The 451,658-nt window shown below is 71.6% G+C and carries 409 protein-coding genes, 8 tRNA genes, 3 rRNA genes and 3 pseudogenes (2 of these 423 only partly in view); 280 read left to right on the forward strand and 143 right to left on the reverse strand.

The features are described from left to right. On the forward strand, nt 1–178 hold the final stretch of the coding sequence (locus ACE1OC_RS31030; protein ID WP_407841729.1) for an amidohydrolase family protein. Its footprint begins 1,046 nt before the window's first position; only the last 178 of its 1,224 coding nucleotides appear in the window; its start codon lies beyond the left edge, outside the window; its stop codon occupies nt 176–178. 87 nt (nt 179–265) lie between these two features. Here ACE1OC_RS31030 and ACE1OC_RS31035 read toward each other — a convergent pair whose 3' ends face one another. Further along, nucleotides 266–3,271: an NACHT domain-containing protein gene (locus ACE1OC_RS31035; protein ID WP_407839784.1), complete on the reverse strand. Its 3,006-nt coding sequence runs from the start codon at nt 3,269–3,271 to the stop codon at nt 266–268. Nucleotides 3,272–3,399: 128 nt separating this feature from the next. On the opposite strand from ACE1OC_RS31035, the gene ACE1OC_RS31040 reads away from it, so the two are divergent. From ACE1OC_RS31040 to ACE1OC_RS31050, 3 genes are read left to right on the forward strand one after another with little or no spacing between them, the layout of a single operon-like run. Further along, on the forward strand, nt 3,400–4,314 hold the full coding sequence (locus tag ACE1OC_RS31040) for a sterol desaturase family protein (RefSeq protein ID WP_407839785.1): 915 nt from the start codon (nt 3,400–3,402) through the stop codon (nt 4,312–4,314). After that, nucleotides 4,311–5,036 (forward strand): lysoplasmalogenase, encoded by a 726-nt coding sequence (locus ACE1OC_RS31045; protein WP_407839786.1) that lies wholly within the window; start codon nt 4,311–4,313, stop codon nt 5,034–5,036. Before ACE1OC_RS31040 ends, ACE1OC_RS31045 begins: the two co-directional genes overlap by 4 nt. Nucleotides 5,037–5,054: 18 nt before the next feature. Continuing rightward, complete coding sequence (locus ACE1OC_RS31050; protein WP_407839787.1) at nt 5,055–6,098, forward strand: zinc-dependent alcohol dehydrogenase family protein; 1,044 nt, start codon at nt 5,055–5,057, stop codon at nt 6,096–6,098. A gap of 112 nt (nt 6,099–6,210) precedes the next feature. Here the strand turns inward: ACE1OC_RS31050 and ACE1OC_RS31055 are convergent, their stop codons facing one another. Continuing rightward, nucleotides 6,211–7,755, reverse strand: coding sequence for a S8 family serine peptidase (locus ACE1OC_RS31055; protein ID WP_407839788.1), 1,545 nt, complete (start codon nt 7,753–7,755; stop codon nt 6,211–6,213). A 255-nt stretch (nt 7,756–8,010) separates the two neighbouring features. On the opposite strand from ACE1OC_RS31055, the gene ACE1OC_RS31060 reads away from it, so the two are divergent. The 3 genes from ACE1OC_RS31060 to moaA all read left to right on the forward strand — a co-directional run bounded on the left by ACE1OC_RS31060 (nt 8,011) and on the right by moaA (nt 11,214). Then, a complete protein-coding gene (locus ACE1OC_RS31060) occupies nt 8,011–8,376 on the forward strand; it encodes a DUF485 domain-containing protein (protein ID WP_250742238.1) in 366 nt (121 codons plus the stop codon). After that, the gene (locus ACE1OC_RS31065) at nt 8,373–10,028 is read left to right on the forward strand and encodes a cation acetate symporter (RefSeq protein ID WP_407839789.1); all 1,656 of its coding nucleotides are present in this window, start codon (nt 8,373–8,375) and stop codon (nt 10,026–10,028) included. The genes ACE1OC_RS31060 and ACE1OC_RS31065 overlap by 4 nt, the downstream gene beginning before the upstream one ends. 196 nt (nt 10,029–10,224) lie before the next feature. Next, nucleotides 10,225–11,214: a GTP 3',8-cyclase MoaA gene (moaA, locus tag ACE1OC_RS31070; protein ID WP_407839790.1), complete on the forward strand. Its 990-nt coding sequence runs from the start codon at nt 10,225–10,227 to the stop codon at nt 11,212–11,214. A 48-nt stretch (nt 11,215–11,262) separates the two neighbouring features. Here the strand turns inward: moaA and ACE1OC_RS31075 are convergent, their stop codons facing one another. Further along, nucleotides 11,263–11,523: a hypothetical protein gene (locus ACE1OC_RS31075; RefSeq protein WP_407839791.1), complete on the reverse strand. Its 261-nt coding sequence runs from the start codon at nt 11,521–11,523 to the stop codon at nt 11,263–11,265. A 136-nt stretch (nt 11,524–11,659) separates the two neighbouring features. After that, a complete protein-coding gene (locus tag ACE1OC_RS31080; RefSeq protein ID WP_407839792.1) occupies nt 11,660–11,938 on the reverse strand; it encodes a DUF3099 domain-containing protein in 279 nt (92 codons plus the stop codon). A 232-nt stretch (nt 11,939–12,170) separates the two neighbouring features. Here ACE1OC_RS31080 and ACE1OC_RS31085 point away from each other — a divergent pair, with 232 nt between their 5' ends. Further along, nucleotides 12,171–12,449: a GlsB/YeaQ/YmgE family stress response membrane protein gene (locus tag ACE1OC_RS31085; RefSeq protein WP_250742233.1), complete on the forward strand. Its 279-nt coding sequence runs from the start codon at nt 12,171–12,173 to the stop codon at nt 12,447–12,449. Between the two features lie 104 nt (nt 12,450–12,553). Here the strand turns inward: ACE1OC_RS31085 and tyrS are convergent, their stop codons facing one another. From tyrS to ACE1OC_RS31100, 3 genes are all read right to left on the reverse strand, one after another. Continuing rightward, nucleotides 12,554–13,819 (reverse strand): tyrosine--tRNA ligase, encoded by a 1,266-nt coding sequence (gene tyrS, locus ACE1OC_RS31090; RefSeq protein ID WP_250742232.1) that lies wholly within the window; start codon nt 13,817–13,819, stop codon nt 12,554–12,556. Between the two features lie 104 nt (nt 13,820–13,923). Next, the gene (locus ACE1OC_RS31095) at nt 13,924–15,324 is read right to left on the reverse strand and encodes a metallopeptidase TldD-related protein (RefSeq protein ID WP_407839793.1); all 1,401 of its coding nucleotides are present in this window, start codon (nt 15,322–15,324) and stop codon (nt 13,924–13,926) included. Then, on the reverse strand, nt 15,321–16,844 hold the full coding sequence (locus ACE1OC_RS31100) for a TldD/PmbA family protein (RefSeq protein ID WP_250742230.1): 1,524 nt from the start codon (nt 16,842–16,844) through the stop codon (nt 15,321–15,323). The genes ACE1OC_RS31095 and ACE1OC_RS31100 overlap by 4 nt, the downstream gene beginning before the upstream one ends. Before the next feature lie 186 nt (nt 16,845–17,030). On the opposite strand from ACE1OC_RS31100, the gene fabG reads away from it, so the two are divergent. From fabG to ACE1OC_RS31115, 3 genes are all read left to right on the forward strand, one after another. Then, nucleotides 17,031–17,750, forward strand: coding sequence for a 3-oxoacyl-[acyl-carrier-protein] reductase (gene fabG / locus ACE1OC_RS31105; protein WP_407839794.1), 720 nt, complete (start codon nt 17,031–17,033; stop codon nt 17,748–17,750). 5 nt (nt 17,751–17,755) lie between these two features. Further along, nucleotides 17,756–18,529: an enoyl-ACP reductase FabI gene (gene fabI, locus ACE1OC_RS31110; RefSeq protein ID WP_407839795.1), complete on the forward strand. Its 774-nt coding sequence runs from the start codon at nt 17,756–17,758 to the stop codon at nt 18,527–18,529. A 236-nt stretch (nt 18,530–18,765) separates the two neighbouring features. Beyond that, entirely contained in the window at nt 18,766–19,197 is a 432-nt protein-coding gene (locus tag ACE1OC_RS31115; RefSeq protein ID WP_407839796.1) for a hypothetical protein, read from the forward strand. Here ACE1OC_RS31115 and ACE1OC_RS31120 read toward each other — a convergent pair. Beyond that, complete coding sequence (locus ACE1OC_RS31120) at nt 19,178–19,885, reverse strand: FadR/GntR family transcriptional regulator (protein WP_407839797.1); 708 nt, start codon at nt 19,883–19,885, stop codon at nt 19,178–19,180. The genes ACE1OC_RS31115 and ACE1OC_RS31120 overlap by 20 nt on opposite strands. Nucleotides 19,886–19,984: 99 nt before the next feature. Between ACE1OC_RS31120 and ACE1OC_RS31125 the strand changes: the two genes are divergently transcribed. The 4 genes from ACE1OC_RS31125 (at nt 19,985) to ACE1OC_RS31140 (ending at nt 22,410) form a co-directional block, all read left to right on the forward strand. Next, entirely contained in the window at nt 19,985–21,280 is a 1,296-nt protein-coding gene (locus tag ACE1OC_RS31125) for a CynX/NimT family MFS transporter (protein WP_407839798.1), read from the forward strand. Nucleotides 21,281–21,285: 5 nt separating this feature from the next. Then, on the forward strand, nt 21,286–21,405 hold the full coding sequence (locus tag ACE1OC_RS31130) for an SGM_5486 family transporter-associated protein (RefSeq protein ID WP_266958903.1): 120 nt from the start codon (nt 21,286–21,288) through the stop codon (nt 21,403–21,405). A gap of 140 nt (nt 21,406–21,545) precedes the next feature. Next, entirely contained in the window at nt 21,546–21,761 is a 216-nt protein-coding gene (locus ACE1OC_RS31135) for a hypothetical protein (RefSeq protein WP_407839799.1), read from the forward strand. 130 nt (nt 21,762–21,891) lie between these two features. Beyond that, nucleotides 21,892–22,410: a SixA phosphatase family protein gene (locus ACE1OC_RS31140; protein WP_266958907.1), complete on the forward strand. Its 519-nt coding sequence runs from the start codon at nt 21,892–21,894 to the stop codon at nt 22,408–22,410. A 92-nt stretch (nt 22,411–22,502) separates the two neighbouring features. Here the strand turns inward: ACE1OC_RS31140 and serB are convergent, their stop codons facing one another. After that, nucleotides 22,503–23,702: a phosphoserine phosphatase SerB gene (serB, locus tag ACE1OC_RS31145; RefSeq protein WP_250742222.1), complete on the reverse strand. Its 1,200-nt coding sequence runs from the start codon at nt 23,700–23,702 to the stop codon at nt 22,503–22,505. A 383-nt stretch (nt 23,703–24,085) separates the two neighbouring features. On the opposite strand from serB, the gene ACE1OC_RS31150 reads away from it, so the two are divergent. Beyond that, nucleotides 24,086–26,641, forward strand: coding sequence for an FHA domain-containing protein (locus ACE1OC_RS31150; protein ID WP_420497896.1), 2,556 nt, complete (start codon nt 24,086–24,088; stop codon nt 26,639–26,641). Nucleotides 26,642–26,761: 120 nt separating this feature from the next. Here ACE1OC_RS31150 and ACE1OC_RS31155 read toward each other — a convergent pair whose 3' ends face one another. From ACE1OC_RS31155 to ACE1OC_RS31165, 3 genes are all read right to left on the reverse strand, one after another. After that, nucleotides 26,762–27,451 (reverse strand): transglycosylase SLT domain-containing protein, encoded by a 690-nt coding sequence (locus ACE1OC_RS31155; RefSeq protein ID WP_407839800.1) that lies wholly within the window; start codon nt 27,449–27,451, stop codon nt 26,762–26,764. Nucleotides 27,452–27,757: 306 nt separating this feature from the next. Further along, nucleotides 27,758–28,870, reverse strand: a complete 1,113-nt coding sequence (locus ACE1OC_RS31160) for an S-adenosylmethionine:tRNA ribosyltransferase-isomerase (RefSeq protein WP_407839801.1) — start codon at nt 28,868–28,870, stop codon at nt 27,758–27,760. Then, nucleotides 28,867–29,631 carry an SDR family NAD(P)-dependent oxidoreductase gene (locus ACE1OC_RS31165; protein WP_407839802.1) on the reverse strand — a complete coding sequence of 255 codons (765 nt, stop codon included), beginning with the start codon at nt 29,629–29,631 and terminating at the stop codon, nt 28,867–28,869. The genes ACE1OC_RS31160 and ACE1OC_RS31165 overlap by 4 nt, the downstream gene beginning before the upstream one ends. Before the next feature lie 193 nt (nt 29,632–29,824). Here ACE1OC_RS31165 and ACE1OC_RS31170 point away from each other — a divergent pair, with 193 nt between their 5' ends. From ACE1OC_RS31170 to ACE1OC_RS31180, 3 genes are all read left to right on the forward strand, one after another. Further along, complete coding sequence (locus ACE1OC_RS31170) at nt 29,825–30,982, forward strand: GAF domain-containing sensor histidine kinase (RefSeq protein WP_407839803.1); 1,158 nt, start codon at nt 29,825–29,827, stop codon at nt 30,980–30,982. Next, nucleotides 30,975–31,652: a response regulator gene (locus ACE1OC_RS31175; protein WP_407839804.1), complete on the forward strand. Its 678-nt coding sequence runs from the start codon at nt 30,975–30,977 to the stop codon at nt 31,650–31,652. The genes ACE1OC_RS31170 and ACE1OC_RS31175 overlap by 8 nt, the downstream gene beginning before the upstream one ends. Nucleotides 31,653–31,780: 128 nt before the next feature. After that, complete coding sequence (locus tag ACE1OC_RS31180) at nt 31,781–32,026, forward strand: chaplin (RefSeq protein ID WP_250742336.1); 246 nt, start codon at nt 31,781–31,783, stop codon at nt 32,024–32,026. Between the two features lie 408 nt (nt 32,027–32,434). Here ACE1OC_RS31180 and ACE1OC_RS31185 read toward each other — a convergent pair whose 3' ends face one another. Then, the gene (locus ACE1OC_RS31185; protein ID WP_407839805.1) at nt 32,435–33,214 is read right to left on the reverse strand and encodes a hypothetical protein; all 780 of its coding nucleotides are present in this window, start codon (nt 33,212–33,214) and stop codon (nt 32,435–32,437) included. A gap of 144 nt (nt 33,215–33,358) precedes the next feature. On the opposite strand from ACE1OC_RS31185, the gene ACE1OC_RS31190 reads away from it, so the two are divergent. From ACE1OC_RS31190 to ACE1OC_RS31205, 4 genes are all read left to right on the forward strand, one after another. Next, complete coding sequence (locus tag ACE1OC_RS31190) at nt 33,359–34,153, forward strand: ABC transporter ATP-binding protein (RefSeq protein ID WP_327252042.1); 795 nt, start codon at nt 33,359–33,361, stop codon at nt 34,151–34,153. 66 nt (nt 34,154–34,219) lie between these two features. Beyond that, nucleotides 34,220–34,651, forward strand: a complete 432-nt coding sequence (locus ACE1OC_RS31195) for an NfeD family protein (RefSeq protein WP_266958917.1) — start codon at nt 34,220–34,222, stop codon at nt 34,649–34,651. Between the two features lie 129 nt (nt 34,652–34,780). Further along, a complete protein-coding gene (locus ACE1OC_RS31200) occupies nt 34,781–35,776 on the forward strand; it encodes an SPFH domain-containing protein (protein WP_274552570.1) in 996 nt (331 codons plus the stop codon). Nucleotides 35,777–35,875: 99 nt separating this feature from the next. After that, complete coding sequence (locus ACE1OC_RS31205; RefSeq protein WP_407839806.1) at nt 35,876–36,646, forward strand: sulfite exporter TauE/SafE family protein; 771 nt, start codon at nt 35,876–35,878, stop codon at nt 36,644–36,646. Nucleotides 36,647–36,725: 79 nt separating this feature from the next. On the opposite strand, the gene ACE1OC_RS31210 is transcribed toward ACE1OC_RS31205, so the two are convergent. The 3 genes from ACE1OC_RS31210 to ACE1OC_RS31220 all read right to left on the reverse strand — a co-directional run bounded on the left by ACE1OC_RS31210 (nt 36,726) and on the right by ACE1OC_RS31220 (nt 38,787). After that, a complete protein-coding gene (locus ACE1OC_RS31210; RefSeq protein WP_254387938.1) occupies nt 36,726–37,229 on the reverse strand; it encodes an HNH endonuclease in 504 nt (167 codons plus the stop codon). Nucleotides 37,230–37,391: 162 nt separating this feature from the next. After that, nucleotides 37,392–37,925 carry a YbhB/YbcL family Raf kinase inhibitor-like protein gene (locus tag ACE1OC_RS31215; RefSeq protein ID WP_407839807.1) on the reverse strand — a complete coding sequence of 178 codons (534 nt, stop codon included), beginning with the start codon at nt 37,923–37,925 and terminating at the stop codon, nt 37,392–37,394. A 79-nt stretch (nt 37,926–38,004) separates the two neighbouring features. Next, on the reverse strand, nt 38,005–38,787 hold the full coding sequence (locus ACE1OC_RS31220; RefSeq protein ID WP_250742210.1) for a sporulation protein: 783 nt from the start codon (nt 38,785–38,787) through the stop codon (nt 38,005–38,007). A 143-nt stretch (nt 38,788–38,930) separates the two neighbouring features. Here ACE1OC_RS31220 and ACE1OC_RS31225 point away from each other — a divergent pair, with 143 nt between their 5' ends. The 6 genes and pseudogenes from ACE1OC_RS31225 (at nt 38,931) to ACE1OC_RS31250 (ending at nt 47,963) form a co-directional block, all read left to right on the forward strand. Then, complete coding sequence (locus ACE1OC_RS31225) at nt 38,931–39,572, forward strand: DNA-3-methyladenine glycosylase (RefSeq protein WP_407839808.1); 642 nt, start codon at nt 38,931–38,933, stop codon at nt 39,570–39,572. A gap of 538 nt (nt 39,573–40,110) precedes the next feature. Further along, a 16S ribosomal RNA gene (locus ACE1OC_RS31230) occupies nt 40,111–41,635 on the forward strand. A gap of 286 nt (nt 41,636–41,921) precedes the next feature. Continuing rightward, a 23S ribosomal RNA gene (locus ACE1OC_RS31235) occupies nt 41,922–45,045 on the forward strand. 107 nt (nt 45,046–45,152) lie between these two features. After that, nucleotides 45,153–45,269 (forward strand): 5S ribosomal RNA (gene rrf / locus ACE1OC_RS31240). Together the 16S, 23S and 5S rRNA genes form the textbook arrangement of a ribosomal RNA operon. 306 nt (nt 45,270–45,575) lie before the next feature. After that, nucleotides 45,576–46,292, forward strand: a pseudogene (locus ACE1OC_RS31245) (hypothetical protein); the annotation flags it as partial. Between the two features lie 774 nt (nt 46,293–47,066). Then, nucleotides 47,067–47,963, forward strand: a complete 897-nt coding sequence (locus ACE1OC_RS31250) for a hypothetical protein (protein ID WP_407841731.1) — start codon at nt 47,067–47,069, stop codon at nt 47,961–47,963. Between the two features lie 63 nt (nt 47,964–48,026). Here ACE1OC_RS31250 and ACE1OC_RS31255 read toward each other — a convergent pair whose 3' ends face one another. After that, complete coding sequence (locus ACE1OC_RS31255) at nt 48,027–49,298, reverse strand: DUF1015 family protein (RefSeq protein ID WP_407839809.1); 1,272 nt, start codon at nt 49,296–49,298, stop codon at nt 48,027–48,029. 88 nt (nt 49,299–49,386) lie between these two features. Here ACE1OC_RS31255 and ACE1OC_RS31260 point away from each other — a divergent pair, with 88 nt between their 5' ends. The 4 genes from ACE1OC_RS31260 to ACE1OC_RS31275 all read left to right on the forward strand — a co-directional run bounded on the left by ACE1OC_RS31260 (nt 49,387) and on the right by ACE1OC_RS31275 (nt 53,587). Next, complete coding sequence (locus ACE1OC_RS31260; protein WP_407839810.1) at nt 49,387–50,451, forward strand: HAD-IIA family hydrolase; 1,065 nt, start codon at nt 49,387–49,389, stop codon at nt 50,449–50,451. A 147-nt stretch (nt 50,452–50,598) separates the two neighbouring features. Continuing rightward, on the forward strand, nt 50,599–51,642 hold the full coding sequence (locus ACE1OC_RS31265) for a FecCD family ABC transporter permease (protein WP_407841732.1): 1,044 nt from the start codon (nt 50,599–50,601) through the stop codon (nt 51,640–51,642). After that, nucleotides 51,639–52,715, forward strand: coding sequence for a FecCD family ABC transporter permease (locus ACE1OC_RS31270; RefSeq protein WP_407839811.1), 1,077 nt, complete (start codon nt 51,639–51,641; stop codon nt 52,713–52,715). The genes ACE1OC_RS31265 and ACE1OC_RS31270 overlap by 4 nt, the downstream gene beginning before the upstream one ends. Before the next feature lie 41 nt (nt 52,716–52,756). Then, nucleotides 52,757–53,587 (forward strand): ABC transporter ATP-binding protein, encoded by an 831-nt coding sequence (locus tag ACE1OC_RS31275; RefSeq protein WP_407839812.1) that lies wholly within the window; start codon nt 52,757–52,759, stop codon nt 53,585–53,587. Between the two features lie 67 nt (nt 53,588–53,654). Here the strand turns inward: ACE1OC_RS31275 and ACE1OC_RS31280 are convergent, their stop codons facing one another. Continuing rightward, nucleotides 53,655–54,002, reverse strand: coding sequence for an SCP2 sterol-binding domain-containing protein (locus ACE1OC_RS31280; protein WP_274552579.1), 348 nt, complete (start codon nt 54,000–54,002; stop codon nt 53,655–53,657). A 66-nt stretch (nt 54,003–54,068) separates the two neighbouring features. On the opposite strand from ACE1OC_RS31280, the gene ACE1OC_RS31285 reads away from it, so the two are divergent. From ACE1OC_RS31285 to ACE1OC_RS31305, 5 genes are all read left to right on the forward strand, one after another. Continuing rightward, entirely contained in the window at nt 54,069–54,329 is a 261-nt protein-coding gene (locus ACE1OC_RS31285) for a hypothetical protein (RefSeq protein ID WP_274552580.1), read from the forward strand. A 7-nt stretch (nt 54,330–54,336) separates the two neighbouring features. Then, entirely contained in the window at nt 54,337–55,152 is an 816-nt protein-coding gene (locus tag ACE1OC_RS31290) for a TlyA family RNA methyltransferase (protein WP_250753412.1), read from the forward strand. After that, complete coding sequence (locus tag ACE1OC_RS31295; RefSeq protein WP_407839813.1) at nt 55,149–56,108, forward strand: NAD kinase; 960 nt, start codon at nt 55,149–55,151, stop codon at nt 56,106–56,108. Before ACE1OC_RS31290 ends, ACE1OC_RS31295 begins: the two co-directional genes overlap by 4 nt. 121 nt (nt 56,109–56,229) lie before the next feature. After that, nucleotides 56,230–57,966: a DNA repair protein RecN gene (gene recN, locus ACE1OC_RS31300; RefSeq protein ID WP_407841733.1), complete on the forward strand. Its 1,737-nt coding sequence runs from the start codon at nt 56,230–56,232 to the stop codon at nt 57,964–57,966. Between the two features lie 148 nt (nt 57,967–58,114). After that, a complete protein-coding gene (locus tag ACE1OC_RS31305) occupies nt 58,115–59,248 on the forward strand; it encodes a glycosyltransferase family 4 protein (RefSeq protein ID WP_407839814.1) in 1,134 nt (377 codons plus the stop codon). Nucleotides 59,249–59,760: 512 nt separating this feature from the next. Here the strand turns inward: ACE1OC_RS31305 and ACE1OC_RS31310 are convergent. Then, entirely contained in the window at nt 59,761–61,383 is a 1,623-nt protein-coding gene (locus tag ACE1OC_RS31310) for a PucR family transcriptional regulator (RefSeq protein ID WP_407839815.1), read from the reverse strand. Between the two features lie 181 nt (nt 61,384–61,564). On the opposite strand from ACE1OC_RS31310, the gene ACE1OC_RS31315 reads away from it, so the two are divergent. Next, complete coding sequence (locus ACE1OC_RS31315) at nt 61,565–63,109, forward strand: APC family permease (protein ID WP_407839816.1); 1,545 nt, start codon at nt 61,565–61,567, stop codon at nt 63,107–63,109. A 15-nt stretch (nt 63,110–63,124) separates the two neighbouring features. After that, nucleotides 63,125–64,762, forward strand: coding sequence for a flavin monoamine oxidase family protein (locus ACE1OC_RS31320; protein ID WP_407839817.1), 1,638 nt, complete (start codon nt 63,125–63,127; stop codon nt 64,760–64,762). 6 nt (nt 64,763–64,768) lie between these two features. Here the strand turns inward: ACE1OC_RS31320 and ACE1OC_RS31325 are convergent, their stop codons facing one another. Together ACE1OC_RS31325 and ACE1OC_RS31330 are read right to left on the reverse strand one after the other, a co-directional pair. Then, a complete protein-coding gene (locus ACE1OC_RS31325; protein ID WP_407839818.1) occupies nt 64,769–66,151 on the reverse strand; it encodes an FAD-binding protein in 1,383 nt (460 codons plus the stop codon). Nucleotides 66,152–66,211: 60 nt separating this feature from the next. Further along, nucleotides 66,212–68,017 (reverse strand): glycoside hydrolase family 15 protein, encoded by a 1,806-nt coding sequence (locus tag ACE1OC_RS31330; RefSeq protein WP_407839819.1) that lies wholly within the window; start codon nt 68,015–68,017, stop codon nt 66,212–66,214. Between the two features lie 471 nt (nt 68,018–68,488). On the opposite strand from ACE1OC_RS31330, the gene ACE1OC_RS31335 reads away from it, so the two are divergent. From ACE1OC_RS31335 to ACE1OC_RS31395, 13 genes are all read left to right on the forward strand, one after another. Beyond that, entirely contained in the window at nt 68,489–70,141 is a 1,653-nt protein-coding gene (locus ACE1OC_RS31335; RefSeq protein ID WP_274552589.1) for a CTP synthase, read from the forward strand. Between the two features lie 79 nt (nt 70,142–70,220). Beyond that, nucleotides 70,221–70,853, forward strand: coding sequence for an NUDIX domain-containing protein (locus ACE1OC_RS31340; protein ID WP_407839820.1), 633 nt, complete (start codon nt 70,221–70,223; stop codon nt 70,851–70,853). Between the two features lie 156 nt (nt 70,854–71,009). Next, nucleotides 71,010–73,001, forward strand: coding sequence for an AAA family ATPase (locus ACE1OC_RS31345; protein ID WP_407839821.1), 1,992 nt, complete (start codon nt 71,010–71,012; stop codon nt 72,999–73,001). A 152-nt stretch (nt 73,002–73,153) separates the two neighbouring features. Continuing rightward, complete coding sequence (gene ald, locus ACE1OC_RS31350; RefSeq protein ID WP_266876781.1) at nt 73,154–74,269, forward strand: alanine dehydrogenase; 1,116 nt, start codon at nt 73,154–73,156, stop codon at nt 74,267–74,269. Nucleotides 74,270–74,718: 449 nt separating this feature from the next. After that, nucleotides 74,719–75,756 carry a ParA family protein gene (locus ACE1OC_RS31355; RefSeq protein ID WP_266958946.1) on the forward strand — a complete coding sequence of 346 codons (1,038 nt, stop codon included), beginning with the start codon at nt 74,719–74,721 and terminating at the stop codon, nt 75,754–75,756. Beyond that, nucleotides 75,741–76,232 (forward strand): hypothetical protein, encoded by a 492-nt coding sequence (locus ACE1OC_RS31360; RefSeq protein WP_250740241.1) that lies wholly within the window; start codon nt 75,741–75,743, stop codon nt 76,230–76,232. The genes ACE1OC_RS31355 and ACE1OC_RS31360 overlap by 16 nt, the downstream gene beginning before the upstream one ends. Before the next feature lie 251 nt (nt 76,233–76,483). Beyond that, nucleotides 76,484–77,521 carry a segregation and condensation protein A gene (locus ACE1OC_RS31365; protein ID WP_407839822.1) on the forward strand — a complete coding sequence of 346 codons (1,038 nt, stop codon included), beginning with the start codon at nt 76,484–76,486 and terminating at the stop codon, nt 77,519–77,521. Beyond that, nucleotides 77,518–78,150, forward strand: coding sequence for an SMC-Scp complex subunit ScpB (gene scpB, locus ACE1OC_RS31370; RefSeq protein WP_407839823.1), 633 nt, complete (start codon nt 77,518–77,520; stop codon nt 78,148–78,150). The genes ACE1OC_RS31365 and scpB overlap by 4 nt, the downstream gene beginning before the upstream one ends. Continuing rightward, entirely contained in the window at nt 78,150–79,703 is a 1,554-nt protein-coding gene (locus tag ACE1OC_RS31375; protein ID WP_407839824.1) for a pseudouridine synthase, read from the forward strand. The genes scpB and ACE1OC_RS31375 overlap by 1 nt, the downstream gene beginning before the upstream one ends. A gap of 122 nt (nt 79,704–79,825) precedes the next feature. Beyond that, nucleotides 79,826–80,434 carry a nicotinamide riboside transporter PnuC gene (gene pnuC, locus ACE1OC_RS31380; protein ID WP_407839825.1) on the forward strand — a complete coding sequence of 203 codons (609 nt, stop codon included), beginning with the start codon at nt 79,826–79,828 and terminating at the stop codon, nt 80,432–80,434. Beyond that, nucleotides 80,431–81,561, forward strand: a complete 1,131-nt coding sequence (locus ACE1OC_RS31385; protein ID WP_407839826.1) for an AAA family ATPase — start codon at nt 80,431–80,433, stop codon at nt 81,559–81,561. The genes pnuC and ACE1OC_RS31385 overlap by 4 nt, the downstream gene beginning before the upstream one ends. Beyond that, nucleotides 81,558–82,370, forward strand: a complete 813-nt coding sequence (locus tag ACE1OC_RS31390; RefSeq protein ID WP_407839827.1) for an NUDIX hydrolase — start codon at nt 81,558–81,560, stop codon at nt 82,368–82,370. The genes ACE1OC_RS31385 and ACE1OC_RS31390 overlap by 4 nt, the downstream gene beginning before the upstream one ends. Before the next feature lie 5 nt (nt 82,371–82,375). After that, on the forward strand, nt 82,376–83,404 hold the full coding sequence (locus ACE1OC_RS31395; protein ID WP_407841734.1) for an ADP-ribosylglycohydrolase family protein: 1,029 nt from the start codon (nt 82,376–82,378) through the stop codon (nt 83,402–83,404). 182 nt (nt 83,405–83,586) lie between these two features. Here the strand turns inward: ACE1OC_RS31395 and ACE1OC_RS31400 are convergent, their stop codons facing one another. The 3 genes from ACE1OC_RS31400 to ACE1OC_RS31410 all read right to left on the reverse strand — a co-directional run bounded on the left by ACE1OC_RS31400 (nt 83,587) and on the right by ACE1OC_RS31410 (nt 85,227). Beyond that, nucleotides 83,587–84,306 (reverse strand): DNA polymerase beta superfamily protein, encoded by a 720-nt coding sequence (locus tag ACE1OC_RS31400; protein WP_407839828.1) that lies wholly within the window; start codon nt 84,304–84,306, stop codon nt 83,587–83,589. 28 nt (nt 84,307–84,334) lie between these two features. Beyond that, nucleotides 84,335–84,802, reverse strand: coding sequence for a Rieske (2Fe-2S) protein (locus ACE1OC_RS31405; RefSeq protein WP_407839829.1), 468 nt, complete (start codon nt 84,800–84,802; stop codon nt 84,335–84,337). Between the two features lie 83 nt (nt 84,803–84,885). Continuing rightward, nucleotides 84,886–85,227 carry a DUF952 domain-containing protein gene (locus ACE1OC_RS31410; protein WP_407839830.1) on the reverse strand — a complete coding sequence of 114 codons (342 nt, stop codon included), beginning with the start codon at nt 85,225–85,227 and terminating at the stop codon, nt 84,886–84,888. 136 nt (nt 85,228–85,363) lie between these two features. Between ACE1OC_RS31410 and ACE1OC_RS31415 the strand changes: the two genes are divergently transcribed. The 5 genes from ACE1OC_RS31415 (at nt 85,364) to der (ending at nt 90,161) form a co-directional block, all read left to right on the forward strand. Next, a complete protein-coding gene (locus ACE1OC_RS31415; protein WP_407839831.1) occupies nt 85,364–85,807 on the forward strand; it encodes a YidB family protein in 444 nt (147 codons plus the stop codon). Between the two features lie 184 nt (nt 85,808–85,991). Next, nucleotides 85,992–87,080, forward strand: a complete 1,089-nt coding sequence (locus ACE1OC_RS31420) for a prephenate dehydrogenase (protein ID WP_407839832.1) — start codon at nt 85,992–85,994, stop codon at nt 87,078–87,080. Nucleotides 87,081–87,273: 193 nt separating this feature from the next. Then, the gene (gene cmk / locus ACE1OC_RS31425) at nt 87,274–87,981 is read left to right on the forward strand and encodes a (d)CMP kinase (RefSeq protein WP_407839833.1); all 708 of its coding nucleotides are present in this window, start codon (nt 87,274–87,276) and stop codon (nt 87,979–87,981) included. Further along, nucleotides 87,978–88,625 (forward strand): lysophospholipid acyltransferase family protein, encoded by a 648-nt coding sequence (locus ACE1OC_RS31430; protein WP_383956768.1) that lies wholly within the window; start codon nt 87,978–87,980, stop codon nt 88,623–88,625. The genes cmk and ACE1OC_RS31430 overlap by 4 nt, the downstream gene beginning before the upstream one ends. A 75-nt stretch (nt 88,626–88,700) precedes the next feature. Continuing rightward, nucleotides 88,701–90,161 (forward strand): ribosome biogenesis GTPase Der, encoded by a 1,461-nt coding sequence (gene der / locus ACE1OC_RS31435; RefSeq protein WP_407839834.1) that lies wholly within the window; start codon nt 88,701–88,703, stop codon nt 90,159–90,161. Between the two features lie 25 nt (nt 90,162–90,186). Here the strand turns inward: der and ACE1OC_RS31440 are convergent, their stop codons facing one another. Continuing rightward, a complete protein-coding gene (locus tag ACE1OC_RS31440; RefSeq protein WP_407839835.1) occupies nt 90,187–90,669 on the reverse strand; it encodes a hypothetical protein in 483 nt (160 codons plus the stop codon). 197 nt (nt 90,670–90,866) lie between these two features. Further along, nucleotides 90,867–91,664, reverse strand: a complete 798-nt coding sequence (locus ACE1OC_RS31445) for a hypothetical protein (RefSeq protein ID WP_407839836.1) — start codon at nt 91,662–91,664, stop codon at nt 90,867–90,869. Nucleotides 91,665–91,950: 286 nt separating this feature from the next. On the opposite strand from ACE1OC_RS31445, the gene ACE1OC_RS31450 reads away from it, so the two are divergent. After that, entirely contained in the window at nt 91,951–92,649 is a 699-nt protein-coding gene (locus tag ACE1OC_RS31450; protein ID WP_407839837.1) for a transglycosylase family protein, read from the forward strand. A 158-nt stretch (nt 92,650–92,807) separates the two neighbouring features. Here ACE1OC_RS31450 and ACE1OC_RS31455 read toward each other — a convergent pair whose 3' ends face one another. After that, entirely contained in the window at nt 92,808–94,508 is a 1,701-nt protein-coding gene (locus ACE1OC_RS31455) for an MFS transporter (protein ID WP_407839838.1), read from the reverse strand. Between the two features lie 244 nt (nt 94,509–94,752). On the opposite strand from ACE1OC_RS31455, the gene ACE1OC_RS31460 reads away from it, so the two are divergent. Together ACE1OC_RS31460 and ACE1OC_RS31465 are read left to right on the forward strand one after the other, a co-directional pair. After that, a complete protein-coding gene (locus ACE1OC_RS31460) occupies nt 94,753–95,868 on the forward strand; it encodes a hypothetical protein (RefSeq protein WP_407839839.1) in 1,116 nt (371 codons plus the stop codon). 259 nt (nt 95,869–96,127) lie between these two features. Continuing rightward, nucleotides 96,128–97,309, forward strand: a complete 1,182-nt coding sequence (locus tag ACE1OC_RS31465; protein WP_407839840.1) for a phosphatase PAP2 family protein — start codon at nt 96,128–96,130, stop codon at nt 97,307–97,309. A 327-nt stretch (nt 97,310–97,636) separates the two neighbouring features. Here the strand turns inward: ACE1OC_RS31465 and ACE1OC_RS31470 are convergent, their stop codons facing one another. Continuing rightward, nucleotides 97,637–98,629: a helix-turn-helix transcriptional regulator gene (locus ACE1OC_RS31470; RefSeq protein ID WP_407839841.1), complete on the reverse strand. Its 993-nt coding sequence runs from the start codon at nt 98,627–98,629 to the stop codon at nt 97,637–97,639. 120 nt (nt 98,630–98,749) lie between these two features. Here ACE1OC_RS31470 and ACE1OC_RS31475 point away from each other — a divergent pair, with 120 nt between their 5' ends. Then, nucleotides 98,750–99,919 (forward strand): acyl-CoA dehydrogenase family protein, encoded by a 1,170-nt coding sequence (locus ACE1OC_RS31475; protein WP_250740262.1) that lies wholly within the window; start codon nt 98,750–98,752, stop codon nt 99,917–99,919. A gap of 67 nt (nt 99,920–99,986) precedes the next feature. Here ACE1OC_RS31475 and ACE1OC_RS31480 read toward each other — a convergent pair whose 3' ends face one another. Then, nucleotides 99,987–100,439 (reverse strand): cell division protein SepF, encoded by a 453-nt coding sequence (locus ACE1OC_RS31480; protein WP_214947996.1) that lies wholly within the window; start codon nt 100,437–100,439, stop codon nt 99,987–99,989. A 283-nt stretch (nt 100,440–100,722) separates the two neighbouring features. Here ACE1OC_RS31480 and ACE1OC_RS31485 point away from each other — a divergent pair, with 283 nt between their 5' ends. The 5 genes from ACE1OC_RS31485 (at nt 100,723) to ACE1OC_RS31505 (ending at nt 105,749) form a co-directional block, all read left to right on the forward strand. After that, nucleotides 100,723–101,874 carry a DUF5685 family protein gene (locus tag ACE1OC_RS31485; protein ID WP_407839842.1) on the forward strand — a complete coding sequence of 384 codons (1,152 nt, stop codon included), beginning with the start codon at nt 100,723–100,725 and terminating at the stop codon, nt 101,872–101,874. Between the two features lie 385 nt (nt 101,875–102,259). Continuing rightward, entirely contained in the window at nt 102,260–103,141 is an 882-nt protein-coding gene (locus tag ACE1OC_RS31490; protein ID WP_407839843.1) for a S1 family peptidase, read from the forward strand. 147 nt (nt 103,142–103,288) lie between these two features. Next, nucleotides 103,289–104,131, forward strand: a complete 843-nt coding sequence (locus ACE1OC_RS31495; protein ID WP_407839844.1) for a DUF1684 domain-containing protein — start codon at nt 103,289–103,291, stop codon at nt 104,129–104,131. A 198-nt stretch (nt 104,132–104,329) separates the two neighbouring features. Then, nucleotides 104,330–105,154 (forward strand): S1 family peptidase, encoded by an 825-nt coding sequence (locus ACE1OC_RS31500; RefSeq protein ID WP_407841735.1) that lies wholly within the window; start codon nt 104,330–104,332, stop codon nt 105,152–105,154. A 115-nt stretch (nt 105,155–105,269) separates the two neighbouring features. Further along, complete coding sequence (locus tag ACE1OC_RS31505) at nt 105,270–105,749, forward strand: hypothetical protein (RefSeq protein ID WP_407839845.1); 480 nt, start codon at nt 105,270–105,272, stop codon at nt 105,747–105,749. Between the two features lie 20 nt (nt 105,750–105,769). Here the strand turns inward: ACE1OC_RS31505 and ACE1OC_RS31510 are convergent, their stop codons facing one another. From ACE1OC_RS31510 to ACE1OC_RS31540, 7 genes are all read right to left on the reverse strand, one after another. Next, entirely contained in the window at nt 105,770–106,666 is an 897-nt protein-coding gene (locus ACE1OC_RS31510; protein WP_407839846.1) for a DUF4231 domain-containing protein, read from the reverse strand. Nucleotides 106,667–106,759: 93 nt separating this feature from the next. Further along, complete coding sequence (gene fxsT / locus ACE1OC_RS31515; RefSeq protein WP_407839847.1) at nt 106,760–110,776, reverse strand: FxSxx-COOH system tetratricopeptide repeat protein; 4,017 nt, start codon at nt 110,774–110,776, stop codon at nt 106,760–106,762. Next, on the reverse strand, nt 110,760–112,190 hold the full coding sequence (locus tag ACE1OC_RS31520) for a TIR-like protein FxsC (protein WP_407841736.1): 1,431 nt from the start codon (nt 112,188–112,190) through the stop codon (nt 110,760–110,762). Before ACE1OC_RS31520 ends, fxsT begins: the two co-directional genes overlap by 17 nt. A 43-nt stretch (nt 112,191–112,233) precedes the next feature. Then, nucleotides 112,234–112,971, reverse strand: a complete 738-nt coding sequence (locus ACE1OC_RS31525) for an aminoglycoside N(3)-acetyltransferase (protein ID WP_407841737.1) — start codon at nt 112,969–112,971, stop codon at nt 112,234–112,236. A gap of 113 nt (nt 112,972–113,084) precedes the next feature. Beyond that, a complete protein-coding gene (fxsBH, locus tag ACE1OC_RS31530) occupies nt 113,085–115,367 on the reverse strand; it encodes a radical SAM/SPASM protein FxsBH, inactivated beta-hydroxylase extension form (RefSeq protein ID WP_407839848.1) in 2,283 nt (760 codons plus the stop codon). A gap of 29 nt (nt 115,368–115,396) precedes the next feature. After that, complete coding sequence (fxsA, locus tag ACE1OC_RS31535; protein ID WP_382974126.1) at nt 115,397–115,561, reverse strand: FxSxx-COOH cyclophane-containing RiPP peptide; 165 nt, start codon at nt 115,559–115,561, stop codon at nt 115,397–115,399. Between the two features lie 252 nt (nt 115,562–115,813). Next, the gene (locus ACE1OC_RS31540) at nt 115,814–116,716 is read right to left on the reverse strand and encodes an alpha/beta fold hydrolase (protein WP_274552621.1); all 903 of its coding nucleotides are present in this window, start codon (nt 116,714–116,716) and stop codon (nt 115,814–115,816) included. A 300-nt stretch (nt 116,717–117,016) separates the two neighbouring features. Between ACE1OC_RS31540 and adhE the strand changes: the two genes are divergently transcribed. After that, the gene (gene adhE / locus ACE1OC_RS31545) at nt 117,017–119,653 is read left to right on the forward strand and encodes a bifunctional acetaldehyde-CoA/alcohol dehydrogenase (protein ID WP_407839849.1); all 2,637 of its coding nucleotides are present in this window, start codon (nt 117,017–117,019) and stop codon (nt 119,651–119,653) included. Between the two features lie 95 nt (nt 119,654–119,748). Here adhE and ACE1OC_RS31550 read toward each other — a convergent pair whose 3' ends face one another. Next, nucleotides 119,749–120,495, reverse strand: coding sequence for a VOC family protein (locus tag ACE1OC_RS31550; protein WP_407839850.1), 747 nt, complete (start codon nt 120,493–120,495; stop codon nt 119,749–119,751). Between the two features lie 101 nt (nt 120,496–120,596). Continuing rightward, nucleotides 120,597–121,154, reverse strand: a complete 558-nt coding sequence (locus ACE1OC_RS31555; protein WP_407841738.1) for a TetR/AcrR family transcriptional regulator — start codon at nt 121,152–121,154, stop codon at nt 120,597–120,599. Between the two features lie 234 nt (nt 121,155–121,388). Here ACE1OC_RS31555 and ACE1OC_RS31560 point away from each other — a divergent pair, with 234 nt between their 5' ends. From ACE1OC_RS31560 to ACE1OC_RS31590, 7 genes are all read left to right on the forward strand, one after another. Beyond that, a complete protein-coding gene (locus ACE1OC_RS31560) occupies nt 121,389–122,786 on the forward strand; it encodes a purine-cytosine permease family protein (protein ID WP_407839851.1) in 1,398 nt (465 codons plus the stop codon). 143 nt (nt 122,787–122,929) lie between these two features. Further along, entirely contained in the window at nt 122,930–124,582 is a 1,653-nt protein-coding gene (locus ACE1OC_RS31565; RefSeq protein WP_407839852.1) for an amidohydrolase, read from the forward strand. Nucleotides 124,583–124,733: 151 nt separating this feature from the next. Next, nucleotides 124,734–124,811: a putative leader peptide gene (locus ACE1OC_RS31570; RefSeq protein WP_407841739.1), complete on the forward strand. Its 78-nt coding sequence runs from the start codon at nt 124,734–124,736 to the stop codon at nt 124,809–124,811. Between the two features lie 61 nt (nt 124,812–124,872). Then, on the forward strand, nt 124,873–126,132 hold the full coding sequence (locus tag ACE1OC_RS31575) for a vanadium-dependent haloperoxidase (protein WP_407839853.1): 1,260 nt from the start codon (nt 124,873–124,875) through the stop codon (nt 126,130–126,132). A gap of 113 nt (nt 126,133–126,245) precedes the next feature. Further along, on the forward strand, nt 126,246–127,697 hold the full coding sequence (locus ACE1OC_RS31580) for a hypothetical protein (RefSeq protein ID WP_407839854.1): 1,452 nt from the start codon (nt 126,246–126,248) through the stop codon (nt 127,695–127,697). 53 nt (nt 127,698–127,750) lie between these two features. After that, nucleotides 127,751–129,019 carry an AAA family ATPase gene (locus ACE1OC_RS31585; RefSeq protein ID WP_407839855.1) on the forward strand — a complete coding sequence of 423 codons (1,269 nt, stop codon included), beginning with the start codon at nt 127,751–127,753 and terminating at the stop codon, nt 129,017–129,019. Then, nucleotides 129,016–130,266 (forward strand): DUF2201 family putative metallopeptidase, encoded by a 1,251-nt coding sequence (locus tag ACE1OC_RS31590; RefSeq protein WP_407839856.1) that lies wholly within the window; start codon nt 129,016–129,018, stop codon nt 130,264–130,266. Before ACE1OC_RS31585 ends, ACE1OC_RS31590 begins: the two co-directional genes overlap by 4 nt. A 30-nt stretch (nt 130,267–130,296) precedes the next feature. Here ACE1OC_RS31590 and ACE1OC_RS31595 read toward each other — a convergent pair whose 3' ends face one another. Genes ACE1OC_RS31595 through ACE1OC_RS31605 form a run of 3 tightly spaced genes read right to left on the reverse strand, consistent with a single transcriptional unit; the run spans nt 130,297 to nt 133,248 of the window. Beyond that, on the reverse strand, nt 130,297–131,463 hold the full coding sequence (locus tag ACE1OC_RS31595) for an AAA family ATPase (RefSeq protein ID WP_407839857.1): 1,167 nt from the start codon (nt 131,461–131,463) through the stop codon (nt 130,297–130,299). A gap of 19 nt (nt 131,464–131,482) precedes the next feature. Then, nucleotides 131,483–132,148, reverse strand: a complete 666-nt coding sequence (locus ACE1OC_RS31600) for an acetate uptake transporter (protein ID WP_250740280.1) — start codon at nt 132,146–132,148, stop codon at nt 131,483–131,485. After that, complete coding sequence (locus ACE1OC_RS31605) at nt 132,145–133,248, reverse strand: DUF3533 domain-containing protein (RefSeq protein WP_407839858.1); 1,104 nt, start codon at nt 133,246–133,248, stop codon at nt 132,145–132,147. The genes ACE1OC_RS31600 and ACE1OC_RS31605 overlap by 4 nt, the downstream gene beginning before the upstream one ends. Nucleotides 133,249–133,496: 248 nt before the next feature. Between ACE1OC_RS31605 and ACE1OC_RS31610 the strand changes: the two genes are divergently transcribed. Next, the gene (locus ACE1OC_RS31610; protein WP_375952405.1) at nt 133,497–134,357 is read left to right on the forward strand and encodes an esterase/lipase family protein; all 861 of its coding nucleotides are present in this window, start codon (nt 133,497–133,499) and stop codon (nt 134,355–134,357) included. 52 nt (nt 134,358–134,409) lie between these two features. On the opposite strand, the gene ACE1OC_RS31615 is transcribed toward ACE1OC_RS31610, so the two are convergent. The 3 genes from ACE1OC_RS31615 to ACE1OC_RS31625 all read right to left on the reverse strand — a co-directional run bounded on the left by ACE1OC_RS31615 (nt 134,410) and on the right by ACE1OC_RS31625 (nt 137,099). Beyond that, nucleotides 134,410–135,417: a lytic polysaccharide monooxygenase gene (locus ACE1OC_RS31615; RefSeq protein ID WP_407839859.1), complete on the reverse strand. Its 1,008-nt coding sequence runs from the start codon at nt 135,415–135,417 to the stop codon at nt 134,410–134,412. Nucleotides 135,418–135,657: 240 nt separating this feature from the next. After that, nucleotides 135,658–136,140, reverse strand: coding sequence for a DUF402 domain-containing protein (locus tag ACE1OC_RS31620; protein ID WP_407839860.1), 483 nt, complete (start codon nt 136,138–136,140; stop codon nt 135,658–135,660). A gap of 17 nt (nt 136,141–136,157) precedes the next feature. Beyond that, a complete protein-coding gene (locus ACE1OC_RS31625) occupies nt 136,158–137,099 on the reverse strand; it encodes a GNAT family N-acetyltransferase (RefSeq protein ID WP_407839861.1) in 942 nt (313 codons plus the stop codon). Nucleotides 137,100–137,170: 71 nt separating this feature from the next. On the opposite strand from ACE1OC_RS31625, the gene ACE1OC_RS31630 reads away from it, so the two are divergent. Further along, nucleotides 137,171–137,563, forward strand: a complete 393-nt coding sequence (locus ACE1OC_RS31630) for a GntR family transcriptional regulator (RefSeq protein ID WP_407839862.1) — start codon at nt 137,171–137,173, stop codon at nt 137,561–137,563. 163 nt (nt 137,564–137,726) lie between these two features. Here ACE1OC_RS31630 and ACE1OC_RS31635 read toward each other — a convergent pair whose 3' ends face one another. Both ACE1OC_RS31635 and ACE1OC_RS31640 read right to left on the reverse strand, forming a co-directional pair. Continuing rightward, on the reverse strand, nt 137,727–138,269 hold the full coding sequence (locus ACE1OC_RS31635; RefSeq protein ID WP_407839863.1) for an FABP family protein: 543 nt from the start codon (nt 138,267–138,269) through the stop codon (nt 137,727–137,729). 185 nt (nt 138,270–138,454) lie between these two features. Continuing rightward, complete coding sequence (locus ACE1OC_RS31640) at nt 138,455–139,555, reverse strand: DUF5925 domain-containing protein (RefSeq protein ID WP_407839864.1); 1,101 nt, start codon at nt 139,553–139,555, stop codon at nt 138,455–138,457. Between the two features lie 218 nt (nt 139,556–139,773). Between ACE1OC_RS31640 and ACE1OC_RS31645 the strand changes: the two genes are divergently transcribed. Beyond that, nucleotides 139,774–140,574, forward strand: a complete 801-nt coding sequence (locus tag ACE1OC_RS31645; protein ID WP_407841740.1) for an SGNH/GDSL hydrolase family protein — start codon at nt 139,774–139,776, stop codon at nt 140,572–140,574. A gap of 4 nt (nt 140,575–140,578) precedes the next feature. On the opposite strand, the gene ACE1OC_RS31650 is transcribed toward ACE1OC_RS31645, so the two are convergent. Continuing rightward, on the reverse strand, nt 140,579–142,279 hold the full coding sequence (locus ACE1OC_RS31650; RefSeq protein ID WP_407839865.1) for a serine/threonine-protein kinase: 1,701 nt from the start codon (nt 142,277–142,279) through the stop codon (nt 140,579–140,581). A gap of 287 nt (nt 142,280–142,566) precedes the next feature. On the opposite strand from ACE1OC_RS31650, the gene ACE1OC_RS31655 reads away from it, so the two are divergent. Further along, nucleotides 142,567–142,836, forward strand: a complete 270-nt coding sequence (locus ACE1OC_RS31655) for a hypothetical protein (protein WP_030720225.1) — start codon at nt 142,567–142,569, stop codon at nt 142,834–142,836. A 72-nt stretch (nt 142,837–142,908) separates the two neighbouring features. On the opposite strand, the gene ACE1OC_RS31660 is transcribed toward ACE1OC_RS31655, so the two are convergent. Continuing rightward, complete coding sequence (locus tag ACE1OC_RS31660; protein WP_407839866.1) at nt 142,909–144,132, reverse strand: CaiB/BaiF CoA transferase family protein; 1,224 nt, start codon at nt 144,130–144,132, stop codon at nt 142,909–142,911. A gap of 126 nt (nt 144,133–144,258) precedes the next feature. Here ACE1OC_RS31660 and ACE1OC_RS31665 point away from each other — a divergent pair, with 126 nt between their 5' ends. Beyond that, entirely contained in the window at nt 144,259–145,212 is a 954-nt protein-coding gene (locus ACE1OC_RS31665) for a hypothetical protein (RefSeq protein ID WP_407839867.1), read from the forward strand. Nucleotides 145,213–145,226: 14 nt separating this feature from the next. Here the strand turns inward: ACE1OC_RS31665 and ACE1OC_RS31670 are convergent, their stop codons facing one another. Together ACE1OC_RS31670 and ACE1OC_RS31675 are read right to left on the reverse strand one after the other, a co-directional pair. Further along, on the reverse strand, nt 145,227–146,015 hold the full coding sequence (locus ACE1OC_RS31670; protein ID WP_407839868.1) for an ABC transporter permease: 789 nt from the start codon (nt 146,013–146,015) through the stop codon (nt 145,227–145,229). Then, nucleotides 146,012–146,980: an ATP-binding cassette domain-containing protein gene (locus tag ACE1OC_RS31675; RefSeq protein WP_407839869.1), complete on the reverse strand. Its 969-nt coding sequence runs from the start codon at nt 146,978–146,980 to the stop codon at nt 146,012–146,014. The genes ACE1OC_RS31670 and ACE1OC_RS31675 overlap by 4 nt, the downstream gene beginning before the upstream one ends. A 70-nt stretch (nt 146,981–147,050) precedes the next feature. Between ACE1OC_RS31675 and ACE1OC_RS31680 the strand changes: the two genes are divergently transcribed. Continuing rightward, nucleotides 147,051–147,776 carry a TetR/AcrR family transcriptional regulator gene (locus tag ACE1OC_RS31680; RefSeq protein WP_407839870.1) on the forward strand — a complete coding sequence of 242 codons (726 nt, stop codon included), beginning with the start codon at nt 147,051–147,053 and terminating at the stop codon, nt 147,774–147,776. Between the two features lie 114 nt (nt 147,777–147,890). Here the strand turns inward: ACE1OC_RS31680 and ACE1OC_RS31685 are convergent, their stop codons facing one another. Next, entirely contained in the window at nt 147,891–149,036 is a 1,146-nt protein-coding gene (locus ACE1OC_RS31685; protein WP_407841741.1) for a type ISP restriction/modification enzyme, read from the reverse strand. A 167-nt stretch (nt 149,037–149,203) separates the two neighbouring features. Between ACE1OC_RS31685 and ACE1OC_RS31690 the strand changes: the two genes are divergently transcribed. Further along, nucleotides 149,204–149,365, forward strand: coding sequence for a hypothetical protein (locus ACE1OC_RS31690; RefSeq protein WP_250740294.1), 162 nt, complete (start codon nt 149,204–149,206; stop codon nt 149,363–149,365). Between the two features lie 31 nt (nt 149,366–149,396). On the opposite strand, the gene ACE1OC_RS31695 is transcribed toward ACE1OC_RS31690, so the two are convergent. Then, on the reverse strand, nt 149,397–150,146 hold the full coding sequence (locus tag ACE1OC_RS31695) for a GntR family transcriptional regulator (protein ID WP_407841742.1): 750 nt from the start codon (nt 150,144–150,146) through the stop codon (nt 149,397–149,399). Between the two features lie 64 nt (nt 150,147–150,210). Next, nucleotides 150,211–151,536 carry a homogentisate 1,2-dioxygenase gene (gene hmgA, locus ACE1OC_RS31700; protein WP_407839871.1) on the reverse strand — a complete coding sequence of 442 codons (1,326 nt, stop codon included), beginning with the start codon at nt 151,534–151,536 and terminating at the stop codon, nt 150,211–150,213. Nucleotides 151,537–151,820: 284 nt separating this feature from the next. Between hmgA and ACE1OC_RS31705 the strand changes: the two genes are divergently transcribed. The 4 genes from ACE1OC_RS31705 to ACE1OC_RS31720 all read left to right on the forward strand — a co-directional run bounded on the left by ACE1OC_RS31705 (nt 151,821) and on the right by ACE1OC_RS31720 (nt 157,021). Beyond that, a complete protein-coding gene (locus ACE1OC_RS31705; RefSeq protein WP_407839872.1) occupies nt 151,821–153,992 on the forward strand; it encodes a right-handed parallel beta-helix repeat-containing protein in 2,172 nt (723 codons plus the stop codon). 131 nt (nt 153,993–154,123) lie between these two features. Beyond that, complete coding sequence (locus ACE1OC_RS31710; protein WP_407841743.1) at nt 154,124–154,939, forward strand: hypothetical protein; 816 nt, start codon at nt 154,124–154,126, stop codon at nt 154,937–154,939. Beyond that, the gene (locus tag ACE1OC_RS31715; RefSeq protein WP_407839873.1) at nt 154,936–156,351 is read left to right on the forward strand and encodes a hypothetical protein; all 1,416 of its coding nucleotides are present in this window, start codon (nt 154,936–154,938) and stop codon (nt 156,349–156,351) included. Before ACE1OC_RS31710 ends, ACE1OC_RS31715 begins: the two co-directional genes overlap by 4 nt. A gap of 49 nt (nt 156,352–156,400) precedes the next feature. Continuing rightward, nucleotides 156,401–157,021: a TetR family transcriptional regulator gene (locus tag ACE1OC_RS31720; RefSeq protein WP_407841744.1), complete on the forward strand. Its 621-nt coding sequence runs from the start codon at nt 156,401–156,403 to the stop codon at nt 157,019–157,021. Nucleotides 157,022–157,105: 84 nt separating this feature from the next. On the opposite strand, the gene ACE1OC_RS31725 is transcribed toward ACE1OC_RS31720, so the two are convergent. Next, nucleotides 157,106–157,462 carry an AMP-binding protein gene (locus ACE1OC_RS31725; RefSeq protein WP_407841745.1) on the reverse strand — a complete coding sequence of 119 codons (357 nt, stop codon included), beginning with the start codon at nt 157,460–157,462 and terminating at the stop codon, nt 157,106–157,108. After that, nucleotides 157,462–158,535: pseudogene (locus ACE1OC_RS31730) on the reverse strand (AMP-binding protein); the annotation flags it as partial. The gene ACE1OC_RS31725 and the pseudogene ACE1OC_RS31730, both read right to left, overlap by 1 nt. A 411-nt stretch (nt 158,536–158,946) precedes the next feature. Between ACE1OC_RS31730 and ACE1OC_RS31735 the strand changes: the two are divergent. From ACE1OC_RS31735 to ACE1OC_RS31750, 4 genes are all read left to right on the forward strand, one after another. Further along, on the forward strand, nt 158,947–161,178 hold the full coding sequence (locus ACE1OC_RS31735; RefSeq protein WP_407839874.1) for a molybdopterin oxidoreductase family protein: 2,232 nt from the start codon (nt 158,947–158,949) through the stop codon (nt 161,176–161,178). A 73-nt stretch (nt 161,179–161,251) separates the two neighbouring features. After that, nucleotides 161,252–162,739, forward strand: a complete 1,488-nt coding sequence (locus tag ACE1OC_RS31740; protein WP_407839875.1) for a CitMHS family transporter — start codon at nt 161,252–161,254, stop codon at nt 162,737–162,739. A gap of 90 nt (nt 162,740–162,829) precedes the next feature. Continuing rightward, nucleotides 162,830–164,242 (forward strand): aldehyde dehydrogenase family protein, encoded by a 1,413-nt coding sequence (locus ACE1OC_RS31745; RefSeq protein ID WP_407839876.1) that lies wholly within the window; start codon nt 162,830–162,832, stop codon nt 164,240–164,242. 64 nt (nt 164,243–164,306) lie between these two features. Beyond that, entirely contained in the window at nt 164,307–165,386 is a 1,080-nt protein-coding gene (locus tag ACE1OC_RS31750; RefSeq protein WP_407839877.1) for an alcohol dehydrogenase catalytic domain-containing protein, read from the forward strand. A gap of 453 nt (nt 165,387–165,839) precedes the next feature. Here ACE1OC_RS31750 and ACE1OC_RS31755 read toward each other — a convergent pair whose 3' ends face one another. Further along, nucleotides 165,840–166,487, reverse strand: coding sequence for a TetR/AcrR family transcriptional regulator (locus ACE1OC_RS31755; RefSeq protein ID WP_407839878.1), 648 nt, complete (start codon nt 166,485–166,487; stop codon nt 165,840–165,842). Between the two features lie 71 nt (nt 166,488–166,558). Between ACE1OC_RS31755 and ACE1OC_RS31760 the strand changes: the two genes are divergently transcribed. The 3 genes from ACE1OC_RS31760 (at nt 166,559) to ACE1OC_RS31770 (ending at nt 168,827) form a co-directional block, all read left to right on the forward strand. After that, nucleotides 166,559–167,710, forward strand: coding sequence for an acyl-CoA dehydrogenase family protein (locus tag ACE1OC_RS31760; RefSeq protein WP_407839879.1), 1,152 nt, complete (start codon nt 166,559–166,561; stop codon nt 167,708–167,710). 94 nt (nt 167,711–167,804) lie between these two features. Then, nucleotides 167,805–168,116: a YiaA/YiaB family inner membrane protein gene (locus ACE1OC_RS31765; RefSeq protein WP_250740306.1), complete on the forward strand. Its 312-nt coding sequence runs from the start codon at nt 167,805–167,807 to the stop codon at nt 168,114–168,116. Nucleotides 168,117–168,179: 63 nt separating this feature from the next. Next, the gene (locus ACE1OC_RS31770; protein ID WP_407839880.1) at nt 168,180–168,827 is read left to right on the forward strand and encodes a TetR/AcrR family transcriptional regulator; all 648 of its coding nucleotides are present in this window, start codon (nt 168,180–168,182) and stop codon (nt 168,825–168,827) included. A gap of 23 nt (nt 168,828–168,850) precedes the next feature. Here ACE1OC_RS31770 and ACE1OC_RS31775 read toward each other — a convergent pair whose 3' ends face one another. Further along, nucleotides 168,851–169,312 (reverse strand): MaoC family dehydratase, encoded by a 462-nt coding sequence (locus tag ACE1OC_RS31775; RefSeq protein ID WP_407839881.1) that lies wholly within the window; start codon nt 169,310–169,312, stop codon nt 168,851–168,853. 113 nt (nt 169,313–169,425) lie between these two features. On the opposite strand from ACE1OC_RS31775, the gene soxR reads away from it, so the two are divergent. Further along, a complete protein-coding gene (soxR, locus tag ACE1OC_RS31780; protein ID WP_407839882.1) occupies nt 169,426–169,872 on the forward strand; it encodes a redox-sensitive transcriptional activator SoxR in 447 nt (148 codons plus the stop codon). Here the strand turns inward: soxR and ACE1OC_RS31785 are convergent. From ACE1OC_RS31785 to ACE1OC_RS31800, 4 genes are all read right to left on the reverse strand, one after another. Continuing rightward, entirely contained in the window at nt 169,850–170,605 is a 756-nt protein-coding gene (locus ACE1OC_RS31785; RefSeq protein WP_407839883.1) for a 3-keto-5-aminohexanoate cleavage protein, read from the reverse strand. The two genes, soxR and ACE1OC_RS31785, sit on opposite strands and share 23 nt — an antisense overlap. A 215-nt stretch (nt 170,606–170,820) precedes the next feature. Beyond that, nucleotides 170,821–171,489, reverse strand: coding sequence for a hypothetical protein (locus ACE1OC_RS31790; protein ID WP_407839884.1), 669 nt, complete (start codon nt 171,487–171,489; stop codon nt 170,821–170,823). Nucleotides 171,490–171,640: 151 nt separating this feature from the next. After that, a complete protein-coding gene (locus ACE1OC_RS31795; RefSeq protein ID WP_407839885.1) occupies nt 171,641–173,029 on the reverse strand; it encodes a serine-threonine protein kinase in 1,389 nt (462 codons plus the stop codon). An 81-nt stretch (nt 173,030–173,110) separates the two neighbouring features. Next, nucleotides 173,111–174,409 carry an exo-beta-N-acetylmuramidase NamZ domain-containing protein gene (locus ACE1OC_RS31800; protein ID WP_407839886.1) on the reverse strand — a complete coding sequence of 433 codons (1,299 nt, stop codon included), beginning with the start codon at nt 174,407–174,409 and terminating at the stop codon, nt 173,111–173,113. A 123-nt stretch (nt 174,410–174,532) separates the two neighbouring features. On the opposite strand from ACE1OC_RS31800, the gene ACE1OC_RS31805 reads away from it, so the two are divergent. The 3 genes from ACE1OC_RS31805 (at nt 174,533) to ACE1OC_RS31815 (ending at nt 177,790) form a co-directional block, all read left to right on the forward strand. Then, a complete protein-coding gene (locus ACE1OC_RS31805; RefSeq protein ID WP_407839887.1) occupies nt 174,533–175,297 on the forward strand; it encodes an SDR family oxidoreductase in 765 nt (254 codons plus the stop codon). Then, nucleotides 175,294–177,117, forward strand: a complete 1,824-nt coding sequence (locus ACE1OC_RS31810) for a class I adenylate-forming enzyme family protein (protein WP_407839888.1) — start codon at nt 175,294–175,296, stop codon at nt 177,115–177,117. The genes ACE1OC_RS31805 and ACE1OC_RS31810 overlap by 4 nt, the downstream gene beginning before the upstream one ends. Nucleotides 177,118–177,181: 64 nt before the next feature. Beyond that, complete coding sequence (locus ACE1OC_RS31815) at nt 177,182–177,790, forward strand: TetR/AcrR family transcriptional regulator (protein WP_250740316.1); 609 nt, start codon at nt 177,182–177,184, stop codon at nt 177,788–177,790. On the opposite strand, the gene ACE1OC_RS31820 is transcribed toward ACE1OC_RS31815, so the two are convergent. Beyond that, nucleotides 177,729–178,889 carry an alkene reductase gene (locus ACE1OC_RS31820; protein WP_407839889.1) on the reverse strand — a complete coding sequence of 387 codons (1,161 nt, stop codon included), beginning with the start codon at nt 178,887–178,889 and terminating at the stop codon, nt 177,729–177,731. The genes ACE1OC_RS31815 and ACE1OC_RS31820 overlap by 62 nt on opposite strands. Before the next feature lie 62 nt (nt 178,890–178,951). On the opposite strand from ACE1OC_RS31820, the gene ACE1OC_RS31825 reads away from it, so the two are divergent. Next, nucleotides 178,952–179,350, forward strand: a complete 399-nt coding sequence (locus tag ACE1OC_RS31825; protein WP_407839890.1) for a MerR family transcriptional regulator — start codon at nt 178,952–178,954, stop codon at nt 179,348–179,350. Here the strand turns inward: ACE1OC_RS31825 and ACE1OC_RS31830 are convergent. From ACE1OC_RS31830 to ACE1OC_RS31865, 8 genes are all read right to left on the reverse strand, one after another. Beyond that, a complete protein-coding gene (locus ACE1OC_RS31830) occupies nt 179,347–179,976 on the reverse strand; it encodes an acetate uptake transporter (RefSeq protein WP_407839891.1) in 630 nt (209 codons plus the stop codon). The two genes, ACE1OC_RS31825 and ACE1OC_RS31830, sit on opposite strands and share 4 nt — an antisense overlap. A gap of 275 nt (nt 179,977–180,251) precedes the next feature. Beyond that, nucleotides 180,252–181,490 (reverse strand): acyl-CoA dehydrogenase family protein, encoded by a 1,239-nt coding sequence (locus tag ACE1OC_RS31835; protein ID WP_407839892.1) that lies wholly within the window; start codon nt 181,488–181,490, stop codon nt 180,252–180,254. Nucleotides 181,491–181,500: 10 nt separating this feature from the next. Beyond that, nucleotides 181,501–182,589, reverse strand: a complete 1,089-nt coding sequence (locus tag ACE1OC_RS31840) for a phosphotransferase family protein (RefSeq protein ID WP_407839893.1) — start codon at nt 182,587–182,589, stop codon at nt 181,501–181,503. Between the two features lie 147 nt (nt 182,590–182,736). Further along, entirely contained in the window at nt 182,737–183,648 is a 912-nt protein-coding gene (locus ACE1OC_RS31845; protein WP_407839894.1) for an MBL fold metallo-hydrolase, read from the reverse strand. A 123-nt stretch (nt 183,649–183,771) separates the two neighbouring features. Continuing rightward, entirely contained in the window at nt 183,772–184,074 is a 303-nt protein-coding gene (locus ACE1OC_RS31850; RefSeq protein ID WP_250740323.1) for a hypothetical protein, read from the reverse strand. A 92-nt stretch (nt 184,075–184,166) separates the two neighbouring features. Next, entirely contained in the window at nt 184,167–184,508 is a 342-nt protein-coding gene (locus ACE1OC_RS31855) for a DUF202 domain-containing protein (RefSeq protein WP_407839895.1), read from the reverse strand. Next, nucleotides 184,505–184,903, reverse strand: coding sequence for a YidH family protein (locus ACE1OC_RS31860; RefSeq protein ID WP_266959025.1), 399 nt, complete (start codon nt 184,901–184,903; stop codon nt 184,505–184,507). The genes ACE1OC_RS31855 and ACE1OC_RS31860 overlap by 4 nt, the downstream gene beginning before the upstream one ends. 144 nt (nt 184,904–185,047) lie before the next feature. After that, nucleotides 185,048–185,569: an NUDIX hydrolase gene (locus ACE1OC_RS31865; RefSeq protein ID WP_407839896.1), complete on the reverse strand. Its 522-nt coding sequence runs from the start codon at nt 185,567–185,569 to the stop codon at nt 185,048–185,050. Nucleotides 185,570–185,651: 82 nt separating this feature from the next. Between ACE1OC_RS31865 and ACE1OC_RS31870 the strand changes: the two genes are divergently transcribed. Further along, the gene (locus ACE1OC_RS31870) at nt 185,652–187,307 is read left to right on the forward strand and encodes an FAD-binding dehydrogenase (protein ID WP_407839897.1); all 1,656 of its coding nucleotides are present in this window, start codon (nt 185,652–185,654) and stop codon (nt 187,305–187,307) included. Nucleotides 187,308–187,360: 53 nt separating this feature from the next. After that, the gene (locus ACE1OC_RS31875) at nt 187,361–187,501 is read left to right on the forward strand and encodes a hypothetical protein (RefSeq protein ID WP_407839898.1); all 141 of its coding nucleotides are present in this window, start codon (nt 187,361–187,363) and stop codon (nt 187,499–187,501) included. 23 nt (nt 187,502–187,524) lie between these two features. On the opposite strand, the gene ACE1OC_RS31880 is transcribed toward ACE1OC_RS31875, so the two are convergent. Further along, the gene (locus ACE1OC_RS31880) at nt 187,525–187,956 is read right to left on the reverse strand and encodes an ASCH domain-containing protein (protein ID WP_407839899.1); all 432 of its coding nucleotides are present in this window, start codon (nt 187,954–187,956) and stop codon (nt 187,525–187,527) included. Between the two features lie 228 nt (nt 187,957–188,184). Between ACE1OC_RS31880 and ACE1OC_RS31885 the strand changes: the two genes are divergently transcribed. Together ACE1OC_RS31885 and ACE1OC_RS31890 are read left to right on the forward strand one after the other, a co-directional pair. Continuing rightward, on the forward strand, nt 188,185–189,132 hold the full coding sequence (locus tag ACE1OC_RS31885; RefSeq protein WP_375953552.1) for a hypothetical protein: 948 nt from the start codon (nt 188,185–188,187) through the stop codon (nt 189,130–189,132). 150 nt (nt 189,133–189,282) lie between these two features. Next, nucleotides 189,283–190,854, forward strand: a complete 1,572-nt coding sequence (locus ACE1OC_RS31890; protein ID WP_407839900.1) for an APC family permease — start codon at nt 189,283–189,285, stop codon at nt 190,852–190,854. Between the two features lie 75 nt (nt 190,855–190,929). Here ACE1OC_RS31890 and ACE1OC_RS31895 read toward each other — a convergent pair whose 3' ends face one another. Continuing rightward, a complete protein-coding gene (locus tag ACE1OC_RS31895; RefSeq protein WP_250740331.1) occupies nt 190,930–191,289 on the reverse strand; it encodes a zinc ribbon domain-containing protein YjdM in 360 nt (119 codons plus the stop codon). 131 nt (nt 191,290–191,420) lie between these two features. Beyond that, complete coding sequence (locus ACE1OC_RS31900) at nt 191,421–192,647, reverse strand: DNA sulfur modification protein DndB (protein ID WP_407839901.1); 1,227 nt, start codon at nt 192,645–192,647, stop codon at nt 191,421–191,423. 152 nt (nt 192,648–192,799) lie between these two features. Here ACE1OC_RS31900 and ACE1OC_RS31905 point away from each other — a divergent pair, with 152 nt between their 5' ends. The 5 genes from ACE1OC_RS31905 (at nt 192,800) to ACE1OC_RS31925 (ending at nt 202,772) form a co-directional block, all read left to right on the forward strand. Beyond that, nucleotides 192,800–194,497 (forward strand): N-6 DNA methylase, encoded by a 1,698-nt coding sequence (locus ACE1OC_RS31905; protein WP_407839902.1) that lies wholly within the window; start codon nt 192,800–192,802, stop codon nt 194,495–194,497. After that, nucleotides 194,494–196,560 carry a type I restriction-modification system subunit M gene (locus tag ACE1OC_RS31910; RefSeq protein WP_407839903.1) on the forward strand — a complete coding sequence of 689 codons (2,067 nt, stop codon included), beginning with the start codon at nt 194,494–194,496 and terminating at the stop codon, nt 196,558–196,560. The genes ACE1OC_RS31905 and ACE1OC_RS31910 overlap by 4 nt, the downstream gene beginning before the upstream one ends. Next, on the forward strand, nt 196,557–197,801 hold the full coding sequence (locus ACE1OC_RS31915) for a restriction endonuclease subunit S (protein WP_407839904.1): 1,245 nt from the start codon (nt 196,557–196,559) through the stop codon (nt 197,799–197,801). Before ACE1OC_RS31910 ends, ACE1OC_RS31915 begins: the two co-directional genes overlap by 4 nt. A gap of 79 nt (nt 197,802–197,880) precedes the next feature. Then, complete coding sequence (locus ACE1OC_RS31920) at nt 197,881–201,093, forward strand: type I restriction endonuclease subunit R (RefSeq protein ID WP_407841746.1); 3,213 nt, start codon at nt 197,881–197,883, stop codon at nt 201,091–201,093. A gap of 38 nt (nt 201,094–201,131) precedes the next feature. Then, a complete protein-coding gene (locus ACE1OC_RS31925; protein ID WP_407839905.1) occupies nt 201,132–202,772 on the forward strand; it encodes a protein kinase domain-containing protein in 1,641 nt (546 codons plus the stop codon). Between the two features lie 167 nt (nt 202,773–202,939). Here ACE1OC_RS31925 and ACE1OC_RS31930 read toward each other — a convergent pair whose 3' ends face one another. Together ACE1OC_RS31930 and ACE1OC_RS31935 are read right to left on the reverse strand one after the other, a co-directional pair. After that, the gene (locus ACE1OC_RS31930) at nt 202,940–205,075 is read right to left on the reverse strand and encodes an AIPR family protein (RefSeq protein WP_407839906.1); all 2,136 of its coding nucleotides are present in this window, start codon (nt 205,073–205,075) and stop codon (nt 202,940–202,942) included. A 617-nt stretch (nt 205,076–205,692) separates the two neighbouring features. Next, a tRNA-Leu gene (locus ACE1OC_RS31935) sits at nt 205,693–205,780 on the reverse strand. Nucleotides 205,781–205,948: 168 nt separating this feature from the next. On the opposite strand from ACE1OC_RS31935, the gene ACE1OC_RS31940 reads away from it, so the two are divergent. From ACE1OC_RS31940 to ACE1OC_RS31950, 3 genes are all read left to right on the forward strand, one after another. Further along, nucleotides 205,949–207,274, forward strand: a complete 1,326-nt coding sequence (locus tag ACE1OC_RS31940) for a M20/M25/M40 family metallo-hydrolase (RefSeq protein ID WP_407839907.1) — start codon at nt 205,949–205,951, stop codon at nt 207,272–207,274. A gap of 169 nt (nt 207,275–207,443) precedes the next feature. Beyond that, a complete protein-coding gene (gene chpH / locus ACE1OC_RS31945; protein ID WP_250740333.1) occupies nt 207,444–207,677 on the forward strand; it encodes a chaplin ChpH in 234 nt (77 codons plus the stop codon). 176 nt (nt 207,678–207,853) lie between these two features. After that, nucleotides 207,854–208,681 (forward strand): chaplin, encoded by an 828-nt coding sequence (locus ACE1OC_RS31950; protein WP_407839908.1) that lies wholly within the window; start codon nt 207,854–207,856, stop codon nt 208,679–208,681. Between the two features lie 38 nt (nt 208,682–208,719). Here ACE1OC_RS31950 and ACE1OC_RS31955 read toward each other — a convergent pair whose 3' ends face one another. Together ACE1OC_RS31955 and ACE1OC_RS31960 are read right to left on the reverse strand one after the other, a co-directional pair. Next, nucleotides 208,720–208,908, reverse strand: a complete 189-nt coding sequence (locus tag ACE1OC_RS31955) for a DUF5703 family protein (protein ID WP_250740335.1) — start codon at nt 208,906–208,908, stop codon at nt 208,720–208,722. A gap of 68 nt (nt 208,909–208,976) precedes the next feature. Continuing rightward, nucleotides 208,977–209,123: a hypothetical protein gene (locus tag ACE1OC_RS31960; RefSeq protein ID WP_407839909.1), complete on the reverse strand. Its 147-nt coding sequence runs from the start codon at nt 209,121–209,123 to the stop codon at nt 208,977–208,979. 25 nt (nt 209,124–209,148) lie between these two features. On the opposite strand from ACE1OC_RS31960, the gene ACE1OC_RS31965 reads away from it, so the two are divergent. Together ACE1OC_RS31965 and ACE1OC_RS31970 are read left to right on the forward strand one after the other, a co-directional pair. After that, nucleotides 209,149–209,385, forward strand: a complete 237-nt coding sequence (locus ACE1OC_RS31965) for a hypothetical protein (protein WP_407839910.1) — start codon at nt 209,149–209,151, stop codon at nt 209,383–209,385. Nucleotides 209,386–209,445: 60 nt separating this feature from the next. Then, nucleotides 209,446–210,114: a hypothetical protein gene (locus ACE1OC_RS31970; RefSeq protein WP_407839911.1), complete on the forward strand. Its 669-nt coding sequence runs from the start codon at nt 209,446–209,448 to the stop codon at nt 210,112–210,114. A 77-nt stretch (nt 210,115–210,191) separates the two neighbouring features. Here ACE1OC_RS31970 and ACE1OC_RS31975 read toward each other — a convergent pair whose 3' ends face one another. Further along, complete coding sequence (locus tag ACE1OC_RS31975; RefSeq protein ID WP_407839912.1) at nt 210,192–212,525, reverse strand: helix-hairpin-helix domain-containing protein; 2,334 nt, start codon at nt 212,523–212,525, stop codon at nt 210,192–210,194. Further along, the gene (locus tag ACE1OC_RS31980) at nt 212,522–213,514 is read right to left on the reverse strand and encodes an aldo/keto reductase (RefSeq protein ID WP_407839913.1); all 993 of its coding nucleotides are present in this window, start codon (nt 213,512–213,514) and stop codon (nt 212,522–212,524) included. The genes ACE1OC_RS31975 and ACE1OC_RS31980 overlap by 4 nt, the downstream gene beginning before the upstream one ends. Before the next feature lie 100 nt (nt 213,515–213,614). Between ACE1OC_RS31980 and ACE1OC_RS31985 the strand changes: the two genes are divergently transcribed. Then, nucleotides 213,615–214,664 (forward strand): LLM class F420-dependent oxidoreductase, encoded by a 1,050-nt coding sequence (locus tag ACE1OC_RS31985; RefSeq protein WP_407839914.1) that lies wholly within the window; start codon nt 213,615–213,617, stop codon nt 214,662–214,664. A gap of 230 nt (nt 214,665–214,894) precedes the next feature. Continuing rightward, a complete protein-coding gene (locus ACE1OC_RS31990) occupies nt 214,895–215,683 on the forward strand; it encodes a ferritin-like domain-containing protein (RefSeq protein WP_407839915.1) in 789 nt (262 codons plus the stop codon). 33 nt (nt 215,684–215,716) lie between these two features. Here the strand turns inward: ACE1OC_RS31990 and corA are convergent, their stop codons facing one another. After that, the gene (gene corA / locus ACE1OC_RS31995; protein WP_407839916.1) at nt 215,717–216,700 is read right to left on the reverse strand and encodes a magnesium/cobalt transporter CorA; all 984 of its coding nucleotides are present in this window, start codon (nt 216,698–216,700) and stop codon (nt 215,717–215,719) included. Between the two features lie 62 nt (nt 216,701–216,762). Between corA and ACE1OC_RS32000 the strand changes: the two genes are divergently transcribed. The 4 genes from ACE1OC_RS32000 (at nt 216,763) to mshC (ending at nt 220,312) form a co-directional block, all read left to right on the forward strand. Further along, a complete protein-coding gene (locus tag ACE1OC_RS32000) occupies nt 216,763–217,485 on the forward strand; it encodes a histidine phosphatase family protein (RefSeq protein ID WP_407839917.1) in 723 nt (240 codons plus the stop codon). Between the two features lie 77 nt (nt 217,486–217,562). Next, on the forward strand, nt 217,563–218,153 hold the full coding sequence (locus ACE1OC_RS32005) for a DUF3090 domain-containing protein (protein ID WP_243333987.1): 591 nt from the start codon (nt 217,563–217,565) through the stop codon (nt 218,151–218,153). After that, nucleotides 218,117–218,962, forward strand: coding sequence for an SCO1664 family protein (locus ACE1OC_RS32010; RefSeq protein WP_407841747.1), 846 nt, complete (start codon nt 218,117–218,119; stop codon nt 218,960–218,962). The genes ACE1OC_RS32005 and ACE1OC_RS32010 overlap by 37 nt, the downstream gene beginning before the upstream one ends. 120 nt (nt 218,963–219,082) lie before the next feature. Then, nucleotides 219,083–220,312: a cysteine--1-D-myo-inosityl 2-amino-2-deoxy-alpha-D-glucopyranoside ligase gene (gene mshC / locus ACE1OC_RS32015; protein WP_250740343.1), complete on the forward strand. Its 1,230-nt coding sequence runs from the start codon at nt 219,083–219,085 to the stop codon at nt 220,310–220,312. Nucleotides 220,313–220,432: 120 nt separating this feature from the next. Here the strand turns inward: mshC and ACE1OC_RS32020 are convergent, their stop codons facing one another. The 5 genes from ACE1OC_RS32020 to ACE1OC_RS32040 form a co-directional block, all read right to left on the reverse strand. Next, a complete protein-coding gene (locus ACE1OC_RS32020) occupies nt 220,433–221,422 on the reverse strand; it encodes a PAC2 family protein (protein WP_407839918.1) in 990 nt (329 codons plus the stop codon). Nucleotides 221,423–221,549: 127 nt separating this feature from the next. Further along, nucleotides 221,550–223,157, reverse strand: coding sequence for a glycerol-3-phosphate dehydrogenase/oxidase (locus ACE1OC_RS32025; RefSeq protein ID WP_407839919.1), 1,608 nt, complete (start codon nt 223,155–223,157; stop codon nt 221,550–221,552). A 45-nt stretch (nt 223,158–223,202) separates the two neighbouring features. Beyond that, the gene (gene glpK / locus ACE1OC_RS32030) at nt 223,203–224,729 is read right to left on the reverse strand and encodes a glycerol kinase GlpK (RefSeq protein WP_250740346.1); all 1,527 of its coding nucleotides are present in this window, start codon (nt 224,727–224,729) and stop codon (nt 223,203–223,205) included. Nucleotides 224,730–224,807: 78 nt separating this feature from the next. After that, the gene (locus tag ACE1OC_RS32035; protein ID WP_407839920.1) at nt 224,808–225,590 is read right to left on the reverse strand and encodes an MIP/aquaporin family protein; all 783 of its coding nucleotides are present in this window, start codon (nt 225,588–225,590) and stop codon (nt 224,808–224,810) included. A 329-nt stretch (nt 225,591–225,919) separates the two neighbouring features. Beyond that, the gene (locus tag ACE1OC_RS32040; protein WP_407839921.1) at nt 225,920–226,687 is read right to left on the reverse strand and encodes an IclR family transcriptional regulator; all 768 of its coding nucleotides are present in this window, start codon (nt 226,685–226,687) and stop codon (nt 225,920–225,922) included. A 263-nt stretch (nt 226,688–226,950) separates the two neighbouring features. On the opposite strand from ACE1OC_RS32040, the gene metH reads away from it, so the two are divergent. The 4 genes from metH to ACE1OC_RS32060 all read left to right on the forward strand — a co-directional run bounded on the left by metH (nt 226,951) and on the right by ACE1OC_RS32060 (nt 235,072). Continuing rightward, nucleotides 226,951–230,460, forward strand: coding sequence for a methionine synthase (metH, locus tag ACE1OC_RS32045; protein WP_407839922.1), 3,510 nt, complete (start codon nt 226,951–226,953; stop codon nt 230,458–230,460). 162 nt (nt 230,461–230,622) lie between these two features. After that, nucleotides 230,623–231,324 carry an HAD family hydrolase gene (locus ACE1OC_RS32050; RefSeq protein WP_250740350.1) on the forward strand — a complete coding sequence of 234 codons (702 nt, stop codon included), beginning with the start codon at nt 230,623–230,625 and terminating at the stop codon, nt 231,322–231,324. Nucleotides 231,325–231,806: 482 nt separating this feature from the next. Next, the gene (locus tag ACE1OC_RS32055; protein WP_407839923.1) at nt 231,807–233,411 is read left to right on the forward strand and encodes an ABC transporter substrate-binding protein; all 1,605 of its coding nucleotides are present in this window, start codon (nt 231,807–231,809) and stop codon (nt 233,409–233,411) included. Between the two features lie 80 nt (nt 233,412–233,491). Next, nucleotides 233,492–235,072, forward strand: a complete 1,581-nt coding sequence (locus ACE1OC_RS32060; protein WP_407839924.1) for an ABC transporter substrate-binding protein — start codon at nt 233,492–233,494, stop codon at nt 235,070–235,072. Between the two features lie 83 nt (nt 235,073–235,155). On the opposite strand, the gene ACE1OC_RS32065 is transcribed toward ACE1OC_RS32060, so the two are convergent. Next, nucleotides 235,156–235,830 carry a response regulator gene (locus ACE1OC_RS32065; RefSeq protein ID WP_250740353.1) on the reverse strand — a complete coding sequence of 225 codons (675 nt, stop codon included), beginning with the start codon at nt 235,828–235,830 and terminating at the stop codon, nt 235,156–235,158. Nucleotides 235,831–235,905: 75 nt separating this feature from the next. After that, nucleotides 235,906–236,847 (reverse strand): RecB family exonuclease, encoded by a 942-nt coding sequence (locus ACE1OC_RS32070; RefSeq protein WP_407839925.1) that lies wholly within the window; start codon nt 236,845–236,847, stop codon nt 235,906–235,908. A 176-nt stretch (nt 236,848–237,023) separates the two neighbouring features. Between ACE1OC_RS32070 and ACE1OC_RS32075 the strand changes: the two genes are divergently transcribed. The 3 genes from ACE1OC_RS32075 to ACE1OC_RS32085 all read left to right on the forward strand — a co-directional run bounded on the left by ACE1OC_RS32075 (nt 237,024) and on the right by ACE1OC_RS32085 (nt 240,091). Further along, on the forward strand, nt 237,024–238,223 hold the full coding sequence (locus ACE1OC_RS32075; RefSeq protein WP_407839926.1) for a site-2 protease family protein: 1,200 nt from the start codon (nt 237,024–237,026) through the stop codon (nt 238,221–238,223). An 18-nt stretch (nt 238,224–238,241) separates the two neighbouring features. Continuing rightward, nucleotides 238,242–239,201, forward strand: a complete 960-nt coding sequence (locus ACE1OC_RS32080; RefSeq protein ID WP_407839927.1) for a tRNA (adenine-N1)-methyltransferase — start codon at nt 238,242–238,244, stop codon at nt 239,199–239,201. Nucleotides 239,202–239,464: 263 nt separating this feature from the next. Continuing rightward, a complete protein-coding gene (locus ACE1OC_RS32085) occupies nt 239,465–240,091 on the forward strand; it encodes a hypothetical protein (protein ID WP_407839928.1) in 627 nt (208 codons plus the stop codon). A gap of 4 nt (nt 240,092–240,095) precedes the next feature. Here ACE1OC_RS32085 and ACE1OC_RS32090 read toward each other — a convergent pair whose 3' ends face one another. After that, nucleotides 240,096–240,428: a ferredoxin gene (locus tag ACE1OC_RS32090; protein WP_351382354.1), complete on the reverse strand. Its 333-nt coding sequence runs from the start codon at nt 240,426–240,428 to the stop codon at nt 240,096–240,098. A 264-nt stretch (nt 240,429–240,692) separates the two neighbouring features. Here ACE1OC_RS32090 and arc point away from each other — a divergent pair, with 264 nt between their 5' ends. The 6 genes from arc to prcA all read left to right on the forward strand — a co-directional run bounded on the left by arc (nt 240,693) and on the right by prcA (nt 246,865). Then, complete coding sequence (arc, locus tag ACE1OC_RS32095; RefSeq protein ID WP_250740357.1) at nt 240,693–242,459, forward strand: proteasome ATPase; 1,767 nt, start codon at nt 240,693–240,695, stop codon at nt 242,457–242,459. Nucleotides 242,460–242,710: 251 nt separating this feature from the next. After that, nucleotides 242,711–244,222 carry a depupylase/deamidase Dop gene (dop, locus tag ACE1OC_RS32100; protein ID WP_250740358.1) on the forward strand — a complete coding sequence of 504 codons (1,512 nt, stop codon included), beginning with the start codon at nt 242,711–242,713 and terminating at the stop codon, nt 244,220–244,222. 194 nt (nt 244,223–244,416) lie between these two features. After that, a complete protein-coding gene (locus ACE1OC_RS32105) occupies nt 244,417–244,629 on the forward strand; it encodes a ubiquitin-like protein Pup (protein ID WP_030294332.1) in 213 nt (70 codons plus the stop codon). A 396-nt stretch (nt 244,630–245,025) separates the two neighbouring features. Continuing rightward, nucleotides 245,026–245,259: an endonuclease VII domain-containing protein gene (locus tag ACE1OC_RS32110; protein ID WP_407841748.1), complete on the forward strand. Its 234-nt coding sequence runs from the start codon at nt 245,026–245,028 to the stop codon at nt 245,257–245,259. After that, a complete protein-coding gene (gene prcB / locus ACE1OC_RS32115) occupies nt 245,211–246,050 on the forward strand; it encodes a proteasome subunit beta (protein ID WP_274552698.1) in 840 nt (279 codons plus the stop codon). The genes ACE1OC_RS32110 and prcB overlap by 49 nt, the downstream gene beginning before the upstream one ends. Nucleotides 246,051–246,100: 50 nt before the next feature. Next, entirely contained in the window at nt 246,101–246,865 is a 765-nt protein-coding gene (gene prcA / locus ACE1OC_RS32120) for a proteasome subunit alpha (RefSeq protein ID WP_407839929.1), read from the forward strand. 66 nt (nt 246,866–246,931) lie between these two features. Here the strand turns inward: prcA and ACE1OC_RS32125 are convergent, their stop codons facing one another. After that, nucleotides 246,932–247,942, reverse strand: a complete 1,011-nt coding sequence (locus ACE1OC_RS32125) for a LacI family DNA-binding transcriptional regulator (RefSeq protein ID WP_407839930.1) — start codon at nt 247,940–247,942, stop codon at nt 246,932–246,934. A gap of 143 nt (nt 247,943–248,085) precedes the next feature. On the opposite strand from ACE1OC_RS32125, the gene ACE1OC_RS32130 reads away from it, so the two are divergent. From ACE1OC_RS32130 to ACE1OC_RS32190, 13 genes are all read left to right on the forward strand, one after another. Beyond that, nucleotides 248,086–249,372: an MFS transporter gene (locus ACE1OC_RS32130; protein ID WP_407839931.1), complete on the forward strand. Its 1,287-nt coding sequence runs from the start codon at nt 248,086–248,088 to the stop codon at nt 249,370–249,372. A gap of 136 nt (nt 249,373–249,508) precedes the next feature. Beyond that, nucleotides 249,509–250,870 (forward strand): Pup--protein ligase, encoded by a 1,362-nt coding sequence (gene pafA / locus ACE1OC_RS32135; RefSeq protein ID WP_250740364.1) that lies wholly within the window; start codon nt 249,509–249,511, stop codon nt 250,868–250,870. A gap of 126 nt (nt 250,871–250,996) precedes the next feature. Beyond that, nucleotides 250,997–251,935 (forward strand): FKBP-type peptidyl-prolyl cis-trans isomerase, encoded by a 939-nt coding sequence (locus ACE1OC_RS32140; RefSeq protein ID WP_407839932.1) that lies wholly within the window; start codon nt 250,997–250,999, stop codon nt 251,933–251,935. A 49-nt stretch (nt 251,936–251,984) separates the two neighbouring features. Continuing rightward, complete coding sequence (locus ACE1OC_RS32145; protein ID WP_407839933.1) at nt 251,985–252,362, forward strand: FKBP-type peptidyl-prolyl cis-trans isomerase; 378 nt, start codon at nt 251,985–251,987, stop codon at nt 252,360–252,362. Between the two features lie 158 nt (nt 252,363–252,520). Further along, on the forward strand, nt 252,521–253,483 hold the full coding sequence (locus tag ACE1OC_RS32150; protein ID WP_407839934.1) for a helix-turn-helix transcriptional regulator: 963 nt from the start codon (nt 252,521–252,523) through the stop codon (nt 253,481–253,483). A gap of 92 nt (nt 253,484–253,575) precedes the next feature. Continuing rightward, nucleotides 253,576–254,595, forward strand: coding sequence for a helix-turn-helix transcriptional regulator (locus ACE1OC_RS32155; protein WP_407839935.1), 1,020 nt, complete (start codon nt 253,576–253,578; stop codon nt 254,593–254,595). A 23-nt stretch (nt 254,596–254,618) separates the two neighbouring features. After that, entirely contained in the window at nt 254,619–254,831 is a 213-nt protein-coding gene (locus tag ACE1OC_RS32160) for a hypothetical protein (protein WP_407839936.1), read from the forward strand. A gap of 26 nt (nt 254,832–254,857) precedes the next feature. Next, nucleotides 254,858–255,058, forward strand: a complete 201-nt coding sequence (locus tag ACE1OC_RS32165) for a hypothetical protein (RefSeq protein WP_250740369.1) — start codon at nt 254,858–254,860, stop codon at nt 255,056–255,058. Nucleotides 255,059–255,227: 169 nt separating this feature from the next. After that, complete coding sequence (gene tatA, locus ACE1OC_RS32170; RefSeq protein ID WP_243334040.1) at nt 255,228–255,527, forward strand: Sec-independent protein translocase subunit TatA; 300 nt, start codon at nt 255,228–255,230, stop codon at nt 255,525–255,527. A 61-nt stretch (nt 255,528–255,588) separates the two neighbouring features. Further along, nucleotides 255,589–256,554, forward strand: coding sequence for a twin-arginine translocase subunit TatC (tatC, locus tag ACE1OC_RS32175; RefSeq protein ID WP_407839937.1), 966 nt, complete (start codon nt 255,589–255,591; stop codon nt 256,552–256,554). 37 nt (nt 256,555–256,591) lie between these two features. After that, nucleotides 256,592–257,536, forward strand: coding sequence for a diacylglycerol kinase (locus ACE1OC_RS32180; protein WP_407839938.1), 945 nt, complete (start codon nt 256,592–256,594; stop codon nt 257,534–257,536). Between the two features lie 65 nt (nt 257,537–257,601). Further along, entirely contained in the window at nt 257,602–260,451 is a 2,850-nt protein-coding gene (locus ACE1OC_RS32185; protein ID WP_407839939.1) for a DEAD/DEAH box helicase, read from the forward strand. Between the two features lie 90 nt (nt 260,452–260,541). After that, entirely contained in the window at nt 260,542–261,192 is a 651-nt protein-coding gene (locus ACE1OC_RS32190) for a TetR/AcrR family transcriptional regulator (protein ID WP_407839940.1), read from the forward strand. A gap of 36 nt (nt 261,193–261,228) precedes the next feature. On the opposite strand, the gene ACE1OC_RS32195 is transcribed toward ACE1OC_RS32190, so the two are convergent. The 4 genes from ACE1OC_RS32195 to ACE1OC_RS32210 form a co-directional block, all read right to left on the reverse strand. Then, nucleotides 261,229–262,200: an RluA family pseudouridine synthase gene (locus ACE1OC_RS32195; RefSeq protein ID WP_407839941.1), complete on the reverse strand. Its 972-nt coding sequence runs from the start codon at nt 262,198–262,200 to the stop codon at nt 261,229–261,231. 18 nt (nt 262,201–262,218) lie between these two features. Beyond that, complete coding sequence (locus ACE1OC_RS32200) at nt 262,219–263,784, reverse strand: serine hydrolase (RefSeq protein WP_407839942.1); 1,566 nt, start codon at nt 263,782–263,784, stop codon at nt 262,219–262,221. A 200-nt stretch (nt 263,785–263,984) separates the two neighbouring features. Then, entirely contained in the window at nt 263,985–264,833 is an 849-nt protein-coding gene (locus ACE1OC_RS32205) for a siderophore-interacting protein (protein ID WP_407839943.1), read from the reverse strand. A gap of 61 nt (nt 264,834–264,894) precedes the next feature. Continuing rightward, entirely contained in the window at nt 264,895–265,800 is a 906-nt protein-coding gene (locus ACE1OC_RS32210; protein WP_407841749.1) for a 5'-3' exonuclease, read from the reverse strand. Nucleotides 265,801–266,006: 206 nt separating this feature from the next. On the opposite strand from ACE1OC_RS32210, the gene ACE1OC_RS32215 reads away from it, so the two are divergent. Then, complete coding sequence (locus ACE1OC_RS32215; protein ID WP_407839944.1) at nt 266,007–266,660, forward strand: helix-turn-helix domain-containing protein; 654 nt, start codon at nt 266,007–266,009, stop codon at nt 266,658–266,660. A 4-nt stretch (nt 266,661–266,664) separates the two neighbouring features. After that, nucleotides 266,665–267,384 (forward strand): helical backbone metal receptor, encoded by a 720-nt coding sequence (locus ACE1OC_RS32220; RefSeq protein WP_407839945.1) that lies wholly within the window; start codon nt 266,665–266,667, stop codon nt 267,382–267,384. Between the two features lie 10 nt (nt 267,385–267,394). On the opposite strand, the gene ACE1OC_RS32225 is transcribed toward ACE1OC_RS32220, so the two are convergent. After that, nucleotides 267,395–268,543 carry a TDT family transporter gene (locus ACE1OC_RS32225; RefSeq protein WP_407839946.1) on the reverse strand — a complete coding sequence of 383 codons (1,149 nt, stop codon included), beginning with the start codon at nt 268,541–268,543 and terminating at the stop codon, nt 267,395–267,397. A 70-nt stretch (nt 268,544–268,613) separates the two neighbouring features. On the opposite strand from ACE1OC_RS32225, the gene ACE1OC_RS32230 reads away from it, so the two are divergent. Beyond that, nucleotides 268,614–269,555: a LysR family transcriptional regulator gene (locus ACE1OC_RS32230; RefSeq protein WP_407839947.1), complete on the forward strand. Its 942-nt coding sequence runs from the start codon at nt 268,614–268,616 to the stop codon at nt 269,553–269,555. Between the two features lie 675 nt (nt 269,556–270,230). On the opposite strand, the gene ACE1OC_RS32235 is transcribed toward ACE1OC_RS32230, so the two are convergent. From ACE1OC_RS32235 to ACE1OC_RS32245, 3 genes are all read right to left on the reverse strand, one after another. Beyond that, complete coding sequence (locus ACE1OC_RS32235; protein ID WP_407839948.1) at nt 270,231–270,926, reverse strand: gamma-glutamyl-gamma-aminobutyrate hydrolase family protein; 696 nt, start codon at nt 270,924–270,926, stop codon at nt 270,231–270,233. A gap of 38 nt (nt 270,927–270,964) precedes the next feature. Beyond that, on the reverse strand, nt 270,965–272,452 hold the full coding sequence (eat, locus tag ACE1OC_RS32240) for an ethanolamine permease (RefSeq protein ID WP_407839949.1): 1,488 nt from the start codon (nt 272,450–272,452) through the stop codon (nt 270,965–270,967). Nucleotides 272,453–272,571: 119 nt separating this feature from the next. Next, nucleotides 272,572–273,318: a FadR/GntR family transcriptional regulator gene (locus tag ACE1OC_RS32245; RefSeq protein ID WP_274552721.1), complete on the reverse strand. Its 747-nt coding sequence runs from the start codon at nt 273,316–273,318 to the stop codon at nt 272,572–272,574. Nucleotides 273,319–273,395: 77 nt separating this feature from the next. Between ACE1OC_RS32245 and ACE1OC_RS32250 the strand changes: the two genes are divergently transcribed. The 4 genes from ACE1OC_RS32250 to ACE1OC_RS32265 all read left to right on the forward strand — a co-directional run bounded on the left by ACE1OC_RS32250 (nt 273,396) and on the right by ACE1OC_RS32265 (nt 278,475). Next, nucleotides 273,396–274,775: a glutamine synthetase family protein gene (locus ACE1OC_RS32250; RefSeq protein WP_407839950.1), complete on the forward strand. Its 1,380-nt coding sequence runs from the start codon at nt 273,396–273,398 to the stop codon at nt 274,773–274,775. An 89-nt stretch (nt 274,776–274,864) separates the two neighbouring features. After that, nucleotides 274,865–276,229 carry an aldehyde dehydrogenase family protein gene (locus ACE1OC_RS32255; RefSeq protein ID WP_250740384.1) on the forward strand — a complete coding sequence of 455 codons (1,365 nt, stop codon included), beginning with the start codon at nt 274,865–274,867 and terminating at the stop codon, nt 276,227–276,229. Nucleotides 276,230–276,234: 5 nt separating this feature from the next. Next, nucleotides 276,235–277,056 carry a 3-oxoacyl-ACP reductase gene (locus ACE1OC_RS32260; RefSeq protein ID WP_407839951.1) on the forward strand — a complete coding sequence of 274 codons (822 nt, stop codon included), beginning with the start codon at nt 276,235–276,237 and terminating at the stop codon, nt 277,054–277,056. A gap of 123 nt (nt 277,057–277,179) precedes the next feature. Further along, nucleotides 277,180–278,475, forward strand: coding sequence for a haloacid dehalogenase-like hydrolase (locus ACE1OC_RS32265; protein ID WP_407839952.1), 1,296 nt, complete (start codon nt 277,180–277,182; stop codon nt 278,473–278,475). A gap of 6 nt (nt 278,476–278,481) precedes the next feature. Here ACE1OC_RS32265 and ACE1OC_RS32270 read toward each other — a convergent pair whose 3' ends face one another. After that, nucleotides 278,482–279,684, reverse strand: a complete 1,203-nt coding sequence (locus ACE1OC_RS32270) for an amino acid deaminase/aldolase (protein ID WP_407839953.1) — start codon at nt 279,682–279,684, stop codon at nt 278,482–278,484. Between the two features lie 252 nt (nt 279,685–279,936). Here ACE1OC_RS32270 and ACE1OC_RS32275 point away from each other — a divergent pair, with 252 nt between their 5' ends. From ACE1OC_RS32275 to ACE1OC_RS32285, 3 genes are read left to right on the forward strand one after another with little or no spacing between them, the layout of a single operon-like run. Then, on the forward strand, nt 279,937–280,845 hold the full coding sequence (locus ACE1OC_RS32275) for a hypothetical protein (protein WP_407839954.1): 909 nt from the start codon (nt 279,937–279,939) through the stop codon (nt 280,843–280,845). Next, entirely contained in the window at nt 280,842–282,026 is a 1,185-nt protein-coding gene (mycP, locus tag ACE1OC_RS32280) for a type VII secretion-associated serine protease mycosin (RefSeq protein ID WP_407839955.1), read from the forward strand. The genes ACE1OC_RS32275 and mycP overlap by 4 nt, the downstream gene beginning before the upstream one ends. A gap of 12 nt (nt 282,027–282,038) precedes the next feature. Then, nucleotides 282,039–282,779 carry an SseB family protein gene (locus tag ACE1OC_RS32285; RefSeq protein WP_407839956.1) on the forward strand — a complete coding sequence of 247 codons (741 nt, stop codon included), beginning with the start codon at nt 282,039–282,041 and terminating at the stop codon, nt 282,777–282,779. 61 nt (nt 282,780–282,840) lie between these two features. Here the strand turns inward: ACE1OC_RS32285 and ACE1OC_RS32290 are convergent, their stop codons facing one another. Beyond that, the gene (locus ACE1OC_RS32290; RefSeq protein ID WP_407839957.1) at nt 282,841–283,230 is read right to left on the reverse strand and encodes a DUF1844 domain-containing protein; all 390 of its coding nucleotides are present in this window, start codon (nt 283,228–283,230) and stop codon (nt 282,841–282,843) included. Between the two features lie 324 nt (nt 283,231–283,554). On the opposite strand from ACE1OC_RS32290, the gene infC reads away from it, so the two are divergent. The 9 genes from infC to ACE1OC_RS32335 all read left to right on the forward strand — a co-directional run bounded on the left by infC (nt 283,555) and on the right by ACE1OC_RS32335 (nt 293,807). Then, on the forward strand, nt 283,555–284,328 hold the full coding sequence (gene infC / locus ACE1OC_RS32295) for a translation initiation factor IF-3 (protein WP_382974362.1): 774 nt from the start codon (nt 283,555–283,557) through the stop codon (nt 284,326–284,328). A 104-nt stretch (nt 284,329–284,432) separates the two neighbouring features. Further along, nucleotides 284,433–284,627, forward strand: a complete 195-nt coding sequence (rpmI, locus tag ACE1OC_RS32300) for a 50S ribosomal protein L35 (RefSeq protein ID WP_030157249.1) — start codon at nt 284,433–284,435, stop codon at nt 284,625–284,627. 103 nt (nt 284,628–284,730) lie between these two features. Then, entirely contained in the window at nt 284,731–285,117 is a 387-nt protein-coding gene (gene rplT, locus ACE1OC_RS32305) for a 50S ribosomal protein L20 (RefSeq protein WP_214948116.1), read from the forward strand. A 137-nt stretch (nt 285,118–285,254) separates the two neighbouring features. Further along, nucleotides 285,255–286,115 (forward strand): TrmH family RNA methyltransferase, encoded by an 861-nt coding sequence (locus ACE1OC_RS32310; RefSeq protein WP_250740392.1) that lies wholly within the window; start codon nt 285,255–285,257, stop codon nt 286,113–286,115. Nucleotides 286,116–286,171: 56 nt separating this feature from the next. Then, complete coding sequence (locus ACE1OC_RS32315; RefSeq protein ID WP_407839958.1) at nt 286,172–287,491, forward strand: sensor histidine kinase; 1,320 nt, start codon at nt 286,172–286,174, stop codon at nt 287,489–287,491. Between the two features lie 151 nt (nt 287,492–287,642). Then, nucleotides 287,643–288,770 carry a phenylalanine--tRNA ligase subunit alpha gene (gene pheS, locus ACE1OC_RS32320; RefSeq protein ID WP_407839959.1) on the forward strand — a complete coding sequence of 376 codons (1,128 nt, stop codon included), beginning with the start codon at nt 287,643–287,645 and terminating at the stop codon, nt 288,768–288,770. After that, entirely contained in the window at nt 288,770–291,298 is a 2,529-nt protein-coding gene (gene pheT / locus ACE1OC_RS32325; protein ID WP_407839960.1) for a phenylalanine--tRNA ligase subunit beta, read from the forward strand. Before pheS ends, pheT begins: the two co-directional genes overlap by 1 nt. A 539-nt stretch (nt 291,299–291,837) precedes the next feature. Then, a complete protein-coding gene (locus ACE1OC_RS32330; RefSeq protein WP_407839961.1) occupies nt 291,838–293,175 on the forward strand; it encodes a transcriptional regulator in 1,338 nt (445 codons plus the stop codon). Between the two features lie 110 nt (nt 293,176–293,285). Then, a complete protein-coding gene (locus tag ACE1OC_RS32335) occupies nt 293,286–293,807 on the forward strand; it encodes an NUDIX hydrolase (RefSeq protein ID WP_407839962.1) in 522 nt (173 codons plus the stop codon). Between the two features lie 37 nt (nt 293,808–293,844). Here the strand turns inward: ACE1OC_RS32335 and ACE1OC_RS32340 are convergent, their stop codons facing one another. After that, the gene (locus ACE1OC_RS32340; protein WP_327251867.1) at nt 293,845–294,741 is read right to left on the reverse strand and encodes a 3-hydroxybutyryl-CoA dehydrogenase; all 897 of its coding nucleotides are present in this window, start codon (nt 294,739–294,741) and stop codon (nt 293,845–293,847) included. A 151-nt stretch (nt 294,742–294,892) separates the two neighbouring features. On the opposite strand from ACE1OC_RS32340, the gene ACE1OC_RS32345 reads away from it, so the two are divergent. Beyond that, nucleotides 294,893–296,215 (forward strand): glycoside hydrolase family 10 protein, encoded by a 1,323-nt coding sequence (locus ACE1OC_RS32345; RefSeq protein WP_407839963.1) that lies wholly within the window; start codon nt 294,893–294,895, stop codon nt 296,213–296,215. 26 nt (nt 296,216–296,241) lie between these two features. On the opposite strand, the gene ACE1OC_RS32350 is transcribed toward ACE1OC_RS32345, so the two are convergent. After that, entirely contained in the window at nt 296,242–296,439 is a 198-nt protein-coding gene (locus ACE1OC_RS32350; protein WP_250744647.1) for a DUF1918 domain-containing protein, read from the reverse strand. Between the two features lie 40 nt (nt 296,440–296,479). After that, nucleotides 296,480–297,424, reverse strand: coding sequence for a DMT family transporter (locus ACE1OC_RS32355; protein WP_407839964.1), 945 nt, complete (start codon nt 297,422–297,424; stop codon nt 296,480–296,482). Here ACE1OC_RS32355 and ACE1OC_RS32360 point away from each other — a divergent pair. From ACE1OC_RS32360 to ACE1OC_RS32370, 3 genes are read left to right on the forward strand one after another with little or no spacing between them, the layout of a single operon-like run. Further along, on the forward strand, nt 297,423–298,856 hold the full coding sequence (locus ACE1OC_RS32360; RefSeq protein ID WP_407839965.1) for a PLP-dependent aminotransferase family protein: 1,434 nt from the start codon (nt 297,423–297,425) through the stop codon (nt 298,854–298,856). The two genes, ACE1OC_RS32355 and ACE1OC_RS32360, sit on opposite strands and share 2 nt — an antisense overlap. Before the next feature lie 31 nt (nt 298,857–298,887). Further along, entirely contained in the window at nt 298,888–299,463 is a 576-nt protein-coding gene (locus ACE1OC_RS32365; RefSeq protein ID WP_382974388.1) for a histidine phosphatase family protein, read from the forward strand. 49 nt (nt 299,464–299,512) lie between these two features. Further along, complete coding sequence (locus tag ACE1OC_RS32370; protein ID WP_407839966.1) at nt 299,513–300,286, forward strand: N-acetyltransferase; 774 nt, start codon at nt 299,513–299,515, stop codon at nt 300,284–300,286. Here the strand turns inward: ACE1OC_RS32370 and ACE1OC_RS32375 are convergent. Beyond that, on the reverse strand, nt 300,283–300,876 hold the full coding sequence (locus ACE1OC_RS32375) for a carbohydrate-binding module family 14 protein (RefSeq protein ID WP_351439961.1): 594 nt from the start codon (nt 300,874–300,876) through the stop codon (nt 300,283–300,285). The two genes, ACE1OC_RS32370 and ACE1OC_RS32375, sit on opposite strands and share 4 nt — an antisense overlap. Nucleotides 300,877–301,035: 159 nt before the next feature. Here ACE1OC_RS32375 and ACE1OC_RS32380 point away from each other — a divergent pair, with 159 nt between their 5' ends. Then, on the forward strand, nt 301,036–301,494 hold the full coding sequence (locus ACE1OC_RS32380; RefSeq protein ID WP_407839967.1) for a hypothetical protein: 459 nt from the start codon (nt 301,036–301,038) through the stop codon (nt 301,492–301,494). Nucleotides 301,495–301,542: 48 nt separating this feature from the next. Here the strand turns inward: ACE1OC_RS32380 and ACE1OC_RS32385 are convergent, their stop codons facing one another. Beyond that, a complete protein-coding gene (locus ACE1OC_RS32385) occupies nt 301,543–302,322 on the reverse strand; it encodes a LysR family substrate-binding domain-containing protein (protein ID WP_407839968.1) in 780 nt (259 codons plus the stop codon). Between the two features lie 37 nt (nt 302,323–302,359). Between ACE1OC_RS32385 and ACE1OC_RS32390 the strand changes: the two genes are divergently transcribed. The 3 genes from ACE1OC_RS32390 to ACE1OC_RS32400 all read left to right on the forward strand — a co-directional run bounded on the left by ACE1OC_RS32390 (nt 302,360) and on the right by ACE1OC_RS32400 (nt 303,722). Continuing rightward, nucleotides 302,360–302,788 carry a DUF5997 family protein gene (locus ACE1OC_RS32390; RefSeq protein WP_407839969.1) on the forward strand — a complete coding sequence of 143 codons (429 nt, stop codon included), beginning with the start codon at nt 302,360–302,362 and terminating at the stop codon, nt 302,786–302,788. 76 nt (nt 302,789–302,864) lie between these two features. Continuing rightward, nucleotides 302,865–303,296 carry a helix-turn-helix domain-containing protein gene (locus tag ACE1OC_RS32395; RefSeq protein WP_250744656.1) on the forward strand — a complete coding sequence of 144 codons (432 nt, stop codon included), beginning with the start codon at nt 302,865–302,867 and terminating at the stop codon, nt 303,294–303,296. A gap of 9 nt (nt 303,297–303,305) precedes the next feature. Further along, nucleotides 303,306–303,722 (forward strand): VOC family protein, encoded by a 417-nt coding sequence (locus tag ACE1OC_RS32400; RefSeq protein WP_407839970.1) that lies wholly within the window; start codon nt 303,306–303,308, stop codon nt 303,720–303,722. Nucleotides 303,723–303,741: 19 nt separating this feature from the next. Here the strand turns inward: ACE1OC_RS32400 and ACE1OC_RS32405 are convergent, their stop codons facing one another. Continuing rightward, on the reverse strand, nt 303,742–304,452 hold the full coding sequence (locus ACE1OC_RS32405) for a DUF6215 domain-containing protein (RefSeq protein WP_407839971.1): 711 nt from the start codon (nt 304,450–304,452) through the stop codon (nt 303,742–303,744). 158 nt (nt 304,453–304,610) lie between these two features. Here ACE1OC_RS32405 and argC point away from each other — a divergent pair, with 158 nt between their 5' ends. The 6 genes from argC to ACE1OC_RS32435 all read left to right on the forward strand — a co-directional run bounded on the left by argC (nt 304,611) and on the right by ACE1OC_RS32435 (nt 310,559). Beyond that, nucleotides 304,611–305,639 carry an N-acetyl-gamma-glutamyl-phosphate reductase gene (gene argC, locus ACE1OC_RS32410; protein WP_407839972.1) on the forward strand — a complete coding sequence of 343 codons (1,029 nt, stop codon included), beginning with the start codon at nt 304,611–304,613 and terminating at the stop codon, nt 305,637–305,639. Beyond that, nucleotides 305,636–306,808 carry a bifunctional glutamate N-acetyltransferase/amino-acid acetyltransferase ArgJ gene (gene argJ / locus ACE1OC_RS32415; RefSeq protein WP_407839973.1) on the forward strand — a complete coding sequence of 391 codons (1,173 nt, stop codon included), beginning with the start codon at nt 305,636–305,638 and terminating at the stop codon, nt 306,806–306,808. The genes argC and argJ overlap by 4 nt, the downstream gene beginning before the upstream one ends. Next, the gene (gene argB / locus ACE1OC_RS32420; protein ID WP_407839974.1) at nt 306,805–307,773 is read left to right on the forward strand and encodes an acetylglutamate kinase; all 969 of its coding nucleotides are present in this window, start codon (nt 306,805–306,807) and stop codon (nt 307,771–307,773) included. Before argJ ends, argB begins: the two co-directional genes overlap by 4 nt. Then, nucleotides 307,770–308,969, forward strand: a complete 1,200-nt coding sequence (locus ACE1OC_RS32425; protein WP_407839975.1) for an acetylornithine transaminase — start codon at nt 307,770–307,772, stop codon at nt 308,967–308,969. Before argB ends, ACE1OC_RS32425 begins: the two co-directional genes overlap by 4 nt. A gap of 22 nt (nt 308,970–308,991) precedes the next feature. Next, on the forward strand, nt 308,992–309,531 hold the full coding sequence (locus tag ACE1OC_RS32430; protein ID WP_407839976.1) for an arginine repressor: 540 nt from the start codon (nt 308,992–308,994) through the stop codon (nt 309,529–309,531). A gap of 77 nt (nt 309,532–309,608) precedes the next feature. After that, nucleotides 309,609–310,559, forward strand: a complete 951-nt coding sequence (locus ACE1OC_RS32435) for a hypothetical protein (protein ID WP_407839977.1) — start codon at nt 309,609–309,611, stop codon at nt 310,557–310,559. On the opposite strand, the gene ACE1OC_RS32440 is transcribed toward ACE1OC_RS32435, so the two are convergent. From ACE1OC_RS32440 to ACE1OC_RS32450, 3 genes are read right to left on the reverse strand one after another with little or no spacing between them, the layout of a single operon-like run. After that, nucleotides 310,546–311,247 (reverse strand): L,D-transpeptidase family protein, encoded by a 702-nt coding sequence (locus ACE1OC_RS32440; protein ID WP_407841750.1) that lies wholly within the window; start codon nt 311,245–311,247, stop codon nt 310,546–310,548. The two genes, ACE1OC_RS32435 and ACE1OC_RS32440, sit on opposite strands and share 14 nt — an antisense overlap. Before the next feature lie 6 nt (nt 311,248–311,253). After that, the gene (locus tag ACE1OC_RS32445) at nt 311,254–311,835 is read right to left on the reverse strand and encodes a pyridoxamine 5'-phosphate oxidase family protein (protein ID WP_250744665.1); all 582 of its coding nucleotides are present in this window, start codon (nt 311,833–311,835) and stop codon (nt 311,254–311,256) included. A gap of 43 nt (nt 311,836–311,878) precedes the next feature. Then, a complete protein-coding gene (locus ACE1OC_RS32450) occupies nt 311,879–314,821 on the reverse strand; it encodes a hypothetical protein (RefSeq protein WP_407839978.1) in 2,943 nt (980 codons plus the stop codon). A gap of 134 nt (nt 314,822–314,955) precedes the next feature. Here ACE1OC_RS32450 and ACE1OC_RS32455 point away from each other — a divergent pair, with 134 nt between their 5' ends. Further along, on the forward strand, nt 314,956–316,149 hold the full coding sequence (locus tag ACE1OC_RS32455) for an argininosuccinate synthase (RefSeq protein WP_407839979.1): 1,194 nt from the start codon (nt 314,956–314,958) through the stop codon (nt 316,147–316,149). A 97-nt stretch (nt 316,150–316,246) separates the two neighbouring features. Next, the gene (argH, locus tag ACE1OC_RS32460) at nt 316,247–317,677 is read left to right on the forward strand and encodes an argininosuccinate lyase (protein ID WP_407839980.1); all 1,431 of its coding nucleotides are present in this window, start codon (nt 316,247–316,249) and stop codon (nt 317,675–317,677) included. Between the two features lie 166 nt (nt 317,678–317,843). Here argH and ACE1OC_RS32465 read toward each other — a convergent pair whose 3' ends face one another. Then, entirely contained in the window at nt 317,844–318,359 is a 516-nt protein-coding gene (locus ACE1OC_RS32465) for an HAD domain-containing protein (RefSeq protein ID WP_407839981.1), read from the reverse strand. 85 nt (nt 318,360–318,444) lie between these two features. Here ACE1OC_RS32465 and ACE1OC_RS32470 point away from each other — a divergent pair, with 85 nt between their 5' ends. The 3 genes from ACE1OC_RS32470 (at nt 318,445) to ACE1OC_RS32480 (ending at nt 322,096) form a co-directional block, all read left to right on the forward strand. Next, complete coding sequence (locus tag ACE1OC_RS32470; RefSeq protein ID WP_351377871.1) at nt 318,445–318,996, forward strand: TetR/AcrR family transcriptional regulator; 552 nt, start codon at nt 318,445–318,447, stop codon at nt 318,994–318,996. Beyond that, nucleotides 318,993–320,537, forward strand: a complete 1,545-nt coding sequence (locus ACE1OC_RS32475; protein WP_407839982.1) for an MFS transporter — start codon at nt 318,993–318,995, stop codon at nt 320,535–320,537. Before ACE1OC_RS32470 ends, ACE1OC_RS32475 begins: the two co-directional genes overlap by 4 nt. An 80-nt stretch (nt 320,538–320,617) precedes the next feature. Further along, entirely contained in the window at nt 320,618–322,096 is a 1,479-nt protein-coding gene (locus ACE1OC_RS32480) for a membrane-associated oxidoreductase (RefSeq protein WP_407839983.1), read from the forward strand. 13 nt (nt 322,097–322,109) lie between these two features. Here ACE1OC_RS32480 and ACE1OC_RS32485 read toward each other — a convergent pair whose 3' ends face one another. After that, a complete protein-coding gene (locus tag ACE1OC_RS32485; RefSeq protein ID WP_250744673.1) occupies nt 322,110–322,739 on the reverse strand; it encodes a lysophospholipid acyltransferase family protein in 630 nt (209 codons plus the stop codon). A gap of 306 nt (nt 322,740–323,045) precedes the next feature. Between ACE1OC_RS32485 and ACE1OC_RS32490 the strand changes: the two genes are divergently transcribed. The 3 genes from ACE1OC_RS32490 (at nt 323,046) to ACE1OC_RS32500 (ending at nt 325,423) form a co-directional block, all read left to right on the forward strand. Further along, nucleotides 323,046–324,233: a glycerophosphodiester phosphodiesterase gene (locus tag ACE1OC_RS32490; protein WP_407839984.1), complete on the forward strand. Its 1,188-nt coding sequence runs from the start codon at nt 323,046–323,048 to the stop codon at nt 324,231–324,233. 121 nt (nt 324,234–324,354) lie between these two features. After that, nucleotides 324,355–324,879 carry an RNA polymerase sigma factor gene (locus ACE1OC_RS32495; RefSeq protein ID WP_407839985.1) on the forward strand — a complete coding sequence of 175 codons (525 nt, stop codon included), beginning with the start codon at nt 324,355–324,357 and terminating at the stop codon, nt 324,877–324,879. Nucleotides 324,880–324,916: 37 nt separating this feature from the next. Then, the gene (locus tag ACE1OC_RS32500; protein WP_407839986.1) at nt 324,917–325,423 is read left to right on the forward strand and encodes a GNAT family N-acetyltransferase; all 507 of its coding nucleotides are present in this window, start codon (nt 324,917–324,919) and stop codon (nt 325,421–325,423) included. Here the strand turns inward: ACE1OC_RS32500 and ACE1OC_RS32505 are convergent. Beyond that, entirely contained in the window at nt 325,420–325,854 is a 435-nt protein-coding gene (locus tag ACE1OC_RS32505) for a hypothetical protein (RefSeq protein ID WP_407839987.1), read from the reverse strand. The two genes, ACE1OC_RS32500 and ACE1OC_RS32505, sit on opposite strands and share 4 nt — an antisense overlap. Further along, nucleotides 325,847–326,215 (reverse strand): hypothetical protein, encoded by a 369-nt coding sequence (locus ACE1OC_RS32510; protein WP_407839988.1) that lies wholly within the window; start codon nt 326,213–326,215, stop codon nt 325,847–325,849. Before ACE1OC_RS32510 ends, ACE1OC_RS32505 begins: the two co-directional genes overlap by 8 nt. A gap of 68 nt (nt 326,216–326,283) precedes the next feature. On the opposite strand from ACE1OC_RS32510, the gene ACE1OC_RS32515 reads away from it, so the two are divergent. From ACE1OC_RS32515 to ACE1OC_RS32555, 9 genes are all read left to right on the forward strand, one after another. Beyond that, nucleotides 326,284–326,967 carry an HAD-IA family hydrolase gene (locus tag ACE1OC_RS32515; RefSeq protein ID WP_407839989.1) on the forward strand — a complete coding sequence of 228 codons (684 nt, stop codon included), beginning with the start codon at nt 326,284–326,286 and terminating at the stop codon, nt 326,965–326,967. A 374-nt stretch (nt 326,968–327,341) separates the two neighbouring features. Beyond that, on the forward strand, nt 327,342–328,427 hold the full coding sequence (locus ACE1OC_RS32520) for a methionine ABC transporter ATP-binding protein (RefSeq protein WP_407839990.1): 1,086 nt from the start codon (nt 327,342–327,344) through the stop codon (nt 328,425–328,427). Then, nucleotides 328,424–329,092, forward strand: coding sequence for a methionine ABC transporter permease (locus ACE1OC_RS32525; RefSeq protein WP_382974455.1), 669 nt, complete (start codon nt 328,424–328,426; stop codon nt 329,090–329,092). Before ACE1OC_RS32520 ends, ACE1OC_RS32525 begins: the two co-directional genes overlap by 4 nt. 100 nt (nt 329,093–329,192) lie before the next feature. After that, nucleotides 329,193–330,056, forward strand: coding sequence for a MetQ/NlpA family ABC transporter substrate-binding protein (locus ACE1OC_RS32530; protein ID WP_407839991.1), 864 nt, complete (start codon nt 329,193–329,195; stop codon nt 330,054–330,056). Nucleotides 330,057–330,229: 173 nt separating this feature from the next. Then, entirely contained in the window at nt 330,230–330,991 is a 762-nt protein-coding gene (locus ACE1OC_RS32535; RefSeq protein WP_407839992.1) for a GNAT family N-acetyltransferase, read from the forward strand. 106 nt (nt 330,992–331,097) lie between these two features. After that, nucleotides 331,098–332,315, forward strand: a complete 1,218-nt coding sequence (gene cbiE / locus ACE1OC_RS32540; RefSeq protein ID WP_407839993.1) for a precorrin-6y C5,15-methyltransferase (decarboxylating) subunit CbiE — start codon at nt 331,098–331,100, stop codon at nt 332,313–332,315. A gap of 228 nt (nt 332,316–332,543) precedes the next feature. Further along, nucleotides 332,544–335,825 carry a nicotinate-nucleotide--dimethylbenzimidazole phosphoribosyltransferase gene (gene cobT, locus ACE1OC_RS32545; RefSeq protein WP_407839994.1) on the forward strand — a complete coding sequence of 1,094 codons (3,282 nt, stop codon included), beginning with the start codon at nt 332,544–332,546 and terminating at the stop codon, nt 335,823–335,825. 502 nt (nt 335,826–336,327) lie between these two features. Further along, complete coding sequence (cobA, locus tag ACE1OC_RS32550) at nt 336,328–337,539, forward strand: uroporphyrinogen-III C-methyltransferase (protein ID WP_407839995.1); 1,212 nt, start codon at nt 336,328–336,330, stop codon at nt 337,537–337,539. Between the two features lie 67 nt (nt 337,540–337,606). Beyond that, entirely contained in the window at nt 337,607–338,419 is an 813-nt protein-coding gene (locus ACE1OC_RS32555) for a TrmH family RNA methyltransferase (RefSeq protein ID WP_250744686.1), read from the forward strand. A gap of 27 nt (nt 338,420–338,446) precedes the next feature. Here ACE1OC_RS32555 and ACE1OC_RS32560 read toward each other — a convergent pair whose 3' ends face one another. Continuing rightward, nucleotides 338,447–339,700 carry a serine/threonine-protein kinase gene (locus ACE1OC_RS32560; RefSeq protein ID WP_407839996.1) on the reverse strand — a complete coding sequence of 418 codons (1,254 nt, stop codon included), beginning with the start codon at nt 339,698–339,700 and terminating at the stop codon, nt 338,447–338,449. A gap of 560 nt (nt 339,701–340,260) precedes the next feature. On the opposite strand from ACE1OC_RS32560, the gene ACE1OC_RS32565 reads away from it, so the two are divergent. The 3 genes from ACE1OC_RS32565 (at nt 340,261) to ACE1OC_RS32575 (ending at nt 342,847) form a co-directional block, all read left to right on the forward strand. Beyond that, the gene (locus tag ACE1OC_RS32565; protein ID WP_250744688.1) at nt 340,261–340,446 is read left to right on the forward strand and encodes a hypothetical protein; all 186 of its coding nucleotides are present in this window, start codon (nt 340,261–340,263) and stop codon (nt 340,444–340,446) included. A 491-nt stretch (nt 340,447–340,937) separates the two neighbouring features. Next, the gene (locus tag ACE1OC_RS32570) at nt 340,938–342,467 is read left to right on the forward strand and encodes a phosphotransferase family protein (protein ID WP_407839997.1); all 1,530 of its coding nucleotides are present in this window, start codon (nt 340,938–340,940) and stop codon (nt 342,465–342,467) included. A gap of 65 nt (nt 342,468–342,532) precedes the next feature. Continuing rightward, nucleotides 342,533–342,847, forward strand: coding sequence for a zf-TFIIB domain-containing protein (locus tag ACE1OC_RS32575; protein WP_407839998.1), 315 nt, complete (start codon nt 342,533–342,535; stop codon nt 342,845–342,847). A 140-nt stretch (nt 342,848–342,987) separates the two neighbouring features. Here the strand turns inward: ACE1OC_RS32575 and ACE1OC_RS32580 are convergent. The 5 genes from ACE1OC_RS32580 to ACE1OC_RS32600 form a co-directional block, all read right to left on the reverse strand. Beyond that, a tRNA-Val gene (locus ACE1OC_RS32580) sits at nt 342,988–343,062 on the reverse strand. A 54-nt stretch (nt 343,063–343,116) separates the two neighbouring features. Then, nucleotides 343,117–343,188: transfer RNA gene (locus ACE1OC_RS32585), tRNA-Val, on the reverse strand. Between the two features lie 19 nt (nt 343,189–343,207). Then, nucleotides 343,208–343,279: transfer RNA gene (locus tag ACE1OC_RS32590), tRNA-Val, on the reverse strand. 1 nt (nt 343,280) lies between these two features. Continuing rightward, a tRNA-Cys gene (locus ACE1OC_RS32595) sits at nt 343,281–343,354 on the reverse strand. Between the two features lie 45 nt (nt 343,355–343,399). After that, nucleotides 343,400–343,472: transfer RNA gene (locus tag ACE1OC_RS32600), tRNA-Gly, on the reverse strand. A gap of 180 nt (nt 343,473–343,652) precedes the next feature. Here ACE1OC_RS32600 and ACE1OC_RS32605 point away from each other — a divergent pair. Genes ACE1OC_RS32605 through ACE1OC_RS32615 form a run of 3 tightly spaced genes read left to right on the forward strand, consistent with a single transcriptional unit; the run spans nt 343,653 to nt 346,480 of the window. Continuing rightward, entirely contained in the window at nt 343,653–344,774 is a 1,122-nt protein-coding gene (locus ACE1OC_RS32605; RefSeq protein WP_407839999.1) for a chorismate-binding protein, read from the forward strand. After that, entirely contained in the window at nt 344,771–345,598 is an 828-nt protein-coding gene (locus tag ACE1OC_RS32610; RefSeq protein WP_407840000.1) for an aminotransferase class IV, read from the forward strand. Before ACE1OC_RS32605 ends, ACE1OC_RS32610 begins: the two co-directional genes overlap by 4 nt. A gap of 57 nt (nt 345,599–345,655) precedes the next feature. Next, the gene (locus tag ACE1OC_RS32615) at nt 345,656–346,480 is read left to right on the forward strand and encodes a GNAT family N-acetyltransferase (RefSeq protein WP_407840001.1); all 825 of its coding nucleotides are present in this window, start codon (nt 345,656–345,658) and stop codon (nt 346,478–346,480) included. 20 nt (nt 346,481–346,500) lie between these two features. Here the strand turns inward: ACE1OC_RS32615 and ACE1OC_RS32620 are convergent, their stop codons facing one another. Then, a complete protein-coding gene (locus ACE1OC_RS32620) occupies nt 346,501–346,998 on the reverse strand; it encodes a DsbA family protein (protein ID WP_407840002.1) in 498 nt (165 codons plus the stop codon). 210 nt (nt 346,999–347,208) lie between these two features. Between ACE1OC_RS32620 and ACE1OC_RS32625 the strand changes: the two genes are divergently transcribed. Both ACE1OC_RS32625 and ACE1OC_RS32630 read left to right on the forward strand, forming a co-directional pair. Beyond that, on the forward strand, nt 347,209–347,652 hold the full coding sequence (locus ACE1OC_RS32625; RefSeq protein ID WP_407840003.1) for a hypothetical protein: 444 nt from the start codon (nt 347,209–347,211) through the stop codon (nt 347,650–347,652). A gap of 170 nt (nt 347,653–347,822) precedes the next feature. After that, a complete protein-coding gene (locus tag ACE1OC_RS32630; protein ID WP_407840004.1) occupies nt 347,823–347,996 on the forward strand; it encodes a hypothetical protein in 174 nt (57 codons plus the stop codon). Here ACE1OC_RS32630 and ACE1OC_RS32635 read toward each other — a convergent pair. Then, entirely contained in the window at nt 347,937–348,563 is a 627-nt protein-coding gene (locus ACE1OC_RS32635; protein ID WP_407840005.1) for a CGNR zinc finger domain-containing protein, read from the reverse strand. The genes ACE1OC_RS32630 and ACE1OC_RS32635 overlap by 60 nt on opposite strands. A 230-nt stretch (nt 348,564–348,793) precedes the next feature. After that, nucleotides 348,794–349,207: an SsgA family sporulation/cell division regulator gene (locus ACE1OC_RS32640; RefSeq protein WP_030011909.1), complete on the reverse strand. Its 414-nt coding sequence runs from the start codon at nt 349,205–349,207 to the stop codon at nt 348,794–348,796. Nucleotides 349,208–349,384: 177 nt separating this feature from the next. On the opposite strand from ACE1OC_RS32640, the gene ACE1OC_RS32645 reads away from it, so the two are divergent. Together ACE1OC_RS32645 and ACE1OC_RS32650 are read left to right on the forward strand one after the other, a co-directional pair. Continuing rightward, nucleotides 349,385–349,831 (forward strand): TIGR02611 family protein, encoded by a 447-nt coding sequence (locus ACE1OC_RS32645; protein WP_407840006.1) that lies wholly within the window; start codon nt 349,385–349,387, stop codon nt 349,829–349,831. A gap of 58 nt (nt 349,832–349,889) precedes the next feature. After that, nucleotides 349,890–349,961, forward strand: a tRNA-Val gene (locus ACE1OC_RS32650). A gap of 84 nt (nt 349,962–350,045) precedes the next feature. Here the strand turns inward: ACE1OC_RS32650 and ACE1OC_RS32655 are convergent. Beyond that, nucleotides 350,046–352,556 carry an SCO7613 C-terminal domain-containing membrane protein gene (locus ACE1OC_RS32655; RefSeq protein WP_407840007.1) on the reverse strand — a complete coding sequence of 837 codons (2,511 nt, stop codon included), beginning with the start codon at nt 352,554–352,556 and terminating at the stop codon, nt 350,046–350,048. 114 nt (nt 352,557–352,670) lie between these two features. Here ACE1OC_RS32655 and ACE1OC_RS32660 point away from each other — a divergent pair, with 114 nt between their 5' ends. Together ACE1OC_RS32660 and ACE1OC_RS32665 are read left to right on the forward strand one after the other, a co-directional pair. After that, on the forward strand, nt 352,671–353,192 hold the full coding sequence (locus tag ACE1OC_RS32660; RefSeq protein ID WP_407840008.1) for an SRPBCC family protein: 522 nt from the start codon (nt 352,671–352,673) through the stop codon (nt 353,190–353,192). A 38-nt stretch (nt 353,193–353,230) separates the two neighbouring features. Then, nucleotides 353,231–353,302: transfer RNA gene (locus tag ACE1OC_RS32665), tRNA-Val, on the forward strand. Between the two features lie 99 nt (nt 353,303–353,401). Here ACE1OC_RS32665 and ACE1OC_RS32670 read toward each other — a convergent pair. After that, on the reverse strand, nt 353,402–354,127 hold the full coding sequence (locus tag ACE1OC_RS32670; RefSeq protein ID WP_407840009.1) for a 3'-5' exonuclease: 726 nt from the start codon (nt 354,125–354,127) through the stop codon (nt 353,402–353,404). Between the two features lie 258 nt (nt 354,128–354,385). On the opposite strand from ACE1OC_RS32670, the gene ACE1OC_RS32675 reads away from it, so the two are divergent. Both ACE1OC_RS32675 and ACE1OC_RS32680 read left to right on the forward strand, forming a co-directional pair. Further along, nucleotides 354,386–354,976, forward strand: coding sequence for a DUF4365 domain-containing protein (locus ACE1OC_RS32675; RefSeq protein WP_407840010.1), 591 nt, complete (start codon nt 354,386–354,388; stop codon nt 354,974–354,976). Beyond that, nucleotides 354,976–356,196 (forward strand): hypothetical protein, encoded by a 1,221-nt coding sequence (locus tag ACE1OC_RS32680; RefSeq protein WP_407840011.1) that lies wholly within the window; start codon nt 354,976–354,978, stop codon nt 356,194–356,196. The genes ACE1OC_RS32675 and ACE1OC_RS32680 overlap by 1 nt, the downstream gene beginning before the upstream one ends. Before the next feature lie 44 nt (nt 356,197–356,240). Here the strand turns inward: ACE1OC_RS32680 and ACE1OC_RS32685 are convergent, their stop codons facing one another. After that, complete coding sequence (locus tag ACE1OC_RS32685) at nt 356,241–356,864, reverse strand: histidine phosphatase family protein (protein ID WP_407840012.1); 624 nt, start codon at nt 356,862–356,864, stop codon at nt 356,241–356,243. A gap of 284 nt (nt 356,865–357,148) precedes the next feature. Between ACE1OC_RS32685 and thrS the strand changes: the two genes are divergently transcribed. Continuing rightward, nucleotides 357,149–359,125 carry a threonine--tRNA ligase gene (gene thrS / locus ACE1OC_RS32690; RefSeq protein WP_250744703.1) on the forward strand — a complete coding sequence of 659 codons (1,977 nt, stop codon included), beginning with the start codon at nt 357,149–357,151 and terminating at the stop codon, nt 359,123–359,125. A 50-nt stretch (nt 359,126–359,175) separates the two neighbouring features. Here the strand turns inward: thrS and ACE1OC_RS32695 are convergent, their stop codons facing one another. Then, a complete protein-coding gene (locus ACE1OC_RS32695) occupies nt 359,176–359,838 on the reverse strand; it encodes a potassium channel family protein (RefSeq protein WP_407840013.1) in 663 nt (220 codons plus the stop codon). A gap of 67 nt (nt 359,839–359,905) precedes the next feature. On the opposite strand from ACE1OC_RS32695, the gene ACE1OC_RS32700 reads away from it, so the two are divergent. Further along, nucleotides 359,906–360,466: an HIT family protein gene (locus tag ACE1OC_RS32700; RefSeq protein ID WP_274547960.1), complete on the forward strand. Its 561-nt coding sequence runs from the start codon at nt 359,906–359,908 to the stop codon at nt 360,464–360,466. Nucleotides 360,467–360,517: 51 nt separating this feature from the next. Here ACE1OC_RS32700 and ACE1OC_RS32705 read toward each other — a convergent pair whose 3' ends face one another. Together ACE1OC_RS32705 and ACE1OC_RS32710 are read right to left on the reverse strand one after the other, a co-directional pair. Then, on the reverse strand, nt 360,518–362,188 hold the full coding sequence (locus ACE1OC_RS32705) for a hypothetical protein (RefSeq protein ID WP_407840014.1): 1,671 nt from the start codon (nt 362,186–362,188) through the stop codon (nt 360,518–360,520). A 303-nt stretch (nt 362,189–362,491) separates the two neighbouring features. After that, the gene (locus tag ACE1OC_RS32710; RefSeq protein ID WP_407840015.1) at nt 362,492–364,705 is read right to left on the reverse strand and encodes an elongation factor G-like protein EF-G2; all 2,214 of its coding nucleotides are present in this window, start codon (nt 364,703–364,705) and stop codon (nt 362,492–362,494) included. Between the two features lie 403 nt (nt 364,706–365,108). Here ACE1OC_RS32710 and pgsA point away from each other — a divergent pair, with 403 nt between their 5' ends. From pgsA to ACE1OC_RS32790, 16 genes and pseudogenes are all read left to right on the forward strand, one after another. After that, nucleotides 365,109–365,789 carry a phosphatidylinositol phosphate synthase gene (gene pgsA, locus ACE1OC_RS32715; protein ID WP_407840016.1) on the forward strand — a complete coding sequence of 227 codons (681 nt, stop codon included), beginning with the start codon at nt 365,109–365,111 and terminating at the stop codon, nt 365,787–365,789. Further along, nucleotides 365,789–366,724, forward strand: coding sequence for a phosphatidylinositol mannoside acyltransferase (locus ACE1OC_RS32720; protein ID WP_407840017.1), 936 nt, complete (start codon nt 365,789–365,791; stop codon nt 366,722–366,724). The genes pgsA and ACE1OC_RS32720 overlap by 1 nt, the downstream gene beginning before the upstream one ends. Beyond that, nucleotides 366,640–366,849, forward strand: a pseudogene (locus ACE1OC_RS32725) (hypothetical protein); the annotation flags it as partial. The gene ACE1OC_RS32720 and the pseudogene ACE1OC_RS32725, both read left to right, overlap by 85 nt. Further along, nucleotides 366,750–367,883 carry a glycosyltransferase family 4 protein gene (locus ACE1OC_RS32730; protein WP_407841751.1) on the forward strand — a complete coding sequence of 378 codons (1,134 nt, stop codon included), beginning with the start codon at nt 366,750–366,752 and terminating at the stop codon, nt 367,881–367,883. The pseudogene ACE1OC_RS32725 and the gene ACE1OC_RS32730, both read left to right, overlap by 100 nt. Before the next feature lie 452 nt (nt 367,884–368,335). Then, nucleotides 368,336–368,875, forward strand: coding sequence for a hypothetical protein (locus tag ACE1OC_RS32735; protein ID WP_407840018.1), 540 nt, complete (start codon nt 368,336–368,338; stop codon nt 368,873–368,875). 153 nt (nt 368,876–369,028) lie between these two features. Further along, a complete protein-coding gene (gene pdxS, locus ACE1OC_RS32740) occupies nt 369,029–369,946 on the forward strand; it encodes a pyridoxal 5'-phosphate synthase lyase subunit PdxS (protein WP_030294529.1) in 918 nt (305 codons plus the stop codon). Between the two features lie 8 nt (nt 369,947–369,954). Further along, nucleotides 369,955–370,545 (forward strand): pyridoxal 5'-phosphate synthase glutaminase subunit PdxT, encoded by a 591-nt coding sequence (gene pdxT / locus ACE1OC_RS32745; RefSeq protein WP_250744713.1) that lies wholly within the window; start codon nt 369,955–369,957, stop codon nt 370,543–370,545. 57 nt (nt 370,546–370,602) lie between these two features. After that, nucleotides 370,603–371,355, forward strand: a complete 753-nt coding sequence (locus ACE1OC_RS32750) for a YebC/PmpR family DNA-binding transcriptional regulator (protein WP_243334244.1) — start codon at nt 370,603–370,605, stop codon at nt 371,353–371,355. Between the two features lie 130 nt (nt 371,356–371,485). After that, entirely contained in the window at nt 371,486–372,022 is a 537-nt protein-coding gene (ruvC, locus tag ACE1OC_RS32755; RefSeq protein ID WP_407840019.1) for a crossover junction endodeoxyribonuclease RuvC, read from the forward strand. Further along, on the forward strand, nt 372,019–372,651 hold the full coding sequence (ruvA, locus tag ACE1OC_RS32760; RefSeq protein ID WP_407840020.1) for a Holliday junction branch migration protein RuvA: 633 nt from the start codon (nt 372,019–372,021) through the stop codon (nt 372,649–372,651). The genes ruvC and ruvA overlap by 4 nt, the downstream gene beginning before the upstream one ends. A gap of 216 nt (nt 372,652–372,867) precedes the next feature. Further along, nucleotides 372,868–373,929, forward strand: a complete 1,062-nt coding sequence (gene ruvB, locus ACE1OC_RS32765) for a Holliday junction branch migration DNA helicase RuvB (protein ID WP_274547951.1) — start codon at nt 372,868–372,870, stop codon at nt 373,927–373,929. A gap of 165 nt (nt 373,930–374,094) precedes the next feature. Further along, nucleotides 374,095–374,562 (forward strand): preprotein translocase subunit YajC, encoded by a 468-nt coding sequence (gene yajC / locus ACE1OC_RS32770; RefSeq protein WP_407840021.1) that lies wholly within the window; start codon nt 374,095–374,097, stop codon nt 374,560–374,562. Between the two features lie 153 nt (nt 374,563–374,715). After that, nucleotides 374,716–376,503: a protein translocase subunit SecD gene (gene secD, locus ACE1OC_RS32775; protein ID WP_407840022.1), complete on the forward strand. Its 1,788-nt coding sequence runs from the start codon at nt 374,716–374,718 to the stop codon at nt 376,501–376,503. A 3-nt stretch (nt 376,504–376,506) separates the two neighbouring features. Beyond that, nucleotides 376,507–377,559 carry a protein translocase subunit SecF gene (secF, locus tag ACE1OC_RS32780; RefSeq protein ID WP_407840023.1) on the forward strand — a complete coding sequence of 351 codons (1,053 nt, stop codon included), beginning with the start codon at nt 376,507–376,509 and terminating at the stop codon, nt 377,557–377,559. Continuing rightward, a complete protein-coding gene (locus ACE1OC_RS32785; RefSeq protein WP_243334256.1) occupies nt 377,556–378,110 on the forward strand; it encodes an adenine phosphoribosyltransferase in 555 nt (184 codons plus the stop codon). Before secF ends, ACE1OC_RS32785 begins: the two co-directional genes overlap by 4 nt. Nucleotides 378,111–378,437: 327 nt before the next feature. Continuing rightward, complete coding sequence (locus tag ACE1OC_RS32790) at nt 378,438–380,873, forward strand: RelA/SpoT family protein (RefSeq protein ID WP_407840024.1); 2,436 nt, start codon at nt 378,438–378,440, stop codon at nt 380,871–380,873. 102 nt (nt 380,874–380,975) lie between these two features. Here ACE1OC_RS32790 and ACE1OC_RS32795 read toward each other — a convergent pair whose 3' ends face one another. Together ACE1OC_RS32795 and ACE1OC_RS32800 are read right to left on the reverse strand one after the other, a co-directional pair. Continuing rightward, nucleotides 380,976–382,205 (reverse strand): DUF349 domain-containing protein, encoded by a 1,230-nt coding sequence (locus ACE1OC_RS32795; protein WP_407840025.1) that lies wholly within the window; start codon nt 382,203–382,205, stop codon nt 380,976–380,978. Nucleotides 382,206–382,414: 209 nt separating this feature from the next. Continuing rightward, nucleotides 382,415–383,197: a peptidylprolyl isomerase gene (locus tag ACE1OC_RS32800; protein WP_407840026.1), complete on the reverse strand. Its 783-nt coding sequence runs from the start codon at nt 383,195–383,197 to the stop codon at nt 382,415–382,417. A 153-nt stretch (nt 383,198–383,350) separates the two neighbouring features. Here ACE1OC_RS32800 and ACE1OC_RS32805 point away from each other — a divergent pair, with 153 nt between their 5' ends. After that, nucleotides 383,351–384,061 (forward strand): MBL fold metallo-hydrolase, encoded by a 711-nt coding sequence (locus ACE1OC_RS32805; RefSeq protein WP_250744724.1) that lies wholly within the window; start codon nt 383,351–383,353, stop codon nt 384,059–384,061. 10 nt (nt 384,062–384,071) lie between these two features. After that, the gene (hisS, locus tag ACE1OC_RS32810; RefSeq protein WP_351377980.1) at nt 384,072–385,331 is read left to right on the forward strand and encodes a histidine--tRNA ligase; all 1,260 of its coding nucleotides are present in this window, start codon (nt 384,072–384,074) and stop codon (nt 385,329–385,331) included. Nucleotides 385,332–385,494: 163 nt separating this feature from the next. On the opposite strand, the gene ACE1OC_RS32815 is transcribed toward hisS, so the two are convergent. The 4 genes from ACE1OC_RS32815 to ACE1OC_RS32830 are packed head-to-tail and all read right to left on the reverse strand — an operon-like array spanning nt 385,495 to nt 389,093. After that, complete coding sequence (locus ACE1OC_RS32815; protein WP_266959181.1) at nt 385,495–386,127, reverse strand: response regulator; 633 nt, start codon at nt 386,125–386,127, stop codon at nt 385,495–385,497. A 13-nt stretch (nt 386,128–386,140) separates the two neighbouring features. Further along, nucleotides 386,141–387,361 carry a sensor histidine kinase gene (locus ACE1OC_RS32820; protein ID WP_407840027.1) on the reverse strand — a complete coding sequence of 407 codons (1,221 nt, stop codon included), beginning with the start codon at nt 387,359–387,361 and terminating at the stop codon, nt 386,141–386,143. Further along, nucleotides 387,337–388,218: an ABC transporter permease gene (locus tag ACE1OC_RS32825; protein WP_407840028.1), complete on the reverse strand. Its 882-nt coding sequence runs from the start codon at nt 388,216–388,218 to the stop codon at nt 387,337–387,339. Before ACE1OC_RS32825 ends, ACE1OC_RS32820 begins: the two co-directional genes overlap by 25 nt. After that, nucleotides 388,215–389,093 (reverse strand): ABC transporter ATP-binding protein, encoded by an 879-nt coding sequence (locus ACE1OC_RS32830; protein WP_407840029.1) that lies wholly within the window; start codon nt 389,091–389,093, stop codon nt 388,215–388,217. Before ACE1OC_RS32830 ends, ACE1OC_RS32825 begins: the two co-directional genes overlap by 4 nt. Nucleotides 389,094–389,229: 136 nt before the next feature. Between ACE1OC_RS32830 and ACE1OC_RS32835 the strand changes: the two genes are divergently transcribed. The 3 genes from ACE1OC_RS32835 to ACE1OC_RS32845 all read left to right on the forward strand — a co-directional run bounded on the left by ACE1OC_RS32835 (nt 389,230) and on the right by ACE1OC_RS32845 (nt 392,124). Beyond that, entirely contained in the window at nt 389,230–389,850 is a 621-nt protein-coding gene (locus tag ACE1OC_RS32835) for a vitamin K epoxide reductase family protein (protein ID WP_407840030.1), read from the forward strand. Nucleotides 389,851–389,903: 53 nt separating this feature from the next. After that, a complete protein-coding gene (locus tag ACE1OC_RS32840) occupies nt 389,904–391,259 on the forward strand; it encodes a replication-associated recombination protein A (protein WP_407840031.1) in 1,356 nt (451 codons plus the stop codon). Nucleotides 391,260–391,416: 157 nt separating this feature from the next. Next, nucleotides 391,417–392,124, forward strand: a complete 708-nt coding sequence (locus ACE1OC_RS32845) for an HNH endonuclease family protein (protein WP_407840032.1) — start codon at nt 391,417–391,419, stop codon at nt 392,122–392,124. Between the two features lie 12 nt (nt 392,125–392,136). Here the strand turns inward: ACE1OC_RS32845 and ACE1OC_RS32850 are convergent, their stop codons facing one another. After that, nucleotides 392,137–393,027, reverse strand: coding sequence for a DUF2470 domain-containing protein (locus tag ACE1OC_RS32850; RefSeq protein WP_407840033.1), 891 nt, complete (start codon nt 393,025–393,027; stop codon nt 392,137–392,139). A gap of 55 nt (nt 393,028–393,082) precedes the next feature. Here ACE1OC_RS32850 and rpsD point away from each other — a divergent pair, with 55 nt between their 5' ends. Next, entirely contained in the window at nt 393,083–393,694 is a 612-nt protein-coding gene (gene rpsD, locus ACE1OC_RS32855) for a 30S ribosomal protein S4 (RefSeq protein ID WP_008740451.1), read from the forward strand. 38 nt (nt 393,695–393,732) lie between these two features. Here rpsD and ACE1OC_RS32860 read toward each other — a convergent pair whose 3' ends face one another. Next, entirely contained in the window at nt 393,733–396,000 is a 2,268-nt protein-coding gene (locus ACE1OC_RS32860; RefSeq protein WP_407840034.1) for an ATP-binding protein, read from the reverse strand. 169 nt (nt 396,001–396,169) lie between these two features. On the opposite strand from ACE1OC_RS32860, the gene ACE1OC_RS32865 reads away from it, so the two are divergent. From ACE1OC_RS32865 to nusB, 13 genes are all read left to right on the forward strand, one after another. Beyond that, the gene (locus ACE1OC_RS32865) at nt 396,170–396,610 is read left to right on the forward strand and encodes a DUF948 domain-containing protein (RefSeq protein WP_407840035.1); all 441 of its coding nucleotides are present in this window, start codon (nt 396,170–396,172) and stop codon (nt 396,608–396,610) included. 8 nt (nt 396,611–396,618) lie between these two features. Further along, a complete protein-coding gene (locus tag ACE1OC_RS32870) occupies nt 396,619–396,963 on the forward strand; it encodes a DUF6167 family protein (protein ID WP_266959190.1) in 345 nt (114 codons plus the stop codon). After that, complete coding sequence (gene alaS, locus ACE1OC_RS32875) at nt 396,963–399,632, forward strand: alanine--tRNA ligase (RefSeq protein WP_407840036.1); 2,670 nt, start codon at nt 396,963–396,965, stop codon at nt 399,630–399,632. Before ACE1OC_RS32870 ends, alaS begins: the two co-directional genes overlap by 1 nt. A gap of 2 nt (nt 399,633–399,634) precedes the next feature. After that, nucleotides 399,635–400,105: a Holliday junction resolvase RuvX gene (ruvX, locus tag ACE1OC_RS32880; protein WP_243334308.1), complete on the forward strand. Its 471-nt coding sequence runs from the start codon at nt 399,635–399,637 to the stop codon at nt 400,103–400,105. Between the two features lie 127 nt (nt 400,106–400,232). Then, nucleotides 400,233–401,948, forward strand: a complete 1,716-nt coding sequence (mltG, locus tag ACE1OC_RS32885; RefSeq protein ID WP_407840037.1) for an endolytic transglycosylase MltG — start codon at nt 400,233–400,235, stop codon at nt 401,946–401,948. 6 nt (nt 401,949–401,954) lie between these two features. Further along, the gene (locus ACE1OC_RS32890) at nt 401,955–402,782 is read left to right on the forward strand and encodes a shikimate dehydrogenase (RefSeq protein WP_407840038.1); all 828 of its coding nucleotides are present in this window, start codon (nt 401,955–401,957) and stop codon (nt 402,780–402,782) included. Between the two features lie 180 nt (nt 402,783–402,962). Next, complete coding sequence (aroC, locus tag ACE1OC_RS32895; protein ID WP_407840039.1) at nt 402,963–404,147, forward strand: chorismate synthase; 1,185 nt, start codon at nt 402,963–402,965, stop codon at nt 404,145–404,147. A 44-nt stretch (nt 404,148–404,191) separates the two neighbouring features. Then, nucleotides 404,192–404,674: a shikimate kinase gene (locus ACE1OC_RS32900; RefSeq protein WP_407841752.1), complete on the forward strand. Its 483-nt coding sequence runs from the start codon at nt 404,192–404,194 to the stop codon at nt 404,672–404,674. Beyond that, nucleotides 404,671–405,762: a 3-dehydroquinate synthase gene (gene aroB, locus ACE1OC_RS32905; RefSeq protein WP_274547928.1), complete on the forward strand. Its 1,092-nt coding sequence runs from the start codon at nt 404,671–404,673 to the stop codon at nt 405,760–405,762. The genes ACE1OC_RS32900 and aroB overlap by 4 nt, the downstream gene beginning before the upstream one ends. A gap of 135 nt (nt 405,763–405,897) precedes the next feature. Beyond that, nucleotides 405,898–406,656 (forward strand): AAA family ATPase, encoded by a 759-nt coding sequence (locus ACE1OC_RS32910; protein WP_407840040.1) that lies wholly within the window; start codon nt 405,898–405,900, stop codon nt 406,654–406,656. 94 nt (nt 406,657–406,750) lie between these two features. After that, a complete protein-coding gene (locus tag ACE1OC_RS32915; protein ID WP_407840041.1) occupies nt 406,751–407,860 on the forward strand; it encodes a M24 family metallopeptidase in 1,110 nt (369 codons plus the stop codon). 59 nt (nt 407,861–407,919) lie between these two features. Further along, on the forward strand, nt 407,920–408,486 hold the full coding sequence (efp, locus tag ACE1OC_RS32920; RefSeq protein WP_266876513.1) for an elongation factor P: 567 nt from the start codon (nt 407,920–407,922) through the stop codon (nt 408,484–408,486). Between the two features lie 2 nt (nt 408,487–408,488). After that, nucleotides 408,489–408,926 carry a transcription antitermination factor NusB gene (gene nusB / locus ACE1OC_RS32925; RefSeq protein ID WP_214948214.1) on the forward strand — a complete coding sequence of 146 codons (438 nt, stop codon included), beginning with the start codon at nt 408,489–408,491 and terminating at the stop codon, nt 408,924–408,926. A gap of 176 nt (nt 408,927–409,102) precedes the next feature. Here the strand turns inward: nusB and bldD are convergent, their stop codons facing one another. Next, complete coding sequence (gene bldD, locus ACE1OC_RS32930; RefSeq protein WP_069929708.1) at nt 409,103–409,603, reverse strand: transcriptional regulator BldD; 501 nt, start codon at nt 409,601–409,603, stop codon at nt 409,103–409,105. A 240-nt stretch (nt 409,604–409,843) separates the two neighbouring features. On the opposite strand from bldD, the gene pyrR reads away from it, so the two are divergent. The 16 genes from pyrR to ACE1OC_RS33010 all read left to right on the forward strand — a co-directional run bounded on the left by pyrR (nt 409,844) and on the right by ACE1OC_RS33010 (nt 428,559). Continuing rightward, nucleotides 409,844–410,446, forward strand: coding sequence for a bifunctional pyr operon transcriptional regulator/uracil phosphoribosyltransferase PyrR (pyrR, locus tag ACE1OC_RS32935; RefSeq protein WP_407840042.1), 603 nt, complete (start codon nt 409,844–409,846; stop codon nt 410,444–410,446). Between the two features lie 118 nt (nt 410,447–410,564). Continuing rightward, entirely contained in the window at nt 410,565–411,554 is a 990-nt protein-coding gene (locus tag ACE1OC_RS32940) for an aspartate carbamoyltransferase catalytic subunit (protein ID WP_266959199.1), read from the forward strand. 2 nt (nt 411,555–411,556) lie between these two features. Further along, nucleotides 411,557–412,843 (forward strand): dihydroorotase, encoded by a 1,287-nt coding sequence (locus tag ACE1OC_RS32945; protein WP_266959200.1) that lies wholly within the window; start codon nt 411,557–411,559, stop codon nt 412,841–412,843. Further along, nucleotides 412,840–413,421 (forward strand): hypothetical protein, encoded by a 582-nt coding sequence (locus tag ACE1OC_RS32950; protein WP_407840043.1) that lies wholly within the window; start codon nt 412,840–412,842, stop codon nt 413,419–413,421. Before ACE1OC_RS32945 ends, ACE1OC_RS32950 begins: the two co-directional genes overlap by 4 nt. Next, nucleotides 413,418–414,566 (forward strand): glutamine-hydrolyzing carbamoyl-phosphate synthase small subunit, encoded by a 1,149-nt coding sequence (gene carA, locus ACE1OC_RS32955; protein ID WP_407840044.1) that lies wholly within the window; start codon nt 413,418–413,420, stop codon nt 414,564–414,566. The genes ACE1OC_RS32950 and carA overlap by 4 nt, the downstream gene beginning before the upstream one ends. Continuing rightward, entirely contained in the window at nt 414,559–417,867 is a 3,309-nt protein-coding gene (gene carB, locus ACE1OC_RS32960) for a carbamoyl-phosphate synthase large subunit (protein WP_407840045.1), read from the forward strand. Before carA ends, carB begins: the two co-directional genes overlap by 8 nt. Before the next feature lie 125 nt (nt 417,868–417,992). Next, entirely contained in the window at nt 417,993–419,102 is a 1,110-nt protein-coding gene (locus ACE1OC_RS32965; RefSeq protein WP_407841753.1) for a quinone-dependent dihydroorotate dehydrogenase, read from the forward strand. A 5-nt stretch (nt 419,103–419,107) separates the two neighbouring features. Continuing rightward, nucleotides 419,108–419,944: an orotidine-5'-phosphate decarboxylase gene (gene pyrF / locus ACE1OC_RS32970; RefSeq protein WP_407841754.1), complete on the forward strand. Its 837-nt coding sequence runs from the start codon at nt 419,108–419,110 to the stop codon at nt 419,942–419,944. A gap of 238 nt (nt 419,945–420,182) precedes the next feature. Next, nucleotides 420,183–421,040, forward strand: a complete 858-nt coding sequence (locus ACE1OC_RS32975) for a dihydroorotate dehydrogenase electron transfer subunit (RefSeq protein WP_407840046.1) — start codon at nt 420,183–420,185, stop codon at nt 421,038–421,040. Between the two features lie 14 nt (nt 421,041–421,054). Beyond that, nucleotides 421,055–422,020 (forward strand): dihydroorotate dehydrogenase, encoded by a 966-nt coding sequence (locus ACE1OC_RS32980; RefSeq protein ID WP_407840047.1) that lies wholly within the window; start codon nt 421,055–421,057, stop codon nt 422,018–422,020. Nucleotides 422,021–422,265: 245 nt separating this feature from the next. Next, entirely contained in the window at nt 422,266–422,589 is a 324-nt protein-coding gene (gene mihF / locus ACE1OC_RS32985; RefSeq protein WP_243334344.1) for an integration host factor, actinobacterial type, read from the forward strand. A gap of 61 nt (nt 422,590–422,650) precedes the next feature. After that, entirely contained in the window at nt 422,651–423,214 is a 564-nt protein-coding gene (gene gmk / locus ACE1OC_RS32990) for a guanylate kinase (RefSeq protein WP_243334346.1), read from the forward strand. 79 nt (nt 423,215–423,293) lie between these two features. Next, nucleotides 423,294–423,566, forward strand: coding sequence for a DNA-directed RNA polymerase subunit omega (gene rpoZ / locus ACE1OC_RS32995; RefSeq protein WP_004948662.1), 273 nt, complete (start codon nt 423,294–423,296; stop codon nt 423,564–423,566). Between the two features lie 111 nt (nt 423,567–423,677). After that, nucleotides 423,678–424,907, forward strand: coding sequence for a bifunctional phosphopantothenoylcysteine decarboxylase/phosphopantothenate--cysteine ligase CoaBC (gene coaBC / locus ACE1OC_RS33000; protein WP_407840048.1), 1,230 nt, complete (start codon nt 423,678–423,680; stop codon nt 424,905–424,907). A 195-nt stretch (nt 424,908–425,102) separates the two neighbouring features. Further along, nucleotides 425,103–426,311, forward strand: a complete 1,209-nt coding sequence (gene metK / locus ACE1OC_RS33005) for a methionine adenosyltransferase (RefSeq protein WP_405494978.1) — start codon at nt 425,103–425,105, stop codon at nt 426,309–426,311. 121 nt (nt 426,312–426,432) lie between these two features. After that, entirely contained in the window at nt 426,433–428,559 is a 2,127-nt protein-coding gene (locus ACE1OC_RS33010; RefSeq protein ID WP_407840049.1) for a primosomal protein N', read from the forward strand. Between the two features lie 369 nt (nt 428,560–428,928). Here the strand turns inward: ACE1OC_RS33010 and ACE1OC_RS33015 are convergent, their stop codons facing one another. After that, complete coding sequence (locus ACE1OC_RS33015; RefSeq protein ID WP_382969944.1) at nt 428,929–429,444, reverse strand: hypothetical protein; 516 nt, start codon at nt 429,442–429,444, stop codon at nt 428,929–428,931. 261 nt (nt 429,445–429,705) lie between these two features. Here ACE1OC_RS33015 and fmt point away from each other — a divergent pair, with 261 nt between their 5' ends. From fmt to ACE1OC_RS33030, 3 genes are all read left to right on the forward strand, one after another. Then, nucleotides 429,706–430,653, forward strand: a complete 948-nt coding sequence (fmt, locus tag ACE1OC_RS33020; RefSeq protein ID WP_407840050.1) for a methionyl-tRNA formyltransferase — start codon at nt 429,706–429,708, stop codon at nt 430,651–430,653. An 80-nt stretch (nt 430,654–430,733) separates the two neighbouring features. Beyond that, nucleotides 430,734–432,182, forward strand: a complete 1,449-nt coding sequence (locus tag ACE1OC_RS33025) for an RsmB/NOP family class I SAM-dependent RNA methyltransferase (protein ID WP_407840051.1) — start codon at nt 430,734–430,736, stop codon at nt 432,180–432,182. Nucleotides 432,183–432,253: 71 nt separating this feature from the next. Beyond that, nucleotides 432,254–433,228 carry a helix-turn-helix transcriptional regulator gene (locus ACE1OC_RS33030; RefSeq protein WP_407840052.1) on the forward strand — a complete coding sequence of 325 codons (975 nt, stop codon included), beginning with the start codon at nt 432,254–432,256 and terminating at the stop codon, nt 433,226–433,228. A 22-nt stretch (nt 433,229–433,250) separates the two neighbouring features. Here the strand turns inward: ACE1OC_RS33030 and ACE1OC_RS33035 are convergent, their stop codons facing one another. Then, nucleotides 433,251–433,970 (reverse strand): bleomycin resistance protein, encoded by a 720-nt coding sequence (locus ACE1OC_RS33035; RefSeq protein ID WP_407840053.1) that lies wholly within the window; start codon nt 433,968–433,970, stop codon nt 433,251–433,253. A gap of 145 nt (nt 433,971–434,115) precedes the next feature. Here ACE1OC_RS33035 and rpe point away from each other — a divergent pair, with 145 nt between their 5' ends. The 5 genes from rpe to ACE1OC_RS33060 all read left to right on the forward strand — a co-directional run bounded on the left by rpe (nt 434,116) and on the right by ACE1OC_RS33060 (nt 437,290). Next, nucleotides 434,116–434,802, forward strand: a complete 687-nt coding sequence (gene rpe / locus ACE1OC_RS33040) for a ribulose-phosphate 3-epimerase (RefSeq protein ID WP_407840054.1) — start codon at nt 434,116–434,118, stop codon at nt 434,800–434,802. Between the two features lie 138 nt (nt 434,803–434,940). Next, nucleotides 434,941–435,954, forward strand: coding sequence for a sugar-binding transcriptional regulator (locus ACE1OC_RS33045; RefSeq protein ID WP_250741550.1), 1,014 nt, complete (start codon nt 434,941–434,943; stop codon nt 435,952–435,954). 136 nt (nt 435,955–436,090) lie between these two features. Next, the gene (locus ACE1OC_RS33050; RefSeq protein WP_382969930.1) at nt 436,091–436,315 is read left to right on the forward strand and encodes a hypothetical protein; all 225 of its coding nucleotides are present in this window, start codon (nt 436,091–436,093) and stop codon (nt 436,313–436,315) included. A gap of 259 nt (nt 436,316–436,574) precedes the next feature. Further along, nucleotides 436,575–436,850 carry a ribonuclease domain-containing protein gene (locus ACE1OC_RS33055; protein ID WP_407841755.1) on the forward strand — a complete coding sequence of 92 codons (276 nt, stop codon included), beginning with the start codon at nt 436,575–436,577 and terminating at the stop codon, nt 436,848–436,850. Continuing rightward, entirely contained in the window at nt 436,847–437,290 is a 444-nt protein-coding gene (locus ACE1OC_RS33060; RefSeq protein WP_407840055.1) for a barstar family protein, read from the forward strand. The genes ACE1OC_RS33055 and ACE1OC_RS33060 overlap by 4 nt, the downstream gene beginning before the upstream one ends. Nucleotides 437,291–437,420: 130 nt before the next feature. Here the strand turns inward: ACE1OC_RS33060 and ACE1OC_RS33065 are convergent, their stop codons facing one another. From ACE1OC_RS33065 to ACE1OC_RS33085, 5 genes are all read right to left on the reverse strand, one after another. Then, nucleotides 437,421–437,912: a group II truncated hemoglobin gene (locus ACE1OC_RS33065; protein WP_407840056.1), complete on the reverse strand. Its 492-nt coding sequence runs from the start codon at nt 437,910–437,912 to the stop codon at nt 437,421–437,423. Next, on the reverse strand, nt 437,909–438,238 hold the full coding sequence (locus ACE1OC_RS33070; RefSeq protein WP_407840057.1) for a putative quinol monooxygenase: 330 nt from the start codon (nt 438,236–438,238) through the stop codon (nt 437,909–437,911). Before ACE1OC_RS33070 ends, ACE1OC_RS33065 begins: the two co-directional genes overlap by 4 nt. Nucleotides 438,239–438,329: 91 nt before the next feature. After that, a complete protein-coding gene (locus tag ACE1OC_RS33075; protein ID WP_250741350.1) occupies nt 438,330–438,827 on the reverse strand; it encodes a hypothetical protein in 498 nt (165 codons plus the stop codon). 60 nt (nt 438,828–438,887) lie between these two features. After that, nucleotides 438,888–440,534, reverse strand: coding sequence for an FAD-dependent oxidoreductase (locus tag ACE1OC_RS33080; RefSeq protein ID WP_407841756.1), 1,647 nt, complete (start codon nt 440,532–440,534; stop codon nt 438,888–438,890). 128 nt (nt 440,535–440,662) lie between these two features. After that, the gene (locus tag ACE1OC_RS33085; RefSeq protein ID WP_250741351.1) at nt 440,663–440,935 is read right to left on the reverse strand and encodes a UBP-type zinc finger domain-containing protein; all 273 of its coding nucleotides are present in this window, start codon (nt 440,933–440,935) and stop codon (nt 440,663–440,665) included. A gap of 288 nt (nt 440,936–441,223) precedes the next feature. On the opposite strand from ACE1OC_RS33085, the gene ACE1OC_RS33090 reads away from it, so the two are divergent. The 11 genes in view from ACE1OC_RS33090 to glgX are tightly spaced (at most 58 nt apart) and all read left to right on the forward strand, a layout consistent with a single transcriptional unit that may run on beyond the window. Beyond that, complete coding sequence (locus ACE1OC_RS33090; RefSeq protein WP_274547903.1) at nt 441,224–442,048, forward strand: type 1 glutamine amidotransferase domain-containing protein; 825 nt, start codon at nt 441,224–441,226, stop codon at nt 442,046–442,048. Between the two features lie 34 nt (nt 442,049–442,082). Continuing rightward, nucleotides 442,083–443,738 carry a thiamine pyrophosphate-binding protein gene (locus tag ACE1OC_RS33095; protein WP_407840058.1) on the forward strand — a complete coding sequence of 552 codons (1,656 nt, stop codon included), beginning with the start codon at nt 442,083–442,085 and terminating at the stop codon, nt 443,736–443,738. A 58-nt stretch (nt 443,739–443,796) separates the two neighbouring features. After that, on the forward strand, nt 443,797–444,228 hold the full coding sequence (locus ACE1OC_RS33100) for a nuclear transport factor 2 family protein (protein ID WP_407840059.1): 432 nt from the start codon (nt 443,797–443,799) through the stop codon (nt 444,226–444,228). 20 nt (nt 444,229–444,248) lie between these two features. After that, a complete protein-coding gene (locus tag ACE1OC_RS33105; RefSeq protein WP_274547901.1) occupies nt 444,249–444,704 on the forward strand; it encodes a nuclear transport factor 2 family protein in 456 nt (151 codons plus the stop codon). Between the two features lie 13 nt (nt 444,705–444,717). After that, the gene (locus ACE1OC_RS33110) at nt 444,718–445,089 is read left to right on the forward strand and encodes a nuclear transport factor 2 family protein (RefSeq protein ID WP_250741552.1); all 372 of its coding nucleotides are present in this window, start codon (nt 444,718–444,720) and stop codon (nt 445,087–445,089) included. 11 nt (nt 445,090–445,100) lie between these two features. Then, nucleotides 445,101–446,705, forward strand: a complete 1,605-nt coding sequence (locus ACE1OC_RS33115; protein ID WP_407840060.1) for a GMC family oxidoreductase — start codon at nt 445,101–445,103, stop codon at nt 446,703–446,705. Next, entirely contained in the window at nt 446,698–447,357 is a 660-nt protein-coding gene (locus ACE1OC_RS33120) for a DJ-1/PfpI family protein (protein ID WP_407840061.1), read from the forward strand. The genes ACE1OC_RS33115 and ACE1OC_RS33120 overlap by 8 nt, the downstream gene beginning before the upstream one ends. Next, nucleotides 447,357–447,791, forward strand: a complete 435-nt coding sequence (locus ACE1OC_RS33125; RefSeq protein WP_407840062.1) for a VOC family protein — start codon at nt 447,357–447,359, stop codon at nt 447,789–447,791. The genes ACE1OC_RS33120 and ACE1OC_RS33125 overlap by 1 nt, the downstream gene beginning before the upstream one ends. A gap of 1 nt (nt 447,792) precedes the next feature. Then, nucleotides 447,793–449,613 (forward strand): AGE family epimerase/isomerase, encoded by a 1,821-nt coding sequence (locus tag ACE1OC_RS33130; protein ID WP_407840063.1) that lies wholly within the window; start codon nt 447,793–447,795, stop codon nt 449,611–449,613. Nucleotides 449,614–449,649: 36 nt separating this feature from the next. Beyond that, nucleotides 449,650–450,024 (forward strand): STAS domain-containing protein, encoded by a 375-nt coding sequence (locus ACE1OC_RS33135; RefSeq protein ID WP_407840064.1) that lies wholly within the window; start codon nt 449,650–449,652, stop codon nt 450,022–450,024. Continuing rightward, nucleotides 450,021–451,658 carry the 5' portion of a glycogen debranching protein GlgX gene (glgX, locus tag ACE1OC_RS33140; protein WP_407840065.1) on the forward strand. Its footprint extends 498 nt past the window's final position, so only the first 1,638 of its 2,136 coding nucleotides appear in the window; it begins with the start codon at nt 450,021–450,023; its stop codon lies off the right edge, out of view. The genes ACE1OC_RS33135 and glgX overlap by 4 nt, the downstream gene beginning before the upstream one ends.

Below are 451,658 nucleotides of genomic sequence, written 5' to 3' on the forward strand. Positions count from 1 at the left end.
CGCCGCCATGGTCGGCGGCAACGCCGCCCGGGTGTACGGCTTCGACCTCGCCCTCCTGGACGCGGTCGCCGCCAAGCACGGCCCCCTCGTCTCGGAGGTCGCGCAGCCCCTGACGGAGGTACCGGCGGGAGCCACCAGCCCGGCCTTCGCCCGCGGGGGCTCGGTCCGGGTCTGGTGACCGGGAGCGCGCGAACGCCCCGTAGCGCCGGGGCCGCCTGACCCGGCGGTCCCGGCGCTCCGGGGAGGGGGCTCCCGGTGGAGCGGCTCAGTCCCTGCGGACGAGCCGCTCCGGCGGGATCAGCTCCGTACCCCGCACGTGGGTGCCCCGGCGCAGTTCGATCACCAGCTGCTCCACGGGCGCGAGCGGCGACAGGTCCACGGTGCCGAGGCATTCGCTCAGCACGAGCCGGCGCAGCGCGGGGAACTCGCGCAGCGCCTCCAGCGACCCCTCCAGCGCGCACCGGATCAGCACGAGCCGGCCGAGGCGTTCGTACGGCAGCAGGGCCCCGGCCGATACCGGCGCGGCGTGCCGGATCTGCAGCGCGGTCAGTCCCCTGAGCGGCAGCGAGCGCACCAGCTGCCGGTACTGCCCGCTCCCGGCGACGGTCAGCTTCTCCACCCGCGGCCAGCGCTCGATCCCGTCGAGCGTCATCCGGCGGGCGCCCTGCCACAGGTGCAGCGCGGTCAGCGAGTCCGCGGCGGGGACGTCCCCGATCCGGCGCTGCTCGGGCTCGAAGCCGATGACCAGCGAGCGCAGGCCGGCCGCGCCCGCCAGCGGGGCGAGCGAGAGGTCGTCCCGGAGGTAGCCGAAGGCGAGGCTGTCCGCCCGGAGCTCGCCCACCACCTCGATCCCGGTGACCTGCGGGCAGTCCAGGACGCCCAGGTGCCGCAGCGCGGACTGCCCGGCCAGCGGGGACAGGTCGGCCAGCCGCGGATTGCGGTGCAGGGTCAGCGATTCCAGGTCCCGCCGCCGCACGATCTCCGGCGGGATCGGGCCGTCCCAGGTGACGTGCAGCCGGCGGACGTGCCGGAGCCGGTCCAGGGCCCGTAACTGTCCGGGTGTCCGCACGTGCAGGTGGGCCGTGTTCATGGGGGCGTCCGCGAGGACCGTGTCCGCGTACACGTCCACGGGGAACCGCCCCCAGGCGTCGGACAGTTCGCGGGCGGCCTCGTAGCGGTCGTCCGTCCGGAAGCCCGCGATCACCTGGAGCGCCCGGTCGCCGCCGACGAGCGCCGCCGTACGGATCGTCGCGGCCGCCTCGGCCTCGACGAGCCCGGCCGGCTCCGGCAGCAGCTCCAGCACCAGTTCCCCGGCCTTGGCCAGCTCCTCGGCCTGGCCCGGGGTGCGCGGGGGCAGCAGGAGCGCCGTCCGGGCCGTCACCTCGCGCCGGACCTCCGGATCCAGCTCCGGCGCGTGTTCCAGGCAGGCGGCCGCGAGCAGCACGAGCCGGCTGCGGTCGGGCTCCGACTGATCGGCCCGTGCGATCAACTCGCGCAGCAGATAGGCGCGTTCATCGGGCCGGGCGTGCCCCACGGCCATCCGGACCACGTTGTCCCAGGTGTACTCGTGCGCATTGCGCACCAGGACGCCGAAGTCCCGTGCCTCCACCGCCGCCTTGGCGCCGAGGTAGTCCTGGAAGGTCTGGTGGACGAACAGGACCGAGCCCGGTACCGGCTCGCGGAGCAGCCCGCTGCGGATCAGCAGGTGGCGGAACACCGTCTGCGCGCTGCCCTGCGCCTTGACCTGGGGCATGGAGTCGAGGGATGCGGCGATCATCCCGATCGCCTCCTCGGCGGAGGCCTCCACCTGTCCGTTGCGGATCAGCCAGTACGCCAGCCGCTGGAGCAGCAGGGTCTGCTCGTCCCGGCTGAGGTAGACGCCCTCGACCCCGGAGATGTCCCGTTCGCTGTCGCGGCGGATCAGCAGCATGTCCAGAGCCGTGTCGTAGAGCTCCTTGCGGGCCCGGGGCAGGTGCATCCGGCGGTCCCGGTTCAGTGCGCACAGCAGGGCGCACATGAGCGGGTTCGTCGCCAGCCTGCCCAGGTCCCGGCGCGATCCCACGGCCTCCAGGAGCGCCTTCTCGTACCGGTCGAGCAGGTCGCGCTCCGGCCCCTCGCCCTCGCCGCCCGCCTCCGCCCGGGCGGAGGCGTGCCAGTGCGTGATGAAGGCGCCGACGTCGTCCCGGTCCATCGGCAGCAGGGCGAGGGAGGTGAAACCGTGGGCGGCCAGCCAGTCCTCGGGTACGGCCGAGTGGCGGGTGGTGACCACGAAGCGGGCCGCCGGGTACTCGGTGAGCAGCGCCCGCAGCCAGGACTCGGTCCTGTCGCGCAGCCGCGGAGGAACCTCGTCCACTCCGTCGATCAGTACCAGCGCCCGCCCGGAGGCGAGGAGCCCGGCGATCCAGCCCTCCGGGGGCGGCAGCGGGACCCCGGTCGCACCGAGCCAGTCCTGCGGCCGGGGCAGTCCGGCGGGGGAGTTGAACGAGCGCAGCGGCAGGACGAAGGGGACCAGGCCGTTCCAGTCCGGCAGCTGGGGTCCGAAGCTGTTCCGGGCGGCATTGAGGGCCAGCCATTTCACCAGCGTGCTCTTGCCCGAGCCGGCCGGGCCGCGCAGCAGCACCCGCTCCGTCGCGTTCAGCGCCACCTCGGCCTTCACCGAGCCCTGCAGGCCCGGCTCTTCCAGGAACTCCCCGCCGCTGACCGCGAGGCTGATGTAGGCCAGGTCCAGCGACCAGTCCTGGCGGTCCTGGCTGAGCGTCAGACCGTACAGCTGGACCCGCCCCTGGGCCCCGGCGACGTACCGGGCGTACTGCTCCTCGAAGGCCGCGGCGGCCTCCGCGTCCGCTGCGGCCCGCGGGTCGTCGCCCCGGGCGGAGTTCCCGTCCGGCGCCGTCCGGCCGCCGAGGCACCGTACGAACAGGTCCCGGTAGGCGGCCTCCGCCGCGGGGGTCAGTTCCGCGGGCGGCGGGGGCACGGGGACGGCCGAGGGGCCGTCGGCGGCGGTGACGAGGGCCCCGGCCTGCCTCGGGCCGAGCGCGGCGAACGCCCGGCCGACGGCGGCCACCGCCGCGGAGCGGTCGGGCTCGTCCAGCCCGGCGCTCGCCTCCGTCAGCAGGGCGATCAGCCTGTTGGCGCGGCGCAGCAGGTCGGGGCCGTTCTCCCGCACCGGCCTGATCCGGATTCCCCCCGGCGGCCGGGCCCTGACCAGCGCCCGCGCCACGGCGTCCGCCGCCTCTAAGGCGATCCCCTCGAAACCCGGTTCGTACCCCATCCCCATGCCCTCCCCTTGGCCCGGACACCCTCACCGGGAAGCATCTCGTGAACCGTCGGTAACACCGATGGATACCGATCGGTAACAACCCCTAGCCGAGCCCCCGAACCCGCCTCTATGGTGCGGACATGCCGAACCTGCCCGATGTCGTGCTGTGGTCCATACCCGCCTTTGTCCTGCTCACCGTCATAGAGCTGGTGAGCTACCGCATCCATCCCGACGAGGACGCCGCCGGGTACGAGACCAAGGACGCCGTCACCAGCCTCGGCATGGGGATCGGCAGCCTCGGCTTCGACTTCCTCTGGAAGATCCCGATCGTCGCGATCTACACCGCGGTCTACGAGCTCACCCCGCTGCGCGTCCCCGTCCTGTGGTGGACCGTTCCGCTGATGCTGCTCGCCCAGGACTTCCTCTACTACTGGCAGCACCGCGGCCACCACGTCATCCGGATCCTGTGGGCCTGCCACGTCGTCCACCACAGCAGCCGCAAGTTCAACCTCACCACCGCCCTGCGCCAGCCCTGGACCAGCGCCACCTCCTGGCCGTTCTACCTCCCGATGATCGCGCTCGGCGTGCACCCGGCCGCCATCGCGTTCTGCTACTCGGTCAACCTCGTCTACCAGTTCTGGATCCACACCGAGCGCATCGACAAACTGCCCCGGCCCATCGAGTTCGTCTTCAACTCGCCCTCCCACCACCGCGTCCACCACGCCTCCCAAGGCGGCTACCTGGACCGGAACTTCGGCGGCATCCTGATCGTCTGGGACCGGATGTTCGGCTCCTGGGTGGGGGAGACCGACAAGCCCGTCTTCGGCCTCACCAAGAACATCGAGACCTACAACCCGCTGCGCGTCGCGACCCACGAGTACGCCTCCATCGCCCGGGACGTACGCGGGGCCACCACCTGGCGCGAGCGCGCCGGACGCGTCTTCCGCGGCCCCGGCTGGCAGCCCGCACAGCCCGCACAGCCCGCACAGCCCGCCCCCGCCGAGGCGTCCGCCCGGGCCGATGCGTCCGCACCCGCCCCGGAGCACGCCGCGTGAGCGCCGCCGGATCCACCGATCGCGCGCAGTCCCGTACGCCCTCCTGGGCGCGCCCCGCCGTCCCCCCGGGCTCCGGCCCCGCCACCAGGGCGCTGCTCGTCGCCTTCGCGGCCGCCACCGCCGTGGACCTCGGATCCCTGCTGGCGGGCTGGCACACCGGGCACCTCATCGCCAAGCCGCTGCTGATGCCGCTGCTCGTCGCCTACGTGATCACCCGCCGCGCCCCCCGCCTGCTGATCGCGGCCCTGCTGTTCGGCTGGGGCGGGGACCTGGCCCTGCTCTTCGACGCCGATCCCGCCTTCCTGATCGGCATGGGCTCCTTCGCCGCCGGGCACGTCTGCTACCTCGTGCTGTTCGGTCGCCGCCGGACGGGCCCCCTGCTCGGGGCCGCGTACGCCGCCGCGCTCCTGTCCACCGTCACGCTGCTCTGGGGCGACCTCCCCGCGGAGCTGCGGATCCCGGTCGCCGGGTACAGCCTCCTGCTCACCGCCATGGCCTACCGGTCCAGCGCCCTGGGGCGGCGGGCCGGGCTCGGCGGGGCGCTGTTCCTGCTCTCCGACACGCTCATCGCCACCGGGGTCGCCGAGTGGCCCCAGCTGCCGCGCCCCGACTTCTGGGTCATGGCGACGTACGTGGCGGCCCAGTACCTGCTGGCCACGGGAGCACTCGCTCCGGAGCGGGCGTACGGTAGGGAGGCCCTACAGGGCTCAACCATTTCCTAGCCGGAGGACTGCACCACCATGCGCGCCACCGTCATCCACGCCCCGCACGACATCCGCGTGGAGGAGGTGCCCGACGCTGCGATCCAGCGCCCCGAGGACGCCGTCGTCCGCGTCCTGCGTGCCTGCATCTGCGGCAGCGACCTCTGGGCCTACCAGGGCGTGGCCAAGCGCCAGCCGGGCCAGAGGATCGGCCACGAGTTCCTCGGCGTCGTCGAGGAGACCGGCTCCGCCGTCTCCGGCCTGCGCGCCGGCGATCTCGTCGTGGCCCCCTTCATGTGGTCGGACGGCACCTGCGACTACTGCACCGAGGGCCTGTACACCTCCTGCGAGCACGGCGGCTTCTGGGGCTCGGTCGGCCACGACGGCGGCCAGGGCGAGGCCGTCCGCGTCCCGCACGCCGACGGCACCCTCGTGAAGCTGCCCGCCGACGCCGTCTCAGACGACCACCTGCTGACCGCGCTCCTCGCACTGTCCGACGTCATGGGCACCGGCCACCACGCCGCGCTCGGCGCGGGGGTCCGCAAGGGCTCCACGGTCGCCGTCGTCGGCGACGGCGCGGTCGGCCTGTGCGGAGTCCTCGCCGCCAAGCGCCTGGGCGCCGACCGGATCATCGCACTGGGCCGCCACACCGTCCGTACGGACATCGCGAAGCTCTTCGGGGCCACCGACGTGGTCGCCGAGCGCGGAGAGGCCGCCGAGGCTGCCGTGCGCGAACTCACCGGCGGCCAGGGCGCCCACTCGGTCATCGAGGCGGTCGGCACCGAGATGTCCATGCGCACCGCCGTGAACATCGCCCGCGACGGCGGGGCCATCGGCTACGTCGGCGTCCCGCACGGCAGCGGCACCGGCCTCGACCTCGGTGTCATGTTCGACCGCAACCTCACCCTGCGCGGCGGTGTCGCGCCGGTCCGCGCGTACATCCCCGAGCTGCTCGCGGACGTGCTCAGCGGTGCGATCGACCCGTCGCCCGTCTTCGACCGGGCCGTCACCCTGGACGAGGTCCCGGACGGCTACCGGGCGATGGACGACCGCAGCGCGCTGAAGGTCATGATCAAGCCCTGACGACAGGGCCCGAACGAAAGGAGGGGCCGGGCGGGATGTTCCCCGCCCGGCCCCTCCGTGTTTTCGGCGTTTCAGCGTGTCAGCGTTTCAGCGTGTCAGCGGATTCAGCCGGTTACTTGACGGCCTTCAGCGCGTCGACCACGCCGTAGCCGTAGTAGCCGGTCCGGCCCCAGCTGCTCTCGCAGGTGGTGGCGTCGATCAGGGTGCCCGCGGCGTTGTAGATCTGCGACGGGCAGTCGGCCTTGGTGGCCTGGACCTTGAGCATCGCCTGGATCATCGCGGGCGTGGCGTACGGGTGGGCGCTCTTGAGGAGCGCCGCGACACCGGCGACGTGCGGGGCGGCCATCGAGGTGCCCTGCTTGTAGCCGTAGCCGCCGCCCAGGACCGTCGACAGCACGCGGCCGTTGGCGTCCGGGGTGGCCGGGACCTGCCACTTGTCACCGCCGGGGGCGGCGACGTCGACGACTCCGAGGCCGTAGCTGGAGTAGTACGAGCGCAGGCCCTTGTCACCGGTCGCCGACACCGTGACCACGCCCGGGAGCTGGGTGGGCAGGTCGAAGCAGACGCTCGGGTCGATGGTGCGCGGCACCGGGGTGGTGTCGTTCGGGCTGGTGTCGTCGAGGATCGAGTCGCCGGCCAGGTCGTGGTTGGAGTTGCCCGCCGAGGCCACGTGCAGCGTGCCCTTGCGCTCCGAGTACTTGGTGGCCCGGCCGATGGCCTCCACCAGCGCCTTCTGGTCCTCGTCCGCCTTGCAGTTGTAGAGCCAGGGGTCGACGTAGTAGCTGTTGTTGGTCACCTCGATCCCCTTCTCGGCGGCGAACATGAAGCCGCAGACGACCGCCTCGGTGTAGAAGAGGCTGGTGCCGGGCTCGCTCACCTTGATGCCGGCGATCTTGACGCCCGGTGCGACACCGCTGATGCCGATGCCGTTGCGCGGGGCCCCGATGGTGCCGGCCACGTGCGTACCGTGGTCGCTGCCGTCCGCGTACGGACGCCAGGCGCCCTCGGTGGTGTCCGCGACACCGCCGACGCAGTTGGCCGACTGCTCCTTGGAGAAGTTCCCGGCCAGATCCGGGTGAGTGTCGTCGACACCCGTGTCGATGATGCCCACCGTGACGTCGGGGCTGCCATCGTTGATCTTGTGAGCCTGATCGGCCTTGATCGTCCGCAGGTCCCACTGGTTGGACTCCAGCGGCTCCTGACCCTCCTGGGCGGCCGCGGCGGCCTTGGCGGCGTCGGCCGCGCTCAGGTGCTGGGTCGCGCCCTCGTCGGTGGTCTGCACCGTCTGGAGGGGGGCGGTGCGGGTGGCTCCGACCGAGTCGAACAGGCCGCGGTTGGCGCGCAGCTGCTTGGCGAAGTCGGGGTTCTGAGAGTGCGCGACGACGACGCCTATCTGCTCATAGGCCGTCACCACCGTTCCACCGGCCCGCTCGATGGCCTTCTTCGCCGCCGTCACCGTGGCATAGGTCTTCAGGTTCGCCACGTACGACAGCTTCGGGCCGGTCGTCTCGGCCGTAGAGGTCGCAGCCGCGTCCGCCGTCGTGCTCAGCGGTGCGGCTGAAGCCGCGACCGAGGGCAGGAAGGCGAGCGAGGCGGTGAGCGCCAGGCCGACCGGTACGGCGAGAGCACGCCGGCGGCCGGATCCCAGATGAGCCATGGGTTCTCCAGATCATCTTTGAAAAAGCCGTCCGGGCGCGGTCGCGACGGACGGGTTCATGACAGGCGAACTTAGCGTTTCTGTTCCCCTCTGCGCCATTAGTTCGAGGAATCAGTTCCCAAAGAAACAAACAGGTGTTGAACCACCCCGACGCGCCGGACGTGCCGTTGACAGGGGGATCGGCACCACCGTCCCCCCACGGAGGTTGTTTTGTCCGTCATCCCCACCGCCCCCGCGTCACAAGGAGAGTCCCCCGTGACCACCGAAGCAGCGCCGCCTCCGGGCAGTCCGGGAGCGCCGCCGGCGACCCCCGCGGCCGAGGAGTTCGTACGCGTCCAGCAGAGCGCGGAGTTCGCCGAACTGCGCCGCGCCCACCGCTCCTTCGCCTTCCCGCTCACCGTGGCGTTCATCGCCTGGTACCTGCTCTACGTGCTGCTCTCCAACTACGCGGGCGGCTTCATGGGGACGAAGCTCTTCGGCAACATCAACGTCGCGCTCGTCCTGGGCCTCGGCCAGTTCGCGACGACCTTCCTCATCGCCTGGCTGTACTCGCGCCACGCGGCGGCCCAGCTCGACCCCAAGGCCTCGGCCATCAAGGCAAGGATGGAGGCGGGCGAATGAGCGCCCCGCTGTACGTGGCGGTGGCCGGGGCGGCCACGGCGGGCACGACCACCGCCGCCGGCGCCTCCGAGCACCGCCCGCTGATCATCACCCTGTTCGGGCTGTTCGTCGTCGCCACCCTGGCCATCACGGTCTGGGCCGGACGCCAGACCAAGGACGCCGCCGACTTCTACGCGGGCGGCCGCCAGTTCACCGGATTCCAGAACGGCCTGGCCATCTCCGGCGACTACATGTCCGCCGCGTCCTTCCTCGGCATCGCCGGAGCCATCGCGCTCTTCGGCTACGACGGCTTCCTCTACTCGATCGGCTTCCTCGTCGCCTGGCTGGTGGCCCTGCTCCTGGTCGCCGAGCCGCTGCGCAACTCCGGCCGCTACACGATGGGCGACGTGCTCGCGTACCGGATGCGCCAGCGCCCCGTACGCACCGCCGCCGGCACCTCCACCATCGTGGTCTCGATCTTCTACCTGCTCGCCCAGATGGCCGGCGCCGGCGTGCTCGTCTCGCTGCTCCTCGGCATCACCAGCGACTTCGGCAAGGTCGTGATCGTCTCGCTGGTCGGCGTCCTGATGATCCTCTACGTCACCATCGGCGGGATGAAGGGCACCACCTGGGTCCAGATGATCAAGGCCGTGCTGCTGATCGCGGGCACGCTGCTGATCACCTTCCTGGTGCTGCTCAAGTTCAACTTCAACATCTCGGACCTGCTGGGCCAGGCCGCCGACAACAGCGGCCAGGGGGTCAAGTTCCTGGAGCCGGGCCTGAAGTACGGCAAGGACTCGCTCTCGAAGCTGGACTTCCTCTCGCTGGGCCTCGCCCTGGTCCTGGGCACCGCCGGCCTGCCGCACATCCTGATCCGCTTCTACACGGTCCCCACGGCCAAGGCCGCCCGCAAGTCCGTGAACTGGGCCATCGGCATCATCGGCGCCTTCTACCTGATGACGATCGTCCTCGGCTTCGGCGCCGCGGCCCTGCTCAAGCGGGCCGACATCATCGCCTCCAACAAGGCCGGCACCACCGCGGCCCCGCTGCTCGCCCAGGAGATCGGCGGCGGCTCGGGCTCCACCGGCGGAGCGGTGCTGCTCGCCGTGATCTCGGCGGTGGCCTTCGCCACGATCCTCGCGGTCGTCGCGGGCCTGACGCTGGCCTCCTCCTCGTCCTTCGCGCACGACATCTACGTCAACGTGATCCGCAAGGGCAAGGCCACCGAGAAGGAAGAGGTACGGGCTGCCCGCTGGTCGACCGTGGTCATCGGAGCCGTGGCCATCGGACTCGGCGCCCTGGCCCGCGACCTCAACGTGGCCGGCCTCGTCGCCCTGGCCTTCGCGGTCGCCGCGTCCGCCAACCTGCCGACGATCCTCTACAGCCTCTTCTGGAAGCGCTTCACCACCCAGGGCGCCCTGTGGTCCATCTACGGAGGCCTGATCTCCTCGGTCGTCCTGGTGCTCTTCTCGCCGGTGGTCTCCGGCAAGCCCACCTCGATGTTCAAGGGCGCCGACTTCTACTGGTTCCCCCTGGAGAACCCCGGCATCATCTCCATCCCGCTCGGCTTCCTGCTGGGATGGCTGGGAACCGTCCTCTCCAAGGAGAAGGCCGACCCGCAGAAGTTCGCCGAGCTCGAGGTCCGCTCGCTCACCGGAACCGGCGCACACTGACACCCTGCGCCTGAGCGAGATGCTCCGAACACCGAGCGTGGCCGTGTCGTATTTCCCTACGACACGGCCACGCCTCGTCTCGTTCATTCGGGCACCCCTACATGTCACGGCCTTCGCGTAGGCTCGTGAGTAGCGCTCGTAATCTCATCAGCTATGGCGCAGACCTCTACAAACCGGACAGGGGAGGGGGCTCACAGTGCTTCTCGACACTTACGGCCGCGTGGCCACTGACCTGCGTGTCTCACTCACCGACCGGTGCAATCTGCGCTGTACGTACTGCATGCCCGAGGAGGGTCTGCAGTGGCTCGGCAAGTCGGATCTGCTCAGTGACGACGAGATCGTCCGCCTGATCCGCATCGCGGTCACCCAGCTCGGGATCGAAGAGGTCCGCTTCACCGGCGGCGAGCCGCTGCTGCGCCCCGGCCTCGTCGGGATCGTCGAGCAGTGCGCGGCCCTGGAGCCCCGCCCCAAGATGTCGCTGACCACCAACGGCATCGGCCTCAAGCGCACCGCGCAGGCCCTCAAGGCCGCCGGCCTGGACCGGGTGAACGTTTCCCTGGACACCCTGCGGCCCGAGGTCTTCAAGACCCTGACCCGGCGCGACCGCCACAAGGACGTCATCGAGGGCATGGCCGCCGCCCGCGACGCCGGCCTCACCCCCGTCAAGGTCAACGCGGTCCTGATGCCCGGACTCAACGACGACGAGGCCCCCGACCTGCTGGCCTGGGCCGTCGAGAACGAGTACGAGCTCCGCTTCATCGAGCAGATGCCCCTCGACGCCCAGCACGGCTGGAAGCGCGACGGCATGATCACCGCCGGTGACATCCTGGAATCCCTGCGCACCCGCTTCACGCTCACCGAAGAAGGGTCCGAGGAGCGCGGCTCCGCCCCGGCCGAGCGCTGGGTCGTCGACGGCGGCCCGGCCACCGTCGGCGTCATCGCCTCGGTCACCCGCCCCTTCTGCGGAGCCTGCGACCGTACGCGCCTCACGGCCGACGGCCAGATCCGTACCTGCCTCTTCGCCACCGAGGAGTCCGACCTGCGCGCCGCCCTGCGCTCGGGCGCCCCGGACGAGGAGATCGCCCGCCTGTGGAAGGTGGCGATGTGGGGCAAGAAGGCCGGGTCCGGCCTCGACGACCCGACCTTCCTGCAGCCCGACCGCCCGATGTCGGCGATCGGCGGCTGACCTCCGCCGTCGGCGACGGCTCAGAGCGACCCCGAGGGCTCGCAGTGGCTACGGCCGCTGCGAGCCCTCGGGCGCTTCCCACTCGTCGAGCTTCACCACGTCCTTGAGGAAACCGCGGACCCCCAGGAACTGGGACAGGTGCTCGCGGTGCTCCTCGCACGCCAGCCAGGTCTTGCGGCGCTCGGGGGTGTGCAGCTTCGGGTTGTTCCACGCCAGGACCCAGACGGCCGCCTCGCGGCAGGCCTTGGCGGAACAGGTGGGCGCGCCGGCGGCGGAAGCGTCGTTCAGGAGTGCGTCAAGGGGAGTCACGGCTCAACCCTAAGACGGAATGGCGACGCCGAGCAGCCACGGGGGGAGCTGCCCGGCGTCGGTCCGTCGCTCCGACGGGGGATGCGGAGCGCGTAGGCAGTATGTCACGCAGGACCCGGTGCGGTGCACTGGAACTTCATGATTGATCTGAGCTTTTCTTGAGGTTTCCGTCAGCCAGCGCGGGGCGCACGGGCGCCGGAACGAAGTGGGACGGCAGGGAGGGCGTCGATTCGCGCCCCGCGTTGGCGATGACCACCGCGATGTAAGGCAGCAGCGCCCCCGCGACGAGCGTCACGATGGCCACGGGCCGCTGCACGTTCCACAGGACGATCGTCGCGACGACCGACAGGGTCCTGATCAGCATCGAGATCACGTACCGGCGCTGGCGTCCGCGCACGTCCTCGGCGAGGCTCATCCGCGCCCCCGTGATCCGGAAGACCTCGGACCCGTTCCGCTTCGTCCGCTCCACAACCCACCACCCGATCGATCGCCGGACACTCCCCGGCCCGGACGCCTCCACGGTACGCCGCGTGCCCGCGGCCGGGCAGAGGGGGTGTCCCTCGAATGGCCCTGTCCGAAATGCGCAGTAGGCCGGACGGGTCGAGACTGGGCCCACATGCGCACAACGCGCCAGGAGGAGGCTCGACATGGGTTGGTTGTGGGCGATCATCGTCGGCTTTGTACTGGGACTGATTGCCCGGGCGATCCTGCCGGGCAAGCAGCACCAGCCCCTTTGGCTGACCACGATCTTCGGTATCGTCGGTGCGGTCCTCGGCAACGCCGTGGCCACGTGGATCGGCGTCAACGAGACCAGGGGCATCGACTGGATCCGGCACCTGCTGCAGCTTGCCGGAGCCGTCGTGGTGGTCGGCCTCGGAGACCTGATCTACAGCTCGCTGCGCGGCGGCAAGAAGCAGATGACCTGAGGTGACCCGAGGGCTCCCGCCCGCTCCGCGGCGGAGCACGACGGAGGGGCCGGCCCGGACAGTGCGTCCGGACCGGCCCCTCCGTCGTGCTTCCGAGCCGGCGCCTAGCCGGTGACCTCGACCGCCGCCAGGTTCTTCTTGCCGCGGCGCAGCACCAGCCAGCGCCCGTGCAGCAGGTCCTCCTTGGCGGGGACCGCGTCCTCGGAGGCGACCTTCACGTTGTTCACGTAGGCGCCGCCCTCCTTGACGGTCCGGCGGGCGGCCGACTTGCTCGCGACCAGCCCGGTCTCCGCCAGCAGGTCGACGACCAGGCCCGGCTCCGCCACCTTCGCCTGCGGCAGCTCGGACAGGGCCGCGGCCAAGGTGGCCTCGTCCAGGTCCGCCAGCTCGCCCTGGCCGAACAGCGCCTTGGACGCCGCGATCACGGCGGCGCACTGGTCCGCGCCGTGCACCAGCGTCGTCAGCTCCTCCGCCAGCGCCCGCTGGGCGGCGCGCGCCTGCGGCCGCTCGGCGGTCTGCGCCTCCAGCGCCTCCAGCTCCTCACGGGTCTGGAAGGACAGGATGCGCATGTAGGTGGAGACGTCCCGGTCGTCCACGTTCAGCCAGAACTGGTAGAACGCGTACGGGGTGGTCATCTCCGGGTCGAGCCAGACGGCGCCGCTCTCGGACTTGCCGAACTTGGTGCCGTCCGCCTTGACCATCAGCGGGGTCGCGATGGCGTGGACGTGCGCGTCCGGCTCCACCCGGTGGATCAGGTCGAGACCGGCCGTCAGGTTGCCCCACTGGTCGGACCCGCCCTGCTGGAGCACGCAGCCGTGCCGGCGGTACAGCTCCAGGAAGTCCATGCCCTGGAGCAGCTGGTAGCTGAACTCGGTGTAGCTGATGCCCTGGTCGGACTCCAGCCGCTTGGCGACCGAGTCCTTCGTCAGCATCTTGTTCACGCGGAAGTGCTTGCCGATGTCCCGGAGGAACTCGATGGCGGACAGTCCCGCCGTCCAGTCCAGGTTGTTCACCATGAGCGCCGCGTTCTCGCCCTCGAAGGACAGGAACGGCTCGATCTGGGTGCGCAGGCGCGTCACCCAGTTCGCGACGGTCTCCGGGTCGTTCAGGGTGCGCTCGGCGGTCGGCCGCGGGTCACCGATCTGACCCGTGGCCCCGCCGACCAGCGCCAGCGGGCGGTGGCCCGCCTGCTGGAGCCGGCGCACGGTGAGGACCTGCACCAGGTGACCCACGTGCAGCGAGGCCGCCGTCGGGTCGAAGCCGCAATAGAACGTGACGGGACCGTCCGCGAACGCCTTGCGCAGCGCTTCTTCGTCGGTGGACTGGGCGAAGAGCCCGCGCCACTTCAGTTCGTCGACGATGTCCGTCACGGTTCTGGGTCTCCTTGAACGAGATGAAACGAGGTGAAACAGAAAGCTGAGGGTTTCCCCGCCAGTCTAGGCGGGGAAGGCCCGCACCTCTCACGCTTTGTTGATCAGACTCCCTTGCTGACCGAGCTCATGTTGAAGTCAGGGATGCGCAGCGCCGGCATCGAGGTCCTGGTGAACCAGTCGTTCCATTCGCGCGGCAGGGTCTTCTCGGTCCGGCCGGCCTCCGAGGCCCGCGACAGCAGGTCCACGGGGGACTCGTTGAACCGGAAGTTGTTGACCTCGCCGACGACCTGGCCGCCCTCCACCAGGTAGACGCCGTCCCGGGTCAGCCCGGTGAGCAGCAGCGTCGCCGGGTCCACCTCGCGGATGTACCAGAGGCAGGTCAGCAGCAGCCCGCGCTCGGTGGCCGCCACCATCTCCTCCAGCGACTTCTCCCCGCCGGCGTCCAGGATCAGGTTTCCGAAGGACGGGGTGACCGGCAGCCCGGTCAGTTCCGCGGTGTGCCGGGTCGTGGTCAGCCGGGCCAGCTCGCCGTCCTTGATCCAGTCGGTCGCCGGGACCGGCAGGCCGTTGTCGAAGACGGACGCGTCGTCGCCGGAGCTGTGCGCGATCACGAACGGCGCGGACTCCAGGCCCGGCGCGTTCGGATCGCTGCGCAGGTTCAGCGGCAGCGGGGAGAGCCGCTCGCCGAGCCGGGTGCCGCCGCCGGGCTTGGAGAAGACGGTCCGGCCCTCCGTCGCGTCCCGGGCCGACGCCGACCACATCTGGTAGATCAGCAGGTCCGCCACCGCCGTGGGAGGCAGCAGCGTCTCGTACCTCCCGGCCGGCAGGTCGATCTTCCGCTCCGCCCAGCCGAGCCGTACGGCCAGCTCCGCGTCCAGCGCGGTCGGGTCCACGTCCTTGAAGTCCCGCGTCGCACGCCCCGCCCAGGCCGAGCGCTGCCGGTCCGGGGACTTCGCGTTGACCTCCAGGGTGCCGTTGGGCTGGTCGTGGCGCAGGCGCAGCCCCGTAGAGGTGCCGACGTACGTGGAGACCAGCTCGTGGTTGGCGAATCCGTACAGCTCGCGGCCGCCCGCGCGGGCCCGGGCGAAGGCCTCGCCGAGGGCCGGGGCGAAGTCCGCGAACACCGCCGAGGAGGTCTCCACCGGGGCGTCGGTGAAGTCCGGCGAGGACGGGGTGCCGGTGACCAGCGGCCGGGCGTCCTCCGCCGGTCCCGCGCCGCGGGCGGCCGCCTCGGCGGCCCGGACCAGCGGCTCCAGCTCGGCGGCCGTGACGGCGGAGCGCGAGACGACCCCCGAGGCCGTGCCCTCCTTGCCGTCGACGGTGGCGATGACCGTGAGGGTCCGGCCGCGGGTGACCCCGTTGGTGGTCAGGGCGTTGCCCGCCCAGCGCAGGTTGGCGCTGGACTGCTCGTCGGCGATGACGACGCAGCCGTCCGCGGTGGACAGCTCCAGCGCCCGCTCGACGATCTCGTGGGGCTTGGTGGTACGACTCGACGAGGTCATCGTCCGGCCTCCTGCGTGGTGTTCAAGATGTTCACGTCGCGGAACAGCGCGGACGGGCAGCCGTGCGAGACCGCCGCGACCTGGCCCGGCTGGGCCTTGCCGCAGTTGAAGGCGCCGCCCAGTACGTAGGTCTGCGGACCGCCGACCTTCTCCATCGAGCCCCAGAACTCCGTGGTCGTGGCCTGGTAGGCGACGTCGCGGAGCTGACCGGCGAGCTTGCCGTTCTCGATGCGGAAGAAGCGCTGCCCGGTGAACTGGAAGTTGTAGCGCTGCATGTCGATGGACCAGGAGCGGTCGCCGACCACGTAGATCCCGCGCTCCACCCCGCCGATCAGGTCCTCGGTGGAGAGACCGCCCGGATCCGGCTGGAGCGAGACGTTCGCCATGCGCTGGACGGGCACGTGCCCGGGGGAGTCGGCGTAGGCGCAGCCGTTGGAGCGGCCCAGGCCCGTCAGCTTCGCGATCCGCCGGTCGGTCTGGTAGCCGGCCAGGGTGCCGTCCTTGACCAGGTCCCAGCTCTGCGCCTCGACGCCCTCGTCGTCGTACCCGATGGTGGCCAGCCCGTGCTCGGCCGTCCGGTCGCCCGTGACGTTCATGATCGGGGAGCCGTAGGCGAGCTTGCCCAGCTGGTCGAAGGTGGCGAAGGAGGTACCGGCGTACGCGGCCTCGTAGCCCAGCGCCCGGTCCAGCTCGGTGGCGTGGCCGATGGACTCGTGGATGGTGAGCCACAGGTTCGAGGGGTCCACGACCAGGTCGTAGCGCCCGGCCTCGACGCTCGGCGCCCGCATCTTCTCGGCGAGCAGCCCGGGGATCCGCTCCAGCTCGGCGTTCCAGTCCCAGCCGGTGCCGGTCAGGTACTCCCAGCCGCGCCCGGCCGGCGGGGCGATGGTGCGCATCGAGTCGAACTCGCCGGTGGTGGCGTTCACCGCGACGGCGGTGATCTCCGGATGGATGCGGACCCGCTGCTGCGTGGTGGAGGTGCCCGCGGTGTCGGCGTAGAACTTGTTCTCGTGGACGGCGAGCAGCGAGGCGTCCACGTGGGCCACCCCGTCGGCCGCCAGGAGGCGCGCGCTGAAGTCGGCGAGCAGCGCGGCCTTCTCCGCGTCCGGGACCTCGAAGGGGTTCACGTCGTAGGCGGAGATCCAGGTCTTGTCGGCGTGCACGGGCTCGTCGGCGAGCTCGACCCACTCGTCCGAACCCGCCGCCTTGATCACCTGGGCGGAGAGCTTCGCCATGGCCACGGCCTGCGAGGCCACCTTGGCGGCACCGTCCATGGTCAGGTCCACACCGGAGGCGAACCCCCAGCTGCCCCCGTGCACCACGCGGACCGCGTAGCCGAGGTCGGTGGTGTCCGACCCGCCCGAGGGCTTGGCGTCACGCAGCCGCCAGGAGGCGCTGCGGATGCGTTCCAGGCGGAAATCTGCATGATCGGAGCCCAGCGCGCGGGCCCGCGCGAGCGCCGCGTCGGCGAGCGCCCGCAAGGGCAGCGCGGTGAAGGCCGCGTCGATGGAATGGGGCACGGAGGTCCTCCCGGGGGGTTGGGGCAGCTGGCACGATCATGTCGCGCCGGGGCTCGCGGTGCCTACATCTTTCTGTAGGGACTCGACAGAGCGCGTACCTAGGCCCTGTCGGAGCCGGATTCTCCGTAAGGGGTACTTGACCTATAGGTTTTTGGTATTCAGACCGCTAGTCGAAAGGGTGATCCGTTGAGCCGCTCGGTTCTCGTCACCGGAGGTAACCGGGGCATCGGCCTCGCCATCGCCCGAGCTTTCGCGGAGGCGGGGGACAAGGTCGCGATCACGTACCGGTCGGGCGAGCCCCCGGCGGAGCTCACGGCTCTGGGCGTGCTGGCGGTCCGCTGCGACATCACCGACTCGGACCAGGTCGACCAGGCGTACAAGCAGGTCGAGGACGCGCACGGTGCGGTCGAGGTCCTCGTGGCCAATGCCGGCATCACCAAGGACACGCTGCTGATGCGCATGTCCGAGGACGATTTCGCCTCGGTCGTCGACACCAACCTCACCGGCACCTTCCGCGTGGTCAAGCGCGCGAACCGCGGCATGCTCCGCGCCAAGAAGGGCCGTGTCGTCCTGATCTCCTCGGTCGTCGGCCTCCTCGGCTCGGCCGGCCAGGCCAACTACGCCGCCTCCAAGGCGGCGCTGGTCGGCTTCGCCCGCTCCCTCGCCCGTGAGCTGGGCTCCCGCAACATCACCTTCAACGTCGTTGCTCCCGGCTTCGTGGACACCGACATGACGAAGGTGCTTAACGACGAGCAGCGGGCCGGCATCGTCGGCCAGGTGCCCCTGGGCCGCTACGCGCAGCCCGAGGAGATCGCGGCCGCGGTCAGCTTCCTGGCGTCCGACAACGCCGCGTACATCACTGGTGCCGTCATTCCCGTTGACGGCGGATTGGGCATGGGTCACTGATCACCATGAGCGGAATTCTCGACGGCAAGCGCATCCTCGTCTCCGGGGTGCTGATGGAGTCCTCCATCGCCTTCCACGTCGCCAAGCTGGCCCAGGAGCAGGGCGCCGAGGTCATCCTCACCGCGTTCCCGCGTCCGACGCTGACCGAGCGCATCGCCAAGAAGCTGCCCAAGCCGGTCAAGGTGATCGAGCTCGACGTCACCAACGACGAGCACCTGGCCCGCCTGGAGGGCCTCGTCCGCGCGGAGCTCGGCGGCCTCGACGGCGTCGTCCACTCCATCGGCTTCGCGCCGCAGGACGCGCTGGGCGGCAACTTCCTGAACACCCCGTTCGAGTCGGTCGCCACCGCCATGCACGTCTCGGCGTTCTCGCTGAAGTCGCTGACCATGGCCTGCAAGCCGCTCTTCCCGGAGAACGAGGGCGGCTCGGTCGTCGGCCTGACCTTCGACGCGCAGTTCGCCTGGCCGCAGTACGACTGGATGGGCCCGGCCAAGGCCGCTCTGGAGGCCACCAGCCGCTACCTCGCCCGCGACCTGGGCAAGGAGAAGGTCCGCTGCAACCTGATCTCGGCCGGTCCGCTCGGGTCGATGGCCGCGAAGTCCATCCCCGGCTTCTCCGAGCTGGCGGACGTCTGGAACCACCGCTCCCCGATGGAGTGGGACATGGCGGACCCGGAGCCGGCGGGCAAGGGCGTCGTCGCCCTGCTGTCGGACTGGTTCCCCAAGACCACCGGCGAGATCATCCACGTCGACGGCGGTCTGCACGCGATGGGTGCCTGACCTTCCCGGTCCGCCCGGTTCGGGACGACCTGTTCCATCCGTACGGCGGCGGCCGCGCCCTCCCTTCCGGGAGGCGCGGCCGTCGCCGTTTTGGCGCGCGGGGCGGGGACCGTACGGGGCGACTCGATCAGATGTCCGCCCCCGGACCGGATCTTCTCGAGTCGAAAATCAGGACATTTGCCTGCAAACTGGGCCCGTCGGGATCTTCCCGGTTCCTGCGGGGAGGAGGTACGGGAGTGCGCGCGAGGCGGAGCCGAGCGGTATCCCTGCTGGTCACCTCGGTGGTCCTGACCGGATTCCTGCTCCCGGGAGCCGTCGCGCAGGACGAGGGGCCCGCCCCGGCGCCCGGTACGGACGTCCAGGCCCCGGCCGTGGTCGACCTGGCCCAGATCCCCGCCGAACCGCCCGTACAGCCCGCGAAGCCCGCCGCCCGGGAGCTCTTCGGGGCCGACTGCGACACCGAGATCAACGGTTCGCAGGTGGTCGCGTTCTGCCACAACGCCTATCCCCAGACCGACCTGGTCCGCCTGCACGTGGAGTGCGACCGCTGGTGGGACGTGGACGGGGACGGCGCCGCCGTGGCCGTCGGCCCGGCGGGCCGGGTGGAGCTCTCCGGCCGCTGCTGGAAGGAAGTACGCTCCGCCTGGGTCAGCCACCAGCGGCAGTGACCCCCATGGGCCGCCGCCCCTCCTTGGCCAGGCAGACGAACGGATAGCCGGCCGCCTCCGAGGCCGCCGCGTCCCCGTCCCCGCGCCGGATCGCCTCGATCAGCCGGGCGTGGTCCAGGTGCGAGGCGGGATCGAGCTCCGTACCCACGTCGGTGCGCAGCCAGTCGGCCACCAGATCGCCGAGGTCCGCGTACAGCTCGATGAGCACGTCGTTGTGCGAGGCCGCCACCACCGCCATGTGCAGGGCCACGTCCGCCGCGATGAACGGCTCCGCGTCCCCGCCCGACCACGCCTCCTCGCGCCGCGCCAGCAGCGCGTCCAGCTGTACGAGATCCCGCGCCGTCCGCCGCTCCGCCGCGAGACGGGCCGCCGAGGCCTCCAGCGTCGAGCGCAGCTCCGCGATGTGCCGGGGATCGGCGCCGGCGAAGCGGCGGTGCATGACGCCGGCCAGCTCGCTGGTGGCGATGACGTACGTCCCCGAGCCCTGGCGGATGTCGAGGAGGCCGTTGTGTGCGAGGGCCCGGACGGCCTCCCGCACGGTGTTGCGGGCGACGCCCATCAGTTCCACGAGCTCCGGCTCGGTGGGGATGCGGGAGCCCACGGGCCATTCGCCGGTGGTGATCTGGTTCCTGAGCTGGGTGATCACCTGGTCGACGAGCGCGGATCGCCGGGGCGAGGTCAGCGGCATGCGGTCGGGGTTCCTCTCGGGACGGGAGCGGTGCGCGTGACGGGAACGATACGGCCGCGGGGTGGACAGCCAATCATCCCATGATTCTATGATGGTCGAATGTCCGACGAAGAAGTCCAGATCCTGAACCGGCCCCAGGCCGCGCGCACGGCATCCCAGCAGCCCCTTCCCGCCCCCGCCACCACCCCGCAGCCGGCGTGGCTCGGACCCGTGCTCCTCGTCGGCATCGTGCTGGCCGCCCTCAACCTGCGGCCCGCCATCACCAGCCTCGGCGCCCTGTTCGAGGAGACCCGCGAGGGCCTCGGCATGAGCGGGACCGTCGCCGGACTCATCACCTCCGTACCCGCCCTCTGCTTCGCCGTCTTCGGCGTCACCGCGCCCCGGCTCTCCCGCCGCTTCGGCCCGGCCGCCGTCGTCTGCGCCGGCATGGCCGCCGTCGCCGCGGGCCTGCTGATCCGGCCCTTCGCGACCAACGCCGCCGGATTCCTCGCGGCCAGCGCCCTGACCCTGGCGGGCATAGCCCTGACCAACGTGCTCCTGCCGGTGATCGTCAAGCGCTGGTTCCCCGACCGGGTCGGCACCATGACGGGGCTCTACTCCATGGCCCTGGCCGCCGGCACCTCGCTCGCCGCTGCGGCGACGGTCCCGATGACCCAGGCCCTCGGCGGCAGCTGGCGCACCGGCCTGCTGGTGTGGGGCTTCCTCGCCCTGGCGGCCGTCCTGCCCTGGCTGGCCATCGGCGCGGCGGCCCGCAAGGAGAAGGCCGCGGCCTCCGGCGTACCGGCCGCTCGTCCCGACGCCGGGCCCGGCGTGATGCGCAGCCGCACCGCGTGGGCCCTCGCCTGCTACTTCGGACTCCAGGCCACGGGCGCGTACATCACCATGGGCTGGCTCCCGCAGATCTTCCGCGACGCAGGGGTCTCCGCCTCCACGGCGGGCGTCCTGCTCGCCGTCACCATGGTCATGGGCGTCCCGCTCGCCTTCGTCATCCCGGGCCTCGCCGGCCGGATGAAGAACCAGGGCCCCATCGCCGTCGGCCTCGGCCTCTTCGGCCTCGTCGGCTACCTGGGGCTCTACTTCGCCCCCGCCGGCGGCGCGTGGGCCTGGGCCCTCCTGCTCGGCGTCTCCAACTGCGCCTTCCCGCTCGTCATCACCATGATCGGACTGCGGGCCAAGTCCCCGGCCGGTGTCGTCAAGCTGTCCGCCTTCGCCCAGAGCACCGGCTACCTCATCTCCATCCCCGGGCCGCTCCTCATCGGCACCCTCTACCAGCACACCGGCGGCTGGGACCTGCCCCTCGCCCTGATGGCCGGTCTGCTCGTCCCGCAGATCGCGCTCGGCGTGCTGGCGGGCCGGGACCGCACGATCGAGGACGAATGCGGCATGCGAGACTGATCGGCATGTCGCCCGTACTCGAACCGAACCCCCAGAACGGCCACCGGAAGCTCGGCCTCGTGCTGGGCGCGATGCTGCTCGTGACCGTGATCATCGCCGTCCTCGCCACCCTCGCCTCTCCCTAGGGGGTGGGGTTAACCCCCCAACCCCTAGGGGGTCAGGCTCAGGGACATCTGGGGTGCGTCCCGGATGGGAACCGCCTGCTCGAATCCTTAGATTCGAAGAGCAAGAGCGAGCCCGCCCGACGCACCCCACGGAGGCGGCCATGTCGGCCCCCACACACCTGGCCCCCGGCCACCCGTCCGCACCCCGCGCCGCCGGGGCCGACGTACGGCTGCCCTGGTGGGCGCTCGCCCTACCCGCCCTCGCCTTCGGCTTCCTGCTCATACTCCTCGCCGGATCCGGTCAGGCCCACGCCGCCTCCGGCGAAGGCTCCGCGCTCGTCCAGGTCACCGAACGGCTGCTGAGCGCCGTCGGCTGACGGGCCGCCAGCAACCCGGAACCCACCCGCGCGGCCGTGAGCCGGGGGACACCCCCTGCCTGCCACACCTGCGGGGGGACCCCCTCAACACCCTGCGCCCCGTGGCTCGATTCATGCGAAGCTGGGAGCCATGAGCGCCGACACACCCCGCAGGATCGTCCTCCTCCGGCACGCCAAGGCCGAATGGTCGGACGGCACGGACCACGACCGCCCCCTGGCAGAACGCGGCCGTCACGACGCCCCGGCCGCGGGCCAGAAACTGGCTCAGACCGGCATCACCTTCGACCTGGCCCTCTGCTCCAGCGCGGCCCGGACCAGGGAGACCTGGAAGCTGGCCGTCCAGGAGCTGCCGCACCGGCCGAAGACCACGTACGAGGAACGGCTCTACGAGGCCTCGCTGGGCGAGCTCATCGCCCTGGTCAACGAGACCTCCGACGAGGTCAAGAACCTTCTGGTCATCGGCCACAACCCCGGCATGCACGCCCTGGCCGACGCCCTCGCGGGCAGCGCGCAGGGCGACGTGCTCGCCCGGATGAACCGCAGCGGCTTCCCGACCTCCGGGATCGCCGTCGTCTCCTTCACCGGCTCGTGGAAGTCCGTGGAACACGGCGTGGGCACCCTGCTGGACTTCTGGACCCCGCACAGCTGACGCGCACGCCCCGACGACTCCGCCGACGCAGCGGGCCCCGGCACTTCGACAGTGCCGGGGCCCGCTCCGTCGTAGGGGGACGGACGTCTTCGTCACGCCAGGTCGGCGGCCTCGACCTCTTCGCGGGTGATCCCGAGCAGGTAGAGCACGGCGTCCAGGAAGGGCACGTTCACCGCGGTGTGCGCGGCCTGGCGGACCACCGGCTTGGCACAGAAGGCCACGCCCAGCCCGGCCGCGTTCAGCATGTCCAGATCGTTGGCACCGTCACCGATGGCCACCGTCTGGGCCAGCGGTACGCCGGCCTCCGCGGCGAAGCGGCGCAGCAGCCGGGCCTTGCCGGCCCGGTCCACGATCTCGCCGGTGACCTTGCCCGTCAGCTTTCCGTCGACGATCTCCAGGGTGTTGGCCGAGGCGAAGTCCAGCCCGAGCTTCTCCCGCAGATCGTCCGTCACCTGCGTGAACCCGCCGGAGACCACGCCCACCTGATACCCGAGGCGCTTGAGGGTGCGGATCAGCGTCCGGGCGCCCGGGGTGAGGCGCACCTCGGAGCGGACCTTGTCCACCACGGAGGCGTCCAGCCCGGCCAGCAGCGCGACCCGGGCGTGCAGCGACTGCTCGAAGTCCAGCTCCCCGCGCATGGCCCGCTCGGTCACCTCGGCGACCTCGGCCTCGCAGCCGGCGTGGGCGGCGAAGAGCTCGATGACCTCGTCCTGGATCAGGGTCGAGTCCACGTCCATGACGACGAGGCGCTGGGCCCGCCGGTGCAGCCCGGCCGAGACCACGGCCACGTCGACGCCGATCTGCGCGGCGGCGGTGGCCAGCGCGGTGCGCAGCGGCTCGGTCGCGGTGCCGGAGACGGCGAACTCCACGGCCGTCACCGGATACTTCGCGAGCCGGAAGATGCGGTCGATGTTGCCGCCGGTCGCGGTGATCCGCGCGGCGATGGCGGCCGTGGACTCGGCGGTGAGCGGATGCCCGAGCACGGTGACGTGCGAACGGCCACTGCCGCGCGGCCGGTTGTCACCGGTGCCGGAGAGGATCTCGGCCTGCAGTTTGAGGGACTCGGCCCAGCTGTGGACGGTGGCCCGCAGCTCGCCCTCGGTGCCGGCGGTCGGATGGGTGACGAGGGCGCACAGGACGATGCGGCCTCGGGTGACGACCTGCTCGATGTCGACGACGTCGACGGAGTAGGCGGCGAGGGTGTCGAACAGCCCGGCGGTGATCCCGGGACGGTCCTTGCCGAAGATCTTGACGAGGAGGGTGGGGACGTCGGAGGTCTGCGAAGCGCTCATGGTGCCTTCACCGTATCTCCCCGGCCTGTGCGCACGGAGCCCCGTCCCACCTGGCGGAACCGTTTCGCTCCGTACGGACGTGCGGACGCCACACGGTGGACGTGTGGAGGTCGTGCGGTGGCCATGGGCGGGCCCTGGAGCGGGTGCGTGGAGATCCCGCGACGGGACGAAGCGATGCCCCGGCCCGCCCGGAGGCATGCCGGAGCGTCCCGAAACACACCATCCGGGGGGCTTTCGACCCCCTCGGCAGGGCCTTCCGGGCGCCGCCGAGTGGCCCGGATTCCCCTTGTGGCCGTGCGCCTGAAATAGTTCCCCCGGATGTTCGCCATCCCTAGACTCCCAGACGTCATGGGGGATTCTCGGGGGACTTAAGTGGGGCTGGAGTGCCGGAACTCGTACTGGAATTGAATGGAAGGACCTGGACGCTCGATCCGTCCAGGTCGTACTCGCTGGGGCGCGATCCCCAGGGAGACGTGGTGATCGATGACGCCAGGGTGTCGTGGCGGCACGCCACCATCGCCTGGAACGGGCGAGGTTGGGGAATCGAGGACCACGGAAGCACCAACGGCACGTACGTGCGCGGGGCGAGGGTCCAGCAGGCCGAGCTGGTGCCCGGCACGCCGGTGCACCTCGGCAACGCCACCGACGGGCCGAGGCTGAATCCCGTCGCGGGCGCGGGCGCCGCCGCGCCGCAGCCGGCCGTGGCGCAGCAGTCGCCCGCCCAGGCGTACGCGCAGCAGCCGCAGGCCCAGCAGCAGGCACCGCAGCAGCAGGCCCAGCAGCCCTGGGAGCAGCAGGTCCAGCAGGCCCCGCCGTTCCCGCAGCAGCAGGCCCAGCAGCCGCACCAGGCGCAGCCCTTCCCGCAGCAGCAGCACCAGCCGCACCAGCAGCAGCCGGGCGGCGGCGGTACCCCGGGCTACGGAGACCACCGCAGCCCGACGACGTTCCACCAGCTCGCGCTGGGCCACGTCATGCGCATCGGCCGTGCGCTGGAGAACGAGCTGGTGGTCTCCGACCTCCAGGTCTCCCGCCACCACGCGGAATTCCGCTCGATGCCGGGCGGCCGCTTCGAGATCCGCGACCTCGGCAGCCACAACGGCACCTACGTCAACGGCCAGCCGCTGGCGAAGTCCGGCACCGCGCTGCTCGGCCCGAACGACATCGTCGGCGTCGGCCACTCGACCTTCCGGATCGTCGGCGACCGCCTCGAGGAGTTCGTCGACACCGGTGACGTCTCCTTCTCGGCCCGCCACCTCACGGTCACGGTCGACGGCGGCAAGCAGATCCTCAAGGACGTCACCTTCGGCGTCCCCGAGAAGTCGCTGATCGGCGTCATCGGCCCCTCCGGCTCCGGCAAGTCGACGCTCCTCAAGGCGCTGACCGGCTACCGCCCGGCCAACGAGGGCGACGTCCTCTACGACAACCGCAACCTGTACAAGCAGTTCGCGGAGCTCCGCCAGCGCATCGGCCTGGTCCCGCAGGACGACATCCTGCACAAGGAGCTGAAGGTCAGCACCGCCCTCAAGTACGCGGCCAAGCTCCGCTTCCCGGGCGACACCGCCGAGTCCGAGCGCGCCGCCCGCATCAACGAGGTGCTGCGCGAGCTCAAGCTCGACATCCACAAGGACAAGAAGATCACCGCCCTCTCGGGCGGCCAGCGCAAGCGCGTGTCCGTGGCCCTGGAGCTGCTGACCAAGCCCTCGCTGATCTTCCTGGACGAACCCACCTCCGGCCTCGACCCGGGCATGGACCGCGACGTCATGCAGCTGCTGCGCGGCCTCGCCGACGACGGCCGCACGGTCCTCGTCGTCACGCACTCGGTCGCCGAGCTGTCCATCTGCGACAAGCTGCTGGTCATGGCCCCGGGCGGCTCGGTCGCGTACTTCGGCCCGCCGGACGAGGCGCTGAACTTCTTCGGCTACTCCACCTGGGCCGACGTGTTCTCCGCCTTCGAGAGCTACCGCGACTACGACTGGGCCGGCCGCTGGAAGGGCTCGCAGCACTACCAGCTCTACGCCGCCGACATCGACGCGGTCGCCCCGCAGTCGGTGCAGCCCGCCGTGCAGCAGACCAGGCCGCCGAAGCCGCAGGGCTGGGGCTCCCAGCTCTGGACGCTGATGCGCCGCTACATGTCGGTGATCGCGTCCGACAAGGGCTTCATCGGCCTGATGCTGATCCTCCCGGCGGTCCTCGGCGTGGTCTCCGTCGTCATCCCGGCGAAGTTCGGACTCGCGCCGCCCGTGGCGCCGTCCCGCTTCAACGGCGACGCCGGCACGATCATGCTGATCCTCGCGGTCGGCATGTGCTTCTCCGGCGCAGCGAACTCGGTCCGCGAGCTGATCAAGGAACGCGTGATCTACGAGCGCGAGCGCGCGACCGGCCTGTCCCGGTCGGCGTATCTCGCGTCGAAGGTGATCGTCCTCGGGGTCATCACGGCCATCCAGGGCGTGATCATCTGCGCGATCGGCTTCTACCCGCGCGACCTGCCCGCCGAGGGTCTGCTGATGCCGCCGGCCGTGGAGATCTGCCTGTCGGTCATCGCGCTCGGCTTCACCTCCATGATGTTCGGCCTGGTGATCTCCTCGCTGGTGAAGACCGCCGAGAAGACCATGCCGCTGCTCGTCATGTTCGCGATCGTCCAGGTCGTCTTCACCGGCATCCTCTTCCAGGTCTACGACTCTCCGGGCCTGGAGCAGTTCGCCTGGCTGATGCCGTCCCGCTGGGCGATCGCCGCCGCCGGCACCACGCTGAACCTCGGCGTGCTCATGCCGCCGTGGGACCAGGACAACCCGACCAACACGGACCCGCTCTGGGACGCCACGGTCGGCCAGTGGAGCCTGAACATCACGGTCCTGCTGCTCCTCGGCGTCGCGTGCGGCTTCGCCGTGCAGCGCCTGCTCCGCCGCCACGAGCCCGAGGTCATGCGCGCCGGCAAGTAACCCGGCGGGCAGGCACCAGGGCCGCGTAGGCACGCGGGCACGCACGAAACGCCTCAGGGCGGCTCCGGAACACCGGGGCCGCCCTGAGGCGCATGGGGGGCTGGGGAGGACGCCAGAGGCCTAGTAGGCGCTGTTGACGTTGTCCATGGAGCCGTAACGGTCGGCCGCGTAGTTGCAGGCGGCGACGATGTTGGCGACCGGGTCGTACTGGTCGAACTTGGTGCCCTTGACGTGGTACGCCTTGAAGGTCGGGGCGATGACCTGGAGCAGACCCTTGCTGGGGATGCCGTTCTGGGCGTTGATGTCCCAGTTGTTGATCGCCATCGGGTTACCGCTGGACTCGCGCATGATGTTCTTGTGGATCCCGGCGTAGGTGCCCGGAATGCCCTCCCTCTTCATGATGAAGAGGGCTTCCTTGATCCAGCCGTCCAGGTTGTTCGCGAAGACCGGCACGCGGTTCGCGGAACGGCTGGCGGCAGCCTTCTGCTCGCGGTCCTTCTTCGCGTCCGCCTCGGCCTTGGCCTTGGCAGCGGCGTCCTTCGCGTCCTTGGCGACCTTGGCCTGCTGCTTCGCGATGACCTGCTGAACGGTGAGGTGCTGCTGCACGGCCTGCGCCTGCGCACCGTCGACGACCTTGGACCAGGCGACGGGGGCCGTGGCGACGGTCGTCTGCGTCTCGGCGGCGTTGGCCGGGACGAGGGAGAAGGCGAGGGCGGCGGCGCCCAGGGTGGCTACACCGGCGATGGAAAGCTTGTGCGCCTTCGTCATCGTCAGACGACGACTGTGGCCGGGAGTGCTGGTCTCGGTCATGCGTAGCAACCTCTTCGAATAGCGGGGGCCGCAGGAAAGCGCCTGCCGGATCCGAGATCCGCGGCGCTGTGCGGCGAGAGCAATTCTTAGCGGTGGCAAAAACTTGTGGCAAAGGTGTGACGTACGATCCCGCTTAGTGGATCAGGGGCCGGAGCCGGGCCCTGAATTCAGGGCCCGGACCACGCGAGCCAGCGCTAACAGCGCCCTTATTCGTCCACTAGGGAGCTTCGTAAGTGATGTGCGTCCTATGCCCGGGCTCACATCGGTCGCGTATCAGTCTCACCAACCGTTGCGGCAGCAATCCACTCAGTGACCGTTCTCATCCTTGAGTAGCAGATGAACGTCCCCGAACTCGTGCCAAAGGCACAGGTTCGCCACGGCCGAGGCATACCCGCGCCGTACGGCCTCCCGTCCGGCCACCGCCTCCAGCATCAGCAGGTGCGAGGCCCCGGGCTCGTGCAGCCCGGTCAACAGCCCGTCCACCGCCCGCACCCCGCGCTCCGGCGTCACGACCAGCCCGGTCCAGCCCCCGGCGGCCCGCACCATCCCGTCCCCGTCGGCGGCCGACTCCAGCGCCCGCACCGCCGTGGTCCCCACCCCGATCACCCGCCCGCCCGCCGCCCTCGCCGCGTTCACCAGCCGGGCCGTGGTCGCGGGCACCTCGTACCGCTCCGGGTACGGCGGCTCGTGCGCCTCCTGCGAAGCCACCCCCGTGTGCAGGGTCAGCGGGGCGAAGTGCACCCCCCGGCGCACCAGCTCCGCCACCAGCTCCGCCGTGAAGGGCCGGCCCGCGCTCGGCATCTCCGCCGAACCCGCCCCGTCGGCCCGGGGCACCGCGAAGACCGTCTGGTACGCCGAGAGCGGCTGGTCCCGCTCCGTATAGGCGTACCGGATCGGCCGCCCGTACGAGCGCAGCAGCGCCGGCACCTCCTCCGGACGCCCCGGCGGCGGCGCGGGCCGCGCCCACCACAGCCGGTCCGCCCCCGGCGCCACCGGCTCCTCCAGTACGAGGCGCCACCCGCCCGGCAGCTCCACGACGGCCCCGGCGGGCCCCCCGGCCCGGGGCCGGGTCGACCCCCGTACGACCCGGTCCGGCTCCCGGAGCTCCACGGTCCAGCGGCCGTCCTCGCCGCGCGTGGAGAAGTGCACGACGAGCTCCTCGCCGCCGAGCCGCCCGTCCACGGCGGCCGGCAACGTCGCCGAGGTGTTCACCACCAGCACGTCCCCGGCGTGCAGCAGCACCGGCAGCTCCCGGAAGGCGTGCAGCGACACCTCCGAGGCGCCCCGCGAGACCAGCAGCCGCACCGAGTCCCGCCCCCGCCCCGGCCCCCGCTGCTCGGCGGGAACCCGGGCCGCAAGACCCGGCGGAATGTCCCTTATATACAGTCCCTTCTCCCGTACCCCCCGCTCCCCGCTCACCGCACCGCCCCGTCCGCCCCGAGGACCGCCTCCACACCGTCGCGCCCCTCCACACCGTCGCGCCCCCGGGCCCCGGCGAGCTCCTGGGCCGTGTACCGCCCGCTGGGCGCGGGTCCCGTCAGCAGGGTCAGCAGCACCGGAGCCACCTCCTGCGGCGTCGGCAGCGCCGCCAGGTCCTCCGCGGGATCGGCCGCCGCCATCATCCGCGTCCGCATCGAGCCCGGATCCGCCCACCACACGCGCAGCCCCGGCTCCTCCCCGGCCAGGACCGCCGACATCAGGTCACCCGCCGCCTTGGTCGCTCCGTAGCCACCCCAGGTCCCGTAGGGCACCACCGCCGCGTCCGAGCTGATGTTCAGCACCGCCCCGGCAGCGGCCGCCCGCAGCAGCGGCAGCGTCTCCTGGACCAGCCCCAGCGGCGCCACCACGTTCACCTCGAACGCCTCGCGCAGCCCCTCCAGCGGGTGCACCGCGAGCGGCACCAGCGGCTCCGCGCCCAGCACGCCCGCGTTGTTCACCAGCAGGTCCAGCCCGCCCAGCTCCCGCGCCGCCGCCACCAGCTCCGCCCGGTGCGCCGCCGAGGACACGTCCCCGGCCACCGCCGTCACCCGCGCCCCCGCTGCCCGCAGGGCCTCCCCGGCCTCCGCCAGCGGGCCCGCGCTCCGTGCGCTCAGCACCAGGTCCCAGCCCCGGGCCGCCAGCTCCCCGGCCAGCGCCCGCCCCAGCCCCCTCGACGCCCCCGTCACCATCGCCACCGACATGACCGCACCCTCGCTTTCCGAACCGCCCGGCAGATGCCCCCAACGTAGGAACCCGACCACCCCCGCCGCCTCGGCCGCCGGCCGCACCCGCCAGGTCCCTTCGACCTAGGGCGAAGACCTACGCCGCGACCCGACCGCGGCCTACGCCCCCCGCCCGATCCGCCGGCCCCGGCGCCGCGAGTACCGTGAGGCCATGGACTCCGGACCCCGAGCCCCCCGCGGCGGCGGCCTGGCCGCCGTGAGCACCGCGCTCCTCGCCATGAGCCGCCGGCTGGAGGTCCGCGACGTGCTCCGCACGATCGTCGCCTCGGCCCGCGAGCTGCTCGACGCCGAGTACGCGGCCCTGGGCGTCCCGGACGACCACGGCGGCTTCGCCCAGTTCGTCGTGGACGGCATCAGCGAGGAACAGTGGCGGGCGATCGGCCCGCTGCCCCGGCAGCACGGCATCCTCGCCGCGATGCTCCATCAGGACGGCCCCGAGCGGCTGGCCGACGTGCGCAAGGACCCCCGCTTCGAGGGCTGGCCCGCCGCCCACCCCGACATGTCCGACTTCCTCGGGCTGCCCATCCGGGACGGCGAGGAGACCCTCGGCGCCCTCTTCCTCGCGAACAAGCGGAGCGTCCCGGGAAGCGGGCACGGCTTCACCGACGAGGACGAGGAACTCCTCTCCCTCCTCGCCCAGCACGCGGCGATCGCCCTCACCAACGCCCGCCTCTACGAGCGCAGCCGCGAGCTGACCATCGCCGAGGAGCGCTCCCGCCTGGCCCACGAGCTGCACGACGCGGTCAGCCAGAAGCTCTTCTCGCTCCGCCTGACCGCGCAGGCCGCCGCCGCCCTGGTGGACCGCGACCCGGCCCGCGCCAAGGACGAGCTCCAGCAGGTCGCCCTCCTCGCGGCCGAGGCCGCCGACGAACTGCGCGCGGCCGTCACCGAGCTCCGCCCCGCCGCCCTCGACGAGGACGGCCTGGTCGCCACGCTGCGCAACCAGGTCCGCGTCCTGGACCGGGCCCACACCGCGCACGTCACCTTCGCCTGCGACGGCGTACGGGCCCTGCCCGCGGCCCAGGAGGAGGCGGTCCTGCGCGTGGCCCAAGAGGCCCTGCACAACGCCCTGCGCCACTCCGCCGGCGACCGGATCGACGTCACCCTGACCCGCCGGGAGACCGGGGAAGCCCTGCTCAGGGTGACCGACGACGGAGCCGGCTTCTCCCCTCCCACCGTCCGCCGGGCGGGCCGGCACCTCGGCCTGGTCTCCATGCGGGACCGGGCCGCCGGTGTCGGAGGGAGACTCACCGTACGGTCCGAGCCCGGCACCGGCACCACGATCGAACTGGAGGTACCCGGTGGCTGACACGCCGGGCCGTAGCGGCGGCGGCACCCGCAGCCGCAGCATCAACGTATTGCTCGTGGACGACCACCAGGTGGTCCGGCGGGGCCTGCGCACCTTCCTCGAGGTCCAGGACGACATCGAGGTGGTCGGCGAGGCGGCCGACGGCGAGGAAGGCATCGACCGCGCCGAGGAACTGCGCCCCGACGTCATCCTGATGGACATCAAGATGCCGGGCACCGACGGCATCGAGGCGCTGCGCCGGCTGCGCACGCTGGCGAATCCGGCGCGCGTGCTGATCGTCACCAGCTTCACCGAGCAGCGCACGGTGGTCCCCGCCCTGCGCGCGGGCGCGGCCGGCTACGTGTACAAGGACATAGACCCCGACGCCCTCGCGGCCGCCATCCGCTCGGTGCACGCGGGCCACGTCCTCCTCCAGCCGGAGGTCGCGGGGGCTCTGCTCGCCGAGGAAGGCCCCGGCCCGTCGTCCGGCCGCGGCGGCAACCTGACGGACCGCGAGCGCGAGGTACTGCACCACATAGCGGACGGGCGCTCGAACAGGGAGATCGCTCGCGCCCTCGTCCTGTCGGAGAAGACGGTGAAGACACACGTCTCGAACATCCTGATGAAGCTGGACCTCGCCGACCGTACGCAGGCGGCGCTGTGGGCGGTCAGACACGGCATCGCGCAGTGACTCATACGGGCGGCGATTCATTCGGTCGGGTGTATGTAGCCCACATGGCGCATCCCGTTCGTCGGATGAGCGTTCTTCATGACGTGCCGCGGCGGCTGGTCGCGGCAGACGTACTGGAGGACGAGAACGTGAAGAACTTCAAGAAGGCCACTGCCGTCACCATGATCGCGGGCGGCCTCCTCGCCGCCGGCGCGGGTGTCTCGTCGGCGCACGGCGGTGCGTCGGCGGAGGGTGAGGCCCTGAACTCGCCCGGCGTGGCCGCGGGGAACCAGCTCCAGCTCCCCGTCCACGTCCCCGCGAACGTGGTGGGCAACTCGGTCAACGTGATCGGCCTGCTCAACGGCGCCTGGGGCAACACGGGCGTCAACAACTGACCCCACCGCACCCCTTCTTGACGCAGCGCTCGCACTGCTGCGCAGGCTTCGCCCTGCTGCGCCGGCCTCCGACCGGCGGTGCAGGCGGGCCCGCGCAGCCGCGGCCTACGCAGTGGCCGTGAACTTCGGCCCCGCTTCCCCCCTCTCCCTGGGAAGCGGGGCCGATCCCTTTTCCGGCGTGGCGCTAGCCCAGCTCCGCGGCCCGCCCATCCCGGCGCTCGCGCTGCTCCGCAGGCTTCGCCCCGCTTCGCAGGCCTCCGGCCGGCGGCGCGGCCGGGCAAATCCAGCCTCGCCGGCGTTTGAGGCGCGGGGTCCGGGGCGGCGCCCCGGAAAGCCCGGCGCAGCCGGGGACGCTCGCGCAACGGCGCCGCACCCGATCCCCGCATACCGCGGCCAGCGCCACCGCGGCTAGCGCATCCGCTCCTCGACGGCCGAGTTGTACGCCGCGACCAGCGCCCGCCGGGCGACCCGCTCCACGGGCCGCAGCGCCTCCGCCCGGGCCGCCATCTCCGAGGCGGCCACCGCCGCCCCGTGCCCCCGCTCGGTCGCCAGCGACACCATCAGGTCCACCCGCTGCGCCAGGGAGAGGACCCGTACCGCCCGCGCCGGATACCCCGGCGCCAGCGCGTCCCGCCCGGCTTCCGTCCGCGCCCGGTACGCGGACAGCGCCGCCTCCGCGACCGGCCCGGATCCCGCCACGTCCAGCCGGGTCAGCACCACCGTGGCCTCGCGCAGCGCCTCCGCGAGTTCCCGCTCCGCCTCGCCGAGCGACGGCACGTCCGCCGGCGGGGCCTCCCGTACCGGCAGGCAGTGCCAGGTCACCGACACGTGCACATCACCCGCGGGCCCGGCCTCGTGCACCTCCGGGACCAGCCCGAGCGCCGCACCCACCGCGACGACCGCCTCCTCCGCGTCCAGCGCCCTCGCGTTGAACTCCGGCGGCCCGCTCAGCCCCAGCGGATGCCCCGGCGCGGGCAGCGCGATCCGCAGCCCGGTCACGCCCAGTACCCGCAGCCGGCCCAGCGCCAGCGTGAGACCCACCGGGGCGGATTCCCCGGGCAGCCCCTCCACCCGGTGCACGGCGTCCTCGCCCACGATCGACAACACGGCCTCGTCGGGCGAGACGAGACCGGCCAGCAGAGCGTTCCCCCAGGCGGCCAGCCGCCCTGAACGCGGTTCGAAAAGCATCCCCCTACTTTACGGACGGCCCCCGGGACCCGGGCCCGGGCCCGGACCCCTCCCCGAGTGGCGTAGGTTTTCCCCTGGGGCTGCGCCCACCGACACGGGGCGGCGCACAGACGAACCGAGACTGCAAGGGGAGACAACACGCTCATGAGCGATGTTCTGGAGCTGGTGGACGTATCCGTGGTCCGCGAGGGCCGGGCTCTGGTGGACCAGGTCTCCTGGTCGGTCAAGGAGGGGGAGCGCTGGGTGATCCTCGGCCCCAACGGCGCCGGCAAGACCACGCTGCTGAACCTCGCCTCCAGCTACCTCTTCCCCACCAAGGGTTCCGCCACCATCCTCGGCAGCACCCTCGGCAAGGTGGACGTCTTCGAGCTGCGCCCCCGCATCGGCATGGCCGGCATCGCGATGGCCGACAAGCTGCCCAGGCGCCAGACCGTCCTGGAGACCGTCCTCACCGCCGCGTACGGGATGACGGCCACCTGGCAGGAGGAGTACGAGGAGATCGACGAGCAGCGCGCCCGCGCCTTCCTCGACCGCCTCGGCATGACGCCCTACCTCGACCGGAAGTTCGGCACCCTCTCCGAGGGCGAGCGCAAGCGCACCCTGATCGCCCGTGCGCTGATGACCGACCCCGAGCTGCTGCTGCTCGACGAGCCCGCCGCCGGCCTCGACCTCGGCGGCCGCGAGGACCTCGTACGACGCCTCGGCCGGCTCGCCCGCGATCCGCTCGCCCCGTCGATGATCATGGTCACGCACCACGTCGAGGAGATCGCCCCCGGCTTCACGCACGTCCTGATGATCCGTCAGGGCAAGGTGGTCGCGGCCGGACCCATCGACCTCGAACTGACCTCCCGCAACCTCTCCCTCTGCTTCGGCCTGCCGCTCGTCGTCGAGCGCAACGACAGCGACCGCTGGACCGCCCAGGGCCTGCCCCTGCGGTAGGTCGTCGCACCGGCCGGGCCTCCCGCACCCTGTCCGGACCGCGCCCACCCGACCTACCATGACCATGTGGACATCGACGCGTGGGTGTGGTGGCTCATAGGCGCGGTCGGACTGGGCATTCCCCTGGTCCTCACCGCGATGCCCGAGTTCGGCATGTTCGCCGCCGGAGCGGTGGCGGCCGCCGTCACGGCGGCCCTCGGCGGGGGAGTGGTCGCCCAAGTCCTGGTCTTCGTGGTCGTGTCGGTCGCGCTCCTCGCGGTCGTCCGCCCGATCGCCAACCGGCACCGCAACCAGAAACCCCAACACCGCAGCGGAATCGACGCGTTGAGGGGCCGGAGCGCCGTCGTCCTCGAACGCGTGGACGCGAGCGGCGGCGGCCGGATCAAGCTCGCCGGCGAGATCTGGTCGGCGCGCTCCCTGGACGCGGACATCACCTTCGAACCGGGTCAGTCCGTCGACGTCGTGGAGATCGACGGGGCGACCGCCGTCGTCATGTGACGGACCAGCACGTGAGCAACCCACCGTGTGCACGCCGCATGTGGGCAAGCAGCCGACCCGCGGCCCCGGGGTCTGCGAGACTCCGCTGAACGGGGCAGCACAGACAGCCGGAAGGGCACGGGGAACCGCATGCAACCGATCATCATCGTTCTGATCATTCTGGTGGTTCTGGTCTTCATCGCACTGGTCAAGACGATCCAGGTGATCCCGCAGGCCAGCGCCGCCATCGTCGAGCGATTCGGCCGCTACACCCGCACCCTCAACGCGGGCCTCAACATCGTCGTCCCGTTCATCGACTCGATCCGCAACCGGATCGACCTCCGCGAGCAGGTCGTCCCCTTCCCACCGCAGCCCGTCATCACCCAGGACAACCTGGTCGTCAACATCGACACGGTCATCTACTACCAGGTGACCGACGCCCGCGCCGCGACGTACGAGGTGGCCAGCTACATCCAGGCCATCGAGCAGCTCACCGTCACCACGCTCCGCAACATCATCGGCGGCATGGACCTGGAGCGGACCCTGACCTCCCGCGAGGAGATCAACGCGGCCCTGCGCGGAGTCCTCGACGAGGCCACCGGCAAGTGGGGCATCCGCGTCAACCGCGTCGAGCTCAAGGCCATCGAGCCGCCGACCTCCATCCAGGACTCGATGGAGAAGCAGATGCGCGCCGACCGCGACAAGCGCGCCGCGATCCTCCAGGCCGAAGGTGTCCGGCAGTCCGAGATCCTGCGCGCCGAGGGCGAGAAGCAGTCCTCCATCCTGCGCGCGGAAGGTGACGCCAAGGCAGCGGCCCTGCGCGCCGAGGGCGAGGCCCAGGCCATCCGTACGGTCTTCGAGTCCATCCACGCCGGCGACGCCGACCAGAAACTGCTCGCCTACCAGTACCTCCAGATGCTCCCGAAGCTCGCCGAGGGCGATGCAAACAAGCTCTGGATCGTCCCGAGCGAGATCGGAGACGCCCTCAAGGGCCTCTCCGGAGCGATGGGCAACTTCGGCCCGATGGGCGCCGCCTCCGGCTTCAACCCGCAGAACGCCGGCAAGGACGGCGGCGCCGGCGGCGGGATCCCGGCCGCTCGCGACAAGGACGCCGCGGAGCGCCGCGAACAGCCGACCATCGACTAGGCGGCCTGAACGGGGCGTCCCCTCCGGCATGATCAGTGAGGCCCCCCGACCTTCACGGCGGGGAGGCGACTCACTCATGCAAAGGGGACGACCCCGCCCATGTCCATCTGGGAATCACTCGCGGTCTTCGCGGCCGGCATCGGCGCCGGCACCATCAACACCATCGTCGGTTCCGGCACCCTGATCACCTTCCCGGTGCTGCTGGCCACCGGCCTGCCGCCGGTCACGGCCAACGTCTCCAACACCCTGGGCCTCGTGCCGGGTTCGATCAGCGGAGCCATCGGCTACCGCAAGGAGCTCCAGGGCCAGCGCGCCCGCATCATGCGCCTCGGCGCCGTCTCCCTCGTAGGCGGACTGGCCGGCGCGATCCTGCTCCTCACCCTGCCGTCGGACTCCTTCGACACGATCGTGCCCGTCCTGATCGGCCTGGCCCTCGTGCTCGTCGTCTTCCAGCCCCGGCTCGCAGCCGCCCTGCGCAGGCGCCAGGAGGCCGCGGGCGGCGACACCGGCCACCCCGACGGCGGCCCGCTGCTGCTGTCGGGCATGCTGCTCTCCAGCGCGTACGGGGGCTACTTCGGAGCCGCCCAGGGCGTGCTCTACCTCGGCCTGATGGGCCTGCTGCTCCGCGAGGACCTCCAGCGGATCAACGCGGTGAAGAACGTCGTCGCGGCGATGGTGAACGGCATCGCGGCCGTCTTCTTCCTCTTCGTCGCGGAGTTCGACTGGACGGCCGTCCTGCTCATCGCCGTCGGCTCCACCATCGGCGGCCAGCTCGGCGCCAAAGTCGGCCGCCGACTGCCGCCCACCGCCCTGCGCGCCGTCATCGTGACCGTCGGGATCATCGCGATCGGCCAGCTGCTGCTCCGCTGAGCGACGTAGAAAACGTACGTCGCCCAGCGCAGCCGTCTACTCGACGGGACGATCCCGCCCTACGCGATCACGGGCAGCCCTACGCGGAACGCTCCAGCCACTCCGGCAGCGCCTCCCGCCCGCCCACCCCCAGCGCGAGCAGCATGGCGTCGGCCGGCGAGGGAACGAAGGGCTTCCGGAGGAGCGGCATCCCCGCCTCCTCCGGAGTCCGGGCCGCCTTGCGGTGGTTGTCCTCGGAGCAGGAGGCCACCGTGTTCAGCCAGGTGTCCCCACCACCCTGAGCCCGCGGAAGTACGTGGTCCACGGTCGTCGCGCGCTTCCCGCAGTAGGCGCACCGGTGTTGGTCCCGGATCAACACCCCCCTCCGTGACCAGGGAGCATGTCTCCGGAAGGGCACCCGGACGTACCTGCAGAGTCTGATCACCCGCGGCAACGGAAGCTCCATCGTGGCCGCGCGCACACGGAACTCGGGATGCGCCTGTTCGACCACGGCCTTGTCCTGGAGCACCAGGACCACGGCCCGGTTCATCGTCACCGTCGACAGCGGCTCGAAGCTCGCGTTCAGCACCAGCGTGTCCCGCATCTCGCCCACCTCCCGTGTGCAGGCCCGCGACCACCCTGGCGGCAAGGCCCGCAACCACTCTGGTCGCGCGCGCCACGCGGGACAACGCAATAAAAATGCCCGGTCCTGGCCGTCTTTAGACCAGGACCGGGCAAACGCTCGGCGAACGAAGGGCGGAAACGCTCAGCCCGCGGGAGCCTCGTACTCACCGACGAGCTGCGCACGCCCCAGCGCGTGGAACCGCAGATTGAAGCCGACGACGGCCGGCGACACGTCCGCACCGGGACCGAGCTTCTCCTGGTCCACCGCGTACACGGTGAACACGTAACGGTGCCGCTCCCCGGCCGGGGGAGCCGCACCGCCGAAGTCCCGGGTGCCGTAGTCGTTGCGCACGTGCACGGCCCCGGCGGGCAGCCCCGCGAAATTCCCGCTGCCCGCCCCGGCCGGCAGCTCGGTGACCGAGACCGGCAGATCGAACAGCACCCAGTGCCAGAACCCGCTGCCCGTCGGGGCATCCGGGTCGAAGCAGGTCACGGCGAAGCTCTTCGTCTCCTCCGGGAACCCCTCCCACCGCAAGTGCGGCGATACGTTCCCACCGGACAGCACCTGGGCGGACCCCAGATCGGCCCCGGGCTCCAGGTCCGCACTGCTCACGGTGAACGCGTGCACCGCCGGATGGAAATCGTGGGGGAGCGGCGCCCTGCTCTGCTCGGCCACTGCGGAACCTCCTGCTGGATCGAGTCGACGCTGACCGGTGCCGGCACCTGGACGGCACCGGCACCGAGCCTAGATCGGCTCAGAACCAGTTGCGCTGCGAACCCACCGACGAGATCCACTGGTTCAGGTAGGCCGCCCAGTCGGTGCCCTGGTAGGACTGCAGCCCCACCTGGAAGCAGCGGAAGGTATCGCTGCCCTCGCTGAACAGGCCCGGCTTCTTGTCCATCTCCAGGACGACGTCCATCTCGCGCCCGTCGGAGACGAAGGTCAGCTCGACCTGGTTCAGCCCCCGGTACTGCGACGGCGGCAGGAACTCGATCTCCTGGTAGAAGGGCAGCGTCTGCCGCGTCCCCCGGATGTGCCCGCGCTCCATGTCCGCGCTGCGGAAGGTGAAGCCCAGCTGGGCGAAGGCGTCGAGGATCGCCTGCTGCGCCGGCACCGGGTGCACGTTGATCGCGTCGAGGTCGCCGGCGTCCACCGCGCGCGCGATCTCCAGCTCCGTGCTGACCCCGATGTTCATCCCGTGCAGCTGACGCCCGCCGAAGTGGGTGATCGGCGTCTCCCAGGGGATCTCCAGCCCGAACGGCACCACGTGCAGGGCGCCCGCCTGCACCTGGAAGGCACCACCGAGACGCTGCTTGGTGAAGACCACGTCCTGCTTGTACTCCTGGTCGTTGCCCTCCACCTCCACCCGCGCCTGGAGCCCGACGGACAGCCCCTCGATCTGCTGCTCCACGGATCCGCCCTGGATCCGGACCTCGCCCTGGACGATCCCGCCCGGCACGACGTTCGGCTCGGTGATGACGGTGTCGACCGAAGCACCACCGGCACCCAGGCTCGCGAACAGCTTCCTGAACCCCATGCTCTGACTCCCCTATACGACTACGACGTGCTCGAAAAAGTCCTGCTCGGCAAGACGCGCGCGACTCCGCGCGGTACTACCCCTACAAACGCGGAACCTTAGGCCCCGGTTGCAGGAGTACCCAGTCCACTACGCTCGACCGGATGAGCGCGCGCCCCGACCGTACGCCCCTGCCCCGGTCCTTCTTCGACCGCCCGGTCCTCACCGTGGCCCCGGACCTGCTCGGCCGCACCCTGGTCCGCCGCACCCCGGACGGCCCCATGGAACTGCGCATCACGGAGGTCGAGGCGTACGAGGGAGAAGCCGATCCGGGCTCCCACGCCTACCGCGGCCGCACGGCGCGCAACGCGTCGATGTTCGGTCCACCCGGACACGCGTACGTCTACTTCATCTACGGCATGTGGTTCAGCCTCAACCTGGTCTGCGGCCCGCCGGGCCACGCGAGCGGTGTCCTGCTCCGGGCGGGGGAGGTCACCGTGGGCGCGGAGCTGGCCCGCAAACGCCGGGTTTCAGCCAGAAACGACCGGGAACTGGCCAAGGGTCCGGCCCGCCTGGCCACCGCCCTGGCCGTGGACCGCTCCCTGGACGGTGCGGACCTCTGCAGCGGTACGGATTCCCCCTTGTCCCTGCTGACCGGCACCCCCGTGGCGCCGGACCTGCGAAGCCACGGACCCCGCACCGGAGTGGGCGGCGCCGGCGCGGCCCACCCGTACCGCTACTGGATCACCCACGACCTGACGGTGAGCCCGTACCGAGCCCACGCGCCACGCCGCCGCTCAACTTGACTCGGCACCGGCGGACGCCTAACGTAGCCCGAGCCGCTTGAACGGGGCACTGCTATCAGCAGACCCCCAGAGCGGCCAACCCACTACCCACGACTTACCCCTGGCGGGGTCTTATTCGGCATGTCCGAATTCGATTCCGAACGGCCGATTATGAGCCGCACGGGATAAGCGCTAATGTGGTGGAGCGCCGAAAGGCAAAGACCCCCAACGGTCACCAAATTCAAATCCAGAGTCGGAAACGACAACGGAAATGATCTGGTAGAGTTGGAAACGAAGGAAGCGCCCGGAGGGCCTGGAAACAGGAACAAAAGAAGCGTCCGTTCCTTGAGAACTCAACAGCGTGCCAAAAATCAACGCCAAAAAGTTGATACCCCGTCCATTTCGGTGGATGAGGTTCCTTTGAAAAAGACCTGTGAGGTCGCAGCTTCGGCTGTGGTGCTTGCAGGCAATTACACAGCGAGGACGCAGTGGACGGTCGGTCTTATTCCGACATGACTGTCCCGCTCTAAGTGCGTGTGCACCCGATTACGGGTAAACATTCATGGAGAGTTTGATCCTGGCTCAGGACGAACGCTGGCGGCGTGCTTAACACATGCAAGTCGAACGATGAAGCCCTTCGGGGTGGATTAGTGGCGAACGGGTGAGTAACACGTGGGCAATCTGCCCTTCACTCTGGGACAAGCCCTGGAAACGGGGTCTAATACCGGATAACACTCCTGCCTGCATGGGCGGGGGTTAAAAGCTCCGGCGGTGAAGGATGAGCCCGCGGCCTATCAGCTTGTTGGTGGGGTAATGGCCCACCAAGGCGACGACGGGTAGCCGGCCTGAGAGGGCGACCGGCCACACTGGGACTGAGACACGGCCCAGACTCCTACGGGAGGCAGCAGTGGGGAATATTGCACAATGGGCGAAAGCCTGATGCAGCGACGCCGCGTGAGGGATGACGGCCTTCGGGTTGTAAACCTCTTTCAGCAGGGAAGAAGCGAAAGTGACGGTACCTGCAGAAGAAGCGCCGGCTAACTACGTGCCAGCAGCCGCGGTAATACGTAGGGCGCAAGCGTTGTCCGGAATTATTGGGCGTAAAGAGCTCGTAGGCGGCTTGTCACGTCGGATGTGAAAGCCCGAGGCTTAACCTCGGGTCTGCATTCGATACGGGCTAGCTAGAGTGTGGTAGGGGAGATCGGAATTCCTGGTGTAGCGGTGAAATGCGCAGATATCAGGAGGAACACCGGTGGCGAAGGCGGATCTCTGGGCCATTACTGACGCTGAGGAGCGAAAGCGTGGGGAGCGAACAGGATTAGATACCCTGGTAGTCCACGCCGTAAACGTTGGGAACTAGGTGTTGGCGACATTCCACGTCGTCGGTGCCGCAGCTAACGCATTAAGTTCCCCGCCTGGGGAGTACGGCCGCAAGGCTAAAACTCAAAGGAATTGACGGGGGCCCGCACAAGCAGCGGAGCATGTGGCTTAATTCGACGCAACGCGAAGAACCTTACCAAGGCTTGACATATACCGGAAAGCATTAGAGATAGTGCCCCCCTTGTGGTCGGTATACAGGTGGTGCATGGCTGTCGTCAGCTCGTGTCGTGAGATGTTGGGTTAAGTCCCGCAACGAGCGCAACCCTTGTCCTGTGTTGCCAGCATGCCCTTCGGGGTGATGGGGACTCACAGGAGACCGCCGGGGTCAACTCGGAGGAAGGTGGGGACGACGTCAAGTCATCATGCCCCTTATGTCTTGGGCTGCACACGTGCTACAATGGCCGGTACAATGAGCTGCGATACCGTGAGGTGGAGCGAATCTCAAAAAGCCGGTCTCAGTTCGGATTGGGGTCTGCAACTCGACCCCATGAAGTCGGAGTTGCTAGTAATCGCAGATCAGCATTGCTGCGGTGAATACGTTCCCGGGCCTTGTACACACCGCCCGTCACGTCACGAAAGTCGGTAACACCCGAAGCCGGTGGCCCAACCCGTAAGGGAGGGAGCTGTCGAAGGTGGGACTGGCGATTGGGACGAAGTCGTAACAAGGTAGCCGTACCGGAAGGTGCGGCTGGATCACCTCCTTTCTAAGGAGCACAGTACCGATTGCAGACAAACGTTCTGCACGGTCAGCTCAGGGTGGAACGTTGATTAGTTGGCACGGTTTCCAAAACCTTCTGTGAGTACTGCTTCGGCGTGGAAAACGGTTTGAGTGGCGGGGATCGTGCTTGGCACGTTGTTGGGTATCTGAGGGTACGGCCGTAAGGCTTTATCTTCGCGATGCCGGCCCCAGTGAACTCGCCAGCTTGTCTGGTGGGGTGATGGGTGGCTGGTCGTTGCTTGAGAACTACACAGTGGACGCGAGCATCTGTAGGCCAAGTTTTTAAGGGCGCACGGTGGATGCCTTGGCACCAGGAACCGATGAAGGACGTGAGAGGCCGCGATAGGCCCCGGGGAGCTGCCAACTGAGCTTTGATCCGGGGGTGTCCGAATGGGGAAACCCGGCAGTCGTCATGGGCTGTCACCCACTGCTGAACACATAGGCAGTGTGGAGGGAACGCGGGGAAGTGAAACATCTCAGTACCCGCAGGAAGAGAAAACAACCGTGATTCCGGGAGTAGTGGCGAGCGAAACCGGATGAGGCCAAACCGTATGCGTGTGATACCCGGCAGGGGTTGCGCATGCGGGGTTGTGGGAATTCTTTTGATCGGTCTGCCGGCCGGTCGGCGAGTCAGAAACCGTTGATGTAGTCGAAGGACATGCGAAAGGTCCGGCGTAGAGGGTAAGACCCCCGTAGACGAAACATCAGCGGCTTGCTTAAGAATCTCCCAAGTAGCACGGGGCCCGAGAAATCCCGTGTGAATCTGGCGGGACCACCCGCTAAGCCTAAATATTCCCTGGTGACCGATAGCGGATAGTACCGTGAGGGAATGGTGAAAAGTACCGCGGGAGCGGAGTGAAATAGTACCTGAAACCGTGTGCCTACAAGCCGTGGGAGCGTCGCTGTATGTGCTTGCACATACAGTCGTGACTGCGTGCCTTTTGAAGAATGAGCCTGCGAGTTAGCGGTGTGTAGCGAGGTTAACCCGTGTGGGGAAGCCGTAGCGAAAGCGAGTCCGAATAGGGCGATTGAGTTGCACGCTCTAGACCCGAAGCGGAGTGATCTAGCCATGGGCAGGTTGAAGCGGAGGTAAGACTTCGTGGAGGACCGAACCCACCAGGGTTGAAAACCTGGGGGATGACCTGTGGTTAGGGGTGAAAGGCCAATCAAACTCCGTGATAGCTGGTTCTCCCCGAAATGCATTTAGGTGCAGCGTCACGTGTTTCTTGCCGGAGGTAGAGCACTGGATAGGCGATGGGCCCTACCGGGTTACTGACCTTAGCCAAACTCCGAATGCCGGTAAGTGAGAGCGTGGCAGTGAGACTGTGGGGGATAAGCTCCATGGTCGAGAGGGAAACAGCCCAGAGCATCGACTAAGGCCCCTAAGCGTACGCTAAGTGGGAAAGGATGTGGAGTCGCAGAGACAACCAGGAGGTTGGCTTAGAAGCAGCCACCCTTGAAAGAGTGCGTAATAGCTCACTGGTCAAGTGATTCCGCGCCGACAATGTAGCGGGGCTCAAGCGTACCGCCGAAGTCGTGTCATTGCAGCAATAGGGCCAACGCCTGCTGTGATGGGTAGGGGAGCGTCGTGTGCCGGGTGAAGCAGCAGCGGAAGCTAGTTGTGGACGGTTCACGAGTGAGAATGCAGGCATGAGTAGCGATACACACGTGAGAAACGTGTGCGCCGATTGACTAAGGGTTCCTGGGTCAAGCTGATCTGCCCAGGGTAAGTCGGGACCTAAGGCGAGGCCGACAGGCGTAGTCGATGGACAACCGGTTGATATTCCGGTACCCGCTTTGAAACGCCCAATATCGAATCAGGCGATGCTAAGCCCGTGAAGCCGTTCCGGACCCTTCGGGGAAAGGAAAGTGGTGGAGCCGGCGAACCAGACTTGTAGTAGGTAAGCGATGGGGTGACGCAGGAAGGTAGTCCAGCCCGGGCGGTGGTAGTCCCGGGGTAAGGGTGTAGGCCGAGGGGTAGGCAAATCCGTCCCTCATATAAGGCTGAGACCTGATGCCGAGCCGATTGTGGTGAAGTGGATGATCCTATGCTGTCGAGAAAAGCCTCTAGCGAGTTTCATGGCGGCCCGTACCCTAAACCGACTCAGGTGGTCAGGTAGAGAATACCGAGGCGTTCGGGTGAACTATGGTTAAGGAACTCGGCAAAATGCCCCCGTAACTTCGGGAGAAGGGGGGCCAGTCCTGGTGATCGGATTTACTCCGTGAGCTGGGGGTGGCCGCAGAGACCAGCGAGAAGCGACTGTTTACTAAAAACACAGGTCCGTGCGAAGCCGTAAGGCGATGTATACGGACTGACGCCTGCCCGGTGCTGGAACGTTAAGGGGACCGGTTAGTCACATTTCGGTGTGGCGAAGCTGAGAACTTAAGCGCCAGTAAACGGCGGTGGTAACTATAACCATCCTAAGGTAGCGAAATTCCTTGTCGGGTAAGTTCCGACCTGCACGAATGGCGTAACGACTTCTCGACTGTCTCAACCATAGGCCCGGTGAAATTGCACTACGAGTAAAGATGCTCGTTTCGCGCAGCAGGACGGAAAGACCCCGGGACCTTTACTATAGTTTGATATTGGTGTTCGGTTCGGCTTGTGTAGGATAGGTGGGAGACTTTGAAGCGGCCACGCCAGTGGTTGTGGAGTCGTCGTTGAAATACCACTCTGGTCGTGCTGGATGTCTAACCTCGGTCCGTGATCCGGATCAGGGACAGTGTCTGATGGGTAGTTTAACTGGGGCGGTTGCCTCCCAAAAAGTAACGGAGGCGCCCAAAGGTTCCCTCAGCCTGGTTGGCAATCAGGTGTTGAGTGTAAGTGCACAAGGGAGCTTGACTGTGAGACCGACGGGTCGAGCAGGGACGAAAGTCGGGACTAGTGATCCGGCGGTGGCTTGTGGAAGCGCCGTCGCTCAACGGATAAAAGGTACCCCGGGGATAACAGGCTGATCTTCCCCAAGAGTCCATATCGACGGGATGGTTTGGCACCTCGATGTCGGCTCGTCGCATCCTGGGGCTGGAGTCGGTCCCAAGGGTTGGGCTGTTCGCCCATTAAAGCGGTACGCGAGCTGGGTTTAGAACGTCGTGAGACAGTTCGGTCCCTATCCGCTGTGCGCGTAGGAATATTGAGAAGGGCTGTCCCTAGTACGAGAGGACCGGGACGGACGAACCTCTGGTGTGCCAGTTGTCCTGCCAAGGGCATGGCTGGTTGGCTACGTTCGGGAGGGATAACCGCTGAAAGCATCTAAGCGGGAAGCCTGCTTCAAGATGAGTATTCCCACCTCCTTGAGAGGGTAAGGCTCCCAGTAGACGACTGGGTTGATAGGCCAGATGTGGAAGCCCGGTAACGGGTGGAGCTGACTGGTACTAATAGGCCGAGGGCTTGTCCTCAGTTGCTCGCGTCCACTGTGTTAGTTCTGAAGCAACGAACGGTTGCTGGTTTCTAGAGCTAGAACATAACTACAAAGTGTGCTTGTTCGCTCGAAACCGATTAGGGTTTCGGTGGTCATAGCGTTAGGGAAACGCCCGGTTACATTCCGAACCCGGAAGCTAAGCCTTTCAGCGCCGATGGTACTGCAGGGGGGACCCTGTGGGAGAGTAGGACACCGCCGAACAATTTTTCAAAGGACCCCTGGTCCAGCGTTCAACGCTGGAGCAGGGGTCTTTTTTGTTTTCCAGAGCTTTTCGCCGAAGCGCGGCCATGGGTTGGTTGCGCGAGAATGACTAGCGGTACCCCGAAGACAGGAGTCACACCCATGTCCAACTCTCCCGACGATCGTCCGGAGCGCGAGCCTCGGCGCAACGACGGCGGTGACAGGGGCGGCTACCGCGGGGGCCGTGACGACCGTGGCGGCGACCGTCCGCCGTTCCGTCGCGATGACCGTCCCACCGGTGGTGGCGACCGTCCCTCCGGCGGCGGCTTCCGCCGAGACGACCGTGGCGGCCGTCCGGCCGGCGGTGGCGACCGTCCGTCGTACCCGCGCCGCGATGACCGTGGTGGTGACCGTCCCTCCGGTGGTGGCTTCCGCCGTGACGACCGTGGCGGCCGTCCCACCGGTGGTGGCGACCGTCCGTCGTACCCGCGCCGCGATGACCGTGGTGGTGACCGTCCCTCCGGTGGTGGCTTCCGCCGCGACGACCGTGGTGACCGTCCCACTGGTGGTGGCTTCCGTGGGAACGACCGCGGTGACCGTCCCTCGTACCCGCGTCGTGACGACCGCCCCTCCGGCGGCGACCGTCCCTCCTTCCCCCGTCGCGACGACCGTGGCGGCGACCGTCCGTCGTACCCCCGTCGCGATGACCGTCCCTCCGGTGGCGACCGTCCCTCGGGTGGTGGCTTCCGCCGCGACGACCGTGGTGACCGTCCCACTGGTGGTGGCTTCCGTGGGAACGACCGCGGTGACCGTCCCTCGTACCCGCGTCGTGACGACCGCCCCTCCGGCGGCGACCGTCCCTCCTTCCCCCGTCGTGATGACGACCGCGGTGGGTTCCGCGGCGGCCGTGACGACCGCGGCGGCGACCGTCCCTCCTACCCGCGTCGCGATGACCGTGGTGGCGACCGTCCCTCGGGTGGTGGCTTCCGCCGCGACGACCGTGGTGACCGTCCCTCCGGTGGTGGCTTCCGTGGGAACGACCGCGGTGACCGTCCCTCGTACCCGCGTCGTGACGACCGCCCCTCCGGCGGCGACCGCCCGTCCTACCCGCGTCGTGATGACGACCGCGGTGGGTTCCGTGGCGGCCGTGACGACCGTGGCGGCGACCGTCCCTCCTACCCCCGTCGCGACGACCGTCCCTCTGGTGGCGACCGTCCGTCGTACCCCCGTCGTGACGACCGTCCCTCCGGCGGTGGCTTCCGCGGCAACGACCGTGGTGGTGACCGTCCCAGCGGTGGTGGCTTCCGTGGCAACGACCGGGGCGACCGTCCCTCGTACCCGCGTCGTGACGACGACCGCGGTGGGTTCCGTGGCGGCCGTGACGACCGTGGCGGCGACCGTCCGTCGTACCCCCGTCGCGATGACCGTCCCTCCGGTGGCGACCGTCCCTCGGGTGGTGGCTTCCGCCGCGACGACCGTGGTGACCGTCCCACCGGTGGTGGCTTCCGTGGGAACGACCGCGGTGACCGTCCCTCGTACCCCCGTCGTGACGACCGCCCCTCCGGCGGCGACCGCCCGTCCTACCCGCGTCGCGATGACGACCGCGGTGGGTTCCGCGGCGGCCGTGACGACCGCGGTGGCGACCGTCCCTCCTACCCGCGTCGCGACGACCGTGGTGGCGACCGCGGTGGGTTCCGCGGTCGTGACGACCGGGGTGGCGACCGTGACTTCCGTGCGGACCGGGACCCGGTCAAGCGGCTTCCGATCGACGACGACGTCACCGGTTTCGAGATCGACTCCGACGTTCGCCAGGAGCTGCTGAGCCTGCCCAAGGGGCTGGCCGAGGAAGTCTCCAAGAACCTGGTCATGGTGGCCCGGCTGATCGACGAGGACCCGGAGCAGGCGTACGCGTACTCGCGCATCGCCCTGCGTCTGGCCTCGCGTGTCGCCGCCGTGCGCGAGGCCGCCGGCTTCGCCGCGTACGCCAACCAGAAGTACGCCGAGGCGATCGCGGAGTTCCGCGCCGCCAAGCGGATGACCGGTTCGGTCGAGCTGTGGCCCGTCATCGCCGACTGCGAGCGCGGCCTCGGCCGTCCGGAGCGGGCGCTGGCCATGGCCGGTGAGCCCGAGGTGCAGAAGCTGGACAAGGCCGGACAGGTCGAGATGCGACTGGTCGCGGCCGGCGCCCGCCGGGACATGGACCAGCTCGACGCGGCCATCGTCACCCTGCAGAGCCCGGAGCTGGCCTCCAACTCCGTGCAGCCGTGGACCGCGCGTCTGCGGTACGCCTACGCCGACGCCCTGCTGGCGGCCGGTCGTGAGGACGAGGCGCGCGAGTGGTTCGCCAAGACCCTCGAGGCCGACAAGGACGGGGCCACGGACGCCTCCGACCGTCTCGCCGAGCTGGACGGTGTCGAGTTCGTCGACGCCTCCGCCGTCGACGTCGACGACGACTCGGACCTGGATGCCGAGGAGGCGTTCGACGACGAGGTCGAGGAAGAGGACGAGGACGAGGACGACGACGACCCCGAGGTCGCGGCGGCCGAGCGTGCCTCCGACCAGGCCGAGTACTACGACGAGGACGACGACGAGTACGAAGGCGACCTCGATGAGGATGTCGACGTCACCGACGAGATCGTCGTTGTCGACGAGGACGAGGACGACGACCGTCAGGACGACGGGCGTCGTGACGCCGGAGTCCGCGACGACGGCTGAGTGAACTGAGAAGGGCGGTACCCCCGATGGGGGTACCGCCCTTTTTTCGTTCTGCGGGGTCCGTCAGTCCACGCTGCGCAGGACCAGGCCGGTGGCCGGCTTGGGGCCGAAAGAGGTGGACTTGCGGGGCATCGTCACGCCCTGGCGGGCCAGTTCCCGTACGACCGACTCGCGCACGGGGTGCAGCAGGACGGCCGTGCCCCCGAGGCGCTCCGCCATCTCGACGGTGGCCTCGGTGTCGTGGATGTACGAGATCTGGTCGGGGGCGTCGGGGACGGCCCACAGCGTGTCCAGCAGGGTCGCGTGGAGCACCGTGGCGTCGAGCCGGCGCCAGGCCTCGGGGCGGTCGCCGCGAACCGTGCGCTCGATCAGGGCCGGCTCGGGGTCGGTGACCAGGTGGAAGCTGCCGTCGCCGGTGAGCAGGAAGGCGTTGCCGAGCTCCGCGGCCTCGGCCAGGGCCGCCATGGCCGTCGGCAGCGGGCCGTCGACGGTGCGGACCCGGAAGCGGCCGTCGAGGGCGGCCAGGGCGTCGGCGGGGGCCAGTTGCCGGAGCAGCCGGTGGATCGCGCGGACCTGGAGCGGGTAGCGGGCGGTGTCGACGAGGAGGACCAGGCCGAAGTCCCAGGGGGTGGGGGAGCCGTGCTCCTCCTGGAGGCGCAGGTACGTCGCCCAGCGGTGGTGGCCGTCGGCGATGAGGGCCTGGCGGTCGCCCAGGTCGGTGGTGATCTCCGCCAGGTCGGCGGGGTCCGTGACGGCCCACAGCCGGTGCTGGAAACCGTCCTCGGTGGTGGTGGAGAACAGCGGCGTGGAACGGGCGGTGCGCTCGACGACCGCGGCCGCGCCCACCGCCGGATCCTCGCCGAGGTAGGTCAGGAGGAGGGGCTCGAGATTGGCCGATGTGGCGCGCATCAGGCCGGCGCGGTCGGTGACCACGTGCGGCATGACGTCCTCGTGGGGGAGGACGATCCCGGCTTCGGCGGCGGAGAGCGCCAGGGCCCCGATGACCCCGCGCTGGAGGAGCTCGCCCCGGCGCTGCTCGTAGACGTAGAGCGCGGGCACCGGATCGGCGCTGAGGATGCCCTCCGCGAGCCAGTCGCGCAGCGTGTGCGCCGCCTGCTCGTTGCGGGCGGCGGGGGTGTCGGCCTGCGGGAGGATCAGGCGGACGATGTTGTGGGGGTCGGCGGACTCCAGGTGGTTGAGTCCGTCGGGGCGCACGACCACGTCGTACGGCGGCGAGGTCACGGCGGCCAAGCTGCCGACGCGCTCGGGGACATAGCGCAGGCCATGGAACGGGATCAGGCGCAGTCCGTGGTCCGCGGTGCCAGATGTGGTCATTGGTGAATCGTAAGACGCGTCTCGCCATGCGGGATGATCGGGGGAGTACGGAAACCGGACAAGATCGATCGCATGAGGAGCCGACACCATGACGCGGCAGAGCAGGACCCTTCCCGCGGGCAGTGAGCGGAGTCTGCACCAGGCGTACGACACGGCCCTGCTGGACCTCGACGGGGTGGTGTACGCGGGCGGCGAGGCCATCGCGCACGCCGTGGACTCGCTCGCCGCGGCTCGGGCCGACGGGATGCACCTGGCGTACGTGACGAACAATGCGCTGCGCACCCCGGACGCGGTTGCCGAGCACCTGAGCGAGCTGGGGATCCCGACGGAGGCCGGCGAGGTGATCACCTCCGCGCAGGCGGTGGCCCGTCTCATCGCCGAGCAGGTGGAGCCCGGGTCGAAGGTGCTGGTGATCGGCGGTGAGGGGCTGCGGGTCGCGCTGCGCGAACGCGGGCTGGTGCCGGTGGACTCCGCCGAGGAGGCGGGGCTCGCCGCGGTGGTCCAGGGGTACGGAGGGCCCGACCTGCAGTGGTCGCGGTTCGCGGAGGCCTCGTACGCGATCAACCGCGGGGTGCCGTGGTACGCCTCGAACACCGATCTGACGATTCCCGGGGCGCGGGGGATCGCTCCGGGCAACGGGGCCGCCGTGGAGGTCGTACGGATCGCCACGGGCGCGGAGCCGCAGGTGGCCGGCAAGCCGCTGCCCCCCATGCACCGCGAGACCGTGCTGCGGACCGGGGCGAAGCGGCCGCTGGTGGTCGGCGACCGGCTGGACACCGACATCGAGGGCGCCTTCAACGGGGACGTGGACTCGCTGCTGGTGCTGACCGGGGTGACGGACGGGGCGCAGCTGCTGCGGGCCGAGCCGAAGTACCGGCCGACGTACGTGGACCGGGACCTGCGCGGGCTGCTGACCGGGCAGCCGGAGGTGGTTGCGGCGGCCGGGGGCGGGTTCCGCTGCGGGAGTTGGACCGCGGTGGCGCTGGACGGGGTGCTGGAGCTGCGCGGGGAGGAAGCCGGACCGGAGGGTGCGGAGGGCGCCGACGGTGCGATGGACGGGCTGCGGGCGCTGTGTGCGGCGGCCTGGACGCAGGCGGGGGACGGCTCGTGCGGGCTGGACGCGGGGAAGGCGCTGGCGCGGCTGGGGCTGTAAGGCGCGGAGTCCTGGCAGGTCAGGGCCGGCTGCGGGCCGGTGGGTCGGGCGGGCTGGTTCCTGGGCCCCGTAGGGACTTAAGGCCTGGCCGGAGGGCTGTTCGGGGGAGCCGAGCAAGGTGGAGGGTAGGCTAACCTAACTTTCGTGTTGGTCGAGAGTCCCCCCGAACCGAGCGCGGCGCCGGCCGCCGCCACCCGCTCGCGCCACGGTGCGCGAGCCGCCGGTCTGCTCGCCGCCTTCGGCGTGCTCGCGCTGGTCGTGGTGGCGAGCGTCGCCGTCGGCGCCAAGCAGATGCCCCTCCACGAGGTCTGGCACGGCCTGTTCCACTACTCCGGGACGGCCTCCGACGTCGTCGTACGGGACCTGCGGGTCCCGCGGACCCTCCTCGGCGTGCTGGTCGGCCTCGGCCTCGGACTGTCCGGCGCCGTGATGCAGGCCCTGACCCGCAACCCGCTGGCGGAGCCGGGCATCCTCGGCGTCAACGCGGGGGCCGCGGCAGCCGTCGTATCGGCCATCAGCTTCTTCGGGGCGTCCTCGCTCAGCGAGTTCGTGTGGTGGGCCTTCCTCGGCGCCGCCGTCGTCTCCGTGGTCGTGTACGTGCTCGGCGGCAGCCGCAGCGCCACGCCCGTGCGCCTGGCGCTCGCCGGTACGGCGGCCACCGCGGCCCTCGTCGGATACATCAACGCCGTGCAGCTGATGGACAGCAAGGCGCTGGACAAGCTCCGTTTCTGGACCGTGGGCTCGCTGGCCTCCGCGAACATGGACACCGTCCGGCAAGTGGCGCCCTTCCTGGTGGTCGGCGCCGTCCTCGCGCTCTGCCTGGGCCGGCCGCTCAACGCCATGGCCATGGGCGACGACACCGCGCGGGCGCTCGGCGCGCACCTGACGCGGACCCGGGTCGGCGCGATGATCGCCATCACCCTGCTGTGCGGGGCCGCGACCGCGGCCTGCGGGCCGATCGTGTTCGTCGGCCTGATGATCCCGCACCTCGTACGGTTCTTCACCGGCCCGGACATGCGCTGGGTGCTCGGGTACTCGGCGGTGCTCTCGCCCGTCCTGCTGCTCGGCGCCGACGTCATCGGCCGGGTCGTCACCCGGCCCGCCGAACTCCAGGTCGGCATCGTCACCGCGCTGATCGGCGGACCCGTCTTCATCTACCTCGTCCGGCGCAAGAGGATGGCCCAGCTGTGACAGTGACCGACGCACCCCGCCCGGCGCGCGGGGGCCGGACCGGGCCCCGGCCGGTGCGCCTGCCCGGCGGGATATCGCTGCGCCTGGAGCGGCGCGCGCTGGGCGTCGGGGCGCTGCTCCTGGTGCTCGTACTGGCGGCGGCCGTCCTGCTCATCGGCACCGGCGACTTCGACATCGCCCCCTGGGACGTCGTACAGACCCTGCTGGGCAACGGCACGCCCGCGCACGAGTTCATCGTCAACGACCTGCGGCTTCCGCGGGTCCTGGTCGGCATCCTGGTGGGCGCGGCCCTCGGCATGGCCGGCGCCGTCTTCCAGTCCGTCTCGCGCAACCCGCTCGGCTCCCCGGACGTGCTGGGCTTCGGCTACGGCTCGGCCGTCGGCGCGCTGCTGGTCATCGTGCTGTTCCACGGCGGCGCCGGCGAGGTGGCCGTCGGGGCCCTGGTGGGCGGGGTGGTGGCAGGCCTGGCCGTGTACCTGCTCGCGTACAAGCAGGGCATCCACGGCTACCGGTTGGTCCTCGTCGGCATCGGCGCCTCCGCGATGCTGGTCGCCGTCATCCAGTACCTGCTGACGAAGGCGCAGCTCGTCGAGGCCACCCGCGCGATGGTGTGGCTGACCGGCTCGCTCGCCGGCCGGGACTGGGCGCAGGTCTGGCCGCTGCTCGCGACGTGCGCGGTGCTGTTCCCGCTGGTCCTCGGCCAGAGCCGGGCCCTGCGGATGATCGAGATGGGCGACGACGCGGCGTACGCGGTCGGGGTGCGGGTGGAGCGGACCCGGCTGCTGCTGATGGTGGCGGCGATCCTGCTCACCACCGCGGCCAGCGCCGCGGCCGGGCCGATCAGTTTCGTCGCGCTGGCCGCGCCGCAGCTCGCCCGCCGGCTGACCCGCTCGCCCGGGGCGAGCCTGCTGACCGGCGCGCTGATGGGCGCGCTCCTGCTGCTGGTGTCCGACTGGGCCTCACAGCGGGCCTTCGGCGCCGACCAGTTGCCGGTGGGGGTGGTGACGGGGCTGGTCGGCGGCTGCTACCTGCTCTGGCTGCTCGTCACCGAGCGCAGGGCGGGCCGCATATGAGGGAGCAGGGGGATCAGAGGGACCAGAGGGACCAGAAGGGCATGAGCAACCAGAGGAGCAGGCAAGTGCAGCGGCTGACCGCGGAGAACGTGACCCTCGGCTACGACCAGCGGGTCATCGCCGAGAACCTGTCGGTGGAGATCCCCGACCACTCCTTCACGGTGATCGTCGGCCCCAACGCCTGCGGCAAGTCCACCCTGCTGCGCGCCCTGTCGCGGATGCTGAAGCCGACGGTGGGGCGGGTGCTGCTGGACGGTCAGGCCATCGGGTCGATGCCGGCGAAGAAGGTGGCCAAGACGCTGGGTCTGCTGCCGCAGTCCTCGATCGCCCCGGACGGGATCACCGTGTCGGACCTGGTCTCGCGCGGCCGCTATCCGCACCAGGGGCTGCTGCGGCAGTGGTCGGCGGACGACGAGCGCATCGTGAACGAGTCGATGGCCTCCACGGGGGTCGCCGAGCTCGCGGACCGGGCGGTGGACGAGCTGTCGGGCGGGCAGCGCCAGCGGGTGTGGATCGCGATGGCACTGGCGCAGCAGACGCCCCTGCTGCTGCTGGACGAGCCGACGACCTACCTGGACATCCAGCACCAGATCGAGGTGCTGAACCTCTGCGCGGAGCTCCACGAGGAGCGGGGGCGGACGCTGGTCGCCGTGCTGCACGATCTGAACCATGCGGCCCGCTACGCGACCCACCTGATCGCGATGCGGGACGGGAAGGTCGTGGCGGAGGGGCCGCCGGCCGAGGTGGTCACGGCGGAGCTGGTGGAGCGGGTGTTCGGGCTGCGGTGCCAAGTCATTGCGGACCCGGAGACGGGGACGCCGCTGGTGATTCCCGCGGCGCGGATCGCTCGGGCGGTGGCACGCGCCGAGTAGCGGGTGCGGCGCCGCTTCCTGGGGCTCCGCCCCGGACCCCGCGCCTCAAACGCCGGCGAGGCTGGATTTAGAGCAGGCTCTTGAGTCTCAGCAGGTCGCGGAAGCCTGCTTCCAGGCGGATGCGGCCCGAGGCCCAGGCCTTGGGGAACTTCAGGTCGCCGGCGACCAGGGCGACCAGGTCGTCACCGGTCATCGCGAGCCGGATCTCGGCCTTGGCGGACGGCGGGCCGGGGGCGACCGCGTCCACGCGGATCCGGCCTCCGTCGAGGCGGCCCGTGAAGGTCCGGTCCAGGTCGGTGATGTGGCAGCTCAGCGAGCGGTCGAGCGCGGTCGCACCGCGCACGTCGCCTTCGGCCCGCGCCAGGTTGTCGGAGAGTTGGTCGAGTGCCGCACGGCACTCCTCGATCGTAGCCATCGTGATCCCGACCGTACCGCAGAGCCGCGCGCCGTCGTGGGCGCCCTACGCGGTAGCGTCGGGGGCATGAACGAAGAAGTGCCCGCCGGGGCCCAGGAACCGGACGAAGCCCCGGCCGCGCCCGCCGGGCCGGTCGCGCTGGGCCTCGTACGCACCCCCACCGGGCACGCCGGGGCGGACGCCGCGCTGGAGCGGCTGGCGGACGTGGACCACCTCCCGGCGGACGGACACGTCGAGGTGTACGAGGATGTGCACAGGGGGCTGCGCTCCGCGCTGACCGCGCTGGACGCGACCGAAGGCCCCCGTCCGCACGAAAACAGGAGCTGAACCGATCGTGGCAGGAGTGGCACGCCGCCGCCTGGACGCCGAACTGGTACGCCGCAGCATGGCCCGCTCGCGCGAGCACGCCGCGCAGCTGATCGCCGCCGGCCGGGTGACCGTGGGCGGCAATACGGCGACGAAGCCGGCCACCCAGGTCGAGACCAGCGCGGCCCTCGTGGTCCTCAAGGACGACAGCGACCCCGACTACGTCTCCCGGGGCGGCCACAAGCTGGCGGGGGCGCTCGCGGCCTTCCAGCCCCAGGGGCTGCGCGTGGAGGGCCGCCGGGCGCTGGACGCGGGTGCCTCGACCGGCGGGTTCACCGACGTGCTGCTGCGCGCCGGAGTGGAGCACGTGATGGCCGTCGACGTCGGGTACGGGCAGCTCGCCTGGTCCCTGCAGAGCGACGACCGGGTCACCGTCAAGGACCGCACGAACGTGCGCGAGCTGACGGTGGAGCTGATCGACGGGGTGCCCGTGGACCTGGTCGTCGGCGACCTGTCCTTCATCTCGATCGGGCTGGTGCTGCCCGCGCTCGTACGCTGCTGCGCGCCCGACGCGGATCTGGTGCTGATGGTCAAACCGCAGTTCGAGGTCGGCAAGGACCGGCTCGGCAGCGGTGGCGTGGTGCGCAGTACGGAATTGCGCGCCGAGGCCGTGCGGGACGTCGCGGCGCAGGCGTGGAAGTTGGGCCTGGGCGTGCTCGGGGTGACCGCGAGCCCGCTTCCGGGCCCGTCGGGCAACGTCGAGTATTTTCTGTGGCTGCGGGCGGGGGCACCGGCACTCGACCCGGCGGATGTTGACCGTGCAGTGGCGGAGGGGCCGCAGTGAGTGATCTTTCGGGGGACCCGGCACAGTCGGGGGAGTCAGGGAAGTCGGGGGAGTCGGGGAAGCGGACCGTCTTCCTGCTCGCCCACACCGGGCGGCCCGCGGCCATCCGCAGTGCCGAGCTGGTGGTGCAGGGTCTGCTGCGCAGCGGGCTGGGCGTACGGGTGCTGCGGCACGAGGCGGTGGACCTGCCGCTGCCGCCCGAGGTGGAGCTGGTGGCCGAGTCCGAGTGCACCCCGGAGGTGCTCGACGGGTGCGAGCTGCTCATCGTGCTCGGCGGCGACGGGACGCTGCTGCGCGGCGCGGAGTTCGCGCGCGGCTCCGGGGTGCCGATGCTCGGCGTCAACCTGGGCCGGGTGGGCTTCCTCGCGGAGGCGGAGCGGGACGACCTGGACAAGGTCGTGGCCCGGGTCGTGACGCGCGACTACGAGGTCGAGGAGCGGATGACCCTCGATGTGGTCGTGCGGACCAACGGGGACGTGGTGCACCGGGACTGGGCGCTGAACGAGGCGGCCGTCCAGAAGGTGTCCCCGGAGCGGATGCTGGAGGTGGTCCTGGAGATCGACGGGCGCCCGGTGTCCGGCTTCGGCTGCGACGGGATCGTCTGCGCGACGCCGACGGGCTCGACGGCGTACGCCTTCTCGGCCGGCGGGCCGGTGGTCTGGCCGGAGGTGGAGGCGCTGCTGATGGTGCCGATCAGCGCGCACGCGCTGTTCGCGAAGCCGCTGGTGACCTCGCCGGACTCGGTGCTGGCCGTGGAGGTGCAGACCGGGACCCCGCACGGGGTGCTGTGGTGCGACGGGCGGCGGACGGTGGAGCTGCCGTCCGGTGCCCGCGTGGAGGTCCGGCGGGGGACGGTGCCGGTGCGGCTCGCCCGGCTGCACCACGCGTCGTTCACGGACCGGCTCGTCGCGAAGTTCGCGCTGCCGGTGTCGGGATGGCGCGGAGCCCCGCACTAGGGCTGTAGGGGGCCTCGTGCACCACGCGTACGTAAATAGCATGATTGTTCGAGTCGGTTCGGGCGGGTGACGTCACATGGCACCCATGAAACCTCGGTATCGTCGTCCCGTGCTTGAGGAGATGCGGATACGGTCGCTCGGAGTCATCGACGACGCTGTGGTCGAGCTGTCACCCGGTTTCACCGCGGTGACCGGCGAGACCGGCGCGGGCAAGACCATGGTCGTCACCAGCCTCGGGCTGCTGCTCGGCGGGCGCGCCGACCCCGCCCTGGTGCGGATCGGGGCCAAGGCGGCGGTCGTCGAAGGGCGCATCGTCATGCGCCCGGACGCCCCCGCGGCGCTGCGCGCCGAGGAGGCCGGCGCCGAGCTCGACGACGGCGCCCTGCTGATCAGCCGGACCGTTTCCGCCGAGGGCCGCTCGCGCGCCCACGTCGGCGGCCGCTCCGTGCCCGTCGGGCTGCTCGCCGAACTCGCCGACGACCTCGTCGCCGTCCACGGCCAGACCGACCAGCAGGGCCTGCTCCGGCCCGCCCGGCAGCGCCAAGCCCTCGACCGGTACGCGGGCGACGCCGTCGCCGTCCCGCTGGAGAAGTACGCCGCCGCCCACCGCAGGCTGCGCGCCGTCGCCGGAGAGCTGGAGGAGATCACCACCCGGGCCCGGGAACGCGCCCAGGAGGCCGATCTGCTCCGCTTCGGGCTCGACGAGATCGCCGCCGTGGAACCGCTCTCGGGCGAGGACACCGAGCTGGCCGCGGAGGCCGAGCGCCTCGGGCACGCCGAGTCCCTGTCCTCGGCCGCCCAGGTCGCGCACGCCGCCCTGGCCGGCAACGTCGAGGACCCCGAGGGCGTCGACGCGGGCGCGCTCGTCGCCGGGGCGCACCGCGCACTGGAATCCGTACGCTCCCACGACCCGGCGCTCGGCGCGCTCGCCGAGCGGATCGGGGAACTGGGCATCCTGCTCGGGGACGTGGCCGGGGAACTCGCCGGGTACGCGGACGACCTGGACGCCGATCCGCTGCGGCTGGCGGCCGTGGAGGAGCGGAGGGCGGCGCTGACCCAGCTGATCCGCAAGTACGGATCCGCCGAGAACGGCCTGGACTCCGTCCTGGAGTGGGCCGAACGCGGTTCCGTACGGCTGCTGGAGCTGGACGGCGACGACGAGCGGATCGACGAGCTGACAGCGGAGCGCGACGGGCTGCGGCTGGAACTCTCCGTACTGGCTCAGACGTTGACCGACGCGCGGAACGAGGCGGCGACCCGCTTCGCGTCGGCGGTCACCGAGGAGCTGGCCTCCCTGGCGATGCCGCACGCGCGGGTCACCATCGACGTCCGGCAGACCGAGGACCCCGAGGGGGTCGAGGTCGGCGGCCGGCTCGTCGCGTACGGGCCCTCCGGCGTCGACGAGGTCGAACTGCTGCTGGCCCCGCACCCCGGAGCCCAGCCGCGGCCGATCGCCAAGGGTGCCTCGGGCGGTGAGCTGTCCCGGGTGATGCTCGCCGTCGAGGTCGTCTTCGCGGGCTCCGACCCGGTGCCCACGTACCTCTTCGACGAGGTCGACGCGGGCGTCGGCGGCAAGGCCGCGGTGGAGGTCGGACGGCGGCTCGCGAAGCTGGCCAAGTCGGCCCAGGTCGTCGTCGTCACGCACCTGCCGCAGGTGGCGGCCTTCGCGGACCGGCAGCTGCTGGTCGAGAAGACCAACGACGGGTCCGTGACCCGCAGCGGCGTCACCGTCCTGGAGGGTGAGGCCCGGATCCGCGAGCTGTCGCGGATGCTGGCCGGCCACGAGGACTCGGCGTCGGCGCGGGCGCACGCGGAGGAACTGCTCGCGGCGGCCCGGAGTTCGCAGTCATCACGCTGACGCCCGGCTAGCCCGTGTGGGTGAGGATCGGGGGCTCGGGGCGGTATCTCACACGGGATCCGCACCCGTATGGTCCCGGAACGCGCGTGCGGACTGGCATTCTGAGCGACGTCCCTGCCTTTCCTCCCTCACCCTGGAGCTTCGGCCCGTGAGCAGCTCCCCGGTCCCGGTCCCCGTCCTTCGCACCGTTCAAGTGCTCGGCGGCGCGAGCGGTGGTGCGCACGTGCGGTCGCTGGCCACCGGGCTCGCCGCGCGCGGCGTACGGGTCACCGTGTGCGGACCCGTCGAGACCGAGGGGGAGTACGACTTCACCGGCGCCGGGGCGCGGTTCACCCCGGACGCGGTCAGCGCGCTGCGGGCCGCGTGCTTCGAGGCCGACGTGGTGCACGCGCACGGCGTACGGGCGGGCATGCGCGCGGCGCTGGCCCTGCGCGGGCGCCGGGTCCCCCTGGTCGTGAGCTGGCACGGCGGCGGCCCCGGCAGCGGCCGCCTGAGCCTGCTCCTGGAACGGCACGTCGCGCGGGCCGCGGCGATCGTCCTCGGCGCCTCCTCGGCGCAGGTGGACCTGGCCCGGCTGCGGGGGGCGCGGGACGCGCGGCTGGCGGCGGTGGCGGTGCCGGCCGCGGCGGGGCCTTCGGGATCTTCGGGGTCTGCCGGATCCTTCGGGTCCGCCGGGTCCTCCGGGTCCGCCGGGTCTTCGGACGCTGCGGACCACGGGAAGGTGCGGGCGGAACTCGGCGCGGTGGAGCGGCCGTTGCTGATCGCGGTCGGGAGCCTGGTGCCGCGGCGGGGGTACTCCGTACTGCTGGACGCGGCGCGGGAGTGGCGGAACCTGGACCCGATGCCGCTGCTGGTCATCGCGGGAGAGGGCCCGATGCGGGCGGAGCTCGCGCGGCGCATCCAGGCGGAGCGCCTGCCGGTGCGGCTGCTCGGGCAGCGGCGGGATGCCGCGCGGCTGCTGGCGGCGGCCGATGTCGCGGTGCTGCCGAGCCGGTGGGAGGCGCGGTCGCCGCTCGCGCAGGAGGCTCTGCGGATGGGCGTGCCGTTGGTGGCGACGGCGGTGGGCGGTGTGCCGGAGCTGGTGGGGGCGGCGGGTGTGCTGGTGCCCTACGGGGACGCGGGGGTGCTGGCCGCTGCGGTCGCCGGGCTGCTGGCGGATCCCGCGCTGCGGGGGGAGCTGGCGATGGCCGGGCGGGCCCAGGCCTTGACGTGGCCGTCGGAGGACGACACCGTCGCGCAAGTCCTGTCGGTGTACGACGAACTGACCTCGCGTCGACGCTAGCCCCTGGCCGGGCGCGGAGCTCGTGCCCGCTGCCGCTGCGCGGCGTCGAGTCCCCTCCCCGCCCTTCGCCCGTTCCCCGGAGCTCCGCCCCGGACCCGATGCCGCGCGCGCCGCCGCTGCCGGGGACCAGTCCCCGGACCCCAGCGCCTCAAACGCCGGCGGGGCTGGATGCGGCTGGGGTGGGCTTGCCCGTGCGGCGCCGTTCCCGGGGACCAGTCCCCGGACCCCGCGCCTCAAACGCCGGCGGGGCTGGATAGACCAGCCTCGCCGGCGTTTGAGGCGCGGGGTCTGGGGCGGAGCCCCAGGAGGGGTCCGGGCGCAGCCCGGGGAACGGGCGAAGGGCGGGTAGGGGACCCAGCCCCGCAGGGCCCAGCCAGCCGCACTCGCCCACCGGACCCCAAGCCGGGACGGCAGGGGCGGCAGCCCCGACGGGCCACCGCCGGACGGAGTCCGGCGCAGCGACGCGAAGCCCGCGCAGCGGTGCGAGCGGCGCGTCGAACAGGTGCCGCGCGTTAGGAGGACGTGGTGTGGCGGCGGGCTCGGAGGGCCAGGCTCAGGGAGAGGACGGTTTCCGGGTCGTCCAGGTCCGCGCCCAGGAGCTCCGAGATGCGGGCCAGCCGGTTATACAGGGTCTGGCGGTTCAGGTGGAGCTCGCGCGCGGTCTCCGCCTTGCGGCCCGCGTGGGCCAGGTACGTCTCCAGGGTGGGGAGGAGCGGCGGGCGGGAGACCGTGTCGTGCACGCGCAGGGCGCCGATCGCGCGGTCCACGAAGGCCGCCAGGTCGGGGTGTTCGCGCAGGCGCCACAGGAGCAGGTCGATGTCCAGGCGGCGGGCGTCGTACCAGGGGCGTTCGGGGAGTCCGTGCGCGGCCGTGGCCGTCTCGGCGGCGTGGCGCAGGCCCGCCGAGACCGTCGCCCAGCCGCCGCAGACGCCGACGACCACCGCGGGCGCGCCCCCCGCACGGTCCAGGCCGGCCCGCTCCACGCCGGTCCGCAGCGCCACCGCGACCCGGTCGGACACCGTCGTGCGCTCGGCGTCGGAGCGCAGGGAGACCAGGAGGGGGACGCGGCCCTCCACCGGCCGGACCCCGAGGAGCACCGGGACGCCGACGGAGGCGAGTTCCTCCAGGACGGCCCGGGCCAGGACGGCCCAGTTCCCCGACGGGGCCAGGTCCGAGGACAGCCGCATGACGATGGGCAGGAGCGGGCCGGGGCCCGGTTTGAAGCCCAGGACGCGGGCCTGGGCGGGGGCGTCCTCGGCCGAGATGCGTCCCTCCGCGAGGTCGGTGAGGAAGTCGCCGCGGCCGCGCGCCGCGAGCTCGTCCTCCTGCCGGGCCTGCATCAGGACGACGGCCAGGACGCCGGCCGTCCGCTCGGCCGCCATCCGGTGCACGGGCAGCAGCGGCGCGGACACGCCCAGCAGGACCAGCCGGGCCCGCACCGAGCCGGTGCCGCGGCCGCCCCCCGGGACGTCGACCACCACGGCGTTGCCGGACGGCTCCGCCGGGCGCTGGCCGCGTAGGCCCTCCCACACCTGGAGCGGGTCCGCCACGGCCTCGCCGGCGACCGGGCCCGCCGCGTACAGCAACTGGCCGTCGGGGGTTTCCAGGAAGACCGGGTTGGCCGTGAAGTCCGCCAGGATGTGCAGCACTTGGGGGATCCCGCCGCCGTCGAGCAGGGCTTCCGTACAGCGCCGGTGGACTTCCTCGGCCCGCTGGAGCAGCGCGTAGTGCCCGTTGACGATCTCGGTGTGCACCTCCTCCGTGACGGTCACGAAGGGGACCTCCCGGTGCAGCTGGACGAGGGGGAGGCCGACCGCCCGCGCCGTCTCCACCAAGGTCGCCGGAAGGCGGGTGAAGCGGGGTCCCAGTTCGACGACCAGGGCGGCGATGCCCCGGTCCGCGAGGCGGCGTACGAAGGCGCGTTGCTCGGCGGGGCGGGTGCCGAGGCCGAGGCCGGTGGTCAGCAGCAGCTCGCCGCCCTTGAGCAGGGAGGCGATGTTGGGGACCTCTCCGGCGTGCACCCAGCGCACGGTCCGGCCGAGCCGGTCGGCGCAGGCCACCACCTCCGGGAGCCCGCTGCGCAGCCCCGGCAGCTCAAGTGCCCGCTGAACCGTGATCCCGCCCTGATTGTCCATATGGCGGACGCTACCGGGGCTCTTGTTCCGTGCACATCACCGAGCGGTTACGGGGTTCCATCTACCCCCGTCCGGCCCGACAACTCGTCGCCCCGACAAGGAGATTATCGGACTGCATGCCGATTGTGGCGTACGTCACCCGGGGCGAGAGTGAGCGCCCTCACGACAGGAACGAGGAGCCATGAGCACGGATAGCAGCACCGGCGTCGGCGCACCCCAGGTCCAGCGGCTGAAAGCCAATTCGGTGGGCCTGGTCGGTGTCGTCTTCATGGCCGTCGCCACCGCCGCTCCCATCACCGCGATGACCGGCAACCTGCCCATCGCCGTCGGCTTCGGCAACGGCATCGGCGCGCCCGCCGGCTACCTCTTCGCGACCGCCGTCCTGACCGTCTTCGCCGTGGGCTACGTCGCCATGGCCAAGCGGATCACCGCCGCCGGCGCCTTCTACGGGTACATCTCGCACGGCCTCGGCCGGATCGCCGGCATGGCCTCCGGCATGCTCGCGGTCCTTGCCTACATCGTCTTCGAGGCATCGATCGTCGGCGTCTTCTCCTACTTCACCAAGACCACCGTCCACGACCAGCTCGGCATCGACCTGCCCTGGATCGTCTACGCGGTGGGCATGCTCGCGATCACGGCCGCCCTGGCGCACTTCGACATCAACCTCACGGCCAAGGCGCTGGGCGTGATGCTCGTCGCCGAGATCGCCGTCCTCTTCGCCGTCGCCACCGCCGTCCTGATCGCCGGCGGCGGACCGGACGGGATCCCGCTGGAGCCCGTCAACCCGAAGAACGCCTTCACCGGAACCTCCGCCGGACTCGGCCTCTTCTTCGCCTTCTGGTCCTGGGTCGGTTTCGAGTCCACCGCCATGTACGGCGAGGAGTCCAAGAACCCGAAGAAGGTCATCCCCAAGGCCACCCTGATCTCCGTCGTCGGCGTCGGCCTCTTCTACATCTACGTCTCCTGGATGACCATCGCCGGCAACGGCCTCGCCAAGTCCGTGGAGCTCTCCGCCTCCGCGAGCCCGCTCGACCTGTTCTTCGCCCCCACCCAGTCCTTCATCGGCGCCTGGGCCGTCGACGCCTTCCAGTGGCTGCTGCTCACCGGCTCCTTCGCCTGCGGCATGGCCTTCCACCAGTGCGCCGCCCGCTACCTGTACGCCATCGGCCGCGAGGGCTTCCTGCACCCGGGCCTGGGCCGTACGCACGCCAAGCACGGCTCCCCGTACGTCTCCTCCCTGGTGCAGACGGCCATCGCCACCGGCCTGGTCGCGCTGTTCTGGCTGACCGGGCAGGACCCGTACATCCACCTGTACACGCTGCTCGCGATCCTCGGCACCATGGCGATCCTCATCGTCCAGACCCTGTGCTCCTTCGCGGTGATCGGCTACTTCCGCAAGAACCACCCCGAGGACCGGCACTGGTTCCGCACCTTCACGGCCCCGCTGGTCGGCGGCATCGCCATGGCCGCCGTGGTCGTCCTGCTGCTGGTCAACATGAAGACGGCGGCCGGGCTGGCCGCCGACTCGTTCTTCTTCACGCTCATCCCGTGGATCGTCGGGCTCGTCTTCTTCGGCGGGCTGGGCCTCGGCCTGTGGCTGAAGTTCAAGGCCCCGGACCGCTACGAGATCATCGGCCGCGTCGTCCTGGAGGACGCCGCCGAGCGCACCGACGAGAGCACCGACGGCCCCACCGGTGCCTCCGCCCCCTCCGCCGCGAACGTCTGAGAAGGAGCCACCGCCATGGCCCGTACGCCACTGATGCACGCGCTCCGTCGGCTCGCCGCCGAGCACGCGGCCGCCCGACGGCTCGGCCTGCCCGTCGCCGAGCTGCGCGGCTCCACCCGCCGCCAGCTCCTCGGCCGCGCCGCCGCCCTCGGCCTCGGCACCGCCCTGGCCTCCGCCGCGGTCGCCCCGGCGGGCGCCCACGCGGTGGAGACCGTCACCGACAAGAAGCCCGTCGCCCCCGCCCGCGTCGCCATCGTGGGCGCCGGCATCTCGGGGCTGACCGCCGCCCTCACCCTCCAGGACGCGGGCGTTCCCTTCACCCTCTACGAGGCCAACCCCAGCCGCGTCGGCGGCCGGATGTGGACGCAGCGCTCCCTGTGGGCCTACGGACAGACCTCCGAGATCGGCGGCGAGCTGATCGACACCAGCCACAAGAAGATCCTCGAGCTGTGCCGCCGCTTCAACCTCCCCACCGAGGACTTCCTCGGCGGCGGCCCCAACGGGGCGGAGGAGGTCCTCTGGTTCAACGGGACCTACTACCCGCGCGAGCAGGCCGACGAGGACTTCAACGCCGTCTACCAGGCCCTGCGCCGCGACCTCCAGGAGGCCGGCGAGGTCTCCTGGAACTCCTCGACCCCCGCGGGCACCGCCCTCGACAACATGACCCTGTACCAGTGGATCGAGACCCGGATCCCCGGCGGACACGGCTCGCAGCTCGGCCGCTTCATCGACGTGGCGTACAACGTCGAGTACGGGGCCGACACCCAGCAGCAGTCCGCCCTCGCGCTGGTCCTGCTGATGGGCTACCAGCCCAACCCGGGCAACTTCAACGTCTGGGGCCTGTCCAACGAGCGCTACCACATCACCGGCGGCAACGACCAGCTGCCGAACGCCATCGCCCAGGCCCTGCCCGCCGGTTCGACCGTCATGGGACGCGAGCTGGTCGCCGTGCGCGTCTCCGCCGACGGCACCCAGACCCTGACCTTCAACGACGCGGGCGCCACCCGGACGGTGGTCGCCGACCACACCATCCTGTGCCTGCCGCTGCCGATCCTCCAGCGGATCGACATCACCGGCGCCGGCTTCGACCCGCGGATGACGAACCTCCTGCGCGACGCCCGCATGGGCTACTGCACCAAGCTCAACATGCAGTTCACCAGCCGCCCCTGGCGCGGCACCGGCCCCTGGCCGGGGGTCTCCGCCGGCGACTGCTTCACCGACAGCGAGGTCCAGCAGACCTGGGACACCACCAAGGTCCAGCCGGGCAACGGAGGCATCCTGCTCCAGTACGGCGGCGGCACCCTGGCCGGGTCGCTCACCCCGGCGACCCCCTTCGCCACCGAGTCCGACCCCTACGTACGCGCCCTCGCGGGCCGGATGCTCACCGGGATCGACGCCTTCTTCCCCGGCACCAAGGCGGCCTGGACCGGCAAGGCGCAGCTGTCGGCCTGGCACCGCAATCCGTACGCGCTCGGCGCGTACTCGTACTGGCCGACCGGCTACCTGCACCAGTACGCCAAGTACGAGGGGACCGCGCAGGGCCGGATCCACATCGGCGGAGAGCACTGCAGCTACGACTTCCAGGGGTTCATGGAAGGCGGGGCGACCGAGGGGGAGCGGGCGGCGAAGGAGGTGATCACCGCCCTCACGTAACCGGTCCTAGGACGGCGCGATGTTGTGGTTGAAGCGGAAGACGTTGTCCGGGTCGTACTCCCGCTTCAGCCGCCCCAGCCGCCGCATGTTCTCGGGTCCGAGGCCGGCGACCACCCGGTCCCCGCCCTCGTCCCCGGTGAAGTTGAGGTAGACCGCGCCGGTGCTCCACGGCCGGACGTCGGCGCGGACGTCCTTGACCCACTGGCGGACCCGGTCGTCGTCGGCCGGGTCCTCCCAGGCACCGAACGGGTGCACCGCCCAGGGCGCGTCGCGGAACGGCACCGGATAGTCGGCCGGGCCCTCGGCGATCGCGCCGCCCTGGGGCCACACCACGTGCTGGGTGCCGCTCGGTACCGGCATGGAGTCCGCGCGGGCGCAGAACACGTCCACGAACGCGTCGGGCACACCGGTCAGGTACTCCGCCGACCAGTAGTTCCGCAGGCCCGGCGGATCGTCGAGCATGCACTGGAGGTCCGCGTAGGGGATGTCCATCACCATCTCCGCCTCGTGCGGAACGGCCAGCAGCGGCGCGATGAGGCGGCGCAGCTCCTCCACGGGCCCCGCGTACGTGACCAGCGCGCCCGCCAGCAGCAGGCCGACCAGGTGCGGCGGGACGAACTCCTCGGGCGGTCCGGTCATGTAGATGGCGCCGCCGCCGGCCTCGCGCGGCCCGTCCTCCATGACGTCCCGGTACGTACGGACCACCTCGGGCCCGTGCTCGGGCAGGTACAGCAGGAACGCGACGGACATGGCGGGCAGCTCGTGCAGCCGCAGGGTCAGCGAGGTGGCGACGCCGAAGTTCCCGCCGCCGCCGTGCAGCCCCCAGAACAGCTCGGGGTGGTCCTCCTCGGTCGCCGTCAGCATCTCCCCGTCGGCCGTGACCAGGTCCACGGCGAGCAGGTTGTCCACCGCCAGGCCGAACTTGCGGTCCAGCCACCCGGTGCCGCCGCCCAGCACGAAACCGCCGACCCCGGTGGTGGAGACGCGGCCGCCGGTGGTCGCCAGCCCGTACCGCTCGCAGGCCCGGTCCAGATGGCTCATCGTGGCCCCGCCCTCGACGCGGACGGCCGAGGCCCCGGGGTGGACCGTCACCCCCTGCATCCGGCGCAGGTCCACGACCAGGCCGCCGTCGTTGAGGGACATCCCGGCCACGCTGTGGCCGCCGCCGCGCACGGCGATCGGCAGGTCGAGCCGCCGTGCGAAGCGCACGGCGGTCACCACGTCCACCGGACTCTCGCACTGCGCGATGACGGCCGGGCGGCGGTCGATCATCCCGTTGTAGAGGGCGCGGGCCTCGTCGTACCCCGGATCCTCCGGAACCAGGACGGCGCCGGACAGGTCTTCGCGGAGCTCGGCAAGTGCCGTGCCCGCCTTCGAGAGGGGAGCCATGGCTACCCCCTTCCGGGAGATGCGGAAGGTGCGGAAAGGCCTACGACCCCTCCAGGTTAATCAGCCCCCGTACGCCCCGCTCGCCGTCAGCCGCAGGGCCGTGTCGATCAGGGGGACGTGGCTGAAGGCCTGCGGGAAGTTGCCCACCTGGCGCTGGAGCTTCGGATCCCACTCCTCCGCCAGCAGGCCCAGGTCGTTGCGGAGCGCGAGCAGCTTCTCGAAGAGGCGCCGCGCCTCGTCGACCCGGCCGATCATCGCCAGGTCGTCCGCCATCCAGAACGAGCACGCCAGGAAGGCCCCCTCGTCGCCCTGCAGACCGTCCACGCCCGCCTCCTCGCCCGACGTCGGGTAGCGCAGGATGAAGCCGTCGGGGGTCGACAGCTCGCGCTGGATCGCCTCGATCGTGCCGATCACCCGCTTGTCGTCCGGCGGCAGGAAGCCCATCTGCGGGATCAGCAGGAGGGAAGCGTCCAGCTCCTTGGAGCCGTAGGACTGCGTGAAGGTGTTGCGTTCCTTGTCGTAGCCCTTCTCGCAGACGTCCTGGTGGATCTCGTCGCGCAACTCGCGCCACCGATCCAGCGGCCCGTCCGCGTCCCCGCTCTCGATCAGCTTGATCGTGCGGTCCACGGCCACCCACGCCATCACCTTCGAGTGCACGAAGTGCCGGCGCGGGCCGCGCACCTCCCAGATGCCCTCGTCGGGCTGGTCCCAGTGGGTCTCCAGGTAGCGGATCAGCTTCAGCTGGAGCAGCGAGGCGTAGTCGTTGCGCGCCAGGCCGGTCATGTGGCCCAGGTGCAGGGCCTCGGTGACCTCGCCGTACACGTCGAGCTGGAGCTGGCCCGCGGCGCCGTTGCCGACCCGGACCGGCCGGGAGTTCTCGTACCCGGGCAGCCAGTCGAGCTCGGTCTCGCCGAGCTCACGCTCGCCCGCGATCCCGTACATGATCTGCAGGTTCTCCGGGTCGCCGGCCACCGCCCGCAGCAGCCACTCGCGCCAGGCACGGGCCTCCTCGCGGTAGCCGGTGCGCAGCAGCGAGGACAGGGTGATGGCGGCGTCGCGCAGCCAGGTGTAGCGGTAGTCCCAATTGCGGACCCCGCCGATCTCCTCCGGGAGGGAGGTGGTCGGCGCGGCGACGATCCCGCCCGTGGGGGCGTACGTGAGCGCCTTGAGGGTGATCAGCGAGCGGATCACCGCCTCCCGGTAGGGGCCGTGGTACGTGCACTGCTCGACCCAGTCCCGCCAGAACTCGGTGGTGGCCTCCAGGGCCTCCTCGGCCTCCGGCGGCTGCGGCGGCTCCTTGTGGGAGGGCTGCCAGCTGATGCAGAAGGCCTTGCGGTCGCCCGGCCCGACGGTGAAGTCGGAGTACGTGGTCAGGTCCTTGCCGTACGTCTGCGCCTCGGTGTCCAGCCAGACCGAGTCGGGGCCCGCCACGGCCACGGTGCGGTCGTCGACCCGGTGCACCCAGGGCACCACCCGGCCGTAGCTGAAGCGCATGCGCAGGGCCGAGCGCATGGGAACGCGCCCGCTGATGCCCTCCACGATGCGGATGATCTGCGGTGCGTGGGCCTCGCGGGGCGGCATGAAGTCGATCACGCGGACCGTGCCGCGCGGAGTGTCCCACTCGGACTCCAGGACCAGCGAATCACCGCGGTAGCGGCGCCGGGTGGCACGCGGGGCCTCGGCGCCGGCCGGGAACGCCGGTCCGATCCGCCAGAACCCGTGTTCCTCGGTGCCGAGAATGCTCGCGAAGACGGCATGGGAATCGAAACGTGGCAGGCACAGCCAGTCCACCGCCCCGTCCCGGCAGACCAATGCCGCGGTCTGCATGTCGCCGATCAGTGCGTAATCCTCGATGCGCCCGGACACGTTGCATCTCCAGTCGAACAGCCACGTCCGCCCCGAAGGGCGCTTGCATTGCGCGATGCCGCGGATTCTCCGGTGATGTGGATGGCCGCGTCCAGCCCATGATTCCGGAACCGGACGGGTTACGCCGTTCGCGGGGCCGCTCGGCAGGGATGTGATCGAGATCCGAGCAGCACAGGACGGCACCCTAGTGATCCTCGTCAGCTTGGGGACAATGAGGTTCGGCCGAACGGGTGAGCGGCGGCGATACCGCCGTGACGGACCGCGCGCAGGCCCCCGAGAACGCCCCCGCCGCGTGGCCGGAGGCGGACCGGCCCGGGCGCTGATAGGCTGGTATCCCGTGGACCGGTGGTCTGCCTGTGCGAATCAGGAGCCCCGAAACCGCAGCTTCGGCGCCCCCTGAGACCTTCCGGTTCGACGGTGGCCGGCGCCGGACGCACCTCACCTCGCGACCACGGGAGCCCCCTCTTGGCGATGCCGCCCAAATCCATGACGACCAAGCACATCTTCGTCACCGGGGGTGTCGCTTCCTCCCTCGGCAAGGGCCTGACGGCCTCCAGCCTGGGTGCGCTGCTGAAGGCGCGCGGTCTTCGGGTCACGATGCAGAAGCTCGACCCGTACCTCAACGTCGACCCCGGCACGATGAACCCGTTCCAGCACGGCGAGGTGTTCGTCACCAACGACGGCGCCGAGACCGACCTGGACATCGGTCACTACGAGCGCTTCCTCGACGTCGACCTCGACGGCTCGGCCAACGTCACCACCGGCCAGGTCTACTCGCAGGTCATCGCCAAGGAGCGGCGCGGCGAGTACCTCGGTGACACCGTGCAGGTCATCCCGCACATCACCAACGAGATCAAGCACCGCATCCGGCGCATGGCGACCGACGACGTCGACGTCGTCATCACCGAGGTCGGCGGCACCGTCGGCGACATCGAGTCGCTGCCGTTCCTGGAGACCGTCCGCCAGGTCCGCCACGAGGTCGGCCGCGACAACGTCTTCGTCGTGCACATCTCGCTGCTGCCCTACATCGGCCCCTCCGGCGAGCTGAAGACCAAGCCGACCCAGCACTCCGTCGCGGCGCTGCGCAACATCGGCATCCAGCCCGACGCGATCGTGCTGCGCGCCGACCGCGAGGTCCCGACCTCGATCAAGCGCAAGATCTCGCTGATGTGCGACGTCGACGAGGAGGCCGTGGTCGCCGCGATCGACGCCAAGTCGATCTACGACATCCCCAAGGTGCTGCACACCGAGGGCCTGGACGCGTACGTCGTGCGCAAGCTCGACCTGCCCTTCCGCGATGTCAACTGGACCGTCTGGGAGGACCTGCTCGACCGGGTCCACAACCCCGACCACGAGGTCAAGATCGCGCTCGTCGGCAAGTACATCGACCTGCCCGACGCCTACCTGTCGGTGACCGAGGCGCTGCGCGCCGGCGGCTTCGCCAACAAGGCCCGCGTGCAGATCAAGTGGGTCACCTCCGACGACTGCAAGACCCAGGCGGGCGCCGCGGCGCAGCTGTCCGACGTGGACGCGATCTGCGTGCCCGGCGGCTTCGGAGACCGTGGTGTCAACGGCAAGGTCGGTGCGATCACCTACGCCCGCGAGAACAAGATCCCGCTGCTCGGCCTGTGCCTGGGCCTGCAGTGCGTGGTCATCGAGGCCGCGCGCAACCTGGCGGGCATCGAGGACGCGAACTCCACCGAGTTCGACGCCTCCACCCCGAACCCGGTGATCTCCACGATGGAGGAGCAGCTGGCCTTCGTCGAGGGCGCGGGCGACCTGGGCGGCACCATGCGCCTGGGCATGTACCCGGCGAAGCTCGCCGAGGGCTCCATCGTGCGCGAGGTCTACGGAGACCAGGCGTACGTGGACGAGCGCCACCGCCACCGCTACGAGGTCAACAACGCCTACCGCGGCGAGCTGGAGAAGAAGGCCGGTCTGGTCTTCTCCGGCACCTCCCCGGACAACAAGCTCGTCGAGTACGTCGAGTACCCGCGCGAGGTCCACCCCTACCTGGTGGCCACCCAGGCCCACCCGGAGCTGCGCTCGCGCCCGACCCGCCCGCACCCGCTGTTCGCGGGTCTGGTCAAGGCGGCCGTGGAGCGGCAGCAGGCCGCGAAGTAGTCGTACGGCACATACCGTAGACAGCCGGGGTACGGAGATCCGTACCCCGGCTGTCGCGCGTTGTGGAGGGCTTCGGGGCATGGAGATCAAGGACACGTCGGAATCCTGGGAGACGGTGTCGACCCAGCGGCCGTTCCAGGGCGCGAAGACGGCGGTGGCTTCCGACGAGGTGCGGATGCCGGACGGGTCTGTGGCCCGCCGCGACTACCAGGTGCACCCCGGGTCGGTGTGCGTGCTCGCCCTGGACGACGCGGGACGGGTGCTGGTGCTGAGCCAGTACCGCCACCCGGTGCGGCGGCGGCTGTGGGAGCTCCCGGCGGGGCTCCTGGACGTGGTGGGGGAGAACCCGCTGCACGGGGCACAGCGCGAGCTGTACGAGGAGGCGCACGTCAAGGCCGAGGACTGGCGGGTGCTGGCGGACTTCTACGCGTCCCCCGGCGGCTCGGACGAGGCCACCCGGATCTTCCTCGCGCGCGGCGTCTCGGAGGCGGACGGCGAACGCTACGCGGAGTCCGGCTCGGAGGAGGCGGACATGGAGGTGGCGTGGGTGCCGCTGCCCGAGGTGGTACGGGGCGTCCTGGCGGGCGAGCTGGGCAACCCCGGGCTCGTCACGGGAGCCCTGGCCCTCTCGGCGGCCCTTGCCGCCGACCCGCCCCTGACCTCCCTCCGGCCGGCGGACGCCCCGTGGCAGGCCCGCCCGTACGAGGCGTAGCCGCAGTGTGACTTTCCGACGTGCTGTGTGAGCGGCACGTCGGAAAAACTGCCCATCCGCTGATCCGATCGGGCGATTTGTCCGCCGCGCTCCACCCTGTTCGTCGCTCTGCGTGAACTACGCTCGCAATCCGAAGGCAGCGAGAGGAGCGGATCCGTGACGGATTTCGTCGGGCGGCGGCGTGAGCTCAAGGAGCTCCGCGAGGACATCGCGCGAACCGGGCTCGACACCCTCTCCGGCCGCAAGGCCAAGGCCCCGCGCGCAAGGGTGCTCCTGGTCGCGGGGCGCCCCGGCTCCGGCCGGACCGCACTCGCCGAAGCGCTGGTGCGCGAGATCGCCGACGACTATCCCGACGGGGTGCTGAAGGTCCGGCTCACCGCCCCCACGGGCGAGGGCATCGCCACCGAGCGTGCCGTCCGCACCCTCCTGGAGGGACTCGGGCAGCCCACCCCGCCCGGCGCCGACGAGGACGATCTCAGCTCCGCCCTGCGCACGGCCCTGGCCGGTCGCCGCATGGTCCTGCTCGTCGACGACGCCTCCGATCCGCACCAGGTCGACGCCCTGCTGCCGGACACCCCCGAGTGCCTGGTCGTCGTCACCTCGGAGGGCCCCCTGACCGGGATTCCGGATGTCCGCCCCTGCACCCTCGGCGGCCTCGACACCCCCTCGGCCGTCCGCATGCTGGTCCAGCGCATCGGTGACGTCCGCGCAGCCAACGACCCGCGCGCGGCCGAAGCCCTCGCCGAGGAGTGCGGCGGCCAGCCCGCCGCGCTCGCCCTCGCGGGCGGCTGGCTCGCAGCCCGCCCCAAGGCCTCCGTGGCGGACGTGGGCAAGCAGCTGCACGACATGCCCGCCGGGGTCGGCGGCCCGCTCGCCAAGACCTTCAGGCTCGTCTACGAATCCCTCCCGCAGCCCGCCCAGCGGACCCTGCGGCTGCTTCCGCTTGCCCCCGCCGGCCTCGTCGACTCCCACGTCGCCTCCGCACTGGCCGGCTGCTCCGTGGCCGCCGCGCAGTCGACCCTGGAGGACTTCGCCGCGCTGGGACTGCTCAGGCCCGCGCACGACGGGCTGTACCTGCTGCCCGGCTGCCTCGCGCCGCTGCTCCAGGCCCTGCTGGAGGCCAAGGAGCGGCCCGCCGAGGTCCAGCTCGCGCGGGCCCGGATGCTGGAGCGCACCGTACGGCTGCTGCTCTCCTGCCGGGCCATGGCCGAGCCGGACGAAGACGGCCTGGACGGACCCGGCGGGGCGGTCGGGGTGCCGGAGAAGCTCGACGGGGTGCCGCGCGCGCTGCGCTTCGCCGACCGGCGGGCGGCCGAGACCTGGCTGGACACCCGGCTGCCCGCACTGCTGGCCGCCGCCTCACTGGCCGTGGCCGACGGGGAGCTGGACACCCTGGCGCGCAGGTTCGTGGCGGCCCTCGCGCGGGCCCTGTCCGAGCACCGAGGCACCGCCGGGGCCGCGCCCGAGCTGTACGGGCTGCACCAGCTCGTGCTGGACGTGGCCGAGCGGCGCGATCTGCACCGGGAGCAGGCCGCCGCGCTGCTGAACCTGGCCGATCTGGACGCCGAGACCGGCCGGACCCGGGAGGCGCTGGACCGGTACCGGGCCGCGCTGGACGCGGGAAAGGCGGCGAACGACCCGTACGCGTCGGGCCGCGCGATGGAATCCGTAGGCGGCGCGCACCAGGAGCTGGGCGACTGGCACCGGGCCTCCGACTGGTTCGGCCGGGCCCTGTCCCACGCCCTCGCGCGGGGGGAGCGCGCGGACGAGGCGCGGCTGTACGGGCGGCTGGGGAACGTGCACACGTACGCGGGCCGGTACGGGGAGGCGCTGCGGAGCTGGCGGGCGGCCTCGGCCGGCTACCGGAAACTGGCCGATGTCCCGGGCCAGGCAAAGGCGTTGAGCGAGATGGCGCGGATCCAGGAGTACGCGGGGCGGCCCGAGGAATCGCTGCACACCTGCCGGGAGGCGGTGGAGCTCGCGCGGAAGGCCGGGGACCTGCGGCTTCAGGCCGCGCTCCAGGTGCGGCTGGCGGACACGCTGGACCGGCTCGGCGATCCCGCGGCTGCCAGGCTGCACAGGTCCGCGGCCGACAGATTGCTGGGAGACGACCCCGCAGCCTGCGAAATCCGCAGCGTTTCCGACTGAGATTATTGGTTTGCAAGGCTAGACAGCCGCTCATCCTTCATTAGACTGGCTTCACCAGGTCATCCTCTGGTGCATCCCGTTGCGCGTTCTTGTGGACGGGTTTGTATTGAAGTAGCCCGAAACATCCCCTGAGCCAAGGACCGTGAGCCACGATGAAGGTCGGCATCCCCCGCGAGGTCAAGAACAACGAGTTCCGGGTCGCCATCACGCCCGCCGGCGTGCATGAGCTGGTCCGCAACGGCCACCAGGTCTTCGTCGAGCAGAACGCCGGTGTGGGTTCCTCGATCACGGACGCGGAGTACGTCTCCGCCGGCGCCGAGATCCTCGGCACCGCCGACGAGGTCTGGGCGACCGCCGACCTGCTGCTGAAGGTCAAGGAGCCCATCGCCGAGGAGTACCACCGCCTCCGCAAGGACCAGACCCTCTTCACCTACCTGCACCTCGCGGCCTCCCGCGAGTGCACGGACGCCCTGCTCGAGTCCGGCACCACCGCCATCGCGTACGAGACGGTCGAGACGGCGAACCGCGCCCTCCCGCTGCTCGCCCCGATGTCCGAGGTCGCGGGCCGCCTGGCCCCGCAGGTCGGCGCCTACCACCTGATGCGCTCGGTCGGCGGCCGCGGCGTGCTCCCCGGCGGCGTCCCCGGCACCCACGCCGGCGAGTGCGTGGTCATCGGCGGCGGCGTCTCCGGCTGGAACGCCGTGCAGATCGCCGTCGGCATGGGCTTCCACGTGACCCTGCTCGACCGCGACATCAACAAGCTCCGCGAGGCCGACAAGATCTTCGGCACGAAGATCAAGACGATCGTCTCCAACGCCTTCGAGCTGGAGAAGGCCGTCATCGAGGCCGACCTCGTCATCGGCGCGGTGCTGATCCCGGGTGCGAAGGCCCCGAAGCTGGTCACCAACGAGCTCGTCGCCAAGATGAAGCCCGGAAGTGTCCTTGTCGACATTGCGATCGACCAGGGCGGCTGCTTCGAGGACTCCCGCGCGACCACCCACGCCGAGCCGACCTTCCAGGTCCACAACTCGGTCTTCTACTGCGTCGCCAACATGCCGGGCGCGGTGCCGAACACCTCCACCTACGCCCTCACCAACGCCACGCTGCCCTACATCGTGCAGCTCGCGAACCTCGGCTGGGTCGAGGCGCTGCGTCGCGACCCGGCGCTCGCGCTGGGCCTCAACACCCATGACGGCCAGGTCGTTTACCGCGAGGTCGCCGAGGCCCACGGTCTCGAGACCCTCGAGCTGAGCACGCTGCTCGGCTGAGTCGTCAACGACTGACGTCAATCTCACGTATCCGGCCGGACCTTGCTCGCGAGGTCCGGCCGGAGGCGTACCCGGGGTCGTCCGCAAGGCCGCTCAACTCGCCTCGAACGTAACCCTTTAACCCTTTCGCGCACCCGCGAAACTTCCCGGCGACAGCTCGTACGCCCTTGACAGAGTGGTGTTCGGTTGCCGACACATCGCGGCGGGTCCGGCGGATTGTGTTGCCGCTGAGTGGTGACACGCCATAGAGTCGCCAACCGTCGGCATGGTGCCACGCTGACCTATCGATAAGTGTCCTGGTCACGTCCGAGGAGGTAAGACGACTTGTGAATGAGTCGACATTTGCTCCTGGAGGTGGTCGAGCAGGAGGGCCTGCGCGGGGCCAGGGTCCTGCCGGAATCGAAGCCGTGGGATCCGTAGCGGTCCGCACCTTCGCAAACCACCAGCACATGACGACGCCCCAAAAGAGCATGGACGGCCTAGACGTGAACTCCAGGGCCGGCGACCTGAGCGGCGACAAGCCCGTGGGTTTCGCCGACTACGAACAGGTGCCCGAGGGGCATTTCTACGACCCCGACGCGGAGTACGAGCCCGACCCCGAGTACGCGGCCACTCTCGCCCCCGACGCTGCCCGCCAGCGCCGTGAGCGGATCGGCCCGACCGGACGGCCGCTGCCGTACTTCCCGATCCCGGGTCCGCTGACCGACCACGGTCCGGCGACGATCATCGCGATGTGCAACCAGAAGGGCGGCGTGGGCAAGACCACGTCGACCATCAACCTGGGTGCGGCGCTCGCGGAGTACGGGCGACGGGTGCTGCTCGTCGACTTCGACCCGCAGGGCGCGCTGTCGGTCGGCCTCGGGGTCAACCCGATGGAGCTCGACCTGACGGTCTACAACCTGCTCATGGAGCGGGGCATGTCGGCCGACGAGGTGCTGCTGAAGACGGCGGTCCCCAACATGGACCTGCTGCCGAGCAACATCGACCTGTCCGCCGCCGAAGTGCAGTTGGTCAGCGAGGTCGCCCGCGAGTCGACGCTGCAGCGGGCCCTGAAGCCCCTGCTGCCCGACTACGACTACATCGTGATCGACTGTCAGCCCTCGCTCGGTCTGCTGACCGTGAACGCCCTGACGGCGGCTCACAAGGTCATCGTGCCGCTGGAGTGCGAGTTCTTCGCGCTGCGCGGTGTGGCGCTGCTGACCGAGACCATCGAGAAGGTGCAGGAGCGGCTCAACCCGGAGCTGGAGCTCGACGGCATCCTCGCCACGATGTACGACTCCCGTACGGTGCACAGCCGTGAGGTGCTGGCGCGCGTCGTCGAGGCCTTCGACGACCACGTCTACCACACGGTCATCGGCCGCACGGTGCGGTTCCCGGAGACCACGGTCGCCGGCGAGCCGATCACCACGTACGCCTCCAACTCCGTCGGCGCCGCCGCCTACCGCCAGCTGGCCAGGGAGGTGCTCGCCCGGTGTCCCGCCGAGTGAGTCTGCCCGGAGCCGACGAACTGTTCCGTACGACCGGGGGGATGGCACTGACCTCCTCCTCGCCGAACTCGGCGCGGGGCGTGGAGCACGCGGCGGCGGCCGCGGAGGGCACGGCGGGAGAGGGCCGCAGCCGGGAGGCTGAGGCCGGCACGGAGCCGGGCGTCGGTCCGCAGCGGCGTTCGCAGGAAGGTTCCGGTAACGCCGTCCCCGCCCCCACCCCCGGTCGGGGCAAGGGGCCGGGACGCGGTGCGAACCGGCGGCCCAGCGGGCGCGAGCGGCACGACGAGAAGATCACGGTCTACGTCTCCGCGGAGGAGCTCATGGACCTGGAACACGCGCGGCTGGTGCTGCGCGGGGAGCACGGCCTGGCGGTCGACCGGGGCCGGATCGTGCGGGAGGCCGTCGCGGTGGTGCTGGCGGACCTGGAGTCCCGCGGTGACGCGAGCATCCTGGTTCGCCGGCTGCGGGGGCGCTGAGCCCCTGCGGGGGCTGGGCGGGCCCTGCGGGGCGGAGTCCCCTACCCGCCCTTCCACCGTTCCCCGGGCGCTGCCCGGACCCCTTCTGGGGCTCCGCCCCAGACCCCGGTCCTCAAACGCCGGACGGCTGAAAAGACTCGAGCGCCGCTCGGAGTCCCCGGTGCTTCGGTGCGGATGTGCGTGGGAGTCTTAGGGGCTCGGGCTCCGGCCCCTGTACGTCAGCCGTTCGTTCCGCACCACCCTGGACCGCGATGCCCCCTCCCGCCGAATCCGGCCCGCCGCCCCGCCGCTCGCTGGGCCGCGGCCCGGGTGCTCCCGTAGCGGCCCCAGGGGCTCCGGCCGGGGCCGGGGCGGCCTCGGAGGCCCCCGGCCTCCCCGAGGGGCCCGGGGAGGTCGAGGAGCCCGTAGTGGCTCCCGTCGCGGCCCCTGCGGCAGCGTCCGAGCCCGCGGCCGGGTCGGCCGTCGAGGCCGAAGCCGTGCCGGATCCCGTCGGGGACGGCCGGTTCACGGTGCGGCTCGTGAACTTCGAGGGGCCCTTCGACCTGCTGCTGCAGTTGATCTCCCGGCACAAGCTCGACGTCACCGAGGTCGCGCTGTCGGAGGTCACCAACGAGTTCATGGCGCACATCCGTGCCATGGGGCCCGACTGGGACCTCGACCAGACGACCGAGTTCCTCGTCGTCGCCGCCACCCTGCTCGACCTGAAGGCGGCCCGGCTGCTCCCCGTCGCCGAGGTCGAGGACGAGGCGGACCTCGCGCTGCTGGAGGCCCGGGACCTGCTGTTCGCGCGGCTGCTGCAGTACCGGGCGTACAAGCGGATCGCCGAGATCTTCCAGGACCGGGCCGAGACCGAGGGCAAGCGCTACCCGCGCACCGTCGGGCTGGAGCCCCACCTCGCCGAGCTGCTCCCCGAGGTGGTCATCAGCATCGGCGGCGACGGGCTGGCGAGGCTCGCGGTCAAGGCCATGCAGCCCCGGGCGAAGCCACAGGTGTACGTGGACCACATCCACGCGCCCCTCGTGAGCGTCCGGGAGCAGGCCGGGCTGGTCGTGGCGCTGCTCAAGGCCAGGGGCGAGGCCACCTTCCAAGAGCTCACCGAGGACGCCGCGGACACCCTGACCGTCGTGGCGCGCTTCCTGGCCCTCCTGGAGCTCTACCGGGAGAAGGCGGTGGTCCTGGACCAGGAGGAGGCCCTGAAGACGCTCACGGTGCGCTGGAGCGGCGGGGACGGGGACGGCATGCCGACGGTGACGGACGAGTTCGATCGGATCGTGGAGGTCAAGGAATGAACGAGGTGACGACCCCCGTGGCCGGGCTGGCACTGAAGCCGGCCCTGGAGGCCGTCCTCATGGTCGTGGACGAGCCGGCGACCGAGGCGCACCTGGCCAAGGTGCTCGAGCGGACCCCCCGCGAGGTCGCGGTGGCGCTGCGCGAGCTGGCGGACGAGTACGAGGTCCAGGGCCGCGGATTCGAATTGCGGCTCGTCGCCGGGGGCTGGCGGTTCTACAGCCGGGCGGACTGCGCGCCGGCGGTGGAGGCCTTCGTCCTGGACGGCCAGCAGGCCCGTCTCACCCAGGCGGCGCTGGAGACCATGGCCGTCGTCGCGTACCGCCAGCCGGTCAGCCGGTCGAGGGTCTCGGCGGTCCGCGGAGTCAACTGCGACGGGGTCATGCGCACCCTCCTCCAGCGGGGTCTGGTGGAGGAGGCGGGGACGGAACCCGAAACAGGTGCGATCCTGTACAGGACGACGAACTACTTTCTGGAGCGGATGGGCCTGCGCGGCCTGGACGAGCTCCCGGAGCTCGCGCCCTTCCTCCCCGAGGCGGACGCGATCGAAGCCGAGACGCAAGAGGGTGTTCCGTCGTTCGATCCGGACTCTCCGGATACCGATGAAGACGACAAGACGACGGAACTTTGATGCGAAGCAGCGGCAACGGCAACGGTGGCGGCAACAGGAACAGCGGCGGCGGTGGTGGCGGGCGCGGTAGCTCCCCCCGCGGCGGCTCCTCCAGCGGCGGCGGCGGTGGCTACCGCGGTGGCGGCGCCGGCGGCGGCAGCGGCTCGGGCGGTGGCTCCCGCGGCGGCAGCTCGGGCGGTGGCTACCAGGGCGGTGGCTCCCGCGGAGGCTCCTCCGGTGGTGGCTACCAGGGCGGCGGCTCCCGCGGAGGCTCCTCCGGTGGTGGCTACCAGGGCGGCGGCAGCTCCGGCGGCTCCCGCGGAGGCTCCTCCGGTGGTGGCTACCAGGGCGGCGGCAGCTCCGGCGGCTCCCGCGGAGGCTCCTCCGGTGGTGGCTACCAGGGCGGCGGCCCCCGCGGCGGCAGCTCGGGCGGTGGCTACCAGGGTGGCGGCTCCTCCGGTGGCTACCAGGGCGGCGGCTCCGACCGCGACCGCGAGCAGGCCCCCCGCATCCGCAACCCCCGCCCCGAGGAGCGTCGCTACGACGTGGGCCCCGAGGGCGAGCGCAACGGCCGTGGCGGTGCCAAGGCGGGCGGCGGCGGTGCCCGTGGCGCGGCCGACGGCAACCGTGGTGGCGGCGCCCGCGGCGCTGCGGCCCGCGGTGGCGCCAAGGGCGGCCCGAAGGTCTCCCGTACCCCGGGCATCGGCGGCGCCGGCGGCCCGCGCATCGGCCCCGGCTCCCGCAGCGGCCGCGCCAAGCCGCGCGAGCTGGAGGCGCGGATCGAGGAGCGCGTGCGCGACCGGTACGCCGACAAGCCCGTGATCAAGACCCCGAAGACCTTCCCGGGTGCCGAGGAGGAGGGTGAGCGTCTGCAGAAGGTGCTCGCCCGGGCCGGCATGGGTTCGCGCCGTGCGTGCGAGGAGCTCATCGAGCAGGCGCGCGTCGAGGTCAACGGCGAGATCGTCCTGGAGCAGGGCAAGCGCGTGAAGCCCACGGACGAGATCAAGGTGGACGGCCTGACCGTCGCCACCCAGTCGTACCTGTTCTTCGCGCTGAACAAGCCGGCCGGCGTCGTCTCCACCATGGAGGACCCGGACGGCCGCCAGTGCCTCGGCGACTACGTCACCAACCGCGAGACGCGTCTCTTCCACGTCGGCCGGCTCGACACCGAGACCGAGGGCATCATCCTGCTCACCAACCACGGTGAGCTGGCCCACCGCCTCACGCACCCGAAGTACGGCGTGAAGAAGACCTACGTCGCCGCCATCACCGGCCCGCTGCCGCGCGACATCGGCAAGCGCCTCAAGGACGGCATCGAGCTGGAGGACGGCTACGCCCGCGCCGACCACTTCCGCGTCGTCGACCAGCTCGGCAAGAACTACCTGGTCGAGGTGACCCTCCACGAGGGCCGCAAGCACATCGTCCGCCGCATGCTGGCCGAGGCCGGCTTCCCGGTCGAGAAGCTCGTGCGGACCTCCTTCGGCCCGATCGAGCTCGGCGACCAGAAGTCCGGCTGGCTGCGCCGCCTGACCAACACCGAGGTCGGCATGCTCATGCGCGAGGTCGGTCTGTAGTACCCCCGGCCCACACGGGCCTCCAGAACCCGCGGTGCCCTTGGGCGCCGCGGGTTTTTTGGTTGTGCCGGGCCCCGGACCCTGTTTATAGTCAACCTGACTATAAAGAGATGGGGGGCGTCATGGGATGGCAGACGAGCTGGACCGAGATCCTCGGGTTCGTCACGGGGGCCGTGTGCGTCTGGCTGGTCGCCCGGCAGCACATCGCCAACTGGCCGATCGGCATCGCCAACAACGTCTTCTTCATCGTGCTCTTCGCCCAGGCGGGCCTCTACGCCGACGCCGGGCTGCAGATCGTCTTCATCGCCCTGGCCGCGTACGGCTGGTGGTCCTGGACCCACGGGGGTGGACCAGGAACCGCCGGGGCACTGCGGGTGCGCCGCACCAAGGCCGCTGAATGGGCCGCGCTCGCCGTGGCGGGGGCGGTGGGGGTGCTCGCCCTCACCCTCCTGCTCGACCGGGCCACCGACTCCACCGTCCCGTTCCTGGACGCGCTGACCACCGGGCTCTCGCTGCTGGCCACCTACGGGCAGTGCCGCAAGCTCGTGGAGTCCTGGTGGCTGTGGATCGCCGCCGACCTCGTGTACATCCCGCTCTACGTCTACAAGGGGCTCTACCTCACCTCCCTGCTCTACATGGTCTTCCTCGGCCTGTGCGTGGTCGGACTGCTCGGCTGGCACCGGGCGCTCCCGGTCCGCGGGGCCCACGAGGCGCGGCAGGTGACGGCATGAGGCGCCACGGCCACGGCCTGGTCCTCGGGAAGTTCTATCCGCCGCACGCCGGCCACCACCACCTGGTGCGCACCGCGCAGGACCAGTGCGAGCGGCTGACCGTACTGGTCTGCGCGGCCTCGGTGGAGTCCGTACCGCTCGCCGACCGCGTCGCCTGGATGCGCGAGGCGCACCCGGGGGCCGAGGTGGTCGGCGCGGTCGACGACATCCCGGTCGACCTGCACGACCCGGCCGTCTGGGAGGCGCACATGGCGATCTTCCGGCGCGCGGTGCGCCGCCCGGTCGACGCCGTCTTCACCTCCGAGGCCTACGGGACCGAGCTCGCGCGGCGGTTCGGCGCCGAGGAGATCTGCGTGGACGTGGACCGCACCCTCTTCCCGGTGTCCGGCACGGCCGTACGGGCCGACCCCGTCGGGAACTGGGAGTTCCTGGGACCCGCCGTACGGGCGGCGCTGACCCGGCGGATCGTCGTGCTCGGCGCCGAATCCACCGGCACGACCACGCTGTCGCGGGCCCTGGCCGAGCACTGGCGCGGGCGCGGCGGGGTGTGGGCGAAGACGGGCTGGGTGGCGGAGTACGGCCGGCAGTACAGCGAGGAGCGGCTCGCGGCGGCGCGCGCCGAGGACCCGGCGGCGACCTGGGCGGAGGTGAGCTTCGCCTCGGCGGAGTTCCCGGTGATCGCGCGGCGGCAGGACGCGGAGGAGGAGCGGGCGGCCCGGCTGGGAGCGCCGGTGCTCTTCTGCGACACCGACTCCTTCGCCACCGGCATCTGGCACGAGCGGTACACGGGCGCGCGCAGCGCGGAGGTCGAGCGGATCGCCGCCGCGACGCGGCGGGACCTGTACCTGCTCACCGACCACGCGGACGTGCCCTTCGAGGACGACGGGCTGCGCGACGGAGAGGAGGTGAGGCCGTGGATGACCGGGCGGTTCCTGGAGGAACTGGAACGGACCGGCAAGCGCTTCCTGGTGCTCCGAGGGGACCACGGGACGCGGCTGGCGGCGGCGGTGGCCGCGGTCGACGGACTCCTGGCGGAGGGCTGGCAGTTCGCGGATCCGCTGCCGGAGCGGGTGGCCGGGCAGGCGGCCGGGGGGACCGGGCAGCGGGCGGGGGAGCGGAGCCGATGAGTGACACCGGACCCGGCAGCGCCAGCGGCGCCGTACCCGTACCCGTACCCGTACCCGTACCCGGGCACGGGCACGGGTACGACCCGCAGGCCTTCCCGCCCTTCGCGGTGACCGTCGACCTCGCCGTCTTCACCGTGCGCGGCGCAACCCTGCACGTCCTGCTGATCCGGCGCGCGCAGGAACCGTACGCGGGCGCCTGGGCGCTCCCCGGCGGCTTCCTGCTGCCGCGGGAGTCCGCGGAGACGGCGGCCCGGCGCGAACTGGCCGAGGAGACCGGCCTGTCGATGGAGGTGGTCGACGCCCTGCACCTGGACCAGCTGCGCACCTACAGCGAACCGGACCGGGACCCCCGCATGCGGGTGGTCTCCGTGGCCTTCACCGCGCTCGTCCCCGATCTGCCGGAACCGGTGGCCGGGGGCGGCGGGGACGCGGACCGCGCCCGCTGGGTGCCGGTGGGCGAGGCCTGCGCGCCGGCCTTCGGGCTCGCCTTCGACCACGGGGAGATCCTCGCGGACGCCCGTTCCCGCGTGGGCTCGAAGCTGGAGTACAGCTGCCTCGCCACCGCCTTCTGCCCGCCCGAGTTCACCCTCGGCGAGCTCCAGGCCGTCTACGAGACCGTCTGGGACACCGCCCTGGACCGCCCCAACTTCCGCCGCAAGGTCCTGGCCACGCCCGGCTTCGTCGAGGCCGTGCCCGGAGCCGCCCGGCTCACCGGCGGCCGTGGCAAACCGGCCGCGCTCTACCGGCCCGGACCCGCGACCACCCTGCACCCGCCCCTGCTGCGCCCTACGGAAGGACACACGCGATGACGACGATGACGACCAAGCCGACGAACACGAAGCGGGCCGCCACGGGCTCCCTGATCGGACTGGCCCTGGGAGACGCCCTCGGCTTCCCGACGGAGTTCAACGACGTGCCCCGGATCCTGGCGAAGACCGGCCCCTGGCGGCAGATGGACCTGCCCCGGCCGGCGATCGTCACGGACGACACCCAGATGACGCTGGCCCTCGCCCGGGGCATACGGACCGCCGCGGAGCGGGGCCGGGTGGGCCCGCTGCGCCTCGCCCGCCCGGTCCGGGAGGAGTTCGTGGACTGGTACCACTCCCCGGAGAACAACCGGGCCCCGGGCCGCACCTGCCTGAAGGCCTGCAGCCTCCTCAACCACCCCGAGCGGGACTGGCGCGACGCCAGCCAGCTCGGCTCCAAGGGCTGCGGAGCGAACATGCGGGTGGCGCCGGTCGGGCTGGTGCCCGGCTGGACGGAGGAGGAGCGGGCCGGCGCGGCCCAGCTCCAGTCGGCCCTGACCCACGGCCACCCGACCGCCCTGGCCGCCTCCGACCTCACGGCCCGGGCGGTGTTCCTGCTGGCGCAGGGCACCGAGGTGACCGGGCTGGTCGGGCAACTGCGCTCGTACGCCCTGGAGAACCGCACCCGCTACCACGAGCGCTGGCTCGGCGACCTCTGGACGCGGACGGCCTCCGACGCCTCGGCCGAGTCCTTCATGGCGCGCGGCTGGGACGAGTGCCTGGAGGTCCTGGACCGCCTCGCGGCGGCCCTGCGCACCCCGTCCCCGGAAACCGACCCCTGCCTCACGACCGGCGACGGCTGGATCGCCGAGGAGGCCCTGGCCACCGCCCTCCAGTGCTTCCTGCTCTTCCCGGAGGAACCGCTCCTGGCCCTGCGCCGCGCGGCCTGCACGGCGGGCGACTCCGACTCCATCGCCTGCCTGGCCGGCGCCTTCGCCGGCGCCCACCTCGGCGCGGACGCCTGGCCCCGCGACTGGGAGGGCCGCATCGAGTACCGCGCCGAACTCCTGTCCTTCGGCACCCTCTGGGACGCGTGAGCCGGCCGTGAGGGTCGGTCTCCGGAGGCCGCGAGCCCGGCCTGACCGGCAGGACGCCCCTAGTAGGTGATCTCCTCGCCCGCGGAGTTCCAGACCCTGGCCCAACTCCGCTCCCGGCCGGGCAGGAAGTGGGCCGCGGGCGCCCGGCATCCGCTGCCCGGCCGCGGGCGCGCCGGACCGGGTCAGGCCAGCGCCGACGCCCGGCGGGTGCGGAGGAGGAAGTCCTCCACCCGGGGGAGGTCCGGGGACTCGGGGAGGGGGGTCGTCGTGAGGGCGGCTTCGGTCTCCTCGGTCAGGAGGGTCATCCAGGCGTCGACCTCCTCCCAGGTGAGCTCGCCGCGGCGGACCGCGAGGAGGCGGTCGCGGTAGGGGGTCGCGTCGATCACCAGGCGGCCCGTGCGCAGCAGGTCGCGGCAGGACAGGAGCAGGCGCAGCAGGTGCATGGCGTGCTTCCAGCGCGGGGCGCCGTGGTTGCGGAGGTCGCCGAGGAGCTTGCCGCGCTGGGAGACGGCGTACCGGCTGAAGGAGGTGTGGGCCCGGCGGGAGAGGAACGCGCCGCGGAGCGAGAGGAGTTCTTCGCCGACCGGGGTGAGGTCCTCCACGAGAGGGGAGTGGAGGACCTCCAGGACGTTCGGGTTGGCGCGCAGCGCGAGTTCGCAGAAGCGCTCCAGTTCCCACGAGAACTCCTCGTCCCGGGGCCCGTCCACGTGCGTCGGCGGCTTCTCGAAGCGCCAGAACAGCGGCGTCGGGGCGAGGTAGACACCGCGCCGGTCGGTGTCGCTCGCCTCCGTCGCCAGACCGAACGCCCTCGAACCGATCACGCACGAGTAGACCGTGTGGTCCCTGACCAGGGTGAGTTCGAGCGGTTCGGGGGTCGGTTCGTTCGCGTGGGCCTCGTTCATCCGGCGAGGCTAGTGCCGGGGCCCGCGGCTAGGCGAGCGAGATTTCGCCCGCCGGGGAGACGGTGATCTTCTTCTCCTCCAGCGGCTTGGTGGCCGGGCCCTTGGCCACCGTGCCGTCCGTGTCCTTGAACTTGCTGCCGTGGCAGGGGCAGTCGATGGTGCCGGCCTCGACCTTGTTCACGAGGCAGCCCTGGTGGGTGCAGACCGCCGTGAAGCAGCGGAAGGAGCCCGCGGTCGGCTGGGTGACGACAAGCTTCTGGTCCTTGAGGACCGTGCCGCCGCCGACCGGCACCTCCGAGGACTTGATCAGGGCCTTGGCGTCCGCGGCCGGAGCCGAGGACGAGGCGGACGTGGAGTTCTGCGCCGTGGGCGCGCTGCCGCCCTCGGACGACGGCTTCGTCTCGTCGGCTCCGCACGCGGTCAGCGCGCCGCCTGCCAGGACGCTCGCGCCGGCCGCCAGTACCGTGCGCCGCGCGGCGCGGGTGGGGTCGCTCATGACTTCTCCTCGGGTGATCGCCGGGATGGCGAGGGGCATCCTGGCGCGTGACGGGCTCGAACAACACCCCGCCACGCCTCGACTCAGCCCTCCGGGGGCCGGGGAACGAGTTCCGCCGGCCCGCCGGGGGCACGTACCACCTCCCACACGCGCACCACGGCCTCCCGGTTCAGCGGTCCGTGGACGTGCGGGTAGAGCAGGCCCGATTCACCCTCCCGGCGGACCTCGGACGTGAGGGCGCGCTCGTCGAGCTCCACGGCGAGCAGGGTCCCCGGTACGTCCGCGTAGTGCGTGGTGGCGATCGCGAGCACCGTCTCCGGATCCGCCGAACAGTGCACGAAACCCTCGGAGTCGAGGGAGGGCGGGGCGTACGGGCGCGCGGGATCGGCGGTCCAGTCGGAGAGGGCTACGAGGTGGAAGATCATGCCGATCGTTCTACCGCAGTCGGTGCACGGCTCTGCGCCAAGTGGCAGACGTGCCCGAGTTGGGTGACATTGTCCGTATCTCGAAGCCGGGTACGCCGATTTCCGCGCGCCCGGTCCCTCTTCGAAAGGCATCACCATGGCGGGCAACGACCTCGGCTCCCTTCTCGGCGGCCTCCTCGGCGGCGGCAGCGGTGGACAGGGCGGCAGTGGCGGCGGCAACATCCTCGGCTCCCTCCTCGGCGCCCTCATGGGCGGCGGTGCCGGCGGCGCCCAGGCGGCCGGTGGCGCGGGGAACAACCCGCTCGGCGGGCTGCTGGACATGCTGACCAAGTCGGGTCTGACCGACCAGGCCCAGTCCTGGGTCGGCACCGGCGAGAACCAGCCCGTCAGCGGCGCGGAGATCGCCAAGGCCCTGCCGGACGACACCCTGGCCAAGGTCGCCGAGCAGGCGGGCGTCACCCCCGAGGCCGCCGCCGACCAGATCGCGCAGGCGCTCCCGCAGGCCGTGGACAAGCTGACCCCCGCGGGCTCGGTCCCGAGCGGCTCGCTGGAGGACATCATCAAGCAGCAGGGCCTCTGACCGACCCCGAGCGACCCCGCGCGACCCCGAGCAACGCCGCGCGACCCCGGTCCTTCCCGGGCGGTTCCCGAGGGCCCGGCGGCCCGTCCCAGCGGACGGGCCGCCGGGCCCTCGCGCCGTACCCGCTGGTTACCCTGTGGCAGGTACCGCCGTCCCGCACCCCTGTACACCTGGAGAGCACCCCGTGAGAACCGCCGTCGTCATCGGAACCGGGCTGATCGGCACCTCCGCGGCGCTCGCCCTGGCCGCCCGCGGCATCGCCGTCCACCTCTACGACCGCGACCAGGGGCAGGCCCGTACGGCCGCCGCGCTGGGCGCCGGCACGGAGGAGCCCTACCAGGGCAAGGCCGACCTCGCGGTCATCGCCGTACCGCCCGCGCACGTGGCCGCCGCCCTCGCCGATGCCATAGGACGGGACCTGGCCCGCGCCTACGTGGACGTGGCCAGCGTCAAGGGCGGACCGCGCCGGGAGCTGGAAGCGCTGGGCGTGGACGCGAAGGCGTACATCGGCACCCACCCCATGGCGGGCAAGGAGCAGTCCGGACCGCTCGCGGCCTCCGCCGACCTCTTCGAGGGCCGGCCCTGGGTGCTCACGCCGACCCGGGAGACCGACCACGAGGTGCTGAACCTGGCACTGGAGCTGGTGGCGCTGTGCCGGGCCGTCCCGGTCGTCATGGACGCGGACGCGCACGACCGGGCCGTCGCGCTGGTCTCCCACACCCCGCAGCTCGTCTCCAGCATGGTCGCGGCCCGGCTGGAGGAGGCCGACGAGACCGCGGTGCGGCTGTGCGGGCAGGGCATCCGCGACGTGACCCGGATCGCCGCCTCCGACCCGCGGATGTGGGTGGAGATCCTCTCGGCCAACCCGGGACCGGTGGCGGACGTGCTGTCCGGGATCGCAGCCGACCTGGAGGAGACCGTGGAAGCCCTGCGGGGCCTGCAGTCGGCCGACGAGGACAAGCGCCGGGACGGGGCGGCGGGCATCGAGGACGTACTGCGCCGCGGCAACGCGGGGCGGGTCCGGGTCCCGGGCAAGCACGGTGCCGCGCCCGCGGTCTACGAGACGGTGGCCGTCCTCATCTCCGACCAGCCGGGCGAGCTCGCGCGGATCTTCGCCGACGCCGGCCGGGCCGGGGTCAACATCGAGGACGTGCGGATCGAGCACGCGACGGGCCAGCAGGCGGGCCTGGTCCAGCTGATGGTCGAACCCCGGGCCGTGGCCGGCCTCCAGGCCGAGCTGCGCGAACGCGGCTGGGCGCTGCGCCAGCCGTAGGGCCGCAGGGCCTCCGGAGCGGGCCCGCGCCCGCCCGGGGCCCGCTCCGGTCCCCTCCCGCGGCCGTCCCGGGCCCGTCCCGGGCCCGCCCGCCGACGCCCCGGCGGGCGGCGGCGAAAAGCCCGGTAACCTGGAGGAGGGGCGCTATTGGCGCGCCCGGACACGTACGCGCAACCAGGAAGGTGCCCGCACCGTGGAAACCGCAGCTCCGACCGCCGTGATCGTCGCCATCGACGGTCCCTCCGGCACGGGCAAGTCCAGCACTTCCAAGGCCGTGGCCGCCAAGCTCGGGCTGCGCTACCTGGACACCGGTGCCCAGTACCGGGCCATCACCTGGTGGATGATCACCAACGGCATCGACATCGAGGACCCGCAGGCGATCGCCCTCGCGGCGGGCAAGCCCGTCATCGTGTCCGGCACCGATCCCGCCGCCCCCACCATCACCGTCGACGGCCAGGACGCCTCCGGCCCGATCCGGACCCAGGAGGTCACCTCCAAGGTCAGCGCCGTGAGCGCCGTCCCCGAGGTGCGCACCCTGATCACCGAGCTCCAGCGCTCCATCGCCGCCGAGGCGGCCGACGAGGCCGACGGCATCGTCGTCGAGGGCCGGGACATCGGCACCACCGTGCTGCCCGACGCCGACCTGAAGATCTTCCTCACCGCTTCCGCCGAGGCCCGCGCGGCCCGCCGCAGCGGCGAGCTGCGGGGCAAGGAGGCCGCGGACCTCGCGGCCACCAAGGAGGCGCTGATCAAGCGCGACGCCGCCGACTCCGGCCGCAAGACCTCCCCGCTGGCCAAGGCCGGCGACGCGGTCGAGGTGGACACCACCGAGCTCACGCTCGACCGGGTCATCGAGTGCGTGGTCACGCTCGTGGAAGAGAAGCGGGCGGGCCGCCCGTGAGTGATACGCCCTCCCTCAAGGGTGCGGCGGTCGGCCGGAGGATCGGCATCGGGCTCATGTACGGCCTCTGGAAGCCGCGCGTGCTGGGGGCCTGGAAGGTCCCCGCCACCGGCCCCGTCATCCTGGCCGTGAACCACTCGCACAACATAGACGGCCCCATGGTCATGGGCACCGCACCGCGACCGCTGCACTTCCTGATCAAGAAGGAGGCGTACGTCGGTCCGCTCGGCCCCTTCCTCGACCGGATCGGGCAGGTGAAGGTGGACCGCTCCGGCGCCGACCGGGGAGCCATCAGCCGTGCGCTGGGCGTCCTGGAGAACGGCGGAGCCCTGGGGATCTTCCCCGAGGGCACCCGGGGCGAGGGCGACTTCGCCTCGCTGCGCGCGGGGCTCGCGTACTTCGCGGTCCGCTCCGGCGCCCCCATCGTGCCGGTCGCCGTACTGGGCAGCACCGAGCGCTCCGGCCGCGTCGTCAAGGCGCTGCCGCGACTGAAGAGCAGGGTCGACATCGTCTTCGGCGATGCCTTCGACGCCGGGGACGGCAGTGGCCGCCGTACCCGTACCGCGCTGGACCAGGCCACCGTACGCATCCAGGACCGGCTGACCGCCCACCTGGCCGACGCCAAGCGCCTGACCGGGCGCTGAGCGAGACTTGACCTAGTAGTGGAACCGCGCTGCGCGGGCCCCACCGATCACCACGAACGACGAGGAACGGACTTCATGAACGACCAGCAAGACCACGGAGCACTTGGCGATGCCGAGTACGCGGAGTTCATGGAGCTCGCCGCGGAAGAGGGCTTCGACATCGAGGACGTCGAAGGCGCTCTGCAGGAGGCCGGTCACGGCCCGCTGCCCGTCCTCGCCGTCGTCGGCCGCCCGAACGTCGGCAAGTCGACCCTGGTGAACCGCATCATCGGCCGCCGCGAGGCGGTCGTCGAGGACAAGCCCGGCGTCACCCGCGACCGCGTCACCTACGAGGCGGAGTGGGCCGGCCGCCGGTTCAAGGTCGTCGACACCGGCGGCTGGGAGCAGGACGTCCTCGGCATCGACGCCTCCGTCGCCGCCCAGGCCGAGTACGCCATCGAGGCCTGCGACGCGGTCGTCTTCGTCGTGGACGCCAAGGTCGGCGCCACCGACACCGACGAGGCCGTCGTCCGCCTGCTGCGCAAGGCCGGCAAGCCCGTCGTCCTGTGCGCCAACAAGGTCGACGGCCAGAGCGGCGAGTCCGACGCGGCCTCGCTGTGGTCGCTGGGCCTCGGCTACCCGCACCCGGTCTCCTCCCTGCACGGCCGCGGCACCGGCGACATGCTCGACGCCGTCCTGGAGGCCCTGCCCGAGGCGCCCGAGCAGCGCTTCGGCACCGTCGTCGGCGGTCCCCGCCGGATCGCGCTCATCGGCCGCCCGAACGTCGGCAAGTCCTCCCTCCTGAACAAGGTCGCCAAGGAGGACCGCGTCGTCGTCAACGAGATGGCCGGCACCACCCGCGACCCGGTCGACGAGCTGATCCAGCTCGGCGGGGTCACCTGGAAGTTCATCGACACCGCGGGCATCCGCAAGAAGGTCCACCTCCAGCAGGGCGCCGACTACTACGCCTCGCTGCGTACGGCCGCCGCCGTGGAGAAGGCGGAGGTCGCGGTCATCCTGATCGACACGACCGAGCAGATCTCCGTCCAGGACCAGCGCATCATCACCATGGCCGTCGAGGCGGGCCGCGCGATCGTGATCGCGTACAACAAGTGGGACAACCTCGACGAGGAGCGCCGCTACTACCTCGAGCGCGAGATCGAGACCGAGATGCAGCAGGTCGCCTGGGCGCCCCGGGTGAACGTCTCGGCGCTCACCGGCCGCCACATGGAGAAGCTGGTCCCGGCCATCGAGACCGCGCTCGCCGGCTGGGAGACGCGCATCCCGACCGGCCGTCTGAACGCCTTCCTCGGCGAGGTCGTCGCCGCCCACCCGCACCCGGTCCGTGGCGGCAAGCAGCCGCGCATCCTGTTCGGTACGCAGGCGGGCAGCAAGCCGCCGCGGTTCGTCCTCTTCGCCTCGGGCTTCCTGGAGCACGGCTACCGCCGCTTCATCGAGCGCCGCCTGCGCGAGGAGTTCGGCTTCGAGGGGACCCCGATCCACATCTCGGTCCGCGTCCGCGAAAAGCGCGGTGCGCAGCACAAGCGCAAGATGTAGTGCCACGCGAGTGGGGCCGCCGGGGCTAGTAGCCCCGGCGCGGAGCGGGCGGCAGGGCCGCCGGGATGTGCTGCATCCCGGTCTGGTGCTGCCGCCCGTTCGCGTATCCGGCGCCGGCGTACGAGTACTGCGGCTGCGGGGCGGGGGAGGGCTGCCAGGCGTCCGCCTGCTGCCCGGCGTGCTGTCCCGCCGGCTGCCATGAGGAACCGTTCCAGCCGCTCCCGTAGGAGCCGGCGGAGCCCGTCCCGGAGCCGCTGCCGTACGTGCCCGCGCCGCCGGTGTACGCGCCGCTGTAGGGGCCCCCGTACGAGAACGCCGTGAAGCCGAGGTCCTCCTCGCCCGTGCGGTCGCCGGGCAGGGCTCGGAAGGCGCGCAGGTACTCCGAGTACAGCGTGTCGTAGATGGGGGTGTGCGAGGCGGTCGGAGAGCTCCCCAGCTCCCGTACGGGGCGCATCGGGGGGACGCTGCTCGGATAGGACGGGGCGCGGGAGACATCGTAGGAATGCACGTATCAGCCAACGAAACCGGCGGCCCTCGGATGCGGGGTCACGGGGCGGAAAACGCAGATCGCCGGGGGTGCGCGGGACGGACCGCGCACCCCCGGCGCACGCCGCCCGGCCCCCGTGACGGGGGTCGGACGGCAGTTTCGGGGACGGAAGGCAGAGCGGGGAACAGGAGCCCGGGGAGGCCCCGGGAGCCGGGGCCTCAGGCGCCGGGGGTGCCCGCCAGCGGCATCGAGGCGGCGACCAGCTTCCCGTTGCGGGCGGCCTTGTCCAGGGCGTCGCGCAGCAGGTCCTCGCGGGGCTGCTGGCCGATGGTGCCGACGGGGGCCGCGTACACCAGGACGCGCTGCGTCTTGTTGACGGCGGCCCGCCAGCCGTCGGTCACCGACAGCGGCCGGTGCGCCTGCCACCAGGCGATCTGACCGGGCTGGAGCACCGAGTGCAGCTGGCCGGCGGCGAGCAGGATCGACCAGCCGCTCAGGGCCTGCGGGACCTCTTCGGTCTCGGTCATGGGGATGAAGCCCTGCTCGATGAGGAGCGGGAGGAAGTCGTCGCCGGGACCGGTGGTGCCGGGGCGCGCGATGGGCGCGGTCGGCTCCACCACCAGGGCGGGGTGCAGCTCGCCGTTGATCAGGATCAGGCCGCTGGTGATGCCGAGGACGGCCTGGCCGCCGGGCACCGACTGCGGGACGTCGCCGGAGGGGGAGGCCGCCGGGGCGGGGCTGTCGCCCGTGATGGAGCGGACGGCGCCCTGGAGGTCCGCCTCGGGGACGGAGACGACCTGCGAGGGGATGCAGCCGGCGTGGGCGAAGGCCAGGACGGCCGTCTCGTCGCCGACGAACAGCACGGTGCTGGTCTGCTCGCGCTCGGAGTCGCCGGGGGTGCGGCAGGACGTGCAGTCGTAACTGCCCGGGGATCCGTCACCTGCGAGCAGGCGCTCGGCCTCCTCGTCGCCGATCTCGGCACGTACCTCATCACTGACTTCGAGCATGCGCGGCACGGGGTGGCTCCTCGGACTAGGCGTGCGGGGCCGGGGGGTTCCGGCTCGCCGGGCTCAACGGGGGAGTGGCGGCCGGGGTCACGCCGTTTGAGGGAACGGAATCGAACCGGACCCCCGAAGGAGTGAACGGTCCGACCGGGCCGTTGTTTTAGTGCCAACTCTTTTTTGGTTGTGCGCAGTTGATGGCCGGTGCTGGCCGTTTGGCCGGTGGGCCGAGCGGGTGGGGGCGCGCGGGGCGCGGTGTGGCGCGAGCGGGGGGCGGTACGGGGCTGCGTAGCGTGACGCGATGCGCAACTTCGGGGTTCCGGGTGGGGTGGGCGCGGCGGCGCTGGTGCTGGTGCTGGGCGTGCTGGCGTCGGTGCCGGCCGCGGCGGCGGTCGCGGCGCCGCCCCCGCCGCGGCCGGGGGCGCCCGGGCGGGCGGTGGACTGCGGGCCCGGCGGGACGTGGCCCTGGGACTGCGTGGCCGACTGCGAGAGCGGGGGCCGCTGGGCGGTGAACACGGGGAACGGCTTCTACGGCGGACTGCAGTTCTGGCAGCCGACGTGGGAGGAGCACGGGGGGCTGGCCTTCGCCCCGAGGGCGGACCTCGCCACGCGGGAGCAGCAGATCCGGGTGGGGGAGGAGCTGCTCGGCAGCCAGGGCTGGGAGGCGTGGCCCGTGTGCGCGAAGCGGTACGGGCTGGCGGGGCGGATGCACGTGGTGCGGAGCGGGGACACGCTGGTGGCGATCGCGCGGAAGCGCGGGGTGGCGGGTGGGTGGCAGGCGCTCTACGCGGCCAACCGGGGGGTGATCGGGGCTCGGCCGGGGGTGTTGCGGATCGGCATGCTGTTGGCGCTGCCGGCCGCGCGGTCGGATCCGGCTGCGCCGGCGCCGACCGCTCCGCAGGCATCCCCGGCGCCGGCGCCCGATGCCGTTGCGGCTCCGGCCGGGCCGGGTGTGCAGCCGTCCGTCGGGCCCGGCTCGGTGGGGGGATCGAGGGCGTAGGTGGTGGGTGGGTGCGGGTGGTCCGGCCCTGCGGGGCGGGGTCCCCTACCCGCCCTTCCACCGTTCCCCGGGCTCCGCCCGGACCCGGTCCTCAAACGCCGGACGGGCTGGAATGGCGCTGCGCGCCATCCACCGCCGGCGTCCTCCGTGCGGAGGGGTCAGGCAGGGTGGCCGAACACCGGGTCGTGGTCGGGGGAGGGCTGGGCCGGGATACGGGCGCCCGCGGGTGCGGTCGGGGACGACGGCTCGTGGCCCGGCTGTACCGGGAGGCGGGCGGGGGCCGCCTCGGGGTCCGCGCATTCCATCGTGCGGGGGAGCTTCAGGGCCATCGCCGCGCCCGCCAGCAGCAGGGCCGCGCTGACGACCAGCGTCACGTGCAGCCCGTGGACGAAGGAGTGGCGGGCGGCCGAGAAGAGGGACTCGCCCGCCGGGCCGCCGAGCCGTGCCGCGATCTGGTAGGCCTCGCCCAGCGAGTGCGAGGCGCCGGTCGAGTCGGCCTGAGACACCCCGGGGACGGACGCCAGGCCAGGCGCGTAGGCCGCGTTCATCACGCTGCCGAGCAGGGCGATGCCCATGCCCGCACCGAGCTGGTAGGAGGTCTCCCCGATCGAGGCGGCGCCGCCGGCCGTCGCGGCCGGAGCCTCGCTCAGCATGGACTCGTAGGCCGCGAACAGGGTGGTCTGCAGGCCGAAGCCGAGGAGGATGAAGCCCACGGTGAGGAGGACCGGGCGGTCGTGCTGTCCCATGAGCGTCAGGAGGAGCACCGCGAACGCCGTCAGGACGAAGCCCAGCGAGACCATCCTGCGCGGCCCGGTCCGGGCCAGCGTGTACGAGCCGGTCGCGCCCGCCGCCATCGCGGCGAAGGTGAGCGGCAGCAGGCGCAGCCCGGTCTCCAGCGGGCTCAGGTGCAGCACGAGCTGGAGGTACTGGACGGCGATCAGCTCCAGGCCGACCAGCGCCAGCATGGCCAGCACGATGCAGCCCACGGAGGTGGTGAAGGCCGGCCGGGAGAACATCCGCATGTCGATCAGCGGGTGCGCGCGGCGCTTCTGGCGCCGTACGAAGAGCACCAGCAGCGCCGCCCCGATCAGGAGGGGGACCAGTGCCTGCGGGTCGGTGAGGTGGCGTTCCGCGCCGAGTCGCTTGACCCCGAGGACCGCGCCGAGCACGCCACCCGCGGCCATGAGCGCGCCGAGCACGTCCCAGGGCCCGTCGGAGGAGCCCTTGGACTCGGGCAGCAGCCACCGGCCCAGCGGCAGGATCATGATCATGAGCGGGATGTTGATGAGGAAGACCGAGCCCCACCAGAAGTGCTGGACCAGGAAGCCGCCGAGCACGGGGCCGCTGGCGGCGCCGACGGCGGCCACGGCCGTCCAGATGCCGATGGCCAGGGCCCGCTCGCGCCGGTCGGGGAAGACCTGGCGCAGGATCGACAGGGTGGCCGGCATGATCATCGCCCCGCCGACGCCCAGCAGGGCGCGGGCGGCGATCAGGACCTGGGCGCTGTCGGCGAGGGCGGCCAGGGCCGAGGCCGCGCCGAAGAGCCCGTAGCCGAGGAGCAGGATGCGGCGCCGGCCGACGCGGTCACCGAGGGTGCCGAAGAGGATGAGGAGGGCGGCGCACACCAGCGGGTAGGCGTCGACGATCCAGAGGAGTTCCATCGGGCCGGGACGCAGGTCTTCGGTGACGGAGGGAACGGCGACGTGCAGGATCGTCGCGTCGAGCGCGACGAGCACCAGGCTCACGCAGAGGACCGCGAGGACGGCCCAGCGGTTGGCCCCGCCGGAGCCCGCGCCGAGTCGCCGCAGTCGCTGCCAGGGGGAAGGGTTCCTGTCGCCGGTCACGTTCGTCCCCGACATGCATGTACCTCCCAGGTGATCCCTCGCACTCGGCGGACCAGCGTCTTCTCAGAGCCACGGATGGGGAGGGTGGCGTCCTACGGGGTCCGGCGTCGACACGCGAGTGAAGAGTCAGCGTACGCGAGTTCGGCTGTCCGACACGTGGTCAAGCTCTCATCCCGCCGCCGGCTGCGCTGTGGTGTGCGCCACTCGTTCCACCTCGGCCCTTCCTGCCCGGGCGCGACTGCCCCGGACCTCGATAATCATGCCCGTGAAGGATCTTGGATTTCGCCGGGCCGCGCCCGCTCTGGCCGTGTTCGTGGCGGTGCGGCTGCTCGGGCTGACCGTGCTCGCGGTGTGGGGGGCGGCGGCCGGCAGCAGCGCGCACACGCTGCTCTCGGCCCGCTGGGACTCGCTCTGGTACGCCCGCATCGCCGCCGAGGGGTACGGGTACGAGGTGGCGCTCCCGAACGGCGACGTCCACTCCAACCTCGCCTTCTTCCCGCTGCTGCCCTGGCTGGAGCGGCTGGTCTCGGCCGTCACCGGGCTCGGCTACGGATCCGCGGGCCTGGTGGTGTCGGCGCTCGCCGGGCTCGCGGCGGCCTGGGGGATCTTCGCGGTCGCCGAGCTCGTCCACGGCCGCCGGGCCGGGGTGTTCGCCGTCGCGGTCTGGGCCGCGCTGCCCGTCGGGATCGTGCAGTCGATGGCGTACAGCGAAGCGCTGTTCACCGCGCTGGCCGCCTGGAGCCTCTACGGGGTCCTGCGCGGGCACTGGCTCACCGCCGGCCTGCTCGCGGCCGGGGCGGGTCTGACCCGCCCGGTCGGCGCCGCCGTGGTCGCGGCGGTGTGGGTGGCCGCCGCCCTGGCCCTGCGGGGCGGGGAGCGCTCCTGGCGGCCGGTGGCGGGGGCGCTGCTGGCGCCGCTCGGCGCGGCGGCGTACGTGCTGTGGGTGGGCGCGCGCACCGGCGGCGGCCTGACCGGGTACCTCGACGTACAGGGCGGCTGGGGCAACGGCTTCGACGGAGGCCTGGCGTTCGCCCGGTTCATCGGCACGCGGCTGGCCTCCCCGGCCTTCCCCGCCGGGATCGGCTTGATCGCCGGGGTCGCGCTGGTGCTGTGGCTGTACGCGCTCTGCGTGCGGCGGCGCCTGCCGGTACCGCTGCTCGTGTACGCCGGGATCGTGGTGGCGCTCGCCCTGTGCGCCTCCGGGTACTTCGGCTCCAAGCCGCGGCTGCTGCTGCCGGCCTTCCCGCTGGTGTTCCCGCCGGCGGTGGCGCTGGCCCGGTGGCGGACGGGCCGGGCGGTCGCCGTCCTGGGCGCGGTGGCCGCGGCGTCGGCCGTGTACGGGGCCTTCTGGCTCAACGGTTCGGGGCCGCCGTAGGCCGTGGCGGGAGGGTCGGGCGGCCCGAGATCACGGAATGGAGCGTTCCGCTCCATCTTTGGGCAAAACAATTGACCGGGAGCGATAAAGGCGGCCTAAGTATGCGAGGAAAAGATCGGAGGAAGGGACCTTCCCTGCTCCAACCAAAGGCTGAATACCGGGAATTAAGTCCCGCGTGAGACCAACTCCACATCACATGGTCATCACAAAGCCCGTGATTCGACCGGGGTGCCCATCGGCGCGCGGTAACGTCGATTGAGTGCGTACCGACCAAATCCTGCCCAGACTGGAGCGGGTGTTCGCCCGGCTGGACCGGGAACCAGAGCGACCGGCTCATCTGCAAACACCGCGGATGAGCCGGCACCGCGTCGTGCTCCTCGGAGCGACCCTCGGCATCTACCTGGCGATCGTGGTCGCGGTCCTGACCACTTCCTGGCTCGTCCGCCTCGACTGGCAGATCATGTTCTTCCGGCCGTACGAGCAGTGGCCGCAGCTGCACGCCTTCCTCGACTACCTCGTCGTCCTCGGACAGCGCGGCCCCACCGCGGTCATGGTCGCGGCCTGGCTCGGCTGGCGGTCCTGGCGGCAGCACACCCTCCGCCCGCTGATCACCCTCGGCGTGGCGCTGCTGCTGCTCAACATCACCGTGGGCGCCGTCAAGCTCGGCCTGGGCCGGCTCGGTCCGCACTACGCCACCGAGATCGGCTCCGCCGAGCTCTTCGCGGGCGGCGATATATTTCCTTCGGGCCACACCGCCAACGCCGTGGTGACCTGGGGAATCCTGGCCTACCTGGCTTCCACGGTGGTCACCCGGCGGGTGCTCTCCCTGGTCTCCGCCGTGGTCTCCCTGAGCGTCGGTGCCACGACCGTCTACCTCGGCACCCACTGGGTCAGCGACGTGCTGCTCGGCTGGCTCGCCGGTCTGCTCGTGCTGCTGGCGCTGCCGTGGTTCGAGCCGGCCATCGCCATGGCCGAGGCCTACGTCTTCGACCTGCGCGCACGGCTGCGCAGCCTCGTGGAGGCCGGGCAGGTGCCCGAGGGCCTCACCGGGCTGCTGGTCCCGCTGCTCTCGGCCGGCGGCAAGTGGCGGCTCGAGCGGGCCGCCGCGGAGCCGTCCGAGCGTCAGCCGGCGCACCCCGCACAGCCCGTGCACCCCGCACAGCCCGTGGCCGTGCTGCGGCAGCCGGGGGCCGCCGAGCCCGCACAGGTTCCGGTTCCGGTTCCGGCGTCGGCCTCCGCCGCTGCTTCCGCTTCCGCTTCTGCTTCCGTGCAGGCCGCGGGGCACCAGCCGGCCGCCCGGTCCGCCGCCCACCTCTCCGGCCGTCCGCACCTGATCCGTTCCGAGCGGACCCCGGGCGCTCCGGCCGGCAGCCGCCGCCCGGCCCACGCGGAGCGCGCCCCGGCGCGCGGCGCGGCGCCCCGCCCGGCGACCGGCGGCTGAGCCGGACGGTACGCACCCCCCCTCCGCTCGCGCATCCACGGCGGGCCCCGGTCGACGACCGGGGCCCGCCGCGGTGCGTCCGGGACGGTCGCGGGCCTTTCGCCGCCGGGCCTGCCGCGAAAGGCCCGGAACGTCAGCGGCGCGCCCGGACGTTCCTCCATACCGGGTCACGCTTGTGTCACGGATTGTCGACAGTCCCCCACGGCGGAGTTCGTCCGGACCTTTTATTTCCCGTCCCGCGACACGCCCGGGGGGAATTGTGTTTCGAATTCCCCCGGAACTTCGCGGAATTGTGGGCGGAGTGCGCTCCGGGCGCCCTCCGCTTCCTCACAAATCCTTCACTTCTCCGGTCGCTTCACGCGGTTCCAGTGACCTGCCGAGCCGATCTCGCGCGGCCCGGATCCGGTCCGTCAGCTCGGTCGGCTCGACGACCTCGAACTCACACCCGATCATCATGATGTGAATCACGAGGACATCGAGGTTGACCGCCCCGGTGCGCAGGATGCAGCTCCGCTCGTCGAGCGGCTCCAGGGTCCCGTCGGCCGGCCCGACGATCCGCGCCGCCTCCTGCTCGGACACCCGCAGCCGGACGACCGCGCGGGCCGCGTACACCCGCTGGGAGATGCCCCGGGAGACGTACGCGGCGAGGTCCTCGGCGGGCGGCGGGCGCGGGGTGAAGCGCGGTCCGTGCGGGGGCCTGGGCTCGATCCGGTCCACCCGGAAGGTCCGCCAGTCCTCCCGGTCCAGATCCCAGGCGACGAGGTACCAGCGGCGCTCGCTGCACACCAGCCGGTGCGGTTCGACGGTCCTGCGGGTGACGGTCCCCCCGTGGTCCCGGTAGCCGAAGCGCAGCCGCTCGGCGTCGCGGCAGACGCCGGCCAGCTCGGTCAGCACGGAGGAGTCGACGGTGGAGGCGCCCGCCCCGCGGAACATGGGCACGGTGAACCGGTTCAGCGCGGACACCCGGGCGCGCAGCCGTGACGGCAGCACCTGCTCCAGCTTCGCCAGCGCCCGTACGGATGCCTCGCCGATGCCCTCCACGCCGTTCCCGGCGGCGGTCCGCAGCCCCACGGCCACCGCGACGGCCTCGTCGTCGTCGAGGAGCAGGGGCGGCATCTCGGCCCCGGCCCCCAACTGGTACCCGCCGCCGGTGCCCGGACTTGCGTTCACGGGGTAACCGAGCTCCCGCAGCCGGTCCACGTCGCGGCGCACGGTCCGCGCCGTCACGCCGAGCCGGCCGGCCAGGTCGGCCCCGGTCCATTCCCGGTGGGCCTGCAACAGGGACAACAGGCGCAGCAGCCGCGCGGATGTATCAAGCATGTCCGCAGTCTGCCCGCAGGACCGGGACCGGGGTCACACCGGAAGCGGGTGGACCGCGGACCGGCGGACCGACAAACTTGCGGCGCTAGGTTTTGTGATCCCGGTCTGCCAGGAGGCGCAGTGTCCTTCGTTCCCACCGACCCGCTCGGGCTCGACGAACTCCTCACGCCCGAGGACCTCGCGATCCGGGACACCGTCCGCGGCTGGGCCGCCGACCGCGTCCTGCCGAACATCGCCGAGTGGTACGAGAACGGCGAGCTGCCCGGGATCCGGGAGATCGCCAAGGAGCTCGGCGCCCTCGGCGCCCTCGGGATGTCGCTCCAGGGATACGGCTGCGCGGGCGCGAGCGCCGTCCAGTACGGGCTCGCCTGCCTGGAACTGGAGGCCGCGGACTCGGGGATCCGCTCGCTGGTCTCCGTACAGGGCTCGCTCGCGATGTACGCGATCTGGAAGTACGGCTCCGAGGAGCAGAAGCAGCGGTGGCTGCCCGGCATGGCCGCGGGCGAGCTCATCGGCTGCTTCGGGCTGACCGAGCCGGACGTCGGCTCGGACCCCGGCGCGATGCGCACGCACGCCAAGCGGGACGGCTCGGACTGGGTGCTGAACGGCCGCAAGATGTGGATCACCAACGGCTCGGTGGCCGCCGTGGCCGTCGTCTGGGCGCAGACCGAGGAGGGGATCCGCGGGTTCGCCGTCCCCACGGACAGTGCCGGCTTCTCCGCCCCGGAGATCAAGCACAAGTGGTCCCTGCGCGCCTCGGTGACCAGCGAGCTGGTCATGGACGACGTACGGCTGCCCGCCGACGCGGTGCTTCCGGGCGTCACCGGACTCAAGGGGCCGCTCGGCTGTCTCAGCCACGCGCGGTACGGGATCGTGTGGGGATCCATGGGTGCGGCGCGCGCCAGCTTCGAGTCGGCGCTGGACTACGCGAAGACGCGCGAGCAGTTCGGCAGGCCGATCGGCGGCTTCCAGCTCACCCAGGCCAAGCTCGCGGACATGGCGCTGGAGCTCCACAAGGGCATCCTGCTCGCCCACCACCTGGGGCGGCGGATGGACGCGGGGACCCTGCGGCCGGAGCAGATCAGTTTCGGCAAGCTCAACAACGTCCGCGAGGCCATCGAGATCTGTCGCACCGCGCGGACGATCCTCGGTGCCAACGGGATCTCCCTCGAATACCCCGTCATGCGGCACGCCACCAACCTCGAATCGGTCCTCACCTACGAGGGCACCGTCGAGATGCACCAGCTCGTGCTGGGCAAGGCGCTCACCGGGCTCGACGCCTTCCGCTAGGCCGGGTGCGGCCACAGGATCGCCGGGAGGGCCGGAAGGAACCGCGGGCGGCCGGTGAGGGCCTTGCTCAGCTCTGGTTGAAGAAGTCGCGCGAGCGGCCGCCGGACTCGCCGCTCACGATCTGGGTGTCGGCCGGGGTCAGCAGGAAGACCCTGGTCGCCACCCGCTCGATCGAACCGCGCAGACCGAAGGTCAGACCGGCCGCGAAGTCGACCACGCGCTTCGCGTCGCCCGGGTCCATCGAGGACAGGTTCACGATGACCGGGACACCGTCGCGGAACAGCTCGCCGATGCCGCGGGCGTCGCGGAAGCCGTCCGGGGTGACCGTCGCGATGCGGCGGCCCTGCTCGACGGCGGACTCCGACGCCACCTTGACGCGCGGGTCCGTGACCCACTGCTCGCCGGGGCCGACCACCGAACCCCCCTGCGGGGCCTCCGCGTAGTCGTCGTCGTAGTAACGCTCGTCGTCGCTGTCCTCTACGAGACCCAGCCAGGCACTCGCCTTGCGCACCGAACCCATGGACGCCTCCTTTCATCGCGGTCAGTTCTGTCTTGTCTTCCGCGTCCCTATCGTCGTCCATGATGCTGACAACGCGCCAAGTGGATAGTCGCCGCGCAGGGGTTTCGTGACGGTACTGGTGCAGAACATCCGTTGCACGGTCAAGGATCCCGGCGGGTACCGCTGCTGACTGAGTGAAAATACGACCGGTGCGGCCGTACGGGTGAGGGACGGGGGCGTACGGGTGACGGCCGGTCTCGCTACCATGCCCGTCAGCACGCGTATGACACACGGGGGAATCGTTTTGTTCGGCATCGTCAGACCCTGCACGCATCGGCTCGGGGAGCGGTTCAAGGCGGAGTGGATGGCCCATCTCTGTGGGCTGTGCCTGGCACTTCGGGGGGACCACGGCCAGTTCGCGAGGATCGTGACCAACTACGACGGGCTGCTCGTCTCCGTTCTGACGGAGGCTCAGTCCGGTCCCGCCCCGGGCTCCCGGCGCACCGCCGGTCCCTGTCCACTGCGCGGGATGCGCACCGCGGCCGTGGCCAACGGCGAGGGTGCGCGGCTCGCCGCCGCCGTCTCGCTGGTGCTGGCCTCCGCGAAGGTGCGCGACCACGTGGCCGACCGGGACGGCCTGTTGGCCCGCGCCCCGATCGCCCTCGCGGCGCGCCGGGTGGCCCGCGGCTGGGACCGGGCGGGCGCCCGTACCGGGGCCTCGCTCGGCTTCGACACGGCCGTGCTCGTCGACGCCGTGGACCGGCAGGCGGGCATCGAGACGCTGGCCGGAGCGGGCACACCGGTGCTCGTGGTGACCGAGCCGACCGAGACCGCGACGGCCGCCGCCTTCGCCCATACCGCGACCCTCGCCGGTCGGCCAGGCAACGCCCCCGCGCTCGCCGAGGCGGGACGCTACTTCGGGCGGCTCGCGCACTTGCTGGATGCCGTCGAGGACCAGGCCGCGGACGCGGCGGCGGGCGCCTGGAACCCGCTGACCGCCACCGGGACCCCCCGCGCCGAGGCGCGCAGGCTGTGCGACGACGCGCTGCGGGGGATCCGGCTGGCGCTGCGGGAGGTGGAGTTCGCCGACGCGGGGCTCGCCCACCGGCTGCTCGTGCACGAGCTGCGCACCTCGGTGGACCGGGCCTTCGGGACGGCCGGCTGCTCCCACTCCCACACGGCGACGGGCCCGGCGCCCGAGGGCTCCTTCGGGCCGCCCCCGGTGGACTTCGGCCCGCCGCCGCCCCCGCTCAAGCCCCGCCGAGGCCTGCTGGCGGGCTGCGCGGTGGCCCTGGGGCTGTTCTGCACCTGCCAGATTTGCTGCACGGACTACGAGGGCCCGTGGTCCCGCAAGAAGAGGGACGCGTGGTGCGACAACTGCGACTGCGGCCCGAACTGCAACGGCTGTGACTGCGGCTGCGGCGACGGCTGCTGCTGTCCCTGCGACGGCTGCTGAGGAGGTTCGGGCTCCGCTTCGGCCCCGGCTTGGCTTCGGATTGGTTCCGGCTTGGTTTCGGGTTGGCGCGGGTTCGGCCCGACGCTTCCGGCCATCGATAGGTTGGGGCGATTTCCAGCCGTTCCGGGGATCGCTGTGCACCGGCTGGCGGCACGGCCTGGGCTGCGGCAAGGGAGCACTTCGGCCGAGGTGGTCCACGCGGAGCGAACAGTGGCCGGAAGTAGCCCTTGCCTCGCGTGCCGGTCGCCGGAAAACCTTCGATAGCATTTACGGGGTTTGTCAGGGGCACGGCGAACGGCGTCATGCCGGCCGCGGTCTCTGATGACTGAACAAGCTCGGGCACCGCACCTGCCCCGGGCTTCGATTTCCTTCGGGAGGACAATAAGTGACGATCAAGCGCATCTTCCGTTCCCGGCTCACTGCCGCGGCCGTCGGTCTGACCGCCGTGGCCACCCTCGCGGGTCCCGCGACGGCGGCAGAAGCCCCGAGCGGCAGCAGCGTCAACGCCCAGCGCTTCGCCGCGGTGGAGGCCTCGCTCATGCGGGTCGACGTCGCCGGCACGGCGTGGGGTCAGGACCCCACGACGGGGGCCATCGTGGTCACGGCGGACTCCACCGTCTCGGACGCGAACATAGAGAAGATCAAGAAGGAGGTCGGGGCGGACGCCTCGGCGGTGCGCGTCGAGCGGACCCACGGCAAGCTGAAGCCGCTGATCAGTGGTGGTGACGGCATCTGGACCACGTCGTGGCGCTGCTCGCTCGGCTTCAACGTGCGCAAGGGCAGCACGTACTACGCCCTGACCGCGGGTCACTGCGTCAAGGGTGCCGGCACCTGGTACGCCAACTCGTCGCGGACCACCAAGGTCGGTCCGGGCGTCAGCGGCAGCTTCCCGGGCAACGACTACGGTCTCATCCGTCACGACAACGCCCTCAAGAAGTACGGCAGCGTCGGCAGCCAGGACATCAGCAGCGCCATGAACGCCACCGTGGGTCTGAACGTGAAGCGCCGCGGCTACACCACCGGTATCCGCAGCGGCAAGGTGACCGGCCTGAACTTCAGCGTGAACTACGGCGCCGACGGGATCGTGCACGGTCTCATCCGGACCAACGTCTGCGCCGAGGGCGGCGACAGTGGCGGCCCGCTCTACTCGGGCACCCGCGCGGTCGGCCTCACCTCCGGTGGCAACGGCAACTGCACCACGGGTGGGACCACCTACTTCCAGCCCGTCAAGGAAGTCCTCTCCCGCTATGGCGTGAGCCTGTACTAAGCCATACGCACCCCGCTTCACCGCTTAGTCGCTGGACCCCCTCCCGCCTGCCGGGTGGGGGTCCAGTGCGTTGGTGTATGCGTGCGTTCGTGGCCATTGGCGGGCCTTTCGGTTTCCGGCCCGGCCGGTGTGGAAGGGTTGAGCGGCATGAGCGCTGACGCAGAAGATCCGGTCGCCGCCTGGAAGCGGTGGCACGAGCATCGGGTGGACACCGTGTCCGCCCCCTACGGGCCGCTCGCACTGACCGGCACCCTCCCCCAGACTCCGTCCGGGGGGACCCCCGGGCTCGCCGATTACCCGGAAGGTCGAATTCCGGCCGTTCCGGGGCACTGGCGGGCCACCGCCGGAGGCGTGACCCTGACCGCGGGGCCGCAGGACGGGATCACCCTGGACGGCGAGCCCCTCGCCGGCGCCGCCGAGCTGGCCGCCGACGAGGCCCCGCCCTCGCACGCCCGGCTCGCCGCCGGGGAGGTACGGCTCGTCGTGATCCGGCGCGAAGGGGAATGGGCGGTCCGCGTGTTCGACCCGGGCGCACCGGGCCGCGCGGCCTTCACCGGGATCGAGGCCACGCCGTACGACCCGGCGTACGCGGTGCCCGGGCACTTCGCCCCGTACGGGGAGGACCGGACGGTCCAGGTCGAGAACGTCGACGGGCGGACGCGCGGGCTCGGCCTGGGCGGCGAGCTGAGCTTCTCCTTCGCGGGCGCCCGGCACGCGCTGCGGGTCGCGGTGGACGAGGAGGACGGCAGTCTCTGGGCGGTCATCGGCGATGCCACCGGCGGCCGTTCCAGCTACCGCTTCCGCTTCCTCAAGCCCGGAATCCCGGCCGCCGACGGCTCCGTCACCGTGGACCTCAACCGGGTCCAGCTCCCGCCGTGCGCCTTCGCGGACCACTTCGTGTGCACCTTCCCCCCGCCGGGCAACACCCTGCCGTTCGAGATCGCGGCGGGCGAGAGGCGGCTGAAAGGCGCCCTTGCTAGCGGTATCTGACACCAGGAGACTCCCGTCAGCGTCTCTCGGGGCTTGTCAGGGGCACGTCGAACGGCATCCTGTTCCGCCGTGCCCCCGGCCGCCCTCCACGGGCTCCGGCACCACCCACCCCGCCGGGCCTCCGATCCCCACTCGGGAGGACGACAAGTGACGATCAAGACCATCATCCGTTCCAGGCTCTTCGCCGTGGCCACCGGCATGGCCGCCGTGGCCGCCCTCGCGGGGCCCACGGCCGCGCATGCCGACGGCGGCTTCAGCGCCGACCGGCTCGCCTCCGCCGGCGCCTCGGTCCTGCGCGCCGACGTCGCCGGCACCGCCTGGCACACCGACCCCGCCTCCGGCAAACTCGTGGTCACCGCCGACTCCACCGTCTCGGCCGCCGACATCGCCAGGATCCGCAGCGAGGCCGGAGTGAACGCGGCCGCCCTGCGCATCGAGCGCACCCCCGGCAAGCTGAGGAAGCTGCTCAGCGGCGGCGACGCCAAGTACGCCTCAGGCTGGCGCTGTTCGGTCGGCTTCAACGTGCGCAGCGGAAGCACCTACTACGTACTCACCGCCGGCCACTGCACCGACGGCGCGGGCACCTGGTGGACCAACTCCGCCCGCACCACCGTCATCGGCCCGACGGTGGGCTCCAGCTTCCCGAACAACGACTACGGACTCATCCGCTACGACAACGCCTCGGTCTCCCACCCCGGGACCGTCGGCAACCAGGACATCACCAGCGCCATCAACGCCACCAACGGCCTGGCCGTCACCCGGCGCGGCTCCACCACCGGTACCCACAGCGGCACGGTGACCGGGCTCAACGCCACCGTGAACTACGGCGGCGGCGACGTCGTCTACGGGATGATCCGGACCAACGTCTGCGCCGAGCCCGGCGACAGCGGCGGCCCGCTCTACTCCGGCACCCGCGCGGTCGGCCTCACCTCCGGCGGCAGCGGCAACTGCTCCTCGGGCGGCACCACGTTCTTCCAGCCCGTCGTCGAGGCGCTCAACGCGTACGGCGTGAGCGTGTACTAGCCCGCTCCGGGGCCGCGCCACGGACCCGTGCGCCCCCGCCGCACCCCTGGACGTCCTCCCGCCTTCTGGGAGGATGTCCAGGGCGTTCGTGTCCACGGGGGGAGCGGGTTTCTGCATGAAGCGAATCGGCGTGACCGGGCACCGGTCGATTCCGGACGAGCTGCTCGGCCATGTGGAGGAGGGCCTGCGGGCCGTACTCGGGGGCCACGAAGGGCCGTTGGAGGCCCTCTCCAGCCTCGCCGAAGGAGCGGACCAGCTGTTCGCCGCCATCGCGCTGGAATACGGCGCCGACCTCACCGTGGTCATCCCCAGCGGGGACTACGAGGAGGGCTTCGAGGAGACCGGCGCGCTGGACCGGTACCTGGGGCTCAAGCGCCGGGCCGCCCAGGAGATCCGGATGGACTTCGCCCGCTCCACCGACGAGGCCTACTACGCGGCCGGCACCTACATAGCCGACTCCTGCGACCGCCTCGTCGCCGTCTGGGACGGCCTGCCCGCCCGGGGGCACGGCGGCACCGCCGAGATCGTCGCCTACGCCCGCGCGCTCGGGAAACCCGTCACCGTGATCTGGCGGGAGGGCGTGGCCCGGGACTGAGGCCACGCCCGCCCGGCGGGTCAACTGCTGTGCCGGGCCAGCCAGTCCGTGTGCTGCGGGGACACGTACCGCTCGGTCTCGTAGACCGAGCTCGGCCACTGCGTCTCGGTGATCGTCGTCTGCATCACGACCATCATCGCGGAGAGGTCCTGCTCGATCAGGGTGTGCGCCTCGATCAGCGGGTGGTGGCGCCGCACCTCGTTCCAGGCGATCCCGGCCGTCGCCGCCGCGCTCAGCAGCCCGGTCAGCGCCGGCCCCGGACCCGAACCGAACGCCCCGAAGAGGGCGAACAGCAGCGCCAGCAGGGTCAGCAGCACGATCGACCACGACCACAGGGCCGTGGCCCGCCGGGACACCTCCGTCTTGCGCTGGTACCAGTTGCGCTGCTCGATCAGCCGGTCCCGGACGTACGTCTCCCTGCGGACCTGGTAGTCGAGCCCCCGCAGCCGGAACATCGCACCGGTGATCTCCCCGCCCTCCGGCACCAGACCGGCGGTCCGCGGATCCTCCCAGCCCATCTTCCGCAGTTCGTTCAGTCCCGCCTCCAGGCGGGTCCGGTACGTCTCCTCGACGCCCGGGACGTCGCTGCCGAAGGGCGCGCCGTGGACGGCGTACCGCCAGGCCAGCGATTTGATGAACTCAGCGGCACTGCGGTTGAGTTGCCACTGCGGGCGGGCTCGGCGCCGGGTGGCCCGTACGCCCACGCCCAGCACCCCGGCGTAGGCGAGCACGCTCAGGAGCCCGGACAGGTACGCGGAGCCCACCTTGGGCCCCTCGGGCAGTGCGGCGATCGAGGCGGCCACGACGAGCAGCATCAGCTGGGCGCGGGTGGCCTGGGTGGACTCCCGCTGCCGGGAGATCGCCGCCTGGTCGGTGTGGTGGAAGAGGGCCGGCAGGTCCTCGTTGCGAAAGGTCATGCTGTCACTCACAGCGAACCCCCCAGTCTGCTGTTCTTCTGCGTCTATAGGGGAGGTGCGGGGGCGGCGCCCGGCGGGAGCCGCCCCCGCGGATCACACCGCCAGGGGCTCCAGGTCCCGGTGGACCCGGCGCTCGTCGCGCGCGTACCGGGTCAGCCCGTGGTCCTCGCCGAGCAGCCGGGTCAGCTCGGCCACCGCCTCGGCCCGTACCCGGTTCGCCTCCTCCTTGCGGCCCATCATGTCCAGGCTGACCGCCATGTTGGAGGCGCTCGCCAGGGTTTCCGGATGGTGCACGCCCAGCGCCTCGCGCAGCCGCATCACCGATATCCGCTCCAGCTCCAGGGCGCCCTCCGGATCGCCCAGGTCGGCCCGGGCGTTGGCCAGGTTGAGGTTGGCGAAGATGGTGTGCGGGTGGTTGTCGCCCAGCACCTCGCGCATGTGCCGGATGGTCTGGCGCAGCATCGTCTCGGCGGTGTCCGCCGCCCCCGTGCCCCAGTGGAACACCGCGAGGTTGTTGACGGCGGCCAGGGTGTACGGGTGCCGCTCGCCCGGCACCTTGACGTACTCGTCCACCACCTCCTGGGCCAGGTCCCGGGCCCCGCCCGGGTCCCCGGTCGCGAACAGGTCCGCGGCCAGGTTCAGTTCGCAGGCCAGGAGGTCCGGGTTGACCGAGGTGTACTTGGCCCGGTACCGGTTGCGGGTCGCCGTGGTCAGCCGCAGCGCGTCCTCCACGTCGCCCGCCCTGCGCAGCGAGACCGCGAGGTTCTTGGCCGCCGACAGGGTGCCGGGGAAGGCCCGGCCCAGGGTCCGCTTGTAGATCTCGTACGTCCGGCTCAGCAGCTGCACCGAGTCGTCGTACCGGCCCACCTCGCGCAGGTCGCGCGCCAGGTTCTGCGCCGAGGACAGGGTGTACGGGTGGTCCGTGCCCAGGACCTCCGTGCGCCGGTCGAAGACCTCCTGGTCGATCTCCCTGGCCCGCGCGTACTGTCCGATCATGCGCAGGTTCAGCGCCAGGTTGTTCGCCGCGGCCAGGGTCCGTGGATGGGCCTCGTGGAAGATCTGCCCGAAGCCCTCGTGCGCGGCGTTGGCCAGCTCCATCGCCTCGCCGTAGCGGCCCAGCGCCCCCAGGTCCATCGCGAGACCGCTGGTGGTCATGTACGTGTGCGGGTGCGAGACGCCCAGCGCCGCCTGCTGGCGCTCCAGCGTGCCCTCGTCCAGCTCCATCGCCTCCACGAACCGGCCCTGCGAGCGCAGGATGTTGGAGAGGTGGAAGCGCAGGTAAAGGTACTGGAGGTCGTCGCCGCCCAGGGTCTCGCGCCAGGTCTCGCGCAGCTCCTCGCCCAGCGCGTACGCGGCCTTGAAGTCGCCGCGCTTCCAGAGGTAGCGGACGCGGTCGATCAGCAGCCGGCGGGTCTCCGGCTCCTTGCAGAACCGGGCCTCCGACGGGGTCAGGTGCGGCCAGATGGTGTTGAACCGCGGCCAGGTCTCCGGGTTGTCTATCGGCTCGTCGTCGTCCGGCCGGGCACCCGCCAGGATCCGGTGCACCGCGTGCCGGGCCTCGCGCTGCTCCTCCTCGGAGAGCTGTGCCCGGATCACGGCCTGCACCAGGCGGTGCACCTGGATGCTGTTGCTGACCTGGTCGACCTTGGCGAGCGCGAACCGGCCGATCTCCCTGATGACGCGGCCCAGGACGAGCTTCTCCTGGAGGGAGGAGTCGTACGGCTTGAGGGCGTCGATCATCTCCTTGCTGTAGAGCAGGTTCGCCGAGATCGGCTCGGGCGCGAAGAAGGCGCAGAGCTGGAGCAGCCGCACGGCCGCGGGGGAGCGGGACTGGAGCCGTTCTATGGACACGTTCCAGGTGGCGGCCACCGGCTCCGGGTAGCCGGGCGGCTGGTTCAGCGCCAGCACGCGGGCGGCCTGCTGGGCCAGTTGCTCGATGTACGCGGACACCGGGGTCGCGGTCTCCGCGATCCAGGCGCCCGCCTGCTCGACGGCCAGCGGCAGGTCGCCGACGGCGACGGCCACCTGCTCGGCGTCCTCCTTGCTCAGCCCGGGGGCCCGGCGCTGGAGGTGCTCGATGGACTCCTCGCGCAGGAACACGTCCACCGGGAGGGCGTCGCCGTACTGGGACCAGGACTGGTTGCGGGAGGTGACCAGCACGTGCCCCGGGCCGCCCGGCGGGAAGTACCGCTTGAGCGTCTCGGGATCGTCGGCGTTGTCGAAGACCAGCAGCCAGCGCGAGGAGGGAACCCCGCGCCGCAGCAGGTCGATCGCCTCCTGGGAGGCGGCCGACATGTCCTCGCCGGTCTGCGCGCCGAGCCGTACGGCCAGTTCCGCGAGGGCCGCGACCACGTCGTCCGTCTGCTCGGCGGAGATCCACCAGACCAGGTCGTAGTCGGCCATGAACCGGTGCACGTACTCCAGCGCCACCTGGGTCTTGCCCACGCCGCCGAGCCCGAACAGGGTCTGCGGCTGCGGCAGCACCACGGATATGCCGCCGCCGAGCTGGTCGCGCATCCGCTCCAGGACGATGGAGCGGCCGGTGAAACCGGGGTTGCGGGGCGGCGCGTTCCAGATCTTCGGGACCGTCCCCGGGAAGCGGGGGCCGGGCGCGGAGGCGCTGGCGACGGTGTCGGGCAGCGCCATCGGCCGTTCCACCGCGCGCAGCAGCGCGGTCGTGGCGTGCACCTCGTCGAGGCGGAACAGGTCCACCGGATTGCGGTCGATGTACGGGGTGGACAGGCGTACGTCGCCCACCCGCAGCGGCACCAGCTGGCGGCGGCCCCCGGTCGGGTCCTCGGCTGCGGCCCGCTCCCACACGTCCACCGCGCGGGCGGACTTGAGGTAGGCGCTGGAGAGCAGCACCACGGTCCGCGCGGCGGTGTCGACGCTGATCCCGGATCCGCCCAGGGTGTCCCCGCCGGCGGTGGCCGGGGTCCGTTCGGCGGAGACGTCCCGGGGGACGACCCGGAAGCCGGCCCGGGTGAGCACCGATTCGATCCAGTCGGCCCACATGCGGTTCTCGGCGACGTAGGAGAGGAAGAGGTCCGCGGGCAGGGCGGGGCGGCGCCGGGTGAAGGCGTCCCGGATGCGCAGGCGCACCTCCTCGCCGATGGCGGGCATCGAGGTGACGTCGCCCTCGGTGACGACGGTGGTGAGCCGTTCGAAGGCGGAGAGCAGGGAGTTGGTGAGCCCGGCCTCGTCCCCGAAGGTGGCCAGGGTCTCCTCGTAGGCGTAGTAGGGGCGGTACGGGATCTCCACCGCGCCCCAGTAGGAGGTGAGGTCGTCCCCGATCAGGCCGTTGGGGAAGCGGTCGAACTTGATCCGGGCCAGGGCGCGGCCGGCGTCGGCCTTCTCCTTCTCGCCCTCGTCGATGCGCATCGGGACCGGGTAGATCTTGATGCCGCGGTCGTTGAACCGCTCGTCGATCTGCCGGGCGACCGAGGCCGCGCCGTCGATGGACTGGTCGGACAGGGTGAAGCAGTCGACCAGGACGTCGGGCAGGTGGACCGTGCAGATGTCGGCTATGTCGGAGAGGCCGGTGCGGCTGTCGATCAGGACGTAGTCGTAGTTCCGCTTCATGTCCGCCCGTAAGGCGTCGAAGAAGAGCCCGCCGCCGAGCCGGTCGTAGAAGTTGTCCCAGTCGAAGGTGGAGACGGTCGCGGAGTACTCGCGGTTCTGCCTGCCCGCCGAGACGAAGTCGAGGGTCCCGCCGTCGGGGAACTCCCAGCCGAGGGTCTCGGGGGTGAGCGAGACGGCGTGCGGCTGGATCCGCGCGTAGTCCTTGTGCCAGTCGTCGGCGCGCTGCACCGGGCTGGTGGCCGCCCACGCGTACTCGCTGATCAGGTCGATGACACCGGTGGTGGCGCCGAGGGTGGAGGGGTCCAGGAAGGGGTGGAAGAAGCGGTGCAGGCCGGGAGCCTCCAGGTCCCAGTCCACGGCGAGGACCCGCTTGCCGTTGGCGGCGAGGATCCAGGCGGTGTTGGCGAGGGCCATCGTGCGCCCGGTGCCGCCCTTGTAGGAGTAGAAGGTGACGATGCGTCCCTCGCGGTGCTCGTCACTGCTGCTGTGCTGGCTGTCACGACTCTGGCTGTCACGACTCGCTGTCATCCGCGTCCCCCCGGTCGTTGTCGTTGTTTGCGTCGGGCCTGCCGGGCCTGCCGGGCCTGCCCGTCCCGTCGCCCGGATCGCCCGCCGTGGGCGGGAAGGGGGCGGGCGGTGGGGCCGGAGGCCCGTTCATCCCCATCGGACCGAGCAGCCGGGGCCGTTCGGTGCCGGCCGCGGGGCTGCCTGCCGGCGGATAGACCTGGGCGTGTCTGAGGAACTGCTGGGCGGCGGCCTCCACCACCTGCGGCAGGATCTGCCCGAGCGTCTCCATGTTGGCCACGCCGTTGGCGGCGGCCCGGCAGGCGGCCCGGCCCTGGCTCATCTTGACGGGCATGGTGTCCTCGAGCCGGTGGGCCAGCTCGCTCTCCTTGGCGCGGCTCTGGTGGTCGTACCGGTTCCACGGCACCACCACGTTGATCCACGGCCGGGACTCCAGGTCGAAGGCGGCGAGGCGCTGGCGGCGCTGCTCGTCCTCCACCGCCCACCGGTCCACGATGAGGATCTCGGGCCGGGTCGGCGGCTGTTTGGAGTCGAAGTGCCCTGCTTCGTCGTCGAACGACCCCACCGACGTCTGGTAGTTGAGGTTGCGGACCAGGTCCTCGGCGACGTAGGCGATGGGCCGCTGCGAGACCGGGTGGTACGGGTTCCAGTCCAGCGCGCTGTCCCCGTAGTACTCGGGGCTGCGGCCCTCGGGCAGATCGTGCCGGGACGCGGCGGCCACGGTCACGTGCAGGGTGCGCGCGGTGCTGCTGGGGGTGCCGTTCGGAGAGCCGAAGGCGCTGGGCACGAGGCGGTAGTCGAGCGGCCGGATCGGATCGAGCCGGACGGTTTCGGCGACCCGGACGATCCGCTTGGCGAGTTCGTACACGGCGCTCTCGTACTGCTCGGCGTAGCCCCGCAGTTTGATCAGTCCGTAGAGCCCGTCGGTGACGTACCGCTCGCCGAAGGTGTTGTGGTTGAACTGCAATCGCTCTGCGGGAAGCGGTAGTTGGGAGGGCGGTACCGGTACCCATAACGCGGGCACGATGGCCTCGGCCGGCTGATTGCTGAGCGCCACGTGGTGGATGGTGCGCTGCGCGAAGGCGAACCACTCCTTCCCGCACATTTCGCTGGCGAAGTAGCGCGGCGAGAACAGGGGGACGAAGACCCGGCAGGTGGCGAGCGCCGCCCCGAGCCGTTCCGACCAGCCCTCACCGCTGCGTATCTCCCGGTCCATGAAGCCGGCCTCGGCTCCCGCGGGCAGATTCGTCAATGCCATGACATGACTGCAGAGATCGCGGAAAAGCCGCTCCACCCACATGTCCGGGTCCGGTCCTCCCGCCCCGAACCTCGGTGTATGCGCATAACTGAGAAAAAAGTACGGCTGCACTGATGCGGGCACACGACCCCCGTCCCGAAGATGCGAGCGAAGAAACATCATTCCGGAGCTGCTCCGCCACATCCCCTCATCGTTCAGTCAATCAGCGTCTGTTTTCGGTCATCCATTCAAGTGCGTGATCGACGGCATGCGGAAGGGCGAAGAGCATGGTCGATGCCCCGCCGATCCGCCCCCGGCGTATCCCCTCTTCCGGGAACGTCCTGCCGATCTCGGCGAAATCGCTGTCATCCAGCGCGATGTCCTCGTACGCGGTCCACCCTTCCCGCTTCGGCCCTTCAGGCTGCCCCCCTGAAGACCCCGGATGGTTCACCTTCACCACACACTCGTACATGCGCAAGGGGGGCTTCGGAATTCGATACTCCGCGAGATGGAAAGCGGTACAGACGGAAAATCCCACATTGATCATGAGTACCTTCCACCCCTCCCCGCACATCTTTCCCAGGGGGGATTCCTCGCCCAAATGGCTGGTCAGCGGATGTCCCGCGCACAGGTCCCGGGCGCCTTCGCCGACCGCGGAGAAGGAGGTCTGCGGATGCCCGCTGCGCGCCGCTCCCGGGGCGGTGCGCACGGCTTCGGCGAGGACCCCCATGCCGTGGCTCGGGGTGTGCACGGGGTCGAAGGCGGGCATGCGTGCGCGGAAGGCCCGTACGCCCTCCTCGGTGAGGCCGGCGATCCGTGCCAGGTGCGCGGTGGAGGTCTTCGAGTTCTGCGGGGTGAAGGCCGGCGCCGCGAGGGTGCCGCCCGGACCGACGGCGGCCCGGAGGGCGTCGCGCAGCTCCTCGGCGCGCAGACCGGTGCCGCCGAGCGAGGCGTGCACCAGGAGGCGCGTGCCGGGGCGGACACCGAGCGCGTGGAGGGGGCCGGCCAGGGCGTCGGGGCCGTCGCCTTCGGGGCCGGGCCGAGGGGGGCGGTCCCCGGGGCCCGGCGGGCCCGTCACGCGTCGACCGCCTTCAGTTCCCAGCGGAGCTGCTCCACGAGCCGCTTCCCGGTGCTCGTCAGCTCCGCCGCCCCCGACAGCCGGTCCAGCGCCCGGTTGATCCGGTCCAGCCCGCCCGGTTCGGCGGTGTCGGTCGCCCGCCGGTAGGCCTCCACGGCCACCCGCTCGTGGACGTCGGCCAGCAGCCGGGACACCGGGACCGGGCGCTCCCGCCACGGCGAGGGGTGCTGCCATTCCCCGTCCAGCGCGTACAGGTCGGCCACCTCGGTCAGCGCCTGGAGGCCCGCCCGCCGCCGCCCGGTGAGCAGTGCGAGCGCGGTCTCCGCCACCCCCGCCGCGTACGGCACTCCGAGCGCGCCCGGAGCGTGCCGCCCGGCCTCGCCCCAGCCGCGGGCCCGGGGGCCGCCCGCGAGGGGCGTCAGGGTGGTCAGCCCGGTGGCGGCGGCCCGCGCGAACTCGGGCACCGAGGCGTGCAGCAGGGCCCACGCCGCGTCGAGGCGCTCGCGCCACTCCTCGGCCTCCCCGGCGCCGAGCCGCAGCCGGGGCGGGCGGGCGAAGCAGTTGCGGTGCGGATCCAGGTCCTCCAGTGCCACCGGGACCGCGTCCGGCCCCGGCGACCAGGTGCGTACGGGCTGCCAGCGAGCGTCGCCCGCCGCCGGACCGAAGCGGTGCTCGGGGCGCCCCTCCTCGCGGACGGCGTACCCGCCGTCGGCGGCGTGCAGGGTGGCGCGGCCCTCGGTGCCGGGCTCGCCCAGGCGCAGCAGGCCCAGCGTCGGCAGGTACACCTCGCCGTCCCGGTAGACGACCTCGGCGGGCAGGTCGAGCCCGCCGCGCAGCACGGCGGCGGCGGCCAGCGCGGTCAGCCGGCGGGCCGCCCGGGGCGCGCCCGGGCCCTCCTGCCCGGGGTCGAGGCAGGCCATGACCCAGGTCCGGGTGAAGGGGTGGGCCAGTACGGCGTCCAGCGCGTCCGCGCCCGCCCGCCCGGCCCGCTCCACGGCGCCCAGCACCCGCCAGGCCCGCTCCCAGTCGGAATCACCCGTGCGGCGGTCGTTCAAGAGGGCGAGCAGGTCCCGGGTCAGCTGCTCCTGGGAGCCGGCCAGCTCGGCCGGGTCGGACAGTTCCGGTGCGCTCGCGCGGGCACTCGTACGCCCCTCCACGCCGTCGACGAGCTCGCGCAGGTCGGTGCAGTAGACGGAGGGGTTGTCGAAGTTCCCGGGGGCTTCCGAGCCGGACGGCTCGTCGGAACCGGCCTTGTAGCGGTGCGTGTAGAGCCCGCCTCCGCACGAACGTACGACGGGGCACCGGCGGCACGTGTCGCTGACGCCCGCCAGTCCCAACTGGCGCGCTCGGACCCCGGGATGGGCCGCGACCAGGTCGAAGGCATGGTCGAAGACGTTGAACCCGGTGGCGGCGGCGCCTTCGAAGGCGCTTTTGAGGGAGTCGACTTGTTCCAGGTTCCCGTCGGTTTCCACCACGACGAGATCGGTGGGCGCGAGACCGAGGGACTCGGTGAGGCTGGGGCCGCCGGCCAGGGTGGAGAACAGCGAGTCGAAGAGCCGTACGGGGACCGGGCGGCCGCGGCGGTCCCAGTGGTCGAAGACCCGCAGCAGCCAGCGCGCGTAGGCGTCGGGGGCCTCGTCGGGGCGGACCGGGGGCGTCTGCCAGGTGGCGTGCGGGAGGAGGAAGTCCACGCGCGGCGGCGCCAGTTCGACGAGTGCGTCGAGGACGGCCACCGGATCGTTGGCCACGTCGATGGTGCAGAGCAGGCCCTGGTAGAGGTGGCGGTAGGGCTCGGTGCGCAGGAGGTCCACGGCGGCCAGGACCAGGGGGTGGCTGGTGCGCCCGTCGGCGAAGCGCCGGTGGCGGTCGTTGGCCGCGCGGTCCCCGTCGAGGGAGACGCTCACGCTGACGCCGAACTCCGCGAAGAGGTCCAGGTAACGGCGGCTGAGCTGCAGGCCGTTGGTGTGCATGCGCAGGTCAAGGGCGGCGATGCCGTCGAGGGCGCGGGTGAATTCCTCGCACACGAGCCGGAGCCGGGCGGTGCCCGCGAGAAGCGGTTCCCCTCCGTGAAGGATGACCGTGACGGAGGGGAGTGCGTGTGTCCTTGCGTGTTCGGCGAGACGTGACGCGGTCTGGGCGATCACCTCGGGGGAGATCACTTTCGGCCGGGCACGCCAGCTCTGATCTGCGTGTTCGTAGACATAGCAATGATCACAAGCGAGATCGCATCTGCTGTGAACTTTCAGGACGATCTCGCGAAAAGCGATCAGGCCGGTCATTCCACCAGTCTAGAGCGCCGACTTCCTCGTCAGAGTGCAGAGTTGAAGATGGGCGTCTGAACCTTTCGACCGGATTCCGTCGGGAGGACGCGACCCAGGCTCGCGGCCGCGCGCGCACCACGGACATCGATCCGGTCGAGCGGGACGCGGGTGGCCGTGACGGGGCTGGCCGGGTGGGTTGCGGAGGTGTTCATGACGCCGTCCTCGGGAAGGTCATGGGGAATGGGAGGGGGACAATGGCGAGGAGAGCCACTGTCTGGCGCGGACTTTACCTGCCCTTGTGCCCCACGGCTCGCTAAACCTGGACGCGGGTTCTCACAATGTGACCTCTCGGTCCAATGGGCGTGACGAACGATCACGCGCCCGTGGCATGGATGAACGAATTCCACGGACCCGCGCGCCGGGCGTTTACCCAAAGGCAAGATCCATTTCCCGCCGGCCCCCTCCTACGCCGGCTGCTGCTCGTTGACGGGAGGCGCGGGCACCTCCCTGAGCAGCCACGTCAGTACGTCGGGCAGGGCGCGCAGCGCCGCGAAGTGAGCGGCGGCCGGGTCGATGTTCGTGGTGGCGCCCGGGATGCGGCCGGCCAGCCAGCGGGAGTGGCCCACGGGGGAGAACACGTCGAGCTCCCCGTGCCAGATCAGCACCGGGCAGCGGATGTCCGCCGGGTCGAAGCCCCAGGGGCTACTGAAGGAGATGGCGTCGTCGATCCAGCCGTAGGCGGAGGTGCGGACCCCCTCGCGGTAGTTGCGCAGGAGCATGGCCCGCAGTCCCGCGTCCGCGACGATCATGCGGTCGCTGTCGGTGAGCTCGCGGCGCAGCTCGTCCAGGAGCCGGCCGGGGTCCTCGGCGATCCCGGCGGCGCGCGGGATCAGCCGGGCGGCGAGCTCCTCGGGGTCCCGGCCGGCGGTGGAGTGCTCCCGGATGTTCGAGGGGGACATGCCCTCGAACCAGTCCAGGTCCTCCGCGTCCCGGGGGGCCAGGGAGACCAGCGCGGCGGTCCGGGTGACCCGGTCGGGGAGCAGGGCGGCGCAGGCCAGCGCGCCGGGGGCGCCGCCGGAGCGGCCGGCCACGGCGAAGGTGTCCAGGCCCAGGGAGTCGGCGATGGCGGCCACCTCCGTGGCCACGTCGGCGACGGTGCGGCCCGGATGGCGGTCGGAGCCCCCGTAGCCGGGCCGGTCGTAGGCGATGAGCTGCATCCGGCGCTGGTAGAGGACCATGCCCCGGGGGGCGGGGCCCAGGCGGCTGCCGGGCATGCCGTGGAGCAGGAAAACGGGTTTTCCGTGCGGGTCGCCCCAGTGCTCCACCGTCAGATTCCGTCCGTCCGCGACGCGCACCTGACTGCGCACGCGCTCCCTCCCTCACGGTCGACGCGACTCGTCACGGTGATTGTGCTCGCTGGGGGAGGAGCGCGGTAGGGCGCACTTCGCCCGAAATTCTTGTGAAAGTTTTCACAAGCGCACAGGGGTCTTAGGTCCCGGGATGTTTGCCCAGGTCAGATGGGTGATGGAGAGAGGGTGAACAGGTGTGAACGGCCCTTCGGCCCGGTGGATAAGGGCTTTTTCGGCGGCGCGGCTTCCGCTTTTGGGTGTCGAATTGAGTCATCAGGAAAGCGGTTCAGGTTGAGTCGAAATGAAGGAGTTCCTGCCATGCAGGCGAACGAGATGGTGGATGGACTGGTCCAGGGGGCGCTCAAGGCGCTCGACCAGTTCTCGTCGTTCAACCAGGAGCAGGTCGACCACATCGTCAAGAAGGCCTCGCTGGCCGCGCTGAGCCAGCACGGCGAGCTCGCCCAGCTGGCGGTCGAGGAGACCGGTCGCGGCCTCTTCGAGGACAAGGCCGTCAAGAACCTCTTCGCCTGTGAGCACGTCGTGAACTCGATGCGCGGGCTCAAGACCGCCGGCGTCATCCGCCGCGACGAGCTGAACGGCATCACGGAGATCGCCGAGCCCGTCGGCGTCGTCTGCGCGATGACCCCGGTCACCAACCCGACCTCCACCACGATCTTCAAGGCCCTGATCGCCCTGAAGACCCGCAACCCGATCATCTTCGCCTTCCACCCCTCCGCGCAGAACTGCTCGGCCGAGGCCGCCCGCATCGTCCGCGACGCCGCGGTCGCCGCCGGCGCCCCCGAGAACTGCGTCCAGTGGGTCACGGCCCCCTCCATGGAGGCCACCGGCGCCCTCATGAACCACCCGGGCGTCTCCACCATCCTCGCGACCGGCGGAAACGCCATGGTCAAGGCCGCCTACTCGTGCGGCAAGCCGGCCCTGGGCGTCGGCGCGGGCAACGTCCCGGCGTACGTCCACAAGAGCGCCAAGCTCGGCCGCGCCATCCACGACATCGTGCTCTCCAAGGCCTTCGACAACGGCATGATCTGCGCCTCCGAGCAGGCCGTCATCCTCGACACCGAGATCTACGAAGCGGGCCTCGCCGAGTTCAAGCGGCTCGGCGCCCACGTGGTCTCCGCCGCCGAGAAGACCAAGCTGGAGCAGTTCGTCTTCGGCACCACCGCCTACGCGGCCGACACCAACGGCGCCAAGCTGAACCCGGCGGTCGTCGGCAAGTCCCCGCAGTGGATCGCCGAGCAGGCCGGCTTCACCGTCCCGGCCGACGCCTCGATCCTCCTCGCGGAGTGCAACGAGGTCGGCGAGAACGAGCCGCTGACCCGCGAGAAGCTGTCCCCGATCCTGGCCGCCCTGAAGGCCTCGGACACCGATCACGGCCTCGAACTGGCCGCAGCGATGGTCGAGTTCCACGGACTGGGCCACAGCGCCGCCATCCACGCCGAGGACGAGGAGCTCGTCGAGGAGTTCGGCAAGAAGGTCAAGGCGATCCGCGTCATCGCCAACTCGCCCTCCACCTTCGGCGGCATCGGCGACGTCTACAACGCCTTCCTCCCCTCGCTCACCCTGGGCTGCGGCTCGTACGGACACAACTCGGTGTCGAACAACGTCACCGCGGTCAACCTGATCAACGTCAAGCGGATCGGACGGCGCAACACCAACATGCAGTGGTTCAAGGTCCCGCCGAAGATCTACTTCGAGCGCAACTCCATCCGCTACCTCGGTGAGATGGACGGCATCAGCCGCGTCTCGATCGTCACCGACAAGACGATGGTCTCCATCGGCTTCGTGCAGAAGGTCGTCGACATCCTGCAGGCCCGAGAGGGCGCCGTGTCGATCCAGATCATCGACAACGTCGAGCCCAACCCGGAGCTCTCCACCGTCCAGGCCGGCGCCGCGATGATGCGCGACTTCAAGCCCGACACGATCATCGGCCTCGGCGGCGGCTCGCCGATGGACGCCGCGAAGATCATGTGGCTGATGTACGAGCGCCCGGAGGTCGAGTTCGCCGACACGAAGGAGAAGTTCTTCGACGTCCGCAAGCGCGCCTACAAGTTCCCCTCGCTCGGCGAGAAGGCCAAGATGGTCGCCATCCCGACCACCTCGGGCACGGGCTCCGAGGTCACCCCGTTCGCCGTCATCTCCGACCCGGCCGCGGCCCAGAAGTACCCGCTCGCCGACTACGCGCTGACCCCGAACGTCGCCATCGTCGACCCGATGCTGCCGATGGGCCTCCCGCCCAAGGTGACCGCCGACTCCGGCTTCGACGCCCTGACGCACGCCACCGAGGCCTACGTCTCCGCGTACTCGAACGACTACACCGACGGCCTGTGCCTCCAGGCCATCAAGCTCATCTTCGAAAACCTGCAGCGCTGCGTGGTCGACGGTCCGAACGACCCCGAGGCCCGCGAGAAGATGCACAACGCCTCCACGGTGGCGGGCATGGCCTTCGCCAACGCCTTCCTGGGCATGGTCCACGCCATGGCGCACACCCTGGGCAACACCTTCCACGTCGCCCACGGACGCACCAACGCGCTGCTCCTGCCCCACGTGATCCGCCACAACGGCACGGTCACCCACAAGGCCACCCCGTGGCCCAAGGCCGAGATCTACCGGGCGCCGGAGCGCTTCCAGGAGATCGCGAAGATGCTGGGCCTGCCGGCCGCCACGGCCGCCGAGGGCGTCGAGTCCTACGCCAAGGCCGTCGAGGAGCTCCGCAGCAAGTGCGGGATCACCTCCTCCTTCGCCGAGGAGGGCGTGGACGAGCAGGCCTTCATCGAAGCCCTGCCGACCCAGGCCATGAACGCCTACGCCGACCAGTGCGCCCCCGCCAACCCGCGGATGCCGATGATCGACGACCTGAAGCAGCTGATGCGCCAGGCGTACTACGGCAACGCCGAGGGCGCCCCGGCCAAGAAGGCCGCCGCCAAGAAGAAGTAACCCTTCTTCTCCTCCCAAGAACCTCCGCTAAGGAGCGGAAGAGCCCGCCCGGGACGCTAAGGCCCGGGCGGGCTTTCCACATGTCCATGGTTCCGTCATCGGGGCAGTTGCAGGGCGAACTCGTTGCCGTCGGGGTCGAGCATCAGCATCCTGTCGCCGCCGCCCTCGCGGGTGGCGGCGTCCGTGGCGGTGGCGGTGGCGGCGCGCTTCGCGCCGAGGGAGACCAGGCGCTCGATCTCCGCCCTGCCGTCCGCGCCGGCGGGGAGCGCCAGCTCGAAGTACAGCCTGTTCGTGCCCGTCTGCGGTGCGACCGGAGGGCCACCCCACGTGATCTTCGTACCGCCGTTCGGCGACTGGATCGCGGTCTCCTGGTCCTGGTCCCAGACCAGCGGCCACCTCAGCGCCGCGCTCCAGAAGTACCCGACCTCCTGCGTGCCGTCGCAGGCCAGCGCTCCGATGGCGCCGGTGTCGGCGAGGAACGCGTTGCCCGCCTCGATGACGCAGAACTCGTTGCCGTCGGGATCGGCGAGCACCACGTGCCCGTCTTCCGGGAGTTGGCCCACGTCGATGTGGTTCGCGCCGAGTTCCAGCGCCCGGGCCACCGTCTGCCGCTGTCCCTCCGGGGAGGCGCTGGTGAGGTCGAAGTGCGCCCGGTTCTGGACGGTCTTCGGCTCATGGCCCGGCAGGAAGCGGATGCGGAATCCGGCGGCATCGGGAGGCAGGATCGCGGCGCCGTGGCCGGGAGCGTCGGCCAGTCCCCAGCCGAGGACCCCGGACCAGAACCGTGCGAGGTCCGACGGGTGGGTCGCGTTGAAGCAGATCGCGAACAGTTGGCTGGTCATATCCGGTGCGTCTCCGATCCATGCGCGGTCACTGCCGCGCCTCGCCCGCTTGGCGGGCGCAGCCTAAGAGGGCCCTGCGACCCCCGCATCCGGTTTTCCGCTCACAGGTGCGGGATCAGCAGGGCCGCGGCCGAGCGGGCGCGCTCCAGGGAGGTGGCCCGGTCGGCGCCGCGCTCGCCCAGCACCACCCGGGTGCTCAGCCCGTCCAGCAGCGCCAGCAGCTCCGAGGCCCGGGCGGGGACGTCCAGGCCGGCGGCGAAGCGGCCCTGTTCCACCCCCTTGGCGAGGAGCGTCTCCAGGTCCCGCTGCCAGCCGTCGTCGATCTCCTGCTGGGCGGCGCGCAGCGGCTCGTTCGAGGGGATGCGGGCCCACAGCTCGATCCAGAGCGTCCAGCGCGGATCGCGGGGGCCGCGGGGCAGGTAGAGCTCCAGGAAGAGCGCGAGCTTGCGGTGGGCGGCGACCCGGCGGGCCAGCAATTCGGTGCGCTCTTCGGTCAGCTGGCGTTCGCTCCAGTGCAGGGCGGCCAGCAGCAGCCGGTCCTTGCTGCCGAAGTAGTACAGGATGTGGCCGCCGCTGGTGCCGAGCCGTTCGGCGAGCGCGGACATGGTGAGCGTCGCCAGCCCGTCCTCGGCGATCGCCGTCATGGCCTCTTCCAGCATCCGCTCCTGGGTGATCCGCCCGTCGCGCCGCCGTGCCGCTCCCGCTGCCACGTGTGCCGCCTTCCCGGCCTTCGCCGCCTTCCCGATCTTCGTGGGCCGACCCTATCCCGGACAGGGTCTTGACGGGGTCCGGGTCGGGGGCGCATCTTGAATGCCATTCAAGAACTTAGAACGCCGTTCAAGATTGCTGCGGCGGTTCGACAGGTCACCGGGACGAAGGTCAGGGGCAGGCGCATGGCACAGCAGGAGACGACGGCCGACGTCGACGAGGTCTTCAGAGTCGAGACGCACGGCATCGACCCCATCCCCGACGCCGAGCGGCACGGCGGGGCCAAGGACCTCTTCTGGCTCTGGTTCGGTTCGAACCTGACCTTCACCTACGTGATCAACGGAGCCCTCGCCGTCGCCTTCGGCCTGAGCTTCTGGCAGGCCACCGCCGTGGTCGTGCTCAGCGGCCTGTCCTTCTTCGCGATCAGCGCCGCCGGCCTCAGCGGCATCCGCACCGGCACCGCCACCCTGGTCGTCTCCCGAGCCGCCTTCGGCGTACGGGGCAACTGGCCGGCCGGCGTCCTCAACTGGGTGGTGAGCATCGGCTACACCATCGTCAACACCGTCGTCGGCACCCTGGCGCTGGAGGTCTTCTTCGCCGAGATCGGCCTGGGCGAAGGCACCCTGGTCCGGGCCGTCGCGCTCGGCATCACCCTCGCCCTCACCTTCGCCGTCGCCATGTGGGGGCACGCCACGGTGCAGTTCGCCGAGCGCTGGATGGCCTACGTCCTGGCCGTCGGCTTCGGCGCCCTGCTGGTCTTCGTCCTGCCCGGCACCGAGACCACCGCCCCGGCCGACGCCCTGGCCCCGGGCCTGTCCGGCTGGAGCCTGGCCTTCGTCGTGATGCTCGCCGGACCCTTCTCGTACCTGCCGATGCCCGCCGACTACACCCGCTACCTGCCCCGCACCACCTCGCTGAAGTCGATCACCTGGATGGGTGCGCTCGGCGGGTTCGTCTCCTCCGTCGCCCTCGGGATCGCCGGCGTCGCCGCCGCCACCCAGACCGACATGACCGACGCCGTCGCCGGGGCCGAGAGCCTGCTGCCCGGCTGGTTCCAGCCGCTGTTCCTGGCCCTGGTGCTGGGCGGCTCCGTCACCAACTCGATCATCACGCTCTACTCCTCCAGCCTGAACCTCCAGGTCCTCGGCATCCCGTGGAGCCGGGCCCGGGCCATCGTGGTCAGCGCCGCCGTGACCGCCGCCGGATCGCTCGCCGCGCTCTTCCTCACCGACTTCACCACCTCGCTGCTGTCCTTCCTCTCCCTCCTGATCATCGTGTTCGCCCCCTGGGGCGGCGTCTTCCTCGCCGACATGCTGCTGCGCCGCTGCCGCTACGACTCCGACGCGCTGCACGCCGGGAGCGGGGGCGCCTACTGGTACCGCTCCGGCTACCACCCGGCCGGCATGACCGCCCTCCTCGCCGGCATGGCCTTCGCCGCCCTGACCTGCGACTCCGAGCTGTGGACCGGACCGCTCGTGGCCCCGCTCGGCGGCGCCGACCTCACCCTGCTCGGCTCGGTGGTCTCCGGGCTCACGTACTGGGCCCTCACCCGGCGGACGCCCGCCTACGTCGCGGCGGCCTAGGGCGGCTCTACCCCGGGGCCCCTCCCGGCCCCTCCGGCCCCTCCGGCCCCTCCCGGCTCTGTCCCGCCGCCTCCCGGCCGGCCTGAGCCCCCGTCTCCCGGCCGGCCCCTCCCCGTACCCCCTCTGCACAGGAGCACCACCCCATGTCGTACGCCGCCCCCGCCGATCTGCTCCTCACCGGAGCCCGCATCCACACCGTCGACCCCGAGCTGCCCGAGGCCGAAGCCCTCGCCGTGCGCGGCGGACGGATCGTCTGGGTCGGCCCCGACGCGGAGGCCGCCGACTGGGCGGGCCCGGACACCGAGCGGATCGATGCGGGCGGCCGGCTCGTGCTGCCGGGGTTCATCGACGCCCACAACCACGTCCGGCTCGGCTCCGACGACGCGTGCGTGCAGCTCGCCGGGGTGCGGACGCGCGAAGCGATCCTCGACAAGATCGGCGCGTGGCGGGAGGCCAACCCCGACGCCGAGTGGATCGAGGCCGAGGCCTTCGACTACTCCGCGATCCCCGGCGGCCGCATGCCCACCGCCGCCGACCTGGACCCGGTCACCGGGGACACCCCCGCGATCGTGCTCTCGTACGACGTCCACACGGCCTGGCTGAACACGGCGGCCATGCACCGGCTCGGCGTCGCGAAGGACCGTACCGACCTGCCCTTCGGCACGGCCGCCGTGGACCCGGAGACCGGAGAACCCACCGGGTTCGTCAAGGACTTCGCCATCAAGGGGCTCTCCCGCGACGGTCACCGCGCCCTGCGCGACCTGGGCGTGCCGTGGGCCTCCCCGGACCGCCAGTACGGGCGCCTCGCCAAGAGCCTCGACGATGCGATCCGCTTCGGCATCACCACCGTCGTGGAGCCGCAGAACTCCCTCGACGACCTGGAACTGTACGACCGGGCGCGCGCCGAGGGCCGGCTGCGCTCGCGGATCGTCGCCGCGCTGTTCCACCCGCGCGGGACGACCGAGGAGGACCTCGACCTCTTCGAGGCGGCGGCCAAGCTGCACGCGGGGGACCGCTTCCGGGTGGGCCCCCTCAAGCTCTACATCGACGACGTGGTGGAGCCGCGCACGGCCGCGCTGCTGGAGCCGTACACCGGCTGCGGAGCGCACCGGGGCGAGACCTTCTACCCGGCGGAGGAGTTCGCCGAGCTCCTCGCCCGGCTGGACGCGCGCGGGTTCCAGTGCTTCGTCCACGCCACGGGCGACCGGGGCATCCGTACCGTCCTCGACGCCGTCGAGCACGCACGGTCGGTGAACGGCCCGCGCGACGCCCGCCACCAGGTGGTGCACGTGGAATGCCTGGACCCCGAGGACGTGCCGCGCTTCGCGCAGCTCGGTGTGGTGGCCTGCATGCAGCCCCGGCACTGCGCGCCGGAGATCGCCGGTCCGGGCCAGGACTGGGCGGAGAACGTGGGGGAGGACCGCTGGCACAAGGCGTGGCCGATGCGGAGCCTCGCCGAGGCGGGCGCCGTCCTGGCCTTCTCCAGCGACTGGAACGTCGCCGAGATGGACCCGATGATCGGCATCTACACGGCACTGACCCGGCGCCCGCTGGACGGAGGCGCCCCCTGGCAGGAGCAGGAGACGGTGGACGCCCGGACGGCGGTGTACGGCTACACGATGGGCTCCGCGTACGCCAACTTCCTCGAGCAGGAGCGCGGTTCGCTCACGGTCGGCAAGGCGGCCGACTTCGTGATCCTGTCCCGGGACATCCTCGCGGTGGCCCCGGAACAGATCCCCGGCACGGTGGCCGAAACGGTGGTGGTGGCGGGCGAGGTGGTCCACCGGGCGGGGTAGGCCGGCGGAACCTTCCGCCCGGGCGGAGCCGACGGCGGGCGGGCGCTGCATGTAACGCGATCATGACCGGCGAACGAAAGCTCTGTGGCCGAACGGGGCTCACGGGCCAAGGGCGTTGTGGGGCCGAGCGGCCCGTGGCTAGCTTCGGTGCATGGCTCCGAGGGCTCCCGGTCTGACCAAGCGGCGTGCGATCGACTTCGTGCGCGTCGCCGGTGCGCTGTGTCGGTGAGCGGTCCATCGGACCGCCCGATCCTTCCGCCCCGAAGTCCTTCCGCCTGTCAGGAGTGTTCGTGAAGCCGTCCCGCTCTGCCCTGCTCTCCCTCGGGTCCGCCCTGGTGCTGTCCGCCACGGTCGCCCTCCCCTCCGCGGCCCAGGCCGCGCCCGCGCCCGTGCACGCCGACGGCGGGGCCGTCGTCCGCGAGTGGTACGACATCACGGCCCAGACCGTGGCCGCCGCCGGCGCACCCACTCAGGTCACCAACAGCCGCACCTGGGCCATCGGTTGGATCGCAGCCGCCCGCGCCGGACGGGAGGCCCCCGGCGGCCGCGACCGGGCGGCCTTCCAGGACGCCGCCGTCGCCTCGGCGGTGCACGACGCCCTGGTGGACCTCGCTCCGAGCCGCACCGCCGTGCTCGACGCCGCGCTCGCGGAGACCCTGCGCCGGATCCCCGACGGCCGCGCCGAGGAGCGGGGTCTCGCCGCCGGAGCCCGGCAGGCGAAGCTCGCGCTCGCGGACCGTCGGGGCGACGGCCTCGACCCCGCCTCCGTGAACGCGCCCTTCACCGTCCCCGCCGCCGCCCCCGGCGTCTGGCAGCCCACGCCCGACGGCTACGCCCCCGCCGCGCAGTACGGCAACCGCGTGGCCAAGCCCTTCCTGCTGGACTCCCCGGACCAGTACCGGATCGGCCCGCCGCCCGCGCTGGACTCCCGCCGCTACCGGGCCGACCTGGCCGAGGTGCGAGCGTACGGCGCAGCCGACTCCACCGTCCGCACCGCCCGCCAGACGGAGACCGCCGCCTTCTGGTACGGCTCCTCGCTGACCCTGTACACCGAGCCGCTGCGCGTCGCCGTGACCCGCTCGCAGGGTTCGGCCGCCGAACGGGCAGCGCTGGTCGGCCTGTTCCACGCCGCGCTGGTCGACACGCAGATCGCCACCTCCGACAGCAAGTACGCGTACACGCGCTGGCGCCCGGTCACCGCGATCCGCACCGGCGCCATCGCCCCCGACCGGACCTGGACCCCGCTCCACCAGACCCCGGCCCACCCGGACTACCCCAGCGGCCACAACACCTACTCCGGCGCGGCCGAGGTGATCCTGGACGCCCTCGCGGGCCCCCGTACCGCCCCCTTCGCCCTCACCAGCCCGACCGCACCCGGCGTCCGGCGCACCTACACCAGCTGGGAGCAGCTGACCCGCGACAACGTCGACGCCCGCATCTTCTCGGGCATCCACACCCGCTCCGCCGACGAGGCGGGCGTCACCCTCGGCAAGGCGGTCGGCCGCCACGCCCTGAGCAACGCCGGTGCGCTGCTCGCTCCACTGGGCTGAGCCGGCCGGTCGGGAAATGCCTGGCGGGCAGTGGGGCGGGCCGTTAGTCTCGCCGCGATGACGACCTCACATACACAGAGATCGGGGGTCCCGTCCGCGCAAGGTGAGTGCTGATGCTCACTCAGACCGCGAACGGGGCTTCCCGCCCTTCCTTCTGGCTGCGCGTGCGCGAGTTCGCCGTGCCGCCGTCCATGATCGAGACCGCGACCGCCCGCCGCTCCGCCGGTGACTGGGCGGGTGCGTGCGCAGCAGCCGCCGTCGACGTGGACTTCGACCTGCGCGCCCTGGCGCGCACCCACGGCCGCGAACTCGCGGCCCGGATCCGGGCCGATCTCCGCCACCTGGCTCCGGACCTGCTGCGCTGGCACCTGCCGAGGATCGCCCCGGACGGACTGCTGCGCCCCGGGCTGACCATCGCGCTGGCCCGGTACGGGGACGCGGGGCCCGGCGGTGCGCGCCCGGTCCACCTCGTGGCCCGTACCCCACCGGCCTGGGCGGAGTACGGGCAGCGGCTCAGCCTCGCCCTGTGGGACGGAGCCCGCTCCGAGGACGTGGCCCGCGGCCGTGCAGGGGGCGGCCCGCATTCCCACCCCCGCCCCCACCTCCATCCGCATCCCCACCCGCATCCGCGGTTCCGCCTCGACCTGCACCGCCACCTGTGGGACGCACGCCGGAGCGACGAGCTCCGCTCCCGGTCCGGAGCCGACCGGCCGCTCGCCGGTGCGGGCCCCGCGGCGGACCCGGTCCTGCCGGGGCCGCTGTCCCCGGGGCCCCGCTGCGCCGTCGACCGGTGGCCGGCCGAAGCGGCGATCGTGCTCCGCGCCGAGGGACGCTCCGGCGGCACGGTCGCCGTGCGGCTCGGGTCCCGGCACCGGCTGTACGTGCACCTGCGCGGCGACGGGGACGGCGACGGCCACGGTCGGATCTCCGCAGCAGCGCCCGTGCATCCCGGTGCCCCCGCCCCGCCGGCGCTGCCCGACGCGGCGACCTGGGTGCTGCCCGACCTGGAGCTGCTCCGTACCGGGGCGATCGACGCCGGCCGGCTGCACCCGCTGGTCGGCCGGGCCCTCGTACCGGACTGGTCGCCGCCGCGGCCCGCCGGAGCCGCGGACCGGGCGGGGGGAACGCGCGTGGTGGACTGCCGAGGTGCCCGGCACCGGATCGGCCTGGTCGACGGGGTGCTGGCCCCGCTGGACCACGACCCGGCCGAGATCCGCCGCGAGGAGCTGCTGGTCGCACTGACCGGTACGCCGCTGCCCTGTCTGCGGGCCATCGACGAGGCGCACCGCCGTCCGGACTCCCTCTCCGGCGTCCGCGAACGCCTCGACCACGGCGACACCGCCGGCGCCCTGGCCGTCGTAGAGGCTCTGCTCGGTCCCGGAGCGCTGCTGCGCGACGGCCCGTTGCGGGACGAACTGGAAGCGGCCGCGCTCCGGCGGGTCGCCTACGGACTGTTCCGCGCGGGCCTGGCCGCACCGGCCGCCGACAGCGCCCATGCCGGCTACCGCTCTCCCCGCCCCCGCCGCACCGAGCGCTCGCATCCGCGGCACGCCACCCGCCGCTGACCCGGCCCTCCTGCACCGCCCTCTTCCCGCCACACACCCAAAGGTGATTCCGTATGCATTCCCGTGCCCAGACCGCCCCGCCCGCACCGTCAGCCCGGACCATCCCGGCCGGCACCGACCAACTCGACGTCGCCGCAGGGCTACTGGCCCTGCTGCGCGATACGACGACCGAACCGCGCCCCGACATCCAGCTGGAGGCCCTGACCCTGGCCGTGGCCGCGGACCTGCCCGTACTCCTGTGGGGTGAGCCGGGGATCGGCAAGACCGCGGCCCTGACCCAGCTCGCCGCATCCCTGGACCTGCCGCTGACCACCGTCATCGCCAGCGTGCACGAGCCGTCCGACTTCTCCGGCCTGCCCATCGTCGGGGACGACCCCGCGGAGCAGGGGGTGCCGATGGCCCCGCCGGACTGGGCGGTGCGCCTGGTACGGGCGGGCCGGGGGCTGCTGTTCCTCGACGAGCTGTCCACCGCGCCGCCGGCCGTGCAGGCGGCCCTGCTCCGGCTCGTACTGGAGCGGAGGATCGGCGCCCTGCGGCTGCCGCCCGAGGTCCGGATCGTGGCCGCCGCCAATCCCCGGTCCTCCGCGGCGGACGGCTGGGAGCTGAGCCCGCCGCTGGCCAACCGCTTCGTCCACCTCCAGTGGACGCACGACCAGGAGGTGGTGGTACGCGGCCTCGGCGGGACCTGGCCCCGCACCACCCTGCCCCGGCTCGACCCCGAACGGCTCCCGGAAGCAGTGGACTTCGCACGCCGCGCGGTGTGCGGGCTGCTCGCCGCCCGGCCCACGCTCGTCCACCGGCTGCCTTCGGGCGAAACCCGCCGGGGCGGCCCGTGGCCCTCCCCCCGGAGCTGGGAGATGACGCTCTGCCTGCTCGCCTTCGCGACCGCGGCCGGCTCCTCCCGGGAAGTGCTTTCCCTGCTGGTCAGGGGAACCGTGGGAGACGGTCCCGGACTGGAACTGCTGGCGAGCCTGGACCGGATGGACCTCCCGGACCCGGAGTCCCTGCTCGCCGACCCGGCGGGCGCCGTCCTGCCCGAGCGCGGGGACCTGCGCCAAGCCGTGCTCGACGGTGTGGTCGCGGCGGTGCGGGGGCGTCCGGAGAAGTCCCGCTGGGACGCGGCATGGGTGCTCCTGGCCCGGGCGCTGGAAACCGGTGCACCGGACCTGGTGGTCGTCCCCGCGACGACGCTCGCCGCCCTGCGCCGCGCGGACTGGGAGGTTCCGGCCGCGATCGACCGGCTCGCCGGGGCCGTGGCCCTGTCCCGCGGAGCCGACCGGGCCGCCGCCCGTTCGGGCGTGCCCGTCAAGGCGGGCCGATGACGCCCGCGACCCCCGCAACGCCGGTGGCCCTGGACCTGGACAAGCTCTACGCCGCCCGGCTGCACGCCGTACGCGTGCGGCCGTACCTGGCCACGGCGCTGTTCGCCCTGCACGTCGTGGAATCGCGCCGGACGCCGACGATGGCCGTGGACCGGTACTGGCGGTGCTACGTCTCGCCGGCGTTCGTGGACCGCACTCCCGTGGAGGAACTCGCCGCGGTCTGGGTGCACGAGGTGTCCCACCTGCTGCGCGACCACCACGGGCGCGGGGACCGGGTCGCGCGGGAGCGCGGGCTGACCGGCCCGGGGGAGCGGCTGCGGATGAACATCGCGGCCGACTTCGAGATCAACGACGACGCGTACGGCGACGGGCTGGTCCGGCCCGAGGGCGCCGTCCAGCCGGCGGCCGTGGGACTGCGGGAGGGGGACCTCATGGAGGAGTACCTGCTGCAGTTCGGGCTCGGGCCGCACACGCAGCACATGGCCTGGCTGGACTGCGGGAGCGGCGCCGACGGGCTGGAACGGGAGTGGGACCTCGGCCCGGACGGCGCGGACGGCCTCAGCGAGCAGGAACGGGACGCGGTCCGGTTCCGGGTGGCACAGGGCATCACCGGCCGTCCGGGATCCGCATCGAAGGGCTGGAAGCGCTGGGCGGAGGAGGTGTTCCACCCGCCGCAACCGTGGCGGGAGTTGCTGGGAGCGGCCGTCCGGTCGGCCACCTCCGGATCCGGCGCGGGCGACGACTACACGTACAGCCGGCCCTCGCGGCGTTCGGCCGGGGTGCCGGGCGCCGTGCTGCCGAGCCTGCGGCGCAGGCCGCCCCGCGTGAGCGTGGTCATCGACACCTCCGGCTCCGTCAGCGACGCCGAACTGGGCAGCGCGCTCCTGGAGGTCACCGCGATCTCGCGCGCGGTGGGCGGCCGCCGGGACCTGGTCACGGTGGTGCCGTGCGACGCGTCCGCCCGGATCGCCCATCCGCTGTGCCGCGCCGAGGGGATCCCCCTGCTGGGCGGCGGGGGTACGGATCTGCGGACGGGCTTTGCCACGGCGCTGCGGTCCACGCCCCGTCCGGACGTGATCGTGGTCCTGACCGACGGGCAGACCCCCTGGCCGGACACGCGGCCGCCGTGCCGGACGGTGGTGGGGCTGTTCTCCCGAGGCCGGTCGCTCGGATCGTGGGACGAGGACGACCCCGACTACGTGCCGGACCTGCCGCCCGCATGGGCCCGTGTGGTGAACATCGGCTGAGGTCCGGACCGGGGGCCGGGGCGGACGCCCCTAGCGCTTGGGCCAGTACCAGAGGGGTTCGTCCAGGGGGCCCTCGCGGCCCGCCACCTCGGTCTGGCCGAAGTCCTTGAGCAGGGTGATGGTCCGCAGGTCCACGCGGTGGCGGTGGACGCCCGACGCCAGGGCCTCTGCCAGGGGGGCGGCGTGGGTGACCACCACCGTCTGGGTGTTCCGGGCCACCGTCAGGATCAGGTCCGCGAGAGGGTCCAGCAGGTCGGGGTGGAGGCTGGTCTCCGGCTCGTTGAGCACCATCAGGGCGGGCGGGCGCGGGGTCAGCAGGGCGGCCGTCCACAGCAGGTAGCGCAGCGTCCCGTCGGAGAGTTCCGCCGCGCCCAGCGGGCGCAGCAACCCGTGCTGGTGCAGCTCCAGTTCGAAGCGGCCGTCCCGTTCCGCGACCGTCACGCCGCTGCCCGGGAAGGCCGCCTCGACGGCGGCGTCCAGCGCCGCGTGGTCGCCGGTCTCCCGGATCGTCTGGAGCGCGGCCGGCAGGTCGGAGCCGTCCGCGGCGAGCACCGGCGTACGGGTTCCGACGCGCGGGGTGCGGGCCGGCGCGTCGGCGTCCGTGCGGACGTGGTCGTAGAACCGCCAGGAGCGGATCAGTTCGCGCAGGGCCAGCAGGTCGGGGGCCAGCTGCGGGTCCGCGAGCTCGCTGAGCATGGAGTCGTACGGGCGCAGGGCGCCCTGGGTGCGGTGCCAGCCGCCGTCCGCGGTCCGGGTGCGCACGGCGGGCCCGGCGCGGTCCGAGAGCAGGGCGGCCGGGCGCAGCACCGGCCCGGCCCAGGTGCACTCCCGTTTGATCTCGGGGTCCAGGCCGAAGAGCGAGCCCCGGACCGGCGCGGGATGGCCGAAGTCCACCGCGTAGCCGAACTCGTCCCCGGCGAAGCCGAGCCGCAGGCTCACCGGTTCGGACCGCACGGTCGGCTCGACCGCGTACCGGCCCTCGCGCACCGCCCGGCCGGTCTTCTCCGGGCCGGCCCACAGGGTGGAGGGCAGGCCGCCCTCCCGGGCCAGCGCCGCGATGGCACCGCCCCGCGCGGAGTCCGCCAGCAGCCGCAGGGACCGGTACAGGCTGGACTTGCCCGTGCCGTTGGCGCCCGTCACCACGGTGAGCCGGCCGAGGGGGACGACGAGTCTGCGCAGGGAGCGGTAGTTCTCCACCGCGAGCGTTGTGATCAGGTCAGGCCTCCGGGTGCTCTTCGGGGGCCAGGAAGCGGCCCATCGGCAGCACCTGGCGGCCCCAGGTGCTCGCCATGATCTGCCCGGCGAGCAGGTACGTGGCTCCGAGCGCGGCCAGCAGTCCGCTCCAGCCGGTGATCCGGTTCCAGACCACCGAGCCGGTGAACCCGCTGATCGTCATGGCCACGAAGACCACCAGCACGCACGTGAACGTGGACAGCAGCACCAGGTGGATCCGCCAGCTGCCGATCCACAGCACGAACACCACGAACACCCACGGCAGGGTGAACAGCCCGCTCACGTCCCCGCGCAGCGCCGGATCGGTGGCCGGCAGCACCCACTGGAGCAGCAGGGCCTTGGACATCCAGAACAGCCCGAAGCCGCCGAAGACCGTGGCGTGCCAGGTGTCGCCGCGCTGCGCCTGGAAGAGCCCGGCCAGCAGCTGGGCGAGCCCGCCGATGAAGAACCCGACCAGCGGCAGCACGGAGTGGCTGAGCTTCTCGGGGAAGATGCCCGCGTCGATGCCGGTCGCGATGGTGGTGACCACGATGAAGCCGGTGAGGCCCAGGGGGCCCAGCTGTGCCTGCGCACTGGGCTCCATCCGCTTGACGGAGACGGCCTGTTCGGCCGGGCCCATGCGGTTGCGGACGTGGATCGGGTTGTTCATCGCACGGCTTCCCGCTCCGGCAGGGCGTCCGGTCCCTCGGGAAGCCCGCTGCCCACCGCGGCTCCCGCCTTGCCCCTGCGGCTCGCCGCGCAGGCCAGCGTGATCGCGGAGCCGAGCACCGCCCAGCCGCTCAGGACCAGCAGCGGCCCGGTGATGTCATTGCCCTTGAAGTACGCGATCGAGCGCGCGGCGTACGTGCCCGCGCCCGGCGGCAGCCACGGGCCGATGGCCTTCCAGAACGGCGGCAGCAGCGGGTAAGGGTAGGCGCCGCCGGCGCTCGGGTTGCCGAGCACCACCACCAGCAGGATCGCCAGGCCGATGCCGACCACGCCCGCGAGGCCCTGGAAGGCCAGGGTGATCGCGCCGACGGCGAAGACGACGAGGGTGCCGAGCCCCCACAGGGCCCAGATGCTGCCGGGCAGTGCGCCCAGGACCGGGTCGGCGATCACCGCGCCGAGCAGCCCGGCCGCGATCGAGTACACCAGCAGGGCGCCGAGCCGGATGACGGCCCGGTGGACGTTCGCGGGCCGGGCGCCCGCGCTGATCGCGAGGATCGCGGCGCACAGGTAGCCGCCCACGCACCAGCCCACGACCAGGTAGAACGAGCTCAGTCCGCGCGCGTCGCCGGCGGCCGTCGGGGCCACGTCCACGACGCGGACGGTACGCCCCTGGGTCTTCTCGACGACGCCGACGATCTGCTCGACGGCCTGGGACAGGGAGGCCCCGGCGCCGCTCGCGACCAGCAGCTTGTCGGTCGTGCCGGCCGGGTCGACGATCAGCGCGCCGTCCACGTCCCGGTTCTGGATCTGCCGCAGCGCCGTCGCCTCGTCCTGTACGGCACGGGGGTCGAGCGGCTTTCCGGGCAGCGCGGAGAGCTGTTTCGCCGTCTGCTCGGCGATCGGTGCGGCGGGCGCGGCCACGGCGATCGGGATCTCGCTGGGCTTGGGGTGATGGAAGGCCCCGACGTACGAGGTGATGAAGGCGAGCTGGAGCGCCAGTACGCCCAGGACCAGGAGAGCGGCCCGGGTGGTGACGGCGTCCTTGATCTCGGCGAGGAAGCCGCCGGACTGCCCTGGGTCTGCGGGAGTGGGCTGGGTCATGTCTCACACGCTCGGCGTACCGGGCGCCCGGCGCAGCAGGGGAGGGCCGAATGGATGACGGCCGTCGGGGCGGGCCGCCGGGACGCACCGCGGATTTTTTACCGCCGCGTAACTTCCCAGTTTTGCTACTCGCCCGTAATTTAACGGCTGCAGCACCCCCCCCTTGTGATCCGGATCACGGGATGCACCCCCACGTACTTCCCGCGCCATCCCTCGTTACTCCCCTTGAACCGCGAGGAGATCACACGATGCTGCCCTGGAGACGCCTGCTCCGCCCGCTGGCCGTCCTCACCCTGACCGCCGCCGCGCTCGTCGCCCCCACCGGAGCGGCCCAGGCCGCCTCGGCGCCGAGCAGCGGCTGGAACAACTGGTCCTGCAAACCGTCCGCCGCCCACCCCCGGCCCGTCGTCCTGGTCCACGGAACCTTCGGGAACTCCGTCGACAACTGGCTCGGCTTCGCCCCGTACCTCGTCCACCGGGGCTACTGCGTCTACTCCCTCGACTACGGGCAACTGCCCGGCGTCCCCTTCTTCAACGGGCTCGGCCCCATCGAGCAGTCCGCCGGACAGCTCGACGTCTTCGTGAACAAGGTCCTCGCCTCCACGGGGGCTGCCGAGACCGACATCGTCGGCCACTCCCAGGGCGGCATGATGCCGCGCTACTACCTGAAGTTCCTCGGCGGCGCCGCCAAGGTCAACGCCCTGGTCGGGCTCGCCCCCGACAACCACGGGACGACCCTGCTCGGCCTCACCAAGCTCCTCCCGTACTTCCCCGGGGCCGGGGACCTGATCAGCGAGGCCACCCCGGGCCTCGCCGACCAGATCGCCGGATCGCCCTTCCAGAACAAGCTCAACGAGGGCGGGGACACCGTCCCCGGAGTCGCGTACACGGTGATCGCCACCCGGTACGACGAGGTGGTCACCCCGTACCGGAGCCAGTTCCTGAGCGGGCCGAACGTCCGCAACGTGCTGCTCCAGGACCTGTGCGCGGTGGACCTCTCGGAGCACGTGGCCATCGGGCTCACCGACCGGATCGCCTGGCACGAGGCCGTCAACGCCCTCGATCCGGCGCACGCCGAACGGACCACCTGCGCGTCCGTCTTCTCCTGACGGCAACGGCGACGGCGGCGGGCGGCCCCCGACGGGCCGCCCGCCCCGCTCGTCAGCGGCCGTGGCGGCCCGGGGTCGCACGGCGGCGGGCCAGCCCGAACAGCACGGCCGCGCCGACGGCCAGGATGCCGGCCCCGCCGATCGCGATCAGCGGGGTGGCGCTGCTGCCTCCCGTCTCCGCGAGGCCGGTCCCGCTCTTCGAGGGGATCGGGGACGGGGCGCCGCCGTTGGTCTTCGGGTCGTTGTCCCCGTGCCCGTGGTGCTCCACCGTGGACTTGTCGGCGCCTTCGGAGATCTGCTCGTCGGTGGGGGCCGACGGGACCTCGGACGGGAGCGTGGACGGCTGCTGCGAGGGCACGGAACTCGGCTTGGAACTCGGCTTCGAGCTGGGCCTCGAGCTCGGCTCGGCACTGGGCTTGCCGCCGTTGTCCTTCCCGAAGACCACGTCCGAGCAGGTGTAGAAGGCCTCCGGGCTGTCCGAGCGCTGCCAGACGCTGTAGATCAGGTGCCGGCCGGACTTGTTCGGGACGGTGCCGGAGAAGACGTAGTCGCCGTTCTGCATCCCCGGGTCGGTGACCTTCGCGAAGGGCGCCGGCTCCAGGTCGGACCACTTCAGCGGCTTCGACGGGTCGTAGCCGTCCCTCGTCACGTACAGCTCGAAGGAGCCCTTGTGCGGGGCGGTCCCCTTGTAGCGGAAGGTGTGCGCCCCCGCGGCCATCGGGCTCGCCGGCCAGTCGGCGCGCGCCAGGTCCAGCCCCCGGTACTTGTCGTTGCCCGCCGAGCACAGCTGTCCGTCCGGGATCAGCGCCTTGCTCTTACCGGCCGCGTTGGCGATGTTCACCGCGTTCCAGTCGTAGAACGCCTGCGCCCCGCTCGCCGCGACCGCCGCCTTGCAGGCCGCCGACTTCGGGGACTCCGGGCCCTCCGCGTAGCACGCCGCCACCCGGCTGACCGGGTCCGTCATCGAACCGTGGGCGGCCGCCGGGGCGACGGCGTACGCGGCCACCGCGAGCGGGGCGAGACCGGCTGCGATGCGGGCGGCGGTACGGCGTGCGGGCATGGTGGATCTCCTCTGGGCACGGCACAGGGCTGCGCGAGTCGTGGGTGCGCCGGAAGACCGGGGCTGTGCGGCGCCGCCCCTCACGGGTTCGCGGCGCCGCCTCCGGCCCTCCCTGGCCCAGCCAAACTAACCGCCCGGAACCCGAGTTCCCCCGGGTTCGGGCCCCCGGAGCCGATCCTTAGGGCGCACTTAAGGAGCCACTAAGCGGGCCCTACAGAAAGCGCCCGGCGGGGCCCGGGGTCAGGCCAGTAGGGCGGACAGGCCGGCCGTCGAGCGGGCCTGGGCGTCCAGGGCGTCCAGGGCCCGTACCGCCTCGGCGGCCGCCTCGGGGTCGGTGTCGGCGAGCCCGCTCTCGGCGAACTCGTCCTCGTCGAGCCGCAGTACCGTGCTCCCGTCGGCCGACACCCACAGGTCGAGGTCCAGGTCCTCGATCAGGATCACCCCGTCCTGCACCGACGCCGGGCGGGTGACGTCGCAGTACCAGCCCTTGAGGACGCCCTCGCCCGTCCGCACCTCCTTGACCGCGTACCAGCGGTCGCGCCAGAAGTGCTCGGTGAACACGTCGCCCGGCTCGAAGCGGACGAAGCCGAAGTCGCGCACCCCGGGGGCCGCCCAGGGGGCCCGTACGGTGATCCGGGTGCCCGTGTCGGCCACCAGCTCGGCCGGGTAACGGATCTTCGTACGGCCCGCCTTGGTGAGGGTGACGGTCAATCGGTCGGTCATCGTGCTCTCTCCTGTTCTCACAGCTGCTTGGTGTAGCGGGTCTCCGTGGCGCACACCTCGTACCCGAAACGGGCGTTGACGGCGAGCATCGGAGCATTGCCGGTGTCGTTGCCGGTGAACGCCTCGGTGCAGCCGGCCGCGCGGGCCCGCAGCAGCGAATCGATCTTGGCCATTCTGGCCAGTCCCCGGCCGCGGAACGGGCGCAGGGTGGCGGTCATCGCGGAGGAGTACCGCCCGGCCCCGTCGGTGTGGGCGGCGGTGAAACCCGCCACCCGGCCGTCCACCAGGACCACGGTGGTGAGTTCCCGGTCGAGGTACGGGTGCTCCCAGGTGCCCCGCAGCCAGTCCTCGTAGTCGCCGAACTCCACCGGAACGTCGCCCGGTTCGTCCAGGGTCGCCGCCGCGTCGGCCTCGAAGAGCGGGCGCGGATCGGCGGCGAAGGCCGAGCCGGCGCGCAGCTCCACTCCGTCCGGCAGCTTCGCGGGCAGCGCCGGCAGGCCGGCCGTGGTGAGGTCGAGGCGCAGGAAGTGCGCGGAGCGGGAGGGCCGGTACCCGCGGCGCTCGGCGAAGGCGCGGTGCGGCGGCTCGTCGAGGACCCAGGCGAACGAAGCACGTGCGCGCGCGGCCCGGAGATGCTCCTCGGCCGCGTCGAGCAGCGCGCTTCCGGCACCCAGGCCGCGGTGGGCGGGGTCCACGTAGACGTTGACGAAGCCCTGTCCGGGCTCGGGGCTCTCGTGGGCTATGCCGACCTGGGCGGTGCCGATGACCAGGCCGTCTGCATGCTCGGGGTGCTCGGCGACGAGGAGGCGGTAGCGCTTGTCGGGGTGGGCCGATGCGAGCTCGTGGGCCACGCCGACGGCCGTGCCGATCATGAAGGGGAGGGCGGCGCGGCGCACCCGTACGACGGACTCGGCGTCCCGCGGGTCGGTGGGGCGCACATCGCGAATGGTGGTGATCACCTGTGTGACGGTAGGACGGCAGGGCGCCCAGCGCCTGCGAATTTCCCGGCGGATGGGGGACAATCGGCCGCGTGACCTCGACTTCTCCGCACCTGAAGATCCGCATCGACGGCGCGCCGGGCGCCGCCGCCCCGTACGAGCAGCTGCGCTCCCAGATCGCCGCCGGGGCGCGGGCGGGCCGGCTGCCCGCCGGGTTCAAACTGCCGACGGTCCGCGGGCTCGCGGAGGACCTGGGGCTGGCGGCGAACACGGTCGCGAAGGCGTACCGGGCGCTGGAGTCGGACGGCGTGATCGAGACGCGCGGCCGGGCCGGCAGCTTCGTGGCGGCGTCCGGCGACGGTCCCGCCAAGGAGGCGGCCACCGCCGCGCAGGCCTACGCGGAGCGGGCGCGAAGGCTCGGCCTCACCTTCGACGAGGCGACCGCCGCGGCGCTGGACGCGCTGCGCGCGCGGTACGCGGACTGACACCCGGGCCCGCTCCGTCTCAACGGGCCCGCCCTGTCCCAACGGGCCCGCCCTGTCCCAACGGGCCCGCCCTGTCCCAACGGGCCCGCCCTGCCTCAACGGGCCCGCTCCGCACGGCCGGCACCGCCGGAGGGCGCCCCCTGACCGGGCGGTGCCCCGCCGGTCAGTCCTTGCGCGGGAACAGTCGGGCCTGGAGGTGGTGCTGCATGGGCTGGCCCACCGCGGCCATCTCCTGCACGATCGTCAGCCCGCCCTCCTCGAGCGCGTACCGGCGCCGCATGCCGGTGACCTCCTTGGCCCGCGGGGTCAGCCCCACCGTGTCGGTGGCCATCTCGATCTCCGTACCGGAGACCCGGCCCACGTACGTCTCGACGATCCCCGTCGGGTGGGCGAGCGTGACCTCGACCGAGGCGTCCGGGAGGATCCGCCACCATCCGGTCTCCCGGCCGGCGGGGCGCACGGCCGTGCCGGAGTCGTCGATCAGCCACGCGCGGGACTCGTAGACCAGGAAGGGCCGGCCGTCGTGGCTGAAGGTGATCTCCTGCTCGTACCGGAACCCGTGCTCCAGGGTCGGGTACTCGCCGCTGCCCCGTCCGTGCCAGCGTCCGATGAGGCCGAGCACCGGCTGGAGCTGCGGGTGCGGCTCGGGGCCCTCGCCGAGGACGTGGCTGTCGGGGAAGGGATTCTCCTGCGCCGGTTCGAGCACGGTGCGTTCTCCTGTTCGTGGGTCCCCCGGAGGTGCGGACGGCCGGTGGGGGCCTTCGGCCGCGCCCCCATTGTCCTCGGCGTGCCCGCCGGACCCGTGCGCGCCCCGCGCGGTGGGACCCGCGCGCCGGGCCGCCGCACTTGGGCGCGCGGTACTTGCGCGTGCCGCACCTGCGCGTGCCGCACCTACAAGTACATCCCGGCCTCCGTGTCCTGGCCCTGCGGCGGCAACAGCGCGGCGGGGCCCGACGCGCCGCGGCGCAGGGCGTAGAGCTCCGCCAGCGTCGCGCCCTCGCGGGAGATGCCCTCGTCGGTGCCGAGCCAGTCCACCGCCTCGCGGTGCGTCAGCCGGCCGATCTCGATGCGGGCGAGGCACCGCCCCGGCCGGACCACCGCAGGGTGGAGCCGCTCCAGGTCCTCGTTGGTCGTGACGCCCACCAGGACGTTGCGGCCCTGGCCGAGGAGTCCGTCCGTGAGGTTCAGCAGCCGTGACAGCGCCTGCCCGGCCGTGTGCCGGGCCTCGCCGCGGATCAACTCGTCGCAGTCCTCCAGGAGCAGCAGCCGCCAGCGGCTCTTCGCCGTGCCCTCGTCCTCGCCGATCGCGATGTCCATCAGGTAGCCGATGTCGTTGAACAGCCGCTCCGGGTCCAGTACGCAGTCCACCTGGCACCAGTCCCGCCAGGACCGGGCGAGCGTGCGCAGGGCGGAGGTCTTCCCGGTGCCCGGGGGGCCGTGCAGCAGGAGCAGCCGGCCGGCGATGTCGTCGGGGGTGACCTTCATCAGCCGGTCCATCGCCCCGGCCACCGGAGCCGTGTAGTTGGGCCGCACCTCTTCCCAGGTGCCGGCCGCGATCTGCCGGGTCGTCCGGTAGGGGCCGCGGCGCGGGGAGACGTACCAGAAGCCCATCGCGACGTTCTCGGGCTGCGGTTCGGGCTCGTCCTGCGCGCCCTCGGTCGCCTCCTCTAGCGTCAAGGCGGCGAGTTCCTCGCTGACCGCCGTCACCGTGACGTCCGCGCCCCGGCTCCAGCGGGAGACGAGCACGGTCCAGCCCTGGCCCTCGGCGAGCGTCGCGCTGCGGTCGCTGTCCCGGGCGGAGCGCAACACCGTTGCCCCGGACGGCAGCAGGGTCGCGCCCGGCTTGACCCGGTCGATCGACACGCTGTGCGAGTAGGGCTGCTCGCCGGACGCGAAGCGGCCGAGGAACAGCGCGTCGACGACGTCCGACGGGGAGTCGCTGTCGTCGACGTTGAGCCGGATCGGCAGCGCGTCCTGAGGGTTGGCTGGCATGGCGCCCATGATCCGGCACGAACTGGCCTCATGCACCCGTGTTTCGCCGGAACGGGTGGCGGGATTCCCTCTTCAAACGCCGTGCGGGTGAAGATTCGCGCCGCATGTCCGCCCCGAACATTCTTGGCATGGACACTTCCAGCCGACCTCGGTTCCTTGTACCACGGACTCAGGAGTAACTCCGGAGTAACCCCCCACGAGGAGCCGCACACATGAGCATGAGAATGCCTCGTTTCGCCGCCTTGGCCTCTGCCCTGTTACTCGCCGCGGGCGCGGCCCTGTTCGGAGCCGGTCCGGCAACCGCCGCCGCCGACTTCGGCTACGTCGCCCTCGGCGACTCCTACTCCTCCGGCGTCGGCGCCGGCAACTACGACAGCGCCAGCGGGAACTGCAAGCGCACCCCCCGCGCCTACCCGGCCCTCTGGGCCGCCGCACACTCCCCCCAGACCTTCTCCTTCGCCGCCTGCTCGGGTGCTCGTACGGGTGATGTGATGAGCGGCCAGCTCGCCCCGCTGAACGCCGGCACCGACCTCGTCAGCATCACCATCGGCGGCAACGACGCAGGATTCTCCGACGTCATGACCACCTGTGTGCTCCAGTCCGAAGCCACCTGCGTCAGCCGGGTCAACCAGGCCAAGGCGTACGTCGACTCCACCCTCCCCGGCCAGCTCGACCAGGTCTACAACGCGATCCACAGCCGGTCCCCGGGCGCCCGCGTGGTCGTCCTCGGCTACCCCCGCTTCTACAAGCTGAACGGCACGTGCGTGGCCGGGCTGTCGGAGGGCGAACGCAAGGCCATCAACGGCGCCTCCGACTACCTCAACGCCGCCATCGCCAAGCGCGCCGCCGACCACGGCTTCACCTTCGCCTCGGTCGCCGGCGCCTTCACCGGGCACGAGATCTGCTCCGGCAGTGAGTGGCTGCACAGCCTCAACTGGCTGAACATCGGCGAGTCCTACCACCCGACCGCCGCCGGACAGTCCAGCGGCTACCTGCCCGTCTTCACCAACGCGGCCTGACGCGTCACGGACTGGCCGTCGGACCCGGGTTCGGTGACGGGGAAGAGGTGGGTCCGGACGTGCTCGGAGAGGAGGCCCCGCCCGTCGGGGTCTCCTCCTCGCACGTCACCGAGAACTCCAGCCAGGCCGAGGCCGCCTCCGACGGCGCCCGGACCTCCAGCCGCACCGCGTCCTCGAAGGTCGCGTCCGGATCGTGCGTCAGCTCCGTGTGGTCCAGCCGTACGCTCGTCGGCCCGCCCGCCGGGTACGCGAGGGTCCGCCAGTCGGGGCCCGAGGTCCGCCCGCTGCGCGTGGCCCACCGGTACTCCACCATCGCCGGGGTCCGCTCCACCGTCACGGTGGCGGTGAAGGCGGGCGCCTCGGCGGCGGGTGCCGGGCACTCGCCGCGGTAGGCGTCCCGCAGGGCCTGGACGGCGGACAGGGTGATGCCCGGCGGCGGCGTCGAAGGAGAGGGAGAAGGGGAGGTGGAGGGCGAGGGGGACGGAGACCCGCTCGGCGAGGGGGTCGGGGAAGGCGAAGCGCTCTGCGTGACGGTCGGTGCGGTCGTCGCCCCGCCATCGCCGTCACCGCCCGCGGTGCGGTCCTTCAGCAGCAACCATCCCAGCAGCACCACCACCGCGAGCAGCACCACGATCCCGCCGCCCAGCACCAGCCCGGCCCCGTTGCCCCCGTTCCCCCCGGTCTCCGGCGGAAGCGTCCGCGCCGACCCGGCACCGGGCGGCGGCAGCGGCGGGGTGGGGTGGCCGTACCGGTTCTGCATGACGGAGGTCGGGTCGTCCGCCCCGATGCCCGCACCCGTCGTCGGCGCCGTCGCGGGACCCGACACCGGCCCGCCGGAGGCGCGTACGGTCCCTCCCGCGCCCACGATGCGCAGCATCCGGGCCGCCTCGGCCGCGGACAGCCGCTCCGCGGGATCCTTGACCAGCAGCCCCTCCAGGACGGGCGTCAGCGGCCCGGCCCGCCGCGGCGCCGGGAACTCCTCGTCCACGACCGCCCGCAGCGTGGCCACCGGGGACTCCCGGTGGAAGGGGGAGACCCCCTCCACGGCCAGGTACAGCATCACCCCGAGCGCCCACAGGTCCGACCCGGGACCCGGCTCGCGCCCCAACGCCCGCTCGGGCGGCAGGAATTCGGGGGACCCGACCACCTCGCCCGTCATGGTGATGGCGGTGGAGCCCTCCAGGCTCGCGATGCCGAAGTCGCCGAGCACCACGCGCCCGTCGTTGGCGATCAGCACGTTGCCCGGTTTGACGTCCCGGTGCAGCACCCCCGCCTCGTGTGCGGAGCGCAGTGCGGCCAGTACCTGTTCGCCGATGTGCGCGGTCCGCTGCGGGGTGAGCGGCCCGTCGCCCTCCAGGACCTCCGCGAGCGAGAGTCCCCGTACGATCTCCATCACGATCCAGGGCCGGCCGTCCTCGGTGGCCACGTCGTAGACGGTGACCACGCCACGGTGCGAGACGCGGGCCGCGGCCCAGGCCTCCCGCTCCAGGCGCCGGTACATCCGGGCCACCTCGGCCTCGTCCATCCCTGCCGGGGCGCGTACTTCCTTGACGGCGACCTCGCGCCCCAGGACCTCGTCCCGGGCCCGCCACACCATGCCCATCCCGCCGCGGCCGAGCGGGCCCAGCAGGCGGTAGCGTCCGGCGATGACGCGGTCGCCGGCGCCGTCCCCGTTCGACGCGGACTCAGTCACCGAAAGCCTCATTCACGCGCGCCCCCAAGAGCGTTACCGGACGATCACTCCAAGTTAGCGCAGAGCGTGCGCCGTGGCTCCGGTCGCGACAGGACTCACGCAGTCGGCGCCGATGTGGTTCCAGGTCCCCCGAACCCCGGTGAATTTCGCGGAGAGTGACGATCGACTCCGCTGAGTAATCGTCAACTCCCGCTCGCCACACGGGCAATTCACACCACCGGGATACCCGTGCGCGACGTGGGGACGATAGGGTTACCCTGCCCGGTGGGCCGGGTGCCCTCATACGGGTGGGGAGAGACATGGAACAGATAGCAATGCGCAGCAGGCCGCCTCGCGTGCCTGCCATCACATGCGGCAGTGGTGCGACCAGTTCGCGCCTCGACCGTCACCTCGCCGTGCTGGGCGGTCCCGCCGTCCCGCACCGCGAGACCGCCGAGGCGACGCTGCTCATGCGCGAGCTCACCTCGCGCGACCACACGCACCGGCTGCGGAGCCGGAGCGCGCGCGTATCGCTCTTCGCGCCGCTGCGGAGGCTCCGGCGCACCCTCTTCGGCAGCCGCCGTTCGTAACCGTCCGGTCGGGGGGTGTTCCCGCCCCCGCAGCGCCGCCGCTCCGTCCCCGGCCTGATCAACCCTGCCCAGTCAGCGAACCACGCCGTCCCGGCGCAATGCCGTGATCTGTTCGCCCGTCATCCCCAGGGCGTGCAGCAGGGCTTCGGTGTGTTCGCCGAGCGCGGGCACCGCACCCATGTGCGGTGCCGCGCCGCCGGGCAGTCCGATCGGCGGCAGCAGGGCCCGCAGCGGGCCCGCAGGCGAGCCCACCTCCCGCCAGCGGTCCCGAGCCTCCAGCTGCGGGTGCGCGGCGAGCTGCGCCACCGAGTTCAGCCGTGCGCAGGCGATGCCCGCGGCCTCCAGTCGCTCGATCGCGGCATCCGCGCCGAGCCGGCCCAGCGCTTCGGCGACCACCGCGTCGGTCTTCTCCCGGTTCGCGGTCCGCGCGGAGTTCGTCGCGAATCCCGGATCATCGGCCAACTCGGGTCGCTCCAGCAGCTGTTCGGCCAGCCGCCGCCATTCCCGGTCGTTCTGCACCGACAGCAGCACCCGGTCGCCGTCCGCCGTCGCGTAGGCGTCGTAGGGCGCGATCACGGCGTGCGCGAGGCCCGTCCGCACCGGCTGTTCCCCGCCGTGCATGGTGTGGTGCAGCGGATGCCCCATCCACTCGGCGAGCGCGTCGAGCATCGACACCTCCACCCTGCCGCCGCGCCCGGTGATCCCGCGGCGCAGCAGGGCGGCGAGCACGCCCGAGAAGGCGTACATGGCGGCCGCGATGTCCGCCGCCGGGATGCCCGCCTTGACGGGCTGCTCCGGGGTGCCGGTCACCGAGACCAGGCCCGCCTCGCACTGGACGAGCATGTCGTAGGCGCGCTTGTGGGCGTACGGGCCTTCGGGCCCGTAGCCGGAGACGTCCACGGCGACCAGCCGGGGGTAGCGGGCGCACAGCGCGGCGGAGTCGAGCCCGAGCCGGGCGGCGGCCCCCTGGGCGAGGTTCTGCACGAACACGTCGGCCCCGTCGAGCAGCCGGTGCAGGACCTCCCGCCCGCGCGGGTCCTTGAGGTCGAGCGCGAGCGACTCCTTCCCCCGGTTGGCCCACACGAAATGTGAGGCGAGACCGTGCGCGGCGGTGTCGTAGCCGCGTGCGAAGTCCCCGCCGTCGGGCCGCTCGACCTTGATCACCCGGGCGCCGAGGTCGGCGAGCTGGCGGGTGGCGAAGGGCGCGGAGACGGCCTGCTCGACGGAGACGACGGTGATGCCGTCGAGGGGGAGGGGGTCGGTGGCGTGCGGGTCGCTGCGACGGTCGGGTGTCATGACGCTCTGCCTACCGGCCTGGAGGGGGATCTGTCACCACGCAGGATGGCGGCATCCCCCATTCCTGATGATTTGTCTGCGTATGGTATGGCGCGTCGTCCCCCGACTCGCACCGAAGGGTTGCCCATGAGACGCCCGACCGCACTCGATCCGCGCTCCCCGATCCGGCGGGTGGCGGTCGTGGTGATAGCTCTCGTCGCCGGGCTCGCGCTGGCGGCCGGTCCGGCGCCCGCCGCGGGCCTCGCCCCGACGCCGCTGAACATCTCCGTCTCCCACATCAACGGGACCGTGACGAGCCTGGCTCCGGACTGCACGAGCGGACCGCTCACCGCGACCCGGCGCATCACCGGGAGCCAGTCGGTGCCCGCCGGGCTGTTCTCCTCGCTGCCCGGCCAGCTCGCCTTCGACCTCCCGGTCAGCCTGGGCGCCACCCAGGCGGCGCTACGGGGCAACGACGGGCGCGTCACGCTGACCAACGCGCGCGGCACCCTGACCCTGGCCCTGAGCAGCGGAAGCTGCGCCGCGCCGACCTTCGGCTCCAACGGGGTCGCGATCTTCGGGTCCGGCACCTGGACGGTCGTCAGTGACACCATGCCGGGCAACTCCTACCGTCAGGCCTCCGGTTCGGGCACGTTCAACATCGCCAACATGGGGATCTCCGTCGGCACCGGCCAGCCGTGGGCGCTGAGCCTGCTCGGCTCGGTGGATCCCCTCCAGCCCACGATCGCCGTGACCCACCGCGCCTTCTGGGGCGGCCCGTTCGCCTACCTCTCCCGGACCCTGAGCGTGGAGTACCGGATCCGGAACACCGGACCCGGAGACGCCTTCGGCGTGGTCCTGAACGACGCGGCCACGAGCTCCCCGGGGGTCACCCGGATCGGCCCGGTGCCGCAGGCGGTCGGCTCGGTGCCCGCCGGTTCCGAGCGGAGCGTCGTGGTCCGCTACCGGGTGTGCGGCATCGCCTCGATCGGCTGCCGCTTCACGGCCGACGTCCAGCTGACCGTGGCGGACGCCCTCGACTCCGGTGGCCCCGCGTCCTTCCAGCGGACCGTACAGGTGCCGATCACCCCGGTGCCGTAGGGGCCGGATCGTGCTCAGCCGAGGCCACGCGCGAACCGGCGCGTGGCCGCCGGCACGAAGAGCGCCAGCAGGACCACCGACCACAGCAGCGCCCCGGCGACCGGGTGCGCCACCGGCCAGGCGGCGCCCGCGGCGGCCTCACCGCCCGCGTTCCCGAAGAGCCGGCGCACTGCCGTCGCGACCGCGCTGATCGGGTTCCACTCGGCGGCCGTACGCAGCCACCCCGGCAGCCCGGCCGTCGGCAGGTAGGCGCTGGAGAGGAGCGGCAGGATGAAGGTGGCGCCCCCGAGCTGCCCCGCCGCCTCCTCGCTCTTGCTCAGCAGGCCGAGGTACGTCCCCACCCACGCGGTGGCGAAGCGGAACAGCAGCAGGATGCCGAAGGCCCCGAGCGCCCCCGGGAGCCCGTTCTCCGCCCGCCAGCCCATGGCCAGCCCCACCAGGACGAGCGGCACCATCGAGACGCCGGTGGTCACCAGGTCCGCCGCCGTCTGCCCGAGCGGCACCGCGCTCCGGCTCATCGGCAGGGTCCGGAAGCGGTCCGTCACCCCGCGGTGCGCGTCCTGCGCGGCCGTGAACATGCCGGCCATCAGGCCGTTCGCGGCGGTGGCGGCGAGCAGCCCCGGGACCAGGAACTGCCGGTACTCGGAACCGGGCATGGCGAGCGCGCTGCCGAAGACGTAGCCGAAGAACAGCAGCATGGTGACCGGCATGGTCTGCGTGAGGATCAGCAGGCCCGGGGCGTGCCGGGCCTTCTGCAGCTGGCGGGTGAGGACGGCGCCCCCGTCGGACAGCAGGGTGCTCATGCGGCGTTCTCCTTGGGTTCGGTGGCGGGACGGGCTCCGGTGAGGCGCAGGAACACCTCGTCGAGGGTGGGCGGGCGCAGACTCGCATCGGTGACGGCGATGCCGGCCGCGTCGAGGGCCCGGACGATCTGCGGGAGCGTGAGCCCGGGGTCGAGGACGGTCGCGCCGACGGTCAGGCGCTCCCGGTCCAGGGCGGGCAGGCCCCCCGTCAGCCGGTCGAGTACGGCGGCCGCGTGCGCGAGCGCCTCGGCCCCGTCGACGCAGACCTCGGCGTAGGCGCCGATCAGGGCCTTGAGCTCGGCGGGGGTGCCGGTGGCGGCCGCCCGGCCGTGGTCCACGACCACGATGTCGTCGGCGATCCGGTCGGCCTCCTCCAGGTACTGGGTGGTGAGCAGCACGGTGGTCCCCTCGCGCGCGAGGTCGCGTACGGCCCTCCAGATCTGCTCGCGGGCCGCCGGGTCGAGACCGGTGGTGGGCTCGTCGAGGAACAGCACGCGGGGCCGGGTGACCAGTCCGGCGGCCAGGTCGAGGCGCCGGCGCATCCCGCCGGACCAGGTGCCCGCCACCCGGTCGGCGGCCTCGGCGAGACCGAAGCCCTCCAGCAGCTCGTCGGCGCGGGCCCGGACGGCCCGGCCGCGCAGTCCGGCGAGTCGGGCGAAGAGCCGGAGGTTCTCGGCGCCGGTCAAATCCCCGTCGACCGAGGCGAATTGACCGGTGGCCCCGATGGCGCGCCGGACGGAGGCCGGGTCGCGGGTCACGTCGTGCCCCGCGACGAGGGCGCGGCCGGCCGTGGGCGTGGTGAGGGTGGTGAGGATGCGGACGGCGGTGGTCTTGCCCGCGCCGTTGGGGCCGAGGAGGCCGCACACCGTGCCCGGCGGGACGGCGAGGTCGAGGCCGCGCAGGGCGTGGACCGAGCCGTAGCTCTTCTCCAGACCCTCACTAAGTACAGCGTACGTAGTAGTCATGTGGTGCACCCTATCTGACTACGTACGCCGTACGTAACTAGGATGGTGGGGATGGACGAGGTGATGAGCGATGACACCCAGCGGCCGCTCCGCTGAACCCGAAGTGATCTGGGCCCGCCCGCCGCGGGCCGGTCGCGGCCCCCGGCCCGCCCACAGCCGCGACTCGATCGCCGCCGAGGCGGTGCGGATCGCCGACGAGGAGGGGATCGATGCCGTCTCGATGCGGCGCGTGGCGGCCGGGATCGGCGCCGGGACCATGTCCCTCTACAACTACGTGCCGCGCAAGGAGGACCTGTACGAGCTGATGGTCGACGCGGTCAGCGGGGAGTACGACCTCGCCCCGCCCACCGGCGACTGGCGGGCCGACCAGCTCGCGCTGGCCCGCCAGACCCGCGCCCTGATGCACCGGCACCCCTGGCTGCCCCGGCTGCTGAGCCCGGTCTATGGATTCGGCCCGAACGCCCTGCTGTACCTGGAGTACAGCCTGGCCTGCCTGGCGCCGCTGGACGCTCCGGGCGGGGAGAAGCTGGAACTGATCGCGGCGGTCAACGGCACGGTCGCCACCTTCGTGGCGGGCGAACTGGCCCTTGCCGAGCGGGCCCGTCAACTCCCTTGGAGCGAGGCCGAAGAGCAGGCCGTACGGGCGGCCTGGCTCGGCTCCCGGCTGGTGACGGGGGAGTATCCGCTCCTGGCGGGCGTCCTCGCGACCGCACCGGGCGTCCCGGGCGAACTGCCCGATCCGGCGGCGGTGTTCGACCGCTCGATGTCACGCCTGCTGGGAGCCTGGGGGGCTTGACCTTTTCAGCCGTCCGGCGATTGAGGGCCGGAGTCTGGGGCGGAGCCCCGGGGAACGGTGGAAGGGCGGGTGGGGGACAGCCCCGCAGGGCCACCCGCCGCGAGCCCCCGCGCCTCAGAGCAGCGCGAACTGCCCGCCCGGACCCTCCTCCTGGTGGTCCAGGACCGAGGCCGGCCGCCGGGCCCAGTCCGGCGGCGGCAGCACCCCGCCCGCCCGCAGCTCGGCGGCGGTCAGCGCCGGTCCCACCTCGAACGCCGCCCGCTCCGGCTCCAGTTCGGCCAGCAGGGCCAGGGTCGTCACCAGGGCCAGCAGCTCCGAGGTCCAGCCCTGCGGCCACTCGGCCGGACCCACCGCGTCCAGGCCCTCGGCCTCCGGGTCCCGGTGCGCGAGCCGGGCGGCGAACCAGGACTCCAGCACGCGGACGCCCTGGACCTCGTACTCCCAGGCCCCGGCCGGTACGGGCGACACGGTGCCGCCGCCCGAGCCGCTCCCGACCGTCAGGGTCTCGCTCTCCGGGTCGTACGCGAGCTCGCGCGGCCACGCGGGCAGCGCCGAGCGGACGTACGGCCGGCGCCCGCCCGGCAGCCGGGGCGCCTCACCGCCGCGGGCCCCGCGCAGCCGGACGGAGAGCAGCCGGTGGCCCAGCTCCAGCCCGGCCCGCCAGCGCGCGGCGTCCGCGGTGAGGGGGACCTCGTACCCCCGGGGGCCGGGGCGGCCGGCGGCGAGGATCCAGCAGAGCACGTCCTCGGGGGTGACCCAGGTGCCGTACCGCTCCCCGAGCAGGTGCTGGAGCCCCGGGGCGAGATTGGGCTCGACCCCGCCCGGGCGGCGGTGCAGCGGGCGGATCCGGCCGAGCCGGCCGGCCGGGAGGTGCGCGGTGACCAGCAGTGCCCCCGGCTGCGCCGGCTCCACGGCGAACAGCTGGTGCTCGTCCAGCACCCGCCACAGCTCCGGGCGGGCCAGGTCGATGAGCCGCTGGTCGGGCAGCAGCCACTGCTCGTCGAAGGGCTCGCGCAGGATCCGTACGGGGTCGGGGCGGGGCCCGGGCGTGTCCGCGAAGCGGGCCGTGGAACCGGCGCGCTGACCCGGCAGCGCCGCCGCCCCGGCGCCCGTGCTGCGCGTCCGGGTCGGGCGGAACAGCCGCTCCCGCTCGGCGCCCTCGGCGGCGGCCAGGGCGGCCCACCGGGCACGCAGGGTCGCCGGATCGGGGGCCGCGACCCAGGCCCGGCCCAGCCGCAGGGAGCCCACGGCCCAGGGCATCAGATCGTCCAGCAGCGGGGTCGGATCGTCCGGCAGCGGGTCCCGCGGGGATGCGTCAGCGCTCACCCGGCCGATGGTAGCGACGCCACCCGGTGACCGGGCCGCGTCCAGGCCGGAGAGTTAGGCTCGCTATGTAGGGATCTGCACGCAGGACCCGGGAGGCGGACATGAGCCAGTACGACGAGTACTCGACCCCGTCGCAGGCCGAGGGTGAGCGGCTCGACGAGGACCTGGACGAGAAGCAGAAGAAGCTCCGCCACGCCCAGACGCAGCGGACCACGCCGTCCCAGGCGGAGGGTGAGCGCGGAACGGAGGACGACCAGAAGTAGCCTCCCGCTCCGAGCGCGGGCAGCCGGGGGGTCAGTGCGCGTCGACGGTCACCGTGAAGGAGAACCGGTCCCCGCGGTACCGGATCCGCGCCACGTCGACCACCCGGCCGGAGCCGTCGTAGGTGACGCCCGTGTAGTGCAGGATCGGGCTCAGCAGCGGTACGCGGAGCAACTCGGCCGTGAGCGGGTCGGCGAGCCGGGCCTCCACCGTGTCGGTGATCCGGCTGATGTCCACCTTCGCGATGTCCCGCAGCACCTTCGTCATCGGCCAGCGCTCCAGATCCGCCAGGTCGATGGCGTCGGCGAGCTCCGGACGCACCGCGTTCTCCGCCCAGTTGGTCGGCTCGCCGCTCTCGCTGTCGTGCCGGAGCCTGCGGTACGTGACCACCTCGGCGGTGTCCGGGAAGTGCTCCAGCAGCTCCCCGGACACCGCCGTCCGCTCGTGCCCGAGGATCGTCGTACGGTCGCCCGACTGCTGCGCCACGATCGCGTCGACCGAGCCGAGCAGCTGGACCGGGGCCCCGCGCAGCGCCGCCGGCTCGATGAAGGTCCCGCGCCGCCGGTGGCGGCTGATGAGCCCCTCGGTCTCCAGTTCCTTGAGGGCCTGCCGCATGGTCAGCACGCTCACCCCGTAGTGCTCGGCGAGCTGCTCCTCGGTGGGCAGGCGCAGCGAGGCGTCCGCGGTGCGCCCGAGTATCGAGGCGCGCAGCGACTGGGAGACCTGGTACCAGAGCGGCAGCTTCCGGTTGAGTACCAGCGAGTCGGGGGCGAAGGCGGTCACGGGTGGTTCTCCGTAGGACGGTGTGGGCGCGGCGGTGGCGGCGCCGCGCGGCATGCTCGTGATGTTAGGCGCGGAAGTGGCGCTCCAGCCCCTGCCAGACGTCGTCGTATCCGCCCTGGAGGTGGTCCGCGCCGGCGGCCTGGGCGGTGGCGGTGATCGGCCAGCGGGTCTCGAACATGAAGGCCAGGCCGTCGTCGATCTTCTGCGGCTTCAGCTCGGCGGCGCTCGCCCGGTCGAAGGTCTCCCGGTCGGGGCCGTGCGCGGACATCATGTTGTGCAGGGAGCCGCCGCCGGGCACGAAGCCTTCCGCCTTGGCGTCGTAGGCGCCGTCGATGAGCCCCATGTACTCGCTCATCACGTTGCGGTGGAAGTACGGCGGACGGAAGGTGTCCTCGCCGACCAGCCAGCGCGGCGCGAAGACCACGAAGTCCACGCCCGCCAGGCCCGCCGTGTCGGAGGGCGAGGTCAGGACCGTGAAGATGGACGGGTCGGGGTGGTCGTAGCTGATGGAACCGAGGACGTTGAAGCTGCGCAGGTCGTAGACGTACGGGACGTGCGTGCCGTGCCAGGCGACCACGTCGAGCGGGGAGTGGTCGTAGGTGGCGGTCCAGAGGTTGCCGCAGAACTTGTTCAGCACCTCGGTCGGACGCTCGGCGTCCTCGTACGCGGCCACCGGCGCGCGGAAATCGCGGGCGGCGGCCAGGCCGTTGGCGCCGATGGGACCCAGGTCGGGGAGCTCGAAGGGGCGGCCGTAGTTCTCGCAGACGTACCCGCGGGCGGTCTCGTCCTGGAGCTCCACGCGGAAGCGGACCCCGCGCGGGATCAGTGCCATCTCGCCCGGTCGGGCGCTCAGCAGGCCGAACTCGGTGCGCAGGAGCAGACCGCCGCGCTCGGGAACGATCAGCAGCTCGCCGTCGGAGTCGCTGAACACCCGGTCGGTCATGGAGGCGTTGGCGGAGTAGAGGTGGATGGCCATGCCGGAGCGCTGGGTGGCGTCGCCGTTGCCGCCCAGGGTCCACAGGCCCGCCAGGAAATCCGTACCGGGGGCCGGGTCGGGCAGCGGGTTCCAGCGGAGCCGGTTCGGGTCGGCCGGGGCCTCCGTGAAGGGCGCGCTGCGCAGGGCGCCGTTGTCCGCGGCCAGGGTGAAGCGCGGGTGCGCGGCCGAGGGGCGGATCCGGTAGAGCCAGGAGCGGCGGTTGTGGGAACGCGGCTCGGTGAACGCGCTGCCGCTGAGCTGCTCCGCGTAGAGGCCGAGGGGGGAGCGCTGGGGCGAGTTCCGCCCGATCGGGAGCGCACCGGGCACGGCCTCCGAGCTGTGCTCGTTTCCGAAGCCGGTGAGGTACTCCAGCCCCTCCGCCGTCTTCCTGGCCTGCTCGCTGCCGCCGCTCATTGCACGCTCCCGGTCTGCCGAAGGAATCCTATGCCTGACAGTAGGATTCCTCGGCTCGTGCGTCAACGGGGGGGATTCCGATCGGTCGGCCGACGGCGGGGCGACGGCGGGGCGACGGCAGGGTGATGGCGGGGCCATGACCGGCCGCCGGCCGGGCGGTAGCCGGGTCCTGGCCCCGCGGCGGCCGGGCATGGAGTGGTTGCCGGGTCACGACTTGGCGCGTCGGGGCCCTATTCCTGCGCGAGGGGATCCCAAAAGATGAACATTCCTCTACTCTCACGCGCATGTCGTGGACCCGCAGGTTTCCTGCCGTGCCGGCGGTGCTCCTCGCCGCCCTCCTAGCGCTTCTGTCCCTCCTCGTCGCCGCGCCCGCCGCGAGCGCGCACGAGGAGCGCCCCGTCGAGCTCCCCGACGGCACCGGCTCCGTCCCCGCCTACCGCACGGGAGAGCCCGACCTGATCGTCTGCAAGACCGACCGGCCCGCCTTCGAACGCCGGATATCCGCCTTCCCCGACGCCCTCAAGCAGCGCAACCTCGTCCTCTACGAACGCTGCGAGAAGAACGGCTTCCGCGACCTCCAGGCGGCGGTCGACGCCGTGGACCGCCCGGGCATGAACATCGCGATCCTCCCCGGCCTCTACGAGGAGGAGCCCTCGCTCGCCGAGCCCACCGCGGAGTGCGCCTCGCTCAAGGCGCCCAACTCCTCGCTCGGCTACCAGATCCTGACCTACGAGCAGCAGGTGGCCTGCCGCCACAACCAGAACCTCGTCGCCATCCTCGGCAAGACCGGCCTCCAGATCGAAGGCACGGGCGCCTCCCGCCAGGACGTGGTCATCGACGCCAAGTACCACAAGCTGAACGCGATCCGCGCGGACAAGTCCAACGGCATCTACTTCCGCAACTTCACCGCCCAGCGCACCACCTTCAACTCGCTGTACGTCCTGGCGGCCGACGGCTTCGTCATCGACGACGTGCTGACCCGCTGGAACGACGAGTACGGCTTCCTGACCTTCGCCAGCGACCACGGCCTGTACAAGAACTGCGAGTCCTACGGCAACGGCGACTCCGGCATCTACCCCGGCAGCGCCTCCGACATCAACGAGGACCGCGGCTACGACGTCCCCCGCTACTCCATCGAGATCACCGGCTGCCGCAGCCACCACAACATGGTCGGCTACTCCGGCACCGCGGGCGACTCGGTGTGGGTGCACGACAACGAGTTCGACCAGAACATGGGCGGCGCCTCGATGGACAGCGCCTTCCCCGGCCACCCCGGCCTCCCGCAGAACCACGCCTTCTTCGAACGCAACCTGATCCACGACAACAACGCCGACTACTACCACTACGTCGCGGACGGCACCTGCGCCAAACCGCCCGTCGAGCGCGGCTACGAGCAGGGGGTGGTCTGCCCGCAGATCTCCATGCCCCCCGGCACCGGCATCATCACCGCCGGCGGCAACTGGAACCTCTACGAGAACAACTGGGTGTACGGGCACCGGCGCGCGGGCTTCTTCCTCTCGGCCGTACCCGCCTTCATCCGCGGCGAGGAGGAGCTCTCCAAACAGACCGACACCTCCCACCGCAACCGCTACGCCGGCAACATCCTGGGCAAGGACAAGTCCGGCGCCTCCCGCCCCAACGGCATGGACGTGTGGTGGGACGGCCAGGGCCGGGGCAACTGCTGGCAGCAGGGCCCGGACGGCTCCACCCCGGGCACGCTCCCGCAGTGCGGTGAGCGGCGCGGCGCGGTCTCCGGCGGCTCGGCCCGGCTGGCCGGCGAACCGGTGAAGCTGGCCCAGCTCCTGGTCTGCGCCGACTACAGCGTCCAGGCGCGCAAGCTTCCGGCCGGCTGCGACTGGTACGGATCCCGGGGCCTCCAGCGGGTGGAGACCCAGCTCGCCCTCGCCGTCGCGGCGGTCCTCCTCCTCGTCGGCGGCCTCCTGTGGTGGCGCCGCCTGCGCCACTCGCGATCGGCCGGGGTGGCCGCGCTGCTCGGCCTCGCGGGCCTGGCCCTGGACGTGGCCGGCTCCACGATGGGCCTGGTCGGCACCTTCGTCCCGGCGCTGGCCCTGCTCTGCCTCGGCCTGTGGTGGACCGGCACCGGCCTCGCCCTGCGCCCCACCCGGCCCTGGCTGGCCCGCCTGACCCTGCTGCTGGGCGCGCTCACCCTCCTCGACGCCTTCGACAAGGCCGTCCTGATGATTCCCTGGATCCCGCTCAGCCCCGCCTGGATACGGTCCCTCGTCGCGGTGCTCTGGATCCTCTGGGCCGTCGTCGCCGCAGCCCGCCCCGGCGGCGCCCCGGCCCGCCCGGCAGGCCCCGGCGGAGACCCGGCCGGCGACCGGGTCCCCGTCCCCGCGGGCCCGGCCCCGACCCGCAGCGCCGAAGCCGAGACCGAAGCCGCGGGCGCGGGCGAGGCCGCGGGCGGCGCCGCTGCCGGGGGAGGCCGGCCGTGACGGGCCACCCGGGCCACGCCGACCACCCGGGCGGCCGCCCCGAACGGCGGACCCGGTGCGACGTCTGCGGTACGCCGCCAGGCCGACTCCGCCGGTCCCGCCCGTCCCGCCGGACGGGCCGCGCGGCGACGCTGCTCGCTCTGGCCCTGCTGCTGGCGGGCGGCGCGGCGACGGGCTGCGGGGGGCGGGCCACCACCCACCACAAGCCCGGCACCACCCACGAGCAGGCCTCCGGCAAGGTCGGCACCCTCCTCACCGCCGACGACGGCGCCGGCCACCGGCTCCGCGAGGTCCCGGCCGAGGGCGCGCCGGAGGTCCGGCTCGCCGCCCGGCCGGACTCCGAGGACGGCTGGAACCTCCAACTGGCGGTGACGAACTTCCGGTTCACCCCCGACAGCGCCGGGGGCGCCGCCCTCCCGGGCGCCGGCCACGCGCACCTGGAGCTGGACGGCCGCAAACTGGCGCGCCTGTACGGACCCTGGTTCCACCTGCCCGCCGCGCAGGTACCGGCGGGCGGCCCCCACACCCTGACCGTCCGCCTCTACGCGGACGACCACACGGCCTGGGCGGTGGCGGGCAAGCCGGTCGAAGCGACCCTCGAACTCGCCGCCGGATCCGGCCAGTCCACCCACCCGCACTCCCCGGCCGCACCGAACCCCACACCCCCGGAGGCCGCGCAGGAGGCAGACCGCACGGTGACCATCGCCGTGCGGGACGGCAAGGTCAGCCCGGCCCCGGGCCGGGTGGAGCTGACGCGCGGCGAACGCGTGGCCCTACGGGTCACCAGCGACCGCGTCGACACCCTGCACGTCCACGGCTTCGACAAGGAACTCGCCCTGCCGGCGGGCCAGGAGGCCACCCTGATCCTGACGGCCGACCGCACGGGCCTCTTCGAGGTCGAGACCCACGCGTCCGACCTCGTCCTGACCCAACTCCTCGTCCGATGACGCTCGCGCACGGCATCGGCTCGCAGCACGATCTGCCGATCTCTCCCTTCTACGCCTTCGCCGGCGCCTTCACCGCACTCTTCGTCTCCTTCCTCGCACTGGGCCTCCTCTGGTCGGCCTCCCGCTTCCGCGGCGACCGCTCGGGCGTGGCCCTGCCCGCGGGGCTCCAGCGGGTGGCCGACGCCCCGGCCACTCGCACCGCCCTGCGCGGGCTCGGCCTCGCGGCCTCGCTCGCCGTCCTCCTGTACCTCCTCCTCGGCCCCGACGACCCCGCCCGCAACCCCGCTCCCGGCGCCGTCTACGTCCTGCTCTGGGTCGGCCTCGTCCCCGCCTCCCTCCTCTTCGGCCCCGTCTGGCGCCTACTCAACCCCCTCCGCACCCTGCACCGCCTGCTCGCCCGGCTCGCCGGGAGGCTCCGTACGGCCCGTCCCGCAGCCGCAGTTGCCGCCGGGGCCGCCACGGCCGCCTCGCGCTCCTCCCGGGGCCAGCGGCCCCCGGCACCGCACCTCGCCGTGGTGCCGGATTCCCCCGGCGTGGATCCCCCTGGCCCGGAGCCCCGATCGCACCGCCCGCTCCCCGCCCGGCTAGGGCAATGGCCGGCCGCCGCCGGGCTCTTCGCCTTCACCTGGCTCGAACTCGTCTCTCCCGATCCCGCCTCCACCACCACCCTCCTGATCGCCCTGGCCGGCTACGCCGCCGTCCACCTCCTGCTCGCCGCCCGCTACGGCGAACGCTGGTTCGCCGACGGAGACGCCTTCGAGGCGTACTCCGCCCTCCTGGCCCGGCTCTCCCCCCTCGGCCGTCGCAGCGACGGCCGCCTGGTCCTCCGTAACCCCTTCCACGGACTCGACGCGACACCCGAGCGGCCCGGCCTCGTCGCCACCGTCTGCGTCCTGCTCGGATCCACCGCCTACGACGGCTTCTCCGACAACCCCTCGTGGATCAACGCGATCCAGACCTCCCCCCTCGGCCGCACCCCGGCCGCCACCCTCGGACTCGCCGGCGCCGTCGCCCTCGTCGCCGCCCTCTACTGCCTCTGCGCGGCGGTCACCCGCCTCGTCTGCGGCCCGCACCCCGGCCCGCTGACCGCCTTCGCGCACTCACTCGTGCCGATCGCCATCGGCTATCTCGTCGCCCACTACTTCTCCCTCCTGGTAACCGAAGGGCCACGCACAGTCATCATGGCGGTAGGCACTGACAACGCCCCCGAACCCTTGTCCCCCTTGGGCCCCGGCGGGCTCGCCGCCCTCCAGGTGATCGCCGTCGTGACCGGCCACGTCCTCGGGGTGATCGCCGCGCACGACCGCTCCGTACGCCTCTTCCCGCCCGCGAAAGCCGTCGCCGGGCAACTCCCGCTGCTCGCGCTGATGATCACGTACACCGTGGGCGGCCTCAGCCTGCTGCTGAACTGAGGCGGCAGAACCGGTACCGCCGCCGAACCGTGAACCCAGGAGCGGCATGATGGACCCCGTGCCCCCAGCCCACCCCCTGCGCCGGACGCCGATCCAGCAGCGCAGCGCCGACCGCCTCGCCCGGATCCTCGACGCCTGCGCGGAGCTCCTCGACGAGACCGGGTACGAGAACCTCAGCACCCGGGCCGTGGCCCTGCGGGCCGGTGTGCCGATCGGTTCGGTCTACCGCTTCTTCGGCAACAAGCGGGCCATGGCCATCGCCCTGGCCCACCGCAACCTGGACCGGTACGCCGACGGCATCGAGCAGCGTCTCGCGGACCTCCCGCACACCGACTGGCGCCCGGTCGTCGACGCGGTGCTGGACGAGTACCTGGTCATGAAGCGCAGCGTGCCCGGCTTCGCCCTCGTCGACTTCGGGGTGCCGGCGCCACCGCCCGAGGGGCCGGCCTCCGACCCCAACCACCTGGTCGCCGTCCGCCTCACCGAACTCCTCGGCGCCCACCTCGCCCTCACCCCGGACGCAGCCCTGGAACGGGCCGTCCTGGTCGCGGTCGAGGCCACCGACGCCCTGATCCAGCTGGCCTTCCGCAACGATCCGGACGGCGACGCCGCCATCGTCGCCGAAACGCGCGCGATGATGCACGCGTACCTCGCGCGCGTCCTGGACTGACGGGCCGGGGTCCGGGCCGCGGTCGAGACCGGGGCCGGGGCCGGAGTCCAGCCCGGCCCCGCCCATCATGGTCCGGACGGGCGATTACCCCAGGTGGAGAGGGTGCGCGGCGCCTTCGAGGCGGCCGGCAACCACCAGGTTGCCGGCCGGCGTGCGCCGCGCGAGGACGCCGGTGCGCAGGTACCCGTCGGGGGTGAAGGAGCGCGCGTTGAGGCCGGGCGCCCGGTAGTAGCCGCGGGCGGTGTAGGGGCCGCGGGCCAGGAGTTCGCCCGGCTCCCCGTCCGGGAGTTCCTTGCCGTCGGCGTCGACGACACGGATCTGATCGTCGGGGGAGAGCGGACGGCCCTGCGTCGTGAGCACGGTCTCGTCGGATCGTCGGGACGGGTGAGGGTGAGCATCCCTTCGGGCGCGGCGAAGACCTGCTGGAGACGGCAGTCCCACTCGGCGGCCACCCGTTCGGCGGTCGCGCGCTCCAGGGGTGGTGTGTTGCCGCCGATCTGTACGAGGCGCAGGCTGCTCACGTCGGCCCCGGATCCGGCTCCGGCCCCGGCAGCGTCCGCGGAACGCGCGTCGAGCCAGTGCCGGGCCGCGGCCGGCGTCAGTGCGGCGACGGTGACCCGCTCGCGCTCGACGGCCTCCAGGTAGGCGGCGGGTTCCTGGTCCTCGACCAGGACGACGGTGCCGCCGACGGTCAGCGTGCCGATGATGCCGGGGCCGCCGAAGGCGAGGTTGAGGTCGGAGGGCAGCGCGGCGAGGTACACGTCGTCCTGGGTGAGCGACACCAGCTCGGCCGCTGCCCGCGCCTGGTAGGCGTAGTCGTTGTGGGTGCGCGGAACCAGCTCGGGCACATCGCCGGGACGGCCGGAGAGCAGGAAGAACGCCACCTGGCCGGCGGTCAGCGCGAGCGCCGGTTCGGGCGGCGAGTCGAGGGAGTTCAGCGGGAAGTAGTGGCAGCCCGCCGTGTCGGTCGTGAACCCGCCGTACGGGTCCGAGGTGCCGGGCGGCTCGAAGGTGAACACCCGGCGCAGGAAGGGGCCTTGCGCCGCGATCTCGGCGGCCATCGCCGTGTGGTCGAAGCCCCGGTAGGTCGGGGGGCCGACGTAGCCGGTGGCCTCGGAGACCTGGACCACGTGGGACACCTCGGGCGCGCGGTGCGAGATCGGGCAGAGCACGGGGACCGCGCCGGCGCGCATCAGGGCGAACGCGGTGACGACGAGCTCGGGAATGGCGGGCAGCTGGACGAGGACCCGCTGCCCGGACCGCAGGCCGCGCAGCCGGAACCCGGCGGCCATCCGGCCCACGCGGCGGTTCAGGGCCGCGTACGTGATGCGGGTGTCGCCGTGGGCGAGCGCGGTCCGCGGTCCGTACTGCAGGGCCCAGCCGCGCAGCAGGTTGTCCAGCGTATTGCCCCGCCAGTGGCCGGACGCCCAGTAGTAGTCGACGAATTCCTCGGGCCAGGGCGTACAACCGTCGAGCGTGGATGTCATTCGGCAATCCAAACCGTCCCCACCCATAGGGGCAATGTGCTTTCCCGACCAAGGGTGCGGAATTGCGTCAGCAGAAGGACCAAGGGGCGCCGCTGACCAGGGGGAGCGGCCGGGGTGTGCGGGGGCCGGCGTGAATGTGCGCGGGGTGCGGCGGGGCTTTCGCGGCGTGTCCGGCTTCTTGCGGCGCGTTCAATTGCGCATTGACCCACGCAGTTCCCCGAGCCCGGCCCCGAGCCGAGGCCCCGTCCCGCCCCGAGCCCGGCCCCGAGCCGAGGCCCCGTCCCGCCCCCGGAGCCCTCAAGCCCCTCCCCGCCCCCTCCCCGGATTCCGTGTGCCGCGGACCCTCCCCACCGTGCCTACCGGTCGGTATGCTCGGTGCCGCTCGCGCGGGTCCGGCGCCCGTGCCCCGTGCCGCAGCCTGTTGCCCCTGGAGGGCCCATGCCCCGCACCGCCCTGCGCATCTGCCCCCTCTGTGAAGCCACGTGCGGCCTCACGCTCACCATCGAAGGCACCACCGTCACCGGGGCCCGAGGGGACCGTGACGACGTGTTCAGCCGCGGTTTCATCTGCCCCAAGGGCGCCGCCTTCGGTGGCCTCGACGCCGACCCCGACCGGCTGCGCACCCCCCTCGTGCGACGCGACGGCCGGCTCCGCGAGGCCACCTGGGAGGAGGCCTTCCAGGCCATCGCCGACGCGGTCCCCGCCCTCGTGCGGGCGTACGGGCCCCAGTCCGTCGGCGTCGTCCTCGGCAACCCGAACGTCCACACCATGGCCGGCCAGCTCTACCCGCCGCTGCTCCTCAAAGCCCTCGGCACCCGCAACCTCTTCACCGCCAGCACCCTCGACCAGATGCCCAAACACGTCTCCAGCGGCCTGCTCTTCGGGGATCCCTTCGCCATTCCCGTCCCGGACCTCGACCGCACGGACTTCCTCCTGCTCCTCGGGGCGAACCCGGTCGAGTCCAACGGCTCCCTGTGCACCGCACCCGACTTCCCCGGCCGGCTCAAGGCGCTGCGCGCACGGGGCGGCACCCTCGTCGTCGTCGACCCGCGCCGCACCCGCACCGCCAAGCTCGCCGACCGCCACCTCGCGCCGCGCCCCGGCAGCGACGCGCTGCTGCTCGCCGCCCTGGCCCAGACCCTGCTCGCCGAGGAGCTGACCGATCCGGGCGTGCTCGCGGAACACACGCAGGGCATCGGGGAACTCGCCGAAGCGCTCGGTGGTTTCACTCCCGAGGCCGTCGCCCCCGCCTGCGACCTCACCGCCGAGGAGATCCGCGCGCTCGCCCGGGATCTCGCGGCCGCGCCGACCGCCGCCGTCTACGGGCGGATCGGCAGCTGCACCGTGGAGTACGGCACGCTGGCCAGCTGGCTGATCGACGTGCTGAACATCCTGACCGGCAATCTCGACCGGCCGGGCGGAGCCCTGTTCCCGCTGTCCGCGACCGACCGCGCACCCCGGCCGGCCGGACCCGGCAAGGGCTTCAGCCTCGGGCGCTGGCACAGCCGGGTCAGCGGCCACCCCGAGGCCAAGGCCGAACTCCCGCTGGCCGCGCTGGCGGAGGAGATCGACACCCCGGGGGAGGGGCGGATCCGGGCCCTCGTCTCCATCGCGGCGAACCCCGTGCTGTCCGCCCCCGACGGCCGGCGCCTCGACGCGGCCCTGGCCGGGCTCGACTTCATGGTCAGCGTCGATCCCTACCTCAACGAGACCTCACGCCACGCCCACGTCGTCCTGCCTCCCGCGCCGCCCTCGCAGAGCGCCCACTTCGACTTCTCCTTCAACACCTTCGCCGTCCGCAACCAGGTCCGCTATTCGCCGCCCGCCGTCCCGCTCGAAGACGGGCGCATGGACGAGTGCGAGATCCACGCCCGTCTCGTGCTCGCCGTCTCCGGCATGCACGGAACCGACCCGGGAGCCGTGGACGACCTGGCCATCGGGGCCACCCTCGCCCGGGAGTGCGCCGACCCGGACTCCCCGCTGCGCGGGCAGGATCCGGCGCGCCTCGCCGGGCTGCTCGCGGGCGGCAGCGGCCCCGAGCGCCGCCTCGACCTGATGCTCCGCCTCGGCCCCTACGGAGACCGGTTCGCCGCGGCCCCCGGCGGCGACGGCCTCGGACTGGACCGGCTCCGCGCGCACCCGCACGGAATCGACCTGGGCCCGCTGCGCCCCCGGCTCCCCGGCCTGCTGAGGACGCGCAGCGGCAGGATCGAGCTCCTCCCGGACCCGATCGCGGCCGAACTCCCCAGGCTGCGCGGGACGCTCACCGACCGCCCCGCCGCCCTGGTCCTCGTGGGCCGCCGCCACCTGCGGTCCAACAACAGCTGGCTGCACAACGTTCCGGCCCTCGCCGGAGGCTCCAACCGCTGCACCCTGCAGGTCCACCCGGACGATGCCGCCCGGCTCGGCCTCACCGACGGCCGCCCGGCCCGGATCACCGCCGACGGCGGCAGCCTGGAGGTTCCCGTGGAGGTCACCGACACCCTCCGTACCGGCGTCGTGAGCCTCCCGCACGGCTGGGGCCACGACCGCCCCGGCACCCGCCTGTCGGTGGCCGCGGCGGTGCCCGGAGTCAACGTCAACCAGCTCCTCGACGGCAGCCGACTCGACCCGCTCTCCGGTACGGCCGTGCTCAACGGCTTCCCCGTCGAACTGACACCCATCCCCTGAGCTGGGGTTTTGCTCGTATTGCTCACGCGCGGACGTCTTGTTGGCCCCAGGAGGAGGCGCCTAGGTTCCCCCCATGCTGACCTTCCTCGGCTTCGCCATGATCGCGACCTTCCTGGTCCTGATCATGCTGAAGAAAATGTCGCCCATCGCGGCGCTCGTCCTCATCCCCGCGCTCTTCTGCGTGTTCGCCGGACAGGGCGCGCAGCTCGGCGGCTACGTCATCGACGGAGTCGGCAAGCTCGCGCCGACCGCCGCCATGCTGATGTTCGCCATCGTCTACTTCGGCGTGATGATCGACGTCGGCCTCTTCGACCCGATCGTGCGCGGCATCCTGCGCTTCTGCAGGGCCGACCCGATGCGCGTCGTGGTCGGCACCGCCGTCCTCGCCGCCATCGTCTCGCTCGACGGCGACGGCTCGACCACCTTCATGATCACCGTCTCGGCGATGTACCCGCTCTACAAGCGCCTCGGGATGAGCCTGGTGGTCATGACCGGGGTCGCGGCCACCGCCAACGGCGTCATGAACACCCTGCCCTGGGGCGGCCCCACGGCCCGCGCCGCCACCGCGCTCAAGCTCGACGCCGCCGACATCTTCGTACCGATGATCCCCGCGCTCGCGATGGGGCTGCTCTTCGTCTTCGTCCTGGCCTACGTCCTCGGCCTCAAGGAACGCCGCCGCCTCGGCCTGCTGACCCTTCCCTCCGGCGCCGAGCGGTTGGCGGAGCCGGCCGAGGAACTCCTGGTCGCGGCCGGTACGGGCCCGGCCGCCGCCGGAAGCCCCGAGGCCTCCCTCCCGTCCCCCCGCTCCACGGGACCCGCCCCTGACGCCCCCGCCCCCACCCCGCAGACGCCCACCGACGGCGTCACCCCCGCCGAGCGCGCCACCCGGACCCAAGGCGCCACCCCCGCCGAGGACGGCTTCCAGGGCCTCGACCCGCACCGCCCCACCCTGCGACCCCGCCTCTACTGGTTCAACGCGGGCCTCACGGTCGCCCTGCTCACCGCCATGATCATGGAACTGCTCCCGATCCCGGTGCTCTTCCTCCTCGGGGCCGCCCTCGCCCTCACCGTCAACTTCCCCCACATGCCCGACCAGAAGGCCCGGATCGCCGCCCACGCCGAGAACGTCCTGAACGTCGCCGGAATGGTCTTCGCCGCCGCCGTCTTCACCGGGGTCCTCACCGGCACCGGCATGGTCAAGCACATGGCCGACTGGCTCGTCGGCGCGATCCCCGAGGGCATGGGCCCGCACATGGCCCTGGTCACCGGCCTGCTCAGCCTCCCCCTCACCTACTTCATGTCCAACGACGGCTTCTACTTCGGCGTCCTGCCGGTGCTCGCCGAGGCGGGCGCCGCCCACGGGGTCTCCCCGCTCGAAATCGCCCGCGCCTCCCTGGTCGGGCAGGCCCTGCACATGTCGAGCCCGCTCGTTCCGGCCGTCTACGTCCTCGTGGGCATGGCCAAGGTCGAGTTCGGCGACCACACCCGGTTCACCGTGAAATGGGCGGCCCTGACCTCCCTGGTGGTCCTGGCGGCAGGGATGCTTTTCGGCATCATCTGACCCCGTCCGCCCCTGGCGCACACAAAACTACCGGCGCTAGTTTGTAGGGTGTTGGCGACGTCAGGATCGTGCGTGCTCGGGAGGATTGCCATGAAGGCCCATGACGGGATGTACATCGGCGGCGAGTGGCGGGCCGCCCTCGGCCACGGCCGCATCGAGGTCCTGAACCCGGCCGACGAGCGGCCCATCGCCTCGGTCCCGGCCGGAACGCCCGAGGACGTGGACGCGGCCGTACGGGCTGCCCGCGCGGCCTTCCCGGCCTGGGCGGCCACGGCTCCGGCCGAGCGGGCGGCCCTCATCGGGGCCCTGCGCGACGTGCTGGTCGCCCGCAAGGGGGAGATAGCCGAGACCATCACCGCCGAGCTCGGATCGCCGCTGGGGTTCTCGGAGATGGTCCACGTCGGGGCGCCGATCGCCGTGGCCTCCTCCTACGCCGAGCTCGGGGCCTCGTACGCCTTCGAGGAGCGGATCGGGAACTCGACCGTGCTGCTGGAGCCGGTCGGCGTCGTCGGGGCGATCACTCCCTGGAACTACCCGCTGCACCAGATCGTTGCCAAGGTGGCACCCGCTCTCGCCGCAGGCTGCACCATCGTCCTCAAGCCCGCCGAGGACACGCCGCTGACCGCACAGCTCTTCGCCGAAGCCGTGCACGAGGCGGGGATCCCCGCCGGGGTCTTCAACCTGGTGACCGGCACCGGCCCGGTCACCGGCCAGGCCCTGGCCGCGCACGAGGGAGTCGACCTCGTCTCCTTCACCGGTTCCACCGCCGTCGGCAAGCAGATCGGCGCCACGGCCGGCGCCGCCGTCAAGCGGGTCGCCCTGGAACTGGGCGGCAAATCGGCCAATGTCATCCTGCCCGGCGCCGACCTCGCCAAGGCCGTCGCCGCGGGCGTGGGCCACGTCATGAACAACTCCGGCCAGAGCTGCAACGCGCTCACCCGCATGCTCGTCCACCGGGACGAGTACGAGGAGGCGGTCTCCCTCGCGGCCGCCGCCGCGGCCAAGTACGCCTCCGGCGACCCCCTCGACCCGGGCACCCGCCTCGGCCCGGTCGTCAGCGCCAAACAGCGCGACCGCGTCCGCGGCTTCATCACCAAGGGCGTGGAGGAGGGCGCGCGCCTCGTCGCGGGCGGGCCCGAGGCGCCGCACGAGCAGGGGTACTTCATCGCCCCGACCGTGTTCGCCGACGTCACGCCCGAGATGACCATCGCCCAGGAGGAGATCTTCGGCCCCGTGCTGTCGATCCTGCCCTACGCGGACCAGGACGAGGCCCTGGCCATCGCGAACGGCACGGACTACGGGCTGGGCGGGGCGGTCTGGGCCGCCGACGAGGCGACGGCCGTGGCCTTCGCCCGCCTGATGGACACCGGCCAGGTGGACATCAACGGCGGGCGGTTCAACCCGCTCGCGCCCTTCGGCGGGTACAAGAAGTCGGGCGTGGGACGCGAGCTGGGCCCGCACGGCCTCGCCGAGTACCTCCAGACCAAGTCCCTGCAGTTCTAGGACACCCCCTAGCCCCGCTCCCGCACGGTTCCAGCCCCGCAACGCACACACGGAGACGACGATCATGGTCCGCGCCGCCATCCTGCCCGCCGTCGGAGCCCCCCTGGAGATACGGGACATCGTGCTGCCCGAACCCGGCCCCGGCCAGGTCCGGGTACGGCTCGCCGCCGCCGGTGTCTGCCACTCCGACCTCTCCCTGACCAACGGCACCATGCGGGTCCCCGTCCCCGCCGTCCTCGGCCACGAGGGCGCGGGCACGGTCCTCGCCGTCGGCGAAGGGGTCACCCACGTCGCGCCCGGCGACGGGGTGGTGCTCAACTGGGCCCCGTCCTGCGGGCAGTGCCACCACTGCTCGATCGGCGAGGTCTGGCTCTGCGCCAAGGCGCTCACCGGGGTCGGCGCGGTGTACGCCCACGACGCCCTGGGCGCTGAGCTGCACCCCGGGCTGAACGTGGCCGCCTTCGCCGAGGAGACGGTCGTCGCGGCCAACTGCGTCCTGCCCGCCCCCGCCGGGATCCCGCTCGCCGAGGCCGCGCTGCTCGGCTGCGCGGTCCTCACCGGCTACGGAGCGGTCCACCACAGCGCCCAGGTCCGCCCCGGCGAGTCGGTGGCCGTCTTCGGAGTCGGCGGCGTGGGTCTGGCCGCCCTCCAGGCGGCCCGGATCGCGACGGAGGGCCCGATCGTGGCCGTGGACGTCTCCCCGGACAAGGAGGAACTGGCCCGGGCGGCGGGGGCCACGGAGTTCCTTCTCGCCTCCGAGACGACCGCCAAGGACATCCGCGCGCTCACCGGCGGCCACGGCGCGGACGTGGCCGTCGAGTGCGCCGGCCGGGCCGCGAGCATCCGGGCCGCCTGGGAATCCACCCGGCGCGGCGGCCGTACGACGGTCGTCGGCATCGGCGGCAAGGAACAGCAGGTCACCTTCAACGCCCTGGAGATCTTCCACTTCGCACGCACCCTCACCGGCTGCGTCTACGGCAACAGCGACCCCGCCCGCGACCTCCCGGTGATCGCCGCCCACGTCCGCGCGGGCCGCATCGACCTCGGCGCGTTGGTCACCGACCGGATCACCCTCGACGGGATCCCGGCGGCCTTCGACGCGATGCTGGCGGGCAAGGGGGGCCGCTCCCTGGTGATCTTCTAGGGCCTGTCGTCAAAATCCCGTCGTCGCCCGAAGGGCGGCCGCGCGGCGTCTGGTGCGTGCTCTCGGCGTGCCGGGCGGAAGCCCGCGTACTGGACGTACTTGGCTTCCGTCCGGTGCGGCGAGAGCGCGTGCCAGGCGTCGCGCGGCAGACGGGAGTTTGACGACAGGCCCTAGGGCCGGGCCGGCCCCTGGCAGGCCACGGGGCGAAGTTCCCCTACCCGCCCCTCCACCGTTCCCCGGGCGCCGCCCGGACCCGCGCCTCAAACGCCGGCGAGGCTGGGGGGTGTCCCCGGGCCCTGCCCGGAGCCGGCCCTCAAGCGCCGGACGGGCTGAACGAGGGGGCCGGGCTGTGCCCGGCCCCCTGGGGCTCCGCCCCAGACCCCGGTCCTCAAGCGCCGGACGGCTGGATTGGCTGCGCCCGGACCCCCTGGGGCTCCGCCCCGGGCCGCCCCGTCAGGGGGTCTCGCGCAGCGCCGCGTACTGGAGGGCCAGCCCGTCCAGCAGCGCGGCCAGGCCCGTCTCGAAGGCGCCCTCGTCCACCTCGCGCCGGCGCTCCGCCAACAGGTGGGCCTGGCCCAGGTGCGGATAGTCCGACGGGTCGTATGCCGTCTCGTCGTCGACGAAACCCCCGGCGAAGGAAGCCACGGCCGAGCCGAGGATGAAGTACCGCATCAGCGCGCCGATCCGGGTCGCCTGCGCCGGCGGCCAGCCGGCCGCGGTCATGGCCCCGAAGACGGCGTCCGCCACCCGCAGTCCGGCCGGCCTGCGGCCCGGCCCGCGCGCCAGCACCGGCACGATGTTCGGATGGTCGGACAGGGCGGCCCGGTACGAGTGCGCCCAGTCGCGCAGGGCGACCTGCCACTCCCGGCCGTCCCCGGCGTCGAACATCGACAGGTCGACCCGCGCGCTCACCGCGTCCGCGACCGCGTCCAGGATCTCGTCCTTCGTGCGGAAGTGGTTGTACAGCGAAGGTCCGCTGACCCCCAGTGCCGCCGCCAGCCGCCGCGTCGAAACGGCCTCCAGCCCCTCGCCGTCCACCAGAACGCCGGCCGCCTCGACGATGCGGGATCTGCTGAGGAGGGGCTTGCGCGGTCTGGCCATGCGCCACATAGTAAGGCCTGCCGCATTTAAACTAGCGGTGGTAATTAACCGTCCCCACCCGGAGGTGCCCGGTGAATCTGGAGCTCAGCGAGGAGCAGTCCGCCGTCCGCGATCTCGCCCGCGCGTTCACCGAGCGCGAGATCGCTCCGTACGCCGCCGCGTGGGACCGCGCCGAGAGCGTGGACCGGGCCATCGTGAAGAAGCTCGGCTCCGTCGGCTTCCTCGGCCTGACCGTCCCCGAGGAGTACGGCGGCTCCGGCGGAGACCACCTCTCCTACGTCCTGGTCACCGAGGAACTCGGCCGCGGGGACTCCGCCGTGCGCGGCATCGTCTCCGTCTCCCTGGGCCTGGTCGCCAAGACCGTCGCCGCCTGGGGGAGCGAGGAGCAGAAGCGCGCCTGGCTGCCCCGCCTCTGCTCGGGCGAAGCCCTCGGCTGCTTCGGGCTCACCGAGCCCGGCACCGGCTCCGACGCCGCCGCCCTGACCACCCGCGCCCGGCGCGAGGGCGACGCGTACGTGATCAGCGGCAGCAAGATGTTCATCACCAACGGCACCTGGGCCGACGTGGTCCTGCTCTTCGCCCGCACGAACGAGGATCCGGGCCACCGCGGGATCTCCGCCTTCCTCGTGCCGGCCGACGCCCCGGGCCTGACCCGCCGCGAGATCCACGGCAAGCTGGGCCTGCGCGGCCAGGCCACCGCCGAACTCGCCCTCGACGGCGTGCGCGTGCCCGCCTCCGCCGTGCTCGGCCCTGAGGGGAAGGGTTTCTCCGTCGCCATGTCGGCCCTCGCCAAGGGCCGGATGTCCGTCGCCGCGGGCTGCGTCGGCATCGCCCAGGCCGCGCTGGACGCGGCCGTCTCCTACGCGGCCCAGCGCGAGCAGTTCGGCAAGCCGATCGCCCACCACCAGCTGGTCCAGGAGCTGATCGCCGACATCTCCGTGGACGTGGACGCCGCCCGGCTGCTGACCTGGCGGGTCGCCGATCTGATCGACCGCGGACTGCCCTTCGCCACCGAGTCCTCGACCGCCAAGCTCTTCGCCTCCGAGGCCGCCGTCCGCGCGGCGAGCAACGCCCTCCAGGTGCACGGCGGTTACGGTTACATCGACGAGTACCCGGCGGGCAAGCTGCTGCGCGACGCCCGCGTGATGACCCTGTACGAGGGCACCAGCCAGATCCAGAAGCTCCTCATCGGCCGTGCCCGCACGGGGGTTTCCGCCTTCTGAGCCCGAAGTTCCCCAGGACGTACCGAAGTTCCTGAGTACGTACGTGAGTACGCGCACGGATGTGCGGCGGCCCGGCCCGCCCGAAGCTGGACCCATGAACGAGACACCGGTCAAGCAGCAGAACACGGGCGCCTACTACGGCCAGGCCGTCGCCTCCTTCGGCATCGCCATCGGCGCGGTCGCCCTGGGGATCTACAACCTGGAGGCGAACGGCTGGGTCCGTGCCTTCCTCGGCATCGCGGTCCTCTACCTCACCACCTCGGCCTTCACCCTCGCCAAGGTGATCCGCGACCGCCAGGAGGTCACCCAGATCGTCACGCGGGTCGACCAGGCCAGGATGGAGAAGATCATGACGGGCTACGATCCCTTCGCCGTCCCGAAGCAGCCCACTCCCCAGGATCGCTAAGCGCTTGCTCACCACCCTCCGGTAAGCTGTTCATTCCTACAGGCCGACGAGGGTGAGTGAGTGATGGACAGCGTGGAGGAGATCGGCGGCTACCGGCCGTGGTCGGAGGTCACTCCCGACGCCGCGCGGCGACTGCTCGTCGCCGCCGTGGAGGCCTTCGCGGAGCGCGGGTACCACGCCACCACCACGCGGGACATCGCGGGGCGGGCCGGCATGAGCCCGGCCGCGCTCTACATTCACTACAAGACCAAGGAAGAGCTGCTCCACCGGATCAGCCGGATCGGCCACGACAAGGCCCTGGAGATCCTGGACACCGCGGCCTCCGGGCCCGGCAGCGCCGCCGAGCGGCTCGACGCGGCCGTACGGTCCTTCGTGCGCTGGCACGCGGCCCATCACACCACCGCGCGCGTGGTCCAGTACGAGCTCGATGCTCTCGCTCCGGAGCACCGCTCCGACATCGTGGCCCTGCGCCGGCAGAGCGACGCGGCCATCCGCCGCATCCTCGCCGACGGCGTCGCGGCCGGTGAGTTCTTCGTCCCGGACGTCCCCGGCACCACCCTGGCCGTGCTGTCGCTCTGCATCGACGTCGCCCGCTGGTTCAGCGCGGACGGCCGCCGCACGCCCGACGAGGTCGGCGCGCTCTACGCCGGCCTCGTGCTCCGCATGGTGGGCGCGGGCCCGGGCGAGGCCGGCGGAGCTTCTCAGGACTAGGCCGGAAGCGGTTCGGAAGCGGTTCAGAAGTAGTAGCGGGACACCGACTCGGCCACGCACACCGGCTTGGCGCCGCCCTCGATCTCGACCGTCACGGTGGCCGACACCTGGACTCCGCCGCCCGCCTCCACCACCTCGGTGATCAGCGCGGTCGCGCGCAGCCGCGAACCGACCGGCACCGGCGCGGGGAAACGCACCTTGTTCACACCGTAGTTGATGCCCATCCGCATGCCCTCGACCCGCATGATCTGCGGCACCAGGCTCGGGAGCAGCGACAGTGTGAGGTATCCGTGCGCGATCGTGGAGCCGAAGGGTCCGGACGCCGCCCGCTCCGGGTCCACGTGGATCCACTGGTGGTCCCCGGTGGCGTCCGCGAAGAGGTCGATCCGCTTCTGGTCCACCTCCAGCCAGTCGCTCGGGCCGAGCGGTGCGCCGATCCCGGCGGTGAGCTCCTCGGCGGACGTGAAGATCCTCGGCTCGGACATACCCGTACCTCTCCCTGGCGAATAAGCGCTTGCTCAGCATGCTGGGGCCGTCGTGGATCTGTCAACGACGTACCGGGCACCGAATCCCGGCCCGGCCGATTACCCTCGGCGGTGTGCCGCAGATTCCCGAAAAGGTCCATGAACTCACCGTCGGCCAGCTGTCCGCCCGCAGCGGCGCGGCCGTCTCCGCACTGCACTTCTACGAGGCCAAGGGCCTGATCAGCAGCCGCCGCACCTCCGGCAACCAGCGCCGCTACACCCGTGACGCCCTGCGCCGCGTGGCGTTCGTACGGGCCGCCCAGCGCGTCGGCATCCCCCTCGCCAGCATCCGCGACGCACTCGCCCAGCTCCCCGAAGGCCGCACGCCCAACCGCGAGGACTGGGCCCGGCTTTCCGAGAGCTGGCGCGCCGAGCTCGACCAGCGGATAGCCCAACTCGGCCGTCTGCGCGACCATTTGACCGACTGTATCGGCTGCGGATGCCTCTCCCTGGAGAACTGCGCGCTCTCCAACCCCGACGACGTCTTCGGTGAACGCCTCACCGGCTCCCGGCTGATGTGACCTCCCGCGCGCGGACCGCCGCCGCGACCAGCTCGGCGTTCGACCGCGCCGCCCGCCCGTCCGGCAGGTGCAGCACGTCTCCTACGCCGATCCGCGCCCCGGTGCCGTACCGCGCGGCCAGCCCCAGCACCGGCCAGGCCGCCGGCCCCCGTCCGAACAGCAGCACCGGCACCGGGGGCAGCCGGCGCAGCAGCTCGGCCACCGGCCCCGGGTCGGCGGAGGCCGGCTCGGCGACGAGCCGGACCCGCGCGGGGTCCCGTACCGGCCAAGCCAGGAACCGCGCCAGCGGCTCCGGCGACCCGCCCACCGCGACCTCCGCGTCCACCGCCACCCCGCGCTCCAGCAGCTCTTCGGCGAGTTCCCGGGCCCCCGGCTCCGCGAACCGCACCACCGCCCGGTCGGGCAGCACCGTCCAGCTCCGCACCCGCGCCGACCGCCCCGCGCGATCCGGCTCGGACCCCACGCTCACGGGCGCGGAGACGGCCACCCCGCCGCCGGGCCCCGGACCGCCGCGGACCCCGGCCCCGGCCCCGAGGCCCGCGTCGCGCAGGGCCTCCAGCAGCGGCCCCACCACCCGGGGCGAGAGGCTCTCGCGGCCGCACGGGGTGCGCGCATGGACCAGCACCTCCCGGCCCCCGGCGGCCACCGCCGCCCGTGCGGCATCCACCAGGTCCTCGGGGCTCATCGGGACGGCCGGACCGTCGGCAGCGTTCCGGGACCCGTTGAGCGACACCACCAGAGTCGGCCCCGCTCCGGCCTCCGCTCCCGGTCTCGCCTCCGCTCTCGGTCTCGCCTCCGCTCCCGGTCTCGCCTCCGCTCTCGGTCTCGCCTCCGCTCCCGGTCTCGCCTCCGCTCTCGGTCTAGCCTCGGCCACTGGTCCCGCTCCGGCCCGTGGCCCCACTTCCGCCCGGGCTCCCGCTCCCGCTCCGGCTCCCAGTTCCACCTGGCTCACGCCGCCCCCGCGAGGTCGGCCCCCCGCAGCGCCGTTTGCGCGAGCGCCGGTCTGGGCACCACGATTCCGCAGCCCGCGCACACCGGCCCGTCCCACGCCCATCCGGCGTTCGACGGGGCGCAGGCCGGCCCGCCGGGCCCGCCGGCCGTGGCGGGGTCCGACGCCCGGGCCACTGCCCTCGCCGTCACCGCCGGAGGCACCCGCACCGGCCAGTGCAACTCCCGCGCCCCGCACACCGGGCACCCGGTCCCCGGCTCCGACTCCAGCGCCTCCACCAGCCGTCTCAGCACCTCGCCCAGCGCCCCCTGCGGCCGCACGCCCGGATCGGCGCACCGCACCACCGCGTCCCCGCTGCCGCTCCACGCCCACTCGGGCCGTCGCAGCCCGTCGTGCTTCTCGCGCCGGCGGCGCGCCGCGAACTGCCGTTCGTACTCCAGCCAGACCGCCCGCGCCTCCTCCAGCTCCTCCAGCGCGGCCACCAGCCGCGAGGGGTCCGCCGCCCGGTCCTCGGGACCGATCCCGTGCCGGTCGCACAGGTGCCACCAGGTCGCGCGGTGCCCGTACGGTGCGAACCGCTCCAGGCAGCGCCGCAGCGAATGGCGCCGCAGGGCCCCGTCGTTGCGTGCGTCGCGCACCTGATGGGCCAGACTCCGGAATCCCGCCATCACACCTTCACCTCCGCCGAGCGCCCAGCACCGGGCGCCGTGCCCGCCGCGCTGTGTTCCCCACAGGACCGGCGCCGTGTGCCAACATGCCCGGCCCGGTGCGGGCGCATGCGGGGGCGGTCGAGGCGTACGGGTGGCACATGGCTGGAACTCAGCGCCCCATGCGCCCCGCGACCACCACCAGCCGGGCCAGCTCCTCGTGGCAGATGTCGCTGTGCGCCCCCGACGGAGTCCCGCCGCGCCGGACCACGGAGCCCGCGTCCACGCTCACGCAGCCCGCGGCGGGCAGGCCGTCGCGCAGGGCCGCTTCCAACGTCAGCCGCGGGGTTCCCGGCACCCCCCGCACCCCGTCGTGCCCGATCGCGCCCCACCGCTCGTCGAAACCGAGCAGACCGGCCGAATCGCCGGCCATCCGGGAGGCCAGCGGGTAGAACACCTTGAGGGAGGAGTCGTAGGGGGAATGGCAGGCCGTCAGCGGACCGTCGACCCTGCCCTGCAACCCGCGCAGGGCGCCCCCGCGCCCCCGGTCGTGCGGCAGGCTGTCGGCGAACGCGTAGTGGGAGAAGGCCCCTTGGAGGACGGTCAGGGACTTCACGTTCCGTGCCCCGGACGGCAGTGCGCGCAGCGAGAAGGAGACCACCCGGCCGCCGAAGCTGTGCCCGATGAGGTGCACCCGCAGGGCCGGGCGGCGGCCGGCCAGCTCCGCCAGCAGCGGCCCGAGGCCGTGCTCGCCGACCACCCCGGCCCGGGCCTTCATCTGGTAGTACGTGGCCTGGCGCAGCACCTCCTTGGCGCCGTTCCACAGCGTCCGCATCCCGCCGCCGGCCGAGAAGCCGGGGGAGTCACCGGCGCCGGGCCGGTCCCCGGGGAAGGTGGCGCCCGCCTCGGCCAGGGCGTCGGTGAACTCCCGGCACACCCGCAGGACGTCCCCGCTGAGGAAGTCCGGCACCTCGCGCGGGGCGAAGGCCGCCGCCAGATCGTCGCCCGTGCCCACCCCGTCCACCCCGGCCAGCTCGCGTACGAGCGCACCGAACTCGGTGAAGTCGCCCTCCCGCGTGGGCCGTTCCTCCAGCAGTTCGGCGATCCGGTCCAGCTCCGCCGCCCGTCCCGGCCAGAACGCGCCGAGGGCCCTGCGGGTGACCGGGTCCAGGGCCGTTCCGTGGCCCGGCTCCGCGGGGCCCACCCCGGGGCGCTCCACCGCGCCCCGGGCGTCGAAGTCGGGTATCGGCTCGTCCGCGAACCGGATCGAGGGCCACACGACCCCCACGTACCCCAGCCGCACCCCGGTCCCCACCAGATCCGCGAAGGGGGCGTAGAACCGGTCGAAGAGCCGGATCGCCGTGGACCGGTCGGAGTTCCATCCGTGGGCGAAGACCAGCAGGTCCGTGGCCTCGATCCCGAACACCGCCTCCCGCGCGCCCGGGCCCGCGTCGCCCTGCGCGTCGAAGGTCAGCTCCACGTACGGGCGGGCCCCGATGCCCGCCGCCGTCCCCGTCGCCCCCGCGGCCCCCGCGGGCACCGCCCCGCCGATGTGCACCATGACGCCCCCCTCCACGCCGTGTCCCTGTCCGCAGCATCCTGCGGAACGGGCCGCCCGGCCAGCCCCTGTGCACCCACCGGTTCACGGATACAGCAGGTACTGCTCCCGTGCCGCAGCGAACCCCGCCAGCCCCGCCGCCCAGTCGCCCGCGACCTCCTCCACGCCCGCCCCCGCGTCCACCATCCGCCGGACCCGGTCCGAGCCCGTCAGCCGGTCGATCCACTGGTCGGAGCGCCAGGCGAAGCCGCTCCACACCTGCCGGGCGGTGACCAGCAGCCCGATGCCGGCCCGTACCGGATCGAAGGCCTCCCGGTCGTGGACGAGCAGCCGGACCCCGCCGCAGGTCTTCCCGGCGTACTTGGAGAAGGAAGGCGTGAAATAAGCCTCCCGGAACCAGACCCCGGGCAGCTCCAGGGCGTTCGCCGCCTCCGCCCACTTGCGGTCCACGCCCTCCGCGCCGACCAGCTCGAAGGGGGTGGTGGTGCCGCGCCCCTCCGACAGGTTCGTCCCCTCGAACAGGCAGGTCCCGGCGTACGCCAGGGCCGTGCCCGGCGTCGGCATGTTCGGGCTCGGCGGCACCCAGGGCAGCCCGGTCTCCTCGAAGAAGGATTCCCGCCGCCACCCGGCCATCCGCACCACCTCCAGCCGCGGGGCGGCGCCGGCTCCCCGGAGGAACTCGCCCGCGAAGAGCCCGGCCAGCTCGCCCGCCGTCATCCCGTGCGCCAGCGCGATCGGCTCCCGGCCCACGAAGCTCGCGTACGGGCGCTGCAGGACGGGCCCGGCCGCGCGCCGGGCGCCGACCGGGTTGGGGCGGTCCAGCACCACCACGGCCTTGCCGGCGAGGGCGGCCGCGCGCATGCAGTCGTAGAGGGTCCAGATGTAGGTGTAGAAGCGGGCGCCGACGTCCTGGATGTCGAAGACGACCGTGTCGACGCCGGCCGCCGTGAAGACGTCCGCGAGCCCCTGCCCGCTCTTGCCGTACGTGTCGTACACGGGCAGCCCGGTCGCCGGATCCCGCCCGGCCCCCTCCGAACCGCCCGCCTGGGCCGTGCCCCGGAAACCGTGCTCGGGGCCGAACACCGCGACCAGGTCGAAGTGTCCGTCGGCGGCGTCCGCGTGCAGGACGTCGACCAGGTGGCGGGCGTCGGCGGTGATCCCCGTCGGGTTGGTGACCACCCCGACCCGCTGACCGGCCAGGACGGCGTACCCGTCCGCGGCGAGCCGCTCGAACCCGGTCCGCACCCGCCCGGCGGCGGCGCCCGCGGCCCCGGCCCCCGCCCCGGCCCCCGGGGCTCCCGTCTCCCGGGTTCCCGCCCCCAGGGCGCCCGCGGCGCCCGCCGCCCCGGCCAGACCCAGCAACCCGCGTCGCGACAGTGTCATCGCGCCAAAGTAGGGCTCCGCACCCTTCCACACGGACATACCGACTGGTTAGTCTGCCCGTGATCCGGCAGGCGTCAGCAGGCCGCGCAGCCATCGAGGCACCACCACACGAAGGGCGGACCCGTGAACGCGTTCCAGGAACAGCGAGTCGTCGTCACCGGCGCGGGCGGCGGCATCGGAGCCGCCCTCGCCCACCGCTTCGCCGCCGAGGGGGCGACCGTCGCGGTCAACGACCTCGACCCCGCCAAGGCAGCCGCGGTCGCGGACGCGATCGGCGACCGTGCCGTCGCGGTGCCCGGCGACGCCTCGGCCGTGGCCGCGCAGGCCCGCGAGGCGCTCGGCGGCACCGTGGACGTCTACTGCGCCAACGCGGGCCTCGCCTCCGGCGGCGACGCCTTCGCCGAGGAGGCCGTCTGGGAGGCGGCCTGGGACGTCAACGTCATGGCCCACGTCCGCGCCGCCCGGCTGCTGCTGCCCGACTGGCTGGAGCGCGGGAGCGGCCGGTTCGTCTCCACCGTCTCGGCCGCCGGGCTGCTGACCATGATCGGAGCGGCCCCGTACAGTGTCACCAAGCACGGCGCGCTCGCCTTCGCGGAATGGCTCTCGCTGACCTACCGCCACCGCGGGCTCCAGGTCCACGCCATCTGCCCGCAGGGGGTCCGGACCGACATGCTCACCGCCGCCGGATCGGCGGGCGAGCTGGTCCTCGCGCCGACCGCGATCGAGCCGGAAGCGGTCGCGGACGCACTGTTCGACGGCATGGAGAAGGGCCGGTTCTTGATCCTCCCGCACCCCGAGGTCGCGGACTTCTACGCGGCCCGGGCCACCGACCCGGACCGCTGGCTGAGCGGCATGAACCACCTCCAGCGCACGTGGGAGACCCGGTGACCGCACACACCCCGCCCCCCGCCCCGTCGCCGCACCCGTCCGCCCCGGCCCCTGCCCCGCACCCGTCCGCCCCGGCCCCGGACCCCTCCGCCCCGCCCTCCCGCTACGCCGCCAAGCCCTGGCTCGGCGTGCTCAGCCCGGTCCAGCGGGCCCCGATCGCGCCCCCGCCCAGCGTGCTGCACGCCTTCCGCGCCGCCGTCGCCCGCGCGCCCGGGCACACCGCCCTCGCCTACTTCGACGGCCGCCTGACCTACGCCGAGGCCGACGCGCTCTCCGACTCCCTCGCCGGCCACCTCGCCGCCCGCGGCACCCGCCGCGGGGACCGGGTCGCGGTCATGCTCCAGAACACCCCGCACTTCGTGCTCGCCGTCCTGGCCGCCTGGAAGGCCGGAGCGGTCGTGGTCCCGCTCAACCCCATGTACAAGTCCGGCGAGGTCGGCCACATCCTGCGCGATTCCGGGGCCACCGCCCTGGCCTGCGAGGCCCGCGCCTGGGAGGAGTACCTGGGCGAGGCGGTACGGGGGACGGGCGTACGGGTCGCCCTGACGGCGCACGACACGGACTTCCAGACCCGCAACGACCCCCGGGTCTTCCCCGCGCCCGGCAGCGCCCCTACCGGGTTCCGCCGCGCGGAGCCGCTCGCCGGCGGGGCCGGAATCGCCGACGAGGCGCCAGGGCCCCACGCGTCGGGCCCCGCCGACCTGCTCACAGTGGCCCGCCAGGGCCACCCCGCCCCGCCCGACCCGGACCTCACGGCCGGCGACACCGCCCTCATCAGCTACACCTCCGGCACCAGCGGCACCCCCAAGGGCGCCATGAACCCGCACGGCGCGCTCACCCACAACGCCGTCCGCCAGGTGACCGGCCACCCCCTCCCCGAGGGGTCCGGCTACTTCGCGCTCGCCCCGCTCTTCCACATCACCGGCATGGTCTGCGAGCTCGCCGCCTGCTTCGCCAACGCCGGCACCCTGGTCCTCGCCCACCGCTTCGACGCCGGAGCGGTCCTCGACGCCTTCCTCGAACACCGCCCCGCCTACACGGTGGGCCCGGCCACCGCCTTCATGGCGCTCGCCGCGCACCCCGGGGCCACCCGGGACCACTTCGCCTCGTTCCGGGTGGTCTCCTCCGGCGGCGCCCCGCTGCCGCCCGCCCTGGTCGAACGGCTGCGCGCCGCCTACGGCTTCTACCTGCGCAACGGCTACGGCCTCACCGAATGCACCGCCCCCTGCGCCTCCGTACCCGTCCACCGCGAAGCCCCCGTGGACCCGGCCTCGGGCACCCTCTCCGTCGGCGTGCCCGGCGCCGACACCCTCGTACGGATCCTCGACGCGAGCGGCGCCGAGGTCCCCTTCGGCGAGACCGGGGAGATAGCCGTACGCGGACCCCAGGTCGTCCCCGGCTACTGGGGCCTGCCCGAGGACACCGCCAAGGCCTTCCCGGACGGCGAACTGCGCACCGGAGACGTCGGGTTCATGGACCCCGAGGGCTGGCTCTACGTGGTCGACCGCAAGAAGGACATGATCAACGCCTCCGGTTTCAAGGTCTGGCCGCGCGAGGTGGAGGACGTGCTCTACACCCACCCCGCCGTGCGCGAGGCGGCCGTCGTCGGCATCCCCGACCCCTACCGCGGGGAGAGCGTGAAGGCCTACGTCAGCCTGCGCCCCGGGGCCGAGACCGACCCGGCGGAACTGTCCGCGTACTGCGCCGAACGCCTCGCCGCGTACAAATACCCGCGCCGGGTGGAGATCCTGCCTGTCCTTCCGAAGACGACCAGTGGCAAGATCCTGCGACGGGAACTGCGCGAACGCGACCACGGCTGAAAACGGCCCCGGCCGCGTCCGTACGACCCGCACACGCGAGGACCACGAAAGGGAGGCGACAGCCATGGCCGCCAAGACCACGACGGAGACCGTCGGGGCGCACGAGGCCCCGGTACCGCGCCGGCTGCTCGCCGTCGCGACCAGGCTGTTCGCCGAGCGCGGCTACGACCGGACCTCGGTCCAGGAGATCGTCGAGGCGGCCGGGGTCACCAAGGGCGCTCTCTACCACTACTTCGGATCCAAGGACGATCTGCTGCACGAGGTGTACGCGCGCATGCTGCGGCTCCAGCAGCAGCGGCTCGACGCGGTGGCCGATTCCGACGCCCCGGTGGAGGAGCGGCTGCGCGCCGCGGCCGCCGACGTCGTGGTCACCACGATCGAGAACCTGGACGACGCGGCGATCTTCTTCCGCTCCATGCACCAGCTGAGCCCGGAGAAGTCCAAGCAGGTCCGGGCCGAGCGCCGGCGCTACCACGAGCGCTTCCGGGCACTGGTCGAGGAGGGTCAGCGCACCGGGGTCTTCTCCGACGCCACCCCGGCCGACCTGGTGGTGGACTACCACTTCGGCTCCGTCCACCACCTGTCGACCTGGTACCACGAGGACGGCCCGCTCACGCCGCAGCAGGTAGCCGACCACCTCGCGGACCTGCTGATGCGGGCGCTGCGTCCTTAGGGAGCGCGGGGTAGTCGGTGTAGCCCTCCGGCCCGGAGACGTACATCAGGAACTCCGGCCGGAGCTCGTTGAGCGGGGCGCCGGTGCGCAGCCGCTCAACGAAGTCGGGGTTGGCGAGGAACCCCCGGCCGAGCGCGACCAGGTCGGCGCCGCCGGCGAGCAGTGCCTCGGCCCGCGGCCCGCCGCCGTCGGAGGCGACCTCCTCGTGGGACAGCCGGGGATTGGCCATCAGGGTGCCGGGCCAGGCCGCGCGGATCTTCCGGAAGAGGGGCTGCTCCGGGTCGGCGTGGACCAGGTGCAGATAGACCGGCCCGACCTCCGCCAGGGCCTCGACCAGCGCCGGGTAGATCTCTTCGGTGTCGCCCTCCTCGACGCCGTTGACGTCGACTCCGGGTGAGATCCGTACGCCGACCCGGTCGGGGCCGATCGCCTCGGCCACGGCCCGGACCACCTCGGTGGTGAACCGGATCCGGCCCGCCACCGACCCGCCCCACTCGTCGTCACGCCGGTTGGTGTTCCGCGCCAGGAACTGGTGGAGCAGGTGGCCGTTGGCGGAGTGCACCTCCACCCCGGCGAAGCCCGCCTCGACGGCATTGCGGGCGGCGGCCGCGAAGTCCGCGATGGTCGCCTCGATGTCCCCGGGCGTCATCTCCCGCGGGTCGACGGCCTCCCGGAGCCCGCCGGGAGTCTGCAGCGGTTCCGGGAACCGCACCACGGAGGGGGCGAGCGGGACGTGCCCGCTCGTGTCGGGGTGCCCGACCCGGCCGCCGTGCTGCAGCTGGAGGAACATCCGCCCGCCGGCGGCGTGCACGGCGTCGGTGACGCGGCGCCAGCCGGCGATCTGCGCCGCACTGTGGATGCCGGGGATGTTCGGGTAGGTCTGCCCGACGGCACTCGGGGTGGTGCCCTCGGCGATGATCAGGCCGGCCGAGGCGCGCTGGGCGTAGTAGGTGGCCATGAGGGTCCCGGGGACTCCGTCGGCCCCTGCCCGGTTGCGGGTCAGCGGCGCCATGACCAGGCGGCTGGGGAGCTCCAGGCCGCCGAGGCGGGCGGATTCGAAGAGACGGGATGCGGTGGGGACCTGCTGTGTCTGCGTCATGCCGGTACCGTAAAACCTGACGCTGATGTCAGATTCAAGTCGGGACTCGGGACGGAGTGCACATGAGGATCGGGGAGTTGGCGGCGCGGACCGGGGTCAGCCAGCGTTCGCTGCGCTACTACGAGACCCAGGGACTGCTGGTCTCCGACCGGACGCCCGGCGGCCACCGCGACTACACCGAGCGGGCGGTGGACCGGGTCATCCGGATCCAGGAGCTCTACGCGGCCGGACTGCACAGCGCGAAGATCGGGCAGATCCTGCCCTGCATGCGCGATGCGGACGGCGGGCCGAACGTACGGGCCACGCCCGCGCTCGTCGCCGAGCTGACAACGGAACGGGACCGGATCGAGCGGCTGATCGCCGATCTGCTCCGGTCCCGTGAGGTGCTGGACGAGGTCATCGACGCGGCGGCGGGCCGGACCGTGACCGCCGCCGAGCCGATGGCCGTGGAGACGTCCTAGCCGAGCGGTGCGACCTCGCGGCCCCAGGTCTCCTTGGCGAGCACGGCGAAGGAGACGTACCAGGCGACACCCGCGGTGAAGAGGCCGAGGAAGCCGCCGGTGTGGCCCAGAGCCGTGCTCTGCGCCAGGTCGCCGAGGGCGAGGAACAGGAAGGTCAGCGCCAGCGAGACGAACAGCACGCGGTGCGCGACGTCCAGCTTCATGGCGGCGATCGACATGTACGCGGTGAAGATGAACCAGGCCACCAGGAACCAGCCGGTCGCCACGTGCGCCTGGTCGGCCGGCAGCGTCGGGACGACGAACTTCACGTAGCCGGCGAAGGACATCCAGAACGCCCCGTACGAGACGAACGCCGTGGTCCCGAAGGTGTTGCCGCGGCGGAACTCCATCACGCCCGCGACGAACTGCGCGAGACCGCCGTAGAACAGCGCCAGCGGCAGCACGACGGCGCTGAGCGCGGCGTTCGAGATCAGCCCCGAGTTGAAGAGGCTGAGCACGAAGGTGGTGAGGGCGAACGCCGCCAGGCCGAGCGGGCCGGGGTTGGCCCGTGCCTGCGGCGCTGTGGCGGGGGAGGCCGGGGCCTGCTGCGCGGTCGGCGCGGGGGCGGGCAGGGTGGTGCTGGGCATGGCGGGGCACTTTCGGTGGGGGGACACTCCAAGATATCGGACATCTCGGGCTGGTCTGGACCACTTCGGGCCGTGTGGGGCGGGCCGAAGGGCCCCCTCCGGGCCCGCCGATGGGCCTCTGGCGGGCCGGGCGGGGTCACCCGGCGGCCGCCCCGGGCGGCTCGCCCGCGGAGCCCGTACGGGGACCCCGGCCGGGGGTGGCCGGGCACCCCCGGCCGGGCACCTGCCCCGCCCCCGCTCCTGCCCCGCCCCGCTCCTGCCCCCGCCCCTCCGGGTCAGCGGTAGCGCTTCAGCTCCCGGTGCGCCAGCGAGCGCTGGTGCACCTCGTCCGGCCCGTCCGCCAGCCGCAGCGTCCGCGCCGCCGCCCACAGCTCGGCCAGCGGGAAGTCCTGGCTCACCCCGCCCGCACCGTGCAGCTGCACCGCGTCGTCCAGGATCCGCACCACCGCCCGCGGAGTCGCGATCTTGATGGCCTGGATCTCGGTGTGCGCGCCCCGGTTGCCGGCCGTGTCCATCAGCCAGGCCGTCTTCAGCACCAGCAGTCGCAGCTGCTCCACGGTGACCCGGGCGTCCGCGATCCAGTTCTGTACGACGCCCTGCGCGGCCAGCTCCTTGCCGAAGGCGGTACGTCCCACCGCGCGCCGGCACATCAGCTCGATGGCCCGCTCCGCCATGCCGATGAGCCGCATGCAGTGGTGGATCCGCCCCGGCCCGAGCCGGGCCTGGGCGATGGCGAAGCCGCCGCCCTCCTCGCCGATCAGGTTCCCCGCCGGGACCCGGGCCCCGTCGAAGACCACCTCGGCATGACCGCCGTGGTCGTGGTCCTCGTACCCGTACACCGTCATCGCACGCCGGACCTCGACCCCGGGCGTGTCCCGGGGGACCAGGATCATGGACTGCTGGCGGCGCGGGTCGGCGCCCTCCGGATCGGTCTTGCCCATGACGATGAAGACCCTGCAGTCCGGGTTCATCGCCCCCGAGATGAACCACTTGCGGCCCGTGATCACGTACTCGTCGCCGCTCGCGGAACGCTCGATCCGGGTCTCGATGTTCGTGGCGTCCGAGGAGGCCACCTCCGGCTCGGTCATCGCGAACGCGGACCGGATCTCCCCGGCCAGCAGCGGCTCCAGCCACTGCTTCTTCTGCTCCTCGTTCCCGAACTGCGCGAGCAGCTCCATGTTCCCGGTGTCCGGAGCCGCGCAGTTCGTCGCCGTCGGCGCCAGGTGCGGGCTGCGCCCGGTGATCTCGGCGAGCGGGGCGTACTGGAGGTTGGTCAGCCCGGCGCCGTACTCGCGGTCGGGCAGGCCGTGCTGGTCTACAAAGAAGAGGTTCCACAGCCCCTGACGGCGCGCCTCGGCCTTCAGCTCGCCGAACACGGCCGGGGTGTCCCAGGGCGAGGCCAGCCGCGCGCGCTGTTCGGCGGCGACGGCTTCGGCCGGGTAGACGTACTCGTCCATGAACGCGAGGAGCCGTCCGCGGAGTTCCTCGGTACGGGCGTCGAATGCGAAGTCCATCGGGGGTTCCTCAGCCTTCCTGAAGGGTGGTCAGACCGTGCTCGATGAAGACCGGGACCAGCTCGCCGATCCGGTCGAAGCCCGCGCCGACGGTCTGCCCGAGCGTGAAGCGGTAGTGGATGCCTTCGAGGATCACCGCGAGCTTGAACCAGGCGAAGGCCGTGTACCAGGCGACCTGCGAGACGTCCCGGCCCGAGCGGGCCGCGTACCGCTCGATCAGCTCGGCGGGAGCCGGGTGGCCGGGGGCCGAGCTGGTCGTGCTGACCGGGGAATCGGTCAGCCCCAGGTCGGAGCTGTACATCACCAGCAGCCCGAGGTCCGTCAGCGGATCGCCGAGCGTGGACATCTCCCAGTCCAGCACCGCCCGGATCTCATCGGTGCCGGAGGGGGTTCCTGCGATCAGCACGTTGTCCAGCCGGAAGTCCCCGTGCACCACCGTGGGCGCGGGGGAGTCGGGCAGGGCGCGCCCGAGGGCACCGTGCAGCTCGTCGATCCCGGCGAGCTCCCGCCCCCGGGACGCCGCGAGCTGCTTGCCCCAGCGGCGCAACTGCCGGTCCAGGAAGCCCTCGGGCCGCCCGAAATCGCCCAGGCCCACCGCCTCCGGGTCCACGGCGTGCAGGTCGACCAGGGTGTCCACCAGGCCCAGCACCGCCCGCCGGGTCCGCTCGGAGCCGAGCGCGGCGAGCTGGGCGGCCGTCCGGAACGGCACTCCGTCCACGTACTCCATCACGTAGAACGGCGCGCCCAGCACGGCCTCGTCCTCGCACAGCAGCAGCGGCTCGGGCACCGGCACCGCGGTGCCGTGCAGCGCCGCGATGACCCGGTGCTCGCGCCGCATGTCGTGCGCGGTGGCCAGTACGTGCCCCAGCGGCGGCCGGCGCACCACCCACCGGGAGCTCCCGTCGCCCACCTCGTACGTGAGGTTCGAGCGGCCGCCTTCGATCAGCCGGCCGGTCAGCGGTCCGGCCACGAGGCCCGGCAGCGCCCGGTCGAGATGACCGCGCAGCCGCTCCAGATCGAGGCCCCGCGGGCCGGAGGGGGCCGCGGAAGGAGCCGCGGGGCGATCCGGTGCGGGGGCCGGGTCCGGGGCTGAGGTCATGGTGCGCGCCTCCGTACGGGGTTGACGACGACGGAACGATCGCGACCCATGATGCCGACCAGTCGGTATGCCGTCCAGTGCCCGAGCCGAAGCGGCCTCCGGCCCGTCCCCTCCGGCCCGTCCTCCCGGCCCGGCCGACCCGTCCGCTCAGGCGTGGCAGAGGACCGGCGTCCCGCCGTTCATCACCGTCATGTCCTGCAGCACCGCCAGGATGTCCAGCGGGACCCCCTCGGGCTCCCCGGCCAGCTCCGCGTACGCCCGGTGCAGGTTGGCCACCAGCCGCTCGCTCTCCCGCCAGCCGGCGAACTCCCCGAGATCGGCCTGCCGCGCCGTCTCCAGTGGGGTCAGCCCCTTCGCGCGGCCCTCCCGGGCCAGCTCGGCCACGTACCGCAGGTAGCGCTCGGTGGCCTCGTACGCGCCGGGATCAGTCAGCGGGCCGTGGCCCGGTACGACCGTCTCCGCGCCCAGCGAGCGCAGCAGCTCCAGTGCCCGCAGCGAACCGGCCAGCGAGCCCATGGCCAGGAACGGCGTGCCCTCCGCGAAGACCAGGTCGCCGGTGAAGACGGTCCGCCGCTCGGGCAGCCACACGATGGAATCGCCCGTGGTGTGCGCGACGCCCGGGTGGATGACCCGCACCTCGGTCTCCCCGACGTACAGCGTCATCCGGTCGCCGTACGTCAGATCGGGCGCGGTGATGTCCAGCGAGCCGAAGTCGGTCGCCGGCCAGATCAGCTCCAGCTGACGCCCGGCGGCGAGCTGCTCGGAACGCGCGTTCTCGTGCCCCAGGACCAGCGCCTCCGGGGCGAACACGCCGTTGCCGTAGGTGTGGTCGCCGTGGTGGTGGGTGTTGACCACCGTGCGGGGGAGCTGCACCCCCGCGGCCAGCACCGCCGCGCGCAGGGCCAGCGCCCGCCGCTCGGTGGCCGCCGTGTCGACGAGCAGCGTCCGGCCGCCTCCGGTCACGAAACCGGCGTTGTTGAGGCACCAGCCGCCGTCCGGCTGCACGTAGGCGTAGACCCCGGGCGCGGGCTGGACGACGTACGGCTCTTCGGCGGGCATCTCTGCGCTCTCCCCGGGTCGCTGTGGCGGGCGTTGGGCATCCTGCCAGCCACGGCGCCCCGGGGGGAGGGGGAGTCCGGACGTCAGCGTTCTTCAGCGCTCGTCAATGCTCGTCAGCGCTCGTCAGTGGTCGTCGTAGTGTCCGTCGTGCTCCGCGTGCCGGTGCCCGTCGTGCAGGTAGTCGACGTGGTCCCCGTGCCGGACCGAGCCGTGACCGCAGTCCGCGCCGTGGGCGTGCTCGTGCGCGGTGTGCGGGGCGTGCCCGGAGGGCTCGCATTCGTCCCAGTGTCCGGAGTGCTCGCGGTGCAGATGGCCGTCGTGCGCGTAGTCGACGTGGTCGCCGTGCTCGACCGCCTGGTGTCCGCAGTCGGGCCCGTGGGCGTGGGCGTGCTCCTGCGCGGGGTGTTCCTGGTGCAGAGTCGTCATGACGCCGACGCTAGTGCGGAACACCCGGGTTCGCCCCTTGTGTCCGCTACGCGCCGGAGTGGCATCACAAGGCGGACCATCGGTTCGTCGGCTCACACGATGAGCGCCATCGCGAACACGGCCAGGCCCACCGTGCACGCCGTCGCGGCCAGCGCCGCACCCACCGCGAGCCCGGCCGGCCGCGCCGCCGCCAGCTCCCGCACCCGCCGGTGCGCCACCCCCATGAAGGCCAGCCAGAGCAGCGCGATCACCGCGCACCCGGCGACCGCCACCAGGGAGCCGGACCCGTGCAGGGCCTGGCGCAGGGCCAGTACGGCCACCACCGCGCAGGACAGGGTCGTACGCCGCCACGCGAGCCGGGTCCGCTCGGGCTGCAGCCCCGCGTCACGCCCGCCGGGACCCTCGCGGTCGGCGGCGTCGGCCGAGGCGTTCACCGCCCCTTCGTCCAGCCGAGCAGGACGACCACCACCATCGCCACCGCGACCAGCCCGACCCCCAGGCTCAGCACCACCGGGAACCGGGACATCGGCAGGTCCTCGCCGCGCCGCATGGCCCGCTCGCACCGCACCCAGTGGTTCACCGCGCGCAGGGAGCAGGCCGCGCCCACCGCGAGCAGCGCGAAGGCCATCGCCACGCGCACCGCCCACCGCAGGTCGGGCAGGAACTGGTCCACGGCGAACCCGCCGCCGATCAAGGCCAGGGCGGTCCTGATCCAGGCCAGGAAGGTCCGCTCGTTGGCCAGCGAGAAGCGGTAGTCGGGGGTCTCGCCCTCGTCCCTCACCCGAGCCGGCGCGAACCACAGCCGCACGTCCTTGACGAAGTCGATCACCCGCCCAATCTACTGGCGTCCCGCCCCCGCGGCGCCCGGAGCGGCCCCTCCGGCGCTCGGAGCCGCGCCCCGCCCCCGCTGCCCGCAGCCGCCCGGCGGGCGCGGCCGGAGCCTGGAGCGGGTCCACCGCCGCCCCGGGCCGCCTCACCCCCGCCCCGAGAGGAACTCCCGCAGCCTGCGGTACGCCTCCACCCCGTCCGGCACCCACGGCCAGGAGCCGTCCGCGACCCGCCGCGCCACCTCGTCCTCGGGCAGCCACGCGTGCCAGGCCACCTCCGAGGCCTGCGGCCGGACCGGCAGCTCGCAGCGGACCTCGTGCACGTAGCTCCACCAGGCACCGCCCGGGCCCTCGTACAAGAATTTGAACAGCGGCTCGGGCTGCCCCAGCCCCGCCACCCCCAGCTCCTCCTCGGCCTCCCGCAGGGCCGCCTGCGCGTAGCTCTCGCCGGCGCCGACCACCCCGCCCACGAACATGTCGTAGAACGAGGGGAAGACCAGCTTCGACTCCGTCCGCCGGTGCGTGAAGATCCGCCCCTGCCCGTCCCGCGCCAGCACGAACACGCAGCGGTGGATCAGCCCGGCCGCGTACACCTCGCCACGCGGCGCGCGCCCCGTCACCCGGTCCTCCCGGTCCACCACGTCCAGTACCTCGTCGGCCGCGCTCATGCCGTGATCTCTCCGCTCCTGTTGACTGGTTACCGCTCCGTAGCAAAGGATCGCCCCACCATCGACGGAGGACGGGTTCCACATGACGTACGACGCAGACGTGATCGTGATCGGGGCCGGGCTCGCGGGCCTCGTGGCCACCGCCGAGCTCGTCGACGCCGGCCGCAAGGTCATCCTGCTCGACCAGGAGCCCGAACAGTCCCTCGGCGGCCAGGCCCACTGGTCCTTCGGCGGCCTGTTCTTCGTCGACTCGCCCGAACAGCGCCGCATGCGGATCAAGGACACCCGCGAGCTGGCCCTCCAGGACTGGGCCGGCACCGCCGGCTTCGACCGCGAGGAGGACGCCTGGCCGCGCCGCTGGGCCGAGGCCTACGTGGACTTCGCGGCCGGCGAGAAGCGCCCCTGGCTGCACGCCCAGGGCGTCCGCTTCTTCCCCGTCGTCGGCTGGGCGGAGCGCGGCGGCTACGACGCGAACGGCCACGGCAACTCCGTCCCCCGCTTCCACATCACCTGGGGCACCGGCCCCGGCCTCGTGGAGCCCTTCGAGCGCCGCGTACGGGCCGGGGTGGCCCGCGGGCTGGTCCAGCTGAAGTTCCGCCACCGGGTCACCGGGCTCTCCCGTACCGCGGGCACCCTCGACACCGTGACCGGAGAGGTCCTGGCCCCCTCCAACGCCGTGCGCGGCACCGCGAGCGGCCGCGAGGCCACCGGGGAGTTCTCCCTGCGCGCCCAGGCCGTGATCGTGACCAGCGGCGGCATCGGCGGCAACCACGACCTCGTACGGGCCCAGTGGCCCGCCCGCCTCGGCACCCCGCCCGCGCGGATGCTCTCCGGGGTCCCGGCCCACGTGGACGGCCTGATGCTCGGCATCGCGGAAGGGGCGGGCGCCAGCCACATCAACAAGGACCGGATGTGGCACTACACCGAGGGCATCGATAACTGGAACCCGATCTGGTCCAAGCACGGCATCCGCATCCTGCCCGGCCCGTCCTCGCTCTGGCTGGACGCCACCGGCAAGCGGCTGCCCGTACCGCTGTTCCCCGGCTTCGACACCCTCGGCACGCTCGACCACATCATGAAGACCGGGCACGACCACACGTGGTTCGTCCTCAACCAGCGCATCATCGGCAAGGAGTTCGGGCTCTCCGGGTCCGAGCAGAACCCGGACCTGACGGGCAAGTCGGTCCGCGGGGTCATCGACCGGGCGCGCCAGGCCGTCCCGGGACCGGTGAAGGCCTTCATGGACAACGGCGCCGACTTCGTGGTCGAGAAGGACCTCTCCGCGCTGGTGCGCGGCATGAACGCGATCACCAAGGACGGACTCCTCGACGAGGAGACGGTCCGGCGCGAGATCGTCGCCCGCGACCGGGAGATCGCCAACCCCTTCACCAAGGACCTCCAGGTCACGGCGATCCACGGCGCCCGCAAGTACCTCGGCGACAAACTGATCCGCACCGCCGCCCCGCACCGGATCCTGGACCCCGCGGCCGGCCCGCTGATCGCGGTCCGGCTCTCGATCCTGACCCGCAAGTCCCTCGGCGGCCTGGAGACCGACCTCTCCTCCCGCGTCCTGACCGCCACGGGAGAACCCCTCCCGGGCCTCTACGCGGCGGGCGAGGCCGCCGGCTTCGGCGGCGGCGGCGTCCACGGCTACCGGGCCCTGGAGGGCACCTTCCTCGGCGGCTGCATCTTCTCGGGCCGCGCGGCCGGCCGAGCGGCGGCCGGGGCCGTCTCCTGAGCCGGGACCCCGGGCCCGTCCGGCGATACCCGGCCGACGGCCTCGGGGACACCGTGGAGGAGCGGTGGCGGCGGCTGCGCGAGGACGAGGTGCGGACCTCCGACGGCCGGCTGTCGGAGGCCGCGGGCGTCGCCGAGGCGATCTCCCTCGTGGTCGCCGCACTGCCGGCGGATGCCTCCGACGCCGCTCCCTGATCCGGTGCGACCGGCAAGGATCCCTACGGCAGGGGCAGGCGGGTCACCAGGCGGAACCGCTCCGCCACGACCGGGGTGTCGTCGTCGACCGTGAAGTGCGGGTCGCCGATGGCCTCCCGCATCTGCGGGCCGTGCCAGAACTCCTCGTGGCCCGAGCGCCATTCGGCCACTGACGTGAACCCCTCGCCCTCGTCCAGCGCGTGCCGCAGGTCCACGTCCGCCAGCCGCAGGACCCGTACGTCCGTCACCTCCAGGACACCCACCGGACGCTCGGCGGAGTCCACGATCACCATCCGCTCGCCCGCCACGGGCAGCGGGTCCCCCGCCGCCTCGTAATCGGCCAGGACGCCCGTGGTCGTGGTCTTGGCGCCGCTCAGGACGGCCGCCACCAGCTGGTCGCGCAGCGGGCCGGGGAAGGCGAACTCGATGGGCGGGAGGTCTGCGTAGGCCGTCATGGAACCCAGCCTACGGTCCTGCGGGCGGCCCGGCCCGCACCGGGAGGCGTCCTGGCGGAAACATGCCGCGAACCGTCACAAGCGCGCCAACTCGCTCGTGTGAAAGACCAGTTGAAACGAGCCACCCGGTGGACTGGACCTTGACGCGGAGCTGTGCGTACCGCTTTGCTGTGCGTGATCTTCCAGCCACACCGCCCAACCGCCCGCGTCCTGGAGGGAAACCCGCGGATGTCGCCCCCTCCGCCGCCCCTCGGCCGCGCCCGCAAGCGGGACGCCCAGCTCTTCGATCCCGCCCTCTGCGACACGGAACTCGTCGACGTGCGCGCGCAGTTCACCCAGGGCCGCTGGGCCAAGGCCCGCTCCCTCCTCGTCGCCACGGGGGACGACTGGGACCGCCGGGGGCACCGTCTCGTGGTCCTCGCCGAAACCCCGGCCGCCACCGCATGGGCCCGCGAATGGCTCCTCGCCGAACCGGAGAGCGCCGACGCCGTCACCCTCCTCGCCTGCGCGGCCGTCTTCGGCGCCCTGCGCCGCAAGGGCACCCCCGAGGCCGCCGAGGAGGCCTGCCGCCGCGCCGCGGCCCTGCTCCCGGCCGACCCCACCCCCTGGCTCGGCCTGCTGCTCCTCACCCGCGCCTTCGGCACCGAAGAGGAGTTCAGCCGCCACTTCGACCAGGTCCGCGCCCGCCACCGCGAGCACCACCACGCCCACCACCTGATGGTCTCCCGACTGGCCGAACGGGCCCCCGCCGCCGGCAGCGACCCGCTCCACGAGGTCTACGACTTCGCCGCCTGGGCCGCCGAGGAGTCCCCGGCCGACTCCCCGCTCGCCGTCCTCCCCGTCATCGCCCACGCCGAGCGCTACCGCGTCCTCGCCGCCGGGCAGGGCCACGGCCCCGACGCCGGAGCCGAGCACTGGTCCGGCCGCCGCGCCCGCCAGGTGCTGCGCTCCGCCTTCGACTGGTGGCTGGAGTGGGAGCGCGAGGACCACCCCCGCAACCGGGTGGACCTCAACTTCCTCGCCCACGCCAAGCTCTGCGAGGGCCGCCCCGCCGAGGCCGCCGCCCTCTTCCAGCGCATCGGCAGCCACGCCACCCAGGCCCCCTGGTCCTACCCGGACCGCGACCCGCACAAGGCCTTCCTCGCCGCACGCAGCGCCGCGCTCGGCACCGCCTGACCTCAGCCCGGCCCGCACCGCCCAGCACGAAGACCTACAGCCAGTACCGCTCAGCCAGAACCACGCAGCACGCACCGCTCAGCCAGAACCACTCGGTACGCACCGCTCAGCAAGTGCCGCTCAGTCCCCACCTGAAAGGACACCCCCGCCATGCCGACGGGCAGATCCACCACGCTCACCGACCCGGCCGGCCAGGCCGAGATCCGTACGTACAAGGGCCAGGACCGCGCCCTGCGCGCCGACCGCCTCGGCACCGCGGGCCTGCTGCTCTCCGTGCTCGCCGCGAGCGCGCCACTGATGGTCGTCGCGGGCGTCATGCCCACCACCTTCGGGGTCATGGGCATCGTCGGGCAGCCCCTGCTGTTCGTGATCCTCGGCGCCGTCCTCGCCCTCTTCAGCGTCGGCTACGCCGAGATGAGCCGGCACGTCCACAACGCCGGCGCCTTCTACGCCTACATCGCGCGCGGACTCGGCCCCACCGCGGGCGCCGGCGCCTCGTTCGTCGCCCTCGTCGCCTACAGCGCCATGCAGGTCGGCGTCTACGGCATCCTCGGCTTCGAGATCTCCGGCCTCTTCGCCACCTACCTCGACACCGAACTCGCCTGGTGGATACCGGCCCTGGCCGCCGTCGCCCTCACCGGCGCGCTCGGCTGGCTGAAGATCGACCTCAACGCCAAGGTCCTCGGCGTCCTCCTGCTCATCGAGGTGCTCCTCGTCGTCGTCTTCGACGTCGCCGCCCTCGGCAAGCCCGGCCCCGAAGGCCTCTCGCTGCACGCCTTCAACCCCGAGACCCTCACCGGCGCGGGCCTCGGCACCGCCCTGTGCTTCTGCATCGCCGCCTTCGTCGGCTTCGAGCAGTCCCCGGTGTACGCCGAGGAGACCAGCAAGCCGCACATCGTCGTCTCCCGGGTGATGTTCCTCGCCGTCGGCTTCGTCGCCCTCTTCTTCGCCCTCAGCGCCTGGGCCCTCTCCGTCGCCACCGGCCCCGGCGAGGTGGTCAAGGCCTCCGCCGAGGCCGGCCCCGGCCTGCTCTTCCAGCTCACCGAGAGCCGGCTGGGCACCACCTTCACCGACGTCCTGCACGTCCTGTTCGTGAGCGGCATGTTCGCGGCGATGCTCAGCTTCCACAACGTCGTCGCCCGCTACGCCTTCGCCATGGGCCGCGAGGGACTGCTCCCGGCAGCCTTCGGCCGCACCAACAAGGGCACCGGCGCCCCCGCCACCGGCTCGCTCCTGCAGACCGTGATCTCCGTCGTGGTCGTCCTGGCCTTCGCGTTCACCGACGACACGCCGACCGGCGACCCCACCGTGCCCGTCCTGCACCTGTTCACCTGGATGGGCAGCGTCGGCGCCCTCGGCGTGACCCTCCTCATGGCCACCGCCTCCTTCGCGGTCATCGCCTTCTTCGTCCGCCGCGGCACCGCCGGCGCCCAGCTCTGGCGGCTCGGCGCGGCGGGCCTCGCCGGCCTCGCGCTGCTCGCCATCGCCGTCTACACGGTCAAGGACTTCGGCGTCCTGGTCGGCGCCCAGGAGGGCTCCGTGCTGAGCTGGGCCCTGCCCGGCATCATCGCCGCCGCCGCCCTCGTGGGCCTGGCGTACGGCCTCTTCCTGCGCTCCGGCCGCCCCGCGGTGCACGCCCGCATCGGCCTGGGCAACGAGGCCTTCCGCCTCGACCAGGCGGCGGAGTCGGCCGAGGCCGCGATCCCGGCCCCGCGCGGCTGACCCGTAGCGGACGTACGCAGCAGCAGAAGAGGGGCCCCGCCGCGGCGGGGCCCCTCTTCGTGCGTCCGGTACGGGTCAGGCCTTCTTGACCACGCTGGACTTCAGCTGCATGGCGCCGAAGCCGTCGATCTTGCAGTCGATGTCGTGCCCGTCGACCCCGTCGATGAGCCGGATGTTGCGCACCTTGGTACCGGCCTTGATCCCCGAGGGGCTGCCCTTGACCTTGAGCGCCTTGACGACGGTCACGGTGTCGCCGTCGCTCAGCACGTTCCCGACTGCGTCCTTCACGACCTGCTCCCCGGCGTCCGCGCCACCTTCGGCGCCGCCCTCGGCGGGCACCCACTCGTGACCGCACTCGGGGCACACCACGAGCGCGTTCATCTCGTAGGTGTACTCGCAGGAACATTTCGGGCAAGGGGGAAGATTCTCGTTCACCCGGACAGAATATCCCGGGCCATCCACTCCCGATCCACTGCACCCTTGCCGTCAAACGCAGATAACCCCACATGAAGTGGGGTTCTCGCTTGGCGTCCGAGGGGGATTCCCTGCTCTTGTCGGCCGCGGTCCTACCAGCCGCGGACCTTGCGCCCGTAGTCGGTGTCAGGACCGAGCAGTGCGTCGGCGACCCGCCCGCCGGAGTCCTTGGCGCCCCCGCCGAAGTTCAGCGTTCCGGCCGCGTTCGCGCTGGCGGCGACGCCGTCCCAGTATCGGGCCTCACGCTCGAAGCGCACCGGCTCGACCAGCCGCAGCAGCTCCTCGGTGTTCAGCCGTGTACCGCCAGAGGCCCAGCTGGTGGCCTGATGGGCGGCGATACCGAGCCCCGCGAGCACCGCCGGCGCGGAGACCGCATCACGCGCCTCGAAGTGCGGGAAGAGCTGGCCGATCAGCTGCGACAGCAACGGTACGAGTTCGCGCTCGGCCTGCTCGGCACTGACCCCTTCGGGCAGCTCACCCTCGTGCACGGTGGCCGAGGAGAGCCCGAGCCCTCCCCTCCCGTGCAGTGCCGTGATCACCAGGACCCGCAGCGCGGACAAGGTCACGACCTCAGGGTCAGCCTTCGTCAGCTGCCGCTTGCGCGACTGCACCAGCTTGCCGAACGGGATGATCTTCCCGTCGTGCTCGACCTTCACCGTAGCGGCGACCCGGTGGGCGAGCTGGGTGCCGATGTCGCGCTGGTCCATCGACATGGCGAGGTTTTTCGCGACGGGTACACCCTCGACGTTGCGGTCGTAGAAGATCTGCCGCGCGTCCTCGACGCTGAGCCCGAAGTACAGCTCGAACGGCAACCGTACGCTGCTGAGCTTCTCGTACGTCGTCCCGAACCGCTCTGGGTTGTCGAACAGCTCGTGCCAGGCGGCGACCTGCGTCTCTCCGTCGATGGCCACGACCGGCGCCCCCGGCAGCACGGTGATCGTACGGATCCCGCTGCCCGCGATCAGCTCCTCGCTCACTGCCCCCGGCTGGCCGTCCAGCCACAGCGTAATGGGCGGCGTGGACCAGGCCGCCCCGTGCCCGCCGCCGATGCCGGCGGCGATGTAGGAGGCGTACGAGCTCACGTTGCGCCCCTTCTGCGAGGTCTTCAGCATCCGCTGCACGAGCCCGCGTACCTCGGCGTGTCGACGCACCGCACCGGAGGCGTACTTCAGGGCGCGCTTGTCCTCCTCGCCCCGGGGCGAGGGAACGAGCTGAAGCAGCGTCGGCAGCCCCATCGTTCCGATCACGGCGTCCGGGCGGAACGGGGTGACCGTGAGCTGGATCCCCTCGACGGTCGTGGTCGGCATGGTGATGGTCATCGTGAAGCCTTTTCAGACGAGTGAGATGGGGGATCGCGGCTGAGGCCCGGGAGAGTGTGCTCACCGTGTACGCCAACACTGACAGTATTGTGTTAGCACTGTCAACGCGCTCACGGATTCCGCAGCGAGTCGTTGCGTGTACTCTTGCCCTCATGGAGGACGAAGGATCCGATTCAGCCCCAGTCGTCACGGCAGCGCAGATCGCACGGCTCGCGGGCGTCACTCGTGCCGCTGTCGCCAATTGGCGACGCCGACACGACGATTTCCCCGCGCCAGCCGGCGGGACGGCGGCAGGCCCGCTGTTCTCCCTTGCCGAGATCGAGACCTGGCTGGCCGGGCAGCGCAAGGGGCGAGGAGCCTCGCAGGAGGTCACCCTCTGGCAGTCCCTGCGCGCCGCTTACGGTGACGACATGACGGCCGCCCTCGTGAGTGTCGGCTCACACCTGAACGGGAATGCCGGCGCGGCACTCCAGGGCCAGCTCCGGGAGTCCGTAGACCAGCTGGCCGCCGAGCGCACCGCACCGCAACTCTTCGAGGACCTGATCACCCGCTTCCTCGCCTCTGCCGGCCGCAGCGGTGCGCAGGCACCCTCCTCCCCACGCCTCATCCGCGCCTTCGCGCACTTCGCCGGCCCGGTGGAGGGCTTGGTCTACGACCCGGCCTGTGGTGCCGGATCGCTCCTGCTGGCAGTCGCGGGATCGGACGCGGCCGGGCGGGCCGGGCGGGCCGGGCAAGAGCTCAACCCCGGCCTGCTCCGCCTGGCCCAGCTGAGGAGTCAGCTCAGCGGCGGCCCCCCGGCCAGCCTTGAAGCAGGTGACTCCCTCCGGGACGATCAGCATCCCGGTCTACGGGCCCAACTCGTCCTCTGCGAACCGCCTCTGGGGCAGAACGACTGGGGCCGTGAGGAGCTGCTGCTCGATGCCCGATGGGAACTGGGCGCACCACCAAGGGCAGAGAGCGACCTGGCCTGGCTCCAGCACTGCTACTTCCATGCCGCCCTTGGCGGCCGCGTACTCATCGCGCTCGCGCCGTCCGCCGCGTACCGCAGAAGCGGCCGTCGGATCCGGGCGGAACTGGTGCGCCGCGGGGCTCTCGCCTCGGTTACCGCCCTGCCTCCAGGCATGGCGACAAGCCACAACCTGCCGGTCTTGTTGTGGGAGCTTCGCCGTCCGGCGTCGCCAGATGAGGAGGTCCGGTCCGTACGCATGGTCGACCTCACGTCCAACGATCCGGATGGCCCGTTGGTACCCACCCCGGACCAGGTCGCCGATGTGCCGCTGATCGACATCATCCGTGAAGAGGTAGACCTCAGGCCGTCCTCATACGTGAAAGCGGCCCAGCCCGACTACCCGACCGAATACACCACTCTCCGCACAGCCCTCGAACGGCAACTCCGCGAATTGGCAGAGCTGTTGCCCCCGCTGCCACCTGGCCCAGGAGCAGGCTCCCTGGACGGGATCACCCCGGTGGGCGTCAGTGATCTGATCCAGGCAGGTCTGGTACGTACAGAGGAAGGCGGGGCAGCCTCCACCAGCGACCAGCTCGACACGGACTACCTGCGGGGATTCCTCCGTAGCGCGGCCAATACCCGCCGCAACACCTCCGCCACGGGCACCCATCGAGCGGACCCCCGCGGGGCCCAGCTGCCGCAGATGGCCATCGAAGAGCAACGCCATTACGGGGCGGTGTTCCGGGACTTGGGTGAGTTCGAGCGAAGGCTGAAGGAACTTGCCAGGATGGGCGATCAAGCCACCCGCCTGGCGTACGACGGGCTGACCAACGGCGCCCTCGCGCCAGAGGCTGCACACAACGTGACATCACAAGACACAACACGAGAAGGTGCCGAGTGAGCAACACCAACCAGGAACTTGCCGACTTCATCTGGTCGGTGGCCGATCTGCTGCGCGGCGACTACAAACGCTCGGAGTACGCCAAGGTCATCCTGCCGCTCACGGTACTGCGCCGCTTCGACTGCGTGATGGATGAGAAAGGCACGCGAGAGGCCGTATGGGCACGAAACGACTCGTTCGCAGGTGAGCGCAAGGACTCGCTCCTGATCGGAGTCTCGGGGCTCCCGTTCTTCAACACCTCCCGACTGAGCTTCAAGACCATCGGCAGTGCCGACAAGGACGTCTACTCCAACCTCAAGGCTTACATCCGCGGCTTCTCCCCCGAGGTCATCGAGATCATCGATCGGTACGACTTCCACATTCAAATCGAGCGCCTCAAGGACGCCGACCTTCTGTACCTGGTGGTCGCGGAGTTCGCGGCGATGGACCTAAGCCCGAGCAAGGTCAGCAACCACGACATGGGTTACGTCTTCGAGGAGCTGATCCGCAAGTTCGCGGATGCCTCCAACGAGACTGCCGGTGAGCACTTCACACCGCGCGAGGTCATCAAGCTGATGGTCGAACTGCTCCTGGGCCCCGACGAGGAACTGATCCGTAGGCCCGGCGCGGTCATCGACATCCTGGACCCGGCATGCGGCACCGGCGGCATGCTCGCCGCCGCGGAAGAACACATCAGGGACCTCAAGCCGGGCGCCCGCGTCAACCTGTTCGGGCAGGAGATCAACGCCGAGTCGTACGCGATCTGCCGCTCCGACATGCTCCTCAAGGAGCACGTCGCCGGCAACATCCGGTTCGGCAACACCTTCACCCGCGACTGGCACGAAGACCGCAAGTTCAGCTACATGCTGGCCAACCCACCCTTCGGTGTGGAGTGGAAGAAGTCGGAGAAGACGGTCCGCGAGGAGCACGACGACCGCGGCTTCGACGGGCGCTTCGGGGCAGGACTCCCCAGGATCAACGACGGCTCGTTCCTCTTCCTCCAGCACATGCTCCACAAGATGCAGCCGCTGAAGAAGGACGAGAACGGCAAGGAGATCGGTGGCTCGCGCATCGCCATCGTCTTCAACGGCTCCCCGCTCTTCACCGGCGGCGCGGGCTCCGGCGAATCCGAGATCCGCCGCTGGATCTTGGAGAACGACTACCTTGAGACCATCGTCGGCCTCCCGGACCAGCTTTTCTACAACACCGGTATCTCGACGTATTTCTGGATCCTCAGCAACCGCAAGCCCAAGCACCGCAAGGGCAAGGTCGTCATGATCGACGCACGTGGGGAGTGGGTGAAGCGTCGGAAGTCCCTCGGCGAGAAGCGCAAGGAGATCTCGGAGGAGCAGATCGCCGACATCTGCGCCCTGTACCGCGACGCCGAGCAAATCGCGGCGGACCAGAACCACCCGCAGCACGCCAAGGTCAAGGTCCTCCGCAACGAGGAGTACGGCTACCAGCGCATCACCGTGGACCGCCCGCTCAAGCTCCGCTTCGAGATCACCGAGGACACGCTGGCGGAACTGGCATCCTCTGCCGCGCTCCAGAAGGTCTTGGGCGACAAGAAGTTGTCGGAGGAGGACGTAGCCAAGCGCCAGGCCCAGTTTGTGGAGGCGCTCCGTCCCCTGATCGGGGAAGTTTGGCCGACCAAGTCCGAAGCATGGGACGCCCTACACAAGGCCGTCACCTCGGCCGGCCTGATCTGGCCGTCCGGCGCAGCCTTCCAGAAGGCTCTGCGCGACGCGGTGGGCGTACGCGACCCACAGGGCGAGGTCCAGTACGCGAAACCCAAGCAGCCGGAACATGACCCCGACCTTCGCGACGCCGAGAACGTGCCGATGAACCAGAACATCGACGACTACTTGGCGGAAGAGGTCACCCCGTACGTCAAGGACGCATGGATCGCCGAGCTGAAGAACCCGAAGACGAAGCTGACAGAGCGCTACAAAGTCGGCTACGAGATCCCGTTCACGCGACACTTCTACGTGTATGGACCTCCGCGACCGCTCGCGGAGATCGACAAGGAGCTCAAGTCCCTTGGGGCTGAGATTCAGGCACTCCTGGGCGAGGTGACGAAATGACCTCGACTGTCGCGCTGAAGCGCGTGGCGCAAGTTCAATACGGGTTGGGGCAGCCCCCAATGATCTCCGAAGATGGCATTCCGATCTTGCGCGCGACGAACATCGCCAGAGGGAAGGTAACCGAACGCGGCCTTCTACGGGCAAAGCTGGAGGATCTTCCCCTCAAGCGGGCCCCACTCCTCGCAGAAGGAGAGATCCTCGTCGTGCGAAGCGGGGCTTACACCGGAGATTCAGCCCGGATCACCAAGCAGTGGGTGGGTAGTGCGCCAGGGTACGACCTGCGCGTGACGCCACTCTCCGTCGAATCTCGGTATCTAGCACATGCCTTGCTGAGCACAGTGGTCCAAGACCAGATCAAGCTAGTCAGCTCGAGAGCAGCTCAGCCCCATCTCAATGCTGAGGAACTCGGCGAGGTAGAAATCTGGGCACCTCCTCTGGAGGAACAAGTCCGCATCGCTGACTTCCTTGACGCTGAGACTGCCCGCATCGACGCGATCTCTCGGGCACACAGCAACCAAGTGGGTCTGCTTGCCGAACGGCACCGGAGCTGGCTTTCCGACCTCTCCACTCAACTCATCGGAAAGTACGGATCTGTGCGACTGCGTCACGTACTAATGGGGATCGAGCAGGGGTGGTCACCACAGTGCGAGGATCGCCTCGCAGGTGAGGGTGAGTGGGGGGTCGTCAAGGCCGGCTGCGTCAATGGGGGAACATTCGATCCGCTGCAGCACAAGCGACTTCCGCCCGCCTTGGAGTCTCGCCGCGAATACCAGCTCTTGCCCGGCGATCTTCTCATGTCGAGAGCAAGTGGATCCACTGAGCTCATCGGTAGTGTTGGAATTGTTCCGGAGCTGAACGGCCAGCTGCTCCTGCTCTGCGACAAGGTCTACAGGCTAAACGTCGACAAAACTCGAGGCCGCGCCGCGTTTATCGCCCACATGCTCCGCACCCACCCAGTGAGAGAACATCTGAAGCTCGGAATTTCCGGCGCCGCAGGCATGGCCAACAATCTGCCCACACCAGTTGTGAAAGACTGCTTGATCCCGGATGCTCCGCTCGCAGAGCAAGATTCGGCAATCGATCAGTTGACCCGCACGGGAGAGTTTGTCGATCGGACGCAGAGAGCTCTCGCACGCCAACTCGCCCTTCTCTCCGAGCGCCGCCAGGCGCTGATCACCGCCGCCGTGACTGGTCAGTTTGATATTTCCACCGCCTCCGGCCGAGGAGTTGACACCCAGTGATCACCGGCCACGACGGCTGGTCACCGTCCGTCCGTGACGTCCGCCACCGCCTCAACGTAATGGGCGGGGCGTGATCCCCATGGCGCGCGTAGAGACCGAGAACGCGTTTGAGGACGCCGTCGAGGCGGGGCTTCTGGCGCATGGATGGAAGCTGGGCCTTGCGAGGACCTACAGGCCCGAACTCGGCATTAATACTGATGAGTTGACCGCCTTCCTGCAGGCCTCACAGAAAGATGCCTGGCTTCGACTCCAGGCCGAGTACGGCAAGGACGAGGGCGCCTCGATCCTGCAGTTTGCCAAACGCCTGGCGCAGCAGATCGACGCCCGCGGCGTACTCGATGTGTTCCGGCGCGGGGTGAACGACCGGAACGTGAAGATCCAGCTCGCTTACTTCCGGCCTGCTCACACGCTCGCCACCGATGCCCTGGACGAGTACAACGCCAACCGGCTCACCGTCGTGCGGCAGTTTCGCTACTCAGCGAAGTCGTCAGACTCCGTAGACCTGGCACTCTTCGTCAACGGAATCCCCACAGCCTCCGTCGAGCTGAAGAATCACCTCACCCAACACCCCCAGAGCGTCGAAGACGCCATCCGCCAGTACCGCACCGATCGCGACCCGAAAGAGCTGTTCTTCGCCAAGCGCACCCTCGTGCACTTTGCGGTGGACCCGACCCTGGCATTCCTCACCACCCGCCTGGCGGGGAAGAAGACCCGCTTCCTGCCGTTCAACACCGGCTCGGGTGGCGCAGGGGTCACCGGCGGCGCCGGCAACCTGCCGACCACGGACGAACGGGACGGCACGTACCCCGTCTCATACCTTTGGGAACAAATCTGGAACCGAGACAACTGGCTTGAGCTGCTGGAGCGTTACCTGCACGTCGAGGACGAGCAGGCGAAGGCCGGTAAGTCTCCCTCTCACCGTCCCGGCAGCGCGCACACTCAGCCGTTGATCTTCCCCCGCTACCACCAGTGGCACGCCGTACAGCAGCTCACCGACCACGCGACCCGGCACGGCGCCGGGGAGAACTACCTCGTCCAGCACTCGGCCGGTTCGGGCAAGTCCAACACCATCGCCTGGCTCGCCCACCGGCTGTCGTCCCTACACACCCCGGAGGATCCGGCACAGCTCGGCGAGGCCATCCGTGCGAAGGGTGCCAAACCCAATGAGCCGGTCTTCGACAAGGTCATCGTCATCACCGACCGCCGGGTTCTGGACAAACAACTCCAGGACACTATCTTCCAGTTCACCCACACACCCGGTGTCGTGCGGCGCATCGATGAAGACTCCACACAGCTCGCCGAAGCACTCACCGGGTCTACCGCGCGGATCGTCATCACCACTCTGCAGAAGTTCCCGTTCATCCTGAAAAAGGTCGGCGGGCTCGGGAAGCTCCGCTACGCCGTGATCATCGATGAGGCGCACTCCTCGCAGGGCGGTGACGGCTCGGCAGCGCTGAAGAAGGCCCTCGGCTCCAGGGCCGTGGACGCCGACGGGGACCCTCTGACCGCCGAAGCCCTGGCGCGCGGCCAGCAGCCGAACATGTCCTTCTTCGCGTTCACCGCCACCCCCAAGCCCAAGACGCTCGAGCTCTTCGGCACGAAGGACCCGGTCACGGGCCAACCGGGCCCCTTCCATGTGTACTCGATGCGCCAGGCCATCGACGAAGGCTTCATCCTCAACGTGCTGGACACCTTCATCACGTACGGCACGTACTATCAGCTGCAGAACGACGCGGCCGAGCAGGTCGAGCGTCAGGTGGACCCGCGCAAGGCGCGCTCCAAGCTGGTACGTGCGGCGCTGATGTCGAACGCGTCGATGGAGAAGCGGGCCAAGATCATGGTCGATCACTTCCGCTCCCACAGCGCGGGCAGCCTCGGCGGCCGAGCCAAGGCCATGGTCGTCACCCCTAGCCGCGAGCATGCGATCCGGCTCTTTCTCGCGATCCGTAAGTATGTGGATGAGCGAGGCGCCGCGGACTGCACCCCGCTGGTCGCGTTTTCCGGTGCACGGACAGTCGATGAGGTTGAGTACACCGAGTCCAAGCTCAACGGCTTCCCAGAGAAGGAACTCCCGTCCCGGTTCGGGTACGTGCGTGCCGACGACTCGAACCCGCCGTCCGTACCCAAGCCCGAGTACCGCATCCTCGTCGTCGCGGAGAAGTACCAGACCGGCTTCGACCAGCCGCTTCTGACGACGATGTACGTGGACAAACCGCTCGCCAACGTCGCAGCTGTGCAAACGCTCTCCCGCCTCAACCGAACACACCCGCTGAAGTCCCAGGAAGACCTGTTCGTTCTTGACTTCGCCAACAAGTTCGAGGTCATCAAGGACGCCTTCCAGGCTTACTACGAGACGTCGCTGACCGAGCCGACCGACCCCAACCTGCTGTTCGACCGGCAGGACGAGGTCATGGGCTACCAGCTGCTCGTGGAAGCCGAGATGGACGCACTGGTCAAGGCGTACTTCGCGGCCTTCGACGACGGCCGCGCCACAGAGGACCAGGTCAAGAAGGCGCACGCGCGGCTCTACCACTACACGGCCCCGGCCGTGGACCGCTTCAACGGTCTCGCGGCCCAGGAGCCGGAGAAGGCCGAGGAGTTCCGCCGGGCCCTGGACTCGTACGTCAAAGCGTACGGCTGGCTCTCGCACATCATCGGCTTCGAGAACCTGGAGCTCGAACGGCTCTTCCAGTACGGGCGGTTCCTACTGCGCCGGCTCCCGCGTCCCGACGGTACCGCGGCCGCAGACATAGGCGAGACAGTCCCCAGCCACATGCTGGTCAAGCAGACCGGAGCCCCAGAGCTGAAACTGGAGGCGGTTGGAGCCCAGGTGCTGCCGGGTCTGGTGGCCCAGGCCGCAGGTGCAGCGGCGGAGGTTGAGGAAAAGTCACTCGCCGAGGTCATTCAGTCCATCAACGACGAGCTCGGCGCGGAACTGTCCACATCAGACCAGATCTTGCTCGGCCAGCTCGTTGTGACGATCGCCGAGGACACGGACATGCAGGAGGTGGCTCTGGCCCAAGACGAGGAGACCTACGGCCGTGAACTCGCGAAGGACATGGATGACTTCGTGATCAAGCAGGCGCAGTCCAATGACGCGCTGATGGTCCGCTACTTCGACGACGAGAAAGTGAACCGCCTTTTCAGGCGGGTCGCGACAGCCCAGTCGTACAACTTGATCCGGCGGCCGGCCCGCCGCGAGGCCGACCGGCAGGCAACTGCCGAACGCGCGGCGGAGTTGAAGAGCCGTGGATCGAAATCCACCGGGCCTGACGGGCCTCCTGCACCGTAATCTGCACTGACGATCACCACAAGGGAGAGGCGTGCGGCATGGGGGACGTTACTGCACCAGCCCAGGACGAGGGGCGGTTGGAGAGAGCGCTCGCCGGGCGGTATCGCCTGAACACGCTCATCGGGGCGGGCGGCATGGGTGAGGTCTGGCAGGCGTACGACGAGAGTCTGGACCGCCGTGTCGCCGTCAAGATGATGCTCGACGAGCAGCCTCACACATACGCCATCCGGAACGCCGCCCATCGCGAGGCGATGGAGACCCGGCGCCGACGCTTTCTTCGTGAAGTGCGTACGACCGCCGGACTCCACGAGCACCCTGGTATCCCGGCGGTCTACGACACCGGATTCGACGAGGCGAGCGGGCGGTTGTACGTGGTGATGCAACTGCTTAGGGGGCGTGAGATCCAAACCCTCATCGACGAGACGGACTATGATTACGAGCCGCTGCCACTTGCTTGGGCAGCGGCCATCGGAGCCCAGATCGCCTCCGCCCTGGATGAAGTCCACCGCCACGATGTCGTACACCGCGATATCAAGCCCGCCAACTTGATGCTCACCCCGGGCGGGGTGGTGAAGGTGCTCGACTTCGGCGTCGCTGCCTTGCTCGGCTCAGGTTCGAACCCCCATCTGACTCAGCCCGGGATGACCGTGGGCACCCCCGCCTATATGTCCCCCGAGCAGAGCCTTGCCAACGCGGTCGGCCCGGCCGCCGACGTTTACGCACTCGCCTGTGTGATCTATCAACTGCTCACCGGCCGTACGCCTTTCACCGAGTCCGACGGCAAATCCGTCACCTGGCACCAGGTGAACACCGACGCCCCGGCCGTCGGTGAACTACGCCCCGACGTGCCCGGCGTCATCGAGCGACTGCTGCTGCGCATGATGAAGAAGGACCCCGAGGATAGAATGTCAGCGGCAACGGTCTACGAGACCTTGCTCCCGCTGGCATCTCAGGGGACTCCGGCCGGCACCTCGCCTCTCGTCGCCGCCGGCGGGCTCGAACTCGATCCGTGTACGCCCTTCACCAGCCCGTTCGGCGGATCGGTCCGCCGCGGGCTCGGCCGAGTGGGGGCTTACACGCCTACCGTTCCGGACGCCCAGGCTACGGCGAACCCCGGTGTGTTGCCCCTGAGCGATGCCGAGGCAGAGGATGCGGCCGCGCGCGCGTCGAAACTTGTCGGTCAGAAGCAGTTCACCCAGGCGGCCGACGTGCTCACGGACGCACTGGCAAGAACCACGGACAACGCTCAGGTGGACGATCTGACTTTGTCCCTCGCGCACGTGAAGTTCCTCGCCGGGGCGCACAGCGAGGCGCTAGGTCTCTTTCAGGAGGCCGCGAAGGGTTTCGGCCGACGGTTCGGCTCGGACGACGTCGAGGTGCGGCGGTGCCTCTATTACGAGGCCGAGTGCCGCATGGAACTCGGTGAGATCACCGCCGCCGTCGCCGCCTTCACCTCATATACACAGGACGGCCCGGACGAGGGCGACGAGGACGCCGTCGACCTTCATCTGGAGGCGCTCGCCCAGATCATGCGTTTGGAAGCCGGATCGGAGCGGTTCCCACAGGCACGGGCCGCCGCGATCAACCTTCGCGATGCGACGCGACGCTATCGCGGGCCACAGGCTCCGGAACTCGCTGACATCGACGGATTCATTCAGCGGCTGGGGCGGTTCGAGTAGGCGGCGTGGAAGGGACTGCCCAGATGTATGCGGTCCCTTCCACGCGCACGACCATTCGGTGCCCGGCCGCATACCCGCCGGAAGCGGACCGCGCGCTGGCTTCGACAGCCAGCTGCGGTCTGACGCCAGGCCTGACTGATGCCGACCAGACGCCGTAACTTGTTCGGTCAGTCCTCGTCGTTCTGGCTGTCGAGCCACTCGGTGGCCAGCTCGTACAGATTTCGCTTGCCGTCCGGAGTCCAGCGCGCCGGCGCCTGCACCGAGGTCGGGGCCTCGTCCCATCCGGCAAGTTCCCAGATACGCAGGACCAACTTGTTGGCGGAATACAACTGGCCATCGTACGCCCAGAGGAGCGGCCTGCTGCGGTTGTTCTGCCAGGTCGCCTGTGCCCTGCGAGAGTCGGCTGCGATCCATTCCTTCACGGCACGAGCCTCGGGAATATTGCCCGGGACGTACATCAGCGGAGTGCTGTCTGCAAGCAGTCCTGCATTGATCAAAGTTGGCACCGTGTCGGGACGCCGCGCCCTCCGACTCTTCTGAGCGGGCGGCTGGTAGTTCTCCGGGAGGTCTGGTACCGGCTGGTCACCGCGCACATCTGGCAGGACGAGGCGGGCAAGCTCGCGGCACTTGGTCTCGTTGGTGAACGTACTTGTAAGGAACGATGTGGGACCGAACCTCGCATCGACATGGTGGATCAGCCACGAGAGCACGGACCCGGTGAGACCGGGCACCGCCGAGACCGCCGCCGCCAGGTTGTACCCCGGTTCGTCGATTTCGTCGATGTCGAGGAGCTGGAACACCAGGTGGGCGACCAGTAGGTCACCTCGCTGAGCCGCATCCGCGGCCCGCCCATGTACACGTTTGCGCAATGCGTCCAGCGCCTCGCCCACGGCCCGGTGGATGCATACGCTGCGCCATATCCGGAAGGCACTCGGAACTTCGCCGAACAACCGTGGATAGGCTCCACCTCTGCCCCGCTCCCACAAGAGTTCCGTGTCCCGCTTGGCACGTACGGTGAGCTCGGGAGTCCGATGGGCGCAAGCTAGGGCGATCGCCGCGTGGACCACCGAGCATCCTGATTCCGGAGCGGGATCAGCTTCTCCACGTTTGAAGACGTACAACTTCTGCAGGGAGAGGTCGAAGTCCTCGCGGATCAACTCTTGAGCATGGTCCAGGGCCACGAAATCTCTCTGGGACACATCGTTCTGTGTGTTAGTGGTCTCGGTGATTCGAGCTGCGTACCGCCCTCGATCGGCCCCGAGCGAGATGACCTTGACGGTGACATCTGCGTCACCAACGGTATCCGGGGTCGACTGCCTCGCTTTGTGGATCTCGGTCACCGTCTGTGCCCCGTTGACGATGCTGGCGCGACTCAGCCGCAGCTCAACCGTTTCGTCTGGGCGTCGCCTCCCCGGCCAGGTGGGCTCGATCTCGTCACACAGAATGGTGATGCCGTTGTTGAAGTACCAGAAGTTGTCCGGCTCTTCGCCGAGGGTGGCCTGGATGCCAGAGTTGATTCGCGTGAGCCCCAAGGACTTGCGGATGTTCTCGTCATAGAGACGATCCCCGTGGTCTTCGTACCACTGCGCTACCTCGGAGGCCGCAACCGACCCCTGATAGGCCACGAACGGCATGTCCCTCTTGATCCACTGAGGCATACGGACAGTGATGCCGACCGGCTCCGGAGCGCGGTCGTTCTTCAGCTGCTGGAGCAGCTCGCCCGCACCCATGAGCCGGTAGTCAAGCATCGGCCCGAGACCGAAATGGTCATCGGCCGCCCGGTCCAGGACCGCTTCCGTATCGGCGTGGAGCGGGTCGTTGCCGACGACCGCGATCACTAGGGTGATTTTGAGCCGAGTGTCCGTCAGAGCTGAATCCAACCGGGCAGTGAAGGGCAGCAACTTGTCGTTGAACAGATCGAACCGGCGCTGTTCCAGCAGGCTCAACCCGTCGATGAAGGCACGTGCGGCGTGGGTATCAAAGCCGGCCGTACCCGAGTCCTTCCACTTCGCCTGGACGAGCCAGACTTGAGCGCCGTCGGTCACGGCAACAGCGTCGATGCCGTTGTCCCGGCTACCGTCGATCACGGCATCCGCACATGCCTTGTGATCCCAGCCGGTTACCCGCCGAATAGCGGTCGCAGCAACCGCTCGGGACAGGAACGCCCGATCCCTCTCCACCTCGGAATTCCGCTGGAGGTCACTCTCGTCGACGAGCCCCCGGTATCCCCGGATCAACGCTTCACGGATCTGGTGCAGCTCCAGCGCCGTCGTCTTGATGGGTCCCCGCCCCGTATTGCCCACAGCCAGTTCTCTCCGCCCGCTCACGTACCCCGATGGCCGCGCTAACCAAGGGTAACCTCGCTAGTCTCTTCCTCGCTGGCTCCTCCACGGACTGCGGCTCCTGCTTCGGCGACCAGTCGTAGCGGAGACGGCAGGGACACGAGGGAGTGTGGAGCTCGGAGGCCTGTCGCTTCCGATGCGTGCGGACTCGGCCTGTCATCGTGGTGCGACCTGCGGACTCGCCACGTTGGTGATCATGCCACCCTTCGGCGTCGGTCTCCTGCTACCAGGCCGGAAGGTCGGGCCCGTCGGCCACGCAGCCCGGCTCGGGTCCTCGAAGCAAGCAGCTGCACCTGCCCGAGGAGTTCCGTGTCCACGACTGGCGGCACAGCAAGGTCACGAACGACCTGGAGGCTGGGGAGAACCCCGTAGAGGTCTCCGTGAATGTCCGGCACCACTCGCCGGGCTACACGATGGCTCGGTACGGGCACTCACGTAGGGACGGAGCGCACCGACTCGCCGACTCCGGTGCGGGGCGACTCGTCCTGTCGTCCCTGATCTGACCTGGTGATTCGCTGGTCGCTGGTCACGCCACCGCCCCGAAACGCAAAGGACCCCAGCCGAAGCTGGGGTCCTGCTGGTGTCCGAGGGGGGACTTGAACCCCCACGCCCGATAAAGGGCACTAGCACCTCAAGCTAGCGCGTCTGCCATTCCGCCACCCGGACAAGGTGTCTGTCTCGCGTCCCTCGCGGGCCGTTCCGACGTGGAAAACATTACCAAACATTCCGGGGTCCTCGATCACACCCCCCGGCGGCCGGGGATCGCCCTTGGGGGAAGCGGGCCGGGGCGCGAGGATGGAGTCAGTTCGGTACTGATCAGTGGGAGGAAGCAGCGTGAGCGAATCGGGCGCGGGCAGGACCGTCTCCGGCGAGGACGAGGTCGTCGACCTCTGCCGGGACCTCATCCGGATCGACACCAGCAACTACGGGGACCACTCGGGGCCCGGCGAACGCAAGGCGGCCGAGTGGGTCGCCGAGCAGCTCTCCGAGGTCGGGCTGGAGCCGCAGATCTTCGAATCGCACAAGGGGCGCGCCTCGACCGTGGCGCGGATCGAGGGCGAGGACCCCTCGAGGCCGGCGCTGCTGATCCACGGGCACACCGACGTGGTCCCGGCCAACGCCGCCGACTGGACCTACGACCCCTTCGCGGGCGAGATCGCCGACGGCTGCGTGTGGGGCCGCGGCGCGGTCGACATGAAGGACATGGACGCGATGACGCTGGCCGTCGTGCGCGACCGCATGCGCAGCGGCCGCAGGCCCCCGCGCGACATCGTGCTGGCCTTCCTCGCGGACGAGGAGGCGGGCGGCACCTACGGCGCCCGGTACCTCGTCGACAAGCACCCCGACCTCTTCGAGGGGGTGACGGAGGCGATCGGCGAGGTCGGCGGCTTCTCGTTCACCGTGAACGAGAACCTGCGGCTGTACCTGGTGGAGACCGCCCAGAAGGGCATGCACTGGATGCGCCTGACGGTGGAGGGCACCGCCGGCCACGGGTCCATGACCAACAACGACAACGCCATCACGGAGCTCTGCGAGGCCGTGGGGCGCCTGGGACGCCACACCTGGCCGGTGCGGGTCACCAAGACCGTCCGGCACTTCCTGGACGAGCTCTCGGACGCGCTGGGCACCCCGCTGGACCCGGACGACATGGACGCCACGCTCGCCAAGCTCGGCGGCATCGCCAAGATGGTCGGGGCGACCCTGCGCAACTCCGCCGCCCCGACCATGCTCGGCGCCGGCTACAAGGTCAACGTCATCCCCGGCCAGGCCACCGCCCACGTGGACGGCCGCTTCCTGCCGGGCTACGAGGAGGAGTTCTTCGCCGACCTCGACCGGATCCTCGGGCCGCGCGTGAAGCGCGAGGACGTCCACGCGGACAAGGCGCTGGAGACGGCCTTCGACGGCAAGCTCGTGGACGCCATGCAGACCGCCCTGAAGGCGCACGACCCGATCGCCCGCGCGGTCCCGTACATGCTCTCCGGCGGTACGGACGCCAAGTCCTTCGACGACCTCGGCATCCGCTGCTTCGGCTTCGCCCCGCTCCAGCTTCCGCCGGAGCTGGACTTCGCCGGGATGTTCCACGGGGTGGACGAGCGGGTGCCGGTGGAGGGTCTGAAGTTCGGCGTCCGGGTGCTCGACCGGTTCATCGACGAGTCCTGAGGCGCGCGGGCGACCGAAGGGGGCGTACCTAACGCACGGGAATCGGGAAGGTGTGCGGAATCCACTGAGAAGAGTGAATGCACTCATACGCTCGTAGCCCCGGTGATCCCTCCTCGTTACAGGTGGTGCGGTCCGCGGCTGGGACCGCGCTTGCCTACTAGGAGGAACAATGCTCAAGAAGGTTGCCGCCGCTGCGGCTGTCACCGGTGGTCTGGTTCTCGCGGGTGCGGGTCTGGCTGTCGCCGACGCTGGTGCCCAGGGTGCGGCCATCGGTTCGCCCGGTGTCCTGTCCGGCAACGTCGTCCAGGTTCCGGTCCACGTTCCCGTGAACGTCTGCGGTAACACGATCTCCGTGATCGGCCTGCTGAACCCGGCCTTCGGCAACACCTGCGTCAACGCCTGACGTTTCTGAAGTTCTCGGCCCCGGAGCGCATTCCAGCGCTCCGGGGCTGCCGGGCTTTAAGGGCCCGATGACGATCTTTCGGCGTACCAGGCGGGGGAGCCTGAGCGGCCAGTGCGCCGACCGGGAGTGCACGTGCGTGCGCGTGCACGACGCACACACCAGGGGACGAAGTACAGATGCGACGACAGGTACAGGTCACCGGCAGGAAGACCTTGATCACCATGGCGGCCGCGGGGGGTCTGCTCGCGCTCGGAGGGGGCTACGCACACGCGGACTCCGGCGCCTCCGGCCGTGCCGCACACTCACCGGGACTGCTGTCCGGGAACGCCCTCGAGGCCCCCGTGGACGCACCGCTGAACGCCTGCGGGAACACGGTGACGGTGGTGGGGGCCCTGAACCCGGCCTTCGGGAACCACTGCGCGAACCTCCCGGGCCGCCCGGGACACCCGCAGCACCCGACCCACCCCCAGCACCCGAACCACCCCGAACACCCGGGCAACCCGCACGAACCGTGCGACGAGGACACCGGCCCGGGGCATCCGGAACACCCGGGTGGCCCCGGCGGTAACGGGAATCCGGGTGGTCCGGGTGGGAACGGCAACCCGGGCGGTCCGGGCGGCAATGGGACCCCGGGCGGTCCGGGCGGACCCGGCGGCAACGGGACCCCGGGAGGTCCCGGCGGAAACGGGACCCCGGGCGGTCCGGGTGGCAACGGCAACCCCGGCGGCCCCGGTGGCAACGGCGCCCCCGGCGGTCCGGGTGCCGGGCAGCAGCCCGGAACTCCCGCCGGACCCGGCGCGGGTACCGGTACGGCTCCCGGCACCGGATCGGTGACCCCGGTGACGCACCCCGCCCAGGGGACCGGCACCGGCACCGGTGCGACCCCGGCCGGGGGACTCGCCGCCACGGGCTCCGGTGACGTCCTCACCGCCGGACTGCCCCTGGCCGCGGGCATGCTGCTGGCCGGCGCCGTGCTCTACCGCCGGGCGCGCAACGCGGCCTGACGGCTCCTCACGACGCGGGTCCCTCCCGGGGACCCGCGTCACCAGGTCGCGCGGACCTGACGGATGATCCGGCGGCGCAGTCGCACGCGGCGACTGCCGTCCCGAAGCAGGGTCAGCCGGTCGAGCTCCCAATGCCCGTACTCGGCGTGTTCGGTCAGCAGGCGGGTCGTTTCCTGACGCGGAACCCCGCGGGGCACGTACAGGTCGACGAATTCGTATTCCGACATCGGATCCATTCTGCTCGGGGTGTCAAGGGCGCGCCCGTGAAGCCCTGCACCGGTCGGCGGCCCCCTGTTCACAGGCTGAACACCGAGCGCGGCACCGGGCCCGGACGTGCTGAACTGGCCGCCGACACCAGCACCACGATCACGAACGGGACCCCGTTGAGAACCCAAGCCGCCGCCTTCGTCTGCATAGCCGCCCTGGCCACCGGATGCTCCACCGGTACTCCTCAGCCGACTCCCACCGTGACAGTGACCCACGCCGTCGAGGCCGGACCGCTCGTGGACGCGTACCGGCGCGGGTGGAACTGGGGCCAGCGCCACTACGTGAAGAACAACAACGACTACGTGGACGACTTGTCGCAGTGCAGGAAGGCCGAAGTCCTGCGGGACCTATACCCCGATCAGCCCCGGATGGACTCCCTCATGGTGGGATGCGCCGACGGCCTGAACACGGACCCGCAGGCGGCGCTCCGCTCCTGAGCGGCAGCTCACTCGCATTCTGCGTGCGGGCAGAGCCCTGCTACGGATAGCGTCTGCACTATGTCTGATGCCGCTCTGCCCACTGTTGCCGAGGTACGCGCCGCCGCCGAGGCGGTCAAGGCCGCGCTCGACCGTCACCTCGCCGCGGTCGAGAGCAGGATCGGGGACGATGATCCGGACGTCTACGCCGCGTTCAACGAACTCGCCGCCGCCGCCGAGGAGTACGACGAGCTCCTCTACGACCGCTACGACGAGGTCACCCCGTTCGAGATCCCCACTCCCGAGGACGGGCTCCCGTACACCGGCCCCGCCGAACCCGCCGCCTTCAGCGTGCTCATCCGCCGCGACTACGCCGTCGTCGAACCGGCGCGCCTGATCGCCCAGGCCGAACGCGTCGTCGCGCACGACCGCGAGGCCGAACTCGCCCACGACGGAGGCACCGCCGACGCGCTCGGCGTGCTCTTCGGCGAGTACGAGCCGGATGAAATCGCCTCCCGCGCCAAGGACTTCGGGCTGGAGGAAGGCGATTCCACGCTGTGGATCGCCGCTTCGGAGGAGGTCGCGGAACCGGGGGAGTGGCTCGGTGCGCCGTTCGCGCACATCGATCCGCAGGACGTGATGCACCGGTTCGACGTCAGCTCGGTCTTCGACGACGAAGAGGGCGACGAGGGCGACGACGAGGAGGCCGGGGACGTCGAGCCCGCCGAGCGGGGCCTGACCACGGCCTGACCCCGCCCCGCGCGACACCTCGTACGGAACGCGCGGCGGCCCCCGTCCCACCCGGGACGGGGGCCGCCGCGCGTCCGCTACTCGGGCTGCGCCGACGCGGACTCCACAAGGGCCCTCAGCAGACCCGCCAGGCGGGTCGTACGGGGCTTCGCCGGCACCTCGGCGACCGCGCGCGGCAGTGCCTGGTCCACCCCGTGCACCACCGACAGGTGCCGCTCGGCCCGGCCGAAGGCCGTGTACACCCAGTCCCGGGACAGGGCCTGAGCCGCGTCCCCGGGCAGCACGACGACCGCCGCGGGCCAGCGCGAGCCGACGGCCTGGTGCGCCGTCACCGCCCAGCCGTGCCGCACCTGCGACTCCACCCGCTCCTTCGGTACGACGATCCGCGCGCCCGCGGCTCCGGCCAGGTGCAGCCCCTGGGCGTCGGCCGACACCACCCGGGCCGGCAGCGCACGCCCGGCGGAGGGCACGTGGACCACCCGGTCACCGGGGTCGAAGCCGCCGAACCGGCCGGGACCCGGGTTCAGCCGCTCCTTGAGGGCCGCGTTGAGCGCGCGGGTGCCCGCCGGGCCGCCGTGGCCCGGGGTGATCACCTGGACGGCGTCCGCCGGGATCCCGAAGGCGCGGGGCACCGACTCGGCGACCAGCTGCACGGTGCGGTGCACCGCCTCCCCGGCGTCGCGGACCGGGACGATGACGACCTCCTTGCCGGGGGCGTCGACCTGGTTCAGCTCGCCGACCGCGATTGCGGAGACCAGCTCGCCGATCGGCCCCGGGTCCGGGATCCGGGAGACGAGCTGCGGGCAGGCACGGGCCGCGAGCACATCGGCGAAGACCCGGCCGGGACCCGCGGAGCCCAGCACCGCGGTGTCGCCGGACAGCACCAGGCGTGCCCCGTCGGCGACGGACTCCACCAGCACGGCGGCCGTCTCCACGTCCAGCTGCGGGGCGTCCAGGACGATGAGCAGGTCCAGCGCGAACTGCCCGTCCGCGTCCCGGCCCGGTCCCTCGGCGCCGGACAGCAGACCCGCCACGGTGACGGCCCCCTCGGCCGGGGCGTGCGCGGCCAGGCAGACCCGCAGGCCGAACTCCCGGGCGGCCGCGAACAGCGCGCGGGGCTCGGCGCGGGCGGCCTCCCCGCCGGTGTGGGTGACCAGACCGTGCCCGGCGGCGGCGCGGATCAGCTCGGCGCCGGGGCCGGTGGCGGCCTTGTCCCAGTCGGCGGGGTCCGTGAAGGTGTTGGCGATCCGGGCCAGGCCCTCGGCGAGGCTCTCCTCGGCCATGGCGGAGCCCTCCAGGCCCACCAGGATCCGTACGGGCTGCTCTTCGTCCTCCGCCACGGGCGGGCCGACCGGCTCCTCGAAGGCCAGCGCGGCGCCCTCGCCGACGGCCGCCTCCAGGGCCTGCGCGGGGTCGGGCACGCCGTACTGGGCGAGGGCCGACTCCAGGGTGGGGGCCTCCAGCACGGTGTGGCCCTTGGCGGCGGCCTGTGCCAGCAGCCAGCTCACCAGGGCGGCGGCCCGCCGCTCGTCCCCGGGGCCGGTCGCCTCGGCGCCGAGGAGGGCGCGGGCGAACCCGTCGGCCTGGGTCGGCCGGACCCCGGCGACGGCCAGCAGCCGCCAGGGGGACTCGGCGAGCTGCGCGGCGGCGTCCTCGCCGAGCGCGACGGCGGTCTGCGGGGCGAGGGCCTCGGGGGCTCCGCCCCGCGCCAGGACGGCGCGGATCGCCTGGACGGCGTCGGGGGAGGGGGCGGTGGCCTGCGGCGCGGGTGCGGGGGTGGGTGCGGATGCCGGGGTGCGCGCCGGGGCGGGCGCGGGCGCGGGGGACGGCGTGCGGGGCGCCGGGGGCGCGGTGAACGCGGCGGGGGGCTTGCCGCCGCTCTCCACGGCCCGTACGGCGGCCAGCAGGTCGGCGGCCGTACCGCTGAGCTTGGCGCCGGCCTCCACGGGGGCCTCGCGCTCCGCCTTGCGGCGGGCGATGCGCTCCCGCTCGATCTTCTGGGCGGCCAGTTCCGCGGCGGCTTCGCTGAGCTGAGGCGTGGCCCCGGCGGCCCCGTCCGCGTCGGCGGTCCCGGCGGCCCCGTCGGCGGCTTCCGCTTCCGCTTCCGGGTCGGCGTCCGCACCCCGGTCCGGGTCCGCGGCTTCGCCCTCGCCGGAAGCGTCCGCGACGGGTGCCTCCCCGTCGGGCGTGTCCTCGGGGTCTGCCGGGGCGTGGTCCGCCGCCGGGGGCTCGGGCTCGGCCTCGCCGGAGGCGTCCGCGACGGGTTCGCCCCCGTCCGGGTCCGCGGCTTCGCCGGTGGCGTGCGCGGTGGTTGCGTCCTCGCCGGGGGCGGTCGGGGGTTCCGGGGTGGTGGCAGCGGCGGGCGCCGGGGCCTCCGCGGCAGCGGCGTCGGCAGCGGCGGTGTCGCTCACAAGGTGCTCCAGTCCTGATCGGGGTAGCGGTGGACGGGCGCCGAGACGTCGTCCAGCGCTTGGCGGATCTCCTCCGGAAGACTAAGGGCCTCCACCGACAGGGCCTGCCCGAGCTGCGCCGACGTGCGCGCGCCGACGATCGGCGCGGCCACCCCGGGGCGGTCCCGGACCCAGGCCAGGGCCACGTGGAGCGGGGTCACCGCGAGGCCGTGGGCGGCCGTTGCCACCGCGTCCACGATCCGGCTCGCCGCCTCGTCCAGGTACGGGTCCACGAAGGCGGCCAGGGCCTCCGAGGCGCCCCGGGAGTCCGCGGGGGTGCCCGACCGGTACTTGCCCGTCAGGACGCCCCGGCCGAGGGGGGAGGACGGGAGGAGGGACAGGCCCAGGTCCAGGGCCGCCGGGACCACCTCCCGTTCCACGCCGCGCTGGAGCAGGGAGTACTCCATCTGTGTCGAGGCCAGCCGGGTCCGTACGCCCGGCGCCGCGAGCTGCCAGGTCGCCGCCTTCGCGAGCTGCCAGCCGCTGAAGTTCGACACCCCCGCGTACCGGGCCCGGCCGCTGCTCACCGCGATGTCCAGGGCCTGGAGGGTCTCCTCCAGCGGGGTCCAGGGGTCGAAGGCGTGGACCTGCCAGAGGTCGACGTAGTCCGTGTCCAGACGGGACAGGGAATCGTCCAGGGCGGAGAGGAGGTGGCCGCGCGAGGCGTCGAAACGGCGGTCCGGGTCCGCGACCCCGCCCGCCTTCGTCGCGATCACCAGGTCCCGCCGCGGGACCACGGAACCGATCAACTGCCCGAGGAGGTACTCGGCTTCCCCGCCCCCGTACACGTCGGCGGTGTCCACGAGCGTGCCGCCCGCGTTCCAGAACGTCTTCAACTGCGCGGCCGCTTCCGCCTCGTCCGGTCCGTCCGCCGACCGGCCCCAGGTCAGTGTGCCGAGACCGATCCGGGAGACGCGCAGTCCGGTGCGGCCGAGATGCCTCTGCTCCATGAGGGCTGAGACTACTGCGGCGCTGACGCGGGGCACCCGGGCGCGCTACAGTCCCCGCAGACCCACGTTACTCATCGGTAAACAGGCAAGGGGACCACACATGCGGCTCGGCATCAATCTCGGCTACTGGGGCGCTGGCATGGACGCCGACAACCTGGCCGTCGCGCAGGAGGCCGACCGCCTCGGCTACGACGTCTGCTGGGCCGCGGAGGCCTACGGCTCCGACGCGCCGACCGTCCTCGCCTGGGTCGCGGCCCAGACCGAGCGGATCGACGTGGGCTCCGCCATCATGCAGATCCCGGCCCGCCAGCCCGCCATGACGGCCATGACCGCCGCCACCCTCGACTCCCTCACCAAGGGCCGCTTCCGGCTCGGCCTCGGCGTCTCCGGACCGCAGGTGTCCGAGGGCTGGTACGGCGTGCAGTTCGACAAGCCGCTCGCGCGGACCCGCGAGTACGTGGAGATCGTCCGCAAGGCGATGACCCGCGAGCGGCTCTCGTACGAGGGCGAGCACTGGACGCTGCCGCTGCCCGGCGGGCCGGGCAAGCCGCTCAAGCTGACCGTGCACCCCGAGCGCGAGCACATCCCGCTCTACATCGCCGCCATCGGGCCCAAGAACCTGGAGCAGACCGGCGAGATCGCCGACGGCGCCCTGCTGATCTTCCCGGCCGCCGAGCACCTGGAGGCCACCGCCCTCACCCACATCCGGGCGGGCCGCGAGAAGGCCGGACTGACGATGGAGGGCTTCGACGTCTGCCCGACCGTGCCGCTGGCACTCGGCGACGACGTGAACGCGCTCGCGGACATGTTCCGCCCGTACACCGCCCTGTACGTGGGCGGCATGGGCAGCCGCAAGGCGAACTTCTACAACCAGCTGGCCCAGCGCATGGGCTACGAGAAGGAAGCCGCCGAGGTCCAGGACAAGTACCTGGCCGGCGACAAGGAGGGTGCGGCCGCCGCGATCCCGCACTCGCTGATCGACTCCACCACCCTGCTGGGCCCGGTGGAGCGCATCGCCGACGGGATGCGGGCCTACGCCGAGGCCGGGGTCACCACCCTGACGCTCGCCCCGGCCGGCTTCACCCTGGAGGAGCGGACCGCCGCGCTGCGCGCCGGCGTGGAGGCCATGGAGCGCGCCGGCCTGGCCTGAGCGGAGCCCCGGGCCCGGCGAAGGCCCGGGATCGAGCGGCGTGGAGAAGGAGAAGTCTGCGGCCGTGGTGGGGGCTCGGGGGGTCTTCCCCGCCACGGCCGACACAGCCAACAACGCGCGGGACGGCCCCCGGGTTACGCGCCGGGGGCCGTCTCGGGGGCTTCGTTCATTCGGACGAGTAGCGCGCCCCGCGGGTTGCCCGCCCGGGCGGGCGGAGTTTGACTCGATGCATGCTCTCTGCCCGCAGCCTCTTCCAGGAGATCGTCGAGAACGACGACTCCTTCCAGCTGTTCTGTTCCATCGCCGCCAGCGGGGAGTCCCAGGGCGGCTGGGAGAACGCCCGGATCGCGGCCCTGGTGCCCGAAGGCATGCGCGATCTCGCACCCAAGATCACCCGGCACGGAGCCGACGAGGACAAACACGGCCGGATCTTCAACGCCCTGCTGCGCAAGCGCGGCCTGCCGCCCGTCCCGGTCCCGCCCGAGACCGACTACACGATGCTGCTGGAGCGCCGCGGCATCGGCCTCGCGCACGAGAAGCTCCGCCGCGACGAACCCCTGACCGAGCGCGACATCACCGTCTACCTCGCGCACAGCCGGGTCACCGAACAGCGCGCCGCCGACCAGATGGACATGCTGGTCAAGAACTTCGGAGACCACCCCGAGGTCGGCAAGGCCATCCGCATGATCAGCCACGACGAGGACAACCACCTCGCCTACTGCCACGAGGAGCTGCTGCGCCTCGCCCGGGAGGGCCACGGCCGCACCATCCAGCAGGTGCTGCGGGAGAGCGCGCTCGTCGAGATCGGCGTCTACCGGGACGTGAGCCTGGCCGTCATGGGCCACATGGGGCGGCTCCTGCACTGGCCCGCACCGAAGGCGGCCGTGCTGGCCGCAGGGATCCGGGGGATGTACGCGTACGAGAGGCTGGCCGGCTGGCACCGGATGGTCTCCTTGCGCCAGCCGGACCGCTCGAACGCGCTGGGCGGCCCGGTGACCACGGCGGCCGAGTTCGCGTAGCGGGGCCGGTCGGACGTGAGGGGGCAGGGGTGGTCAGAGCCAGCCGCGGCGTTTGAACAGCCGGTGCAGGCCCAGACACACGGCCACCATCACCAGGACCACCAGCGGATAGCCCCAGCGGTGCTTGAGCTCCGGCATGTGCTCGAAGTTCATCCCGTAGATCCCCGCCACCATCGTCGGGACCGCCGCCATGGCCGCCCAGGCCGAGATCTTGCGCATGTCGTCGTTCTGCCGGACCCCCATCTGCGCCAGGTGCGCGGCCAGCGCGTCCGAGAGCAGCCGGTCCAGGCCCTCGATGTACTCGTTCGCCTTGGTCAGGTGGTCGGCGACGTCGCGGAAGAACGGCTGCGCGTGCTCGTGCACGAAGGGCACGTTCCCGAAGGCGAGCCGGTCCATCGGCGCGAGCAGCGGACTCGTGGCCCGGCGGAACTCCAGGACCTGCCGCTTGAACCCGTAGATCCGGGCGGCGGTGTTCTTGCTGTCCGAGGGGTTCGGGGCGAAGACCTCCGCCTCCAGCTCCTCCAGATCCGCCTGGAGCTCGGCGGCCACCTCGATGTAGTGGTCCACCACCGCGTCCGAGACCGCGTACAGCACCGCCGTCGGGCCGTGCTTCAGCACGTCGGGCTCGTGCTCCAGCCGGTGGCGTACGGCCGCCAGCGCGGCCCCCTCGCCGTGCCGGACCGTGACGACGAAGGAGTCGCCGATGAAGAGCATCAGCTCGCCCGTGCTCACCGTGTCCGACGCCTCGTCGTACATCACCGGCTTGAGGACCACGAACAGCGAATCGTCGTAGACCTCCATCTTCGGCCGCTGGTGCGCGGTCAGCGCGTCCTCCACCGCCAGCGGGTGCAGCCCGAACTCCTGGCTGACGTGCTCGAACTCCTTCTCCGTCGGCTCGTACATGCCCACCCAGAGAAAGGCGTCGCCGGTGGCCCGCGCCTCGTCGAGGGCATCGGAGAAGTCGTCGGGCGCCGCGGAGCGGCGGCCTTCGCGGTACATGGCGCAGTCCACAATCACTCGCGCATTGTTCCCTGCCAGGGCCCCGACCGCACGCCGGCGGCACCGCTTACCCTTCTGCCATGGCCACGCTGATCCTCGTACGACACGGGCGGTCCACCGCCAACACCGCAGGGCTGCTCGCCGGATGGACCCCGGGGGTGACCCTCGACGAGCACGGAGCCGCACAGGCCGCCGCGCTGCCCGGGCGGCTCGCCGCCGTGCCCCTCGCCGCAGCCGTCACCAGCCCGCTGGAGCGGTGCGCCGAGACCCTGGCCCCGCTGCTGGCGGCCCGGCCCGGACTCGCCCTGCACACCGACGAGCGGATCGGCGAGTGCCACTACGGCGACTGGTCGGGCCGCAAACTCTCGGAACTGTCCGAAGAACCGCTGATGCGCATCGTCCAGCAGCACCCCTCGGCCGCCGCCTTCCCCGGCGGCGAGTCCATGCGCGCCATGCAGGCCCGCGCCGTGGACGCCGTCCGCGACTGGAACGCGCGGATCGAGGAGGAGCACGGCACTGACGCCGTGTTCCTGATGTGCTCGCACGGCGACATCATCAAGTCCCTTGTCGCGGACGCCCTCGGCATGCACCTGGACCTCTTCCAGCGGATCCACGTCGACCCCTGCTCGGTCACCGCGATCCGCTACACGCCGACCCGGCCCTTCCTGCTCCGGCTCGGCGACACCGGCGACTTCGCCTCCTTCGCACCCCGCGAAAAGGGCTCGCCGGACGCCGCGGCGGCCCAGGACGACACGGAAGCGGGCGGCGAGGCGGTCGTAGGGGGTGGTGCGGGCGCGGTGTGATCGAACGGCGCAGTAGGGTGGACGGGCCAACCCATGGGCGCAGCCCTGCCCCTGCTGCCGACGCTTGGAGACTGGACGTGCCCCGTCAGGTGTTCCTCTACGACCCACCGGACCGTTTCGTGGCCGGCACGGTCGGCCTGCCTGGACGCCGTACGTTCTTCCTACAGGCCTCCACCGGCCCCCGCGTCACCTCCGTCTCCCTGGAGAAGACCCAGGTGGCGGCGCTCGCGGAACGGATGGAAGAGCTGCTGGACGAGGTCGTACGGCGTACCGGGGGCAATGCCCCCGTCCCGGCCGTGGCCCCTGCCGAGGCGACCGACACCGCCCCCCTCGACGTCCCCGTCGAGGAGGAGTTCCGCGTCGGCACCATGGCCCTGGCCTGGGACGGCGAGGACCAGCGCATGATCGTCGAGGCGCAGGCCCTGGTGGAACTCGACGCCGACTCGGAGGAGGACCTCGCCGAGGCGGAGGAGCGGCTGCTCCAGGACGAGGAGAACGGTCCGCCGATGCTCCGGGTCCGCCTCACCGGCGCCCAGGCCCGGGCCTTCACCAAGCGGGCCCTGGACGTGGTCAACGCGGGCCGGCCGCCGTGCCCGCTGTGCAGCCTCCCGCTGGACCCCGAAGGGCACGTCTGCCCGCGCCAGAACGGCTACCGGCGCCAAGCGTGAACGCAACGGGGGGAACGGCGGAAGTGGAAGAACTGCTGGCCCACGGGGAACTCACCGTCGTCGGCCGGATCCGGGAGGCGTCCAACGCCGTCCTGCTGTGCACCGTCACGCACGGGGGCGCGAGCACCGACTGCGTGTACAAGCCGGTCAAGGGCGAGCGCCCGCTGTGGGACTTCCCCGACGGCAACCTCGCCCAGCGCGAAGTCGCCGCCTACCTGGTCTCCGAGGCCACCGGCTGGGGCCTCGTACCCCCGACCGTGCTGCGCGACGGACCGTACGGCGAGGGCATGGTCCAGCAGTGGATCGAGACCGGGGAGTCCCCGGAGGCCGAGCTGCTCGCGCTCGTGGACGGCGAGGAGGCGGGGGAGGGCTGGAGGCCCGTCGCCTTCGCCGAGGTCGGCGAGGGCCGCACCGCGCTCCTCGTGCACGCCGACGACGAACGGCTGCGCCGCATGTCCGTCCTCGACGCCGTGATCAACAACGGCGACCGCAAGGGCGGCCACCTGCTGCCCGCCCCCGACGGACGCCTCTACGGCATCGACCACGGCGTGACCTTCCACACCGAGGACAAACTGCGCACCCTGCTCTGGGGCTGGGCGGGGGAGCCGCTGACGGAGGAAGCGGGGTCCGTCCTGACCGCCCTGGAGGCCGCACTGGCCGCCGGGCAGCCCCTCGCCACCCGACTGGCCGAACTGGTCACCACCGCCGAGCTGGCCGCCGTACGGGCCCGCGTGGCCCTGCTGCTGCGCACCGGGAAGCATCCGCAGCCCTCGGGGCAGTGGCCCGCGATCCCCTGGCCGCCCGTCTGACCGAGCCGGGGCACGCGGCGGGGCACACGCACAGAACCGGCCATGGCGCAAGAGTGCCGATCCGGACAACAGTGCAGGTCCGGTTCGTTTTCGGAACACCCGTCCGGTTAGGCTCGAGACATGCATGCCTGGCCCGCTTCTGAGGTCCCCGCCCTGCCTGGCAAGGGCCGCGACCTCCAGATCCACGACACCGCGACCCAAGGGGCGATCACCCTCGCCCCCGGTCCCGTCGCCCGTATCTACGTCTGCGGGATCACCCCGTACGACGCGACGCACATCGGTCACGCGGCGACCTACAACGCGTTCGACCTCGTGCAGCGCGTGTGGCTCGACACCAAGCGGCAGGTCATCTACGTCCAGAACGTCACGGACGTCGACGATCCCCTGCTGGAGCGGGCCCTGCGCGACAACCAGGACTGGACCGAGCTCGCCGAACGCGAGACGGCTCTCTTCCGTGAGGACATGACCGCTCTGCGGATGCTGCCGCCGCAGCACTACATCGGCGCCGTCGAGGCCATACCCGGCATCGTGCCGCTGGTCGAGCGGCTGCGCGACGCGGGCGCCGCCTACGAGCTGGACGGCGACGTCTACTTCTCGGTGGAGTCCGACCCGAACTTCGGCAAGGTGTCCAACCTGGACGCCGAGGCGATGCGGCTGCTGTCGGCCGAGCGGGGCGGCGACCCCGACCGCGCGGGCAAGAAGAACCCGCTCGACCCGATGCTGTGGATGGCTGCCCGCCCGGGCGAGCCGAGCTGGGACGGCGGCTCGCTGGGCCGCGGCCGGCCCGGCTGGCACATCGAGTGCGTGGCCATCGCCCTGGACCACCTGGGGATGACCTTCGACATCCAGGGCGGCGGCTCCGACCTGGCCTTCCCGCACCACGAGATGGGTGCCTCGCACGCCCAGGTCCTGACGGGCGAGTTCCCGATGGCCAAGGCGTACGTACACGCCGGGATGGTCGCCCTGCACGGCGAGAAGATGTCGAAGTCCAAGGGCAACCTGGTCTTCGTATCGGCGCTGCGCCGGGCGGGCGTGGACCCGGCGGCGATCCGCCTGGCCCTGCTCTCGCACCACTACCGCGCGGACTGGGAGTGGACCGACGAGGTCCTCGCGGAGGCGGTGGCCCGGCTGGGGCGCTGGCGCGCGGCCGTCTCCCGCCCCGACGGCATCCCGGCGGACGACCTGGTCGAGGAGGTCCGCGAGGCCCTCTCCAACGACCTGAACGCGCCTGCTGCTCTCGCGGCCGTGGACCGCTGGGTCGAGCGCCAGCTCGTCACCGACGGAGACGACGAGTCGGCCCCGGGCCTGGTCTCCCGCACGGTCGACGCCCTGCTGGGCGTGGCCCTGTAACCGGAAATTCCAGCCCCTCCGGCGTGTGAGGAGCGGGGTCCGGGGCGGAGCCCCGGGAAACGGCGAAAGGGCGGGGCGGGGAGAAATAATCCCCGCCCCGCCCTTTCGCGGTCCGCCTGGCTACGCCTCCGGAGGCGTCTCGTCCTCGTCCGGGCCGGTGGCCGGCGGTTCCTCCACCGGCTCCGGGTCCAGCTTCCGCTTCGGCGGCCGCGTCAGCCCACCGGAGGTGTCCCGCAAGTACGACCCGTCACCCGGCTCCGCGCCTGCGGAGGGATCCCGCCGCCGCAGGTACCGCTCGAACTCCCGGGCGATCGCGTCCCCGGACGCCTCCGGCAGGTCGGCGGTGTCCCGCGCTTCCTCCAGCGTCTGGACGTACTCCGCCACCTCGCTGTCCTCGGCGGCCAGTTGGTCCACGCCCAGCTGCCACGCCCGCGCGTCCTCGGGGAGTTCGCCCAGCGGGATCCGGATGTCGATCAGGTCCTCGAGGCGGTTCAGCAGGGCCAGCGTGGCCTTCGGGTTCGGCGGCTGGGACACGTAGTGCGGCACCGCCGCCCACAGGGACACCGCCGGTACCCCGGCATGGGTGCAGGCCTCCTGGAGGATGCCCACGATCCCGGTCGGGCCCTCGTACTTGGTCTCCTCCAGGTCCATCGTCCGCGCCAGATCCGCGTCCGAGGTCACCCCGCTGACCGGCACCGGGCGGGTGTGCGGGGTGTCGCCCAGCAGCGCCCCCAGGATGACGACCATCTCCACGCCCAGTTCGTGGGCGAAGCCCAGGATCTCGTTGCAGAACGAACGCCACCGCATGGACGGTTCGATGCCCCGCACCAGCACCAGGTCGCGCGGTTTCGTCCCGCCGATCCGGACCACCGACAGCCGGGTCGTCGGCCACGTGATCTTGCGCACCCCGTTGTCCAGCCACACCGTCGGCCGGTTGACCTGGAAGTCGTAGTAGTCCTCGGCGTCCAGAGCCGCGAAGACCTCGCCCTTCCACTCCCGGTCCAGGTGTGCGACCGCACCGGAGGCCGCGTCACCCGCGTCGTTCCAGCCCTCGAACGCGGCCACCATGACCGGGTCGATCAGCTCGGGCACGCCCTCAAGCTCGATCACCCAGGTCTCCTTCCGAAGTTCCCTTGTGTACGTGGGTCAGCCTAAGCCTTGATGAGGCACCGGCCACAGCCCACGACAGAGGGGCGGTTCCCCCTGGAACCGCCCCTCTGCCCATTCACGCCACCGGCTATGCCTTGTGGGCCAGCATCTCCTCGACGCGGCCGCGCACTTCGGCGCTGTCCAGACCGCGGATCGTCACCGTCGTACGGCGGCGCAGCACGTCGTCCGCCGTCTCGGCCCACTCGTTGTCCCGGGCGTAGGCGACCTGCGCCCAGATCTCCGGCCCGTCCGGGTGGATCCGCTCGGCCAGCGCCGGGTCCTCGTTGGCGAGGCGCGCGATGTCGAAGGCCAGCGAACCGTAGTGCGAGGCCAGGTGGCGCGCGGTCAGCGGGTCCATCCGGGAGCCCGGCTCGCGGTCCACGAGCAGCCGGTGCGCCACCGCGTTCGGGTTGGCGACACCGGGCAGCGCGATCCGTCGTACGAGCGACTTCACCGGCTCCATGTCCTCGGTCAGCGGGCTGCCCGGCAGCTTGGCCAGCTTGTCCATGACCACGCGGCCGATGTGCCGGTACGTGGTCCACTTGCCGCCGGCCACCGACAGCATGCCGCCCGCGCCCTCGGAGACGACCGTCTCGCGCTTGGCCTTCTCGACCCCGCCGGGGCCGCCGGGCAGCACGCGCAGGCCCGCGAAGGCGTACGTCATCAGCGAGCGGTCCAGATCCGCGTCGTTCACCGAGAAGGCCGCCTCGTCCAGGATCTGCTGGATGTCGGCCTCGGTGGCGCGCACGTCCGCCGGGTCGCCCTCGTACACCTCGTCCGTGGTGCCCAGGAGCAGCTGGTCCTCCCACGGCAGGGCGAAGGTGATGCGGTACTTGTCGATCGGGGTGGCCATGGCGGCCTTCCACGGCGACTTGCGCTTCATCACGATGTGCGCGCCCTTGGAAAGGCGGATGGACGGCATCGAGTGCTTGTCCTCCATGCGCCGCAGGTGGTCCACCCACGGGCCGGTGGCGTTCAACACGACACGGGCGTCCACACCGAACTCGGTGCCGTCCAGGCGGTCCTTGAGCTCGGCGCCCGAGACCCGGCCGCGCGTCATGCGCAGACCGGTGACCTCGGCGTGGTTCAGGACGACCGCGCCCGACTCGACGGCCGCGCGGACCGTCATCACGGCGACGCGCGAATCGTTCATCTGGTGGTCGTAGTAGACCGCGACGGCCTTGAGGTCGTCCGTCTTCAGACCCGGGTTGTCGGCGGCGGCACGGGCCGGAGAAATGATCTTGCCCATGCCGTCGCCGAAGCCCGACAGCGCCGAGTACGCGAACACGCCCGCGCCCAGCTTCGCCGCGCCCACCGGACCGCCCTTGTACACCGGGAGGTAGAAGGTGAGCGGGTTGACCAGGTGCGGGGCCACGTCCTTGGCCAGGACCCGGCGCTCGTGGTGGTTCTCGGCGACCAGCTTGACCGAACCGGTCTGCAGGTAGCGCAGGCCGCCGTGGACGAGCTTGGAGGAGGCCGAGGAGGTGGCGCCGGCGAAGTCGCCGGCGTCCACCATGGCGACCCGCAGACCCGACTGCGCGGCGTGCCAGGCCACCGAGGTGCCCAGGATGCCACCGCCGATGACCAGCAGGTCGTACGTGGCCTTGGCCAGCTGCTCACGGGTCTCGGCACGGCTCGCGTTCGAACCGGCGGTCGGGTGCGTACCCAGGGTGGGAACGCTCTGCAGGGTGCTCATATCCGTTGACTCCTACTTACTCGTCGCATTGCGCCGGCCGTGCGGTCAGCTGGCGTCTTCGTCGTCGACCCAGCCCATGGACCGCTCGACGGCCTTGAGCCAGCTCTTGTACTCGCGCTCCCGCTGCTCGGCGGGCATCCGCGGGGTCCACTCCGCCGCGCGGCGCCAGTTGGCGCGCAGGGCGTCGGTGTCGGGCCAGAAGCCGACGGCCAGGCCGGCGGCGTAGGCCGCGCCGAGGCAGGTGGTCTCGGCGACCATCGGGCGCACCACGGGGGCGTCCAGGAAGTCCGAGAGCGTCTGCATCAGCAGGTTGTTGGAGGTCATGCCGCCGTCGACCTTGAGGGCGGCGAGCTCGACGCCCGAGTCCTTGGTCATGGCGTCGGTGATCTCGCGGGTCTGCCAGGCGGTGGCCTCCAGGACGGCACGGGCGATGTGCGCCTTGGTGACGTACCGGGTGAGGCCGGTGATCACGCCGCGGGCGTCGGAGCGCCAGTACGGGGCGAACAGGCCGGAGAAGGCCGGCACGAAGTACGCGCCGCCGTTGTCCTCGACGGAGGAGGCCAGGGTCTCGATCTCGGCCGCGGACTTGATCAGGCCCATCTGGTCGCGCATCCACTGGACGAGCGAGCCGGTGACGGCGATGGAGCCCTCCAGCGCGTAGACCGGCTGCTGGTCGCCGATCTGGTAGCCGACCGTGGTCAGCAGGCCGCTGTAGGAGTTGATGATCTTGTCGCCGGTGTTCATGAGCATGAACGTTCCGGTGCCGTACGTGGACTTCGCCTCGCCCTCGGCGAAACAGGTCTGGCCGAACAGCGCGGCCTGCTGGTCGCCGAGCGCCGAGGCGACCGGGACGCCCGCGAGGACGCCCTCCTTGACGTGGCCGTAGACCTCGGCGGAGGACTTGATCTCCGGGAGGACGTTGAGCGGCACGTCCATGGACTCGGCGATCTTCTCGTCCCAGGCCAGGGTGTGCAGGTTCATCAGCATGGTGCGCGAGGCGTTGGTGACGTCGGTGACGTGCACACCGCCCTGGGCGCCGCCGGTGAGGTTCCAGATGACCCAGGAGTCCATGGTGCCGAAGAGGATGTCCCCGGCCTCGGCGCGCTCGCGCAGGCCCTCGACGTTGTCGAGCAGCCAGCGGACCTTGGGGCCGGCGAAGTAGCTCGCCAGCGGCAGGCCGGTCTCGCGGCGGAAGCGGTCCTGGCCGACGTTGCGGCCGAGCTCCTTGCACAGGGCGTCGGTGCGGGTGTCCTGCCAGACCAGCGCGTTGTGGACCGGCTCGCCGGTGTTCTTGTCCCACAGCACGGTGGTCTCGCGCTGGTTGGTGATGCCGACGGCCTTGACGTCCGCCGCGGTGATCTCCGCCTTCGCGATGGCCGAGGCGACGACCTCCTGGACGTTGGTCCAGATCTCGGTGGCGTCGTGCTCGACCCAGCCCGGCTTCGGGAAGATCTGCTCGTGCTCCTTCTGGTCGACGGCGACGATGCGGCCGTCACGGTCGAAGACGATGCAGCGGGAGGAGGTGGTGCCCTGGTCGATCGCGGCGATGAAGGGGCCGGTGCTGGTGGTCATGGTGGCTGCTCCTGGCAGGTGTCGAAGTAGGCGGAATCAGAATGGCGGTGCGGGAGGTGCCGTGGTGCCGATTGCTGATCAGGCGAACGCGATGTTGTACAGACCGCCGGCGAGCGCGGCGCCCGCGAGGGGGCCGAGGACCGGGATCCAGGAGTAGCCCCAGTCCGAGCCGCCCTTGTTGGGCAGCGGCAGCAGGGCGTGGACGATGCGCGGGCCGAGGTCGCGGACCGGGTTGATGGCGTAGCCGGTCGGGCCGCCGAGCGAGAGGCCGATGCCGACCACCACGAACGAGGTGATCAGGACGCCGATCACGCCGAGGCCCTTGCCGTCGTCCTGCAGGCCCTGGGTCAGGATGGCCAGGACCAGGACGGCGGTGCCGATGATCTCGGTCGTCAGGTTCTGGACGACGTTGCGGATCTCGGGGCCCGTGGAGAAGATCCCGAGCACCGGGCCGGCCACGTCGTGCGGGTGCGGGTCCTCGGGGCCGAGCTTCGCGTCACGGATGTGCTCCGGGTCGGACAGGTGCGCCCGGAACTGGCCGTAGTAGGCGAGCCACATCAGAACCGCGCCGATCATGGCGCCGAGCAGCTGGCCGGCGAAGTAGACCGGAACGTCGCCCCAGGCGCCGTCCTTGATCGCGATGCCGACGGTGACCGCCGGGTTCAGGTGTGCACCGGAGAGCGGTGCGGAGACGTAGGCGGCGATCAGGACGGCGAAACCCCAGCCGAAGGTGATCGCGAGCCAGCCGGCGCCGCGGGCCTTGGAGCTCTTGAGCGTCAGTGCGGCGCACACGCCGCCACCGAGCAGGGTGAGCAGGGCGGTACCGATGGTCTCGCCGATGAAGATGTCGGAGCTGGACACCCGCGACTCCTTTGTCGTTCAGGGGTGGTGGCCGCCGGGTCCCTCCGGCGGTCCACGCACTCGGTGAGTGCTGCACCGGTCCTTGGCCTTGCCACACCCTAACGCGTATTGCCGGTAGGTGTTCGGCATTGCCGACCGATGAACGGCAGTTTTCCGCCCAGGTGAAGTGGGCGTCAAGAGTTGACCAGGCCAATGAGCCGGATCGTTACCGGCCGGTGCGATCGAACAAATTAGGCCATTCGTTGATCATCAAACGCCAAGAACCACCCAAATGCCACTTTTGCGCGGCCATTGGGTGGTTCGGGCGAAGCGATGAGGTCATGCCAAGGTCAGAACCGGCCCGCCCCGAGATCGCGCGAAACCGCCCGCGCACAGTCCCGTACGGAGGCCACCAGCGACGCCCGGGGCTCTCCGGACTCCCCGCACACCCGCTCCACGGCCCCCGCGACGGCCACCGCGCCGACCGGCATCCTGCGGCGGTCGTGGATCGGCGCCGCCACCGAGGCGATCCCGTCCCAGGTCTCCTCGATGTCACTGGCCCAGCCGCGGGCCCGGATCAGGTCCAGGACCTCCTCGAAGCCCACGCCGTCCGTGACCGTCCGCGGGGTGAAGGACTCCCGCTCCACCTCGAGGACCTGCGTGTGCGCCACCGGGTCGTACGCCGACAGCACCTTGCCCAGGGCCGTGGAATGCAGCGGCTGCATGGCCCCCACCTCCAGCACCTGACGGCTGTCGTCGGGCCGGAACACGTGGTGCATGATCAGCACCCCGCTCTTGTGTAGCACCCCCACGTACACGCTCTCCCCACTCGCGCGGGCCAGATCGTCCGTCCACACCAGGGCGCGCGCCCGCAGCTCGTGGACGTCCAGATAGCTGTTGCCCAGGCGGAGCAGCTCCGCGCCGAGCTGGTAGCGGCCCGAAGCCGGGTCCTGCTCCACGAAGCCCTCGGCCTGCAGCGTGCGCAGGATCCCGTGCGCCGTGCCCTTGGCCAGGCCAAGGGAGGAGGCGACGTCCGAGAGCCCCAGCCGGCGCTCGCCGCCCGCCAGGAGCCGCAGCATCGCAGCGGCTCGTTCGAGCGACTGGATGTTCCGTGCCATCGCGCAGCCTCCTGCTGACGTAGTTCGACAATGCTGAACACTATCGGTCGATGCCGACTTTGTGCATGATGAGGGCAGAGTCCACCGATACGAGTGGCCCAGGACACCCCGGCCGGAAGTCGCCGCCGCACGGGCACAGAATGCAGTCCGCCACGTGGGACACCCTCACCGGGGCCGGGTATGCACCGTTACCCTGGCCGCGTGCACCCTTGACACAGAGGGGGTGCAAAGCCGACAGCCGTCGCATCCCAGGGAGCTCAACCATGGCCTCGTTGCCGAACCCGCCCGCAGACACCCAGACCCGGGCCGATGCCCTCCGCCTGGCACTGAAGACCCGCGTGGTCGTCGCCGACGGAGCCATGGGAACCATGCTCCAGGCCCAGGACCCCACCCTGGACGACTTCGAACAGCTCGAAGGCTGCAACGAGGTCCTCAACGTCACGCGTCCCGACATCGTGGCCAATGTGCACCGTGAGTACTTCGAGGCTGGTGTCGACTGCGTCGAGACCAACACCTTCGGCACGAACTACGCGGCCCTCGCCGAGTACGACATCGCGGAGCGCAACCATGAGCTGTCGGTGGCCGGCGCCCGGATCGCCCGTGAGATCGCCGACGAGTTCACCGTCTCCACCGGGCAGCAGCGCTGGGTGCTGGGCTCGATGGGCCCGGGCACGAAGCTGCCCACCCTGGGTCACATCGATTACGGAACCATCCGCGACGCCTACCAGATCAACGCCGAGGGCTTGATCACCGGTGGCGCCGACGCGCTCCTCGTGGAGACCACTCAGGATCTTCTGCAGACGAAGTCGTCCATCGTGGGTGCCCGCCGTGCCATGGAGGCCCTCGGTGTCTCCGTCCCGCTGATCTGCTCGGTGACGGTGGAGACCACCGGCACGATGCTCCTCGGCTCGGAGATCGGCGCCGCGCTGACCGCGCTGGAGCCCCTGGGCATCGACATGATCGGCCTGAACTGCGCCACTGGCCCCGCCGAGATGAGCGAGCACCTGCGCTACCTCGCGCGCAACTCCCGCATCCCGCTCTCCTGCATGCCCAACGCCGGCCTGCCCGTCCTCGGCAAGAACGGCGCGCACTACCCGCTGTCCGCGAGCGAGCTCGCCGACGCCCAGGAGACCTTCGTCCGGGACTACGGGCTGTCGCTGGTCGGCGGCTGCTGCGGCACCACCCCCGAGCACCTGCGCCAGGTCGTCGAGCGCGTCCGCGGCCTGAACCCGGCCGTCCGCGACCCCCGCCCCGAGCCCGGCGCCTCCTCGCTCTACCAGACCGTCCCCTTCCGCCAGGACATCTCGTACATGGCGATCGGTGAGCGCACGAACGCCAACGGGTCGAAGAAGTTCCGTGAGGCCATGCTCGAAGCCCGCTGGGACGACTGCGTGGAGATGGTCCGCGACCAGATCCGCGAGGGCGCGCACATGCTCGACCTGTGCGTGGACTACGTCGGCCGTGACGGCGTCGCCGACATGCGGGAGCTCGCCGGACGCTTCGCGACCGCCTCCACCCTGCCCATCGTCCTGGATTCCACGGAGGTTCCCGTCCTCCAGGCGGGCCTGGAGAAGCTCGGCGGCCGCGCCGTCATCAACTCGGTGAACTACGAGGACGGCGACGGCCCGGAGTCCCGTTTCGCGAAGGTCACCGGCCTGGCCCAGGAACACGGCGCCGCGCTGATCGCGCTGACCATCGACGAGGAGGGCCAGGCCCGGACCGTCGAGCACAAGGTCGCCATCGCCGAGCGCCTCATCGAGGACCTGACCGGGAACTGGGGGATCCTCGAGTCGGACATCCTCATCGACACCCTGACCTTCACCATCTGCACCGGTCAGGAGGAGTCGCGCAAGGACGGCATCGCCACGATCGAGTCGATCCGTGAGCTCAAGCGCCGCCACCCCGACGTCCAGACCACGCTCGGCCTCTCCAACATTTCCTTCGGTCTCAACCCGGCCGCCCGCGTCCTGCTGAACTCGGTCTTCCTCGACGAGTGCGTCAAGGCGGGCCTGGATTCCGCGATCGTGCACGCGTCGAAGATCCTGCCGATCGCCCGGTTCGACGACGAACAGGTCACCACCGCCCTCGACCTGATCTACGACCGGCGCGCCGAGGGCTACGACCCGCTGCAGAAGCTGATGGCCCTCTTCGAGGGCGTCAACACGAAGTCGATGAAGGCCGGCCGCGCCGAGGAACTCCTCGCGCTGCCGCTCGACGAGCGTCTGCAGCGCCGCATCATCGACGGTGAGAAGAACGGTCTGGACGCCGATCTCGACGAGGCCCTCCAGACCCGCCCCGCCCTCGACATCGTCAACGACACCCTGCTGGAGGGCATGAAGGTCGTCGGCGAGCTGTTCGGCTCCGGCCAGATGCAGCTGCCGTTCGTCCTGCAGTCCGCCGAAGTCATGAAGACCGCGGTGGCTCATCTGGAGCCGCACATGGAGAAGAGCGACGACGAGGGCAAGGGCACCATCGTCCTGGCCACCGTCCGTGGCGACGTCCACGACATCGGGAAGAACCTCGTCGACATCATCCTGACCAACAACGGCTACAACGTGGTCAACATCGGTATCAAGCAGCCGGTCTCCGCGATCCTCGAAGCCGCGCAGGAACACAAGGCCGACGTCATCGGCATGTCCGGTCTGCTGGTCAAGTCCACGGTGATCATGAAGGAGAACCTGGAGGAGCTCAACCAGCGCAAGCTGGCGGCCGACTACCCGGTCATCCTCGGCGGCGCCGCCCTCACCCGCGCCTACGTCGAACAGGACCTCCACGAAATCTACGAGGGCGAGGTCCGCTACGCCCGCGACGCCTTCGAAGGCCTGCGCCTCATGGACGCCCTCATCGCCGTGAAGCGCGGAGTCCCCGGCGCCAGCCTGCCCGAACTCAAGCAGCGCCGCGTCGCCAAGCGCGACACTCCGCTCCAGGTCGAGGAGACCGAAGAGCCCGGCGGCCGCTCGGACACCTCCACCGACAACCCCGTCCCCACCCCGCCGTTCTGGGGCACCCGCGTCGTCAAGGGCATCCCGCTCAAGGACTACGCCTCCTGGCTCGACGAGGGCGCCCTGTTCAAGGGCCAGTGGGGCCTCAAGCAGGCCCGCGCCGGCGGAGCCACCTACGAGGAGCTCGTCGAGAGCGAGGGCCGCCCGCGCCTGCGCGGCCTCCTGGACAAGCTGCACACCGAGAACCTCCTCGAGGCCGCCGTCGTCTACGGCTACTTCCCCTGCGTCTCCAAGGGCGAGGACCTGATCATCCTCGACGAAGCCGGCAACGAGCGGACCCGCTTCACCTTCCCGCGCCAGCGCCGCGGCCGCCGCCTGTGCCTCGCCGACTTCTTCCGCCCCGAAGAGTCCGGCGAGACCGACGTCGTCGGCCTCCAGGTCGTCACCGTCGGCTCCAAGATCGGCGAAGCCACGGCCAAGCTGTTCGAGTCCGACTCCTACCGCGACTACCTGGAGCTCCACGGCCTCTCCGTCCAGCTCGCCGAGGCCATGGCCGAGTACTGGCACGCCCGCGTCCGCGCCGAGCTCGGCTTCGGCGGCGAGGACCCCGCCAAGGTCGAGGACATGTTCGACCTGAAGTACCGCGGCGCCCGCTTCTCCCTCGGCTACGGCGCCTGCCCCGACCTGGAGGACCGCGCCAAGATCGCCGACCTCCTCCAGCCCGAGCGCATCGGCGTCCACCTCTCCGAGGAGTTCCAGCTCCACCCCGAGCAGTCCACCGACGCCATCGTCATCCACCACCCCGAAGCCAAGTACTTCAACGCACGCTGAGACGCCTCGACGCACGCCGAGACGTAATTCAACGCACATCGAGACGGACCGGCGTACACTAGTCGGTCCCATACAGGCCGGTCACCTGTTCCCCCGGACACGCCCCCGGAGGTGAGGTGACCGGCCTTCTCGTCCCCAACGGACCCCCCGAAAGGTGCGCGCATGACGAGCACAGTCCCCGCCCCCGTCGCCCGTACGGCCGACGGGCACGCCCTGCAGGCGGTGCTGCTCGACATGGACGGCACCCTCGTCGACACCGAGGGCTTCTGGTGGGAGATCGAAGTCGGCGTCTTCGGCGAACTCGGCCACCGCCTCGACGAATCCTGGCGCGACGTCGTCGTCGGCGGCCCCATGACCCGCAGCGCCGGCTTCCTCATCGAATCCACCGGCGCCGACATCGGCCTCGCCGAACTCACGGTCCTGCTCAACGAGCGCTTCGAAGCCCGCATCGCCGACCGCGTACCCCTCATGCCCGGCGCCGAACGCCTCCTGAGCGAACTGGCCCGGCACAACGTCCCCACCGCCCTGGTCTCCGCCTCCCACCGGCGCGTCATCGACCAGGTCCTGCTCACCCTCGGCCGCGACCGCTTCACCATGACCGTCGCCGGCGACGAGGTCACGCGCACCAAGCCGCACCCCGACCCCTACCTCCTCGCCGCCCACACCCTCGGCGCCCACCCCTCCCGCTGCGCCGTCATCGAGGACACCGCCACCGGCGTCGCCGCCGCCGAAGCCGCCGGATGCAGGGTCGTCGCCATCCCCTCCGTGGGCCGGATCGCACCCGCCCCGGGCCGCACCATCGTCGGCTCCCTCGAAGACGTCGACCTGCCCTTCCTGCGCTCCCTCATCACTCCGCTGAACTGACCGCGCACGCTCCGTACCGGGAGATCCGACCCCAGGACCAAGGTCCCGCGGGCGGATCTCCCGTGCACTTCCCCGGAGGCCGAAATTCCATCCCTACCGGGGGAGTTGTCCCGGGTGACCTTTGTCACCCGCAAAGACCCCTTCGCACCACTGCGCGCCCTCCCGCGCCACCCCTTGTGTCCCCATTGATCAGCACCTGACCGAATCTGCGCACCACCCCGCGCACACCGCCCGGTCAACTCCCGCAACAGAGCGACAACACCCCCGCTCCACACGGTTCAAGCCACCCCTCCGCAGGCCACTAATGTCGATGCGGGCACTGCGCCGCACCTCAGCCGTCCCGGACACACACCCCTGTTTCCGGAACCGCGTGGACCGATCGTCACACCACCGGCCCGATCGTTCCGCCCAGAACGGGCGACCGTCGCGATGCCCTCCACGCCAGCTTTGAACAAGTGCCGGGTCGAGGGAGTACTTCCAGCATGAACCGCAAGACCATGGCGCTGACGGCAGCCGCCGGACTGCTCACCCCCGCGCTGACCGCCTGCGGCAGCACCAGCGGCACAGGAGCAGGATCCGGAACGATCGTCGTCGGCACCACCGACCGGTTCGAGGCAGCCGACTACGCCCCCGCCCCGCTCGACCCCGCCTACGCCTACGACGCCGGCACCTGGAACATCCTCCGCCAGACCGTCCAGACGCTGATGCACACCCCGCGAGGCGGCGGCCAGCCCGTCCCCGAAGCAGCGCACAACTGCCGCTTCACCGACACCGGCAACGAGAGCTACCGCTGCGTCCTGCGCCCCGGCCTCACCTTCGCCGACGGCACCCCCCTCACCGCGCAGGACGTCAAGTTCTCCATCGAACGCGTCCTCGCCATCAAGGACGAGAACGGCCCCTCCTCGCTGCTCTCCACCGTCGACACCGTCGAGACCAAGGGCACCGACACCGTCGTCTTCCACCTCAAGACCGCCGACGCCACCTTCCCGCAGAAGCTCTCCACCCCCGCCGCGGGCATCGTCAGCGCCAAGAAGTACGACGCCAAGAAGCTCCGCACCGGCTTCACCGTCGACGGCTCCGGCCCCTACACGATGAAGGCCGAAGTCAAGGACAACCGCCTCGTCCGCGCCGTCTTCACCAAGAACCCCCACTACAAGGGCGATCTCAAGCTCCAGAACGACAAGGCCGAACTGCGCACCTTCGACGACTCCGACGCCATGGGCAAGGCCCTGGAGCGCGGAGCCGTCCACATGGTCTCGCGCACCCTGTCGCCCGCCCAGATCACCGAACTCTCCGCCAAGCCCCCCAAGGGCATCAAGCTCGTCCCCATGCCCGGCCTGGAGATCCGCTACATCGGCTTCAACACCGAGGCCCCCGGAGTCAAGGACAAGGCCGTACGCCAGGCCCTCGCCGCAGCCGTCGACCGCAACGCCCTCATCACCAAGGTCTACGGCAAGTCCGCGCAGCCCCTGTACTCACTGGTCCCCACCACCGTGAGCGGCCACGTCAACTCCTTCTTCAACAAGTACGGCGAAGCCAACACCGCCAAGGCCGCCGACCTGCTGAAGGCCGCCGGGATCAAAACCCCGGTCAAGCTGACCCTCAACTACACCAACGACCACTACGGCGACGGCACCGCGGCCGAGTTCGAAGCCCTCAAGGCCCAGCTGAACTCCACCCAGCTCTTCGACATCACCGTCCAGGGCGCCGACTGGGCCGCCTTCAGGCCCGCGCAGAAGAAGGGCGACTACGCCGCCTACGGGCTCGGCTGGTTCCCCGACTACCCCGACGCCGACAACTTCCTCGCCCCCTTCCTGGAGCAGGACAACTTCCTCGGCACCCCGTACGCCAACACCACGGTGCGCACCAAGCTCATCCCCGAATCGCGCCGCGCCGTCGACCGGGGCGTCGCCGGACCCGCGATCGCGGAGATGCAGGACATCGTCGCCGAGGACGTACCCGTCCTGCCCCTGTGGCAGGGCAAGCAGTACGTCGCCGCACGCGACGGGATCACCGGAGTGGAGTGGTCGGTCAACGCCATCTCCGACCTCCAGCTGTGGGAACTCGGCCGCGGCGTCAGCGGCTGACACCCCGGCACCGGGCCCCGGTGCCCACACCCCCGGGCACCAGAACCAGACGAGCCAGTAAGACTGAGAAGGATGTTCGCGTGAAGACACGGAACCAGTGGTTGGCAGCCCCCCTCGGAGCGGCCACCGCCGCCGCGCTGCTGAGCGGTTGCGGTGCGACGGACGGCTCCAACGCCGGCAGCGGCAAGGGCGTCGTCATGGGCATATCCGACAAGGTGAAGGCCACCGACCCCGCCTCGGGCTACGACCCCGGCTCCTGGCTGCTCTTCAACAACGTCTTCCAGTCCCTGCTCAGCTTCCCCAAGGGCGGCACCAACCCCGAACCCGACGCCGCACAGTCCTGCGGCTTCGAGGGCGGCGAGAGCAAGACCTACGCCTGCACCCTGCGCGGCGGCCTGAAGTTCAGCAACGGCAACAGCCTCACCTCCAAGGACGTCAAGTACTCCTTCGAGCGCACCCTCAAGATCAACGACGAGAACGGCCCCGCCGTCATGCTCGCGTCGATCGGCAGCATCGACACCCCCGACGACAAGACCGTCGTCTTCCACCTCAAGGCCCCCGACGCGACCTTCCCCAGCAAGATCGCGTCGGGCGCCGGCTCCATCGTCGACCACACCCAGTACCCGGCGGACAAGCTCCGCACCGACGGCAAGGCCTTCGGCTCCGGCGTCTACAAACTGGACTCCATCAACGACAAGAGCGCCGCCTTCTCCGTCAACGACACCTACAGCGGCAAGGCCAAGCCGAAGAACAGCGGCGTCACCATGAAGTTCTTCAACGAGGACCAGGCCGCCCTCAAGAAGGTCCTCGAAAGCGGAGACGTCGACTTCGCCTTCCGCGGCCTCGCCGCCAAGGACATCGCCGGCCTCGCCACCCAGACCGGCGACCAGAAGGTCGAAGTCGTCCAGGGCGCCGGCGCCGAAGTCGAACACCTCGTCTTCAACACGGCCGACCCCGTCGCCGGAAAGCTCCCCGTCCGCAAGGCCATCGCCTACCTCGTCGACCGCGAAGCCCTCGTCCGAGAGGTCTACGACGGCACCGCAACGCCGCTCTACTCCATCGTCCCGGCCGGCATCGCCTCCCACACCACCGCCTTCTTCGACCGCTACGGCGGCACCCCCCAGCCCGAGAAGGCCAAGGCCGCCCTCCGCGCAGCCGGCATCAAGGACAAGGTCAAGATCACCCTGTACTCGACGCCCACCCGCTACGGCCCCTCGACCGACCAGGAATTCCAGCTCATCGCCAAGCAGCTCAACGACAGCGGCCTCTTCGAAGCCGACGTCAAATCAGTCGAGTTCGAGCAGTACGAGAAGGACATCCAGGACGGCAAGTACGGCGTCTACGTCAAGGGCTGGGTCCCCGACTACCCCGACGCCGACAACTTCACGCAGCCCTTCTTCGGCCCCGACAACGTCCTGCACAACAACTACGACAACAAGGAGATCACCGGGACGATCATCCCGGCGACCTCCGCCAAGTCCGACCGCTCCTCCGCCAGCGGCGACTACGCCCGCCTCCAGGACATCGTCGCCGACGAGATCCCGCTCCTCCCGCTCTGGCAGAGCAAGCAGTACGCCGTCACCCGCCAGAACGTGACCGGCCTGCAGTGGTCCCTCGACGCCTCCACCGTCTTCCGCTTCTGGGAGATCAGCAAGGGCTGAGCACCCGGCACGACAACGGGCCCGCCTCCGCACCAGCGGAAGCGGGCCCGTACCCGTACCTGCGAAACGGCGACCAGAGCCGCCTACTGACCGGCCCCCGGACGCACCAGACCGCTCTCGTACGCGTACACCGCCGCCTGCACCCGGTCACGCAGACCCAGCTTCGTCAGCACGTGACCCACATGTGTCTTCACCGTCGTCTCGCTCACGAACAGATCCGCCGCGATCTCCGCATTCGACAGCCCGCGGGCCACCAGCTTCAACACCTCGACCTCGCGCTCCGTCAACGAAGCGATCATGTCCGGAACGCTGTCCTCACCCGAGGGCAGGTGCCCCGCGTACTTGTCCAGCAACCGCCGCGTGATGCTCGGCGCCAGCATCGCCTCGCCACCCGCCACCACCCGGATCGCCTGCACCAGCTCCGCCGCCGGCGCGTCCTTCAGCAAGAACCCACTGGCCCCCGCCCGCAGCGCCTCCACCACGTACTCGTCCAGATCGAACGTCGTCAGCACCAGCACCTTCGCCGGACCGTCCCGCCCCGGACCCGTGATCTGCCGCGTCGCCTCCACCCCGTCCATCCGCGGCATCCGGATGTCCATCAGCACCACATCGGGCTGCAACGCCCGCACCTGGTCCAGCGCCTGCAGACCGTCCCCGGCCTCGCCGACCACCGCCAAGTCCTCCTCGGCCTCCAGGATCATCCGGAAACCGGTGCGCAGCAGCGGCTGATCGTCGACCAGCAGTACGCGGATCGCCACGGGGTCTACCTCGCGTTCATCGGAATCGATCGGACCCCAACGGGGAACCCCGCCCATTCTGCCCTGCCACCAAGATCAGGATTCGCCCCGCCCGGCGGACGGCAGCGCCAGCGGATAGACCGGGGGAGTACCACCGAACTCCGGACACACCGCCTGATGATCACACCAGCCGCACAGCTTCGACTGCCGCGGCCGCCAGTCACCCGTCTCCGTCGCCTCCCGGATCGCCTCCCACAGCGCCAGCAGCTTGCGCTCCATCCGCTCCAGATCCTCGATCACCGGGTCGTACGTGATCACGTCCCCACTGCCCAGGTACACCAGCTGCAGCCGCCGCGGCACCACCCGCTTCAACCGCCACACCACCAGCGCGTAGAACTTCATCTGGAACAGCGCACCCTCGGCATACTCCGGCCGCGGCGCCTTCCCCGTCTTGTAATCGACGATCCGCACCTCACCCGTCGGCGCCACGTCCACCCGGTCGATGATCCCGCGCAGCCGAAGCCCCGACTCCAGCTCCGTCTCCACGAAGAACTCCCGCTCCACCGGCTCCAGCCGCGTCGGGTCCTCCAACGTGAACCACCGGTCCACCAACGCCTCGGCCTCCGTCAGCCAGCGCGCCAGCCCCGCCCCCTCGTCACCCCCCGGGAACAGCTCCAACAACTCCGGCTTCGACTCCACCAGCCGATCCCACTGCCCCGGAATCAACGCCTTCGCCCGCGGCGCCGTCCGCTCCGCCGCCGGATGATCGAAAAGCCGCTCCAGCACCGCGTGCACCAACGTCCCCCGCGTCGCCGCCGCACTCGGCTTCTCCGGCAACTTGTCGATCACACGGAACCGGTACAACAGCGGACACCGCATGAAATCGCTCGCCCGCGAAGGCGACAGCGAAGAAGGCGCCACGGCCACCGCCTGCGCGGGCACCGAACCGGGTACGGGATCGGGGACGGGACCGGGCACCGAACCGGGCACGGGACTGGTCACTGCATCGTCCGGACCGCTGCCGGGGCTCGTCGTCATAGACAAAACCCTACGACCCGCCACCGACAGCACGCGCATACCATCGACGCCGACCCCCCTCGCACTGCATGATCGGAGCATCACACCGCGCAACGGCGCACCCCGACACCACGGGAAAAAGACACCAGAACCACCGGCGCACCACCGCACCGGACAGCAGCGAACGAAGGACAACCGTGGCAGACACCGACGAAACCGGCGAGCGCGCGGGCCGGCGCTCAGGACCGGGCGGCGGACTCCTCATGGGCCGCCCCTTCGGCGTGCCCGTCTACGTCTCGCCCAGCTGGTTCCTCGTCGCCGCCCTCATCACCTGGGTCTTCGGCGACCAGCTCGACCGGATCCTGCCCGACCTCGGCATCCTGCGCTACCTCGTGGCCCTTTTCTTCGCCGTCGCCTTCTACGCCTCGGTCCTCGTCCACGAACTCGCCCACACCATCGCCGCCCTCCGCTTCAAACTCCCCGTACGCCGCATCCAGCTCCAGTTCTTCGGCGGCGTCTCCGAGATCGAGAAGGAATCCGAAACCCCCGGCCGCGAATTCGTCCTCGCCTTCGTCGGCCCCCTCCTCTCGCTCCTCCTCGCCGGCGCCTTCTACCTCGGCATGAAATCCGTCGAACCCGCCAGCGTCCCGGGCGTCCTCCTCGCCGGCCTCATGATCTCCAACCTCCTCGTCGCCGCCTTCAACCTCCTCCCCGGCCTCCCCCTCGACGGCGGCCGCATGCTCCGCGCCGTCATCTGGGGCATCACCGGCAAACCCATGACCGGCACCATCGCCGCCGCCTGGGCCGGCCGCGCCCTCGCCGTCGCCGTCCTCCTCGGCCTGCCCCTCCTGAACTACACCGGGACCCTCGGCAACCCCGCCGACGACATCGGCGGCATGGACACCGTCATGGACGCCCTCCTCGCCGCCATCCTCGCCGCCATCATCTGGACCGGCGCCGGCAACAGCCTCCGCGTCGCCCGCCTGCGCGAACACCTCCCGGAACTCCACGCCCGCAAACTCACCCGCCGCGCCATCCCCGTGGAGAACGCCACCCCCCTCTCCGAAGCCCTCCGCCGCGCCAACGAAGCCGGCGCCCGCGCCCTCGTCATCGTCGACGGACTCGGAGACCCCACCGGCATCGTCCGCGAGAGCGCCATCGCCTCCGTCCCCGAACACCGCCGCCCCTGGGTCGCAGCCGGCACCCTCGCCCAAGACCTCACCGACGGCATGAAGGTTTCAGCGGACCTCGGCGGCGAAGAACTCCTCGACCACCTCCGAGCCACCCCCGCCACCGAATACCTCGTCCTCCAGCCCGACGGCGCCATCTACGGCGTCCTCTCCACCCTCGACGTGGAAAAGGCCTTCGTGAAGGCCATGGCGCGGCCCCAGTCCTGAAGCCAATACACTGGTCACATGTCCGAACCGACCGGTGCCGCCCGCCGACGCGGGCCCTTCGAGGTCGGGGACCAGGTACAGCTCACCGACCCCAAGGGCCGCCACTACACGTTCACGCTCGAAGCCGGGAAGAATTTCCACACCCACAAGGGTTCCTTCCCGCACGACGAGCTGATCGGCTCCCCCGAGGGAAGCGTTGTCCGTACCACGGGCAACGTCGCCTACCTCGCGCTGCGTCCCCTGCTCCCCGACTATGTCCTGTCCATGCCCCGCGGTGCCGCCGTGGTCTACCCCAAGGACGCAGGCCAGATCCTGGCCTTCGCCGACATCTTCCCCGGCGCCCGCGTCGTGGAAGCGGGCGTCGGCTCCGGCTCCCTGAGCAGCTTCCTGCTGCGCGCCATCGGCGACCAGGGCATGCTCCACAGCTACGAGCGCCGCCCCGACTTCGCCGAGATCGCCACGGCCAACGTCGAGCGCTACTTCGGCGGCCCGCACCCCGCGTGGCAGCTGACCGTGGGCGACCTCCAGGACAACCTGTCCGACACGGACGTCGACCGCGTGATCCTCGACATGCTCGCCCCCTGGGAGTGCCTGGAGGCCGTCTCCAAGGCGCTGGTCCCCGGCGGCATCCTCTGCTGCTACGTGGCCACCACCACCCAGCTCTCCCGGACCGTCGAATCCATCCGCGAGTTCGGCTGCTACGCCGAACCGCAGCCCTGGGAATCGATGATCCGCAACTGGCACGTCGAGGGCCTGGCCGTCCGCCCGGACCACCGCATGATCGGCCACACCGGCTTCCTCGTCACCGCCCGGCGCCTCGCCGACGGCGTCGAGCCGCCCATGCGCCGCCGCCGCCCCTCCAAGGGCGCCTACGGCGAGGACTACGACGGCCCCGGCAGCCAGTCCGCCGCCAAGACCGCGGAGACGGCCGCCACGGCCTCGGTCGAGACCACCGCCGGCAGCGGCGACGCAGCCTGAGCCGCTAGCCGCTGAGGGCCCGAGGACCCGAGGGCCCGAGGACCGCCCGGCCACCCGGCAGGGCGACCCGCACCGACAACACGAAGACGCCGTGCCGCAGTTCCCTCGGACCATCCGGGAACTGCGGCACGGCGTCTTTTCGTTGCCCTACGGGCCGGTCCCGCGCGAGCGGCCCGACCGGTCCGGACCCACCCGTTCCACCTCGATGTGAGGTGTGGCACGATGCTGGCTCCCCGTCACCCTTCGCACAGGAGACACCCCGCGTGCCGCACAGCCCCGCCGAGCCGGCGCCGAGCACCCCCACCCCGGCGCACCACCGGGCCCGGCCCGTCCACTGGCTGGCCACCGCCTCGGCCCTCGCCGCCGTCATAGCCGCCGCCGGACTCCTGCAACCCGCCCCGGCCACCGGAGCCTCCGCGGACCCGGCACGCCCCACGGGTCAGGCCGGCCCGGACCAAGGCCAACAGGCCGCCACCGCGGCCGCTCCCGACGCGCACGCCGTCACGTACCCCCTGGACTGCAAGGGCGCCCCGCAGGCCGTCACGGCCACCGCAGAAGGCGACCTCGACGGCGACGGCCGCCCCGAAACCGTGGCGGCCGTCCGCTGCGACGCCGGCTCGGGCACCCCGCCACACGCGATCTACGTCCTCGCCCAGGACCCGGCGAAAGCCGCGAAGCCCCGCGTCGTCGCCACACTCCTCGAAGCCGGCCGCAAGCAGACCGCGACCGATCTCACCGTGCGCGAGGGCGTGGTCACCGCGAGCCTCCTCGGGTACTCCTCGCCCGAAGTGCCCCGCTACAGCCCCGACACCAAGCAGCTCGCCAAGTGGCGCTGGACCGGCGGAAAATTCCGCCAGGAGCTTACGGATTCGACCCCCACAGGTGTTTGAACCGTCACTCCGCGTCTGGACCGAAAACTTCGACCCTGTCCGAAACCCGCCTTACGTGGATGCAATCCCCGGGACATTCCTTCGCGGAATCCACCACGTCCTGCAGCAGCACCAGCGGAACCGGAGTGGTCGCCCCCGCCTCCACGAGCAACTCGTCGGCAGGGCTCTTCACGTACGCCAGACCATCGATGTCCAGCTCGAACACCTCCGGTGCGTACTGCACACAGATGCCGTCGCCAGTGCAGAGGTCCTGGTCGATCCAGACCTCGAGCGGCTCTCCGGCCACGCCGGCGGCACCCGCGTTCTGCCCGGTGGCTGCCTCCTGCTGCACGGTCATATCTCCTGCCGTTCCCTGCTCTGAGTGATCCATCCCGGTCACAACGCGCAGCAAGTCGCACGAGCTCTGACGGGTGTTGAACAGTTCGACCTTACAACCGGCTGCTTTCCGATGTTGATGGGTGGGTATTTCCTTGACGGGAGGGAGTACGCAAGGGTGAAGATCGGACACACCCCTACCGTCTTTGTGATCTAGGGGTTTCAATCACCACCAGCCCAGGTAGGGTCAGAAAGCGTCCAGCTCCCCTTGGAGGAGGTGAGGACCGTGGCAGCCCACGACGACGACATCAACCGCGGCATCCGGCCCGGGCGAGGGTCTGAGGACCCCGCCGGCCAGGTTGCCTATCTCGAGCAGGAAATCGCCGTCCTGCGACGTAAGCTCGCCGACTCTCCGCGACACACGAGGATTCTCGAAGAGCGGATCGTCGAGCTCCAGACAAACCTGGCAGGCGTCTCCGCACAGAACGAGCGGCTGGCGAACACCCTGCGCGAGGCCCGCGACCAGATCGTGGCCCTCAAGGAAGAAGTCGACCGGCTCGCACAGCCGCCGGCCGGCTTCGGAGTCTTCCTGCAGTCGAACGAAGACGGAACCGTCGACATCTTCACCGGCGGCCGAAAGCTCCGCGTGAACGTGAGCCCCAGCGTCGAACCGGAAGACCTCCGGCGCGGCCAGGAGGTCATGCTCAACGAGGCCCTCAACGTGGTCGAGGCCATGGAGTTCGAACGGGCCGGGGACATCGTCACCCTCAAGGAAATCCTCGAGGACGGCGAGCGCGCCCTGGTGGTCGGGCACACCGACGAGGAAAGGGTGGTGAGGCTCGCCGAGCCGCTCCTGGACGTCACCATCCGCCCCGGCGACTCCCTGCTGCTCGAACCCCGCTCCGGCTACGTCTACGAGATCGTCCCCAAGAGCGAGGTCGAAGACCTCGTCCTCGAAGAGGTCCCGGACATCGACTACGACAAGATCGGCGGCCTGGGCGACCAGATCGAACTGATCCGCGACGCCGTCGAGCTCCCCTACCTCTACCCCGACCTCTTCAAGGAACACGAACTGCGGCCCCCCAAGGGCATCCTGCTCTACGGCCCCCCCGGCTGCGGCAAGACGCTCATCGCCAAGGCCGTGGCCAACTCCCTTGCCAAGAAGGTCGCCGAAGTCACCGGCCAGCCCACCGGGAAGTCCTACTTCCTGAACATCAAGGGCCCCGAACTCCTCAACAAGTACGTCGGCGAGACCGAGCGGCACATCCGCCTCGTCTTCCAGCGTGCGAGGGAGAAGGCGAGCGAGGGCACCCCCGTCATCGTCTTCTTCGACGAGATGGAATCCCTCTTCCGCACCCGCGGATCCGGAGTCAGCTCGGACGTGGAGAACACCATCGTCCCCCAGCTGCTCGCCGAGATCGACGGCGTGGAAGGCCTGGAGAACGTCATCGTCATCGGCGCCTCCAACCGCGAGGACATGATCGACCCGGCCATCCTGCGCCCCGGCCGGCTCGACGTGAAGATCAAGATCGAGCGCCCCGGCGCCGAGGCCGCCAAGGACATCTTCGCGAAGTACCTCAAGGCCACCCTGCCCCTGCACACCGACGACCTCGGCGAGCACCAGGGCTCCACGGCCGAAACCGTCCACAGCATGATCCAGACCGTCGTCGAGCAGATGTACGCCGAAACCGAGGAAAACCGCTTCCTCGAGGTCACGTACGCCAACGGCGACAAGGAAGTCCTCTACTTCAAGGACTTCAACTCGGGCGCGATGATCCAGAACATCGTGGACCGTGCGAAGAAGATGGCCATCAAGGCCTTCCTCGAGCACAACCAGAAGGGCCTTCGCGTCGCCCATCTCCTCCAGGCTTGCGTGGACGAGTTCAAGGAGAACGAAGACCTGCCCAACACCACCAACCCCGACGACTGGGCCCGAATCTCCGGAAAGAAGGGCGAGCGGATCGTATTCATCCGCACCCTCGTCACCGGAAAGCAAGGCGCGGACACCGGACGCTCCATCGACACGGTGGCCAACACCGGTCAGTACCTCTGACAAAGCGGGCCGGCTGCGGGCGCCCGGCAAGGGCACCCGCAGCCGACTGCTTTACCAAACGCTCTTTTCAGCCGGTGACAGGGCAAAGTCAATGACTGAAATGATCTCCCCACCAGCGCGGAGTGGTTCTAGGCTCTTCCATACCGCAGGTCGCGCAGTGCGGGGACGGGCACCGCACACGACGCACCGGAGCACCAGCGGTACTTGAGCGCCGCTCCCGAACGGGAGCGCCGCCGGGCAAGGAGGGCCGCATGACCGTACGGCGAGTAATGGGGATCGAGACGGAGTACGGGATCTCCGTCCCGGGGCACCCGAACGCCAATGCCATGCTCACCTCGTCCCAGATCGTCAACGCCTACGCGGCGGCGATGCACCGGGCGCGACGCGCCCGCTGGGACTTCGAGGAGGAGAACCCGCTGCGGGACGCCCGCGGCTTCGACCTCGCCCGCGAGGCCGCCGACAACAGCCAGCTCACCGACGAGGACATCGGCCTCGCCAACGTCATCCTCACCAACGGCGCACGCCTCTACGTCGACCACGCACACCCCGAATACAGCTCCCCGGAGATCACCAACCCGCTCGACGCCGTCCTCTGGGACAAGGCCGGCGAGCGGATCATGGCCGAGGCCGCCGTCAGGGCCGCCCAGCTCCCCGGGGCCCAGCCGATCCACCTCTACAAGAACAACACCGACAACAAGGGCGCCTCCTACGGCACGCACGAGAACTACCTGATGAAGCGGGAAACCCCCTTCTCGGACATCGTGCGCCACCTCACCCCCTTCTTCGTCTCCCGGCTCGTCTTCACCGGCGCCGGCCGCGTGGGCATCGGCCAGGACGGCCGCGAACACGGCTTCCAGATCAGCCAGCGCGCCGACTACTTCGAAGTCGAGGTCGGGCTGGAGACCACCCTCAAGCGCCCCATCATCAACACCCGGGACGAACCGCACTCGGACGCCGAGAAGTACCGCCGGCTCCACGTGATCATCGGAGACGCCAACCTCTCCGAGATCTCCACCTACCTCAAGCTCGGCACCACCGCGCTCGTCCTGTCCATGATCGAAGACGGCTACATCAACGTCGACCTCGCCGTGGACCAGCCCGTACGCACCCTCCACCAGGTCTCCCACGACCCCGACCTCCAGCACCTCATCACGCTGCGCAGCGGGCGGACGCTGACCGCCGTACAGCTTCAGATGGAGTACTACGAGCTGGCCAGGAAGTACGTGGAGGAGCGTTTCGGCTCCGACGCGGACGAGCAGACCAAGGATGTGCTGGCCCGCTGGGAGGACGTGCTGGGCCGGCTGGAAACCGACCCGATGAGCCTGTCGGGGGAGCTCGACTGGATCGCGAAGCGGGAGATCCTCGAGGGCTACCGGCGCCGGGACGGCCTCGGCTGGGACGCGGCGCGCCTGCACCTGGTGGACCTCCAGTACGCGGACGTACGGCCCGAGAAGGGGCTGTACAACCGCCTGGTGGCCCGCGGCAAGATGAAGCGGCTGCTGGAGGAGCCGGCGGTGGAGCGGGCGCAGAGCAAGCCGCCGGAGGACACCCGGGCGTACTTCCGGGGGCGGTGCCTGGAGCAGTACGCGGACGACGTGGCGGCGGCCTCGTGGGACTCGGTGATCTTCGATCTGCCGGGCCACGACTCCCTCCAGCGGGTCCCGACCCTGGAGCCCCTGCGGGGCACGCGGGCCCACGTGAAGGAGCTCCTGGACCGCTGTCGTACGGCGGAGGACCTGGTCCGGGTGCTGTCGGGGCGGTAGGCCCCTTCCGGCCCCCCGGGCGGGGGCTGAAAGGCCCCCGGCCCGGGAATCATGAAGACACCCGGACGTTATGAAAGTACCGGGACGGATGTCGGACCCTCCTTGTAGGGTCCGACGTAGAGTCTGATCTTGAGGGATCCCGAATTCGCGGGGTCTTTCACGTGAGCGTGCGAACCGAGCGGGGTGAGCTAGACATGGCGACCAAGGACACCGGCGGCGGACAGCAGAAGGCGCAGCGCTCGACCGAGGAGGTCGAGGAGGCCGCGGTCGAAGAATCGACCGACCTCAAGGAGCGGCAGGAAAAGCTCTCCGACGACGTCGACTCGGTACTCGATGAAATCGATGATGTGCTCGAGGAGAACGCCGAGGACTTCGTGCGGTCCTTCGTTCAGAAGGGTGGAGAGTGATTTCACCTTCGATTCGAAGGTGACACTCTTCGGGGAGGGTGAGTGTCGGAGGTCGGTAAGCGGTGCGCTCGGTGTGAACTGATCAAGCCGCTCGATGATTTCGCTTCTAACCGGGCCATGCGTGACGGCCTGCAGTGCTACTGCAGGCCGTGCGCAGCCGAGTATCACCAGCAGCGGCAGATAGCCAGGGGGAAGAATGTGCGTCCCCGTGTCGAAGTGCCCGTGGGGCACAAATTCTGCCGCCGATGCAAGGAGATCAAGCCGCACTCGGAATGGGACCGGAACAAGACGGCCTCCGACGGATTGTCGACACGTTGTAAGGCGTGCCGAGCAGTCGAAAGCCGGGCGGGGCATCTCAAGCGTTCGTACGGCATGACCGAGGCCGATCGCGACGAGATGATCGCCGCTCAGGGCGGTATCTGCTTGATCTGCAAAAAGCGCCCGGCGGTACATGTGGATCACTGCCACACCACGGGTAGGGTCCGAGGCGTACTTTGCTTCAACTGCAACACGGCCATCGGCAAGTTGGGAGACGATCCCGACGCAGCTCGTAGGGTCGTCTCATATCTGGAAGGAAACCTGTGGAACCCAACATTCGAAGCACAGGGCGTCTGCCGGCAGCCTTCCTGACGCCGGGGTCGTCGTCCTTCATGGACTTCTTGGGCGCGCACCAGCCCGAGATGCTCCCGGGCAACCGGAAGCTGCCCGACGGGGTCATCGAGGCGCCGCACGGGACGACCATCGTGGCCGCCACCTTCCCCGGCGGGGTCGTGCTCGCCGGTGACCGGCGGGCGACCATGGGGAACATGATCGCGCAGCGGGACATCGAGAAGGTGTTCCCGGCGGACGAGTACTCCGCCGTCGGCATCGCCGGCACCGCCGGTCTGGCCGTGGAGATGGTGAAGCTGTTCCAGCTGGAGCTGGAGCACTTCGAGAAGGTGGAGGGGGCGACCCTCTCCCTCGAAGGTAAGGCGAACCGGCTCTCCACCATGATCCGGAGCAACCTCGGGATGGCGATGCAGGGGCTGGCCGTCGTGCCGCTCTTCGCGGGGTACGACGAGGCCAAGGAGAAGGGCCGGATCTTCTCCTACGACGTGACCGGCGGCCGCTCCGAGGAGCACGGCTTCGCCGCGACCGGTTCGGGCTCGATCTTCGCGCGCGGCTCGATGAAGAAGCTGTACCACTCCAAGCTGACGGAGGAGGAGGCCACGACGCTCGTCGTGCAGGCGTTGTACGACGCCGCCGACGACGACTCGGCCACGGGCGGTCCGGACCTCTACCGCCACATCTACCCCATCGTCACCGTCATGACCGACGAGGGATTCCGCAGGCTGACCGACGAGGAGTCCTCGGAGCTGGCCCGCAAGATCACGAACCGGCGGCTGGAGCAGCCCGACGGTCCGCGCGCCGCTCTGCTCTGACCAGCCCGCTCTGACTTCCTCGTCGTCCAGAAGAAAGGGACGGAAAGCCGGTGTCGACTCCGTTCTACGTGTCACCCCAGCAGGCCATGGCCGACCGGGCGGAATACGCCCGCAAGGGCATCGCCCGCGGTCGCAGCCTTGTTGTGATCCAGTACGCCGACGGCATCGTGTTCGTCGGTGAGAACCCGTCCCGTGCGCTGCACAAGTTCAGCGAGATCTACGACCGGATCGGCTTCGCGGCCGCCGGCAAGTACAACGAGTACGAGAACCTGCGGATCGGCGGTGTGCGGTACGCGGATCTGCGCGGATACACCTACGACCGCGACGATGTGACGGCCCGTGGGCTGGCGAACGTCTACGCGCAGACGCTCGGCACGATCTTCTCGAGTGCGGGGGAGAAGCCGTACGAGGTGGAGCTGGTGGTGGCGGAGGTCGGTGCGACCGCCGCCGGGGACCAGATCTACCGGCTGCCGCACGACGGGTCGATCGTCGACGAGCACGGGTCCGTCGCCGTGGGTGGCAACGCCGAGCAGATCAGTACCTACCTCGACCAGCGGCACCAGGACGGGATGACCCTGTCCGAGGCGCTGAAGCTGGCCGTGCAGGCGCTGTCGAGCCAGGCGAACGGTGCCGACAAGTCGATTCCGGCGGAGCGGCTGGAGGTGGCGGTGCTGGACCGTACGCGGGCCCAGCAGCGCAAGTTCAAGCGGATCCGTGGCCGGCAGTTGTCGCGGCTGCTGGAGGCGGACGTTCCGGCGGCCGCTCAGGCGGATGCCGTGTCGAACGACGAGACTCCTGAAGAGGAAGCCGAGTAGTCGTACCAAGTGGTGAGTGAGCGCCCCTGGCCTTCGGGTCGGGGGCGCTTTCGCGTTCCCGGGTGTTCAGACGCTGGGCGCGGGTCCCGTGGAGTCGCGGACGACGAGGTGGACGGGGATGTCGACCGGGGGACGGAGGCTGCCCGGGCTGCCTTCGAGGACGGCGAGGAGGGCGGTCATGCCCTGTTCGCCGACGCGTTCGGCGGGGAGGTGGACGGTGGTGAGTTCCGGTTCGACGGCGGTGGCGAGGGCGAGGTCGTCGAAGCCGGTGACGGAGAGGTCTTCGGGGACGCGCAGGCCGAGGCGGCGGGCGGCCTTGCAGGCGCCGGCGGCGAGGATGTCGTCGTCGCAGACGACGGCGGTGGGGCGGCGGTCCGCGGGGGTGTCCAGGGCGGCTTCCATGGCCGTACGGGCGGCTTCCACGCTGAGGTGGGCCCGCACGGTGCGCAGCTCGGTGCCGATCGGCAGGAGGGCGGCCAGGGCGTTCGCGCGGACGTCGAAGGTCCAGGAGTCGATGGCGGAGGCGAGGTGGAGGAAGCGGTGGTGGCCGTGGCCGAGGAGGTGTTCGGCGGTTTGGCGCATGCCGTCGGCGATGGCGAGGTTGACGTGGGCGTCGGCGGTGTCGGCGGTGGGGTCGCTGTCGAGCATGACGAGGGGGAGGGTGTCGCCGCCGAGGGCGTGGAGGGCGTCTGCGGCCATGGAGGAGGCGATGACTCCGTCGAGGGCGGCGCGGGCGGAGGCGAAGGGGTCGCGGGCGGGGCCGGTGCCGTCGGGGGAGGGGTAGAGGACGACGCCGAAGCCGTGTTCGGCGGCGATGCGGGCGGCGCCGGTGTAGACGCGGGCGAAGAATTCGTTGGTGAGGGCGGGGACGACGAGGAGGGCGGTGCGGGTGGAGCCGAGGCGGAGGTTGCGGGCGGCGAGGTTGGGGCGGTAGCCGAGTTCGGTGGCGGTGTGGCGGACGTGGTCGGCGGTGCGTTCGGAGACGCGGCCGCGCCATTTGTCGCCGAGGACGAGGGAGACGGTGGCCTGGGAGACTCCGGCGGCGGTGGCCACGTCGCGGCTGGTGGGTCTCGTCACACGATGCTCCTGTAGTGCGAGGTCACGGGGGGTGTGGGTGTCGGGTGGGTGGACCGTCCGACTGTGGTCATGGTACGTATGACCGGTCACGTTATACGTATTACTCGGTACTCCCGGCTGGTTCCGGGCAGAAGGGGGCGGACATGGCCGCGGGTTACGCGGAGCTGCTCAGGACCCGGCATGCCGCGAGGCTGCTGGTGGGCACGCTCATAGGCCGGCTGCCGAACGGGACGGGGCCGATCGCGATCGTGCTGTTCACCCGGGCGGAGGGTGGCAGCTACAGCCTGGCGGGTGCGCTCGCGGCCGCGTACGGGGTGTCGAACGCGGTGGGGCAGCCGCTGCTGGGGCGGGCGGTGGACCTGTTCGGGCAGCCGCGGGTGCAGTTGCCGGCGGCGGTGGTGTCGGCGCTGGGCATGGTGTGGCTGGCGCTGGCCGGTACCGGGTCGGCGGTGGTGGCGTACGCGGCGGTGGTGGTCGCGGGGCTGTTCACGCCGCCGCTGGAGGGCGGGCTGCGGGCGCTGTGGCCGAGCGTGCTGGGCGGCAAGGAAGAGCGGGTGCACGCGGCGTACGCGATGGACGCGGTGGCCCAGGAGGTCATGTTCACGGTGGGGCCGCTGCTGGTGACCTTGTGCGTGGCGCTGTGGGATCCGGCGGCGGCGCTGCTGGTGATCAACGGGATCGGGGTGCTGGGGGCGCTGTCGGTCGTGGTGTCGGAGCCTTCGCGCGCGTGGCGTTCGGAGCCGCGGGAGGCGCACTGGCTGGGGGCGCTGCGCTCGCCGGGTCTGCTGGCGTTGCTGGGGGCGTTCTTCTTCGTGGGGACGGCGCTGGGGTCGATCACGGTGGCGGGTGTGGCGTACGCGGACGAGCACGGTGGTCAGGCGGTGTACGGCTGGCTGATGGCGGCGCTGGGGCTGGGCGCGCTGTTCGGCGGTGTGCTGTACGGGGCGCGGCAGTGGGCGGGTGCGCCGGAGCGGCGTCTGCGGCTGCTGGTGGCGTTGCTGGCGGTGTGTTACCTGCCGTTGATGCTGGTGCCGGGTGTGGTGGCGATGACGGGGTTCGCGGCGCTGGCGGGGGTGTTCCTGGCTCCGGCTCTGGCGTGTGCGTTCATCGTGGTGGACCGGCATGCTCCGGCGGGGACGGTGACGGAGGCGTTCTCGTGGCTGGTGACGTTCTTCGGGGTGGGTGCGGCGATCGGTACGGCGGCGGCGGGTCCTTCGGTGGAGGCGGGGGGTACGGCGGCGGGGTTCGCGGTGGCGAGCGTGGCGGGGGCCGCGGCGCTGCTGGTGCTGACGGTGACTCAGCGGGTGCTGGCGCGTCCGGGTGCGAGCCGTGCGGTGGCGGGGTCGGCGCCGGGGCCGGCGGCGGGGCCCGCGGCGGGTTCGGCGGGGCCGTTGGAGGGCTCTGCGGAGGCGTCGGTGACGGGGTCTTAGGCGGGCCTGCGGGCGGGTGGGGGGCGGGCCTGCGGGCGCTCGGTGGGCGCTCGGCGGGGTGGTCTCTCGGGAAAATGATCGAAACGGCGCCTGCGAACTCGGTTTCAGAACAGAGCAGAAGGCGTAATGTTCAGTCATGGACCGCCGCATTTTCGGGCTGGAGAACGAGTACGGCGTCACGTGCACGTTCAGGGGACAGCGCCGACTGTCTCCTGACGAAGTGGCGCGCTACCTCTTCCGCCGTGTTGTGTCATGGGGCCGCAGTAGCAATGTCTTCCTGCGGAACGGCGCCCGCCTCTACCTCGACGTGGGTTCGCATCCGGAGTACGCAACTCCCGAATGCGACAACCTGATCGAACTGGTCACCCACGACAAGGCCGGCGAGCGCATTCTCGAAGGCCTGCTCGTCGACGCCGAACGCCGCCTGCACGAGGAGGGAATCGCGGGCGACGTCTATCTGTTCAAGAACAACACCGACTCGGCGGGAAACTCGTACGGCTGCCACGAGAACTACCTGGTGGCCCGGCACGGGGAATTCTCCCGGCTGGCGGACATTCTGATCCCGTTCCTCGTCACGCGGCAGTTGATCTGTGGTGCGGGCAAGGTGCTGCAGACGCCCCGGGGCGCGGTCTACTGCGTGAGTCAGCGGGCCGAGCACATCTGGGAGGGTGTCAGTTCGGCCACGACCCGTTCGCGGCCGATCATCAACACCCGGGACGAGCCGCACGCGGACGCGGAGCGTTACCGGCGTCTGCACGTGATCGTGGGCGACTCGAACATGTCCGAGACGACCATGCTGCTGAAGGTCGGGGCGACCGATCTGGTGCTGCGCATGATCGAGGCGGGCACGGTGATGCGGGACCTGACGCTGGAGAACCCGATTCGGGCGATCCGGGAGGTCAGTCACGACATCACGGGTCAGCGCAAGGTGCGGCTCGCGAGCGGTCGGGAGGCTTCCGCGCTGGAGATCCAGCGGGAGTACTACGACAAGGCGGTGGACTTCGCGGAGCGCCGGGGCATCCGCGAGGGTGTCGTGGACCAGGTGCTGGAGCTGTGGGGCCGCACGCTGGACGCGATCGACGCGGAGGACCTGGACCGGATCGGGACCGAGATCGACTGGGTGATGAAGTACCAGCTGATCGAGCGGTACCGGGCGAAGCACAACATGACGATGTCGAATCCGCGGGTGGCTCAGATAGACCTCGCCTACCACGACATCCACCGCAGGCGCGGGCTGTACTACCTGCTGGAGCGCAAGGGGCAGGCGGCGCGGATCTGCAACGACCTCAAGATCTTCGAGGGCAAGTCGGTGCCTCCGCAGACGACGAGGGCGCGGTTGCGGGGTGACTTCATCCGTCGTGCGCAGGAGCAGCGGCGGGACTTCACGGTCGACTGGGTGCATCTGAAGCTGAACGACCAGGCGCAGCGCACGGTGCTGTGCAAGGACCCGTTCCGGTCGGTGGACGACCGGGTGGAGAAGCTGATCGCGGGTATGTAAGGCGGCGTTTGGCGTCGTGTGACATCGCACCGATCTCGGCCAGGGCCTCGTACGGATCTCGTACGGGGCCCTGTCCACGCCTTAGAGTGGCGACGACCTATGTGCCGTCTGAGATCTGAGGAACACGTGCGCCGACTTGCCGGCCTGCTTGTCGTACCCCTTCTGCTGCTGTCGACAGCGGCCTGTGGCGACAGCGGCTCCGACTCCGCCGAGATGAAGAACGGGGCGCCCGCGATCACGAAGGGTGCCAAGTTCGGTGAGACCCCCACCCTGGCGAAGGGGGCGGGTACCCCGCCGAAGGAACTGAAGGTGGTGACCATCAGCGAGGGTGACGGCCCGGCGCTGAAGAAGGGCGACATCGCCCAGGTCAACTACCTGGGCCAGGTCTGGGACGGCAAGGAGCCGTTCGACCAGAGCTTCGGCAAGGACAAGCCGTTCGACGTGACCATCGGCGCGGGCCAGGTCATCAAGGGCTGGGACCAGGGCCTCGAGGGCAAGAAGGTCGGCAGCCGCCTGGAGCTCGTGATTCCGCCGGACCTCGGTTACGGCGAGCAGGGCTCGGGCGACAAGATCAAGGCGAACGCCACGCTGGTCTTCGTCGTGGACATCGTCAAGGCCACCACCGTGCCGGTTTCGGCCACGGGCAAGGAGGTCCCGCAGGCGGACGCCGCCCTGCCGAAGGTCGGTACGAACACGGACGGCAAGGAAGTCTCCGTGACCGTTCCGAAGGACGGTGCGGCGCCGACGAAGCTCGTGTCGAACTACGTCCTGGAGGGCGACGGCGCGGTCGTGAAGGACACCGACAGCGTGGTGGTCAAGTTCCACGGCAAGACGTGGAAGGACGACAAGACCTTCGAGAGCACCTACACCTCCGACCAGTCGGTGACGTGGCCGCTGGCGGAGCTGTCGGTCAAGGGTCTGAAGGACGGGATCGTCGGCAAGAAGGCCGGCAGCCGCATCCTGCTGGTCATCCCGCCGGACCAGGGCTTCGGTGACAAGGAGCAGGGCACCATCCCGGCCAACTCGACGCTGGTCTTCAGCCTCGACATCCTGGCCGTGGTGTAAGACTGTCCGGGTTGTACCCCCTGTTCGTAAGTTTTTGAGGAGCAGTTCCGTGAGCGACAAGCTCGAGAAGCCCGAGATCGACTTCCCCGATTTCCCGGTCCCGGCGGACCTCGTGATCGAGGACCTCTGGGAGGGCGAGGGCGCCGAGGCCAAGGCCGGTTCCCGGGTCTCCGTTCACTACGTGGGCGTGGCCTACTCGACCGGTGAAGAGTTCGACGCTTCCTGGGGCCGCGGCGCGCCGCTGCAGTTCCAGCTGGGTATCGGCCAGGTCATCTCCGGCTGGGACACCGGTATCCAGGGCATGAAGGTCGGCGGCCGTCGCAAGCTGGTCATCCCGGCCCACCTCGCCTACGGCGACCGTGGCGCCGGTGGCGCGATCAAGCCGGGCGAGACGCTGATCTTCGTGTGCGACCTGATGGCCGCCTGATCGGTTCGCTGTGATGTGACGCCGTGAGGCGTGCGGGGCCCCTGTCGTGAAGGCAGGGGCCCTCGCTTTTGTCCAGGACCGTCGGGGCGGTACGGTCAGCGGTCACGAGGGTGTACCGGGGACACGACTCGAAGGTCTGGAAGGGCGGATGGGCGTCGATGGCGATTGCCAAGGCCGAGCGGCTGATGAATCTGGCGCTGTGTCTGCTGGGGACGCGTCGGCCGCTCAGCAAGCGGGAACTGCGCGGTTCCATCGAGGCCTACATGGAAGCCGGGAACGACGAGTCCTTCAACCGCATGTTCGAGCGGGACAAGGACGATCTGCGGGAGCTCGGGCTGGTCATCGAGACCGTCGAGAACCTGGAGGGCGACACCGGCTATCTGGCCCGTCGTGATTCCAACCGGCTGCCGCCCGTGGCGCTGGACGCCGAGGAGGCTGCGGCCCTGGGGCTCGCGGCCAAGGTGTGGCAGCAGGCGCGGCTCGCCGGGGCGGCCAGTGGCGCCCTGCAGAAGCTGCGCGCCGGCGGCATGCCGGAGGCCTCGGATCCGTACGAGGGCCAGCACAGTGCCATCGAGCCGCGGATCCCGGTGCACGAGGCGGCCTTCGAGCCGCTGATGCTTGCCTGCCGCGACCGCCGTCCGGTGGTCTTCGACTACCGGAAGTCCACCGCGGCCCGTCCCGAGGCCCGGCAGGTGGAGCCGTGGGCCCTGGAGTGCTGGCGCGGCCACTGGTACCTGGCGGGCTTCGACCGCGACCGCGGGGCGGAGCGCGTGTTCCGGCTCTCCCGGATCACGGGCAAGGTCCGCTCGCGGGCGGCGAAGTACACCGCCGAGGTCCCGGACGTGGTGACCGTACGGGAGACCGTGGCGCGGTGGGCCGGGGAGAGCGCGGAGCGTTCCGCGCTGATCAGGCTGCGGGCGGGGGCGGGCTATCCGCTGCGGTCCAAGGCCACCGCGGTGCGCGAGGGGGCCGGCGGCGAGGGCTGGGACGAGCTGGAGATCCCGTACGGGCACGGGCTGGACGCCTGGCTGGTGGAGTTCGGCCCGGATGTCGTGGTGCTGGAGCCGGCCGATCTGCGGGCCGACGTGGTGGACCGGCTGCGGGCCGTGGCCAAGGGCTGATCCGGCCGCGCGGGAGCCGTCGGGAGCCGCGCGGGAGCGGGTGGACCGGGCAAAGAACATCGAGCAACGCCCTGAGGGGGAGACGTACCAGCATGGCTGCCAACGCCATCGACCAGACGCGCCGGATGCTGTCCCTGGTGACCTACCTGCGCGAGCGCCCGGGTGCGCACATCGCGGACGTGGCCCGGGCCTTCGGGATCACCGAGGACGAGCTGATCTCGGACCTCGACGTGCTGCCCATGTGCGGGACCAGCTTCCGGGGCGGTGACCTGCTCGACATCGACACCGACGGGGAGCGCATCTGGTGGCGCAACCCCGATGCCTCGGGGGAGTCCACCGCCGAGCCGCTGCGGCTGGCCGCCGACGAGGCGACGGCGCTGCTGGTGGCCGCCAGGGCCGTGGCCACGCTGCCCGGGCTGCGCGAGGGGGACCGTCAGGCACTGCTGCGGGCCACCGCCAAGCTGGAGGCGGCCGCGGGCGAGGTGGCCGGGGCCAGTTCCCGGCTGTCGGTGACCTTCGAGTCCGAGGGCGGGGTCTTCGCCGACGTGGACCGGGCCATCGCCGAGCAGCGCCGGCTGTGGCTGCGCTACTACTCGCCCGCGCGCGACGAGCTCACCGAACGCAAGGTCGACCCGATCCGGCTGTTCGCCGTCGGGCACACCTACATGGAGGGGTGGTGCCACCTCTCCGAGGCCCGGCGGACCTTCCGGCTGGACCGGGTGGCCGAAATCCGGCTGCTCGACGAGCGGGCCGACCCGCCCGCCATCGAGCCCCGTGACCTGTCCGAGGGGCTGGTCCAGCCGGCCGCCGAGGACCCGGAGGTCGTGGTCGAGGTCGGTCCCGGCGGGCGCTGGGTGGCCGAGTACTACCCGCACGACAGTGCCGAGGAGCTGCCCGAGGGCGGCCTGCGGATCACGTTGCGCACCCCTGACCCGGGCTCGCTGCGGCGCCTGGCGCTGCGGCTGGGCCGCGAGGGGCGGATCGTGGCCCCCGTGGAGCTGGCGGACAGTGCCCGCCGGGCGGCCCGGGAGGCGCTCGCCGCGTACGAGGGCGGCGCGGCCGTGGACGTGGCTGCCGGGAGCGGCACCGACATCGGCGGGGAACGGGGCTGAGGGGCCGAGGGGGGATCCGCGCGATGTCGGTCGCGTTCAAGGCGTCCTGTCCCGACTGCAGGGCCCGCTTCGAGCTGGACGCGGGAGCCCTGCGGCTGGCCATCGGCGGCAGCCGGCGTACGACCTTCTACTCCTTCACCTGTCCGGAGTGCGCGGCTCCGGTCCGCAAGCCGGCCGGTGAGCGCATCGTGGAGCTCCTGACCGGTGGCGGCGTGAGCACCCTGCGCAGCGTGTGAGCCGCGCGGTGGCCTAGGCTCGTCGCATGCTGTGGCCGATGTTCGCAATCGCTCTGGGTTTCCTCGGGCTCGCCGTCCTCGGGGTGCTCGCCGTGCGGGTCTTCGTGGAGGTGCGCAGGCTGTCCGTCCAGGTCGCGGACGCCGGGCGGCGGATCTCGGAGGCCTCCGCCGACTTGGAGCGGGCCGCGACGGGCCTGGCCAGGGCCGGGCGCTCCGTGCGGCCATAGCCATCGTCGGGCAACCGTCGTACTGTCTGACCACGCAAGCGGTGATGCCCCGGGGCATTGCCCGGCGTTAACCCCCGGGGGTTACGATCCTTGTCAGAACGGCTTACCGATCTCGGTCGGGCCGTCTTGACTACCACAACCAGCCGTTTCGGTGAGAAGGAAGACACACATGATCGGCAACCTGAAGCCCCTCGAGATCCTCCTGATCGTCGCCGTGATCTTCCTGCTGTTCGGTGCCAAGAAGCTTCCCGACATGGCCCGCTCGCTCGGCAAGTCCGCCCGCATCCTCAAGAGCGAGGCGAAGGCGATGAAGAAGGAGGGGGAGGCGGAGGACGCCGCCACCGCCGCTTCCGTCGCCGACCCGGCCCCCCAGCAGCAGGCCACGGCCCCGCGCACGATCCAGGCGTCGCCCGGCGACGTCACCAGCGCCCGCCCCGTGAACGAGCCCAACCACACCACGCAGGGCTGACCGCGGCCGCCTCGCCGGTCGCGCTCGCACCAGTCAACTGCAACGAGACAAGGGACGTGGGTTGCTCAAGTCTGCCCGCAAGCAGGAGAAGCAGGACCAGAAGGCAAAGGACGCCGAAGGGCGGATGCCTCTCGTCGAGCACCTGCGTGAGCTGAGAAACCGGCTGCTGAAGGCCGTCCTTGCGATCCTCGTGATCACGATCGTGGCCGCGTTCTTCTACAAGGACCTCATCGACTTCATGATGAAGCCGATCCTGGACTCCGTCGGCTGCAACAACGGGGTGGTCACGCAGCGCAACGGGAAGCCCTGCGCCGCCATGACGGTCAACGGCCTCATCGCACCGTTCTCCATCGCCCTGAAGGTCTCGCTCACCGCGGGTCTCGTGCTCTCCGCGCCGGTGTGGCTGTACCAGCTGTGGGCCTTCGTGGCCCCGGGCCTGCACAACCACGAGAAGAAGTACGCCGTGGCCTTCGTGGGGGTCGGCGCACCGCTGTTCGGCGCCGGCGCGGTCCTGGCGTACAAGGTCCTGCCGCAGACCGCGGTGATCCTGCTGGAGTTCACCCCGGAGAACGCGAGCAACCTGCTGCCGGTCGACGACTACCTCGACCTGATCACGCGCATGGTCGTGGTCTTCGGCCTGGCCTTCGAGCTGCCGCTGCTGCTGATCCTGCTCAACGTCACCGGGGTGCTGACCGCGAAGCGGCTGGCGAGCTGGTGGCGGGCCATGGTGCTGGGCATCACGGTCTTCGCCGCGTTCGCGACGCCCACCGGTGACCCGCTGACGATGCTGGCGCTGGCCGCGCCGATCGTCGCCCTGTACTTCATCGCGCTCCTGGTCTGTTACCTCAACGACCGCCGGCGGGCGCGGAACAACCCCGACGCGGGTCTCGACGACGACGAGGCCTCCGAGGTGGACCTGACTCCGGCGGCGGTGGGTGCGGTCGAGCCCGTGGCGGCTCCGGGAGCCCTGCCCGAGCAGGCCGACGGCGGACGCCAGCGGATCAACGGCTACGACGACGCCACCTGATCGACGCGGGTCCGCATCGGCGGGTACATTCCCGCGGGTGAGTGCTGAGATCACCCTCTTCGTCAATCCCACCGCAGGAAGCGGCCGGGCCGCGCACGCAGCGCAGCCGGCCGCTTCCGCGCTTCGCGAGGCCGGCCTCTCGGTGCGGACCGTCGTCGGCGGCGACGCCCCCGACGCCCTGGCGCGGCTGCGCACCGCGGTCCGCGAGGGCACCGGAGCGGTGATCGCGGTCGGCGGGGACGGGATGGTCTCCCTCGCGCTGCAGGCGCTCGCGGGCACGCTGGTGCCGCTCGGGGTGGTCGCGGTGGGCACCGGGAACGATTTCGCGCGCGCGATGGGACTGCCCGTACGGGAACCCGCGCGGGCGGGCCGGCTGGCCGCGGAGGCGCTCAAGGAGGGCCGGGTCCGCGAGATCGACCTCGGCCGGGTGGCCGTGGCCGGGGACGGCGCCGGGGGCGAGGACGGCGCCGGGGCCCGGGACGGCGCCGGTGGCACCTGGTACGGGACGGTGCTGTGCTCCGGCTTCGACTCGCGGGTCAACGACCGGGGCAACCGGATGCGGCTGCCGCTCGGCCGGTTCAAGTACGACCTGGCGATGGCCTTGGAACTCGCCGCCTTCCGGCCCTTCCCGTACCGGATCACCCTGGACGGCGGCCGGGTCCTGGAGACCGAGGCCACGCTGGTGGCCGTTGGCAACGGCTCCTCCTACGGCGGCGGCATGCGCATCTGTGCGGACGCGGTCCCCGACGACGGACTGTTCGACGTCGTAGTCGTCGGCGACTGCAGCCGCACCACGCTGCTGAAGGTCTTCCCCCGGGTCTACAAGGGCACCCACCTCGACCATCCGAAGGTCACCGTCCACCGGGCCGCGAAGGTGACCCTGGAGGCGGCCGGCATCACCGCCTATGCGGACGGCGAGCCGCTGGGTCCCCTCCCGGTGACCGCTCAGTGCGTCCCGGCGGCCCTGCGGCTCCTGACGTAGGGCGTCCGGGCCCGCACAAAAGATCGCGACTGTTGTCAGAGGCGGCGGGTAGGCTCGAAGACAAGATGACCGAAGAACTTTCTCCCGCCGAGCGGTACGCCGCTGCCCGGATCCGCGCCGCCGAAGAGGCCACGGCCCTGGCGCCCTTCCGTGAGATGTACGAATTCGACCTGGATCCCTACCAGATCGAGGCCTGCAAGGCACTGGAGGCCGGCAAGGGCGTCCTCGTCGCCGCGCCGACCGGCTCGGGCAAGACCATCGTCGGCGAGTTCGCCGTGCACCTGGCCCTCCAGCAGGGCCGCAAGTGCTTCTACACCACGCCCATCAAGGCCCTGTCGAACCAGAAGTACGCCGACCTCGCCAAGCGCTACGGCGCCGACAAGGTCGGCCTGCTCACCGGCGACAACAGCGTCAACGCCGATGCTCCGGTGGTCGTCATGACCACCGAGGTGCTCCGCAACATGCTGTACGCGGGCTCGCAGGCGCTGAACGGTCTGGGATACGTGGTGATGGACGAGGTGCACTACCTCTCCGACCGGTTCCGCGGAGCCGTCTGGGAGGAAGTCATCATCCACCTCCCCGAGTCGGTGACCCTGGTCTCGCTGTCCGCCACCGTCTCCAACGCCGAGGAGTTCGGCGACTGGCTCGACACCGTGCGCGGCGACACCCAGGTGATCGTCTCCGAGGAGCGGCCCGTACCGCTGTGGCAGCACGTCATGGCCGGCCGGCGGATCTACGACCTCTTCGAGGAGGGGTCCGACCACGGCGGCCGCGGCTCCGCGCGCCGCGAGGTCAACCCCGACCTGCTGCGGATGGCGCGCGAGGAGAACAGCAGCCGGTACAGCCCGAAGGACAGGCGGCGCGGAAAGATGGTCCGTGAGGCCGACCGCGAGCGCGAGCGGCGCTCCCGCGGCCGGATCTGGACCCCTTCGCGCCCCGAGGTCATCGCCCGGCTGGACGGCGACGGGCTGCTGCCCGCCATCAACTTCATCTTCAGCCGGGCCGGATGCGAGGCCGCCGTCCAGCAGTGCCTGTACGCGGGCCTGCGGCTCAACGACGACACCGCGCGGCTCAAGGTGCGCGAGATCGTGGAGGAGCGGACCGCCTCCATCCCCACCGAGGACCTGCACGTCCTGGGCTACTACGAATGGCTCGAAGGGCTGGAGCGGGGCATCGCCGCGCACCACGCGGGCATGCTGCCCACCTTCAAGGAAGTCGTCGAGGAGCTGTTCGTACGGGGTCTGGTGAAGGCCGTGTTCGCGACGGAGACCCTGGCGCTGGGCATCAACATGCCGGCGCGCACGGTCATCCTGGAGAAGCTCGTCAAGTGGAACGGCGAGCAGCACGCCGACATCACCCCCGGCGAGTACACGCAGCTCACCGGCCGGGCCGGGCGGCGCGGCATCGACGTCGAGGGCCACGCGGTGGTGCTGTGGCAGCGGGGCATGGACCCGGCGGGCCTGGCCGGGCTCGCGGGTACCCGTACGTATCCGCTGCGCTCCAGCTTCAAGCCCTCGTACAACATGGCGGTCAACCTGGTCCAGCAGTTCGGGCGGCACCGTTCGCGCGAGCTGCTGGAGACCTCCTTCGCGCAGTTCCAGGCCGACCGATCGGTCGTCGGGATCTCCCGGCAGGTGCAGCGCAACGAGGAGGGCCTGGACGGTTACCGGGAGGGCATGACCTGCCACCTCGGGAACTTCGAGGAGTACGCGCGGCTGCGCCGCGACCTCAAGGACCGCGAGAACGACCTGGCCAAGCAGGGCGCGGCCCAGCGGCGGGCGCAGGCGGCCAGCTCGCTGGAGAAGCTCAAGCCGGGCGACATCATCCACGTGCCGACGGGCAAGTTCGCCGGGCTGGCGCTGGTGCTGGATCCGGGGGTGCCGGCCGGGCGTTCCAACGGGCACCGCGGGCACGAGTACACCGAGGGTCCGCGCCCGCTGGTGCTCACCGTGGAGCGGCAGGTCAAGCGGCTCGCCGGGATCGACTTCCCGGTCCCGGTCGAGGCCATCGAGCGGATGCGGATCCCCAAGACGTTCAACGCCCGTTCCCCGCAGTCCCGTCGGGACCTGGCGTCCCAGTTGCGGAGCAAGGCCGGGCACATCACGGTGGAGCGGCACGCGCGCGGGCGGGCGGCCGCGGCCGACGACCGGGAGATCACGAGGCTGCGCACCGCGCTGCGGGCGCATCCGTGTCACGGCTGCGACGAGCGCGAGGACCACGCCCGTTGGGCGGAGCGCTACCACCGGCTGCAGCGGGACACGCGGCAGCTGGAGCAGCGCATCGAGGGCCGGACGAACACCATCGCCCGCACCTTCGACCGGATCCACGCGCTGTTGACGGATCTGGACTACCTGCGCGAGGACGAGGTGACCCCGCACGGGCGGCGGCTCGCGCGGCTCTACGGAGAGCTCGACCTGCTGGCGTCGGAATGCCTGCGGGCCGGTGTCTGGGAGGGGCTGAGCCCGGCCGAACTGGCCGCCTGCATCTCGGCGCTGGTCTTCGAGGCGCGGCAGTCGGACGACGCGGTGGCGCCGAAGGTGCCGGGCGGCGCGGCGAAGGCCGCGCTCGGCGAGATGGTCCACATCTGGGGCCGGCTCGACGCGCTGGAGGAGGAGCACGGCATCAACCAGGCGGAGGGTGTGGGCCAGCGCGAGCCGGACCTCGGCTTCGCGTGGGCGGTGTACCAGTGGGCCTCCGACAAGAGCCTGGACGAGGTGTTGCGCGAGGCGGAGATGCCGGCCGGTGACTTCGTGCGCTGGTGCAAGCAGGTCATCGACGTGCTGGGGCAGGTGGCCGCCGCGGCGCCCTCCTCCTCCGCTTCCTCTTCGGAGGGGGGCAGCACGGTGGCCCGCAACGCCCGCAAGGCGGTGGACGCGCTGCTGCGCGGTGTGGTGGCCTACAGTTCGGTGGGCTAGCCGGATTTGTAGCTTCCTCTAGAAGCGATCGTGGCCAGATCTCACCTCTTGCCATGATCGCTTCGGCGTGTTCCGTGAGAAAATCGGATCATGACTGGGGGAACGGACGAGGGGCCGAGACGGGTCGGTCGGCCGCGCGCCGATCAGCTGAGACCGGCGAGCGGGCGGCCGCCGCGCGAGGAACTCCTCTACGCGGCGGCCGAGTTGTTCACGGCCAAGGGGTACGCGGCCACCACCACGCGGGCGGTGGCCGAACGGGCCGGAATGCGCCAGGCCACGATGTACCACTACTTCGGCGGCAAGGAGGAACTCCTCGCCGAACTCCTGGAGTCCACGGTCGCACCCTCCCTGGAGCTGGCCCGCCGGCTGGCCCGGGACGTGGAGCGGCCCGCCGGACTCCGGCTCTGGGAACTGTGCCGCTCGGACGTGATGCTGCTGTGCGGGGGGCCGTACAACCTGGGCGCGCTCTACCTGTTGCCGGAGGTCGCCGGTGCCCGCTTCGCGCGCTTCCGCCGGATGCGCCAGGAACTCAAGGACATCTACCGGGAGTTGCTCGACGGTACGGGCGTCGGGGCCGAACTCGCCGGTGACCGGGCCGGGCTGGTGCTCCGCAACGACCTCGTCTTCGGTCTCATCGAAGGCGTCATGCTGATCCACCGCGCCGATCCGGGGCGCCCGGTGGCCGCCTTCGCGGAGGCCACCGCCGACGCGGCCCTGCGGATCGCGGGCGTCGACCGCTAGGGGGCTCCGGGGGGCTCCGCCTCTTTGGCCCGCCGCCTAGGTGCGGTCCTCGGATCCCGCTTCCCAGCCGGGCCGGTCCTCCCAGGCCCGCAGGGTGCGGGCGCTCTCGATGCGGTGCGCGATCCCGGTGACGGGATCGGTGAACTCCAGGGTGTGGGCCAGGAGCTGGAGCGGACGCCGGTAGTCGTCGGGCGCCGGATCGCGGACCACCGGATAGACCGGGTCGCCCAGGATCGGCAGGCCCAGGCTGTTCATGTGCACCCGCAGCTGGTGGGTGCGCCCGGTGTGCGGGGTCAGCCGGTAGCGCCCGGTGTCCCCCCGGACCGCGAGGAGTTCGGCCAGGGTCTCCGCATTGGGCTCGGCTCCCGCGACCTCCGTCGCCGCCATCACCCCGCGGACCTTCTCGATGTGGCTGCGCAGGGTCCGGGGGAACTCCACCGCCGGGTCGTGGGGCGCGAGCGCCTCGTACTCCTTGCGGATCCGCCGCTCCTGGAACATCAGCTGGTAGGCGCCCCGGTCCTCGGGCCGGATGCTGAACAGCACCAGCCCGGCGGTCATCCGGTCCAACCGGTGCGCGGGGCTCAGCGCGGGCAGGCCGAGCTCCACCCGGAGCCGGGCCAGGGCCGTCTGGAAGACGTGGCTGCCGCGCGGGGTGGTGGCCAGGAAGTGCGGTTTGTCGGCCACCAGCAGGTGCTCGTCGCGGTACACGACCCCGATGGGGAAGGGCACCACGGGCTCCGGCGGCATGTCCCGGTGGAACCACAGGAACCCGCCGGGCTCGTACGGGTCCTGCGGCCGCAGCACCCGGCCCCCGACGCCCAGCACCCGGCCGTCCCGCAGCAGGCGGGCCATGGACTCGGCGCCGCGCGTGCCCTCGTAGCGTGCCGTGAGGTACGAGCCGAGGTCCGGCCAGGTCCCGTCCGGGTCGGGGGGCAGCCGCATGCGGACCGGGTCGATGCCGGAGACCTGGGGCAGGGGCGCGTCGGGGATGTGGGATCTGCGCTTCACCGGGTACAGGCTATGCGGCTACGGGCGGGTGAAGGTGCCCAGGTGGTCGGCGTCCAGGTACTCCACGCGCAGGGTGCCGTCGCCGAAGGTCACCCCGGTGCGGCCGGCCCTGTTCTCCCCGACCGTCTCGAAGCTGAAGACGTCGCCGTCGTAGTGGGTGAGCGGATAGCGCTGGGGCTCGGGGCCCAGGGAGAGGACGAGCCCGCCGTCGGGGTCCGCGGTGACGGTCGCCTTGCCGTAGTACGGGTTGTCGTACGTCCCGGTGTACGCGCTGTCCGCCTGGGCGGCCTTCGCGCCGGCGGGCGGCTTCGTGTAGTCGGTGGGGGAACGGCCTTCGAGCCCGGCGTAGAGGGAGGCGGTGAGCGGGAGCCAGTCGGTGGTGGCCTTGCCGTGCTCGGCGACGTCGAAGAAGTCCAGGGCCACGGCGTCGGGGAGGCCCACCGGGGTGCCGTTGGTCAGGACGACGATGCCGAGCTGCTCCAGGGGGAGCAGGGTGACGTTGGTGTTCGCGCCGAGCAGGAACCCGCCGGAGTGGCTCAGGCGGAGCCGGCCCGCCTGGTCGTAGCTGACGTTCCAGCCGAGTCCGTAGAAGCCGCTCGTGCCGGTCGGGGTGACCGGCACCGAGACGATCTCGGGGAGGTGGGTCCGCGCGAGGTTGTCGGCGGGGACTATCTGCTTCCCGTCGAGCTTGCCGTCGCCGAGCTGGAGCCGCAGCCAGCGGGCCATGTCGCGGGCGGTGGAGCTGACACCGCCGGCCGGTGCCTGGGCATCGGCGTTGCGGACGAAGCGCGGGCTCCAGGTGCCGTCGGGGTTCTCGGCGTGGATGGTGGCGCGGTCGGCGGCCCGTTCGTAGGCGGAGTACTCCGTGCTGGAGTTCGTCATCTTCGCCGGCTTGAACAGGACGTCGTCGGACAGCTTCTGCCAGCTCGCGCCGCGCTCCCGGGCGACGGCCTCGGCGGCGGCGGTGAAGCCGAAGTTGGTGTAGTTGTAGCTCGCGCGGAACGGGGAGAGGGGCTCCAGGCGCAGGTGGTCGAGGATGTACGACTGGTCGTAGCCGAGGTCTTCGAGGAGGTCACCGGCGTGGTCGGGCAGGCCGCTGCGGTGCGACAGCAGGTCGGCGGTGGTGACGTGACCGGTGACCCAGGGGTCCTTGAGAGCGAAGCCGGGCAGCTCGACCCTGCGGTCGAAGTCGGCGGGGGCCTTGAGGGCACCGGCGACGATGGTGGAGGTGATCGGCTTGGAGACCGAGGCGACCTGGAAGACGGTGTCCGGTCCCACCGGGGCCGGGTCGCCGACACGGCGCAGGCCGAAGCCCTTGAGGTAGACGACCTCGTCGTCGTGGACGACGGCGACGGAGACGCCCGGCACGCCGGTACGGCGCATCATCTCGGTGACCGTGGCGTCGAGGCGGCTCACGGCCCTGTCGACCTGGGCGTCGGTGAGCTGGGCGGTGGGCGCGGGCGGCGGTGTCGGCGCCGACGTCGGTGTCGGCGCGGGCGGCGGTGTGGGCGCGGCCGTCGCGGTCCCGGCCGCGGCCAGGAGTGCGGCTGCGCCTACTGCCGTGAGTGCACGGAGCCTACGCATGGGGCCATTGTCCCGCCGAACGGGTGATACCGCCTCGCGGAGCGTCGTGCGGTGTCGTGCTGTGCTGGGGGGCCTGCGGTGAGATGCCGCGCCGGCCCGCGGCGTCGTGCCCGCCCGCGCCGCCCGCCCGCCGTTGCCTCCGGAGCCGGGCCGGGGCAGGCCCCCGGGGTACGGGACGCCCGACCGGCCGGGCCGCCGCTTCAGGACGCGGCGCCGGCCAGGGTGCGTTCCTGTTCGGCTTCGACCTCCGCGTTCCAGTCGCGCTTGATCGCGCGCCAGCCCTCGTCGGTCTGGCCCAGGCGCCAGTAGCCGGAGATGGACAGGCGCTCGCGCGGGATGCCGCGGTCGATGCGCAGGTGGTGGCGGAGGGTTCTGACGAAGCCGGCCTCGCCGTGGACGAAGGCGTGGACGTCGGCGGAGGGGAAGTCCAGGGCCTGGACGGCCTCGGTCAGCGCCTCCCCGATCGGGCGGGAACCGCGGTGGATCCAGACCGGGACGATGCCGTCGGGGGTGACGATCCTCAGCTCGTCCTGCGGGCCCTCGACCTCCACGAGCGCGTGGACCTGCGCTCCGGCGGGCATCCGCTCCATCGCCGCCGCGATCGCCGGCAGCGCGCTCTCGTCGCCGACCAGCAGGTGCCAGCCGGCGACCGGGTCCGGGGCGTAGGCCCCGCCCGGACCGAGGAAGCGGACGAGTTCACCCGGCTGGACGCGGGCGGCCCAGGGGCCGGCCAGTCCTTCGTCGCCGTGGACCACGAAGTCGAGGGTCAGTTCCAGGTCGGCCGGGTCCCAGGCGCGCACCGTGTACGCGCGCTGGCGCGGCCACTCCTCGCGGGGGTGGTCCGCCCGGATCCGGTCCAGGTCCCAGGGAGTGGTGTACGTGACACCGTCCGGTGCGAAGAGCAGTTTCACGTAGTGGTCGGTGTACGTGCCCGCACCGAATCCGGCCAGCCCCGCACCGCCCAACACGATCCGCACCATGTGCGGACTCAACCGCTCGGTCCGCACGACGACTGCGGTGCCGACCTTGCGGGCGCGTCCTTCTGCCACGACGTCTCCCTGACTCTCCGACCCTGACTCCGTGAAGCTTAGGATTACCTAAGTTAGCACCTCAGGGGCGGAGTGCGCTGCCCAGACGTTCAACGGCTCCACTCAGGCCCCACCTGTTCGCGAGCGCCGCCACCAGATCCGGCTGCGCCGGGGCGGCCGGAAGCGCCGGGTCGAACGGCGGAAGCGGAACGTCCGAAGCGACCTGGACCACCTTGGGAGCCACCGCCAGATAAGGCCTCGACTCGTCCAGCCGCTTGCGCTGGGTGGGGGTCAGCTTCGACTTCGGGTCCTCGATCGCCGCGATGATTCCGGCCAGGTTCCCGTAGGCGTCCAACAGCTTCGCCGCCGTCTTCTCACCGATGCCGGGGACGCCCGGCAGGCCGTCGCTCGGATCCCCGCGCAGCAGCGCCAGGTCGGCGTATCCGGGGCCGTCCACCCCGTACTTCTCGCGGAGCCACGCCTCGTCGGTCACCTGCAGGGTGCCCACGCCCTTCAGCGGGTACAGCACCCGGCGCTGCTTCGCGTCGTCGACCAGCTGGTACAGGTCCCGGTCGCCCGTGACGATGTCCACCGGGCCGGTCGCGCGGCCGGTCAGGGTGCCGATCACGTCGTCGGCCTCGTACCCGGCGACCCCCACCCGGGCGATGCCGAAGGCGTCCAGGGCCGCCTCGATGATCGGGACCTGCGGGGCCAGGGTGTCCGGGGTCTCCTCCACGTCCGGACCGCTTTCCGTCTCCTGCGCGACCCGGTGGGCCTTGTAGGACGGGATCAGCTCCACCCGCCAGTGGGGCCGCCAGTCTGCGTCCATGCAGGCCACCAGGTCGTCGGGCCGGTGGTCCTGCACGAGGCGACCGATGAAGTCGAGCAGCCCGCGGACGGCGTTGACCGGAGTGCCGTCGGGGGCCTTCACGGAGTCCGGCACGCCGAAGTACGCGCGGTAGTAGAGGGAAGCGGTGTCCAGGAGCATCAGGCGTCGTGTCGTCGTCACGGTCACGATGATGCACTGAGGGCAAACGGAAAGTGGCGCAGGTACGGCCTCCTCTGCCCGTGAGCGCGAAACCGGGGCCGGTTGCTGCGTAAGGTGCTTACAGCACACCGATGCGCGATGTGCGAGGGACCGGACCAACCGAAACAAGGCCGGACCAACCGAAACAAGGGGAGGGCAGCCCCGCCATGGACGACAGGGACGGCACCGACGGCAAGCACGGCACCAGCGCGACGACCGGCGCGGACGACAAGGAGCGGGACCGGGACAAGGACTCCAAGGAACCGCTCCGGGTGGGCGTGGCCGTGCGCAAGAGACGCCGGGCCCTGCACCTGACCCTCGCCGCGGTGTCCGCGCGCAGCGGACTGTCGGTCCCCTTCCTGAGCCAGATAGAGAACGAGCGGGCCCGGCCCAGCATGCGGTCCCTCGAACGTGTCGCCGACGCGCTGGAGACCACGGCCGTCGATCTGCTGGCCGCCTCCGACACCGCGCGCACCGTGGACCTCGTACGGGCCGGCGACGATTCCGCGCTGACCCCCGTCCCGGGCGTACGGCCCCTCGTGCGCGGGCACCACCAGTTGCACGCCCTGGAGTTCACCGGGGACCAGGACGCGGGCCGCGAGTACCAGCACCGCAACGACGAGCTGATGTACGTCGTCTCGGGCGCCTGCCAGGTGGAGGCCGAGGGGCGGGCGTACCGGCTGGAGAACGGCGACGCGCTGTTCCTGTCCGGCGGGGTGCGCCACCGCTGGCGGGCCGTCACCGAGGACACCCGGATCCTGATCGTCGCGGTCGGCGAACACATCCACGCGACCTCCGAGCCGCCCTCTCCGGGACACTGACCGGATGCGGGTCGTTTCGCTGGTGCCGTCCCTGACCGAGGCGGTGGCCGTGAGCGCGCCCGGGGCGCTGGTCGGGGTGACCGACTGGTGCACGCACCCGGCCGCGCTGGGAGACGCGGCGCGCATCGGAGGCACGAAGAACCCCGACGTACGGGCGATCGCGGAGCTGCGCCCGGATCTGGTCCTCGCCAACGAGGAGGAGAACCGGGCTCCCGACCTGGCGGCGCTGCGGGAGGCCGGGCTGGAGGTCCTGGTCACCGAGGTACGGGACCTCCCGCAGGCGTTCACCGAGTTGGACCGGGTGCTGGTGGGGGCCATGGGGCTGGAGAGGCCCCGGTGGCTGGCGGAAGCGGAGGCCGCCTGGGCCCGCGCGGAGCTGGCCGTCGAGCCGCGGACGGCCTTCGTGCCGGTCTGGCGCCGGCCCTGGATGGTGCTGGGCCGCGACACCTTCGCGGGGGACCTGCTGGCCCGCCTCGGCGTGCGCAACGCCTACGCCGGGCACCCGGAGCGGTACCCGAGGATCCCGGCGGCCGAGCTGGCCGCCGCCGGCTGCGAGCTCGTGGTGTTCCCGGACGAGCCGTACCGCTTCGCGCCCGGGGACGGACCCGAGGCCTTCCCCGGCATCCCGGCGGCGTTCGTCGACGGCCGCCACCTGACCTGGTACGGACCCTCGCTGGCCGCCGCCCCGGAGGTGCTGGGGGCGGCCCTGCGGGCCTCGGTCTAGCGGCCCTCGCCTAGCGGGGCGCGGCGAGCAGGCGGCCGGTGGCGAGGCCGCGCAGGGTGTTCGCCGCGGCCAGGAGCCAGGCGGTCAGCAGGGCCAGGAAGAGGGCCGCGGCCAGCCAGGAGAAGGCGGTGAGGCCGGTGTGCCGGGCCAGTCCGGCGGCGCCGGTGACGCAGGTGCCGACGGGGAAGGTCAGCGCCCACCAGGTCATGGCGAACCCCATGCCGTCCCGGGCGGCCCGCAGCAGCATCGCCGCGGCCAGTGCCAGCCACAGCAGGGCGAATCCCATCACGGGGACCCCGTAGACGACCGCGAAGGCGGAGAAGGCGCCGCTGTAGGGGCCCGCCATCGACCGGGGAGCCATGTCCGCCAGGGAGTTCACCGCGGTGGTGGACTGGCCGAGGGGGCCCAGGACCAGGAACAGGGTCGGGGTGAGGGCCAGGGGGAGGGGCCCGCTGACGATCAGCCGGCCGAAGATCAGGGGGAGCAGCAGCAGGGTGGCGAGCAGGCTGAGGCCGAACATCGCGTAGCAGCCGAGCAGCATGGCCTCGCGGGCCTGGCCGGCGGGGAGATGGGGGATGAGCAGGGGGCCGAGCGCGGCGGAGACCATGGGGGCGACCACGGGCAGCAGCCAGACGGGGGTGGCCTGGTGGGCCTCCACCTTGTGGCGGACCACCATCAGGTAGGGGACGGCCACGGCCGCGAGGAGGCCTATCGCGGTGCCTGCGGTGAACAGGACCGTGTCCACGGCGATGGCGGCGGGGAGGCCGATGAGGTCCTTGCCGACGATGAGCGCACCGCCGCCGACGGCCAGCAGGGCCATCGAGAGGCAGCCGTAGAAGGGGGCCACCGCGGGGTCCAGGAGGTGGGCGCGGGCCTGGTCGCGGTGGTGGAGCCAGTGGCCGGCCCGGGCGGTCAGCAGGACCGCGAGGGCGGTGGCGGCCAGCACCCAGAAGATCTGGCAGACCACGCGCTGGCCAGGGAGCTGGTACGGGAGGGTCGCGCCGGCATTGGCGATGATCGCCGTGCCCATGACGGAGGCGTACCAGTTGGGGGCGAGGTGCCGCAGGGAGGGAGCCTTGTGGGTACCGGCGCCGAGGGTTGCGGGGCCGGTGGGGGTCCCGGGGGTGGTGGGACGGGGACGTACGAGGGTGGTGGCCATGGGTCCAGCGTCACGCGGGGCGGGGCCGGACGGCAGAGGGGATCTTCCTATGAGGGCATAAACTGAGGTTATGGGTAATGGGTACGGCAATGAGGAGTGGGTCGAGGGGCAGGTTCCCCTGGCGCACCGGGTCCCGGACCTGGGGGCCATGGAGCTGCTGCTCGCGGTCGCGCGGGTGGGCAGTCTGAGCGCCGCCGCGCGACGGCTCGGCATCACCCAGCCCGCCGCCAGCAGCCGGATCCGGGCGATGGAGACCCGGCTCGGGGTCGCCCTCGTGGACCGTTCCCCGCGCGGGTCGACGCTGACCGCGGAGGGTGCGCTGGTCACGGACTGGGCCCGGCGGGTGGTGGAGGCGGCCGAGGCCTTCGACGCGGGCGCGCAGGCGCTGCGGGGCCGCCGCGACTCCCGGCTGCGGGTCGCCGCCAGCATGACCATCGCGGAGTACCTGCTGCCCGGCTGGCTGATCGCCCTGCGCGGGCAGCGGCCGGACACGGCGGTGTCGCTGCACGCGGGGAACTCGGCGGTGGTGGCGGAACGGGTGCTCGCGCACGAGGCGGACCTCGGCTTCGTGGAGGGACTGAGCGTGCCGGAGGGACTGGACTCGGTGGTCATCGCGCAGGACCGCCTCGTGGTGGCGGTGGCCCCCGGGCACCCCTGGGCCCGGCGCACCCGCGGGGTGGAGCCGGCGGAGCTCGCGGCGACGCCGCTGATCCTGCGGGAACGGGGGTCGGGGACCCGGCAGGTCCTGGACGCGGCGCTGGCCGGGTGCGGGGGGCTCGCGGAGCCGCTGCTGGAACTGGCCTCCACCACCGCGGTGAAGGCGGCGGCGGTGAGCGGGGCCGGGCCGTGCGTGCTGTCGGAACTGGCGGTCGGGGACGAGATGGCGGGGCGGCGGCTGGTGTCCGTGCCGGTGCTCGGGGCGGGGCTGGAGCGGGAGCTCCGGGCGGTATGGCCCGCGGGGGCCCGGCCGGCGGGCCCCGCGCGGGACCTCCTGGCACTGACCCGGCGCTGACGGGGCGCTGCCCCGGCGCAGAGCCACCGCTGTCCCGGCGCTGCCCTGCGCTGAGCCGCCGCTGGACTGGCGCTGCCCCGCCGCTGGCGGGATGCTGAGCCGCCATTGATCCGGCCAGGTCCGAGTGCTGACCCCGTCGCTGGGGCGGCGTCGACCCGCCGTTGAGCCGGTGCTGACCCGCCGTTGAGGGGGCGCCGAGTCGACCCTGATCCGGCCCGGACAGGGCGCCCTGGGCGCGGCCCGGGTGCTGGGTCCGGCGGGGGCCCGCGCACCCTCGGGGGTCCGGGGCGGAGCCCCGGGGAACGGTGGAAGGGCGGGTAGGGGACAGTTCCGCGTCGGCCCTCGCAGCCGGTCCCCGAGTGGGGGCGGCGGGCGGGCCCTGCGGGGCGGAGTCCCCTACCCGCCCTTCCACCGTTCCCCGGGCGCTGCCCGGACCCGCGCCTCAAACGCCGGGGGGGGCTGAGTGTGTCCCCGGTCCCCGGTCCTCAAGCGTCGGACGGGCTGAGGAGGGGGCCCGGGTTGTGCCTGGACCCCCTGGGACTCCGCCCCAGACCCCGCGCCTCAAATGCCGGCGGGGCTGAGTGTGTCCCCGGACCCCGGTCCTCAAGTGCCGGACGGCTGGAATGGCTGCGCCCGGACGCCGGAGGCCGGTTGGCAGGGGGAGGGGTGCCCGGGTCAGGGGCCCGTCGGGGTGGAGGCTGCTGTGATCAGGGCCGACATGACTCGGGTGTCCTTGTCCAGTTCCGGGTGCCATTGGACGCCCAGGGTCCAGGGGGCGTCGGGGAGTTCGATGGACTCCACCGTGCCGTCGGCGGCGTGGGAGGAGGCGATCAGGCCCCGGCCCAGGCGGTCGACGGCCTGGTGGTGGTAGGTCGGGACCTCCGACTCCTCCGGGACCAGGGCCGCGTACAGCGTGCCGGGAACCGGGCGGACCGGGTGCCAGGAGACCACGCCGGGGCTCAGCACGTGGCCGTCGATGTGCTGGATCAGGGTGCCGCCCAGGGCCACGTTCAGCGCCTGCATGCCACGGCAGATGCCGAGCAGGGGCGTCCGGGAGGACAGCGCCGCCGTGATGAGCGCGAGCTCCCACGCGTCGCGGACGGTGGCCGCCGGTCCGGTACGGGGATCGCGCGGAGCCCCGTACCGGACCGGGTCCACGTCCGGGCCGCCCGCGACGACCAGGCCGTCCAGCCGGCCCAGCACCTCCGCCGCCGCCTCCGGTTCGTCCGGCGGGAGCAGGACGGCGGTGCCGCCCGAGGCCTGGACGAGCTCGTAGTACCCGGTGGGGATGAGGGCGGTGGGGACGTCCCACACCCCGTAGCGGGTGGACTTCTCGACGTAGGTGGTGATGCCGATGAGCGGCCTGGGCAAGGCGGTACCTCCGAGGGGAGCGAGGGGAGAGGGGCGGGTCAGTCGCGGGAGAGCTCGGCCTCTGCTTCCGCCAGCGCCGCGAACTCCTCCTCCGGGGCGGAGGCCACCAGGTGGTGCCGACTGTAGAACGCGAAGTAGGCGAGGGCGACGGCGTACACGGCCAGGGCGATGAATGCCGCGTCCTTGTCCACCAGGAAGGTGGCGACCAGGGCCGAGAGGGCGAGGACGAAGGCCACCGTGGAGGTCACGATGCCGCCCGGAGTGCGGTACGGGCGCTCCAGGTCGGGCTCGCGGCGCCGCAGCACGATGTGGGAGAGGGCCATGAGGGCGTAGCTGATGGTCGCGCCGAAGACCGCCATGTTCAGCATGCGCGGGCCGTTGCCGGTGGCGGCGGCCAGGGCGAAGCCGATGGCGCCGGGTATGAGCAGGCCCAGGTACGGGGCCTTGCGCTTCGAGGTCAGGGACAGGAAGCGCGGGAGGTAGCCCGCCCGGGACAGGGCGAACAGCTGGCGGGAGCCGGCGTAGATGAGGGAGAAGAAGGAGGCCACCAGCCCGGCCAGGCCCGCGTAGTTGACGAAGGTCTTCAGCCAGGAGAGCCCGGGGTCGCCCTCCAGGGCGACGACCAGCGGGTTGCCCGCGTCCTTGATGGCGTCGGCTCCGCGCGCACCGGTCGAGGCGAGGAAGGTGACCAGGGCCAGGAGGACGAGGATGCCCATGGAGATGGACAGGGCGCGGGGCACCGAGCGGACCGGGTCCTTGGCCTCCTCGGCGGCCAGCGGCACGCCCTCGACCCCGAGGAAGAACCACATGCCGAAGGGGAAGGCGGCCCAGATGCCGAGGATGCCCAGCGGCAGCCAGGAGCTCGCGCCGGCGGCGGTGGTGTCGACGGCGATGTCGTCGAGGTTGGCGGGGTCGAACTGGGTGAACGCGCCGACGGCGAAGACGATCAGGGCGATCACGGCGATGGCGGTGACGATCAGGGAGAAGCTGAGGGCTTCGCCCACGCCCCAGAGGTGGATGCCGATGAAGACGACGAAGCAGGCGAGGTAGACCGGCCAGCCCGAGGTGAGGCCGAAGAGGTTGAGGGACTCCACGTAGTCGCCGATGAAGATGGCGATGGCGGCCGGGGCGAGGATGTACTCGATGAGGATCGCGGTACCGGTGAGGAAGCCGCCCCAGGTGCCGAGCGCCCGGCGGGCGAAACCGTATCCGCCGCCCGCGGTGGGCAGGATCGCCGACAGTTCGGCGAGGGAGTAGACCAGGCACGCGTACATCGCGCCCATCAGGACGGTGGCGATGGCGAGGCCGCCGAAACCGCCCTGGGCGAGGCCGATGTTCCAGCCGGAGAAATCGCCGGAGACCACGTACGCGACGCCGAGACCGGTCAGCAGCAGCCAGCCGGCGCTGCCGCGGCGCAGGGTGCGGCGCTCCAGGTAGCCGTCGGCGCCGTTCCCGGGGGAGGCGTTCTCGGGGGACGGGGTGGGTTCGGGCACGGCTGCCAGCCGTGCGCCGGTGTCGTCGGCCATGTGCGCTCCTGCCTAGGGCAATGGTTGTGGGGCGTACCTTTGCCGCTCGGGCGTGGCGGGCGCAAGACCCCTGCGTTAAACAGGGGTTACGAAAGCCTCTCGGTCGGGGCGGGTCCGGATCAGGTCAGGAACCCCCGCAGCAGCGCGGCCGTGCCGCAGCAGTGCTCGCGCATCACCTCGCGGGCCGCCTCCGGGTCCCGGTCCAGCACCGCCTCGACCAGCGTGCTGTGCTGCTGCTGCGAGTGCTCCAGGTTGCGCACCAGCAGCGGGATGCAGTCCAGCAGGTCGTTCACGGTGGCCCGGACGGCCGCGTACTGGGCCGTCAGGGTGGCGGATCCGGCGAGTTCGCACAGGGTGAGGTGGAAGAGCGTGTCCTGGCGGCGGTAGTCGGGCAGCGGGGCGTCGTGGGTGGCGGTCAGCGCGCCGAGCAGCCGGTCCGTGTCCCGCTCCGACAGCCCCTGGGAGGCGCACAGGCCGGCCGCGCCGACCTCCAGGACCTCGCGGAAGCGCAGCACGTCCTCGATGTCCACGCCCGCGACCCGGCGCCGCAGCTCCTCCTCCGTGCCCCCGGCCGGCGTGTCGGGACGGGGCAGGACAAACGTTCCGCCGTACCGGCCGCGCCGGGCCTCCACCAGGCCCTGGTCCTGCAGTACCTTCAGCACCTCGCGGAGCGTCACCCGGCTGATCCCCATCCGCTCGGCCAACTCGCGCTCCGGTGGCAGTCGTTCCCCGCCGGGCACCAGTCCGAGCCGGACCACCTGGAGGATCTGCTCCAGCGCCTCCTCGAAACCGTTGCCCGCCCGCACCTGTCGCAGTACGGGATTGAGCCGCCGGGCGGCCTCGTCCTCGCTCGCCGTATCGGTCATCTCGCCTCCTCCCCTTCCCAAGCAATGGTTCTATTCAATACCTTAGGCCCCCTCGGCTCACCGAAGGAGAGAATCCCGTGGTAGACCGCAAGCCGCCGCTTTCGCCCGAGGAGCTCCGCGCTCTCGTCGCCAGCGGTGAAATCGACACAGTGGTCCTGGCCTTCCCCGACATGCAGGGGCGCCTCCAGGGCAAGCGGTTCGCCGCACAGTTCTTCCTCGACGAGGTCCTCCAGCACGGCACCGAGGGCTGCAACTACCTCCTGGCCGTCGACACGGACATGAACACCGTCGACGGGTACGAGATGTCCTCCTGGGAGCGGGGCTACGGCGACTTCGCCATGCACCCCGACCTCGCCACCCTGCGCCGGATCCCCTGGAACCCGGGCAGCGCCTTCGTCCTCGCCGACCTCGCCTGGAACGACGGATCGCCCGTGGTCGCCGCGCCCCGGCAGATCCTGCGCCGCCAGCTCGAGCGCCTCGGCGAGCTCGGCTACACCGCGATGGTGGGCACCGAGCTGGAGTTCATGGTCTTCCTGGACACCTACGAGCAGGCCTGGAACTCCGACTACCGCGGCCTGACCCCCGCCAACCAGTACAACACCGACTACTCCATCCTCGGGACCGGCCGCGTCGAGCCCCTGCTGCGCCGCATCCGCAACGAGATGCAGGCCGCCGGCCTGGTCGTGGAGTCGGCCAAGGGCGAGTGCAACCTCGGCCAGCACGAGATCGTCTTCCGCTACGACGAGGCGCTGACCACCTGTGACCAGCACTCCGTCTACAAGACGGGGGCCAAGGAGATCGCCGCCCAGGAGGGCGTCTCGCTCACCTTCATGGCCAAGTACGACGCGCGCGAGGGCAATTCCTGTCACATCCACCTCTCGCTCAACGATGCCGACGGACGCAACGCGATGGCCGGTGAGGGGCCGGACGCGCACGACCACGGCGGCATGTCCCCCGTGATGCGCCACTTCCTGGCCGGCCAGCTCGCCGCGCTGCGCGACTTCTCCCTTCTCTACGCCCCCAACATCAACTCCTACAAGCGTTTCCGGCCGGGATCCTTCGCACCGACCGCCGTCGCCTGGGGCGTGGACAACCGGACCTGCGCGCTCCGGGTGGTCGGCCACGGCCGCTCCATGCGCTTCGAGAACCGCCTGCCCGGCGGCGACGTCAACCCGTACCTCGCCGTCTCCGGCCTGGTCGCGGCCGGGATCTACGGCATCGAGAACCGCCTGGAGCTGCCCGAGCCCTGCGCCGGCAACGCCTACACGGCCGACTTCGCGCACGTTCCCACCACCTTGCGCGAGGCCGCCGAGCTCTGGGAGAACAGCGAGATCGCCAAGGCCGCCTTCGGCCCCGAGGTCGTCGCCCACTACCGGAACATGGCCCGCGTCGAACTGGACGCGTACGACTCCGCCGTGACCGACTGGGAACTGCGCCGCTCCTTCGAACGCCTCTAGGAGCCGGGGAGCCGCCCCGGCGGATCCCCGTGCACCCCCTTACCGGAACCACCGCACCCACCGCACCCGAACGTCTGAAAGGCCACCACGTGTCCGATGCGCTGGAAGTCTTGAATCCGGCCACCGAGGAACTCGTCGCCGTCGTCCCGGCCGCCACACGGGACGACGTCGACGCAGCCGTCGTACGGGCCACCGCCGCCCAGCGCGCCTGGGCGGCGGCCGCGCCCGCCGACCGGGCCAGGCTGCTGCGCCGCTTCGCCGCGGTCGTCGACGGGCACATCGAGGAACTGGCCCTGCTGGAGGTCCGGGAGGCGGGCCACACCATCGGGAACGCCCGCTGGGAAGCCGGCAACGTCCGTGACGTGCTCGACTTCGCCGCCGGGGGAGTGGAACGGCTCTCCGGCCGGCAGATCCCCGTCGCCGGCGGCATCGACGTCACGTTCCTCGAACCCCTCGGCGTCATCGGCGTGATCGCGCCCTGGAACTTCCCCATGCCGATCGCCGCCTGGGGCCTGGCACCGGCGCTGGCCGCGGGCAACGCGGTCATCCTCAAGCCCGCCGAGACCACCCCGCTCACCGCGCTGCGCCTCGCCGAGCTCGCCCTGGAGGCCGGACTCCCCGAGCACCTGTTCCAGGTGCTGCCCGGCCGGGGCGAGGTGGCGGGCGACGCCCTCGTCGAGCACCCGGGGGTGGCCAAGATCGTGTTCACCGGATCCACCCGCATCGGCAAGCGGATCATGGCCAAGTGCGCCGACCGGGTGAAGCGCCTCACCCTCGAACTCGGCGGCAAGAACCCCAACATCGTCTTCGCCGACGCGGACCTGGAAGCGGCGGCGGCCTCGGCCCCGATGTCCTTCCTGGACAACACCGGGCAGGACTGCTGCGCCCGCACGCGGATCCTCGTACAGCGCTCCGCGTACGACCGGTTCATGGAGCTGCTCGCCCCCGCCGTCGAGAAGGTGGTCGTCGGGGACCCGTACGACGAGAACACGCAGCTCGGGCCGCTGATCTCGCGGGTGCAGCTGGACCGCGTACGGTCCTACGTCACCGATGACCTCACGGTCGTCCGGGGCACCGCCCCCGAGGGCCCCGGCTTCTGGTACCCCCCGACCCTCGTCACCGGCGTCGACCCCACCGCCGCCATCGCCACCGAGGAGGTCTTCGGACCGGTCGCCGTCGTCCTGCCCTTCGAGGACGAGGAGGACGCCGTACGCCTGGCCAACGCCACCGACTACGGCCTCGCCGGCTCCCTGTGGACCCGCGACGTCGGCCGCGCGCTGCGCGTCTCGCGCGCCGTCGCCGCGGGCAACCTGTCGGTCAACTCCCACAGCAGCGTCCGCTACTGGACCCCCTTCGGCGGCTACAAGCAGTCCGGACTCGGGCGCGAGCTCGGACCCGACTCCCTCACCGCTTTCACCGAGACCAAGAACGTCTTCATCAGCACGGAGGCCTGAACCACATGAGCATCGACTCCATCGACTCCATCGACTCGACCGACTCCACCGAAGAGGTCGTCTGCCGCCGGCTGGTCGGACGGACAGCCGTCATCACCGGAGCCGGCAGCGGCATCGGCCTCGCCACCGCCCGCCGGCTGGCCTCGGAAGGCGCCAACGTCGTCTGCGGGGACATCGACGAGACCGCGGGCAAGGCCGCCGCCGAGGAGGTCGGCGGCACCTTCGTCAAGGTCGACGTCACCAGCCCGGAGGAGGTCGAGGCCCTGTTCAAGACGGCCTTCGACACCTACGGCTCCGTGGACATCGCCTTCAACAACGCCGGCATCTCGCCCCCGGACGACGACTCGATCCTCACCACCGGCCTGGAGGCCTGGAAGCGGGTCCAGGACGTCAACCTGACCTCCGTCTACCTCTGCTGCAAGGCCGCCCTGCCCTACATGCAGCGCCAGGGCCGGGGCTCCATCATCAACACCGCCTCCTTCGTGGCCCGGATGGGCGCCGCCACCTCGCAGATCTCCTACACCGCCTCCAAGGGCGGCGTGCTCGCCATGTCCCGCGAGCTCGGCGTGCAGTTCGCCCGCGAGGGCATCCGCGTCAACGCGCTCTGCCCGGGGCCCGTCAACACCCCGCTCCTGCAAGAGCTGTTCGCCAAGGACCCGGAGCGCGCCGCCCGCCGGATCGTGCACATCCCGCTGGGCCGGTTCGCCGAGCCCACCGAGATCGCCGCCGCCGTCGCCTTCCTCGCGAGCGACGACTCCTCCTTCATCAACGCCACCGACTTCCTGGTCGACGGCGGCATCTCCGGCGCGTACGTCACTCCTCTCTAGACGTTCGCCTCCCCACCACCCACCCGACAGCCGGGCGTCGCGCGACGCCCGGCTGTCGTGCTCCACCGCCCGCGACGATCTTGACCGTGATGATCTTGTGAGAGAACCAGGAGAACCCACTCAGTGACCCGACCCAGTTCCGTGCGGCGGCTCCAGGCCGTCTGCGCCGCCGTCGCGATAACCGCCGGCACCCTCGTGGCCGCCGCCCCCGCCGCCCAGGCCCACCCCGGCGGCCACTGCACCACCCCCCAGCTCGAAGCCGCCTGGTACGGGGACAACCAGGCCCGGCTGCAGCAGCTCATCGACGACTACGGCACCTGCAACCCGTACCGGCCGAACCGCAACAAGCCCGTCGCGGTCTTCGACTGGGACAACACCGTCGTCAAGAACGACGTCGGCGACGCGCAGATGTTCTGGCTGCTGCGCAACGGCAAGATCCGCCAGCCCGCCGGGGGCGACTGGACCGGCACCAGCCGCTTCCTGACCCCGGCCGCCGCACAGGCCCTGGCCGAGGCCTGCGGCGCCCTCGCGAAGCCCGGCGCCCCGCTGCCCACCGGAACCCCCGAGGGAGCCGGCTGCGCCGACGAGATCAACGCCGTCTACGGCACCGCCGCCACCCGCGCGGCCGCCCCCGCCTTCGCCGGCTGGGACCGCCGTACGACCGAGCCCGCCTACGCCTGGCTGCCGCAGCTCATGCAGGGCTGGACCGCGCGCGAGATCCGCGGCTTCACCGCCGCCGCGCGGGCCGAGAACCTGGCCGCCCCGGTCGACGCCAAGCAGCAGGTCGGCTCCACCACCGCCACCGGCTGGGTGCGGTACTACGACCAGCAGAAGGAGCTCGTCGCCGCGCTGCAGAAGGCCGGCTTCGACGTCTGGATCAGCTCGGCCTCGCCGCAGCCGGTCGTCGAGGTGTGGGCCGAGGGCGTGGGCATCGACGCCCGGCACGTCATCGGCATCCGCAACACCACCACGTACGGCGGGAAGTTCACCTCCCACCTGCAGGGCTGCGGGTCCGTCGCGGACGGCGCCGACACGATGATCACGTACATCGACGGCAAGCGCTGCTGGATCAACAAGGAGATCTTCGGGGTCCGCGGCGCCGCGGCCGAGAAGGTCCAGCCGGCCGCCCGCCGCCAGGTGTTCGCCGCGGGCGACTCCGACACCGACATCTCGTTCCTGCGCGACGCGACCGTGCTGCGGCTCGTCGTGAACCGCAACAAGAACGAGCTGATGTGCCGCGCGTACGACAACAGCGACGGCAAGTGGATCGTGAACCCGATGTTCATCCAGCCCAAGAAGCAGAAGGCCGCGCCGTACCCGTGCGCGACCACCGGCTTCACCGGCCGTGACGGCACCCCGGGGCCCGTGCTCCGGGGTGACAGCAGCGTCATCCCGGACCAGACGGACTCCGTCTTCTAGCCGGCCCTAGAGGAAGGTGCGGCCCTCGCCCCGGTAGGTCGGGGCGGTGGCCGTCACCCGGTCGCCTTCGACCAGGTGCAAGGTGTCGAAGCGCTCGCACAGTTCACCGGCCTTCGCGTGCCGGAACCAGACCCGGTCGCCGATCAGCAGATCGTCGGCCGGGCTGCCGAGCAGCGGGGTCTGCACCTCGCCGGCCCCCTCCTGCGGGTCGTAGCGCAGCCCCTCGGGGAGGTACGGGACCGGCAGCCGGTCCGCGCCGGGCGCGCCGGAGGCCGGGTACCCGCCGCCGAGCACCGTGACCACCCCGACGCCGGGGCGGCGGACCACCGGCTGGGCGAAGAGCGCCGCGGGGCGGCCGGTGAACGAGGTGTAGTTGTCGAAGAGCCGCGGCACGTAGAGCCCCGACCCGGCGGCGATCTCCGTGACCGCGTCCTCGGCGGCGGTCTGCTGGACGCTGCCGGTGCCGCCGCCGTTGACGAACTCCAGGTCCGGCACCACCGCGCGCACGGCCCGTACCGCCTCCGCCCGCCGGGCGGCCAGCTCCTTGCGGGCCGCGCCCTGCATCAGCCGGATGGCGCGCGACCGCAGCGGACGGCCCGCGAGCGCGTCGCCGACCCCGGCCACGTGGCCCTCGTAGCCCATCAGTCCGACCACCCGGAAGCCGGGCCGGGCGCTCACCGCGCGGGCCAGCTCGGCGAGCTGCGCGGGCTCGCGCAGCGGGGAGCGGCGGGCACCGACGCGCACCCTGCCCCCGAAGAGGTGCAGGGCGGTGTCCAGTTCCAGGCAGACCCGGATCTCCTGGGCGCCGCCGTCGCGGGCCCGGTCCACGAGCTCCAGCTGCGCGAGGTCGTCGACCATCACGGTGACCGCGCCGGCCAGCTTCGGATCCGCGGCGAGCTCGGCGAAGCCGGCCCGGTCGGCGGACGGGTAGGCGAGCAGCACGTCCTCGAAGCCCGAGCGGGCCAGCCAGATCGATTCGGCGAGGGTGTAGGACATGATTCCGGCGAACCCGGGCCGCGCGAGGACCCGTTCGAGCAGCGCGCGACACCGTACGGACTTGCTCGCCACGCGGACCGGCTTCCCGCCGGCGCGACGCACGAGATCGTCGGCGTTCGCGTCGAACGCCTCCAGATCCACGAGGGCGAGCGGAGCGTCGAGATGGGCGGTGGCCCGGTCGTAACGGGCCCGGTCGGCGGCGGGGGAGTTCATGGGCGGCAGCCTGCCAGATGGGTGTACTCGTGGGTAGGGGGTTCGGGGAGGCCGCGGGACCCCCGGCCAGGTCGGAGGCCGAGGAGGTCGCCGGGGTCACAGATCGGTTTCGACCGCCCGATGCCCCTTTGGGATGGGGAGGCGGCCGTTCGCACGTGTGGACCGTCGCTCCTGCCCGGTCGACATTCCGGCACTGACGGGCGCGTAAAGTAAGGGCAGGCAGCCGACGGGAACGGGGGGCTGAGCCGCCGGATGAGTACGTCCACACCGCACGGCGGGGTCCTGACCGCGCCCGACCGGACCCCGGTACCGCCACGGCGGCGCCGCGGAACGGTCCTCGCCGCCGCCCTGTGCGGCCTCCTCGGCCTCGGTCTCACCGGTGCGGCCGGCTACAAGGCCGTCACCGACCACCGGGCCGCACAGCGGGCCCTGACCCCCGAAGCCGCCTACCGCAAGGCCGCGTCCCTCTGGCACAGCACCCCCGTGGACACGCTGTTCCCGCCCGTCCTCGACGGCCAGGACGCCGGGCCGGGCGGAGCCGACCGCACGTGGACCCGCATAGCCCCCGCCGCCGACGCCGACTGCACCGAGGCGCTCGCCGCCGACTGGCAGGCGCTGTTCGCCGAAACCGGGTGCACCCGCGTGCTCCGCGCGACCTACACCGACGCCACCCGCAGCTCCCTCGTCACGGTCGGCATGGTCTTCACCCCCGCGGACGCCACCGCCATGGACTCGCTGCGCGGCCGCCTCACCGCCCCGACCGGCTACGGGTTCCCCGACAACCGCCGCGCCGCCTGGACCGCCTCCGTGCTCGCCGAGGCCCCGGTCGTCGTCTACACCGTCTCCGCCTTCGCCGACGGCCGCCGCCTCGGTGCGCCCAGCCCCGCCGAGGACAAGATGGCCGAGGACGCCAGGGGGCGCGTGGCCAAGGCGGGCCTCGGTCACGAGGCCAAGGCCGTCGCCGACCTCATCGAACGGACCCTGCGCGGCCTCGCGGTCTCCCCGCAGGGCCGGCCGGTCCCGCGGACGTCACCGGCGTCACAGGATCCGCAGACGGCGGATCCGCAGGCATCGGACCCGCAGGCATCACAGACGCCGCAAACGCCGCAAACGCCGCAGACACAGCAGGCCCCGACGGCGACCCGGGAGGCCGCTCGATGACCCGCCGCGCCCTGCTCCCGGCCGCCCTCGCGCTCGGAGCCCTGTTCGTCGTCACCGCCGCGCCGCCGGCCGCCGCCGACGCCATCCGCGACCGCCAGTGGGGGCTGACGGCCCTGCGCGCCGAGGAGGCCTGGGGCACCACCAAGGGCGACGGGGTCACCGTGGCCGTCCTCGACACCGGGGTCGACCCGACCCACCCCGACCTGGTCGGCCAGGTCCTGGAGGGCGCCGACCTCGTCGGCATGGGCGCCGGACGCGGCGACCGGGCCTGGGCCCGCCACGGCACCGCGATGGCGGGGATCATCGCCGGGCACGGCCACGGCTCCCTCGGCCTCGGAGGCGTCCTCGGCATCGCCCCCCAGGCGAAGATCCTCCCGGTCCGGGTGATCCTGGAGGAGAAGGACCCCAGCCGGGACCGGGCCCGGGAGAACAAGGGCGGCGCCCTCGCCGAGGGCATCCGCTGGGCCGCCGACCACGGCGCCGACGTGATCAACCTCTCGCTCGGCGACGACAGCAGCTCCGCCCACCACGAGGCCGCCGAGGACGAGGCCGTCCAGTACGCCCTGGGCAAGGGCGCGGTCGTCGTCGCCTCCGCCGGCAACGGCGGCAAGGACGGCGACCGCATCTCGTACCCGGCCGCCTACCCCGGGGTCATCGCCGTCACGGCCGTCGACCGCAAGAACAAGAAGGCGTCCTTCTCCACCCGCAACTGGTACGCCACCGTCAGCGCCCCGGGCGTCGACGTGGTCATCGCCGACCCCGACCGCTCCTACTACGAGGGCTGGGGCACCAGCGCCGCCTCCGCCTTCGTCTCCGGCGCCGTCGCCCTGCTCAAGGCCGCCCACCCCGACCTGTCCCCGGCGCAGATCAAGAACCTGCTGGAGGACACCGCCTCCGGCTCCCCGCCCGGCGGCCGCGACGACTCCCGCGGCTTCGGCCTGGTGGACCCGGTCGCCGCCCTCCAGGCCGCGGACGGGATGGCCCCCGAACCGGTGCTGCCCGCGCCCGTCGCGGCCGCGAGCCCCTACTTCGGTGCCGGCCCCGACCCGGTGCCCGACCCCGGGCCCTTGGCCCGGTTCGGAGCCCCGGCGGGCGTGGCCGGCGGGCTGGCCCTGCTCGTGGTGGCCGGCGTCCTGGCCCGGCGGCCCCGGGCCGGACGGTGGGATCCCGACGCGGGATAGGCTCGGGGAACTGTGGCGAACAAAAACATTCCGGACCCCGGTTTCTCCGACGACGACGGCTCCGCCGATCCCCGGCTGAGCGCGGCCCTGGCCGCCTGGGCCGAGGACAGAGCCAAGGAGCCGGAGGTGCTGGCGGCCCTCAGGGACGCCCGCCTGCTGGTTCCCGTCGTCGCGGTCCTCGGCGAGGTCGAGACCGACCCCGAGACCGGACTCAAGCGCGAGAAGACCAGCGACATGGCCGTCCCCACCCTGCGGGCGGGGGACCGGCGGGCCCTGCCCGCCTTCACCTCCATCGCCTCGCTGGCCCTGTGGGACCCGGCCGCCCGCCCGGTGGCGGTGCCGCTGCACCAGGCGCTGGCCGCCGCCGCGCACGAGAAGGCCGACACCATCGTCCTCGACCTGGCCGGACCGGTCCCGTACCAGCTCGCGGGCCCCGCGCTGCTCGCGCTCGCCGAGGGCCGCACGGACGCGGGTCCGCTCGCCGACCCCGCCGTGCGCGAGGCCGTACGGGCCGTCGTGACGGCCGAACCGGCCGTACTCGGCGCGCACCTGGGCCCGGGCGGCGCGGATGCCGACGGAACCCTGGCGATCGTGCTGGCGGCCGGCCCGCAGGCCCCGGCGGCGGCCCGCCGGGTGGCCGAGGCCCTGGCGGCCGACGAGACCCTGCGCGCACGCCTCGTGGGCGGACTGGACCTGGCGCTGCTCCCGGAGGGGGCCCCGGTCCCGCCGGGCGAGCCGCTCTTCACGCGCTGACCCCGCAACGCACGAGGGCGCCTCCCGGCATCGGGGGGCGCCCTTCCTGCTGTTTCCGGAGTTACGCGTACACGGGACCCGTGAACTTCTCGCCCGGGCCCTGCCCCGGCTCGTCCTGCACCAGCGAGGCCTCGCGGAAGGCGAGCTGGAGGGACTTCAGGCCGTCGCGGAGCGGGGCGGCGTGGAAGGAGCTGATCTCGGTGGCGCTCGCGGTGACCAGCCCGGCCAGGGCGGTGATCAGCTTGCGGGCCTCGTCGAGGTCCTTGTACTCGGAGTCCGGCTTGTCCAGGCCCAGGTTGACCGCCGCCGCGCTGAGCAGGTGGACGGCCACGGTGGTGATGACCTCGACGGCCGGCACGTCCGCGATGTCGCGGGTCAGGTCGTCGTAGTCGGGAGCGGCCGGGGACTCGGCGGAATCGGGCGTGGAACCGGAGGGTGTCGCGTCAGTCATGTGCCACACGATATGCCGTGCGGCGGGCTTGCAACGCGGGTGCTAGTATGTACTTCGACCGGCCGGACACTTATGTGCCCGGCCCACAAGTGGAGGCTCCGATTCTCCCACCCAGCCGCCCTCACGGGAGGCGGGTCACCGGTCAGGTGGTATCCATCGTTCCGTACGGACGATGGAAAGCTGCCCGATTTTGCGCCCCGCGGTTCGCACGCGACGGTGCTCCGGTTGTATTGGAGCCCTCGTCTGTGCCCGGCGGGGCTTTTTTCATTCTCCGCCGCGGTCGGTCTGACGGAAATAACGTCAGCGGCTGCCCTCCAGGCAGCCGTGTGGTGCTACCGAGGAGGATCCATCAGCACCGAGCCCCGCATCAACGACCGGATTCGCGTTCCCGAGGTACGACTCGTCGGCCCGAGTGGCGAGCAGGTCGGCATCGTGCCGCTTGCCAAGGCGCTTGAGCTCGCGCAGGAGTACGACCTCGACCTGGTCGAGGTCGCGGCGTCCGCACGCCCGCCGGTCTGCAAGCTCATGGACTACGGCAAGTTCAAGTACGAGTCGGCCATGAAGGCCCGTGAGGCGCGCAAGAACCAGGCGCACACGGTCATCAAGGAAATGAAGCTCCGGCCGAAGATCGACCCGCACGACTATGACACCAAGAAGGGTCACGTCGTTCGGTTCCTCAAGCAGGGCGACAAGGTCAAGATCACGATCATGTTCCGTGGTCGCGAGCAGTCCAGGCCGGAACTCGGCTACCGACTGCTGCAGCGTCTCGCTTCGGACGTCGAGGAGCTCGGCTTCATCGAGTCGAACCCGAAGCAGGACGGCCGAAACATGATCATGGTTCTCGGTCCGCACAAGAAGAAGACCGAGGCGATGGCCGAAGCCCGCGAGGCGCAGGCCGCCCGCAAGGCCGAGCGCCAGGGTGTAGCGGTCAGCGACGAGAGTGGTGACGAGGCCCTGGCCGCCGACGCCGCGCTCGAGGCGGAGAACGCCGCACTCGAAGCCGAGGACGTGGAGGACGCTTCCGACGAAGCGGCCGACGTGGCCGAGGCCGGCACCGACGAGGCAGCCGCCTCGGACGAGGCCTCTGCCCAGGCCTGATTCCGAGGCAGCCCGTCTCGGATCACCGATACAACATGACGCTCCCGCGAGCCGGCCCCCACCAGGGCCGGTGGGGGCGCCACCGACGAGGAGATAACGGCGCTATGCCGAAGAACAAGACGCACTCCGGGACCAAGAAGCGCTTCAAGATCACCGGCTCCGGCAAGGTGCTCCGCGAGCGCGCCGGCAAGCGCCACCTGCTCGAGCACAAGTCGTCCCGTGTCACCCGCCGCCTGACCGGCACCGCGGAGATGGCCCCCGGCGACGCCGCGAAGATCAAGAAGCTTCTCGGCAAGTGACGTCCTCCGCTCCCCTTCCGGGAGCGGGAGCACGTCAAGACCGGGACCCCATCGAATTCGGGCCGTGTGAAGTCATCCACGGCCCCGCTACAAGGAGTACAAAGTGGCACGCGTCAAGCGGGCAGTAAACGCGCACAAGAAGCGCCGGGCAATCCTCGAGGCGGCCAAGGGCTACCGCGGTCAGCGTTCGCGCCTGTACCGCAAGGCCAAGGAGCAGGTCACCCACTCCCTGGTCTACAACTTCAACGACCGCAAGAAGCGCAAGGGCGACTTCCGTCGCCTCTGGATCCAGCGCATCAACGCGGCTGCCCGCCAGAACGGCATGACGTACAACCGCCTCATCCAGGGTCTGAACGCCGCCAACATCGAGGTGGACCGCAAGATCCTCGCCGAGCTGGCCGTCAACGACGCCAACGCGTTCGCCGCGCTGGTCGAGGTCGCGCAGAAGGCCCTCCCGGCCGACGTCAACGCCCCGAAGGTCGCTGCCTAAGCAGCACGCCCTCAAGGCTGCAGTAACTTGCCCGGACCCGCAGGCCTCGCGCCTGCGGGTCCGGTGCGTTGATCACCGAGTTCGACCGAGTTGGACCGGGTTCCACCAGTAGTACGTACGGAAGCGAGCCGACCGCCATGGGCACCCCCGCCGAGCTGATCTCCCCCCGGTCCACCCGGGTGGCCGCCGCCAGGCGCCTGGCGCGACGCAATTTCCGCACCAAGGAGCGCCGCTTCATCGCCGAGGGCCCGCAGGCCGTGCGCGAGGCGGTGGAGCACCGCGGCGCCGACGGCGAGTCCACGCTGATCGAGCTGTTCGCGACCGTGGAGGCCGCCGAGCGCTACGCCGACATCGTCGACGCCGCGTACGCCGCCGGAGCCCGCGTCCACTACGCCTCCGACGAGGTGCTCGCCGAGGTCTCGCAGACGGTCACCCCGCAGGGCCTGGTCGGCGTCTGCCACTTCCTGGACTCGCCGTTCGAGGAGATCCTGAAGGCCCGGCCCAAGCTCGTCGCCGTCCTCGCGCACGTCCGCGACCCCGGCAACGCCGGTACGGTGCTGCGCTGCGCGGACGCCGCCGGAGCCGACGCGGTCGTGCTGACCGACGCCTCCGTGGACCTGTACAACCCCAAGTCGGTACGCGCCTCCGTGGGCTCCCTCTTCCACCTCCCGGTGGCCGTCGGCGTGCCCGTGGAGCAGGCCGTCGAAGGGCTGCGCGCGGCCGGCGTACGGATCCTCGCCGCCGACGGGGCCGGCACGGACGACCTCGACGCCGAGCTCGACGCGGGCACCATGGGCACCCCCTCGGCCTGGATCTTCGGCAACGAGGCCTGGGGCCTGCCCGAGGAGACCAGGGCGCTCGCCGACGCGGTCGTACGGGTCCCGATCCACGGAAAGGCCGAGAGCCTGAACCTCGCCACGGCCGCCGCCGTGTGCCTGTACGCCTCCGCGCGTGCACAGCGGGCGCCCGGAGGGTGCCGCTCCGTGACCCCCAGCTAGTAATGTGGCGGCCCGGGGGGCCCACTGTGGTACTCGGAGATGTGGGGTACGGGGACATGACCGTCGGTACGAACAGCTCGCCAGGTGCCGCCAAGGCGGCCGGTGCGCCGGTCCTGGCGACCGTGCCCCAGCTGGCCGCCCCCGCCGCCCGGGTGCCCGTGCAGCAGCCCCAGGGAGCCTCTGCCCCGCCCTCACCGGCCCGGACCGCGCCCGCGAGCCCCGTAAGCCCCGCAGGGCCCGTAGACCCCGTCGCAGGGGTTCCGGGGCCGGACGCGCCCGAGGATGCGGACGGGGGCGGCGAATACGCCGGGCTCGGGATCGACCCCGACGACCTGCCCGACGGGCTGGTCATCGCCGACGCCGCCGGCCGGGTCATCTGCTTCAACTCCGCCGCCGCCCGGATCACCGCCCTCGTGGCGGGCGAGGCCCTCGGCCTGGGCATCGAGCGCGCCCTCCCGCTGGAGGACCTCGAAGGCCGCCGCTGGTGGGCGCTGACCGACCCCTACGGAGGCCTCGCCACCCGGCGCGGACAGCCCGAGCGCAACCTGCTGCTCCCCGGCGGCCGCGAGGTGCTCGTCTCCGCCCGGTACGTGCGCACCCACCCCAAGGGCCCGGTGCGCCGCCTCGTGATCACCCTGCGGGGCACCGAGGCCCGGCGGCGCACCGAGCGCAGCCACGCCGAGCTGATCGCCACCGTCGCGCACGAGCTCCGCTCCCCGCTCACCTCCGTGAAGGGGTTCACGGCGACCCTGCTCGCCAAGTGGGAGCGGTTCACCGACGACCAGAAGCGATTGATGCTGGAGACCGTCGACGCCGACGCGAACCGCGTCACCCGGCTCATCGCCGAGCTCCTGGACATCTCCCGCATCGACTCGGGCCGCCTGGAGGTGCGCCGCCAGCCGGTCGACATCTCCACGGCCGTGGGACGCCACGTCCAGGCGCTCACCGCGAACGGGCAGGCCCCGGAGCGGTTCCTGGTCAGTGTGAGCCGACCGCTGCCCGACTTGTGGGCGGACCCGGACAAAATTGACCAGATCCTCGGCAACCTGCTCGAAAATGCGGTGCGCCACGGCGAGGGAACCGTCACCATCGACGTGACGCCGACCAGCTTCGCGAACGCCGCGGGGAAGACCGAGAAGGGAACCGCCGTCACCGTGACCGATGAAGGCCCCGGTATCCCCGAAGAGTCGATGAAGCGCGTCTTCACCCGCTTCTGGCGCGGCAGCAAGCGCGGCGGCACGGGCCTGGGCCTCTACATCGTCAAGGGCATCGTCGAAGCCCACGGCGGCACCATCACGGTCGGCCGCGGCCCCGGCGGCGGCGCCGAGTTCCGATTTATCCTGCCCGTCGGCGCCCCGGCGTACCTCACGCAGTAGACCTGCGGAGCGTCTCGCCAGGCGGCCCACGGGCTCCTCCACCCCCGGCGACCTTTAGACTCGACCTTTGGCACCTTTGTGTCCTAGTGCCGAGCGCGTCCTGCGCGTCGCGCGGGGGACCACCAGCCAGCCATCGGAAGTACGGGAAGAGATGTCGGCACCGAACAAGTCGTACGACCCTGTCGAGGTCGAGGCACTGAAACCGGAAGAGATCGAGCGCATGCGGGACGAGGCGCTCGCCGCCTTCGCCGCCGCCGGCGACCTCGACGAACTTCGCGAGGCGAAGACCGCGCACATGGGCGACCGCTCGCCCCTGGCGCTCGCCAACCGAGAGATCGGCGCGCTGCCCCCGCAGGCCAAGGCCACCGCGGGCAAGCTCGTGGGCCAGGCCCGCGGCGCCGTGAACAAGGCGTTCGGGGCCCGCACGGTCGCGCTCGAAGCCGAGCGCGACGAGCGGGTGCTGGTCGAGGAGGCGGTGGACGTCACGCTGCCCTACGACCGCGTGCCCGCCGGCGCCCGGCACCCCCTGACCACGCTGATGGACCGCATCGCGGACATCTTCGTGGCCATGGGGTACGAGGTCGCCGAGGGACCCGAGGTCGAGGCGGAGTGGTTCAACTTCGACGCCCTCAACTTCACGCCCGACCACCCCGCGCGCCAGATGCAGGACACCTTCTTCGTCAAGGGCCCCGAGGGCACCGAAGGCGACGAGTCCGGCGTCGTGCTGCGCACCCACACCTCCCCGGTGCAGGCGCGCTCGCTGCTGGAGCGCAAGCCCCCCGTCTACATCGTGTGCCCGGGGCGGGTGTACCGCACCGACGAGCTCGACGCGACGCACACCCCGGTCTTCCACCAGGTCGAGCTGCTCGCCGTGGACGAGGGCCTGACCATGGCGGACCTCAAGGGCACCATGGACCACATGGTCCAGGAGCTGTTCGGCGAGGGCACCACCACGCGCCTGCGCCCGCACTTCTTCCCCTTCACCGAGCCGTCCGCCGAGATGGACATGCAGTGCTACGTGTGCCGCGGCGCGTCGGTGGGCAACCCCGACCGCCCGTGCCGCACCTGCTCCAGCGAGGGCTGGATCGAGCTCGGCGGCTGCGGCATGGTCAACCCGAAGGTGCTCATCGCCTGCGGTGTGGACCCGGAGAAGTACAGCGGGTTCGCCTTCGGCTTCGGCATCGAGCGGATGCTGATGTTCCGCCACAACGTAGAAGACATGCGAGACATGGTCGAGGGTGACGTTCGTTTCACCCGGCCGTTCGGGAGTGAGATCTGATGCGCGTCCCGCTTTCTTGGCTGCGGGAGTACGTCGACCTCCCCGCGGGTGAAACCGGTCGCGACGTGGCCCACAAGCTCGTCGACGCCGGCCTCGAGGTCGAAACCGTCGAGCAGCTCGGCGGCGGGCTCAAGGGCCCGCTCGTCGTCGGCCAGGTGCTGACCATCGAGGAGCTCGAAGGCTTCCGCAAGCCGATCCGCTTCTGCACGGTGGACGTCGGCTCGGCCAACGGCACCGGCGAGCCGCAGGAGATCGTCTGCGGCGCCCGGAACTTCTCCGTCGGCGACAAGGTCGTCGTGGTCCTGCCGGGCGCGGTGCTGCCCGGCGGCTTCGCGATCGCCGCGCGCGAGACGTACGGCCGCACCTCCCACGGCATGATCTGCTCCGGCGACGAGCTGGGCATGGGCGACGACGGCACGCACGGCATCATCGTGCTGCCGCACGAGCACGAGGTCGGCACCGACGCGATCAAGCTCCTGGAGCTCGTCGACGAGGTCCTCGACATCGACATCACCCCGGACCGCGGCTACTGCATGTCCATGCGCGGTGTGGCCCGCGAGGCCGCCACCGCGTACGGCCTGCCGCTGCGCGACCCGGCGCTGCTCGACGTGCCCGCGCCGAACTCGTACGGCTACGCCGTCAAGATCGACGACCCGCAGGGCTGCGACCGCTTCACCGCGCGCACGGTGACCGGCCTCGACCCCGAGGCGCGCTCCCCGATCTGGCTCACGCGCCGCCTCCAGAAGGCGGGCATGCGCCCGATCTCGCTCGCCGTCGACATCACCAACTACGTGATGCTCGAGCTCGGCCAGCCGCTGCACGCCTACGACCGCTCGCGGATCGACGGCGCCATCGGCGTCCGCCGGGCCGAGCAGGGCGAGAAGTTCACCACCCTGGACGGGGTCAAGCGGACGCTCGACGCCGAGGACCTGGTGATCACCGACAACAGCGGCCCGATCGGGCTCGCCGGTGTCATGGGCGGTGCCAACACCGAGATCGCCGACTCCGTCACCGACCCCGAGACGGGCGCCGTCACCGGTACCACCGAGGTGGTCGTGGAGGCCGCGCACTTCGACTCCGTGTCGATCTCGCGCACCGCCCGCCGCCTCAAGCTGTCCTCCGAGGCGTCCAAGCGCTTCGAGCGCGGCGTCGACCCGCAGGCCGCCGCCGCCGCCGCGCAGCGCACCGTCGACCTGCTCGTGCTGCTCGCGGGCGGCACGGCCGAGGCCGGCGTCACCGAGCTCACCGCCCCGGGCGCCCCGCGCACCATCGCGATGAGCGCGGACCACCCCGACAAGGTCGCGGGCATGGAGTACGGCCGGGAGACCGTCGTACGCCGCCTGCAGGAGGTCGGCTGCGACGTCTACGGCCAGGACGAGCTCGTCGTCACGGCGCCCTCGTGGCGGCCCGACCTCGCCGAGCCCAACGACCTCGCCGAGGAAGTCATCCGGCTGGAGGGCTACGGGAACCTTCCCTCCACCCTCCCGCAGGTGCCCTCCGGCCGCGGTCTGACCGCCCGGCAGCAGCTGCACCGCCGGGTGGGTCGCGCGCTGGCCGGCGCGGGCTACGTCGAGGCGCTCAGCTACCCCTTCATCGGGGAGGGCGTCTTCGACCAGCTCCAGCTGCCCGCGCACGACGCCTCCCGCCAGGTCGTCAAGCTGGTCAACCCGATCTCCGACGAGGAGCCGGCGCTGCGCACCACGCTGCTGCCGGGTCTGCTCGGCGCGCTGCGCCGCAACGACAGCCGGGGCAGCCACGACCTCGCCCTCTTCGAGACCGGCTCGGTCTTCCGGGCCGCCGCGCAGCCGGGCGTCGCCGTACGCCTCGGCGTCGACCGGCGTCCCACCGACGAGGAGATCGCCACCCTGAACGCGGCCCTGCCCGCGCAGCCGCGCTACGCCGCGGTCGTGCTCGCCGGTGCCCGCGAGCAGTCCGGCTGGTGGGGCAAGGGCCGTCCGGCCGACTGGGCCGACGCGGTCCAGGCGGCGCGCTCGCTGGCCGTCGAGGCCGGTGCGGAGCTCGTCGTGCGCCAGGGCCAGTACGGTCCCTGGCACCCGGGCCGGTGCGCCGAGCTGCTCGTCACCCTGGACGGGGTGGAGACGGTCATCGGCCACGCCGGTGAGCTGCACCCGCGCGTGGTCAAGGCGATGGGCCTGCCGGCCCGCACCAGCGCCATGGAGCTCGACCTGGACCGCCTCGCGGCGGCCGGCGGCGAGGCCCTGCAGGCGCCCCGGATCTCCTCCTTCCCGGTGGCGACCCAGGACGTCGCGCTGATCGTGGACGCGTCGGTGCCGGCTTCGGCCGTCGAGGACGCGCTGCTCAAGGGCGCCGGCGAACTGCTGGAGTCCCTGCGGCTGTTCGACGTGTTCGAGGGCGAGCAGGTGGGCGAGGGCAAGAAGTCCCTCGCGTACGCGCTGCGCTTCCGCGCGGCGGACCGGACGCTGACGGCCGAGGAGTCCACGGCTGCGCGTGACGCGGCGGTCGCCCTGGCGGGCGAGCGGACCGGGGCGGTGCTGCGCGGCGCGTAGCCGCTGCCGCCGCTCCTTGTGGCACCGAGGGGGTGCATCCCGATCACGGGGTGCACCCCCTCACCCGTACCCGGGGTAGGGGACAGCCCCGCAGGGCACCGGGGGCCGGGGCGCGGACGTCCGTGCGGCTGGGGCGCGGACGTCCGGGCCGGTATCGGCGGCCGTGCGGGCCGGTGACGGGACCGCGCGGGCCGGTGACGGGGCCACGCGGGCCGGGCCCGGTGGGTGGGCCCGGCGCGCGCTCGGTCCGGCTCGGCCGGGGCCCGGCGACCAACCAGGACCCGGCGGAGCCGAAGCGCGCCGCCCGCCTGCCGTGGAGTGTCGGGCAGACAACAGGACGGGCGGCGCGGTTGACGGGTCGTCGCACTGTACGAGGGGGAGCCGACGACCCGAGCTACCTCTTGGCGAGGCCCTTAAGTGAAGCGCCCGCACGGGCCCGCGCGGCAGGGTGCGTATCGCATTTATGCGCGTACTCCGTTCACACCCCGTGTGAAGCGCGCACCCACTAGCCTGGAGCCGACGAGCCCTTGGAGGGGCCCATGCAGCCCAACGCCCTGCTCGACGCCCTCCTCGCCGAGGCGGGCATGTCCCACGCCGGACTCGCCGCGCACGTGAACCAGGCGGGCCGCACCCGCGGACTCGCCCTGAGGTACGAACACACCGCCGTGACCAGGTGGTTGAAGGGCCAGCGCCCGCGCGGGCAGGTCCCGGACCTGATCTGCGAGGTCATCGGGGGCCGGCTGCGGCGGCCGCTCTCCCTCGACGACGTCGGGTTCGGAGTGCCGGGGCAGCCCGCCGATCCCAACGGGTCCCCGCTCAGCGGCTTCGTCGACCGGGCGGCCGCCCTGTGGCGCTGCGACGGCAACGGGCGCCAAGGGCCCGACGCCGGGGCCGTCACCGGTACGCCCGCCGTGATCCCGGTGTGGGAGTGGGAGAACCCGCCGGAGGACGCCGACGTGTCCCGCGCGGGGCCGACCCGCGTCGGACCCGAGCACGTGGAGATCCTCAAGGCCGCCCGGGCGCACTACGAGCTGATGTACCGCAGGGCCGGCGGCGTGGCCACCCGTGACCGGGTCGTCCGCTTCCTCGGCACCGAGACCGCCCCCCTGCTGCGCGGCAGTTACTCCGACGACCTCGGCCGCAGCCTGCACCGGGCCGGCGGCTCCCTGGTGGCCGTGGCGGGGATCTGCGCGTACGACTCGGACGCGCACGGGCTGGCCCAGCGCTACTTCCACCAGGCGCTGAGGCTGGCCAAGGCGAGCGGGGACCGGGGGCTCGGGGCCTACGTGATCGCGCTGATCGTCAACCAGTGCCTGCACCTGCGGGAGTTCCGCCAGGCCGTGGCCTTCGCGGAGGCCGCCCTGCGCGCCGCGGGCCGGCACACCACCCCGGCCCTGGCCGCGGACCTGTACGCCATGCAGGCCAAGGCCTACGCCCAACTCGGGGATGCCGCCGCCGCGTTGGCCTGCATCCGCAAGGCCGAGGAGGCGGCGGAGCGGATCCGGCCCGGCACGGAGCCGGACGAGACGGGGTACGTACAGCCCGGGCTGGTCAACGTACAGGTGGCCGAGGCGCTGCTGGGGATGGGGGATCTGCGGGCGGCCCACGAGCAGGCCGCGGCGGCGGTCGGGACGCCCGCGCACGACCGGGGCCGGGTGCACCGGCTCGCGATGCTGTGCGAGATCCAGCTGCGCCAGGGAGAGGCCGATCAGGCGGTGGCCTCGGCGGCCGAAATGGCCGAGCGGGCCAAGGGGATGGAGTCGCTGCGCCTGCGCGACCGGCTGCGGGCGGTCCGGGAACAGCTGCTGACCAGCGGTTGCTCGGGTGCGCAGGACACGGCCGAGCTCATCGACGGGGCGCTGCGCGTTCCGCTGTGACATCCCCCGTGGCGTTCTCTGCGCCGCCCTTTGCGCGTTCCCCTGGGCAGGGGTGAACTGCTGCCATGTTGCCACCTACTCGATCGGAAGGTGGCAGAACCGTGCAGTGGATGAACCTGAGTGAGCAAACCGTGTACACGAACCGCTGGTTCGACGTGAATCTCGCCGATGTGGAGCTCCCCGACGGCCGGCACCTGGACCACTTCGTCATCCGGCTGCGCCCGGTCGCCGTCGCCACGGCCGTCAACGCGGCCAACGAGGTGCTGCTGCTGTGGCGCCACCGCTTCATCACCGACAGCTGGGGCTGGGAACTGCCCGCCGGGGTCGTCGAGGACGGGGAGTCCGTGGAGCGGGCGGCCGCCCGCGAGATGGAGGAGGAGTCGGGCTGGCGGCCCGGACCCCTGCACCACCTGATGACCGTCGAGCCGTCCAACGGGCTGACCGACGCCCGCCACCACCTCTACTGGGCGGACGGGGCCACGTACGTGGGCCACCCCGAGGACGACTTCGAGTCCTCGCGCCGCGCATGGGTACCGCTCAAGCTGGTCCCCGACATGATCGCGCGCGGCGAGGTCCCGGCCGCCAACATGGCGGCCGGGCTGTTGCTCCTGCACCACCTGCGGCTCGGCTGAGCCGCGGGTGGCCGGCCCTACGGGTCAGCCGTACAGGTCAGCTGTACGGGTAGAAGCCCGAGCCGGTCTTGCGGCCGAGGCGGCCGGCGTCGACCATGCGCTGGAGCAGCGGGGGAGCCGCGTACAGGGGCTCCTTGAACTCCGCGTACATCGAGTCGGCCACCGAGGCCACCGTGTCCAGACCGATGAGGTCCGCGAGCTTCAGCGGGCCCATCGGGTGGGCGCAGCCCAGCTCCATGCCGTTGTCGATGTCCTCGCGGCTCGCGATGCCCGACTCGAACATCCGGATCGCGGACAGCAGGTACGGGATGAGGAGCGCGTTGACGACGAAGCCGGAGCGGTCCTGGGCGCGGATGGCGTGCTTGCCCAGCGCGCCCCCGACCAGGGCCTCGGCGCGCTTGATGGTCTCGTCGCTCGTCGTCAGCGCCGGGATCAGCTCGACGAGCTGCTGCACCGGGGCCGGGTTGAAGAAGTGGATGCCGATGACCTGGTCGGGACGCGAGGTCGCGACGGCCAGCTTGACCAGCGGGATCGAGGAGGTGTTGGAGGCGAGGATCGCGTCCGGGCGGGTGACCACCTGGTCGAGGACCTGGAAGATCTCCGTCTTGACCTGCTCGTTCTCGACGACCGCCTCGATGACGAGGTCGCGGTCGGCGAACTCGCCGAGATCGGTGGTGAACGACAGGCGGGCCAGGGTCGCGTCCCGCTCCTCCTCGCTGATCTTGCCGCGTTCGGCGGCCCTGGTCAGAGAGGTGTGCAGCCGGGTCCGCCCGAGTTCGAGTGCCTCGCCGGTGGTTTCGGCGACCATCACCTCGAGCCCGCTCCGGGCGAACACCTCCGCGATGCCCGCGCCCATCTGGCCACAGCCCACTACGCCGACGCGTGCGATGTCGTCTGGGAGGTCCGTCACATCGTGCCTTTCGCTGCTCTCCATCGCGGGTCCCCCGTACTCGTGCAGTGGTAACTGCGTTCCGGCGCCCGCCACGATCCCCGACGTTACCCCCGTCGTTGCCCGGCGTGTCGGGCCGGGGCGGGCATGCTGGGCGGACACGCGGCAATGTCACGGAACGGAACGGAGTCGTCACATGGCGTCCATCGGGAGGCGGGCCATCGGGGGGCGGGCCATCGGGAGGCGGGGGATGCTGGCCGGAGCGGCGGGCGTGCTGGCGGCGGTGGCGGCGGCTCCCGCGAGAGCGGTCGGGCGGTCGGAAGAGGGCGGGATCGGACGGCCGCAGCCGGGCGGGGCCGGCGGGAGGGAGCGGGCGGAGGGGGCGGGTACGCCGGCGTTCCGCGGGATGTGGGTCGCCTCCGTGCAGAACGTGGACTGGCCCTCGCAGAGCGGGCTCTCCGCGCGGGAGCAGCGCGCCGAGCTGCTGGGCCTCCTCGACACCGCCGTCGCCCGCCGCCTCAACGCGGTGATCCTCCAGGTCCGGCCGACCGCCGACGCGATGTGGCCCTCGGCGCGCGAGCCCTGGTCCCAGTGGCTCACCGGCGAGCAGGGGGTCGACCCCGGCTGGGACCCGCTCGGCACGGCGGTCGCCGAAGCGCACGCCCGCGGGCTGGAACTGCACGCCTGGTTCAACCCGTACCGGGTGGCCAACCACACCGACCGGAGCCTGCTCGTCCCCGAGCACCCGGCCAGGCGCAATCGCAGCTGGACCGTGCCCTACGGCGGCAAGCTGTACTACAACCCCGGACTGCCGGAAGTCCGCCGCTTCGTGCAGGACGCCATGCTCGACGCCGTCGCCCGCTACCCCCTGGACGGGGTGCACTGGGACGACTACTTCTACCCGTACCCCGTCGAGGGGCGGGATTTCGACGACGACGCCGCCTACGAGCAGTACGGCCGGGCCTTCGCGACCCGTGCCGACTGGCGCCGGCACAACACCGACACCCTGGTCCGCGAGATGTCCGAGCGGCTGCGGGCGCTGCGCCCCGCGACGCGCTTCGGCATCAGCCCCTTCGCCGTCTGGCGCAACTCCGACCGCGATCCGCTCGGTTCGCCGACCCAGGCGGGCGTCGGCACGTACGACGACCTGTACGCGGACACCCGCAAGTGGGTGCGCGAGGGCTGGATCGACTACATCGTGCCCCAGGCGTACTGGCAGATCGGCCACCCGGCCGCCGACTACGCCGCCATCGTCCCCTGGTGGGCGCGGACCGTCGCCGGCACCCGCGTCCAGCTCTACGTGGGGGAGGCGCTGTACCGCTGCGACGCGCAGAGCTCCACGGCCGCCTGGCGCGATCCGCGCGAGCTGTCCCGGCACCTGCGGTTCGCCGCCGGATACCCGGAGGTCCGCGGCCACGTCTACTTCTCCGCGAAGCAGGTGGACGCGGACCCCAACGGGGCGATGGCCCGAGTGGTCGCCGACCACTATCCGACGGCGGTGGCCGTGCCACCGCGCTGACCCGACCGTCTTCTAGGGGCAGCCCGTCAGTGGTCGTGGTCGGCGGGGTGCTTCACCACGCAGTCGGGGCCGGGGGACATGACGGCCTCGTGTCCGTCCGTGAAGCGGACGCGGTAGGGAGGGGTGCCGTTCTCTCCCAGGACCTGGGTGATCTCACCGACCTTGTCGTGCTGGCCCACGATCCTGCCGTGCTGAACCAGCTGGTCGCCCTCGGTCGCGCGCATGCTGACCTCCTCGGTGGCGGTCCGATCCGGTGCTAGCAGTTTAGGTCGTTCGGCCCCTTTTTGGCCCATCGGGCCGCTGAGTCACCGCGATGCAGACGAGCACCGCGCAGGCGGCGACGGGCGCGGCCGGGGACAGCTCCTCGCCGAGCAGCAGCACCGACCACAGCAGGGTCAGCAGCGGCTGCGCGAGCTGGAGCTGGCTCGCGCGGGCCGCGCCGATCTCGGCCATGCCCCGGTACCAGACGTAGAGGCCGAGGAAGGAGGAGCCGACCGCCACCCAGACCAGCCCGGCCACCCCGCGGCCGGTCAACTCGACCGGCTCGTACGCGAGCCCGAGCGCGGAGCCGGCCAGGCCGATGGGCAGGCACAGCACCAGCGCCCAGGCGATCACCTGCCAGCCGGGCAGCAGCCGGGCCAGGCGTCCGCCCTCGGTGTACCCGGCCGCGCACACCAGCAGCGCGGCGAAGAGCAAGGCGTCTCCGGCCGAGAGGGCGCCGCCGCTCTGGGCCACGGTGAAGCCGAGGACGACGACCGCTCCGGCGACGGCCGCGGCCCAGAACCGCCGCGAGGGCCGGGCTCCGGTGCGCAGCGAGGAGACGACCGCCGTGGTGAGCGGGAGCAGGCCGACCACCACGGCGGCGTGCGAGGTGGTGGAGGTCTGCAGGGCCAGGGTGGTCAGCAGGGGGAAGCCGACGACCACGCCGCCGGCGACGACCGCCAGTCCCGCCCAGTGGGCGCGGGCCGGCACCGGGACGCGCAGGGCCAGCAGGAAGGCGCCGGCCGTCAGGCCCGCCAGCAGACAGCGCAGGCCGAACAGGGACCAGGGGCCGAAGCTCTCCAGGCCCCAGGCGGTGCCGGGGAAGGTCAGCGAGAAGGCGACGACTCCGGCCGCGGCGAGGGTGGTGCCCCCGAGGGCGGGCCGACGGGCGTCGGTTCCTCGAACTGCTATCGCGTTGGGGAGAGTAGCGCTATTCTGTGCTGTCATGTACGAGCGTAGCAGTGTGGCGGAACTGGCGGAATCCCTTCGAGTCGAGCTGAACCGCTACTCGGTGGGTGGAAAGCTCCCGTCGAGCAGGGCCCTGGTCGAGCAATACCGGGTCAGTCCCGTCACCGTCTCCCGGGCCCTCGCCCAGCTCGCCGCCGAAGGCCTGGTGGTCACCCGCCCCGGAGCCGGGGTCTACCGCGCGCAGCCCCGTACGCACACCCAGGAGCTCGGCGACACCTCGTGGCAGGCCGTCGCCCTGAGCGCCGAGGACTCCGGCGAGGTGGTCCCGCGCTCCGTGGACGCCTCCGGGGTGCTGGTCACCCTGGCGGCCCCGCCCGCGGGGGTCATCCCGCTGCACAGCGGCTACCTGCACGAGGCGCTCCAGCCCGAGCGGGCCATGGCGGCGGCGCTCGCCCGGGCCGGCCGGCGGCCCGGGGTGTGGGGGCGGCCGCCCGTGGAGGGGCTGCCGGAGCTGCGGGACTGGTTCGCGCGGGAGATCGGCGGGGCGGTCGCGGCCGCGGACGTGCTGGTGACCGCGGGCGGCCAGAGCGCGCTCGCCACCGCACTGCGGGCGCTCGCCCCGCCCGGGGCGCCGATCCTCGTCGAATCCCCGACCTACCCGGGGCTGCTGGCCCTCGCGCGGGCCGCGGGCTGCCGGCCGGTACCCGTCCCGGTGGACGCGGACGGGGTCCGGCCGGAGCTGCTGGCCGCGGCCTTCGAAGCCACCGGGGCGCGGGTGTTCGTATGCCAGCCGCTGTTCCAGAACCCGACGGGGACCGTGCTGTCCGGCGAGCGGCGGGGAGAGGTCCTGCGGATCGCGCGCGCCGCCGGGGCGTTCGTGCTGGAGGACGACTACGCGCGGTCCCTGGCCCACGAGGACTCGGGCCCGCTGCCCGCGCCGCTCGCCGCCGAGGACCCGGACGGGGTGGTCGTCCACGTGCGGTCCCTGACCAAGGTCACCTCACCCAGCCTGCGCGTGGGCGCGCTGGCGGCCCGGGGCCCGGTCTTCGACCGGCTGCGGGCCATCCAGGTCGTGGACACCTTCTTCGTGCCCCGGCCGCTCCAGGAGGCCGCCCTGGAGCTGGTGGGCGCACCCGCCTGGCCGCGCCACCTCAAGACCGTGGCCGCCGAACTGCGCCACCGCCGGGACGTCCTCGCGGGGGCGCTGCGCCGCGAGCTGCCGGAGCTGGAGGTGCCCCATCCGCCGCGCGGCGGCTACCAGTTGTGGGCGCGGCCCGGCGGGGGCGGCGACGACGCGGCCTTCGTGGCGGCCGCCCTGCGGGCCGGGGTCGCGGTCGCACCGGGACGGCCGTACTTCTGCGCGGAACCGCCCGGTCCGTTCGTCCGGCTGAGCTTCGCCGGGGTGTCCGGCGCGGGCGAACTGACCGAGGCCGTCCGGCGGCTGCGGTCCGGGCTTCGTCTCGACGCTTGACCTCGTGCGACACGCGGATCACCATCGCCGCATGCATGTTCGGGTTTCGCTAGTCGCAGCAGCCCGTAGTACCTCGCTGCTCGCCGAGCGCTTCGACGACGACCGCCCCCTCGACGTGGACGGCTGGCGCGCGGTGGAATCCGCCGCGCGCGGGCTCGTACCGCTGGGCTCGGCCGAGCTCCGCTACTGTTCGCCGACCTCGCGCAGCCGGGCCACCGGGACCGCCCTCGGCTACGCCCCGATGGCGCAGCCCGCCCTGCGGGAGTGCGACATGGGGTACTGGCGCGGACTCACCCTGGCCGAGGTGGCGGCCCGGGATCCCGCGGCCGTGGACCTCTGGCTGACCGATCCGCACGCCGCGCCGCACGGCGGGGAGTCCCTGCTCGCCTTCATCGCCCGGATCGGCGGCTGGCTCGACACCCGGCCGGCCGACGACGGGGGAGCGATCGTGGCGGTGGCCGAGCCTTCGGTGGTCCGGGCGGCGCTCGTGTACGCCCTGAACGCGCCACCGCTGACCTACTGGAACGTGGACGTCCGCCCGCTGTCCACGCTCACCCTCGCCGGCCGGCCGCGGAGCTGGCACCTCTCCCTCCAGGCCCCCGTCTGAACCGGATAAACCGGTTGAGGCGCAGGTGGGAGGTGCCTAGCCTGCGGGGATGGACAAGATCACAGACATCGGCGGCGCGGGCATACGGATCACCACGCTCGCGGAGCGGCCCGAACTGGCGGCCCGGCTCTGGGACATGAAGGACTCGTGGCCCGAGTTCGCCCAGCACGACGCGCTGGCCTGGCTGCTGTACCCGCGGATGGTGGCCGAGTTCCCGGAGTACGTCCTGATCGCCACGGACGGCGACGCGGTGGTCGCCCGGGGCTTCAGCGTGCCCTTCGCGCAGCACGCGCCGGGCCGCGACGGGGTGCTCCCGGCGCAGGGCTGGGACCGGATCCTGATGTGGGCCTTCTCCGACCTGCGGCGCGGGGTCGAGCCCGACACCGTGAGCGCGATCGAGATCAGCGTCGCCGTCGACCGGCAGGGCGAGGGCCTGTCCGGCCGGATGCTCGCCGCGATGCGGGAGAACGCCCGCGCGCGCGGCTTCACCGAGGTGGTGGCGCCGGTGCGGCCCAGCGGAAAGCCGGCCGAGCCCGACACCTCGATCCACGAGTACGCGTACCGCACCCGCGAGGACGGCCTCCCGCACGACCCGTGGATACGGGTCCACGTGCGGGCGGGCGGCGTCATCGACTCGGTGGCCCCGCTGTCGATGACGATCACCGGCTCCGTCGCGCAGTGGCGGGAGTGGACCGGCCTGCCCTTCGACACGGCCGGCCCGGTCCGCGTTCCGGGCGCCCTGTCCCCGGTCCACTGCGAACCGGAGCAGGGCTTCGCGGTCTACGTGGAGCCGAACGTCTGGGTCCGGCACGCGCTCTCCTAGAGGAGCGCGATGGGGGCGGTGGCGGAGGAGGGGAGGTAGATCCCTCCGATGCCCGCGTAGGTGGCCCGGTAGCCGCGCAGGAGTTCGTCCAGCGGGATCGTCAGCCGGGCCGGGGTGTCGCAGCGGGCGGCTCCGAACTGGTCGGTGACCGCGGTGCACAGGGTCCGGCCGCCGACAGTGGTGAAGGTGACCGGTACGCCGTCCAGCCCGGCCGGGGCGTCCGCGATCCGCACGGTGGTGCTGAGGTTCTTGACCCCGAAGAGCAGCCCGTTCAGCTTCGCCGGGCCGGCCGTGGTGAGCGTGGCCACGGCGGGCCGGACCAGCTCGGGCGCCTCGCAGAGCTGGGTGCCGGGAGCGTAGACCTGCCCGGTGGGGCAGGCCACGACGGTGGCGACCCCGCCCGCGCACTGGACGTAGAACCGCTGGTCCTGCAGTCGCGGCAGCCGCCCGGTGGCGCCGCCGGCGCACGAGCCCTCGGCGGCGCTCACGGGTGCGGCCCCCACTCCCAGTGCGAGGACCGCCCCGGCGGCCAGCGCGGCGAACGAGGCGGCCCATCCCTTGCCGGCCGGACCCTTGCCGATACGTAACACCCTTGCCCCCAGCTCACTCACTGTGACGAAATGAATACGAAGTGACTATAGGGACGGCCGTGTGGCGGGCGCAACGCTCTCGGGGCATCGCCAGGGAGTGCGAATATCCGCTAGCTTGAACGCGTTCAAGTCGAGTGGGTGCGGTCGGAGGGGGCGGGCGTGGCGGGGATCCTGTCGCCCGGCCGGGGAGCGGCGGACGGCGCCGTCGGGGCGCAGGGGACGCAGGCCGCCCACCCGTGGCAGCAGCGGATCGCGCTGGTCGCGCTGATCCTCCCGGTGCCGCCCGTGGTGGAGATGCTCACCGCGGGGCTGTCGCCGTTCGTGCTGATCGCCCCGGCCCTCCTGCTCGCGGCGCCCGCGGCCCTGCGCGCGCACCGGGTCCGGTTCATGACCGCGTGCGTGACCCTCGCGGTCGTGCTGCTCGGGTGGTCGCTCTTCGGCTTCCTGGAGGGGGCGTGGGTCTTCCTGCCCTCGTCGCTGCTCCTGCTGTGCGCGAACTTCGCCGACCCGCGCGCGTACGCGACCCCGGCGGCCGTCTTCAGCTTCGCCGCCGTGGCCATCGCGGTACTGCCCGCGATCAGCTCGCTGACGGCCCTCGTCCACCTGCTCGGCGGCTGAGCCGAGCCGAGCAGGCGATCGTGCCCCAGGGCCCCAGGGCCCCAAGGCCTAGCGGCCCCGGGGCTTTCCGCGCTTGCCGGTGGACTTGGCCGTGGCCTTGCCGCCCTTGGGGGCCCCGGACCGCGGGTTCCTGGCGGCTGGCTTGCCTCCCGTGCGGGGAGCCGGCTTCCGCGCCGGCTTCGCCTTCTTCTGCTCGGGCTCGGGCTGGGTGCGGCCGCGTCCGCGCGAGCTGTTGACGGTCCGCCCGCGCACGATCCCGATGAACTCCTCGACCAGGTCGGGAGTCTCCTCCGCCTCGGGCCACGACAGCGCGACGCGCGACTCGGGAGCGTCCAGCAGGGTCCGGTACGTGAGGTCCTTGCGGTGGTGCAGCCGCGCGAGCGACTGGGGCACGACCAGCACCCCGATGCCCGCGGCCACCAATTCGATCGCGTCGGCCGTGGTCTCCGGGCGCTGGAGCGCCGCCTTGCCCGGCAGCTGCTCCCACTCGAGGGTGTCGTCCAGCGGGTGGAGCACGATGTCGTCGGCCAGGTCCGCGATCGACAGCTCCTCGGCCGCGGCCATGAGGTGGTCCTTGGGGATCACGACGACCGTGGTCTCGGTGTAGAGCGGGATCGCGCTGAGGTCCGTACGGTCGATCGGCAGCCGGACGAACCCGGCGTCGGCGCCGCCGCCGCGCAGCAGGGCGGGGGCTTCGGCCGGAGTGACCTGGACGAGGGTCAGCGGAACGTCGGGCAGACGCTCCTTCCAGATCCGGACCCACTTCGTGGGAGTCACCCCGGGGACGTATGCGAGCTGGAACGACGGGGGTGTCCGGGAGTCTGTCACCCGGCCAGATTACCGGCCGTGGTCGGAGGTGGCGCACATGCTCGATACCCTTGACCTCATGACGTCGCACCAGACCACCCAGACCATGAAGCCCGCTACTGCGGCGAAGAAGCTGGGTGTGTACCTCGAGGCCACCCCCGCAGAGTTCCAGGAGGGTGTCGTCTCGCGCACCGAGCTGACCGCCCTCCAGGCCGAGCCGCCGCAGTGGCTGCAGGACCTCCGGGCCAACGGCCCGCACCCCCGTCCGGTGGTCGCGTCGAAGCTCGGCATCTCGATCGCCGGTCTGGCGCGCGGCGGTGTCACCGAGCCGCTCACCACGGAGCAGATCGAGGCCCTGAAGCAGGAGATGCCGGAGTGGCTCGCGAAGGAGCGCGCCACCCAGGCCGACGTCCGCAAGGAGACCGTCCGCATCAAGCAGATGCAGGCGGAGAAGGCCGCGAAGGCCGCCGAGAAGACCGGGAAGTAGTCGCTCCTCGGCGCGGCCCCCTCGGCGCCCCCCGTGGCCCCTCCGGGCCCGCACCGGCCGTGAGATGCTGGTCCGCGTGACGATCGAGGACTTGGTCCGGCTGCGGCGGGCCCGGGACGTGATGGACCGCGACTACGCCGAGCCGCTGGACGTACCGGCGCTGGCGTCCGTCGCCCTCATGTCGCCCGGGCACTTCTCCCGCAGCTTCCGGGCGGCCTTCGGGGAGACCCCGTACAGCTACCTGATGACCCGCCGCGTCGAGCGGGCCAAGGCGCTGCTGCGCCGGGGCGACCTGAGCGTGACCGAGGTCTGCTTCGCGGTCGGATGCACCTCGCTGGGGTCGTTCAGCTCGCGCTTCACGGAGCTGGTCGGCGAGACCCCCAGCGCCTACCGGGCCCGCCGGCACGAGGCCGGCGCCGCCATCCCGGCGTGTGTCGCCAAGGTCTTCACCCGGCCCGTACGGAACTCCGCGGGCAATAGGGGAGCGGGATCCGCGGCCGCGTCGTAGCGTCGGGGCATGACCATCAAGCTCTCGCAGTGCTTCATCGCCGTCGACGACCACGACAAGGCGCTCGCCTTCTACCGTGACGCCCTCGGCATGGAAGTGCGCAACGACGTCGCCTTCGAGGGGATGCGCTGGGTGACCGTCGGCTCGCCCGAGCAGCCCGACGTGGAGATCGTCCTCGAACCGCCGCTCGCCGACCCCGGCGCCTCGCCGGCCGACCGGAAGGCGATGGCGGAACTACTGGCCAAGGGCGTGCTCCGCGGGGTGATCTTCGCGACGGACGACGTGGACGCCACCTTCGAACGCATCCGGGCCGCCGGCGCCGAGGTGCTCCAGGAGCCCGTCGACCAGCCGTACGGGGTCCGCGACTGCGCCTTCCGTGATCCGTCCGGCAACATGCTCCGCTTCAACCAGCCCCGCACCGGCTGACCCCCGCTCCCGCGGACCCTCACCCGGCGGCGGCCCACCCCGGGACCGTCGGCAGCACCTTCTCGGCGACGCGCAGCACGACCGCGTCGTCGGGCACTGTGCCGTCGGAGCGCCACAGGGTCAGCTCGTAGGAGCCGCCGCCGTCCTCCGGGCCCCGGGCCACCACGAGGGAACGGGTCGGGACACCGGAGCCGGTGCTGGCATCGCTGCCGTCGAGGTTGAAGCTGATGGTGATGGTGCGGTCCGAGTAGTAGGCGGCCGGGTGCCCCAGGACGGTCAGCGGCAGCGTGCCGTCCCCGAGGAACTCGGCCACGGTGGCGACCTTCAGCCCGTCGTACGAGGCCCTCAGGCTCACGGTGTAGGTCTCGAACTCGACCTTGCCCGAGGGGGTGTGGATCTCCTCGTCGCTGCCGACGGGCTTGAAGGTCCTGCTACCGCCGTTCGCGTTCTTCACGGCCTCCCCGGGAGTACCCAACAGGTCCGCGAGGTCCGGACGGTGCAGCGCCTCGCACAGCTGGGCCCCGGAAACGTGCCCCGCCTCGACCGGGGTCTGTGCGGGCGTCTTCTCGGGCTCCCCGTGCGAGCAGGTGACGGGCTTCGGCTCCCCGCTCGAATTCACCGATTCCTCGCTCACCCAGAGGGCGATTCCCATGGCCCCGAACAGCGCCACGGCCGCGAGGCCCTGGCGTATCGCGGCGCCCTTGGTGATCGTCAGCCCGTCTTCGCTCATGTCCCCCACCTGCTGTGATCCCCCGATACATGCCCCGGGAACGTAACCCGTGATCATCGGACGGACAAGCGAGTAACACTGGGGGAGTAAGGCCAGGTGACTGCTTTGCATAAACGTGCGGTCGTACGTATAGTCATGCCATCGAGGAGGAGGGTCCGATGGTGGTACGTGTAGCGGTGGCCGGTGCGAGCGGATACGCGGGCGGTGAGGTGCTGCGCCTGCTGCTGGCCCACCCCGAGGTCGAGATCGGCGCGCTGACCGCCAACTCCAACGCCGGGCAGCCGCTCGGTGCGCTCCAGCCGCACCTGGTGCCGCTGGCCGGACGCGTTCTGGAGGCGACCACGCCCGAGGTGCTCTCGGGTCATGATGTCGTCTTTCTGGCCCTGCCGCACGGGCAGTCCGCCGCCGTGGCCGCCCAGCTCGGCGAAGAGGTCCTCGTCGTCGACATGGGCGCCGACCACCGGCTCCAGGACTCCGCCGACTGGGACAAGTTCTACGGCGCCCCGCACGCCGGGACCTGGCCCTACGGTCTTCCCGAGCTGCCGGGCGCCCGCGCCGTCCTGGCCGGCTCCAAGCGCATCGCCGTCCCCGGCTGCTACCCGACCGCCGTCTCGCTCGCGCTGTTCCCGGCCTACGCCGCGCAGCTCGCCGAGCCCGAGGCCGTGATCGTCGCCGCCTCCGGCACCTCCGGCGCCGGCAAGGCGCTCAAGCCGAACCTGCTGGGCTCCGAGGTCATGGGCTCCATGAGCCCGTACGGGGTCGGCGGCGGCCACCGCCACACGCCCGAGATGGTGCAGAACCTCAGCCCCGTGGCCGGCCAGCGGGTGTCCGTCTCCTTCACGCCCACGCTGGCGCCGATGCCCCGCGGCATCCTGGCCACCTGCTCCGCCAAGGCGCTGCCGGGCACCACGGCCGACGCGGTCCGTGCCGCGTACGAGAAGGCGTACGCGGACGAGCCCTTCGTGCACCTGCTGCCCGAGGGCCAGTGGCCGGCGACGGCGTCCGTCTACGGTTCCAACGCCGTTCAGATCCAGGTCGCGTACGACGAGGCCGCGCAGCGGATCATCGCGATCAGCGCCATCGACAACCTGACCAAGGGCACCGCCGGCGGCGCGGTCCAGAGCATGAACATCGCCCTGGGGCTCCACGAGAGCCTGGGTCTTTCCACGATCGGAGTCGCACCGTGACGGTCACGGCAGCACAGGGGTTCACCGCGGCGGGCATCGCCGCCGGAATCAAGGCGAACGGCAATCCCGACCTGGCCCTCGTGGTCAACAACGGGCCGCGCCTGGCCGCGGCCGGCGTCTTCACCTCCAACCGGGTCAAGGCCGCGCCCGTCCACTGGTCCGAGCAGGTCCTGCGCGGCGGCACGGTCAGCGCGGTCGTCCTCAACTCCGGCGGCGCCAACGCCTGCACCGGCCCCAAGGGGTTCCAGGACACCCACGCCACCGCGGAGAAGGTCGCCGCCACTCTCAACGGACACGGTCTCGGCGGCGACGTCAACGCCGGCGAGGTCGCCGTGGCGTCCACCGGCCTGATCGGCGTCCTGCTCCCCATGGACAAGCTGCTGCCCGGCATCGAGACCGCGGCCGCCGCGCTCTCCGCCGACGGCGGCGAGGCCGCGGCCATCGCCATCAAGACCACCGACACCGTGCACAAGACGGCCACGGTGAGCCAGGACGGCTGGACCGTCGGCGGCATGGCCAAGGGCGCCGGCATGCTCGCCCCGGGCCTGGCCACCATGCTCGTCGTCCTCACCACCGACGCCGACCTGGACAGCGCCACCCTCGACAAGGCGCTGCGCGCCGCGACCCGCACCACCTTCGACCGGGTCGACTCCGACGGCTGCATGTCCACCAACGACACGGTGCTGCTGCTCGCCTCCGGCGCGTCCGGCCAGGTGCCGGCGTACGAGGCGTTCGCGGAGGCCGTGCGCACGGTCTGCGACGACCTGGCCCGCCAGCTGATCGGCGACGCCGAAGGCGCCAGCAAGGACATCCGCATCGAGGTCATCGGCGCGGCCACCGAGGAGGACGCGGTCGAGGTCGGCCGGTCCATCGCCCGGAACAACCTGCTCAAGTGCGCCATCCACGGCGAGGACCCGAACTGGGGCCGCGTCCTGTCCGCGATCGGCACCACGCAGGCCGCCTTCGACCCGGACCGGCTGAACGTCGCCATCAACGACGTCTGGGTCTGCAAGAACGGCTCGGTCGGCGAGGACCGCGACCTGGTGAGCATGAAGGGCCGCGAGGTCCGCATCACCGCGGACCTGTCCACCGGTTCGCAGTCCGCGGTCATCTGGGCCAACGACCTGACCGCCGAGTACGTCCACGAGAACAGCGCGTACTCCTCATGAGCACTGCACGCAGGCACACCGCCCTGCCCAAGGCCGAGATCCTCATCGAGGCCCTGCCCTGGCTGACCCGGCACAACGGCAAGGTCGTCGTCATCAAGTTCGGCGGCAACGCCATGATCGACGAGGACCTGAAGGCGGCCTTCGCGCAGGACGTCGTCTTCCTGCGCCAGGCCGGTCTGAAGCCGGTCGTCGTCCACGGCGGCGGCCCGCAGATCAACGCCCAGCTCGACAAGCAGGGCCTGGTCAGCGAGTTCAAGGCGGGTCTGCGCGTCACCACGCCCGAGGCGATGGACGTCGTACGGATGGTCCTGGCCGGGCAGGTCCAGCGCGAGCTGGTCGGGCTGCTCAACCAGCACGGGCCGCTGGCCGTCGGCATGACCGGCGAGGACGCGCACACCATCACCGCCACCAAGCACCTGCCCGAGATCGACGGCGAGAGCGTGGACATCGGGCGGGTCGGCGAGATCACCGCCATCGACACCGGCGCGATCGAAGCGCTGCTGGCGGACGGCCGGATCCCGGTCATCTCCTCCATCGCGCGCAGCGCCGACGACCACCACGTGTACAACGTGAACGCGGACACGGCCGCCGCGGCGCTCGCCGCCGCGCTCGGCGCCGAGACGCTGATGGTCCTCACCGACGTGGAGGGGCTCTACGCGGACTGGCCCAACAGCGACGAGGTCATCAGCAGGCTCACCGTCAGCCAGCTGGAGAAGCTGCTGCCCGAGCTGTCCAGCGGCATGGTCCCGAAGATGGAGGGCTGTCTGCACGCCGTCCGCAACGGGGTGACCACCGCGCGGGTGATCGACGGGCGGGTCCAGCACTCGATCCTGCTGGAGATCTTCACGGACGAGGGAATCGGCACGATGGTCGTGCCCGACGGCCAGGGACTCGACGCACAGGAAGTCCAGACGCAGGCAGTCCAGACGCAGGAAGTCCAGACACAGGGAGGGGACCCCGCATGACCGGCAACCAGGAGTTCGCCGCCCGCTGGCAGGGCGCGCTGACCAACAACTACGGCACCCCCGCGCTGGCGCTCGTACGCGGCGAAGGAGCGCAGGTCTGGGACGCGGACGGCAAGCAGTACACCGACTTCGTCGGCGGCATCGCGGTCAACGCCCTCGGCCACGCGCACCCGGCCATCGTCACCGCCGTGACCGAGCAGATCTCCACCCTGGGCCACGTGTCCAACCTCTACGCCTCCGAGCCGGTCCTCGCGCTCGGCGAGCGGCTGCTCCAGCTCTTCGGCCGCCCCGGCAAGGTCTTCTTCTGCAACTCCGGTGCCGAGGCCGTCGAGGCCGCCTTCAAGATCGGCCGGCTCACCGGGCGGACCCACATGGTGTCCACCTCCGGAGGCTTCCACGGCCGCACCATGGGCGCCCTCGCACTCACCGGCCAGCCCGCGAAGCAGGGCCCCTTCCTGCCGCTGCCCGGCGATGTCACGCACGTCCCGTACGGCGATGTGGAGGCCCTGCGGGCCGCCGTCACCGAAGAGACCGCGTTCGTGATCATCGAGCCGATCCAGGGCGAGAACGGCGTGGTCGTTCCCCCGGCCGGATATCTGACGGCCGCCCGTGAGATCACCCGGGCCACCGGCACCCTGCTCGTCCTCGACGAGGTGCAGACCGGCATCGGGCGCTGCGGCCAGTGGTTCGAGCACCAGGCCCACGAGGGCGTGGAGCCCGACATCGTCACGCTCGCGAAGGGTCTCGGCGGCGGTCTGCCGATCGGCGCCGTCGCCGCCTTCGGCCCCGTGGCCGACCTGCTCCAGCCCGGCCAGCACGGCACCACCTTCGGCGGCAACCCGATCGCTTGCGCCGCGGGCCTCGCGGTGATCGACACCATCGCCTCCGACGGACTCCTCGACCAAGTCAAGGAGCGCGGCGAGCGCCTGCGGGGCGGAATCGAAGGATTCGCACACCCGCTCGTCTCGCACGTCCGCGGCGCGGGCCTCCTGCTGGGTATCGTGCTGACCGAGCCGCTCGCACCGCAGGTGCAGCGCGCGGCTCAGGACGCCGGCTTCCTGGTCAACGCGCCCGCCCCCGACGTCGTACGGCTCATGCCCCCGTACGTGCTCTCCGAGGCCGAGGTGGACGTGTTCCTCCAGGCCCTGCCCGGCGTGCTGGACGCAGCGAAGTCCGCCGCGGACGTGGACGGATGATCAATCGGGGAATGGGACGACGATGAGCCAGGCGCAGGAACACGAGCAGAACGGCGGCCAGTCCGTTCCGCAGACCCGCACCGCCCGCCACCGCCGGATCGTGGACATCCTCAACCGGCAGCCGGTCCGCTCCCAGAGCCAGCTGGCCAAGCTGCTCGCCGACGACGGGCTGAGCGTCACCCAGGCGACGCTCAGCCGCGACCTCGACGAGCTCGGCGCGGTGAAGATCCGCAACACCGGCGGCGAGCTGATCTACGCGGTTCCCAGCGAGGGCGGTTTCCGCACCCCGCAGGCGCCGCTCGGCGAGTCGGCGAAGGAGGAGCGCATGCGGCGCCTCTCCGGCGAACTGCTGATCTCGGCGGAGGCCTCCGCGAACCTCGTGGTCCTGCGCACCCCGCCGGGTGCGGCCCAGTTCCTCGCCTCCGCGATCGACCAGGCCGAACTCCAGGCCATCCTCGGGACGATCGCGGGCGACGACACCCTGATGCTGATCAGCCGCGACCCGGCGGGCGGCCAGGCCCTCGCCGACCACCTGCTGAGGCTGGCGCAGAAGGAGGGCTGAGCCCCCGCGGCTCCGTCCGGTCCGTGGCGCCGGAAAACCCTTCCCGGGTCCGGCGCCCGCGGCCGTAGCCTCAGGACGTGCTCCAAGTCGTCCTCGCCGCATCGGTGTTCGCCGCGGCCCTCGCCGTCTACGGGACCATCGGCCTGCGGTGGCGGCGCCGGGCCCGGCTGTGGCGAGCCTTCCTCGGGCGGGTCGCCACGCTGGAGTTCGAGCCGTACCACGCCGCCGCACTGAAGAACGAGGAGTCCGGGGCGGCGGCCGCCGAGCTGCTCCGGGGCGGCCGGCTCGACATCGACGCGGAAGGGGCGGTGCTCCTGACGGAGGCGGGCCGCGGCCCCGGTCCGATACCCGCCCACCCGGTGCCCGCCGGTCTGCTGGAGGCCTTGCGCCGCCATGATCCCGAGCCGGTGTCGATCGGCTGGATCGAGCGCCACGACGCGGAGTACGCGACCGTGCGCTTCGCCCACCGCGAGGAGCGGGAGGCCCTGCTGCCCGTGCGCCCGCGGCAGCCCGTCGTCGAAGAGGGCAGCTTCCGGGCCTGCTGCGGTTGTGTGGGAGTGGTCCTGCTGGTGACGTGCTGGATCGCCGCGGCCGAACTGCTGGTGGTGTCCAGCCCGCACGGTGTCCTGGAATGGGTCGCCTCGGGCGTGACCGCCCTCGGCCTGGGTCTGCTCTGGTACGCCGGCGGCGCCGCCAAGGCGGTCCGCGCCCGTACGGAGTCCGGTGACCCCCTGTGGGACCGCATCCACGCCGAACGGCACCCCGCCGTCGAGGGCCTGGACGAGCGGCAGCGGCTCCACCTGGTCAGGAGCCTCGATGACCGCGGCAGGTGGCGCGGCATCGACCGGGCCGTCGGCGACGACGGTGCCGGCACGGACGGCGACGACACGGACGGCGACGACACGGACGACGACGGCTGGTGGGACGACGACTGGTCGGCGGACGCCTACCACTTCCGGGCCTCCGACGCGTCCGCCGAAGAGTCCGGGCCCGGGGCCCCTCCCGGTACCGGTCCTAGTACCGGGTGACGGCCAGGTCGCCGGACTCCGTGCCGATCGCGATGTGCGGCTGCCTGCGCGGGTCCGCCCAGCGCAGCACCGCGCGCATCGCGTACTCGGGGACCGAGACGCAGCCGGCCGTCGCGCCCTTGCCGTTCACGTGCAGGAAGATGCCCGCGCCCCGGCCCCGTACCGGGCGCTCGTAGTTGAAGGCGATGACCAGCGCGTGCGCGTACTGCGTCGTGTACGTGGTCAGGTGCTCCGCCTCGCCGGGCGCGCAGTCCGCGGGCAGTGGCTCCACCCAGCGGTTGTAGCTCTCCGAGGCATTGTCCTGGCACCACCAGGAGTCGGGGGCCACCCGCCGGTAGCGGTACGCCGTACCGGCAGGGGCGTGCGCGATCCCGAAGGCGTAGGGCAGCGCGTACAGGCCGGCCGGGGTGGTGTTCGTGCCCTGGGTCCGGGTGGCGCCCTCGGTCAGCCCGTTCGCGCCGAAGCGGGCGGGCGCGCTCCCCACCGCGTGCCAGCGCCCCGCCCACCGGTCCCACCAGGTCAGGCGCCCGGTCGTGGAGCCGGGGGCCGGAGCCACGGCGGTGATCAGCTGGCTGCCGCCGCCGGTGTCGGCGAGCCGGGAGGGCAGCGGCGGCAGGCCGCCGTCGGGGCGGCCCTGTACCAGCAGGCTGGTGACGATCAGTGAGGCGGCGAGGAACGCGGTACGCAGCACATGTCAGACGGTACGGGGCGGAAGGGGCAGCGGCAGCGCAGGCAGGCCGTCGACGCTCACTCCGATGAACTCCTTCTTCTCGCAGTAGGCGTTGAACTCCTCGTCCGTCTTGCGGCCGAAGTACTCCGCGTGGAGCGTGCGCTCGCCCTGGTACTCCATGAAGGGGATGGCGTACCCGCACACGTCCGCGATCCGGCGGGCCTTGACGAGGATGACCGCGCGCGCCGCGGGCCCGTCGGCCTCCCCGAACAGCTCGACGAGCCCGTCCCAGCGCGGGTCGTCGCGGAAGACGGCCTCGCCGTCGCCGTGGATGCGCACGATGTTCGGCGGTCCGCTGAACGCGCACCACATCAGCGTGATGCGGCCGTTCTCGCGGACGTGCGCGATGGTCTCGGCGCCGCTGCCGCCGAAGTCCAGGTAGGCGAGGGTCTGTTCGTCGATGACGACGAGCGTGCCGGCGCGGCCCTTGGGGGAGAGGTTGATGTGTCCGTCGCCGGACAGCGGGGCGGTGGCGGTGAAGAAGATCGGCTGTTCTTCGATGAAGGTGCGGAGCCTGCCGTCAATGCGGTCGTAGAGCTTTCCCATGATCCGATTATCGGTGCGGCGAGGGTGGGGCAGGGCCGCATTTTCACCAGATGAGACGGGTCCTGCGCATCTCGTTCCAGTCGAGCTTGAAGTAGTACTGCTGGTACAGGGTCCACAGCTCCTTCGGTTCGAAGGTCTCCCGGCGGGCCGTCGCCTGCCAGTCCCACTTCCGCAGCAAGTCCAGCGCGACGCGCCGCAGTGCCCGGTCCGGGGCGCCCAGCGCGGCGGTCAGTGCCGACAACCCCTCGTCGGCGCCCTGGGCGGCCAGCAGCCGCAGTGCGGCCCTGCGCAGGTGCGCGGGGCGGTCCCGCAGGGCGCGTGCCACCAGCGGTTCCGTCGGCAGCCGGTCGGCCACCGGCCGCAGCGACCGGGTGACCTCCCGGACCACCGCCGGTGACGGGTCGTCCAGCAGCGCGGTCAGCGCCTCCGGGCCGGGTCCGGGCTCGTCGAGCAGCCGCAGCCCCGCGACGGCCGCCGCCCGGACCCGGCCGTCCCGGTCGCCGAGCAGGCCGGTCAGCACGGCGGAGTCCGCCCGTTCGCCGCACTCCGCGAGCCCCAGCACGGCCCCGGGGGCCGGGGAGTCCGCGCACAGCCGCAGGTACGCGGCGCGCGCGTCGGCCCCGTCCTGCCGGAGCAGCCACCGGGCGCAGGCCCGGACCGTCCCCGACGGGTCGGCGAGGTGCCGGGAGGCCTCGCCGGCCCGGCCGGCCGCGCGCAGGGCGGTGACGCCCGCCGCCCGCACGAACCCGGCGCGGGAGGCCAGCAGCGCGTCGACCGCGGAGTCCTCGGAGCCGCGCGCGGCCAGGGCGGCCAGCGCGGCCCGCGTCCACACGTCCCGCAGGACCGCGTCCGCTTCCCCGGCGGCGCGCCGGGCCAGGTCGAGGGGCGCGTAGGAGTCCGCGGCCTCCAGGGTGATCCGTACGGCCGCCCGGCGGGTCCGCAGGTCGCGGTGGGCGCACAGCTGCGCCCGGACCGCCGCGTACCGGGGCTCGCGCAGCGCGGCCTCGAACGCCTCGGCGGCCCAGCGGCCCTGTCGGCGCTTCGCCAGGTGCATCACCATCGGGGTCAGGGCGCGCAGGGTGGCCTCCCCGTCGTCCCGGAGCGCACCGGTGAGGACGCGCCGGGCGGCCGCCCGGACCTGCGGGGTCCAGTCGGCGCAGCGCAGGACGACCAGCGGCAGCAGCTCGGGGGTGCCCGCGGCTTCGGCGACGGCCCGCTCCCGGATCCGCCCGTCCCAGTGGCACAGGGCGGTCGCGGATCGGGAGGCGAGCGCCTCCGGCCCGTAGGAAGCCATGGTCCGCATCCCGATGTCCAGTGCGGACCAGGCGGCCGGGTCCTCGGTGTCGACGGCTTCGTCCAGGGGTGTCCCCGTCGCGAGGTCCAGCGCCGCGTGCCGGCCCGTCTCCTCGTCCGACCTCAGGTGCTGCTGGAGCAGCTTCCGGGCCCAGCCGCGCACGGCGGGGTCCCGGTGGGAGGTCAGGGAGCGGGCGATCCGGCGCCGGACCAGCAGCGGGCGCAGTTCCAGCAGGGCCAGGGCCGCGACCCGCACGGACTCGGGCCGCCCGGGGGCGAACAGCTCCAGCAGCCAGGACTCCGGCCGGGTCTGCGCGTACGGGACCACCAGCGAGCGTGCCGCCCGGACGGTGGGCGGATGCGGGTCGGCCAGGTAGGGCAGCAGCTCTTCCGGCGTCGTGGCGTCGTGCCTGCGCAGCCCGTGGACGGCAGCGGCCCGTATCCGCCCTTCGGGGGACCGGGCGAGGAGCCGCAGCAGGGGCAGGTCCGAGGCGTCCCCGGTCTCGGCCAGCCCGAACACCGCCCCGGGCACGGGGGAGTCCGCGCACAGCGTGCGGTAGTGGGCCAGCGGGTCCTGCCCGGTGGCACGCAGCTCGTCCCGGGCGGCCTCCCGGACCGGCGCCGCGGGGTCCGCCAGGTGTGCGGCCGCCTCACCGCCCCGCCCGGCGGGGCGCAGGGCGCGGACGGCGGTGGCGCGCAGGGACGCGCGGCCCTGGGCGAGCAGGGAGTCGATCAGGCGGCCGGGCAGGGAGGTGGCGCGGGTGTCCGAGGCGGCCCGGGCGGCCTCCTCGCAGCGCCTGCGCACCACCCGGTCCCGGCTCGCGGCGGCGGTTTCCAGGAGCTGTTCGGGCGTCAGGGACCCGGCCTCCAGGGCCAGGGCGAGGGCCTCCCGGCGGACCTCGGGGGTCTGCCCGGTGAGCACGAGCCGGGCCGTCCGCTCGGCCGGGAGCTCCCCGGAGTGCAGCGCCGCCAGGCGGTTGCGCGCGTCGGGGTCCGCGGTGAGGTCCGCGATCCGGTCCGCCGGGAGCAGTCCGTGGGCCAGCGCGGCCCGGACGGCGGCGAAGCGGGTCCCCGGGTCCGGGTCGTGCGTCAGCTCGACGATCAGGGCGGCGGGCGGTGAGCCGAGCAGCTCCAGGAGCAGCTCCCAGGCCCAGGCGCCGTACCGGCGCGGGCTCACGAGCAGGGCGAGGGGCACCAGGGTGTGCACGAGATCGGCGTCGGCGGCCCCGGCCGCGCCCAGTTCCGCGGTCAGCACCGCCCGCGCCCGCTCCCGTACCGGCTCCTCCGTGTCGGCGCACCGGATCAGCACCAGCGACAGCACCTCGGGCCGCCCGGCCGCCCGCTCGAGCGCGGCCTCGCGCACCCGGGGGTCGGCGTGGCCCAGGCAGAGCGCGAGCTCGGGGGCGGCCGGGGGCGTGGCGGCCCAGGTCACTCCGTGTCCGTCGTGCCAGTGCGGGGCGGTGCTCCAGTCGGCGATCTCGCGGTCGTCGAAGCGGTGCGGGCCCACCCGGACGGTGCCGGATGTCCTCCAGCCCTCGTAGCGGTCGATGGTGGCCCGATAGGCGCTCGTGTCGAGCTCCGCCCAGTCCCGCGCGCCGTCGCCGTCGAGGGCGCGCGCGGGGCTCTTGCCGTGCAGCAGGCGCTCGGCGGGGGAGTGAAACGCGGTCCGGGACAAGGGCGGGAGCATCTTCATTCGCGCACTCTAGGTGGCCGGCATGCTCGCTGACCTCCCCTTATTCCGTCGATTGACGAAACATACAGAGCAGTGCATAGTTATGCCTACCGCTGTTGGACGTGACGGCGGATGCACCGTGTAAGGAGAACCCCGTGGCCGAGCGCGTCGTACTCGCCTATTCAGGCGGTCTGGACACCTCCGTCGCCATCGGCTGGATCGCCGAGGAGACGGGCGCCGAGGTCATCGCCGTCGCGGTGGACGTCGGTCAGGGCGGCGAGGACCTGGACGTCATCCGCAAGCGGGCGCTCGACTGCGGCGCCGTCGAGGCCGAGGTCGCCGACGCCAGGGACGAGTTCGCGAACGAGTACTGCCTCCCGGCGATCAAGGCGAACGCCCTCTACATGGACCGCTACCCGCTGGTCTCGGCCCTCTCGCGGCCGGCCATCGTCAAGCACCTCGTGGCCGCCGCCCGCAAGCACGGCGCCACCACCGTCGCCCACGGCTGCACCGGCAAGGGCAACGACCAGGTCCGCTTCGAGGCCGGCATCGCCGCCCTCGGCCCCGACCTCACGTGCATCGCCCCGGTCCGCGACTACGCGATGACCCGCGACAAGGCCATCGCCTTCGCCGAGAAGGCGAACCTGCCGATCGCGACCACCAAGAAGTCCCCGTACTCCATCGACCAGAACGTCTTCGGGCGCGCCGTCGAGACGGGCTTCCTGGAGGACATCTGGAACGCGCCGATCGAGGACATCTACGAGTACACCGCGGACCCGGCCCTGTCGCGCGAGGCCGACGAGGTCGTCATCTCCTTCAAGGAGGGCGTCCCCGTCGCCATCGACGGCAAGCCCGTCACCGTGCTCCAGGCCATCCAGCAGCTCAACGAGCGCGCCGGCGCCCAGGGCATCGGCCGGATCGACATCGTCGAGGACCGGCTCGTGGGCATCAAGTCCCGCGAGGTGTACGAGGCCCCGGGCGCGATCGCGCTGATCACCGCCCACCAGGAGCTGGAGAACGTCACCGTCGAGCGCGAGCTGGCCCGCTACAAGCGGCAGGTCGAGCAGCGCTGGGGCGAGCTGGTCTACGACGGCCTGTGGTTCTCCCCGCTCAAGCGCGCGCTGGACGGATTCGTCAACGAGGCCAACCAGCACGTCAGCGGCGACATCCGGATGACCCTGCACGGCGGCCGCGCGGTCGTGACGGGCCGCAAGTCCGAGGAATCGCTGTACGACTTCAACCTCGCGACCTACGACTCGGGCGACACCTTCGACCAGTCGAAGGCCCAGGGCTTCATCGAGATCTTCGGCCTGTCCTCGAAGATCGCGGCCCGCCGCGACCTCGCCTGATCCCTACCCTTGCAGTACGAACCGCCTCCCCGTTACCTCCGCGGCGGGGAGGCGGTTGCACATCCGAAGCCATGCACGTTCTTGAGGAGCAGTAGCTGTGAGCAGCAACAACGGTGGTGACGTCCGGCTCTGGGGCGCTCGGTTCGCCGACGGCCCCGCCGAGGCCCTCGCGAAGCTGTCCGCGTCGGTCCACTTCGACTGGCGCCTGGCCCCGTACGACATCGCGGGCTCCAAGGCCCACGCCCGCGTGCTCGCCAAGGCGGGCCTGCTCACGGCCGACGAGCTCGGCCGCATGATCGCCGGCCTGGACCAGCTCGCGGTCGACGTGGCGAACGGCTCCTTCGTCGGCACCATCGCCGACGAGGACGTCCACACCGCACTGGAGCGGGGCCTGCTGGAGCGGCTCGGCGCCGACCTCGGCGGCAAGCTGCGCGCCGGCCGGTCGCGCAACGACCAGATCGCCACCCTCTTCCGCATGTACCTGCGCGACCACGCCCGGATCATCGGCGGCCTCGTCGCCGATCTCCAGGACGCGCTGGTCGGCCTCGCCGAGGCGCACGCCGACGTGGCCATGCCGGGCCGGACCCACCTTCAGCACGCGCAGCCGGTGCTCTTCGCCCACCACGTACTGGCCCACGTGCAGGCCCTGTCCCGGGACGCGGAGCGGCTGCGGCAGTGGGACACCCGGACCGCGGTGTCCCCGTACGGTTCGGGCGCCCTGGCGGGCTCCTCGCTCGGCCTGGACCCGGAGGCGGTCGCCGCCGACCTGGGCTTCGAGCGCGGCTCGGTCGGCAACTCCATCGACGGCACGGCCTCGCGCGACTTCGTCGCCGAGTTCGCCTTCGTCACCGCGATGATCGGGATCAACCTGTCCCGGATCGCGGAGGAGATCATCATCTGGAACACGAAGGAGTTCTCCTTCGTGACCCTGCACGACGCCTTCTCCACCGGGTCGTCGATCATGCCGCAGAAGAAGAACCCGGACATCGCGGAGCTGGCGCGCGGCAAGTCGGGCCGTCTCATCGGCAACCTGACGGGCCTGCTGGCCACCCTGAAGGCCCTTCCCCTGGCCTACAACCGGGACCTCCAGGAGGACAAGGAGCCGGTCTTCGACTCCTGCGACACCCTCGAAGTCCTGCTGCCGGCCTTCACCGGGATGATGGCCACCCTCACGATCAACCGGGAGCGGATGGAGGAGCTGGCTCCGGCCGGCTTCTCGCTGGCCACCGACATCGCGGAGTGGCTGGTCAAGCAGGGCGTGCCGTTCCGGGTGGCGCACGAGGTGGCCGGCGAGTGCGTCAAGGAGTGCGAGGGGCTCGGCATCGAGCTCGACGAGCTCACGGACGAGCAGTTCGCGAAGATCTCGGAGCACCTGACCCCGGAGGTCCGTACGGTCCTCAACGTCAAGGGCGCGCTGGCCTCCCGCGACGGCCGCGGCGGCACCGCCCCGTCGGCGGTCGCGATCCAGCTCACGGAGCTGAAGGCCGACCTGGTCATCCAGCACGCCTGGGCGGCGCACAAGAACTGACGGTGGTGCCCGGAGGGGCGGCCGGGGCCCTCGGGCCCCGGCCGCCCCTCCGGCGTGTCCGGTGATGGTGTAGCGGCCGATGCCGAACTTGTTGGTCCCGGTGATGCCCTGCCCGCCGAGGATCTGTCCGCCGCGGCGCCGAGGGCCGGCTTCTTGCAGTTCGTCATCACGCGGCCCAGTCCGCCAGCGCGTCGAAGTCGGCCCGGACCAGCCCGATCCGCTCGTCGATCCGCAGGAGCAGCGCCTGCGCGGGGTGGCGCTGTTCCACGTACGCGCGGTCCATGTCCGTGATGTCGTCGTCGATCCAGGCGAAGGGCCGCTCGCCCGCGTACTCCAGGATGTACTGGGTCTTCCAGAAGGTCCCGCGCGGAGCGCGCCCGTGCATCTGGGGCCAGTCGATCCAGGGCAGCTCCGGCAGGCCCAGCTGCGGGCCTATCCACTCGTTCGCCTCGCCCTTCCAGGTGGTGGCCCAGACGAGCTCGTACGCATCCGCGAGCGCGAGCAGCTCCGTCCCGTGGTCCGGATTCAGCCAGACCCGCAGCGGCTTCGCGCTCTCGGCGCCGGTCCAGCCCGACGGTCGCATCCGGTGCGTGCGGTAGCCCTCGGGGCGCCGCTGGGGCTTGGCCGCGTAGGGGTTCAGCGGTCCGTCCACGTCGATCAGCAGCAGGGGCTTCGGGCTCATCCCGACAGGATTCCTCTCCGTGCCCGGAGGGGCGCGTCATTTATTCAGTGAGACGGCAACGTCTCATTCGGGCTATGCTTGTCTCATGGCCATGGATCGTGATCAGGTGCTCCGCGCCGCCGCCGCCCTGCTCTCCCGCAAATCGACCGCCACGATGGACGAGGTCGCGAAGGCCGCCGGCATCGGCCGCGCGACCCTCCACCGGCACTTCGCCGGGCGCGACGCCCTCGTACGGGCGCTCGAAGAGCTCGGCATCCGGGAGTTCGAGGTGGCCTTCGACAATGCCCGCCTCGACGAGGGCACGGCGATCGACGCGCTCCGCAGGCTCGTCGCCGAGGCGGAGCCCAACGCCGAGCTGCTGGCCTTCCTCGTCACCGAGAACCAGCTCTTCGAGGGAGACCAGGTCAACGAGGGCTGGGCCCGCCTCGACGCCCGCGTCGGCGCGCTGTTCCGGCGCGGCCAGCAGGAGGGCGACATCCGCATCGACCTGAGCCCCGCCTGGCTCACCGAGGCCCTTTACAGCCTCATCGGCGCCTGCGCCTGGGCCGTCATGGACGGCCGGGTCGCGGCCAAGGACTTTCAGTACATGATCACCGAGTTGCTGCTCGGTGGCGCACGACGGAGTGTGGAGAAATGAGCCGAACCGAACAGCTGACGCATGCGAAGGGGGCGGAAGGGAAGAAGCGAGGGCGCTGGCTCGCGCTCTCCGTGCTCGTGCTGGCCGTCCTGCTGGTCGCCGTCGACGCCACGGTGCTCGGTCTCGCCACGCCGGCCCTCAGCGAGGACCTGAAGCCGTCGGGCACCCAGCTCCTGTGGATCGGCGACATCTACTCCTTCGTCATCGCCGGCCTGCTCGTCTCCATGGGCTCCCTCGGCGACCGGATAGGCCGCAAGAAGCTCCTCCTCGTCGGCGCGACCGCCTTCGGCGCCGTCTCGGTCCTCAACGCCTACGCCACCAGCCCCGAGATGATGATCATCGCCCGGGCCCTGCTCGGCGTGGCCGGCGCGACCCTGATGCCCTCCACCCTCGCGCTGATCCGCAACATCTTCCACGACCCCAAGGAGCGCAGCCTCGCCATCGGCATCTGGGGCGCCACCGCCTCGGCCGGTGCGGCCGTCGGCCCGGTGGTCGGCGGAGCCCTGCTCCAGCACTTCTGGTGGGGCTCGGTCTTCCTCATCAACCTCCCCGTGATGATCGTCCTCGTCATCGTCGGCATCAAGCTGCTGCCCGAGTCCAAGAACCCGGTCGCCGGCCCCTGGGACCTGTTCAGCGTCGCCCTCTCCCTCGTCGGCATCATCGGCGTGGTCTACGCCGTCAAGCAGGTCGCCACCCACGGCATGGGCTGGGAGGTGTGGGCGGCCGCCGTCATCGGAGCGGGCGCGCTCTACACCTTCGTACGACGCCAGTTCGCGCTGACGTCCCCGCTCCTGGACATGCGGCTCTTCAAGCACCGCGGCTTCTCCGGCGCGGTCCTCGCCGACCTGCTCACCGTCTTCGGCCTGTCCGGACTGGTCTTCTTCCTCTCCCAGTTCCTCCAGCTCGTCCAGGGCCGAGACCCGCTCGAAGCGGGCCTCGCGGAACTGCCCGCCGCCATCGGCGCCGTGGCCACCGGTCTGGTCGCGGGCAAGTACGCCCGCAAGTACGGGGTACGGGTCATCGTGACGGGAGGCCTCGCCGCCATCGGCATCGCGCTCGCCGCGCTGACCGTGATCCACAAGGAGACCGGCTACCCGCTGCTCGGCGCGGCCCTGCTCATCGTCGGCCTCGGCGCCGGCTTCTCCTTCACGGTCACCGCCGACGTGATCCTCTCCAGCGTCCCCAAGGAGCAGGCCGGCTCCGCCTCGGCCGTCTCCGAGACCGCCTACGAACTGGGCGCCGCCCTCGGCATCGCCCTGCTCGGCTCGGTCGTCACCGGCGTCTACCAGGGCTTCACCGCCCCGGCCTCCGTCAGCGGCCCCGTCGCCGACGCCGCCCACGAATCGCTCGGCGGCGCCGTCGAAGCGGCCAAGTCGCTGGACCCGCAGACCGCCGAGCAGATGGTCGGCGCCGCCCAGGTGGCCTTCGTGGACGGCCTGCGGCTGGCCTCCGGAGTGGGGGCGGCCGTCCTGCTGGCCGCCGCCGTGGCCGCCTGGTTCCTGCTCAAGGGACAGGAGCTCCAAGAGGGCATCGAGCACTGACGCCCCACTGACGCCACGACAGGGACGGGTGTCCCAAGCGGAGTTGACAGTCCGTCGACGCGCGGGACACCATCCCGGCGATGGAGATCACCGACTTGACCCCGGCGGAGCGCCGCGTATGGGACGCCTTCCCCCGCGGGGAAGGCGTCGATTTCCGGGAGGACCGCACCGAGGAGGCCACCGACGGCGCCGCGTGGGGACCCGAGCGGACCGTACGCGCCGAAGTCCTCGCCCACCTGCTGCTGCGCGGCGCGGTCCCGCTCGACGGGCAGGTGCCCGGGCTGAACGTCCGCGGCGCCCGGATCACCGGCAAGCTCAACCTCAAGTACGCCGACATCGAGCACGCGATCCGGCTTCGGGCCTGCTGGTTCGAGCGCAAACCCCTCCTCTACGGCGCCCGGCTCAGGATCGTCTCACTGAGCGACTCGGCCCTGCCCGGCCTGACCGCCTCCACCGTCACCGTCGACATCGCGCTGAAGCTGTCCTGCTGCCGCATCACCGGGCCGGTACGCCTCGCCGGTGCCCGGATAGCCGGCGGGCTCTTCCTGCGGAAGGCCGTCATCGGCATCGCGGGCCCGGCCGAGGAGGGCCAGGAGGCGGCGCTCCAGTTCAACCACGCCGACATCGGAACCGACGTCATCGCCATGGAGCTCACCGTCCACGGCCAGACCCGCATCAACGGCGCGACCGTCGGCGGCCAGATCAACTTCGACGACGCCCGGCTCCTCGCCCCCGGCGCGACCGCGCTGCACGCCGAGATCCTCAACGTCGGCACGGACCTGCGCGCCATGCGGCTGGAGGCCCGCGGCCGGATCAACCTCACCGGCTCCCGGATACCGGGCCAGCTCAACCTCGCCTACGCCCGCCTCAGCAACCCCGGCGGGGTCGCCCTGCGCGCCTCCAGCTGTGTCGCCGGCGAGGTGTGGCTGCGCAACTGCCCGACCATCCAGGGCGGAGTGAACCTGCGCCGCTCCCAGTTCGACCTGCTCCACATCACGCCCGAGACCTGGCCGCCGCAGATCCGCATCGCGGGACTCGTCTACCGCGCCCTCAGCCCGCACGTTCCCGCCGAGCAGCGGCTGCCCGTGCTGGAGCGCGAGGAGTCGGGCTACCTTCCGCACGCCTACGAACAGCTCGCCACGGCCTACCGGACGGCGGGCGACGAGGCGGCAGCGCGGACCGTCCTGCTCGCCAAACTGCGGCGGCACCGCCGCACCCTGCCCCGGGCCGCCAGGGTCTGGGGTCTGCTCCAGGACGTCACCGTGGGCTACGGGTTCCGGCCGCTGCGCGCCGCGGGCTGGCTGCTGGCGCTGCTGATCACGGGAACCGTCGCGTACGGGCTCCACCCGCCCCGGGAACTGAAGCAGGGGGAGGCACCGGACTTCAACCCGGTGTTCTACACGATCGACCTGATGCTGCCGATCATCGGCTTCGGGCAGGAGGCGCCCTTCGCGCCCGACGGCTGGTACCAGTGGCTGTCGTACCTGCTGATCGTGACCGGCTGGATCCTCGCCACGACGACCGCGGCGGGCGTCAGCCGGTCACTGCAACGGCAGTAGCCGGCCGTGGGGGCTACGCGGCCTTGGCCTTGGTCGCGTACATGTCCACGTACTCCTGGCCGGAGAGCCGCATGACCTCGGCCATCACCGAGTCGGTGACGGCGCGCAGCACGTAGCGGTCGCGGTCCATGCCCTCGTACCGGGAGAACTCCATCGCCTCGCCGAACCGGACGGTGACCCGGCCCGGGCGCGGCATGCCGGCGCCGCCGGGCTGGAGCTTGTCGGTGCCGATCATCGCGAAGGGGACGACGGGCGCGCCGGTCATCAGGGTCAGGCGGGCGATGCCGGTGCGGCCCCGGTAGAGGCGGCCGTCGGGGGAGCGGGTGCCCTCGGGGTAGATGCCGAAGATCTTGCCCTCTTCGAGGATCCGGCGGCCGGTCATCAGGGCGGCGACTCCGCCGTTGGCCCCGTCGCGGTCCACGGGGATCATGCCGGCGCCGGTGAAGAACCAGGCCATCGCCCGGCCCTTGATGCCCTTGCCGGTCACGTACTCGTCCTTGCCGATGAAGTGGACCGTGCGGTCGCACACCAGCGGCAGGATCATCGAGTCGATGAAGGTGAGGTGGTTGCCCGCGAGGATCACCGGCCCGGTGCCCGGAATGTTCTCGATGCCCTCGACGCGGGTGCGGAACATCAGGCGCATGACGGGTCCGACAGTGGCTTTGATCAGGCGCGTACGGAACAACGTGGGCCCTCCGGCATCGAAAAGCTAGGGTTCTCGCACCCACCACGCGGCGGTAGTGCAGGTGAGGACGATACTCGCGGGTCCGCTCTGATCGCACATCGGGTTCACGAGGTGGATACGCAGTGTTGACGCACGTTTCCGCCACGTTCCGCCCGCGCACCCCCGCCCGCCACCGACGCTTGCCTACCATCGGCACGCGGATTCGGGCCGCAGGCCCCGGAGATCCCGGGACGCCCGGCCCTTGTCCGAGGGGGAGAGGCACTCATGACGCAGGGTGGGGCAGCACGGCGCACGGTACTGGGCGCGGCCGTCGTCGCGGCGGGCGGAGCCTTCGGCGGACTCGCGGCGGGCGCCGGTTCGGCCGCGGCGGCGGAGAACGGTCACGGGGGAGGCCCGGGAGGCCGGCCGGGCGGCGGTTACCGGGACCTGCCCGTGCCGACGGTCATCGGACACCGGGGAGCCAGCGGCTACCGGCCCGAGCACACGCTCGGCTCCTACCAGCTCGCGCTCGACCTCGGCGCCGACGTCGTCGAACAGGACCTCGTGCCCACCAAGGACGGCCACCTGGTGTGCCGCCACGAGAACGAGATCGGCGGCACGACGGACGTCGCCGACCACCCCGGCTTCGCGTCCCGCAGGACCACCAAGACGGTCGACGGGGTCGCGGTCACCGGCTGGTTCACCGAGGACTTCACCCTCGCCGAGCTGAAGACCCTGCGCGCGAAGGAACGCATCCCCGCCCTCCGGCAGCGCAACACCCTCTACGACGGCCGCTGGGACGTCCCCACCTTCGAAGAGGTGCTCCGCTGGGCCGACCGCGAGGGCCGCCGGCGCGGGAAGCGCGTGTGGCTGCACGTGGAGACCAAGCACCCCAGCTACTTCCGGGGCCTCGGCCTCGGGCTGGAAGAGCCCCTCGCCAAGCTGCTGCGCCGCTACGGGCGCGACGGCCGGGGCGCCCCGCTCTTCCTGCAGTCCTTCGAACCCTCCAGCATCCAGCGGCTCTCCCGGCTGGTCTCCGCCCCGCGGGTGGTGCTCCTCTCGGCGGCGGGCACCCGCCCGTGGGACTTCGAGCTGGCCAAGGATCCGCGGACGGTCGCCGATCTGGTCAAGCCGGAGGGGCTCCGGTGGATCGCCGGCTTCGCCCAGGGCATCGGGCCGACCATGGACCTGATCCTGCCGCGCGACGCCGCGGGCAAGCTCGGCGCCCCGACCACCCTGGTCGCGGACGCCCACGCGCAGGGGCTGATCCTGCACCCCTACACCGCGCGCAACGAGAACAACTTCCTGCCGGCCGACTACCGCAAGGGCACCGACCCGACGGCGTACGGCGATGCCTTCGGCGCCTTCAAGGCCTACTTCGAACAGGGCATCGACGGCATCTTCACCGACCAGCCCGACACCGGACTGCTCGCGGCGGAGGCCTTCCGCCCGGGCCGTGGGGACAAGGGCTAGACGCGGGGACCAAGGGCCGGGCGTCGACGGCAGGCCGTCAACGCCCGACCGGAGCTTCTCGTACGAGTGGGCCGTGCCCGGCGGGGAAACCGCCCGGCACGGCCTTCGCGTCCCGCCCGGCATGGACCTGCTGAAGGCTGATCTCCCCGACCTGCTCGAAACGCTCCGCCCGCTGCTCGCGGCCGAGGCGGCGGCCGAGACCACCGGCACCGGGGTGGACGCCGACGATCTGGAGCAAGCCGTCTGGGTCAGGCTGCTGGAGCACCGGCGCATCCCCGCGGAACCCGCCGACTGGCTGCGCCGTGCGGTGCGCGGGGAGGCCCGCCGGGCGCGGCGCCGGGCTCGGCGCGAAGTCCCGTACGGCGCGGGGACCCGTACCAGCACGGGCGTGGAACCGGAAGACGCCCTCCTGCACGGGGAGGAGAACCGGGCCCTCCGATCGGCGGTCGCCCGATTGCCCGGAAGGTGTCCGGAGCTCATGAGGGCACTTCTTTCGCCCAGGGACCTCACTTACCGTGAAATCGCAGGAGAGTTGGGTATCTCACAAGGAAGTTTGGGGCCCGTCCGTTCCCGTTGCCTGGGATGTCTGCGCAGAATGCTGGCCGTAGAGGTTGCGGCTCCGGCCCTGCGGGGAATGGAGCGGTAGACCAACAGGCCACCAGGTGAGCGGGAGGCATGCGCACATGGGCATGAGCGTGACCATTTCGGCGGCAACTGCCGAGGATGCCGAGCAGATCATCAAACTGCAGTATCTGGCGTTCCAGAGCGAGGCCGAGCTGTACGGCAACTACCGCATCCAGCCGCTCACCCAGTCCCTGGACTCCCTCAAGGCCGAACTGGCCTCGGACACCGTTCTGGTGGCCCGGCTCGGCGAGGAGATCGTCGGCGCCGTGCGCGGAACCGTCGACGACGAGGGCACCGGCAAGATCGCCAAGCTCTGCGTGCACCCCCGGCTCCAGGGCCACGGTCTCGGCGCCCGGCTGCTGAACGCGGTCGAGGCGGCCCTGTCCGGCAACGACGCGACCACCCGCTTCCGGCTGTACACCGGCCACAAGAGCGAGTCGAACCTGCGGCTCTACCGCAAGGCCGGCTACACCCAGGTCGGCGGGCGCACCGCGTCCGACGGCGTCCGCCTGGTGATCCTGGAGAAGGAGGCCAAGGAGGCCACCGACTTCGCGGTCAGCGCCTAACGCTTGGTCCTGAGCCAGAGCATCCCGGTGATCGGCAGGATCACCGGGATGAACAGGTAGCCCATCCCGAAGTCCGACCACACGGTCGCGTCGGGGAAGGCCTCGGGCCGCGCCAGGGTCCAGGTGCCCACGACGAGCACGCCGACCAGCTCGGCGGCGCAGCAGATCCGCGCCGCCTTGCGGGCCGTCTCCCCGCCGCGCACGAGCGAGTACGTGATGAAGGCGTAGACGAGCGCGGCCACGGCCGACAGCGAGTACGCGAGCGGGGCCCGGTCGAACTCGGTGGAGATCTGGTAGATCGAGCGCGAGACCGCGCCGACGGTGATCACCCCGTAGAACCAGACCAGCAGCACCCCGGGCCCGGTCACCAGTCGCTTGCGCCCGGCCGGCGGGGTGGCGGCGGCCGTGGCGTCCGTGTCGGTATCAGGCACCGGTGTTTCCCCAGATGTCGTAGAGCCGTACTTCGAGCACGGCGAGCACGACCGCTCCCGCGGCCACCGTCACCGAGCCCCATTTGGTCCGCTCGCTCAGTGAGAGGAACCCCGCCGCCGGGATGGTCGCGAAGGCGCCCACCAGGTAGGCCAGGAAGAGCACCGTGCCCTGGCCGGGCTTCTCGCCGCGTGAGAGCTGGACCAGGCCGATCACCAGCTGGGCCAGGACCAGTACGGTCACCACGGCCATGCCGATGAAGTGCCAGTCCTTGGTCGGCTGGTCCCGCCAGGCGGCGAAACCGCACCAGGCGGCGAGGGCGAGTGCGGCCACGCCGATGGCGACCGTCAGGGCGTCGAGCATGCAGCGAGGGTATTACGGGCCGAAAGACCCGATGCGCTCACCCCTGCCCGGGGGCTTTCCTTGAAGGCATGAAGCTGCTGCACGGGAAGCTCGGCCCGCAATTCGACGCGCTGCTGTTCGACAACGACGGCACGCTCGTCTCCTCGATGGAGTCGGTGCACCGCTGCTGGACCCGCTGGGCCCGGGAGTACGGGATCACCGACGAGGACTTCGCCGCGGTGGAACTCCACGGCCGCCCGGCCGCGGAGATCATCGCCGACCTCCTGCCCGAGGACGTACGGGCCGGGGCGCTCGCCCGGATCGAGGTGCTGGAAACCGAAGACGTGACGGGAGGGGCGGGCGGCGTGGTGCTGCTCCCCGGCGCCAAGGAACTGCTCTCCGCCCTTCCCGCCGGCCGCTGGGCCGTGGTCACCTCCGCGACCCGGCCGCTGGCCGAGGCCCGGCTGCGGGAGGTCGGCATCGACTTCGCGGAGATGGTGGCCGCCGACGACATCACCCGCGGCAAGCCCGACCCGGAGCCCTTCCTGCTGGCGGCCGCCCGGCTCGGCGTGGACCCGGCCCGCTGCGCGGTCTTCGAGGACGCCCCCGCCGGTCTGGCCGCGGGCCGCGCGGCCGGGATGACCACCGTGGCCTTGACCACAACGCACCCGGTCGCCGAACTCGACGCGGACGTGGTCGTACGGGACCTCTCGGCCGTGTCCGTGCTGGTCGGAGCCGATGGCGTGACGATCGAGACGGACGATCGGCCCTGACCGGTGTTGTCCGGTATGCGGCCGAAATCCGTCCGCTATTCGGACGCCTTTGATCGGTGACGGGGAACGTCTGGTTTACTGGGCCCATGACCACGACGAGCAGCCGCACCCTTGCGACCGAGGCGACGATGACGCCCGGTGCTCGTTGTATGTGTCGAATGCGCGCCTTCTGAGGGCCCCTGCCCCAGGTCTCACGCCCCGAAGCGAGACCGGCCGAGCAGCTCCCGGCACCCCCGTGTGAACCCGGAACGCTCCTGCCCCGCGCATGCGCCGAAGCCGTCGATTTCCGATGGTTCGCCCCGTATCGCGTCCCCAGATGTTTGCCCCGTGCCCGGCACCCGCTGCGCCGCGCACTCGACAGCGACGGAAATCCTGTGATCACCACATCGGGCCTCACGAAGGTCTACCAGTCCCGTGGCCGCGAGGTCACCGCCCTGGACGGCGTCGACCTGCACGTCCGCGAGGGCGAGGTCTACGGAGTCATCGGCCAGAGCGGCGCCGGAAAGTCCTCCCTGATCCGCTGTGTGAACCTGCTCGAGCGCCCCACCGCCGGCACCGTGTCCGTGGACGGGGTCGACCTCACCGCCCTCGCCGGCCGCGGCCGCCGCGCCGGCAAGGAGCTCCGCGAGGCCCGCAGCCGCATCGGCATGGTCTTCCAGCACTTCAACCTGCTGTCCTCGCGCACCGTCCAGGGCAACATCGAACTGCCCCTGGAGATCCTCGGGATCTCCGGCCGCGAGCGCTCCCGCAAGGCCGCCGAACTGCTCGACCTCGTCGGCCTCGCCGACAAGGCCAAGTCCTACCCCGGTCAGCTCTCCGGCGGACAGAAGCAGCGCGTCGGCATCGCCCGCGCCCTGGCGGGCGACCCCAAGGTGCTGCTCTCCGACGAGGCCACCAGCGCCCTGGACCCCGAGACCACCCGCCAGATCCTCCAGCTGCTGCGCGACCTCAACCGCCGGCTGGGCCTGACCGTCCTGCTCATCACGCACGAGATGGACGTGGTCAAGTCCGTCTGCGACTCGGCCGCACTGATGAAGGGGGGCCGGATCATCGAGGCCGGTACCGTCACCGAGCTGCTGGCCACCCCCGGCTCCGAGCTCGCCCACGAACTGTTCCCGCTGACCGGGTCCGCCACCACGAGCGAGCACACGGTCATCGACGTCACCTTCCACGGCGAGACCGCGACCCAGCCGGTCATCTCCCAGCTGGCACGCACCTACAACATCGACATATCGATCCTCGGTGCCGCGATGGACACCGTCGCAGGCCGGCAGATCGGCCGCATGCGCATCGAGCTGCCCGGCCGCTACGAGGACAACGTCGTACCCGTCGGCTTCCTGCGCGAGCAGGGCCTGCAGGTGGACGTGGTGGAAGCGGACGGGGACGCGGACGCAGTCGTGGACGGCGGCGTCGACGTCGACGGCGAACTGGCCGAGCTGGTCAAGGATGGTGCGAAGTGACCTGGTCCGAAATGCAGCCGCTGCTCACGCAGGGCACCTTCGACACCCTCTACATGGTGTTGTGGTCCGCCCTGGTGACCATCCTGGGCGGACTGCCCATCGGCATCCTGCTCGTCCTGACCGACAAGGGCGGCCTGCTCCAGAACCGCGCGGTCAACAAGATCCTCGGCGTGATCGTGAACATGGGCCGCTCGCTGCCGTTCATCATCCTGCTGATCTTCCTGATCCCGGTCACCACGGCGATCGTCGGCACGTTCATCGGCCCCACGGCCATGATCGTCCCGCTCGCCATCGGCGCCATCCCCTTCTTCGCCCGGCTCGTCGAGACCGCCGTCCGCGAGGTGGACCACGGCCTGATCGAAGCCGTCGAGTCCATGGGCGGCGGCATCCCGACGCTCGTCGGCAAGGTGCTCCTCCCGCAGGCGCTGCCCTCGCTGATCGCGGCCGTCACCACCACCGTGATCACGCTGATCGGCTACTCGGCCATGGCCGGCGCGGTCGGCGGCGAAGGCCTCGGCTCCAAGGCCATCACGTACGGCTTCCAGCGCTTCGAGACCGGCTTCATGATCGCGACCGTCGTGGTGCTGATCGTGCTCGTCACGGTGATCCAGCTCATCGGCGACGGCGTGGTACGCCTCCTCGCCCGGCGCGGTCGGACAGCCTGAACCGGCCTGAGCCGGACATAAACCAACTTTCCCCAAGAAAGCCCGCACTTGTCGTGCTTGGGCCGTCATCCATAAGCAAGACGCAAGAAAGGCACTCTTCGTGCGCAAGAACATCAAGCTCACCGCCCTCGCCGCCACCGTCTCGGCGCTCGCCCTCGGCCTCACCGCCTGCGGCAGCTCCTCGGACCCGTCCTCCACCAAGGCCGACGGCGGCAAGACCGATGAGAGCAAGCCCCTGGTCATCGCGGCCTCCCCCTCCCCGCACGCCGACATCCTGAAGTTCGTCCAGGACAACCTCGCGGCCAAGGAGGGCCTCAAGCTGGAGGTGAAGGAGTTCACGGACTACGTCCTGCCGAACACCGCCACCCAGCAGGGCCAGGTCGACGCCAACTACTTCCAGCACGTGCCGTACCTCGACGACTTCAACAAGAAGAACGGCACCGACATCGTGCCCGTCGTGAACGTGCACCTGGAGCCCCTGGGCCTGTACTCCAAGAAGTTCAAGGCACTGAGCGACATCAAGGCCGGCCAGACCATCGCCGTCCCGAACGACCCCACCAACGAGGGCCGCGCGCTCCAGCTGCTCGCCGCGAACAAGCTCATCACCCTCAAGGAGGGTGTCGGCACCGCCGCCAAGCTGTCCGACATCACCGACAAGAAGGGCCTGGAGTTCAAGGAGCTGGAGGCCGCCACGGTCCCGCGCGCCCTGAACGACGTGGACGCCGCCGTCATCAACGGCAACTACGCCATCGAGGCCAAGCTCGTCCCGGCCAAGGACGCGCTCGTCCTGGAGAAGGCCGAGGGCAACCCGTACGCCAACATCCTCGCGGTCAAGAAGGGCAACGAGAACGACCCGCGGATCCAGAAGCTCGCCAAGCTCCTGAACTCCGACGAGGTCAAGAAGTTCATCGACGACAAGTACCAGGGCTCGGTCATCCCGGCCTTCGGCAAGCCGGCCGCCTAGATCCGGCCGGCCCGGCCCCGTACACCCACCGGTGTACGGGGCCTGCTGCTGCCCGCTTCCGGGCAGCCCGGCCCTGCACATCACCAGGCCGATGCTGCATGCTGTGGCCTACGACCCGCGCCACGGTCGCCTCGCATCACGGTCGCACCACGGTCTCAGGCTTGGAGCTGCGCATGACTACCACCTTCCCGGACGTCACCATCAGCACGGACCGGCTGGTGCTGCGCCCCTTCGAGGAAGAGGACGTCACCGCGCTCGCCGAGATGATGAACGACGAACACGTCACCGCCTGGACCTCCGTCCCACACCCCTACACCTACGCCGACGCGGTCACCTGGGCCACGAAGACCGCCCACACGGAGCGCACCGAGGGCCGCGGCATCGTCTTCGCCGTCACCGAGTTCCTCACCCAGCGGCTCGTCGGCATCGTGCACCTCCAGGACACCGACTGGCGCACGCGCACCACCGAGGTCGGCTACGTCACCGCCCCCTGGGCCCGCGGCGAGGGCTACGCCAGCGAGTCCGTCCGCGCCGTGGCCCGCTGGCTCTTCACCGACCAGCGCTTCGAACGCCTCGAACTGCGCACCGCCGCCGACAACACGGCCTCGCAGCAAGTGGCCCAGAAGACCGGTTGCATCAGTGAAGGCGTCCTGCGCAACGCCTGCATAGTGCGCACCCAGAACCCCGACGGCTCCTGGTCCGACACCCGCAGCGACCTCATCGTCTGGGGCCTGGTCCCCGAAGACCTCGACGAGGACACCGACGGCTATTCCGACTACTCCGACGGCTACTCCGACACCTACGGGGACGGCTACTCGGACGGCTACTCCGTGGGATACGCGGACCCCCGCGCCGACGCACGCGACGGCCACCGGATCCCGAGCGCCAACGCGAACGACGCGAACGACTACGCCCTCTTCTCGGACCGGAACTGACCGGATGACCGGGTAGTCTCACGAAGCCCGACCCCCTCGACGAAGCTTCGCCCTGCCCCGGCCACCGCCGGGAAGGGCCCCCTCCCACACCAGGAGACTGACGACGATGGCCGACCGGGTCACGGTGATCGGCTGGGACGGCTCCCCCCTGACCGCGGCAGCCCGGTCGGCGCTCTCCGCCGCCACCTTGGTGGCCGGCGCCGCCCACCACCTCGCACTCCCCGAAGTCCCGCCCACCGCCGAACGCGTGCGCCTGGGCAGCCTTCCCCTCGCCGCCCGCCGGATCGCCGGCCACCGCGGCACCGCCGTCGTCCTCGCCGACGGGGACCCCGGCTTCTTCGGCGTCGTACGGACCCTGCGCGCCCCGGAACACGGCCTGGAGGTGGAGGTCGTCCCGGCCGTCTCCGCCGTTGCCGCCGCCTTCGCCCGCGCCGGAATGCCCTGGGACGACGCCCAGGTCGTCGTCGCCCACAGCCGCACCCTGCGCCGGGCCGTCAACGTCTGCCGCGCCCACCCCAAGGTCGCCGTCATCACCTCGCCCGGCGCCGGGCCCGCCGAACTCGCCCTGCTGCTCGAAGGCGTCCACCGCACCTTCGTCATCTGCGAGGAACTCGGCACCGACAAGGAACAGGTCACGGTCCTCACCTCCGACAAGGCCGCCGACCACAGTTGGCGCGACCCCAACGTGGTCATCGTCATCGGCGGTACGGGACCGGCCGCGACCGCCGCCGAACCGGCCTGGCTGCTCGGCCGCAGCACGGCACCGGCCGGCGGACGGGGCTGGGCCCATCCGCAGATCGACGTGGGAGAAGGGGAGTCCACGCAGCTGCGCGCGGCCCAGCTCGCCCGGCTCGGCCCGCGCACCGGAGACCTCGTCTGGGACATCGGCTCGGGCTCCGGAGCCCTCGCCGTGGACGCCGCCGCCCTCGGCGCCGCCGTCATCGCCGTCGACGCCGACCGGCAGGCCTGCGCACGCACGACCGCCGCCGCCCGGGCCCGGGGCGTACAGCTCCAAGTCGTCAACGGCCGCGCCCCGCACGTCCTGGAGACCCTGCCCGAACCCGACGTCGTCCGCGTCGGCGGCGGGGGAGCCCCGGTCGTCGCGGCCGTCGCCGACCGCCGCCCCGAACGGATCGTCAGCCACGCCTCCACGCGCGACGAGGCGGAGGCCATCGGCCGGGTCCTGACCGAGGGCGGGTACGTCGTCGAGTGCGCGCTGCTCCAGTCCGTCGGCCTGGACACCCGGACGTGGACCGAACAACAGCGCTCCGTGGTGTTCCTGCTGGCCGCCGAACGCCCCGTTCACCGCCCGGACCGTCCCTAGCCGTGAGCCCGGGGTAGGCTGGCCGATCGTCACACCGCCCGGACGATTCGGGCACGCGGCTCCGGCTGGACGCGCGACGTGGCGCAGTCCACAGAGGACCGTGGCGGTTATGGCCGACACGGTGGCGAACGGGCAGGACAATACTTACTGGTTGTCGTGCGGGCGCACGTGAGGCCTCGTGGGCGACCGGGCAGTCGAAGAGGCAACACCGATGGGCGAGGGGTACGCATGACTGACACCGGCCAGGTTCCGGGCGAGGGTCTCCCGGACAGCACGGGCATGGTGGATCAGCAGGGCGTCCCCGCCCCGGTTCCCCCGGTTCCCGCGTCTTCCCCGGCGACCGGGAGTTACGCCTTCCAGGACCTCGTGGACAACCCGGCCGAGCCGGAGGACGAGGAACTGCTGCTGATGCCGAGCAGCCAGGGCGCGTGGAGCGACCCCCAGGTCGTCCCGCCGGTGCCCGCCTTCCCCGAGTTCCCCGAGCCCTCCGCGTACGCGGACGCCCCTTACGCGGACGGCCCCTACGCCGACTTCGCGGGTGCCCCGGGGTACCAGCAGCCCCACCCCGGCGGGCTCCCGGTCCCCGAGGCGCCGCTCGGCTACGAGACCGCCGGTTACCCGCAGCAGTCCTTCGAGGGGCAGCCGTTCGCGGAGCAGCCGTCCTTCGCCGACGCCCCCTACGCCGACGCTTCCTACGGCGCCGGTGCGCACGAGGCCGGCGGCCGGGATTCCGGCGCGCTCGACCTCGGCGGCCTCGTGGCCCCGCAGGCCGTGTCCCAGCCCCAGCCCCCGGTGGAGCCCGTCGCCCCGGCCCCGGTGCGGCGGCCGCTGCACATGGGTCCGCCCGTGCCCGAGGCCACCGGCGGAGTCGTACGGTCCCTCGCGGACCGGGGCCCGGCCGCGGCGCCCGCGCAGGCCCCCCTGCACGCCCCGGCACCGGCCGCGCCCGTTGCCGTCCCGGTCGCCGCCGTGCCCTCTTCCGCCGCTTCCCCCGCCGTCCCCGAGCCCGTGGCCCCGGCCCTGAGCACCCCGGCGACGCCCATCCCGATGCGCCAGTCCGGGCCGCCCACCACGGGGCCCGAGTACTTCGACTTCACGCAGGCCGGGGCCGAGCAGGTGCCGGGCCCGGCGCAGCAGCCGGTCGAGATCCCCGTGCAGGCCGGGACGCCGTGGACCGCGGAGCCGGCTCCGGAAGCCGCGGCGGAGTCCGCGTCCGCCTCCGCCGCCGAGCCCGTGGCCCAGCACGAGGCCCAGCCCGTCGGGGAGCCCGTCGCCGAGAGCGGTGCGGCGCCCGTCGCCTTCGCGGAGCCCGGGCCGGACCTCGTGCAGGAGTCCGGGTCCGTGCCCCTGGCGGAGCCGGCGCCGGTGCCCGTTGGCGTGCCCGTCGCCGAGCCCGTGCTCGTGGAGCCCGCGCCGGAGGCCGTCGCCGAGCCCGTCGTCGCCGTCGAGCCCGAGGCCGTCGAGCCCGAGGCCGCCGCCGTACCGGAACCCGAGCCCGTCGCGGTTCCCGAGGCCCCGGCCGCCGTCGAGCCCGCGCCCGAGCCGGTCGTGGAGCCGGAGTCCGAGCCGCAGCCCGCAGAAACGGTGGTTCAGGCCGAGGAGCCGGAGCCCCTGCCCGAGCCCGTCGTCGTGGCCTCCGAGCCCGAGCCGGCCGCCGTCGCGCAGGCCGACGTACCGCTGGAGGCCGAGGCCCCGGAGGCCCACGAGGTCCCCGAGGCTCCCGAGGCCGGAACCGAACCGCAGCCCGAGCCGGAAGCCGAGCCCGAAGCCCCGGTCACCGAGGCGGCCCCCGGATACGCCGACGCCGAGCGCGAGGCCGTCCTGCGCGTCATGCGCGAGCGCCGTGACATCCGCAAGGGCTTCCGCCGGGACCCCATCCCGCACGAGGTGCTGCTGCGCGTCCTGGAGGCGGCCCACACGGCGCCCAGCGTCGGCCACTCCCAGCCGTGGGACTTCGTCGTCATCAAGTCCGCCGAGACCCGCCGGACGATGCACGAGCTCGCGGAGCGCCAGCGCGAGGCCTACGCGAAGTCGCTGCCCAAGGGCCGCGCCAAGCAGTTCAAGGAAATCAAGATCGAGGCCATCCTCGACACCCCGGTGAACATCGTGGTCACCGCCGACCCCACCCGTGGCGGCCGCCACACCCTGGGCCGGCACACCCAGCCGCAGATGGCCCCGTACTCCTCGGCCCTCGCCGTGGAGAACCTCTGGCTCGCCGCGCGCGCCGAGGGTCTGGGCGTCGGCTGGGTCAGCTTCTTCGACGAGCGCGAGATGGTCCGCGAGCTCGGCCTGCCGGAGCACCTGGAGGTCGTCGCGTACCTGTGCATCGGGTACGTGGACGAGTTCCCCGACGAGCCCGAGCTCGCGCAGGCCGGCTGGTCGCAGCGCCGTCCGCTCTCCTGGGTCGTGCACGAGGAGACGTACGGGCGCCGCGCGCTGCCCGGCGAGGAGCCGCACGACCTGCTCTCCGAGACGGTCGCCAGCATCCGCCCGCTCGACGCGAAGGCGCTCGGCGAGGCGTGGGAGCGGCAGAAGCGCATGACCAAGCCCGCCGGGGCCCTGGGCATGCTCGAAATCATCTCGGCCCAGCTGTCCGGCCTCTCGCGGGTCTGCCCGCCGCCGATCCCGGAGCCCGCCGCGGTCGCGATCTTCGCGGGTGACCACGGCGTGCACGCCCAGGGGGTCACCCCGTGGCCCCAGGAGGTCACCATGCAGATGGTGGCCAACTTCCTGGGCGGCGGCGCGGTGTGCAACGCGTTCGCCAACCAGGTGGGCGCCGAGGTCTGCGTGATCGACGTCGGCGTCGCCGGCGATCTCCCGGCCACGCCGGGCCTGCTGCCGCGCAAGGTCCGCCCGGGAACGGCCGACCTGTCGGTCGGCCCGGCGATGACCCGCGAGGAGGCCGTCGCCGCCATCGAGGTCGGCATCGAGACGGCCCGCGACCTGGTCGCGGCGGGGAACAAGGCCCTCCTGACGGGCGAGATGGGCATCGCCAACACCACGGTGTCGGCGGCGCTGATCTCGGTCTTCACCGGGGTGGACCCGGGCGAGGTCACCGGGCGGGGCACCGGCATCAACGACGAGACGCACGCCCGCAAGGTCGAGGTCGTGCGCCGCGCCCTGGAACTCCACCAGCCGGACCCGGCGGACCCGATCGGCGTCCTGGCGGCCATCGGCGGCCTGGAGCACGCGGCGATCGTGGGCCTCCTCCTCGGTGGAGCCTCCCTGCGGACCCCGGTGATCCTGGACGGCGTCAGCGCCGGTGCGGCCGCGCTGGTGGCCCGTGCGATCGCTCCGGAGTCGCTCTCCGCGTGCATCGCGGGACACCGCAGCGCGGAGCCGGGCCACGTGGCCGCCCTGAACAAGCTCGGGCTGCGCCCGCTCGTCGACCTGGACCTGCGCCTCGGCGAGGGTACGGGGGCGCTGCTGGCGCTGCCGCTGGTGCAGAGTGCTGCGCGGGCGATGCACGAGGTGGCTACGTTCGACTCGGCGGGTGTCACGGAGAAGTAGCTGGGGCTGCGGGGCCGGGGACGGGGACGGGGACGGGGTGGGGTGTCGTCCGGGACTCATGATTTATGGCGCCCTGGGCCCGCTGCGTCCCGTTGGCCTGTTTTCGCGCCAACAAATCACGTTTTACGTCCCGGACGACACCCCACCCCGTCCCCGTCCCCTGATCCAGCCCCTCCGGCAAATCCAGCCCCTCCGGCGTTTGAGGAGCGGGGGTCCGGGGGCGGAGCCCCCGGTTTCGGGAAGGGGCGGGGTGGGGAAAGCCCCGCAGGGGCCCGAGCCCGTGTACGGGGCCGGGGATCATGGGGCTGTAGCCCCGTGGCCAGGGGTGTAGCCCGGGGTGGGTCGGGTCACCGCCCGGCCAGGGCAAAGGCCCCCGAGGCGACCACCGCGCAGGTGGGTCGTATCGTGGACCCCGGACGGGCCACCGCACGTCACCGCCCGATCAGCCGCTCCAGCGACGCAGCGGCCCGCCCTCACCGCCGCATCAGGAGCCGCAACCGCCATGGGACACCCCGCCTACCCCGTCGGACTCCGTCTCACGGGCCGCCGCGTCGTCGTGATCGGCGGTGGCCAGGTCGCCCAGCGCCGGCTGCCCGCGCTCATCGCGGCCGGCGCCGACATCGTCCTGATCTCGCCCTCCGCGACCCCCTCCGTGGACGCCATGGCGGAGACCGGTGAGATCCGCTGGGAGCGCCGCCGCTACGAGGACGGCGACTTGGCCGGCGCCTGGTACGCCCTGGTGGCCACCCGGGACCGTGCCGCCAACGACACCGCCTCCGCCGAGGCGGAGCGCGAGCGGATCTGGTGCGTCCGCGCGGACGACGCCGAGGCCGCGAGCGCCTGGACCCCGGCCACCGGCCGGGTGGAGGGCGTCACCGTCGCCGTGCTGAGCGGCAACGACCCCCGCCGCTCCGCCGCCGTCCGCGACGCGGTCGTCGAGGGGCTGCGGGACGGCTCCCTGACCGCCGCGCGCCCGCACACCCCGGGCGTGTCCCTCGTCGGCGGCGGGCCCGGCGACCCGGACCTGATCACGGTCCGCGGCCGTCGCCTCCTCGCCGAGGCCGACGTGGTCATCGCGGACCGGCTCGGCCCCCGTGACCTCCTGGACGAGCTTCCGCCGCACGTCGAGGTCATCGACGCCGCGAAGATCCCGTACGGCCGTTTCATGGCCCAGGAGGCCATCAACGACGCCCTCATCACCCACGCCAAGGCCGGCAAGGCCGTGGTGCGGCTCAAGGGCGGGGACCCGTACGTGTTCGGCCGCGGCATGGAGGAGCTCCAGGCCCTCGCCGAGGCCGGCATCCCCTGCACCGTCGTGCCCGGCATCTCCAGCTCCATCTCGGTGCCCGGCGCGGCCGGCATCCCGGTCACCCACCGGGGCGTGGCCCACGAGTTCACCGTGGTCAGCGGCCACGTCGGCCCCGACGACCCGCGCTCGCTGGTGGACTGGGCCTCGCTGGCCAAGCTCACCGGCACCCTGGTCATCCTCATGGGCGTCGACAAGATCGGCCTGATCGCCGAGGCGCTGGTCCGGCACGGCCGCCCCGCCGATACCGCCGTCGCCGTCATCCAGGAGGGCACCACCGCCTCCCAGCGCCGGGTGGACGCCACCCTGGCCACGGTCGGCGAGACCGTCCTCACCCAGGAGGTGCGGCCGCCCGCCGTCATCGTGATCGGCGACGTGGTGAAGGTGCACCGGCCCGAAGCCGAGTGACGTCCCCGCAATCCCGCAACCCGGCAGAGCCGTTGGCACCGCACCCAGGACAAGGCAGTATCACCCTGTGGCTGATCTCATCACCGTCGAGGACCCCGACGACCCGCGCCTGCGCGACTACACGGGCCTGACCGACGTAGAACTCCGGCGCAGGCGCGAGCCCGCGGAAGGTCTCTTCATCGCCGAAGGCGAGAAGGTGATCAGACGCGCCAAGGACGCCGGGTACGAGATGCGCTCGATGCTGCTCTCCGCGAAGTGGGTCGACGTCATGCGCGACGTCATCGACGAGCTCCCGGCTCCGGTCTACGCCGTCAGCCCGGAGCTCGCCGAGCGCGTCACCGGCTATCACGTGCACCGCGGCGCCCTCGCCTCCATGCAGCGCAAGCCGCTGCCCACGGCCGAGGAACTGCTCGCCACCACCCGGCGCGTGGTCATCATGGAAGCGGTGAACGACCACACCAACATCGGCGCCATCTTCCGCAGCGCGGCCGCCCTCGGCATGGACGCGGTCCTGCTCTCGCCCGACTGCGCGGACCCGCTCTACCGACGCTCCGTCAAGGTCTCCATGGGCGCGGTGTTCTCCGTCCCGTACGCCCGGCTGGACGCCTGGCCCAAGGGCCTGGACTCGGTCCGCGAGGCCGGCTTCAAGCTGCTGGCCCTCACCCCGCACCAGAAGGCCTCGCCGATCGACGAGGCCGCCCCGCAGACGCTGGAGCGGGTCGCGCTGATGCTGGGCGCGGAGGGGGACGGGCTGTCGACCCAGGCACTGGTCGCCGCCGACGAGTGGGTACGGATCCCCATGGCGGCCGGGGTGGACTCGCTGAACGTGGGCGCGGCCGCGGCCGTCGCCTTCTACGCGGTGGCCAGCGGCCGTCCGTAGGGTCCGGACCCGTCCGGACCCTACGTCCTAGAGCTTCTGGGCCAGCGCGATGCCCAGCGCCACGAGCAACGTCACCACGACGAAGACGATCAGGCGCTGGCGCATCAGCTTGGGGTCCGGCCGGGACGGCCGCCGCCCGGTGCCCGTCGTACGGGGAGCCGGGCGGCCGCCCGTACGCCCGGCGGTGGAGCCGGGGCCCCGCGAGCCGGTGCTCCGGGCCGAGGAGGGCCGCGAGTCCGGCCCGCCGCGCGGTCCCTGACCCTTGGTCTGCGCCTTCCCCTGACCCGCTCCGGTGCCCGTACCCGGACGTCCCGGAAGGGGAGTGCCGGCGCTGCGGCGCTCCGTGCGCTGGTCGGCGTACCCCGCGGTGTCCTCGACGTACCCATCGGGCAGTCGCCCCGTCGGCCGCTCGGTCCGCGCACGCTGCGCCGGCGGGCGGATGTCGCCCATCCCGTGCGCCTCGCGGGCCGCGATCTCCTTGAGCCGCATCGACAGCTGGAGCGTGGTCGGCCGCTCGTCGGGGTCCTTCGCCAGGCAGGCCCGTACGAGGGGCGCGAGCGCGTCCGGAACACCCTGGAGGTGGGGCTCCTCGTGTACCACCCGGTACAGCATGACCTCGGAACTGCCGTGTCCGAAGGGCGAGTCGGCGGTGGCCGCGTAGGCGAGGGTGGCGCCGAGGGAGAAGACGTCCGTGGCGGGGGTGACGGCGGCGCCGCGCACCTGCTCGGGAGCCAGGAAGCCGGGGGAGCCCACGGCCGTTCCCACGTGCGTGAGGGTGCTGGCCCCGGTGGCCCAGGCGATCCCGAAGTCGATGATGCGCGGGCCCTTGGGCGACAGCAGGATGTTCGAGGGCTTGAGGTCGCGGTGGACCACCCCGGCCTCGTGCACGGCGACCAGTCCCTCGGAGAGCGCGGCGCCGATGGCGGCGATGGCCGCGGCCGTCAGGGGGCCTTCCTCGGCCACCTTGTCGTGCAGGGAGGGGCCGGGCACGTACTGCGTGGCGAACCAGGGGCGCTCCGCCTCCAGGTCCGCGGCGACCAGGCGCGCGGTGCACCCGCCGCGGATCCGCCGGGCGGCGGAGACCTCGCGCGCGAAGCGCGAGCGGAACTCCTGGTCCTCGGCCAGGTCCGGCCGGATCACCTTGAGCGCGACGCGCTGTCCGCGCCGGTCGGAGCCCAGATAGACGACGCCCATGCCGCCGGCGCCGAGGCGCCGGTGCAGCCTGAACGAGCCGACGACACGCGGGTCCTCGCGCCGGAGCCGCATCATCGCCATGTCCACCCCGCTGACCGGTCGTCCTGTTGACGTGGCACAGCTTACGGACCATCCGGCATGCGCGCTCAGAGGCCGCGCCCTCGCCGGGGGATTCGATTGTCAGTACGGGGCAGTCCACTTGGGGAGTCGCCGGACCACCGGTAGGACGCATGTACGGAGCGGGGCCGTTCGGCCAAGCCGGGCCGGACTCAAGGGAATTGGGGTTCCCGGCGGGGTGGTGGGGGACCGGCGGCCGCCGGTCGGACCGGGCCCGTCCGGTTGATCTTGGGAGCGCCTGGTCAGGGGCCCGGCGTGTGCGGTGAGTGACGGAAGTGAGCGAAGTCACTACGCTCCGGTCATCCCCTCCGGTCATCCCCTCCGGGATGACCCTCAGACCGGGGGGCGGGTCTCCACCCAGGGGAGTACGCGGGGGGTGGGCTCCTCATCCTCTTGGAGGCCAGGCAATGGGTACGAAGGCATGAGGCCAGAAGCCTTTCCCGCGCCTAGTGTTGAAGACAAGCGGCGGGTGGAGTCACTCGTCCCCCGAGGTCATAAACCCGCCGCTGCCAAACGACAGGGAGAGGACCATGGCGGACATCGCACGGCAGGGACGCAAGGCATTCGCGTTCAACAGCCATGAGTCCGGTCGTCGCCACCCACTGGTGGCCGCGGCCATGGTGCTCCCCCTGGCCGCCGTCCTGCTCTTCGTCTTCGGAGGCTTCGACCAGGTGGCGGCGCAGGCGTCGTCCGTAAGCGTGATGCTGGGGCGCTGAGCGGCGCCCCGGGCCCAGGAGAGCGGCCTGGGCCGGGACTGTCACCGACCGAACCCCGTGGGGACGGGGGAGCGGTCGACGGACGGCAGGTGAAGGGTGCTGCGCGTACGGCTGGGGAGCCGGACGCGCAGCACCCTTTTTCATGCCCGCGCGCAGGCCGTCTCGACGCGCCCTGCGCGCCACTCGGCGCGGGCGCGCTTCCGGGCTTCGCGCCGCTGGAATCCGCCGGGCGGTGCCGCGCCGACGCGGTTCCCGCGCCTCGGGTTCTGCGCCCGGACCGGGGCCGGCGGTGCCGCGACTGCCGCCGGGCAGCGTCGGTGCGGTTCCCGGGCCTCGGGTTCTGCGCCGGACCCGGTCCGGTGGTCGTCGGCCGTTCCCGGACGGCGGTGCCGCCGCTGCCGCCCGGCCCCGTGCTGCGTACGCTCGTCCCGAGGAGCACCCGCCCGGGTGCGGAGCACGGGGAGAGCCGAGGCGTGGTTCCGCTGGAGCGAGTGAGCGCGGCCGAGCTCGCCGCGTACGCGGGCGCGGTGGAGTACGTGCTCCTCGCGGACCGCGACGACGGCACCGTGGTCCGCTGCGGGGACGTCGTGGCCAAGGCGCACGCGGGCGACAGTGATCCCGACGCCCTGGCGGTACGGATCCGCGTGGCCGGGGACCCCGCGCTGGCCGGGGTGCTGCTGCCCCCGCTGCGCACCGGGCTCGGTCTGGTCGGCTCCCGGCCCGTCTCCTTGTGGCCCTACGGTGCTCCGGTCGCTCCGGACCGCCCGGAGGAGGCCCCCTGGGAGCCTGCCGCCGAGCTCCTGGCCGCCCTCCACCGGACCCCGCTCCACCACCTCCCGTACCCGCTCCCCCCGATGCGCGGCCCGGCGAAACTCGCCCGCGCCCTCCTTCGCCTCGCCGCAGCGCACCCGCCCGAGACCCCGGTCGAGGCGGTGCACGCCGCGCCGGGACGCCCCGCGCACGCGGAAGCCGACGCCCCGAGAGGTGTTCGGCGGGGGCGACCGGCAGGGGAACGCCCCTCGGACGGCAGCCACGGCCGCGACTCCGGCCGCCACCATGGCTGCGACACCGACCGCAACTGCGACTCCGATCGCGACCATGGCCGCAACTGCGACCCCGGCTGCGGACACGACCCCGGCTCTGGCTCCGGCTGCGTCTGTGGCCACGACCCCGGCTCCGGCTGGGGCCGTGATCCCGGCTCGGGCCCCGGCCGCGCCCCCAGCTGCGGCCGTGACCACGACCGCGGATCCGACTCCGGCCGTGCCCCCGGCTCTCGCTCCGGCCGTGACCACAATCCCGGCTCCGGCCGTGACCCCGGCTCCAGCCCCGGCTGCGGCCGTGACCCCGGCTCCATCCCCGGCTGCGGCCGTGACCACGACCCCGGCTCCGGCGACACGCCGCCCCGGGCCGAGGCGGCTGCCGCGCTCGCCGCCGGGTCGTCTTCCGGCCGTGCCGACCGGGCCCGTCGGGCCGTTCTGTCCATCCCCGCCGGGCAGGCGGCCCCGGCCGGCCCGGCGGGCACGGATGCCGACGCCGCGGAGTTGGCGCGGCTCGTACGGGCCGCCGCGGCCACGCTTCCCGGGTGGGCCCGGGGGGAGGGCCCGGCGCCGTCGGGCGGGGCGCTCTGCCACGGCGATCTGCACCTCGGGCAGCTGGTCCGGGGCCCGGCCGGGGGCTGGCGGCTGATCGACGTGGACGACCTGGGACTCGGCACGCCCGCCTGGGACCTCGCCCGGCCCGCGGCCTGGTACGCCGCCGGGCTGCTGGACACCGGGACCTGGCTGCGCTTCCTCGACGCCTACCGTGCCGCGGGCGGCCCCGCGGCCGGTCCGCCCGGCAGTGACCCCTGGCCGGAACTCGACCTCGCGGCCCGCGCGCTCACCGTGCAGACGGCCGCGCTGGCCCTCGCCAAAGCCGCCCGCGAGCGGCGCCGACTCGACGACGTGGAGCGGCTGATGGTGGAGGCCTGTGCCCGAATTGCCTCCCTCCCGCCCGACTTGGAGCCGAAGGCTCCGTCGTAGGGTGAGCCCCACGGCACCGGGTACGCATCCGGTGTCGACGCGAACGGCGAGGAGTTGATCCGGTCATGCAGTGTCCGAAGTGTCACGCGATGATGCACACGTACAACCGCAACGGTGTCCAGATCGAGCAGTGCAGCGGCTGCCGGGGCATCTTCCTCGACTACGGCGAGCTGGAGGCGCTGACCCGCCTGGAGTCCCAGTACACCTCCCAGTACGGCCAGGTCCCGCCCCCGGCCGCCCCGCCGGCGCCCGCCCCCGCCGTGTACCCGCAGCAGCACGCGGCCCCCGCGCCCGCCTGGGGTGCCCCGCAGCACGGCGGCTACGGCCACGGTCACGGCCACCGCAAGGGCGGCTTCGGCCGGATGCTCTTCTCCTCCTGAGTCCGAGGGGGCGGGTTGGGGGGACCGGAACCGACCGTCTCCCACCCGTTCTCCCGCCCGGGGCCCACGGCCCCGCGGGGGACCGCAGCCCGCACACGCGAAAGCCCCGGCCGTGGGAACGGCCGGGGCTTTCGGAAATCTGGTGCGCGATACTGGGATTGAACCAGTGACCTCTTCCGTGTCAGGGAAGCGCTCTCCCGCTGAGCTAATCGCGCGGGACCACGTTCGCGGTGCGAGCACCGCAGGTGGCAGGTGTGAAGCGTACTGCGTGCGCGATACTGGGATTGAACCAGTGACCTCTTCCGTGTCAGGGAAGCGCTCTCCCGCTGAGCTAATCGCGCGGGGATCCTTGCGGACCAGTGGACGATACTGGGATTGAACCAGTGACCTCTTCCGTGTCAGGGAAGCGCTCTCCCGCTGAGCTAATCGTCCTTGGAGGTGGAGACGGGATTTGAACCCGTGTAGACGGCTTTGCAGGCCGTTGCCTCGCCTCTCGGCCACTCCACCATGGAGCAAGCAGGGGGTCCTCGGGAAGATGATCCCCCACCTTAGAGCGGACGACGAGACTCGAACTCGCGACATCCACCTTGGCAAGGTGGTGCTCTACCAACTGAGCTACGTCCGCAGGTCACCGTGTTCGCTCCGGGGTTTTCCCCCTTCGCTCCCTGGCGACGTGTTGAACTCTAGCGGATTCCCGGGCCAGCTCAAAAACGCGTTTCCGCAGCGTGCTGCCGCCCGATCACCGCCGGTCACCCGGCGGACGCCTCACCGGCGCCCGGGCGTCACCGGTCATAGACTCGCAGCCGTGCACGACCTGCCTCCCCTCGCCCGCTTCGGCGGCCTTCTCGCGACCGACCTCCGAGACGTCACCAGTGATCCTGGTGCCCTCGACTCCACCGGCTTCTGGGCGGTGACGGCCGATTTCGAAGGCCGTCTCGTCTGCGCGCGCTTCGGGGACGTACGCCCCGACCCGGTGCCGGCCCCCGTCCCCGGGGCCTGGCGCGGCCCCGACGCCGACGAGTGGAGCTCCTCCCTCGGCCGCGCCGAGTACACCGCGGGCGTACGACGCATCCGCGAGCACATCGAGGCGGGGGAGGTCTACCAGGCCAACCTCTGCCGCGTGATGTCCGCGCCGCTCCCCGATCCGGCGGGCGCCGATGTGGACGCCCTGACCGCGCTGCTCGCCCGCGGCAACCCGGCCCCGTATGCAGGAACGATTCGGCTGCCGGCCCACGGCGTCGAGATCGCCACCGCGTCCCCCGAGCTCTACCTGCGCCGCACCGGCCGTCGCGTCGAGTCCGGCCCGATCAAGGGCACCGGCCGCACCGCCGCCGATCTGCTGCCCAAGGACCACGCCGAGAACGTGATGATCGTGGACCTCGTACGCAACGACCTCGGCCGGGTCTGCGCCACCGGCTCCGTGACCGTCCCGGAGCTGTGCGCGCTCGAAGAGCACCCGGGCCTCGTCCACCTCGTCTCCACCGTCGCCGGGGAGCTCGCCGAGGGCGCCGGCTGGCCCGAGCTGCTCGCCGCGACCTTCCCGCCCGGCTCCGTCACCGGAGCCCCCAAATCCTCTGCCCTGCGGATCATCGAGGCCCTGGAGACCGCCCCGCGCGGCCCCTACTGCGGAGGCATCGGCTGGGTCGACGCCGACCGGGGCACGGCCGAGCTCGCCGTCGGCATCCGGACCTTCTGGATCGACCGTACGGCCCCCGGCGGCCCCCGGCTGCTCTTCGGCACCGGTGCCGGGATCACCTGGGGCTCCGACCCCGACCGCGAGTGGGCGGAGACCGAGCTGAAGGCCGCCCGGCTACTGCGGGTAGCGTCGGGAGCCGTCGAGGCGCACGCGACCGGTCCCACCGGTGCGGGCGGCCCGACGGGCACGACGGAAGCACAGACCGACGAAAGAGGGAGAACCGTACGGTGAGGATCTGGCTCGACGGAACGCTGCGGGACGCCGACGAAGCGAAGGTGTCCGTGTTCGACCACGGCCTCACCGTCGGCGACGGGGTCTTCGAGACGCTCAAAGCGGAGCGCGGCACGACCTTCGCACTCACCCGGCACCTGGAGCGGCTGACCCGCTCGGCCCGGGGCCTCGGCCTCCCGGACCCTGACCCGGACGAGGTGCGCCGCGCCTGCGCCGCCGTACTGGAGGCCAATCCGGTCCCGCTCGGCCGGCTGCGGGTCACCTACACCGGGGGCGTCTCCCCGCTCGGATCCGACCGCGGCGACGCCGGCCCGACGCTGATCGTCGCGCTGGCCGGGGCCACGCGCCGCCCCGACACCACCGCCGTGGTCACCGTGCCGTGGGTGCGCAACGAGCGCTCCGCCGTGGTGGGCCTGAAGACCACCTCGTACGCCGAGAACGTGGTCGCTCTCGCCGCCGCCCACCGGGCCGGCGCCTCCGAGGCCCTCTTCGCCAATACCGTCGGGCGGCTCTGCGAGGGCACCGGATCCAACGTGTTCGTCGTCCTCGACGGGCAGCTCCACACCCCTCCCGTGGCCTCCGGCTGCCTCGCGGGCATCACCCGGGCGCTCGTCGCCGAATGGTGCGGGGCCAAGGAGACCGACCTGCCCTTCGAGGCGCTGGAGCAGGCGGAGGAGGTCTTCCTGACCTCTTCCCTGCGCGACGTCCAGGCCGTCGTACGGATCGACGGGCGCGAGCTCGGCTCCGCCCCCGGCCCCGTCACGGCCGAGGCCATGCGGATCTTCGACGCCCGCTCCGCCGAGGACGCCGACCCCCGCTCCTGACCGGGGGCCGGACATATCTGCTGTGCTTCGGGCCGCAGGGCGGGTAGAACTCGACTGATGACCACCACCCTGCGGCCGAGCGGGCCGCTTCAGCAGAGCACCGGCGGGGCGCGCTCGCGCCCGTACGAGATCCGCGTCAACAGCAGGCGCGTCGGCGCCCTGCTGCTCGCCGCGGACACCCCCTTCGGGCCGACGGTCGCCGAGATCCGCGACCTCGCCGTCGAGGAGCCCGACCGGCGGCGCGGCCGAGCCACGGTCGCCGCGCTCGCCGCCGAGGAAGTGCTGCGCGGCTGGGGCTGCCGGCGGATCCGCGTCTCGGTCCCGGCCGGCTCGGAGGGCGGCCTGCGGCTGGCCGGTTCCCTCGGGTACGCCGAGTACAGCCGCAACATGGCCAAGGAGCTCCCGGCCGGGCCGCCCGCCCTGTCCGAGGGGGTGGCCGGCCGCCCGATGACGGAGGCCGAGTTCGAGAGCTGGCACGCCGCGGCGCTGGAGACCTACGCGCAGAGCTGGGTCAGCCGCGGCATGCCGGCCGGGGCCGCACGGACGAAGTCGGTGAACGACCACGCCTCCATGCTGCCCCTGGGCCTGGCCACCCCGGGCGTCAGCTTCTCCGTGCTGGAGGCGGCCGGTGTCCCCGTGGGCACCGTATGGGTCGCGCCGAACGGCGGGGACTCGTACGTCTACGACGTCGCGGTCGCCGAGGAGCACCGGGGCCGCGGCCACGGCCGGGAGCTGATGCTCCTCGCGGAGGGCACCGCCCTCGCCGCCGGCCACCGGGTGCTCGCCCTGCACGTCTTCACGGACAACGTCCCGGCCCTGCGGCTCTACGAGTCCCTCGGCTACCGGACGACGAACTTCAACTACGCCAAGGACCTCGTCTAGGCCGGGACGGCCGGGACGGCCTATGCGGCGCCGAGCAGCCGGTCGACGATCTCCTCGATGCGCTCGCGCAGGCCCTCCTGGCTCTTGCCGCCGTCGAGGCGCTGCTCGTCGATCACGTACGTCGGGGTGCCGGTCACGCCGATCGCCTTGCCCTCGGCCTGGTCGGCGTCCACGATCAGCATGTGCCGGCCGTCGATCAGGGCGGTGTCGAACTCCTCGGCGTCCAGGCCCAGTTCACGCGCGACATCGACCAGTACCGATTCGCCGGACGTGGCGAGCTCCGCGGTGCGGGCGAGGACGGCCTCCACGTAGGGCCAGCCCTGCCCCTGCTCGGCGGCCTCCTCCGCGGCCTGCGCGGCGGCGAAGGCGTGCTTGTGCTTCTCCAGCGGGAAGTGGCGCAGCCGGATGTCCAGCCGGTCGCCGTAGCGGGCCCGCAGGGCGCGCACGTCGTCCAGGGCGCTGTGGCAGTCCGGGCACTGAAGTTCGCACCAGACGTCGAGGATCACGGAATCGGTCATGCGGACAGTCTCCCAGTCCGCAGGGATGAGCCGGGACCGGGACCTCGGGAGGAGACGGGACCCGGAGATGTCCCGGAGATCCGCCCGCGGGGGGCTCCGGCCGTGGCCAGGTCGAGGGTCGCCGGTGCAGGATGGATGGGGACAGAACGCCCGGCCCGCCGGCCGGGTCCGCCGCGGCCGTTGTGGCCGTCCCGCCCCTGGAGGCCCCGCATGCTCGCCGAGACCATTTGCTCCGCGGTGTCCGCGGCGGGCCTGGGCATCGCCGCTCTGACCGCCTACCGCAAGCGATTCCTGGCGGCCACGCGGATCGCGGCGTACTCGCTGGTGCCCGTCGGCCTGGTGATGACGGGCGTCGTGGCCTGGGCGACCGGGATCGTCTTCAAGCCGACCGTCTGGGCCGGGTTCGCCGTGCTGGGGCTGGCCTGGCTCCTCTTCGTGACCACCCGCGCGATAGAACGGCGCGGAGCGGGCGCGGGGGAGGGGAGGCAGAAGCAGCCGAAGGCCGCCAAGGGCCGCCCGGCCCAGGAGGCCGTCGCCCCGGCCGCTTCCGTGCCCTCGCTGGGCGACGGTGCCCGCTCGCGGCCCACCGCGGCCGCCGCTCCCGCCGAGGACTTCTCCGACATCGAGGCGATCTTGAAGAAGCACGGCATCTGACCCGGCCGGCCCCGGCCGCGCGGCCCCGGTCCACGGGTGGGCCCGGCGGCAGGTCCGCGCGGCGATCCGGGACGGGAACCACCTGAACTGACGGGATCCGGTGAACTCGCGCGTTCCGTCTGGCGTGTTGAGGGGCGCGCGCGGGTCCGCTGGGCCATCATCGCCCCGACATGCCCGACACTTCATCGGGTGAGCCCGCCGTTCCCGCGCCGGCCACCGTTCCCGTCGCCGAGGAGCCGAGAGGCTGCCTCTTCGCGCTCTCCCAGCCGCCCCTGATGATCTTCCTAGGCGTGATCGGCGGCTTGCTGCTGCTCGCCGCCGTGCACGATCTCTTCCTGCTCTGAGCCCGGCTCCGCGCCCAGCTCCGACTTGCGCCGGGCCCGGTACGCCGCCACGTGCAGCCGGTTCCCGCAGGTACGGCTGTCGCAGTAGCGCCGGGAGCGGTTGCGGGACAGGTCGACGAAGGCCCGCCGGCAGTCCGGGGCCTCGCAGCGGCGCAGCCGCTCCTGCTCGCCCGAGACCACGATGAAGGCCAGCGCCATGCCGCCGTCGGCCGCCAGGTGGTCGCCCACCGAGGCGCCCGGGGCGAAGTAGTGCACGTGCCAGTCGTAGCCGTCGTGGTTGGTCAGCTGCGGGGTGGTCCCGGCCGTCGCGACCAGCTCGTTGATCAACACCGAGGCCGCGCGCGAGGTGGGCGCCGCGAAGATCTGGGCGAATTTGCCGCGCACCGTGCGCACGCCGGCGAGATCGCGGGCGCTGAGCTCGCCGACGTCGCTGATCGCGTACTCGTGGACGAAGCCGCGCAGCGCGTTCACGTCGGCCAGCCCGTCGGGCTGCTCGGTCTCGGCCGAGGTGTTCACCAGCGCGACGACGACGTCGAGCGCGCGACGGGTGTCGTGGGGGATCTGCACGGGGTCTCCCTCAAGGGCCGGGCCTGCGGTGACGGTCTGCTGCCGCCGCTGGTGGCCGACTCTAGCGGGTCACCCCAAAGCGCACCGGCGCCGTCCACGCGGGTGGCTTCCGCATGAACAGCGCCGGTACTTCCGTATGTGGTTGTCCGCCGTGCACCGTCGCCCCGAGTCGGACGGTGTCGTACGGCCCCCGGGCTCAGCCGGGGGAGAGTTCCCTCTGTAGGCCTGGCTCAGGATTCGGCCAGGATGTGGGAGAGCTCCTTGTCGAGGTCGAAGTGCCGGTGTTCGGTCCCGGGTGGGACCGCGGCGTCCGTCCGCTTGAGGAACGACTCCAGTGCTCGGGCGGGTGCTTCGAGCAGTGCTTCTCCCTCCGGTGAGCTCAGGGCGATGCAGACGACCCCCTGACCGTGACTGCGGGACGGCCAGACACGGACGTCGCCGGTACCGGTGGGCCGGTGAAGGCCCTCGGCGAGGAGGTCGCGGGCGAATACCCATTCGACCGTCTCCTCGGCGCCGGTGTGGAAGGTGGCGTGCACGGCGTAGGGGTCGGCCGTGTCATACCGCAGGCCCGCGGGAACAGGCAGTGAGGACTCGCTCGACACAACGAGGCGCAGGTGCAGCTCGCAGCTGACCGTGGTGTTCATAAGCGCCAGGGCCTTTCGCTCAGTGTGCGCTCGGGGATTCGCACGTCGGCGAAATCGACATGCCACCTACGGTGCCGTTGTAAACCCCTCTGACCGTTTTGCGGACCTCTGGGTCCCTCGGACGGCGGATCCAAACGACGATTCACGTGTGCTGGGACCTCCGGTAGATTCGACCCCATGAACACGGGGAGTGACCGCGAGACCAACGAGTCCGCAGCCGAATCCGCAGCGGGATCCGCCGCCGAGGAGGCGCCGCACGTTTCCAAGGCGCCGGCCTTCATCAAGGCCCGCCGGGGTCTGCACCTGAGCTGGCAGGTCGGCGTCTTCATCGTCGGCCTCGCCGTCATCGGCGCCGGCATCGCCATGCTGGTCCTGCCCGGACCGGGCTGGGTGGCGATCTTCGCGGGCCTCGCGATCTGGGCCACCGAATTCGCCTGGGCCCACCTCGCCCTGCGCTGGACCAAGCGCAAGGTCAGCGAAGCCGCCCAGAAGGCCCTGGACCCGAAGGTCCGCCGCCGCAACATCATCCTGACCAGCGTCGGGCTCGTGATCGCGGGCGTCCTGATCGGCTTCTACCTGTGGAAGTACGGGCTCGTGCTGCCCTGGAACCTCAAGGACCAGTGAGCCCGCCCGCCCATGGCGGAGAGCACCGCTGACATGCGGTAATGTTTGCGGTGCGTCCGGGCGATTAGCTCAGTGGGAGAGCACTTCGTTCACACCGAAGGGGTCACTGGTTCGAACCCAGTATCGCCCACCCGGACCAGAGGCCCGGAGACTTTCACAGTCTCCGGGCCTCTGGCGTTTTCACCCGTCCGGCCCTCGCTCCGGTCCCGCCGGGCTACCTCAGTCGGCCGATGGCCTCCCGCAGTCGGCGGGCGTCGCGCAGCCGCTTCTCGTAGGTGGCCCCCACCGCCAGCAGCAGCACCCCCGCCAGGGCCGGCGGCAGCCAGCGCGGCAGCGCGTCCACCACCTGGATCACGTACGGGGTCAGCTCGTGCAGTGCCACCGCCGTCAGCGTCGCCCCGCCCAGCAGCAGCGGCGCGCGGAGCCGGCCGCGGGCACCGGCCAGGGTCACCCCGAGCGCGGCCGTCCCCAGCAGCAGCGGCCGCAGCCAGTGCGGATCGCCCCACACCGCGAGGGTGCTCGGCAGCAGGGTCGCCGCCAGACCCGGCCCGTACGCCGTCCAGGACCCGGCCAGCGGATCACGGCGCCGCCGCAGGAACCCCACGGCCAGCGCCGCCGCCGTCACCGGCAGGGTGTACGCCTCGGGCACCGTCACCTCCGAAGCCGCCAGCCGTACCCAGGTCGCCGCGAGGAACAGCACCCCGGCCGGCCAGCCCGCCGCCGACCGGCGCTCGGGCCGCACCGCCGCCGCCGCGCACACCACCCCGGCCAGGGCCAGGACCAGCGCGAGCACCGGGGCGTCCCCGGTGGCCAGGGCCACCGCGAGGAGGCCCGCGGCGGCCGCCGCGACCTCGGCCGGGACCCGTACGACGCCCAGCCGCGGCCCGAGCGCCGCCACCGCCGCCGGGACCACCAGCACCGGCGGCGCCCACCAGGCCACCGGCCGCTCCAGCAGCGCGCCCAGCGCCACCGCGAGCAGCGCCGCGTACCCGACGGCGAGCGCCGCGGCCCCCGCGCGGGCCCAGTCCGGGGCGGGCCGGTGCGCCGCTCCCGCCGCGCAGGCGGCCCCCAGCAGGCAGAGCACCCCGAAGGTCGCCAGTCGGCCGTCCAGGGCCGCCACGGACACGCTCAGGGCCCCCACCAGCGCGCACACGCCCGCAGCGACCCCCGCGAGGCCGCGACCGGCGGCCGGCGCGGTCCCGGCGCCGACGAGGCTGCCCTCGCCGACGGGCACGGTCCCGGAGCCCGCGAGACTGCCGTCGCCGACCGCCGGGGTCCCGGAGCCCGTCGGGCCGTCGCCGACCGCCGCGGCGGCCTTCGCGGGGGCGTCGGCGACCGCCGCCGCCGTGGACCGCAGCGCCAGCAGTCCCGCCGCCAGCGTCACCGCGAGCTGCGCCGCGAACACCGCGCCCGGAGCCGCACCGAGCATCACGGGGGCCGTGAACAGCGCCGACCAGCCCAGGACCACCGCCGCCACCCCCGGCTCCGGCCGCCCCGGGAGCACCCGGACCAGCCACCACGCGGCCCCGGCCGTCAGCAGCAGCGACACCGGCGCCGCGAGCCCCGGGCCGTCCGCGGCCGCCGGAGCGGGCGTCGTCACCGACCAGACCTCCTCCAGCACCCGCAGCCGGTCCACCAGCACCGTCGCCACCCACGCCACGGAGGCCACCGCCTGCAGGACGGCCACCCCCGCACCGGCCAGGGCGAGGCCGCGCCGGACCGGCTCCGGGAGCGCGGAGACCCGTAGGGCTCCCAGCAGGGGGAGGGCCACCACGAGGTACGCGACCGCCGCCCAGGGCGGGCTCAGCTCGGGCCGGAGCAGGCCGCCCAGCGCCGCCACCGCGGCGAGGGCGCCGGCCGCGGCGAAGGCGGCCCGCATGCCGGAAGCGCGCCACGCCACCACCAGCGCGAGCACGGCCACCGCCGCCAGCCGCGCCGAGGGCGCCAGCGCCGCGCCCGTCGATTCCGCCGCCGCGGACTCCACCAGACCCGTCAGCAGCGCGGCCCCGCCCGCCACCGAGCCCGCCGCCCCCGCCCAGCGGGACCAGCGCCCGGGCCGCAGCAGCACGAGCCCCGCGTCCAGCGCCGCCGTACCCAGCAGGGCCCAGGCCATGTCCAGCCCCGCCGCCCCGGCGGCCAGCGCCGCCAGCGGCAGCGGGAGCTGCGCCGTCAGCAGCGCCGCGGGGACCGGGATCCGCAGCGCCGGCAGGGAGCGCCCGTACCCCGCCCACCCCGCCGCCAGGGCCGCCGCGGCGCCGGCCGCGTACGCCGTGCCGTCCACCTCCGGCATGCCGACGGCGAACAGCGCGTACGCGTCCAGCACCGTCAGCAGCAGACCGACGGCGCCCACCGCCTCGGCGGTCGAGCGCAGCCCCCGGCGCAGCAGCGCCACCGGGGCGCCCAGCGCCGCCGCGGTCACCACGGCGAGCACCGCGCTGCGCCCGGCGATCCCCAGCGAGCCCCAACTGACCAGTGTGAACGCCAGCGCCGCGACGGCCAGCAGCACCGCGCCCAGGACCAGCAGCACGTTCTGCGCACCGGGAGCCGAGGCCTCCGCTCCCTGTGCGGGCACCGGCGGCCGGGCGGGCGCACCCCACGCGTGGGGGGCCTGGGCGCCCAGCAGCCACGCACGGCGACTCAGCAGGAAGTGGCGCCGGGCGTCGAGTTGGATCAGTTCGCGGTCGATGAGCACGAGCTCCTCGGCCGGCGGCAGGGGGTTGTCCATGGTTCGGAGTGTGGCGCCCGTCACCCCGTCAGGACATGGGTGCGCGTACTCATCTCCGGGTGAGTTCCGGCTGAGTACCGGGTGCGGGCACCCGCCGCGCGCAAGACTGGAGGCATGGACCGAAGCAGCCGCACCGGCAGCCCCGCCGGCCGCGCCGCCCCCGCCAACCCCGCCGACCGGTGGACCCGTTACCGGTTCCGCAGCGTGTGGGACCTCGACGCCGCACCCGCCCGCGTCTACGCCGTCCTGGAACGCCCCGAGTCCTACCCCCTGTGGTGGCCCCAGATCCGCGCCGTCGCCCCCGCCTCCGACGGGAGCAGCGGCACCGCCCTCATCCGCTCCGCCCTCCCGTACACCCTGCGCGTGAGCGCGGCCGAACTCCTGCGGGACCCCGTGCGCGGCATCCTGGAGGTCGCCCTGCTCGGTGACCTGGAGGGCTGGGCCCGCTGGACCGTGCGGTCGCGGCCCGGCGGCACGCGAGCCCTGTACGAGCAGGAGGTCGAGGTGCGCCGCCCCCTGATGCGCCTTCTCGCGTTCCCCGGGCGGCCGGTGTTCCGGCTCAACCACACCCTGATGATGCGGGCCGGACGGCGCGGGCTCGCCGCACATCTGGCGGCCCGGCCGGAAGCGGTTTGAACCAGCCCCGAGCCTTCTGTATTGTTCACACCGTTCCCGGGCGATTAGCTCAGCGGGAGAGCACTTCGTTCACACCGAAGGGGTCACTGGTTCGATCCCAGTATCGCCCACCGGGACAGGCCGGTCCGTCTCATGACGGACCGGCCTTCCGCATGTACGGGACCCTCGCCGCACGGATCTTCGCCGTACGGATCCCCGCGTACGGCCCCTCACGCCGCCGCGGGCAGCTCCGGCCGCAGCGGCCAGTGCGGATCCACCGGCTCCGGCGTGCCCTGCCGTGCGAACCACGCCTGAAGTCCCCGTGCCTGCGCCGCGTGCCACACCTGCTGGAGCGTGTGCAGCTCCGCCGGTGTCAGCCGCTCCAGCCGGCCCGCGAACCTGCGCCCCACGGCCCGTACGAGCTCCAGGGACGCCAGCGCGTCCGCGCCCGCGTCGTGGGCCCCCTCCAGCTCTATCCCGTAGTGCGCGCACAGGTCCGTCAGCGTCCGGCGCCCCTTGCGGTAGCGGTCCAGATGCTTGTCCAGCACCCGCGGATCCAGCACCGTCAGCGGCCGGTTGTCCAGGTACCGGGCCAGCGAGGACGCCCGGTGGCGGCGCAACTCCCGGTCCAGCAGCGTCAGATCGAACGGCGCGTTCATCACCACCACCGGCCTCCCCGCCATCTGCTGCTCCCCGAGCGCGCGGGCTATCTCCTCCACCACCGGCGCGGGCCACCGCCCGTTGCGCTGGAGGTGCTCATCGGTCAGACCGTGCACTTCCGTGGCCCCCGGGGGTACCGGGATGCCGGGATTGACCAGCCAGCGCGTCGAGCGGATCCGGCCGCCCGCGCACTCCTGGACGATGAGCGCGGCGGACACGATCCGGTCCTGCTCCACGTCCACCCCGGTCGTCTCCGTGTCGAATGCGGCCAGCGGGCCCTCGTACCAGCGTGTCATGGCGAACTCCTCGTCACCCGTCGGCAGATGGCCCCACCCGGGCACCGCGCCCCAGGCCCCGCCACCCTTGCCCGAAACGGTGATACCCGGGCTCTTTGCCCCGTACGCCGTTTGCGGGACTCCGACTGCGGAGACAACTCAACTGGGGGACCGCACACATGACCGGTCGTCAACCCCGACACCCTGAAACGGACCTGATGCGGCCCCGACGCGGCCGCTCGAAAACGGGGACAGCCCGGAAGGCATGGGGAGCCTGCCATGGCGCTCGCGCAGCCCGAACCGGGCGGGGTGCTCGCGGGGCAGATCGATCCGCGGACCGACCCGCGGAGCGGACCGCTGCGCGGCACACTCGCCACCACCGCCTGCATGGAAACCCTTCAGGTGGGATACCTGCACGCCGTCGTCGCGGCGGCCGGTTGCTCGCTGTCCCAGCCCTTTCCCGACAACGGCATCGACTGGCACGTCAGCCACGGCGCCCCCGAGCACGTCATCGACGACGAGGTGACCATCAAGGTCCAGCTCAAGGCGACCTACCAGATACCGTCCAGACCGGCCGGGCCCACCTTCGGCTTCACCCTCGACAACGAGCACCTGGTGAAGCTGGCCCGTTCCCCGGTCGCCGTGCACAAGATCCTCGTCGTGATGCTCGTCCCGCGGGAACGCGACCAATGGCTGAGCGCCGGACACGACCGGCTCGACCTGCGGCACTGCTGCTACTGGACCAATCTCGCCGGGCACCCCGTGACCGGCCGGCGCCGGACCACCGTACGGATCCCGACCACGCGGATCTTCGACGACCGGGCGCTCTGCGAGATCATGACCCGGGTCGGGTCGGGAGGGACACCTTGATGAACTGGCAGTCACCGCACCTGGAGCCGCTCTCCTCACCGGAGTTCGCCGCGGGATCCCCCGATCCCGCGCAGGTCGATCCGCTCGTGCTCGGCGCCCTGCTCCACCGGCACGGCTGGCTGCGCCGCGGCGGCGCAGCCGGGCGGTACGGGCGCTGGACGCCGCCCGCCCCGTACGCCACGGGCAGCGGCGGCACCAGCCTCCTCGTCCCCGAGAGCCGGGCCTTCCCCGACTGCGTCGACCTGCTCGAAGAGGCGCTCACCGCGCTCTCGCGCAGCGCGCTGCCGTCGGCGCGCGAGGTGCTGTACGGGCTCAGCGTGCCGAGCGACGAGATCCGCTGGGACCGCGAGATCCCGCGAGGGGCGTACGGACTCCAGGGCGAGGCCGACTGGACCGTCCAGGAACAGCTCCGCTCGGCCGCCCGCCAGCTGCTCCTCGCCGGGGCGCTGGCCGACCGGGCGCGGGCCGGGTACTACGGAGCCCGGCACCGCGGCCAGGCGGAGCGGGCGCTGGACGGCGTCCTGGTCGGGCCGGCTCCGGGCGGCCGGCGGCTGACCGCGTACGTTCCCGTCGACGGGGGCCGGGGGACGGTGATCCGGCTCCACCACGCGCTGCACGCCGCCCGCGAGGCCGTGGACTACCAGCGGGCCACCGGCGGCATGGAAGCCTTCGACGCGGCGGTCGAGGCCGGGGTCAGCCGGGAGCTCGCCGAGGCGCTCATCTCGCTGGTCCACGGCTCGGAGGGCGCCCGGGTGGCCCTGGCGTGGGCCCCGGCGGCCGGGGTCCCGGCGGGGTGCGCGGCCCGGCCGGAGCCGGTGGAGTTCTCGCCCGGCGACCTCCCGGTGCTCCGGGAGGCGGCCGCGCGGTACACGAGGGACGAACCCGCGGTGCCGGTCAGGGTGGCGGGAGCGGTGGTCCGGATGCGGAGGTCGGCCCCGGGCGGCGGGGGCACGGTCCGGCTGCGGGTCCTGGCCGGGGCGGAGATCCCGTACGTCCGGGTCGTGCTCGACGAGGAGTCGTACCGCGTGGCGGGCCACGCGCACCTGGTCGGACTGCCGATCCGGGTCAGCGGGAGCTTGCAGCGGCGGGGCGGGTTCCGTCGGCTGACGGACGCCGCGGACGTGCGGCCGGTGCCACTGGACGAGGTCGAACGGGACCGCCTGATGAAGTCCCTGGACGAATCCCTCGACGCCGGGGACGTGCTGCCGTCGGACGACTAGGAAAGCCGGGCGCCGCGACCCGGTGGACCTTTCCGGTCACGGCACTAGACGTGCAGCTCGGGGGGAAAGCCGGTCCAGCGCAGCTCGGCGGGCAGGTGCCGCATGTCGTTGGAGACGAGGACGGAGGCCGGCCGGCCGGGCGCGTACCGGATGACCGTGAGCGCGGCGTTGGCGTGGTTGAGGCCGAGCCAGCGCCAGTGCGGCGCGTCCATGGCGTCCCGGACGAGCCAGGCGACCAGGAAGTTGTGGGTGACGACCAGCTCGTGCCGGTCCTCTTCGCCGTCGACCGGCCCGGTGAACAGGTCGAGCGCCCGCCGGGCCAGCCCGGGGCCCTGCTCCCGTTCCTCCTCGGAGGCACTGGCGAGGAAGCGGAGGAAGAGGTCCGCGGAGTCCGCCGGAAGCTCCTCCCTCGCCGGTACGTGGGGGACGTAGTCGCCGGCCACGTCCGAGACGTGCAGGGGGACGTCCTCCAGCTGGTCGCCGATCAGGCGTGCGGTCTGCTCCGCCCGCGGCAGCGGGCCGTGGTGGACGGCTGCGAGAGGGATGCCGCGCAGGCGCCGGCCGAGCAGCACGGCCTGCCGGCGGCCGGCTTCCGTCAGCCCGCTCTCCTCCGACGCCGCCTCGCCGTGCCGCACCAGATAGAGGTAACGGGTAGCCGTGCCGGTCATCACGATCTCCTCTGCGGTCACTGATGATCTTCTACGTCGGGGGACGCCGCGTCCTGCTGCGCCGGTTCCCTCCAGCGTGGAAGGGACGCCCCAGGGCGGTGCCGTGCGGTGCCGTGCGGGGCCGTTTTCCGGGGTGCCGGCCCGGACCCCCGTGCCTCGAACGCGGGCGGGGACGGGTGCGGCCCGCCTGCCCGGCGGTAACCGTTTAGCGGCGCGGCCCATCCGCTCGGTACGATTCAGGCGCGCAGTGTTCGCTCGCGCACCCCCTGAGTCAGGAGAGACCGGTGTCAGACGTCCGTGTGTTCATCCAACGCGATTCCGAGCGGGACGAGCGCGTGGTGGCCACGGGCACTACGGCGGCAGAGCTCTTCGCCGGCGAGCGCACCATCGTCGCCGCGCGCATCGCAGGTGAGCTGAAGGACCTCGCGTACGAGGTGAAGGACGGCGAGACCGTCGAGCCCGTGGAGATCTCCTCTCCCGACGGCCTCGACATCCTGCGCCACTCCACCGCGCACGTCATGGCGCAGGCCGTGCAGGAGCTCTTCCCCGAGGCCAAGCTGGGCATCGGCCCGCCGGTCCGGGACGGCTTCTACTACGACTTCGACGTCGCGAAGCCCTTCACCCCCGATGACCTCAAGGCCATCGAGAAGAAGATGCAGGAGATCCAGAAGCGCGGCCAGCGCTTCGCCCGCCGCGTCGTCACCGACGAGGCGGCCCGCGAGGAGCTCGCGAACGAGCCCTACAAGCTGGAGCTCATCGGCATCAAGGGTTCGGCCTCGACCGACGACGGCGCGAACGTCGAGGTGGGCGGCGGCGAGCTGACCATCTACGACAACTTCGACGCCAAGACCGGCGACCTGTGCTGGAAGGACCTCTGCCGCGGTCCCCACCTGCCCACCACCCGCAACATCCCCGCGTTCAAGCTCATGCGCAACGCCGCCGCCTACTGGCGCGGCAGCGAGAAGAACCCGATGCTCCAGCGCATCTACGGCACCGCGTGGCCGTCGAAGGAGGAGCTGAAGGCCCACCTCGACTTCCTCGTGGAGGCCGAGAAGCGCGACCACCGCAAGCTCGGCACCGAGCTCGACCTGTTCTCCGTACAGGACGAGATCGGCTCCGGCCTGGCCGTCTTCCACCCGCGCGGCGGCGTCATCCGCCGCACCATGGAGGACTACTCGCGCAAGCGGCACGAGGAAGAGGGCTACGAGTTCGTCTACACCCCGCACGCCACCAAGGGCACCCTCTTCGAGAAGAGCGGCCACCTGGACTGGTACGCGGAGGGCATGTACCCCCCCATGCAGCTCGACGGTGGTACCGACTACTACCTCAAGCCCATGAACTGCCCGATGCACAACCTGATCTTCGACGCTCGCGGCCGCTCCTACCGCGAACTGCCGCTGCGCCTCTTCGAGTTCGGCACCGTGTACCGGTACGAGAAGTCCGGCGTGGTGCACGGCCTGACCCGCTCGCGCGGTTTCACCCAGGACGACGCGCACATCTACTGCACCAAGGAGCAGATGGCGGAGGAGCTCGACCGCACGCTGACCTTCGTGCTGAACCTGCTCCGCGACTACGGTCTGACCGACTTCTACCTGGAGCTGTCGACCAAGGACCCGGAGAAGTTCGTCGGCTCGGACGAGATCTGGGAGGAGGCCACCGCCACCCTCCAGCAGGTCGCCGAGAAGCAGGGGCTGCCCCTGGTCCCGGACCCGGGCGGCGCCGCCTTCTACGGCCCGAAGATCTCCGTGCAGTGCCGTGACGCGATCGGCCGCACCTGGCAGATGTCGACCGTCCAGCTCGACTTCAACCTGCCGGAGCGCTTCAACCTGGAGTACACCGGCCCCGACGGCACCAAGCAGCGTCCGGTCATGATCCACCGTGCGCTGTTCGGTTCCATCGAGCGGTTCTTCGCCGTCCTGCTGGAGCACTACGCGGGCGTCATGCCGCCGTGGCTCGCCCCGGTCCAGGCGGTCGGCATCCCCATCGGCGACTCGCACATCGAGTACCTGCAGGAGTTCGCCGCCGAGGCGAAGAAGAAGGGCCTGCGCGTCGAGGTGGACGCCTCGTCCGACCGCATGCAGAAGAAGATCCGCAACCAGCAGAAGCTGAAGGTCCCCTTCATGATCATCGTCGGTGACGAGGACATGGCCGCGGGCACCGTCTCCTTCCGCTACCGCGACGGTTCGCAGGAGAACGGCGTCCCGCGCGACCAGGCGCTGGCGAAGCTCGTGGACGTCGTGGAGCGCCGCGTCCAGGTGTGATCGTGCCCCCGCCCCGGCGGGGATCGACGGGGACCGGCCCCCGGGAAGTCTCACTTCCCGGGGGTTTCCTCGTCCTCCCGCCGGAAGGCCTGCAGCATCCAGGACGAGAACGAACCCGTCACCGCGCCCAGCAGCGCCAGCCCGCCGGCCATCAAGAACCCCGCGATGATCCGGCCCCCCGGGGTCACGGGGGCCATGTCCCCGTAGCCCACCGTCGTCAGCGTCTCGCACACCCACCACACCGCGTCCCCGAGCGTGAGGATCGAGGCCCCCGGGGCCTGGCGCTCGAAGTGGTGCACCCCGAGCGCGCCCGCGAAGCCGAGCAGCCCGGCCGACAGGCCCGCGTACGACATCACGCGCGCGTACAGGTTCCGGCGCGGGCGGTTGTGGCGGGCCTCGATCGCGTCGTGGACCTTGACCATGCGCAGCGGCCGCAGCAGCGGCAGCATCACGATCAGGGTGTCCAGCCAGTGCACGCGGACGAAGCGCAGCGGCCGCATGCGGCTCAGGATCAGCCGGGCCAGGTAGTCCACGATGAAGCAGGCCCAGGTCAGGACGACCACGCCGAGGCCGATGTCCCGCCACAGGGGGTGGGCCCGGTAGGCCACCACGGAGACCGTGTACCCGGCGAGGAAGAGCAGGGAGGCGTAGAACAGGGGCAGCTCGGTCCGGCGCTCCCAGGCCTGGTCACGGGTCTCGGTCGCATCGTCCATGGGCTCAGCATCGCGTCCCGCACACCGGTGTTCGCCCCGGCGACACGCCGCTCGGGGGCAAGGTCATATGCTGCATCCCATGACGATTGAGCCGGAGCAGCAGATCGGTGTGGGCACGCAGGACGCGTTCCAGCGTCTGTGGACGCCCCACCGGATGGCCTACATCCAGGGGGAGAACAAGCCGACCGGGCCGGAGGCCGGGGACGGCTGTCCCTTCTGCGGGATTCCGGAGATGTCGGACCAGGACGGCCTGGTCGTGGCCCGGGGCAAGCACGTCTACGCCGTGCTGAACCTCTACCCGTACAACGGCGGCCACCTGATGGTCGTGCCCTACCGGCACGTCGCCGATTACACGGACCTGGACGCCGCCGAGACCCTCGAGCTCGCCGACCTCACGAAGCGGGCGATGGTCGCGCTGCGCAAGGCCTCCGGTGCGCACGGGTTCAACATCGGCATGAACCAGGGCCAGGCCGCCGGAGCCGGCATCGCCGCGCACCTGCACCAGCACATCGTGCCCCGCTGGGGCGGGGACACGAACTTCATGCCGGTCGTGGGCCACACCAAGGTGCTGCCCCAACTCCTCGCGGACACCCGCCAGATGCTCGCCGACGCCTGGCCCACCGACTAGGGGGTGTCCGGCGGACGTCCGCGCGGGTTCACGCGGCGCATCCGCGCGGGCTCACGCGTCGTAGGCGTCCGCCTTGCGCGGTGCGGCGTCCTGGACCAGACCGCTGACGATCATCGAGCGGTTGCTGAAGCGCTCGATGTCGACCCCGTTCTCCTCCAGGACCCGCAGCGCGGCGGTGTGCACCGCCCGCAGGACCGGGGTCGCGGCGCGCATCGCGTCGTCCGCCATGAAGCGGTGGCGCCACGGCTGGCCGGCCCAGACGTGGCGGACGCCGAAGGGCTCCGGGAGGACGAGCTTGCCGCCCAGGAAGTCCAGGAGCGGCGGGTACCAGGTGAAGGGCGCGCGCACGGCGAGGCGTACGACCTCGCTCGTGTCGACCACGGGCCGCTTGAGCTCCACGGTTTCCCAGAAGCGCACGGATTTGGCGACCTCGTCGACCGGCGCCGCCGATTTGGTGGTGAACAGGCCGTGCACCGGGCCGAGCGCGTGCCCGGTGACCTCCACGCGCAGGGTCTTGTAGAGCACGGTGACCGTGACCAGCATGGTGATCACGAGCTGGCCGTCCCAGAGCGGGTACTGGATGCCGAGGTAGTGCCGGTTGCCGGCGCTGAACTGCTGCTCGTTGCAGATCCGGGTGATCTCGTGCGGCTTGACCAGGAAGGTGTCCACGTCCGCTCCGCTGGGGCGGGTCACCTCCTTGGCGCCCTCGCCGACCGGGGAGACGATCCAGTGCTGGATCGACGCGGGCGGGAGGCCACCGGTGTGCAGCGGACCGCGCTCCAGCTTGCGCAGCTGGGTGTCGATCGCGCGTATGACGTCCCAGCTGCGGAACGGGTGGATCTCGGAGCCCTCGTTCTTGGGGACGAGCTCCTCGGCCATCTGCCAGCTGCCCCAGCGCGTGCCCATGCCGAGTATGCCCTTGGGGCCCGCGTAGAAGACGGCATTGCTGCGGTCCTCGGCGGTGAGCTTGGCCAGGGAGTGGCGCAGGTCCTCGCGGGCCTTCTCGTCGGGGTTGCCGGGGACGGCCTCCGGGATCTTGGCGGCCACCCCGCCGCCGCCCGCGAGGAGCCCGTCCCAGCGGGAGCGCAGGTCTTCGGCTGTGGCCTCGCAGAGCCGGCGGGCGAGGAACCAGCCGGCGACCGGGGCGATGACCATGGCGCGGACGTAGATGCTCGGCACGCCGGTCACGGGGAGCCGGAACATGAGTACGGCGACCACCAGGCCCACGCCGACCAGGAGCGCCGTGCCCATCCAGGAGGCCCGCTTGGCATCGGAGTCCGCCAGGGCCTTGCGGGCCCAGAACAGGCCGAGCCACAGCAGCAGGCCGGGGAGGAACACGACCCCGCAGACGAGCATGATCAGGCGGAGCTTGCGGTCGCGCTCCTTGCGGATGCGGGAGGCGGCCAGGCAGTGCTCGACGACGGTCTGCGGGTCGGCGCCGAAGGACTGGATGAGGGGTTTGCGGGTGGCCGGGACGGTGCGCGCCTCGACGGCGCGGCAGAAGGCCTCGCCGAGGTTGGGGGCGAGCAGGGACACCTTGGCGGGTTTGACGACGGACTCGTGGTACTCGTTGTTGGCCTTGAGTATCTCGTCCAGCTTGGTGTCGCGTCCGCCGTCCCGGTAGGCGGCGGACGCGAGGGCGTTGGTCGCGGCGGTCTGGCCGCCGCCGCCCTGGAGCGGGATCTGTGCCCCGGGCCTGAAGTCGAATCCGTCGTCCGCCACCGCTGCCCCCATCGCTGTGCGTCGTGCTCGTGTGCGGGCCTGCCCGCGATGCCGCCCGCTCCGGGTGGTGCTCCCGGTGCGGCGTTCCCGCCCTGTGCGCTCGACCTGCCTGCCTGCCTGCCTGCCTGCCCGACCTGCCTGCTCGGCCTGCCTGGCCCGCCTGCTCGGCCCACCCGGTTGGTCTACCCGTTCGTTCTGCCCGTCTCACGCGCGGACGAGCCTATCGGCCGATTCCTCCCCGTGGTCATGGGACAGGTAAATGCCGCCCATCGCAAGCGGGTTGGATGGGCGGCCCGGGTGACGCTATGTCAGGTGGCTTCCCTTCTCGGTCTGTTCGCGCAGCTTGTCCGCTATCTGTGGCGGCATCGGCTCGTGCCGCGCGTACGTACGGCTGAACAGGCCCGTGCCGTGCGATACGGAGCGCAGCTCCACGGCGTACCGGCCGATCTCGATCTCGGGGATCTCGGCGAGGACCCGGGTACGGCCGGTGCCCGCCGCGTCGGTGCCCACGACGCGGCCCCGGCGGCCGGCGAGGTCGCTCATGACGGAGCCGACGTACTCGTCGGGGACGAGTACGGCGAGCTCGGCGACCGGTTCGAGGAGCTGGACGGAGGCCCCGGCGGCGGCTTCGCGCAGGGCGAGGGCGCCCGCGGTCTGGAAGGCGGCGTCGGAGGAGTCCACCGAGTGGGCCTTGCCGTCGAGCAGGGTGATGCGTACGTCGACCAGTGGGTAGCCGGCCGCGAGCCCCCGGGCCGCCTGTGCCCGGACGCCCTTCTCCACGGACGGGATGAACTGGCGCGGAACCGCTCCGCCGACGACCTTGTCGACGAACTCGATGCCGCTGCCCGGCGGCAGCGGCTCGACCTCGATCTCGCAGATGGCGAACTGACCGTGCCCGCCGGACTGCTTCACGTGCCGTCCACGGCCGCCGGCCTTGGCGCCGAAGGTCTCGCGGAGGCTGACCTTGTGCGCGACCGGGTCGACCTGGACCCCGTACCGGGTGCGCAGCCGTTCGAGGGCGAGGTCCTGATGGGCTTCGCCGAGACACCACAGGACGAGCTGGCGGGTGTGCGGGTTCTGTTCGAGCCGCATGGTCGGGTCTTCGGCGACCAGCCGCGCCAGGCCCTGGGAGAGCTTGTCCTCGTCGGCCTTGCTGTGGGCCTCGATGGCGAGGGGGAGCAGCGGGTCGGGCATGGACCAGGCCTCCATGAGGAGGGGGTCGTCCTTGGCGGAGAGGGTGTCCCCGGTCTCGGCGCGGGTGAGTTTGGCCACGCAGGCCAGATCGCCGGCGATGCAGTGGGCGAGGGTGCGCTGCTGTTTGCCGAAGGGGGAGGTCAGGGCGCCGATGCGTTCGTCGACATCGTGGTCCTCATGCCCGCGGTCCGTCAGCCCGTGCCCGCTGACGTGGACCGTCTCGTCGGGGCGCAGGGTGCCGGAGAAGACGCGGACGAGGGAGACGCGGCCGACGTAGGGGTCGGAGGAGGTTTTGACCACCTCGGCGACGAGCGGTCCGCCGGGATCGCAGGTGACCGCCGGGCGGGCGGCGCCGTCGGGGGTGGTGACGTTGACGGGCGCGCGCTCCAGCGGGGTGGGGAAGCCGCCGGTGATCAGTTCGAGGAGCTCTACGGTGCCCAGGCCCTTGCGGGCGCCGTCGGCGGCGGGGGCGGCCATCAGGACGGGGTGGAAGGTGCCGCGGGCGACGGCCCGCTCCAGGTCGTCGACCAGGGTCTTGAGGTCGATGTCCTCGCCGCCGAGGTAGCGGTCCATGAGGGTCTCGTCCTCGCTCTCGGCGATGATCCCCTCGATCAGCCGGGCGCGGGCGTCGGTGATCAGGGCGAGCTCGCCGGGGTCCGGGTCGCGTTCGACGCGGTCGCCGGAGGTGTAGTCGTAGACGCGCTGGGAGAGCAGCCCGAGCAGTCCGGCCACGGGGGCGTGGCCGTCGGGGCCGGCGGGGCCGTGCAGGGGCAGGTAGAGCGGGCGCACGGCATCGGGGTCGTCCGCCCCGAAGGCGTCGCCGCACACCGTGGTCATCTGCGCGTAGTCGGCGCGGGCGGCTTCCAGGTGGGTCACGACGATGGCGCGCGGCATGCCGACGGCGGCGCATTCGTCCCAGACCATCCGGGTGGCCCCGGAGAGCCCGTCGCCGTCCTCGGCGGCCGAGACCACGAAGAGGGCCGCGTCGGCGGCGCGCAGCCCGGCCCGGAGCTCACCGACGAAGTCGGCGTAACCGGGGGTGTCCAGGATGTTGATCTTGACTCCGGCCCACTCGACGGGGACCAGGGAGAGCTGGATGGAGCGCTGGCGGCGGTGCTCGATCTCGTCGTAGTCGGAGACGGTGGCGCCGTCCTCGACACGCCCGGCCCGCTTCACGGCGCCGGCGGTCAGGGCCAGGGCTTCGACCAGGGTGGTCTTGCCGGATCCGCTGTGGCCGACCAGCACGACGTTCCGTACGGAGGCGGGGTGGTCGGCCGTCGGTGCTCTTCCGGCGGCTCCGGATTGGTGTGATGCGGCTCCCACGATGTTCGTGCCTCCCGACTTGGAGGGGATGGAGAGGAAAAGGCCTTCTACGAGCTTTGCACTGCCGTCACACCCCGTCCATACGTCGTACCGGAGGCGGTGGGGCGGCAGGGGCGCGGCAGGGGCGGCGCCCGGGTGTGACGCCCGGGAACGTGCCGGGGGAGGCTGGGGGACGTGCGGGGGAAGGTGTCCGGAAACCTGCCCGGAAACAGGCCCGGATGCAGGCCCGGATACGGTCCGGAAACAGGTCCGACAGGGCGTGCGGAACGTGGCGAACGGCCCGAGAACGGCCCACGTCGTGTGAACCGGTGGGTGCGCGGCGCCGATGGCCCGGGGCCCTGGCTACGATGGGCCAGCCGGTGGCCGTGGTGGCCGTGCGGCCCAGCGACCCTCCGGGAAGGCCATGCTGAACAAGTACGCGCGTGCATTCTTCACGCGTGTTCTCACGCCATTCGCCGCATTTCTGCTCCGGATGGGAGTGAGTCCCGACGCGGTCACCCTCATCGGCACGGCCGGAGTGGTGGCCGGAGCCCTGGTCTTCTTCCCCATGGGCGAGTTCTTCTGGGGCACGATCACCATCACGCTCTTCGTCTTCTCCGACCTGGTGGACGGGAACATGGCCCGCCAGGCCGGCGTCTCCAGCCGGTGGGGCGCGTTCCTCGACTCCACCCTCGACCGGGTGGCGGACGCGGCGATCTTCGGCGGGCTCGCGCTCTGGTACGCGGGTTCCGGGAACGACAACGCGCTCTGCGCGGTCGCCATCTTCTGCCTGGCCAGCGGCCAGGTGGTCTCGTACACCAAGGCCCGCGGCGAGTCGATCGGCCTGCCGGTCGCCGTCAACGGACTCATCGAACGCGCCGAACGCCTGGTGATCACGCTGGTCGCGGCCGGTCTGTCCGGCCTGGAGACCTTCGGCGTCCCCTCGTGGATCGGCGTGCTGCTGCCGATCGCGCTGTGGGTGGTCGCGGCGGGCTCGCTCGTGACCCTGATCCAGCGCGTGGTGACCGTACGGCGCGAATCGGCAGAGGCCGACGCTGCCGCCGCCGCTGCCGCCGGTGCTCCCTCCGAAGGCGGTACGCCCTGATGGGCAAGGCACAGGACAAGCTGGTCGACGGGCTCTACGGGCTCGGCTGGGCCGGGGTCAAGAAGCTGCCCGAGCCGGCCGCGGCCGCCCTCGGACAGCGGATCGCGGACTTCACCTGGAAGCGGCGCGGCAAGAGCGTGATGCGCCTGGAGTCGAACCTGGCCCGGGTGGTGCCGGACGCGACGCCCGAGCGGCTGCGCGAGCTGTCGCACGCGGGCATGCGCTCCTACATGCGGTACTGGATGGAGTCCTTCCGGCTGCCGACCATGGCGAAGGAGCGATTCAGCACCGACGTGCAGATGAAGGACGACCACATCCTGCGCGAGGCACTGGCCTCCGGACGCGGAGTGATCGTCGCCCTCCCGCACCTGGCCAACTGGGACCTCGCCGGCGCCTGGGCCGTCACCCACATCGGAGTCCCCTTCACCACCGTCGCCGAGCGGCTCAAGCCGGAGACCCTCTACGACCGCTTCGTCGCCTACCGCGAGAGCCTGGGCATGGAGGTGCTCCCGCACAACGGCGGGGCCGCCTTCGGCACGCTCGCGCGACGGCTGCGCTCCGGCGGGCTCGTCTGCCTGGTCGCGGACCGGGACCTGTCGGCTTCCGGGGTGGAAGTGGACTTCTTCGGCTCGGCGGCGCGGATGCCGGCCGGTCCGGCGCTGCTCGCCCAGCAGACCGGCGCGATCCTGCTCCCGGCCACCCTGTACTACGGGGACGCGCCGAAGATGTACGGCCGGATCCACTCCCCGGTGGAGGTGCCCGAGCAGGGCACCCGGCAGGAGAAGACGGCCGTCATGACGCAGGCGGTCGCCGACGCCTTCGCTCAGGGCATCGCCGAGCACCCGCAGGACTGGCACATGCTCCAGAGGCTGTGGCTGGACGACCTGGAGACCACCGGCCACGGCGTCGGCCGGCCCGAGGAGCACTCCGCGTGAAGATCGGCATCGTCTGCCCGTACTCCTGGGACGTGCCCGGCGGGGTCCAGTTCCACATCCGGGACCTGGCGGAACACCTCATCGGCCTCGGCCACGAGGTGTCGGTCCTGGCCCCGTCGGACGACGAGACCGGCCTGCCCCCCTACGTGGTCTCGGCGGGCCGGGCGGTGCCGGTGCCGTACAACGGGTCGGTGGCCCGCCTCAACTTCGGCTTCCTGTCGGCGGCCCGCGACGGCGCTGGCTGCACGACGGGGTCTTCGACGTGGTCCACATCCACGAGCCGACCGCCCCCTCGCTGGGCCTCCTGACCTGCTGGGCGGCGCAAGGCCCCATCGTGGCCACCTTCCACACCTCCAACCCGCGCTCCCGGGCCATGCTCGCGGCTTACCCGATCCTGCAGCCGGCGCTGGAGAAGATCAGCGCCCGGATCGCGGTGAGCGAGTACGCGCGGCGCACGCTGGTCGAGCACCTCGGCGGGGACGCGGTGGTCATCCCCAACGGCGTGGACGTGGACTTCTTCGCCAAGGCCGACCCGAATCCGGCCTGGTCGGGCCGGACCCTCGGCTTCATCGGCCGGATCGACGAACCCCGCAAGGGCCTGCCGGTCCTGATGGCGGCCTTCCCGAAGATCGTGGAGGCCTACCCGGACGTACGCCTCCTCGTGGCGGGCCGCGGCGACGAGGAGGAGGCGGTCGCCTCCCTCCCGCCCGAACTCCGCTCCCGGGTCGAGTTCCTCGGCATGGTCTCGGACGAGGACAAGGCGCGGCTGCTGCGCAGCGTCGACGTGTACGTGGCCCCGAACACGGGCGGCGAGAGCTTCGGCATCATCCTGGTGGAAGCCCTCTCGGCAGGCGCGGCGGTCCTCGCCGCCGACCTGGACGCCTTCGCGCAGGTCCTGGACCAGGGCGCGGCGGGGGAGCTCTTCGCGAACGAGGACCCCGACTCCCTGGCCGCCTCGGCGATCGCCCTCCTCGGCGACCCCGCCCGCCGCGCGGAACTGAGCACCCGCGGCTCCGCCCACGTGCGCCGCTTCGACTGGTCGACGGTGGCGGCGGACATCCTGGCCGTCTACGAAACGGTGACGGACGGCGCGGCGGCGGTGGCCGAGGACGAACGAGTCCCCCTCCGCACCCGCCTGGGCCTCTCCCGCGACACGTAGCCGCCCTTCGCCCGTTCCCCGGGGCTCCGCCCCGGACCCGTTGCCGCGTGCGGCGCCGTTCCCGGGGGCCAGCCCCCGGACCCCTGCTCCTCAAACGCCGGAGGGGCTGGATTTTGGCCGCCTCCGGCCTGTACGTGCAGCCCCGCTGGCGTTTGAGGCGAAGGGTCGCCCGGGACCCCTTCGGGCGCAGCCCGCGACTTGTCTTCAGCCCGTCCGGCGTTTGAGGACCGGGGTCCGGGCAGAGCCCGGGGAACGGGCGAAGGGCGGGTAGGGGGACAGCCCCCGCAGGGCCCGGCAACCCGCACCCGCCCACCGGCCCCACACCGGGACGGCATCGGCGGCAGCCCCGACCGGCCACCGCCGGACGGAGTCCGGCGCAGCGGCGCGAAGCCGGTGAGGCCCGCCAGGGCCGAGGCGCGCGAGGGGCGCATTGAAAGGTAAGGTCGCGGCCCGTGATCGAAACCCTTGTCTGGATTGCCCTTGGCCTCGGCCTCGTCGGGGTGTACCTCAGTTGGACCGCCGGCCGGCTCGACCGGCTGCACTCGCGGATGGACGCTGCGCGGGCCGCGCTCGACGCGCAGCTCGTGCGGCGGGCTTCCGTGGTGCTGGAGGTCGCGACCTCCGGGGTGCTGGACCCCGCCTCCTCCCTCGTGCTGTACGAGGCCGCGCACGCCGCCCGCCAAGCGGAGGAGGAGCACCGCGAGGTTGCCGAGAGCGAGCTCAGCCAGGCACTGCGCGCGGTGTTCGCCGACGTCGGGCAGGTCGACGCGCTCAAGGCGGCCCGGGGCGGTGCGGAGGCCGCCGAGGAGCTCGCGGCGGCGGTCCGCCGGGTGCCGATGGCACGGCGGTTCCTCAACGACGCCGTTCGGGCGGCCCGCGCCCTGCGCCGCCACCGCAAGGTCCGCTGGTTCCGGCTGGCGGGCCACGCGGCGTTCCCGCTGGCCTTCGAGATGGACGACGAGCCTCCGGTGGATCTGGCCGAGCGGCCGTAACTTGTACCCAATGGCCAAATCGCAAAGGGCCACCGGCTGCACATTGGCCCTTGCCGTGGACTGGTCCAGAGGGTTTCCTCGGTCGAGTACCACCAGGTCGCCCGTAGCGATCACCAGTAGCGCCTGAATCTTCCTTTCGAGTGAGGTCAATCCGTGAGCACGCTTCCCTCCACCCCGCAGTCCGCTGAGTCGGCGATCGGCACCTCCCGCGTCAAGCGCGGCATGGCCGAGCAGCTCAAGGGCGGCGTGATCATGGATGTGGTCAACGCCGAGCAGGCGAAGATCGCCGAGGACGCCGGCGCCGTGGCCGTCATGGCCCTGGAGCGGGTTCCCGCCGACATCCGCAAGGACGGCGGCGTCGCCCGGATGTCCGACCCGAACATGATCGAAGAGATCATCGAGGCCGTCTCCATCCCGGTCATGGCCAAGTCCCGCATCGGCCACTTCGTCGAGGCCCAGGTCCTCCAGTCCCTCGGCGTCGACTACATCGACGAGTCCGAGGTCCTGACCCCGGCCGACGAGGTCAACCACTCCGACAAGTGGGCGTTCACCACCCCCTTCGTCTGTGGCGCCACCAACCTGGGCGAGGCCCTGCGCCGCATCGCCGAGGGCGCGGCCATGATCCGTTCGAAGGGCGAGGCCGGTACCGGCAACGTCGTCGAGGCCGTCCGTCACCTGCGCCAGATCAAGAACGAGATCGCCCGCCTGCGCGGCTACGACAACAACGAGCTGTTCGCCGCCGCCAAGGAGCTGCGCGCCCCGTACGAGCTGGTCAAGGAAGTTGCCGAGCTCGGCAAGCTCCCGGTCGTGCTGTTCTCCGCCGGTGGCGTCGCCACCCCGGCCGACGCCGCGCTGATGCGCCAGCTCGGTGCCGAGGGCGTCTTCGTCGGCTCCGGCATCTTCAAGTCGGGCGACCCGGCCAAGCGCGCCGCCGCCATCGTGAAGGCCACCACCTTCTACGACGACCCGAAGATCATCGCGGACGCCTCCCGCAACCTGGGCGAGGCCATGGTCGGCATCAACTGCGACACCCTCCCCGAGTCCGAGCGCTACGCCAACCGCGGCTGGTAGTCATCACCATGACCACCCCCGTGATTGGTGTCCTGGCACTCCAGGGCGACGTACGGGAGCACCTGATCGCCCTGGCCTCGGCTGACGCCGTGGCCAGGCCGGTCCGGCGTCCCGAGGAGCTCGCCGAGGTCGACGCCCTGGTGATCCCCGGCGGCGAGTCCACGACCATGTCGAAGCTCGCCGTGCTGTTCGGCATGCTGGAGCCGCTGCGCGAGCGCGTGCGGGCCGGGATGCCGGTCTACGGCACCTGCGCCGGCATGATCATGCTCGCCGACAAGCTGCTGGACGGCCGTGAGGACCAGGAGACCCTGGGCGGCATCGACATGATCGTGCGCCGCAACGCCTTCGGCCGCCAGAACGAGTCCTTCGAGGCTCAGGTCGACTTCGCCGGCATCGAGGGCGGCCCCGTCGAGGGCGTCTTCATCCGCGCCCCCTGGGTCGAGTCCGTCGGCGGCGCCGCCGAGGTGCTCGCCACGTACGACGGCCACACCGTCGCCGTGCGCCAGGGCAACGTCCTCGCCACCTCGTTCCACCCGGAGCTCACGGGTGACGACCGGGTCCACGCGTACTTCGTCGACATGGTGCGCGCGGGGCTGTAACGGCGTCCCGGTAGGATCTGAGGCGAACATTGTTGGTGACGCGAAGGAGACAGGCAGATGTCCGGCCACTCTAAATGGGCTACGACGAAGCACAAGAAGGCCGTGGTTGACGCCAAGCGCGGCAAGCTCTTCGCGAAGCTGATCAAGAACATCGAGGTCGCGGCCCGTATGGGCGGCGCCGACATCGATGGCAACCCGACCCTCTTCGACGCCATCCAGAAGGCGAAGAAGAGCTCGGTCCCGAACAAGAACATCGACTCCGCGGTCAAGCGCGGCGGCGGCCTCGAGGCCGGCGGCGCCGACTACGAGACGATCATGTACGAAGGCTACGGCCCGAACGGCGTCGCGGTGCTCATCGAGTGCCTCACCGACAACCGCAACCGTGCCGCGTCCGACGTGCGGGTCGCGATGACCCGCAACGGCGGTTCGATGGCCGACCCGGGCTCGGTCTCGTACCTGTTCAACCGCAAGGGCGTCGTCCTGCTGCCCAAGGGCGAGCTGTCCGAGGACGACGTCCTGGAGACGGTGCTGGAGGCGGGGGCCGAAGAGGTCAACGACCTCGGCGAGCAGTTCGAGATCATCAGCGAGGCCACCGACATGGTCGCGGTCCGTACCGCGCTCCAGCAGGCCGGCATCGACTACGACTCGGCCGACTCCAACTTCCTGCCGACCATGCAGGTCGAGCTGGACGAAGAGGGCGCGCGCAAGATCTTCAAGCTGATCGACGCGCTGGAGGACAGCGACGACGTGCAGAACGTGTTCGCCAACTTCGACGTCTCGGACGAGGTCATGGAGAAGGTCGACGCCTGATCCAGGCGCCCACCGCTCACAGCGTTCGGACAGCGGGCCGACGGGGACACACCCCGTCGGCCCGCTGCTTTGTCAGTGCCGCCCGATAACCTGCGAAGCTGCACGTACAGGCGATCGAAGGAGGGGGCGGGTGCGCGTACTCGGCGTTGACCCGGGGCTGACCCGATGTGGTGTCGGCGTGGTCGAGGGGGTGGCGGGCCGCCCCCTGACGATGCTGGGCGTGGGGGTCGTACGGACGCCCGCGGACGCCGAGTTGGGACACCGGCTCGTCGCGATCGAGCGGGGCATCGAGGAGTGGCTCGACGAGTACGAGCCCGAAGTCGTCGCCGTAGAGCGGGTGTTCAGCCAGCACAACGTCAGCACGGTGATGGGCACCGCCCAGGCCAGTGCCGTCGCCATGCTGTGCGCCGCACGCCGCGGCATACCGGTCGCGCTGCACACCCCGAGCGAGGTCAAGGCCGCCGTCACCGGCAGCGGTCGCGCAGACAAGGCACAGGTCGGAGCCATGGTCACCCGGCTGCTGCGGCTGTCCGCCCCGCCCAAGCCCGCCGACGCCGCGGACGCCCTCGCCCTCGCCATCTGTCACATCTGGCGCGCCCCCGCGCAGAACCGCCTCCAGCAGGCCGTCAACCGGCATGCCAGCGCCCTGAAAGGCCGCACCACATGATCGCCTTCGTCAGCGGCCCGGTCGCCGCGCTCGCCCCCACCCTGGCCGTCATCGAGGTCGGGGGAGTGGGCATGGCCGTGCACTGCACGCCGAACACCATCGCGGGCCTGCGGACCGGTGAGCCGGCCCGCCTGGCGACGTCCCTGGTCGTACGGGAGGACTCGCTCACGCTGTACGGCTTCGCCGACGACGACGAGCGCCAGGTCTTCGAGCTCCTGCAGACCGCCAGCGGGGTCGGGCCGAAGCTCGCCCAGGCGATGCTGGCCGTGCACAGCCCGGACGCGCTGCGCATCGCCGTCTCGGTGGGGGACGAGAAGGCGCTGATGGCCGTCTCCGGCATCGGGAAGAAGGGCGCGCAGAAGCTCCTGCTGGACCTCAAGGACAAGCTGGGCGCGCCGCTGGGGTCGAGCGGGATGGTCGGCGCGCAGCGCGCGGCTGCCTCCGGCCCGCCGCCGTGGTCGGAGCAGCTCTCCGCGGCGCTGGTCGGACTGGGCTACGCGCCCCGGGACGCGGAGGAGGCCGTCTCGGCGGTGACCCCGCAGGCGGAGGAGGCCATCGCCGCCGGCGGGTCGGCCCCGGTTCCGCAGCTCCTGCGAGCCGCGCTCCAGTCCCTGAACCGGACCCGATAAGAGGGTGCGGCGCCGTCGCCGGGGGTCAGCCCCCGGACACCCGCTCCTCAAACGCCGGAGGGGCTGGATTCGGCTGATGTCCGGCTCCTCGCGCACGGAGCGCGCAGCGCGCCCGGGCGGGCCGGATCGCCCGCAGATGCACGGGGCGCACGTGCGGGGCCCCGGGATACGGCCCGCGCACACTCCACCGCACCACCGAGAAGGCAGACTGACACCGTGAACTGGGATGACGAGAGCGACGACCGGATCGTCGCAGCCGCGGCGGACGGCGAGGACACCGCCGTCGAGGCGGCCCTGCGGCCCAAGGACCTCGGCGAGTTCGTCGGGCAGGAGAAGGTCCGCCAGCAGCTGGACCTCGTCCTGAAGGCGGCCCGCCAGCGCGGTGCCACCGCCGATCACGTGCTGCTGTCGGGCGCCCCGGGCCTGGGGAAGACCACCCTGTCCATGATCATCGCGGCCGAGATGGGCGCGCCCATCCGGATCACCTCCGGCCCGGCCATCCAGCACGCGGGCGACCTCGCCGCCATCCTCTCCTCCCTCCAGGAGGGCGAGGTCCTCTTCCTCGACGAGATCCACCGCATGTCCCGGCCCGCCGAGGAAATGCTCTACATGGCCATGGAGGACTTCCGCGTCGACGTGATCGTGGGCAAGGGCCCGGGAGCCACCGCCATCCCGCTGGAGCTGCCCCCGTTCACCCTCGTCGGGGCCACCACCCGGGCCGGTCTGCTCCCGCCCCCGCTGCGCGACCGCTTCGGCTTCACCGGCCACATGGAGTTCTACGCCCCCGAGGAGCTGGAGCGCGTCATCCACCGCTCCGCGCGGCTCCTCGACGTGGAGATCGACACCGCCGGCGCCGCCGAGATCGCCGGCCGCTCGCGCGGAACCCCCCGTATCGCCAACCGGCTGCTGCGGCGCGTCCGCGACTACGCCCAGGTCAGGGCCGACGGCGTGATCAACCGTGCGGTCGCCGGCACCGCCCTGAAGGTCTACGAGGTCGACGAGCGCGGGCTCGACCGGCTGGACCGGGCCGTCCTGGAGGCGCTCCTGAAGCTCTTCGGCGGCGGACCCGTCGGTCTGTCGACGCTCGCGGTCGCCGTCGGCGAGGAGCGGGAGACCGTGGAAGAGGTGGCCGAGCCGTTCCTCGTACGGGAAGGGCTGCTGGCCCGGACCCCTCGGGGGCGGGTCGCGACCCCGGCCGCATGGGCTCACCTGGGACTTGTTCCGCCGCAGCACGGCGGGAACGGATCAAGCGGACAACAGGGCCTCTTCGGGACCTGACGGCGCGGAGGTTCGCCCCCTCAGGAACTGCGGTGACATGCTGGGCGTTGTTCCATCGGTGCGGACTCGCCTAGACTCCGCCGATGCCGACCCTTACGGTCGGCGTACCCACCCCCCGTACAAAGGCCGTGCGCTTGTGCGGTCGATGCGAAGGACCTGCGTCCCGTGAATATCATGTCCCTCCTTCCGTTCGTGCTGATCATCGGGGCGATGTTCCTGCTGACCCGCAGCCAGAAGAAGAAGCAGCAGCAGGCCGTGCAGATGCGCGACCAGCTGACGGCCGGCACCGGCGTCCGCACCATCGGTGGCATGTACGCCACGGTGAAGGAGATCGGCGAAGACACCGTCACGCTCGAGGTGGCCCCCGGCGTCCACGCGATCTACGCGAAGAACGCCATCGGCGCCGTGCTGGAGGACGAGGAGTACAACCGCATCGTCCACGGCATCACCGATGATCTGACGATCGACACGCCGGTCGTCCCGGACGACGCGTCCTCCCTGACCGGGGACGAGGCCCCCAAGCTCGACCTGGGCAAGAAGGACGAGCCCAAGGCCGATGAGCCCGCGGCGGATGAGTCCAAGGGCGACGAGCCCAAGGACGGCAAGAGCGACGGCGAGTCCGGCGCGAAGTAGCGCTGGGCCGGGGACCGTGCGGGGCGCCTGACCGGCAGCCCCGGCGGCCCCCGCCAGTGACCCTTCTGCGGGGGGCAGGGGTCCCCACACACATTTCGTGGCCGTCCACGCGCTGACCCGGCGCGGGGCGGTTGGACAGGGAGATACGACAAGGTGGCAGCACCGAAGAAGGGCCGGCGGCCCACGGGGGCTCAGGGGAGGCCGGGGCGTTCCCTGGCCATCATCCTGATCGCGATGGTGGCGCTCACCGCGGGGATGTTCCTCACGAAGCAGACGACGCCGCGACTCGGCATCGACCTCGCCGGCGGTACGAGCATCACGCTCAAGGCCAAGAGCGAGCCCGGTAAGCCGGACGCGATCAACGAGACCAACATGAACACGGCGATCGGCATCATCGAACGCCGCGTCAACGGTCTCGGCGTCTCCGAGGCCGAGGTCCAGAAGCAGGGCCAAGACCACATCATCGTGAACATCCCCAAGGGGACGAACGAGCAGCAGGCGCGCGATCAGGTCGGTACCACCGCCCAGCTGTACTTCCGCCCCGTGCTCGCCACGGCGGAGGGTGCCCCGGTCGCCCCCGAGGCCAACCAGAGCGGCTCCCCGAGCGCCGCCCCGAGCGGCTCCGGCAGCCCGTCCGCCAGTGCGCCCACCCCGTCGTCCAGCGCCACTTCCCAGGGCCGTGCGGTCAGTGAGGCCCTCAAGGCCCCGAACGCCCCCTCTCCCTCGCCCTCGGCGAGCGAGTCGAAGAAGGCAGACGACAAGGCCACCCCCTCCACGTCGCCGTCCGCGCCGACCGCCGACCAGGCCGCAGCCGCGGACCTGCAGGCGAAGTTCGCCGCGCTGGACTGCAGCAACGAGGCGCAGCGCACCGCCGTCACCAAGAACGTGAAGCCCGAGGACCCGACGCTCGCCTGCGGCAAGCGCGGCGACGTCTGGTACAAGTGGGTGCTCGGTCCGGCCCAGGTCAACGGCCAGGACGTGAAGGACGCCAAGGGCATCATCGACCAGCAGCGCGGCATCTGGATCGTCACGATGCAGTTCACCGACAAGGGCGCCGACAAGTTCGCCAAGATCACCGGTGAGCTCGCTGCCAAGCAGTCCCCGCAGAACCAGTTCGCCATCGTGCTCGACGGCGAGGTCATCTCCGACCCGTCCGTCAGCCAGGCGCTGACCGGCGGCAACGCCGAGATCTCCGGCGGCTTCACCCAGCAGTCCGCGATGGACCTGGGCAACATGCTCTCGTACGGCGCCCTGCCGCTGTCCTTCCAGGAGGACAGCGTCACCACCGTCTCCGCCGCGCTCGGCGGCGAGCAGCTGAAGGCCGGCCTCATCGCCGGCGCCATCGGCCTCGCCCTCGTCGTGATCTACCTGCTGGCGTACTACCGGGGCCTGGCGTTCGTCGCCATCATCAGCCTCATCGTCTCCGGCATCCTCACGTACACGATCATGGCGCTGCTCGGCAAGGGCATCGGCTTCGCACTGAACCTGCCCGCCGTCTGTGGTGCGATCGTCGCGATCGGCATCACCGCGGACTCGTTCATCGTGTACTTCGAACGCATCCGTGACGAGATCCGCGAGGGCCGCACCCTGCGTCCGGCCGTCGAGCGCGCCTGGCCCCGTGCCCGTCGCACCATCCTGGTCTCCGACTTCGTGTCGTTCCTGGCGGCCGCGGTCCTGTTCATCGTCACCGTCGGCAAGGTGCAGGGCTTCGCCTTCACCCTGGGTCTGACGACCCTGCTCGACGTGGTCGTGGTGTTCCTCTTCACCAAGCCCGTCATGACGCTGCTGGCCCGCACGAACTTCTTCGCCAGCGGTCACCCGTGGTCCGGGCTGGACCCGAAGCGACTGGGCGCGAAGCCGCCGCTGCGACGCTCGCGTCGTACCGGCTCCGACGCGGCCGCCGCGACCGTCTCCGTTCCCGTCGACGCAAAGGAGGCGTGAGAGATGTCGAAGCTCGGAGATCTCGGCGCCAAGCTGTACCGGGGTGAGGTCGGCTACGACTTCGTCGGCAAGCGCTTCGTCTGGTACGGCGTGTCCATCCTGATCACCATCACGGCGATCGTGGCCCTGGCCGTTCAGGGCCTCAACATGGGCATCGAGTTCAAGGGTGGTGCCGTCTTCACCACCCCGAAGTCCTCCATCTCGGAGACCCACGCCCGCGAGGTGGCGGAGAAGGCCTCCGGCCACGACGCGGTCGTCCAGAAGCTCGGCACCGGTGCTCTGCGCATCCAGATCTCGGATCTGGACACCAACGCCGCGGCCGACGTGAAGGCGAAGCTCGCCACCGACTTCAAGATGGACGCGGGTCAGATCAACGCGGACCTGGTCGGCCCCAGCTGGGGCGAGCAGATCGCGAACAAGGCGTGGACCGGCCTCGGCGTGTTCATGGTCCTCGTGGTGATCTACCTGGCCATCGCCTTCGAGTGGCGGATGGCGATCGCGGCGCTCATCGCGCTGATCCACGACCTCACGATCACCGTCGGCGTGTACGCGCTGGTCGGCTTCGAGGTCACGCCGGGTACGGTCATCGGCCTGCTGACCATCCTCGGTTACTCCCTCTACGACACCGTCGTCGTCTTCGACGGTCTCAAGGAGGGCTCGAAGGACATCACCAAGCAGTCCCGCTGGACCTACAGCGAGATCGCGAACCGCAGCATCAACGGCACCCTGGTCCGCTCGATCAACACCACCGTCGTGGCGCTGCTCCCCGTCGGGGCGCTGCTCTTCATCGGTGGCGGCTTCCTCGGCGCCGGCATGCTGAACGACATCTCGCTGTCGCTGTTCGTCGGCCTCGCGGCCGGCGCCTACTCGTCGATCTTCATCGCGACCCCGCTGGTCGTGGACCTGAAGGAACGCGAGCCGGCGATGAAGGCCCTGAAGAAGCGGGTGCTCGCGAAGCGGGCGTCGGCCGAGGCCAAGGGCGAGTCGCCCGAGGGCAACGGCTCCGAGGACGCGCCGGAGGTAGTGGCGCAGGGCCGTTCTGGACGGCGCCGGTGACCGCGGAGCTGCCCTCCGGCGTACGGGACCTGCTGCTCAGCCGGATCACGGACGTGGCGGACTACCCGAAGCCGGGCGTGATGTTCAAGGACATCACCCCGCTGCTGGCCGACCCGAAGGCGTTCGGCGCCCTCACGGACGCGCTGGTGGCCCTGGCCGGGCAGTACGGAGCGACGAAGATCGTCGGGCTGGAGGCGCGGGGATTCATCCTGGCGGCTCCGGTGGCCGTCCAGGCGGGCATCGGCTTCGTGCCGGTCCGCAAGGCCGGGAAGCTGCCCGGGGCGACGCTCCTGCAGTCCTACGACCTGGAGTACGGGTCGGCGGAGATCGAGATCCACGCGGAGGCGCTGTGCGCCGACGACCGGGTCATGGTCATCGACGACGTGCTGGCCACCGGTGGCACCGCGGCCGCCTCGCTGGAGCTGATCCGGCGGGCCGGGGCGGAGGTCGCCGGGGTCGCGGTCCTGATGGAGCTCTCGTTCCTCCCGGGCCGTGAGCGGCTGGCGCCGACGCTTGGCGATGCTCCGCTGGACGCGCTGATCGTGGTCTGATCACGCTGCTCTACGAAGCGGGCGTGCACCGGGGACTCCCGGAGCGCGCCCGCTTCGGCGTGTGCGGGCCGCTGCGCGGGGCGAAGTCCCCTGCCCGCCCTTCGTCCGTCCCCCCAGACTTCGTCCGGGGACACCCCCAGCTGGGGCTCCGCCCCAGACCTCGGTCCTCAAACGCCGGACGGGCTGGATATGGCCGGGCCGGCACGGGTCGGGGTGGACTCGGGGAACGGGGTGGCGGAACCCTCGCTACGATGGGTTATCCGGACCGGACACGGGTACCGGATCCGCCCCCAGACTCCGTCCGGGGGACCCCCCGGAGGAGCGCTCTTGCCAGACGAGGTCCAGCCAATCTCTGCCGCGCAGCCCGACCCGCAGCCCGAGCAGCCGGCCGCGGCGGCTGCCGCCACGCCCCCGCCGGCGCCGCCGGCCCCCCCGGTCAAGCCCGCGTCCGCGAAGTCGGCCGGGTCCTCCAATCGGGTGCGCGCCCGGCTGGCCCGCCTCGGCGTCCAGCGTTCCAACCCGTACAACCCGGTCCTGGAACCGCTGCTCCGCATAGTCCGCAGCAACGACCCGAAGATCGAGACGGCCACCCTGCGCCAGATCGAGCAGGCGTACCAGGTCGCCGAGCGCTGGCACCGCGGCCAGAAGCGCAAGAGCGGCGACCCGTACATCACCCACCCGCTCGCGGTGACCACGATCCTCGCCGAGCTGGGCATGGACCCGGCCACCCTGATGGCGGGGCTGCTCCACGACACCGTCGAGGACACCGAGTACGGGCTGGAGGACCTGCGGCGCGACTTCGGCGACGCGGTGACCCTGCTCGTCGACGGAGTCACCAAGCTCGACCGCGTCAAGTTCGGCGAGGCCGCCCAGGCCGAGACCGTCCGCAAGATGGTCGTGGCCATGGCCAAGGACCCCCGGGTCCTGGTCATCAAGCTCGCCGACCGCCTGCACAACATGCGCACCATGCGCTACCTCAAGCGGGAGAAGCAGGAGAAGAAGGCCCGCGAGACCCTCGAGATCTACGCCCCGCTGGCGCACCGGCTGGGCATGAACACGATCAAGTGGGAGCTCGAGGACCTCGCCTTCGCGATCCTCTACCCCAAGATGTACGACGAGATCGTGCGGCTGGTGGCCGAGAGGGCCCCCAAGCGCGACGAGTACCTCACCGTCGTCACCGACGAGGTGCAGGCCGACCTCCGGGCCGCCCGCATCAAGGCCACCGTCACCGGGCGCCCCAAGCACTACTACAGCGTCTACCAGAAGATGATCGTGCGCGGCCGCGACTTCGCCGAGATCTACGACCTGGTCGGCATCCGGGTCCTCGTCGACACCGTCCGGGACTGCTACGCCGCCCTCGGCACCGTGCACGCGCGATGGAACCCGGTCCCCGGCCGGTTCAAGGACTACATCGCGATGCCCAAGTTCAACATGTACCAGTCGCTCCACACGACGGTCATCGGACCCAGCGGCAAGCCCGTAGAGCTCCAGATCCGCACCTTCGACATGCACCGCCGTGCCGAGTACGGCATCGCCGCGCACTGGAAGTACAAGCAGCAGACCGTCGCGGGCGCCTCGAAGGTACGCACGGACGTGCCGCAGGCGGCCAAGGGCACCGCGGGCCACGACACCGTCAACGACATGGCCTGGCTGCGCCAGCTCCTGGACTGGCAGAAGGAGACCGAGGACCCGAGCGAGTTCCTCGACTCGCTGCGCTTCGACCTCTCGCGCAACGAGGTCTTCGTCTTCACGCCCAAGGGCGACGTCATCGCCCTGCCGGCCGGCGCCACCCCCGTCGACTTCTCGTACGCCGTCCACACCGAGGTCGGCCATCGGACCATAGGGGCGCGGGTCAACGGGCGGCTCGTACCGCTCGAATCGACCCTCGACAACGGCGACCTGGTCGAGGTCTTCACCTCCAAGGCCGAGGGCGCCGGCCCGTCCCGCGACTGGCTGGGCTTCGTCAAGTCCCCCCGGGCCCGCAACAAGATCCGCGCCTGGTTCTCCAAGGAGCGCCGCGACGAGGCGATCGAGCACGGCAAGGACGCCATCGCGCGGGCCATGCGCAAGCAGAACCTGCCGATCCAGCGCATCCTGACCGGGGACTCCCTCGTCACCCTCGCGCACGAGATGCGCTACCCCGACATCTCCTCGCTCTACGCGGCGATCGGCGAGGGCCACGTCACCGCGCAGAACGTCGTCCAGAAGCTGGTCCAGGCCCTCGGCGGCGAGGACGCGGCCAACGAGGACATCGAGGAGACCATTCCGCCCGCCCGCGGCCGCAGCACCCGCCGCGGCAACGCCGACCCCGGCGTGGTGGTCAAGGGCGTCGAGGACGTGTGGGTCAAGCTGGCCCGCTGCTGCACCCCGGTGCCCGGCGACCCGATCATCGGGTTCGTCACCCGCGGCAGCGGCGTATCGGTTCACCGTGCCGACTGCGTCAACGTGGACTCCCTCTCCCAGCAGCCCGAGCGGATGCTGGAGGTCGAGTGGGCGCCCACCCAGTCCTCCGTCTTCCTGGTCGCCATCCAGGTCGAGGCGCTGGACCGGTCCCGGCTGCTGTCGGACGTCACCCGGGTCCTGTCGGACCAGCACGTGAACATCCTGTCGGCGGCCGTGCAGACCTCGCGCGACCGCGTGGCCACCTCCCGGTTCACCTTCGAGATGGGCGACCCGAAGCACCTGGGCCACGTCCTGAAGGCCGTACGGGGCGTCGAGGGCGTCTACGACGTCTACCGCGTGACCTCGGCCCGCAGGCCGTAGGAGCAGTAGCAGTAGCGGCAGTAGTGCCGCAGAAGCAGAAACGGGAGGGCCCCGGTACGCATCGCGTACCGGGGCCCTCCCGGGTGCGGGGCGGCCGGGAAATCAGCCGCCGAACTCCTCGAGACCCTTCAGCGCCTGGTCCAGCAGGGCCTGACGGCCCTCCAGCTCCCGGGACAGCTTGTCGGCCTTGGAGTTGTTGCCCTGCGAGCGCGCCGCGTCGATCTGGCCGCGCAGCTTGTCGACCGCCGCCTGCAGCTGACCCGTCAGACCGGCCGCACGGGCCCGCGCCTCCGGGTTCGTACGGCGCCACTCGCCTTCCTCGGCCTCCTGGATGGCCCGCTCGACGGTGTGCATCCGGCCCTCGACCTTGGGACGCGCGTCCCGCGGTACGTGGCCGATGGCCTCCCAGCGCTCGTTCAGGGAGCGGAACGCGGCACGGGCCGCCTTCAGGTCCGTGATCGGGACGAGCTTCTCGGCCTCGTCGGCCAGCTCCTCCTTCAGCTTCAGGTTCTCCACCTGCTCCGCGTCGCGCTCCGCGAAGACCTCGCTGCGCGCCGCGAAGAACACGTCCTGGGCGCCGCGGAAACGGTTCCACAGGTCGTCCTCGGACTCGCGCTGCGCGCGGCCCGCGGCCTTCCAGCTCTCCATCAGCTCGCGGTAGCGCGCGGCCGTCGGACCCCAGTCGGTCGACTTCGACAGCGACTCGGCCTCCGCGACCAGCTTCTCCTTGACCTTGCGGGCGTCCTCGCGCTGCGCGTCGAGCGAGGCGAAGTGGGCCTTGCGGCGCTTGGAGAAGGCGGAGCGGGCGTGCGAGAAGCGGTGCCACAGCTCGTCGTCCGACTTGCGGTCGAGGCGGGGCAGACCCTTCCAGATGTCCACCAGGGCCCGCAGCCGCTCGCCGGCACTGCGCCACTGGTCGCTCTGCGCCAGCTCCTCGGCCTCGGCCACCAGCGCGTCCTTGGCCGTACGGGCCTCGTCCGTCTGCTTGGCCTTCTGGACCTTGCGCTCCTCACGGCGCGAGTCCACGGTCTTCACCAGCTTGTCGAGCCGGACGCGCAGCGCGTCGAGGTCGCCGACGGCGTGGTGCTCGTCCACCTGCGTGCGCAGGTGCTCGATGGCCGTCTGGGCGTCCTTGGCGGCCAGATCGGTGGTCCGCACCCGTCGTTCGAGGAGGCCGATCTCGACCACCAGGCCCTCGTACTTGCGCTCGAAGTAGGCCAGGGCCTCCTCCGGGGTGCCGGCCTGCCACGAGCCGACGACCTTCTCGCCATCGGCAGTACGCACGTACACGGTGCCGGTCTCGTCGACTCGGCCCCACGGGTCGCTGCTCACAGCGCCTCCTCCACCTGATGCCTTGCGAGGGGTTCACCCCCTGGGCATCGTCCACAGTTTCCTGGGGCGGGCCGCGCCCGCCCTGCACAACGCCAACATAGGCGACCGCCGGGCCGGCTGTCCGCATCCAGCACGACGGAATATCGCCGTACCGGAGCGCCGTCGAGGAAATCGAGGAGACAGCCCGGGCCCGGGGCGCCCGGTCCCGGTCAGTTCTGGGTGACGGTGCCCTTCTCGATGGTCACGGGGGTCTTGGGGGCCCCGTCCTGCTGGCCGTCGGCCGTGCCCGCCTTGGCCACCTCTTCGAGCACCTTCAGACCGGCCGCGTCGATCTTGCCGAAGGGGGTGTACGTGGGGGTGAGCGGGCTGTCCTTGTAGACGAGGAAGAACTGGCTGCCGCCCGAGCCGGGCTTGCCGGTGTTCGCCATCGCCACCGTGCCCGCCGGGTAGATGACCTGGCCCGTCTCGTTGGGCTTGCCCAGCGCGTCGAGGTTCTCGTCCGCGATGGTGTAGCCGGGGCCGCCCATGCCGGTGCCCTGCGGGTCGCCGCACTGCAGGACGAAGATTCCGCTCGTCGTCAGGCGGTGGCACTTGGTGTTGTCGAAGAAGTTCTTGTCGGCGAGCGACTTGAACGAGTTGACCGTCTGCGGGGTCTTCGCCGCGTCCATCTCGAACTTGACGTCGCCCGCGCTGGTCTTCAGGTCGAAGGTGTACTTCGCCTTGGCGTCGATCGCCATCGCCGGGGAGGGGGACTGCTGCGGGGTGGGCGAGGCCGAAGGGGTCGCGGCCGGATCGGCCGCCTCGTCCTTCTTGTCCTTGTCGAAGACACCGCCGGCCACGAGGCCGACCAGCGTCGCCACGACCACGGCCACCGCCGCACCGATCACGGCGAGCCGCCTGCGCGACTTCTGCCGCGCTTCGGCACGCCGCTTCTGCTGGCGTTCGTACTTCTCCCTGGCGAGCTGGCGCCGCCGCTGATCGCTCGTGACCACCGGGTCGTCTCCTTGTGCGTATCTGGTACCACTGTCCGGGCTGGGTTAGGCCGTACCGTATATGGGTTCGCTGTGTAATGAGCGGCGCCGGTAGGCTCTGAGCAGCAGCATTCCGATCTGCAGCCTCCCGCCGGACGACGATTGAGGACGAACGTGCTGATTGCCGGATTCCCCGCCGGGGCCTGGGGGACCAACTGTTACGTGGTCGCCCCCGCCGCCGGTGAGGAGTGCGTCATCATCGACCCGGGCCACCAGGCCACCCAGGGTGTCGAAGAGACGCTGAAGAAGCATCGGCTCAAGCCCGTCGCGGTCGTCCTCACCCATGGCCACATCGATCATGTGGCCTCGGTGGTCCCGGTGTGCGGAGCACACGACGTACCGGCCTGGATCCACCCCGAGGACCGCTTCATGATGAGCGACCCGGAGAAGGCCCTCGGCCGTTCCCTCGGAGCCCAGCTCATGGGCGAGCTCACGGTGGGGGAGCCCTCCGACGTCAAGGAACTGACGGACGGCGCGAAGCTCGCCCTGGCCGGCATGGAGCTCACCGTGTCGCACGCCCCCGGGCATACGAGGGGGTCGGTGACCTTCGGGATGCCCGAGGCGGCGGACATCCCGCCGCTGCTGTTCTCGGGCGACCTGCTCTTCGCCGGCTCCATCGGGCGTACCGACTTCCCCGGCGGCAGCCACGCCGACATGCTCGAATCGCTGGCCCGCGTGTGCCTGCCGCTCGACGATTCGACCGTGGTGCTGCCCGGACACAACGAGCACACGACCATTGGCCGTGAGCGAGCCACCAACCCGTACCTGCGGCAGGTGGCCGCCGGCCTGGGAGACGGCTTCACGTCTCCACGACGAGGAATGTGACGAGAGTTTCGTGAGTACTTTTCAGGCCCCCAAGGGCACGTACGACCTGCTGCCGCCCCGCTCTGCGACCTTCCTGGCGGTGCGCGAGGCGATCTCCGCGCCCCTGAAGAACTCCGGCTACGGATACGTGGAGACCCCCGGCTTCGAGAACGTAGAGCTCTTCTCGCGCGGCGTCGGCGAGTCCACCGACATCGTCAGCAAGGAGATGTACACCCTCACCACGAAGGGCGGCGACCAGCTCGCCCTGCGCCCCGAGGGCACCGCCTCCGTGCTCCGCGCCGCCCTGCAGGGCAACCTGCACAAGCTCGGCGGCCTGCCCGTCAAGCTCTGGTACTCCGGCTCCTACTACCGCTACGAGCGGGCCCAGGCGGGCCGCTACCGCCACTTCTCCCAGGTCGGCGCCGAGGCGATCGGAGCCGAGGACCCGGCCCTGGACGCCGAGCTGATCATCCTGGCCGACCAGGCGTACCGCTCGCTCGGGCTGCGCAACTTCCGCATCCTGCTGAACTCGCTCGGCGACAAGGAGTGCCGCCCGGTGTACCGGGAGGCCCTCCAGGCCTTCCTGCGCGGGCTCGACCTCGACGCGGAGACCGTGCGACGGGCCGAGATCAACCCGCTGCGGGTGCTCGACGACAAGCGGGCCGACGTACAGAAGCAGCTCGTCGGCGCCCCGATGCTGCGCGACTACCTCTGCGACGCCTGCAAGGCGTACCACGAGGAGGTGCGGGCGCTGGTGACGGCGGCCGGGGTCGCCTTCGAGGACGACGAGAAGCTCGTGCGCGGCCTGGACTACTACACCCGCACCACCTTCGAGTTCGTCCACGACGGTCTGGGCTCCCAGTCCGCGGTGGGCGGCGGCGGCCGCTACGACGGCCTCTCCGAGATGATCGGCGGACCGGCGCTGCCTTCGGTGGGCTGGGCGCTGGGCGTCGACCGTACGGTGCTGGCGCTCGAAGCGGAGGGCGTCGAACTGGACATCCCGTCCGCGACCTCCGTCTTCGCGGTGGCGCTCGGTGCGGCGAAGCCGGTGCTGTTCGGTCTGGTGACCGAGCTGCGGCGGGCCGGTGTCGCGGCGGACATCTCCTACGGGGGCAAGGGCCTCAAGGGTGCGATGAAGGACGCGAACCGGAGCGGGGCGCGCTTCGCGGTGGTCGCGGGGGACCGTGACCTCGAAGAGGGCGTGGTCCAGCTGAAGGACATGCAGTCCGGGGAGCAGACCCCGGTGGCCCTGGCCGACGTGGTCGCCACGGTCCAGGCCCGCCTGGCCTGACGGACGCTGCCGCCTGGTGGGGCGGGGCCGGGGGAGCCGCTTCGCGGAACTCTCCCCGCCCCGCCCTTTCGCCGTTTCCCGGGGCTCCGCCCCGGACCCCGCGCCTCAAACGCCGGCGGGGCTGGAATTCGCTACGCGAATCCGGCCCGCGCTGCGGTTGCCGTTACAGCAAGCCGTGCCGCATGGCCGTCGTCACCGCCGCCGTGCGGTCCGTGACCTCCAGCTTTCCGAAGATGCGCAGCATGTGCGTCTTGACCGTGGACTCCGCCACGAACAGGCGGCGGCCGATCTCGGCATTGGTGGCGCCCTCGGCGACCAGGCGGAGCACCGCCACCTCGCGCTCCGAGAGCCGCGGCAGCGACGGGCGGGTGCGGAGCCGGTCGACCAGGCGGCCGGCCACCGTCGGGGCGAGGACCGTCTCGCCGCGCACGGCCGCCCGGACCGCGGCCGCCAGTTCCGCCCGCGCCATGTCCTTCAGCAGGTAGCCCGCCGCCCCCGCCTCCACCGCCCGCAGGATGTCCCGGTCCTCCTCGTACGTGGTCAGCACCACCACCCGTACCGGCAGCCGGGCCGCCGTGATGCGGGCGATCGATTCGACTCCGTCGCCTCCCGGCATCCGCAGGTCCATCAGGATCAGGTCCAGGCCGCCTTCGGGGACCAGCCGCGCGGCCAGTGCCTCGGCCTGGGGGCCGTTCGAGGCCTCCGCGACGACCTCCAGGTCCGGTTCGGCGCTGAGCATGCCGCGCAGCCCCTCCCGTACCACCGGGTGGTCGTCGGCCAGCAGGATGCGGATCATCTCGTACGGCTCCTCAGCGGATCGGGAGGGTGACGGTGACGGTGGTGCCGGCCGAGGCGGCGCTGTCGACCGCCGCGGTGCCGCCCACCTCGGCCGCGCGGGCGAACAGGCCCCGCAGGCCGTAGCCCGGTGCGGGGGCCGCCGGGTCGAAGCCCCGGCCGGTGTCCCGGACGGTGAGGGTCAGTTCGGAACTGCCGTAGGCGAGGGACACCGCGCAGCGCGCCCGCGGTCCGGCGTGCTTGGCGGCGTTCGACAGGGACTCCTGGCAGGACCGCAGGGCCACCACCTCCAGGACCGCGGCCAGCGGCCGGACCTCCCCGGTCACCGAGACCGCCGCCGGCGGATCGTGCCGGGCCGCGAGGCGCCGTACCGCGTCGGGCAGCGAACCGCCGTCGAGATCCGCGGGCGCGCCGCCCGCCACCAGTGCGCGGGCCTCGGCCAGGTTCTGCCGTGCGGTGACGGCCATCAGCTCCAGATGGTGCCGGGCCCGCTCCGGATCGGTGTCCAGCTCCGACTGCACGGCCTGTACGAGCATCAGCAGACTGGTGAAGCCCTGGGCGAGGGTGTCGTGGATCTCGCGGGACATGCGTTCCCTTTCGGCGTGGGCGCCGCGTTCGGCGGAGAGCCGGGCCACCTCCTCCCGGCTGGCGTCGAGTTCCGCGATGAGGGAGGCCCGGCCCTCGCTCTGCTCGATGATCCGGACGGTCCAGGCACCGAAGAAGGCGGAGAAGGCGAAGGTGACGAGCGCGCTGATCGCGCTCACGAAGACGTGGCTCCCCTCCGGCCGCCACACCAGCGCCCAGCCGGCCACCGGCAGGAGCGACACCAGGCCCACCGCGCCGATCGCGCGCCGCAGGGGCAGCAGCATGAAGCACTGCGGGGCGAGGGCGAAGGTGATCAGCCGGGTCTCGCCGACGAGGGAGGCGGCCGGCAGGAAGAGGGCCAGCGCCACACCCAGGTAGCGGGCGGACGAGCGCGGTTCGGCGCCGGGCACTTGCACGAGCAGCGGGCGTCCGGCGCGGAGGAACCAGGGGACCAGGAGGGCGAGCAGGCTCACGGCGAGGACCCGGTACGGCAGCGCGGGGAAGTCCGCGCCGAGGACGAAGGCCGCGGTCGCTACCCACACGACCGCGAAGTAGAGGATCCACGGCCCGAACGCGCGGTCCCAGACGTGGGACTCGCGCGCCCCGGCCGCCTCGGCGAAGGCGCTCAGCCGTCTCGGCGGTTCTTCCACTTGAAGGTCATCAGACACAGGACCAGACCCCCCACGACCCAGGCACCCAGGACCAGCGCGACCCGCCCATACTCCCAGCCGCCGGCCTGTTCGAGAACGGCCGCGGATTCCGGCAGGAACACCCCCCGCAGCCCCTGGCACATCCACTTGAGCGGGAACAGCGCACCGATGTTCAGCAGCCAGTCCGGGATCTGGTGGACCGGGATGAAGACGCCCGAGACGAACTGCAGGATCAGGAACGGCAGGACCACGACCGAGCTGGCGCTCTTGCCGGACTTGGGCAGGCTGCTGATGGCGATGCCGAGCAGGGCGCAGCCGGCCAGCCCCAGGACGAAGATCCAGGCGAAGGTCAGCCACTTGGAGGCGGACGTCGGCAGATCGAGGTCGAACAAGGTGGAGCCGACCAGCAGCAGGATCGCGGTCTCGGCGAGGCCGGTGGCCAGCACCATCCACACTTTGCCGAGGAAGTACGCCGCCGGCGGCATCGGGGTCCCGCGCAGCCGGCGCAGCACCTTCTCGTCGCGTTCGACGGCGATGGAGATGCCGAGGGACTGGAAGCTGGTGGACATGATGCCGGCGGCGACCATGCCGGCCGCGTACATCTGGGAGGCGGTGACCCCGGTGCCCTCCATGCCCTCGCTGAAGATCGACGCGAAGAGCGCGAGGAAGACGATGGGGAAGGCGAAGGTGAAGATCACCGCGTCGCGCTGGCGGACGAACTGCCGGATCTCCAGCACTCCGCGGCTCACACCGAGGGACCAGGCGCCGGGCAGCGCCCCGGCCCCGCCCGTGCCCGTGCCCGTGCCCGCGCGCGTCCGCGTGCCCGTGGTCTTGCCCGTACCGGTCTCCGTGCTCATCGGGACTCCTCCTGCCGCGTCGTGTTCCGGTCGAGCTGGCCCGTGAGGCGCAGGTACACGTCCTCCAGGGTGGGGCGGGTGATCCTCAGGTCCGGGACCTCCCCGTCGAAGCGGGCCGCCAGCTCGGCGACCGTCCGGGTGGGCGTCTCGGTGGCGGCGCTGCGCGGGCTGCCGTCCCGGTCCGTCCACTCGACGGTGGCGCCGGTCCCGAGCCGGGCGCGCAGCGCGGCCGGTTCGCCCTCGGCCACGACCTTGCCGCGGGCGATGACCGCGAGCCGGTCGGCGAGGGCCTCGGCCTCCTCCAGGTAGTGGGTGGTGAGGACGATGGTGGTGCCCGCGTCGGACAGCAGCCGGATCAGGTCCCAGAACTGCCGCCGGGCCGCCGGGTCGAAGCCGGTCGTGGGCTCGTCCAGGAGCAGCAGTTCGGGGTCGCCGATCACCCCGAGCGCCACGTCGAGGCGGCGCCGCTGCCCGCCGGAGAGGCTCTTGAGCCGGTGGCCGCGCTTGTCCTCCAGGCCGACCAGGGCGATCACCTCGGCCGGATCGCGCGGGGCCGGGTAGTAGCGGGCGAAGTGCTCGACCGTCTCCCGTACCGTCAGTTCGGCGGGCGCCGACTCGTCCTGCCAGACGATGCCGACGCGCGAGCGCCAGGCCCGGCCGGCGGTCGCGGGGTCCGCGCCGAGGACGAGCACCTCGCCGCCGTCCCGCTCCCGGTGCCCCTGGAGTATTTCCACCGTGGTGCTCTTGCCGGCGCCGTTGGGCCCCAGGAGGCCGAAGACCTCGCCCCGCCGGATCGTCAGGTCCAGTCCGTCCACCGCGGTGACTTCGCCGTACTGCTTGCGGAGCCCCCGTACTTCCACCGCGTTCTGTGTCATGCCTCCCATGGTGTGGCGGAAGCCCGTCCACCGGTCCCCCCGTGCGTACCTCCCGCTGTCCGTCGAACGGTGGACAGCCGTCGGGTACGGCACAATGGCCGGTGCTTGGTGACCTTGCAGATGTGGAGCGGGCGGGATGACGACACGAGGGACCGATACGGACACCGCCGAGCCGCGGACGGCCGTCGGCGGCAGCCGGGCGCTCGCCCTGCTGCTGGTGATCACGGGAGCCGCGGGACTGCTCGCCGCCTGGGTCATCACGATCGACAAGTTCAAGCTGCTGGAGGACCCGAACTTCACCCCGGGCTGCAGCCTCAACCCGATCGTCTCCTGCGGCAACATCATGAAGAGCGACCAGGCGTCGGTCTTCGGCTTCCCGAACCCGATGCTGGGGCTGGTCGCCTACGGCATGGTCGTGTGCGTCGGCATGAGCCTGCTCGCACGGGCGCGCTTTCCCCGCTGGTACTGGCTCACCCTGAACGCCGGGATGCTCTTCGGAGTCGGCTTCTGCACCTGGCTGATGTACCAGTCGCTCTACACCATCAACTCCCTGTGCCTGTGGTGCTGCCTGGCCTGGGTCGCCACCATCGTCATGTTCTGGTACGTCACCTCGCACAACGTCCGCAACCGGCTGCTGCCGGCCCCCGGCTGGCTGCGCGCCCTCTTCGACGAGTTCACCTGGGTGCTGCCCGTCCTGCACATCGGGATCATCGGCATGCTGATCCTGACCCGCTGGTGGGACTTCTGGACCTCCTGAACCCGGCCGGCCGGGCGGGCGGGAGTGTCGGTGGCCTCGCATAGGCTTCCGGTGTGGAACCAGACCTCTTCACCGCAGCCGCCGAAGACCGCCAGGCGAAGGACCCCTCCAGTTCTCCGCTCGCCGTCCGGATGCGCCCGCGCACCCTGGACGAGGTCGTCGGTCAGCAGCACCTGCTGAAGCCCGGCTCCCCGCTCAGGCGGCTCGTCGGGGACGGGGCGGGCGGTCCCGCCGGAGCCTCCTCGGTGATCCTCTGGGGCCCGCCGGGCATCGGGAAGACCACGCTCGCGTACGTGGTGAGCCAGGCGACGAAGAAGCGGTTCGTCGAGCTGTCCGCGATCACCGCCGGCGTGAAGGAAGTACGGGCCGTCATCGAGGGCGCCAAGCGGGCAGCCGGCGGATACGGCAAGGACACGGTCCTCTTCCTCGACGAGATCCACCGCTTCAGCAAGGCGCAGCAGGACTCGCTGCTGCCGGCCGTGGAGAACCGCTGGGTCACGCTGATCGCCGCGACCACGGAGAACCCGTACTTCTCGATCATCTCCCCGCTGCTGTCGCGCTCGCTGCTGCTGACGCTGGAACCGCTGACGGACGAGGACCTGAGCGCCCTGATGCACCGGGCGCTGACGGAGGAGCGGGGCCTCGGCGGCGCGGTCACCCTGCCGGCGGACGCGGAGGCGCACCTGCTGCGGATCGCCGGCGGCGACGCACGGCGCGCGCTGACGGCGCTGGAGGCGGGGGCGGGCTCGGCGATCGCCAAGGGCGAGCCCGAGATCACCCTCCAGACGGTGGAGGAGGCCGTCGACCGGGCCGCGGTGAAGTACGACCGAGACGGCGACCAGCACTACGACGTGGCCAGCGCGCTGATCAAGTCGATCCGGGGCTCGGACGTGGACGCGGCGCTGCACTATCTGGCGCGCATGATCGAAGCGGGGGAGGACCCCCGGTTCATCGCCCGCCGGCTGATGATCTCGGCGAGCGAGGACATCGGGTTGGCCGATCCGACGGCCCTGCCCCTCGCGGTGGCGGCCGCCCAGGCGGTGGCGATGATCGGCTTCCCGGAGGCCTCGCTCACGCTGTCGCACGTGACGATCGCGCTGGCGCTGGCCCCGAAGTCGAACACCGCGACGACGGCGATCGGCGCGGCGCTGGCCGATGTCCGGGCGGGACTGGCGGGGACCGTGCCGGCGCACCTCCGGGACGGGCACTACAAGGGGGCGGCGAAGCTGGGGCACGCGGTGGGGTACGTGTACCCGCACGACGTGCCCGGCGCGATTGCTGCGCAGCAGTACGCGCCCGATGCGGTGCACGGCAAGCGGTACTACGAGCCCACCCGGTACGGGGCCGAAGCCCGCTACGCGGACGTGGTGGAAAAGGTCCGCGAGCGGCTCCGGGGCGCCGGGTCGTAACCTGCGGCGCCGTTCCCGGGGTCCGGGGCGGAGCCCGGGGCCGGGAGGTCAGGGCGGAGCCCTGGGAACGGTGGAAGGGCGGGTAGGGGACAGGGCCCCGCGCAGCGGCCTCGTGTCGGCGTCGCGGGGCGGGGAAGCCGGGCCTAGGCTCCGTCGCATGGGACGTCCCGCTCCGCTCATCGCAGTGACGGCAGTACTGCTGCTCAGTGGGTGCCACCACGGAGGCGGCGACAGGGCGCAGGCCAGCGCCGCCGCACTCGTCGCCCAGGTCCCCCTCGCGAGCGCCGGGTTCCCGCCGGCCCCGGCCACCGCCAAGGCGCAGCTGGGGAAGCTCAAGGTCGAGTGGGGCAAGAACTGGGAGACGTACAAGCGCGAGAACTTCGGCAAGTACTGGTCCGACGAGACCGACGCCATCGGCGGCCGCAACGGGTGCGACACCCGCGACGACGTCCTGCGCCGGGACCTCCGGGAGCTGCGCGAGGGCGACAGGAACCCCTGCGTCGTGCTCTCCGGAGTGCTGAAGGACCCGTACACGGGGAAGGAGCTCCCCTATTACTACCGCCGCGCCTCGCAGATCCAGACCGACCACGTCGTCGCCCTCGGCGCCGCATGGCGCGGGGGCGCGTACGCCTGGACCCCGCAGCGGCGCCTGGAGTACGCCAACGACCTGGACGTGCTGCTCGCCGTGGACAAGCAGACGAACTACGACAAGAGCAGCAAGACCGCGGACAAGTGGAAGCCGCCCCAGAAGGGCTACTGGTGCGAGTACGCGCGGCGGTACACCGGGATCAAGGCGAAGTACGGGCTCTCCGTGACCCCGCCGGAGAAGCAGGCGCTGGAGGAGATGCTCGGCACCTGCCCGTAGCCGGTCAGCCGGTCAGCCGGCGAACAGGGTGCTCATGGCCCGGCGCAGGCCGCAGACGTCGGTCACCGGCTCCGGGAAGTCGAAGCGGGCGTCGAAGGCGGTGGCGCCGCGGATGAAGCGCACGCGCAGGCCGAGCCGGTCCAGGGCGAGGGGGACCGCGGTCAGGTCGGCCGTCTCCCGGGTGCCCAGCAGTCCGCACAGATCACCCATCCGGTCTCGGTGCGAAGAGGCCAGGTGCTGGAGGAGCTCCGTCTCGTGGGCCACCATCGGGTCGGGCTCGGCCGCGGCCAGCAGCTCCGGGTCCACGTGTTCGGCGCCCCACAGGTCGTCCACCGAGATCTCGCCGACCTCCAGGCGCAGCAGCATCCACGCGGGCCGGCCGGTGGGCGTGGCGTCGAGCGACTCGGTCAGGCCGAGGAGCTCTCCGACCGGGTGCCGCTCCGCCAGCAGCGCCGCGCAGGCCGCCCGGTCGGCGGCTCCGCGCACCGGCGTGAGCCACCCGGCGAGCCAGGCGCGGCCTCGGATACGATGGGGCACGGACACCGGCGCCACATCCGTGATCTCGATCACGGCGGTGAGGTCGTCGTCCTGGGCGTGAGCGGCTGCCCTGGCAGCCGCGGATTCCCCTGATACCAGGAGAATCACGTCCCCGTCCGGGGTGACGGTCCTTGCGGCCGGCAGCCCTGTCCCGAACTCCCCCTGGTCAAGAGCACCGGGGAGCGTGAGGGATACTGAGGCGTTGGACTCTACGAGGGTTCGTACGCGTTCGGCTCCGGTGAGCTGCCGAACGCCTTCCCTGGGACGCGGCTGACCTTGCTTATCGTCGCCGAAAGCAGATCCTGTTTCGTTTGGATCTGAACTTCGGTGCGCACTGGGCAGGGGGATCCCATGTGGTCGAGACATTACGTCCTCCTCGCTAAGGTAAGCCTCACCTAACTTACATGGAGGTAGGTTCCACGTGAACCAGAAGCGACCCAAGGTCAAGAAGTCGCGTGCCCTCGGCATTGCGCTGACCCCGAAGGCCGTCAAGTACTTCGAGGCCCGCCCCTACCCGCCGGGCGAGCACGGCCGTGGCCGCAAGCAGAACTCGGACTACAAGGTTCGTCTGCTGGAGAAGCAGCGTCTGCGCGCTCAGTACGACATCTCTGAGCGTCAGATGGCCCGCGCGTACGACCGCGCCAAGAAGGCCGAAGGCAAGACGGGCGAGGCGCTGGTCGTCGAGCTCGAGCGTCGCCTCGACGCCCTGGTTCTGCGTTCGGGCATCGCCCGCACCATCTACCAGGCTCGCCAGATGGTCGTTCACGGCCACATCGAGGTCAACGGCGACAAGGTCGACAAGCCGTCGTTCCGCGTCCGTCCGGACGACGTCATCACGGTGCGCGAGCGCAGCCGCGAGAAGGTTCCGTTCCAGGTTGCCCGTGAGGGTGGCTACGCAGGCGAGGGCGAAACCCCGCGTTACCTGCAGGTCAACCTGAAGGCCCTGGCCTTCCGCCTGGACCGCGACCCGAACCGCAAGGAAATCCCGGTCATCTGCGACGAGCAGCTCGTCGTCGAGTACTACGCCCGCTGATCCAGCAGTACCAGCGGACGTAGCCCTCACAGGCTGGTTCAGCCCGCCGGTTCCCCCTCGGGGGAGCCGGCGGGTTTCCTGCTTTTCGCCCCCGGGTGCACCATCGGCCGCTCCGCCCGCTCGGTCGCGCCGCGCGGCCTCGGCAGCGGTCCCGCCGGCACGGGGGCCGGCTCCGGTCCCCGCAGGGCGCGCTCCACGAGGGCGCCCAGGGGCAGGGTCCGGCCGTGCCGGGCGCAGGACGCGTACCGCTCGGCGCCCAGCAGTTCGCCCGCCCGCTCCTGGCACATCAGCCGCGGTGCGTTGAAGTACCCCGAGCCGAACAGCCGCATCCCCACCCCGTCCCACAGGGGCTCCGCCGCGCCCTGCAGGACCGCCGCCTCCGCCGGATGCCCCTCGGCCACCGTGACCAGCGCGAGCAGCTCCACCGCCAGCACCAGCCCGACGAGATCGCGGAAGGTGTGGTTGATGGCCACGCACTCGGCCAGCAGCCGCCGCGCCTCGGCCGTGCCCCCGGCGTCCAGCGCCGCGTACGCCAGGACGTACAGGGCGTACGCCTTGGTCCAGCGCTCCCCGCGCTCCTCGCAGATGTCCCGGACCTCCCGGCACAGGGAGAGCGCGCCCGCCAGATCCCCCTGGAAGGCCAGCGCCATCGCCAGTTCCACCTGGCACATCAGCACGTTGCTGTTGAGCTCCCCGGCCTCCCGGTAGCGCTCCAGCGCCGAGCCCAGCAGTTCCCCGGCCCGGGGCATGTCGTCCGAGATCAGTGCCAGACAGCCCATCCGGTGCACGGCGTACGCGCCCGCCACCGGGTTCTCGCTCCGCGCGGCCCCGTCCCGGCACTCGTACAGCGCGCTCATCGAGGCCACCGAGTCGCCCTGCAGGGCCGCGACGTACCCGAGCACCCACAGCGCCTTCAGCCGGGAGCTCTCGTACTCCGGCCCGGCGAGCCCGAGATCACCCTCCAGGGTCCGGTCCAGCCAGTGCCGGCCCTCCGTGAGCCGGCCGCAGCCGGCCCAGAAGAACCACAGGGTGCCCGCCAGGTACTGGCCCAGGTGGATCTCCTCCGGCTCGTCCAGGCAGCACTCCAGGGCGAGCCGGAGGTTCGGCAGTTCCGCCTCCACCAGCGCGGCCACCTCCTCCTGGCGCGGACTGAACCAGTCCAGCTCGCACCAGGTCGCCAGCCCCATGTACCAGTCCCGGTGCCGGCGCCGCAGCCGCCGGGCGTCGCCCAGCGACTCCAGCCAGCCCGCCCCGTAGATCCGTACGCTCTCCAGCATCCGGTAGCGGACCCCGGCCGCCGTCTCCTCCCGGACCAGCAGGGACTGCCCCAGCAGCTCCCCGACCAGGTCCAGCACCGAATCCACCGGCAGGTCGGGCCCCGCACACACGTACTCGGCGGCGTCCAGGTCGAACTGCCCGGCGAACACCGAGAGCCGCGCCCACAGCAGCCGCTCCCCGGCCGTGCACAGCTCGTGGCTCCAGCCGATCGCCGTGCGCAGCGCTCGGTGCCGGGGCAGCGCGCCGCGCGAGCCGCCCGTCAGCAGGGCGAAGCGGTCCTCCAGCCGGGACAGCACCTGCTCCGGCGACAGGGTGCGCAGCCGGCCCGCCGCCAGCTCCAGCGCCAGCGGCAGGCCGTCGAGGCGGGCGCACAGCTCGGCCAGCACCGCCCGGTTGGCCTCCGTCAGGGCGAAGGCCGGATCGGCCGCCGAGGTGCGCTCGATCAGCAGGGCCAGGGCCTCCTCCGGATCCAGTGGGGCGAGCGGCCAGGACAGCTCCCCGTCGAGGGTCAGCGGGCGCCGGCCGGCGGCGAGCACGCGAAGGCCGGGGGAGCGGCGCAGGAGGTCCCGTACGAGGTCCGCGGTCTCGTCGACCAGTTGCTCGAAGCCGTCCAGGACCAGCAGCAGCCGCCGCTCGGCCAGGTGCTCGGCCAGGACCGTCCGGGGCGGCCTCGTGGTGTGGTCGGTCAGCCCGAGCGCCTCGGCGAGCGTCAGCTCCAGCAGCGCCGGATCCCGTACGGAGGCCAGCTCGGCCAGCCACACCCCGTCGAAGTAGCGTTCCTGCGCCGGATCGGCGGGGCCGCTCGCGTCGGAAGGGCGGACGGGACCGGCCGCCGCGTCGGCGGCCGCCCTGGCCGCCGTCAGTACCAGGCGGGTCTTGCCCACGCCGCCCGCGCCGGTCACCGTGACCAGCCGCGAGGCGTCCAGCAGCCGCCCCAACTCGGAAAGTTCCCCGCCCCGCCCGACAAAGCCGCTCAGGTCCGAGGGAAGATTGCCCGGCGTCCTTCGTGGAATGGGTCTTTGTCGCATGGGACACGGAGCGTACTGGTCCGCATGCGCTGCGTACAAGGCGGGTCCGTCCCGGGCGCCCGGCAGGGGTGGCGCCCCGGATTTCCGGTACTGCGGCGGATCTCCGGCGCGATAGGGTCGGAGGACGACTTTTTCGCTTGGTGATCAATCTGTAGAGAGCGGTGTGAACGTGTCCGGTGGAGAGGTGGCCGGGATCCTCGTGGCCGTCTTCTGGGCCATCCTGGTCTCGTTCCTCGCCGTGGTGCTGGTGAGGCTGGCCCAGGTGCTCAAGGCGACCACCAAGCTGGTGGCCGACGTGACCGAGCAGGCCGTCCCGCTGCTCGCGGACGCCTCCACCACCGTCCGCTCCGCCCGCACCCAGCTCGACCGGGTCGACGCCATCGCGAGCGACGTACAGGAAGTCACCTCCAACGCCTCCGCGCTGTCCTCCACCGTGGCGTCCACCTTCGGCGGCCCGCTCGTCAAGGTCGCCGCCTTCGGCTACGGCGTCCGCAAGGCGCTGGGCAAGGGCGGCGCGACCCCGCAGGAAGCGCCGGGCAAGACCTCCCGACGGACCGTGATCGTCGGCCGTACGGTGCCGGCGGCCCGGCGCCGGAAGCAGAAGGGCTGAGATCTCCGATGTTCCGCCGAGCCTTCTGGTTCACCGCCGGCGCAGCCGCCGGCGTGTGGGCCACCACCAAGGTCAACCGGCAGCTCAAGAAGCTGACGCCGGAGAGCCTCGCCGCCCAGGCCGCCGACAAGGCGATCGAGGCGGGCCACCGCCTCAAGGACTTCGCCCTCGACGTCAAGTCGGGAATGTCGCAGCGCGAGGACGAGCTGAACGACGCACTGGGACTCCACCAGGATCCCGACCTGCCCGCCAATGTCACCGCCCTTCCCGGGCCGCGGCGGCTGCGGGCCATCGAGCAGGACCAGAACGACCCAACCACACAGTTTTCGTACAACCGGAATGAGGACCACTGATGGAGTCGGCTGAAATCCGCCGCCGCTGGCTGAGCTTCTTCGAGGAGCGCGGTCACACCGTTGTCCCTTCGGCGTCGCTCATCGCGGACGACCCGACTCTGCTGCTGGTGCCCGCGGGCATGGTGCCGTTCAAGCCGTACTTCCTCGGCGAGGTCAAGCCGCCCGCGGCCACGCTCACCAGCGTGCAGAAGTGCGTCCGTACGCCGGACATCGAAGAGGTCGGCAAGACCACCCGCCACGGCACGTTCTTCCAGATGTGCGGCAACTTCTCCTTCGGCGACTACTTCAAGGAAGGCGCCATCAAGTACGCCTGGGAGCTGCTCACCAGCTCCGTGGCGGACGGTGGCTACGGCCTGGAGCCCGAGAAGCTCTGGATCACGGTCTACCTCGACGACGACGAGGCCGAGGCCATCTGGCGCGACGTCGTCGGCGTCCCGCAGGAGCGCATCCAGCGCCTGGGCAAGAAGGACAACTTCTGGTCCATGGGCGTCCCGGGCCCCTGCGGTCCCTGCTCGGAGATCAACTACGACCGCGGCCCCGAGTTCGGCGTCGAGGGCGGCCCCGCCGTCAACGACGAGCGCTACGTGGAGATCTGGAACCTGGTCTTCATGCAGTACGAGCGCGGCGCCGGCGACGGGAAGGAAGACTTCCCGATCCTCGGCGACCTGCCGTCGAAGAACATCGACACCGGTCTCGGCCTCGAGCGCCTCGCCATGATCCTGCAGGGCGTACAGAACATGTACGAGACCGACACCCTGCGCGTGGTCATGGACAAGGCCACCGAGCTGACCGGCGTGCAGTACGGCGCCGAGCAGGGCACGGACGTCTCGCTGCGCGTGGTCGCCGACCACATCCGCACCTCGACCATGCTCATCGGCGACGGCGTCACCCCCGGCAACGAGGGCCGCGGCTACGTGCTGCGCCGCATCATGCGCCGCGCCATCCGCAACATGCGCCTCATGGGCGCCACCGGTCCGGTCGTCCAGGACCTGGTCAACGTGGTCATCGAGACCATGGGCCAGCAGTACCCGGAGCTCGTGACCGACCGCAAGCGCATCGAGACCGTCGCGCTCGCCGAAGAGGCCGCCTTCCTCAAGGCCATCAAGGGCGGCACGAACATCCTCGACACCGCCGTCAGCGAGACCAAGGCCGCTGGCGGCACGGTCCTGGCCGGCGACAAGGCGTTCCTGCTCCACGACACCTGGGGCTTCCCGATCGACCTCACCCTGGAGATGGCCGCAGAGCAGGGCCTCGCCGTGGACGAGCCCGGCTTCCGCCGCCTGATGCAGGAGCAGCGGGACCGGGCCAAGGCCGACGCCAAGGCCAAGAAGACCGGCCACGCGGACATGTCCGCCTACCGGGAGATCGCCGACGGCTCCGGCGCCACCGAGTTCACCGGCTACGCCACCAACCAGGGCGAGTCCACCATCGTCGGCCTCCTGGTCAACGGCGTCTCCGCGCCCGCCGCCTCCGAGGGCGACGAGGTCGAGGTCGTCCTGGACCGCACCCCCTTCTACGCCGAGGGCGGCGGCCAGCTCGCCGACCAGGGCCGCATCAAGCTCGACTCGGGCGCCGTCATCGTCGTCCGCGACGTGCAGCAGCCGGTCCCGGGCGTCTCCGTGCACAAGGGCTCCGTCCAGGTCGGCGAGGTGACGGTGGGCGCCTCCGCGTACGCCGCCATCGACATCCAGCGCCGCCGGGCCATCGCCCGCGCCCACTCGGCCACGCACCTGACGCACCAGGCCCTGCGCGACGCCCTCGGCCCGACGGCCGCCCAGGCCGGTTCCGAGAACTCGCCCGGCCGCTTCCGCTTCGACTTCGGCTCGCCGAACGCCGTCCCCGGCTCGGTCCTCACCGACGTCGAGCACAAGATCAACGACGTGCTCTCGCGCGAGCTCGAGGTCACCGCCGAGATCATGAGCATCGACGAGGCGAAGAAGCAGGGCGCCATCGCCGAGTTCGGCGAGAAGTACGGCGAGCGCGTGCGCGTCGTGACCATCGGCGACTTCTCCAAGGAGCTGTGCGGCGGCACGCACGTCGGCAACACCGCCCAGCTGGGCCTGGTGAAGCTGCTCGGGGAGTCCTCCATCGGCTCCGGCGTGCGCCGCGTCGAGGCCCTCGTCGGCGTGGACGCGTACAACTTCCTCGCCAAGGAGCACACGGTCGTCGCCCAGCTCCAGGAGCTGGTCAAGGGCCGTCCGGAGGAGCTGCCGGAGAAGATCGCCTCCATGCTCGGCAAGCTGAAGGACGCCGAGAAGGAGATCGAGAAGTTCCGCGCGGAGAAGGTCCTCCAGGCCGCCGCCGGTCTCGCCGCGGGCGCCCAGGACATCAAGGGCGTCGCCCTCGTCGTGGGCACCGTCCCGGACGGCACCGGCGCCGACGACCTGCGCAAGCTGGTCCTCGACGTCCGCGGCCGCATCCAGGGCGACCGCCCGGCCGTCGTGGCCCTGTTCACCACGGCGAACGACCGCCCGCTGACCGTCATCGCCACCAACGAGGCCGCCCGCGAGCGCGGTCTCAAGGCCGGCGACCTGGTCCGTACGGCCGCCAAGACCCTCGGTGGCGGCGGTGGCGGCAAGCCGGACGTGGCCCAGGGCGGTGGCCAGAACCCGGCCGCCATCCCCGAGGCCATCGCCGCGGTCGAGCGCCTCGTCGTAGAGACGGTCTGAAGATGACACTGCGCCGCGGCCGCCGTCTGGCCATCGATGTCGGTGACGCCCGGATCGGGGTCGCCTCGTGCGACCCCGATGGGGTGTTGGCCACACCGGTGGAGACCGTTCCGGGCCGGGACATCCCCTTCGCCCACCGGCGGCTGCGGCAGCTCGTCGCGGAGTACGAGCCCATCGAGGTGGTGGTCGGTCTGCCCCGCTCGCTCAGCGGGCGGGAGGGGCCGGCCGCGGCCAAGTGCCGCGCCTTCGCCACGGAACTCGCCAAGGGCATCAAGCCCGTGACGGTCCGTCTGGTGGACGAGCGGATGACCACGGTCACCGCCGCCCAGGGCCTGCGGGCCTCGGGAAAGAACGCGAAGAAGAGCCGGTCGGTCATCGATCAGGCGGCCGCCGTGGTGATCCTTCAGAACGCTCTGGAGACCGAACGGGTATCAGGTAATCCGCCCGGTGAGTGCGTCGAAGTGGTTGTCTGATCGCGATACGGTAACGTTCCGCGCGATGTGACGGCATTCGAACAGCCGTCGCCCATCAGAAGAGGCGGAACCGTGTGTCGCGGCAGACGGAGTCGCGGCCAACGCCCTGCGGCGCGCTAGGGGATCGATGACTGAGTATGGCCGGGGCCCTGGCCCCGAACCGTGGCACCCCGAGGACCCGCAGTACGGGGACCAGGGGTGGACCGGGCACGAGGCCCAGCAGGGTCAGATGCCCTACGTCGGCGACCCGCAGCAGTACCAGCAGGAGCCTCAGCAGGCCTATTACCAGCAGCAGGGCCAGTACCCCCAGGCCCAGCAGATGCCGTACCAGCAGCAGCAACAGCAGCAGCAGGTGCCGTATCCCCAGCACCCGCAGCAGTACCAGCAGCACCCGCAGCACCAGGACTCGTACGGCGGTCAGGGCCAGGTCTGGGACACCGGGCAGGGCCACTACGCCGGGGTCCCGCAGGCCGCCGACCCGTACGCGGGCGCGGATCCGTACGCGCAGCAGCAGACGAGCGGCTACCCCGGCGAGGCCCCCGACCTCTACGGCACCCCCGAGGCCTTCCCGCCGCCGCGGCCCCCGAGCCAGCGGCACCTCGACACCGAGGAGGACTGGCAGGAGGAGGACTCCAGGGCCGACCAGGCCGCGGACACCTTCCTCGCCGGCGGAGACGGTGGTGAGGACGACGGTGACGGCGACGACAACGGTCGCGGCGGCCGCAGGTCGGGCCGCTCCGGCGGCGGCCAGCCGAAGAAGCGCAGCGGCATGGCCTGCCTCATCGCGGCCGTGGTCATCGTCGGCGTGCTCGGCGGTGGCGGCTACTACGGCTACAGCTACATCAAGGACAAGTTCGGCGCGGCCGAGGACTTCGCGGGCGACGGCATCGACGAGACCGTCGACGTGGAGATCCCCAAGGGCGCGGGCCTGGGCCAGATGGGCCGCATCCTGAAGGATGCGGGCGTCGTCGCGAGCGCCCAGGCGTTCGTGGACGCAGCGAGCGCCCGGCCCGAGGGCAAGTCGATCCAGCCCGGCATCTATCCGATGAAGAAGAAGATGTCGGCGGCCGCCGCGGTCACGGTCATGACCGACCCCTCGAAGCTGCACGTCCTCACGATCTCCGAGGGCATGCGCAACAGCACGGTCTACGACGCGATCGACAAGAAGCTCGAGAAGCCGGCCGGCACCACCAAGGACATCGCCTTCAAGCAGGCCAAGACCCTCGGCCTGCCGGCCTGGGCGAACAACGACCCGAAGATCATGGACCCCCTCGAGGGCTTCCTGTACCCGATGCGCTACGACCTGACCAAGGACAGCACCCCCGAGTCGCTGCTCAAGCAGATGGTCAAGAACGCGACGGACAAGTACACGGAGCTCGGGGTCGAGGGCAAAGCCAAGGAACTGGGCCTGGACAACCCGCTCCAGGTGATCACGGTCGCCAGCCTCGTCAACGCCGAGGGCAAGAACCACGACGACTTCCGGAAGATGTCCGAAGTGGTTTACAACCGCCTGAAGAAGACCAACGACGTCACGAACCGGAAGATCGAGTTCGACTCGACGTACAACTACGTCAAGAACCAGAGCGAGATCAACTTCAACAGCGCGGAAGCCAAGGCCTTCGTCCACCCCTACAACACGCACAACGTGGCGGGGCTGCCCCCGGGCCCGATCGGGAACCCCGGCCTGGACGCGCTGAACGGTACGCTCAACCCGGACCACGGCGGCTGGATGTTCTTCGTGGCGGTCGACGAGAACAAGACGACCTTCACCAAGACGTTCGACGAGCACCTCAAGCTCGTGGCCGAGTTCCAGGCACGGCAGAAGCAGAAGAACGGCGGGTAGCAGGACATGTCACGGATACGGGCCGCGGTGCTGGGTTCTCCCATCGAGCACTCCCTCTCGCCGGTGCTGCACCGCGCCGCGTACCAGGAGCTCGGCCTCGGGGAACGGTCGTACGACCGCTTCGAGATCGACGAGGCCGCGCTCCCCGGTTTCCTGGCACAGCTCGGCCCCGAGTGGGCCGGGCTGTCGCTGACCATGCCGCTCAAGCGGGCGATCATCCCGCTGCTCGACGAGATCAGCGACACGGCCGCCTCCGTGGAGACGGTCAACACCGTCGTCTTCACCGAGGACGGCCGCAAGGTCGGTGACAACACCGACATCCCCGGCCTGCTCGCCGCGCTGGGCGAGCAGGGAGTCCAGAAGGTGGAGTCCGCCGCCGTCCTCGGCGCGGGCGCCACCGCCTCCTCGGCGCTCGCCGCACTGGCGCGGATCTGCACCGGCGAGGTGACCGCGTACGTACGCTCCGAGGCGCGGGCCGCGGAGATGCGCGAGTGGGGCGAGCGGCTCGGCGTGGACGTCCGTACGGCCGACTGGTCGCGGGCGGCCGAGGCGCTGGCCGCGCCGCTGGTCATCGCCACCACCCCGGCCGGGGCCACGGACGAGCTGGCCGCCTCCGTGCCCGCCGCCGCGGGCACCCTCTTCGACGTCCTGTACGACCCCTGGCCCACGCCCCTGGCGGCGGCCTGGACGCACCGGGGCGGCAAGCTCCTCGGCGGCCTCGACCTCCTGGTCCACCAGGCGGTCCTCCAGGTCGAGCTGATGACCGGCTGCCCCACCGCCCCCCTCGCGGCCATGCGCGCCGCGGGCGAGGCGGCGCTGCGCGCCCGCCACTGAGCGGGACCGCAGACGACTTCTAGATCCACAGCTCACCCGCGAGCCGGGGTGCGCCGCCGTCCGATAGCTGGACCGAGGGCGGTGTACGGGCCCGGACATGGGAGGATCGGGTGAAGGCGGGTCCGGGCCGCGCACCCGATCGCGCCATCGATGAATCAGGCGCGAGCACGAGGAGCATCGTTGAGCAGGTTGCGTTGGCTGACGGCCGGGGAATCTCACGGCCCGGCTCTGGTAGCGACGCTGGAGGGGCTTCCCGCCGGCGTCCCGGTCACCACAGAGCTGGTGGCCGAACACCTGGCCCGGCGTCGGCTCGGCTACGGCCGCGGTGCCCGGATGAAGTTCGAGCAGGACGAGATCACCATCCTCGGCGGTGTGCGCCACGGCCTGTCACAGGGCGGCCCGGTCGCCGTGATGATCGGCAACAGCGAGTGGCCCAAGTGGGAGACCGTGATGTCGGCCGACCCGGTCGACCCCTCGCTCCTCAAGGAGACCGGCCGCAACGCCGCGTTGACCCGCCCCCGCCCCGGCCACGCCGACCTCGCGGGCATGCAGAAGTACGGCTTCTCGGAGGCCCGGCCGATCCTGGAGCGCGCCAGCGCCCGGGAGACCGCCGCCCGCGTCGCCCTCGGCGCCGTCGCCCGCTCCTTCATCAAGGAGGTGGCCGGCATCGAGATCGTCTCCCACGTCGTGGAGCTGGCCGCCGCCAAGGCCCCGTACGGCGTGCTGCCGACCCCCGCCGACGTCGAGAAGCTCGACGCCGACCCGGTGCGCTGCCTGGACGCCGACGCGTCGAAGCAGATGGTCGCGGAGATCGACCAGGCCCACAAGGACGGCGACACCCTCGGCGGCGTCGTCGAGGTCCTCGCCTACGGCGTGCCCGTCGGCCTCGGCTCGCACGTGCACTGGGACCGCCGCCTCGACGCGCGCCTCGCGGCCGCGCTCATGGGCATCCAGGCCATCAAGGGTGTGGAGGTCGGCGACGGCTTCGACCTGGCCCGCGTGCCCGGCTCGCAGGCGCACGACGAGATCGTCTCCACCCCCGAGGGCCTCAAGCGGACCTCCGGCCGCTCCGGCGGCACCGAGGGCGGTCTGACCACCGGCGAACTGCTGCGCGTGCGCGCCGCGATGAAGCCGATCGCGACCGTGCCGAAGGCCCTCGCGACCGTGGACGTCGCCACCGGCGAGGCCACCGTCGCGCACCACCAGCGCTCCGACGTCTGTGCCGTGCCCGCCGCGGGCATCGTCGCCGAGGCCATGGTCGCCCTGGTGCTGGCCGACGCCGTCGTGGAGAAGTTCGGCGGCGACTCCGTCCCCGAGACCCGCCGCAACGTCCAGTCGTACCTCGACAACCTGCAGATCCGGTGACCGGCGCCCGTGCGACCGGACCCCTGGTGGTCCTCGTCGGCCCCATGGGGTCCGGCAAGTCCACCGTGGGCGAGCTGATCGCCCAGCGGCTCGGAGTCTCCTACCGGGACACCGACGCCGACATCGTGGCGGCCCAGGGCCGGGAGATCTCCGACATCTTCGTGGACGAGGGCGAACCGTACTTCCGTGAGCTGGAGCGGGAGGCGGTCGCCGCCGCCGTCGCCGGACACGAGGGAGTCCTCGCCCTCGGCGGAGGCGCCGTCCTCGACGAGAAGACGCGCGAACTGCTGACCGGGCTGCCCGTCGCCTACCTCTCGATGGACGTCGAGGAAGCCGTCAAGCGCGTGGGCCTCGGCGCCGCGCGCCCGCTGCTCGCCGTCAACCCGCGCCGCCAGTGGCGCGAGCTGATGGACGCCCGGCGCCCCCTGTACACCGAAGTCGCGCGCGTCGTGGTGGCCACCGACGACCGCACCCCCGAAGAGGTCGCCCAGGCGGTCCTCGACGCTCTGGAGTTGAAGAACGCATGACAGACCAGGTGACGCGGATCCAGGTCGGCGCGAGCGCCGGGCACGACGCGTACGAGGTGCTGGTCGGCCGGCAGCTGCTCGGCGAGCTCGGCTCCCTGATCGGTACGAAGGCCCAGCGGGTCGCCGTGATCCACCCCGAGGCCCTCGCCTCGACCGGTGAGGCCCTGCGGGACGACCTCGCCGCGCAGGGGTACGAGGCCATCGCCATCCAGGTGCCGAACGCCGAAGAGGCCAAGACGGTCGAGGTGATGGCGTACTGCTGGAAGGCGCTGGGCCAGTCCGGCTTCACCCGCAGCGACGCCATCGTCGGCGTCGGCGGGGGAGCCACGACCGACCTCGCGGGCTTCGTCGCGGCCTCCTGGCTGCGCGGGGTGCGCTGGGTCGCCGTCCCGACCACCATCCTGGCGATGGTGGACGCGGCCGTCGGCGGCAAGACCGGCATCAACACCGCCGAGGGCAAGAACCTCGTCGGTGCCTTCCACCCGCCGGCCGGTGTGCTCTGCGACCTGGCGGCGCTGGACTCGCTGCCGGTCAACGACTACGTCAGCGGTCTCGCCGAGATCATCAAGGCCGGATTCATCTCCGACCCGGTGATCCTCGACCTGATCGAGGCGGACCCCGAGGCGGCGCGCACGCCCGCCGGCCCGCACACGGCCGAGCTGATCTGCCGCTCCATCCAGGTCAAGGCCGACGTGGTCTCCAGCGACCTCAAGGAGTCGGGCCTGCGGGAGATCCTCAACTACGGGCACACGCTCGCGCACGCCATCGAGAAGAACGAGCGCTACAAGTGGCGCCACGGCGCGGCCGTCTCGATCGGCATGGTCTTCGCCGCCGAACTGGGCCGGCTCGCGGGCCGGCTCGACGACGCGACCGCGGACCGGCACAAGGCCGTCCTCGCCTCGGTGGGGCTGCCGCTGACCTACCGCGGCGACCAGTGGCCCAAGCTGCTGGAGACCATGAAGCTCGACAAGAAGTCCCGGGGCGACCTGCTGCGCTTCATCGTCCTGGACGGGCTGGCGAAGCCGACCGTCCTGGAGGGTCCCGACCCGGCCGTCCTCGTGGCGGCCTTCGGCGAGGTCGCTGCCTGAGCCGGTTCGGGCCGGTGCGAACCGGCCCGAACCGTCCTGAACCGGACCACCTCTCGACCGCGTGACCCGGCGGGCCGCCGAGGTCATATAACGTTCTCGCATCAGTCGTGGTGGAACGAGACGGAGTGGCAGCGGATGCAGCAGGGAGTGGGAGGCGGTGGCTGGGAGCCGCAGGGAAGTCGGCACCCGGCGGCGCCCCCGCAGCCGGGGATACCGCCCGTGGCGGGCTGGCCCGTGCCTCCCCTGCCCTCCGCGCCCGCGGCGCCGCAGACCGCGCCGGGGCCGCCGGACGGGCTCACCGGGCACGTCCCGCTGCCCCCCGCCGCCCCCGGCACCGGCGGAGCCACCCTCGCGGTCCTGCTGATCGGCCCCGCGGGCGCCGGCAAGACCACGGTGGCCCGCCACTGGGCCGGCACCCGGCCCGTCCCCACCGCGCACGTCAGCCTGGACGACGTACGGGAATGGGTGTGCTCGGGCTTCGCGGACCCGCAGGCCGGATGGAACGACCACTCCGAGGCCCAGTACCGCCTCGCCCGCCGCACCTGTGGCTTCGCCGCCCGGAACTTCCTGGCCAACGGGATCTCGTGCATCCTCGACGACGCCGTGTTCCCGGACCGGCCGGTGGTGGGCCTCGGCGGCTGGAAGCGCCACGTGGGGCCCGCACTGCTGCCCGTCGTCCTGCTGCCCGGCCTGGAGATCGTCCTGGAACGCAACGCCGCCCGCTCCGGGAACCGGCGCCTCTCCGACGAGGAGGTCGCGCGGATCCACGGCCGCATGGCCGGCTGGTACGGATCCGGGCTGCCGATCATCGACAACTCCCACCTGGACGTCGAGGGCACCGCCCGCGCCCTGGACGAGACCCTGGCCCGGGTCATCTCCCAACCCGCCTACTGAAATCCGCGCCCGCGGCGCCCGCAGGGCCGGGCCCGGCCCCCGTACGGCTGCGCTCACCAGGCCGGATGAGCGCAGCGCTCGTAGGCTCGGAAACATGTCAGACGTGTACGCGGCCCGCCGGGGCCTGCTTCGCGACCGCTGTGCGGCCGCCGGAAACGCCGCCGCACTCATCACGCGTCCGGCGAACGTCCGTTACCTCTCCGGGGCGTCTCCGCTGGGCGCGGTCCTGCTGGTCGGTCCGAGCGGCGAGGACATGCTGTTCTGCGCCGGGCAGCCCACCGGGGAGGCCGACGAGGGACGGCTCGACGAGAACCTGAGGCTCTCCGTGCTGGCCGGCCCGGGAGCGGATCCCGCCGTCGCGGCGGCCGACGCGGCCTCCGCCGCCCGCGCCGATTCCCTCGCCGTGGAGGAACACCACCTCACCGTCGGCCGCCACCGTGCCATCGGCTCGGTGGCACCCCGGCTGCGCCTCGCCGATCTGGGCACCGCCGTGGAACAGCAGCGCCTCGTCAAGGACGAGGAGGAGATCGCCTGCCTGCGGATCGCCGCCGAGATCGCCGACCAGGCCCTCGGGGAGCTGCTCGAATCGATCCTCGTGGGCCGCACCGAACGGCACCTCGCCCTGGAGCTGGAACGCCGGCTCGTGGACCACGGGGCGGACGGCCCCGCCTTCCCGACCTCCGTCGGCACCGGCCCGCACTCCGGCCGTTCCCGGCACCGGCCTTCGGACAGGCGGGTCGAGGAGGGTGATTTCCTCTCCGTCTGCCTCGGCGCGAACTACCGGGGCTACCGCTGCGAGATCGGCCGCACCTTCGTGATCGGAACGACCCCCGCCGACTGGCAGATCGAGCTGTACGACCTGGTCTTCGCCGCCCAGCGGGCGGGCCGGGAGGCCCTGCTGCCCGGGGCCGCGTACCGCGACGTGGATCACGCGGCCCGCTCCGTCCTCGACTCCGCAGGTCACGGCGAGGCCCTCGCGGCGTGGACCGGACACGGAGTCGGTCTCGAAATCGACGAGGACCCGCAGCTTGCACCTACGGCCATGGGTAAACTGGACGCTTGCGTGCCGGTCACCGTCGAACCGGGGGTTCACCTCCCCGGTCGGGGCGGTGTCCGGATCGATGACACGCTCGTCGTACGCCCCGAGGCGGACGGCGGTCCCGAGCTACTCACCATTACGACCAAGGAGCTGCTCGCGCTCTAGCCCGCGTCGACGGGCTGTGCGCGCACCCGTGGTCTTCCAGTGCAGGAGATTCCCAAACCGTGGCTTCCACGAACGACCTCAAGAACGGCATGGTGCTCAAGCTCGAAGGTGGCCAGCTCTGGTCCGTCGTCGAGTTCCAGCACGTCAAGCCCGGCAAGGGCCCGGCCTTCGTGCGCACCAAGCTGAAGAGCGTCATGTCCGGCAAGGTCGTCGACAAGACGTTCAACGCCGGCACCAAGGTCGAGACGGCCACCATCGACCGCCGCGACATGCAGTTCTCCTACATGGACGGCGAGTACTTCGTGTTCATGGACATGGAGGACTTCGACCAGCTGATGGTCGACAAGAAGGCCGTCGGCGACGCCGCCAACTTCCTGATCGAGGGCTTCACCGCCTCCGTGGCCCGCCACGAGGGCGAGGTGCTCTACGTCGAGCTCCCGGCCGCCGTCGAGCTGACCATCGAGCACACCGACCCGGGCGTCCAGGGCGACCGTTCCACCGGTGGCACCAAGCCGGCGACGCTGGAGACGGGCCACGAGATCCAGGTCCCGCTCTTCATCAACACCGGCGAGAAGATCAAGGTCGACACCCGCACCAGCGACTACCTCGGCCGGGTGAACAGCTAACCGTGGCTGCCCGGAGCAACGCGCGCAAGCGCGCTTTCCAGATCCTGTTCGAGGCCGACCAGCGCGGGGTCTCCGTGCGCGAGGTCCTCGCGGACTGGGTCCGCCACTCGCGGTCGGACACCGACCGTCAGCCCGCGGTGAACGAGTTCACCATGGAACTCGTCGAGGGGTACGCCGACAAGGTGGACCGCATCGACGATCTGATCGCCACCTACGCCGTGGACTGGGACCTCGACCGCATGCCGGTCGTGGACCGGAACATCGTGCGCCTCGGTGCCTACGAGCTGATCTGGGTCGACGGAACCCCGGACGCCGTGGCCATCGACGAGGCCGTCCAGCTGGCCAAGGAGTTCTCCACGGACGAGTCCCCCTCGTTCGTGAACGGACTGCTCGGCCGCTTCAAGGACCTCAAGCCGAAGCTGCGCCGCAGCGAGAGCTGACAGGCGCCGGAACGGCGAGAACGGAGGGCCCGCAGCGCACGCGCGCTGCGGGCCCTCCGTCGTACGCCCCCGATGGCACCGGAGGGCCCCCGTCCGGGCATGAAAAACCGGTGGGTGCCGGAAGCCTGTCGGCTCCCGGCACCCACCGGTAAACGTTTCTGCTGGGGCTCGGGGGACTAGATGTCCTCGTGCGCCACCGCGCGACGCGCGTCCGCGTCCAGGACGCCCCAGCTGATGAGCTGCTCGGTCAGGACCGAGGGCGACTGGTCGTAGATGACGGCGAGGGTGCGCAGGTCGTCCTGGCGGATCGAGAGCACCTTGCCGTTGTAGTCGCCGCGCTGGCTCTGGATGGTCGCCGCGTAACGCTGCAGCGGGCCGGCCTTCTCGGCGGGAACGTGGGCGAGGCGCTCCAGGTCCAGGCGCAGCTTCGGCGGCGGCTCGGCCGCTCCGCCGGGGGTCGTACCCGGCAGCAGTTCCTGCACGGGAACCCCGTAGAAGTCCGCCAGCTCGGCGAGACGCTGGACGGTCACGGCGCGGTCTCCGCGCTCGTAAGAACCGACCACCACGGCCTTCCATCGGCCCTGGGACTTCTCCTCGACACCGTGGAGGGAAAGGCCCTGCTGGGTGCGGATGGCGCGGAGCTTGGCCCCGAGCTGTTTGGCGTATTCGCTGGACATAACGCTCCCGGACGCTGTGACGACATGACCACGTGCGGCTCCGCCGCGCGGCTGGTAACTCACTGTGAGGTTACGCAGCGTTACTTGGATGCGTCAAGCCGAATGGTCTCCAACGCCCACGTAAGAGGGGTCCTGGTCTGCCCCGATGCCCGGTCGCGGGAATCCCCCTGGTACCGTGGAACACGTACATCCGACGTCCTTTAAGGTCCGTCCCGTGAGGCGGAGAAGGAGGTCCTTTTCATGGACACTCAGCAGTCTCAGCAGTCTCCGAACAGCGGCATCGATGCCGATGTGATGCGCCCCGTTCTCGAAGCGCAGGACATCGCCCGTGTTCTGACCCGCATCGCCCACGAAATCGTCGAACGCGCCAAGGGCGCCGACGATGTGGTGCTCCTCGGCATTCCCACCCGCGGCGTGTTCCTCGCCCGCCGGCTGGCCGCCAAGCTCGAAGAGATCACCGGTGTGAAGATCCCGGTCGGCTCCCTCGACATCACCATGTACCGCGACGATCTGCGGATGAAGCCGGCCCGGGCGATCGGCCGCACCGAGATTCCCGGCGACGACATCGACGGCCGCCTGGTCGTCCTCGTCGACGACGTTCTCTTCTCCGGCCGCACCATCCGCGCCGCCCTCGACGCCCTCGGCGACCTCGGCCGCCCCCGTGCGGTGCAGCTCGCGGTCCTCGTCGACCGCGGCCACCGCGAACTGCCGATCCGCGCCGACTACGTCGGCAAGAACCTCCCCACGTCGCTGCGGGAGAACGTCCAGGTCCAGGTCCAGGAGGAGGACGGCCGAGACGCCGTGCTGCTCGGCCAGCGGACCGACCGGGCAGCCGGGCAGTAGCCCCTCGCCGACGGCCGGGCCCCTCGGGTCCGCGCCGCAGCCTGCCCTGCCCGCACCCCCAGCCCAGCCCGTCTGCCCTCTCCACGGCTCAGACCTCATCGACAAACGGAGCACCCGGATGAAGCGCCACCTCATCTCGGCCGCCGATCTCACGCGCGACGACGCCGTCCTGATCCTCGACACCGCCGAGGAGATGGCCCGTGTCGCGGACCGGCCGATCAAGAAGCTGCCCACCCTGCGCGGCCGCACGATCTGCAACCTCTTCTTCGAGGACTCGACCCGGACCCGGATCTCCTTCGAGGCCGCCGAGAAGCGCCTCTCCGCCGACGTCATCAACTTCGCGGCCAAGGGTTCCAGCGTTTCCAAGGGCGAGTCCCTGAAGGACACCGCCCAGACCCTGGAGGCCATGGGCGTCGACGCGGTCGTCATCCGCCACCACGCCTCCGGCGCGCCCTACCGGCTCGCCACCTCCGGCTGGATCGACGCCCCGGTGATCAACGCCGGCGACGGCACCCACGAGCACCCCACCCAGGCCCTGCTCGACGCCTTCACCATGCGCCGCCGCCTGGTCGGCAAGGACGCCGGGCTCGGCAAGGACCTGAACGGCCGCCGGATCACCATCGTCGGCGACGTCCTGCACAGCCGGGTCGCCCGCTCCAACGTCCACCTGCTGCACACCCTCGGCGCCCAGGTCACCCTGGTGGCCCCGCCCACCCTGGTGCCCGTCGGCGTCGAGGCCTGGCCGTGCGAGATCTCGTACAGCCTGGACGAGGTGCTGCCGAAGTCCGACGCCGTGATGATGCTGCGGGTGCAGCGCGAGCGGATGAACGCCGCCTTCTTCCCGACCGAGCGCGAGTACTCCCGCCGCTACGGTCTGGACGGCGCGCGCATGGCGCGGATGCCCGAGCACGCCATCGTGATGCACCCCGGCCCGATGGTCCGCGGCATGGAGATCACCGCCGAGGTCGCCGACTCCGACCGCTGCACGGTCATCGAGCAGGTCACCAACGGCGTCTCGATCCGCATGGCCGTCCTGTACCTGCTGCTCGGAGGCTCCGAGCCCGCCGTCACCACCGCCAGCACGCCCCGCACCGAGGAGAGCAAGTAAAGATGAGCAAGATCCTTATCCGTGGCGCGAAGGTACTCGGTGGCGACGTCCAGGACGTCCTGATCGACGGCGAGACCATCGCCGCCGTGGGCACGGACCTCGACGCCGGCGACGCGACCGTCATCGAAGCCGCGGGCCAGGTCCTCCTGCCCGGCCTCGTCGACCTCCACACGCACCTGCGCGAGCCCGGCCGCGAGGACTCCGAAACCGTCCTCACCGGCACCCGCGCCGCCGCCTCCGGCGGCTACACCGCCGTCTTCGCCATGGCCAACACCTTCCCCGTCGCCGACACCGCCGGCGTCGTCGAGCAGGTGTGGCGCCTGGGCAAGGAGTCCGGCTACTGCGACGTCCAGCCCATCGGCGCCGTCACCGTCGGCCTCGAAGGCAAGCAGCTCTCCGAGCTGGGCGCCATGCACGAGTCCGCCGCCCGCGTCACCGTCTTCTCCGACGACGGCAAGTGCGTGGACGACGCCGTGATCATGCGCCGCGCCCTGGAGTACGTGAAGGCCTTCGGCGGCGTCGTCGCCCAGCACGCCCAGGAGCCCCGCCTCACCGAGGGCGCCCAGATGAACGAGGGCATCGTCTCCGCCGAGCTCGGCCTGGGCGGCTGGCCGGCCGTCGCCGAGGAATCGGTGATCGCCCGCGACGTCCTGCTCGCCGAGCACGTCGGCTCCCGCGTCCACATCTGCCACCTCTCCACCGCCGGCTCCGTCGAGATCATCCGCTGGGCCAAGTCCCGCGGCATCGACGTCACCGCCGAGGTCACCCCGCACCACCTGCTCCTCACCGACGAGCTCGTGCGCTCGTACAACCCGGTCTACAAGGTCAACCCGCCGCTGCGCACCGAGGCCGACGTCATGGCCCTGCGCGAGGCGCTGGCCGACGGCACGATCGACATCGTCGCCACCGACCACGCCCCGCACCCGCACGAGGACAAGGACTGCGAGTGGGCCGCCGCCGCCATGGGCATGGTGGGCCTGGAGACCGCGCTCTCCGTCGTCCAGCAGACGATGGTGGAGACCGGACTGCTCGACTGGGCGGGCGTGGCCGAGCGCATGTCCTTCGCCCCGGCGCGCATCGGCAGCCTCCCGAACCACGGACGCCCCGTCTCGGCAGGTGAACCCGCGAACCTGACCTTGGTCGATACCTCGTACCGTGGTGTCGTGGACCCCGCACACTTCGCCTCCCGCAGCCGCAACACGCCTTACGAGGGCCGTGAGCTGCCGGGTCGCGTCACTCACACCTTCCTGCGGGGCCGGGCAACGGTCGTGGACGGGACGCTGGCGTGACACCTGCAGTAATCCAACTGGCCGCCGAGGCGACACGACAGTCGGCGGAGGTGACGGACTGGGGTGCCCGCATCGCGTGGGTGATCGGTCTGCTCGTCTTCATCGCCTTCGTGTACTGGCTGATGCGGCAGGGCTGGAAATGGCGCGGCACCTTGCAGAGCGATCTGCCGGAGCTGCCCGCCGCCCCCGGCGGTCTCCCCGAGCACCGGCTGGCCCTGACCGGCCGGTACCACGGGTCCACCACCGCCGGGCAGTGGCTCGACCGGATCGTCGCCCACGGACTGGGCGTCCGCAGCCGGGTCGAGCTCGCGCTCACCGATGCGGGCCTCGACGTGGTCCGTCCGGGTGCCACCGACTTCTTCGTACCGGCCGCGCAACTGCGCGGCGCCCGCCTCGACAAGGGAATCGCGGGCAAGGTACTCACCGAGGGCGGTCTCCTCGTCGTCACATGGGCGCACGGCGACAGGCTGATCGACTCCGGATTCCGCTCCGACCGTGCGGCAGAACACGCCGCCTGGGTCGAAGCGATCAACGACATGAACCACTCAATCACCACGACGGAAGGCGCCGAACGATGACGACCTCCACCAGGGGAGCAGCCAAAGCTCCCGCCGTACTCGTCCTGGAGGACGGTCGGATCTTCCGCGGCCGCGCCTACGGCGCTGTGGGGGAGACCTTCGGCGAGGCCGTGTTCTCCACCGGCATGACCGGCTACCAGGAGACCCTCACCGACCCGTCGTACCACCGACAGGTCGTCGTGATGACCGCCCCGCACGTGGGCAACACCGGCGTCAACGACGAGGACCCCGAGTCCTCCCGCATCTGGGTCGCCGGGTACGTCGTACGCGACCCCGCCCGCGTCCCCTCCAACTGGCGCTCCGTGCGCTCGCTGGACGAGGAGCTCGTCAAGCAGGGCGTCGTCGGGATCTCCGGCATCGACACCCGCGCCCTGACCCGCCACCTGCGCGAGCGCGGCGCCATGCGCGTCGGCATCTTCTCGGGCGAGGCCTGGGAGGGCGTGCGCGACGCGGCGCTGCTGGCGAAGGTGCAGGCCGCCCCGCAGATGAAGGGCGCCGACCTCTCCGCCGAGGTGGCCACCAAGGAGACGTACGTCGTCCCCGCGATCGGTGAGAAGAAGTACACCGTCGCCGCCGTGGACCTCGGCATCAAGGGCATGACCCCGCACCGGATGGCCGAGCGCGGCATCGAGGTGCACGTGCTCCCCGCCACCGCCACCGTGGAGGACGTGTACGCGGTCAACCCCGACGGCGTGTTCTTCTCCAACGGCCCGGGCGACCCGGCCACCGCCGACCACGCGGTCTCCGTCATGCAGGGCGTCCTCGCCCGCAAGACCCCGCTCTTCGGCATCTGCTTCGGCAACCAGATCCTGGGGCGCGCGCTCGGCTTCGGCACCTACAAGCTGAAGTACGGCCACCGCGGCATCAACCAGCCGGTGCAGGACCGCACCACCGGCAAGGTCGAGATCACCGCGCACAACCACGGCTTCGCCGTGGACGCGCCCCTCGACAAGGTGTCGCAGACCCCCTACGGCCGCGCCGAGGTCTCCCACGTCTGCCTGAACGACAACGTCGTGGAAGGCCTCCAGCTGCTCGACCAGCCGGCCTTCTCCGTCCAGTACCACCCCGAGGCTGCCGCCGGCCCGCACGACGCCGCGTACCTCTTCGACCGTTTCACGTCCCTGATGGAGGCCGATCGTGCCTAAGCGCACCGATATCCAGTCCGTCCTGGTCATCGGCTCCGGCCCGATCGTCATCGGCCAGGCCGCCGAGTTCGACTACTCCGGGACCCAGGCCTGCCGCATCCTCAAGGCCGAGGGCCTGCGGGTGATCCTGGTGAACTCGAACCCCGCCACGATCATGACCGACCCCGAGATCGCCGACGCCACGTACGTCGAGCCGATCACCCCCGAGTTCGTCGAGAAGATCATCGCGAAGGAGCGCCCCGACGCGCTGCTCCCGACCCTCGGCGGCCAGACCGCGCTGAACACCGCCATCTCCATGCACGAGCAGGGTGTGCTGGAGAAGTACGGCGTCGAGCTCATCGGCGCCAACGTCGAGGCGATCAACAAGGGCGAGGACCGCGACCTCTTCAAGGGCGTCGTCGAGGCCGTCAAGGCGAAGATCGGCTACGGCGAGTCCGCCCGCTCGGTCATCTGCCACACGATGGACGACGTCATCCAGGGCGTCGACACCCTCGGCGGCTACCCCGTCGTCGTGCGCCCCTCCTTCACCATGGGCGGCGCCGGCTCCGGCTTCGCCCACGACGAGGACGAGCTGCGCCGCATCGCCGGCCAGGGCCTCATGCTCTCCCCGACCACCGAGGTGCTCCTGGAGGAGTCCATCCTCGGCTGGAAGGAGTACGAGCTGGAGCTGATGCGCGACACCAAGGACAACGTCGTCGTCGTCTGCTCCATCGAGAACTTCGACCCGATGGGCGTCCACACCGGCGACTCCATCACCGTCGCCCCGGCGATGACGCTCACCGACCGCGAGTACCAGCGGCTGCGCGACATCGGCATCGCGATCATCCGCGAGGTCGGCGTCGACACCGGCGGCTGCAACATCCAGTTCGCGATCGACCCGACCGACGGCCGGATCATCGTCATCGAGATGAACCCCCGCGTCTCGCGCTCCTCGGCGCTCGCGTCGAAGGCCACCGGCTTCCCGATCGCCAAGATCGCCGCCAAGCTGGCCATCGGCTACACGCTCGACGAGGTCCCCAACGACATCACCGAGAAGACGCCGGCCTCCTTCGAGCCGTCCCTCGACTACGTCGTCGTCAAGGCCCCGCGCTTCGCCTTCGAGAAGTTCCCGCTGGCCGATGCCACCCTCACCACCACCATGAAGTCGGTGGGCGAGGCCATGGCCATCGGCCGCAACTTCACCGAGGCCCTGCAGAAGGCCCTGCGCTCGCTGGAGAAGAAGGGCTCGCAGTTCACCTTCGTCGGCCCCACCGGCGACAAGGAAGAGCTCCTCGCCACCGCGGTCCGCCCGACCGACGGCCGCATCAACACCGTCATGCAGGCCATCCGCGCCGGCGCCACCCAGGAAGAGGTCTTCGAGTACACGAAGATCGACCCCTGGTTCGTCGACCAGCTCTTCCTCATCAAGGAGATCGCGGACGAGCTGGCCGCCGCCGACAAGCTCCACCCCGAGCTGCTCGCCGAGGCCAAGCGCCACGGCTTCTCCGACTCCCAGATCGCCGAGATCCGCGGCCTGCGCGAGGACGTCGTCCGCGAGGTCCGCCACGCCCTGGGCGTCCGCCCGGTCTACAAGACGGTCGACACCTGCGCCGCCGAGTTCGCCGCGAAGACCCCGTACTTCTACTCCTCGTACGACGAGGAGTCCGAGGTCGCCCCGCGCGAGAAGCCCGCGGTCATCATCCTGGGCTCCGGCCCGAACCGCATCGGCCAGGGCATCGAGTTCGACTACTCCTGCGTCCACGCCTCCTTCGCCCTCAGCGACGCCGGCTACGAGACCGTGATGGTCAACTGCAACCCGGAGACCGTCTCCACCGACTACGACACCTCCGACCGCCTGTACTTCGAGCCGCTGACGCTCGAAGACGTGCTGGAGATCGTCCACGCCGAGTCGCTGGCCGGCCCCATCGCCGGCGTCATCGTCCAGCTCGGCGGCCAGACCCCGCTGGGTCTCGCCCAGGCGCTCAAGGACAACGGCGTCCCGGTCGTCGGCACCCCGCCGGAGGCCATCCACGCCGCCGAGGACCGCGGCGCCTTCGGCCAGGTCCTCGCCGAGGCCGGCCTGCCCGCCCCCAAGCACGGCACCGCCACCACCTTCGCCGGCGCCAAGGCCATCGCCGACGAGATCGGCTACCCCGTCCTCGTACGCCCCTCGTACGTGCTCGGCGGCCGCGGCATGGAGATCGTCTACGACGAGGACCGGCTGTCCTCGTACATCGCCGAGTCCACCGAGATCTCGCCGACCCGCCCCGTGCTGGTCGACCGGTTCCTCGACGACGCGATCGAGATCGACGTCGACGCCCTCTACGACGGCACCGAGCTCTACCTCGGCGGCGTCATGGAGCACATCGAGGAAGCCGGCATCCACTCCGGCGACTCGGCCTGCGCCCTGCCCCCGATCACCCTCGGCGGCTACGACATCAAGCGCCTGCGCGCCTCCACCGAGGCCATCGCCAAGGGCGTCGGCGTCCGCGGCCTGATCAACATCCAGTTCGCGATGGCGGGTGACATCCTCTACGTCCTGGAGGCCAACCCGCGCGCCTCCCGGACCGTCCCCTTCACCTCGAAGGCGACCGCGGTCCCGCTCGCGAAGGCCGCCGCGCGCATCTCGCTCGGCACCACCATCGCCGAGCTCCGCGAAGAGGGCATGCTCCCGAAGACCGGCGACGGCGGCACCCTGCCGCTCGACGCGCCGATCTCCGTCAAGGAGGCCGTCATGCCGTGGTCGCGCTTCCGCGACATCCACGGCCGCGGCGTCGACACCGTCCTCGGCCCGGAGATGCGCTCCACCGGCGAGGTCATGGGCATCGACTCCGTCTTCGGCACGGCGTACGCCAAGTCGCAGGCCGGCGCCTACGGCCCGCTGCCCACCAAGGGCCGCGCCTTCATCTCCGTCGCCAACCGCGACAAGCGCACGATGATCTTCCCGGCGCGCGAGCTCGTCGCCCACGGCTTCGAGCTGATGGCCACCTCCGGCACCGCCGAGGTCCTGCGCCGCAACGGCATCAACGCCACCGTCGTGCGCAAGCTCAGCGAGGGCGAGGGCCCGGACGGCGAGAAGACCATCGTCCAGCTCATCCACGACGGCCAGGTCGACCTGATCGTCAACACCCCGTACGGCACCGGAGGCCGCCTCGACGGCTACGAGATCCGTACGGCCGCCGTGGCCCGCGGAGTCCCGTGCCTCACCACGGTCCAGGCGCTCGCCGCGGCCGTCCAGGGCATCGACGCGCTGAACCGCGGCGACGTGGGCGTCCGCTCGCTCCAGGAGCACGCGGAGCGGCTGACCGCGGCCCGCGACTAGGTCCCCGCCAGGATCTGACAGCCCGTACGGCCCGTAGAGGGGAGGGGGACACCGTCCAGCGCGACAGCGCGACGGTCGTCCCCCTCTTCATGAGCTTCATGAGCGCACAAGGGAACCCCTGCACGATGTACAAACTCTTCTTCGACCTGGTCTTCAAGCGCATGGACCCGGAGCAGGCCCACTACATGGCCTTCCGCTGGATCCGCCTCGCGGCCCGCACCCCGGTGCTGCGCACCTTCGTCGCCGCCTGCCTGGCCCCCCGGTACGCGTCCCTGCGCACCGAGGCCCTCGGCCTGCGGATGCACGGCCCCTTCGGGCTCGCGGCCGGCTTCGACAAGAACGCCGTCGCCATCGACGGGATGTCGATGCTCGGCTTCGACCACATCGAGATCGGCACCGTCACCGCCGAGGCCCAGCCCGGCAACCCGAAGAAGCGGCTGTTCCGGCTGGTCCCGGACCGCGCGCTGATCAACCGCATGGGCTTCAACAACGAGGGCTCGGCGGCCGTGGCCGAGCGCCTGGCGGCCCGCGTGCCCGTCTTCAAGACCGTCGTCGGCGTCAACATCGGCAAGACCAAGGTCGTCCCCGAGGAGGAGGCCGTCGCCGACTACGTCGCCTCCACCGAGCGCCTCGCCCGGCACGCGGACTACCTCGTCGTCAACGTCTCCTCCCCGAACACCCCGGGCCTGCGCAACCTCCAGGCCACCGAGTCGCTGCGCCCGCTGCTGAGCGCCGTGCGCGAGGCGGCGGACCGCGTCGTGACCGACCGACGGGTCCCGCTGCTCGTCAAGATCGCGCCGGACCTCGCCGACGAGGACGTGGACGCCGTCGCCGACCTGGCGCTGGAACTGGGTCTGGACGGCATCATCGCGACGAACACGACGATCGCCCGCGAGGGCCTCGGCCTGAAGTCCGACGCCTCGCTGATCAAGGAGACCGGCGGCCTGTCCGGCGCCCCCGTCAAGGAGCGCTCGCTGGAGGTCCTGCGGCGGCTGTACGCCCGCGTGGGCGACCGGCTGGTCCTGGTCGGCGTCGGCGGCATCGAGAACGCCGAGGACGCCTGGCAGCGGATCCTGGCCGGCGCCAGCCTGGTCCAGGGCTACAGCGCCTTCATCTACGAGGGCCCCTGCTACGCCCGCGCCATCCACAAGGGCCTGGCCGCGCGCCTGGCCGCCAGCCCGTACGCGACGCTCGCCGAAGCGGTGGGCGCGGAAACCCGAAAGGCCGCCCTGTGACCTCCGTGACCCCCTTCGGCACCCGCCTGCGCGAGGCGATGGACACCCGTGGGCCGCTGTGCGTCGGCATCGATCCGCACGCCGCCCTGCTGGCCTCCTGGGGCCTGAACGACGACATCGCGGGCCTGGAGAAGTTCTCCCGCACGGTGGTCGAAGCGCTCGCCGACTCGGTCGCGGTCTTCAAGCCGCAGGCGGCGTTCTTCGAGCGGTTCGGCTCGCGCGGGATCGCGGTACTGGAGCAGACGGTGGCCGACGCCCGTGCGGCGGGCGCGCTGGTCGTCATGGACGCGAAGCGGGGTGACATCGGCTCGACGATGGCCGCCTACGCGGAGACCTTCCTCTCGCCCTCCTCGCCGCTGTTCTCCGACGCGCTGACGGTCTCCCCGTACCTCGGATACGGCTCGCTGAAGCCGGCCGTCGATCTGGCGCGGGAGTCGGGGGCCGGGCTCTTCGTGCTGGCGCTGACCTCCAACCCGGAGGGTGCGGAGGTCCAGCGGGCGGTGCGGTCGGACGGCCGCTCGATCGGCGCGACGATGCTGGCGCACCTGGCGGCGGAGAACGCGGGGGCCTCCCCGATGGGCTCCTTCGGCGCCGTGGTCGGGGCGACGCTCGGGGACCTGTCCTCCTTCGACCTGGACATCAACGGGCCGCTGCTGGCGCCCGGCATCGGTGCGCAGGGCGCTACCGCGGCGGACCTGCCGGCGGTGTTCGGCGCGGCCGTCCGCAATGTCGTGCCGAACGTGTCGCGGGGCGTCCTGAAGCACGGCCCCGACGCGGCCGCACTGCGCGCCTCGGCGCAGGCCTTCGCGGACGAGATCCGCACCGCCGTCGCGTCGGCGTAGCCCCCGGGGGGCGCAGCCCTGCGGGGCCGTCCCCCACCCGCCCTTCCACCGTTCCCTGGGGCTCCGCCCCAGACCCCGCGCCTCAAACGCCGGCGGGGCTGGATCTTTCCGGGGAAGGGGCGAAGGGCGGGGCGTAGGGCCCGGAGGGTCGGGGCTTCGGACCGGTGTGGTGCGGGGGGTCCCGGGGCGATCATGGGGTGGGGGGTTACGCCCCCTACCCCCGGACGGAGCGCCCCGCGTGCCCCCAGTACAGACCGTCGCCACCATCCGGCGGATCACGCCCGTCGGGGCCTACCACCACCTCGTCCTCGACGCCCCCGGCGTCACCGGGGTGCGCCCCGGACATTTCGGCGCCCTCGCCATCGGCGGCCGGGACGCGAGCACATTGCTCCGCCGCGCGTTCTCCATCCACCGCGCCGACCCCGGCACCGGCACCCTCGAGTTCGTCTTCGCCGAGGCCGGCCGCGGAACCAGGGCGCTGGCCGCGCACCGCCCCGGCGACACCGTGGACCTCATCGCCCCCCTCGGCACCCCCTTCCCGCTCCCCGACGGCCCGGTCGGGGCGGTCCTCGTCGCCGGCGGCTACGGCAGTGCGCCGATGTTCGCCCTCGCAGAGGAGATCCTCGGGCGCGGCGGCCGGGTCGCCTTCGTGCTCGGTGCCGCCACCGAGGACCGGCTGTTCGGAGTCGAGCGGGCCGAGGCCCTCGCCGAGCACGTGTACGTGGTGACCGACGACGGTTCGGCCGGACGGCGGGGCCGGGTGACCGACGTGCTCCCCGAGGCCGTCACGGTGACCGGCGCCACCGAGGTCCACTCCTGCGGTCCGATGGGCATGCTCAAGGCCGTCACGGAGATCGCCACCGCCGCCGGAGCCGCCAGCCACACCGCCGTCGAGGAGGCCATGGCCTGCGGGATAGGGATCTGCATGAGCTGCGTGCTGCCCGTCACCGGCCCCGACGGCGTCACCCATTTCCTTCGCTCCTGCACATCCGGCCCAGTTTTCGACGGCACCAGCGTCCGCTGGGACGACGCCGGAACCCTGCCCGACGACCTCGAAGGCGCGGCCGCCATGACCCCGAAGGCGAGCCACCGGTGAGTCCTCTGAGCCCCGTGATTCCCCTGAACCCCGAAGACGTGGACATGTCGGCGCCCCTCGGGGCCCGCGTCACCCTTCCCAACCCCGTCTCCACCGCCTCCGGCTGCGCCGGCTACGGCCGCGAGCTGCACCGGTTCACCCCCCTGCACGAGCTGGGCACCATCACCACCAAGACGGTGATGCCCTGCGTCCGCTCCGGCCGGGCCACTCCCCGGATGGCCGAGACCCCCAGCGGGATGCTGAACTCCATCGGGCTCCAGGGCTCCGGCATCGACCACTTCGTCGAGCACGAGCTGCCCTGGCTGGCCGAGCGCGGGGCACGGGTGCTCGTATCGGTCGCGGGGGAGCGGACGGAGGAGTTCGCCGAGGCGGCGGCCTGGCTGACCGGGCAGCCCGGCGTGGTCGGGATCGAGGCCAACATCTCCTGCCCCAACGTCGCGAACCGCGGTCTCGTCTTCGCCTGCGACGCCGACGCCTCCTTCGAAGTGGTCAGGGCGGTCAAGGCGGCGGCCGACCCCGCACTGCCCGTCTACGCCAAGCTGACCCCCGACGTGACGCGAATCACCGACATCGCGGCCGCGTGCACGGACGCGGGTGCTGACGGGCTCTCGATGATCAACACCGTCCTCGGGATGGCCATCGACACCGACACCATGCGCCCGGCCCTCGCCGGGGTCACCGGAGGCCTCTCCGGCCCGGCGATCCGGCCCGTCGCCGTCCGCTGCGTCTTCCAGGTGTACGGGGCCATGCTGGCCGGCGCCGTCCGGTGGGTCCCCATCCTCGGGATGGGCGGGATCGCCTCCGGCCGGGACGCGCTCGAATTCGTCCTCGCCGGAGCTTCGGGCGTGGCGGTGGGGACCGCCCTGTTCAACGATCCGTCCGCACCCCTGAGGATCCGCGACGACCTGCGCGCGGCACTCGCCGTACGCGGGATCGGGGCGTTCGAGGACGCCGTCGGACGGTCTCATCGCACTCCCTGACGAAATTCGAACGTCTTTCACCGGACAAATCCGGGGTGGTTTGTCCGTGATGTACGGTTCAGTGGAGGCTGACCAGGACTTTTCGTCCGTTCTCGCTGACTGGAGCGGTCATGGCCGCTAGTCTCCGAGCAGAGTGAACGAGCAGCGATCGAGCACCACCGCTGTTCGGGCGCTCGCCTGGTGTGATGCCTTCCGGCATTTCACTGGTCCGTATCCGACAGTTCGACATCCGAGGTGACGTAGGCGTGGCTCTTCCGCCCCTTACCCCTGAACAGCGCGCAGCAGCGCTCGAAAAGGCCGCCGCGGCTCGCCGGGAGCGGGCCGAGGTGAAGAATCGACTCAAGCACTCCGGCGCCTCCCTGCACGACGTCATCAAGCTGGGGCAGGAGAACGACGTCATCGGCAAGATGAAGGTTTCCGCTCTCCTGGAGTCCCTGCCCGGCGTCGGCAAGGTACGCGCCAAGCAGCTCATGGAGCGCCTCGGCATCTCCGAGTCCCGGCGTGTCCGAGGTCTCGGTTCCAACCAGATCGCCTCTCTGGAGCGCGAGTTCGGCGGCAACGCCGCCTAAGGCGTCGTCCGAAGTTCTCCCGGCGTTCTCAGGCAGTCCCGAGAAGCTGGATAATCGCTCTATGGCAGCAGAGGTTCGTCCGCGGCTGACCGTGCTCTCCGGCCCTTCGGGGGTCGGCAAGAGCACGGTCGTCGCGCATATGCGCAAGGTTCACCCCGAGGTCTGGCTCTCGGTGTCGGCCACCACCCGCAAGCCGCGGCCCGGTGAACGACACGGAGTCCACTACTTCTTCGTCAACGACGACGAGTTCGACAAGCTGATCGCCAATGGCGAGCTGCTGGAGTGGGCCGAGTTCGCGGGCAACCGCTACGGCACACCGCGCGGCGCAGTGCTGGAACGCCTGGAGAACGGCGAGCCGGTCCTGCTGGAGATCGATCTCCAGGGCGCACGGCTCGTACGCGAGTCCATGTCCGAGGCTCAGCTGGTCTTCCTGGCTCCTCCGAGCTGGGACGAGCTGGTCCGCCGGCTCACCGGCCGGGGCACCGAAACCGCGGAGGTCGTCGAGCGCAGGCTCGGTGCCGCCAAGATCGAACTGGCTGCCGAATCCGAGTTCGACACCACCCTGGTCAACACCTCGGTCGAGGACGTCGCGCGCGAGCTGCTAGCCTTGATGAATGTCGTCTGATCGTTGACCGGTGTTCAACCGGTCCGGACGGTCCGGATTCGACACTTCTAGGTCTTACCCCATCTTCGGAAGGTAGAGCGTGTCCTCTTCCATTACTGCGCCCGAGGGCATCATCAACCCGCCGATCGACGAGCTGCTCGAGGCCACGGACTCGAAGTACAGCCTCGTGATCTACGCGGCCAAGCGCGCGCGTCAGATCAACGCGTACTACTCGCAGCTCGGTGAGGGCCTGCTCGAGTACGTCGGCCCGCTGGTGGACACCCACGTCCACGAGAAGCCGCTTTCGATCGCGCTGCGCGAGATCAACGCGGGTCTGCTGACCTCCGAGGCCATCGAGGCCCCGGCTCAGTAAGGCACGAGTTTTCCTTTTCACCACAGGCCCGGCAGAACATCTGCCGGGCCTGTGGTGTGTCAGTGGTGTGTCATGGGTTCACACCGGTCATCAGCCGAAGGAGCGTGTGTGGTGGGTAAGCCGAAGGTCGTGCTCGGAGTCAGTGGCGGGATCGCCGCTTACAAGGCATGCGAGCTGCTGCGCCGGCTGACCGAGTCCGGGCACGACGTGCGCGTGGTGCCGACGGCGGCGTCGCTGAATTTCGTCGGGGAGGCCACCTGGGCCGCCCTCTCGGGGAACCCGGCCTCCACCGAGGTCTGGGAGAGCGTCCACGAGGTGCCGCACGTGCGCATCGGGCAGTCCGCCGACCTCGTGGTCGTCGCCCCGGCCACCGCCGACATGCTCGCCAAGGCCGCCCACGGGCTGGCCGACGACCTGCTCACCAACACCCTGCTCACCGCACGCTGCCCGGTGGTGTTCGCACCCGCGATGCACACCGAGATGTGGGAGCACCCGGCCACCCAGGAGAACGTGGCCACGCTGCGCCGCCGCGGCGCCGTGGTCATCGAGCCGGCGGTCGGCCGGCTCACCGGCAAGGACACCGGCAAGGGGCGGTTGCCCGACCCCGAGGAGATCTTCGAGGTGTGCGCGAGCGTGTTGAGGAGGAGCAGTCCGGCCAGCGGGGTGGCCGAGCCCGACCTCGTCGGCCGGCACGTGGTGATCAGCGCGGGCGGTACGCGCGAACCCCTCGACCCGGTCCGCTTCCTCGGCAACCGCTCCTCCGGCAAGCAGGGCTACGCCCTCGCCCGTACCGCCGTCGCCCGCGGGGCCCGGGTCACCCTGGTCTCCGCCAACACCGCGCTCGCCGACCCCGCCGGGGTGGACCTCGTACGGGTCGGGACGGCCCTGCAGCTGCGCGAGGCCGTCCTCAAGGCCGCCGCGGACGCCGACGCGGTGGTGATGGCCGCGGCCGTGGCCGACTTCCGGCCGGCCGAGTACGCGGGCGGAAAGATCAAGAAGAAGGACGGGCAGGAGCCCGCACCGGTCACCCTCGTGCGTAATCCGGACATTCTCGCGGAGATTTCCGCCGACCGCGCCCGGGAGGGCCAGGTCGTGGTGGGTTTCGCCGCCGAGACCGACGACGTACTCGCCAACGGGCGGAGCAAGCTCCTCCGCAAGGGGTGTGACCTTCTCGTCGTCAACGAGGTGGGTGAGGCGAAGACCTTCGGTTCCGAGGAGAACGAGGCGGTCATCCTGTCCTCCGACGGAAGCGAGCTCGCCGTCCCCTACGGTCCGAAGGAATCGCTCGCAGACGTGATTTGGGATCAGGTCGCCCCGCGACTCGCGGCGCGACGCGCCTGAGCGGAGGCCCTTTCCGCAGGCTGATCCTTGGGTAAGAATGGAGTGTCGCAGGTCACACGGCTCCCATAGGGCGAGACGGGTGGTCCGGCGAACGGTGGCGACCGATAAACTGCAGCCGGAACGTGATCGGGCGCAGCCTCCGATGAGGTTCCACCAATATTTCAGCCAGCAGCCGCTGCAACCCCAGGGAGCGTTGTGTCCCGTCGTCTCTTCACCTCGGAGTCTGTGACCGAGGGTCACCCCGACAAGATCGCTGACCAGATCAGCGACACCATCCTCGACGCGCTCCTCACCGAGGACCCGACCTCGCGCGTCGCCGTGGAGACCCTCATCACCACCGGTCTCGTCCACATCGCGGGAGAGGTGACGACGAAGGCGTACGCGCCGATCGCGCAGCTCGTCCGCGACAAGATCCTCGAGATCGGCTATGACTCCTCGAAGAAGGGCTTCGACGGCGCCTCCTGCGGCGTGTCGGTGTCCATCGGCGCGCAGTCCCCTGACATCGCGCAGGGCGTCGACACCGCGTACGAGAAGCGGGTCGAGGGCGACGAGGACGAGCTCGACAAGCAGGGTGCCGGTGACCAGGGCCTGATGTTCGGGTACGCCTGCGACGAGACCCCCGAGCTGATGCCGCTCCCGATCCACATCGCGCACCGCCTCTCGAAGCGGCTGTCCGAGGTCCGCAAGAACGGGACCATCCCGTACCTGCGTCCCGACGGCAAGACCCAGGTCACCATCGAGTACGACGGTGACAAGGCCGTCCGCCTCGACACGGTCGTCGTGTCCTCGCAGCACGCGGCGGACATCGACCTGGACTCGCTGCTCGCCCCGGACATCCGCGAGTTCGTCGTCGAGCACGTCCTGAACCAGCTGGTCGAGGACGGCATCAAGCTGGAGACCGAGGGCTACCGCCTCCTGGTCAACCCCACCGGCCGCTTCGAGATCGGCGGCCCGATGGGCGACGCCGGCCTGACCGGCCGCAAGATCATCATCGACACCTACGGCGGCATGGCCCGTCACGGTGGCGGCGCCTTCTCGGGCAAGGACCCGTCCAAGGTCGACCGCTCCGCCGCGTACGCCATGCGCTGGGTCGCCAAGAACGTGGTCGCCGCCGGTCTGGCTTCGCGCTGCGAGGTCCAGGTCGCGTACGCGATCGGCAAGGCCGAGCCGGTGGGTCTGTTCGTCGAGACCTTCGGCACGCACAAGGTCGACGTCGAGAAGATCGAGAACGCCATCGGCCAGGTCTTCGACCTGCGTCCGGCCGCGATCATCCGCGACCTCGACCTGCTGCGGCCGATCTACGCCCAGACCGCCGCTTACGGCCACTTCGGCCGCGAGCTGCCGGACTTCACCTGGGAGCGCACCGACCGCGTGGACGCCCTGCGGACCGCAGCCGGCCTGTAGGACCCGCTCGGCCCGCTCGCAGCACCCGTTCGACGGACGGCCCCGGACCCTCGTGGTCCGGGGCCGTCCGTGCGTGCGGGCCCGTCCGCCGTTGTCGGTGGGGTTTGGTAAGAATGCGGGTGTGAGCAGCACCAATGACGCGGGGGAGCGGAGCGGGCCGGGCGGTCCGCCGGAGCAGCTCGCGCTGATGCGGGAGATGGTCGCCGAGGCGAAGGCCAAGGCGCCCAAGGCCAAGCCGCGGACCTGGCGCGGGGCCTCCGTCGCCGAGGAGTTGCCCGTGGCCCGGGTCCTCGTGAACAAGGGCGTGCTCCACCTCGACCGGCTCTTCGACTACGCGGTCCCCGCCGAGCTCTCCGAGACCGCCCAGCCCGGCGTCCGCGTCCGGGTCCGCTTCGGCGCGGGCTCCCACCGGGTCCACGGCGGCCGCCGCGAGGGCGGCGGGCTCATCGACGGCTTCGTCATCGAGCGCCGCGCCGAGTCGGACTACAACGGAGCCCTCGCGGCCCTCGCCCAGGTCGTCTCGCCCGAGGTCGTGCTGGGCCCGCGCATGCTCGCCCTCGCCCGCGCCGTCGCCGACCGGTACGCCGGCAGCCTCGCCGACGTGCTCCAGCTCGCCCTGCCCGCGCGCAGCGCCCGCGCCGAGTCCAAGCCGTCCCCCGAACCGCTGCCCCCGCCGGCCGCGCCCGAGCCCGCGGGCTGGGAGCGGTACGGGGCCGGCCCCGGCTTCCTGCGGGCCCTGGCGGGCGGCGGGACCCCGCGCGCCGTGTGGACGGCCCTGCCCGGCCCCGGCTGGGCCGACGAGCTGGCCCGCGCCATGGCCGCCACCCTCGCCTCCGGACGCGGCGCCCTCGCGGTGGTCCCCGACGGGCGCACCGCGGCCCGTGTCGACGCGGCGCTCACCGCCCTGCTCGGCGAGGGGCGCCACGCGCTGTTGACCGCCGAGTCGGGGCCGGAGAAGCGCTACCGCGAGTGGCTGGCCGTCAGCCGGGGCTCGGTGCGCGCCGTGGTCGGCACCCGGGCCGCGATGTTCGCTCCCGTACGGGACCTCGGGCTCGTAGCGGTCTGGGACGACGGCGACTCCAGCCACAGTGACGTCCACGCCCCCTTCCCGCACGTGCGGGAGGTGCTGGAACTGCGCGCGGTCACCGACGGCTGCGGCTTCCTGGTGGGCAGCACCAGCTGCACGGTGGAGGCCGCGCAGCTCGTCGAGTCCGGCTGGGCCCGGCCGCTGGTCGCCGACCGCGAGACCGTGCGTACGTACGCGCCCCGGATCCGGACCGTCGGAGACGAGCTGCTGGCCCGGGACGGGGCCGCGCGGGCCGCCCGGCTGCCGAGCCTCGCGTGGGAGACCGTACGGGAGGGGCTGAAGACCGGGCCCGTGCTCGTCCAGGTGCCCCGGCGCGGCTACGTGCCCCGGCTGGCCTGCGAGCGGTGCCGGACGCCGGCGCGGTGCACGGTCTGCGCGGGGCCCCTGGAAGCGCCCGACGCGCGGGACCTGCACTGCGGGTGGTGCGGGCGGGCCGAGCCGGCCTGGCACTGCGAGGAGTGCGGATCGTTCCGGCTGCGCGCCCAGGTGGTGGGCGCGCGGCGGACCGCCGAGGAACTGGGGCGGGCCTTCCCGGCCGTACCCGTACGCACCTCCGGGCGCGACCACATCCTGGACGAGGTGCCGGACCGGCCCGCGCTGGTGGTGTCCACGCCGGGCGCCGAGCCGGTCGCGGCGGGCGCCGGGTACGCGGCGGCGCTGCTGCTGGACGGCTGGGCCATGCTGAGCCGGCCCGACCTGCGGGCGAGCGAGGACGCGCTGCGGCGGTGGATCGCGGCGGCCTCGCTGGTACGCGGGGACGGGCAGGTGGTGGTCGTGGCCGAGCCGACGCTGCGGCCGGTCCAGGCGCTGGTGCGGTGGGATCCCGTCGGGCACGCGGTGCGGGAGCTCGCGGAGCGGGCGCAGCTCGGGTTCCCGCCGGTATCCCGGATGGCGGCGGTCGCCGCGGGCAGTGCCGAGGCGGTCTCGGCCTTCCTGGCGGGGGCCGGGTTGCCGGTGGACGCGGAGGTGCTGGGGCCGGTGCCGGTGCGGGGGCTCCGGGGGGAGCCGTCTGCGGGGGAGCGGGCGCTGGTCCGGGTCCCGCCCGGGAGCGGGGCCGCCTTGGCGGCTGCCCTCAAGTCGGCCCAGGCGGCCCGTTTGGCCCGGGGCGTCCCGGCGTCGGAGGCGGTCCGGATCCGGATCGATCCGTTGGACATCGGCTAGGCCCAGCCCGGGCTGGGGAGGCGAGCCCTGCGGGGCTGTCCCCTACCCGCCCTTCCACCGTTCCCCGGGCGTTGCCCGGACCCCTCCTGGGGCTCCGCCCCAGACCCCGGTCCTCACACGCCGGACGGCTGAAAGGCCCCTGGGGCTCGCCCCAGCCCCGGCCGGGCATCATCCAGCCCCTCCGGCGTTTGAGGAGCGGGGTCCGGGGCGGAGCCCCGGGGATCGGTGGAAGGGCGGGTAGGGGACCCAGCCCCGCAGGGCAACGGCTCCGTTCCGGCGGGGAACGACGGAAGCCCCCGGCGGGGCGGCCCTGGAGGGCGCTCCGCCGGGGGCTGGGCCGTCGGGGGTCGGCGTCCCGGCGGCGGGGGGTCAGCCGTTGCGGGGGCCGGGGAAGGCGGCGGGGCGGGACGCGCCCGCCTCCTCGCGCACCGGCTGCGGCGGCACCGAGCGCGCCGCCGGGACGGTGGGCAGGGGCCCCAGGGTCCGGGTCGTCGTGCCCTCGGCCAGCGGCTCCCGCTCGGCGGAATCGGCGCTCTGCGCCCGCCGGGCACCGTAGCGCCGGTGGACGGCCTGCTTGGTGACGCCGAGCGCCGAGCCGACCGCGTCCCACGAGAAGCCGAGCGAGCGGTCGAAGTCCACCGCGGCGGTGACCAGCGTCTCGACGCTGTCCCGCAGTTCCTGCGCGAGGCGGACGGTGGGTGCGGGTGCCCTGCCGTAGACGACGAAACCCGTGGAGGGGCCCGATCGGCGCGGGCGGTAGACGTTGCCGAGCTGGGCGGTGAGCGTACGCAGAGCATCCACCTGTCGGCGAACCCGCTCGATGTCCCGCACCAGGAGGTGCAAGCTGGCCCGTGCTTGGGCGTCGTGGGTGGCGTGGTCGGCCATGAAGAAGCCTCTCGAACCGGTGCTGAAGAGCGGATCGGGCCGCAGACACCGTTCTGTTTCGCGGCCCGTTTCGGTCAATCTCTTTTGACCAACGCGCTACCCGGTGGGCAGGTCACGCTATGGGGGCGTGTCGGCATATGCGAGGAGCGCGCGTATGTGCGTACGCCCCCTCGGGCGGGCGTCGCCTCGCAAGTGGGACGGTGTGCGGCCACCGCATAGACTGATGCGCTGCTGACAGCCGAGATAGCGAGGTAGACCCCAGTGAAGCTCGTCTTCGCAGGCACCCCCGAGGTCGCCGTGCCCGCCCTGGACGCTCTGATCGCCTCCGGGCGCCACGAGGTCGCCGCAGTCGTCACCCGGCCCGACGCGCCGGCCGGCCGGGGCCGTCGCCTCGTCGCCAGCCCCGTCGCCGAGCGCGCCGAGGAAGCCGGCATCGAGGTCCTCAAGCCCGTCCGGCCGCGCGACCCGGAATTCCAGGCCCGGTTGAGGGAGATCGGCCCCGACTGCTGCCCGGTCGTCGCGTACGGGGCGCTGATCCCCAAGGGCGCCCTGGACATCCCGAAGCACGGCTGGGTCAACCTGCACTTCTCGCTGCTGCCCGCGTGGCGCGGTGCCGCACCGGTGCAGCAGTCGATCATGGCGGGGGACCAGGTCACCGGCGCCTCCACCTTCCGGATCGAGGAGGGGCTCGACACCGGCCCGGTCTTCGGGATCCTCACCGAGGAGATCCGGCCCACCGACACCAGCGGCGACCTGCTGACCCGCCTCGCCTTCGCCGGCTCCGGGCTGCTGGTCGCCACCATGGACGGCATCGAGGACGGCACCCTGCGCGCCGTGGAGCAGCCCGCCGACGGGGTCTCGCTCGCGCCGAAGATCACCGTCGAGGACGCCCGGGTCGACTGGAACGCGCCCGCGATGCGCGTCGACCGGCTGGTGCGCGGCTGCACCCCGGCGCCGGGCGCGTGGACGGTCTTCCGCGGGGAGCGGCTCAAGCTGGTCTCGGTCGCGCCGGTCGCGGACCGGACCGACCTGAAGCCGGGCGACCTGGGCGCGGCCAAGAACAACGTCTACGTCGGCACCGGCTCGCACGCCGTGGAGCTGCTCTGGGTGCAGCCGCAGGGCAAGAAGCCGATGAAGGCCGCCGACTGGGCGCGCGGGGTGCGCATCGCTCCGGGTGAGCGGCTGGGCGGCGGGGCCGACGTAGGCTGATTTCGCAGTTCTCCGCAGTTCTTCGCGTTTTCCCTTTCTGTGTCTTGTCGTTCTTCCCGTAACCCCGGAGCACCTTTCACGTGAGCGAGCAGCCTCGTAGCAAGCCGGCCAAGTCGGCCAAGCCGTACCGCAGGCCCAAGAAGGACCCCGTCCGGATGCTGGCCTTCGAGGTGCTGCGGGCGGTGGACGAGCGCGACGCGTACGCCAACCTCGTGCTGCCGCCGCTGCTGAAGAAGGCCCGCAAGGACGAGACCTTCCAGGCGCGGGACGCGGCGCTGGCCACCGAGCTCGTGTACGGGACCCTGCGCCGCCAGGGCACGTACGACGCGGTCATCAAGGCCTGCATCGACCGCCCGCTGCGCGAGGTCGACCCGCCGGTGCTCGACGTGCTCTCGCTCGGCGCGCACCAGCTGCTCGGGACCCGGATCCCCACCCACGCGGCGGTGTCCGCGAGCGTGGAGCTGGCCCGGGTGGTGCTCGGCGACGGGCGGGCGAAGTTCGTCAACGCGGTGCTGCGCAAGATCTCCGCGCACGACCTCGAAGGGTGGCTGGAGAAGGTCGCCCCGCCGTACGAGGACGACGCCGAGGAGCACCTCGCGGTCTACCACTCGCACCCGAGGTGGGTCGTCAGCGCCCTGTGGGACTCGCTGGGCGGCGGCCGGGCCGGGATCGAGGACCTGCTGGAGGCCGACAACGAGCGGCCCGAGGTCACCCTCGTGGCGCGGCCCGGGCGGTCCACGGCGCAGGAGCTGCTGGAGGCGGTGGGCGAGGACTCGGCGCTGCCGGGACGCTGGTCCCCGTACGCGGTCAGGATGGCCGAGGGCGGCGAACCGGGCGCGCTGGAGGCGGTGCGCGAGGGCCGCGCCGGTGTCCAGGACGAGGGCAGCCAGCTCGTGGCGATGGCCCTGGCGGCCGTCCCGGTCGAGGGACGCGACGAGCGCTGGCTGGACGGCTGCGCCGGACCGGGCGGCAAGGCCGCGCTGCTCGCGGCGCTCGCCGCCCAGCGCGGTGCGTTCCTGCTGGCCTCCGAGAAGCAGCCCCACCGGGCCCGGCTGGTCGAGCGGGCGCTCGCCGGCAACCTGGGCCCCTACCAGGTCATCACGGCCGACGGAACGCGCCCGCCGTGGCTGCCGGGCTCCTTCGACCGCGTCCTGATGGACGTGCCCTGCTCGGGCCTGGGCGCGCTGCGCCGCCGCCCGGAGGCGCGCTGGCGCCGCCGGCCGGAGGACCTGGAGAGCTTCGCGCCGCTCCAGCGCGGGCTGCTGCGCGAGGCGCTCTCGGCCGTCCGGGTGGGCGGCGTCGTGGGCTACGCGACCTGCTCGCCGCACCTGGCGGAGACCCGGGTGGTGGTGGAGGACGTACTGAAGGGACGCGGCGCCGGTGCGGCTCCGATCGCGGCGGAACTGATCGACGCCCGGCCGTACATGCAGGAGGTTCCGGCACTGGGCGACGGCCCGGACGTCCAGCTGTGGCCGCACCTGCACGGCACGGACGCGATGTACCTGGCACTGATCCGCCGGACCGGCTAGGCGGCCCGGCCGCGGCGAGCACGGCCGGGAATCACGCCATTCCTTGTCGTGTATTCCGATAAGGTTTTTGCATGCGCGCAGACCGGTTGGTCTCGCTGGTGCTGCTGTTGCGTCAGCGCGGTCGGCTGACCGCGGACACGCTCGCCCGCGAGCTGGAGGTATCCCCCCGTACGGTGCTGCGCGACATCGAGGCGCTGTCGGCCGCAGGGGTCCCGGTCTACGCGGAACGCGGCCGGCACGGCGGTTTCGCGCTGTCGCCCGGATTCCGCACCGAGCTCACCGGCCTGAACCACGACGAGACCCTCGCCCTGCTGACCGCCGGACCGGGCCGCGGCGAGCAGGCGTTCGGCCTGGGCCCGGAGCTCGCTTCGGCGATGCGCAAGGTGGTCGACGCGCTGCCCGTGAGCCACCTCGCCGCCGCCAACGACGCGGCCCAGCGCTTCCTCGTCGACCCGGAGGCCGACCTGCTCTCGCGCCGGCTGGTCACCGAGGAGGTGCCCGGCGGCACGATGGTCGAGGTCCGGCGCGCGGTGCTCGCCGGACACAAGCTGCGGATCCGCTACGCGGCCACGGGCGAGCAGCCGCAGTGGCGCACGGTGGACCCGATCGGGCTGGTCACCGTAAGGGACCGGGCCTACCTGCTGGCCACGCGAGCGGGCGAGGACCGCACCTACCGGCTGTCGCGCGTGCTGTCCGCCGAGGAACTCCCCGAAGCGGCCGAGCGGCCGAGCCGGGTCGATCTGGACCGGATCTGGCGGGAGCGCTCCGCGCGGTTCCTCTCCGGCGGCGACCACGTCGCCGTGCTGCTCCGGGTGAACCCGGCCCGGCGGGAAGACCTGCTCGACACCGCGCTGGCGGTCCGCGCGGAGGAACCCGACGCGGACGGCTGGCTGCGCCTGGAGGTCACCTTCCAGGACGCACGGCATGCCCGGTGGGCCCTGTGGCAGCTCGGCATGGACGGGGAGGCCCTGGCCCCGCAGTCGCTCCGCACGTGGCTGCGCGACCGCGGCGCGGCGGTCGCGGCGCGCTACGGCGACCCGGGGTGAGGGGTCCGCGACGACCTCCGGGTCAGCCGGCGCGAAGGTCCTCCGCGCGAAGGTCCTCCGCGCGGAGGAGGTCGTCGGCCAGGGAGGCGCGGTCGGCTGCCGAGAGCGGGATCCGGTCGGCCTCGGACAGCAGACGGGCGGCGAGGGGGCCGTCGTCCAGGTGGACGGCCATGGCGGCGCGGAGGACGAGGGCCTTGACGCGGGCCGGGGGCGGGACGTCGAGCGTGTCGGAGGACAGCAGGCGGTCGAGGATCTTGGCGGCGGCCGGGTAGTCCTCTTTGGAGTCTCCGAGCAAGGAGGCCATGTGGAGGGCCTTGGCCACCGGTTCCTTCGGGACCGGTGCGTGGTGGAGGTCCTCGCTGATCGGCTGACCGATGCGAATGCTGTTGCCGCCCGGGTCGGCCATGATGAACTGCCGCACCCCGTAGGTGGTGTCCTTCAGCGGGCCGATCCGGGGGAGGCCGCGGGTCGGGATCCTGCCCAGCTCCTGCTTCAGACCGCCTCGGAACTTCGCGTACAACCCGTCGACGTCGTCGGTCGTGATGTAGCACGCGCCGTACGACCCCGCCGGTTCGAAGCCCTTCAGCGCCATGAACTGCAACTCGACCTCACCGTGCCGCACGACGGCATAGGCGTACGGACGTTCTTGGTAGAACGTGACCTCGAAGCCGATGGCCTTGTAGAAGCCGACCGTCTCGGGGATGGACCTGCAGGGGAGTATCGCCGCCAGTTTCTCGCTCATCCTCCGACCGTAGGGCCGCCCGCCCCAGCTAGTCAAACTTGAATAGCATCCTGTTCTTCCTTTGTCCTCCCCCCGCGATCGCCCCCCTGCACCCCACTTCCGGGGTAGTGGCCGGAAGGCGATTGCGGCATGGCACGCTTGGGGCATGGCCGTTCAGATCAATCCCAGCATCTTGTCCGCCGACTTCGCCCGGCTCGCCGAGGAGGCGAAGGCCGTCCAGGGGGCCGACTGGCTGCATGTCGACGTCATGGACAACCACTTCGTCCCGAACCTCACCCTCGGCGTGCCGATCGTGGAGTCGCTCAGCCGGGCGACGGACATCCCGCTCGACCTGCACCTCATGATCGAAGACCCCGACCGCTGGGCCCCCCAGTACATCGAGGCCGGCGCGGGTTCCGTCACCTTCCACGCCGAGGCCGCCGCGGCGCCCGTACGGCTCGCGCGGGAGATCAGGGCCAAGGGGGCGCGGGCGTCCATGGCGCTGAAGCCCGCGACGCCCATCGAGCAGTACGAGGACATCCTCCCCGAGCTCGACATGCTGCTGATCATGACCGTGGAGCCCGGCTTCGGCGGTCAGCCCTTCCTCGACATCATGCTGCCCAAGATCCGCCGGACCCGGGAACTCATCTCCAAGCACGGTCTGGAGCTGTGGCTCCAGGTCGACGGAGGCGTCTCCGCGACGACCATCGAGCGGTGCGCCGAGGCCGGCGCCGACGTGTTCGTGGCGGGCAGCGCGGTCTACGGAGCGGTCGATCCGGCGGCAGCCGTACGCACGCTGCGTGACCAGGCGGGTGCGGCGGTCGCCGCTGCGCCCTGGGCCTGCAACCACTGAAACAAGGCTTGGTGAACAGCTCGGTGAACGGGAGCTGTCCAGGCTGATCAACGGCCGTCGGATCTGACAGGATGAACGGCGAGTCGAGAGTGTGAACACGATGGTGTGAACAGCAGTGAGGAGAACGCGGTGTCTGCAATGTCGGCGGGACGGTCAGCCCTGCGGATGGGACCCGCGGAGCTGGTGCAGGCGGCGGCCATGGCGCGCCGTTTCTACCTGGAGGGGAAGTCCAAGATCCAGATCGCCGAGGAGTTCGGCGTGAGCCGCTTCAAGGTGGCCCGGGTCCTGGAGACCGCCCTGGAGCGCGACCTCGTACGCATCGAGATCCGCGTACCGGCCGAGCTGGACGCGGAGCGGTCCGACGCGCTGCGCGCCCGGTACGGGCTGCGGCACGCCGTGGTCGTGGAGTCTCCCGCCGATGCCACCGAGGACGCGCCGGACCCGGAGAACCTGGGTGCCGTGGCCGCCGATCTGCTGGGCGAGCTCGTCAACGAGGGCGATGTGCTGGGCCTCGCGTGGGGGCGGTCGACCATCCACATGGCCGCCTCCCTGCACCGGCTGCCTCCCTGCACCGTGGTCCAGCTGACGGGCGTGTACGACGCCGGGACGGCCGAGCGCGGGTCCGTGGAGGCCGTGCGCAGGGCCGCGCAGGTGTCGGGCGGGGACGCCCACCCCATCTACGCACCGATGCTGCTGCCCGATCCGGCCACCGCGGCCGCCCTGCGGAGCCAGACGGGGATCGCGCGGGCCTTCGAGTACTTCGACAAGGTGACCGTCGCCGCCGTCTCCATCGGCTCCTGGGAGCCGGGCATCTCGACCGTCCACGACATGCTGAGCGACGAGGAGCGGGCGCACTACGCCTCGCTGGGCGTTGCCGCCGAGATGTCGGCCCACCTGTTCGATGCCGAGGGGCGCCGGGTCGGGCGGGACCTCGGCGAGCGCTGCATCACCGTGGAGGCGGACCGGCTGCGCCGGATCCCCGAGGTCGTCGCCATCGCCGGCGGGCTGCGCAAGGCGTCCGCGATCGGCGCGGTGCTCCGCTCGGGGCTGGTGACCAGCCTGGTCACCGACACCGCCGTGGCGGACTACCTGCTGACCGAGTCGGAGCCGGGCCTGCGGCCGGCGCTGGAGCGGGCCGACCCCGACGAGTGATTGTTCGGATTGGTCCGATTGTCCGGACGAATGCCGGTCAAACGCGGGCACGCGAGGTTCGCCGATGCGGATGGTGCCGTAATTGAGATCCGAACGGCGGACCGTTCAACGGCCTGCTGGGCGCATACTGGGTTCAATGACAAAGTCCGCAGTACCTCGCCGCCATCTGCCGTCCAGCCCGTTCAAGGCCCCCGTGGAAGCGCCGCTCCGGCACTTCAACGTCGGCGACCGGGTTTCTCACGACGAGCACGGCCTCGGCCGTGTCGTCGCCATTGAGGAGGGGATCGCTGTCCTCGTCGAATTCGGGCCTGAGGTCCGCAAGCGCATCCTGAGTCCGTACACCAAGATGTCCGCCCTCTGAAGACACCGCGCGATTCGCGGGAGAATCGGATATTTGGCACGATCGGTGCATGATCTTTCGGAACGTGCCCCGATCGTTGCTGCGTGTGCTGGGGGCTGTGTTCCTCTGCGCGGCGCTGGTCGGTGCGGTGGGTTGCAGCGGGAAGAAACCCGCGCCTGCCGCCGCCACCAGTACGAGCGCGAGCGCCGGCTCCGGCGTTGACGTTGCCCCGAGCGGGGCGGCGAGTTCCGCCGTGCCGACGCCCGGATGGGCGAAGGACATGGCGACGGTACGGGCCTCGGCATTGCCGCAGCAGGCCCGGGACGTGCTGGCGCTGATCGACAAGGGCGGGCCGTACCAGTACCGGCAGGACGGGACCGTCTTCGGCAATTTCGAGAAGGCCCTGCCGCAGAAGAAGCGCGGCTACTACCACGAGTTCACCGTGAAGACGCCCGGTGAGCGGGACCGTGGGGCCCGGCGGATCGTGACCGGTGGGGGCGGGGAGTTCTTCTACACGGACGACCACTACGAGACCTTCAAGGCGGTTCTCCGATGACCTTGGACCCGCGACCCCTGGCCCCCGCGCTCGAAGCGGCCGAGGCCGCCGGCTGGGCGACCGTACGGCTGGATCTGGACGGCGTACGGAGCAAGGCGGAGCTGATGCGGCGGTGCGGGGGCGCGCTGCGGGTTCCCGAGTACTTCGGGGGGAACTGGGACGCGCTGGCCGATGCGCTGAAGGATCTGTCGTGGTTGCCGGCTGCGCCGGGGCGGCTCCTGGTCGTGACCTCCTGGCGGGGCTATGCGGAGGCTCGGCCCGCGGACTGGGAGACGCTGCGGGAGGTGCTGGAGGAGGCCGTCGACTTCTGGCGGGCCGAGGCAGAGGGCGAGGACGGTGCGGCCGCGCCGGGGTTGACGGTGCTGCTCGCCGAGTCCGGCCCGGGGCCGGCTGCCGGGGCTCCGCCCCGGACCCCGCGCCTCAAACGCCGGCGAGGCTGATTTTGCCCCGGCGGGGCTGGGATGGTGCGGCGGGGCATAGATCGGGGCTCCGCCCCGGACCCCGCGCCTCAAACGCCGGCGGGGCTGGATGGGCCCGGCGGGGCCCAGGGGGCTCCGCCGGGGTGGTGGATCAGGACTTCGGGATCCAGGGTGGGGTTTGGCCCCAGGACCAGACCGGGATGTCGGCCGCGTCGACCGGGGGCGGGTTGGGGCCCGAGTAGATCAGGGCCATGCGGGTGCCCCACTCGATGTAGTACGCGAAGACAGCGCGGAACTCCGGGTCCGTGGGCAGGCCCACCTCGTCGGCCGTGTCCGTCAGGAGGTCCACCCAGCGGCGGCGCTGCTGTTCGGTGATGCCGCGGCCCAGGTGTTTGGTGGCCATGTGCTGGTGGCCGCCGTGGGACGCGGTGTACTGCTTCGGGCCGCCGAAGACCTCCGCCAGCCAGACCGCCACGTGCTGGGGGTGCTCGGAGTCCATGCCCGCGAAGACCGGGGCCAGGATCTCGTCCTGCAGGGCGTGGGCGTAGAAGACGTCGGTGAGGCGGTTCATCGCCTCCTCGCCGCCCATCCACTCGTAGATCGTGGGCGTGGTGTCCGGTGTGGTGTCCGGTGTGGTGCTCATGACGGGGTGGAAGCCTTTCCGGGGCCGGCCACCTTGGTGACGAGGTAGTGCTGCATTTCCTCGATGGCCGTGACGTACGGGCGGATCGCGCTGAAGAACGCGGGGAAGTGCTCGCCCTTGCGGAATCCGTTCAGGTGGGCGTCGATCGAGGTCCAGCGGATGCGAAGGATGTAGCGCTCGGGTTCTTCTTCGCAGCGGGCGAGTTCGTAGTCGATGCACTCCGGCGAGGCGGACAGGGACTCGGAGGCCCTGGCGTACGCGTCCTCGAAAGCCGGCTGATCGTCCAATGCGATCCGGTAACGGATGTATTCGACGGTGGTGGTCATGGTGCGGGCCTCTCCCTGGGGTCGGGCGTTGATCGCCGGTGGTCCGTGTCAGGCTTGCGCGATCTTGCGGGCGCCGGGAGATCTTTCGCCGTTATGACCCGGACTTCTGGGAGTCGGTGAGGTCCGGACCCTCTGCGCGGACCTGCTGGACCCGGTCCAGGGACTCGCGCAGGTCCGTCAGCCAGGTGTCGGTGTTGCGTCCGACCAGCCGGACGCACCAGGCCAGGGCGTCGGCGCGGCTGCGGGCGACGCCGCCCGCGACCAGGGTGTCGAGGACCTGGCGCTCGGGCTGGCGCAGGCGGGTCATGACGGGGACCGCGAGGTGGGTGAAGAGGGTCCGCTCCTCGCCCGACTGGGCGGCCCAGGACACCTTGCGGCGGTAGAGCTCCTCCGCCTCCCGGGCCACCTCGACGCGCTGTTCCCGGGTGCGCTCGCGGAAGGCCGCCACCGATTCGGTCGCGGGTATCTCACCGACGACGGTGATCTCCTCCCGGTCGACCGTGACCGAGAGGAGCGACTCGTAGACGTCCACCGGCAGCCGCTCGGCGAACCAGGAGCGGAGCTGCTCGTTCTGCTCGGATGTAATCATGTAATCAACGGTGCGTCCGGGCAGCGCTTGATCGCAAGGGGGTCGGCGCGCTGTTCGCTCTCAGCCCATCGAGCGGTAGCGGTGGATCAGGGAGACCGCCATGGCTCCCTCGCCCACGCCCGAGGCGACGCGTTTGACCGAGTGGGCCCGTACGTCCCCCGCCGCGAAGACGCCCGGGACGCTGGTCTCCAGCGGGTACGGGGCGCGCTCCAGGCTCCATTCCGCCGGGAGTTCGCCGCCGTTGGAGATCAGGTCCGAGCCGGTGAGCACGAAGCCGTACTCGTCCCGCTCCACCACCCCGGCCAGCCACCCCGTGTGCGGGCGGGCGCCGATGAAGGTGAACATGAAGCGGGCCGGGATCTCCTTGTCCTCGCCGGTCTCGGAGTCGTGCAGGGTCAGCCGTTCGAGGTGGTCCTCGCCGTGCAGGCGGACGACCGTCGTGCGGACCCGCACCTCGATGTTGGGGGTGCGCTCGATCTCGTCGATCAGGTAGCGGGACATGCTGTCGTCGAGCGAGGCCGCGCGGACCAGGATCGTGACCCGGGCGGCGTACTTGGCGAAGTGCACGGCGGCCTGGCCGGCCGAGTTGGCCCCGCCCACGATGAACACGTGCTGCGAGATGCACGCCGAGCTCTCCGTGGTCGCCGCGCCGTAGTAGAGCCCGGCGCCCTCGAAGCGGTCGGCGCCCGGGGCGTCCAGGCGGTTGTACGAGACCCCGGTCGCCAGGAGCACCGTCTCGGCGCTGATCTCCGTACCGTCCGCCAGGGTCAGGATCTTCGCCGGGTCGTCACGGGTCAGCGAGGTCACCTCCACCGGGTGCAGGATCTCGGCTCCGAAGCGGGAGGCCTGGATGGTGGCGCGGCGGGTCAGGTCGCCGCCGGAGAGGCCCGAGGGGAAGCCGAGGTAGTTCTCGATCAGGCTGGAGGTGCCCGCCTGGCCGCCCGGGGCTCGGGAGTCCAGCATGAGCGTGGACAGGCCCTCGGAGGCCGAGTAGACGCCGGCCGCCAGGCCCGCCGGGCCCGCGCCGACGATGACGCACTCGTAGTGCGGGCGCGAGGCGGTGGTGGCCAGTCCCAGGCGCTGGGCGAGCTGCGTGTCAGTCGGCGCGGAGAGCACCGAGCCGTCCGGGAAGCGGACCAGGGGCAGCGCGGCGTCGGGCTGGGCGGCGGCGATCACGGTCAGCGCCTCGGGGTCCCGCTCGACGTTGAGGAAGCGGAAGGGCTGGCCGTTGCGGGTGAAGAAGTCCCGGACGGCGTGGGTGCCGGGGGAGACCAGGTGACCCGCGACGATGATCCCGTCGTACGCCGGGCGGTAGGTGGCGAGCCAGTCGGAGAGCAGGTCGTCCAGGACCGGGAAGAGCCGCTCGTGCGGCGGGTCCCAGGGCTTGAGCAGGTAGTAGTCCAGGCGGACCCGGTTGATGGCGGTGATCGCCGCGTCCGTCTCGGCGTACGCGGTGAGGAGCACGCGGCGGGCGTCGGGGAACCGGCTGACGGCCTCCAGCAGGAACTCGACCCCGGTGACGTCCGGCATCCGCTGGTCGACGAGGAAGAGCGCCGGGTCGTGGCCGCGCTCGTCGAGGGAGTCCAGGATCTTGAGGGCGTCGGCGGCCGAGGAGGCGCCGAGCACCCGGTAGCGGTCTCCGTACGCGCTGCGCAGGTCGCGGCGGACGGCGCGCAGCACCTGCGGGTCGTCGTCCACGGCGAGGATGACGGGCTTGCGGTTCTCCGCGCGCGCCGCGGCTTCGGCGGTCGCGGCGGGGGTGCTCGTGGGCGCAGAGCTCGTGGCGGTGCTGCTCGCGGGCGCCGTGCCGGCGGCGGCGCTCTCCGGGGCCGCGCTCACGCCGGGTCCAGCATCAGCTTGTCGGCGTAGCACCAGGCCCAGTCCTCGCCCGGCTCGTGGGAGGCCGCGATCGGGTGCGCGGTGGTCCCGTAGTGCCGGGTGGCGTGACGGTTCTTCGAGGAGTCGCAGCAGCCGACGTGTCCGCAGCTCAGGCACATCCGCAGGTGCACCCAGGTGTCACCGGAGACGAGGCACTCCTCGCAGCCCTCGGTGCCGGGTTTCACCGGACGTATCGACTCGATGTGGGTGCACAACAGGTCCATCGTCATCGTCCCCGTCCCTCTCTCGCGCTCTCGTGCTTCGCGCCCGTGATTGCAGCGCGCCCGTGATTCACGGCGCGTCCAGACCATAAGGCGGGGCCCCGGCGACGGTTCAGGGATTCGGCCGAAGTCAGGTAGTCCGTCGGCTACTTCATGAACTCGCCGGACGACTTCCTGAGGTGCCCCCACGACCTGGTCGACTACCTCACGAAGTCGCATACCAGCGCTTTGACGGCAGCCCCGGGCGCGGCCAGTGTGGGGGACGCCAACGACAACAGGCGGCGCCTGGAGGAATCCGTGAGCAGAAAGATTCTGGTCATTGTCTCCGAACACGGTTACTGGGCCGAAGAACTGATCGGCCCCGTATCCCAGTTCGACGAGCAGGGCTATGAAGTCGTATTCGCCACGCCGACCGGAAAGCGTGCCCACGCTCTCCCGCCGAGCCTCGACGCGAACTACATCGATCCTCCGCTGGGACGCTCGGTCACCACCGAGGAGAACGCCCGGCTGGGCCGGGAGTTCGAGCAGTCGAGCCGGCTCGACTCCCCCCTCGACATCGAAGCGTGGGCCCCCGAGCGCCCGTACACGAGCGACTCGGCCTATCTGCCCAAGCTGGAGCAGTACCACCGCGATCTGGACAAGCTCCAGGCCGACATCGCCGGTTTCGACGCGGTGCTCATCGTGGGCGGCAGCGGTCCGATCGTCGACCTCGCCAACAACGAGCGCGTGCACGCCCTGATCCTCGCCTTCAAGAACGCGGGCAAGGTGGTCGCGGCCGAGTGCTACGGCGTCGCCTGCCTGGCCTTCGCCCGGGACTGGGGCGACCGCCGCAGCATCATCTGGGGCAAGCACGTGACCGGCCACTGCAAGGAGTACGACTACAAGGACGGCACCGGATTCCTCGGCACCGATTTCAACATGGGGCCGCCGCCGTATCCGCTGGAGTACATCCTGCGCGATGCGACCGGGCCGCGCGGTGCGTACCACGGGAATTTCGGTCACCCCCTCTCGGTCATCGTCGACTTCCCGTTCGTGACCGGTCGTTCGACCCCCGACTCGTATCTCACGGGGCAGAAGATCGTGGAAGTCCTGGAGAACGGTCTCACCCGGTACGGCTGGTAATTCCGATACCCGCGGGAAGAGGAGGGGGAGTTCGATGAGTTCTGGAGCCACTCCCGGACGGGAAAGGCTGATCGACCAGTTCAAGGCCGACGGCCTGAACGTCATGTTCGGAAATCCGGGTACGGTGGAACAGGGATTCCTCGACGCGGTCGACGCGGCGGAGGACTTCCACTACGTCCTCGCCCTCCAGGAGACGGTGGCCGCCGGGATCGCCGACGGCTACGCCCGCGCCACCGGCGGGGCGGCGCTGCTCCAGCTCCACTCCGGGGTGGGGCTGGGCAACGGCATCGGCATGCTCTACCAGTCGCTGCGCGGCCACACCCCGCTCGTCGTGGTCGCCGGCGACGCCGGGGTGCGCTACGACGCCATGGACGCGCAGATGGCGTCCGACCTCGTGGCGATGGCGAAGCCGGTGACCAAGTACGCGACCCGGGTCACCGACCGGCACTCCGTGCTCCGCACGATCCGCCGGGCGGTGAAGATCGCCCTGACCCCGCCGCGCGGCCCGGTGTTCGTGGCGCTGCCGATGGACGTGCTGGACGAGCTCAACTCCGAGCTCGTGCTGCCCGCCACGGTGCCGCTCACGGACGTGGCGCCCTCGCCCGCCTCGGTGGGGCGGGCGGCCGAGCTGCTGGCCTCCGCCCAGCGGCCGGTCGTCCTCGTCGGGGACGGGGTCGCGCTCTCCGGGGCGCAGCGCGAACTCGTCGCCGTCGCCGAGCTGCTCGGCGCCGACGTGTACGAGGTCGACTCCTCCGAGGTGAACATCGCGGCCTCGCACCCGCTGCGCCGCGGTCAGACGGGCCACATGTTCGGCCCGCACAGCAGGGAGCTGATCGGGAACGCGGACGGGGTGCTGATCGTCGGCACCTACGTCTTCCCCGAGGTGTTCCCGGAGCTGGAGAGCCCCTTCCGGGCCGGCGCGCGGGTCGTGCACATCGACCTGAACGCCTACGAGATCGCCAAGAACCATCCGGTGGACCTCGGGCTCGCCGCCGATCCCCGGCAGGCGCTGCGCGCGCTGGCCGGCGTACTGGAACGGCTGCTCACCCCCGCGCAGCGGGCAGCGGCGGCCGGGCGGCTGGACGCACGGGCCCGGGAGCGGGTGCGGGCGGGCCAGGCCGAGCGGGAGGCGATGGATGCGGACGGTTCGCCGATGGCTGTCTTCCTGCGGACCCTGGCCGAGCGCACGGGCGGGGACCTGATCGTCTTCGACGAGGCGCTGACCACCTCCCCGCTGGTCACCCGGTACCTGCCGCCGGAGCGGCCGGGCGACTACCACCTCACCCGGGGCGGTTCGCTGGGCGTGGGCTTCCCGGGCGCGGTCGGCGTCAAGCTGGCCCGGCCGGAGCGGCTCGTCGTCGGGTTCGCCGGCGACGGCGGCTCGATGTACACCTACCAGGCGCTGTGGACCGCGGCCCGGCACGGCATCGAGGCCAAGTTCGTGGTCTGCAACAACCGCAAGTACCGGCTGCTGGACGACAACATCGCCCAGTACTGGCGGGAGCGGGAGATTCCGCAGCACGGCTTCCCGGGCTCCTTCGACCTCTCGCACCCCGAGATCGACTTCGCCGCCCTGGCCCGGTCGCTCGGGGCGGGCGGGATGCGGGTGGAGAAGCCCGACGAGGCGATCGCCGCGGTGGGGCGGATGCTCGCCCATCCCGGGCCGTTCCTCGTGGACGTGCAGATCTGACGCACCGCGCCCCTCGCACCACGCCCCTCATCCGCACGGACAGACAGGAGGAGACCGCATGCCCGCCGAGCGGCTGACCGAGGACGCGATCCGCGCCTTCGCCGAGAAGTGGTACGTGGCCCTGGACCAGCACGTCCAGCCGGACCAGGTGCTGGCCCTGATCACCGAGGACCTGGAGTTCAAGGTCCCGGAGGACACCTTCCTCGGCCACCAGGGCTTCGGCCGCTGGTACGAGGCGGTCACGAACCGCTTCTTCGACGAGGTGCACACGGTCACGAAGGTGGAGCCCGTCATCGAGGGCGACCGGGCGATCGTCCGGGTCCTCGTCAACTGGCAGGCCAAGATCTGGGACCCGCCGGCCGCCCGCAGCGTGTGGCTGGGCTTCGACGCCGACCAGACCTGGACCCTGGTCGCCGGCCCCGACGGGCCGCTGATCCGGCAGTACACCGTCAACGAACTGGCGCCCATGCCCGGTTCCGCCTCCCTCTGAGCGCCGAAGGAGAAGCGACGATGACCGAAGTGACACGGGAGCGGGTCGAAGCGGCGTACCGCGCCCTCGGCTCCGGCGACCGGGCCAGGATCCTGGAGTACTACGCCGAGGACCTGCGCTGGCAGGTCCCCGGCAACCACCCGCTCGCCGGCTGGTACGAGAGCCTGGACGCGTTCCTGGAGCTGATGGGCCAGACCCACAAGCTCACGGGCGGCACCTTCCGCATGGACATCGAAGCGGTCCTCGTCGGCGAGGACTGCAGCGCCGACGTCTGCCGCAACGTCGCCGTGCGCGGCGGCGCCGACGCGTCGAGCGGGTCCCCGTACGAGCGGATGGACTACCCGGTCTTCCACTTCATGCGCTGGCGCGACGGCCGGATCGTCGAGGGCCACGACGGCCTGTTCGGCGACACGGCCACGGCCTTCAGCCAGTTCTGGGCGCCCTTCGCGCCCGACGGAACCCGCAGGGACCAGTAGGGGGTTGAGCGCCATGGACGCGCGGCAGATCTTGCAGAAGTACTACGAGTACGCGAACGCCGGTGACTGGGACAGCTGGTGCGACCTGTTCGCCGAGGACCAGGTCATGGACGAGCAGCTCGCCGGCCACATCGAGGGCCTGGAGACGCTGCGGTCGATGATGAAGGGCATGGGGACGATGTACCGGGTCTTCCGCAACGAGCCCGTGCACTTCCTCGTCGACGGGGAGAAGGCCGCGGCCGTCTCCCACCTGACCGCGGTCACCCCCTCCGGGGAGGAGATCGAGGCCGAGGTCATGAACTTCTTCCGGATCGTGGACGGAAAGATCGCCTACATGGCGAACTACCACGACACGGTTCCCTTCCAGGTGCTCGGCCAGGGCTGAGGGGGCGCGCGATGGCCGTGGATGAGTACGACTACATCGTCGTGGGATCCGGCACCGCCGGCAGCGTCCTCGCGAACCGCCTCTCCGAGGACCCGGACGTCAGCGTCCTGGTCCTGGAGGCGGGAGCGGGCCGCATCCCTCCCGAGGTGGACGATCCGTCCTCCTGGTACAAGCTGCTCGGCGGGCCCGTCGACTGGGGTTACACCAGCGTCCCGCAGCCCGGCCTGGACGGCCGCCGCACGTACGAACCGCGCGGCAAGGCCCCCGGCGGCAGCAGCAACCTCTACATCATGATGCACATCCGGGGCCACGCCTCGGACTTCGACAACTGGGCCTACCAGGGCGCGGCCGGCTGGGCGCACGAGGACGTGCTGCCCTACTTCTCGCTGCTGGAGGGCCAGGAAGACGCCACCGCGCCGACCACCGGCACCCGCGGGCCGCAGCGGATCACCCACGCCGGGCGGCACGGCCCCAACCCGGTCTCCCGCGCCTTCATCGACGCCGCCGTCGAGCTCGGCCACGAGGAGATCGCCGACTTCAACACCGACGGGCCGCGGCGCGGGCTCTTCGGCACCGGCTGGCACCACATCGACGTGGCCGACGGCCGTCGCCAGGGCGTCCTCGCCACCTATCTGGAACCGGCCCTGGACCGCTCCAACCTGACCCTGCGCACCAGTGCGCAGAGCACCCGGCTGCTCTTCGACGGGGACACCTGCACGGGCGTGGAGTACGTCCAGCTCCAGGCCCCCGCGGAGATACCGGGCCGGACCGTGCGCGACGGGCACAGCACCGCGTCCGAGCCCGGGCTGCACACCGTACGGGCCCGCCGGGAGGTGATCGTGGCCGCCGGGGCGATCGAATCGCCGAAACTGCTGCTGCTCTCCGGGATCGGGCACCCCGAGCAGCTGCGCGAGCACGGCATCGGGACGGTCGCGGAGCTGCCCGGGGTCGGCGAGAACTTCCACAACCACGTACTGACCGGGCTGATGGCCGAGGTCACCCAGGAACTGCCGCCGCCCGCACAGAACTTGTCCGAGAGCGCGCTGTTCCTCTCCTCCCGGCCCGGACTGCCCGCGCCGGACCTGCAGATCGCCTTCGTCCACGTGCCGTTCGACGTGATCGTCGGCCAGGACCACCCGAACACCGTGTCCATCCTGCCCGGCGTCGTCCGTCCCGTCTCGCGGGGCTGGATCAAGCTGGCGAGCGCCGATCCGCTGGCCCACCCGCTGATCCACCCGAACTATCTGGGCGACCGCTGGGACCTGGAGCGGATGGTCCAGGGCGTCAAGACCGCCCGGGAGCTCTTCGCGACCTCCGCCTTCTCGCCCTGGTACAAGCAGGAGCTCCAGCCCGGACCGGGCTACGTGTCCGACGAGGACCTGCGCACCTTCGTGAAGCAGAACTCGGAGAGCTACCACCACCAGGCCGGCTCCTGCCGCATGGGCATCGACGACCTCTCCGTCGTCGACCCCGAACTGCGGGTGCACGGCGTACGGAACCTTCGGGTCGTCGACGCGAGCGTGATGCCCGCCGTCCCGTCGGGCAACTGCCACACCGCCATCGCGATGATCGCCGAGCGCGCGGCGGACTTCCTGAAGGGGGTGTCCCGTGCCTGATGTGGTCCTGCGCGAGGGTGCGCTGACCGGAACCCGGATCGCGGTCCTGGTCGAGAGCGACTTCTACGAGCCGGAGATCTTCTACTACGGCCACCGGTTCGCGGAGGAGGGAGCCGAGGTCGACTTCCTGACCCGGCTGTGGGGCAACGACTCCATCACCTTCTCCGGGCACGAGTACCGGGCGCCGTTCACCGCCGACAAGTCCCTGGAGGGGCTGAGCGACGAGGAACTGCGCCGGTACGCGGCGATCATCGTGCCCTCGGGCATGGTGGCCGACCGGCTGCGCTACACCGAGGACGTGGACGTGCTGGCCCCGGCGACGGAGCTGCTGCGCAGGGCCTTCGAGGAGCCGACCGTCCTCAAGGGGATCATCTGCCACGGCATGTGGCTGGCCGCCTCGATCCCGGACAAAGTGCGCGGCCGCAAGGTCGTCTGCCACAACAACCTCATCGGCGACGTCCGGAACATGGGCGGCGAGTACGTGGACGAGGACGTGGTGGTCGACGGTGACCTGGTCACCGGCCGCACCGGGGCCCACCACCACCTGTTCGCCCGCCGGATCATCGAGCTGATCGCCGCCGACCGGGGCGCGCGGGGCGCGCGGGGCGCTCGTGGCGCGGGGAGCGCGCCGGGCGCGCGGGGTACTGCCTGATGGCCCCGTTGGTCTGGTCGCACGTGGGCCTGAACTGCGCCGACCAGAAGACCACCGAGGACTTCTACACCCGGTACTTCGGCTTCACCCGGGCCCGGGTGGTCGACCTCGGAGACGCACAGATCATCTTCCTGCGCCAGGGGGACGCGTACCTGGAGCTCTTCGCGGCGGGCACCGAGCAGGCGGACCCGGCCCTCCACGACGGGCCGGCGGCGCCGGGCCGGATGCGGCACCTGGCCTTCCAGACCGACAGCGTGGACGCCTTCCTGGCCACGCTCGGCGAAGCGGCCGAAGTGACCCTGGGACCACTGGACTTCGACGACTTCATCTGCGGGTGGCGGACCGTGTGGGTCCGCGATCCCGACGGGGTGATCGTCGAGGTCAGCCAGGGATTCGAGGACGAACACGGTCAACACGACAAGGACGGTGCATGACATGGCGGACGCCGTGAGCTTCTCCTTCTCCGACACGATCGCCGGCTACGTCGGCCGCTTCGACTCCGGTTCCCGGCTGCTGCGGCTGAAGACCTCGGACGGCCGGGAGTTCGACGTCTCCCTGGCCGGGGACCCCAGCGCCGAGCTGGTCCGCAACCTGGACGAGCCGTACATCGACGCCTCCGGGCACATCGACGAAATGCTCTCGCCGGGACGGTTCCTCTACGTCTACGGGGTGCACTACCCCGAGCAGGGCGGCCGCTTCGAGGCCAAGCGCCTGGTGTTCCTGGGCCGCGGGGCCGAGGACTACCGCTTCGAGGAGCCCAGCTGGTGGATCAAGCAGATCGAGTCGCTGGCCGACTTCTACAAGCGGGCGCAGTTCGGCGACGGGCCGGTGGACTTCACCGAGTACCGCACCGAGATCCGGCTCGGCGGTGACAAGACCGCCAGCCACGTCCAGGAGACCGACACGATCTCCCGCCTGGTCTACGGCATGGCCTCGGCCTACCTGCTGACCGGCAAGGACGAGTACCTGGAGGTCGCCGAGCGCGGCACCGAGTACCTGCGCAAGCACATGCGCGTCGTGGACGGCGAGGAGGACGTGGTCTTCTGGTACCACGGCATCAGCGTCGACGGGGACAGCGAACGCAAGCTGTTCACCTCGGAGTTCTCCGACGACTACGACGCGATCCCGATGTACGAGCAGATCTACGCGCTGGCCGGCCCGATCCAGACCTACCGGGTCACCGGCGACATCCGGATCAAGAACGACGCGGACGCCACCATCCGGCTGTTCGACAAGTTCTTCAAGGACCCGGAGCAGGGCGGCTACTACTCGCACATCGACCCGATCCTCTTCAGCGCCGACCACGAGTCCCTCGGGGAGAACGCGGAGCGCAAGAACTGGAACTCGGTCGGCGACCACGCCCCCGCGTACCTGATCAACCTGTACCTCGCGACCGGGGAGCAGCGCTACGCGGACTTCCTCGAGTACACCTTCGACACGATCGCGGACAAGTTCCCGGACTACAAGAATAGCCCCTTCGTCCAGGAGCGCTTCTTCCGCGACTGGTCCCACGACACCGCGCACAGCTGGCAGCAGAACCGTGCCGTCGTCGGCCACAACCTCAAGATCGCCTGGAACCTGATGCGGATGAACTCGCTGAAGGCCAAGCCGGCCTACGAGGAGCTCGCCCGCAAGATCGGCGAGATCATGCCGGCCGTCGGCAGCGACGTGCAGCGCGGCGGCTGGTACGACGTGGTCGAGCGCGTCAAGTCGGGCGACGAGGAGACGTATCGTTTCGCCTGGCACGACCGCAAGGCCTGGTGGCAGCAGGAGCAGGCGATCCTCGCCTACCTCATCCTGAACGGCACCGTCGGCGGTGACGGCTTCCTGCGCGAGGCCCGCCAGGCGGAGGCCTTCTACAACACCTTCTTCCTCGACCACGACGAGGGAGCCGTCTACTTCAACGTCCTGGCGAGCGGGACCCCGTACCTGCTCGGGACCGAGCGGCTCAAGGGCAGCCACTCGATGTCCATGTACCACTCGGCGGAGCTCTGCTACCTGTCCGCCGTCTACAACAACCTGCTCATCAACGGCCGGGAGATGGACTTCCACTTCCAGCCCGACCCGACGAACCTGCCCGACCGCGTGCTGCGCGTCTCGCCCGACCTGCTCCCCGCCGGCTCGGTGCGGATCGCGTCCGTCGAGATCGACGAGAAGCCGTACACGGACTTCGACGCCGACGGACTCACCGTCCGGCTGCCCGACGTCCAGGGCCGGGTCAAGGTCAAGGTCCGGCTGCGCCCGACCGCCCAGTAGCGCTCAACGGGGGCGCCCCACTCAGAGGGGAAAGCAATGACCCTGAACGTGAAGGAACGCCGCAACAAGGCGGGCACCGTACTCGTCGCCACCGGCGAGATCAACAGCGAGACCTCCGGAGCGCTGCTGCAGACGCTGCTGCCGCTGGTCCGCGAGGGCAGGCCGCTGCGCATCGATCTGACGGCCGTCACCTACGTCTCCAGCGCCGGGCTGCGCACCCTGCTCGTCGTCTACCGCGAGGCCCAGCACGCCGGGGTCGCCGTCACCCTCTACGGGGTGAGCGAGGAAGTCCGGTTCGTCATGTCGGCCACCGGCTTCCTCGACTTCTTCTCCACCGGCGAGGCCGAGGCGGCCGCCGCCAAGACGGCCGCCAGGACCGCCGCCAAGACGGCCGCCAAGGCCGCGCGATGAGCGAGCCGGCGTCCGAACAGGTGCTGCGCGTCGACGCGTACCCGACCCACGAGGTGGGCGGGTACCGCGTCCGCGCCGGCAAACCGTTCCCCTTCGGGGCCAACGTGGTCCCCGGCGGGGTCAGCTTCTCCGTCTTCTCCGACCAGGCCACCTCCATGACCCTGGTCATCTACCAGCGCGGAGAGCCCGAGCCGATGGCCGAGCTGGAGTTCCCCCAGGAATTCCGCACCGGCAGCGTCTTCGCCATGACGGTCTTCGGCCTCGACCACGAGAACATCGAGTACGGCTACCGGGCCGACGGACCCTACGACCCGGTCACCGGCCACCGCTTCGACGCCCGCCAGGTGCTCTCCGACCCGTACGCCCGGCTGATCGCCGGCCGCGACGTGTGGGGCGTGGAGCCGGACCGCAGCCGCGGCTACCAGTACCGCTCCCGCGTCTGCCTCCAGGACTTCGACTGGGGCGACGACACCCCGCTGGGCATCCCCGCCGAGGACCTCGTCGTGTACGAGACCCACGTGCGCGGCTTCACCCGGCACCCCTCCTCGCAGGTCACCGCCCCCGGCACCTTCGCGGGGCTGCGGGAGAAGATCCCGTACCTGAAGGAGCTCGGGATCAACTGCATCGAACTGCTGCCGGTGTTCGAGTTCGACGAGAGCGACAACCCGCGCACCAACCCGGAGACCGGCGAGCAGCTCTTCGACTACTGGGGCTACAACACCGTCTCCTTCTTCGCCCCCAAGGCCGGCTACGCGGCCACCGGACGCTACGGCATGCAGGGCGACGAGTTCCGCACCCTGATCAAGGACCTGCACGCGGCCGGCATCGAGGTCATCCTCGACGTCGTCTTCAACCACACGGCCGAGGGCAACGAGCAGGGCCCCACCATCTCCTTCAAGGGGCTCGACAACGCCACGTACTACATGCTCACGCCCGAGGGGTACTACTTCAACTTCAGCGGCACCGGCAACACCGTCAACTGCAACCACCCCGTCGTGCGCAACTTCGTCCTCGACTGCCTGCGCCACTGGGTCGCCGACTACCACATCGACGGTTTCCGCTTCGACCTCGCGGCCATCCTCGGCCGCTCCCCGGACGGCACCCCGCTGCCCAACCCGCCGCTGCTGGAACTGCTCGCCTACGACCCGGTGCTGCGGCACACCAAGCTCATCGCCGAGGCCTGGGACGCCGGCGGCCTCTACGAGGTCGGCAACTTCCCGGCGTACGGACGCTGGGCGGAGTGGAACGGCAAGTACCGCGACACCGTACGCAGCTTCCTCAAGGGCGACCCCGGGATCACCGGGGAACTCGCCACCCGCATCGCCGGCTCGCCCGACCTCTACTCCACCCGCGGGACCTCGGCCTCGGTCAACTTCCTGACCGCGCACGACGGGTTCAGCCTGGCCGACCTGGTCTCGTACAACGACAAGCACAACGAGGCCAACGGCGAGGGCAACAACGACGGCGGCAACGACAACGCGAGCTGGAACTGCGGGGCCGAGGGACCGACCGACGATCCCGAGGTCAACGCGCTGCGGCTGCGCCAGATGAAGAACGCCCTGGCCATCCTCTTCACCAGCCAGGGCATCCCGATGCTGCTCTCCGGCGACGAGGTGGCGCGCACCCAGCAGGGC

Source organism: Streptomyces stoeckheimensis (genome assembly GCF_045822005.1).
Classification (GTDB): Bacteria; Actinomycetota; Actinomycetes; order Streptomycetales; family Streptomycetaceae; genus Streptomyces; species Streptomyces stoeckheimensis.

What these genes read in the sequence shown, in the direction of transcription:
- ACE1OC_RS31035 (WP_407839784.1), bottom strand. Translation starts at nt 3,271, where the DNA reads ATGGGGTACGAACCGGGTTTCGAGGGGATCGCCTTAGAGGCGGCGGAC.
- ACE1OC_RS31040 (WP_407839785.1), top strand. Translation starts at nt 3,400, where the DNA reads ATGCCGAACCTGCCCGATGTCGTGCTGTGGTCCATACCCGCCTTTGTC.
- ACE1OC_RS31050 (WP_407839787.1), top strand. Translation starts at nt 5,055, where the DNA reads ATGCGCGCCACCGTCATCCACGCCCCGCACGACATCCGCGTGGAGGAG.
- ACE1OC_RS31055 (WP_407839788.1), bottom strand. Translation starts at nt 7,755, where the DNA reads ATGGCTCATCTGGGATCCGGCCGCCGGCGTGCTCTCGCCGTACCGGTC.
- ACE1OC_RS31065 (WP_407839789.1), top strand. Translation starts at nt 8,373, where the DNA reads ATGAGCGCCCCGCTGTACGTGGCGGTGGCCGGGGCGGCCACGGCGGGC.
- ACE1OC_RS31080 (WP_407839792.1), bottom strand. Translation starts at nt 11,938, where the DNA reads ATGAGCCTCGCCGAGGACGTGCGCGGACGCCAGCGCCGGTACGTGATC.
- ACE1OC_RS31085 (WP_250742233.1), top strand. Translation starts at nt 12,171, where the DNA reads ATGGGTTGGTTGTGGGCGATCATCGTCGGCTTTGTACTGGGACTGATT.
- ACE1OC_RS31095 (WP_407839793.1), bottom strand. Translation starts at nt 15,324, where the DNA reads ATGACCTCGTCGAGTCGTACCACCAAGCCCCACGAGATCGTCGAGCGG.
- fabI (WP_407839795.1), top strand. Translation starts at nt 17,756, where the DNA reads ATGAGCGGAATTCTCGACGGCAAGCGCATCCTCGTCTCCGGGGTGCTG.
- ACE1OC_RS31120 (WP_407839797.1), bottom strand. Translation starts at nt 19,885, where the DNA reads ATGCCGCTGACCTCGCCCCGGCGATCCGCGCTCGTCGACCAGGTGATC.
- ACE1OC_RS31125 (WP_407839798.1), top strand. Translation starts at nt 19,985, where the DNA reads ATGTCCGACGAAGAAGTCCAGATCCTGAACCGGCCCCAGGCCGCGCGC.
- ACE1OC_RS31130 (WP_266958903.1), top strand. Translation starts at nt 21,286, where the DNA reads ATGTCGCCCGTACTCGAACCGAACCCCCAGAACGGCCACCGGAAGCTC.
- ACE1OC_RS31135 (WP_407839799.1), top strand. Translation starts at nt 21,546, where the DNA reads ATGTCGGCCCCCACACACCTGGCCCCCGGCCACCCGTCCGCACCCCGC.
- ACE1OC_RS31140 (WP_266958907.1), top strand. Translation starts at nt 21,892, where the DNA reads ATGAGCGCCGACACACCCCGCAGGATCGTCCTCCTCCGGCACGCCAAG.
- serB (WP_250742222.1), bottom strand. Translation starts at nt 23,702, where the DNA reads ATGAGCGCTTCGCAGACCTCCGACGTCCCCACCCTCCTCGTCAAGATC.
- ACE1OC_RS31155 (WP_407839800.1), bottom strand. Translation starts at nt 27,451, where the DNA reads ATGACCGAGACCAGCACTCCCGGCCACAGTCGTCGTCTGACGATGACG.
- ACE1OC_RS31165 (WP_407839802.1), bottom strand. Translation starts at nt 29,631, where the DNA reads ATGTCGGTGGCGATGGTGACGGGGGCGTCGAGGGGGCTGGGGCGGGCG.
- ACE1OC_RS31170 (WP_407839803.1), top strand. Translation starts at nt 29,825, where the DNA reads ATGGACTCCGGACCCCGAGCCCCCCGCGGCGGCGGCCTGGCCGCCGTG.
- ACE1OC_RS31185 (WP_407839805.1), bottom strand. Translation starts at nt 33,214, where the DNA reads ATGCTTTTCGAACCGCGTTCAGGGCGGCTGGCCGCCTGGGGGAACGCT.
- ACE1OC_RS31190 (WP_327252042.1), top strand. Translation starts at nt 33,359, where the DNA reads ATGAGCGATGTTCTGGAGCTGGTGGACGTATCCGTGGTCCGCGAGGGC.
- ACE1OC_RS31200 (WP_274552570.1), top strand. Translation starts at nt 34,781, where the DNA reads ATGCAACCGATCATCATCGTTCTGATCATTCTGGTGGTTCTGGTCTTC.
- ACE1OC_RS31205 (WP_407839806.1), top strand. Translation starts at nt 35,876, where the DNA reads ATGTCCATCTGGGAATCACTCGCGGTCTTCGCGGCCGGCATCGGCGCC.
- ACE1OC_RS31210 (WP_254387938.1), bottom strand. Translation starts at nt 37,229, where the DNA reads ATGCGGGACACGCTGGTGCTGAACGCGAGCTTCGAGCCGCTGTCGACG.
- ACE1OC_RS31220 (WP_250742210.1), bottom strand. Translation starts at nt 38,787, where the DNA reads ATGGGGTTCAGGAAGCTGTTCGCGAGCCTGGGTGCCGGTGGTGCTTCG.
- ACE1OC_RS31225 (WP_407839808.1), top strand. Translation starts at nt 38,931, where the DNA reads ATGAGCGCGCGCCCCGACCGTACGCCCCTGCCCCGGTCCTTCTTCGAC.
- ACE1OC_RS31255 (WP_407839809.1), bottom strand. Translation starts at nt 49,298, where the DNA reads ATGACCACATCTGGCACCGCGGACCACGGACTGCGCCTGATCCCGTTC.
- ACE1OC_RS31260 (WP_407839810.1), top strand. Translation starts at nt 49,387, where the DNA reads ATGACGCGGCAGAGCAGGACCCTTCCCGCGGGCAGTGAGCGGAGTCTG.
- ACE1OC_RS31275 (WP_407839812.1), top strand. Translation starts at nt 52,757, where the DNA reads ATGAGCAACCAGAGGAGCAGGCAAGTGCAGCGGCTGACCGCGGAGAAC.
- ACE1OC_RS31280 (WP_274552579.1), bottom strand. Translation starts at nt 54,002, where the DNA reads ATGGCTACGATCGAGGAGTGCCGTGCGGCACTCGACCAACTCTCCGAC.
- ACE1OC_RS31285 (WP_274552580.1), top strand. Translation starts at nt 54,069, where the DNA reads ATGAACGAAGAAGTGCCCGCCGGGGCCCAGGAACCGGACGAAGCCCCG.
- recN (WP_407841733.1), top strand. Translation starts at nt 56,230, where the DNA reads ATGCGGATACGGTCGCTCGGAGTCATCGACGACGCTGTGGTCGAGCTG.
- ACE1OC_RS31310 (WP_407839815.1), bottom strand. Translation starts at nt 61,383, where the DNA reads ATGGACAATCAGGGCGGGATCACGGTTCAGCGGGCACTTGAGCTGCCG.
- ACE1OC_RS31315 (WP_407839816.1), top strand. Translation starts at nt 61,565, where the DNA reads ATGAGCACGGATAGCAGCACCGGCGTCGGCGCACCCCAGGTCCAGCGG.
- ACE1OC_RS31320 (WP_407839817.1), top strand. Translation starts at nt 63,125, where the DNA reads ATGGCCCGTACGCCACTGATGCACGCGCTCCGTCGGCTCGCCGCCGAG.
- ACE1OC_RS31325 (WP_407839818.1), bottom strand. Translation starts at nt 66,151, where the DNA reads ATGGCTCCCCTCTCGAAGGCGGGCACGGCACTTGCCGAGCTCCGCGAA.
- ACE1OC_RS31335 (WP_274552589.1), top strand. Translation starts at nt 68,489, where the DNA reads ATGCCGCCCAAATCCATGACGACCAAGCACATCTTCGTCACCGGGGGT.
- ACE1OC_RS31340 (WP_407839820.1), top strand. Translation starts at nt 70,221, where the DNA reads ATGGAGATCAAGGACACGTCGGAATCCTGGGAGACGGTGTCGACCCAG.
- ald (WP_266876781.1), top strand. Translation starts at nt 73,154, where the DNA reads ATGAAGGTCGGCATCCCCCGCGAGGTCAAGAACAACGAGTTCCGGGTC.
- ACE1OC_RS31355 (WP_266958946.1), top strand. Translation starts at nt 74,719, where the DNA reads ATGACGACGCCCCAAAAGAGCATGGACGGCCTAGACGTGAACTCCAGG.
- ACE1OC_RS31365 (WP_407839822.1), top strand. Translation starts at nt 76,484, where the DNA reads ATGCCCCCTCCCGCCGAATCCGGCCCGCCGCCCCGCCGCTCGCTGGGC.
- scpB (WP_407839823.1), top strand. Translation starts at nt 77,518, where the DNA reads ATGAACGAGGTGACGACCCCCGTGGCCGGGCTGGCACTGAAGCCGGCC.
- ACE1OC_RS31375 (WP_407839824.1), top strand. Translation starts at nt 78,150, where the DNA reads ATGCGAAGCAGCGGCAACGGCAACGGTGGCGGCAACAGGAACAGCGGC.
- pnuC (WP_407839825.1), top strand. Translation starts at nt 79,826, where the DNA reads ATGGGATGGCAGACGAGCTGGACCGAGATCCTCGGGTTCGTCACGGGG.
- ACE1OC_RS31385 (WP_407839826.1), top strand. Translation starts at nt 80,431, where the DNA reads ATGAGGCGCCACGGCCACGGCCTGGTCCTCGGGAAGTTCTATCCGCCG.
- ACE1OC_RS31390 (WP_407839827.1), top strand. Translation starts at nt 81,558, where the DNA reads ATGAGTGACACCGGACCCGGCAGCGCCAGCGGCGCCGTACCCGTACCC.
- ACE1OC_RS31395 (WP_407841734.1), top strand. Translation starts at nt 82,376, where the DNA reads ATGACGACCAAGCCGACGAACACGAAGCGGGCCGCCACGGGCTCCCTG.
- ACE1OC_RS31400 (WP_407839828.1), bottom strand. Translation starts at nt 84,306, where the DNA reads ATGAACGAGGCCCACGCGAACGAACCGACCCCCGAACCGCTCGAACTC.
- ACE1OC_RS31405 (WP_407839829.1), bottom strand. Translation starts at nt 84,802, where the DNA reads ATGAGCGACCCCACCCGCGCCGCGCGGCGCACGGTACTGGCGGCCGGC.
- ACE1OC_RS31410 (WP_407839830.1), bottom strand. Translation starts at nt 85,227, where the DNA reads ATGATCTTCCACCTCGTAGCCCTCTCCGACTGGACCGCCGATCCCGCG.
- ACE1OC_RS31415 (WP_407839831.1), top strand. Translation starts at nt 85,364, where the DNA reads ATGGCGGGCAACGACCTCGGCTCCCTTCTCGGCGGCCTCCTCGGCGGC.
- der (WP_407839834.1), top strand. Translation starts at nt 88,701, where the DNA reads ATGAACGACCAGCAAGACCACGGAGCACTTGGCGATGCCGAGTACGCG.
- ACE1OC_RS31450 (WP_407839837.1), top strand. Translation starts at nt 91,951, where the DNA reads ATGCGCAACTTCGGGGTTCCGGGTGGGGTGGGCGCGGCGGCGCTGGTG.
- ACE1OC_RS31455 (WP_407839838.1), bottom strand. Translation starts at nt 94,508, where the DNA reads ATGTCGGGGACGAACGTGACCGGCGACAGGAACCCTTCCCCCTGGCAG.
- ACE1OC_RS31460 (WP_407839839.1), top strand. Translation starts at nt 94,753, where the DNA reads ATGCCCGTGAAGGATCTTGGATTTCGCCGGGCCGCGCCCGCTCTGGCC.
- ACE1OC_RS31470 (WP_407839841.1), bottom strand. Translation starts at nt 98,629, where the DNA reads ATGCTTGATACATCCGCGCGGCTGCTGCGCCTGTTGTCCCTGTTGCAG.
- ACE1OC_RS31480 (WP_214947996.1), bottom strand. Translation starts at nt 100,439, where the DNA reads ATGGGTTCGGTGCGCAAGGCGAGTGCCTGGCTGGGTCTCGTAGAGGAC.
- ACE1OC_RS31495 (WP_407839844.1), top strand. Translation starts at nt 103,289, where the DNA reads ATGAGCGCTGACGCAGAAGATCCGGTCGCCGCCTGGAAGCGGTGGCAC.
- ACE1OC_RS31500 (WP_407841735.1), top strand. Translation starts at nt 104,330, where the DNA reads ATGGCCGCCGTGGCCGCCCTCGCGGGGCCCACGGCCGCGCATGCCGAC.
- ACE1OC_RS31505 (WP_407839845.1), top strand. Translation starts at nt 105,270, where the DNA reads ATGAAGCGAATCGGCGTGACCGGGCACCGGTCGATTCCGGACGAGCTG.
- ACE1OC_RS31510 (WP_407839846.1), bottom strand. Translation starts at nt 106,666, where the DNA reads ATGACCTTTCGCAACGAGGACCTGCCGGCCCTCTTCCACCACACCGAC.
- fxsT (WP_407839847.1), bottom strand. Translation starts at nt 110,776, where the DNA reads ATGACAGCGAGTCGTGACAGCCAGAGTCGTGACAGCCAGCACAGCAGC.
- ACE1OC_RS31520 (WP_407841736.1), bottom strand. Translation starts at nt 112,190, where the DNA reads ATGTTTCTTCGCTCGCATCTTCGGGACGGGGGTCGTGTGCCCGCATCA.
- fxsBH (WP_407839848.1), bottom strand. Translation starts at nt 115,367, where the DNA reads ATGACCGGCCTGATCGCTTTTCGCGAGATCGTCCTGAAAGTTCACAGC.
- fxsA (WP_382974126.1), bottom strand. Translation starts at nt 115,561, where the DNA reads ATGAACACCTCCGCAACCCACCCGGCCAGCCCCGTCACGGCCACCCGC.
- adhE (WP_407839849.1), top strand. Translation starts at nt 117,017, where the DNA reads ATGCAGGCGAACGAGATGGTGGATGGACTGGTCCAGGGGGCGCTCAAG.
- ACE1OC_RS31550 (WP_407839850.1), bottom strand. Translation starts at nt 120,495, where the DNA reads ATGACCAGCCAACTGTTCGCGATCTGCTTCAACGCGACCCACCCGTCG.
- ACE1OC_RS31555 (WP_407841738.1), bottom strand. Translation starts at nt 121,154, where the DNA reads ATGCTGGAAGAGGCCATGACGGCGATCGCCGAGGACGGGCTGGCGACG.
- ACE1OC_RS31560 (WP_407839851.1), top strand. Translation starts at nt 121,389, where the DNA reads ATGGCACAGCAGGAGACGACGGCCGACGTCGACGAGGTCTTCAGAGTC.
- ACE1OC_RS31565 (WP_407839852.1), top strand. Translation starts at nt 122,930, where the DNA reads ATGTCGTACGCCGCCCCCGCCGATCTGCTCCTCACCGGAGCCCGCATC.
- ACE1OC_RS31570 (WP_407841739.1), top strand. Translation starts at nt 124,734, where the DNA reads ATGGCTCCGAGGGCTCCCGGTCTGACCAAGCGGCGTGCGATCGACTTC.
- ACE1OC_RS31580 (WP_407839854.1), top strand. Translation starts at nt 126,246, where the DNA reads ATGCTCACTCAGACCGCGAACGGGGCTTCCCGCCCTTCCTTCTGGCTG.
- ACE1OC_RS31585 (WP_407839855.1), top strand. Translation starts at nt 127,751, where the DNA reads ATGCATTCCCGTGCCCAGACCGCCCCGCCCGCACCGTCAGCCCGGACC.
- ACE1OC_RS31590 (WP_407839856.1), top strand. Translation starts at nt 129,016, where the DNA reads ATGACGCCCGCGACCCCCGCAACGCCGGTGGCCCTGGACCTGGACAAG.
- ACE1OC_RS31600 (WP_250740280.1), bottom strand. Translation starts at nt 132,148, where the DNA reads ATGAACAACCCGATCCACGTCCGCAACCGCATGGGCCCGGCCGAACAG.
- ACE1OC_RS31605 (WP_407839858.1), bottom strand. Translation starts at nt 133,248, where the DNA reads ATGACCCAGCCCACTCCCGCAGACCCAGGGCAGTCCGGCGGCTTCCTC.
- ACE1OC_RS31610 (WP_375952405.1), top strand. Translation starts at nt 133,497, where the DNA reads ATGCTGCCCTGGAGACGCCTGCTCCGCCCGCTGGCCGTCCTCACCCTG.
- ACE1OC_RS31615 (WP_407839859.1), bottom strand. Translation starts at nt 135,417, where the DNA reads ATGCCCGCACGCCGTACCGCCGCCCGCATCGCAGCCGGTCTCGCCCCG.
- ACE1OC_RS31620 (WP_407839860.1), bottom strand. Translation starts at nt 136,140, where the DNA reads ATGACCGACCGATTGACCGTCACCCTCACCAAGGCGGGCCGTACGAAG.
- ACE1OC_RS31640 (WP_407839864.1), bottom strand. Translation starts at nt 139,555, where the DNA reads ATGCCAGCCAACCCTCAGGACGCGCTGCCGATCCGGCTCAACGTCGAC.
- ACE1OC_RS31645 (WP_407841740.1), top strand. Translation starts at nt 139,774, where the DNA reads ATGAGAATGCCTCGTTTCGCCGCCTTGGCCTCTGCCCTGTTACTCGCC.
- ACE1OC_RS31650 (WP_407839865.1), bottom strand. Translation starts at nt 142,279, where the DNA reads ATGAGGCTTTCGGTGACTGAGTCCGCGTCGAACGGGGACGGCGCCGGC.
- ACE1OC_RS31655 (WP_030720225.1), top strand. Translation starts at nt 142,567, where the DNA reads ATGGAACAGATAGCAATGCGCAGCAGGCCGCCTCGCGTGCCTGCCATC.
- ACE1OC_RS31660 (WP_407839866.1), bottom strand. Translation starts at nt 144,132, where the DNA reads ATGACACCCGACCGTCGCAGCGACCCGCACGCCACCGACCCCCTCCCC.
- ACE1OC_RS31665 (WP_407839867.1), top strand. Translation starts at nt 144,259, where the DNA reads ATGAGACGCCCGACCGCACTCGATCCGCGCTCCCCGATCCGGCGGGTG.
- ACE1OC_RS31670 (WP_407839868.1), bottom strand. Translation starts at nt 146,015, where the DNA reads ATGAGCACCCTGCTGTCCGACGGGGGCGCCGTCCTCACCCGCCAGCTG.
- ACE1OC_RS31675 (WP_407839869.1), bottom strand. Translation starts at nt 146,980, where the DNA reads ATGACTACTACGTACGCTGTACTTAGTGAGGGTCTGGAGAAGAGCTAC.
- ACE1OC_RS31680 (WP_407839870.1), top strand. Translation starts at nt 147,051, where the DNA reads ATGACACCCAGCGGCCGCTCCGCTGAACCCGAAGTGATCTGGGCCCGC.
- ACE1OC_RS31685 (WP_407841741.1), bottom strand. Translation starts at nt 149,036, where the DNA reads ATGCCCTGGGCCGTGGGCTCCCTGCGGCTGGGCCGGGCCTGGGTCGCG.
- ACE1OC_RS31690 (WP_250740294.1), top strand. Translation starts at nt 149,204, where the DNA reads ATGAGCCAGTACGACGAGTACTCGACCCCGTCGCAGGCCGAGGGTGAG.
- hmgA (WP_407839871.1), bottom strand. Translation starts at nt 151,536, where the DNA reads ATGAGCGGCGGCAGCGAGCAGGCCAGGAAGACGGCGGAGGGGCTGGAG.
- ACE1OC_RS31705 (WP_407839872.1), top strand. Translation starts at nt 151,821, where the DNA reads ATGTCGTGGACCCGCAGGTTTCCTGCCGTGCCGGCGGTGCTCCTCGCC.
- ACE1OC_RS31715 (WP_407839873.1), top strand. Translation starts at nt 154,936, where the DNA reads ATGACGCTCGCGCACGGCATCGGCTCGCAGCACGATCTGCCGATCTCT.
- ACE1OC_RS31720 (WP_407841744.1), top strand. Translation starts at nt 156,401, where the DNA reads ATGGACCCCGTGCCCCCAGCCCACCCCCTGCGCCGGACGCCGATCCAG.
- ACE1OC_RS31735 (WP_407839874.1), top strand. Translation starts at nt 158,947, where the DNA reads ATGCCCCGCACCGCCCTGCGCATCTGCCCCCTCTGTGAAGCCACGTGC.
- ACE1OC_RS31740 (WP_407839875.1), top strand. Translation starts at nt 161,252, where the DNA reads ATGCTGACCTTCCTCGGCTTCGCCATGATCGCGACCTTCCTGGTCCTG.
- ACE1OC_RS31745 (WP_407839876.1), top strand. Translation starts at nt 162,830, where the DNA reads ATGAAGGCCCATGACGGGATGTACATCGGCGGCGAGTGGCGGGCCGCC.
- ACE1OC_RS31750 (WP_407839877.1), top strand. Translation starts at nt 164,307, where the DNA reads ATGGTCCGCGCCGCCATCCTGCCCGCCGTCGGAGCCCCCCTGGAGATA.
- ACE1OC_RS31755 (WP_407839878.1), bottom strand. Translation starts at nt 166,487, where the DNA reads ATGGCCAGACCGCGCAAGCCCCTCCTCAGCAGATCCCGCATCGTCGAG.
- ACE1OC_RS31765 (WP_250740306.1), top strand. Translation starts at nt 167,805, where the DNA reads ATGAACGAGACACCGGTCAAGCAGCAGAACACGGGCGCCTACTACGGC.
- ACE1OC_RS31770 (WP_407839880.1), top strand. Translation starts at nt 168,180, where the DNA reads ATGGACAGCGTGGAGGAGATCGGCGGCTACCGGCCGTGGTCGGAGGTC.
- ACE1OC_RS31775 (WP_407839881.1), bottom strand. Translation starts at nt 169,312, where the DNA reads ATGTCCGAGCCGAGGATCTTCACGTCCGCCGAGGAGCTCACCGCCGGG.
- ACE1OC_RS31790 (WP_407839884.1), bottom strand. Translation starts at nt 171,489, where the DNA reads ATGGCGGGATTCCGGAGTCTGGCCCATCAGGTGCGCGACGCACGCAAC.
- ACE1OC_RS31795 (WP_407839885.1), bottom strand. Translation starts at nt 173,029, where the DNA reads ATGGTGCACATCGGCGGGGCGGTGCCCGCGGGGGCCGCGGGGGCGACG.
- ACE1OC_RS31800 (WP_407839886.1), bottom strand. Translation starts at nt 174,409, where the DNA reads ATGACACTGTCGCGACGCGGGTTGCTGGGTCTGGCCGGGGCGGCGGGC.
- ACE1OC_RS31815 (WP_250740316.1), top strand. Translation starts at nt 177,182, where the DNA reads ATGGCCGCCAAGACCACGACGGAGACCGTCGGGGCGCACGAGGCCCCG.
- ACE1OC_RS31820 (WP_407839889.1), bottom strand. Translation starts at nt 178,889, where the DNA reads ATGACGCAGACACAGCAGGTCCCCACCGCATCCCGTCTCTTCGAATCC.
- ACE1OC_RS31825 (WP_407839890.1), top strand. Translation starts at nt 178,952, where the DNA reads ATGAGGATCGGGGAGTTGGCGGCGCGGACCGGGGTCAGCCAGCGTTCG.
- ACE1OC_RS31830 (WP_407839891.1), bottom strand. Translation starts at nt 179,976, where the DNA reads ATGCCCAGCACCACCCTGCCCGCCCCCGCGCCGACCGCGCAGCAGGCC.
- ACE1OC_RS31835 (WP_407839892.1), bottom strand. Translation starts at nt 181,490, where the DNA reads ATGGACTTCGCATTCGACGCCCGTACCGAGGAACTCCGCGGACGGCTC.
- ACE1OC_RS31840 (WP_407839893.1), bottom strand. Translation starts at nt 182,589, where the DNA reads ATGACCTCAGCCCCGGACCCGGCCCCCGCACCGGATCGCCCCGCGGCT.
- ACE1OC_RS31845 (WP_407839894.1), bottom strand. Translation starts at nt 183,648, where the DNA reads ATGCCCGCCGAAGAGCCGTACGTCGTCCAGCCCGCGCCCGGGGTCTAC.
- ACE1OC_RS31850 (WP_250740323.1), bottom strand. Translation starts at nt 184,074, where the DNA reads ATGACGACTCTGCACCAGGAACACCCCGCGCAGGAGCACGCCCACGCC.
- ACE1OC_RS31865 (WP_407839896.1), bottom strand. Translation starts at nt 185,569, where the DNA reads ATGAGCGCGGCCGACGAGGTACTGGACGTGGTGGACCGGGAGGACCGG.
- ACE1OC_RS31870 (WP_407839897.1), top strand. Translation starts at nt 185,652, where the DNA reads ATGACGTACGACGCAGACGTGATCGTGATCGGGGCCGGGCTCGCGGGC.
- ACE1OC_RS31880 (WP_407839899.1), bottom strand. Translation starts at nt 187,956, where the DNA reads ATGACGGCCTACGCAGACCTCCCGCCCATCGAGTTCGCCTTCCCCGGC.
- ACE1OC_RS31885 (WP_375953552.1), top strand. Translation starts at nt 188,185, where the DNA reads ATGTCGCCCCCTCCGCCGCCCCTCGGCCGCGCCCGCAAGCGGGACGCC.
- ACE1OC_RS31890 (WP_407839900.1), top strand. Translation starts at nt 189,283, where the DNA reads ATGCCGACGGGCAGATCCACCACGCTCACCGACCCGGCCGGCCAGGCC.
- ACE1OC_RS31900 (WP_407839901.1), bottom strand. Translation starts at nt 192,647, where the DNA reads ATGACCATCACCATGCCGACCACGACCGTCGAGGGGATCCAGCTCACG.
- ACE1OC_RS31905 (WP_407839902.1), top strand. Translation starts at nt 192,800, where the DNA reads ATGGAGGACGAAGGATCCGATTCAGCCCCAGTCGTCACGGCAGCGCAG.
- ACE1OC_RS31915 (WP_407839904.1), top strand. Translation starts at nt 196,557, where the DNA reads ATGACCTCGACTGTCGCGCTGAAGCGCGTGGCGCAAGTTCAATACGGG.
- ACE1OC_RS31920 (WP_407841746.1), top strand. Translation starts at nt 197,881, where the DNA reads ATGGCGCGCGTAGAGACCGAGAACGCGTTTGAGGACGCCGTCGAGGCG.
- ACE1OC_RS31925 (WP_407839905.1), top strand. Translation starts at nt 201,132, where the DNA reads ATGGGGGACGTTACTGCACCAGCCCAGGACGAGGGGCGGTTGGAGAGA.
- chpH (WP_250740333.1), top strand. Translation starts at nt 207,444, where the DNA reads ATGCTCAAGAAGGTTGCCGCCGCTGCGGCTGTCACCGGTGGTCTGGTT.
- ACE1OC_RS31950 (WP_407839908.1), top strand. Translation starts at nt 207,854, where the DNA reads ATGCGACGACAGGTACAGGTCACCGGCAGGAAGACCTTGATCACCATG.
- ACE1OC_RS31955 (WP_250740335.1), bottom strand. Translation starts at nt 208,908, where the DNA reads ATGTCGGAATACGAATTCGTCGACCTGTACGTGCCCCGCGGGGTTCCG.
- ACE1OC_RS31970 (WP_407839911.1), top strand. Translation starts at nt 209,446, where the DNA reads ATGTCTGATGCCGCTCTGCCCACTGTTGCCGAGGTACGCGCCGCCGCC.
- ACE1OC_RS31980 (WP_407839913.1), bottom strand. Translation starts at nt 213,514, where the DNA reads ATGGAGCAGAGGCATCTCGGCCGCACCGGACTGCGCGTCTCCCGGATC.
- ACE1OC_RS31985 (WP_407839914.1), top strand. Translation starts at nt 213,615, where the DNA reads ATGCGGCTCGGCATCAATCTCGGCTACTGGGGCGCTGGCATGGACGCC.
- ACE1OC_RS31990 (WP_407839915.1), top strand. Translation starts at nt 214,895, where the DNA reads ATGCTCTCTGCCCGCAGCCTCTTCCAGGAGATCGTCGAGAACGACGAC.
- ACE1OC_RS32000 (WP_407839917.1), top strand. Translation starts at nt 216,763, where the DNA reads ATGGCCACGCTGATCCTCGTACGACACGGGCGGTCCACCGCCAACACC.
- mshC (WP_250740343.1), top strand. Translation starts at nt 219,083, where the DNA reads ATGCATGCCTGGCCCGCTTCTGAGGTCCCCGCCCTGCCTGGCAAGGGC.
- ACE1OC_RS32025 (WP_407839919.1), bottom strand. Translation starts at nt 223,157, where the DNA reads ATGAGCACCCTGCAGAGCGTTCCCACCCTGGGTACGCACCCGACCGCC.
- glpK (WP_250740346.1), bottom strand. Translation starts at nt 224,729, where the DNA reads ATGACCACCAGCACCGGCCCCTTCATCGCCGCGATCGACCAGGGCACC.
- ACE1OC_RS32040 (WP_407839921.1), bottom strand. Translation starts at nt 226,687, where the DNA reads ATGGCACGGAACATCCAGTCGCTCGAACGAGCCGCTGCGATGCTGCGG.
- metH (WP_407839922.1), top strand. Translation starts at nt 226,951, where the DNA reads ATGGCCTCGTTGCCGAACCCGCCCGCAGACACCCAGACCCGGGCCGAT.
- ACE1OC_RS32050 (WP_250740350.1), top strand. Translation starts at nt 230,623, where the DNA reads ATGACGAGCACAGTCCCCGCCCCCGTCGCCCGTACGGCCGACGGGCAC.
- ACE1OC_RS32055 (WP_407839923.1), top strand. Translation starts at nt 231,807, where the DNA reads ATGAACCGCAAGACCATGGCGCTGACGGCAGCCGCCGGACTGCTCACC.
- ACE1OC_RS32070 (WP_407839925.1), bottom strand. Translation starts at nt 236,847, where the DNA reads ATGACGACGAGCCCCGGCAGCGGTCCGGACGATGCAGTGACCAGTCCC.
- ACE1OC_RS32080 (WP_407839927.1), top strand. Translation starts at nt 238,242, where the DNA reads ATGTCCGAACCGACCGGTGCCGCCCGCCGACGCGGGCCCTTCGAGGTC.
- ACE1OC_RS32090 (WP_351382354.1), bottom strand. Translation starts at nt 240,428, where the DNA reads ATGACCGTGCAGCAGGAGGCAGCCACCGGGCAGAACGCGGGTGCCGCC.
- dop (WP_250740358.1), top strand. Translation starts at nt 242,711, where the DNA reads ATGACCGTACGGCGAGTAATGGGGATCGAGACGGAGTACGGGATCTCC.
- ACE1OC_RS32105 (WP_030294332.1), top strand. Translation starts at nt 244,417, where the DNA reads ATGGCGACCAAGGACACCGGCGGCGGACAGCAGAAGGCGCAGCGCTCG.
- ACE1OC_RS32110 (WP_407841748.1), top strand. Translation starts at nt 245,026, where the DNA reads ATGATCGCCGCTCAGGGCGGTATCTGCTTGATCTGCAAAAAGCGCCCG.
- ACE1OC_RS32130 (WP_407839931.1), top strand. Translation starts at nt 248,086, where the DNA reads ATGGCCGCGGGTTACGCGGAGCTGCTCAGGACCCGGCATGCCGCGAGG.
- pafA (WP_250740364.1), top strand. Translation starts at nt 249,509, where the DNA reads ATGGACCGCCGCATTTTCGGGCTGGAGAACGAGTACGGCGTCACGTGC.
- ACE1OC_RS32150 (WP_407839934.1), top strand. Translation starts at nt 252,521, where the DNA reads ATGGCGATTGCCAAGGCCGAGCGGCTGATGAATCTGGCGCTGTGTCTG.
- ACE1OC_RS32155 (WP_407839935.1), top strand. Translation starts at nt 253,576, where the DNA reads ATGGCTGCCAACGCCATCGACCAGACGCGCCGGATGCTGTCCCTGGTG.
- ACE1OC_RS32160 (WP_407839936.1), top strand. Translation starts at nt 254,619, where the DNA reads ATGTCGGTCGCGTTCAAGGCGTCCTGTCCCGACTGCAGGGCCCGCTTC.
- ACE1OC_RS32165 (WP_250740369.1), top strand. Translation starts at nt 254,858, where the DNA reads ATGCTGTGGCCGATGTTCGCAATCGCTCTGGGTTTCCTCGGGCTCGCC.
- tatA (WP_243334040.1), top strand. Translation starts at nt 255,228, where the DNA reads ATGATCGGCAACCTGAAGCCCCTCGAGATCCTCCTGATCGTCGCCGTG.
- ACE1OC_RS32185 (WP_407839939.1), top strand. Translation starts at nt 257,602, where the DNA reads ATGACCGAAGAACTTTCTCCCGCCGAGCGGTACGCCGCTGCCCGGATC.
- ACE1OC_RS32190 (WP_407839940.1), top strand. Translation starts at nt 260,542, where the DNA reads ATGACTGGGGGAACGGACGAGGGGCCGAGACGGGTCGGTCGGCCGCGC.
- ACE1OC_RS32200 (WP_407839942.1), bottom strand. Translation starts at nt 263,784, where the DNA reads ATGCGTAGGCTCCGTGCACTCACGGCAGTAGGCGCAGCCGCACTCCTG.
- ACE1OC_RS32210 (WP_407841749.1), bottom strand. Translation starts at nt 265,800, where the DNA reads ATGCTCCTGGACACCGCTTCCCTCTACTACCGCGCGTACTTCGGCGTG.
- ACE1OC_RS32215 (WP_407839944.1), top strand. Translation starts at nt 266,007, where the DNA reads ATGGACGACAGGGACGGCACCGACGGCAAGCACGGCACCAGCGCGACG.
- ACE1OC_RS32220 (WP_407839945.1), top strand. Translation starts at nt 266,665, where the DNA reads ATGCGGGTCGTTTCGCTGGTGCCGTCCCTGACCGAGGCGGTGGCCGTG.
- ACE1OC_RS32225 (WP_407839946.1), bottom strand. Translation starts at nt 268,543, where the DNA reads ATGGCCACCACCCTCGTACGTCCCCGTCCCACCACCCCCGGGACCCCC.
- ACE1OC_RS32230 (WP_407839947.1), top strand. Translation starts at nt 268,614, where the DNA reads ATGGGTAATGGGTACGGCAATGAGGAGTGGGTCGAGGGGCAGGTTCCC.
- eat (WP_407839949.1), bottom strand. Translation starts at nt 272,452, where the DNA reads ATGGCCGACGACACCGGCGCACGGCTGGCAGCCGTGCCCGAACCCACC.
- ACE1OC_RS32245 (WP_274552721.1), bottom strand. Translation starts at nt 273,318, where the DNA reads ATGACCGATACGGCGAGCGAGGACGAGGCCGCCCGGCGGCTCAATCCC.
- ACE1OC_RS32260 (WP_407839951.1), top strand. Translation starts at nt 276,235, where the DNA reads ATGAGCATCGACTCCATCGACTCCATCGACTCGACCGACTCCACCGAA.
- ACE1OC_RS32270 (WP_407839953.1), bottom strand. Translation starts at nt 279,684, where the DNA reads ATGAACTCCCCCGCCGCCGACCGGGCCCGTTACGACCGGGCCACCGCC.
- ACE1OC_RS32275 (WP_407839954.1), top strand. Translation starts at nt 279,937, where the DNA reads ATGAGTACGTCCACACCGCACGGCGGGGTCCTGACCGCGCCCGACCGG.
- mycP (WP_407839955.1), top strand. Translation starts at nt 280,842, where the DNA reads ATGACCCGCCGCGCCCTGCTCCCGGCCGCCCTCGCGCTCGGAGCCCTG.
- ACE1OC_RS32290 (WP_407839957.1), bottom strand. Translation starts at nt 283,230, where the DNA reads ATGACTGACGCGACACCCTCCGGTTCCACGCCCGATTCCGCCGAGTCC.
- rpmI (WP_030157249.1), top strand. Translation starts at nt 284,433, where the DNA reads ATGCCGAAGAACAAGACGCACTCCGGGACCAAGAAGCGCTTCAAGATC.
- ACE1OC_RS32310 (WP_250740392.1), top strand. Translation starts at nt 285,255, where the DNA reads ATGGGCACCCCCGCCGAGCTGATCTCCCCCCGGTCCACCCGGGTGGCC.
- ACE1OC_RS32315 (WP_407839958.1), top strand. Translation starts at nt 286,172, where the DNA reads ATGACCGTCGGTACGAACAGCTCGCCAGGTGCCGCCAAGGCGGCCGGT.
- pheS (WP_407839959.1), top strand. Translation starts at nt 287,643, where the DNA reads ATGTCGGCACCGAACAAGTCGTACGACCCTGTCGAGGTCGAGGCACTG.
- pheT (WP_407839960.1), top strand. Translation starts at nt 288,770, where the DNA reads ATGCGCGTCCCGCTTTCTTGGCTGCGGGAGTACGTCGACCTCCCCGCG.
- ACE1OC_RS32330 (WP_407839961.1), top strand. Translation starts at nt 291,838, where the DNA reads ATGCAGCCCAACGCCCTGCTCGACGCCCTCCTCGCCGAGGCGGGCATG.
- ACE1OC_RS32335 (WP_407839962.1), top strand. Translation starts at nt 293,286, where the DNA reads ATGAACCTGAGTGAGCAAACCGTGTACACGAACCGCTGGTTCGACGTG.
- ACE1OC_RS32340 (WP_327251867.1), bottom strand. Translation starts at nt 294,741, where the DNA reads ATGGAGAGCAGCGAAAGGCACGATGTGACGGACCTCCCAGACGACATC.
- ACE1OC_RS32345 (WP_407839963.1), top strand. Translation starts at nt 294,893, where the DNA reads ATGGCGTCCATCGGGAGGCGGGCCATCGGGGGGCGGGCCATCGGGAGG.
- ACE1OC_RS32350 (WP_250744647.1), bottom strand. Translation starts at nt 296,439, where the DNA reads ATGCGCGCGACCGAGGGCGACCAGCTGGTTCAGCACGGCAGGATCGTG.
- ACE1OC_RS32360 (WP_407839965.1), top strand. Translation starts at nt 297,423, where the DNA reads ATGTACGAGCGTAGCAGTGTGGCGGAACTGGCGGAATCCCTTCGAGTC.
- ACE1OC_RS32355 (WP_407839964.1), bottom strand. Translation starts at nt 297,424, where the DNA reads ATGACAGCACAGAATAGCGCTACTCTCCCCAACGCGATAGCAGTTCGA.
- ACE1OC_RS32365 (WP_382974388.1), top strand. Translation starts at nt 298,888, where the DNA reads ATGCATGTTCGGGTTTCGCTAGTCGCAGCAGCCCGTAGTACCTCGCTG.
- ACE1OC_RS32370 (WP_407839966.1), top strand. Translation starts at nt 299,513, where the DNA reads ATGGACAAGATCACAGACATCGGCGGCGCGGGCATACGGATCACCACG.
- ACE1OC_RS32390 (WP_407839969.1), top strand. Translation starts at nt 302,360, where the DNA reads ATGCTCGATACCCTTGACCTCATGACGTCGCACCAGACCACCCAGACC.
- ACE1OC_RS32400 (WP_407839970.1), top strand. Translation starts at nt 303,306, where the DNA reads ATGACCATCAAGCTCTCGCAGTGCTTCATCGCCGTCGACGACCACGAC.
- ACE1OC_RS32405 (WP_407839971.1), bottom strand. Translation starts at nt 304,452, where the DNA reads ATGAGCGAAGACGGGCTGACGATCACCAAGGGCGCCGCGATACGCCAG.
- argC (WP_407839972.1), top strand. Translation starts at nt 304,611, where the DNA reads ATGGTGGTACGTGTAGCGGTGGCCGGTGCGAGCGGATACGCGGGCGGT.
- argB (WP_407839974.1), top strand. Translation starts at nt 306,805, where the DNA reads ATGAGCACTGCACGCAGGCACACCGCCCTGCCCAAGGCCGAGATCCTC.
- ACE1OC_RS32425 (WP_407839975.1), top strand. Translation starts at nt 307,770, where the DNA reads ATGACCGGCAACCAGGAGTTCGCCGCCCGCTGGCAGGGCGCGCTGACC.
- ACE1OC_RS32430 (WP_407839976.1), top strand. Translation starts at nt 308,992, where the DNA reads ATGAGCCAGGCGCAGGAACACGAGCAGAACGGCGGCCAGTCCGTTCCG.
- ACE1OC_RS32445 (WP_250744665.1), bottom strand. Translation starts at nt 311,835, where the DNA reads ATGGGAAAGCTCTACGACCGCATTGACGGCAGGCTCCGCACCTTCATC.
- ACE1OC_RS32450 (WP_407839978.1), bottom strand. Translation starts at nt 314,821, where the DNA reads ATGAAGATGCTCCCGCCCTTGTCCCGGACCGCGTTTCACTCCCCCGCC.
- ACE1OC_RS32465 (WP_407839981.1), bottom strand. Translation starts at nt 318,359, where the DNA reads ATGAGCCCGAAGCCCCTGCTGCTGATCGACGTGGACGGACCGCTGAAC.
- ACE1OC_RS32470 (WP_351377871.1), top strand. Translation starts at nt 318,445, where the DNA reads ATGGCCATGGATCGTGATCAGGTGCTCCGCGCCGCCGCCGCCCTGCTC.
- ACE1OC_RS32475 (WP_407839982.1), top strand. Translation starts at nt 318,993, where the DNA reads ATGAGCCGAACCGAACAGCTGACGCATGCGAAGGGGGCGGAAGGGAAG.
- ACE1OC_RS32480 (WP_407839983.1), top strand. Translation starts at nt 320,618, where the DNA reads ATGGAGATCACCGACTTGACCCCGGCGGAGCGCCGCGTATGGGACGCC.
- ACE1OC_RS32485 (WP_250744673.1), bottom strand. Translation starts at nt 322,739, where the DNA reads ATGCGCCTGATGTTCCGCACCCGCGTCGAGGGCATCGAGAACATTCCG.
- ACE1OC_RS32490 (WP_407839984.1), top strand. Translation starts at nt 323,046, where the DNA reads ATGACGCAGGGTGGGGCAGCACGGCGCACGGTACTGGGCGCGGCCGTC.
- ACE1OC_RS32495 (WP_407839985.1), top strand. Translation starts at nt 324,355, where the DNA reads ATGGACCTGCTGAAGGCTGATCTCCCCGACCTGCTCGAAACGCTCCGC.
- ACE1OC_RS32500 (WP_407839986.1), top strand. Translation starts at nt 324,917, where the DNA reads ATGGGCATGAGCGTGACCATTTCGGCGGCAACTGCCGAGGATGCCGAG.
- ACE1OC_RS32510 (WP_407839988.1), bottom strand. Translation starts at nt 326,215, where the DNA reads ATGCTCGACGCCCTGACGGTCGCCATCGGCGTGGCCGCACTCGCCCTC.
- ACE1OC_RS32515 (WP_407839989.1), top strand. Translation starts at nt 326,284, where the DNA reads ATGAAGCTGCTGCACGGGAAGCTCGGCCCGCAATTCGACGCGCTGCTG.
- ACE1OC_RS32535 (WP_407839992.1), top strand. Translation starts at nt 330,230, where the DNA reads ATGACTACCACCTTCCCGGACGTCACCATCAGCACGGACCGGCTGGTG.
- cbiE (WP_407839993.1), top strand. Translation starts at nt 331,098, where the DNA reads ATGGCCGACCGGGTCACGGTGATCGGCTGGGACGGCTCCCCCCTGACC.
- cobT (WP_407839994.1), top strand. Translation starts at nt 332,544, where the DNA reads ATGACTGACACCGGCCAGGTTCCGGGCGAGGGTCTCCCGGACAGCACG.
- cobA (WP_407839995.1), top strand. Translation starts at nt 336,328, where the DNA reads ATGGGACACCCCGCCTACCCCGTCGGACTCCGTCTCACGGGCCGCCGC.
- ACE1OC_RS32565 (WP_250744688.1), top strand. Translation starts at nt 340,261, where the DNA reads ATGGCGGACATCGCACGGCAGGGACGCAAGGCATTCGCGTTCAACAGC.
- ACE1OC_RS32575 (WP_407839998.1), top strand. Translation starts at nt 342,533, where the DNA reads ATGCAGTGTCCGAAGTGTCACGCGATGATGCACACGTACAACCGCAAC.
- ACE1OC_RS32615 (WP_407840001.1), top strand. Translation starts at nt 345,656, where the DNA reads ATGACCACCACCCTGCGGCCGAGCGGGCCGCTTCAGCAGAGCACCGGC.
- ACE1OC_RS32620 (WP_407840002.1), bottom strand. Translation starts at nt 346,998, where the DNA reads ATGACCGATTCCGTGATCCTCGACGTCTGGTGCGAACTTCAGTGCCCG.
- ACE1OC_RS32625 (WP_407840003.1), top strand. Translation starts at nt 347,209, where the DNA reads ATGCTCGCCGAGACCATTTGCTCCGCGGTGTCCGCGGCGGGCCTGGGC.
- ACE1OC_RS32630 (WP_407840004.1), top strand. Translation starts at nt 347,823, where the DNA reads ATGCCCGACACTTCATCGGGTGAGCCCGCCGTTCCCGCGCCGGCCACC.
- ACE1OC_RS32640 (WP_030011909.1), bottom strand. Translation starts at nt 349,207, where the DNA reads ATGAACACCACGGTCAGCTGCGAGCTGCACCTGCGCCTCGTTGTGTCG.
- ACE1OC_RS32645 (WP_407840006.1), top strand. Translation starts at nt 349,385, where the DNA reads ATGAACACGGGGAGTGACCGCGAGACCAACGAGTCCGCAGCCGAATCC.
- ACE1OC_RS32655 (WP_407840007.1), bottom strand. Translation starts at nt 352,556, where the DNA reads ATGGACAACCCCCTGCCGCCGGCCGAGGAGCTCGTGCTCATCGACCGC.
- ACE1OC_RS32660 (WP_407840008.1), top strand. Translation starts at nt 352,671, where the DNA reads ATGGACCGAAGCAGCCGCACCGGCAGCCCCGCCGGCCGCGCCGCCCCC.
- ACE1OC_RS32670 (WP_407840009.1), bottom strand. Translation starts at nt 354,127, where the DNA reads ATGACACGCTGGTACGAGGGCCCGCTGGCCGCATTCGACACGGAGACG.
- ACE1OC_RS32675 (WP_407840010.1), top strand. Translation starts at nt 354,386, where the DNA reads ATGGCGCTCGCGCAGCCCGAACCGGGCGGGGTGCTCGCGGGGCAGATC.
- ACE1OC_RS32680 (WP_407840011.1), top strand. Translation starts at nt 354,976, where the DNA reads ATGAACTGGCAGTCACCGCACCTGGAGCCGCTCTCCTCACCGGAGTTC.
- ACE1OC_RS32685 (WP_407840012.1), bottom strand. Translation starts at nt 356,864, where the DNA reads ATGACCGGCACGGCTACCCGTTACCTCTATCTGGTGCGGCACGGCGAG.
- ACE1OC_RS32695 (WP_407840013.1), bottom strand. Translation starts at nt 359,838, where the DNA reads ATGGACGATGCGACCGAGACCCGTGACCAGGCCTGGGAGCGCCGGACC.
- ACE1OC_RS32700 (WP_274547960.1), top strand. Translation starts at nt 359,906, where the DNA reads ATGCTGCATCCCATGACGATTGAGCCGGAGCAGCAGATCGGTGTGGGC.
- pgsA (WP_407840016.1), top strand. Translation starts at nt 365,109, where the DNA reads ATGCTGAACAAGTACGCGCGTGCATTCTTCACGCGTGTTCTCACGCCA.
- ACE1OC_RS32720 (WP_407840017.1), top strand. Translation starts at nt 365,789, where the DNA reads ATGGGCAAGGCACAGGACAAGCTGGTCGACGGGCTCTACGGGCTCGGC.
- pdxT (WP_250744713.1), top strand. Translation starts at nt 369,955, where the DNA reads ATGACCACCCCCGTGATTGGTGTCCTGGCACTCCAGGGCGACGTACGG.
- ACE1OC_RS32750 (WP_243334244.1), top strand. Translation starts at nt 370,603, where the DNA reads ATGTCCGGCCACTCTAAATGGGCTACGACGAAGCACAAGAAGGCCGTG.
- ruvA (WP_407840020.1), top strand. Translation starts at nt 372,019, where the DNA reads ATGATCGCCTTCGTCAGCGGCCCGGTCGCCGCGCTCGCCCCCACCCTG.
- secF (WP_407840023.1), top strand. Translation starts at nt 376,507, where the DNA reads ATGTCGAAGCTCGGAGATCTCGGCGCCAAGCTGTACCGGGGTGAGGTC.
- ACE1OC_RS32815 (WP_266959181.1), bottom strand. Translation starts at nt 386,127, where the DNA reads ATGATCCGCATCCTGCTGGCCGACGACCACCCGGTGGTACGGGAGGGG.
- ACE1OC_RS32825 (WP_407840028.1), bottom strand. Translation starts at nt 388,218, where the DNA reads ATGAGCACGGAGACCGGTACGGGCAAGACCACGGGCACGCGGACGCGC.
- ACE1OC_RS32830 (WP_407840029.1), bottom strand. Translation starts at nt 389,093, where the DNA reads ATGACACAGAACGCGGTGGAAGTACGGGGGCTCCGCAAGCAGTACGGC.
- ACE1OC_RS32835 (WP_407840030.1), top strand. Translation starts at nt 389,230, where the DNA reads ATGACGACACGAGGGACCGATACGGACACCGCCGAGCCGCGGACGGCC.
- ACE1OC_RS32845 (WP_407840032.1), top strand. Translation starts at nt 391,417, where the DNA reads ATGGGACGTCCCGCTCCGCTCATCGCAGTGACGGCAGTACTGCTGCTC.
- ACE1OC_RS32850 (WP_407840033.1), bottom strand. Translation starts at nt 393,027, where the DNA reads ATGTCTCGACCACATGGGATCCCCCTGCCCAGTGCGCACCGAAGTTCA.
- ACE1OC_RS32860 (WP_407840034.1), bottom strand. Translation starts at nt 396,000, where the DNA reads ATGCGACAAAGACCCATTCCACGAAGGACGCCGGGCAATCTTCCCTCG.
- ACE1OC_RS32870 (WP_266959190.1), top strand. Translation starts at nt 396,619, where the DNA reads ATGTTCCGCCGAGCCTTCTGGTTCACCGCCGGCGCAGCCGCCGGCGTG.
- alaS (WP_407840036.1), top strand. Translation starts at nt 396,963, where the DNA reads ATGGAGTCGGCTGAAATCCGCCGCCGCTGGCTGAGCTTCTTCGAGGAG.
- ruvX (WP_243334308.1), top strand. Translation starts at nt 399,635, where the DNA reads ATGACACTGCGCCGCGGCCGCCGTCTGGCCATCGATGTCGGTGACGCC.
- mltG (WP_407840037.1), top strand. Translation starts at nt 400,233, where the DNA reads ATGACTGAGTATGGCCGGGGCCCTGGCCCCGAACCGTGGCACCCCGAG.
- ACE1OC_RS32890 (WP_407840038.1), top strand. Translation starts at nt 401,955, where the DNA reads ATGTCACGGATACGGGCCGCGGTGCTGGGTTCTCCCATCGAGCACTCC.
- ACE1OC_RS32900 (WP_407841752.1), top strand. Translation starts at nt 404,192, where the DNA reads ATGGGGTCCGGCAAGTCCACCGTGGGCGAGCTGATCGCCCAGCGGCTC.
- aroB (WP_274547928.1), top strand. Translation starts at nt 404,671, where the DNA reads ATGACAGACCAGGTGACGCGGATCCAGGTCGGCGCGAGCGCCGGGCAC.
- ACE1OC_RS32910 (WP_407840040.1), top strand. Translation starts at nt 405,898, where the DNA reads ATGCAGCAGGGAGTGGGAGGCGGTGGCTGGGAGCCGCAGGGAAGTCGG.
- ACE1OC_RS32915 (WP_407840041.1), top strand. Translation starts at nt 406,751, where the DNA reads ATGTCAGACGTGTACGCGGCCCGCCGGGGCCTGCTTCGCGACCGCTGT.
- bldD (WP_069929708.1), bottom strand. Translation starts at nt 409,603, where the DNA reads ATGTCCAGCGAATACGCCAAACAGCTCGGGGCCAAGCTCCGCGCCATC.
- pyrR (WP_407840042.1), top strand. Translation starts at nt 409,844, where the DNA reads ATGGACACTCAGCAGTCTCAGCAGTCTCCGAACAGCGGCATCGATGCC.
- ACE1OC_RS32940 (WP_266959199.1), top strand. Translation starts at nt 410,565, where the DNA reads ATGAAGCGCCACCTCATCTCGGCCGCCGATCTCACGCGCGACGACGCC.
- ACE1OC_RS32945 (WP_266959200.1), top strand. Translation starts at nt 411,557, where the DNA reads ATGAGCAAGATCCTTATCCGTGGCGCGAAGGTACTCGGTGGCGACGTC.
- carA (WP_407840044.1), top strand. Translation starts at nt 413,418, where the DNA reads ATGACGACCTCCACCAGGGGAGCAGCCAAAGCTCCCGCCGTACTCGTC.
- ACE1OC_RS32965 (WP_407841753.1), top strand. Translation starts at nt 417,993, where the DNA reads ATGTACAAACTCTTCTTCGACCTGGTCTTCAAGCGCATGGACCCGGAG.
- gmk (WP_243334346.1), top strand. Translation starts at nt 422,651, where the DNA reads ATGGCAGCAGAGGTTCGTCCGCGGCTGACCGTGCTCTCCGGCCCTTCG.
- ACE1OC_RS33015 (WP_382969944.1), bottom strand. Translation starts at nt 429,444, where the DNA reads ATGGCCGACCACGCCACCCACGACGCCCAAGCACGGGCCAGCTTGCAC.
- ACE1OC_RS33030 (WP_407840052.1), top strand. Translation starts at nt 432,254, where the DNA reads ATGCGCGCAGACCGGTTGGTCTCGCTGGTGCTGCTGTTGCGTCAGCGC.
- ACE1OC_RS33035 (WP_407840053.1), bottom strand. Translation starts at nt 433,970, where the DNA reads ATGAGCGAGAAACTGGCGGCGATACTCCCCTGCAGGTCCATCCCCGAG.
- rpe (WP_407840054.1), top strand. Translation starts at nt 434,116, where the DNA reads ATGGCCGTTCAGATCAATCCCAGCATCTTGTCCGCCGACTTCGCCCGG.
- ACE1OC_RS33045 (WP_250741550.1), top strand. Translation starts at nt 434,941, where the DNA reads ATGTCGGCGGGACGGTCAGCCCTGCGGATGGGACCCGCGGAGCTGGTG.
- ACE1OC_RS33050 (WP_382969930.1), top strand. Translation starts at nt 436,091, where the DNA reads ATGACAAAGTCCGCAGTACCTCGCCGCCATCTGCCGTCCAGCCCGTTC.
- ACE1OC_RS33055 (WP_407841755.1), top strand. Translation starts at nt 436,575, where the DNA reads ATGGCGACGGTACGGGCCTCGGCATTGCCGCAGCAGGCCCGGGACGTG.
- ACE1OC_RS33060 (WP_407840055.1), top strand. Translation starts at nt 436,847, where the DNA reads ATGACCTTGGACCCGCGACCCCTGGCCCCCGCGCTCGAAGCGGCCGAG.
- ACE1OC_RS33065 (WP_407840056.1), bottom strand. Translation starts at nt 437,912, where the DNA reads ATGAGCACCACACCGGACACCACACCGGACACCACGCCCACGATCTAC.
- ACE1OC_RS33070 (WP_407840057.1), bottom strand. Translation starts at nt 438,238, where the DNA reads ATGACCACCACCGTCGAATACATCCGTTACCGGATCGCATTGGACGAT.
- ACE1OC_RS33075 (WP_250741350.1), bottom strand. Translation starts at nt 438,827, where the DNA reads ATGATTACATCCGAGCAGAACGAGCAGCTCCGCTCCTGGTTCGCCGAG.
- ACE1OC_RS33085 (WP_250741351.1), bottom strand. Translation starts at nt 440,935, where the DNA reads ATGACGATGGACCTGTTGTGCACCCACATCGAGTCGATACGTCCGGTG.
- ACE1OC_RS33095 (WP_407840058.1), top strand. Translation starts at nt 442,083, where the DNA reads ATGAGTTCTGGAGCCACTCCCGGACGGGAAAGGCTGATCGACCAGTTC.
- ACE1OC_RS33100 (WP_407840059.1), top strand. Translation starts at nt 443,797, where the DNA reads ATGCCCGCCGAGCGGCTGACCGAGGACGCGATCCGCGCCTTCGCCGAG.
- ACE1OC_RS33105 (WP_274547901.1), top strand. Translation starts at nt 444,249, where the DNA reads ATGACCGAAGTGACACGGGAGCGGGTCGAAGCGGCGTACCGCGCCCTC.
- ACE1OC_RS33110 (WP_250741552.1), top strand. Translation starts at nt 444,718, where the DNA reads ATGGACGCGCGGCAGATCTTGCAGAAGTACTACGAGTACGCGAACGCC.
- ACE1OC_RS33115 (WP_407840060.1), top strand. Translation starts at nt 445,101, where the DNA reads ATGGCCGTGGATGAGTACGACTACATCGTCGTGGGATCCGGCACCGCC.
- ACE1OC_RS33125 (WP_407840062.1), top strand. Translation starts at nt 447,357, where the DNA reads ATGGCCCCGTTGGTCTGGTCGCACGTGGGCCTGAACTGCGCCGACCAG.
- ACE1OC_RS33130 (WP_407840063.1), top strand. Translation starts at nt 447,793, where the DNA reads ATGGCGGACGCCGTGAGCTTCTCCTTCTCCGACACGATCGCCGGCTAC.
- ACE1OC_RS33135 (WP_407840064.1), top strand. Translation starts at nt 449,650, where the DNA reads ATGACCCTGAACGTGAAGGAACGCCGCAACAAGGCGGGCACCGTACTC.